This is a genomic window from Legionella fallonii LLAP-10, from assembly GCF_000953135.1.
Classification (GTDB): Bacteria; Pseudomonadota; Gammaproteobacteria; order Legionellales; family Legionellaceae; genus Legionella; species Legionella fallonii.
The window spans coordinates 2,197,476-2,658,848 of record NZ_LN614827.1 but is presented as its reverse complement, the minus strand read 5'-3'; the positions used below and the strand labels follow the sequence as shown (position 1 = coordinate 2,658,848).

Below are 461,373 nucleotides of genomic sequence, written 5' to 3'. Positions count from 1 at the left end.
ACATATAGTAGACCTTAATCGAGAAAAAGTTCCACACTCTCATGAAGAGATTAAATAATGGGGAAAGTAAAACAGTTAGGCTTTTTTGATCGATATCTCTATCTATGGGGCATTATTTGCATTGTGTCGGGGATTATAATTGGGAAAATTGTACCCGTATCAGTTGTTTTGATGCTCAGTAGTCTGGAAATCGCGCACGTCAATCTACCCGTCGGTATTTTAATTTGGATCATGATTATTCCCATGCTGCTCCAAATTGATCTCAAAGAAATTCAACAAGTACGAAAATTTTGGCGGGGCAGTCTAATTACCCTTGGTGTCAATTGGCTGGTAAAGCCATTTTCAATGGCATTTTTGGGATGGTTTTTTCTCAAACACTTGTTTTCATTTTGGTTACCGGCTTCAGAAATAGAGCATTATTTTGCTGGATTGGTGTTACTTGCTGCAGCCCCAGGAACAGCGATGGTTTTCATCTGGAGTTATTTATGCGAAGGAGAGCCCCATTTTACCTTAACACAAGTTGCTCTTAATGATTTTATTATGATCTTTGCTTATGCTCCGATCGTGGGGTTATTATTGGGAATAACAGGATTAACTGTTCCCTGGAGTACGCTATTCATTTCCTTAATCGTTTATATATTAATTCCTTTTCTACTAGCACAAATTTTTAGATATTGGATTATTAACCAGAGTACTCTTGATATTGAGCATGTTATTAAGAAAATCCATCCCATTTCACTAATTGCTTTACTCGTCATGCTACTTTTACTTTTTGGTTTTCAAGGGTATCAAATTTATCAGAAACCTTTTATCGTATTGTTAATCGCAATTCCTCTACTGATTCAAATATATTTTAATTCAATATTGGCTTATGGCTTAAATAAAGTATCGGGTGAGCAACATTGCATAGCAGGCCCATCTGCTTTAATTAGTGGCAGTAATTTTTTTGAATTGGCAGTTGCTACAGCCATTACTTTGTTTGGTTTTAAATCAGGTGCGGCCTTGGCGACTGTTGTTGGTGTATTGATAGAGGTTCCTGTGATGTTGTCGATTGTAAAATTAGTCAATCACTCCAGGAAATGGTATGGATCTTAAAGGAATGATTCGATGCAGATTACTTTTTTAGGCGCAACGGAAACGGTTACAGGCTCAAAATATTTATTATCTTTTGATAACAATAAAAATATTTTGCTTGATTGTGGTCTTTTTCAAGGAGAGAAAGAATTGCGTTTACGCAATTGGAGTTCTCTTCCTTTCGCTCCCAAAATACTAAATGCGGTTATCCTCACGCATGCTCATATTGACCACACCGGTTATTTACCCTTATTAGTAAAAAATGGGTTTAAAGGACCTATCTTTTGCACTCAAGGAACTAAGGACTTGTGTGACATATTGTTACCTGATAGCGCGCACTTACAAGAAGAAGATGCAAAACATGCGAATAGGCATCATTATTCCAAGCATAATCCAGCTCTTCCTCTTTATACGACAAAAGATGCGATAAAGGCATTAAAATTATTTCGTCCGCAGCCTTATAATTCTGTAGTAGAACTGATTAAAGGGATTAGTTTTCAATTTATCCCTGCAGGCCATATTATTGGCGCTTCATTGGTCAGGATTCAATCTGGAGGCAAATCCATTCTATTCACTGGTGATTTAGGGCGAATGAATGATCCGGTAATGCGGGCGCCAACGCCGATGAAGCAAACAGATTACCTTGTCACTGAATCAACTTATGGCGATCGTCTCCATGAGAAAGATCATCCCAAAAATATACTAAAAAATATTATTGAGCAAACCTACCAACGAGGTGGATCTGTCATTATTCCTGCCTTTGCCGTTGGACGTACACAGGCCATTTTGTATTACCTATCGGAGTTAAAAAAGGAAAACTCACTACCTGATATCCCTATATTTTTAGATAGCCCAATGGCGATTAATGCCACCGATATTTTGTCGAAACATATTGAAGATCTGCGCTTGACTCGAATGGAATGCGATGAATTATGTAAGATTGCTACCTATGTCCGCTCTGCTGAAGAGTCGATACTGATTGATAGTAAAAAAGATCCCAAGATCATTATTTCCGCCAGCGGTATGGCAAGTGGTGGCCGTATTTTATTTCACTTAAGAGCTTATGCTCCTGATGCAAGAAACACGATTTTATTTACCGGGTTTCAAGCTAAAGGTACCCGAGGGGCTGATATGCTCAATGGAATAAAGCAAATCAAAATTCACGGTGATTTAATCCCTGTTCGTGCTCAAATTGAAGCGATTCGCAGTACTTCAGCACATGCAGACTATGCAGAAATCCTTCAGTGGCTTAAACACTTTGATACTCCGCCTATAAAAACATTCGTAACCCATGGCGAGCTTGAGGCTGCTTTGTCTTTAAAAACTAAAATCGAAACTGAACTGAGTTGGAATTGTATGGTGCCTTTATATAAGCAAACAGAGCAATTAATATGAGCAAGAAGCATTCAACCTTAAGTCTTAAATATTTAGGTATCAATACTTATAAAGAACCCATTATTTATATGCGGGAAGATTGCCATATTTGTAAATCAGAGGGCTTCAATGTTCAAGCACGTGTGAGAGTCACTCTAAACCAATATTCCATTATTGCAACGCTCAATACGATTGAAACTGATTTATTACGACATAATGAAGCAAGCTTGTCAGATTACGCCTGGGATTTATTATCGGCAAAAAATGGAGATGAAATTTCAGTCACTCATCCACAGCCGCTTGACTCGTTGAGTTACATTCGCTCTAAAGTCTATGGTCATGAACTGAAAACTGAGGAAACGAAACAGATTATTAATGATCTTATCTCCGGCCAGCTCTCAGATATTAATATTGCTATGTTTATTGCCGCAAGTAGTGGGGATAGATTATCAAAAAAAGAAATTCTCGATCTAACGGCGGCCATGGTTGATTCGGGGCAGCGTTTAACCTGGCCTTCATCTCTTGTTGTTGATAAACATTGTGTTGGTGGTTTGCCTGGAAATCGGACGACGCCAATCGTTGTTTCTATTGTTGCCGCTTTTGGCTTGATGATTCCTAAGACATCCTCCAGAGCAATTACATCTCCCGCGGGTACAGCGGACACTATGGAGGTCTTTACCTCTGTTAATCTGGATCTTTCAGACATGCGTAAGGTAGTTGAGACAGAAAATGGGTGCCTTGTATGGGGTGGCTCTATATCATTAAGCCCCGCAGATGATTTACTTATCAGGATTGAGCGAACGGCAGATTTAGATAGTGAAGGGCAAATGGTCGCTTCAATTTTATCTAAAAAAATTGCTGCAGGCGTCACTCATCTTGTTATTGATATGCCTATTGGCACCACGGCTAAAGTCAGATCAATTGCTCATGCTGAGATACTTAAAAGCTCTTTGCAGACTGTCGCACAGAAGTTTGGTATTGAAACAAAAATTATTTTCACTGACGGTTCACAACCCATTGGTCGAGGTATAGGGCCAGCTTTGGAGGCTCTTGATGTATTGGCGGTATTGACGCGCGATAAGCAAGCACCGCAAAATTTAAGGGAGCGTGCATTAATACTTGCAGGTCAGGTTATAGAGTTTTCTCCTGGAGTGCTCCCTGGGCAAGGAATAAACATCGCGACTCATATTCTGGATAGTGGTAAAGCACTTGCAAAATTCCAAGCCATTTGTATGGCCCAAGGGGGACTGCGTGATATTCCCCACGCCCCTTTTACTCATACTATAGAATCTGCGGTATCAGGCACTATTATTAACATGGATAACCGCCATATTGCTCGTGTTGCTAAATTAGCTGGCGCTCCAAAGGCAAAATCAGCGGGTGTTGAGTTGTTAGTCACTTTAAATACTGTAGTTAGGAAATCCCAACCTTTATTTAAAATAGCTGCTGAAACTAAAGGACAACTTCATTATGCGCTTGATTTTCTGCAACAAGGCCATGATATTTTCCAGATTGAAGTCAGTTCGGGATAAGAAGGAGGGCGTTATCTTAGAGCCATTTCGTCATCCCATTCTTCTGCTAATATAGATGGATAGGTATCGGCTAAAAAAATGATTTAATTGGAACAGAACCTAATAATTTTCGGATCGGGGCAAAACAAATCATGAAACAACCACCCATTATTTTTCCTCTTGCCCATGATGGTTTGGCCAAAATGATTCAAAAAAAATGTCAGTACGAACTGGGAAAAATAACGCAACATCAATTCCCTGATGAAGAAACGGTGATTCAAATTGATTCCAATGTTAAGGGACGCGACCTTATATTTATTACTAGTTTAGATAGGCCGAATATAAAATTAGCTCCCCTTCTGTTTGCTGCAGAAACGGCACGATCATTAGGTGCTGAAAAAATAACATTGATTGCCCCTTATCTAGCTTACATGCGTCAAGATAAAGTATTTGAACCAGGCCAAGGCATAACCTCAAAATATTTCGCGCAACTCATTTCACGCTATTTTGATGGATTAATTACTATAGATCCTCATCTTCATCGATGGCATACATTAAGTGCTATTTATGACATCCCAACCACTGTCTTACATGCGACTGATAATATTGCCCAGTGGATACACCGGCATATTCAAAAGCCAATACTGATTGGGCCTGATGCTGAGAGCATGCAATGGGTTGAGGAGATTGCCAGGAAAGCCAAAGCCACTTTTCTTATTTTAGAAAAAATCCGTAAGGGAGATGAGTCCGTTGAGGTCTCCATCCCGAATATTGAAAAGCACCAACACTGCATACCCGTATTGATTGATGATATTATCTCTACCGGGATGACCATGATAGAAACAGTGGAGCATATAAAGTCACTTAATATACTCCCACCCATTTGTATTGGTGTTCATGCTGTTTTTGCCGGAGATGCTTATCAAAAACTATTGGTTTCTGGCGTTGAAAAAGTCATCACATGCAATACCATTCAACATGGCTCTAATGGCATAGACATCAGTTCTAATATTATAAATTTCTTAGGGATCTGGAAATGAACTATGCGATAGAGCATATAAAAAAATACGTAAGCGCTGCTAATTATCTTTCTGCTGCCCAGATTTATTTAATTAATAATTTTTTACTGAAACAAAAACTCGATTTCAATGATATAAAACCACGGCTTTTAGGACATTGGGGCACTTGTCCCGGGATTAATTTTATTTATGCCCACCTCAATGTTCTTATTAAAAAACACAAATCATCCATCCTTTTTGTGCTTGGTCCAGGTCATGGTTATGCAGCGCTACAAGCCAATCTTTTTATTGAGGGGACTCTAAAAAAATACTATCCAGAAGCAACACATGATTATTCAGGGGTTGAATACTTAATAAAAAATTTTAGTTGGCCTTATGGGTTTCCCAGTCATAGTAATCCCGGAGCACCTGGAGTTATTCTTGAGGGGGGTGAGTTAGGCTATTCATTGGCTACAGCTTATGGCGCAGCGCTTGATAATCCTGGAACTCTTATTGCCTGCGTTGTGGGGGATGGTGAAGCTGAAACAGGCCCTACTGCAACCGCCTGGCATTTAAATAAATTTATAGATCCAACTAAAAATGGGGTTGTTTTACCAATCCTGCATCTTAATGGATATAAAATTTCTGGCCCAACTATTTTTGGCAGAATGACCAATAAAGAATTGAAATCACTTTTCTATGGCTATGGTTATGAACCCTTTATTGTAGAAGGGGGAGCTATTTATGAAAAAATGCTAATAACGCTTGAGACATGTTATCAAAATATCGACGCCTTACGAAAAAATGACAAAAATATACGTTTTCCAATGATTATATTAAAAACACCTAAAGGCTGGACGGGAATAAAAAAATTGCATGGCCAGAAAATCGAAGGGAACTGTCTTGCTCACCAAGTGATAGTCACTAATGCAAAAACCGATAGTAGGGAGTTAAAAGCACTCGAGAAATGGTTGTGCTCTTATCAATTTAATACCTTATTTGATGAAAAAACGGGGTTTATAGAAGAGATTACCCAGCTGATACCCGAGAGTTCTTGGTGTATGGGGGCAAATCAACATACCTATGGTGGCCCTAAGCTGGTAAAAAAACTGATATTACCCGATATAGGCAGTATTACAGAGGATGCTAGCCATCCTGGCACTATGGGTTCAAGTAGTATGCGATTTGTTGGTGATTATCTCGCCGAAGTAATTAAATTAAATCAAAAAAATCGTAATTTTAGACTGTTTTCGCCAGATGAAACCTATTCCAATAAATTGGATAAGGTTTTCGAAGCGACCACTAGAGCCAACATGCAGCCTAAAAAAACTTGGGATAAAGACATCAGTAGTGATGGCCGTGTCATTGAAGTACTTAGTGAGCATTCATTGCAAGGTCTAATGCAAGGTTATGTGCTTACTGGTCGTCATGCTATTTTTGCATCCTATGAGGCGTTCATTCAGATTGTTTCCAGTATGACCGATCAATATATGAAGTTTTTGCATGTATCACATGAGTTTTCCTGGCGGGGAGAACTTCCTTCTCTTAATTATATTTTAACTTCTTCAGGATGGCGGCAAGAACATAATGGATTTTCGCATCAAAATCCTGGTTTTATTTCCAACGTACTACAAAAAAATGGCCATTATGCTCGTGCCTATTTTCCACCTGATGCCAACAGTACTTTATTGGTTCTCGAAAAATGCCTTAAATCACGTAATAAAGTGAATGTTATTGTGGCGGGGAAAACATTTGAGCCACGTTGGTTGACTCCAGAGCTGGCTAAAATTGAATTAGAGCAAGGTCTGATGATTTGGGATTTTGCTAGTGACGCGAATCCAGATATTGTCCTTGCAGGAGTTGGTGATTATGTCTCCACTGAAGCACTTGCGGCCATCCAATTAATTAAACAAGAAACACCTGCAGTAAAAATTCGTTTTGTTAATATTATTGAATTATCTGCCATAGGATTAGGATATTCCCACTCGCTAACAGAGGAAGAGTTTGATGCCTTCTTTACTAGAGACAAACCGGTTATTTTGAATTTTCATGGCTATCCTGCCGTGTTGCAACAGCTTCTTTTTAATTACGGTAATACAAAACGATTTTATATTCATGGTTATGTTGAAAACGGTTCGACAACCACGCCTTATGACATGCATATCCGTAATAGAACAAGTCGTTGGCACCTGGCTCAGCAAGTATTTTCGCTTATGGCGCAACAGGGTGTTATTGAGTCTAAAATAGCGATGAGATTAAATGCAAAATACAAGGAAAAGTTTCTGGAGCATACCCGCTATATCAAACAATATGGCGTTGATCCCGATGAGATAGCTAAATGGCAATGGTCGGGAGAATAATAGTATGACTACCATTATTAAGACCTCTGGTGAGCAAGTCCCTTTTGATCCGAATCGATTGTCCCAGTCATTAAAACGAGTTGGAGCGGATGAGTCTCTTATTAGAGAAATTGTCGATGAAGTGTCACATCGTTTGGTAGAGGGCATGTCAACCCATACGATTTATCATATAGCGTTCCGTCTTTTACGTAAAAAGTCACGCAGTTTAGCAGCAAAATATCATTTGAAACATGCCATCATGCAGCTGGGGTTATCCGGTTATCCTTTTGAGAAGTATGTTGCTGAAATTTTGCGACATCAAGGTTTTCAAACACAAAACAACCAAATAGTAACTGGATTTTGTGTGGATCATGAAGTTGATGTTGTTGCTGAACGCAAGAATCAAAAAATTTTCATAGAATGTAAATATCACAATCGATTAGGAATTAAATGTGATGTGAAAATTTCTTTATATTTTAAAGCACGTTTTCAGGATATCGAACTATCTTATAAGAAAAAAGCGGATGAACAATTAAAAGGATGGCTTGTAACCAATACTCGATTTACTCATGATGCCATTCAATATGGACTTTGTGCTGGTTTGCACCTAATCGGTTGGGATTTCCCTACAGTAGGTAGCTTAAAAGAACTAATTGAATTTTCAGGTCTATATCCAATCACCTGCATTACAAGCTTTACAAAAGCTGAAATATCACAGTTGCTTGAGAAAAATATTATTATCTGTAAAACAATAAGTAATAATATTAATCTTCTTGATGAGTTAAAAATCCCTAAGCAACGAAGGGATTCTATTATTGAGCAGTGTCGTACGTTGTGGAACAGTGCTGTTATTTGAAGGATTACCTTAGCTTACGGATGATAATGAATAAAAACACCGCTTCTCTCAACATCGATAAAAAAGCCATAGGGCATATCATTGAAGTTAATGGACCTGTTGTTAAACTATTCTGTGATATTTTACCTCCTTTATATCAGGCGCTTAGTACTGATACAGAGACTGATCACTATGTTTTAGAGGTGTGTCAGCATATCGATGATCATCATGTCAGAGCCATCGTACTGCATAGAGCGACAGGATTACAACGAGGATTGCTTGTTTATGATCAAGGGACGTCAATACAAATACCCGTGTCTCCCAATTGTTTGGGACGTGTCTTAAATACTTTTGGAGCTCCTTTAGATGGTGCAGAGCCATTTCCAGTGAATGAATACAGAGATATTCTTGTAAAACCAGCCCCTATTGCCATGACTACGGCAAAACAAAACATTCTTGAGACAGGAATTAAAGTGATTGATTTACTCTGTCCCTTTGTTAGAGGAGGTAAAACTGGATTATTTGGTGGTGCTGGAGTTGGTAAGACTGTTTTACTTATGGAGTTTATGCACTCTATTATTCAATTACATCAAGGTATTTCCGTCTTTGCAGGAGTTGGAGAGCGAATACGTGAAGGACATGAATTATGGCATGAGATGCAAGCCGCAGGAGTAATGGGTAAAACGCTAATGATATTTGGTCAAATGGATGAGTCACCTGGGGTGCGTTTTAGAGCGGGGTTGTCTGCTTTAACCTATGCAGAGTATTTACGCGATAACGTGGCACATGAAGTGCTTTTTCTCATTGATAATGTTTATCGTTTTGTGCAAGCAGGCAGTGAAATTTCAGGACTTTTAGGCAGAATGTCGGCGAGTGTCGGCTATCAACCGACCTTAATGACGGAGATTGCCGAACTGCAAGAGCGTATTACATCTACTGCCAAAGGAGCTGTTACATCAGTGCAAGCTGTTTATGTTCCTGCCGATGATATGAGCGACCCAGCGGTAACTGGAATTATTACTCATTTGGATTCAATAGTGGTACTTTCCCGCGTGCAAGCAGGCAAAGGAATATACCCAGCAGTAGATATCCTGGCTTCAAAGAGTAAATATATGGATAAAATGGTTTTGGGAGAAAGGCATTATTCTATTGCTCAAGCAGTTAGAGAACATATAGCCCGTTATCAAGAATTAGAAGACATCATTTCTATGATGGGGATTGAGGAACTTTCTGCTAAAGACCGGGACGTTGTTTTAAGGGCGCGAAAACTACAACGCTATTTGACGCAACCTTTTCATGTGACAAAACAGCAAACAGGTATTGCAGGACAGTCTGTGTCATTAGAGCAAACTTTGGCAGATTGTGAATCATTTATTCATGGTGATTACGATCATTTTTCTGAAGCTCAGTGTTATATGATAGGTACTATGGATAAGGAGCTAAATGGATAGTTTTGATCTGTACCTGCAAAGTGCAACACAATATGAAAAAATTCATAATGTAGTGAGCTTTATTGGTGAAGATGCCTCAGGACAATTTGGTATTCTGGCATATCATGCCCGAATGATGACGTGCTTAAAATTTGGCTTGGCATGGTTTCGTTATGATAATAATGAGACAGAATATTTAGCATTGCCTGGTGCAGTGGTCTATTTTAATGAAAATCAACTGTATCTTTCTACGCGTCATTATTTTCGTAATAAAGAGTATCAGGTAATACAAAATTCAATAGCAAAAGAATTACAAATAGAAGAAGAACATCTTGCAAGTATGAAGGAACATTTGCATCGCTTAGATGAAGAAATTATGAAACGTCTATGGGATTTAAAACGGCAGGAGCATTATGGAATCTAATTCTCAAAAAGACCTTGAAAAGCAGGTGAAATTGAATGTACGCAAAATGGATAAAGCAAAAAAGGAGAAATCCACCTTACTTGCTCAAACAATTTATTTAGGTACTCTGGGTTTTGTTTTCATTTTGCCTATAATTTTAGGAGCTTATCTGGGAGTTTGGTTGGATGGAAAATTAAAAGGGTATTCCATCGCCTGGACACTCAATTTAATTATTCTTGGCGTGATAGTTGGAGCGGTTAACGTTTATCTCATGATTAAGGAATAGTCGTGGAAACAGGAAGTTTTTTAACATATTTCGTATTTTCCATAGGTTATTTAAAGATCACCTTAAGCCTATTAACGACATGGTTCATTATGCTGGTGTTGTTGATTTTTGCCTGGGTCGCAACTCGAAAGTTATCGTTTCAAGCAAGCAGCTTACAGGTGGTTCTTGAGGGAGTTATCAGCACAATGTATGATGCAATTGCAGAAGTGCTGCCGCAACATGTTGAGCTAGTCTTTCCTTTTATCGCAACTCTATGGATTTTTATTCTTGTTTCAAATTTAATTGGTATTGTTCCTGGATTTTATTCACCCACAGCCGATTTGTCCGTGACCAGTGCCTTAGCAATTATGACCTTTATTTCAGTACATTGGTTTGGGATTCGAGCTGAAGGTTTACAGGGTTATTTGAAACACTATATTCGCCCAACCCCCCTTATGTTACCCTTTAATTTGATTAGTGAATTATCCAGAACTTTAGCTTTGGCAATTCGATTGTTTGGCAATGTAATGAGTTTGGAGCTCACTGCTCTTATCGTATTAATGGTTGCTGGCTTTTTAGCGCCCGTTCCCATATTGTTATTACATCTTATTGAAGCCATTATTCAAGCCTATATCTTCGGTATGCTCGCTTTAATTTATATTGCTGGGGGTATTCAATCACAGGAACTGAAGAAAAAGGAGTCTCATAATGAATAGTTTAAGTTGGTTTAGTTTAGCTTCAACAGTAATCGCAGCCCTAGCAATAGCCATAGGCACTATAGGCCCTGCACTTGCTATGGGGCGGGCGATAAGCCATGCCTTGGATGCTTTGGCACGACAACCGGAGGCTGAAAAATCCATCACCAGAACCTTATTTATTGGTTTGGCTATGATTGAATCGTTAGCCATTTATTGTTTGGTGATTGTATTGATTATTCTCTTTAGAAATCCATTATTGTCTTATTTTTTAGGCCAACAAGGATAAAATAAATGGAACTGTCCTGGTCAACTCTGATATTAGAAATAATTAATTTTCTAGTCCTCATTTGGATTTTAAACTATTTTCTTTATGCGCCTATTCAAAAGACCATAATTGCTCGTAAAAAAATGGTTGCGGATAAGCTAGAGCATGCTGAAACACTTCGTAGTGAGTCTCAGGACTTACAATTAAAATATGAAAATCGTCTTGCAGATTGGCAAGTGGAAAAAGAGCGTTTGCAAAAAGAGTTTCAACTCAAATTGGAGCAATGGAAATCAGCAGAAGTTGTCGATTTCGAAAAAAAACTCGCTACAGAAAAAGAAGCACTCTTAGTGCGCGAAATGAAAAAATCAAAAGAACTTATTGAAAAAAATGCCAGGGAAGCAATGTTATTGGCTGGAAAATTTTCAGTAAAATTTTTAAAAAACTTTGCTGATGAGCATCTCGAAGAAAAAATAATTGAAAAAACCATCCTTGATCTGGAAGATCTTCCCGTCGAAAAAATACAGTTTCTGACCAGTCAGTCATCGCAAGATACGATTCTGATTCAAAGTGCTTATCCAATTAATGAGCAACAACGACACATTCTAGTGGAAACAATTGAAAAATTAAGCCATAAACAATTTAAAGTCGATTTTTCAGTCACTCCAGAACTACTTGCCGGATTAATGATTCAAATTGGATCCGTTGTATTGCAAGCAAATCTTCGCGATGAATTAAAGTTCTTTACGGAGATAAAAAATGCAATTGCCTGATTTTAGTTCTTTTCTCGAAGTACAAAGGCAACAAATTGAGCATTATGAATTTGCAGTCAGATTATCAGAACAGGGCGAAGTTGTCTCGGTAGGAGACGGTATTATCTGGATCAGAGGTTTACCTTCGGCGGCGATAGATGAAATCCTTATTTCGCAAGACGGCCATTGTATGGCAATGGTTTTCTATCTAACGGAGTCCCTTGTTGGCGCTATTTTATTAATTCAAAGTAATGAATTAAGAGCAGGGACGTTAATATATCATTTTAAACGCTCCTTAAGCATTCCTGTAGGTGATAAACTGTTGGGAAGAGTTATTGATCCCTTGGGACACCCCATAGATGGATATGAATCACCGCAATGCGATGAACAAGGGTTACTTGATATTTTATCGCCATCCATAACCCAGCGGGATTTTGTTAATCGTCCATTTTATACTGGGAATAAGGTAATTGATAATTTAATTCCTATTGGTAAAGGACAAAGAGAGTTAATTATAGGGGATAATGGGCTGGGGAAAAGCGCTTTGGTTTTAGATATTATTATTAATCAAAGGGATAAAAACGTTCGTTGTATCTATGTATTGATTGGTCAAAAGCGATCGACAATTAGCAATACGATTCAAATATTAAAAGACGCTAAGGCTTTGGAATACACGACAGTTGTTGTGGCACAAGCCACCGCTTTACCTGGCCTACTGTATCTGGCTCCCTTTGCCGGTTGTGCAATAGCAGAAAACTGGATGAGCAAAGGATTTGATACTCTTGTTGTCTATGATGATTTGAGTGCCCATGCGAACAGTTATCGAGAGCTTTCCCTTTTACTGCGCAGACCTCCTGGACGCGAAGCCTTTCCTGCAGATATTTTTTATCTTCATTCACGTTTGTTAGAGCGCTCCACTTGCTTGTCTGCTGAAATGGGAGGGGGGAGCATGACCGCTCTTCCTATTATTGAAACTAAAGAAGGGGAGATTGCTACTTATATTCCTACCAATCTGATCTCCATAACCGATGGGCAAATATTTTTTGATGAAAAGCTATTTTCTTCCGGATTTTTCCCGGCGATTGATATAACAAAATCTGTTTCTCGAGTAGGTGGTAAAGCCCAAAATCCACAAATTAAAAAAGAAGCTGGCCGAATGAAGCTCGATTACATGCAATTTCTTGAATTGGAGATTTTCACACGCTTTGGTGCCAAACTGGAACCTAAAATGCAGGAACAAATTCAAAAGGGCCGTATTTTAAGAGAAATACTGAAGCAGGATCGTTTTGTCCCTTTATCTATTGAATTTCAATTGGCCTGGCTGATTGCCTATAATGACGGATTATTCGATCAACTTGCTTTAGAAGATATCCCAACCATTCTGCAAAAACTCGAGTATGAAGTAAACAAAGGCGATCTTTCTTTAGTGAATCAACGAGAAGAATGGAGCCATGCATTGCATTCTTGGTTGGGGCTTACATGACGAAACGAGCTCAACTGAAAGATAATCTTCATACTTTAGAAGACATTGGTAATATCATGACGGCCATGAAAAATCTTTGTTCCATTGAAATCAGTAAAATGACTAAGTTTCTTTCTATGCAAGACCGAGTAATGGAAAGCATCTTAGAGGTGAAAAATGATTTTTTTAGTGCTTACCCGGTAATGTCCATACCTAATCAAGAGGTGAAACCTTTAATTTATATTCTTATCGGTTCAGAAAGAGGATTTTGTGGTGGTTTTAATAATAATATTTTAAGCGAATTGGAGCGCATTAAAGAACAAAACCCTAATGCGGTATTAATTATTGTCGGTCGAAAATTAGCATTAAAACTGAATGATGACTCTCGTGTAGTGCACGTTTTAGAAGGTCCTAATGTTCTTGAAGAGATTCCCTCAGTTATTTTAAAAGTATTAAAGGCTTTAGAAGAAGTTGCAATACAACGACATTTAGAATTGCGTTCAGGACAGTGGAATATTATCTTTAATGAGGAACAACAAGATCGAATATACGTGACTACCTTGCAACCCTTTAAAGAGTTTTTTATATCCAGCGTACCCGATTTTTCTGTTCCTCCGGTGCTGAACTTATCCAGAGATCTTTTTTTGGCTGAATTTATTGATAATTATCTTTTTGCAATGTTTCATTCCGTTTTTTATAAATCCTTTTTTGTTGAAAATCATCAAAGATTTTTTCACTTGAATCATGCATTAGATCGCTTAGATCGTAAAAAAAGTGATTTAAAAGGCCATTTAAAATTAGTGCGTCAAGAAGAAATTACGGAAGAAATTCAGATTATTATGTTGAGTGCGGAAGCGCTTATTAATCAAAAATAGGTTGCATCGTCGGGGAGATAGGGACTGTAAACTTCAGTGAGCGATCTAAATAAATTGTTCCAGATCGAGGAAGTTCAGTACTTAGCATTGTTGATATAAGTGACATGCTGAATCATCTATTTTAACGTGAGTTCATCAAATATTTTATTTTTGATAAAAGACCTATGAATGTTTCTAAATCATATATAATTCAATTACTTTTCAGAATTGTATACCCATATTAAGGAAAATTATAATGAAAGCATTTATTTATAACGGAGCAGGAAAAAAAGCGGTAGAAGAACGACCTATTCCTGAGATAATAAATCCAACCGATGCCATCATTAAAATTACTAAAACTACAATTTGTGGCACGGATCTCCATATATTGAAAGGTGATGTGGCAACCTGTTTGCCTGGGCGTATTTTAGGGCACGAAGGGGTTGGCGTGGTGGATAAAGTGGGAAAGGATGTCACAGAGTTCCAACCTGGAGATCGTGTCTTAATTTCTTGCATCACTTCATGTAGTAAGTGTGAGTATTGTCGAAAGGGGATGTATTCACATTGCTCCAACGGCGGTTGGATTCTTGGTAATACTATTGATGGAACTCAAGCAGAATATGTTCGCATCCCTTATGCTGATACAAGTCTTTATAAAATTCCTCAAGGAATAGACGAAGATGCACTAGTAATGCTAAGTGACATATTGCCGACAGGGTTTGAGTGTGGGGTACAAAATGGCAAAATACAGCCAGGCAGTACAGTGGCCATAGTTGGTGCTGGCCCAATCGGCTTGTCCACACTACTGACTGCTCAGTTTTATACCCCGTCAGAAATTATTATGATCGATTTAGATAATAATCGTCTAGACATAGCCAAAAACTTAGGTGCAACTGCGATTATAAATGCTAGCAATGAGGAAGCAGTAGCTAAAGTGATGCAGATAACTAATGGACGAGGTGTAGATACCGCTATAGAAGCGGTTGGTGTTCCTGCTTCATTCATTATGTGTGAAGATATTGTGGCTCCGGGTGGTACTATCGCAAATATTGGAGTGCATGGGGTTAAAGTTGATTTACATTTAGAAAGCCTATGGTCTCAAAATATTTCTATAACTACACGACTTGTTGACACCGTGACAACACCTATGCTGTTAAAAACGGTCTGTTCAAAAAAAATTGATCCCACCTTGTTAATTAGCCATCAATTTAAATTTGATAATATACTGGACGCTTATGAAACATTTGGACATGCCGCAGATACTCATGCGCTCAAAGTGATCATTAATGTATCGTGACACATGAATGGGCATGAACGTAATTAAATTGGTACTAATTGAGGGGATAGGTCACGTTTATTCCTATAAAGGAAGAGCGAAGATGAACTTGAATGTGAAGCCATTGGATTCACATTCTAATCCATTGAGGTTATAACGCCACGAAATGAAGTTTGAAAACTACATCAATGAGAGCTATATGAGCTAATGTAAGTCAGGTAAAGCATAGTCATGCAAGCCTTCGGATTGCTCGCTCATCGACATGCGCTTGAATAATCTATGATGAGATGAGGCTTGTGTTGCCTGACCTACTCAAGCCGATAGTGATTCCGTGTTAACCATTAGGGATAAAAAGGTTTAAAATTAGGACTCCTTTCGTAAACATCTTCTAGTTCAGTAATACATTGGAACAAACAATTAACATAATGGGCATCAAACAATATTCCCTTGTTTGCCTCCAAATATTTTAATATGGCTTCTTGTGACATCACCTTTCGATAAGGCCTATTAGTTGACATTGCTTCATATACATCTGCAATAGCGACGATGCGTGCTGGTATCGTGATTTCATCACCTTTGAGACCATTGGGATAGCCAGAACCATCCATACGCTCATGATGTTGATATACTACAGATTTAATATCCCAAGGAAAATCCACATGTTCAATTATTTTATTACCAACTTCGACATGGGTTTTTATTATTTCATACTCATTTGCGGTTAAGAGCCTTGGTGTAACTAGATATTCCATAGGTATAGCGATTTTTCCAATATCATGTATGAGAGCCCCGTAATATACTGCGCTTAAACATTTCAGGTCAGTAATATTTGCCTTAATTGCAATGTTCAGTGCCAGTGCGGCAACTCGCTTTTGATGCCCAGAGGTATAAGAGTCTCTGGACTCTACAAAGTCAGAAAAAGCTAAGATTGTATCAAAAAAGGATTTTTGTAATGATTCTTTATCGATTTTTAATTGTTTATTAAGATTGACTTGCGATGTGATATCTTCAAAATAAACCATATAAATTAATTCATGAGTCAGGATATTACTTACTGGAATGACGCGAACAATGAACGCCCTCTCGTTAATTGTTATTTCTGAACGAGTTTCACTTCTTTGCTCCACCGCTTTTTTAAAATAATCCGGTATAGTTTTTTGTATTGGATAAACGTTCCAAAAGGGTTTGTTTTCTGGTTTTTTTGCGACTAATTGGCTATATATTTTATTTGCAAATAATATTATTCCATTCTTATTGCAGACCAAATTGGGGCTCAATAACTCATCAAGGATTCGAAACATAACGGTAGCAAGTTTTTCCTCTTCTTGGCTATTAAATTTCATATTTCTTGCTCACTTATGTTATCCATTAACAATAATATTTTCATTATAGCAAATGCAAATGCCAAACTTTTGGGATTATAGAGATGAGGCATGTGATGGTGATTTTTTGATGAGAGTTTGGCGAGAATAGTAAAAGTAGCAACTATTGGATGTAGTTCAAGACAGTTGCTATGCTGACTTCTATGCTATGATTGCTTCATAATAAGCAATTGTGGATGATCTATGCAATATAGAGTGACTGAACACTATGCTCGAGGTGAGGAAAAATTAATTGCAGAGTTTAGTGAGTTACCGGACACAAAAATTTTTACAGCAGAAAAACTAGCCCTTGCTGCAATAGACAGGAAAAAACTGATTTACAGAATTTATGATGATGCAGAATTGCTGCATGAGTTCAATGAGCAGCAGATTTCCATTGCTTATGCAAATTATGCGGATGGCCATGCTGATATTAGTCAGGTCGTTTCATTTCCTTTTTCAGTCATGCTAAAAACTAAAGAGGCCACAGAAAAAAGAAATATAGCCAATTTTAATGACAAGGAAGATGTTTATCTATTTGTTTTTAGCAAATGTAAATCAGATAACATTGTTCAAGATAGCGATTTATTCTTTATAACTAAAGATGGGCAGTATTTACTTGACACCCTAAATAAAGTCATTTGTGCGTCTCGGCAAAAACAATCCAGTAGCGATAGCACCGATGATAAAGGTGAGCGGTTTAGCCCTACTGCGCTACCGTCTAGACCTAAACCTCCAGGAGAGCCAGGGGATTATTGGATTGAAGATAATAGCGATGATGAGAGTCCTTGAGCTAGCGTTGGCAACAGATTGCCCGACGTTACCGATTGTTTAGCAGTATAGAAACCGTGTTATTCGCTGCATTAGTAATAGCGAGATCTAATTTTTCGTCTCCATTGAAATCACCGGCTACAATACCATAGGGGCTAGATCCAGTAGCATAAATAATTTGTTTCTGAAAAGTGCCGTCGCCATTGCCTATTAAAATAGAAACCGTATTGCTGCCACTATTGGTTACTGCTAAATCTAATATTCCTTTTTTATTAAAATCACCAGTAATAATTTCACTAGGTTTGTTTCCACAGGCATAGGTTACTTGAGGTTGGAACGTCCCGTCGCTATTACCCAATAAAATGGAAATCGTATTACTGTCACTATTGACTATGGCCAGATCCAATATTCCATCCCTATTAAAATCACCAACGACTATTCCCATGGGATCTACCCCGGTAGCATAAGTTGCTTGTATTTTAAAAACATTTTTACCGTTATTTTTTAAGATAGAGACCGTATTACTTCCGCTGTTAGTCACCGCCAGATCTAATGAGCCACTCTTATAAAAATCACCGGCGGCTATTCCATGAGGATGCTTTCCTGTCGCAAAAGTAGTTTGTGAGGCGAAGGTTCCGTCACCATTGCCTGATAATATAGAAACCGTATCACTGCCTTTGTTAGTAATCGCTAAATCTAATATCTTATCCCTATTGAAGTCGGCTATTTTAATTGATTCTGGTTGTGAGCCAGTGGCATAAAGAGCAGAGGGGAGAAAGGCACCAATACCATTATTTAGCATTATGGAAACCGTATTGCTGCCTTTGTTTACTATAGCCAAATCTAATATTCCATCTCCATTAAAATCCCCAATTGCTATGGCATTAGGGTGAATGCCTGTAGCATAAGTTGATTTAGCGATAAAAGAGCCGTTTCCATCCCCTTGTAATATAGAAACTGTATTGCTAATAGAGTTGGTGATGGCCAGATCCGTTTTTCCATCGCCATTAAAATCGCCCAGTGTGATTGCAAGAGGCTTTTTCCCTGTTGGATATATAGACTGTGCTTGAAAAAGGGCTGCGTTTTTAGAAGAGGTATTACTGATTGTCAGTAAGCTGTATTCCTCATCAGTAAGCGCATAAGAAGTTCCTATGAGAAGTAGAACAATGCTTATTGAGGGTACTATGCGTTGCATCATGTCACCAGTCCTTATTTGTGTACACCAAGATGCTCAATACTAGACTTCTTCGCAAGCACTACTACAGATAGAAGATGTCTACTAAAAGTATAGGGAAGAAAATCACGAAGAACCAAATGTTATTTTCTTGTGTGGGATAAATGACTTGCTGCTTCCAGGAACTCCATCGTCATTTTTCGCATGACGTACTAAACTTTCTTTTTCTAATGCTGTTAAACGTTTCATGGATGCCGACTTTCGTCGGCAATTCGAGCAATGGTATCAACCGCTCAATGACGTGTCATGTAGCGAACCGATTTTGTGTCTACCAATGCATGTATCGCCATTGTCCGGAAAAAAAATAGTTTATATGATGGTCTTACGTTAATGTGGTAAATTAATGTGAATTCTTAGGGATGAGGAATTACAAATGGGCCATAACGATAAAGCAAAAGCGAATATAGCTAACGAACACAATAAATTAGGTATTTCTTCTGGATTGGTTTCTCAACGAAGGAACGAATTGAGTGTGGCAAAGATTTTAGTTGGTTTGGGAGCAAGAACACCTAATGTGAGTCCTGTTGTCCATCACACGGATGAAGGGCAAAAGAAGTCAGCAACAGAACTGACCCATCTTACTAAATCAAGGCCAATGTTTACCCAACATAGGCCTCCTTCACGTCAACCGCGTCATGGGCGTCATTATCAGACAGATTTAATCATACTACTGAATAGGGCTATATCCGATGCAACGGCCAATTATCGAGATTATTACCTGAACGGAGTCAATACGCTTCAGCCTAATGGATGGTTTAGTTGGTGGCGTCATGGTGTTTATGGACAGAACAAGGCAGCGGAAGTTAATGAGCACATACAGAAATATGATTCCATTAGTTCCATTATGACCCATATGAATCTTTTTTTCCAAGATCCGTACACGCAATACGATAACCATTCCTATGCGACTTATTTATTGCATGAGTTCAATAAATTGTTAGAACACTTCTCATTGCCTGGATGTAAACCACCAGCAGGAGAATATTATGATAAAAGCTCATGGCCTTTTGTTGCGAAACAGTTGCAACAGTTAATGCCTGCGGTAAATGAACAAGATAATAGTCATGAAGATGAAAAAGCTAACTGTCATGGGATAAAAACTCATTAAAAAACAATATTCTTGAATAAAGTGCGCATCAGGTTATTTATTTTTAGAATTTGAAGTTAAAATGATTTAGGACGACATGGTATCGATGTTCAATTTGTTGAGGGGTGCAATGTTTGCAAAATATGATGATTTAGTTTGTTATAAACAAACTGCAATAGAAAGCCATGGCAAGCTTCAGTTCTTTCTTGAAAAACATAGTACTAAAGAAGGAACCTGGGGTTGTTTACGATTGCATGAGGGGATAATAGATTTTATTTTTCTTAATGGTTCTGGACAGGAGCTTTCACGTGCTCGCCTTGATAAAAATAATCCTGAATTACTGATTCCGCCAGCTTCGTGGCATAAAATTACTCCCGTTAATGAGCCATTTAGTGCGCAACTAGAGTTTTATTGTAAGCCTCATCGTTATTTCAGTAAAAAATATAGTCTAGGTGCTGTTCACAGTGATCTTCTCTATATTTATCAGACTTATTTATGTGATCAAGGCCAATTAACTGTATTGGATGTTGGCTGTGGTTCTGGAAGAAATCTTTTGTTTTTGGCTGCGGCAGGTCATTCCATAACAGGGATTGATATCAATGAGTCAGCGATTGAAAATATTAACGAGATCATTCAAAAGGAGGATTTATCTTATGCGAATACAGTAGTTCATGATTTAAATCAACCTTTAATCCTTAAAAAGGAACAGTATAATTTTGTATTTTCAACAGTCAGCTTACAATTTCTAAAAGCTCAACGGATCCCTTCTTTATTGCATGAGTTGCAGGGGGCAACAACGAAGAACGGAGTACATCTTATGGTCTTTCCCATACGTTCTGAATTATATTCTTTACCTACATCGTTTACTTATTTACCGAACAAAGAAGAGCTGTATCATTATTATCAGGACAGTGGTTGGTCCATTCTTGAATATAAAGAGTCTGCAGGACTACTTCATAAACTGGATGAATGGGGAAAGCCTGTACAGGGGCTATTTGCTCATCTATTAGCACAAAAAATATTTTAATGAATGTTCTTTAATTTCTAGATGAGGAGGGCGTGTTATGGCACACACTGATATTCGTATTTGTAGGGTTTATAGCCCTCCTGTACATAAAGAGGGGGTGTGGCTCCTCGTTGACAGACTATGGCCACGAGGTATTAAAAAAGAAAGTATTGATTTTGATTTGTGGTTAAAAGACATTACTCCTAGCCCTGAATTACGTAAATGGTTTAATCATGAACCAGAGAAATGGGCTGATTTTGCGTGCTCTTACATCAAGGAATTACAGCATAAACCGGAGTTAATCAAACAGGTTCAGGAAATGGCTAAAAACTCTCCTGTCACTTTATTTTATGCCGCGAAAGATACGCAACATACTCATGCTTTGGTTCTTCAGGCTATGTTACGTTCTTGGCCTGATCTTCCTGACATAGCATTATTCTCTGCATCATAGAGGTTTTACACATGGAGCAAGTTGTTTATTATTATTTATTGTTTCATAAGAAGTGTTAGATTTTTAGGTGCCATGAGGGCGGGGTTATCGGCGAGTTAGCCTTAAGAACATTGACAGAAATGGAGTAAATTATGCTTGTTAAACGCTTAGGATTTAGCCTGGTTATGGCTTTTTCTTCTCTCACATATGCTGCTGTTCCTGCATGTAGCATTATTGAAAAACAAAATGTTAAAACTTTACCTCTTGAAGAGATTACCGATTATGTGAATTCATTTGTTTTTCAACAAAGCGGGGTTCCTGGATTAATGATAGGTATTATTTCGGGTGATGAACGAGCAGTTATTAGTTGCGGTGAAACGGTTAGAGGAAATAATAAAAGACCTCAAATGGACACTATTTGGTCCATAGGTTCGGTATCGAAAGTATTTACTACTCAGATGTTAGCGGAGTTGGTCAATAGAGGGGGAGTTCGCTTAAATACTACAATCGATGAGTTGATAGGGGAACCGGCCAAACAGGGTACGCCTATTACTTTGTTGGATTTAGCAACACATACTTCCGGTTTTCCAAGAATGTTACCGACTATACCAGATAATGATGATTATCAAGTGAATACTCCCTACGCTATGGAGGATTTTTTAAGATGGTATCAGAATTTTAACCTCCAATTTAAACCCGGTAGCCATTATCAGTACTCCAATGTAGGTTTCGGGATATTAGGTCAATTATTGGCAAAAAAAATGGATACCGATTATGGCAGTTTATTAGCAACGCTGATTAGTAAGCCTTTAGGGTTGAAAGATACCACGATCACCTTATCCAAAGAACAGAAAGAGCGTGAGGTTGCAAGTTATTGGGTGAATGATGATTTAATCAAAAAAGACTGGGATATGGGATTTGAAGTGCCTAGCGGCGGTATTTATTCATCTATGGAAGACATGTTGAAATTTACGGAGTACCAATTAGGGAAAATCGCCAATTCACAACAGAACAATCAGATAGCTCATGCTAGTTATATATACCAGTACCAACTTGATAATCCACTCGGTTTGGGTAGTGATGCGATGGCTTTAGGATGGAATGTTTATTATCCATCACGAGGCATTCCCTTGCAATTAGAGAAGAATGGTTGGGTCAACGGAGTGAATACCTATGTGCAATTAACACCAACACAGCATATTGGTTTGGTCTCTTTAACCAATAAACCTTTTTTAACGATTAATTCTGATCTTAAAAGCATTGTGGGGATGATTATTTCCGCGCAGAAGAAGTAATGATGCGACTTGGGATCTTGCTTCATAACCTTAGGGTTAAGAGTAAGACCCTCTCTCTAGCCCTTGTTGATTTCCAAACAAACTCTTTGCGCGGGTGAGGGGATTATTCGCTACACTATTAAGACTCAAACATTGGATCAGATCAATAATATTCTGATGCACCCAGGTGATGATTGATGAGTTGTGCTTTGGATGACAACTCTGTTTATTAAGGCAAAGTTCTCAAATAAGTTAGAATGTTAACTGTAGTTACCGCGATGAAAAAGCCAGCAACACAATCACCTACGAAGTGATAATCCATGCCCACTAAACCAATAACAATACTCGATATCCCAAGAACAGATAAAATTCTTAACTTGGGATAAAGTACCCAAATTGCTGCGCATAATGCGACAACTACTGTGGTATGCCCTGAGGGAAAAGACTCGAAGGCATCTCCCGAATGAAAAAAATGAAAGCCATAATCCCCTGTTCCAAGCAGGGATGGGTTATGATGAACCCATGTATTAGGCCAATCACGACCAAAAATATTATGTAATTTATTTTGCAGGAGATAGGAAAAAACAACACTGTTACCGATAAAAAGAGCATCCCTGTCTCCCTTAGTCAGCCGAGCAAAGAGATAGGCTCTTAATATGCAGATGATGTATATTAAAAGAACCCCTGAAAAAATGGGCGTTTTGATATAAGTTAGAAAGCGTAACCAGCTGTCTTTAGAAGAAAAATGTTCTGCGTTAGCCCAGAGCGCTAAAGGTTTATCTATCCAGTAATAACATATGGCGGATAGAATTACTCCCAGAGCAATCAACGATAAGGTGATACAAAAAGATTTTTTGTTATCCGTCACTTGTCTTTCCTTGTCAAAAACTAGCTCGATAATAATAAAGTAGAGTAAAGCAAAACGCTATATTTTTCATGAGACGATGACAGAAATTTAAATAGAGTTATTTTATTAATCACATCAATTGAGGCAGACAATCAGGCTATATGATGCTCGTAGAAATGTATACTAAAATGATTATATAGAATAAAAAGTGTGAATAATGCTTGATCAATACAGGGACGGGCCATTGTGGATAAAAGAATATCTAAATCACAGTCATTAGTCAGGGAACTTCTTCTATTAGCGGGTATAAAAATTAATGGTTCGGAAGAGTACGACATTCAAATTCATAATGACAATTTTTACACGCGAGTTTTACGCAATGGTGATTTGGGTTTGGGGGAGAGCTATGTAGAGCGTTGGTGGGATTCCAAACGTATTGATTTGATGATTGAACGGTTAGTGAATGCGAGAGTTGAAGAAAAATTAAAAAAAAGTCCTTATCTATTATTTAAATTGTTACTTTCCAAGATTTTTAATTTTCAAAACCCAAGACGTGCCTTCCAGGTAGGGGAAAAACACTATGACATTGGCAATGATCTTTTTAAAATCATGTTAGATTCTAGGATGAATTACTCCTGCGGGTACTGGAAGTCAGCAGCAACACTGGATGAGGCGCAGCTAAATAAACTGGATTTAGTATGTAGGAAATTATTACTAAAACCGGGTATGCGCTTGCTTGATATTGGCTGTGGCTGGGGCGGGTTAGCTCGGTTTGCTGCTGAGAATTATGGTGTTCAGGTCCTAGGTATTACCGTTTCAAAACAGCAGTATGAGCTTGCAAAAACGTACTGTGCTAATTTACCCGTCGAAATTAGGCTGCAAGATTATAGAAAATTAGAAGGTACTTTCGATCGTATTGCTTCTTTGGGAATGTTTGAGCATGTGGGCCATTTAAACTATAGAAAGTATATGCAAATAGCCAGTAATTGCTTAATTGACGAAGGGATTTTTTTATTACATTGCATAGGTGGCAATGCCAGTACTACTCAAGCCAGTCCTTGGATTTCAAAATATATTTTTCCTAATGGCATGCTGCCATCAATAGCCCAAATAGGGACGGCCGTTGAGCATTTATTGGTGATGGAGGACTGGCATAATTTTGGCCCCGATTATTATAAAACACTAATGGCTTGGTACGATAATTTTCTAGCGGGTTGGGATAAAATTAAAAATAACTATGATGAGAGTTTTTTCAGGATGTGGAACTATTATTTGCTTTCTTGCGCGGGTACATTTAAAGCACGAGATTTGCAATTATGGCAAATTGTTTTTTCAAAAAATGGATTAAAAGAGCGGTATGAGGCGCCCAGATAACAGTTAACGGTGTCAACTGACTCTGGAAGCGTTAACGTGCTTCTTCTGCCTGAACGGACTGGTGAGAGGGGTTTTGGACGAATATTTCGTTCTTAAGTGACATCATTGAGAGAATATTAGAATCAGGTATTGATGATGGACAACAGTATTCGCGTATTTTTTGCTATTAAACCACCTCAATCGATGCAGCACTCTTTGGCAGGCCTGTTAAAAACATTAGCCTTTGCAGATCCCCAGCATTTTATAAAATGGATTGATGTTGATAAACTACATATCACACTACAATTTATAAAAAGTATTCAATTAGAGGATGTCGAACGGTTAATTAAGCAAGTAAAAACCACACTAAAAAGCAATGCTGCATTTCAATTGGAGTTTGGTCAATTAGAATGGTTTCCTGAACCTAGGCACCCTAGAGTTATTTCGTTAAGAGTGAGTCCACAAGAGAGTCTAAAAACTTTGGCTCTAACACTGGCCCAGGTTATCAGTGCTTTAAATTATCCAGTAGAAACTAGACCCTTCCGTGGTCATCTGTCTTTAGGGCGATTAACTCATTCTCGCTCTCAGATAGCCTCTTTATCACGAATCAAGCTTTCTGATATTCAACCGGTTGTTATCAATGAATTTTATCTGATGGAAAGTAAATTAGAAAAAGGAAAAACAGTCTATACATCCTTAGCTCAGTTTCATTTGACTTGAGTTACCTATAAAAAACCACTTTAGCTGTCAATATCATTTTTTAGATCCTCCAAAAAATAATGTTTCTAGCTGCTCAAGAGTATATGATTTTTCTACATTAGTAGATGGGGGAGTAAAAAAATTATGTTGTGTAGGATGCTGAGTTAGAGGTGTAGAAGAATGCATCACTGCATTATCGCTATGGGCGATTCTTCTGTCAGTGGGATATTGATTGGCTCTGCTTAATCTACTTTGTTCGCTAAAATAAGAATAAAGTGACAATACTTGTGTTTCAATTCTAGATAATTGCTCTTCTTGTTGTTCTATTCGTGTTTCAACACAGTCTATATTATTTTTTAATTGCTCTAACTCTAAAAGTTCATCATCTTCAATATCCATATCTGTATCAACATCCGAATCATCACTAATAATAATCATTTCATCTGGTTGCGGAGGATTATTTTGTGAGATAGCAACAGGGGCGCTAGGAATCATAATTGGCGCACTACTTTTTTCAGCTGCAAAATGAAGGTTACTAATATGACCTAAATGGCTTGAATACGGTATTTGTGGTTTTTTTTTGGCCAGCAAGTCTTCAACTATTTGTCTAATCGTTTTGTCTTCAGGTAAATGCTGATTGTTGTTGAGACTAATAGTTATGGTATTTGAATCGGCATCACATTCAATTTTTAATAAATTATTGCCTCTGTTTTTTTTTACAGAATGTAACTTCTGATAAAATGATTGTATTGATATACGAGGGGTTTTGGATATAAGAGTAAGTGAAGGTTTGTTACCATTATTTTCTATTAATTCGAAATCAGCAAGTGTCGTCCTAACGCGAGCTACGCATGTATCAAGCTTATGAATTAGTGTTGTGATAGTCTCACCTGCAGGGAGAGTCTGACCTGGCTTGAGCGAAATGATCAAATTAGACTTTGGTTTCCCTATTATTTCGAAGGCATCAGGGTAGTGGTTATTAAGCCTGTTTTTTAATGAAATATATATCTTCTGCCGATCTGCATGAACAATTTCTATTAATACAGGACTATCATTGTCATCACCTAAAGGTTCAATAGATAAATCACGACTAAAAATATAAGTTTTTTTGCCCATAGATAAGTTGTTATAAGCTAGGTTGTGTGAATATTTTATAATATGATTATTAAAATAATATTAAGGTGTCTAATTACTCATTGATTTGGATCACTGCTGCTCCTGTAAAGCGACCGTGGCGCAGATCATCAAGTGCCTCATTGACAGCTTTTAGAGGGTAGGTATGAACCTCTGTTTTAATAGGAATTTTCGGGGCTAATGATAAAAACTCCTCTCCATCTTTTCTTGTTAAATTGGCAACAGAGGTAATTGTTCTTTCTCCCCATAATATTTCATAAGGAAAACTAGGGATATCACTCATATGAATGCCGGCGCAGACCACTATTCCTCCCTTGACTGTATTTTTAAGAGCTAAAGGTACCAACTCACCAACGGGTGCAAAAATGATAGACGCATCAAGGAGATGAGGTGGTGCTTTATCGGAATCTCCCGCCCAAGTTGCTCCTAAATGATAAGCAAAATCTTGAGCCGCTTTGTCGCCTGGAGTGGTAAAGGCATATACTATTCGTCCTTGTTTGCAGGCTGTTTGAATAAGAATATGAGCTGCGGCACCAAAACCATAAAGTCCTAAATGTTTTGCATCTGCTGTTTTTAAAAAAGAACGATAACCTATTAATCCTGCACAAAATAGTGGAGCAGCTTGCTCATCCGAGTATCCTTCAGGTATGGGGAAACAAAATTGATGATTAGCAACACAATATTCTGCAAACCCACCATCAATTTGGTAACCGGTAAAACGTGCATCATCACATAAATTTTCACGGCCTGATAAACAAAATGAACAGGTTCCACAACTACTGCCTAGCCAGGGGATGCCAATTCTTTGGCCTATTTGCAAAGAGGTTACTGCGGTGCCTAATTGTTCAATGGTTCCTACGATCTGGTGTCCAGGAATGAGAGGGAGTTTGGGGTGAGTTAATTCTCCATCAACAACATGTAGATCCGTTCTACAAATGCCACAAGAACTTACTTTTACTAACACCTCATTCTTCTGTGGCTGTGGTTTTGCCACTTGAATGTATCTTAATTTTTGACCTGGTTGGTCCATTACCATGGCGTACATCATTCGATTACCTCCTGTAATTAACAGGTTCATATCATTTATGAGACCTCGTTCTACTGTGGTGAGAAATTGTCAGGTGTACACACAGGTTTTCTCCACACTGTAGCGAGTTTGGAACGAAGTTTATTATTAAACTGTAGCATCTTTTGGTGTTTTTGGGTTTATTAAAGCGGATTAAGCTACGGAGTTATCGTCATTAAGTTAACGTGAGTTTGGATAAGGCAGAGTTTGTAGCCTGGTACAGCGTTTGCGTAACCCAGGAGCAGGATTGACTTTAACTTAATGGAAGTATGCTGCGGAGCAAGGGATACTAATTCGATATATACTTAATTAAGGAGGGTGATGAGAATGGATTTTATGAGCAAGTATATCGATAGAGAGCATGCAGGTAAGCTTCTGGCAGAACAGCTTAGAGAATACGCCAATATATCCGATACTATTATTCTGGCCTTGCCTCGTGGCGGGGTTCCTGTGGCCTATGAGATCGCGCAGAAGCTTTCTGTTCCATTAGATGTATTTATCGTGCGAAAATTGGGGGTTCCAGGGCATGAAGAACTGGCTATGGGAGCCCTGGCTTCAGGTGGAAATATTGTTCTTAATGAAGAACTTATTGCGACTATTGGCATTTCGCAGTCATCCATAGACAATGTGATTAAAGCTGAGGAAGAGGAGTTACTTCGCCGTGAACGTTTATATCATGTTAATGGGCCTCTTCCCGAACTGAAAAATAAAACAATAGTGCTTGTAGATGATGGCATAGCCACTGGCGCTACCATGAAAGCTGCAATTTTAGCCCTACGTCAACAACAACCAGCTAAAATCATAGTCGCAGTGCCTGTGGCAGCAAGGGACACGTGCAAAGAGATAGCAAAACTGGTTGATCAAATTGTATGTCCCTTAAAGCCAAACGATTTTTATGCCGTGGGGCTGTGGTATGAGAATTTTTCCCAAACTAGTGATGATGAAGTACGTGAGTTATTGAAAAAAGCTTATGAGGGTAGAAGAAGCGTGAAGCAAGCTTCTTAATTTACTGCTTGGGAAAAGGATTAAGATATGAAAAATTATGCCGTGGATATAGAGCACGCTGTGACTATTTCTAGTGGAACATATTTTCTTGAGGGAATTTTATATATACCTGAGAAAGCAAGAGGTATCGTGCTTTTTGTTCATGGAAGTGGGAGCAGTCGGTTTAGCAAGCGCAATCAATATGTCGCTCAGGTATTGAATGCGGCTAATCATGCCACGTTACTCTTTGATTTATTAACTCCAGAAGAAGACGTTATTGACGATATCACCCGAGAATTTCGTTTTGATATCAATCTATTAGCCTTACGTTTGCTTGATGTAGCTCATTGGTGTGCGCGTGAGTTAGCCTCTTATCACCTACCTTTGGGCTATTTTGGCGCCAGTACTGGAGGTGGGGCGGCGTTAGTTGCTGCGGCTAGAGAGGCAAATTTAGTCAAGGCTGTAGTATCTCGAGGTGGGCGCCCTGATTTAGCAGATGATTTTTTGCCTCATGTGAAGGCACCTACATTACTTATTGTTGGAGGAAATGATGAGGTGGTGATAGGGCTTAATCGGTCTGCAGCCTCTCAAATGACCTGTATCTATCAATTAAAAATAGTTCCTAGAGCGACGCATTTATTTGAAGAGCAGGGTACCTTGGATGAAGTAGCTCGTTTGGCAAAAGAGTGGTTTGACCGTTATTTAATATGACTCTATATAAAAAATAATGCTATTTTTATATAGAGTATTTGATTTTATTGTATTCTAGAGACTGGGCATGGAAAAAAATTATCTGGAAAAGCTATTTAATCCTAGTTCTATCGCAGTAATAGGCGCTAGCGATAAACCTTTATCGCTGGGAGCCGCTGTCTTTAATAATCTAAGGCATAGTGGTTTTTCCGGAAAACTATTTCCTGTTAATTTGCATCATTCAGTGATTCAGAATAAGCCTTGTTTTTCTTCTGTAAAAGACATAGCAGAGGACATTGATCTCGCCATTATTGCTATTCCTGCCGCAACTATTCCGCAAGTGTTGACTGAATGCGGCGAGCACCATATTCAAAAGGTCATCATTCTGTCTGGAGGATTTAGCGAACAGAGTGAACGTGGGGTTAAATTAGAGCAAAAGCTTTGTGCTATAGCACGTCAATTTAATATTCGTTTTATTGGGCCTAATAGTTTAGGAATCATGCGGCCCAGTATCCGGCTCAATGCAACTTTTGAATCTCATCCGGTTTTAAGAGGAAATCTTGCTTTTATTTCACAATCTAAGACTTTGGTGGCTGCCGTTTTAGATTGGGCTGCTGCGAAACGCATAGGCTTTTCCACCATAGTTTCACTGGGTAATACCGCCGATCTTAGTTTTGGTGAGTTGCTTGACTATTTAGCGCTTGATACCCAGACACAGTGTATTTTATTGTATGTTGAGCGAATTCATGATGCGCGACGTCTAATCAGTGGTATCCGTGCCGCCTCTCACTTCAAACCCGTCATTGTCATTAAATCAGGACGTAATGCTCAGAGCACGAATACGATTTTATCTCATACTGGTACGCTTATTTCAGAAGACGATGTGTTTGATACGGCACTAAGTCGAACTGGTGCTATTCGGGTTATGGGGATGAAGGAGTTTTTTTCTGCTGCGGAGGTCTTTGCCTGCAATTGTCGTAGCAAAGGGGAAGGGTTAACAATTATAACGAATAGTCGTAGTGCAGGAATTATCGCCGCTGATTTTGCAACCGATTTAAATATTCGATTGCCTAAATTGAGTGCCAATACTTTAGAAAAAATAAAGGCATTGTGGCCTGCTCAGGAACCAGGTCATAATCCTATTGATGTATTGGAAAATGCTGGTCCTGAAGAATATTTCACCGTCATGGAGTCTTGTTTACAAGACGAGCAATGCCATGCCTTACTCGTGCTATTAATTCCTGCATCTCGGTCGCAAGCGATTAAAGTGGCAAAAAAATTGATTGAACTCAGCAAGCAGACTAATAAACCTATTCTTGCCTGTTGGATGGGGCAACAGCAGGTCAAATCATCATGGTCTTTGTTTGCAAGAAATAAAATTCCTCATTTTAGTCTTCCAGAGATCGCCATAGAGGCTTTTTCCTATTTGGCAGATTATTATCATAACCAGCAATTATTAATGCAAATTCCAGATACGTTAATACCGTCTAATCAATCAGATATAATAGGAGCGCAATGCATCATTAACAAGGTTATAGCAGAACAACGCAATTTATTAACCGCGATTGAATCGCGTGCTTTATTAACGACATTTGGCATTGCTACAGCACAAACCTCAAATCTTTCAGGGAATGATAGAGAACTAATGGTTGGTATTTTAAATGATCCTACCTTTGGTCGCGTTATTACCTTTGGGGCAGGGGGAGAGATGGTCGAGTTATTGCCAGAACGTGCTTTGGCTTTGCCTCCATTAAATCAATACTGGGTTAAGAATTTGCTGTCTCGCTCTTCTATCGCTCCAATTCTGGGTGATTTTCATAATAAACCCGCAGCCAATATAACAGGATTGGAAGACACGCTCTTACGAATTTCAGAAATGTTATGTGAATTACCACAAATTCAAGAAATGATCATAGATCCCTTAATTGTAAATGATAAAGAAACTATCGCGTTTAATCCCCGTATAGCAATTAATAATGAAGCAGTCACTGCTCCATCTAGCCATATAACGATTCATTCCTATCCCAATTATTTAGTTTCAGAATATCAATTACCTCAAGGAGAAAAACTACTTATTCGCCCTATTCGTCCGGAAGATGCCAATGTAGAGCAAAAATTTATTCGCCACCTATCGGACAGTACAAAGCGCTTTCGATTTATGGGGATATTGCACACCCTAAGTCCAGAAATGTTACTGAGAACGACGCAGATTGATTATGATAGAGAAATGGCTATGGTTGCTGTAATTCAGCGTGATGCAAAAGATTTTATTATTGGCATTGCCGAATATGTAGCGAATATTGACATGCATTCTTGTGAGTTTGCAGTCGTTGTTACCGATGAATGGCAAAACAAGGGTATTGGTAGTTATTTAATGAGGTGTTTAATTAATGCGGCAGAGACGCAAAACTTGAAAATTATGGAGGGATCTGTACTGTCAGTAAATGCAGATATGTTGAAATTGGCCACTAACTTTGGTTTTTCAATCAAGCAGGATAAGGAAGATATCACCTTAAAAGTGGTGACCAAGTCGCTGCAACCTAATAAAGAAACAGGGGTTTATATTTAGGGGATTAGGCAGCAAATCTGGTCTTAAGAGCTCCTATCAAAAGCATTCCCCAAGCGAATAAGAATGACAGCCCGCCCAAAGGAGTAATAATCCCTAGCCATTTGATGCCTGTAATACTGAGAATGTATAAGCTGCCTGAAAATAAAATAATGCCACTGACGAATGCAATTCCTGCCGCAATTATCCATTGATTTTTAATATGAAATAACAGAAGCGCAGTAAATAATAAAGCAAGGCTATGGTAGAACTGATACTGAATTCCTGTCTGAAATATGACTAGTGAAGATTCTGCTAGCTTCCCTTTTAATGCATGGGTACCAAATGCGCCCAGTGCATTTGCTATTAAGGCGCTGAGTGTGGCAATGACGATGTATAGTTTTTGCATGATGTTCCTGATGGTTTTGCTTCTTAGAGCGCAGCAGATAAGTGGCCTACGACCGTATCTTCATTAATAAACCGCTCTTTATCCTGTTTTTCAAAACCATAAATGGCCGTAACAATAGGTCTGGTAATTAAACTGATAGTCGATTTTAAGAAGCAGGCTATAGAAAGCAAAAACGATGCGGCGGAGAGGAGTAAAGCGGATTGTGCCTTAACATGATGTTCTTGACCATCATTATTGACTAAGCCTATTTTTATAACTAAAGCCCTAATTCCTTCCCATAGAGCTAGGCCAAGAGTTGCTATAGATGAAACCAGCCCAATCGCAGGAAGTGCGGTAGCACCTACTACTTCATCAAAATAATCATAACCATCACGCAATTTTTCAAATATGCTCAGGCGTTTTAATGCCTGTTTATTAAGAAAATTGAACTGCTCTTCTAAATTTTGTTTCTCAACAAGCTTATGCCATACCTTTTCATATTTTTCCTGTAGGTAATCGAAGTGATCAGAATAGTTTTGGAAAAAATTCTTTTTAGGATCGGGAGTTCTGCGAACGCGAAAAAATTTAGGCATGATCGTCTCTCTTATCGAATGTTAGATCAAAAATTACGTAAAGTGCTTTATGCTTCGTTGGTACACGCTCAGCCCCTACCAGGGAATAGCCGCATTGGGTGCATCTTGCGAAGAAGCCTAATAGTAAGTGATGAAATTTATATCAAAATAATGCCAATGTTTCGAGTTATTTTTAAAATTAATTTCGCAGCAGCAACGGGATATTGTTATTAGCTGGGGAATGGGTACTATATCCCTATTCTTCAACATTGGGTTGAAACTAAAGCAAGATTACAAGGAGAAGGGGATGGCATTATCGTCTCAAATCAAAGCATTATTGGCTGGGATTTCTGGTACGGCGTTACAATGGTATGATTTTGCCATTTTTGGTTATTTTGCCCCAATTATAGCGACTACTTATTTTCCTAATGAAAATTATTTAGCTTCGATTTTACATACCTTTAGTATTTTTGCCGTGAGTTATTTATTAGCTCCTCTTGGTGCAATCGCCTTTGGTTATATAGGCGATAGATATGGTCGGAAAAAAGCGTTGACGCTTAGTATCTTAATGATGGCTATTCCCACCGCGTTAATCAGCGTGATACCTGGCTATCAATTAATCGGAGTTGCTGCGCCAATATTAATCACTTTGTTGCGTATAATGCAGGGGTTTGTCGCGAGCGCTGAATTTACGGGATCATCCATTTTTTTAATAGAGCATGCCAAACCAACTGCTAAAGCATTTTATGGGTGTTTGACCAGTTCAGCCTATAGTTTTGGTTCCATTTTGGCGGGGCTGGCCGCATCGTTTTTTACTTCTTCGTTTATGCCTGCATGGGGGTGGCGATTAGGGTTTGCTTTAGCCTTACTGGCCGGATTAGTGATTTTCTTTTTACGCATTCACGTCCATGAAACACCAGAATATACCCATATAAAAACAGATGAAAAACCTCGGGTACCTCTTATGACAGCAATAAGAGAAAAACCTTGGCAAATGCTTGGAGTGATAGGCTTGGCATGGCTGACTGGAATTATGACTTTTGGCACCTATGTATTTACTGCTACCTATCTTCATGCTTATTTTAATTTGTCTTTAAGTGTGGTTGCTTTAATTATTACCGCAGCACTCTTAGTCGACGCCTTATTAGAGCCCGTGGTTGCTGTATTTGCGGATACGGTTGGGCATAGAACCATCATTCGTCTCGGTATGATGTGCATGATAGTGGTTAGCATTCCTGTCTTTTATTTATTGTCCTCAGGTAATGTAGTGAATATCACAAAAGGGTTGATTGTGATGTCTATCGTGATTGCTATAACTTATGCACCAATGAATGCTTATATGGTTTCTTTATTTCCTAAAGCTTATCGTTATAGCGGTTTTGGGTTTGCTTTTAACGTAGGAATCTCCATTTTCGGTAGTACCACTCCTTTATTTTTGATGTGGTTGGTAGACAAAACCGGAAATTTTATTGCTCCAGCTGGATATTATATTTTTGGCGCTGTGATTGGCTTGTTGTCGTTGGCAATTTGCCAACGAGGGCATTCTTGGGTGGATAATTTTCAGGTATCGGGCGCTCATTAATACAAAATAGAACTGAGTCAGGAAGATCTTATTAAGCTTTTGTAACGTATCCCGTAGCATAGCGTACGGGAACGTGCCTCAATCGCGGATTACGACTTTGTCTAATCCGGCAGACACATCTTTAAGTTGATATCATCAGGTGTTCATAAATGATTTATAATTAAATCAATGGGCAAGGTAAATTAACTGAAGGTCATTCTTATGAATGCTGATCTGGCCACTATTCTGTTAGGATTTTTAGAGGGATTTGCTCTAATCTTATCCCCTTGTATTTTGGCCATCTTGCCTATTATTCTGGCGGGGTCTTTGGTCGGTTCTAAAAGACGCTCATTAGGTATTATTATTGGATTTGTTTTTACTTTCGCTTTATTTGCATTGTTTGCACGTCAATTAGTGCATTATTCGGGTATCGATTCCAATGTAATTCGTTACATCGCCTATGGTTTCTTATTCTTGTTTTCCCTTATTTTGTTATCTAATTATTTAACAGAACTGTTTAATCACTTAACGCAAAAAATAGCGGTTATCGGGGGCACTTTTATGTCTCCAGGCCATCAGGGCAGTGGTTTTTTGGGGGGATTATTACTCGGCGGACTCGTTTCTATTATCTGGACTCCTTGCGCTGGACCAATTCTTGCGGCAATCCTTGTCCAAGTGGCCATTCAAAAAACAAATAGTCTTAGCTTTTTTACCTTATTGGCTTTTGCCTTGGGTGCTGCTATTCCAATGTTCATTATCACTTTGTATGGTTTTAAAATTAAAAATACCTTTCAGTTTTTTAAAACACATACTGTTCTGATTCGCAAACTTTTAGGCGCTGTTATTTTGTTGAACATTGCTTATATGATATCTCAGGAAACAGGTTTTATTTCCTCTACTACGATTAATCAAACACCTATTCGTACAGCAAATTATTTGGAGAGTGGAGTATGGATCCCATATGAGGCGCCACCAATTAGCGGTATACAAGAATGGATAAACTCACCTCCTTTGCAATTATCAGAGCTAAAGGGCAAGGTAGTACTTATCGATTTTTGGACTTATTCCTGTATTAATTGCATTCGTACTCTACCTTATCTGAATGGCTGGTATAAAAAATATCATGATAAAGGATTAGTGATTATCGGTATCCATACTCCCGAATTTGATTTTGAAAAAAATGCGGCTAATGTGCGTAATGCGGTAAAGCGTGATGGCATCAAATATCCTGTGGCCTTGGATAATTCTTTCGTTACCTGGGAAAATTACTCCAATCATTTTTGGCCAGCTCATTATTTAATTAATAAACAGGGAAAAGTCGTTTATGAGCGTTTTGGTGAAGGTGATTATGACGTTACAGAAAATAATATACGCTTTTTACTCGGTTTAGATATGACTGCATCACCAATAAAGGCTGAGTCTCCATCGTCTTCTTATCAATTAACCCCTGAAACCTATTTGGGGTACGCGCGTGCGGAAGCCAATTTCAGTCCCGAGTTGGTTCATAATGTGGTCGCTTCCTATTCTTTTCCAAAGCAGTTAGTTGTTAATGCCTGGGGCTTACAAGGTTCTTGGCTTATCAATGCAGATAAAATTGTTTCTGCACAAAATAATACGTCTTTAAGAATTAATTTTCAGGCGCGCAAGGTGTTTATCGTGATGGGCAATGGCAACAAAAAACCGATTAAAGTAACACTGCTTTTAAATGGAAAACCTCTAGGTAACAATAAGGGTAAGGATGTGGTCGATAATAGTATTTTGGTGGATAAATATTCACTATATGAGGCTGTTGTGTTGCCCCAATCCAGTAGCGGTATATTGCAATTAACTTCCGATAATCCAGATCTTGAGCTTTATACGTTTACTTTTGGTGGGTAGTTTGGGTTGTCATGTAGTCTGAGTGCGCGAAGGTGAAACCTGGGGTACATCATACAAAATGGCAATAATTTTCAGTAAGTTAAACCTCAATACTATTAGGAAGAACTATACTTATAGTAAGGGAGGTAGTTTGCTGGAGTATTATTATGAATACTATCTTTTTAGCCACCGTGATTGGTTGGGTGATGGTGATCGGCGGTTTGTTTTTAATATTTAGACATGAACATATGAAACTGGTTATGGCAGATGTCATGGCACATCAAGGTGTCTTTTTTGTTTTTGCGTTTATGACTTTTATTTTAGGTTTACTGATGGTTACTAGTCACAATCTTTGGCTGATGGGTTGGCCTGTTATTATTACAGTAATTAGTTGGTTGGTATTGTTATCCGGCATGATTCGACTAGCATGTCCTGATACGGCAATGAAAATAGGGCAATCTTTTTTTAATCATCCAGTGAGAATGCAAGTTACGGGTGTTATATTTTTGATTATTGGGCTATTTTTATTAGTTCATGTATATTATCTTCACTCTTAAGCACTAAGAGTATTAAGGGTGTCTAATAGTCACTATTCTTAGGTGACAGCAATTTATTTTGCGTTAGGTGTTTTGTTTGGGCTATGCGAGTAATGGCCCACAATAAGTTAGTCATTTTGTTTTACTATAGGAGATTCTTATGCAAATTGATGGCACCTTGTTCCTGATTAGAATATTACTTATTTCTTTTTTATTGTTTTTATTTGCTCTGCCCATGCTTTCTTATGGCGAAGATATATCTAATATGCGCGGTAAGCGGTATTGTGAAATTGTTATAGCCAAGTCTAAAAATGATGCTGCTGTATATAATTCGTTTGGTTTAAATGATTGCCCAGATGACATTTGGAAAAAAATGAATATTAATGACATCAGGAAAGAAACTGCCGCTGTTTTAGTCCGATTAAACGGTCCTAGATATTGGGTTATTGACGGATTAACAAGCTTTTCATTTATAGATCCTACAATTAAAACCATTGGTGGGCTACAGATGCGTCAGGCCGACGAAATGATAACTACGCCATCAGACTTCTTTCTAGTGAATATTCCTTATCATCCAAGAGAGGTAAGGCGCCATACCATATGGGTCTATGAGGAGGGGAAGCCTGTTTATGAGCTCATAGACAGTAAAGGTCATGTTTTCGTTATGCATTCCTATAGCATCGAATCGGTACCACAAACAGAACAATCACTGGCCGAGTTAGGCAGTAAGCTTAAGTTACCTCCAGGTTGGAAATTTAAGACGGGTATTCTGAAAAAAACAATGACTTTGGAGGCTGTTAATAGTACGGCTCTAGTCGTTAGAGATAATTTAATGAATGCGTACCAGCATTCGGAGAAAGATTTGTTGCAGTAAGATCTTCTACTACGAATTCGGACCCATAGGCATCGGGTTAGATAATTTGGGTTATCCAGACGAGCTTGCGACGAAAGTCGGCATCCATAAAACGTTTAACATCAAATGGATACCGGCTTTCGCCGGTAATTCGTTTAAAAATAGACCTCGTTCCAAACTCTCGTTACATTAAAAAACGAAGCGGTTTGCATCTTCTACTTCTTGCTCGTTCACCACTTTGGATGCAGCACTTTGTGGCGCTGGTTTTGAGGGAATTCGTGCTTCCTCATGCGATAAGCTTGCTTCATAACGCAACAGCTCGCTTGATTTAAAGAAGCGACGAGTTTGGTAACGAGATTTCTTCAGTTCTGCTTCTTGGATCTTACTGATAGTATCTTCTGTCTTTTGCAGATCTTTTTGTACCTCATCAACTTGTTGTTGGCCACGATTTTCTAGATAGAGAGCCAGATCCTGTTTGGCTTCAGCTTTCAAATCAGCTACAAATTGTATTCTACAGCTATCAATCTGTTGATTATGAGTATCTAGTTTTTGTTGGCATTGAGTTTCTTCATCTTTAATACCCGCTAATGTTCTTGTAGGTGTTTTGAGTTGATTTTGCAGATAAAGAAGTCTGCCTTTATGGTAAAGGATTTGCGATGCTATGGAAGCATGTTCTAATGCAGAGTACCAATTAAGTTCTTGCTGACGCGCTTGTAATGCTTTGATGGCATTCTCTTCAACTTGTATTGTTGCTTGTTGGGTAGCAAGCTGTTGTTCGGCATCATCCATTTTCTGACGAGTTTCTTCAAGTTGTTTGGTTATCTTTACTTGCTCTTCAAGTAGTGCAGTAAAGTCTGCTCCTGGTTCTTTACCTAAACTATTATTTAGGCCCTCCAAATTGACTGGCTGTTTAGTCCAATCGCATTGCTTTAAGACATCTGCTTTTTGTAGCTTGCTTTGGATTACTTCAGGAAGCTCCGTGAGAACCAGAATATCAAGATCATTATTCCAATTTTGTTGTAACAGAGCCTTTAATCGCAGTAATTTCTCAAATTCTGGGCGTTTTTCTGCTGAAAGACTTTCACCTGCTTTCGCATTTGAAAGTTCGCGAAGCGCCTTAGAATTTTCTTCGAACATCGATTTTCTTTCTTGGAGATGAGCTCTCTCTCCCTCTATTTTAGTAAAGAAAGGAGATTGATATCCTGTGAACCCTTCTTTTGATGGTGCATTCTCTATTTGTAATTCTATATAGGACTGAATTCCATCAGTACCACTTTGAATGCGGATTTGATTAGGATCTACCTGAAGTAATCGAGCAAATTCACTGGCTTTTTGTGCTAAGAGACATTCTTGTGCATCTTGCTGCAAACCATCCGATTTCTTTAGCTCTTCTATGGAATACATAATTTGGCTATTTAGCGAGTTAAGCTGACTTAAATAGGGTTTGTAGGCCTCATAAGTGCTATAACGTGTTATCGTTTCATGTAATTCTAGAAGGACATGAGCTTGACTTTCTTTATTTTGCTGGCTCATTGCAAGAAGCGTTGTTTTTAGATGATCCCAAGTCGGATCATTGGTTGTAAAATAATACGGGGATGTGTTTTCTAAATAGTGACGGAACTCATTGAGATGATGCTCGGAAACTATATTGTCGTGGCAGTTATTACGGAATTCGCGATCGCAGTGAGGTGCATTTTCCAAGCACGCTATAGCTGCTATCGCGTCGTTAATGACACTACGAGGATTTGAATGTCCTATAGAGAAGAGATATTTATCTCTTAAAATAAGTCTTTGTTGCTCAAGACCCGCGTAGAGTGCTTGGATTTTATTTTTATCTTGTGGTGTATTCATGACTTCTTGTGCTAAATCATAAATAGTATAAGCAGCCTCTTTAGCTACACCACGTTCAAAAAATGCGTGGATGGGTTCTGGTGTACTCTTCACCCAAGCAAATTCTTGCGCCAGATGCTTGGCCAGTCTTCGCATAATTTCTTCGCTATAACTGGCTCTTAGTGCATTTAATTGTGCGTCTTCTGGCAAGCTTGAGTTTTGATAAAGCGTGCAAAACGTGAGAATAAATCCTTGCATTTTGAATTGTTCAATCAGCGGTAATTGAGATAAATCCTCGCTATGCGCTAACAGTAACGGTTTGATTTTTAATAATACCTGATCAATTTTATCGCTATCAGCGCCGATTAATTCTTCTTCATAGAATGTGATGACGCTTTTAATAAACTCTTCTTGTATCTCAGGATGCAATAGCCTGTTTTTGTGCTCTATAATTCTATTAATCAGATCATTGATTATTTCTGGTAAAAAAGGCGAGCCTTGCGAAGCCTGTTTGGGAACAAGCGCTGTAATGGCTCCTGGGTAAACAGAGCAGAACTCTCCTATTAAATTAGGTAACAGTTGTTTACATTGCGCTAATTGCAAATCTTTTTTCATTTGCTCGTCTGGTTGGGTATAGTCTAGGACTACTCCGGCCTTATCTCTAATGATGGTTTCAAGATTTTGGTTCATTAACGCTTGGGTTCCGGCAATGAACGGCTTACTCTTCTTCTGCAGTGTAGATTGCACATCAAATTCATGGGCGAGATCTAATTGTTTTAAATAATTGAATCTTAGCGCCTGTTCTTGAGTCATCTGCGTGATTTTTTGTGCTCTATCTGCCCATTTCTCTTCTCTAAATAATTCCCAAAGCTTACATGCCGAATTTTTAAAGTGGTTAATGTTTGTGGCAAGCGTCTCTTGTGAAATACTCGTCTCTTGTGAACGGTTCAGCTCATTTAACAGTGTTTCCCGCCATTGATATAATTCAAATTGTATTTTGGGATCATTGGGATACAGCTCAAGTAATAAACTTTCCCACGCTTCAATTTGTTGCATTAAGGTTTGTTGTGCTTCATCAATCGCTTGAGTATAGAGTCTATCCACTGTAGCTTGTAATTTAATTTTGCTTTTCAACTCTGCAACTGAACTTTCATTATAACTTTGCCTGTACCAAGGAAAAATATAATATAAAATTTTTTCAAACCAGTTTTGTGGTGGTTTAACCTGATAAATAGGTAGCCATTCTCCAGGTTTTCCATTGCGAGCGGCGCGTCCCGCGATTTGAGTGGTCATCCTATCAGTGTCTGCATAGGGTTGTATTACAAATAGGCCTTTAGGATGATCTCCTGTATTGATATCGATACCTTTGGCCAGCATCGCCGTTCCAACCGTGATGGTGTTGCATTTACCTGCTTGTTTAATGATGTATTCGAGCTCTTCCTGACTTTCCTTACCGGTAACGATTTGGATTTTAAATCCTTGTTGTCTATAGGTTTCTAGACTCTTACCTAGGGTTTCAGATGCATCAAAATCTTCATTAATAATCAAGACTGGCTGAGTTTGTGTATGACTCCATTGCTCAATCGCTTTTTCGGTTTGTGCGATTAACTCTTCTCGGTCTTCATGGGTTTGAATTGCTCTATGAGCATCAATTTCCATGCTAGGTTTAGTCACTGGAAGTTTTATATTTTCTATCGCTTTGTGTACCGCACTAATGGATTCTTCACTATTAAAAGTGAAAATCGGGGCATGTACTTTACGATGATCCCCTGCATATGGAGCAACACCTATTGCCTGAGTACCTAGTGCTGTCGCTAAACTTTCTAGTTCTAATTTATCTCCTGGTGTTCCTGAGATGCCAATTAAACGTCCTTTAGTATTTTGGAATAATTTTATTAAACCAAGAGCCGATAGGCTGGCCAATTCCGGAGGATTTTTATCTATAGAAATATAATGAGCCTGCTCTGGGCGTTCAATCATTAATCGTGCCAATAACGCTTGTTGTACTGCGGCATTAAAAATTGAACCTACTTTGGGAGTACTGCGAAGCAAGGGTACGCAAACAATCTTTTTGGTTATTTCATTGCCTGAATCATCTTTTTCTTTGATTGGTTGTACAAGGAAATGTTTGTTTTCAACTCGAGTTGCTGCGGCACAACTGGCGTCGATCAATAGCTTCAGTTTTGTATTGCTCATAGCCAACAGATAATTTTGTTTTTCTGCATCGCCATTGAATTTTTCATTAACTTCTTTATTCAAGAATTGTCTGAGTTGTTCTAGATCTTCCTCTTCATCCCAAACTTTTCCTTGGGCTGAATCTTTATTACGAAAAGCTGGCAGATTAATAAATTGATAAGCCAGTGGGAAAACCCATTGTTCTGGAATTTCCTCATTTTCTTCTTCTTCTTCCGAAACGATTTCTGCGACTAGCTTATAAAGTAGAGTTTGATCCAGAAGACCATCATCACACTCGTCGAGAACCACATGAATTGGCTCTCCATTTTGAATCACTGCTTCTTTTTTTAGTTCTTTCATTTTCAAGTAAAAAAAGGACATATCTTCTACGGTGGAGCAGTTAATTCCATTGAGTTGATAGTGTTCTGGAGCAGTATTATCTTGAATAAGGGCCGATGGTATTCCTAAGAAGTTAAAAAATGGTTCACAGCTGTTTTCATAATCTCTTATTAAGAGTGTTGGATTCGCTGTAAATTGAACAACAGTACCTCCTTGTAACCATTGTAGAACGGAAAGCATAGGAGCATTAATACTTTTCCCTTCCCCTGTCTTAATGCGCATTAAGAGGTTAGATGAGGGATCATGCAAAGCCAGTAACAACACAAGCATTTGTGTTGTATTGGGGAACAACCCAGTGGTACGGAAATAAATTTCTCTGAGATAAGCCAAGAGTTCTAACTGTGTTGTTTCTAACTGCTCCGCTGGAACTGATTTGGATTTCAGTTGTTGGAGTAAATGAGTCGTTCTCTCTTGCAAATCATGACGTGAGGATGCAGTCAGCTTCTTCAGTGTTGTATAATCATTAGGGTTTAAAGGGTCTGTATATCCTAATGTTTCAATAAAGGTTAATTGCTTTGCTAGCCTCATTTGCAGCGCATGAGGTAGTGATTCCTCGTGAAGCAAATCTTCCAGTTTAAGCAGCGCTTCTTTAATTCTATCAGTTGCGAATTGTTTCGTTAGATCTCTTTTTTCCCCTGCTTTTGCAAAAGGATTAGTATCAAAGCTTAAGCAATAAGCTCGTAGTTTTTCCGAATCATGTGCTAGTAAAGCAGAGTTTAAGCTCTGTGTATTAGGGTAAGGAGGAGTCTCAAATAATTGTAATACGAGATCAATATCTTCTGCAGAACGACGTCCCAAGCCCTTAGAGATTTCTAATAGGGCTGATAAATTTAACGTGTCATCTTTTTTATTATTAGCAAGACCGGTCAGAATGGTTGCAATTTTTTCTCTGTTCTCAGGACTGATTGCAGCCAATTGTTGTAGGATAAGCGGATAGGCTCCTAGATCTTGATTGGGATCGTCTAATGAAACCCTCTTTAATAAGGCAACACATAATGGGGCTTGTTTGTGGTTATGAATTAAAAATAACTGAGTTTGTTGTACCAGACCTTGTACGAGCTCAGGGGAGTCTGCACCGGATAGTCGGCTCAAAATTTGGATTATTTGTTTGATAATTAATGATTTCGTTTGCTCTGGAAGGCCTGATTTCTTCAATTCACTTAAGGCTCCTAGAGGGAATGGAGTCGCGCTCTTTAAGTTGTGCGCCATACTCATTTTGAAAAACATAATTTGAGTTTCTGGTTCAAGATCAGCCAGATTAAACAATATTACTAATCCGTTAATTGCTCTTTCAATTGCAGCACTACCTGCTTCTGGATTTTGTTCCAAAGCTTGAGTAGTTAGTTTTAAATAGAGATCTAATTGGTCGGATTTGTCTTGGATTAAACTATTGACCAGAATTAGTTTTTGGATATAGTTCAGACGAGCTAAAGCACCAGTATTGAGTTCCTTATATATTTTGTTGAACTGAGTGGGGTGCTTGTCTTTGATATCAATAAGTAAATTGAGATAATCAGCAATACCTTCTATTTTATTTTTATAATCCTGTAGTGACTGATCCGATGGAGCATTTTCAATGATTATTTCTGCCTCACTTAGGATGCTTTTTTCAAACTCAGGATCTTGAGTATTGAGTTGTTGTAATGTTTTTCTTAGTGCAGGCAGTACCTTTTTCTGAATTAGCTCTTCTTTAAAGAAGAAGATCAATGAATGCGTGTCATTAAATGCTTTCATCCAGCTGAGACTAGTTTTTAGATCTAAGTCTTTTACGATCTGTTTATTTTGAGGATCGTCAAAGAAGGACTTCATTTCTGACTGAAACAAACCGAACAGTTGTTTTAAAACAAAAGCAAACCCACCACCTGTAGTATTATCTGCCGCTGCTTTTTCTCCAGTAAGCAAGAAATTTAAAATGTACTCTCCCTTACTTTTACCAAGAATACCTACTCCATAGTTTCCATTCAGTAATATAGGTTTGACTTGTTCAAAATAATGTAGTTTTGCAATCACCTCAGGAAATTTAGGATTGGGACTCTGTAATAGTTCCACCAGATTATGTACTGCATCAAATAAAGGAATGAGCTCGGCATTCAGTTGATCTCTCAATGCTTGAGGTACAATGGAACTTTGCAGGTTTTCCAATAATGATTTTTTGAGCTTATCTATCCTAAATGCACTACTTCTTTTTTTGATGGCATCAACTAAAGCATCAACAATTAGATCGTCGAGCTTAGATATATCACCATTGCCTAGGACACAACCAGGCAAGAGATTTTTATCAATAATTAGATCTTTTAACCAACTCTCTTGCTTTTCAACCGTTTTATGTTCTTCTGGTATGACCTCAGATAAATTAGACAATGCTTCAAGCAAGCCTTGAATGTGTTCTATAGTGGGTAAAGGGTTAGATTTAGCAATATTGAGCTGACTCAAAGCGTTTAATGCAACGTTATGGAAGGCATTACCTTTTTTATTTTCTAAGTTTTTAAAGGCCGATACCAAATTATCAATTTTTAATTGCGTTATATTGGGTTCATTTAATTTGGCCAATAATTTGACTAAATATTCGGGTAATGTACGGCGATTTTTTTGTAATAGATCAGTAAATGCAGCAATTATTGGCAGAACGGCACGATTGTCTTCTGATGATTCAGTCGTTTTTTGGACTCGTTCTTGTAGGGTATTGAGGAGTTCAAAACCTTCAATTTCTATACATGAAACCAAGGGAGTAATTAGTTCGGTTTTAAAATTTTTGGTCGGAAATGTACTCTTGAGCTCAGTGCATAACTTGATTAATGTACTGATTTGGGCCAGTGATGGAGGCGGATTGAACTTAAAACAACGAGAAAGCGCTTGTAGTACGTCGCTACGCTCTTCTTGATTAAGAGGTTCCAATAAACTAATGCAATGACTCAGCGTATTTTTCCATCGTTCTGGCGTTAATGTCGCTGTATCTGAAAAAGTGCAGGTTAAAATAAAAGTTAATTGATTTCTTTGTACTTGGGTCCAAGTTTCCTGTTGTTCTATTTGAAAAAGTTGTGCCTGAATATCAGATAATCGTATCTCTGCTTTCCAATGTTGTCCCATATAGCGAAATAGCCAAGGTTTTAATTGGAGTTGTTCTTGCTCAATTTGTTGATAAATGAGCTCTGGGTTGGTAATTGTGTCTTCAGGACTTTCAATGTGCATGCAAGAAGAGACTTGCTTAAGCTGTTCTGGCTCAGTTTTTTGCGTCATTGCATAATGAACGCCCATTGCTCCCCAATTGAGGTGAGACAACGACAAACATTGCTCCTGAGGATTTGTAGCGTGTTCAATAACATCCAATACTCGGTTTAATGTGATGAGTAGGTGTCCATTATGTTCAATAGGGCATGGATTGGGCAGAGTAAGATTTTTTTCTGCAATTCTAGGAAGAAAAATTTGCGTATAGGCTTCAAAAAAAGCATTAAAATCAAAATGATTGTTGTCATAGTTCAGATGAGCAGTCACTAAGCTGTTCCACCACTCCTTCTGCTCTGCCGGAAGTTGAACTAATTTTTGTAGGTTCTTAATTCCGCGCGTACTCAAAAATGTATTTTGTACGCTAGGGTTTTTAAGAAACTCAAGGCTTATTTTTTTATTCACACACGTATTTAGCAGCCTTGTCAGCAAGGTCGTATGAGCTTCACCGCCCAGAACAAACTGTTTGCATAGAAATGGAACTATAAATTCAATATCTTCAGGTTTTAGTGCTTGCGGAAGAGGGGGGTGGGCATTAGATGCTTTAAATAATTGTAGAAATGCTTTAAGTTCATCCACATGCGTTGTGAATACACCGGAAAGGGCCGTTACCTGTTCGGGTGAATACTTCGTATCCATGAGCAGAGTAACAACCTCTTGAGGTATTGTTGACGGCAACAGTTCCTGTATTTGTTCCATTGAGGGTAAAGTCAACGGCTCTGGTGTATTCAGTGCAGGAGCTAGGGCAGAGGGCAGCCTGCTTGGGGTGTCCGTATAGCAAAGAGCGTGTTTCTCTTGATTAATATAAAATCCTTTAGGGAGATTTTTGGGAATAATGCCGCCTTTAAAGGCATAAGCGTGTTTTTTAATTTTTTGCGCAGCGGCATCATGTAGATGCTCAATTCCTAGTACTTTGAGTTGTTTCGCGAGTTCTGGAAGTTCAGGCAAATCAATAGCAATTAAGTTAATATTGCGAGCTGCTATGTGCTCTACGTGTTCTTTCTTCGTGTTTTTTTGCTCAACTTGTGGCTTTTGTATGACAAGGCTTTTTTGAATTTGAATGCCCGTACGGACGGAGGAAGGATTTGAATCCAAGGCCTTTTTCAATGGATTAATCTTAGGTTCTCTCGAAGTATTTTTCAGCGTTGTTTCTGCTGTTTTATCAAGTACTGTTTTACGAGCGAGAAGAGCTAGCTGTACCGAGCTGGATTCATTTCCAGGGATTTTAAAAATAAAGAGGCGCTTACGTGCATCAGTAATAAAGTGGGTTAAACCCTCAATAACATTGGGAGAGATTTGCTGAGGATCCAGTTCAATTTCTATAGGAGCATAGTTGATTTCTGTTTCATACGATGAAATCAGGTTTTCTAGCAAAGATTGTAGGTATTTATTATCTGACAATTGAGGCATAGGATAACTCCCAGAATAAAAAAGTAAGAACTAAAGAGTTCAACAAATCACAACAAATTTCATACAGGCTACTTTTTACCATAAAAAGATTAATGTTTTATTAACATGATGCTTAAAAATAATGCAAAATTAACTGTTGCTTCTTTATTAACTACTGTAAACTTCACGCTTCACGGCACTGGCCCTCAATATTTAAATAAAAGACGGGCAGTGAAGTAAGGGGCTGATGTTAAAAAGAAAATTATTTATTCATATCTCATTAGGAATTTGGTCGTATTGTATTAGGAACGACAGAATACTGAAAGCACTTTATGTTGATAAATTATGCATATAATAAATAGTTAGAGAAAAGAGATAGTTAGTGTTTTTGGATTATTTTTAAGCATCATGTTAATAAAACATTAATCTTTTTATGGTAAAACATAGAGCATATTAAATTTAGTGTGGTGAATTTATGCCTGATGCGACGTTTATTGCCAACCAACTCATCGTAGGCTATGACCTGATACCAAAAGAAGTTCAACGAAAGTTTGAGTGTTCTGAATCAGGGTTGCAATTTTGTCAAATTACTGAGAGTTATTCGTTATTTTTAGCAAAATTGCATTCCACATCTTGGTTTTCCAATTTATTCAGTTCAGATCCTAGGGATAAAGAGGTTTTGATTCAAGATGAACTGACAAGACAAAGAAGAGAGTTAACTTTACGTATTGGTGAAGCAGAAGAATATCAAAAAATTGTCTTGCATATTATGAATGCTCTTCTTACAAAGGAGATAGACGATTTTCACTTATTGACACCTGTACAACAAGAATTAGTGGGTGAAACTAAATTTTCAAAAAGATTACTTAATACTCTTGTTGTATTAGATTCGCAATTAGAAAAAATCAAAAATGAACAGGAACAAGCTAGTTTTGTGTCTCTATTATGGAACGGTTCTAGTCAGTCAGACGAGCAGATTACTAGGCTAAAAACAGAAAGAGCCGATGCAATTAGTCTTTGGAAAACTGAATTTCTAAAAGAGGCCAATATGGCGTCGCTTAGAAAGACGATCGACGAAAAGAAAGAACGTGCACGTCAGCAACAATTGGAACAAAAGCGAGTCGCTTTATACGAGCATATTAAGCAATTAGGCTCCTTTTTTCCCTTATTAAATTATAGAAAATCGCCTTCTGAAGAGTCGATCATGCAGCAGATATTGAAAAAATATTCTGTTGCAAATGACGATTTAGTATCAGATCCTCATAAAGTAGACGAAGAAGAGTTAACCGATCTGCTCTATTACTGCATACAGCAAATCAGCCAGGCCGAAATCACTTTTATGGATCTTGACGGATTCAATAAAAAGCATGCTAACGAAATGGCTGTAGAAATCCTGAACGCTTTCAATGGTCAAAATAATTTGGATTTGGATAAATGGCTCTTAGAGTATGAAAGTAAATTACATGAATATATTCTCAAACAATTGCAGTTAATTAACGGCAAAAATTGGGAAATGACACCCCACACGACACAAGAGCTGGTTCAATCATTGTCTTTCTTATGGAAAAATCCACTAACGGAAAGAGCTAATCAGTTTTTAGGCAAGATGGCTGATGCCCATGCTTTTATCCAGGCAACTAGTTTTTCTACACAAAATGAAAGCTCTTTTCTTGCTATTCTCGATTTATACAATTATGGCCGCCACCATGAGCAAATTTCTGAGCTTCGTTCTATCCTGACTAGTTTATTAGCGCCTTTGCAGCCCTTATATGATGAATATAAAGATATCGCTCTATATGAAAAAAATGTTTATATGAAGGCATTTAGATCGATTATACCTATACTTCTTACTGTTGGCGTTATTATTGCTATTTTTGCATTAACAGCATTGTTGCTGACCCCTTTGGCTCTTCCTGAGTTAGCTTTTACTGTTGTTTTTATACCCGCCTTGTTGATTGGTCTAGCTGTCACTACTAAATATGTTAGCGTAAAAAATGACATATATAAAAGTTTGCGGGAGTGGTATTACGGTGATTCTTTTGAAATCCCCGAGTTTCAAGTGAATCAAAGAATGCTTAGTGCTTTTGGTGAAGAGAAGGCTCAGCAGGTAAGAAATTTTTATGTTGATGAATTAAAGAAATGTGATGTCCTTGAAGTGGCGTATAGTGAAAAACATGCGCAAGGAATTCTATCGCAAGAAGATATAGATCTTAGAAAAGAAAATATCAAGAGGAGATACCAGCTCAATCTAGAGTGGTATGATATTCATAGTAATAATGATCTCAATTATAGACAAGCCCCTGTAATAGTTGCTGAGCGTTTACAACATTGTAGCGATGAAGAATATAAAGAACTACAAAAAATAATAAAGAGCGAAAGTGAATCAATACGCCAATCTGTTGCCGAAGTAACTCATGATATTAAAGAAACTATTACGGAACATACTAAGGGAGCTAGGGAGTTAGTCGAGGAAAAAGGAGAAGCCCCAACAATTAAAGCTCATTATCGATACGGTTTATTCACTCCACCTCAAGCTTTAAAGGTAAAAGCACGAGTAGAGGAGTTAGTTAATTTCAACTCTGAACTAAATTTTGCTACAGGATAACCGTTTGTATGTCTGTTTTCCTTCACTAGCTACAGGTGTTTTTTATTTTCTCACGTATAAATTCTTAAGTTGATATCAGTAGGTGAACACTTCTTGGTGTCAACTTAAGAGAAAACTCTAGCCTGGATGGCGCGAAGCATAATCCGAGATCAAGGCTTGAATCAAGTTTTGATCCCGGGTTACGGCTGTGTCTTCACCCAGGCTACACTCTGAAAATGCTCACATAGCCGTCTATATTGCACTTCTTAAGAGTGGTTTTTGCTCAACATAGGGCTCAACTAACTTTTCACCTTGTTCCGACTCGCTATAATAGCGCGTTACGCAAGGAAAACAATTTGTTATAGCAGGTAAGTTAACATATAATTTACCATATGATTTTATTTTAATCAAATTGTTTTATTGTATTTCATAAGAAAAGGGGGGCAATCGGTTAATGAACATCAACGAGGATATGTATTTTACTTATTATAATGACATTAACGAGATTGCAAAGACCTTACGAGCGTTTGGCATCACGTATTTTGCGCACAAAATTATTGATAATGAGGGACCAAAACTCTATTTAGGTAATGCCCCAGCTCTTCATGAGTTGTATCATAATGAAATTATGCGGAAATCAAGCCCTATAGAGGGGAATGTTAATCAATTTAAAACGGGATATTACTTTTTTGAACACTTTCCACAACCGCATCCTGATTCATTAGAACAATTAAAAGCAAATGATATAGGTAATATTTTCGTTATTATTAAGCAAGACGAAAACCAATGTGAGTTCTTTTTCTTTGGCTCAGCGCACCATAACAAAAATATTAATCATTTTTATATCAATAATATTAATTTATTAGAAAGCTTTATTTTGGCCTATAAAAGTCAAGCAACAGAGATACATGCTCAATGCTTTAACCAGCGTTTATTAGTAAATAAAGTAGAGGCTAGTAATGCACATTATTTATCATCGCAGAAGTTAGATAAAGAAACAGTTTATTCTTTTTTACAACAGAACGTAGCAAAGAAATTAATATTCACCGTGGACAATAGAAAGATAAAAATATCCAAGCAAGAAATGAACTGCCTGTACCATTTATTAAATTTTAGAACCAATAAAGAGATGGCTCAAATTCTTAGTTTATCCCCTCGAACGATAGAAACACATTTTACTAATCTTAAAGATAAATTTTCAGTCACTTCAAAAGAAGAGTTAGCCCGGAAAATAATTGAATTAGAGTTACCCTTTTAAATCAATTTATTTTTTTAATTGTCCAACAGCTTCATTCTCTGCCTCTTTTGCTTCTTCCACAGCCTCTTTTGCCTCTTCTGTGGCCATTTCTGGTTTAAAAAAGTGTAGGTCTTTCGCTAAAGTTTTTGCTGCTAATGAGCGAAGGGAGGGAACGTCTTTAGGTTTACACTCATTATTCATTTTTAAAAAAAGATCGACGATCTCTTTAGTTTTATTCACTCCACCTTTATGAACGATGTGTTCATCGAATTTTTCTAAAGGCATGTAGAGTTCAACTTTAAGCAACTCATTCTCAAAGACATGATCTCTCTTCATCCAATGAGGCAAATCTGCTTTTATCCAATCTTCATTAATGGGGCCCAAAACCCTATATTCACCAGATTCGATAATATCATCATATCTTATGGGATATATAATGACGTATTGTTTTTCTTTCTCATTACTTTTAGTCATTGCTCTTTCTCCGTAAGACCTAACAGATAAATTAATTATAGAACACGGGCAACAAAGTGTCCGACACTAGAGCGGTGTATGAGGTTGAGCCTATGCGGTTAATTTTTCGTATGGAGGTTACAGCGAGGATCTTATGTCGGACACTTTGTTGCCCGACCTTTTCATGTTGAATGGTTACAATTTTTTACTTGGGGCCGATTTTTTCTTTGGTAGGGGTAATTCAGGTAAAGAAATTTTAATGAGTTCACTTAACCAGTCAGGGTCCTCCCACAGATCTCCGGTGATCAACAAATAAGGTTTTGCTCCAGGATAGGGAGGGGCTTCAATAAAATTGCCAATAAATTCTTTTCCGGATTGGGTTGGTTTAACAAACAATTGATCATCACAAATCAAGGCGATTACTTTTTCATTGCAATAAAGTGCATATTCTCCAAACATCTTCTTGGCAGTCACTGTCCCTATACCTTGAATTTGCTCTAGAATAAAATCAACAGTACTTTGTTGCGAGGCCATAATAAACTCCTATTAGACTCTTGCATAACGTGCATTAGATCTCTTTCCAAACTCTACTGAGGCGGCGAATTGCTTCGTCGATGTGTGTACACCTTGGTTTTCCGCCCGTGTCTCCTCGCATTAAAACAAAATATACCGATTATACAAGAGGTCTATTCTACGTAGGGATCTTGGTGTATTCTGTATTCTGCTCTTTTGGCCACATTATCACGAACACTATCCCCAAATAACCGTGCTATGACGTATAAGCTCATATCGATGCCTGCCGAAATACCGGCCGAAGTAATGGTAGTTCCAGCATCCACCCAGCGTGCTTGTTTTATCCAGTCTACTTTAGGTCCTTGTTCTACGACCCAATCAAAAGCTAATTTATTTGTTGTGGCTTTATGCCCATCCAGCACACCTGCTTTGGCAAGTAATGCGGCGCCGGTGCATACTGATAATGTGAGATCAGCGAGCATCGAGCGAGTTTTGATCCAACTAATAAGATGATGATTGTAAACCTCTTTACGAGTTCCTTTACCGCCTGGCACTAATAAATAATCTAAATGAGGCGCACTTTGTAAGTTGTATTCTACAAAGACTGCTTGTCCATGGGTAGAGAGTATGAGCCCTCGCTTTTCGGCAACGAGTACTATATTCAGTTGCTCGGGTAACATACCAAACATTTGCAATGGACCAAATACGTCTAAAGTTTCAAACTCTGGAAATAACAATACTCCTAATGTCTTGCGCGAAGAAGGGGATTGAGTCATAAGAAAATTCTGTATTATTTTGTGGTGGAAATTTAGTATTAATGATTGAGATTAAATCCGCAAGCTGTAGTAACAAATAGTAATAAGACCCTGTTCCAAACCCTGCTGTGACGAGGCCTACTCTTAGACGAATTACCGGCGAAAGCCGGAATCCATAAAATTTTGAGCGATTGATGGATGCCGACTTTCGTCGGCAATTCGAATGAGGGGAAATTGCATCGTCGCAAAAGGTTCTAATGCTCATATGACTTTTGTGCCTCGGTTATGCGCCGCATGCTCCTCACCACCGCTAATTTAAAACGAGGTCTATTAAATTAAAATTTAAAAAAAGTATTGTTTATCTACCAATAGATAGATACAATGACCACCATGAACTATACAGAGACACAAGAAAACATCCTTAATGCTGCAGAGAGTTTAATTCAAAAGCGCGGCTATAATGCTTTTAGTTATAAAGACATTTCCGCCATTGTTGGAATTAAAACATCCAGTATTCATTATCATTATCCCAGCAAGGAAGATTTAGCTGTTGCGGTGATTGATTGGCAATTGCATAAGATAGTGACGCCTTTAGATGAGATTAAAGGGCAAAAAGAGTTATCAGCTAAAGAGAAGCTAATAGCCCTGATCGATGCCATTACTGCATTGACCTATAATGACGAAAAAAAGATGTGTCTCGGTGGAATGCTGGCCTCAGATGCCTTGTCATTGCCAGAAAGTGTTCAGAGTAAAGCCAGGTACTTTTTTAATATTCTATACTATTGGATTGAAGAAGTGTTGGCTGCAGGGAGGCTTTTAGGAGAGGTTAATTTATTGTACCCAATTGATGATTTTGCTCATTATTTAATACTTCAGATAGAAGGCTCTTTATTAATGTCGCGGTTGTATGGTGATGCAGCAGATATTAATTTGGTAAAACAATTTATTAATCATGTAATGATGTAATTTTTTTAACCCATTTATCTACCTTCCAGTAGATAGGAGAAATATCATGAAAATAAAAACTATTTTAAATGCGAGTTTGCCTGGTTTTGGTTTAACTAGTACTGCGATTGCAGGAAGTGCAGAGACAAAAGCCAATACAATTCATCAAGCGACCTATATACAATTTACTGCCAATACAGGACAAGAATCGAAACTGGCTGGTTTCCTAAAAGCAGGTGCTCAGCTAGTACATCAAACAGAACCACAAACTAAATTATGGTTTGCTCTTCAAGGCGATAAAGAGACTTTTGCTATCTTTGATGTATTTCATGATGAGGCAGGAAGAGTAGCTCATTTTTCTGGAAAGGTCGCAGCTGCATTACAAGATAACTCTGTCGCTTTAGTTAAAGGAGGATGGCTGAATGGAGTGCTTAATGCGGTGCAAAACTCTGAAATTCTTGCTACCAACAATTACCAGTCGGATGACGTTTTACAATCCACTAAGGCCAGCTACATTATACTAAAAGCTAAGTCAGGCAAAGAACAAGAATTAGCTGCTTTATTGCAAGATGGAGCCGCGATTATTAGTAAAACAGAGCCGAAGACCTTATTTTGGTTGGCATTAAAGTTGGATGAGAGCACTTATGCTATTTTTGATACATTTACCGATGATACAGGGGTTCAGGCTCATTTTAGTGGCGCAGTTGCCGGGGCTTTGAAGAGTCAGGCTGAGAATTTAATTGTCGGTGGATGGCAGCATGGTGTTTTAGATAATGTACATCAATTTAATGTAATTGCTGCAGTGAAATAAGGCAGATCGGGCAACCAATTGCCCGACGTTTCTCTACGTATGTACGCAGTTAATGGTGCCTACTTAAGGCGGAATAACTACATCTTTTATCTGATTGCTGTGTTCTAAGTGTTTTTCCTCTGCTCATTTATTCTTCTGTAAACTCCGCTCTTCGATACATCTATGTCTTACACTCAAGAAAAACCTGCTAGTGATGCAAGAAGTCTAATTACGGTTGAATACCAAACCAACCACCAGTATCCCCTCCACCCCAGCAATTTCCATCTGCACAGGAAGGAATTCCCTTAGAGCATAACATTTTAAACATAGGAGCCGTGCTAATATCTTTTCCTTGATAGCCCTCTGGTTGGCAAATACGAGCAACATATTGACCTTTCACCCGCACTTGTCCCATAACTGATATATCTGGAGCAACACTATAGACTCCATTTTTGTGCGAGTAGCAGGCAACGTAACAACCAGGGGAGCCGGTATAACTGTTATCAGTAGGTAACAACACTTCTACAGCTCCTGGAACAGGATGATTAACTACCCCTGAGTTTTGGATGACATATACAGAAAAGGGAGAGGGTAATAGATTATTATTAGTATCTGGCGCTGGTATTGGATTACCTAGTGCAAAAGCCTGCGTTATAATAGATGTACTGAAAACACTCCATAATATTTTATTCATAATGCTATCCAGAGATGAACTCTTATCTCAGTATAGATTATTTAATGAGTCATGCTCAAAAATAAGTCATCTCAATTTAAGAGGTAGGTTGCAAACAAGCGGATCCTCATCTTAATTTTTTAATTCTTAGTTAAAACAATATCTTGCCTTTATTAAAAAAATTTAGCCAAGTTTACTTGATATTCCATGTAGTATTTTGTAAATAATTTGGGCATAATTGGTTTTGATTAGAGCATTGTTTTGTGCCAGTAATTTTTACCAAGGAAAAGTCATGAATACAAAGATCAATAACAAGATAAGAGGTATTTTTGTATTTGCTCTTAGTTTGTTTTTAGCTGCATTTGCTTTGAGTTCTTATGCCGGAGTGAGTGTTGTGGGATGGGGTGGGGGAGGTTACTATCATCCTCATGGTGGTTATGGACCTGGACCTGGGCCTTATTATGGCGGAGGCGGAGGAGGCTTCTATTTTGGCGGGGGTTGGGGCGGCCCTAACGTGATCATTAATGTACCTGCTGCACCATATTATGCTCCACCACCACCCGTATGTCGTGATGTGGAAGTATGTGATCCTTATGATGAATGCTGGATAGAACGACATTGCGTGTAGAATGTGAGTGCTGAGTCTGAAGTCTCCTCACCTTTTAAAGTTGTACGATATTTATATGTCACCTCCCGCTGCTTGTTCGCGGGAGCCAGGAAACAACCATATTTCCATGCATTTTTTATTAGCAAGATGGCCCAATGCAGATGTTCTCGATAGGCGACTGAGTACATAATGAATAGATGATTCCCGCTTACGCGGGAACAATGGGCATTTAGATTGGCGAAGCTTGATGCAAAATCAAGAACCTTGATTTTGACGCTCTTTGATTTCAGACAAGGTTTTGCAATCAATGCATAAAGTTGCAGTAGGTCTTGCTTCCAAGCGCTTTAGACCAATTTCTATACCGCAGGCTTCACAATATCCAAAATCGTCATTACGCAAACGTTCTAGAGCATCTTCAATCTTTTTAATGAGTTTGCGCTCTCTATCACGAGTGCGTAGCTCGATACTAAATTCTTCTTCTTGACTCGCTCTATCCGAGGGGTCAGGAAAATTAGCGGCTTCATCTTTCATGTGAGTCACGGTTCGATCGACTTCTTCCATCAATGACTGACGCCAAGCCAGCAATATTTTTTCAATATGTGCTAGCTGTTTTTCATTCATATATTCTTCCCCTTCAGCTTCTACGTAAGGGGCAATTCCCATGCTGCCTATTGCGTCGTTTTTCACGTTGTATAGTCTCTCGTTGGTTTTATCAATTAATTGTTCTGTCATATTAAGCCTCCATTTCCAACTCTGTGCTTACATCCGAGTTTTATAGAAAGTGGCTAGGTATACCAAAAAACTGCATTATCATCAACATAATAATCTGTCTATATAATATTGTCTGGATACCAACCTCCACTTACCCTATCATGACCCTGAAGATCTTTCCAACAGTGTACTTTGTTATAACCTATTTTGTTAAGTATAGCGCGTACACTCATTTTTTGATCATATCCATGTTCCAATAAGAGTAGACCATTAGGTAAAAGGTGGTTGTAACTATGTTCAATAATATATTGTAGATCGCTCAGTCCATCTTGACCACTAGCAAGAGCACTAAGTGGTTCAAAGCGCAGATCTCCTTTTTTTAAATGTGGATCTTGTTCTGCAATATAGGGTGGATTCGACACAATGGCATGGTATCGCGTAGAAGGAAGATTCTTAAACCAATCGGAATGATGAAAAGCAACATTGGTTATTCCCAGTGTCTGCGCATTTTCTTTGGCTACTTGTAGTGCTTCTAGGCTGGAATCACTGGCGGTGATATTCCATTGAGGTCTTTCTTTAGCGAGTGCTAAAGCAATGGCTCCGCTTCCAGTACCTAAATCAAGGACATGTGTTTGTGGCGCATCAGGGATTAGTTCTAAAGCTAACTCTACTAATCGTTCTGTTTCATGTCTTGGGATTAATGTATGTTGATTTACTTTTAATGTGAGTGACCAAAATTCACGAGTTCCGGTAAGGTAAGCAATGGGTGTGCCTCGAGCTCTTTGGGCTATAAACTGTTGATAAAGATCCAGTTGAGTTTGATCGAGTAACTCATCAGAATGAGCAAAAAGATAGGCTCTGTTTTTGTGGAGCAGGTGGCATAGTAATAATTCTGCTTCAAAACGCGCATCGCTGTAGAGAGGATTTAATTTCTGCGATGCGTGTTCTAAGGCCTTGCCAATGCTAATCATGACGACCTAATTCAGCAAGTAATTCTGCGTGATACTCACGTTTTAAAGAGTCGATGACTAAGGATAAATTACCTTCCATGACATCGCCCAATTGATAGATGGTCAAGTTAATACGATGATCGGTTAGACGCCCCTGAGGGAAGTTATAAGTACGGATACGTTCTGATCTATCACCTGTACCTACTAACGATTTACGCGTTTGCGCTTGCTCTTTTTTCTGCTTACTTTGCTCGGCATCTAATAATCTGGTTTTCAGCAAGGACATTGCTTTTGCACGGTTTTTATGTTGTGACCGTTCATCCTGGCATTCAACAACAACCCCTGTTGGGAGATGGGTGATGCGAATTGCTGAGTCAGTCTTGTTAACGTGCTGACCTCCAGCACCTGATGATCTGTAAGTGTCGATACGTAAATCATCGGGACTAATTTGAATGTCATCAATTTCTTCCACTTCAGGCATAATTGCTACAGTACATGCTGACGTATGGACGCGGCCTTGGGATTCGGTTTCTGGCACTCGTTGTACACGATGTGCCCCTGATTCAAATTTCAATTGAGAATAAACAGCTTGTCCACTGATGCGCGCAATAACCTCTTTATAACCACCATGTTCGCCATGGTTGGCACTGATCAATTCAAGTTGCCACCCTTGGGTTTCCGCATAACGACTGTACATACGGAAGAGATCCCCGGCAAAAATCGCTGCTTCGTCGCCGCCAGTACCTGCTCTTACTTCAAGGTATATGTTGCGCTCATCATCAGGATCTTTAGGGATAAGATGCCATTGTAATTGCTCATCTAATTCCTCAATATGCTTTTGCGCCGCATCGAGTTCCTCTTCGGCCATGCTGGCTAATTCTTTATCGTCTCCTGCTAATAATTCCTGCAAAGAAGATAAATTATCCTTAGCTTCGATATAGGACTCATAACAATGAGCTACAGGCTCTAATTGAGCATATTCTTTAGACAATGCTTTAAATTGATTTTGATCAGCAATGACTGAGGCTTCTGATAATAAACGTCCCACTTCTTGGAAGCGTTCTAGCATTTGTTGTAATTTTAACTCAAGAGATTTCTTCATATAATGGTTGGCAATTGGTTGTGTTAAAGAGGTATTGTGCCAAAGAGAGTAAGTCTTCTCGACCATCCCAGGCGAGTTGTCTTAAGCCAGAGGTTGGATTATGAATTAACTTACTAACTAGGCGTTCGCTAAATTCATTTAATACAGTATGTTGATTGTGTCCTGAAGATAATTTTTTAAAGGCTCGTTGCAGTTCCTGTTGGGCTAAGAGCTGCATTTGATTGCGATAGTCACAGATAACGTCTTTAGCTCTAAGTGATCTATGCCAACGAATATAATTATCCAGTTCGCTCTCGATCAGTTGCTCCGCTTGTAGTGCCGCATGACGTCGTTCATCCATTCCCTTTTCAATCATCAGTTGTAAATCATCAACGTTATAAAGATGAACTTGTTCTAACTCACTGACATTAACTTCAATATCGCGAGGAACTGCTAAATCCAGGAAAAACATAGGGGCATTATCCCTTTGTTTTAGAGCATGTGCTACTAGGCTTTTATTAATGAAAGGAAGCGGGCATGCTGTTGCTGAAATGACTACATCAGCATAAGGTAAATACTGAGGAATATCACCAATTGAGAGGGTGCTACCGCCAAAAGTATTCGCCAGTTTTTGGGCATTTTCAAGGGTTCTACTAGCTACCATGAAACGATGCACTCCCTGCTGGTGCAAGTATTTGGCGACTAGTGAAGCAGTTTCCCCAGAACCAATTAAAAACACATTTAGTGATTTATAATCTGCTAATGATTGGGAGATTAATTGCACAGCCGCATAAGCAATTGAAACAGGATTAGTTCCTATGCCACTTAACGTTCTAATCCGTTTAGAAGCGCTAAAAATATATTCAAAAACTGGGCGTAGTTGCGATTTCACGGTTCCAAGACTACAGGCCTGCTGGTAAGCTTGTTTCATTTGCCCAAGAATTTGAGGCTCACCAATCATCATGGAATCTAAACCGCTTGCAACACGCAAAGTATGTTTAATTCCTTGATGACCTTCATGAAAATATAAAAATGGGGAGAGTACTTCCGGTGGCATCTGATGTTCTTGTGCCAGCCATGGTGTAAGAACCGTAGGATCATTAGTATCACAATAAATTTCAGTACGATTGCAAGTAGATAAAATAGCGGCTTCATTTATCTCAGGAAGATTCAACAGGCTATTGAGTAAAGAATTTTGCATAGCCGGAGGCAATGCGACTTTTTCACGCACGTTGATTGGAGCCGTTTTATGATTTAGTCCGCAGGCAACAAACACCATAGAATGTACTGATCACTTATTAGGTCAATTGACTATTGTAAACGATTAACCAGCAAATTTGTAGAGTGAGACTGATGCAAAATGCGGATGTCGCGTTTGGCGATTTATGATTTTTGACTTCCATTGGGTCACATTAGTTGTTGGTTATCTCGGCTTAGGAGTGGATTTGTGTTTAATTTGTCTTGATATTGGCCATGTAGAGTGGATTCGCTTCTAATAACTCGATTTTAATCCGATCATGTAATCGGCTGTACTTACTGATTAAAATCAAATTGTGCCTTGTGCCTAGACTTTGAGGTAAGCCCTGTTTTTGTATTTGTTATACAAAAAATCTTATAGAGAGATTAATTAAAGTACTTTTGTATTTGGCCGCCAACTATAGTAAGTAGCTATTTTTTGCACACAATGTGTAAATTGCTAAGGAGCACTAAATGGACATCATTCTTCAAGGCCAACATAATAGTGATGAAACAGTTGAAAGCTTAGGGCGAGTTCTGCAATTATTCAAAGAGCGTTATAAGATCAGTAGTTATCGCGAGATTCATTTAACTGTAACTTTAGTTGATGAGCATGGAGACGAAGTCGAGTTAATTGATAGTGAAACGAACCAGCCTTATCGCATTTTTGAGGTATATCGTAAAGGATATGAATTGGCAGGAAGACGAGGAGTTCCCCTGTTGGAATTAGTGGTGGATAATACCAAGTAATCATTTGCTTTCAAATGCTATCAAATTATATTGTGGCGAGGTATAACGGAAGTTATCTGATTTCTCGAACATAGTGGGTTTGGCAAGAAGTTCAATATCTATATCAACGGAGGTTTTAAATGCTTTTGGCGCTTTTGGCTATAATTCTCACGCTCATTTTAGTGGTGGGGATTCATGAAGGGGGCCATGCGCTAGCGGCACGTTTCTTTGGAGTAAAAATAAAGAAAATATCTATAGGATTTGGCAAACCTTTGCTTCAGTGGAAGACTAAAAATGGATGTGAATGGGTTTGGGCTATATGGCCTTTAGGGGGCTATGTTCAATTGCTTAATTCTAGAATTGCCCCAGTAGATCCCAGTGAAGATTCCCTTTGTTTTGATAAAAAACCTATTTGGGTGCGCATTCTTATTTTATTAGCCGGAGCTATTGCTAATCTAATTACTGCATGGTTGGCTTTTATCTTGGTGTTTTATCTTGGCCTCAGTTATAAATTACCGCAAATACAATCTGTTCAAGAGCATAGCATTGCTGCTCAAGCAGGACTCACGTCAGGCGATCAATTTATTGCTATATCAGGCCGACCAACCCCGTCTTGGCAGGAGGTTGGTATGGAGTTGGTTATTTTATGGGGCAACAAAGACGTCAAGGTGACCATCAGCCAAGCCAATAAAAAAGAGTTAAAAGAAATAGTTCTGGATCTCAGTCAGATTAAATTTACTGGGCGAGAAAAATCTTTATTAGCCAGTATAGGTATTACTCCTAACCCATCAGCAACAAGTGACATCATGCGCTCTACATCTATGCTAGCCGCGATACGGCAAGCCAATGATGCGATTACTCAGATGATTTATTTTTTTATGATGATTTTAAAACAATTATTTAGTGGTGTGATTCCATTCTCCATCTTATTAGGACCTATAGGAATTTTTGCCGCGTCTATAATTTCCTTGAAGCAAGGAATAGTTGTTTTTATGTTTTTTATCGCCAGTTTTAGTTTGGCGGTTGCTTTAGTTAATTTATTTCCTATTCCAGGACTAGATGGTGGTTCTATTCTTTACGCTATTATCGAGAAGATACGGGGCAAGGCTATGTCTGTTGCCATGGAAGTTTTATTATATCAATTGATGTTTATTGCATTTTGTTTGTTGTTAGTTCATCTAGTAACTAATGATTTGAGTAGGATGGTGCAGTAAATCCTTCGCCGTGACAACGGTATTCTTAATTGAATAACAGCTAAAAGGTAGCAACTACTGGACGTAGTTGCTACCTTTTACTGATAGTTCTGGCACAACACCAAACATCCACTTGTTTCACTCCTGTCTTTTTTATGGCACGTGCTAATTCATTAGCGGTACTTCCGGTTGTTAACAGATCATCAATTAAAACGACATGCTGGTAAGGCAATGGATGTACACGAAAAGCTTTTCGTAAATTTTTTTTCCTTTGCTCGCTATCCAGGCTGGCTTGAGGTTGAGTATTAATTATCTTTTGACAACTCACGGGATCATAAGGGAGATTTAGCTTTCGTGATAAGAATTTGGCCAAGACCACTGCTTGGTTAAATCCTCGTTGTTTCAGTCTTTGTGGGTGCATAGGGACAGGGATTAAACATTGAGCAGCAATAGGCTGTTTTTGTATGGAGTGAAGCATTAACTGACCAAGAAAAGAAGTAAGATAGAGTCCGTTATGGTATTTAAATTGATGCAGCAAAGAGCGTAATGGCTCTTCAAAAATATAGTGTATCAAAGCATTATTAAACGCCGGTGGTTTTTTAATGCATTGACCACAGAGCATATAACCTTCATCAGGAAGAGGATAGGCGCAAGAACGGCAAGCAAGGCCTAAGGGTTTAATGTATTTAGCACAGTAGGAGCATACTGCTAAAGAGCTTTTATGGAATTGGTTACAAAGTGTGCATATTGAAGGCAGACGCAAAGTCTGTGCTATACTAAGTAGTTTCTGGCGCACGAGTGTTGGATTCCCTGTATTAACTTTTCCCTGGTTCTTATGATGGCTGTCAAAAATGAAATTAGCAAGGCATTTAATCGAAGTGCTCCACAATATGAGCTGGTCGCTAAAGTACAGCAAGAAATAGGAATGCGTTTATTCGAACGCTTACACTATTTAAAGATTTCTCCCAAACGTATTCTTGATTTGGGATGTGGTCCGGGTGCATTTTCCCATGAGTTATCATTAATGTTTCCTAAGGCCCAAGTTTTTGGTTTAGATTTGGCTCCTGCAATGTTAGCAGAGGCAAGAAAAAAACAAAGTTGGTGGCGTAAATGGTCTTTAATTGCTGCTGACATGAGGAGTATGCCTTTTGCCACAGGAAGTTTTGATTTGGTCTTCGCCAATCAAGTGATTCATTGGGGAGGGGCTTTGCCGCAGGTTTTCCGAGAACTTAATAGGGTGATGAATGTTAATGGCTGCCTCATGTTTACTACCTTAGGGCCCGATACTTTTAAAGAGTTAAAGTCTGCCTGGTCAGGAGTGAATCATCATGCTCATGTCAATGAATTTGTCGATATGCATGATATCGGTGATTGTCTTATGGCGGAACGCTTTTTAGATCCTGTCATGGATATGGAGTTATTAGCGGTTCACTATGAAACTTTGCCTAAGCTATTAAAATCTTTAAAAAACCAAGGAGTGAGGAATATTAATCCGGAACGAAACCCAGGATTAACCGGTAAGCATTCTTGGCAACAATTTGAAAAGAATTATGTCTCAATGCACACAGAACAAGGAAAATACCCGCTAACCTACGAAGTAGTTTACGGACATGCTTGGAAAGGAGAGCAACGTCAAACTGCTTCAGGCACAGAAACGTTGATTCCAATTGCTCAAATACGCAGAAAAACGGATTAAGAAATTCCTCGAAAGAGTTTACGCTGTATCATCGATAGTTATATCTTGATTATGTTGGGCGAAAAATATTCTAAACGTATTGTCAGGTTAGACAACCGTCATCCAGAGGAGCTGACGACTAAAGATTTTCCTTCGCTGCGCTTTGGATGACAGATGAGTACGATCTGGGTTATTTAGACTCTAAAGATAAGCTACTTTGTTCTTTTATCAATGACGGATGTTCATCTTGCGATAAATTACTGCGATTTTGTAATTGCTTGGTTAACTCAATTAATGTGTTTGCTTTTTCAGCAAATGGCTTTAAAGAGTCTATGGCAGTTTGATAATGAAGAGTGATTTCTTTTTCTAATTGCTGTTTAGTAAATAAAGTTGCAAAAGTAGTTTTTTCATTCGCTAAATCAGATGAGCGCCCTTTACCTAGTAGATTGGCTGGGGCATAGTGATCTAAATAGTCATCTTGCATTTGAAATACTAACCCTATATGGCCGGCATAAGTTTTTAGTGCATTGATTGTCGTTTGATCTATAGATGGCCTTGCTGCCAAAACCATTTCAAAACATGCAGAGATCAATCGTCCGGTTTTCAGTTGATGAATTTCTCTTAGCTGTTCTTCAGTAATTGAGGATTTACTTAACTCCGATAAGTCAAGACTTTGACCGCTCACCATGCCGCTGACTCCGCTGGCATTGACCAATGCTTGCGTCACAGCGACTACCTGAGCTGGCTCAAGGAGAGAAGGGAGTCGGGTTAATAATACTTCAATGGCTAAGGCTTGCATTCCATCACCTACTAAGATAGCGGTTGCTTCGTCATAAGCCTTGTGACAACTGGGTTTGCCACGGCGTAGATCATCGTTGTCCATAGCAGGAAGGTCATCATGAATGAGGGAGTAGCAATGGGTTAGCTCTAATGCTGCGGCAATAACATCCAGTACTTTAATATCGACATCAATTAATTCACCAGCCAGATAGACAAGAATGGGTCTCATCCTTTTTCCTCCTGGAAATAATGTATAATGCATCGCGGAGCGAATTAGATCTGCCGAAATTGTAGTTTGGTTCAGTATTTGTTCAAGAAACGTCTCATGACGTTGGCTATAATGATTAATCACTTTCTTGTTCATCCGATTTAAGTTCAAGTGTAGTATTGGCAGCAGTTAGCGTTTCTATTCTTTGCTCTGCTTGATGCAAAACATCCTGACAACGCCTGGCTAAACTGATTCCTTTCTCAAATTGTTTCAGCGAGTCCTCAAGCGATAACTCTCCCTTTTCCAATTGTTTCACAATTTCTTCCAGTTCAGTAACTGATTGTTCGAAATGAATGCCTTTGCTCATTAGGTTGCTCTGCTCCCATGAAATGCAAAGATTATACTGAGTTAATATGAGGATTCAACTTGGATTTTAATGTTCGTTATTTGAAGGGGCAGAAAATATTAATTAATTAACACGTTCGAAGTTGTTTTGGTGATGAAATTATGGATTACAAGCTTAGTAAACAAGATGGTAATAAGTGCTAGATAGAAAAAGAAATGTGGCTTGATAGCCACATTTCTTTGAATAAGTACGCAGATTAATTGAAGCTTGGCTTGCTTACATCTAAATCTTGTAATTCTTCATTAATTACGGCAACTTTATCAGCCGATCCTTTACTATAAGCAAAGAAACCACTCACATTACCTATAGTAGCTACATAGAACACAGCATTAACAATTGCTTTCAATATGTTTTTGAGGAATTCGCCCCAGCCTAAATCTTTTTCTAATGCAGGCGTTGCTGATTCAACCGCTGCTTGGCAAGTCTCTTTAAATAAATCACCTGCGTCTTCGAAGCTTATAGGGTTACCGTCATAATCCACACCATTTGCTAGTTGATAGCCATATTCATCACGAGCTTCGGTCAAAGTATTATGTAAGTCTTCGGCTATAGTATGGGCTTCAGGGTAAGTACCGCCAATTTCATTAGTCTTCTCGTGTAGACTCCATAAGATTGCATCAATTTTCTTTAATATAACTGAAGCTTTCTTTTGTTCCACATTTTTCTTAGCTTGTTGTTCTTTAGCTTCTGCAGCTAAAACTGCTTGTAACGCTTCTTCAGCAGCCTTTTCTTCCTGTTGCTTTTTAGCTTGCTCTTCTTCTTGCTGCTTTTTAGCTTGTTCTGCTTGCTGTTGTTTTTCAGCATGTGCTTCGTTAACAGCAACTCCGGCTTCGCGTTGTAATCGGTGAGCTTTCTCTCCTAACTCCAGCACAGAATAAAGTTTGTCTTGAAGTTTATCTTCTGAAAAAACTTTTAGACCATCAACTTCTTTATATTTTGTGTGATGAATTAATACAGATGTTTTAAGATTATCCATAGCTGTTTTATAGGTATAAATAGCATTGTTAAGAGTTTTAGCTTGCTCTTCTGGAGATTTCCCTGCGTTGGTCGCCTCTTTTATCATAGACGTTAATTTTGTATGAACTTCTTTCAAAATTTGCGCTGGGTTTTTAACTTTTGGCATAATGGCTTCCTTTAGTGACAATAAAAAGTTATCGTTGCGTAATAATAAACCATAAGCCTTAAGAAAATATTAAGTGATTAAAAAAAAATCATTCATTTACTCCTATTTTTGTAAATTTCATTCTAATATTCTTTTGCGCTGAAAGAAATTCAATCCATTTGGGTTAATTTAAAACAGCCATAACATTATAAACCCGGTAAATGCTGATTTAAAAATCATTATTTATCGGGTTTATAATTAACTTATTTTGAGGATAAGGCGACTTGCTTATATTTGAGGAGAAAAGCTTATCTGATCTGCGTGTTGCAATTCTTCATCTGCGGTAGCTACCACTTCACTAGCTTCTGATTTAGAGTAAGCAAAGAAGCCATTAACATGACCCAGAGTCACTACATAAATTGCAGCATTGACAATAGCTTTTAGCATGTTTTTCAGGTAGTCACCCCAGCTTAAGTCTTTTTCTAAGGTGGGCATGGCAACACTTATTGCTAATTTGCATCGCGCTTTGAATAATGTTCCTGCTTCGTCAGCGTCTATAGTCTCGCCATTTTCTTCGCCATTAACCAGCTGAACAAAATAATTATCTCTAGCTTCGAGCAATGTTGCATGTAAATTTTTAGCCACATTCTTAGCTTCTGGGTGGCTGTGACCAATCCCATCAATTTTGTTTGTAAGCTCTTCTAGAACCTTATCAATTTTTCCTATAACTGTTCTTGCTCTTTGGGCCCTGACTACACCTACAGCTTCTTCTGCTGCTGTTTTTAGAGGTTGTTGTAATCTTTGAACCAAATTGGCGCGAGCTGCGTGATATGTTGCTATTGCGAATTCCCATTGCTTGTCAATTAATTTCCAGGCCTCCTGGAGGCTGATAGTTTGACCGTTACGTTTACCCGTTTTAATATGAGTTTCATATTCATCGCGTATTTTTGTTAGTGTTTGGTGCAATTCATCGGCAATTTGTTGGAGTTCTGGCAAATTGGGAATATCTTTATATTCTATTTCCCGAATTAGCTGTATTTGTGCATCTAATGAGTTCATGGATAGTTTTATATAGCGATCTTTTTTTGCTTGTTTTTCGGCAGCTTTTTCTTGAGCTATTTTAAACTGTTCGCTATATCTATCGGCCATTCGTGTGGCTACATCTAACTGGCTACGTAATTCTTTTCTTAGTAATACAATAGCTGGTTCTTCCTTGCTTTCTTGGTATTTATCCATAATAGATAGATTCGGTATGGATTCATCATATTCCTTTACTACTTCATCGGCTAATCGAATTTTTGTTTCCAAATCAGAAGAGTTGCCCGCATCCATTATCTTTTTGGCAAAAGACTGTCTTAATAGGGTTAATGCAATTACAGGATCTTGATCGCTGGTAAATTGTGGCATAATGTGTTCCTCTTCTGTTTCAACAAAAAATTTGCCGTATGCTACCCGATATTTCTTAAGGAATCATTAAGTGATTAATAGATGAACATTAAAATCATTCTCATGGTTCTTTTCAAGTTCATTGATTCTGTTATTCTTTGCATTCAAAAGATCGAATAAGGTTAGATAAATGAAAACAAAAACCCATTTCGTCTGCAGCCAGTGTGCGGCGACCTTTAAGCAATGGGCAGGGCAGTGTACGCAATGCGGCGCTTGGAACGCGGTTTTTGAAGAAGGAATAGCATCTGTCAGTTCTTCGCCACGTGGTGGTCAGTGGGCTAATCAACGTTCGACCATTACCGCAGTTGAAGATGTAGTTATGGATAAAGAAGTGCGCATGGATTGTGGCCTATCTGAGTTAAATAGAGTTTTGGGGGGCGGTTTGGTTTATGGATCAGTGGTTTTGATCGGAGGAGACCCCGGTATTGGCAAATCGACTTTATTGCTACAGACTTTAGCCAATCTATCCATGCAAGAAACCGTTTTGTATGTTACTGGTGAAGAATCCTTGCAGCAGGTTGCTATGCGTGCGCAGCGGCTAAGTTTACCTTTAGCGGGCTTACGACTTTTGGCGGAAACGCAGGTAGAGATGATCCTTGCCCAGGCGCAAAAGGAAAAACCAAGGATTATCGTAATTGATTCGATACAAACTATTTTTACAGAAACAATCAGTTCAGCACCTGGTAGTGTGAGTCAGGTGAGGGAGTCGGCTGCACAATTGGTTCGTTTTGCTAAAATGACTCAAACAGCGATTTTCCTGGTGGGGCATGTGACTAAGGAGGGGACTTTAGCAGGGCCACGCGTTTTGGAGCATATGGTTGATAGCGTGCTGTATTTTGAAGGACAAAGTGATAGTCGTTTTCGAGTTATCAGAGCGATAAAAAATCGTTTTGGTGCAGTCAATGAGTTAGGCGTCTTTGCTATGACCGATAAGGGATTAAAAGAAGTTGCCAATCCTTCGGCGATTTTTCTATCTCGACAACCTGAACCAACACCTGGTAGTGCCGTTATGGTAACCTGGGAGGGATCTCGTCCTATGTTAGTTGAAGTTCAGGCTTTAGTCGACGAAGCACATGGACAGCAAGCTAAACGTGTGACTGTTGGTCTTGAACATAATCGATTGGCGATTTTGCTGGCAGTATTGCACCGGCATGGCGGTATCGCAACCTACGATCAAGATGTATTTATTAATGTAGTAGGTGGTGTAAAGGTAACTGAGACAGGAAGTGATTTGGCCTTACTTGCCGCAGTAGTTTCTAGTTTACGCAATCGTGTTTTTGATAGCGAAACCATTATTTTTGGTGAGGTGGGGTTAGCTGGAGAAATAAGGCCAGTACAAAGTGGGCAAGAACGTATTAAAGAAGCAATAAAGCATGGATTTAAGCGCGCTATAGTCCCTTTTGCTAATGCCCCTAAGCAACAGAGCAGTTCTATGATCATAGAGCCAGTCAAATATCTGCGTGACGTTTTGGATAAAATGTGATTACAGATGACCGGAGTAAAATGAGCTTAAGTAAAGCACAGATTAATGATTTTCAATGCTCCGGGGCTGTGTGTCTGCGAGGATTATTAAGCCATGAAGAAATAGCCATTTTGCGTGAAGGTATCGAGCTGAATTTGGCTTCATTAAGTTGGCGAGCCAAGGTTGCTAGTAGACCTGAAGATCCCGGATACTTTGTCGAGGATTTTTGTACCTGGCAAAGTAATCCCCATTATAAAAAAATTATCTTTGAATCGAATTTGGCTTATGCTGCTATGCAATTGACTCAGAGTCAAAAAGTAAGGTTATACCATGATCATCTTTTAGTTAAAGAACCTGGAACTCGGCAAATCACGCCGTGGCATCAGGATCAACCTTATTATAATGTTAATGGAAGACAAAATTGCAGTTTTTGGATCCCAGTTGATCCGGTAGTTAGAGCATCAACTTTGGAGTTTATTGCTGGATCACATTTAGGTCCCTGGCTTATGCCTAGAACGTTTATGGATCATCAAGCCAAATGGTTTCCTGAGGGTAGTTTGAGTGAGTTGCCCGATATTGAAAAAGCCAGAGAAGAATACCCCATTATAGGATGGGAACTAGAACCGGGTGATGTCGTTTGCTTTCATATGTTGACTTTACATATGGCTAGAGGTGTAGCGGGTACCCAGCGTAGAAGAGTATTTTCAGTACGCTTCTTGGGTGATGACATGTTACATGCACCAAGAGCATGGAAGACGTCACCTGATTTTCCTGGATTAGTCGATGAGTTGCCAGCGGGAGTTAGTATGGATCATCCGTTATTTCCTATCGTAGAATTGTAGCCTGGGCTGAGATGCTCAGTGGTTGGCCAATGTTTTTGAGGTCGGGTTAGGTGTTGTAAATTAGATCAATTCGTGCTCTATAAGAACGAAAATTATAGCAAAATGATAAGCCTTAGCTAAACTTACATTATGAAAATAAAATTTTAGGTTTATTTATGGACATCACTCCATTTTTTAAATTGATGGTTGAGAAAGGGGCTTCTGATTTATTTTTTAGTGTAGGTGCTCCTCCTAATATTAAAATTGAAGGAATTACCTCACCCATAGGGCAAGCCCCTATTAAATCTCAGCAAATGTCTGAGATTGCTCTGTCCATCATGAGTGATGAGCAGCAAAAAGAATTTGATGCCAATATGGAACTGAATATGGCATTTACGGTGAATGCAGTAGGACGTTTTAGAGTTAACCTGTTTAAACAACGTGGCGAAATAGCTATGGTGGTTCGCTACATTAAAGGTGAAATTCCATCTATAGAAGAACTTGGCTTACCTCTAGTTTTGAAAACTATTATGATGGAATTAAGAGGTCTGATTTTGGTTGTTGGTGCTACTGGCTCAGGTAAGTCAACAACATTAGCGTCTATGATTAATTATCGTAATGAGAATCACAGAGGCCATATTTTAACCATTGAAGATCCTATAGAATATTTACATCAGCATAAAAAATCTATTGTTGATCAACGCGAAGTCGGTATAGATACCTTAAATTATGAAAATGCACTAAAAAATGCTATGCGCGAGGCGCCTGATGTCATTTTAATTGGAGAAATTCGCGATCGTAATGCGATGAAACATGCCATAGCTTATGCAGAGACAGGGCACTTGTGTATTTCTACCCTACATGCGAATAATGCCAATCAGGCTTTAGATCGAGTTATTAATTTTTTCCCCGAAGATGCAAAACAGCAATTATTAATGGACCTGTCTTTAAATTTACGCGCTATTATTTCATTACGATTAATACCTGGAATAGCAAACCATCGCGTCTCTGCTGTTGAGATATTATTAAATTCACCTTATATCTCCGATTTGATTGATAAAGGTAAGGTCGATGAAATTAAAGAGGTGATGGCGCGAAGTAATGAACAAGGGATGCAAACTTTTGATCAAGCTCTTTTAGCTTTGTATAAAGAAGGCAAAATAACGAAAGAAAATGCAATTAAGTATGCTGATTCAAAAAATAATGTGGGATTACAGATTCGTCTTAATGAAGAACATGATTTTGATGGTGAACAGGAGCACTTAACTATTCAACCTGATGATATAGATAAGATTTGATTAGCCAATAAAGGACATTTTATTTTTTTGTCCATTATGGTAAAATAATATACTTGGTTTTTTTGTGTGGCTTTTATGGTTTGGCAATATAATATCGGTGATATTAAATTAGGAAAACCGACTTATTTAGGGCATGAAGCTTATATTGATGCAGTATATTCGCCTGCCGATCAAAATGCTCGGCCGTCGAAAGTCATTTTTAAAAAAAATAAATACGGGAAGGCAAGAAACTCTCGGTTTGAAGTAGCATTTAGCCAATTAGCGCGATTATTTTTAGCTGATGGCACAACCTCTCATCAAAAATTGGTGGTTAATAATTCTGGGCGGGTCGTTGGTGTCGCCACGGAACATCTTTGCTATGTTATAGGGCGAAAAGAAGGGCTAAACGGAACATTCTTGACTTTAGATGATCCGACAAAAAATTGTGATTGTAGTGTCAAACAAGTTTTGCAAGCGGAGGACATACCTTACTACTTTTTTGATCAGTTGCCCCATGGTTTTTTTGCCAATCTATTACAAGCTGAAAAAGACAATCAACTGGATATTGATTATGCTTCTTTGGCCAGTATTTTAGCCAGTTCTTATACCTTAGAAGAGGATGATTTACATAAGGGAAATTTTGGTTTTTACATTGTAAAGAAAAACGGTAAGCCACGAGTTGTTTTTTTTAAAATAGATCATGATTTGATGCTTGCTGATAGCATCATGTCGTTTAAAACACTTCGTCCTTTTCATATTTTCCACGGTGCTGATGCATTTGATATTACTGCTGAAGACTTGCTGACTTTTCCTAATTTAGCTAGTTCTTTTAATGTTTATTGGCCTACCAGGCTAAGCTTTATTTATAAGCCTTGGGATAATAAGGCCTACCTTGATTCTCAAGAAACAGAAGCTTTTTCTCTTTTAGCAGAGCGACCTGAATTTAAAAAAGCAAAATGGTTGGCTTTTTATAAACACATTTTATTGTCTAAAGAGATTATGGATGAGGCACTCGGGGAGTGTCTTGATAACCTTGTTCCTCATGATCGAGCCAGAATAGCTTTATTAACTGATGCAACAGTGGCTAGACAGGCACGCTTAAAGGCGGTGTTATTTTCAATAAAAGAATTTCGTGACTGTATTGCGAGTTTAACACCCGAAGAGCATACCTCTCTTCAATATGAGTTATTAGTGTCTACTTCTGAATTAGAAATTCCAACTCAAATCATAGAGTCCATGTTTTCGTATCAAGAATTATGTCAGTCACCACATGCATTTGATGATGGGGATACTCCTTTGCATGCAGCCATTAAGCTTGGTGATTATCGATACGAAGAAACCATGCAAATGTTTGGCCATTTTATAAATGTAAAAAATAACGCGGGCAAAACGCCCTTGGATGTCGCTATGGATATGGCGGCAACGGCGAAAAAGCATCCCGTAGATATTAGAGCAGATGTTCGTTTTACTATGCAGCATTTATTGGCAAATGGAGCAGAAAAAAATGAGCGTTTTGAGTGGTTCAATCAAGAAGAACATATAGAGTCCTATAAATTTCATACCCTTTATATCAGTTCATCTGTCCGTGCCAGGACTTATCAAGAACTAAAAAGTGTTCTCCAAGATATAGGTGAAGATCATCGTTTTTGTCTTAAATTTAAAAAAAATCTAGCTATAGAATGTATAAACCACTTTATCAAGGCGAATAGAAATCATCCGGATATGCAGCCTATATTGCAGCAACTAAAAAAAGATATGAATGGAGAGTCCTCAAAAGACGAGTGCGCTCCTCTTCTCTATATTAGGCAATTACGCAGTAGATTATGGATTATTCGTCTGATAAGAGGGCTTTATGGCAGTACGTCTACTCAAAGTGAGATCAATGAGCTAGTTGATAACGAGTTGGAACGAATCAACTCTAAAGAGTCGAATAGTTTTTCATCTTTTCATACTGCTAATGATGCCGACGAGAATGAACGAAAGATTAAAGAGGCAAAAGTTGCCAAAGAGCTGGCTGCTGAAGAACAGGCAATTAGAGAGCAAATTACCAAAGAAGCTATGAACGAAGTGGATGAGCTGTTATGCCAAATAGGGCAGAGCAAGCATGTACAAGAGCCTAATTTCTCTGACTTTCGCGATATTGCTAAGGGATTGCATAAGACATTAACTAAAATACGAAATGAATATGAAATTTATCTTAAAACAGACGAAAGTAGTGGTCGCACTACTGGCCCCGAGGAGGCTTGGATATTGTTTTGTACTCAATGGCAATCTGCAATAGAAGCCTACAAAGTAACCCACGCCAATTTAGTTCAAAGATTACAACAACCACTAAAAAAAGCTGCAGAAGAGGCAGTAAGTATAGCCCGAGCCAAAAGAACAGGGGCTATTATAGAAAAAATAGATATGATATTGGAAGAACTTAAAAACAAAGTTGATGGGATTGGTAGCAATCACTCAGAAGCAAAGGATGTGGCAAAAAATTTGCATGCAATGCTGCTCGAAGCTAGAGATGATTATTTTGTTCAGCTGGTTAATGGCCGAGAAAATGGCGAGACTATAGATGCTGACAAGGCAGGACAACGATTCAAAAAGCGATGTAGATTAGCAATAGATGCGGCTATGCCTGTCTTAGAAAAAGACTTGGGTTGGGGCGGCTATCTGAAAAACATACTAAAAGCTATTGTCAATGCTGTAATTTATGTAGTGACCGTGGGCCATGTTAATAGTTTCTTCACTTACTCTAAGTCTGATGCGAGTAAAGCTGCTACGGTTGCAGATGAAGAACTACAATATGCGGAGCAAGCGAGTTTTTTTACTCCTAAGCCATAATACGTAACTTATTCAGAATACATTCATTACAAACCTATAGAAAACCTTGATTACTCTATCGCGCAGGACTACATGTGCTTTGACTCTAAATAATGTTCATATTTCATGGCATGAAATATGAACAGATGGATATTAAATTAGACTGTATATGATTGCCGAAATAGAAATGATACCCATTACAGTAATAAATACATTACTGAGTTGATTGTTGTATTTTTTCATCGCAGGGACTTTGGCAATTGCATACATAGGCATGATGAATAACAACACTGCGATTACAGGACCGCCTAAAGTTTCTATCATTTTTAAGATATTGGGATTGATGGTTGCAACGGCCCAGCACGTTAAAATCATAAATACTTCAATAATTCTCTGTAGAGTATTTTGATTAATCGTTTTTCCTGAGGAGTGTTTTAACGATTTGATGATGATGCCACTGAGACCTTCTTTAGCGCCCAAATAGTGGCCTAAGAACGATTTGGCTATGGCAATAAAAGCAATTACGGGTGCAATATAGGCAATAACTGGGGTGTTAAAATGATTAGCAAGATAAGACAAAATAGAAATATTTTGTTTTTTAGCTTGTAATAGATCTTGCGGTGAAAGGCTGAAAACACAGCTAAATACGAAGAACATCACTGAAAATACCATCAGTGCATGGCTATACTTCATAATGGTTGCACTTTTTTCGTCAGCTAGATTACCGTATTGCTTCTTTTGACTCACGGCAAAAGAGGAGATGATCGGGGAGTGGTTAAAAGAGAATACCATCACCGGAATCAGTAACCACAGAGTCATGAGCAATCCATGCCCTCCATTAGCTTGCAGTGAGTTGCTTTGTTGTAAAATTGCATTATTCCAGTTAGGAATTAAATAAAGAGACAGAATCAATAAGATACTGGCAAAAGGATAGACCAGAACTGACATGAATTTTACAATCATTTCCTGGCCAAAACGCACAATGGCCATCAGCGCTAAAATTAAGAGAATGGCTAGAAGAGCTCTTGGTGGGGCATGTAATCCCATTTGGTTAACAAGAAAACTCTCTGTAGTGTTGGTTATAGCCACACTGTACATTAGTAAGATAGGGTAAATAGCGAAAAAATATAAAGCAGTGAGCATCTTACCCGCGACAGAACCAAAGTGTTCTTCGACAACGTCGGTAATGTCATTATGTTCTTTTGAGCCGGATAAGACAAATCGACATAAAGCACGATGAGAATAATAGGTCATTGGAAAAGCAAGTAATGCCATGATTAGCAATGGCCAAATACCATTAAGACCTGCATCTATAGGAAGAAACAGAGTTCCTGCACCTATTGCTGTACCATAAAGACCTAACATCCAAACGGTATCTTGCTTTCTCCAAGTCGAACTATTTTGCCCTGTCCTAGCAGTTAATATCGTCGCAGATTCATTTACAGACATAAAAGAACATCCTCGTTTCATTAGACCTCTTGCATCGCTGCAGTTGTACTCAATTACAAATTTACTTGCATGTAAACTTGCTTGTTACATTAGAGGTTTGTTACAAATCAAAAAATAGAGGCATTACTTTCTATTGCTCAATATAAGCCCTGTTGAGTTAATATTTTAACAGAGTAGCTATAAATAATATACAAGTGAATATAACAAAGCAAGTCATAAAAAGGCAATAGTGTACAAAAAATGTAATTTTATAGACATTATCTGCTATTTTTGTATGTATTTAAGCCAAATACAAGACAGAGATAGCATTTCCGAAGAGATCTAATTTAATCAATCTAAATAAAAAAGATGCGTATAAGAAATAAAGCGGATAGTATGTAGGCAGAATTAACTACAGGAGCTGTAATGAAAAAATTTGTTCTAGCTTTAATCGCTGTTATTTTTGTTGGTTCGTCCTATGCTTCTCCGTCTCTTCCTCCTCGCGCCAGTATTAATTTTACTCTTTCAACCATTGAAAGCGGTAGTACTTGCCCTGCAATATTGCGTAATGCAAAAGTAGTAGTTGATTATGATTACAATTTTGAACGCAATATGGGGTTAGCTTTCTTAAGGCAATTAGATACTGCACGTTGGGGAGAGGTGCTTCATCCTATGGGATTAAGTAATTATTATGGCTTTATATCTGACATGCCGCCTACAGCGATACAATTGACGAGTGGTGAGGTAACTATTTATAGGATTATTTTCCATCTCTATAACAATGGCGACAGTCAAGTATCGATGATGATAGGACAAGATGGGGATTGCATTATGAGTTCCGATATGGTCAATGTTCTTTCTTAATTTGTACTGATGTGTCAACATTGGCCATCTAAGAATTGCCGACGAAAATCGGGATTCATAAGAGTTTTAAAATCAACTGGATACCGGTTTTTTCTGGTAATTCGTAAATAGCCAGCATCGATTGGGCAACAAATTACCCAATGGTGCTACCTTAATAAAAGGAAGAAAAAATCGTAGCCCGTATTAGTGCAGCATAATACGGGAATACCCTAGCTCAGTGCACTGAAATCCCGGATTACGCTGCGCTCATCCAGGCTACAAAAACTTAAGGTAGCGCCATTGGGCAACAAATTACCCGACCATTATTATGTAAAGCCCTGTCATCCAGGGCGCAGCGAAGGATTTCCTGCAAAACGCATTGCGCCACATTCAGGTGAGCCTTCGTCGCAAGCTCTTCTGGATGACAGCATAACATTCAAGACAGTTGCTACAATGATTTTGTATGGAATTTACTTATTAGTAATAATCTTATCTTCAGCCCCTTTTTTCATCACAATGATGCTGATACGGCGATTTTCCGGATTATAGGGGTTATTTTTATCTAATAAAACGGTTGAAGAAAATCCAGAAACTGTCATTACCTTATTTTCATTCATACCCGATTTGACTAATGCGCGGCGTGCGGCGTTTGCTCTTTGAGCAGATAATTCCCAGTTGGTATATTCTAATTCATCGGGATTGTGGTAAGGGTTAGCGTCCGTATGTCCTTGAATGGTTATTTTATTTGGCACGGAATTAAGTAACTTAGCAATATTAGCCAATATGGGGAGGATTTCTGGATTGATTTTGTCTGAGCCGACATCAAACATGGGTTTTTTCTGGTTGTCTATTAATTGAATGCGCAATCCTTCGGAGGTTACATCCATAATGAGCTGATTTTTTAATCCAGCAAGAGAAGGATCACTCTCCATACTGATATTAATTTGTGACCTCAATTCTTCAAGTTTTTTAGTTTCTTGTTTATTGGCTTCTCCAGCTTCTGTATGTTCCGATACTTTTTGATCGTTGAAGGGCTTATTACTGGCATTAACTTGTCCATCAGTATCTTGTATATTAGGGCCTCCGCCTTTTATATTAATCTGTCTATCTCCCATGCTTTCTCCGCCAAAGACAGCAACTTTCAACGGCTGTTTGAAATAATTGGCAATCCCCGCTTTTTGCGCTTTATTTAAGGAGGCTATTAACCACATTAGTAAGAAAAATGCCATCATTGCGGTAACAAAGTCGGCATAAGCAATTTTCCAAGAGCCGCCATGATGTGCATGGCCTCCTTTTTTTATTTTCTTGATGATGGGGGTGGTGGATTCTTTTTTATCTTTCTTTTTTTTCTCGTCTAGGTCATCACCCATTGGATCACTAATGTCATTTATTTCACTCATGAATACACTCTAGCTTGCTGAAGGTTGAGATGCTGCTGCCGCAGATTTGGGATTTTTAATTTCGTCATTAAGTTGGGTAAACGAGGGTCTTTGCGAAGAAAATAATACTTTACGACCAAACTCAATGGCAATAATCGGGGGATTGTTGTGCAAGCTTGCTAATATAGTGACTTTAATACATTGAAGTAATAACTTGGTTTGTTCGGCTTTTTGTTCCATTGCCGTAGCGATTGGACCAACGAATCCATAACCAATTAAAATACCTAAAAATGTGCCAACTAAAGCATGGGCGATTAATACACCTAATTGGGATGGAGGAAGGTCAATTGATTCCATCGTGTGAACTACTCCAAGCACCGCGGCCACAATACCAAAAGCAGGCATCGCGTCAGCAATTTTAGTAATTGCATTGGCTGGTATCATTTCTTCTTCATGATGGGTGTCAATTTCCATATCCATGAGTGCTTCAAGCTGAAAGGGCTGCATGTTGGAGGTAATGATTAATCTTAAATAATCGCAAATAAACTCAATAAGATGATGTTTGGCCAATAAAGAGGGATAATTAGCGAAAATGGGACTTTTTTCTGGTTCATCTATATCGCTTTCAAGAGACATCAAACCCTGTTGTCTTGCTTTATTCAGTAAATTATAGAGCAGGCTGAGTAAATCAACAGAAGCCGCTTTACTTGCTTTTTGCCCACGAAAGACGGAGGGCAATGCCTTGAATACTGCTTTTATAGTTGAGGTGCTGTTGCCAACAAAAAAAGCGCCAAGAGCAGCGCCACCAATAATTAATAATTCTATAGGTTGAAATATTGCAGCAAGATGACCGCCGCCGAGGGCAAAACCACCGAACACACAAAGTAAAATTACAACATAGCCTATTATAATCAGCATAGTTATTTCGTCCTAAATCATAATCAAAAGTTATTTGCCTAAACAATCATCCTTTTAAGCCTTATTAGACTTCCTTTCTATTCAGGTGATTTTTTTCTGACATATCATATATAACAATTCCTTCAGTATATGGCACTGGTTGCAGCCAGGGAGACTGCTTAATTGCTTTGCGGCCAGAGCTATACCCATGTGCTATGCGCTCATTGACTGATTTTTGTGAAAACTCATAATCTTTTGAAGAGAGTTCTGTTTTGTCTTCCTCATATAAGAAGCGCACTAAAGATACGGTTGATTCACGACCTTTGGATAGACATAAATGTAACTCTGGATTTATCTCTTGATCTTCCGGAATGTATTTAGAGAGTATATGAATACTGTTTTTTAGCGCATGAATTTCTCGATATAACTCAATCAGCTTCGCCATGCGACTAGAAAATTCTATATCTTTTTTGCGTTGTAACACTTCATCGAGGGTTGTGGGATTTAAACCATAAGAATCAAATAAATGCACGGCAAAACACAGCAAATCCTTGGGACATCGATTTGATAAAACATAACTTGCCGGAGAGTTACTAGAAATTCCTCCATCCCAATACAATTGCCCTTCTACCTCAACCGCTGGAAATCCGGGAGGAAGAGCTCCACTTGCCATAATATGCTCTGGGCCAATTTTTTGATCGAACGAATCGAAATAACGCATTTGCCCAGAGGTGACTTCAACTGCGCCCACGCTAAGTCGCGTAGTGGAGTTAGAGTTGATTCTATCAAAATCAATAAAACGCTCTAAAGTACTACGTAGAGGGGAGGTATCATAATAACTTATTGAGTCGGCACTGTCATAACAACCAAACTCTGGGGGTGGAAAGCGTGGTTGAAAAAAACCAGGTTGGCCACGGATTAGAGTCACTTGTGAGGATACAAAATGCTCTAATTTACGTGATTGCCCATCGTTAAATGAAATGATGGGATCTAAATAGCTAGGGGTAGCTATGAGTTCCCAAAAAGCATGCATTTTTTCAACACGTGTTTTTTCAGGATTTCCGGCAGCGATGGCGGCATTAATTGCGCCAATGGAGGTCCCCACGAACCAATCTGGATAATAACCTGCCTCATCCAATGCACCGAGTACTCCAACTTGGTAAGCACCTAATGCTCCTCCTCCTTGGAAGGAGCAGGCGACTTTTTTATTCGTAAGCTCATTCTTCCTTTTGGGATTTTTCATGACTTACTCCATGAACCATCCATGGCTAACAATGAGAGATTGTCCCGTTAAGGCATTAGAGGCAAATGATGCGAAAAATAAAGCAGTTTGGGCTACATCATCGGTGGTAGTAAATTGACCATTAACGGTATCTTTAAGCATTACTTTTTTAATAACATCTTCTTCGCTAATACCAAGTTCTTGGGCTTGCTCTGGAATTTGTTTGTCTACTAATGGAGTGCGCACAAAGCCTGGACAGATCACATTCGCTCTAACGTTATGCGCTGCTCCTTCTTTGGCAACGACTTTGCATAATCCTATCAAACCATGTTTTGCTGTTACATAAGGGGCTTTGAGCAAAGACGCTTCTTTGGAGTGAACAGAGCCCATGTAAATGATACTCCCTCCATTACCTGAATACATGTGCTTCAAGGCTGCTTTAGTTGTTAAGAAGGCACCATCTAAATGAATGGCTAGCATTTTTTTCCAATCGGAGAAGGCTAATTTATCGATTGATTCTATGATTTGAATTCCCGCGTTACTGACTAGGACATCAACACTGCCGAATTGTTTGGCAACCGCATCGATTCCTTCATTAACCTGCTGTTCATCAGTGACGTTCATAGCAACTGCCATGGCTTGGCCACCTTGTGATTTAATTTCATCAACCACATGATTCGCTGAGTCCAGATTAAGATCGGCAATCGCTACTTTGGCTCCTTCTTTGGCATAGACCAATGCGATTTCTTTTCCTATTCCACTTGCTGCACCAGTTACTATGGCTACTTTATTTTTTAGTCGCATGATAACAATCCTTGTATTTTTCTATTTTCAACAGTATAGCAATGGATTAATTATATTGCTTTGAATTATTAATATTTTTTGGTGTTTGAGGTCATAATTTATTTCTTCCCAATCGTAGGTTGGATAACAAATTGCCTGACGTTTCGTGAAAATTGAAAGAGAATATAGCTATAGCAAGATTGAGCACATGAGAGTGATTTCTCCAATGGGTGTTCAGGGAGAATATTTTGTCAGGGAATTTGTTAGATAACTGAGGCGATGAACATCTCCGCAAAAGGTGGATCAAAACGAACAACCCCCAGTCGACTATACTGGGGGTTGTAATTATTTATAAAACATTTGGCTTTTAACGATTTTTTATCAATAACGATAATAGTTTCCATTATGATAATAACCATGACGGTAATAACGGCTATTATAATAAGCTCTTCTATCTTGGTCTTGTCCAATAGAATTACCTATCAAGCCACCAGCTCCAGCACCTATTACCGTACCTAATGCTGAGCCTCCTGAAACAGCATAGCCTAATCCGGCTCCTGCCGCAGCACCAGTCGTGGTTCCTACTTCAGTATTTGTACAACCAATAAGTCCGCTGGTTGATACCCCCAAACAAAATACCGTAGCTATTATTTTTTTCATGTTCGACTTCCTTCTTTAATTGTCATCGTACACTTGAATAATAGTACAAAAAAAATAATATGTGACATTTAAATGATCATGTTTTTGGAAATAGAGTAACGTTTAAGGAGAAAATATTATGCAGAACGCGATTTTAAAAATTTACTCTGACCCCCTTTTTCCAGTAGTATTAAAGATAAGAATAAAACAGGACTTATGAACAATGGCGCTAGGTAGCTTTTAACGAAAGACAGCGTATTTGGGGTAAGCCTTATAAAAATAGAGGGTAACATGTTTAAGGGAAGTATGGTCGCGTTAGTGACACCTATGAAGGATGATAAAGTCGATGTTCATCGCTTGCGTGAATTGGTTGAATTTCACATAGAAATGGGCACTCATGGGCTAGTTGCTGCAGGCACCACTGGTGAAGCGGGTACTTTATCATACGATGAGAAACTTTTGGTAATAAAAACAGTTGTAGAACAATCAAAAGAGCGAGTTCCTGTAATAGCAGGTACTGCAATGAATGCAACTAAGGATTGCATTGCTTTGACGCAACACGCTATGGAGCATGGCGCTCATGCCGTTTTAATTATGACTCCCGCATACATTAAGCCGACGCAAGAAGGTTTATATTTACATTACAGTCAGATTGCACGCTCAGTGCCTATCCCTATAATTTTATATAATGTTCCTTCACGAACAGCATGTGATATGCAACCTGAAACTGTGGCACGATTAGCAAAAATATCTAATATCGTAGGGATCAAAGAAGCAACTGGGCAAATGACTCGTTTGCAGCAGATTTTGCGTCTTGCTGAAGGAGCTATCGACGTATTCAGTGGTGATGATTTAACTAGCGCACAATGGATGCTTGCTGGGGCAAAAGGTGTTATTTCGGTAACGGCCAACGTTGCTCCCAAGTTAATGGCAAAAATGTGTGATTTGGCCTTAGATGAAGAGCATGGTGCTTGCGTACGTTTACAGGATCAGTTAATACCTTTACATGAGCTGTTGTTTGTCGAGGCCAATCCTATTCCTGTGAAGTGGGCTATGTACAAAATGGGTTTAATAGGCGAAGAAATTAGACTGCCTTTAACTACTTTATCTGAAACACATCATCAGTCTTTAGAAAATGTACTTAAGAGTTTAGAGTTGATTTAATTGGGGAATGTTGTGAAAAAATTGGGTTTTGTTGTTCTTGCTACACTGGCTTTATCGGCTTGTTCTTCTCGTTACTCCAGTAATGGTGAGAATCTTTATTTACAAAGTCGTAATGGAGTACAAATTGAAGTGCCACCTCCATTGACGAGTGCCAATATAAGTCATTTTTATGACCTACCTCCTCAAAACCAAAATCCGCAGGTGAGTATTGCCCCGCCTGTGGACGTAATTACTACATAAGAGGTTATCATGACACCATCAGAATCAGGTGAGTTGCTAATTATTCAGGAGTTGTCCAAGCGCATCGTGGAGGCGCAACGCAAAATCAGGATTCTTGATAGTATTAAATGGGATCACTCAATAAGAGAAGATTTTTTTAAAAATAAAGGAAAAAAACTTCCGAATGTTGATAAGGCTTACTATGACAAAAAACCTTTGCCTTTTGACGTTCATGAAAAACATGAAGAGTTTCGTATTATTTTGCGTGATGCTCAAAATCAGTTAGGGCAGTACTCCTCTGTGACACGCTTAATTAGACGCCAATGTGAAGAATACAGTCGTGCTGCGCAGATGTTGGCGGCACGTGGTACGCCTGCGTTTGGTGAGTTGGCTATGGAGTTGTATGGCAGCCCTAATGACGTGTTTTACGCAGGTGGCCCACGCATGAGTCAAATGGGGACGCTTTTATTTGATGTATTAACCGATTTGAGTGTGCAATTAAAATCAGGCGCTGATGAAAAACGCCATACCCCACAACAAGCACAAGAGATTTTGCAGACACGATTAGGCAGCTTTTTCGATAAGCATCCCGGTAAAGTAACAGTGATGATTAGTGATGGTATGGTCGCCGATGCTTCAGCCGGAGCGGACAGCATTAAGCTCAGTCAGAATGCGATGTTTAGCGACAGAGATTTACGTTACCTAGAAGTTCATGAAGGTTGGGTGCATGTTGGAACCACTCTGAATGGAGCGATGCAGCCTAATTGCTTTTTTCTTTCCAAAGGATCACCTTCGAGCAGCGTCATCCAGGAAGGTTTAGCAGTTATTACTGAAGTGGTTACTTTTTCCTCCTATCCAGGACGAATGTTAAAAATTACCAATAGAGTCATTGCCTTGGATAAAGTGACGCAAGGCGCTGATTTTCTTGATATTTATAAATATTTTATGGAATGTGGTTTGAGTGAAGAGGACAGCTATAATCAAACGGTAAGAGTATTTAGAGGCAGTACCCCAACGGGTAGTCCTTTTACTAAGGATTTATCTTACGCCAAAGGTTTTGTCATGATATACAATTACATTCGCTTTGCCATTGGTCAAAAGCGAGTGAGTTCTATTCCTCTCTTATTCAGTGGGAAATTAGTATTGGATGATTTACCTCTATTAGGCGAGCTACTTGAGCGCGGCATATTAACTAACCCGGTTTATTTACCCCCACCATTCCAGGATTTATCGGCTTTAAGTGCTTGGATGAGTTTTTCGCTTTATCTAAACCAATTTGATTTAAATGAAATTCAGAAGAATTTTCGCTTTTTGTTGATTTAGCGGAGTATAGATCCCCGTACATGCGGGGATCGTCCCCATAATTGTGTTGGAACTCTTATCAGATTAATGTGTTTGCATCTCGCCTAAATGGAACGGGTAGTCGTGGCGGCAGCGAGCATAGGATGCGCCGATCTTACCGGGATTGGCGTAATAGGCATAATGAGTCGCATTATAAGCGCAGCAGGGTACCGAACTGACAAAACATCCTCTTTTAGCATTCCACACATACCCCACCTCGGAGAGGGCTAATGTTCTACCGTCAAAGCATACATAATGTGGTACTGAGGGGTGAGGACCTAAGATACATCCCTGAGCATAGATATAATTTGCTATAATTAATCCAATTAGAGTTATTATTATTCTCATTTTTTGACCCTAAACTTGCTATACTTTTATTATTAAAAATAGCCTTTTTTTTTGCCTATTCAAGGTACCGCTATATAAATAGTAGCAAAATTTAAGGATAAATTAAGAAATAAGGCTTAAAATAAAAGTATAAAATATTGGCGGAGTGTTGCTATGCCTAGGAATAAACAATTTTTAGATGCAGTTCAAAATATCATTACACAGATTTCGGAGATGAGGGATGATGACCCCCTACGTGCTGTAGCTGTAAAAGAACGTGATAGAGCGTTAGATGCTGTATTGCGAGTTGGTGCTCAGGATGTAGGCGCGTTTAGAGCAGCCATTCGTGGTCATGAAGGCTTTTGGAGAAAGGATCCTGCTCTAGATGAGATTGAGGATATGAGCGAAGATGACTTTATAGTAGATCGTTCTGAAGAGGAAGACTCTGAGGAAGAAACTACTTTTGAGATGATACATCAAGAAGTCGCGAAACAACGCGTTATGCTGGGATTACAAGGCGCGGAGGAAGATGTTTTAATTGCTATATTAAAAAATAACTCTGATGAATGCCGGGCCTACCTTGCGCAAAAAGGTACCTTTGGTCCTTTAGCAAGGGCTTCTGGTTGGCAAAGTGACACTGTTGCTCCAGTTAATGGGATCCCTAAAAAAATAAATAAATCGACAAATATTTTACCTGATGAGAATGTTGCTGAGATTCAAGCCGCAGCAGCACGATTATTGTTAATAAAAAGAATAGAGAAATCTAATGATGCTGCTTTATTAGAGGCGTTGAAAAATTCTTCGACTACGACTAGTACCGAGTTTGCTGATGCTGCACGTGATCTTGGTTTTCCAGATGATCCACAGTCACTTACTGCATTATCTACATATTTTAACACATATGCAGAGGATGATCTTGATGCTCCAATCGATGAGCGCATTAATAAAGTACAGCATGATGATGCTAGAACAAAATATAAGGAAATGGTTAATGGGTGGAGTGACGAAAAGGTATTAGCTCAAAAAAGTTCTCTAGAGCAATCTGATGAGGATTTTAAGGAGGAGCTTAACGGGAATTCAGATCTTGACGGCTATTTTGATGACGTAGAGGATGTTCAGTGGGCTAAAGGCATTGCAGGCCAACGTTTTTTACAGGCTTATTTACCGGCTAATTGCGATTCAACTGAATTATTGACGATAATTAATGCCGATGGCGTTGAGGATACGGTTGATGCAGTAAAAACATTGCTACCTGATGGCGATCAAAACTATATTGAGCAAGCAATAAAAGAAGAATCTTTGGCTGCCATTAAAGCTTCCATGGTGCAAGGAGTTATCCAGCAAAATGCAGATGCTGCTAAAATTAAGGCGTTAATTGATGCAAAAAATCTAGATACATTCAAAAAAGCGCTTAGAGGTGTAGGAGTGACTCAGGTTGACTGGCTTACCGATGAAGCGCAGATGCTTGAAATGCAAAAAACAGCCCGTACTCATAAGTTTGAATTAGCGATTGGTGCAATATCAACATTAGACTCGGGTGTTCATTCCAAACTGGTAGAGGCATTTAATACCCTCGAACCAGAAAAGCAAGATGAAATACTGGCAAATAACAATAATGAGATACGACATCTTGTCAATGCTCAGGATACAGTTTCACTCAAACATTATTTTGGAGATGTGAAGGGAGATGACAATAATAGGAAGTTGAATGGTTTACTGATAGACGCTGTCAATGAAAATAAAAGAAACGCGTTCTTTAAAGGCATTCATAATGCGGAAGTAGCCAAAATATTGCAGGATATTAATCCACCAATTCAATTAGATGCAACTAAAGTAGCTGCTATTAATACTGCTTTGAAAACTCATGGAGTTCCCCTCACTAATTTTGATACTCCGGCTACCTATAAAGCTTTAGTCGATAAAATTCATAACGACTGTGTTGGTGGGGCACCTAATGATGAGTTTTATAATCAATTTGGGTTAGATGATACGGGCGCAGCTTTTCAACCAGCCCCTCCTCCTCCCAATTCAGCTGTTACAGCAATTAAGACACAAGAGAGTCATAATAAGCATTTAATCGCTCGCTATAATGATCCCACTACAGGCGCAGGTCAGAAAGCACTCTTAGACGTATTGCTTAGCGCACCGAAAAGCAAAGAGTTTGCAGCGGCGCAAATAGATGAACTTAAAGAAGCCTTTGGCCGATCTTCTAACTTAGCAGGTTTTTTAGAAGCAGTTGCTCAAAAAAAATCTGATGATAAGGTCTTTGTCAACGGATTAACAAATCAATTAACTAGTACAAAATATAATGTAATCAGAGTTGCAGTTAGAAAAGCCAATCTTACGACTGGCTCCTTAGTTGATGCTAATTCATCTATAGACAAATTAAATGAAGAGTTAGAGACTATTCAAGAGCATCAAAAAAATTTAGATAACAAAGAAAAGGACCATCGAGCGCTACTCGATGTTCAGCCCATCCATTTATTTAATCCTTCATTCAGGGAAAAGGCCAGGCAAGAAGCCGGAGAGATGAAACCTAAATACCAGGAAATGGCTAAAGACTGCGCACTTATCCTGGATGAACTTCGACGCGATAAATTATTACTAAAAAGTCATTTGGAGAGTTTGCCAACAGGATCTCCCCCCCATGCTAACCCAGATGTCGCAGCGAAAATTACAAAATTACGTAATAATGTTAATACAGAACTAGAGAAGGTGGATGAAAGACTTACCTTTTATACCCAAGTGCAAGAAAAGTTGATTGGTAAAAATGGTATCTTAAAAGCGATTGATAGGGCTGTTGATGCAAAAGAAAGTTATTATTATGACTCCTCAGAAATCACAAGACATCGACGTCCAATTAATCAGCCACGTCCCTTACCTACTGGCCCAGTACCCCATAATAACAACCCTACTACTTCGAGAACATCGACGGGGAAAGCACTTAATTTTTTATTAGATGATAAATTAGAACCTGATGAAGCTATGGATCATGATGTGACCCATGAAACCATAATCGCTGATCCCAGAGCTCCTGGTGGAAGTCGTAAGATTGTGAGTTTTGGACGTTACTCAGAATCACATCCTGATACAGAACCCGGTATTGTTAACAGCAATAAAGATGGCAGTATTACACGAAGGCACCCATCAAAGTTTGTGGTAGAAGCATTTCCACAGAAACAACCCGGCCTATCAGATAAGGACCTTGAGCAAGCTAGGGTAAAATTTTCTATGAATATGGCCAACTCCATTTTAGCAAACATGGATGGTCCTCCCTCTAAGGAAAACAAGATTTATTTATCAGGGGATAATGCGGAAGAGTTGCGTTATTTATGGACTGCATTAGTTACTATTGGAGAAAAAGATCCCAATATGAAATTTGATCGCGACTGCATTGAAGTAGATTCTCCTGTATTTAATCCTGAATCAGAGAGAGATAGTACTTTTGGAATCAGTTATTATGCCAAAGACTCTCTTTATAAAACAGTTTTTAAAGAAAACGAGACTCTTGTTAATAACAAGATAGGACACATAGAGGTCCTGAGTCAGGAAAAATTGGGACATAAAAAAGAAGCCTCAGAGATAGCTGAAAAATCAATGAAATCAATGAAATCTACAGTTCAAGATTGGAAACATCAGCCAGAGACTCTTAAAACAGAAGGAGCGGCTGCTGAGGTAGAGGTTACTCCTCCCTCACCAAGTGTCCGTTTATCATCAACATAATAAGGAGAATTGAATTGAATTCCAGGCAATTGGCTATTGGTGTATTTGATTCAGGAATGGGGGGATTAACTGTACTAAGAGCCTTAAGGGCCCATTTGCCACAAGAATCTTTTGTTTACTTGGGGGACACCGCTCGTCTTCCCTATGGTACTAAGAGTCCTGATACGGTAAAGCAATATGCTATGCAAATGGCGAGGCTCTTAGTGGAGCGTCGTATTAAGGCTTTGGTGATTGCTTGTAATACAGCGACTACCGCTGCCCTGCCACATTTACAAAGTATGTTACCTGAAATTCCTGTCCTTGGGGTAGTTGCTCCGGGTGCTTCGGCAGCAGTTGCGGCAACTAAAAATCAGCGCATCGCTGTTTTAGCTACAGAAACTACTATTGCTTCCCAAGCATATCAGGAGTTAATCGCGCAAAAACTCCCTCAAGCGGTCATTTCTAGCCGTGCTTGTAGCGTTTTAGTCGCTTTAGCGGAAGAGGGGATGGTGGATAATGCTGTGGCGCGTGAGGCATTAAAGCATTACTTAACTGACTTTAGTGGTGAAGATGCAGTTTTGCTGGGCTGTACCCATTTCCCTGTATTTAAACCATTGCTTGCTAGTATATTGCCAGAAGGTGTAGCCATTGTTGATTCAGCTCAAGCTACTGCACTATCACTACATTCTTTATTAGAAGAACAAAATTTACTTAATGATGACTTAGGTATTGCCATTAAAGTAAATTATTTGGTCACTGATTCGGTGAAAAGATTTCAGGCTGTAGGCAAGATCTTTTTGGGGGAAGAGTTAACGATTGATGATATAGAATTGGTTGATGCAATAAATTAATGGTTTATAACAAGCCTTTAGAGGTGGCATTAGCTCAGCAATAGCTTTGCTATCACAAATCCGTCATTATATACAGACCATATAGCCTTGATACAGCGATAGCGTAATCAAGGTTTTCATTCTAATAATGAGTAGAAAACACCAATTGAAATCGTAAAATAATAAACTTTGATTATGCTATCGCTGTATCAAGGCTACGCTTTTTATTCGATAAATAGCGAATAATTCAAAAAATTACACGGATAGATTCTCTTTCATTACTTTTTGACTAAAAAAAAAACTAAAAGATATTGAGTAATTAATTTTGATCTTTTATTATGCTGCGCCTGTCCTTGTTAAAAGATAGCGTATATTAGATAGTTCATAATAAAAAGGGGGGCATGTGATACCTAAAAATGACAGTCAATCGGCCGAAAAAATACTTCCCATAAGAGTTTCAAAAGAAGCAATCTGTAAAATTAATGACTTATTACAAGAGCCTCTCAAAATTGGTGGCGTAAGTCATTCTCTTAATGAATGGATAGGTAACAGCATTGTTGAACATTCCAATAATACAGTAGCTATTGCACAATACGCGGGTTTTCAGGGGGCGGTTATTTCCTCAGGAATAGAAGAGGTATTATTTTTTTTAGAAAATCTTTGTGGTTATTTAAAGTTCTTAAATACTCATTTTCAATACATAGAACAAATAGAGGAATTAGAGAGTCTAGAATTAAGCGCTTATAATGACATGGGTTTTTTTGTGAGGAGTTATTCACAAGATGAACTTCATGCGGAACAAGCTCTATATCAAGCCTGCCATATTCTTGATGTGATTTGGAAAGAATGCATTCAGCCGCAAGGCAGTTTTTATGTCAATATCCCAGTATCCAGCATTTCTGGAGGACCTACAGGCTTTCCACAAACGGCTACTGAGAGTAAGAAACTCATAGAAAAAATCGCCAAGTCCTTAGAAATGATTGCAATGCAAAAGGCGATGAAATTTTTGGACAAAAAAGAACCAATCAAGGAATCTGCATGCACAGGCAAAATGGAGTCCATGAATATTCGCAGACATTTCAAAGGATTAATGATTACTACTATCAATGATGTGAATCTGGTCCTCGTCAGAGTGCTACCCTATGTCACCAGTATTGAAGGGATTCAACAAGCAGGACGAGCAGCCGCTGTTTTTGAAAGTACTATGAAAAAATGGGCCAACCAGTCCTCTCCACCTCCGGCCTGGAATCAAAGTCAGAAAAAACTAGTCAAAAATATCAAAGCGGTAGGGAGAATTTTAGATGCGTGGTTTGAAGTGAATACTCAACAAGATTCTTCTTCCATCGAGCGGATTGCTCCTTTATTATCACCGCGTAATCCTAAGAGATCAACTGAATCAATGGAGTCGCAACAAACGGCAACAGCATCATTGATAGCAGAGGCCTCTCGTCCTCATTCTAAATCAATTTTTTCTTGGCTGCCTTGGAACAAATCAACTAAGACTAGTTCCTTTAGTCTTCCAAATGATTTTATCGAATGGGATGACGTAAAAAAATTAAAATCGGTAAAACCTCCATTGGCTGAAGACGAGTTAAATATCTATTTTCATATTGTTGACTACATCCGGTCTTTGAAAGGGAAACGGTGGAAGACGTTACAATCTAAGATCAATAACTGTTTGTCTGAAGTGGAGGAACAACAACCTCTATTGGAAATACGATTAGTTCAGCAATAATGAATAATAACAATTATTACTACAAGGCGATCCTTCTTCGCAAGTTTCTGCGTGGCAGCGATGTTATTAATTTAACGTCAGTTTCTGATAAGAGTTATAGCCTGGGTGCAGCGTTAGCGTAACCCAGGAACGGTGTGGCACCAAAAATCAGGATAAACGCCGCATTAGAACTTCTTTATATACCTGATAAGATGCAATAAAGTCAATCCTGATCCTGGGTTACGCTAACGCTGCGCCCAGGCTACATTGTCCCGTGATTTTATCTGAAACTGAGGTTAATTTAATGGCAGCTTTTTGCTAAAACAATACACAATAATTATTGACTATCACTTGTTGTGTCTCTTCTTTTTCTTCTTGACAGGATAGCCTAACTTCATAAGACAAATCAGTCTCTTCCGAGAGAGTCTCTTGATAAATTAAGAGGGAGTCTTGTAGTAGACCATTTGCTAGCCCACTTAGTTTATTTTTTTCATTATACTGTGTTGCCACCGTATTTAAGAGTGCAAGGCACTGCTGATGATTGGTGTTAATGGGGTTCTGAGCTAGGAACGACCCTGAGGGTAAACTTTCTTTAGGTAGTTGGGGTGTTTCTTTTAAACTAGCAATAAAATCTAACACTTCAAGAAATTCTTCTTCAGCACTCAGATGGGCGATTAAGCTGAATATTCTGCAATGCAGTTGAAATTTTGAGGTATTTATTATTTTATTGAGAAGAACTATTAAAGGTAGTAAAGGAAGGGGAAATTGTTGCTTTTCTAATAATTCAGTTAAAGTTTTTTTAGCTGCAGGATATTTATTTACCGCCTCTTGTAATTGTTTTTGCCATTTCGATAGCTGGTCATGTAGATTAATAGGGCCATAAACAACAGGGGAACTTGATGAGGGCTCATCAGACTTTAATGGTGGATGACGTTGGATTGCTTGCAGTAGCTCTTCAAGAGATGTTGCTGTAGAAAGCCCAGTGATTAGTGGCCTTACTATTCCTTTCACTGAGTATTCGCTACTCCTTTCCATGAATCTGGTTAACCATGAAATATATTGGGTATTTAAAGAATTTTTACTCATACATCTTTCCTTACAACTTTGACCATTAGAGTTCTTGCGAAACTCAACTGCTTTTTCCTTCTCACAATGCGCCTCAGCAGGAGTCTATTCTTCCTTAGCGGGGCGACTCATTAAAATGCTAACAGCCTGTTTGGCATTTATTTTATTTTCTAAAAGGGCATTGATCTGTTCACATATAGGCATTTCTATTTGATGACCTCGGGCTATAGTACAAATTTGTGCTGCATTATGTTTCCCTTCGACAACTTGCCCGATTTGTTTTTCAGCTTTATCAATAGAGATATTATGTCCCAAAAGCAACCCAAATCGACGATTACGAGATTGATCATCCGTGCAAGTAAGTACTAAATCCCCTACACCAGCTAGTCCTAAAAAGGTATCTTGCTTAGCACCTAAGCTAAGCCCTAAACGACTCATTTCGGCCAAGCCCCGAGTAATTAAGGCTGCTTTCGCATTAGAGCCATAACCTAAACCATCACTAATGCCACAGGCTATTGCTAAAACATTTTTCACTGCGCCACATAATTGTACACCAATTAAGTCTTCGCTTGAATAGACACGAACATTATCGTGGTGCACTAAATGGTGAATGCTTTTTTGATAGGCCAAATTATTGCTTGCTAAAGTTAGAGCTGTAGGTAAAAAGCGTGCCACTTCTTTAGCAAAAGAAGGACCTGATAATACCCCTATTGGATAATCTTCACCGAAGTGCTGAAACACGAGCTCGCTTAATAATTGATGGCTCACCGGATCCACACCTTTAGTAAGCCAGGTTAATCCTTGAGGTGGTTTTTTAATTTTGCTGATGAGTTCCATAAATGCATGGGAAGGAACAGCAATGAACACATAATCAGCCTCTCTAAGGCATTGCTCTAAATCTGCCACAGGAAAGAGGCTTGTAGGAAAAGAAATATCAGGAAGATAATTTAAATTACTGCCTTCCTTCGCCATAAGGGCAACGTGCTGTGGGTTATGTGCCCACAGCAAAACACGATGCCCTACTTTTGATAAATGTATTGCAACGGCGGTGCCCCATGAACCGGCACCCAACATAGCAATAGTATATTTATTCATTTCTAATGAGAGGCTTCTTCTGTAACTCCAGCACCAGATTTTTGTCTTTCTTCCAATTGTTGCATGTATAATGCATCAAAATTGATAGGAGCGAGAACGAGTTGGGGGAAGCTACCACGGATTACTTGAGAGGTAATTGCTTCACGAGCATAAGGGAAGAGAATGCTGGGGCAGAAGCTATTGAGCAAGTGATCGAGTTGGTTATCTGGAGCACCTTGGATGGTGAAAATACCTGCTTGTTTTACTTCAACCAAGAATGCAGTTGTTTTTTGATTGGCGACTGTAGCAGTTACTGTTAATACTACTTCAAAAACACCATTTTCAAGTTGGGTACTAGTGGTATTTAAATCCAAATTCAGTTCTGGTTCCCATTGTTGTTGAAATACTGCCGGTGTATTGGGTGTTTCATAAGATAAATCTTTGACATAGATACGTTGAATCATGAATTGAGCTTCGTTATTGCCTTGGTCTGTATTAGATTGTGCAGTCATGATATTCCTATCCTTTTAACAGTTGGTTTAATTTTCCCTGGGCTTCCAGGGCATATAAGTCATCGCAGCCACCAATAGCTTGGCCATTAATGAAAATTTGGGGTACGGTACGCCTACCACTTTTTGCAATCATTTCGTCACGTAATTCAGGTTGTAAATCAACGCGAATCTCAGTAAAAGGTACATTTTTTTTATTTAATAACTCTTTTGCTCTGGAGCAATAAGGACAATAACCTGTACTGTACATAATCACTTGGGGCATGGTATTAACCTTTACCTTTAACTAAAGGAAGCTCAGCATTTTGCCATGCAGCAATACCACCACCTAATACTAATGGTTGGTAGCCTTGGGTACGGATTTTGGCAGCCGCAGCCGGAGATTGCAAGCCGCGCGCGCAAACTAAAATTATATTTTTATTTTTGTATTTATTCATTTTCGGCTGCGCGAAATCTTCAACAGTTGCATTAACTGAGTCGATAATATGTCCTGCTTTATAGGATTCTTTATCGCGTAAATCAACAATGATCGCCTCATCATTATTGAGCATAGCCACAGCTGCTTGAGGGGATAATTCTTTTGCTTTCTTTTTTTGTGAAATTAATTCATTAATAAAAGTTAACGTTAAAATAATGATAAAGGCTAGCCAAAGTAGCCAGTGATTCATAATAAATTGACCTAAATGTTCCATAATGCACTCTAGAAATGGGAATAATGGGACGAATTATCCTTAGAATAAGGAGTTAACGCAAGTAATGCCGTTATTCTTCTCTATTTCTTTTTAATAAAACATAGACCGCTCCATGTCCTCCATCTCTAGCTTGAGCACTGTGAAAAGCTAAAACTTCGTCGAATTGCGGTAACCAGCGATTCACTAGATTTTTGATTACTGGCGGAGCTCCTTCATGTCCGCCTTTGCCATGAATAATAAGTAAGCAGCGTTTGCCATTATTTACTTGTGCTTGAATGAAATGCCGTAGGGAGTCACGGGCTGTTTCCGTTCTTAGTCCATGTAAATCAAGGCGGGCTTCCCATGGAATTTGGCCATTCTTTAATGCTTTAAATCTTTTGGTTGTAAGGCTGGGACGGCAATAGGATAGAAGGGTATTAGACAGTACTGTTTCGCTAATGAAATCAGACAAATAATATTCTTTCTCATGCTCCGTTTTTTTATGGGGTAATGACGGAGTCCTTATTTTTTTCGGCACTTCTGGTGGCGTTGTTTGAGTATCAACCCGAGGCGTTTGTTTACTTAATGGCTTTACTGAACGCATATGAGCACGAAACAGAGCTTTGTCCTCGTCAGACAGGAAATCATCAGCCATTTTTTACTGCAATTAAATCATTATACTTAAAGTATAACTTAGGTTGCGCATCGTTGCTATTTATCAGGGCTTATGCAAAGGAGGAAATCTTTTCTAACATAGAGTACAATTTGTGCTTGCTTGGATGAATGATGAATACGCCCCAAAAAAAAGGCAACTGGAGTATTAATGACTTATTATCTAATTAAAGAAACGGAAGAACTGGTTACTATTCTTGATTTTTTACGTTTTAGCCTGACTTGTGCTATCAAAGCACAATTGTATTACGGTCATGGAACGGACAATGCATGGGATGATATGCGTTCGTTGATTTTAAGAAGTCTGGCCTTACCTTATGATGTTGATCCCGACTTATTAAATGGAAGATTGACAACCAGCGAAAAAAAGCACTTATGCCAGCAATTGGAAAAACGAATTAATCAACGTGTTCCCGTTCCTTATTTAATTAAAGAAGCTTATTTTTGTGATTTACCTTTTTATGTTGATGAGCGTGTACTTATTCCTCGTTCGCCTATCGCTGAACTGATTCATAATCAATTCGCTCCTTGGATAGACGCAGATAACATTCATCATGTTCTGGATCTATGTACTGGAAGCGGGTGCATTGCTATTGCATGTTGTTATGCCTTTCCTGATGCTCAAGTTGATGCGGTTGATATTTCCTCCGAGGCTCTTGCTGTAGCCGCAATTAATAGAGAACAATTAGGCGTAGAAGAGCAGTTAACTTTAATTGAATCGGATTGTTTTAATAATGTTCCTCCTACGAAGTACGATCTTATAGTGAGCAATCCTCCCTATGTGGGTAAGGTTGAGATGCAGACTTTGCCTGATGAGTTTCGTCATGAGCCTGTTTTAGCATTGGAAGCAACCAATAATGGTTTAGCTATTGTTGATAAAATTCTCAAAAATGCACATGCTTATTTAAGTGATCATGGAATTTTAGTAGTTGAGGTAGGTAACAGTGAAGAGGCCTTATGCGAGGCTTATCCCTCAGTACCTTTTACTTGGCTTGAGATGAGCCATGGTGGTCAGGGAGTATTTTTACTAACTAAACAACAATTGGAAGAGTATTTTTAATAATGTCAGGAAACACAATTGGAACATTATTTTCTGTAACCACTTTTGGTGAGAGTCACGGACCTGCACTAGGTTGTATTGTTGATGGTTGTCCGCCTGGCTTGGCCTTGCATGAAGAGGACATTCAACCTTTTTTGGACAAGCGTAAACCAGGGCAATCAAAATATACCACTCAACGACGAGAAGAGGATAAAGTGCAAATTCTCTCCGGTATTTTTGAGGGAAAGACAACAGGAGCCCCTATTGCTTTATTGATTCACAATACGGATCAACGTTCGCGTGATTATGAGGAAATTAAAGATTTATTTCGTCCCGGACATGCGGATTATACCTATCATCATAAATACAAACATAGGGATTATCGTGGTGGAGGGCGTTCATCAGCTCGAGAAACAGCGGCTCGAGTTGCTGCTGGAGCCATTGCGCGTTTGTATTTGCAGCGGGTTGTAAATATTGAAATAGTAGGCTATTTGCAGCAGATGGGCGATTTTCAGGTGCATTTTGAAGAGGAAAAGGAAATTGATAATAACCCTTTCTTTTGTCCAAATAGCAAACAAATTGAAGAGCTAGCTAATTATATAGATCAACTAAGACGACAGGGCGATTCAGTTGGTGCCCGAGTGAAAGTTGTCGCTAAAGGAGTTCCTGTCGGACTAGGGGATCCAGTTTTTGATAAATTGGATGCGACTTTAGCCTTTGCCATGATGTCTATTAATGCAGTTAAAGGGGTGGAAATAGGCGCTGGCTTTGCGGCAGTATCCCAATTGGGAAGTGAGCATAGGGATCAAATGTCGCGACAAGGATTTCTGAGTAATAATGCTGGGGGTATTTTAGGAGGGATTTCTACAGGGCAAAATATAGAAGTCAGTATCGCCTTAAAGCCCACGTCGAGTATTATTACGCCGGGTAAAACTATTAATACCGCAGGAGAAGAAGTGACTGTGGTGACTAAAGGACGACATGATCCTTGTGTAGGAATCAGAGCAGTGCCTATAGCAGAAGCGATGATGGCTTTGGTGTTGATGGATCATTATTTGAGGGACAAGGCTCAATGCCGCTAGGTGTTATTGATAATTCTACTATTCTGAGCTGAAATAGCGAATTCTCAACAACCCCTAGCCCACATTAGACCTCTTTATTGTGAAAGAGGTTTATTACGAAACGACGACGAAATGAAGAGGTTATAATAATGAGCAGACGATTAAATGTAGCCATAGTAGGTGCAACAGGAGCTGTTGGGGAAACGTTTTTAACAGTATTGGAAGAAAGAGATTTTCCAGTAGATACATTATATCCATTGGCTAGTTCTCGCTCAGTAGGGAAAACGGTGACCTTTAGAAACCAAGTGCTGGATGTTTTGGATTTGGCCGAATTCGATTTCAGCAAAGCAGATATCGCATTATTTTCAGCAGGAGGCTCTGTTTCTAAAGAGTATGCCCCTAAGGCAGTTGCTGAGGGATGTATCGTTATTGATAATACCTCCTGTTTTCGCTATGAGGACGATATTCCTTTAGTAGTTCCAGAGGTAAATCCTCATCGAATTGCTGAATATACTAAAAGAGGGATCATTGCTAATCCTAATTGTTCCACTATTCAGATGGTCGTTGCGCTAAAGCCTTTATATGACGCGGCAGGTATTGCTCGAATTAACGTTGCTACTTATCAATCGGTCTCGGGCACAGGGAAAAAGGCGATTAGTGAACTGATTACTCAGGTGAGTGATTTATTAAATGGTCGGCCTGCAACAGTGGATGTGTATCCGAAGCAAATTGCGTTTAATGCTATTCCTCATATCGATCAGTTTGAAGAAAATGGCTATACTCGTGAAGAAATGAAAATGGTTTGGGAAACACACAAAATCATGGAAGATGACAATATTTCTGTTAATCCTACCGCAGTCCGGGTTCCTGTTATTTATGGTCATTCTGAAGCCATTCATGTTGAACTGAAAAGGCCAATGACTGCATCCGAAGCACGTACCATTTTGTCCAAAGCTCCTGGTGTTAAGGTGGTGGATAATACGGTGAAATTAGATTACCCGACGGCTATAGGGAATGCTATAGGGCGCGATGAGGTCTTTGTTGGTCGCATTAGACAAGATATTTCTCATCCTTGCGGATTAAATTTATGGGTTGTTGCAGACAATATTCGTAAAGGTGCGGCAACGAACGCCGTACAAATCGCTGAAATTTTGCAAAGAGATTTTTTGTGATTAGGTAACAGAGTCATCATATGTAGGTTAAGCTCATGACCCAACATTAGGACCAGCCCATAGCCGTTAAGCCAAGGAAGAAATGAAGTACATTCCCCCTCTCCCTCGGTGGAGAGGGAGTAAGAGTCAGAATAATATTCAGATGGCACGAAAAGTTCCCTCGTCCGCGCGAGGAATTTTGATTAGAACTAAATACTCAATTGATGGAGAGGGAGTAAGAGTCAGAATAATATTCAGATGGCACGAAAAGTTCCCTCGTCCGCGCGAGAAATTTTGATTAGAACTAAATACTCAATTGATGGAGAGGGAATAAGAGTCAGTATAATATTCAGATGGCACGAAAAGTCCCCTCGCCCGCGTGAGAAATTTTGATTGGAACTAAATACTCAATCGCGGGAGAGGGTTAGGGAGAGGGCCTTAGAATGATGTTTCGGCTATGGCCAAAGCCCGATGAGTATTTCTTTTGCTGTATCTGGGCTATGTCCGCAGCCGTCGCATAGAGCGAATATCAATTGGCCCAAGTGTTTTTTGCATCCATGACTAATGATAGAAACATGTTCAAATTGTTCATCTCATCTTTTAGGTATATACTCAATAATGAAAATAACAAAAATACAATCAGCTCAATTGTTGAGTATTACGGTGATCTGTATTTAGAAAAAATATTCTAGTTTTTTTAACCTAAGTTATACTTTAAAGATAACTGTTACATTGTGGAAAAAATGGCTACAAATTATTCTTTGTCGGATTTTATTAGCGATCCGGTTACTTCAGATGCTGTTTTGTCGTACTCCAAATCACGAGTACCGACCAAAAGCGTGCACGCGCTTAAAAATGGACAAATTGCATGGGATGCAATGCTTGATTTAAAGGGGTTGAAAACAGAAGCAGCTCGTGAAGCTCTAATACAATTTATCTCAAGTCAGGCACAAATTTATGAGCGATGTGTATTGATTATTCATGGGAAAGATAGTCGTCACGGCGTGCCCCCTTTAATAAAAAACCTGGTAAATCAATGGCTACCTCAATTGGATGAGGTATTAGCTTTTTATAGTGCTCAAGTCAAAGATGGTGGTTTAGAAGCTGTTTATGTACTACTGAAAAAAGCATCTCGCACGGATTTACCTACTCGTTTACCTACGAAAGGGCGCGAAAGTTCTTTCTTGGTTGCAGAAACCCGATCTATGGAAAGAAAAAGACGGCTTGCAGAACAACAAGGGGAGCGACAATTAGCTCCAGTTAAAGCACGTGAGCATTCAGATGAGGAGCCCAAAGCAGGTCCTGAGGGAGAATTGCAAAATAGTATTTTGCAACATCCTGCATTAGATAGTCAGCGCTTTGATGGAATTGATCCGAATTTAAATCCTGAACCCCCATTAAATACCAAAGCACGGCGTGAGTTTGATAACGAGAAAAGAGAGCAAGAAAAGGAAAAACAATTACGTCTAGGAAATATGCCTCGATTTACTTCCACACCAACCCCTCGGGGGCCCTAAATGACTATCGCTAATGACATTATCAGCCATAGAATGCCTGAGTTTGAGGCCTATCTGCGCGAAGGAAATTCTTTAGATGATATTGATGAATATGGTTTTACTCCTTTAATTGAATGCGCCATTACTCGCCAAGTCAAAATTGCTGAACAATTAATTCATCGTCAAGTTGATGTCAATAAGCCTGATGTTACAGGGCGAACTCCCTTGCATTGGGCCGTAGATAACAATGATTTGGAAATGACTCGTTTGTTATTAACCAATGGAGCTGATGCGAATGCGTATACACGAAATGGACTGTCTGTATTAGTTTATCCCGTGTTACGTGGCCAAGATCCTCTAAAGCATTTGCTCTATCAGTTTGGAGCTAAACTGGATTTTGCTCAAGATTTTATAAACGCCAAGCTTTTGGGACATCGTTTTGAATTGCAAGGTGATGTCGATATTGTAAATGCTAAAGGCGAATTTATTGAGTTAGATTATGAAGGGTTTATTTTAGAGTTTACTGTTGCTGTGGTGAAGGATTCTTTACGCCGGTTTATTAGTAGCTATTCTACCCGCCATTTACGAGATCTTTTTCCCTTGATCCATACTATTATGGATGCGTTTGCAGATGCAGATGAGCTGTTACAATACCAACATCAGCCTAGGCTGAATGACAGTCAACTTCATCGCATAAAAGAATTACTAAATGCGCCTATGCTTATTTTGCCTGTAGCCAGTCGCGGGCATGCTTTTTGTTTTATTCGTTTTCATCAGTGGTGGGCGAAAATTGATCGAGGTGAGAATAGTCTTAAAGAAGGGAGCGCCAATATTTATAGGATTACCAGACCTGAAGCACTGACAGTAAGATTTATTCAAGAATCTTTGTATAAAAAACAAAGTAGACGTTATTTTCATCAAGCAATTAACCAGCAATTAGGTTTAGTGCCTGTAGCTCAATTACCTATTAAGTCACAAATTAGTGGCAACTGTTCTTGGGCTAACGTGCAAGCAGTGGTTCCAGTGGCTTATGCCATGCAGGAGCTGATCAATGCTGATAATTTTAATTCAGATATGGCGATGTATCTTTATGATGAGTGGATTGAATGGGATAAAGATAGGGCTCTTGATGAATGTATTCAACGCTTTTATCAGTCTAATCCTCAACGACAGGCAAGTATTGTCGCCATGCTAGGGGCGGTCTTATTTCAGGCTTGTGATCATGGAATCGCCCATCACTTGGATAGGGCTGAGAAAATACTGAAGATTATGACTCTACCTGATTATTATTATGTCTTAAAAAGTTATCTAGATGAATACTGTATTAAGCGATTAACTCGTAAGGGAAATAATTTACTCAAATTGCTTGATGATTGTGGTGTTAATCCTAATATAGGGGTTAATCCCATAGCTACAGGATTATCTGACTTATCTGATTCTTAAGCCAACCTATGATTACCTCAAAATCCTTAAGCTGACATTAGACTTCTTTCGAAAGAACTCTATTCAGTCCTTATCAGGGGGCGAGGCTATTTGGCGCATCATACTCATAATGTTGACCGATGCACTCACTACTAGCATCTATGTTGAATTCTCATTAGCTTACTCTAGAAAGCTCATTTTTTATTTTATTAAATTGATCCCACTCAAAATCTATATAATCTTTAATGATTTTTTTTATTCCTTCTTGAGCTCCCTCTATTGTGGGAAATTCAGTTGTAAAATTAATCTTGGGATTGTTATTTTTTTTATTTTTTACACATTGTGCATAGCCATAAGCTCTATATAAATTGATATCCCTTTTTTCATGTTTTATATCGTACTGAATTTTAAATTCCCTATACGTATATTCTATCATCTGGCTCCTGCTCCTTAAATTTAGATAGTTATCTGTAAATTATAGACCATTTTATTTTTATTGCCGTTTTCCTACCACTGGATGTGTTGCTTTGAATAGAATAAACATCCTTATATTTATATTCCTGTTTAATTGGATGCACAAGGACATTTGCTTTGACAGTCATTAAACGTATTATTAATTTCTTGGCATGCTTTAGGAAATTTATCTAAGGTGTTTCCTATATAAGGCATGCAAAGGCCAGCCTGATGTTCATACGCTCTAGTACATTGATGAGAGCAGCTAGTGCACGCATTTTCCACTGTTGGTGAAGGGGATTGGACCGCAAAAAGTGCGCTGGAAAATAAAAATAATAAAATAACTCGTTTCATCTAATCTCCTTCATGATTTAAGCATACCCAGGGAACGAACTCGTATAATACAAGAATCTAGCCTCAATCTCGGATTGCGACGGCTACACATCCTTAAGTTGACGCCATTATACGAACGATTACATTGGTTATGTACATTATAGACGCAAGCATTCATATGACATTGATTAATGTCAGTATAAAGTAAACAGCTTTCTAAATGCTACTAGGGAGGAAAATTGCTTCATCTATTAGGAACTGTTCTATAATCAAGATAAATAGTTCACGATGCAGGTTAAAAACATGAAAAATATCTGCCTCATCATTTTATTATGCTGTTTTTGTATTTCCGCTCAAGCCAAAATCAAAATTGGAACACCAAAGTATGCTCCTCCTTATTCTATTAATGATCCTAAACAAGGAGTTTCGGGTTTTGATATAGATTATATGAAAAAGGCTTGTCAACGCTTGAGTTGGGATTGTGAATTTATCCCTATGAAATATATCGAATTAACTGATGCATTAAAGGAAAATAAAATTGATTTAGCCATTGGTGCTATGGTGATTACCCAAAATCAGCAAAATAGTATTATTTTTAGTCTTCCTTATCTAACAAGTGATGCGGGTTTTCTCGTGAGCAAGAACTCTTCTATTGATAATGTGAGCGCATTACAAGGTAAAAAAGTAGGGGCTCTTCATGGCAAAGCATACATCGATTATCTAAGCGAACGCTTTAATCAGCAAATAAGCATTGTGCCTTATGAGGTATTTACTTCTATAGCCATGGACCTAAACGAGGGCAAAATAGATGCCATTTTTATGAATTATTTAAGTGCTCTCTATTTAAAGCAACAGTTCTCGGATAGGGTGAGAGTATTAAGTGAGCATTTTCAGGTGGGTGATGGTATAGGGATTGCCGCTATGCCAGCGAATAAAGACAAAATTGATCAGATTAACAAGGCAATACTCCAGTTTCAGACGGATGGAACTTTTACTAATTTATATAACTATTATTTTCAATTTATTATAAATTAACGTTCAGGCTCTTTGGTCTATAGCCGTCGGGACATTGCCATTAGGTTAAGGAAAAATGTCATCCCGAGCATAGCGAGGGATCTCCTGAATAGCGGGGGGCTCCTTCGTCGCAAGCTCCTCAGGATGACGACTAACGCGCATAGTCAGGTTAAGGAGCCAGTTTACTTTATTTCCCTCTTAACCAGGACAGCCGGCTCATTTTGTTCCAAACTATGGTTTAAAAATTTTTATAGCGAAAGTATTCCGAGGATAAGCCGTTTGTTGTAGCATATCATCCAAATTTTTGAAGAAGTTAAACGTCCAATTGCTGTCTTGGTAAGACGATGCGTTGAGTCCTGATGTAGTACCGGCATCGCGCTCAAGAAACCCTTTTTCACCATCAGAATCTGCAATATTGACTAGGGCATGAATGGGATTGGAGGTATCTTCCTTAACCAAACAAACCCCTTGGTTTAAACTTATGTCCGCAAAATCACAACTAGTGATGTTATATTTTTTAACGCTAGTTAGAGAGCGAATCAATAACTGAATATCGGCCACTTGGGTACTGACTTGAATATCAAAAATACGTTTTTCTTTATTATAGGTAATACTGACATTATTCTTATTTAACGATTCATCATATTGGGTGATTTTTTTTAAAATGGCAGCGGTTTCTCTTTTGACATTCAGTCTTTTTGTACTGCAGGATAGTAAAACTTGATACATGACCTGTTGTTTTGTAGCAGGTTCCAATTCTGATTTAAAATCACTAACTTCATCTTGCATCGCGACAACATGTTCTGCTGATGCAAGGCAGGAAACAGGTAACTTAGGAGCTGCAGAGGATCTTGAAAGAAAATAGGTACCCTCATCTGTCTTTTGCTTTTGCAGCATAGCCTTATTTATTCTAACTTTATTTATCTCAAATAAATAAGATGAAAAGCCTGATTCACGAGCAGTACTAGCCGGAGTAGTCGAATGCCTTTTCATAAATGCATCAATTTTCTCTTGCTCTTTCTTGTCTTCTATATGAAAAACTTTTTTACCTGATTCTTTATAATAGTGCTGTTCACGTAGGTTTGTATACTTTTTATCTTTTTGACTTTTTGGCATTGTATTTCCATTAAAACAATTTGGATAAATATTACTCAGTATTATAATAAAAAAAAATTAAGAAATTATTAAAAGAGTATTGTTCCTATCTATCCTTGACTTACCAATTGGAGTTGTTAAGGTAGATAGTCAAAATAGGAAAGGGAGTACCACTAATATGAGCGAATTTTTCCAAAGACCGCCTGCCCTTGGCAATCAGTATGATGAAGATCGAGTACTTAAGTCTTACCTTGAATGGAGGCTTCCTGATTCAATTTTTATGGAACTGCAGCCCGAACTGCGCCAACTTGGAGAGCGTGTTATTACAGATATTTATCAGTTAGGCTTAATGGCGGAAGCAGAACCTCCTCGACATATCCCTTACGATCCCTGGGGAAAAAGAATAGATCACATTGAAGTATCGCAGGCGTGGAAAGAATTAGACAAAATTTCAGCAGAGGAACAATTAATAGCAATAGGCTATAAACGCCAGCACGGCGCCTTTTCCCGTATTCATCAATTTGCTAAGCTTTATCTTTTTCATCCCTCTTCAGCAATCTATACTTGTCCTCTGGCCATGACTGATGGCGCCGCACGAGCTATAGAACTTTATGGCGACGATTATTTGAAACAAAGGGCCTTTAGTCATTTGACCTCTGCAGATCCTAATCAATTTTGGACCTCAGGACAATGGATGACAGAACGTACAGGAGGATCTGATGTGAGTCATACCTCCACCATCGCTAAGCAAGACGGCTCCCATTTTAGGCTACATGGTGTGAAGTGGTTTACCTCGGCAACTACTTCACAAATGGCTATGACTCTTGCTCGTATTGAAGGAGCGCCCAGTGGTAGTAAAGGGCTTAGTTTGTTTTATTTAGAATTACGCGATCAGGGAGGGCATCTTAATGGCATTCGTATTAATCGCCTCAAAGATAAACTAGGTACTCGTGCGCTTCCTACCGCTGAATTGACCCTCGATGGTGCTTCTGCCATTTTGGTTGGTGAGCCTGGAGATGGGGTAAAAAAGATCTCTTCACTATTTAATATTACCCGTATTTATAATGCCTGTTGCGCTGTTGGCTACATGCGCCGTGCTCTTGCTCTTGCTCGTGACTATGCTACGAAACGTGTTGCATTTGGGCGTCCTCTTTCAGAGCATGGGCTGCACTTTGAGACATTAGCGGATTTGCAAGTGGAGTTTGAAGCTGCTTTTCATTTGGTATTTCATGCCATTGAACTTTTGGGTAAAGAAGAGGTTAAAGAGGCTAGTCAATCAGAATCAGCGGTACTTAGGTTATTGACACCCTTAATCAAACTCTATACGGCAAAACAAGCCATCAAGGTTGTTAGTGAAGCATTAGAAGCCTTTGGGGGCGCAGGTTATGTCGAGGATACTGGCCTCCCTCGTTTGTTGCGGGATGCTCAAGTTTTAGCGATTTGGGAAGGGACGACGAATATTCTAAGTCTCGATGTATTACGCGCCATTCGCAAAGAACAAGCTGCAGAACCCTTCTTACAGGATATTGTTGGACGATTGAACAATATTAATACGCAAGAACTGGCTTCATCTAAAGAGAGCGCTCTTGCTGCAGTGACTGTGTTGCAGGCTTATATGCAGTCCATGTCTGTTATGGGTGAAGAGGAGCAACAAATCGCTGCGCGACGTTTTGCGTTTAGCATGGCGCAAGCTTATGCTGCCAGTTTGCTATTGGAACATGCCAATTGGTCCTTACAAAAGAACAAAGGGGCTTTAGTTGCCATTACCGCAAAGCGATGGTGTTCTAAAAACTTAACTCCCTTGCTTAATCCTACAGAAGTTTATTGCAAAGAGTCATACATGTTAGGGTTAGATAGTTCTAATTAATTCTATTTCTTTTGGTAAAGCCCTATTAATTCACTGCTGGCAATGAGATGTTCTCTCATTGCTACCATCACCTCATTTTCAGAGGCAGCGCTATTTAAATTTAATAAGGTATTCAATGCATAGAGTTTAAAGAAATATCTATGGGTTCCGCTGGGTGGACAGGGGCCGTTATAGCCATTCCCATTCCAGCTATTTTTACCACTTATTGCTCCAGGAGGAATTAGGGCTCCTTCATTTAGTTGTTTTATACTTGCGGGAATGTTAAATAACACCCAATGATTCCAGGTGCCTCCTGATGCGTCTGGATCATCGACAAGTAACACATAAGATTGGGTTTCTGTTGATGAGTCTTTCCAGGATAAAGGTGGCGATTGATTTGCCCCATCACAGGTATATTTGCCAGGAATCATACTATTTGCAGAAAAAGCAGGGCTCTCAAGAGTTAAATCCGTTGCAAAATTCTTACAGCTAAGACTAATGAGTAATGCAAACAGGAGTACTGACACTTTATTCATGTTATACCTCTTCAGAAAAATCGCGAGCCAAATAATTTAATAATGCAATGATGGTCGTGGTTATTGGTGCAATAATATGCATTCCAAACCCTGAGGCCATTCCAATAGCCACTGTAGCCCACATAGTGGCCGCACTAATAGTTCCGTAAATACGTTGTTTGTCTCTAAATATTAAACTAGCGCCTATAAAGCCTACGCCGGTAATTAACCCTGTAACCCCAGACATCACATATGGGTTGTTTAAAATAACAAAACCATGCAACATCACTACTGTAAATAGACAGGATCCGGAACATATAGCGCAATAAATCAATGGTCCTATATGGTATTTTTGTCTATTGGAAATCCCTATAATAATTCCCAGTATTGCTGCAATGATGACTCTCAGAGAAAAAATAAGTTCAGCGACATAATCGGAATGTGCTTCCAAAATTTGCACACCCGGAAGACTTGCAGAGAAGAGTAGGGATGGCGTTATGAATAGCAACAAGAGTAGTAACATTTTATTTTTATTCATTTAGTTATCAGCACGTTAGTTAAGTCATCATCGGAGTTTTCTTTATAACTTCGGTATTGTCAGGGAAATCCACAACTTAATGGTTCGGACATCCATCAGTATTACTGTTTGTTTGAAATAGTCTGGCGCAAATTTGAGGTGAAAGCAATGCCTCATTATTTATATAAATAGAGACCTCATGCACTTTAAAAATATTATATAATCAACTGGTTAATATAATTCTGAGTAGGGGCTTGGATGAGAAAATGCTCAATGAAAAAATAAAGACTTTAAAACAAGTTAGATCTCTTCGTCAAAAAAGTACTGATGCAGAGAGTTATTTATGGTTTTACCTTAGAGCACATAGACTAAAAGGACATAAATTTAAAAGACAAGTTCCTATAGGAAAATACATTGTGGATTTTATTTGTCAGCAAAACAAACTTATTATTGAATTGGATGGCGGGCAACATATTTTGAATAAAGAGTACGATGAAGCTAGAACAGCTTATCTTAATTCAATAGGGTATAAAGTGTTACGTTTTTGGAATGATGAAGTATTATTAAAAATTGAAGAAGTACTTGAGCATATTATTTTTAATTTGGAATAGAAATGCAGTTTCATTGCTTTACCCTCTCCCCAACCCTCTCCCGCGCTCAGCATTTTAGTTTTAAATTAATTCCTTTCGCGGGCGAGGGAGTATAATGGTACCAATATTGATTAAAGTGTGAGGCAATGTTCATCGTTCTATTTTCTCTTTTGGCAGAATGTAATAAATAAAAAGGTAAACTACGGAACTCTAATAGAACAAAGCGCACCATGAAAAAATAGGGTTGAGTTGTCTTTCCCCTTTATTAATCACTATCTACTCTCTCGCCCGCGAAAGGAATTAATTTAAAACTAAAATGCTGAGCGCGGGAGAGGGTAAACCAGGGAACTCTAATAGAACAAAGCGCACCATGAAAAAATAGGGTTGAGTTGTCTTTCCCCTTTATTAATCACTATCTACTCCCTCGCCCGCGAAAGGAATTAATTTAAAACTAAAATGTTGAGCGCGGGAGAGGGCTGGGGAGAGGGTAAACCACGGAACTCTAATAGAACAAAGCGCACCATGAAAAAATAGGGTCGAGTTGTCCTTCCCCTTTATTAATATTCTCACTATCCCGCGAAAGGAATTAATTTAAAACTAAAATGCTGAACGCGGGAGAGGGCTGGGGAGGGGATAAACCAGGGAACTCTAATAGAACAAAGCGCACCATGAAAAAATAGGGTCGAGTTGCCCTTCCCCTTTATTAATCACTATCTACTCCCTCGCCCGCGAAAGGAATTAATTTAAAACTAAAATGCTGAACGCGGGAGAGGGTTGGGGAGAGGGTAAACCAGGGAACTCTAATAGAACAAGAGGCACCTATTATAAAATTAAAATATTAAAAAAGACTAGAATGTCGCGACAAAATATTCAGAAATAGAGGACTTAGCTGTCTTTTTATAATACAATTAGCGTTCTTAGTAAGACAAGTTTGATGAAGTAAGAGAAAACTAGTGAACAATTATAAATGGATTCTATTTGATGCCGACGATACTCTCTTTCATTTTGATGCGTTTAATGGCTTAAAATTAATGTTCTCTCACTATGATGTTCATTTCACTGAACAGGATTATGCTGAATATGAGCTCATCAATAGAGCCTTATGGACAGAGTATCAAAATGGCACTATCACTGCTGAAGAATTACAGTGTAGGAGATTTACTGTTTGGGCCACCAGATTAGAATGTAGCCCTTACGATTTAAATAGTGCTTTTATGGCCGCAATGGCTGAGATATGTTCCCCTATAGAAGGAGCTATCAACCTATTAAATGCATTAAAAGATCGTTCTCGCCTGGGAATTATTACTAATGGTTTTACCGAACTACAACAAACTCGTCTCGAACGAACAGGCCTCAAAGATCATTTCGAGCTAATCGTCATATCCGAGCAAGTAGGGGTTGCTAAGCCGCACCAAGCTATTTTTGAACACACGCTTGCCATTATGGGACATCCAGTGCGCGACCAGGTGCTCATGGTAGGTGACAATCCTGACTCTGATATCTTAGGTGGACTCAATGCCGGACTGCATACTTGCTGGTTAAACAGGCACAAGAAACAACCACCTGAAGGAATTAAGCCTCATTATGAGGTTGCTTCCTTAGAAGAGTTACAATACTTATTAGTAAGTGAAAACTAGTATTGGTTTTTATTAAACTTCTTCTCAAACTCTACTGCTGCGGGAAATTGCTTCGTTTTTGAACCCATCAATCGATAGGTTCAATATCACTAAAACGAATGGCAACAGGGTCTTTTACTTGCTGATTTTCAATATATTCAGCACGCAAATAGAGATCGCCTTGAGGCGGTGAGGCAAATCCACCCCATAATGTATCTCTTGCCGGCGGGATGTTATTGACTGTTTTCGTTTGTATGTTGAGTGGGCCACCATGATGCACACCGCAAGGGGCTAGCAAACAGTCATGTATCCCCATATCAAACCAATGACCATCTAAAAAGCCGCGAGCAGTACCTGCCCAGACAATAACGCACTCATCAGAAATAGGATGGGTATGCCCGGAAAACATATCTCCAGTTCCGCAGCGAGTCAGATGAAAACCACATTGCCGTGCACCATGCCCAGGCCAGAGAACAAAACGCATAGGACTACCATTGGCAGTAAATTCAGCTCCTTTAAATACATTAAATAGAGCACCATGTTTCCTGATATCGTCTCGTTGCAAATTCCAACCACGAAGCTCAGGATAAGTATCTCTATAGCGCAAATAATTTATTGCAGATATGTTGCCAGGAGTTATTGATTTTTTTGCTGCCTCTACTGCATCAAAATCCATTTTTCCTAAAGACTCAATATAAAAACCAGAATCAATATATAAGCTCACCAAGGGAGGAGTAATGGCGCTGACTAAAATAAAATCCTCTTTATTGCTTACCGCATTTCTGATGCCATGAGAGGTTTGTTCAGGAAAATAAGCAATGTCTCCAGGCTCTATTTCTACCCATTGCTCTCTTAAGTAAACCTCTCCTTTACCTTGGACACATAACAATGCTTCCTCAGAAATTTGATAGGAATAAAGAGGACTCTCTAATCCAGGTTTAACAGTGATGACATGGATACTTTCTGTTTGAAAACCATTTCCTGGCCAGGCTATCAGCCGTGTTGGCAGATTATGCAGCACTATTTCTATCCCTTCATTAAGATGTCCAATAGCGCCGCTACTGCGTATTTGCTCATGACTGCGATTTCTAGCTAAATAATATTCCTTATTCTCCATGTCATCGCTCCTTCATAAAAAGAGAAGTTCTCCACAACAGAACCTAATTTCTTTTTAGTATAGAGCATAATATAAATATCTATCAGTTCAATAAGTTACTTATTAATCACCACTCTCAATGCTTGTAGTTTTAAAGTAGCACTATTGATATGGTGCTCACTCTCAACTATTTGTCGTTTGAAAAACGCAATTTCTTCATCACGTATGCTGGGATTAATTTTTTGTAATGCCTCTAATCGGTTGATTTCATTTCCTATACTGTCTTTCATCGCTGAGTGAGCCCCATCGATTATTTCCCTCATTTGTACTTCAGCCACTTGGTTACTTCGGTCTAATATCTTTTCTAAATCCTCATGGACTTGTTTCACTATAGGATAGCCCAAATGGCGTTTCACGGATTCGCACATTTCATTGAGTTGTGTGTAACTTAGGATTTTGGAAAGGTTTTTTCCTGAAACATCCATTAAAATTCTGATGGGAGTAAAAGGCAAGAATCTATCGAGTTGTAGCTCTTTGGGAGCAGGGCAATTAATCGTATAGAAGGTTTCTAGAAATAAAGTTCCAGGCGGAATATTTTTTATTGATATAGTCGTTAACGTTGCATTGCCCACCTCAGAGCTTAGAATCATCTCTATAGATTCATTCACCATAGGATGTTCCCAGCTTAAGAACTCCATATCCTCACGAATTAAGGCTTTAGCGCGAGAATAAGTTACTGTGACCCCATCTTCTTTTAAACCAGGGAAATGGCTTGTTTTCATATGCTCTGTAGGACGCAATATTTCTGAATATTCAGAGTGATATTCATGATCAATGGCATACTCATGAAATACTTTAGCCATGTAATTTTCCAACTCCAGATAATTTTCTTCTGCCTCAATGTCCGTAATAAGCTCTTTGGCTTTAACAGGATTACAGGAGTTCATTTCTAATAATTTATCGCGACCCTCTTGTAGAGCCTCGTTTATTTTTTCAGCGTGGATTTTAGTATCAGTGATTAAAGCTTCCAATTTAGTTTGATTCTCTTCTGCCTGCGGGTGTTCTAGAATAGGCAACAGTCTCTCCGCGAAAGTTTCGTAGATAGAAAAACCGACAGAGCAACTTTTTTCAAATAAATTAATACCTTCATGATACCAGCGGAACAGCAGCTCTTGGGCAGTATTTAATAAATAAGGAACATGAATTTCAATAGTGTGCTGCTGGCCTATGCGGTCTAGTCGACCTATACGCTGCTCTAATAAATCTGGGTTTAATGGCAAATCAAATAAAACCAGATGATGAGAAAACTGAAAGTTTCGTCCTTCACTACCTATTTCAGAACATACTAATGTTTGTGCTCCATTTTCCTCTTCAGAGAAGTAAGCCGCTGCTCTATCTCTATCGATGATCGATAATCTTTCATGAAAAGCCGTGCTACGAATGCCTTTTTTCAATTTTAAATATTGCTCTAAGGCTATGGCGGTTTGTGCTTTAGCACAAATTACTAATACTTTTTGGGGATAGAGGGCTTTTAAATGAGTGGCAAGCCATTCCACACGAGGATCTTGTTCGAGCCAAGAATTTTTTTCTGTTGTCGTTTCTGGATATAGATGGATTGTTCCAGACTGCTCTGTCAATTGAGTATAAGGCGCAGGGCAGGGGAGGGGATAAACGTTGAGATGCCTTTCGGGAAAACCGTGAATAGCGGCGCGAGTATTGCGGAAAAGCACTCGTCCAGTACCATGCCGGTCAAGTAAGTTCTTAATGGTATCATTAATATTGGTTGAGCTTTGTTCTGGCAGATAGTGGTTTAACTCTGCTCTTAATTCATCATTGAGTTCATTAGTTTGGTTCTCATCACGGTACTGAACTAATTTTTGAACTATTTTATTAATTTCTTGGTATTGTTGTTCTTGCTTTTTAAATTCTGCAAAATCATAGAATCGTGACGGGTCAAGAAGACGTAAACGAGCAAAGTGACTTTCAATGCCGACCTGTTCAGGAGTTGCTGTAAGGAGCAGCAAACCTTTACTTTGTGTCGCTAATTGCTCAACACAGCTGTATTCAGGGCTTTTTTCCTCTTCAGACCAGTGTAAATGGTGTGCTTCATCAACAATAACAATATCCCATTGACAGGTAGTGGCTTGTTCGCGTGCTTTTTCATTAGCCATCAGAAAATCAAGACTGCACAAAACCAATTGTTCTGTTTCAAAAAGGTTATTCTCAGTGGGTGTTTCTAGAAGTTTAATGAAGTCCTCTTCTTGTTCTTCATCATCACAATAGTCCATGGCATCTTGCATTAAATCATAGCGCTTTTGATCAAAAATAGAAAAATACAAGTTAAAACGTCGGATCATTTCAACAAGCCATTGATGAATCAATGTATCTGGTACCACGATAAGTATTCGTTTTGCTCGTCCTGTATGCAGTTGGTAATGCAAAATCATGCCTGCTTCTATAGTTTTTCCCAAGCCAACTTCATCAGCCAGCAATACACGTGGTGCATAACGTTGGGCGACCTCACTTGCTATATAAACTTGATGGGGAAGATGACTGGTTCGTGAACCTAATAATCCCCTGACATTGGATTGTTGTAGCCTGCTGACGTGATGAAGTGTCTCTATTCTTAATTTGAAAGCATTGAGCTTATCTAGTAGGCCGCTAAAAAGTCTTTGTTCGGGAGTACTTAATTTGATAAAGCAATTAAGAGCAAGCTCGGTTATTTGAACTTCATTTTCCTCTTCATCCATACAGGAATAAATGATGATCCCTTGGTGTTCATGGACATGAGCAATCCGTAATTTTTTTTGCTCATTAGTGATAACTTCCTCACCTTCTTTATAAATGATACGGCTAAGAGGTGCATTATCTATAGCATAAATTCGTTCTTCTCCTGCTGCGGGAAAGCTGATACCTATTTGCCTACCTTGCAGTTCGGTAATAATACCTAAGCCGAGTTGAGATTCTGTATTGCTTATCCAGCGTTGGCCAATGGTAAATGTCATCACTTCAAGTTCCTGTTTTTTCAATATTGGGATTTATGCAAAGCGTACTACTCTTTGTTTTTTTAAGTCCCGAACGTTTTAAATAATTTCAATAGAGTAGTGATATCAACATTGACCCACTACTGACTGCTTATCAGACGTTTATATATCGCACTTTATGTGCGATATCAGCGATATCTTCGTGACAAAATTAATCAATAACTACCTAATTATTTAAATTTTGTGCTGCCTTTCACGAGAGTTGCTACACGTAGATTTTTCTCGTCGATTGTATCAATTTTTAATAGGATAGACATTATTTTTTCATTTTTTCATTTTTTATGCTTTTGTAGCGTCTGTGGTTAGCTACTATTCATCATGAATAAATCATTGACAAATTCTATTTTATCCTTGTATGATAATTTTGAGTGTTAAATTTTTAAACTAAAAAGGAGCCTATTATGCTAAGTCGTAAAGCTATAAAAAAACTTATTTCTCGAGACGCTTCTCCTGCTGTCGCTGTATCTAAAGTAGCAATTTCAACCGCGAGTCGGGGGTATCTTTTTAAGATCTAAATCATTACCTATTTTACCTTCACAAACGAAACATCATTTTTTTCATTCAAAACCTATTCACCCATTACTGACTACTATCGCCAATAAAGTAAGGCACGATTTTCTTTCCAATCATCATAAACATGCTCAGAAGCATCCATTAACTGGGATTGATCATGTCCTTATCTATCTCAATGGAAGGTTAACTCTTTTAGGGAAAAAAACTGAGAGTATGCTTTATGAGATAGAAACAGTGCAAACTCCTGCTTTGGAAGAGGATTACATTACATTAAAAACGATCTCACATCTTAGTGTTTGGTTGAATCTTGTTTTGCGCTCTATGATAGAAGAGAGAGAACAACATGATAGTGAGCCGACTGAATTATTACAGATTGAAGAACATTTACTGGCATTAAAAAGCATAGATGATGAACGCTTACAGCATGAGCATCCTGTTCTAAATCGTTTAATGAAAGTGACCTATAAAGCACTTTCTGCAACGACGATGAGGCAACTCGAAGATATTCAAGCGCAGTTTTTATTAGAGGTTAGGAAAATAAATGAACGCTATTCCGCTCAAGCTACCGAGTTACAATTAAAAGGGCTGTATAGAATCACAGGGAATTGGGTAAAACAGCATAATCTCCTTGCACAAAAGAGTCGTATCCTTATCGTTACTCCCCATGATCCAAGAGAAGGGTTAATCGAGAAACAATACTTTCTCGATTGGTACTTAAAAGAGGGTATTGCTGATGCTGAAAAAAAGACGGGCCATCTTATTTGTGTGGAAATGTTACCTGAACAAATAGGCTCAGTAACTCAGTCGAACTTGATTGATTTTTTGAAGAGGCATCAACTTAATATGCCGATAGGGAAAGATATGTTGGGGAATGAGAATGCGATGAGTCAGGATATTTTAAGTTCATATGCTCCTCCAGTCTTAGAGAAGTTATGTCCATTTCATTCTCAAAAATACCTAACTAAGAACTCGGTGTTTTCTGTAACTCCGCCAGAGGTTAAAAAAGATACTGAAACTGCTTCCATTAATGGATTACACAAGTAATCCATTGGATAGTGTGGGTTGAGTAATTTTGTCTCATGGTGGGCTGTAAGTCATTGCAAGTTAGTTATGAACCGATCGGACTGAGTCCTTTGATATGGATCTCAGCCTGAACGGATCGAAGTAAATCAAGGAACAATCATCTTAGCCGATACCGGTTGAGAAAATGCACCAAAGTCTATTGTATTTTTTCAAGCAATTAGAAAATCACTGATGTAATACTTAATTTTCCCCGCATCAATTTGTTGGTTAAAAATAGTTTATTTTTTCAATAAGTTAAACTATTTAGCCAAATTTTTCTTATTTATTTGTTTTAAAATAAATCAAAAAGAATTAATTTTAATTTAATTAAAAAGTAATTGGCTCTTGTTTTATTCAACTTTTACGATTAAAAATAATAGAGAAAGGATGATATTTAATTGCAAGGAGCAAAAAATGTCTACGGTAGAAAAAAAGCGAGATGACTTATTTGACGATACGACAAAAACAGAAAAAAACGAAACCATCGCAGAAATCGAACGGCTGCAACAAGCTAGTTCATCCCCAACAAAGCCTGGCGAGGATGTCGTTACTGCTGTAAAAGCTGAAACTACTCCGGATCTTCTGCCAGGAAAAAACAGCTTAGAAAGCATTATCGAAGCAAAACAACAGGTGTCACAAGTTAAAGCAAGTCTGGGCACTATTATTGATACCATGGCTCAGAATCCTAGTATTTTCAATCGAGCAGCCACTTATTATGGTGAATTACCTATGTGGAAAAAAATTTTAATAGGCATGGGTATTTCTATTCCCACCTTGGCCTTAGGTGTATTTGCTGAGATCGGCGTTCTTCTGGTGGTTGGTGGAGTGACTGCCGTTGCTTATACTGCAACAGGTATCGTTCTGGAGGATCATCATCACTGCAATATCAATATTGCCGATCGTTTAAAAAAGGGAATCATTAGTTTAGCCGATGTGTTAGAGCTGACTATTAAAGCATTAGATAAAATAGGGCAAAGGTTGGCAGAAGAAGTAGAAAAATTTAAGGCGGAGAATTTAAAGTTGGTTAATAAGGTGAGTGAGTTGGCAGATCAAGTTGAATCACTTAGTTCTCAAGTTGAACTGTTTATTGAAATTGAAAAAATGTTACGTCAGAGCAAAACAAACCTTGAAGAAACCGCCGCGTCACTTAAAAAATCAACAACAGACCAATCAGCTCTATTAAAGAGAAATCAAGAAGAGTTGGAGCGGGTTACAAAAGATTATGAGCGAAGTCAAAAACAATTATCTGAAAAAGTAGACGAGTTAAAGGAAGTTAAAGTTCAGATGAGTAAAGAGGTTGAGAAAGTAAATCAATTATCAACTACTTTAGCAGGTACAGTATCTACTTTATCTAGAGTCGTTACTGCGGATAAAAAACAAAAAGAAGCTCTTGAATCTAGATTAAAGAATTGCCTAGAGGAAAATCAACAAGATTTAGGCTCGGTGGTTGTAAGTTTGAATGAGACAGAGGATAGATTGGAAAAAGGGCGAGAAGAATTTGAGCTTGCTACTAGTCGTTTTAATCATTTATTAGAGAGACATGATCAACTCTTTGAGCGTATGGAAGGTCTTTATGCGAGATTCAGTGAAGAGCGGATGGTCTCTAAACAATCTACAGATATAGAGTCGACATCCAACTTATCCACTCATGTTACGCACGAACCATTTTAAGCAGCTATATTTCTAAGCTCCTGCCAAGCCATCTGGTTTGCTCTAACAATAAGTTTGTACTTAATGGCGAAGTGATTTAAATGAGTTTTTATCTTTAACAGTTCCAGCTTGCAGTAAGCAATTATTGAAGCATAAATATGATTACACTGAGTTTTGACGGTTCGAGTTGGAGATTTGGTTAAGCTTGCATTTTGCTTAATTGATTTGTGATACTCTTCAATCCGCCACCGTTTCTGGTACACTTCATAAAGACGTTCGGCACTACTTAGCATGTCATTAGAAACAAGATAGAGATTTCCTGTTGAACCATTTTCGTTTTTGAACACTTTTTTCAGGAGCCTCACCGGGAAGTCTAGGCCTCTAAGCCAGACTGTGTGGGCTATATCCTCTTCAAGTTCTAATGCTCTTACTTGTTGGTACCGTTCGTTTTTGGCATCGTTTTCAGTTAAGGCTAATGTTCGGTTAGACTTGATCCCAATGATAAACAATTTTTGAAGGTCTTTATGGATGCGAACCATATTGGCCTTCGAGCCAAACCAGTTGTCAGCTAGCACATAATCAAACATCACCTTATTGCTAATCGCCTGGGCAATCAGGTTTTGAAATAATTGATTTTTAGTCACTGATGACTTTCTTCTCATTTGTCTGGTTTTAATATCACAATAGGCGACATCTTTTTTAATCACCTCATATCCTACCGGTACACTGAAGTCCTCATAACGGACCATGCACGACAGGATGTTTATCCCTTTGAGAACCGTCCCTTTGGCATGAGAGTAATGCCAGCAATTAATTGCATTCTCATCAGTGTATGGTTTCTCTTCGATGGAATCATCCAGTATCAATACACCACCAACCGTTTCTTGCGACCTAACTGCCTTTTTTATATAACCCCAAAGTGATTTTGAACCAAAATCCTCAAAACGAAGAAACCTCGTCACCTTGTCATGAGTAAATGCGCCATCAACCAAATCAGACAACCCGGTAGCTGTTGCGTATTTGTTTTGAAAAATCAGATAATCACTATATAGATCAAGCATATTCATTTAATTCCCTCCCTAAAATTAAGGGCGGAATTCTAATGCCTTTTATTCAAACTGCAAGTTCATGTGCGTAACATGAGATAATAAGAGAATTATATGTGAAATTAGCTTATTTTAGTTCTTTTTGATGGAATTTTACAATATTTTTACGAAAGAACTGTTGTTGGTAGTATGGTTATTTGTAAGGGTCTTGAGAAGTAGAAAATGGTGTGGGGTTGAATTCTCCAAATTTTTGTTTTTCATCACCTTCTTCCCTGATTTCTTGTGGATCTGGTGCTTTTACGCTGGCCGATTGCTCTTGCGATTCAACTGAATTTAATCCTGGTTTAGAAGTAGAGGGCATGAGCAGGATCATTTTTTGCATACTGTCCGTAGGTTTTTGGGGTTCAACGTCTGCTAATAAGTGAATCGAAAGAACTTTTGCGGCAATAGCATCTGGTTTTTCGGGTCGGTTTACATCATTAAAATTACAATACTTAGATAACCATTGAAACAAGGGCTTCATATCACCAACAATAGGTTCTGCTACCTGTTGAAACACAGACGGTCCGTTTAGTGAATTTGCAAAACTAACCACACAATCACCAGTTGCCATGTCCATAGCACAAAATGAAATAGAGCCTTTATTATTCCCCCAATGAAAGGCAATTGTCTTTTCCGGTTTTTCGGGGTCACCTTCACTATAAACCCCCATCCCCAAACCCCATTTGACTCGTGACGTCTCGGGGGACAACGTTGGGGGGAGTTTTGATAGAAAACCTTCCAACAGTGTTGATTTAAGATACTTATTTTTAAAGCAATACTGTAGAAAGGTGATATAGTCCTCTGCGTTTGTAAGCATCGATCCAGCAGGGATCCCTTTTGCATCGTCTGGCAATGGCGGTAAAGGGGCAAGGGGGCCATTAGGGGGATCTGCTACGTGCGCTTTGGCAACGTCTCGGGGGGTATCATGGAGACGGCCGCCTGGCAACAACCTCTTAAAGGTAGAATTCTCCATGCCTGCTTTTTTAAAAAAATCTTGCGCAATTGCTTCCCATTCTTTACCCGTTTTTTTCTCAATGACCTTCTTTAAAAAATCAAGTGCAACACCTGAATAGGTAAATCGACTTTCAGGGTCTGCGATAAATTTTTTTCCATCATCACCATCTTGGCCAAAGTTTGCTAGACCAGAACATTGTCCAATAATCATACCAATTGTAAGTGTTTTATAATTCGGGTCTTTCCGAAGTTCTTCTGGCCCAAATTCGGGATCGTATTTAAAGAGAGGGGTATTTAAAGTCCATTTATCCTTATGCTGATCGGGCTTATCTTTATCCTGGTCAATTAAATCTAAAATAATAGCTGCTGATACGGGCTTACTTAGGGATGCTGCTTGAAATAGCGTATTTGTATCAACAGGGCTGGGTGCTAATGTGTCAGCCTGTCCGTAAGCCACGGCATGGCGGGTGCCTTTTTCTTTTTGATACCAACCTAACGATAATGCAGGAATATTCGCATCATCAAGCAGTTGTCTCATTAATAATTCCTGTTGTTCTCTTCGCTCTTGCATAAAGCACCACAGCACTCAATAGAATGATTTTCAACCTAAATTATAGCATCAGTTCACTTATTTTATTTATGAGGCAACTTGGGGGGTACTTTAATCAAAATCAGCTATAGAGCTTAAATGCGCTCCAGATCTTTTTTTGTAAGTCCACTTAGAGCATCACCTGTATTTAACGTTGTTTTTGGCTCGATAAACATGACATGAACCTCCTCTTCAGCTATTGGTAAATGTTCAACCCCTTTGGGGACTATAATAAATTCACCTTCTTGCAAGTGAACATCTCTATCTTTAAACCTTAATAAGAGATTGCCTTTAAGGATAAAAAAAAGTTCATCCTCATCATCGTGCTTATGCCATACAAATTCACCCTTCAATTTTGCAAGCTTAACATGTGAATCATTCAGGTCGCCTACTATTCTTGGCGACCAATAGTCATTAAACAAACTTAATTTGTTTTTAAGATTTATTTTTTGCATAGTTAACCCCATTTAGTTTAACCAATGTACCATTAAGTTGATTCACTAATTGCCTTACACCCCTGAAGAGGACAAAAGGCTTCATCTACTTAATTCCAATGTTTTTAATCAGTTAATCCCACAATTCAAGTGATTTACTCTTAATGACCTTACACATTTCTTGAATAAATGTATCTACTGACAAGTTGCTCTTCTGAGCTCCCTTTCGATCTCTGATGGATACTGTTTGGGATGTTGCCTCGTGATCACCGATTATCACGATGTAAGGAATTTTTTGTATCACAGCACTTCGAATCTTATAGCTCATTGTCTCACTCGCTAAATTAAGCTCAACTCTAATCCCATGTTGCAAAAGAAGTTTATAAATGTTTGTGCAGTACTCAACCTGCTTATCTGAAACAGATACGATCATTGCTTGCGTCGGAGATAACCATACAGGAAATGCCCCTGCAAAATGCTCAATAAGATAGGCTATCATCCGCTCATGAGAACCTAGTGGCGCACGATGTATTACATAGACTGGATGTAATTCTCCGTCTTCGCCAACGTAGTTAAGATCAAAGCGCTCTGAAGTCAAAAAATCCAATTGATTTGTGCTAATAGTGTATTCCGTGCCAATCGCACTTTTGATCTGCACATCTACTTTAGGCCCATAAAATGCTGCCTCCCCGTCTACTTCAACAAAAGGAAAGTCTACTTGTTGCATTGCTTTGCGCACTATAATTAGAGCTTTTTCCCATTGCTCAGGATTATTAATGTATTTATCGCCTTGGCTCAAATCGGGCTTTGAAAGACGTAGATAGTAATCTTGAATGCCTAATATTTTAAAATAATAGAGATACAGTCTTAAAACATTCGCAAATTCTTCTTCGGCCTGATCGACTCTGCAATAAATATGAGCATCATTTTGACAAAAACCCCTTGTGCGCATCAATCCTGATAGAGCACCACTAGCCTCATATCGAAATGCATTGCCGTATTCGGCAATGCGAAATGGAAGATCCCGATAGGAGCGTTTATCGCTCTTATAGATTTGATGGTGATGAGGGCAATTCATAGGACGCAGATAATAGCGTTCATCATCAATCGTAATCGGAGCATACATATCTTCTTTGAAATAAGCTAAATGACCTGAGCATTTATAGAGTGCTTCCTTTCCTATAATAGGAGTTACCACACGTTGGTACCCATGCTCTGCTTCTACTCGTCGTGCCCATCCCTCGAGTTCATCTCTTAAAATAGTTCCTTTAGGCAGCCATAAGGGGAGGCCTTGTCCAACCAAATCGGGTGAAAATGTGAATAAACCCAACTCTTTGCCAAGTTTTCTATGATCACGTTTTTTAGCCTCTTCACGATTAAAGAGATAGTGCTTAAGCTCTTTTTGAGTTTTAAATGCAGTACCATAGAGTCGTACTAACATTTTGTTATTACTATTGCCGCGCCAATAAGCACCTGCGATAGAAAGGAGTTTAAATGCTTTTATTTCTCTTGTATGCTCAACATGCGGCCCTGCACATAAATCATAGTATGCATTGTCATGTGTACCTGTCCAATATACAGATGGAATACTATTCTTTTTTTCAATTTCATCAAGCCATTCTTGTTTATATACGTTGTTTTCAAAAAGATGTCTGGCCTCTGCTAAGCTCATTTCTTTCCGCTGAAAAGAGTGATTTTTATCGATAATGTGCTGCATTTCCTGTTCAATAACTGGAAAATCGGCCTCGGATACTCTAAGACGTTCAGGTAATTCAAAATCAAAATAAAATCCATCTTCTGTGGCTGGACCCGAAGCTTTTATAATGCCAGGATATAACTTCTCCATTGCTTCCATTAAAATATGTTCACATGAATGACGTATTTTTAATAATTCGTTGTTATCTGATTTGTGTTGTTCCATTATATAATCTCCACCAAGGACCTAAATACAATCTGTTTTAATTGTTCTAAACAGATTTGGATTTGAAAAATAGATATGTGTGATCAGGCGAATAGACCCCTAAGGGGTATTGGTGAAGGTGGTGATTTTAGCAAAAGAATAGCTTACCGCTTTAAGAGCGGCTATTAAGTCTCGACTTAATAAGCTATTGTTAATTCTGTTCATTTAAAACATAACCTATACTGATTATAAAATCACCTGTTAATTTTATGAGGTTTTTGGTGTTTTTGTCAAATTTAAGAGATTTTTTAAATTAATTAGTGCTCTATGGAATTAATCCCGTCATTTACAAGCCTAATCTCAATTCGCTCTTTCCCGCCACCAATGTTAACTCTCTTCAGAGTGATATAACCCACTTCCGCAGTCGATTTAACATGCGTCCCGCCGCAAGGAACTTTGGAAAAGCCGTCAATCTCCCAATAACGTCTTTGGTTCTCAACGTCTGAAAATCCGGTTTTAATTGTCTCATTTTTTGCAATAATTACATTATATTCAGTCAATAAGCTGTCTAAAATAGAAGTAATGCTCTTGTCATAAATGAAATCTATCCTGGCCTTGGTTTCGGCAATATGTGCGCCGATTTTTTCTATACTTAACTTTCGTGTCACTAACTCAAGAACTAACTCAGCAGCAAAATGTAGGCGCATTAGCCTATATCTTCTAGGCCAATCGATTTCCATCAATACTTTATCACCAACAGAAAGCCCGTGTTTTTCTGGAAGGGTATAATAAATAAGGTTGCCTTCTATTTCAGAATTAGTGATTTCCAGGCCATTAATATAAGCTTTATCACTTTCTTGTCCCCCTGAAAAAGAAAATGCTATGGTCTCTTCTAATAAAATACGATTAGCACTGACTAATGAAACACTGGTAGTTAAGCTACGTTGATATGGATTATCCCAAAATACTTTTCTCATGTTCACGCCTATTTAATTGAAACTATTTTTCCACCCGTTAACCCATCAAGATCACTAGAATGTAGAGAAAATACGGCATTAGGCGTTCCAGCTGCGGCCCATAATGTATCAAATTTCAGCAAATCTTCATCTATAAAAATGTTATTTATTGTTTGTTTGTGCCCAACTGGCGGTACACCACCGATCGCAAATCCTGTTATTTCTCGTGTAAAATTTGCATCGGCTTTAATTATTTTTTCGCTGATTAATCTTTCAATTGTTTTCTCATTTACACGATTTATACCACTAGCGAGAATTAAAATAGGTCGATTAGTTTTTTCTGTACGAAATAGCAGTGACTTGATAATTTGAGCTATTTCACATCCTATTGTAGTAGCTGCATCTTTAGCAGTGCGGGTGCTAGATGATAGCTCTACAACTTCAAATGCTAAACCTTTGTTCAACAAGACATCTTGTACTATCTTTGCGCTATTACTCAATTTCATATGTTCATTAATCATATTAGCCTCAGAAAAATTATTTCCATAAAGAAAATTTTCTTGTCAATTCAGTTACCCTATCCCAGTCACCAAATAAAACAATGCCATAATAAATAAGCTCCTCATTGCTTACTTGTAAGGTTCTTTCAATCTGTTCTTTGTAAGTACCAATGGTCATCGTGTCAGTAAAATCATTACAAATGATATGATTCTCAATAGCTTCATTTCGTAGCTTTCTAATTTTGTTTGAATTCTCTGAGAGAATAATAAAAGGTATTTCCGAAATGAATGGATGAGAACCATCATCAGCATCTTTGTATTCAGTTAAACGTAATTCTGATTTACCAATAGCAGAACCTAAAGCAATACACATATGGGCTAAGGCATTCATTACCTTACCGTTGTCTATACTTTTATTAAGAACAGCCACTAATTTATTTTTAAATTTCTCTTCTGACATGATACATCTCCAATCATTGTAACTTCACATTTTGTGCGTTATAACGCATAATTAGCTATAATAGCATTGTGCGCCATAACGCACAAGATGTTTCTAAAATAGGTGAATAGTGAAAGATATAAACAAACACATTTCTCTAACTTTAAAAGGCTTACGTCGCGATCGAGGATGGAGTTTAGATAAAGCCGCGTTAGAGACAGGGGTAAGTAAAGCCATGTTAGGGCAAATTGAACGTGAAGAGTCTAGCCCCTCAATTGCAACCCTATGGAAAATTGCCAGTGGTTTCCATACATCTTTTTCTTCATTTATTGAGGATATTAGTACTGATTTTAACAGCCCTATTTATCGTGCAGGCCAACCCCAACAGCTTCATGCCATGGATGAAAAAATTCGTATAATGCCGCTGTTCCCTTTTGATAATGAATTAAATTTTGAACTATTCGTCATTGAATTATTACCAGGCTGCGAGCATTTGTCACCGCCACATGAGCATGGTGTTATTGAACATGTTATTGTGGTGGATGGGACAATGGAGCTCTTAGTAAATGGCATCTGGAAATCCTTATGCAAGGGTGAGGGGATTCGGTTCAATGCGCATCAACCACATGGCTACCGAAACACCACATCTGAAAATGCTTCTTTTCACGATGTGATCCATTATCCAAAGCAAGAATCTTATTAATGAATCACAGGAGTTCAGACATATCTAATTTGTAGATTTCATGATTATAAAGATTCCTGTTGAATGCCTTTAACCTTATTAAATTTGCTCAGGGTGTCATTGGTAATTTGAGCGATTTTATCATTATCAAAATTAAATTTATCAACGGCGATTTCTTTAACAATTCCATTAATCTGAATAATTAATTTTTGGCAATACTCTTCGATGTCACTGGCTTTTTTCTCGTCTTTATTTTCAGCCTTGCTGCTCATGACCATGAGTCCAATTTCAACAAGCCTTGTTGTCGTATAAGAGAGCGAGTCATTCTCTTTACCAGCTATTTTAAGCACTTGCTCATGGAGATTGTCAGGTAAGGTAACAGTAATTCGAGCCATAATATAACCTCTTTTTGCGATGATGTTGGATGTCTGGCTGATGCATCCGTGCACGCCAACCCTAATTTCAATTAGATCATATTAGGCTATATATTTCAACTGGTTACTACTGGTAGTATGCAGATCTGCATCAGACAATATGCACATTAAATTCAAATTTGATGCACATTTGCATACTGCTTTTTGATTACTAATTAGCCAACATTTAAAATTTTGCAGTCACCCTTTGCAAATATGGCTTTATTCTCAATAAATACAATGAGTTACACATACTGCAACCAGTTGCGAAAGGTGTGCTGTTTTCTTTTTTAGAGTTGTCTTGTTCATTAATTCTCAGATCAAGTTTTATGTGAATCTGACTATTTTTTATTAAGCGCGGATCAATTGCGTGTTTGTGATTTAATGCCGAATCTAAATTTTAGCTATCAATTTACACCATGATCTCCCGGTTTAACCCACTCTATTCTTTGCTTGTTTCCAGATAGACATCAACTCATCAAAAGTGTGTCCTTCCAAATTAATGAGTTTCTTTTCATGAGCAATCATTTTGACAGCGCGAAGCCGCCGCTCAAATTTTTCTAAGGTTTGTTGTAGTGTATCTTTGGGATCTAATTTACAAAATACACACAGTGAAAACACGGCATGCAATAGGTCACCTATTTCTTCCTGCAAAGCAGATGAGTTATCATTAATTCCTGCTTTTAAATGCTCATCGACTTCAATACACTCACTTTGGATTTGAGTCATAATCTGATCGGTCGTTTCCCACTGAAAACCAAATTCAGTAGCTTCATTTTCTAATGCTGCAATTTTTTCTAATAGATTCATTAATTATTTCCACGTTATTCTTGTCTACCACGTAAATATAAAACTTTTGTGTTCGATCCAGGATTGACTCGTTCTTCCGTTTCAAAAATCTCCGGTTTTCCCTTAACCAAATCACTCAGCTTTTTGAAACCATAAAGCCTGGAATCAAAGTCTGGTTTTAACTTAGTTAAATAGCCACCAAATGTTCCTATGTATGCCCAACCAGTATCATCGTATGAGTTATTTAATGCTTCTAGAATAAATTCTTTTGGAAATTCTTGTGCTGAGGGTTCATTAGCTTTTGCTTGTTTAACAGGCTGCTTTCTCTTTTTTGACTGGCTAATTAATTGATCAGGTGGTGCTACAGGGCGTAGTACTTCAGTGAAAATAAATTTATTGCAGGCATTACGAAATGCCTCTGGTGTTTTTTTTTCTCCAAATCCAAAAACTTGCAACCCTTCTTCACGAATACGGTTAGCAAGACTTGTAAAATCACTATCACTTGACACGATACAAAAACCACCAAAACGATGCGTATAAAGTAGATCCATAGCATCAATAATAAGTGCACTATCTGTTGCATTTTTTCCAGAAGTAAAAGCAAACTGCTGTACTGGTTTTATAGCGTATTTATGCAATACCTTTTTCCATTGTGCGCTAGATGGTAAGGTGAAATCGCCATAAATTCTCCTTACGATAGCATCTCCATAACCAGCAATCTCAGTTAAAAGACCATCAATAATAACTGCTCGAGCATTATCAGCATCAATAAGTACAGCTAATTTTAACGCGGCTTCATCTGTTGTAATTTTTGTCATGCTAATTGACCTGTTTTATAAATTATTTATTTTTGGAACGATAAAATTTACACTCAACACCATGACCAAGTTCATCTTTATAATATTCCATACCACACTTCTCCATTACTCGATGTGATGCACTATGTTTGAGTGGCGCAAAAGCAATAATATAATCAGAATTGATATTTATTTTACTCCATTCAAGAAGTGCCTCTAGTGCTTCAGATGCATAACCCATACCCCAAAATTTTCTTACAATAAGGTATCCAACTTCAATTTCCCCTGTTTCAATTGGCCCAAATCCACATCGTCCAATGAATTCATGAGTCACCTTATTGAATATAACAAAACCAGGCAATCCTTTATCTCCATAAAGGTTCATAATCTGTTTTATTCTTCGCTTAGTCTGCTCGCGATCTTGTGTTCCATCAGGAAAGAATTTTCTAACTTCTCGGTCTGCATGAAGCTGAGCAACTTGATCTAAGTCCTCATCCTTAATTAAACGCAAAAGCATCCTTGGTGTTTCAATTTTAATGGTCATATTGGTTCACTTATAATCCTATATTTTCTATATATTGAATTTCTTCTTGTGTAAGCTCAAAGTCATATATGTTTAAATCATTATCCATGTGTTGTTGATTTGTAGTGCCGGTTAAAGGCAATATCCCCACTTGGTTTGCAAAGCGAAATATAATTTGCGGGATGGTTTTATCATATTTTACAGCAAGTGATTGCATGTGAGGGTTTAATAAATACCGCTGATTCGCAGTGAGCAAAGAAAATCCTTGATAGATAATCTTGTTTTTTTGACTAAATGTCCTAACGTCTTGATCCCATTGTGTTATGGCGAAACATCTATTTTGTATAAACGACGGCTTTATAGAGACTTTTCTATATAGTTCTTCAACTTGTGCCATATTAACGTTAGAAATGCCGAGAAACTTTACCTTTCTACTACACACCAGCTCTTCCATGGCCTGCCAAATTTCTAAATCTGCATCGATTATTCCATGAGATAGTGAAGGGCCATGAAGTATATAGGCGTCAATGTAGTCTGTCTGTAAATGTTCTAGTGAGCTTGCAAAGGATTGCTTGACCTGGTTGGTCAATGAATCAAATTCATCATAAGGTTTTCTATGATCTTGGCCATGTACAGAGGTAAATTTTGTTTGTAGAAATAAATCACTGCGTGTTTTTTGACTAGTTGTTAAAAATTGATCAATTGCATCACCCACGGCTTCTTCAAAATAATGCCTACGTTGATTGGCAGTATCAATCCCTCGAAATCCTGAGTTGAGTGCCTGGAGCACCAAACGTTTTGTGTCATCTTCTTTCCATGCTGTACCATATAAAATAGGGGGAGTGGTTGATGTGTCGTTTTGTTTTATATTCATAATGCCGCCTCCATTGGTGTCACAGCATAACCAAGCATTATCCTCCTCAAAATATAGAGGTATTTTTCGGAGGATAATGAGCTAAGGAACAAAGCCATTAATAGACCCTGTGTCAATTTTATTTTGACTTTGAGCTTTCCACAATTGAGCATAGGCACCATTTTGATTTAGTAGTTCATTGTGGGTACCTTGCTCAATAATCACACCTTTAGCGAGTACCAGAATATTATCTGCATGCGTTACTGTAGAAAGTCTATGTGCAATAATAAGTGTTGTTGTGTTGATCGATATCTGTTTGAGACAGGTCTGAATGTCTTTCTCTGTTTTCATATCCAGTGAAGATGTTGCTTCATCAAAAATAAAAATTTTAGGTTTTTTAAGCAGCATTCTAGCGATGGCCACTCGCTGTTTTTCGCCACCAGACAATTTTAATCCGCGCTCACCAACTCTGGTTTCTAACCCATCAGGCAGTTTTGCCACGAACCTGTCAAGATGTACTGCTTGTATTGCATCCGCCAATTCATCATGAGTGACATGCGGATTTCCATATATCAGGTTATTTCTTAAGGTATCATTGAATAAAGCAGTTTCCTGAGGAACAATACCGAGTATTGCTCTGAGTGATGCATGTTGGATATTGCTAATATTTTGCCCATCAATCTGAATACTCCCCGAATTCAAATCGTAAAGCCGAAAGATTAATCTTGCGAGAGTGGATTTGCCGGATCCTGAGGATCCAACGATTGCAGTAGTGGTACCGGGTTCAACTATAAAGCTAACGTCATCAAGAATTTTTCGATGTTCATTATAAGTAAAATGGACGTGATCAAATTGGATTTTTCCTTCTTTGTACTTAAGTGTTCTGGCATTGGGTTGGTCTTGAATATCGATAGGAATTTTCAGCAACTGAATCGCGGTTTGAAAACGAGCTAAATCATCTCGGGTAACACGAATTCGATAGCCTAGCATGGATAATGGCAGCATGAACATGAATAAATAGCCATGGACCAGTACAAAATCTCCGACATTCATGCTCCCTGCAATGACTCGGCTGCCAGCAAGTAAGAGCATAATAATAACACACATACCGACAATGACATTTTGCATAAGATGAATTTTTGCATCGGCATTTAATGCTCGAGTATCTGCACAGGCCTTTTCTTGTGATTTTTGAGCAGCTGTATTGATTTCATCCTGTTGGGTATTAAAATATTTCACGGTATCCGCATGCAACAGGCTTTCCACCAGATAGGCGTTTGCAGATGCATCTTCATTGTTTTGCTTCATTCTGCATTTTACAATCCATTGAGCGGTGTAATAGCTTAGCAAGATATAAGAAACCAGCATCAACAATAGAACCAATCCAAAAAAAAGATCATAAAAATAGCTCAAAAAAATCATAGCAAAAATTATTTCTATAAGAACCGGCAATATCATCACAATAGGTCGACCAATAAGATCAACAGCAGACGAGTGTGAACGTTCTATGATTGTAAGAATTTCGCCTGATTTACGTTCTCTATGAAATTTTGTGGAAAGCGCTTGTACGTGATCAAAAAGTTCTAAACAAAATTTTCTCGCCCCTTCTAATTCTACAGGAAAAGCTATTACTTGACTGAGGGTGATACAAGCTTTGGATGCACCCCAAACCGATGCATAAGTCAGAATGATGACTAAAGGGGTGCTGTTTAAAAATAGGGCATGTCCAGAGAGTGCATTAATGGCTTCTTTTAAAAAAATGGGGACACACAAATTTAGTGCAATGGAAATCAATATAAATAAGAGAGCCAAGACAACGTGAATTTTTCCTCTTAGGCTGTTCTTTGTCCAAACGCAAGGCCAAAGATAGTAGATAGTTTCTTTAATGCTGGGTAAACTTTCATTCATCATGATGCACTCTTTTGCTGCTGGCTATTCCACATGGAGTAATATAATCCCTTTTTCTCGATTAATTCTTGATGCGTTCCAGCTTCTACGATTTCTCCGTCTTGTAAAACAAGAATGTTGTCAGCATGAATAATCGTACTCAAACGATGTGCAATGACTATACTGGTGGTATGTTTTGTAACTTCCTCAATATTTTCCTGGATATTTTTTTCAGTCTGCGTGTCGAGCGATGCGGTTGCTTCATCAAATAACAAAATACTCGGGTTGCGTAATAAACATCTTGCTATTCCAATCCTCTGGCGTTCTCCTCCTGATAATTTAAAACCCCCTTCACCGATGTTGGTTTCAATTCCTTTGGGGAGGTTTTTTACCATCTCTTCCAAGTGCGCCAGTTGGATTACGTTATTGATTTCACGCTCGGAGATATTTAGAGCACCGTAGCAGAGATTAAACCTCAACGTATTGTTGAAGAGTAGAACTTCTTGTGGAACAATTCCGATTTGTTGGCGTAATGAATGCTTGCTCACAGCAGTAATATCCTGGTCATCTATGAGTATTTGTCCCTGAGTGACTTCAAATAATCCCAGCAATAATCGTGCAATCGTTGATTTACCCGATCCGCTGGGTCCCACAATAGCTGTCATCTTTGCGGGTGGAACTTCGAAGCTTACATTTTTTAAAATGGGGTGTTCTGGTTGGTAACCGAAAGTGACGTTTTTAAAGTGAACATGCGGGCCGGTAATGAATAAAGGTTTTGCATCAGGATGGTCTTGTTCAACTTCATCGGTTTGATCTAATAAATAGGCTGAATATTCTATTTTGGATAAATCATTTTTGGTATCTCGCCAACGCACACTAGCTTCGCTTAAAGGTTCAAATAACTGTAATAAATAGCCATTAATCAGGACAAAGTCACCAATTTTTAACTGTCCAATTAAAATTTGGTACCCTACTTTATAGGACAAAAAGGCAAGACCCCCCGCAATAATGAGTGTTTGTATCACCAAAAATGTACCGTTTCCACTAAATAATGCTGTATTTGCATGAACGCTTTCTTGTAAAAATTGGTCTATTTTTTTATGTTCTACGGTTTGACTGTTGTAGTATTTTACAGTTTCTGTGTTGAGTAGGCTGTCGGTAATTGCGGAACTTACATTTAATTCAGCAATGCTACAATTTTTTTGCAGGACTGTGGATTTTTTTTGAGTGAGTCCATTAAAAACAAGATAGATTCCCAAAATAATAATTAGATAGAGGCCATAGCTTAAGCCATAGAAGTGCCAAATGATTAAAAAAGCGAAGAGAATTTCTAAAAAAACAGGCACAATCCGAAACAATATGTTCGAGATAAGCATCGCGATTGCAAGCTGTGCGCGACTGATAGCGCTGGTTATTTTTCCGGTTTCCTTATCCAGATGAAATTTGTAATTTAAAGCATGAAGGTGTGCAAAGACATGAGTACTATAATCCGCAATTGTTGTACTTATGTTTACAAAAGAAAGCATCTCGCGAATTTTTTCACTGCATCTTGCCAGCATCCAGAGTAATCCATAACAGCAGATCAGCGAGATAATCATCATGCTCGATGTCCTTATCGTACCGGATAATGCAGTTACTATATCTTTAAAAAAAATGGGTACAATTAAATTTAAGGCGAGTGTTGTGAAAACCAAAAATAATGAAAATATGACCCGAAACTTTTTTTTAAAATTATTTTTCGGCCAAAAAAATGGAAAAAAATGGGATATTATCTGTAAACTCGTCAAATAGAGTCCTTATTGATTATTATCATATGATTGAGGAGGATAACATTAAATAATTTAGGAAGTAAAAAAACCGTAGACATTGAGGCAAGCGCAAAATAATTTGTGTTCAAAAAAACATACATTTGTGGAATAATATGAGTCAATCCGTAATGATATTCTATGCACTGACATGTTATTTGAAATAAAAGATTTCTTGATAATGATTGATTTTTGATAGGATAATGATTTAAATTTTTATAAAATAAATAGTGCAAAATTTTGATTGCCAAATTTTGGAGGGACTATGGAATTATTAGATGCAGTTGAGGCATTGGTGAAAAATCCACTCCTTGATACAGTGGCTTTAGAGGATTGGGTTTTAAGTAAAAGCTTGGTTGAATCATATAAAAACTCAGATACACATAAGATCAGGGAGTTAATCACTGATAAAAAGAATTTTTCGGATATGAGCCATGTGATCCCGTATCCGGATATGAGCCATGTTTTTCCAGTGACCAAATAAGGATTTAAGTGAAAGTTGTAGCGTTAGTTGGTACTGGAATTAAAACAATAGCTCATATTACAGAAGAAGCAAAAGGATATATTTCTACTTGTGATAAGGTAATCTACTTAGTTAATGAACCCTTGCTAGAGCGCTATATTCGTAAATTAGCGAAATCATCAGAGTCACTGGATGAAATATACTTTAACTCTAAATCAAGAGAAAGTGCTTATAATAATATTGCACAATATATTCATAGCGCGATAGAAGATGTACGATCATTATGTGTTGTTATATATGGTCATCCATGTGTGTTTGCTACTCCTGGCTTGCTCGCTTTGTCTATGCTTGGTGATAGCATTAAAACAGTGGTGTGCCCTGGTATTTCAACTCAAGATTGTTTATATGCCGATCTTAGGTTTGATCCCGCATCTGGAGGTATCCAATCCTTTGATGCTACGGAATATCTTCTATATGATAAAGTAGTAGATCCTTCTTCTCATGTAGTAATTTACCAGATTGGTATGGTTGGAAATCTGGGTTTACCAACAAATAAAATCAATTTTGAGGCTCTTAATTTTATTAAAAAAAAATTAATCGAACTCTATAAAAAAGAAAAAAAAGCGGTTATTTACGAAGCTGCTCTTTATCCTGGTACTCATCCAAAGATATCTGAATTTGATTTAGAGCAACTTGATAGGCAAGAGTTAACAACACTGTCTACTTTGTATATTCCTCCCGATAAAATACAACGAATGCCGAGTTCTGATGCATTAAGGTTATTAAATCAAGTGGCATAGTTTAGTGGATGTATCTAATTTTTATTTAATGTGAGGGATTACAATGAGCTCAACAGTCAGCTCTTCTAAAGTAGGGTTCTCTTTTAGTGATTTACCAGTCACTTGTAAATTATTATTGGCTCTTTCTTTTATAGAGGCTATTGGAGGCGGCCTATCTTACCATATTGCGTATTTTTTTAGTGTAAGCACAAATTTTAATAAATTAAATATAGGCTTCTTAGGCTTTTCAATGGGGATTGGAGCTATTTTGGGCAGTATATGTGGTGGATACGTTACGGGAAAAGCACAAGCAAAGGGTATAATTGGGGCAAGTTTCTTACTCATGGGCGTCGCATTTGTTATTCTAGCAAAAGTGAGTTCTTTTCATTTATCTGTTGTCTTTGTATTGTTAATGGGATTTGGGATCAACTTGTTCATCACTTGCAGTAACTCATCTTTCTTGCAGATTTCAAAAAATACCAATCACAGTTTAACGATTGCCCAATCCTATAAAAATGCACTGGAAAATACTGGTGGTATTGTGGCAATGGTTTTGATAATGCTTTTAGCGCAAAATCATTTTAAATTAGCAATGACTTTGGTCGGCGTTACTTTGATATTGTTTTCAATAGTTATTTTTCTAAAATTAGAAATCAGTAATCAGGATGTGGCTGCAAAACCCAGTAATAAAGAAGAAATTGAGACAGTCTATAGCTCGCTTATTCCAATGTTATTTTCAGTATTTTGCATCGGTTTAACTTATGGGATACAAAAAACAGTACTAGGGATTCACTTAAACGAAACAATAGGAAATTCTTTAATCATTGGATTTTTTTTCGCAACCGATCCCATTTTAATCGCATTATTTCAAGTAAAATTATCAAAAAGGATTGAGCGATTCAATAAACATATAGTTGCTTGTATCGGCTGTATTTTATTAGGGGCGTCAACGTTTGCTATGGGCCTGTCTTCTACAATACTAGGAATGTTTTGTTCGCTTTTAGTATTCACTCTTGGTGAAATGTTGTTTATGGCGTACTCCGTTGCATTATGTCATCAATATGGAAGCTCTAACCACAGTGGCCTAGGTATAGGGGCGTGGCGCAGCGCATATGCATTAGGCATGATGATTGGCCCTCTCATATCAGGAGTAGCAATGTATTATTTCAATGCCCAAAGTGCTTGGACAATATCTTCTTTGCTTTGTTTCATGAGTGCCTTCTTAGTATTTAATTCTAAAAGAGCACAGCGGTTAGAAGCTGTTTATTGAGATGCATCCTTTAAAAAAAGGCGCATCTTGACAAAAAGTGTCATTACTTAAATGATGCACTCCAGAGTCATTTTGGAATAAATTATCAATGTCCGAAAGCCAATTTTTTTTATTCTCAAATCCATGGTAATAAAGAAATTGAGCTTTTTTGGCCTTTTCTTCAAGAATTGTATCAGCCCATTCTTCATGACTAGAAGAAAATAATTCTTTATATTTATTTGTAACGATTTTTATATTTTCAAGCTCAGAAATTAGAGTTGCTCTTTTTCTAGACAACCCTTGGTATGGTCTAAAAATAGGATGTTGAAGGGAAAAATATACCGGATTTTTTTCAACATGTTTTTTAGGTATTAATATAGAGGGGTCTGTTTTTAGCTTATAAATGTCTTTTAAAACGTAGGCTATCCATGATGCAGGCAAGAACTCATCGGTATTGGTAAACGAAAATCCATATTTTTCACCTATGAGAATTTCAAAGATATATTTAGCGGTATCTTGAATAAAAAAATCTCGTTCTAAATTTGATTTATCAAAAACAACCCTAAAAATATGTTGATAATAGTCTCCATAGTAGGTGTAAGCATAATAATGTAGATAATATTTAAAGAAATATTTATTAATATTGATCCACTCAGGATTATTAACAATGTTTTCTATCCATTTTTCAGAAAAGTAAACGATGGAGGCCCGCCACTTACTTTCAGAAGGGCAAGATTGGTAAATTCGTTTAAAGAATTCACTGTGATCATGGTATGAATTGGGGATGGTGCAATCAATTCCAGATCGAATAAGACGATTATGGCTTCTTTTGCATCCAATGTTTTGTGTTACAAGAGTGGTTTGTGCCCCAGCTTTTACAGACAGTATGCCATTAGGCAAGTATCGTTTAAGTGGTTTTATCTGGGTTACATGTCCAATGTTAAAAAAATCCCCTTTCTTATCTATGTAAACAGGATGCGTTTCATTTTCTGAATCACCTCTTAAGTACCATTCAAAGCACTTATCTAATACAAGACCTAATGGACAACTGTGAAATCCATAAAAGAGGTCTTTAGTAATTGGTTCTTGAGATGAAAAATTATTAAGAGTTTGAAGCTTTCCTTGGTGCGGAATATAAAAGGTTTCAGAATCACCAATTAAATCACCATATCCAAAGTTAAAAACATATAGTGGGAAATCTTTTCCTGGCGCAATTTCATCAACTAAGAAAAAAAACTCAGGATTAGAGCGTTTTACTTCCTCTCTAATTTCATCCCAACAAACTCTAGTAAAATTCCTACAAAATTCCATATTAGTCTTTTTGTTAATTAAGTTGCTTTTTATTTTGAATTAAAATGCGTATTTGCCAAAGATTTTAGTGATATAAATGACAAACATATTATGCTCTAATCAAATCAAGCTTGTCAAATAAGTAAAGTACGTTGTTGTTGTCGTAATAAGGATTTTAATCATGAAGATTGTAAGTGAACAGGTTATTAATGGAGAGCGTATTGCGACTCAGGTTATTGATACAATCTTAAGCAGTACAGAACACAATCTTGTTACATTATCCGATATATTTGGGATATCTTTAAATAAGCTTGTTCTGAAAAAGGGGTTTTCAAATGATGAGATCTTAATGATTGTAAAGATAGGAAATTCTTTATTCATTAATTAATAAAATACTTTAGCCCCATTCTTTACCCAACCTATTATTTGAAACATTGATGCTGATTCAAATCGAATTTGTGGCCAGTCCGGATTGATAGGTGAGCATATAAACGTATTGTCTTCTGAGCTTATTTTTCTAAATAAGTTCTCTTCTGTAGCGTTAATATGAATCAGTACTAAATCGCAGTGGTTCTGTTTTTCTTTACAGAAAGTAACTAGGTCACCTGCATTATAAATAGGAGACATACTTTTATCGTGCACAATAAAAGCAAAATCATCATGCGTTATGTTGTCTTGAATTGATGAAGGTATTGGGAGATAACCTTCAATTTTAGATGAGGCATTGATTATAGGGATCGTTTGGAAGGGATGATCCTTCATAGGTTTGTGGTCAATATCTAAAAATAATAACCATGTTGGAGAAACACCCAATGCACTACCGAGTATTTCTGCATCTTTAAACCTGGGCGTTCTTGTTCCTCGTTCCCAATTACTAATTCGTTGCGCTGAAAAACCAGTGACTTCAGCCAACTGCACTGCAGTGAATTTTTTGTTTTTTCGCGACTCTTTAATTCTTAACCCTATTTTTAATTTTATATCCATATAAAAACCTTGCAAAATAAACATAATTGTTTATTATAAACGTTATCGTTTATATTTGTGTGTATTGTTTACCTAGCGTTTATTATACACATAAGTTGAATGAACAGTAACAAATAAACAAACCGATTTAGATAAAAAATATGCTTAGGCGTTTTCTGTAGCTATTTACAGAATAAGTTGAAAAGGAGTATTCGTTGTGGAAAATAACTTTAGGCTACAAATCTGTAAGAACATCATTAATTATCTATTAGAGTCAACTAACTATACTCTAAAAGACATTGCTGCTTTACTAAATTGCTCAATAAGACAATTACGTTCTATTTATTTCGATGAGTTAATGCCAACTAATCTATATTGCGAACGGGATCTTGTGAGGCTTTATCATTTAATTCTTGAACTCAATACTAATAAACAATATGTGCACCAGGGTTATAAATGGGGTTGCTTATGAATACTTTTAATATTGAAGAGGCTTCAAAGTTTCTAGGCGCCCACAGGGAAACTATCCGACGAATGGCTGCATCAGGTGAACTACCTGGAGTAAAGATAGGGCGAGGTTGGCGTTTTATAGAACAAGATCTTGCGATGTATATGCGAAACAAGTACTCTACTTGCGATGCATCGTGGGGTGTCGATATAGGAGATAATAAATGGCACTCACGAAAAAAAATGGGTTCTGGTGGATCGACGTCACCTTCGGTGACAAGCGTATACGCAGAAGCACTAGGACTAAAGTAAAACAACAAGCGCAACAATTCCATGATAATTTTCTACAAGATCTATGGAGTAACAAGCATACCAAATTACCCCAACAGAAATCGTGGGTAGATGCTGTTGTGCGATGGTTAGAGGAATCAGCGCATAAACGAAGTTTAGTTACGGATAAATTTCATTTGGCCTTTCTGGACCCTTATCTTGGCCAGAAAACGTTAGATGAAATTAACGCCGAATTAATTGAATTTATTGCGCAAGAAAAAGAGCGGACTAATGTTACTCCAACGACGGTCAACCGAATGTTGGAAATTATACGTGCTATTTTAAACAAAGCTCATAAGGAATGGCAGTGGATAAACACCATGCCATTATTCAGAATGAGAAAAGTTGAAAATAAGCGTATACGTTGGTTGAGCAGCGGACAGGCTGGTAAATTGCTTCAGGAGCTACCAAATCATTTGAAAGATATGGCCGCTTTTACTTTAGCAACTGGTTTACGCCAATCTAATGTTACTAAGTTGCAGTGGAGTGAAGTCGATTTAATTAGAAAACATGCACTCATTCACCCTGATCAATCTAAAACAAAGAAGGCGATCCCTGTTCCTTTAAACTCTCAGGCAATTGCAATTATAGAAAAACAAAAGGGCCTACACCCCTCATTTGTATTTACCTATTTTGGTAAGCCTGTTACGCGATGTAATAATCATGCTTGGCAAAAAGCGTTGGTTCGGGCAGGAATCAAAGATTTTCGTTGGCATGACTTGCGTCACACTTGGGCAAGTTGGCATGTGCAAAATGGTACCTCATTGCAAGAATTACAGCAATTAGGTGGATGGTCAGAATATGAAATGGTGTTACGTTACGCGCATCTTTCAAGTGACCATTTAAAGGTGGCAGCGGAAAGAATTACAAAAAATTCTGGCACGTTTTCGTCACTGTAACTTGGTTTTTACGGCACGTTTCGATCCAGGTAACCGTTAACTACCTGATTTTAAAGGGTTTAAATGGTGCGCTCGGAGGGACTCGAACCCCCGACACCTTGGTTCGAAGCCAAGTACTCTATCCAGCTGAGCTACGAGCGCAATGGGGTGTGGATTTGGTAAATTTTTTTGCTTCAATTTTTGGCCTTACAGAAGAAAGACCAAAATGGTGGGCCGTATAAGATTCGAACTTATGACACAGAGGTTAAAAGCCTCCTGCTCTACCACCTGAGCTAACGGCCCCTTAAAGGGTAATTTTTTTAAAACTACATCATACAGACTATGTGGTATCCAGACTTTAAAATTCTGGTGGGCCGTATAAGATTCGAACTTATGACACAGAGGTTAAAAGCCTCCTGCTCTACCACCTGAGCTAACGGCCCTAAAGAGGTTGAAATGATACCGGATTAGCACAAAAATTCAAGTGTTTTTATCGATTATTTTTTAAATAATCAGACTGAATCAATTATAAGCTATTCTCAATTATAAATTATTAGCAATGAGCGCTTTTTTATTGTAGTCAAAAATATTTTTTTCTGTAGCTAGTAAAGTCCATTTTTGTGCATGCAATTTCTCTTGTAGAGCAAAAATATCATTACGCGCAGTGATTACCAGAAGCACATCAGCCCCCATGGCGCCGCAGCCTTTGACGGCTAACACTTCAGGATAAGCTTTTAATTGATTAATGAATTCAAGACTGTGCTGAGCAACTAGATTTAGGTCATTGAGTTGTTGATGATAATTATTAACGGCATTGATGAGTTGTTGGCCATCTATTCGGTCAAATGCTTGTTGGGCTTCATCGGCGATAGCAGATAGTTGCTCTATCTGGCTTGGAAGTGTTGCGGCTTGAAGGTGATGGTGGGTTGCAAGTTTCATTTGCGTATGGAGCAGTAGAAAAGAAAGATCTGCAAATGGCCAATTATAAGACTGTACTATTTTTTTCTGCTTATTTATATAAACACAGCCAGCTTGCGACTGGGCAATGACGTCATAGCCACTTGGCCTTAATCCTGTACCAGACCATGACGATTGATAATAAGCCTTAAGCATAGAGTTAAGATCAGGCGTTTGCCTTTGCAGCATGCAGCTAGCTAAATAGCTTCCCAGAAATTGAGCACTAGAGGCACCTAAACCGCCTTGTCCTTTATAGGGATCATGCCAAGATAAGCCTTTGTCCGAATGTTTTTTTTGTCGCCACCAAAGACCGGCTGGCGATTCGGGATGAATATCAATTAATTGATCAGAATCTATTAGTGTTAATTCGAAACAAGGGGCTGTCGTTAAAATAATAGCCGAGGATTCAGCAACAGCAGCATATTCACCTAATAAAAAAGTCTTTGCTGGTATTTCCCACTTCATATCGCAATCGATGTTTGTCTGATTTCAGCTAATAAATCATGAGCATTATTTACACTGACTCTTTTATTTAAATCAAGCCATTTTTGTAGACGTTCTTTTAGCACAGGGATCTCATTTTCATCTGCTCCAGTAACTAAAAGAAGATTATCAATGTGTAATTTCATGTGTCCTTGAATAATACCATCAGTGCATAAGGCTCTAATTGCACCTAAATTCTGAACCAGTCCGACCGCGGCAATGATTCGAGATAGTTGGTTTGCTGAGCTAATGTTCATCATACGTAAACACATTTTCGCGGTAGGGTGTAGGGAAGTAACACCACCTACGGTGCCTACAATAATTGGCGCAGTTAACTCCCCTGTGAGCGTCTCATTTTGATAACGCCAACGCGTAATGGCTCTATATTGGCCGCTACGTGCGGCGTATGCATGTATTCCCGCTTCTACAGCACGCCAGTCATTACCCGTGGCAATGAGTACTGGATCAATGCCATTCATTACTCCTTTATTGTGAGTAGCAGCTCTGTAAGGATCCATTTCCGCGAATAATGAGGCTTCCTGTAATTTATGGCCTAATTCTGGAGCAATATTACGGATAGTCACTTGTGCTGTTGTCAGTTTCTGATCATTTAAATTAGATAAAATGCACATGGTGACTTCTTCACCGGCTATTTGCTCAATGGGGGTCTTCAAATATTCAAGAACTTGATTAATAATATTGGCACCCATGGCATCACAACTATCCATAGTCAGATGAATCACTGCCATATCATGGCCATCTTCTCTTTTTATATGGCGTAGTTGCAAATCTTTAACGCCACCGCCACGTTTGACCATAGTAGCGGCTACATCTTCATTGGCTTTTTCTATAAGATATAAGCGATTTTCATTGAAAATACGGGAAAATTGTTCAAAATCATTGATTTTGGCCAATTGAATTTGCCCAAGAATACAATCGCCTTCAACCCAAGTTTTTATTTCGCCGTGTTGTCTTATCCACTTTGCTGATTTGGATAAAGCAGCAATAATCGATGTTTCTTCAACGGCTAAGGGAACAACGTAGTCATGACCATCGATATTAAAGTTGGTGGCTACTCCTAAAGGAAGTTGAAAATAGCCTATAACATTTTCTATTAACTTTTCAGCCAGATTTGAGTTTTTGATACCACCTTGCTTGAGAAAATTAATATCCTCGGGCGTGATAGCGCCTAAAGCTAATAATCTTTGGAATCGCTCTTCGCGTGAAAGCTTTGAAAAGCCACTAAATAACTGTTCCGCATTAGAAGCTATGGACATGCCTTCTCCTTTAAATCGCTAAGTACACGACTGCCTGTACAGAACATGGCGGTTTTTAATTCATATTCTATTACCTGCATTTTATTAAGAACATGCAGGGATGATTCTAAAGCAGCTTCAAGCATGGGTTTAGCAAACCCTACTGTTGAAGCGCCTAAAGCAAATAGTTTTGCTGCATCCAAGCCATGTCTTACTCCTCCTGAGCCCCAAATTTCAAAGTTAGGATTGATTGATGCTGCATTTTGTACGCTTCGTAAGGTATCAATTCCCCAATTACGAAAAGTATTGGCCGCATTATGTCTTAATGAATCATTAATTGCTCTATGGCCCTCTATTCGTCCCCAGTGAGTTCCTCCCACGCCACTAACATCGACAGCAGCAACTCCCAAATCATTTAAACGAATCAACGTATTTTTTGAAAAGCCACAACCTGTTTCTTTAACAATAACCGGGGTAGGGATGGTTTTAACTAATAGGTCTAAGGCCGTCCAACACCCTTTAAAATCGGTTGTTCCTTCGGGTTGAATACATTCTTGTAGAGGATTACAGTGAATAATTAATGCTTCAGCTTGTAATGCGTCAACCAAACGTTGAATTGCTGAAATAGGAGTATCAATTATCTGTGCTATTCCAAGGTTGCTGAATAGGCTCACATTAGGAAATTGATGGCGCAAAGGCTCCCATTCAAAAGCAGCTTGCTTATCGGTTAGTTCTCGTCGTTGTGAGCCAACACCCATAGCCCAACCGGATTGAGCGCAGGCCTCTATCAAACGACTATTGATATTAACTGAGTTGGAATGTCCGGCAGTCATAGAGCTGACAATAAATGGTGTTTCTACCGTTTTATTAAAGCGTTGGCTTTGAATCGATATCTCACTAAAATTAACATCGGGTAATGCTTCATGAAGCAAAGAAAACTGATCAAAAGGGTTTAGTTCACTGCTTTGATTGGCCGGCATTAAAGCGAGTTCAATATGATCTCGTTTTCGTTGCTCAAATTGACTGTAGTCGTTTTCCATAGCTGAATTTTAGATTTGGGAAAAATAGAGCTCATTTTATCATAAACTATCATGGCAAACTATATGAAAGTGATTGTATAGAGAACCATTAATCCGATAGTTTTTTTGTGTTCGGCAGAATATATCTGTTTGTCTGTCGATTTGTTATTAAATAAGGGCACCATGATTCAAACTAGAGCATTTATCGAATTTTACTGTTCTTTAAATGCTCTATATCAGTGATAACATTCTTCAATAATATCTTTGTAAACTGCTACCGCTGTGAATATAAAGTAGATCCCATATTATCAGCGATGAAATCTTCTCTGAACAGGATGTCTATGGACAGGATGGTGGTGTCTTTTCACAGCAGCAGCTTTGGCGGCAGCAGCAGCTCGAGGTTGGTAATAAGCTAACTGCAGTGATGTAGTCGGGGTGAGGGAGGGTGTTATTTCTTTAGAAGAAGCATTTGCTGGAGTTGCGAACATAAAAGCCCAAGCAAATAAGGAACCGAATGCTGTTAATTTAACTACGGACTTAATTTTATAAAGATTAGAATTTACGTTCATCGTTAGCTCCTTGGTGGTGTTGCTCTATTAATTCTTTAAATGCTCATAAAGCATTTAAAGAATGTTCTCCTAACATGGATACTGATAAGAATCAGTAGTAACGCCAATAATGTCTATAATGTCTGTGATAACATGCATGGTAACGGCACCAATGGTGGCGTCGCCAGTGATGATGCCGCCAATAATGGCGGTGATGGTGTCCATAATATGCAAGTTGCATATTAGGGAGGGTATAATTTGTTGTATTTACTTCTCTTGATTCGGCACGACTAGGGGACACAAAGAATAATGTTAAAAATAGTAAAAAAAAAGCAGCTGTTAGTTTATATGTCGGCTTATGTTTAGAAATACAATGGTCCATTTTGAGCTCCTCTCTTTGTTCCATTACTATTGATTATAGAACAAGAATTGGCCTTTAATTTTTCATGCAGATTGTTTTTTACTCACACCAGGTAAGTTCCATTAATATCAATAAGATGCAAAAAATCATTATCATGAGAAACCACTATAAAAGGCCCTGGATAATTTTTAAGTAGGGTAATCACATGATTTCTGGTTTTAAAATCAAGGTTGTTAGTTAATTCATCGAGGATGAGTAACTTAGGTGGTTTTGCTGCAATTTTTGCTAGAGTTAAGCGAGCTTTTTCTCCACCTGACAGTTGAGAAATAAGAGTATGGACTTGTTCATTTTTACGGAAAAGAAAATGATTGAGGTGGTGGCGAATTTCAGCATGAGTCCACTCAGGTCGGCATCCTTCTATAGTGTCCAAAACGCTATCTGTTTCCGTTAATAATTGATAATGTTGATCCAAATAGCCAATATCTTGAGGCGCTGGCGTTATCCACAACCCTTCCTTTTTAACGGATGTATCTCCCATAATTGCTTTTAGAAGGGTCGACTTGCCCGAACCATTAGCGCCACAAATTGCTAATCGACTGTTACCTGTAATGTTGAGATTAATAGACTTCAATATGACCTGCTGTTCATAGGAAACTACTCCTTCAGTAATAGTGACTAACGCTTTAGTCGTTTTTGCTGATGGAGAGAGTTCAAATTGTGGTGTAATTTCTTCTACTATATTGATCTCTTGCAGTTGATGTACTAAAAATTCTTTATCTTCGGCTAATTTCCTTTTCTTTTTCCCCTCTGTTTCTTGAGATCGAAGCATTTTAGATTTAGAAACAATAGTAGGCCATTTGGCTTGTTTAATTGATTTTTCTCCCTTTAATCGTGAATTTTTTGCTCGTTGCTGTTCTTTCATCAGAGAGAGGTGACTTTGTTTTTTTTGTTGTTTTAAATGTTCTATTCTCGTTTCAATAGCATCACGTTGTAATCGCATTTGTTGCTGGTAATGATCGAAATATCCTTGATAGAGTTCGATTTTTTGTTGATTAAAATTCCAAAAACAAAATTCATTATTGCGCAGTAAGTTAACATCATGAGAAGCAATAATTAAAGTACCACAAAATTGTTCTAATAAGCGCATCAGGTTGCGACGATTTTTCTGATCTAAGTGATTTGTTGGTTCATCAAGCAAAAGTACTTGAGGATTTTGTGCTAAAGCTTGAGTTAAGGCTTGATTAAAGCGTTCTGCACCACTGGATGAGTCGGTGCGATCAATTAATTGAGGAACATAGCCGACAGTCAGGTCATCAGCATAGTGAATCAGGCCATCACTTGGAGGGGCAAGTTTTTTAATGATTTTGAGCATACTGCTTTTACCAGAACCATTATCACCGATTAAAGCAATACGCTCACCAGTGTGAATCTGATAATTAAATTCTTCAAAACAAAGTTTTTCGTTAAAATATAGACTGACGTCAATTAGTTGAATTAAACGACTCATATACACACTCTCTCAATGGGTTAGGCAGGGATTTATTCGCCCATGTTTTGGGCTTATTGAGAGATAATGCGCATGTCAGTAAGAACCTCAGTGAATAATTACTAGTTTTGATTGTATACAAATACAATAGCGTTTGCAATTCTGGTTATTAACGAAGGTGGTGCGCGAATTAGCTTTTTTTTAATAATAAAAAATGACCTTTATTAACTTAATGTCTTAAAACATGGGAGTTAATAAAGGCCATATATTTCACTTAGAACGTTCTTGCCTGTCGAGGTGTAGACTCGTCTTCTGTTTCGTCGCCATGTTCGCCATCGTCAGAAGCGATTTTTTCTATAAGAACGAACTCTTCAGCTTCCTGAGCATCATTGGCAATTGACTCTTTGGTGGAAGACTGTCCCTCGGCAGATTGAGTTGGCTTTGTACTAGTAAATAAGCTGTATAAATAACGGCCTCCATCACCAAATCTATATCCGGTTCTTTTAGGTTCTTTCTGTACATTTTCGTCTTGAATAGGTTCTTCATTGTGTTCAGGCTCAGACGCAGATGAAGAGGCAAATAAGTAATTATAAACACCCGAAGCGGCGGTGATAGTCAGTTTACCAGGATAATAACCATCATCTTGTGGAGCCTTAGTTTTGGAGGTATCTGTTAGATATTTGTTAACCTTAGAAAGACTTTCACTAATGAACGCTTCTAATTTCAGAAACTCTTCTACATTGTTTTGAGTTAAATGTTGGCTCATTCTTTTTGTTTCTTTAACCAATAATGAATAGCGTGGACCCCGTTGAATAGGTTGTATAAGATAAGAGGCGAGATCGAGTTTACTAGTGGAGTGAGTGGCTAAAAAGTCTTCTAAGGACATAAATGCCGCTGGATCCTTGCGACTTTCATCTATATAGCGCTCAAACAGAGATGAATAATTTTGGTAAGCAAGAAAAAATGCTTGCATTAATTGCAGACGCTGTGCTCTGTAGGCTTTATGCTCTCTTTCAGTAACAAGAGGATCAACTGCTTTTGCAGCATGTTTTAGTAAATCATCGGAGATATTTTTGAGGATATTTATTGTTATCTTAAGTTCATGAAGAAATGGATTATCCTTTACAATTTCTTTTATGTTGAGTGCTGCCGCTAATAAGGTTAGTGCTTGATTGTATGATTGTTCGGTGGCAATCATTTCCTCTACTACTTTATTATCTACGATTAATTTATCTGTTTTTGTTTCCATAATATACCCTTGGTATTACTTTTAGCTATTGATTAAATTAATCCCTACCAATCCACATTAAATTCAATTTGTGTAAAATAATATCACATGATGTTGTGAAATGCACTTAATTTGTCAACAGAGTATTTTTAATAAATAATTTATGAAAGGTGTTGCCTGAGGGTAAGCGTTCAATCAATGGAGTCAGCTTAAGCATTATAATGGGTTTATGCAGTAGGAGCAGAAACTGGGAGGTCTTCTATGGTCTTACCAAGCTCGCTCAGCTTGTCACTAGAATCAGTAGCTTAGCTAAAGCAGCAATACCATAAATCATTCCCCCGCTTAAAATAAAAGCCAATAAGTTAATTAATATTTGCTTCATACTACGATGTGACAGTAGCGTTTGGACATGTGTACTTTCTCCTCTCTGCTGTCTTTCACTTTGAGCATTTTTAAAATGCCTTTATTCTTGTCGTTGAGAGCTATTTATAATTCGCTTGTCTTTTTATTTGCTAATATAATTAATATTGAATCAATTCAATAACATAAGTGTTACAAATATAGTTTATTTTTTACATTTACTTTCTTCTTGTTTTTATGGATTTGTGCCCCAAAAACGAGTACTATCCGCTCAGAAATTGTTCATTGGTTTAAGGATTTATCATGCCGGCAAATAAAAAAATAGGGTACAAAAAAGCGTTACTAGTTAGAAGCGATTTAATCTCTGCTTTGGAGAAGTGTAATTCTGCTAACAAATTGATAGATATTGAAAAAGATTATCACCATAAAAAGCACGTTCTACAATTGTTTGTAATCAATCCTCAATTTAAAAATAGAGACATGCAGTTACTTAAAACAAGAGATGAACAAATTAAAATATTGTTTCAAGAGAAGAATGAGCAATTCAAAAAAGAACTCGCTAAAATAAGTGAAAAACGACGTTTAGAAGAGCAGTCAGAACAAGAAGAACAAGCATTTAGCTCAAGCGAAGACCTTATTGATAAATTTGATGATATTGTTTCCACTGAGAATACAACCTCTGTGACAAACGGTGTTTCGATACTTAGAGTTTCTGTGGAAGATATCGAGGATAACTCTGTAACCCATGCCATTGAGCCTCAATTAAAAATAGATCTAGTAAGGGTAAACGATTTAAAAGAAGTCCAAAAACAATTAGATAACCTTCGTGATAAGAGTGCTGAATTTGCAGGAAAGATCCACGCGTTATTGCAAAACAATCCTCCTGTGGATCCACAAAAACTAGCTGATTATGAGAAGGCAAAAAACGCGGTAGATAGCATTATTAAAGGTGTAAGTGGTTTGTATGATAGTTATACCTATGGTCAAATGAGTTTGGGTGACTTTAAAACGCAAGCAAAACCTTATTTGCATGAGGGAAGTGAGCACGTCCAAACATTGCAATCACATCGTGGCGTGAAGGAAATATTAATTAACTTATTGGCTGCTATTTTAAGCGGAGGAATCATTTATGGTATTGCTGCTTTAGCTAAAGGTAGCCCTTTAGTCTTTAAACTAGCGACTGATTCTGCTAACAGACTAACCACCCTTGACGAGTCTATAGAGAGAGCTACTACTGCTCCTTGTGCTTAATTTATCCTTATTTTATCGCTGCTCTGATTGCAATTTGAGATTAGAGCAGTATCTTTTGTCCCCCGCTTCTTGAGACATTTATGTCTTGTTCTTAGGCAAAATCGGTCAGTTATACAATAGCTCTAATATTATGGTAACATGCTTCATCAGACCCCTGTCGAAACTCTATCACAGAGCAATTTATTAAAAAAATAGCTATGAATCAAAGCGAAGCTCAAATTACATTCGAAAAAGAACATAATAGTTTCCAATGCGCTGGTTCCTGGACTGTTCAGGCGCTTGGAGCTTTATCTAAGAAATTTAGCAAAAGTGAGCTTCCGCAACAGCAAAAATTATCAATAAGTGGTGAGTCAATCAGTGCCTTTGATAGCGCAGGTGCGTTAGCTCTCATCAATTGTATGGCAGAACTAAAACAAAAAAACAATGAAGTTGAATTAATTCATTTTTCCGAAAATCAAAAAAAATTAATTGATTTAATTGAGTCAAAAAAAGATGTATTGGCTTATCAAGTTCCTGAGCCGCCTCGAGAAGGCGTTCTTTATCAAATCGGTAAAGAGTCAGAAAACAAACTAATACAGGTCGATGGCATAGTGATTCTTGTTGGGGATCTCAGTGTCAAACTATTTGAGGCAATGGGAAATTGGCGTCGCTTTCAGTTTGCCAGTATTATTTCAAATATTCATTCTGCAGGGATTCAAGCTTTACCTATAGTTGCTTTATTGTCTTTTTTAATAGGGGTAGTGCTAGCCTATCAAATGGGGTTACAACTAGCAACTTACGGAGCGAATATTTTTATTGCCTATCTTTCTGGTATGGCTATCTTTCGCGAATTTGCTCCTTTGATCACCGCAATTATAGTTGCAGGACGAACGAGTTCAGCCTTTACAGCACAAATTGGAAGCATGAAAATTAATGAGGAAATTGATGCCTTGCTTACCATGGGATTATCACCTACTGAATTATTGGTGTTACCCAAGGTATTGGGATTATTAATTGTTTTTCCTTTATTAATCTTTTGGGCTGATCTTTTTAGTGTCCTGGGTGCCATGATCATGTCAAAGTCCATGCTTGGTATTAGTTTTGAAGATTTTTTAATACGTTTGAAGGATTCGGTTGGTCTTTCTCAAATGTTATTAGGTTTATATAAAGCCCCAGCTTTTGCTATTTTAATTGCTCTAGTAGGATGTTTTCAGGGATTTAGAGTTGAGGCAAGTGCTGATAGTATAGGAAGCCAAACAACTAAAAGCGTGGTACAGGCCTTGTTTTTAATTATTATTGCCGATGCCGCATTTTCTGTAGTTTATAGTTGGATGAAACTGTAAATGAGTGAGCCCGTTATAGAAATTAAAGGGATGAAGAACTTCTTAGGAGGTCAATGGGTTCATTCTGATGTTAATCTAACTGTAGAAAAAGGTGAGATACTTGCTATCATTGGCGGCTCAGGTAGTGGGAAGACTACTATATTACGTAGCCTATTAATGTTATTGAAACCTACCGCTGGTAGTATTAAAGTATTTGGCGAAGAAGTGCATGATCTTGGCCCGCATCAAGCATTAATGCTTAGGCGACGCTGGGGAATGCTTTTTCAGCATAGCGCCTTATTTTCAGCCCTGACCGTTTTAGAAAATGTAATGTTTCCTATGCAGGAATTTACTAGTTTAGAACCAGAGTTTATGCGGGAGCTGGCGTTGTTAAAAATAGCGTTAGTTGGATTACCTAAAGAAGCCGCTGGTAAATTACCTTCAGAACTTAGTGGAGGGATGCAGCGAAGAGCTGCTGCTGCACGTGCTATCGCTATGGATCCTGAATTGTTATTTCTTGATGAACCAACTACAGGATTAGATCCACGTGGAGCAAGACTTTTTGATGATTTGGTTGTTTTTTTAAGAGATTCGTTAAACTTAACTATCGTTATGATCAGTCATGACATTCAATCTTTGAAAAATACCACCGATAGAGTAGCTTTTGTTGGCGATGGGAAAATTCTTAGTGTTGAACCCATTAACGACTTAATGAAAAATAAAAATCCATTAATTGCTGAATATTTCAGTAAATTGACATAAAGAATGCTGTCATCCTGAGCGTAGCGAAGGATCTCCTAATTGTGGCCCCAAGCCTTCGTAAGAGATCCTTCACGACATTCAGGTGACTTAGACAGCAAATTATTTACATAAGGGGATTATTTACTTGGAATCGAAAACCAACTATACCATTGTGGGACTGGTCGTTCTTTTTTTAGCGGCAGGGTTATTATCCACCGCTTTATGGCTGTCCGTTGGTTTCAATCAGAAGCAATATAACTCCTATACTGTTTACCTGCATGAGTCAGCTGCAGGTTTATCTCAGGATGCTCCAGTTAAATACAATGGCGTTCAAGTTGGTTTTGTTAAGAAAATTAAATTGAATAATAATGATCCACGTCAAGTGGAGATTACATTAAGTATTGAAGAGGGCACACCAATTACTACCAGCACTGCTGCTACTTTGATCTCTCAAGGTATTACTGGGGTCACTTATGTAGGGCTGTCTGCAAGTACTGCAGATTTAACGCCAATACAAAAAATGCCTGGCGAGCCTTATCCTGTAATACCTGCGAAACCTTCTTTATTTAACCAATTAGATTCTATTTTAAAAGAAGTCGCAGAGAGCGTGAACAAAGTAAGTGGCCAGGCTCAGCAAGTATTTAATGATGAAAACGCACGTCATATTAGAAATACTTTAGCTAACATTGATCGCGTTACTGGGGTCATTGCTAAAGATAGTGAAAATATAAACCAAACCTTACACAGTGCGGATGTATTTTTGGCCAATGCAGCTAAAGCGAGTAAGGATTTCCCGGAAATAATAAAAGAGTTAAAAGTTGGTGTGACTAAGTTTAATAAGCTGGCTGCTGATATGAGTCAGGCTGGAAAAAATGTTTCCAAGACAATGATTTCAGGAAAAAATACTTTAGATAAAGTGTCACAACAAGCACTGCCTCCAGCGGTAATTTTGCTCCGACGATTGAATGCTATTTCGGCTAACCTTGAAAAAGTTACTAATGAAATGCGTCAAAATCCTTCAGTAGTTATTCGGGGGACAACACCACCTAAACCAGGACCAGGAGAATAATGATGCGCCTTCTCAATAGTGTTTTCTTGAGTATAGGTATTCTATCACTGGTAGGTTGTTCACCAGTTAAAACTTTAGCAACCAATGAATATCAATTGAGTGCCTTTAGCACAAAGCAGTTTACCTCAAAACCAAGAGCAGCGACTCTCGTAGTCACTGCGCCTGAGGCTGTTGCAGGGTATCAAACGGAACAAATGCTTTATGTTAAAAAGCCTTATCAAATTGAAGCATTTGCTAAGAATGAGTGGGCCAGTCCACCTGCCGAAATGTTATATCCTTTATTAGTACAAAGCTTACAGCGTACTGGCTATTTTTACGCAGTAGCTTCCAGTCTTTATAACGTAGAGGCAGACTATAGATTAGACACGCAATTGCTTAATCTAGAGCAAAATTTCTTAAAGAAGCCTAGTGTTATGGATGTTACTGTTAAAATAGTGTTAACTCGCGTTGCTGACAATAAAGTGATGGGGTCTCGTATTATTACTCAGCACGTTACATGCCCTACGGACACCCCTTATGGTGGTGTTGTCGCCGCCAATAAAGCGACTCATCAGCTGACGGCTATAGTGGCTGATTTCGTCATATCACATAGCCATTGAGAAAAAACAGCTTAGCCTCAAGGTAAGTGCTCACCTAATGGCGCCAACTTAAGATAAAATTGTAGCGTGGATGGGGCGCAGCATAATGTGGTATCAAGGCTCGAATTAGGTTTCGATTCTGGGTTACGGCCGGCAGATCCGACATAAAAGGCTATTACACCCAGAATCCTGCTATGAATGATACTCTTCTTTCTAGGATAAAACGCTCACTAAGCGTGGTAAAGCAATAGCCAATAAATAAAATAAATTGTACAATGGCTCCCCATGATAATCATATATATATTTTAATAATAAAAAGAACTAAAGGAGATTGAGGATGAAAGCCGGATCGTTATCTAAATTGGGGCTGCTTGTAGCAAGCGCTGTATTGGTTGCTGCTTGTTCCAAAACACCGGGTAGTGCTGATGGCGCTGCTGCGAGTGATGCAGAAGCTTCTGCTCAAGGTTTGGGTCATATGACTCATTTTGCAGGTCAACAACCTGGAGAGTCTTATACTACTCAGGCTCCTCACAATCAACTGTATCTGTTCTCTTATGATGACAGTAACTTGGCTCCTAAATACTTACCTTCAGTTAACGCACAAGCTGATTATTTGAAATCACATCCAGGCGCGCGCGTTTTACTTGCTGGACATACTGATGAACGCGGTAGTCGTGAATATAACGTTGCCCTTGGTGAGCATCGTGCTAACACTGTAGCTGACATTCTTCGTATGGCTGGTGTAAGCAGACAGCAAATACGTGTTGTTAGCTATGGAAAAGAGCGTCCTGCTAATTTAGGACATGATGATGCATCTCACGCGCAAAATCGCCGTGTTGAGTTTACTTATGAGGCAACAAGATGATTAATTGCAAAAAACACATTATCGCTGCAGGTTTTACTTTAATGCTCCCTGTAATAGGTTGGTCAGAAGCACCTGTAATAGACGATAGTGAGAATTTTGCGATTATAGACGAGCAGCAAGCATCACCTGCTGCTCGTCCTAAATATGATGGACCTCAAATAGAAAATGGCCAATTGGATGGTCCTCAGAATGAATATTACTCGATGGATAATGCTCCGTCTGATGATGGCCCCGCTCTTGTTCGAGATGATCAAAGCAGCGACACCGGTAATGATATGGGTGATAATGCAAAGCTGATTGATAAAATATTAGCCTTGCAAAAAGATATTCAGGAATTACGTGGTCAGTTAGAAGTGCAAGCGCATGATTTAAAATTATTGCAACAACAACAAATTGCATTTTATAAAGATTTGGATGCACGTATAGGAAGCAATGGCGCTAAAACAGCGCAAGCTAAATCTCCAGTGGAGATGACTTCAGGAGCCAAAATGCCTGCTGCTAAGCCAGTTTCTACTGCTGCTGCTCCAACAGCAACAAAAACGGCGGTACCACAAGCAGCAATTGCAGTGTCTAGAGCTAATCCAGCGGATGAACAAATTAGCTATATGGCTGCTTACGAGTTGGTAAAAAATAAGCGTTATGATAACGCAATTAGTGCAATGCAAACCTTTGTGCAAAAATACCCTAAAGGTGGCTATACTGCCAATGCGCAATATTGGTTGGGTGAATTATATCTAGTTAAAAAGAATTATTCTAAAGCGATAGAACATTTTGATTTAGTACTAAATCAATTTCCTTCGTCAAGTAAATCAGCGGCTAGCCTGTTGAAAATGGGCTATGCTTATGCTGCAAATGGCAATAAACAAGAAGCAGTCAAGCGTTTGCAACAGGTCGTTTCAACTTATCCAGGTACCTCCACTGCTAAATTAGCCAATTCAAAATTGGAATCTATTAAAGCTTTATGAAACAATTCAATAATCAATTAAGAATTACAGAAATATTCCATTCTCTGCAGGGCGAGTCTGTTACAGTAGGGCTGCCAACAGTGTTTGTACGTTTGACAGGATGTCCTCTGCGGTGTCAGTACTGCGATACTGCTTATGCATTTAGCGGCGGCGCAATACAAGAGATGGATGATGTATTGAATACTGTTGCCTCTTACCAATGCAAATACGTTTGTGTTACGGGGGGAGAACCCTTAGCTCAACCTGGTTGTATTGAATTACTAAAAAGATTATGTGATGCAGGATATTTCGTTTCGATAGAAACAAGTGGAGCGCGTGATATTAGTGCGATAGACAAACGCGTTATGGTTGTAATGGATTTAAAAACTCCTGACTCAATGGAGTCTGATAAAAACTTATTGGCTAATTTGGATTATCTAAAACCCGATGACCAAATTAAATTTGTTTTATGTAGCCGCAGTGATTATGAGTGGGCTTGTAATATAATAAATGACTATCGCTTGTCCGAACGCGTTCAGTTGCTTTTTTCACCAAGCTGGAATCAGCTTGCTCCTGCTGAGCTTGCAAATTGGATAGTCCAAGATAAGTTATCTGTTCGTTTTCAGTTACAGTTACATAAAATTTTATGGAATGATGCGCCAGGTCACTAGATTTCTTGCATTACTGACGGACTGCGCTTGAAGCTAAGGTTCGAGTGTTTGCGAATAGCGACTTATGAGAGGAATACTTGTAACAACAAGCAAAAGATGAAGTGATACAAGAAATTTATTGATGGCAAGGAGAAACTTTATGCATTGGTTAGCCCAAGCACCCGCTAATATTGCTTTGATCAAATATATGGGAAAATCGGATGAAAATTCAAATCTTCCTGCAAATTCCTCGTTGTCCTATACGTTAAATAATTTACTGAGTACGGTAAAATTAGAGGTTTTGCCTGGAAAAAAAGACATTTGGGAATCCCTTATTATTCCTGGTGGCACCGAGTTTAAGCTCTCTGCGACAGGACAAAAAAGATTCATTGAGCATTTAGCTCGAATGAAATCTTATTTCAATTATCAGGGTGGTTTTTTAATTCAGTCTACTAATAATTTCCCTCATAGCAGTGGATTGGCTAGTTCGGCCTCTAGTTTTGCTGCTTTAACTAAATGCGCGGCCCTTGCTCTGAGTGAGTTGACAGAAAAACCGCTACCTTCAATTGATGAGCAAGCCCAATTAAGTCGTTTAGGATCAGGATCTTCCTGCCGTTCCTTCTATTCTCCTTGGGCACTGTGGAAACAGGACTCAGTCTCCGCTATAGATTTACCTTATAAAAAGTTACTGCATCAGGTCATAGTAGTTAGTAACAAAGAAAAGCTGGTTTCTTCAAGTGAAGCGCATCAGCGAGTTAAGAGTAGTAGCTCCTACTCTGCAAGAATCCATCGAGCGGAAGAAAATTTAAAAACCTTACTTAATGCATTCATGGCTAATGATTGGAGAAATGCTTACGAAATATGTTGGAAAGAATTTCAAGATATGCATAATCTATTTAGTAGCTGTGAACAGCCCTTCACTTATATGACTGATGAGACTGTAAATGTATTAAATATCTTGCAGGATCAATGGCGGGAAAAAGGTGATGGCCCTATAGTCACTATGGACGCAGGACCAAACATCCATTTATTATATAGACCAGACCAAGAAGAGCTGCAGCGTCAATTTAAATCGGATTATTTAGTTGGTAATTATGATGTTTTGTGATTTTGAAACGACCACTTATGGCAAATGGATTTTAGCAGGGGAACATGCGGTGATTAGAGGGCATGAAGCCTTAGTATTCCCCATTAAAGAGCGACAACTTACTTTAAGTTATCAAGCCTGCCCCAGTTCTTTAAGTGCAGACTATACCGGATCTAGTGGTGCAGACATGCATTTGTTATTTTGGGGGGTGCTCGAACAAGGCATGCAATTACTTGATCGCTCACTCAATCAACTCGGCGGCCATTTTCATTTGAAAAGTAATATTCCTGTTGGTGTTGGAATGGGGGCTTCTGCTGCACTTTGTGTGGCTATGAGTCGCTGGTTCTGTGCACAAAATATGATAAATGATTCTAGAGTCTGCGAGTTTGCCCGAGAATTAGAACATTTATTTCATGGCAAAAGTAGCGGCTTGGATATCGCTGGGGTAGCATCGCAACAAGGTGTTTTCTTTAAGGGAGGCGATTGTATTCCTTTAAAACAAACGCTTAATCCTCATTGGTATTTATCTTCATGTAATCAAATAGGTATTACTTCTCATTGCATCCAACAGGTACAAAATTTATGGGATAAAGATCCTGTATTGGCGCAACAAATTGATAATCAAATGGTTGAAGCAACTCAAGAAGCCCAGAGCTCTTTAGAGCAAGGTGGTATTGATGCGATTGAACGTTTAGCAAAAGCCATGAATAAGGCTGCAGATTGTTTTCACCAATGGGGTTTAGTCAGTGAGAGTTTACAACAACATATGAATCAGTTATTTGATCAAGGAGCTATTGCTGTAAAGCCGACGGGTTCCGGTGGCGGCGGATTTGTGTTGAGTCTTTGGAATAGTGAGCCACCTGAGAATATAGATTTTATCGCAGTGTAATGTAAGGCATCTTGGCTGTTTTAATGGCTCTCATCATCATTTGCAACTTTTTCTCCTTCATTCAACTCTTGCCGGGCTACAAATAGCCCGACAAAATCTCATCCATTATTCTTTTTATAAAGTCCCACAATTTGTTGTCCGACCTTGAGTTGATTTTCACATCGAACATGTTCTTAATAGAGGTTAATATGTTTATAATTAAGTTAAGTGGTGAGATCATCGGCACTCTTTTTGAAAATATTCGCTCATATAGGGCTCTCGATAACTATATAAGTCTATTGCCCTTCTACCTATGCAAGGAAGTAAATTCAACTCGTATTTCACAGGAGGCCATTTAATCCTTCAAAAAGTTGATTTATCCGTATTTAGAACGGATGTTATTTTGAGTTTCTGATTATAAAATAATCAATATTGGAAATATAAGTGCTATTACTTAAGAAATTGATCAAAGAAAAATGAGCTATAAAGAAATTTCTAGCCTTCACTGACTTATCTTTATTTAAGAAAAAGCCGTTTACAGATCCATTTTCCAGCTATTGAGCTTTTAAATCTTTAATTTAAGAGGAGTATTTTTATGCCAGAAATAAATAGAACGAAAGAAGAACGTGACAGCGATCATTATGGTAATAAGACACATGACTATTTTGATGTATTTCTAAAAAATCAAAACGATAAATTAGATAAATTATTGAAGCGCTTGGACAAACTTAATGCATCCACATCGGTAACTTCAGACACACAAGAACGATCTGATAGCTTAGAAGATATTGCTATGGATCTCTGTGGTATATGGAAAGGGACAATGGTAACAGAGGAGGTTTTGCGCAAGCAATTTAAATTATTTAATAGGATTAGGGAACAAGCAAAGACTGGCGGTGAGTTTTATGCACTTTATTTAGTAACTATGTGTGATCCCCATATAAGGGGACATGAATTTGCACAAAATGCCGCTGCTAAAGGTCATATACTTGCGTTACGCGATGTGATGAGTCAAGCATTTTCAGGTCATTTTAGACCTCTAAAAGATTCAATAAAGTGGGGATTAAATTGCTTGCGTTATTTAGAAGAAACCGTTGTGCCTAAACTTGAAAAAGAAGCCCCTGACTCAGAAACATTGGACGAACTTAAAAACGGGTTAGCAAGACTTAGGGAGAGACGTCAGGAAGTTCTACCTGCAACTATTCCTAGAGAGCATAATGCCTTTAATGAACTGGTCAATAAAGTAGTTAAGTATAGGAACAATCGAGGAGGAGAGTTTATTGATGACTTTAGAATTGCTGAAGATATGATTGAGAAATTAGAAAAAAATCAACTATTGTCGGAAATTTTAGTTATACCAAAAGGAAAAGCATTAAATGAACATAATTTATTAAAGAGAATATTTGATACATTCTCTAAAAAAATTAATGAGTTACGAAGTAATCCTGAACAAAATAAGAATGTTATTGCAATAGCTGAACAGTTAAACGAGCAGTTAAGGAACGCAATGGACAGTTACATCAGCAAAAGAGGAGCCAATCCTGCCTTAAGCAAAGAGCAAATAGATTTAGCCAAAACAGTATTTATAGATTATTGTACTACTGCAATAAATTGTGCTAAGCCTTTGTTGGAAAAAGAATTGGGTTGGGGCGACTTTTTAACTAATCTTTTAAAATCTTTGGTTAACGTGATGATTAGTGCTACTAATGCAGTTGGCCGCTTTTTTGGGGATCAAGCCCAATTTACGCTATTTACTCCGGTTAAAGCACCACTTATACCAGAGGTAGAGCAAATCCAAAAAGACCTCGATGTGCAGGGCCTTTTGCTATTCAGGGATAGGATAATTTAATGCTACTATGAAATAAAGTAAGTGTTTGCGCCGTTTCATCGGAAAGTCATATTTGGTTCATCTTGAACGAACAATGCGCTGATAAATGCCTTCATACTGATTAGGCATTTATCGGTGCAGGCGCAAATCTGACTTTCCACCAAGATTCAAGCATACTCCCTGAACGGATACGGAAAACCTATTCCTTAAGAGGGCACGGCGTCTCAGCAAGGAAACCCTTGGTCACAATCTCATAAGAAAATAGGGTGTTTTTTAGATGGCAGTTTAATCCACAAATTGATAATAAATTTCATCTTCTTTTATCATGCCCAATTCGTATCGTGCTTGTTCTTCTAGGGCTTGCTCTCCACTTTTTAGCTCTTTGATGTCAGCTTCTAAAGCTCTATTGCGGGAGGCCAATTTGTTATTTTCATTGCGGTGTTCGTCAAGTTTTCTTTCGAGACTAATCAATTGCAGTAAATTGCCATCACCAAGCCACAGCTTATGCTGTAAAACAACTAAAGCAATAATCAAGATAATGAATACAGGGCGCATAGGATAGTCTATTTCTAATAGTATCTAGGATTATTGTATTACCTTATTGCAGCTAGGAGCAATATCTGTTGCAGTTAATTCATTATTAAATTGTGAATTAATGTAACGTCGGTTTCGGATAAGATAGAGCCGTGCATCACAGACACTCTTAACTAGTGGTCCGGATGCCCGAGCACTTTAACTTGACGGCTAACTTTCGCGTGTTGTCATATAACTTGTTTATTTAATGCAGCTTTACCGGCATAAGCTAAGCTAGCTATCTCATTGATTCGCAACAATTGGTTGTATTTTGCGGTGCGATCCGTGCGACATAAAGATCCTGTTTTGATTTGTCCGCAACCAGTTGCAACCGCAAGATCAGCGATAAATGAATCTTCTGTTTCCCCAGAGCGATGTGATATAACACAACGGTATTTATTTTGATGGGCAAGCTTTATGGCTTGTCTTGTCTCACTTAAAGTACCTATTTGATTGACTTTGATTAAGATAGCATTGGCTACGCCTTGATCTATTCCTTCTTGCAGGATTTTGGGATTGGTAACAAATAAATCATCGCCAACAAGCTGAATATTGTTCCCCAAACGAGAGGTTAACTCTTTCCATCCACTCCAATCTTTCTCATCTAAACCATCTTCGATACTGACTATAGGATAATTAGCGACGAGATCAGCATAATATTCTATCAGTTGACTAGAAGTGAATTTTTTATTTTCTGAAGTCATATGGTAAATATCATGTTCATGAAGTTCAGAAGCCGCGACATCTAAGGCAAATACCATGTCACTACCTAAACGAAATCCTGCTTTTTCAATAGCATCACTTAATATATCTAGAGCTTGGCGGTTGGATTGTATATTAGGAGCAAAACCCCCTTCATCTCCTACAGCAGTGTTTAGTCCTTGTTTTTTTAATACCGATTTTAGAACATGGAATGTTTCTGCTCCCATTTGCAAAGCAGTTGAAAAATCAGTTGCGCCTATGGGCATGATCATAAACTCTTGAATATCCACATTGTTATCTGCATGAGCGCCACCATTTAAAATATTCATCATGGGGACAGGCATAGACATAGACTCACCCTGATTTAGTGAGAGATATAACGGCATTTGTAACGTATTCGCTTTGGCTCTGGCACAGGCAAGAGACACAGCCAAAATCGCATTAGCTCCTAGACGGGATTTATTTTCTGTTCCATCTAACTCACATAAATGTTGATCTAGTCCTTCTTGATCTTCAATAGAAAAACCGTGTAATGCCTTATTGATTTCATTATTTACATGGGAAACTGCCTTTAAAACTCCTTTACCTGCATATCTTTTAGGATCATTATCTCGTAGCTCACAGGCTTCGCGACTTCCTGTTGATGCCCCTGAAGGCACACTTGCTCTTCCTATAATTCCATTTTTTAAGGTGACGTCTGCTTCGACAGTGGGATTTCCACGTGAGTCTAAAACTTCGCGCGCTTGTATTTTGGTAATTTGCATTTTAAATCCTAAGTGTGAGTTAGAGTATTTTTTGTTTAACTTTTAAATCGGACTACACCAAGCTCCATAAGCGCATTAGTCAGTAGCAAAAGAGGTAATCCGAGTATGGTGTCTTCTTTTCCTTCGACTTCTTTGAATAACCATTTACCTTGGCTTTCGAACTGATAAGCGCCGCAGCTGTGGTAAGGTATTTCACTGTGTACATAAGCTTCAATTTCTTTTTTGCTTAAATCACGAATTAGTAAATGAGCTATATCGTGGCCTTGCCATAGTATTTTATGGCCTTTGGCGATACAGATGCAGGCAATTTGCTGGTGCTTTTTCCCACTGAGTAATTGCAAATGCTCTATTGCGGTTTGATGATTTAATGGTTTATCAAGTAATTTGTTACCGATAACACAGAGTTGATCGGCGGCAATAATAAAGTGTTCTGGATAACGTTGGCTTACATCCAATGCTTTGCTAGTTGCCAAGGTAAAGCCTAAATCAACAAAGTCTTCCGATTGATGGCTTAATTTTATTGCGCCTTCATCACAATGCGAGGGAATTACTAAAAATTGCAGACCTAAAGAGGTGAGTAGTTTGAACCTAATAGTTGATCCTGAAGCCAAAATGATCGGTTGCTGTTGTAATAAATCAGACATAGATAGCTACCGATGCCATAAGTAAAAATCCTATGATGACAAAACTGAAATCCCTCAGATTACAACAACGCTCGACCATAACACAGCGTTCTAATCCATGTAATGTCCCCAAATAAAGAAAAGTCCCTGCAGAAGCAGCGAGTAAGATGGGATCAAAAATAGAGTGAGTTTCTACCCCGTGGCCAAAATACCAGCCAAAATAAATCCCGACCGGAGTCATGAAACTAAATAAGAGAAAAAATATCATGCTTTGATTAGTACTCATCGAGCTTTTGTTTAATTGCACGGCAATAGCAAAACTCTCAGCCCATTTATGCGTTATAATTGCTAAAAACAGCATAATGATCATTGAGTTGTGGTGCGCGAGTCCTAATGCGGCTCCGAGCATGACTGAATGAACAGAGAGCATGGCCCAGGCCAAAATAGCAAAGGCAGGATGATCTGCATTATCATGGTGATAGAGTTCTTTACCAAGATGTTCGAACCATAAAAAAATCAGAAAAACTGCTCCTGCAATAATAAAAGCAAAAGGATATTGATATCCCATGATTTTAAATAGGGAACTGGATTCAGGAAGCATATGCAGTAAAGCTGCTCCTAAAAAAACTCCGGTAGCTAAAGTTTCGCCTATAGGAAAATCAATGTGCTTGTCATCACGAATACGTTTTTTGAATGGGTACCAGCCAGCCATTATAATGACTATAAAGATGATAAAACCAAATAATATTTTTAAACTGCTAGCCGAGAGCATTAGTTATTCCTGCTTTAAAAGATGTATGTTATTTTCACATACGTCATTTAGCAAGTATTTTATGTTTATTGACAAATAATTGCCTGATTTGGGAGGGTCTTCGCTGTGCTCTGGATGACAAAGAGAGGGGAAGACGACAAAAGTTATCGTTTTATTTTTTAGTGATGCATGACCTCATGCAAACTAAATAAGCGTACTTCTTCAATATCCACTTGCAGTTTCAACGCTAAGATCACCCGATTATGTAATTCTTTCCATTGAGTGAACCCTTCGGCGCATGCTATGTCTATACTTATTTTCCCATCCAAGTAATGTAGATTCCAGAATAATATTTGTGGGAAATCTATATGTACTTCATTCAGTAATTGCTCCTGCAAGACTTTCCTGCTGGGTAAATGCAAAGATGGACTACTGATCTCATCATCTTCAGGATCTACGTGGACAATGACGTCTTTGACACTGGCAATCTGATCAACCAATGCCTTATGCACGTGCTGCGCTATGTAATGTCCTTCAGATACAGATATTTTGGGGGATACTAATATATGCACATCGATTAATACGTCGTTACCCATAAATCGACTACGTAATTGATGGATTTTTTGCACCCCAGCTATATTTTGGATGACGTGCTCTATTTGCGCTAATAATTCTGGTTCCACCGCGGTATCAACCAGTTCTTTTACACTATTCCAGCCGTAGTCATATCCCATTTTGATAATCATCACACCGACTATGATCGCTGCTATGGCATCTAGATAAACATAGCCATATAGGCTACCAATTAATCCGATGAATACTACTATGGATGATGCGGCATCAGAGCGATGATGCCAGGCATTGGCAATAATTAATTGTGAGTTAATGCGATTACCGATATGACGTGTGTAATGAAATAATGTTTCATTGGCGAGAATGGAAATACAAATCACCGGTAGGGATAGCCAACCAGGCATAGTGACATTAGATTGGATTAGCTCATCAATTGAGTCCCAGGCAATGCCAATACCTGCCAAGATAAGCAGTAGGGATAATAACAGGGTCGCTGCTGTTTCTATACGTTGATGGCCATAAGGATGAGTGTCATCTGCATCAAGACTGCCGTATTTAGATGCAAATAAAACCATCACATCAGTAAACAGGTCGGAAAAGGAATGTACTCCATCAGCAACTAAAGCATGGGAATGAAATATATAACCACCAATTAATTTAATTAGGCCCAGAAGAGCATTTACAATGGCTCCAATCAAGGTCACTTTTTTGGCCTGCCAATACCTATCGTGTTGCGTCATTGTTAATCCTTTGCCAGTTTAAATACTACAAATTGATTGCACTAAAATAATATCATTTTCAATTGAAAATCTCAGTTAAAAGTTTTGTGATGTAGATAGAAGATGGTGGTTTTTCTGGATTTTATCTTGTGTTTCCATATTTGTGGCAAGCTGCGGGGCGAGAAAATGTAGCCGTTAGCGTAACCCAGGCTACAACTCTTATCCTACACTCACGTTAAGTTAATAGGATAACAATACAACAGAGTTAAGATTTCAAAATGTGCGGAACAGCTTGGTAAGTTCTAGACCAGGTGAAAATACGCTGATTTTACAAAGAGCTTTTTCTTTTGCACACAGAGTTATCCACAGTTTTTGTGGATAAAGTATTTTTGAGTATTTTTATAAAAATTGAAGATAACCCTTTACTGTCAATGAGTTGAAAAAAAATAGAGGGATAAATGAGCATAATAACTTTTATGTACTATAAAGTTATCCACAAGAAGTGAATAGATGATGGAGCGTTTGATCTTGGGTATAGTAACAAAGAAATAAATAAAAAACAGTCTTGACTTTCGATATTCCGCAAATATTTTTTATCCTTGTAAAAATTGTTCAAAATCACCCAACCAGCGTTGCGTTATGGCTCGTGCAATCTCTGGTGCTGCCTGAGCTAATTGTTTCGCAATGGGTGGAAGTAGCGGTAAAAGAGCCTTGTCACGCTGTAAATTAGCTAATTTAAATTGTTTGTATCCAGCCTGTTTGGTTCCTAGTAGCTCCCCGGCACCTCGAAGTTCTAAATCTTTTTCAGAAATAATGAATCCATCGTTAGTTGAACGCATAATTTTCAATCGTTCCGTTCCTTGCAATGACAGGGGTGATTGATATAGTAGGAGACAATGGGATTGGGTAGAGCCTCTTCCCACTCGGCCTCGTAATTGATGTAGTTGAGATAAACCTAATCGTTCGGCATTTTCTATAATCATTAAACTGGCATTAGGAACGTCGACTCCAACTTCAATGACCGTGGTTGCTACTAATAAATCTATTTCTCCCGCTTTAAAGGCAGCCATAGTTGCTTCTTTTTCAAGAGCCTTCATTCGTCCATGTATCAGTCCAACACGAGCAGAGGTCAATTGTTCTTGTAAGGTTTGTGCGGTATGAGTGGCTGCCATGCATTGTAATTTTTCTGATTCTTCAATTAAAGTGCAAACCCAATACGCTTGTTTACCACTGGCTATAGCGGCTTTTAATCGTTCGATAATGGACTCGCGTTTATCTTGATTTAATACAGCAGTAATAATAGGGGATCGTCCCGGAGGAAGTTCATCAATGATTGATATATCCAAATGAGCAAAATGAGTCATTGATAAGGTTCGAGGAATGGGGGTAGCGGTCATTAACAGTTGATGAGGGGTTAATTGCTCCCTTTGTCCTTTTTGTTGTAATAGCAATCGCTGTTCTACTCCAAACCGATGTTGCTCATCAATAATAACCAGGCCTAAGCGGGCAAATTGAACTTCTTCTTGAAATATGGCGTGGGTACCGACGATTAATTGGCAGCTATTATCCAATAAACCAGAAAGAGCCAAGCGGCGTTCTGCGATTTTCATTTTACCACTAAGTCGTAGCACCTTGATTCCTAGTGGCTCAAGCCAGTTGACTAGGTTAAAGAAATGTTGCTCGCTTAATAAATCGGTCGGCGCCATAAAGGCGACTTGATAGCCATGAGCTATAACTTGTAGGGCAGCAAGAGCTGCAATAATCGTTTTTCCTGACCCAACATCGCCTTGTACTAAACGTAGCATTGGTTTTTCTTGATGTAGATCATCATTGATTTCCCCTGTGACTCGTTGTTGTGCTTGAGTCAGGGTAAAAGGAAGTGATGCAAGAAAGCGTTGATTGAGCTCATATTCGATGGGGATGGCTGGAGCTTGCAGTTCGCGACGCGATTGTCTTGCAAATTGTAGACTTAAGCGCTGCGCTAATAGCTCATCAAATACTAAACGTTTGAGCGCCGGGTGTTCACCCGTTTCCAAACTATATAAAGACGTATCTGGTGGAGGGTTATGAAGTAATTGGATCGCCTCTTGCAAATTATAGAACTGATGGTCTTTCAATTGCTTATCGTTCATCCACTCGAGTTGATGTAATTCGGTTTCGCTGTATTTAAGAGCAATTTTAACCAACTGTCTCAAACGTGTTTGAGTTAACCCTTGGGTTGTCGGGTAAATAGGCGTTAATGTTTCATCAACGATACAATCTGCATCGTGATCAAGCAATTGATATTCAGGATGAATGATTTCTAAATGATTGTTGAACTCGCGTACTTCACCAAAGGCATGAATACGTTCACTTTTATTTAAAGCAGCGACTTGTTGTTTGTTAAAATGAAAAAAACGAAGCTTTATAATTCCTGTTTTATCCTCCACAAAACAGTTCAACATCATTTTTTTACCGTATTTAATTTCTGTTTTACATACTCGACCACTGATAACACACCAATCATTGGAGCGTAGATCTTGAATTGGTGTTATTCTAGTTCTATCTTGATAGCGATAGGGCAGGTGGAAGAGCAAGTCTTGTACTGTAAGAATGCCACATTTAGCCAATTTAGCTGCAAGTGTTGGGCCTACACCAGCTAATGATTCACAAGAGTTGGACAGCACTATATTATTTTTAAAATAAAAATTTAATAATAGCAGGAAAATATCTTCGTTGCGAACTGAGGGAGTGATATTGCATGAATCGCATTATTTCATTTGCGGCAGGTTTGATCTTAGTTTGGATAACCGGCTCTTTATTGATAGCAGGGCGTGGGTTATTAATTCCATTGGTCATGTCCATTTTCCTTTGGCATTTGTTAAATACCATTAACAGTGGCATGAGAACCATTCCGTTAGTGGATATCCATTTACCCAAGTGGCTTAGCATGATTTTATCTTTATTTGTTGTGGCCATTTTTATCAGAATTTTAATTTACATTATCACGAATAATGTGAATGAAGTGATAGACGCTTCTCCTCGTTACCAGGAAAATTTACTCGCAATTTTTAATAATGTGGATCAACGTTATCATATAAAAGGATTTTTTGATTTTAACTATATCATTAAAAATTTGAGTATCCAGAATATGCTGGTCAACATTTATGGCGTATTTACTACTATAACCAGCTCAGCGGTGTTAATTTCTTTGTATGTAGTTTTTCTTTTTGTTGAGCAGCATTATTTTACGCAAAAAATGGATGTGCTCTTTCGCAAGGAGGAACATAGAAAACTAGTTAATAATATTATCTCTCATATTACCAAAGATACTCAAACTTACTTGGGTATTAAAACTGCATTAAGTTTACTTACTTCGATATCCAGTTGGCTTATTATGAATTGGGTAGGATTGGATTTTTCTGAATTTTGGGCTTTACTGATTTTCTTTTTAAATTATATTCCTAACATCGGGGCAATAGTGGCAACTGCTTTCCCTGCTGCTTTAGCCTTAGTTCAGTTCCAAAATTGGGTACCCTTTTTGGAGGTGACTTCAGGAATTATAGCGGTGCAATTTGTGGTAGGTAATTTTCTAGAACCACGACTGCTCAGTAAGTCATTAAACTTAAGCCCCCTAGTGATTTTAATTGCCTTGAGTGTCTGGGGTGCTATTTGGGGAATTTTAGGAATGTTTTTATCAGTTCCCATCACCGTAATGATGATGATAATATTTGCTCATTTTGATGCAACTCGACCTATAGCGGTATTATTGTCTCAGGACGGTTATATTTATAAATCTTATGAGACTATTGATGTACAACAAATAAGTACTTAAAAATAATATACAAATAATGGTGCAACAAACAATTCATTAGTTAGTGTATTCTCTTATAATTGCCAGAAATAAATAGGGAAGTTATTTCATGAGGAAAAAAATATTTTGTGGTGTATTATTAAATGTGCTCTGTATTCATTCAGCCACCGCACAAGCCGCGGATATTGCCTCTTCGGCATTGAATATATTACGAGACTCTCAAAAAACTAATGTTATTAATTGTGATTATAGAATTTCTGCTGAAATTGATAAAATGGAGCATGATGTTGTCATAAACTGGGCAAAATATGCAGTAATTGAATCTTTTAATTTCAATCCTTCTTCTATAGACATGCAAATGTCGAGATTGCGTTCATGTTACACTAACAAAGGGTGGAATGCGTTTATTAATGCACAGCAGGAATCAGGTAATCTCAAAGAGCTCAAAACTCATAGTCTTTACATGAGTAGCCAGTTAGATGGTCGACCAGAGCTGATAGAAGCAAGCGAAACGCAATGGAAACTAGTAGTGCCGATAAAAGTTATTTATAAAAATGATCAAGAAACAGCCGTTCATTTTCTTAGTATTTATCTCACTATAGGTTGGAGGAGTGCGTTTAATTTAGGCATTACGCAAATGATTGCAATACCGCGCCTTGCTCCTGTCTCCTACCAAGTTAGCCTAGTCAAAGAAGGCATACAAAGTGTTTATTCAGGTATTCTTAATAAAAAGACAGGCGGGGTTGAGGGCGTTAAGAGGAGTGTAGTGCCATTTGTTGTTTCTTTATTTACTAAATCAATAAGAATTCCTTCATCTGAGAGTTATTCTATTCCGAATTCGGCTAGTTCACTTGCGAAAATGTACCAGATCAATACTAAAAGACAGGTGCCGCCTCTTGAGGGGCGACAACCTTATCCAGAGTATCAAAATAAGCAGACCGGACCAAATCAAATAGCATACAGGGTTCTTAATCATCAGCAACAACTTGCTGAAACCGCGACTTTGGATAGCCTTTTTAGCACTAATAAAATCAAAAAAAACAGCCCTGATCTTTTTGATTTCAAATCAGATATTCTGGCAGAACAACTGCAGAAAGTAGTACCGTATTCTATGGATCAATGCCTGAATACCTTGGCCGTTGCTTTGGATAAAATCAAGAATGCTAAAGTGATTCAAACGAAAGAACTTACTTTGAAAAGCCAAAAAAATAGTGAGCCTCGGCTTGTTGAAACTCAAAACAATCAATGGGATATGACGTTACCTGTACAGATTGTCTATCAAAGTGAGGGGGATAACATTACTAAGCCCCTTAATGTTCATTTAGTCATAGAACGAAAGGCAGGCGGTGGGCTTGAAATTACCCAGATGAAGACTACACCTAGTGATGTTTTTTTATCAGAACATAGGACTAAGCTTTCTTCCGCTAATAACGCGACGATGATAAGCGAGCAAAAACAGCGAGCGGATTATGCTCAAAATAGTCAATCTATATTTGTAGAACAACAAAAAAATACAGCACCCATAGATTGTAATTATAAAATTCCTGCCGAAACAACAAAACTTGAACAAGCGTTTATTATTAGTTGGGCGGAGCATGCTGTAATGCAATCGTTTAATTTTAGCTCTAACTCTTTAGAGGAGCAATTACAGAAGCTACAGGCTTGTTATACTGAGAATGGTTGGATGGAATTTAAGAATGCATTAGATAAATCAGGCAATATACAAACTTTTAAAACTCAAAAATTAACTTCCCTTAGCCAAATGGATGGATCAGTTCAAATCAATGAAGCAAAAGAAAATCAATGGGTACTTACTCTACCTGTGAAGGTTGTTTATCAGTTTGATACAACGAATATTACTCAATTAATGCAAGTTCGCTTAGTTATAGGACGTAAAATAACAGGTGATCTTGGTATTATGCAATTAAATTCCACTTTGCGTCAGGAGGTTCCAGCTGCAAATTTATCTCATAAATAAAATAGGTACGATTAAAAACAGGTAATCTTGCTTTTAATCGTACACAAATAAAACAGAACCTTTTCATCAGGCTGGAAAAAGAGCATAATAACTTCATTTTGACAGGTATATGAGTAGTATGAAACATTCAATAGAACATCTTCTAAGACAGGCGTTAAATTCTTTACAAAAATCAGATGCAATACCAAGTGATTTGAATGTTGATATTAAGGTAGAAAATGCAAAAGATCCTGCTCATGGTGATTATGCAAGTAATTTAGCTTTGGTTTTGGCAAAACCATGCCGCCAATCTCCTCGCAAATTAGCAGAGATGTTGATCCAGGCTCTACCTGAAGATGACACAATAGAAAAAATAGAAATTGCAGGCGCCGGATTCATCAATTTTTTCGTCAGTAGTAACGCGCGTTCGTTGATTATTGCTGAAGCACTAGAGAAAGGAAAACAATTTGGCCGCAATAATTTAGGTCAGAACCAAAAAGTTTTAATCGAGTTTGTTTCTGCTAATCCAACCGGTCCTCTTCATGTAGGCCATGGCAGAAGTGCTGCTTTTGGGGCTACTTTGGGGAATGTGTTAAAAGCCGCGGGATATGATGTCACTCTTGAATATTATGTCAATGATGCCGGGCGTCAAATGAATATTCTTGCTGCTAGTGTTTGGCTTCGTTATTTAGAGTTAGCCGGTATTCCTGTTGTTTTTCCCGCTAATGCTTATAAGGGGCAATATGTTTATGAGATAGCCGAAAAACTATGGTCTCAACATGAGGGCGAATATGTCCATTCTTGGGATGTCATCACTGCGGAATTACCAAAAGATGAGCCAGAAGGTGGTGACAAAGAAGAATACATTGATGCGATGATCGCTCGTGCCATGGCTTTATTAGGCAAGTCAGGGTTTGCTTTATTTCATCAACACGCATTAAAAACCGTATTGGATGATATTAAGGATGATCTGACTGAGTTTGGCGTTAATTACAACAGTTGGTTTTCTGAACAGTCCTTATTTGAAGATGGCTCGATACAAAAGGGAATCCAAGCTCTTAAAGAGGGTGGACATACTTTTGAAAATGAAGGGGCTCTTTGGTTTAAAGCCACTGATTTTGGTGATGAAAAAGATAGGGTTTTGATTCGTGCTAACGGTCAAACAACGTATTTTGCTTCAGATGTTGCTTATCATTGGAATAAATATGATCGTGGTTATGATAAGGTAGTTGATATATTTGGTGCAGATCATCACGGATATTTGACTCGTATACGTTCCGCGGTAACTGCTTTAGGGCATGACGAAAAAGCTTTAGATGTCCTACTGGTACAGTTTGCCATTCTTTATAGAGGAACGGAGCGAGTACAGATGTCAACTCGCAGTGGCTCCTTCGTCACTTTAAGGGAGTTACGACAAGAAGTTGGAAATGATGCGGCACGCTTTTTTTATGTAGCTCGTAAGCCTGAGCAGCATATGGATTTTGATTTGGATTTGGCTAAATCTGAATCAAGTGATAACCCCGTTTATTATATTCAGTATGCTCATGCTCGGATATGCAGTGTTTTACGACAATTAAAAGAAAGAGAGTTATTCTGGGATAAAGAAATAGGACTTAAGCATCTTAATTTGTTAGAGCAACCGCACGAAACGGCGTTAATTGCTTTAATTTGCCGTTATCCTGAAATTGTTGAAGCATCAGCTTTGACCTGTGAACCTCATCAAATAGCTTATTATTTGAGAGATCTGGCTAATGGATTGCACAGTTATTATAATGCGGTTCAGCTTTTATGCGAACAAGAGCAATTGCGATGTGCTCGTTTATGTTTATTAGAAGCGGTTCGTCAAGTGTTAACTAATGGTTTGGATTTATTGGGTGTATCGGCTCCTGAGAGTATGTAATGGGAAGACAATATAGTAGCAACAAGCGCTCCTCTCGACAAAGAGGAGGAGCACCACAGCAGTTTTTGATAATAATTGTTACCTTTATGCTAGGGTATTTAACTGCATCGGTTTTTAATGTTGAAAAGCTTAGTCATTGGGTCAGTACGCAAGTTTTAGAGCATTCTCAGGAAAAAAAACAACCCATTAAAGCTGAAACACAGCAAGCACAAGTCCCTCCTAAACCTAAACCTAAATTTGAATTTTATACTCTTTTAGCCAATGAAAAAGCTGCTGGTAGTACAACCCAACCTAGCGTGAATACCACTGCGAATCGTTCTGCTAATCGTCCTACTCCTCCTACTTCAGCGACTCATGCGGCCTCAGCTGCTGCTGTTGTTGCTGCTACAGCGCGTCCGGCACCTAAATCAACTGTTGTTAATCCAAAAGCGGCTACGGAAGTTAGAGTTCCAACAACACGCCCCGTACAAGCCACTAGAGGAAATTTTATGGTTCAAGTGGCTGCTTTTAAAGCACGTCAGGATGCTGAGCATATGAAAGGAATGTTAATACTCAAAGGATTTAATGTTAATGTAGTCCCTATCACTCACCAGACTCGAGGAGTTTGGTACCGCGTTGTAGTGGGACCTTATGCTAATCGGGCTTTGGCGCAAAGAGCGCAAGAAACTTTAGCTAGAAACGAGCGACTCAGAGGGATGGTGACTGCAGGGTAGGTCATCTTTTTTCTAATGTATTATGGTTAGTCCAAAAGGATATTCATCGAAGAATTGACATAGATAAACTACGTTAGTTTAGTCTAATGGCTATCGATTCACAACGACTTGGATGGTTCCCGCATTCTTAACTGCATGGGGTTTACTAACTGCTACTGTAATTTGAGAGACATTAAACTCTTGTTTGATCAGATGCGCCACTTGATCAGCGACAGACTCAATCAGTTGGAAGGATTGGGATTCTACGAATTGCGTTACTTTTTGGCAGAGAGCATCGTAATCTATGGTATTCGCTATATTATCCTGACAGGTAGAGAAGTCAGACGGAATAATAATATCGATGAGCAATTGCTGATTAATTTGTTGCTCCCAAGCATGTACGCCAATTCTTGTAGCAACGCTTAGAGCTTTAATGTTTAAAGCATCCATAAAGATCCTCAGATAAATAGCAAACGGTTATGGGGCAAGTCTAGTCGTCCAGTTAAAATTTGTAAATGTTCGTGTAGGCTGTTTCCTGAGTGATTGTTACAGTCGGTTGGCTCATTAGCTGAAAAGTTATGCTATGAAACGAATTTGACTCTGTAAATCGTTTATAATTTGCGCACAATCCAAATTTAAATAACAGATTAAAAGACTTTATGCCATATTCAAAGACTCTTAGCACTGTAATAGCTCTGTGATCATGTTACCATAAGTTCTATTTTTTTATTGTAATTGAGATTCAACGATGTACGACTTAAATCAATCTTTATTTCTTCGTGCTTTAAGGCGTCAACCGGTAGAAAGAACGCCAGTTTGGATTATGCGACAGGCTGGGCGTTATTTGCCTGAATATAGAAAGACCAGAGAAAAGGCAGGTGATTTTTTAAGTCTTTGTAAGAATCCAGAACTAGCTTGTGAAGTGACCTTGCAACCTTTGCGTCGTTTTTCATTAGATGCGGCTATATTATTTTCTGACATATTAACTATTCCCGATGCTATGGGACTCGGTTTGTATTTCTCTGAGGGTGAAGGCCCTTGTTTTAGTCGGCCGATTAGAGATGTGGATGCTATTAATGATCTCGTGGTTCCAGACAGTGCTGATTCGTTAAGCTATGTGATGAGTGCCGCACGTTTGATTCGACGGGAAATGCCTGAAGAATTGCCTTTAATTGGTTTTTCAGGAAGTCCTTGGACCCTTGGGTGCTATATGGTCGAAGGAGGAAGTAGCAGAGATTTTAAGCGTATTTTGAAATTAGTTTATACCGAACAGGAAGCTGCTCATCTCTTATTGCATAAACTGGCATTATCTGTGAGTGATTATTTAATCGAACAGATTAAGGCTGGGGTTAATGCAGTCATGCTTTTTGATACCTGGGGAGGAGTTCTAACTCCAGCTAATTATCGAGACTTTTCATTGCGTTATATGCAGTTGATTATTAACAAGATAAAAGCTTATAACTCAGACGTCCCAATTATTTTATATACTAAAGGTGGGGGCTTATGGTTAGAGCCTATGGCCGCTACTGGTTGTGATGCCTTAGGAGTCGATTGGACTTGTGATTTACACTCGGCACGCCAACGAGTAGGAGATAAGGTAGCACTACAAGGAAATCTTGATCCTTGCGTACTTTTGAGTTCAGAGCAAAATATTCGACAACAGGTAGAACAGGTTTTACAATCCTTTGGCCATGGAAATGGGCATGTATTTAATTTGGGACATGGAATTACTCCTGATGTACCTCCGGAACATGTTGCTGTGATGATAGATGCTGTGCGTGAATTTAGTCCCCAATACCATTTGAGGTGATTATGATTATTGAGAGTCAATTCAAACCTGCTTGGTGGTTGACTAATCCCCATGCCCAAACAATTTATTCATCGATGATACGTCCTGTAAAAGCCTGTATTGATAAGATGGAAAAATTAGATTTGCCTGACGGCGATTTTTTAAATTTAGCATGGAGTACTGCTAATTTACCAGAAGACACGCCATTAGTAGTTATTTTGCATGGGCTAGGTGGTTGCGTGAATTCAAGCTATGTCGCCCGATTTATGAGTGCATTTAATAATCAAGGATGGCGGGCTGTATTAATGCATTTTAGAGGAGCAGGGCAGGAGCCTAATCGACTACCTAGAGCTTATCATTCTGGTGAGACCTCAGACTTAGATTATTTGATTCAAGTGCTACAGCAACGGGAGCCTAACACAAAAAAAATAGTTGTTGGGGTTTCTCTAGGCGGAAATGTTTTACTAAAATGGTTAGGAGAAAAAGGAACTCAATCGTCAATAATTGCAGGGGTAGCCGTTTCAGTTCCTTTTGTTCTCAATATCATTGCTGATCGTATGAATGTAGGTTTTTCTCGTATTTATCAAATGCATTTACTTAATAATTTGAAAGAGGTATTTGCTCGTAAAGCCAATTATTTACAAGATCCTCCTGAAGCAATAAAAAAAGCAGCGGAATGTAATTGTTTCTGGACTTTTGATAATCAGGTAACGGCTCCTTTACATGGTTTTAGTAGTGTTCATGCTTATTATAGGGAATCGAGTTCAAGGCAATATTTAAAAAGGATTGCGACTCCTACACTTATTATTCATTCTCTAGATGATCCTTTTATGACAAAGGATGTTGTGCCAAGAGAGGACGAATTATCAGAGTCTGTCACTTTAGAGTTAAGCAAAAAGGGAGGGCACGCAGGATTTATTAGTGGTAATAAGCCTGGTTTTCCTATTTATTGGTTAGATCAGCGAATACCAGAGTATATTGCAGAACAGTTAAATACATCGGTTTAAGAAGTCCATCTCGTATCATAGCTCGATCCTCTTGACCTGGGATATTTCTACCTTTTTTGTACATCAGCATTTTTAGTGCTTAAGTAAGAGTCATAAATGACATAATTAACAAACACGATGCCCATAGTCGACTTTATCCCTGTTCGCATTGCCGACGAAAGTCGGCATCCATCAATCATTTAACATCAAATGGATACTGGCTTTCGCCTCGGCCTAAAAATAGTGGCGACAATTCAGTTCCTTGGGTCTAATCTACGAGATTAAGCACTTCTAAATTGTCTACTTAATTGAATGGCCATCTCCAGAGACTGTTCGTAGTTCAATCTAGGATCAACTAAGCTGTGGTAGGCTGTTTTTAAATCATCAGCAGCCAGGCCACGAGCGCCACCAATACATTCAGTGACGTTATCTCCAGTCAATTCAAAATGCACACCGCCAAGGTAACTTCCCATGGCTCGGTGGATTTCCAATGCCTGCTTTAACTCTGAAAGTATATTGTCAAAATGACGTGTTTTAGTTCCATCTGCTGTTGTCTCCGTGTTCCCATGCATGGGGTCACAAGACCAAGTTACTGGTATTTTGGTTTTCCTTACTGCTTCAATCAAAGGAGGCAGCAAATGTTCTATATGTTTTGCCCCTAAACGTGTGAACAATACAATACGCCCTTCTTCATGTTGGGGATTTGCTACAGTTAACATTTCCTCTAGCCATTCGGGGGTTACTCCTGGGCCAATTTTTATGCCTATAGGATTTTGCACTCCCCTTAAAAATTCTAGATGCGCACTATCAATCTGTGCTGTACGCATACCAATCCAGGGCAGGTGAGTTGATAAATCATACCATTTGCCGTCTTTTACTTGGCGTGTTAAGGCCTGCTCATAATGCAGGTGTAATGCTTCATGAGAGGTATAAAAATCGACTTTGCTTAAATTACTTGAGCGTATCCCGTCTATAGCGCTTAAAAAATCTAAAGTATCCCCAATAGAATTAACAATAGTTTGATATTCTTTTTTTTGTTTGGAGTGTTCTACAAAGCGTAAATCCCAGCGTTGTGGATGATGTAAATCGGCAAATCCACCGTTTAATAAAGCACGAATAAAATTTAAGGTCATCGCGGAGCAGCTATAAGCCTGTAATAATAACTTGGGGTTAGGTTCTCGTGCCGATTGAGTAAACTCAGGAGAGTTCACTATATCCCCTCTATAACTTGGTAAAGTCACTCCGTCAACGGTTTCAAAATCAGACGAGCGAGGTTTAGCATATTGTCCGGCTATTCTTCCTATACGGATAATAGGCTTACGCAATCCATAGAGCAGCACGAGACTCATTTGTAAAATAATCTTTAATTTATTACTGATTACTTCAGGACGACAGTCATTAAATGATTCAGCACAATCTCCACCTTGTAGAATAAATGCTTCACCACGTCCAGCCCGGGCAATTTCATTTTTTAAATATTTTATTTCGCCACTGGTAACCAATGGAGGTAACAGGCTTAATTGTTCTACTACTTTGCTTAATTGTTCTTGATCAGTGTAAGTTGCTGCTTGCAAATACGAATACTGTTGCCAAGAATCCGGCGACCATTCTTGCATAATCTATCCAAATGTGTTTTTTGATACCTAAGTATGGAATAAATGAACATTTACTGCAAGCAGTGGTGAAATGGGCTGATGAAGACGGATTAAAAACCATCACAGCTATAATACATATGGAGCAGGGGGAATTAGAAGTGATGACTATCAGATATAATTTAATTTGTTTCGGCTTCAATTATTTTTGATTTTAATTCTAAAAAGGCTTGAAATTTTATGAGGGCATCCCCATTTATTACAGTCAAATTAGCTGGGAGTCATTTTGATGAGTAAACACAATAAAAAAGATTGGCATAAATTTAAAGAAGAAATGGAACAAAGCGAGGGAATGATTGAGAATGAAGAGGAGACTGGAGAGGGTTCTTCTGGAGAGTCAACACAAGAGGGTGTTGCTTTAGATCACCCCAGTTACATACACTTAGAAGAGCAACTTACTCTTGCTGAGCAAAAAGCACATGAAAACTGGGAAAAATCAGTTCGTGCTGTTGCTGAATTAGATAACGTGCGTCGCCGTATGGAGCGTGAAGTTGCTAATGCCCATAAATACGGCATGGAAAAATTGATCACTGCTTTATTGCCTGTAATAGACAGTTTGGAGCAGGCGTTGCAAATCGCAGAAAAAAGTGATGATGTGGCGATGCATGAAGGTTTAGATCTGACTATGAAGCTCTTTACCGACGTTTTGCAAAAATTTGATGTAGCTCGTATAGATCCTGTTGGTGAAGTATTTGATCCACAGCAACATGAAGCCATGTCTATCCAAGAGGTTCCAGGAACACCACCTAATACCGTCGTCACTGTATTCCAGAAAGGATATAAATTAAGTGATCGAGTAATTCGACCTGCCCGAGTTATTGTGTCGAAAAACAAACCAGCAGAGGGTTAACTAGTTACAAATATGGGTTGAATTATAAATTAAAGACCCCATATGACCATTATTGTAAGAGAAATTACTAATTTGGAGCAAAAAAACAATGGCTAAGATTATAGGAATAGATTTGGGTACTACCAACTCATGTGTTGCTGTAATGGAAGGTGATAAACCTAAAGTAATTGAAAATAGTGAGGGTATTCGAACTACTCCTTCTATTGTCGCCTTTACAGATGACAATGAGGTATTGGTTGGTGCTTCTGCAAAGCGTCAAGCAGTAACAAATCCTGAAAAAACGCTATTTGCTATTAAGCGATTAATAGGACGTCGTTTCGATGATGCTATAGTGCAAAAAGATATTAAGATGGTGCCTTACAAAATTGTTAAGGCCGATAATGGCGATGCTTGGGTTCGAGTGAAAGATCAAGATAAAGCGCCGCCACAAATCTCTGCTGAAGTATTGCGTAAAATGAAAAAAACAGCAGAAGATTACTTGGGTGAAGAAGTTAAAGAAGCAGTAATTACTGTGCCTGCTTATTTCAATGACTCCCAACGTCAAGCAACAAAAGATGCAGGGCGAATTGCAGGACTAGAAGTAAAGAGAATCATTAACGAACCTACTGCTGCTGCATTAGCTTATGGTATGGACAAGAAGCGTGGTGATTCTGTTATTGCTGTTTATGACCTTGGTGGTGGTACTTTCGATATTTCCATTATCGAAATCGCCGAAGTTGATGGGGAACACCAATTTGAAGTATTGGCTACTAACGGAGATACCTTTTTAGGAGGGGAAGACTTCGACTTAGCACTTATTGAGTATTTAGCTGCTGAGTTTAAAAAAGATACTGGTATTGACTTACACAATGATCCCTTAGCGTTACAACGTTTGAAAGAAGCAGCGGAAAAGGCCAAAATTGAATTGTCTTCATCACAACAAACGGATGTGAATCTGCCTTATATTACTGCTGATGCCTCAGGACCTAAACATTTAAATATCAAACTAACTCGTGCCAAATTAGAGTCTTTAGTTGAGAAATTGGTAGAGAGAACCGTTGAGCCATGTAAGATTGCATTGAAAGATGCTGGTTTGACCGTATCACAAATTAATGAGGTCATTTTGGTTGGTGGTCAGACACGTATGCCACTAGTTCAAAAAACAGTTGAAGAGTTTTTTGGTAAAGAACCACGCAAAGACGTTAACCCTGATGAAGCAGTTGCTGTTGGTGCGGCTATTCAAGCAGCAGTCTTGTCTGGTGAAGTAAAAGACATATTATTGCTTGACGTGACTCCACTTTCTCTTGGTATAGAAACCATGGGTGGTATCATGACTAAGCTGATAGAGAAGAATACTACTATTCCTACTAAGGCAAACCAAGTATTCTCTACTGCTGATGATAACCAAACTGCGGTTACTGTCCATGTATTACAAGGGGAAAGAGAACAAGCCTCTGCTAATAAGTCTTTAGGCCGATTCGACTTAGGTGATATTCCTCCTGCGCCTCGTGGTGTGCCTCAAATTGAAGTAACCTTCGACATTGATGCCAACGGTATCCTTAATGTATCTGCTAAAGATAAGGCAACAGGCAAAGCGCAATCTATAGTCATTAAAGCATCTAGTGGATTAAGTGATGAAGAAGTTGATGCTATGGTAAAAGATGCGAAGTCTCACGCGGAAGAAGATAAGAAATTTAAGGAAATGGCAGGACTGCGTAATCAGGCTGATGGGCTAATTCATAGCTGTGAAAAATCAATGAAAGATCTTGCTGCAGAATTGTCTGATGATGAGAAAAAAGGAATTGAAACTGCAATTTCTGAATTAAAAGAAGCAGTGCAAGGTAGTGATAAAGCGCATATCGAAGAAAAGCTAAAAGTCTTAACTGATGCTTCTGCAAAAATGGCTGAACGTATTTACGCTAAAAAATCAGCTGAAGGCCAAACCGCTCAAGCTGGTGAGCAAGCACATGCTCATGAGTCTGCCAAAACTGCTGACGATGGTGTTGTTGATGCCGAATTTGAAGAAGTTAAAGAAGAAGATAAAAAATAAGGGATGATTGATATTTTGGGACGGGACGATGTTTCATCGTCCCGTATGTATTTTGACAAGTGCTGATTAAGGGTTATAACTTAATTAAGTATTGATATTTTTAAAAATTGTGAGCAGTTATGGAACAGCGGGATTATTATGAACTCTTAGAAGTAAGTCGAAATGCTAGCGATGCTGAAATTAAAAAAGCATATCGCAAGTTGGCAATGAAATATCATCCAGATCGCAATCCCGGCGATTCTTCGGCCGAAGAAAAATTTAAAGAAATTCAAAAAGCTTACGCTATTTTATCCGACAAACAAAAACGAGCGGCTTATGACCAGTTTGGACACGCTGGTGTTGATCCTTCAACGGGAGGCGGTCACGGAGGTTTTGGTGGCTTTGGTGGTTTTGGCGATGTCTTTGAAGATATTTTCGAAAATATATTCTCTGGAGGACGTGGCGCAGGACGACAATCACGAGGTCAACGTGGGGCTGATTTACAATTTAATGTTTCACTTACTCTTGAAGAAGCTGCTGTAGGCAAAGAGGTTGAAATTACTGTTCCTCGTCATGGTAGTTGTGGTACCTGTAGCGGTACTGGCGCTAAAAAAGGAACGCAGCCTAAAACTTGTGAAACCTGTAACGGTATGGGACAGGTAAGAATTCAACAAGGTTTCTTCTCTATTCAACAGACATGTCCAAGTTGTCATGGAGAAGGAAAGGTTATTACTGATCCATGTCCAAGCTGTCATGGCCAGGGGCGCATTCGTGAAAGCAAAAAACTGACAGTTAAAATCCCTCCTGGCGTTGATAATGGAGATAGAGTCCGATTAAGTGGTGAAGGTGAAGCCGGAGCCTACGGTGGAGGCTCCGGAGATCTATATGTTCAAATTAATGTTAAAAAGCATGCTATATTTGAGCGGCAAGAGAATGACTTACACTGCGAAGTTCCTATCAGTTTTATAACCGCAGCATTAGGTGGATCGATAGAAGTTCCCACCCTTGAAGGTAGAGTCACTTTGAAAATTCCAGCCGAAACACAAACAGGCAAGGTCTTTCGTTTAAGAAGTAAAGGAATGAAATCAGTACGCGGATATGCACAAGGTGATTTATTGTGTAAAGTGGTTGTGGAAACTCCAGTGAACTTATCACGGGAACAAAAAGAACTGTTAACTAAATTACAAGAGTCCTTGGAAGATGCCAAAACAAATCATTCTCCTCGCTCCACTTCTTGGTTTGCCGGAGTGAAAAAGTTCTTTGAGGACATGAAATTTTGAGCTAAGTGAGTTACAATTGGAACATTTTATAATGATGTACACGGAATGTACATTATCATTTTGTACTCTGCATAGTATGGATAGCTATACATTGAACAATATTGAGACTTTTCATGATTAATAAACCAGCTATTTTGGTGTTGGCTGATGGCACTATCTATGAAGGAATATCGGTAGGTGCTGCTGGGGATTGCGTCGGTGAATTGGTTTTTAATACCTCAATGACTGGCTATCAGGAAATGTTAACTGATCCCTCTTATGCCAAACAAATTATTACCTTAACTGCGGCTCATGTTGGGAATACTGGGTGCAATGGTGAGGATATGGAGTCTAATAAGGTTTGGGCTGCAGGTCTAGTAATGCGTGATTGTGCTATTTTGCATAGTAATTACCGGGCTGAACAATCGCTTCCCGACTGGCTTAAAAAAAATGGTATCGTTGCTATTTCTGGGATAGATACCCGGGCTTTGACATTAAGGCTACGTGAGCATGGGGCTATTGGCGCTTGTATTAGTACTAATACAACAGAGCCTGAAATAGCTCTTGATAAGGCGAGATCTTTTGCTGGTTTGCAGGGCATGGATTTAGCTTCAGAAGTATCACGACAAACTATAGAGCGCTGGCATGAGGGCCAAGGAGTCTGGGGAAGTCATTCCAAACCGCATCAATTTCACGTTGTCGCTTATGATTTTGGCGTGAAACATAATATTTTACGTATACTACACGATAAAGGATGCCATTTAACATTGGTACCAGCTAATACTCCAGCAGCTGATGTTTTAGCAATGAATCCTAATGGAGTATTTTTATCTAATGGTCCCGGTGATCCAGAAGCTTGTGACTACGCAATAAAGGCAACTCAAGAGTTTTTAGCCCATAATGTTCCTGTCTTTGGTATTTGTTTGGGATTTCAAATTTTGGCTTTAGCTTGTGGTGGAGCAACTAAAAAAATGAAATTTGGTCACCATGGAGCTAACCATCCGGTAGTAGAGGTTCATGGAGATAAACGAGTTTTTATAACGAGTCAAAATCATGGCTTTACTGTAGATGAGGAAAGTCTGCCAGAGAGTTTAGAAGTGACCCATCGTTCTTTATTTGATAATAGCCTGCAGGGTATAAGGCATAAGAGCAAGCCTGCATTTGGTTTTCAAGGACACCCCGAAGCGAGCCCAGGCCCGCACGATATAGAAATTATATTTAACGAATTTATAGCATCAATGAAATAAAACCTAGTTAGGATACTTCGTACTTCAAAAATAGAGGATATGTTAATGAAAGAGTGCCACGTCTTTACCTCAGAATCTGTTTCCGAGGGGCATCCAGATAAGATAGCCGATCAAATTTCTGACGCTATTTTAGATGCAATCATCGCTCAGGATAAGAATGCTCGGGTTGCATGTGAGGTTTTTGTCAAAACAGGAATGGTATTAGTCGGAGGTGAAATTACGACTAAAGCCTGGGTAGATGTTGAAGAAATTACGCGTCATGTTATTAGAGACATAGGTTATAACAGTTCGCAAATGGGTTTTGATTGGGAGTCATGCGCTGTGCTTTCAGCAATTGGTAAACAATCTCCCGATATCGCGCAAGGTGTTGATAATCAGCAAACAAGAATTTTGGGAGCAGGGGATCAAGGGCTAATGTTTGGTTATGCTAGCCGTGAAACAGATGTGTTTATGCCAGCACCAATAGCGTATGCTCATCGTTTAATGGAAAAACAAGCCAGCATGCGCAAATCAGGACAACTACCTTGGTTACGACCTGATGCCAAATGTCAGCTCACTTTAAAGTATGAGAATGGTCGGCCAGTAGAGGTTGATACCGTAGTGTTTTCTACGCAGCATGCGCCTGAGGTGGCTTATAATGATCTAACTGAGGCAGTGCGTGAAGAAATTATTAAGACAATATTGCCTGCTGATTGGTTGACTGCAAGAACACGTTATTTTATTAACCCAACAGGGCGTTTTGTTATTGGTGGCCCATTGGGAGATTGTGGTCTAACCGGTCGTAAGATCATAGTGGATACCTATGGCGGTATGGCCAGACATGGTGGCGGTTGCTTTTCTGGCAAAGATCCGTCAAAAGTTGACCGATCTGCTGCTTATGCTGCACGTTATGTTGCTAAAAATATAGTGGCTGCAGGATTGGCCGATAAGTGTGAAATACAAATATCCTATGCTATCGGTGTTGCAGAGCCTACATCAATTTTTGTTGAAACTTTCGGTACTGGACGTTTAAAAGACAGTGAAATAATCGATTTGATTCACACTCATTTTGATTTAACTCCGCAGGGAATTATTGATTCACACGATTTACTGCGTCCAATTTATAAAGAAACAGCAACCTATGGACATTATGGAAGAGATCAATTCCCATGGGAGCGTTTAGATAAAGTAGCTGCACTCAGTAAAGCACTCTAAGTAATGCGGATTCAAACTAAAAATTCTCATTAATATTTTTAGACTGAGAATCTGCGTCAAAAGACTCAAGTGTCCTATAAATAATGAAACCATTTTTATAGGACACTCATATTAAATAAGGACATTCAAATGAGCTTAGTTGATGATTCAACAGCACACGTTAGAGTTTCTCACGACTATAAAGTAGCCGATATGTCTCTAGCATCATGGGGACGTAAAGAAATTGCTATAGCAGAAACGGAAATGCCAGGCTTAATGGCTTTACGTGCCGAGTACGGCGCTAAGAAGCCATTAAAAGGAGCCCGTATCGCTGGCTGCCTTCATATGACGATTCAAACGGCAGTATTAATAGAAACTTTAATTGTTCTCGGTGCTGAAGTTCGTTGGTCTTCTTGTAATATATTTTCCACCCAAGATCATGCTGCCGCGGCAATTGCCGCAGAAACTATTCCTGTTTTTGCTTGGAAAGGGGAAACTGAAGACGAGTATTGGTGGTGTGTTGAGCAAACCCTCAGTGGTCCTAATGGCTGGTATCCTAATTTATTGTTAGACGATGGTGGCGATTTAACACAAATCGTTCATCAAAAATATCCTCAGTTGTTAGCAGAGATTAAGGGCGTGTCTGAAGAAACAACAACGGGTGTTGCACGACTTTATGAAATGGCTAAGCAAGACCAATTAAAGATCCCTGCAATTAATGTGAATGATGCAGTCACAAAGTCAAAGTTCGATAATCTTTATGGCTGTCGTGAGTCCTTATTGGATGGCTTGAAGAGAGCAACCGATGTCATGATTGCTGGTAAAGTTGCTCTTATTATGGGCTATGGCGATGTAGGTAAGGGATGTGCCCAAGCATTACGTGGTCAAGGTGCCACCGTTTTAATTGCAGAAATCGATCCTATTTGCGCATTGCAAGCTGCGATGGAGGGTTATAGGGTTGTGACTTTAGATGATGTGGCAGAGCAAGTCGATATCGTGGTGACTGCTACTGGTAACTATCATGTAGTTACTCTGAACCACATGAAGCGTATGCGCCACCAGGCCATATTATGCAATATTGGGCATTTTGATTCTGAGATCGATATTCACAGTTTACGACAATATCAATGGGAAAATATCAAGCCACAAGTGGATCATGTCGTATTTCCTGATGGTAAGCGTCTTATTGTTTTAGCTGAAGGCCGTTTAGTCAATCTAGGTTGTGCTACAGGACATCCTAGTTTTGTAATGTCTGCATCTTTTACCAACCAAATATTAGCGCAAATTGAATTATTTCAAAATTCGAGTCACTATGAACGTCAAGTATACGTGCTTCCTAAATTATTAGATGAGAAAGTAGCAAGATTACACCTGAATCGTATTGGTGCCAAATTAACGACGTTAACTGATGAGCAGGCCAAATATCTTGGGGTTGATAAGCACGGCCCTTATAAGCCTGATCATTATCGTTATTGAGGTAAAAAGTTAAGTTCTTACGTTGGCTATAATTGTATTTCCTCTCTATATGGTAGGGTGGGCTATAGGGAGAAATATCTTTCTAAGGCCCTCTCCCTAACCCTCTCCCGCGATTAAATATTTGCTTCTAATCAAAATCCCTTTCGCGGGCGAGGGGACTTCTCGTGCGATTGAAGCCAGTATCTACACCGACCATTTATATTTTCCTTATAATGCCGGGCAAATGGTTGTTCGATTACTATTTGTTTGACAATAAAATCTAAATTAGACTAAAATCGCCAGATATTGTTAACTGTCAGGCATCCATGAAAAAAGCAATTAAATTATTCCTTCCTACGGCTGAGGCAATCCAACGGTTATTGCATCCTTATGCGGAAGTAGTAGTTCACGATATTCAATTAAATCAAATTGTTGCTATTTTTCATCCTTTTTCCAAAAGAAGGGTTGGTGATTCCTCGTTACTTACAAAGGAAGAACAGCTGTCTTCGTTAGAAGATTGTGTGGGGCCGTATGAAAAAATTAATTGGGACGGTAGAAAATTAAAATCAGTGAGTAGCGTCATTAGAGATGAAAATAATAAAGCCGTAGGTATGCTGTGTGTTAATCTTGATATATCGCAGTTGGAAAAATTTAATAATTTAATCACCACATTCGTTAGTAGCGTACAGTTTTCACCACAGCCAGAACCTTTATTTCAGGATGATTGGCAGGAACGGATCAATAAATACGTGCATACCTATCTAATAGAACATCATCTCACTCTGGAGTCGTTAAACCGCTCAGAAAAGAAAGAGTTAATTGAGCATCTGAATAAAGTAGGTGCATTCTCTGCAAAAAACGCGGCCTTATACATTGCCCAAATTATCGGGGTATCAAGAGCAACTATTTATAATTATTTAGCATTGAAAGAAGATAGGTGATTCATGTTTGATATTAAAAATGAAGTGTTAACAGCTGATAGCCGAATTAGACAACATATTAAAGAGACTCCTCTTGATTACTCAATTGCCTTGAGTCGCGAAACCCAAGTTAATGTATTTTTAAAATGTGAAAACTTACAACATACAGGTGCTTTTAAAGCGCGTGGCGCCATCAATAAATTATTAAGTTTAACTGCATCTCAACGTGAACAAGGTATAGTTACGGCCTCCTCTGGTAACCATGGTGCCGCGGTTGCTTTCGGATTGAATAAATTAAATCTGAAAGGGATCATTTTTGTTCCTGAAAATGCCTCATCAACTAAGATCGACAATATACGTAATTACACTGATAACCTAAAATTTTACGGTACTGATTGCATGCAAACAGAGCTGCATGCATTGGAATATGCAAAACAGCACCATATGATTTATATATCTCCGTATAATGATCGGCAAGTTATAGCAGGACAAGGAACCATTGGTTTAGAGCTTGCAAATCAACTGGATACTATTGATGCCGTTTTCGTTACGATCGGCGGTGGTGGATTAATTGCCGGTATTGCAGGATACTTAAAATCGGTGAATCCCAACATCAAAGTAATCGGGTGTTTGCCGGAAAATTCACCTGTCATGTCAGAATCAATTAAAGCGGGTAGAATTATTGATATGGAAACATTACCTACTTTATCAGATGCAACAGCAGGAGGAATAGAACCAGGGGCTATCACCTTCGATCTGTGTCGTCAATATGTTGATGAATTCGTCTTGGTTTCTGAAGAAGAAATTAAAAACGCCATTATTAGTATGATAAAAGCACAACATCTTTTAGTTGAAGGAGCTTCTGGTGTTGCTCTAGCAGCGCTTATAAAAAATGCTAAAAAATTTCAAGGCAAAAATGTAGTGAGCGTTTTAAGTGGCGCCAATATTAGCCTTGAAGTGCTTCAATCAATTTTGGCATCCTAATATGAAAATAATTTACCTAAAAATATCACTCTTTAACCGTTATTAGATAAGCCTTTGATGGCAATGGGATGCAGAAAACTAAAAAATAAAGCTATTGAACGCTATGATCTAACCGTATTATCATTTCTAAGAGCTTGCTAATTAATTCGCTAAAAATGAATACTCACCATCATTTCCTATGCTCCGCTGCTTATGTGCCTCTATGTACACGGCGTTGTAACGGCCCTTGTTCTATTTCTAGCGAATTAATTAGCAAGTTCTTAGACTTCTTTAACAATTTTATTGCAACTAAGGTATTTCTTAATGTGATACTTCTTTGCTGTGAGATGTAAAAGAGCCCTATTTAAGACTTTAATAAGGAGATTGAAGTATGAATTTTAGGAAAGGAGTAATGGCTATAAGCCTTTTGTCGTTATCGCATGGAGTCTTTGCCTTAGATAATGAAACAATAAGAGTGATTATAAAATACAAACAACAGATTATGACTGAGTCTTTGTTGAAGTCACAAATAGCCAAAGCAACCCAATTACCAGTGAACGAATTGAAGCCCATGGCTAATGGAGCTTATTCTTTAATTCTAGATGCTTCACACGCTTCTTGGGATCTTAACAAAGAACAAGATGCGACTGTTTCAGTATTAAACCAACTGCGTAAAAATCCCAATGTATTGTATGCGGTAAAAGATAGAGTAGGTCATTTTAGACCTGTGCCCGATCCTGTAGTAAGTCAAAGTTTAAGTCAATTATTATCTCATAATAGTCAATGGGATGAGTTTTCTGCGCCTGCAGGAATCATGTTGGAATCAAAAGCCGGATTACGAGATGGAGCTTGGGCTTATACAACAGGGGCTGCAAAAAAGCCAATAGTGGTTGCTGTCTTGGATACGGGTATTGTACAAAATGATAGCTTGGATAATAACTTGCTAAAAGATAAGGATGGTAAGACTTGGGGATGGAATTTTGCAGGAAATGACAACAACTTAACTGATGAAACTAACTCCTACCATGGCACTCATGTGGCAGGAACTATTGCCGCTTATGGAACGGTAATGAGTGGAGTTGGTGAGGATTTAAAAATACTTCCAGTAAAAATTCCTGATAGAAGTGGAATGTTCTATGAGAGTGCTGTGATCAATGGTATTTATTGGTCAGTGGGGGCAATTATACCTGGGGTTCCGCAAAACAGATATCCAGCTAAAGTATTGAATATGAGCTTTGGAGTCGATTTAGAGCCAGGTAAAGAAATAGATTACTGTGATGCGGCGTTGCAAGAGGCGGTGTTTTATGTACGCCAAAAAGGTGCTGTTCTTGCTGTTGCTGCTGGTAATGATAATGTGTGGGAACATTATAACGCTCCCGCAGTGTGTAATGGCACCATCAAAGTAGCCGCTACTGGTCCAGAGGGATTGAGATCCTATTTTTCTAACTATGGTCCCGGTGTTACCTTAGCTGCTCCAGGTGGAGACAAGCGTTATGGAACTGTCGGTGGTATTTTATCTACAGTGAATGCTGGTGGTGGATATCATGGTTCGGGCTTTGATTTTTATCAAGGAACTAGTATGGCTTCACCTCATGTTGCCGGTGTTGCTGGATTAGTATTTGCGATGAATAATTCATTAACTGCAGAACAAGTCGAACAACTTCTTTATATGACCACTCATGATTTTGGCCAAAGTAAGGATGCTAATAAGTCTTGTGTAGGAAAAAAACCTTGTGGGCATGGGATTTTAGATGCTGAAAATGCGGTAAAAGCAGCTCTAAATAGCTATGACGTTTTATTTTCTGCTCCTGCAGTGGATGCTTTGAGCACGAAAGACTGTGGGAAGGCTATGTTACAACCAGGAATAGATAAAATAAGTTCGGGAAAGTCAGTCTGGATACAAAAGCAGTTCGGTTGCCAATCTGCAGAAAACTATCAACATCCTCATATCAAACAATCTAAAGATGGGCACATTTATGCTGATTATGGTTCAGTGAGTTATCAGCTCGATCAAACAGCATATAGAGAATGCCATGTGGTCGGTTATGATGGGGTAGGGTGTTATAAGTGATGTACGATCTCAGCCCCACTCGGGAAACGGCCATATTTGGCCCAATGGTGCTACCTTAATAAAAGGAAGAAAAAATCGTAGCCCGTATTAGTGCAGCATAATACGGGAATACCCTAGCTCAGTGCACTGAAATCCCGGATTACGCTGCGCTCATCCAGGCTACAAAAACTTAAGGTAGCGCCATTGGCCATATTTGGCCCATCTGGCGAGAATCTGACCGTTTGTGCCACATTCAACTTGGGGAACCTGTGAGTTATTACTAGCCTGGGGGGCAGTGAAGAAGCCCCCCAAGCTACAAAAAATAATAGATTTGTCTAATTGGTCTATTTCAACCAATCATTCAAAATACCAACTATTTTCTTTGCTTGATCTTCACTAGAAATATTGAATTTAGACTTTTGCCAATATTGGTTGTTTCTTTTTTGATAGCGTCTGATGGAGTATTTAACAGGGCCATAGTCATTTTTAGCATTATCCCAGTCTTGATATTTAAACATTATGGTAGTCCAGGCTCCTTTGGATAATATTTGTTTATCAAGTTCTTTAGTTGTCTCAACACCATTTTCGCTAAATGCAATGGTAATATCGTCTATGGTTTCACTCATCTGGTTCACTTCCTTAAATTTACAGAACTCTTGTAAAAACGCTATTGCTTTCATTGGAGTTCATGGTTCTAATCTGGAGTTTTGTATCAATGCAGTGCATTGCACGGAATAACGCTTACAAGGCGATCCAAAAACATCATAGATCGCCGTACAAATGTTAATTATTGATTGATGGATTTTAGTTTGCCATCAACAAAAGTCAAGGAAACTGTTGGCTGATATTGGCCAGGTTGATAAATCCATATTTGTGGTTTTTGTGCAGTCGGGACTATCTGATTAATGAACGTATTATTCACTACAGAAGGACTTCCACACGCGCCGTAGACTTTACCTACTGGATCTCCTATTTGAATATTCGTACCGCGGCATAGAGAAAATGCATTAGAATCAGAGCCATTTATCTTAACTGATTTAACTCGTTGATTTATAATATCAACCTGTAATTGAGCACCACCACTACCCGTAGGAACGTTCCATACGCCATAAAAAGCGGTACCAGTGCCTTGATTATTAAAAATTAATTGTTGCATTGGGATTTTTTGTAACACCGGTTGATTGGAATCTTGTTGGCTTAGTGGTTGACCGCAAGCAGCAATAACCTGATCAGGACTCATGCCTACATTGATGTACGCATGATTCTGGGGGCAATAATAGGATTCATCAGCCATCACGCTGAATGGCAAACTAAACAATACTAAACTAAAGATAGCTTTGCTTTTCATATGTCCATCCAGTCTATTCCGCATATTACAATTATAGTCAAATAAATTCGCTATATCTATTTATCACCACTTTACTGCCTTGGTGAAAAGCTAATCTTGGCTTGTGAGCGAATTCTGTTTCATGGCTATAATTGGTCTTTATAAGATTTTCCAAGGCAAGGAAGCGCTAATAAATAAGGTGATAACTTTTAATATAATCATGATGATAATCGGTGAAAAATCAAAACCAGAAATGTCAGGGATGATTCTTCTGCCAAGGATTAATAATGGTTCAGTTAAAACGCGTAAATAGTCTGAGATAGGGTGCTGCCAATGGGGGTTAACATAGCTCATAATGACGCGGATTAAGATGGCAAAGAATAATATGTTACAGGGTTGAATGATTAAATCAGCAAGCAGGTAAATAAGAAGAAAAGGAATGGGCATTATAGCGTGGAATGCTAATAGGCTAAGACAGATTATTTTGATTATTTCAATAAAAACCAAGGTTGCAAATGCTATCCAATCATATTTTTGTCCTGCTTTATATTTTTGCTTGGAGACTAAAAGCACTGGCTTAACCAACGGGTCAGTGACTGTATGTATGAGCTGGCCAAAAGGGGTAAGGGGACTGATGCGCAAATAACGTAAAGAAATTCTAATCCATAAACTAAAAATGAGAAGACTAAATAATACAGATACTAAAAAAAAACCTACTGCAGTAAAACCAGACATGATTTCCCCTAATGATATAACAGGTCTCTAATGATGATAGAAAGCTAATTTTATTGTATTGTTCCTAACTCGTGGGCACGTTGTTTCGCAGCATTCATTGATGCCAAAAGCAGAGCATGCAAATGAGCATCTAGGATACTTAATGCCGCTGCTGTGGTCCCTCCTGGTGATGTTACCTTTGTTTTTAGCTCGATTAAACCTAAATCGTCATTTTGCGCTAATTTTAATGCACCATGAACTGTTTGCAGCGCGAAGGTTTTGGCGATAGATTCATTTAAACCTAAGGCAACTGCAGATTGAATCATTGCGTCTATGAACGAAAAAACATAGGCTGGCCCACTTCCTGAAAGGGCTGTAAATGTATCCATTTCTTCCTCATTATTGGCCCAGGTGGTGATGCCAATTTTGGAAAAAATAATCTCAGCCTGCCTTTTTTGTTCAGCACTTGTATATTCATTGGCTATCATTGGTACTGCCGCCAAACCTACTGATGCTGGGGTGTTAGGCATAGTACGGATTACCGGTTGCTTGGCCTTACAGTGCTTGGCAAACCAAGACAAACTTAGACCTGCTGCAACAGAGATAAGAAGACAATGATCAGGAATAAACGGCGTAATCTCTTGCAGAACCTCATTCATTTTAGCTGGCTTGACGGCTAGAACGATAATTTCTGCATTGCTTGCCACCTCTCTATTATCATGATGGGTACGAACATTATCTTTATTAATACCTACAGTCAAAGAGGGGGCGGCGGCTGATAATGAATAAGCGCTTTCTTGATTTAATCCTCGGGCAATGGCCTTGGCCATGTTGCCATATCCTATAAAACTAATATTCATTCTTAATTACCTCGCGCTCACCAAAAATTGCCCGACCGACACGTACAATGGTGGAGCCTGCCTTGATTGCGGGCGTCAAATCATCACTCATTCCCATAGATAAGGTATCCATCTTTAATCCTGTTTCCTGGTTAATGGATTCCATTAATTGTTTGAGTTGTATTAACAAATTATATTGTTTGGCTTGGCCTTTTTGTGGTGGGGGAATAGTCATAAGACCTCTTAGCTTAAGGTTAGGTAATTGACTCACTGCTAAAGCCAATTCCTTTGCTTGTTCCGGTAAAATTCCTGACTTTGTTTCCTCTGCCACTAAATTAACTTGCAAACAGACGTTCAATGGAGGTAAACGAGGAGGTCTGTATTCATTGAGTAATCTGGCAATGATTAAACGATTAACACTATGTACCCAATGGAAATGAGTAGCTATTCCTTTAGTTTTATTGCTTTGAATAGGGCCTATAAAATGCCAACTCATAGGTAAATCTTTTAATGCATTTATTTTTAATAATGCTTCTTGGTAATAATTTTCCCCAAAATCTGTTACTCCTAGGTTAAAAGCTTGGGTAATACTTTCAACACTTTGTTTTTTACTGACTGCTAATAATAAAATACTATCAGTTGAACGGTTACTGACCATTGCTGCTTGCGCAATCAACTGTTTTACATGACTTAAATTTTGGTCAATATTCATGTTGCTTCCACAATTAATACTTAAAAAACGATATGATAATACAGGGGGCGATGAAACGTGAGATTTTTTTCTGGGCATTTCACCTTAGAGCTCTACGGAAACTCTACTGCGGAGGTGAGTTGCTTCGTCTCTCCCCCTCAACGAGTTCTCGAAGAGGTCTATTAAACCTGCAATTATATGCGATGATACAGCAAAGTTTGCTGTGTATCATTTCCTAAGCTAATCTACTAGAATAATTTAAAGATTTTATCTTTGCATTGTATGAATGAATTGATGGGATTTTTGTGAAATGAGTCATGGCATCTTAGTTTGCACGTTAGCAATATGCTCTGATTGACTTCGAGTATTTTAGGGACAAAGGGATATGGACATAGCCGAGTTATTAGCATTTTCCGTCAAGAACAAATCCTCAGATTTACATATATCAGCTGGTTTACCTCCCATGATCCGTGTGGACGGGGATTTGCGAAAAATCAATTTGCCTGATTTAGATCATAAAACCGTGATAAAAATCATTTATGACATTATGAATGATAGACAAAGAAAGGAGTTCGAAGAGTTTTTGGAAACGGATTTTTCCTTTGAAATTACTAACTTAGCTCGTTTTAGGGTGAATGCCTTTAATCAATCTAGGGGGGCGGCTGCTGTCTTTCGAACCATTCCTTCTGCTATTTTAAGTATGGATGATTTACATTTACCGCCTATCTTCAAGGAAATGGCCAGTTTTTCTAGAGGCTTGGTATTAGTGACAGGGCCGACTGGTTCGGGGAAAAGTACCACTCTTGCCGCAATGATTGATTTTATTAACTCTTCTCGTTATGAGCACATTTTGACTGTTGAGGATCCGATAGAGTTTGTTCATCAGAGCAAAAAATGCCTGGTTAACCAACGTGAAGTCCATAAAGATACTCTTAGTTTCAATGCCGCGCTACGTTCGGCTTTACGTGAAGATCCGGATATCATTTTAGTGGGGGAATTACGCGATCTGGAAACAATTCGTCTAGCTATGACTGCTGCAGAAACTGGACACTTGGTTTTTGGCACCTTACATACTAACTCCGCGACCAAAACCATAAACAGAATTATTGATGTTTTTCCTGCAGAAGAAAAAGCAATGGTTCGCTCTATGTTATCTGAGTCATTACAAGCAGTCATTGCTCAAAGCTTATTAAAGAAAAATGGTGGGGGTAGGGTTGCTGCTTTGGAAATTATGATTTGTACAGGGGCTATTCGTAATTTGATAAGAGAAGACAAGGTAGCGCAAATGTATTCCTCTATTCAAACGGGGCAATCTAAGGGAATGCAGACCTTAGATCAACACCTAACGGAATTAGTCGGCAAAGAAATTATCTCCACTCATGTTGCCCGTGAGGCCGCAATTAATAAGACCTTATTTTAGTGATAAAGATAGATGGTCGGTTGGGCTAAACGACATGTCCTTCTTAGGCCCTCTCCCTAACCCCCTCCCTCGATTAAAGATTTGCCTCTAATCAAAATCCCTTTCGCGGGCGAGGGAACTTTTTGTATTATTTCACCCCTATCCCTCTTCTTTGAGGGATAGGGGATAACAAGCGGAATAACCCCATTCCCCCTGAGGTATCCCCCAAATATTAATTAAAGATCGAATTACCGTGGCTTGGCCACGATATCTACAAGAGGGGTAATTGTTAGTTTAAGCCCAAGAAATACACTCGATTAAATTTCTTTTTTAACCACTCCATTGAAGAAATAGAGGTGATTTAATAATGCAGCGTGTGGATACCGTGGTCAAGCCACGGTAGTTCGAGAGAACTTATAATTTTGTGTGAATACCTCAACCCTCACCCGCAGGGGAGGGAGAGGGACTTAGAAGGAATGATTATTAGTTCTTAATCAGGCCACCTCTTAAAATAATGAGATTAAAAATTTAGACAGTTGTTAATGTATTTTGTATCCCGTAACGAGCCGGCAGGCTTTTTAAAACGACGAGGAATGAGACAAAAGCACAAAACACTACATAATAAGCTACCATCATATTGTTATTATAATATTGAATAAAAAAAGTATTAATTGCTGGAGAAAATCCACCTACCAACGCCATGCACACGTTATATCCCATAGAAATTCCTGTATAACGTCCTTTTCCCGGGAACATCTCAACAATAACTGCTGGGGTTACAGCCTGTTCAGCACTATAAAAAATAATTAATGGTAAGAATATCCACCAAGCTTGAATGGTTTGTAATAGCCAAAAACTGGGTATTGCAAAAACCAGATAACCTATTGTGGAAAAAAGCAAAATAGGTTTTCTGCCAACTTTATCAGAAAGATAAGCAAAGATGGGGAGGAAAAATAAGGATAAAATAATGAATAAGGTTTGCATTTGAAAGGCCTGATTAAGAGGCAATCGTAAGAACTCATGCAAATAGGTAGAGATATAACCCATTAGCGTATAGCTGCCGCAGGCACTAATAAATAAAAGCAAAATGACGCGTAGTATATACCCACGTTGATGCCGCAAGACGTATTGGAGTGGAAAATAAACCTCTTTAATGTTTTTTTGTAACTTTAGGAACGTCTCGGACTCTGTCAGGTCACGCCGTAACCACAAGCCAATAAGACCGAGTACACCACCAGAGATAAATAATAGACGCCAGCCAAATAAGCTAATACTCTGATTGTCCAGTAATCCGCTCATCATAGTACAGGCAACAACCGCAATAAGTACCCCTATATTACTGCCGTTATTCGTCATACTACTAATTAGCGCTCTATGTTTCCCGTGCGCTGATTCTGAGAGGTAAATCATAGAACCTGCAAATTCACCACCGATACAAAACCCCTGTAACAAGCGACAAACAATAAGTAAGATAGGGGCTGCTATGCCAATTTGATTATACGTGGGTAGCATTCCAGTCAGTAGTGACGAAACAGACATTAAAAAAATAGTTATTTTAAGCGTTTTAGCTCGTCCCCAACTATCTCCTAAATGGCCTAAAACAATAGAACCTAAAGGACGAATGATAAATCCTGCGGCAAAAACTAAAAGAGTAGATAGCAAACTGATAATTCCATTTTTATTAGGAAAAAACAGCGAACTAATAATAGGGGAGAGATAAGCAAATAGACTAAATTCATACCATTCAAGAATATTGCCTATAATACAGGCAACAATATTACGATGTGGTCGCATTATTTAAATTCCATTGCTTGTCAGTTTGGCGCAATTATAGCAAAACTAAAGAAGATTACTGTAAATTAGTGTTAAATCTTAGGGTATTAGAACAGAATGCTAGAAAATTATTGTCATCCAGAGCTGGATGACATGTTTCACTTAATCATAGCCTGGTTGGTTGCAACGGTCTCTTGATCAGATCTCAGCCAAGTTTTTAGCCAGTATCTACAACGACTAAAAAATAGAACTGTAATTTAGCTTTAAATCGCTTGGACACAGACGTAGTCTTAACCCAGGATAAACAGCTCAGCTCCCCCTGTTATACTACCGGTTCAAAGACTACGATGCGGGAATAGTTAAGAGAATTTTATATCAAGATCAGATGTTGGGAGCTGGTGCTCATGTTTTTGTGTAAAAGAAAGCAAACCATAACGGTGGTAGTTATCTTGATATAGTTTAGATTCAGCTTTAGTGACGTTATCTCTTTGGATTTGATTGTAGTGTGGACTGATTAACGTTACTTCTTTAGCAGTCACTATACCCTCTGCTAACAACGGTTTGATGATATTATCTAGATCGGTTTTGCTAACACAGACTCCTATTCTTTCTACATTCATTATGCTTGGATACATAAGAACTCGATCAATGAGGGAGGGCTCATTTGCTACCGTTTTAAGAAACTTAAGCCCTTTATGTATCTCATTTGCATAACTATAATCATAATTTACGGGGATTTCAAATTGAAATACTTTTAAACCATCCAGCCACTTCCATTGGCTAATATTACTGTCACAAATTAACTGCAATACCATTTGTTCATTTTCTGTAAATTGGTATTCGGCCATTTTTACCTCAATCAATAAAATATAAAAGAGGCATTATAACAGAGAAGTATTAAGAGATTATTAAATTGGGTTTTTTGCTCTAACTGGATTGTTTTTGTCGAATTGTCCAAGTTCTTTAACATATAAATACACATTGGATAATAAGAGTAGGCTGGGTCGTTTCGACCGAGCCTACAATTAATTGTCCAGCGAGCAACGGGTTACATTAATAAACTAAGTGTTTTTTTGTAATTCAATTAATTGGGGAATGCCTATTTCTGCAAGACCGAGCATGCTGTTGAGTTGTTCACGATTAAAGCTCTTATCTTCAGCAGTGCCTTGGACTTCAATGAAGTGTCCTTCTTCGTTCATCACGACGTTCATATCTGTTTCAGCAAGTACATCTTCGGCGTAATCCAAATCAAGAACAGCTTGCCCTCTATAGATTCCTACAGAAACAGCAGCTATATAGTGAAATGTGGGCATTCTGCGGATTTTTTCTCGTTCGACCATCCAGTTAATAGCATCTTTCATTGCGACACACGCACCGGTTATTGCTGCTGTTCTTGTACCCCCGTCTGCTTGAATAACGTCACAATCTAAAGTGATGGTATTTTCTCCCAGGGTTTTCAAATCAACGCAAGCTCTTAAGGAGCGACCGATAAGGCGTTGAATTTCCAGGGTTCTGCCGCCTTGTTTGCCTTTACTTGCTTCTCTCTCACTACGGCTATGAGTAGCTCTTGGTAGCATCCCGTATTCTGCTGTAACCCACCCTTGATTTTTTCCTTTAATGAAACGAGGAACGCCGTCTACAATGGAGGCATTGCACAGTACTTTAGTTTGGCCAAACTCAACTAAAACAGAGCCTTCTGCGTAATTGGTATAATTTCGAGTTATTTTAATAGGGCGGAGTTGGTTGGGTTCACGATTACTTGGGCGCATTGCATAATCCTCGGTAAAATAGGGAAGTATAACGCGTTAACGTTGGAGTTGCACCTTATTCGGTGATTGGACTTATGACTGTTAAGTGAAGCAGGCGGCATTTTTATTCGAAACTGACATCGAATTAAGAAACTGGTGTCCTCTAGAGCAGCTTGCGACGAAGGATTTCCTGATTGTGACACAATGCGCTTTGTGGAGGAGCCTTTTCTGCGCTTGGGATTGATTTAAAAATGATTATTTAAAGAACAAATCTCTGTCCAACCGTTTGCAATTGGGGTATATTCGCACTAAGTTACTATCGGTTGGTGTTTTTATGATTCATAGCATGACAGCTTTTGCACGCTCTCAGAAACAGATTGAAGCAGGTCATCTTTGCTGGGAAATTAGATCCGTTAATCATCGTTATTTGGATGTATCATTTCGTTTACCAGAAGCGTTTCGTTTCATGGAAACCTCTCTTAGAGCAACATTACGAGATAAAATAAATCGTGGTAAGCTGGAGTGTCAACTTAAATACCAAGATACAAGTTCCAATAATCAGTCTATGCTTATAAATATGGGTATGGTAAATGCGTTGATAGATCTAAGTGATCAATTAGCTACATCTCATCATTTAGCTAATGATTTGACTGTAAGTCAAGTGCTTGCGTGGCCAGGCATAGTGCAGACAAGTCAACTGGATATAGATGAATTAAGTAAACAAACTTTGCAGTTGTTTTTAGATGCTGTAGAGCAATTAAGCGAGGCCAGAGCAAAGGAAGGTAATGCTTTAAAAGCGCATGTGATCGATCGAGTGCAGGCTTTGAATCGTGAAGTGGAGCGTTCAAGGGCCATAGTGGCTGCATCGGCAAATCAAATCAAAGAAAAATTACTTAATCGCCTTCATACGGTACAAATTGAAGTGGCCGAGTCTCGTGTTGAACAAGAGATTGCCCTTATTTTATCTCGGTATGATGTGAGTGAAGAACTGGATAGGTTACAAACACATATTGCAGAAGTCAATCGTACTTTAGAGTATGATAAAATAGCCGGTAGAAGGTTGGATTTTTTAATGCAAGAATTGAATAGAGAGGCTAATACGCTAAGTTCAAAGTCTGACTCAGTGGAATTAACACAAAGTGCTGTTGAAATGAAAGTGCTCATTGAACAAATGCGTGAACAAATACAAAATATTGAGTGATCTATATGGTTGGTGATTATACTGGAAATCTATATATTGTTGCTGCACCCTCTGGGGGGGGCAAGACGAGTTTAGTGAGATATCTTATAGAAACGCTTGACTCTATTGAAGTTTCTGTGTCTCACACTACCCGGGCAATGAGGCCAGGGGAGAGAAATGGAGTCGATTATTTTTTTGTCAGTGAAGAAGAGTTCATCCGCATGGTCGATGACAATGCTTTTATTGAACATGCTCGAGTATTTAACCATCTATATGGTACGTCTACAGCTCAAATCGCTGGAAGACTGGCGCAGGGTATTGATGTAGTATTAGATATAGATTGGCAAGGGGCTGAGCAAATTAGGCGTATCTTCTCTGATGCTATAAGTATCTTTATTATTCCTCCATCATTAGAGGAGTTGAAATCAAGGCTGATGAACAGACGTCAGGATAAAGATGAAGTCATTAGTGAACGGATGAAAAAAGCTCAAGATGAACTGAGTCATTATCCCGAGTTTGATTATTTAATTGTAAATGATAATTTTGAGCATGCGGCAGCGGAGTTAGAGGCCATAGTGATTGCAAATCGTCTGCGTATGGATAGACAGGTAAAGAAACAAGTAAAATTGCTTTCTTTCCTGCTGTCATAGCGGTAAAATATAGGGTTTGAGTGAGAAACAGATAAAATAAAGTCTGTTGATAATGACTGGAGAAATTTATGGCACGAGTTACTGTTGAAGATTGTTTAGAGCATGTCGCAAATCGATTTGAATTGGTCATGGTCGCAACTAAAAGAGCAAGACAAATAGCTGTGCGAGGCGATCAGCCTATGGTTGAGTGGGAAAATGATAAGCCCACTGTAGTTGCTTTACGAGAAATTGCAGAAGGTTTTATTACCCCGGACATTTTAGATAAAGAAGATTAATATCAGTTATTCACTTTGCATTTGGAGGCTGAACCCTCTATAAATATACCACTTGTGAACCAAGTTATGGTATTTAAGCAAAGCATAGCGTCTAAGGGCGAAGCGTAAAACCATAATTTGACAACGAGAGGTATTAAAAGCCATGTTGGATATTAGGGAGTACTGCGTGAGCTACTTTAAAGAGCTCGATGAAGAGCTGAAATGCTATCTAGAGCAGGCGCAAATAGAAAAATGTTATCAAGCATATCTGGTTGCTGAAAAAGCACACCATGGCCAAATGCGCCGATCAGGCGAGCCTTATATTACCCATCCCGTAGCCGCAGCCTTAATTCTTGCAAGAATGAGGCTGGACTACCAAACGATTATGGCTACTTTACTCCATGATGTGGTTGAAGATACTTCTATTAGTAAAGAAGATTTAACACGTCAATTTGGCGAAGAAGTGACCGCGTTAGTTGATGGCGTAACTAAATTAACAAAAATAAAATTTGAATCCAAAGCTGAAGCACAAGCGGAAAATTTCCGCAAAATGGTTTTAGCTATGGTCAAAGACATCCGTGTTATCATTGTGAAGCTGGCTGATCGCCTACATAATATGCGTACTTTAGGAGCTATGCCTTATGCCAAGCGCCGACGCATTGCCATTGAAACACTTGAAATTTATGCTCCTATTGCCAATCGCTTGGGGATGCACTCCATCTATGTTGGACTAGAAGATTTAGGTTTTCAGGCCTTATATCCTATGAGATATAGAGCCATTAAATCGGCAGTGGAAAAATCTAGAGGCAACAGACGGGAATTAACGCAAACTATTGAAAAAGATCTCCAGCACGCTTTAGCCCAGCTTAATATTCCCTATGAGCAAGTATTTGGTAGACAAAAGCATTTATACAGTATTTATCGCAAGATGCGTTTGAAAAAGGCATCGTTTACTGAAATTACCGATGTATTTGCTTTTCGTGTGATCACAGAAGACATCGATTCCTGTTATAGGATTTTAGGGGCATTACATTGTACTTATAAGCCAGTTCCTCAACGCTTTAAAGATTATATTGGCATCCCTAAAGCGAATGGTTATCAATCGTTACACACGACTTTATTTGGTCCTTTTGGGGTGCCACTCGAGGTGCAAATACGTACTCGAGAAATGGATAAGGTAGCGGATAATGGCGTTGCGGCACACTGGATTTATAAATCTTCTGGTTTGGAAGTTAATGAAGCCCAATTGCGAGCAAGGGAGTGGGTGCAAAGTTTATTGGAAATGCAACGTAGTACAGGAAGTTCACTGGAATTTATTGAAAACGTAAAAATTGATTTGTTCCCAGATGAAGTATATGTTTTTACCCCTAAAGGGCATATTATGGAGTTACCTAAGGGGGCTACGCCTGTAGATTTTGCCTACACAGTCCATTCTGGCGTGGGGAATAGTTGTGTTGCTGCCAAAGTAAATAGACGATTGGTGCCATTGAGTATTCCATTATCTAATGGTCAAACAGTTGAAGTGATTACTGCTCCTGGAGCCCATCCCAACCCTTCATGGCTAAATTTTGTTGTGACAGGTAAAGCTCGCTCTAATATTCGTCATTTTCTGAAAAGCCAGCAACATGCTGAGTCAATCGTTTTAGGCAAACGGTTATTGGAGCAAGCTCTTGCTGAATTATCGAGCGATTACGCAAAAATACCACCGGAGTCCCTGCATGCCTTACTTAGCGATTTACACTACAAAACACAAGATGATTTGTTGTATGCCATAGGGATAGGGAACCAGATGGCAATGGTGATTGCCAAACGTTTGGTTGTCGAACACGACTCTAATGAACTGGATAGAAATAACAAAACTTGTCCTTTAGCTATTAAAGGAACAGAGGGGATGGTGGTGCATTTTGGTGAGTGTTGCCAACCTATACCCGGTGACAATATTGTTGGAAAATTTCAACAAGGAAGAGGTATTATTGTCCATTCCAGCGAATGCTCCACCTTTAAAAATTCACGTAGCCATCCTGAGCAATTTATTGCTCTACGCTGGGATGAGAAAGTCCAAGGAGAATACTGGGTTGATATCACAGTAGATGTTCCTAATGAACGAGGAGTACTAGCTGCTCTAGCAACAGCTATTTCGGAATCAGAATCGAATATAGGTAACATTAATGTTGATCCACGTGATGGGCGTCATAATGCAGTTACTTTTTCAATCAGTGTTAATGATAGAACTCATCTTGCTCGAGTGATGCGTCGATTAAGATCGAATAAAGTAGTAATGCGGCTCTATAGAAAAAAACAAGGGGATAATTAATGCGACCAATCAATACTAAATTGGCACCAGAAGCTATAGGTACTTACAGTCAAGCAATATGTTGCGGTGACACGGTTTACTTGTCAGGTCAAATTCCACTTGATCCCCAAACGATGCAACTATGTAGTGATGATATTAAGTCGCAAATTAATCAGGTCATAGAAAATCTAGCTGCTGTCTGTGAGGCAGCCGGCGGTTCTTTAGCTCATATTGTAAAATTGTCTGTTTATTTGACTGATCTAAGCCATTTTCCCTTGATCAATGAAGCAATGAGTCGTCATTTTGTTGAGCCGTATCCTGCTCGAGCTGCAATCGGTGTTGCCGCGTTACCTCGGGGTGCGCAGGTTGAAATGGATGGCATTATGGTTTTACCTTCAGCTAATAGTTAGTTATGAGTAATGAACAATACGACCGTACCGCTCGTGTCATGTTTTTGCTGGTCTGGGCTATTTTATTTATTGGATTATTTTTATTTTTTTACTACCAGGGGCAGCCTGAAAAGCAGGCATACATCTCTGGCCGCAGTGAAATGGTTTTAAGTGCGACTCAAGACGGTCATTATCACGTTAAAGGAACAATTAATGATTATCCTGTGAAGTTTCTTGTCGACACAGGAGCAACACTAGTTGCTATTCCCCAAAGTGTTGCTGATCGCCTACATATTAATGGCAGTTATCCCATAACGATGACGACGGCCAATGGCGAAGTCACAGGATATTTGACTCGAGTGCAAAAACTGTCTTTCGGGGAGTTTTCTTTGCAGGATGTTAAAGCAGTTATTATGCCCAACAGTAGTGATGATGAAGTATTGTTGGGGATGAATGTATTATCTAAATTTAATTTAGAGCAGCAAAATAAGAAGTTAATATTAAAGCGAATTAATTAAAATTATCGCTAAAATCGTAGTCCGGTTGCTTACAACCGGGAAATATTGAGTGAAAGATATGATTCTGGGTAAGAACAACCAGGTTCCGTTCTTTGTTGATTGAGTAAGAGTTTTTATATGAGTATAGTTTCCCTAAATGACGTCACGCTTATCCTTGCCGGTAATTATTTGCTAGATCAGGCCAATTGGCAAATTCAACCTCAAGATAGAATTGCTTTGGTTGGACGAAATGGTGCTGGAAAATCCACTCTTCTTAAGTTGTTACAAGGCAATTTCATTCCTGACAGCGGTCAGATTCAACAACTTTCTGGATTGCGTGTAGCAGGGCTTACTCAAGAAGTACCTATGACTGATGAAGAATCGGTTTATCATTTTTTGGTAAAAGGATTAGGCGAAGTCGGAGAAGCATTAGCGCAATTTAATGAGTTATCTCAGCAAGAAGACATGGATAAATTGGCTCTATGCCAACAAAAAATGGATAATTTGCATGCATGGGATTTATTACCCAAGATTGAAACTATGGCTACTCGCTTAGGTATTAATATTGCTGCACAGATGAATAGTCTCTCTGGTGGAATGAAAAGACGTGTTCTACTTGGTGCGGCACTTCTTACATCCCCTGATTTGTTATTATTGGATGAGCCCACCAACCATTTAGATATAGAAGCAATTGAATGGCTGGAGTCTTATCTAAAAAGCTTTAATGGCAGCGTAGTAGTGGTCACCCATGATAGAGAGTTTTTAGGGCAGGTGGCTAATAAAATTGTAGAAATTGATAGGGGTAAGCTCTACCAGCATGAATGTGATTATGAAACTTATTTGGATAGGCGTGAAACCATAAGGCTTAGCGAACAAAAACAGAATGAATTATTTGATAAAAAACTAGCAGAAGAGGAAGTTTGGATTCGTACCGGTGTCAAAGCGAGACGCACTCGTAATGAAGGAAGAGTGCGTGCCTTAAAAGCATTAAGAGATCAGTACAAAGCACGCCGTAATCAGTTAGGAACAGTAAAATCTTTGGCGGTGGATGTAACCCGTTCTGGCTCTATGGTGATTGAAGCGGAGCAAGTCAATTATGCAATTGCTGATAGAACCTTAGTACGCAATTTTTCATTATTACTGACTAGAGGGGATAAATTAGGCATTATTGGCCCTAATGGCTGCGGTAAGACGACTATGGTTCGTTTATTATTAGGGGAGCTACAGCCTGATTCCGGTACTATTAAACAAGGCACCTCCTTAAATGTCGCCTATTTTGATCAGCTACGTAGTCAACTACAAGAAGATAAAACAGTGATGTTTAATGTAGGCGATGGTGCTGATTATGTCACTATTAATGGCAAGCAAAAGCACGTGGCCAGTTATTTGCGTGAATTTTTATTTTCTGCGGAGCGATTCAACCAGCCTGTGTCTTGCTTATCGGGCGGAGAAAAAAATCGGTTACTTTTAGCTAAGCTGTTTGCCAAACCAGTCAATTTGTTAGTAATGGATGAGCCTACTAATGATTTAGATATTGAAACATTAGAGCTTTTAGAAAGTATGCTTGTAGAATACCCAGGAACGCTCATTTTAATTAGTCATGATAGGGCTTTCATTAATCAGGTTGTGACTAGTGTGCTTGTTTATGAGGAAGATGGGCAATTTAATGAGTTTGTTGGTGGTTATGACGAATATAAAATGCACAAAAAACAGCAACGTGAAGTTGCTGCCAAAACAGCTTCTGCACCAAAACGAAGTAATCCAACGAATAAATTGAACTTTAATGAGCAAAGAGAATTATCCAGATTACCTCAGCAAATTGAGCAGTTAGAAAAGAAGATTGCGGCGTTACAATTACAAATGGCTGATCCCCAATTTTATCAACAAGATGCGCAAACCATTGCCAAAGTTGGTCAAGAATTGGCGAAAGAAGAGGCTTTATTGACTGAATATTTTGAGCGATGGGAAGCTCTGGAAGAAAGACAATAAGCTTTCAAGGCAAAATATTCGAAATATAGTGATGCTGTTTGTATAGAACGTACATCAACATCGCTAGTTTTATATATGATTTTATATATTGAGAAAAGGAATAAATATGTTATTTACTTTAGCAGCAGTGGTTTTTTTTGCTGCCATCATCACGTTTTTTTCGCAAGAATTTATAAGAATGTTTAAGAAGATAATGGACATTAAGGGAGCTAAATTAGTTCTTCCTTTGTTGGCAGCATCTTGGCTTATGCTCAGTTATGATTATTGGGCCTTATGGGTAGTATATTATTTTCGTGAGGTACTGAATTGGCTTGTAAGGATGTTAACTTATATAATTCCATTTGGCCAAGTATCTTCTTATATAGCATGCATTATAGTATTAACTATCCTTCCTCTCGCTCCGGTATTTGGTTTTGATTTGCTGATTTATCGCAAAAAAAACTTTAAACCTTATCCCCATACCTATCTTGTTAGTTCGTGCATCTGGTTGGTCTGTGCTTTGGCTTTAATTGTGTTATAGAGTTAAAGGACTATACATTCTATGGAATGTCAAATCCAAAGTAGCCTTGATTACGCTGCACTGCATCAAGGCTACATAGGTTATATTTAGGTCAGGTTGTTGGCCGACCTATGTTACACAGGATTGCTCGCACTTTCTTGTATTAATATCCAGAAGACAGTGATGAAGAATATTCTTCTCTGTCAGTTTGTAACATAGTCATCATCCCGCCAAAAACTAAATTAATCCCGTTGATTATAGGACTAATCAAGGCAACAAATAGGGTAATAGCCGCAGCTATCAAAAATACGGCTGAATTTCCCATATTCTCCTTGGCATTTTCTGGATCTAATATGATTAAATCAATAATGGATTTACAACCTAATAAAAGGGACAACAAAGCAGACTCCGCCGCTAGAATTGAAGAACAAACAGGAGCAGTCACTATAGAAGCTGCTCTATGCCAAGGATCTGATTTAGAACGATAAGGTTGAAAAAATAATGATGTTATTTTTACTAGCTCACCATCTAGCGCTTTATCGACAACGTCCTTTGTAACACCACAATTATTTCCTAGAAATTGATTAAATTTATCTATGGGCATAATACTATTCCTATTCAAAATCTAACTGCATTACTACGGCCATTATTGCTTATCCCTAAATATTGTCTTTCTTAGGCCTCTTACATCACCACATTATTGTTGGCTAGCACGTAATAAATCGTTTATCAGTACGTTGCATCTTGCACTTTAAACAATCTGTTAGTTATGCAAGAGGTCTATTATTTAAAGACATTTCCTCAATTTGTAAAGGGCACCTTTTACTTTTTAACGTTACCGTAGGCCATTGCCAAAACCGACACCGCTATCTATATCGTCTATTGACTCATCATAGATAGGGGCAGAAGGCTGCGCCTGGGGATCAATATTGCCTGCTTTGAGGAAGAAGACATTATTTTTGCCTTGAGCTCCAGTGACATTTTGTGCTTTGTGCAACAATTGACTCATCGCTTGATGATGCTGCTGGAGTTCTTGTTCTATCAGTGCAATGGTATTCGCCGTTTGTTCTATTTGCGCATTGATATTAGGAATGGTTACTTCACTAATGTCATTGGCTTTTTTACATTCATCAAAGATAGTTGATTCATTCTCACTAATGATTTTCTTATTATTCTCAACTTGCTCGTCATTAGATGATTTTTTGCAGTGAGCTACTATGGCAATAATCACTGAAACAACGGCCACTATAGCAAATGCTCCGGGAATAGTAAGGAGTATTGGATTTAGTAATATTGCACCATTGATTATGCCTGCACTAATAAGACCACAACTGATACCAAAAAGCGAACTGTAAAACGAATTAGCTCTATGAAAAGCAGCCGATTCGCTACTAAGAGCAAGTTGCTTATTTTCCTCTTTAAGTCGTTCATTTTCTTTAATGAGTAGTGGCTTAGAAGTGATGAATTGTCTCAGTTGTTCATTACTGTCCGCTAAATTTTGTTGCAACATACGTAGTTGTTCTTTTTCTTTACGCAATGATTGATTAATTTCTTGTTCTTTTTCTTCCATTTGATTGCAGTTCTTCATTATTTCAATAATTGTTTTTAATGCTTCACGCTCGCTGAATTTGATTTTAGAAGCACCGCCTTGTTGTAGAGTCAACTCGAGCTGGCTAGTAAAAACAGAGTAGCTTGTTTTGAAGACTTGACTCATCAGAGCGCTACGTTGGTTTTCTTGCGCATAATCTTGTGTTGCTATGAGTTGTCTTAACCTTTCTTGATTTTTAGGGGATAGTTGTTGGAGGGTGAAATCATCCTGTTTTCTAGCGACGTCACGATGAAATCGTTCTTGACTTCTGATTTGGCGTTGCTGTTCTTTATTGGGAAGGACGAATTCTATTTGTCGTTTTACCTCACTATATCGTTCTTCAGCATATTTTTTTTCACTAAGTAAGCCATTTAGTTTTTGTTCTCCTCGCTTATATTCTCCTTCTTTCGAATCAGCAAGGGAATCTAACCTTTGTTGTTCTGCATTGAGCCTATTTTCTTCATTTAAAAGTCTATCCCAGATAATTTGATCTTGTAATGAAAGAACAAGACCAGAGTTTGCGTAGGGTTGGGGGTAGATAACAGTCGATGGATGGGTATGGACGGTGCCCTGCGGAAATTGTATGCCATAAAGATAGCGATTACTCAATATTTGGCGCTCATTACGATTTCTTTCAAGTGCCTGCCCCACTTGCTCAAGGTTTACTTTCAATTCCTGTCGTTCACTGTGTAAGCGCTCAAAGTGCCCTTGTTGAACAAAACACTTTACATCCAATTGCGACATAGTTCGTTCTAATACTGGCAACTCTTTAGCATAACTTTCATGTAAGAGATTGTCGTTAATTTGCTCTTGCTCATCGGCAGCTACTTCCTGAATATCATTGTTTCTTTGTGCCTCACAGGCCAATTGAGTGTGTTTTTGAATAAATTCTTGCCTTTCTATACTGATTTGTTCGGAGAGCAGTGAATTAATTGCGTTGGTTACGGTTAATAAAGGTTTCCTTTCCAGGAGATATTGGCGAAGGCCATGGTAATTGGACTCGCTAATGGCAGCATTAGTTTGCTTTAGAACTAGATCACTGATAATGATATCTGATAACGCCATGATTCGTGACTCCTCGGTAATTAAATTATTAACTTAACGTGTATGTATTAAACTATTCGGTGAATCAAAATATTCAGGAGGGTCGTGCAATGCTTTTGAGCGAGCTAATTGCAATTTAAGTCCCGTTTTTTATTTAACTGGTAATCTATTCCTCCTCATTGCTTGATGTTGCCCGTTTAAAATTGGGGCTATTATGTCAGACGAATGTTAAGGAATTGTTAAGTGAATGTTACTTAATTGTAAATTTCATTGTGTTTTTTTGATTTATCATGGTGAAAATTATTTTGTTATTGTCAACAATCCATAATGTTTTTTTGAGCTACATTGATAGAGTTCCGCATTACCAAGAACTGGTTTTGAAAACAGTTTTTCAGTACTATAAACAGAGATATGGATGAAGTAATTAATAAAAATTCTATTTATTTATAAGGACTTAATCATGGATTTAAAAGTACATAACAAAACGGCGCTAGTTACCGGATCAACTGCGGGCATAGGGTTTGCTATTGCCCAATTACTTGCAGAAGAGGGGGCAACGGTAGTTATTAATGGGCGCACTCCAGAAAGAGTGGCCGATGCAATAAAAAAAATAAAATCGTCTTACCCTGCAGCGAAACTGATCTCCGCTCCGGCTGATTTAAGTGACAAAAAAGGAATTGATGCCGTGATTGAGCAGATTCCTGTGGTTGATATTCTGGTTAATAACTTCGGTATTTACGAAGTAAAACAATTTAATGATATCTCCGATGATGATTGGCTGAGATTATTTAATGCTAATGTGATGAGCGGGATACGCTTGTGTCGTCATTACTTAAATAATATGTTTACAAAAAACTGGGGAAGGGTAATTTTTATCTCCAGCGAATCAGGATTACAAGTTCCCGTTGAAATGATTCACTATGGAATGACTAAGACGGCGCAACTTGCTGTATCACGAGGACTAGCAGAAATGACTATTGGCACTAATGTTACGGTAAATTCTATACTGCCCGGTCCAACTAGTACTGAAGGGGTAAAGGAATTTATTATTAGTGCAAGCAAAGAGCAAAAGAAAACGCCCAAACAAGTAGAAAGTGAATTGTTTACTACAATGCGTCCCTCCTCTTTGTTGCAACGTTTCGCTGCACCAGAAGAAGTAGCAACCATGGTCGCTTTTTTATGCAGTCCTTTATCGTCGGCTACCAATGGCGCTGCGGTGCGAGTAGAGGGTGGGATTATCCGCGCTATTGCTTAATTACGTTTTGCTACTGCTTAGTACCAACGTACATTCGGAAGAACAGGTATACTCTCTTGAGGGAGAGGGGATAAGCAGTAGAATAAACTCAGCAGCACTAAAAAGCTCTCTCCTTAACCTTCTCCCGCGATTTATCATCGATTTTCAAACAGAACTCTAGAGTATCCTCTAGGTCTTTGTTCCTTAACCTGACGGTTATAGGCCTCGGGGTCCAATCTACTTAAGTTGACGCCATTACCTGAGCACTTGCTATCTAATGGCTCATCATTCTCTCATGATCTCGCTACCAATTAACGAACTACGGATAAACTATAATTAACAATAAAATATATTGGAGACTCGGTTATGAAAGCAAAGTTGCCTATATATGCAGTTCATTCCGTGGACGAATATAAAAATTTTCTCTCCGGCAGCAAAGAAAAGCGTTCCATTCCATCTGGTGTTATGTCTCTCAGAACATCACTTGATGAGATGCTTACAGATGGTGAAGGGGATTTGACAAAGCATTTACAGCGATTAGTTGAGGAAGATAAAGTCTTACTCATCTCTAGCCTCATCAAAAAGGATCAACCATCATTTTGCAGGATACTTTTTCCTGCTCTATTGGATACATTGGATGATACATTAATACTAGAAGATATTGTGTTCCATGATGAGAAGGAGGAAGAAAATCAATGGTTAAATAATACGTGCTCGGCATTAATTAAGCGAGTACTCCAAGACGATGATGGAGAACAATTGCCATTGGCTCATTGTCAACGAATCATGACTTTGGCTATGGAAAAGATACCGGATACCTTAATTGATCTTCCTTCCAAATTGGCCATACACAGAGAAATTATTCCTATACCTGAGTATCTGCATTTAACTTATAAAGAACTAGTTAACCCTTTGAGAAAAAATAAATTTTCAGGGAATCTTAAACTGGAGGAGTTTATAGTAGCGACTTGTAAGTCTGATTTAGATAAATCTGAATATCTATTTTTAACGATGGGATTATTACAAAAGTATTCTTTGAATAATGAGCACTTCAAGAGTCAATTAGCTCGATGTCGTCAGCTGTATATGGAAACTGATTATGAGGAAGCTATTAAAATCATTACTAATTTATGTAATGAGTATGAGAATGATATTGGTAAAGAAGCGTGCACCGCTATCGTAGATATACAGTCTGAATTATTAGAGGTTTCGATATATGAAAATTACAGTCGACGCTTTTTTGAAAACAGGATTGCTGCTCTTTATCAAGGGCAATGTATCAATAAGGAGGCTATAGCTGCTATTAATCGGATAGCTAAATATTTTTTGAAGGGGGAGACAAGACATGCCCTTAATGCTGAAGAGGCTATAGCCGCTGTTTTGATTTTAGATGAACTAGACGATGAACACATTATAGAACTGGAAATAGAATTAAAAGAAAATTCTACGGATTGGGAACTCCGTGGTCGCCGTAGGAAAAAAGGGCTAATTTCTGAATATCAACGGGCTATGGGAGAGAAAAGTGATGTGGTTTTGACTAGAAATAAGGGAGTGATGCGTTCGTCACAGCCAAATTTCCACGATGAATTAAGTGAACATGAATTAGAAAATAGAGGACCAGATATTTACTACAGTGATTCAGAAGATTCTTATGAATTTGTACGCAAGCGATCTCCCTTTGTTGCCTCTATATCAGGCCATGCCTTTTATGGAGTCGCTCTTCTTCTGACTTATGTTGAACGCAATAAGTTGAGTCCTACAAAGAATGAAGATATTAATCATTTTTTGAAAATCTATAACTTAGTATATGTCCGTGAGGGATTTCATAGTTTATTGGAGGTAATGGATGTTTTTACTCAACCTTACGTAAGCGAAAGGTGTGCTAAGTATGGTCTAGTCATTGATACTCAATGGCCAGATTTTATTTTAGAACAGGCATTTAAAGACACTCAAGAGTATACAAAGCAGCTGTGCAAACAGCAGGCTGTTGGGGAGCAATTAAGTTCTCGTTTACATGATGCTGTGGCGCGAGGTGAGCGTAAAACGGTACGTACCTTACTTATTGAAGGTCATGATCCCAATCAAGTATCTGCTCAAGGATTAACTCCATTAATTATTGCTCTTAAAACAGGACATGGAGGAATTACCAAAATACTACTAGATGCAGGTGCGGATCCAACACAATCCTTATTCATTGCTATTAAAGAGCGAGATAACGTGCTGGTAAAATCTTTATTGCAACACGACATCGATATTTCATTAACAGTCGAAGACTATGATCTCTTGGATTTTGCGAAATGGCATGGAGGCGAAGAAATGCATGCACTTCTTCTCCGATATTTAAATCAACGGGGTAAAGCATGTAGGGAAAAAATCAACTCTATTAATATGGATAACTCTCATCTCAGTCGACTGCTCGCCATTGAACAACTTAAAGATTTTGACATTAACGAAGGTACAGAAATAGATGATCTGATGATGTTAGAAACAGCATTAAGGTGCTTTTTTATTTTGGATTCAGTAGAGCTACCTATGACAAAAAAAGAAGCAGAACAACAAGTAGAAGGGCAGCCTTTTCTCTTTATGGCGATAAAAGGCGAACGAGAGGATCTCGTTGTCGCAGCTCTTGAAGCAGGCGCTGATCCCAATGCAAGACTGAGCGATGGATGTACCCCTTTATTTCTTGCTGTTGAAAATAATAAAGAAAGAGAGGTTTTATTATTAATAAAAAAAGATGCTGATGTTAATTTAGCTTTGTATGAGGATGGTTACTCTCCTTTGCATATGGCAGTAGAGAATGGTAATCGCGCTTTAATTGAAATACTTATCAGGGCAGGCGCGGAAGTAACGCAAGACAGTGAATCTTGTGACTCTCCGCTTGCTATAGCAGTGAGGAATAGGGATAGAAATGCTGCAGAACTATTAATTAAGGCTGGGGCCGATCCTAATGGGCTATCTGTTGATGGGAGAGGTCTTCTTAATATAGCCATTCAACATCACGATTCTTTTATGATTAGTTTATTGTTGGACGCCGGGGCTATCTGCAGCCAAAATGATAAAAATAATCTATTAATTAATGCGCTATATGATAACGATCTAACTATGGTCGAGCTTTATTTGAGCGTGGGTGCCTCGGCTAATGCTAGTGACCACGAGGGAGAGCCCGCCATTTGCATTGCATCGAGAAAAGGTTTGACTCCGATAGTTGAAACATTACTCAAAGCAAAAGCAGATCCAGATGCTTATCATTTATATGAAGAGGAATTCCAAAACTTTAATGCATTGCAGATGGCAATTAAAAATGGACACAGTGCCATAGTGGCTCTTTTACTGGAACATGAAGCAAGCCTCAGTTATACAGATAGAGAGGGTTTAACAATGGTACAATTGGCAAAGGCACACAATCATCCCTTGATTGTGCAATTGCTCGAGGAATTTTTAGGGGAAAAGGTGTCTTCGTTGAGAAGACAAATCGATGCTCTTGATGACAACTCTGAGCATGAAAATAGAAAAGAAGCACTTATTGCCCTTCAGGAATTTGCAGACACAGTTGAGAAAGATCCGGGGAAATTTGAGTCTTTGGTACTTAGAGTTCAATTTTTTATAAATTTAGACGAACAATATAAATGTTTTTTAAAGCTGCTTACTGAAAATAAAATACAGAGAAGTAAAATTGAAGACGTAAAACATTGTTTTGAACACGAGTTTAAAAATTTAAAGGAAAATAATGATTCTTGGGGGGCGCCAGAAAGGGCGAAAAAGGCTATTGGCGACTCTATTTTTAAATCAAAATTGAAGTTATTTGAGCGCGAAGAAAAAAAATCAGATTTGGAACAACCCTCTCAGAAAAATAAAAATAGTCCGTCGAATATTTAATGACGTGAAAATCAAATGTAGATACTGTCCTTAAAGACAGTATCTACTTATATTGCAGGTTGAGCCTAAACCCATAAGGAGTAGATGAGGTCGTCTCCCCTTTTTTCTCGATGGAGAGAGGATAAGAAACGGAATAATACCTTGTTAGCACGAAAAGCCCTCCACCTGTGCAATGAGTTCTGTTTGTAAATCGATGATAAATCGCGGGAGAGAGCTAGCGAGGTTATTAGATAGTTCTTTGTTTCTTAACCTGGCGCTTATGGCCCCTTAATCCGAGATACTTCTTAAGAAATTAGCTTTATGCGAATAGTTTTATGTATAATGCCATCAATTTATTTTCAGGCTGTATTATGAATAAGCAAGATTTTTATTTTGATCTTCCTCCAGAATTGATTGCCCAATACCCCTTGGACAGTCGGAGTGATTCGCGATTGTTATGTTATAACCGTCAGAAAAAAGAACATGGCCATTATCAATTTAAGGATATTGTTAATTTTTTAGAACCCGGTGATCTATTAGTAATGAATGATACTAGAGTCATTCCTGCTCGACTTTATGGCCAAAAATTAACTGGAGGAAAAGTTGAATTATTAGTAGAGCGAATTACCGGGGAATTTACTTTTCTTGCTCATATTAAGGCCAGTAAAGCTTTAAGACCTGGCGGCATTATTCAATTAGAACAAGGTAATCAACTTGAAGTTATAGACAGGCGAGATGATTTATTTGTTTGTAAAACGAGTATTAGCGTATTAGAACTATTAAATCGTTTAGGACATATTCCACTGCCTCCTTATATTGCGAGACAGGATGAATCATTAGATGCCGATCGCTATCAAACAGTTTATGCCAAATATGCTGGCTCTGTAGCAGCGCCAACAGCGGGACTTCACTTTGACGAGGCTGTTTTATCCAGTTTAAATGCTAAAGGGATTAATATTGCTTATGTTACTTTGCACGTCGGTGCTGGAACCTTTAGACCCGTGCGTTGCGATAATATTAAAGAACATAAAATGCATAGTGAACATTTTATCATTAGCCCAGAATTAGTTAATGCCGTGAAGGCAACAAAAGCCGCTGGAAAAAGAGTGATTGCTGTGGGGACAACCGCATTGCGCAGCTTGGAGAGTGCGGTTAACGCTGGTGAGCTTACTGCTTGCAGTCGCGATACGGACATTTTTATTTATCCTGGTTATCAATTTAAAATTTGTGATGGACTAATGACTAACTTTCATTTACCTGAGTCTACTTTATTAATGCTGGTTTCAGCGTTTATTGGTCATCAGGAAGCGATGGACTTATACCAGGAAGCAATTGATAAAAAGTATCGTTTTTTCAGTTATGGCGATACAAGCTTATTACTTTAATAATTAGTTAATATGCTCTAAAAACAAAGTATGTAGGGGGGATAATGAATGTTGGATAGGGAACAAAGCTATATACCTATAATGACTTCGGAAGCAGGTTTATGTCTTACTTCAGCGAATTGGCAAGAAGCGAAGATCAACACGATGAGCTTCCATCTGGACTCTTTACTGTTGAAGCCAGGCTATGATTTCTTGAAAAAAATCCATGACTTAGCCCAGTATTTAGGGTGGTCCGGAGGCCTTATCCTCAATGCAACAAAATGCGTTGCCAATAAGGGGGGAGTCTTTACTCTCGTTTCGCCTTATGATGGGAGCAAAATTAAGTTAAGTTATGAGCAATTAGTCGAGTTAATTCAGCATATAAAACCTGATGCTGTACTTTTACCTCTCAAAATCATACGTGAGTTTCCCCAACTTTGGGATAACTGGAATGATGCTATTATTCCTTTTATTGCAGCAGAAGATTTATCACAGCAAGAGTTACAAAGACAGCATGGTGTTTATTTCAACATCAATCATTCTAGCTCTAACGCTTTAGCCGACGAGTTAAGAAAATGGTCTGCTTTACCGCGATATATTATTGGGCATGGCGATTTGGCAAATCTAGATGAGCTGAAAAAAGACGAATCTCTATGGATAGAATCGGATGCGCCTGCGGCTATGGCGATGCGTGGAATAGTGTTTAGTCAGCAGGGCAATCTTCATTTAATTGAAGACGTTTATGCGATGCAATTTACAACTATAGATGCTGCTTGTGCTTGTCCTAGTTGCTCTCAGCGGTTTACCAAAGCCTATTTACATCATTTATATTTACATACTCCTTTGTTATGTCAGCGATTTCTAATTCAACATAATGTTTACTATGCGCAAAATTATGTAAGAAATTAAATTGAAATTGATTCCTTTCATTTACCTTATGAGTAATTATCTATATGATGTCACGCTGTTGACCAATAGACTTTTTTCAAAACTCTATTGTAGTGGTACGTGTACAGTATTGTTTTGCGTTCCGTGTTTCTTACTACAGCAAGTTTCGAAAGAAGTCTAGTAAACTTCCAATGCAATCAATTAATAGCAGATTTGAGGAGAGATTATATGAGTTTTTTTATTAGTGATGCTTTTGCAGCAGCAGGGGCGCCCGCAGCCGCTCAAACTGACGGAACCTTTTCACTCATAATGATCGTGGCCATCTTTGTGTTGTTTTATTTTATGTTAATTAGACCGCAGAATAAAAGAGCAAAAGAGCATAAAGCATTGATTAACCAGTTAAAGAAAGGTGATGAAATCGTTACCAACGCAGGAATTTTAGGTAAAGTAGTTAGCTTAGATGATCAATACATCAAAGTAAGTCTTGCTGAGGGCGTAGAGATTAGTATGCAACGAGGTGCGGTAACTACCGTATTGCCTAAAGGCACTTTAAAATCTCTTTAAGTCAGTCATAGGGACACGGAAATGCAAAATAAATATCCTCTATGGAAAAACCTGATGTTGATTGTTATTGCCATCATTGGGTTTATTTACGCCATACCAAATTTATATACCGAAAACCCTGTAGTGCAGATTTCTTCAGATGCTCCAGTGGATAAAGAGGAATTGGCTACTCAAGTAGAAAATACCTTGAAAAAAGCAAAAACTGATTACAAGGCCCTAAATACCGAAGGGGAGGGGCTTGAGGTAATTTTTTCCTCTACTGATTCTCAATTATTAGCTAGGGATATCATTAAAAATAGCTTGGGCAGTCAATATACGGTCGCCTTAAACTTAGCGCCGTCAACTCCTCATTGGTTAGAAGTTATTCATGCTAGACCGATGAAACAAGGATTGGATCTAAGAGGGGGGGTGCATTTTCTTCTTGAGGTTGATGTTGAAAGCGTTATTAGTCGTCGTTATGAAGGGATAATGAAAAATATCGGTCAAGAATTGCGTGACATTGGTGTCCGCTATTCCAGTATTCGTTATATTTCTGACAAAGGAATTGACTTGCGTTTTCGTGATGCGGAGTCTATGGATAAGGCGCTTATTGAGTTAAAGCAAAAAATATCGGATGTCGTCTTTGTAAAAACTAAGGTGAACAATGCCATTTTGGGTTCTATTTCTCCTGCTGAACTGAATTCGATTAGACAAAATACTATCGAGCAAACAATGAGTATTTTGCGCAATCGCGTCAATGAGTTGGGGGTGGGGGAAGCCGTGGTGCAACAACAAGGGGCTACTCGCGTCGCCGTTGATTTGCCTGGTATCCAAGATGCTGCTCGCGCGAAACAAATTTTAGGTGGTACAGCGACATTGCAGTTTTATTTAGTGGATCAAGAAAACGATCCGCAAATAGCAAAACAAACTGGTGCAGTACCTGTTAGTGATAAATTATATATGATGGATGGCCATCCTATATTATTAAAAAGAATGGTCGTTCTAAGTGGCGATTCCATCACTTCTGCCGTATCTAGTTTTGATCAGCAAACTGCAACTCCAGCAGTACAGATTCAACTAGGTGGTGGCGGTGAGAGCTTATTCACTAAAATTACACGTGAGAATATTGGTAAACGCATGGCTATTGTCTATGTTGAAACCAAAAATACGATGCAGACAGTCAATGGAGTGGAAAAAAGAGTTACTCACAGAGAAGAGCGGGTCATTAGCGCTCCCGTGATTCAAAATGCTTTGGGTAGCAATTTTCAGATCACTGGACTTACTGATACCAAAGAAGCAAGTAATTTGGCTTTACTATTAAGAGCTGGGGCTTTACCCGCAGCAATTTACCCTATTGAAGAGCGAACTGTTGGTCCCACTTTAGGTAAAGAAAATATACGCCGTGGAATGGTGTCACTAGAAGTGGGCATGGGGTTAATATTAGTCCTGATGCTTGTCTATTACAGACTATTTGGTTTAATAGCAAATATTGCTCTATTACTTAACCTTGTTCTACTGTGTGCGCTATTATCCATTATAGATGCTACCTTAACCCTTCCAGGAATTGCCGGGATTGTATTGACGGTAGGTATGGCTGTGGATGCCAACGTGCTGATCTATGAACGTATCAGGGAAGAGTTGCGCCTTGGATTATCTCCTCAGGCTGCAATATTCGCGGGCTATGAGCGAGCGTTTGCAACTATTTTAGATGCCAACGTGACTACTTTTATAGTGGCTGTAATTCTATTTGCAGTGGGTACTGGACCAGTTCGTGGGTTTGCAGTAACTCTGTCTTTAGGGCTATTAACTTCCATGCTGACAGGTATTACTTACACCCGAGCGATTGTTAACTGGTGGTACGGTGGCCGCAATGTGAAAAAATTATCTATAGGTATTTAAGGCGAGGCTTAGATGGAATTTTTTAATCCAAATTCAAAAGTGGACTTTATGGGAGCTCGTCGCTGGACAGCGACGTTTTCTATATTGATTTTTGTTCTTTCTATTGGGGCTTTGGCTATCAATGGATTAAAGTGGGGGCTTGATTTTACGGGGGGGACGCAAATTGAAATCACCTATCCTAATGCTGCGGATTTAGCATCCATTCGAGAAAATCTGAGTAAAGTGGGTTTCACAGAAGCTCAGGTGGTGAGTTATGGTACTTCTAAAGATGTTCTTATTAGTATTGCTCCTCGAGCAGATAAAGATCAGACCCTTTTAGTCGATCAGGTGATGAACGCTTTACCTGGAGCAACAAAGCAGCGAGTTGACTTTGTTGGACCTCAAGTAGGCCAGGAGCTTGCAACCAAAGGGGCGTTGGCAATTCTTGTTTCTTTATTGGCAACTATGATTTATATTGCCATGCGTTTTGAATATAGACTTGCTGTGAGTTCTGCGGTTGCTTTGGTTCATGATCCTGTATTGATATTAGGAATTTTTGCTTTATTTGGGATTGAATTTGATCTTAAAGCATTGGCAGGTTTGCTTGCTGTTATTGGCTATTCTTTGAATGATACTATAGTTGTTTTTGATAGAGTGCGTGAAAACTTTATCAAAGTCCGTCGATCTACTCCTATTGAAATTATGAATATTTCAATTAACCAGACTCTTTCAAGAACGATTATGACCTCCATGCTGACCTTATTTGTTGTCGTTGCCTTATTTGTTTATGGCGGCGAAACAATTCATGGTTTTGCTCTGGCTTTAATTATAGGTATTGTCATTGGTACTTATTCTTCTATTTATGTTGCTGGTGCTTTGGCAGTAGCCATGGGGCTAGATAGAAAGGATTTTATGCCTAATCAGCGTAAAGCTTTGGATGATAAGCCTTAATTAGTGCTGACTTTGACCATTTTCGAATTGCCGACGAAAGTCGGCATCTATAAAGCGTTTAAAAGCCAATGAATATTGGCTTTCTCCGGTAGTTTTTCTAAAAATAGTAGCTTCTTGTTTATATACACCAAACACAGTGTACCTGGAGTCGCATTCAGGGTAGCTCTACATCGCGGAGATCCCCATAGTAGGCTCAGATATAACCGCTTGTCTCAAGTCACTGATAAAGCGGTTAATCATTTTAAGTTCTTGTATTAATAGAGCTTTATCATTAGCAATGGCCTCTATTCTTTTTTCAATATTTTCAATGCGTCTTTCCAAAAGGCTAATTTCGTTTGTACATGTCATGACAGAAATACTATGACTTTGCGAGGGGGAGCAACCAATGAGCGTACTTCTTTGTAAATATCGTTCAGTTCTACCGCCTTCAATTGATTGATACTGTGCACGCCAGCGTTGCTCATCCTTATCTATTTGGCTACTTGCTTCATTAAGTGTTGCTAATTTTTCTTTTTGAAAAGAGAGTCGAGAAGTTAGTTGTTGTAATTCGTTCTGGGTATTTTCTTCGCGAGTGGAAATCTGGATAAAAGGATCCGCATATTCTTTATTTAATTTTACTAATTGTCCAATAGGGAGAGCTTTTATGTGATTATAAAACTCATTAACTGTCATTCGTTTTAAAAAATAAGGCATGCTTTTATCCTTTATGATAGATATGAAAACATGTTAAAGTATGAGTTTAAATCCGTCAACAATAAAAAAAATCAATAAGTTCGATAAAAAAACAATTTGATGTGTTTGTATAGAGTATCTGGAGAAAAGGCACATCAATGTGCCTTTTCTATTGGATTTATATTCATTTTATTTTTGCAATGCACTATTTTGTGTGGAATAGTCTTCACTTTCTTCAACTTGCACATTCATTCTTGCTCCAAGATCGGTATTGTGGCGTTCCTCGGATTTTTGTTGAGTCTCAGTTGCCTCGGGGCTATTGCCTATGATACTTGGAAAATGCTTTACAGGAGCATTACAGCATCTAGGTACGGTGTCTACTGGGCCACCTAGACCTTGTAAAGGTTGAGAGCAGTTATTTGATGGTGTTGGCTCATCACATTGATGTGGTTTTTTAGATTCTGTACTTTTAGCTACTCCAAAACCAATAACTCCCGACACAAGTCCTAGACCAGAAGCTATCATTGATGTTAGAGCAAGAATACCTAATGCGCCAATACCTAAAGGAGCTAACACACCTGTAGCAATCAAAACAACACTAACCAACAAGCCAACAAAAAAGCCTGCGGCAAATGAAGTACCTGTTATCTTTAACGTACGTTGAGCCGCTAATGGTTCTACTGGCACGGGTTCGCTTTTATCTTCAGTGATAGCTATAGGGGGAGTCGAGCGACTATCAGTACCAGTTTCAATAGGAGTTGGCGTTATAGGTTGCTCTTCAACAGGTAGGGGAAATAATGCCTGAATATCTTGTTGATATTGAGCCCACTGAAATTGCCCTGCATCTTGATTATATTTCTTGATTTGTGTGGCTTCATAACCATATTCAGGGGATTCAGCAGCGCTAACCATTGCATCGAAATCCGCTGGGTTATCATCAAGGATATAAATATGAGTTGGTTTAGACGTATTATTTTCTGGAGCTCTTAAGCTAGTGTGGATTGCATTATTTTTCCATCCTGTATCATCAATAGTTAATTTACCTATTTCTTCCGCAGAAAACCCGTGATATTTCAGTAATGCGTGAATGTAGTCTTGGCGATTTTTGGTAATAATTTTTACTGTAATGCTGGAATTATTTAAGGCTTGTTTGAAAAATGCAACAGCATCAGCACTCATGAGTACATCAGTATCCTTTTGAGTGTAATTAAAATTGCTGTCGTATTTACCAAATTTGGCTTCAAATATTTTTTGTACTTCTTCAGGGGATTTTAGAGGGGTATGTTTATAATTTCTTTGGATTTTTCCAACTTCATAACCATCCATCAGAGATTGATAAAACTCACCAAAAACAGTCTTGCTACCTTCTTTGCTAGTGATAGTTCCATCAAAATCAGTAAAAATCAAAACTTTTGTCATTATGCTACCTGTCTATTTATATGGGATTAAGGATTATAAATGCTTGCCACTTAAGGAAATATTAAGCTTCCACTCATTTTTTGATGCTATTTAAATTATATACAATAAAGATAATTGACGTTTGTAGGGGGAAGCTGTTGCTAGGCATGATCAGTTTTGGCTATGATCGTAATCGTTCACGGAGCATATGATTTTCCGAGAGCCCGATAAAAAACAGTCGTTGCGTTCAACAAAGCATCGTTTTAGATTGCTTCGCTAAGCTTGCAAAGACGAGCCAGGCATGCCCCATGAGCGACAACCTCTTATTTAAGTGTTAATCAATCAATAATTTATCCATTTTGGCGGCACAGATAAAATCATTATGACTAAGGCCATTCAATGCATGGGTCATAAAACTAACATGGCAATAGTTGTATCCAACTTCTAAATCCGGGTGATGATTTTCGTTATTCGCTATCCAGGCAAGAGCATTAACAAAGGCCATCGTTTCATAAAAATTATCAAAAGAAAGTGAACGTTTAATCACGCGGTTGTCATCACTAACTTGCCATTGTTGATTGAGCTGAGGCATTAAATTACTTATTTGTTCTGCATTGAGCGCAACACCTATACCTTCGCACGAGACACAATGTTTTTGGCTTAAATCACTAGTCATTATAGTTCCTTTTTATTATTAAATACTTAAGATCAATTGTTCATGTAATTTCTTTTTTAATACCCATATCATAGAGGATATTGATAATTTATGCTTTTGTTTTCATTTCTCAATGGTGTGCTATCGCTGCAGATAATAATTGTTCAATGCATTAAGAAAACGTGAGTTTTGTTCTGTCGTGCCAATAGTTACTCTAATGTAATTGTTCATTTTGTATGCATGTAATGGTCTGACTATAATACCTTGCTCCAGAAGATAATTATAAAGAACTAATCCGTCTTTTTCGCAATCAAAAGTTAGAAAGTTACAGGATGAGGGTAAGTAATTGATGTGTAGCTTATTAAAGCCATCTTGGATTTGTTGCATCCCTTCGCTATTGGTCTGTAGGCTTAATCGGATAAAATCGTCGTCATCTAAGGCAGCAAAGGCTGCAGCAAGTCCTGCTTGATTGACCGTAAAAGGTAATTGCACTTTATGCAGTAGCTCGATAATCGAGGGATGAGCTATAGCATAACCTAAACGTAATCCTGCCATGCCGTATATTTTTGAAAAAGTGCGAGTGATAACGAGATTGGGGTGTTCCACCAACCAGTCCAAACTATTACACTGCAACTGCGAGGCAGCAAATTCATAATAAGCTTCATCAAGTACTAAAAGAGTGCTTTCCGGAATGCGTTCTAACAAATATTTAATTTCTTGGGGGTTCATTAAAACGCCAGTTGGGTTATTGGGATTTGCTATAAAAATTAAACCCGTATTTTTATCACAGTGTTGAATAAGGTGCTCTATATTCACTTGCCAAGTAGGATTTATAGGCGCGATACGAACAGGAATATGTAGTGTTTTTGCCTGGATTGCATAGGTACTAAAGGCATATTCATGGGTCAGTATATGCTTATCGTTATGCAGTGCAAAACAATAGAGTAACATGCTAAAGAGATGATCTGAGCCATTGCTTAAGAAGAGTTGCTCCACAGGTATTTGTAACTTACCAGCCAATTTAGACATTAGAGGATGATTGGTTGGGGAGGGGTAGATCGCCACTGAATGAGCAGACATCGAATGCAAAGCAGCTAATGCTAAAGGACTGCAGCCAAGAGGATTTTCATTACTAGCCATTTTTATAATATCGGAAATTCCTTTTTCTCTTTTCAATTCTTCTATTGATTTACCTGGCTTGTATGGGGTTAAAGCGCGTATACCATCATGCGGTAGTAGGTGAAAATCAATAGACATAAGCTGATCCTTAAGCAAAATTAATCAATATCTTACCTAAGGCAGTAGCTACTGTCACCACTGTATTTAGGTTAATAAGAAAATTGGTGCATTGAGATATGATTTTGAACAGTTATTGCAATTTATAGTAGAGCAAGGTAACCTGCGCATCGCAACCAACCTCAGGAAATATAAATGATTTATCAAAAGGGATTTTCTCTCTTTGAAGTATTACTTTCATTAATTTTGCTAACTACAGTGAGTCTAGGGCTATTGACGCAACAAGGGCTAACTAGACAATGGCTCACTCAGTTGGAGTTACAGGTTCAAGCGTCACAATTTCTTGATCAAATTGATGAGTCTTTATTTTTAGGCGTTAAGAGATTTCCTGTTGCGCCACATCCTTACCATTTTGAAGCACAAGTAAACCAGCAGACATCTAATCTTAAGATTCATTGGTTTGAGCATTCAGGAACTATAATTCGACAGCGTAACTATCTTTCCGCAGTAACGTTTAGCAAGAGAGGGATGTCATGAGTCGTCAATCAGGTGTTGGTTTACCTGAAGTATTAATCAGTCTTTTTTTAACCGCATTCATTTTGACTACGTTAACGCAGTTTTATTTAAATAATAAACGCCAATACCTAGAGGTTCAGAAACAATTAGAGGAACATTTGGATGTGCAATGGGTTAGAGAGCTGCTCAGTGACAGCATTAGACGAGCAGGATTTACTCCTTGCCTGGGCATTACTCAATTAAAAGCTATGGATAGACGAAATTTTAAAAGTACTATTGCAGCAATTAAAATTGCTACCTCTCCTCAATCGTTAATTCAAATTAATCGCATGAGTGAGCAGTTTACCAAAATTATTACTGTCCAAAGTCCTACCCAATTGAGAGTTGCCAATGGAGATTTATTTAAGGAGTCGCACCCAGTGTTAATTGCGGATTGTGAGCATGCTGAAATTCATCAGATTTTACGAGTAGATAAAAGGGGTAACGATCATTGCATTACTTTAACCAAACCATTGATTTTTTCTTATGCCGCATCTACCTATATTGGTGAATGGTTTGAAGAGCAATGGTTTATCAAGCCCAATGCTAAAAAAGTTAATGCGCTTTATTATAAATTGTTTCAAGTTGAAGAATTGACTTCGTTAACTCATTCCTTACAAATCAATCAACAGCAAATCCAAGAAAAACAGTTAGTCGAGATAGTAATGGGATTAGCTAACCATAAAACAGAGAAATTAGTGGTGGCTGTTCGCGGATCATGAAAAACAGGAATAAAGGTTTTATATTGTTGATGACTTTATGTGCTGTTTTAGTGATAAGTGCATTATTAATTACCTGTTTGCATCATATTTTGATTTATCGCAAAGCATTAAATAAACAAGAATCGCAACATCAGAATTTTTATCAGCTAGAAGACATAGCCAAACGACTGGCCCAGATACCCAGCGTAACTACTAATAGAAGTTGTGTTGCAACACAAGACGTAGCTAATGAAACCGTACAATGGCTGATTAAGGGACGGGGATGTTTATTGACCGTAAGCCAAACACAATATCGATATATTATTGAAGATCTCGGTGACTTTCCTTGTCTGATCCTTCATAACAAACAGCAAAAACGCGCCACTCATCATATAAGGGTTTCTGTGTTGTTATTGGCTAATGAAGAGCATCAATCTTCATTATTACAGTTACGCTTTATTAAGCCGGCACTTACTGAAAATTGTATGGGCGAAGAGCACGTGGTTAATGAGGGAATAAGCAGTTGGCGTTACCTTGCTACACTAAACCTCTAGCATCATCACCGCGACTTTTGCTTGATTACAGCGCTTTGGTGTTCATTTACTCGTATGTAATATCTGCTGGTTATGCAAGAGGTCTACTGCATTAAAAAAGAAAATGCTGTCCTTTAGTGACAAAACCTAAAAAGCCATCTTTTTGTGCATCAGGAAGCTCTCCAGGATTGTAGTGGTAGAGCCACATTTTTTTCTTTATGGTTTCAGGTAAAAGAACCAGTTCGGAGTAATGAGCATGGACAGTACTTTTAGTAGGGGATGTTTCACAATCTTGGAAAATGAGATCTGCTTTTTCGTAAAAGGGCAATAGACGATCTAGGGTACTTTGAGTATCGGAAGTAAATAGGATGCAGATTTTATTATAAGTAAATAGGAGACCGTAACTGGGCATTAATTCATAGTTACTGTAAAAATGAATGGTTTTTACGAGTTTAAATTCTATGGAGTGCCAGATAAAACTTGCTTCTTCCCCTATGGGGTTGGGGTTAAAAAAAGACTCAATAGAAGGAGGCTTTTTAGTTAGAGTACTTAGTCCTCCGCATAAGGTTTTATTCCATAAGTCAGTAAGCACTTCGGCAGAAGCAAATAAATTGGGTTTCCCTTTGTAATTCGGATCAAAGTGAGAAGTTAATGCTAACCACTCTAATCCTCCTGTGTGATCACCGTGTAAATGAGAAATGTATACATTATTAATATCTAAGTAAGATAGTTTTTGTTCGCGTAAAGAGTGCCTTAGATCAGAGCCAGCATCAAGTAGAAGAATGTCCTTCTTGATTTGTAACAAAATGTTGGAATGATAGTTTTCTGGTCCTACAGTAAAGGCTGAGCCCGAACCCAGAAAAGTCATTTTTAATGTCATATTCATCTCGTTTGAGTGTTATCCTTTACTGAACAAGACTAACATACAAGACCTTGTCATTCGTTTTTGTAAAGGTAAGTATCCATCTAACGTACCCCAAAATCTATCCTAATTAAATTATAACATCATTCTTATTTAGAAAATCAGTATACTCTTTATATCGAAAACAAAAAATGCCATGCCTCCCACAATTAGATGGGATAGGGAAACGCCTACAAGCGTTTTATAACGAGAATACATCCATCCCCATAATAATCCTGGTAGAAGCACTGACAGAGCCAAACCTATTGATATGTGGAGATGAGTCACGCTAAATAAGATATTGGACATGATAATTGCCCACCAATTTTTACTGGGGCCAGATAAAAATTCTTGCAATGAACTTTGTAACGCCCCACGACAAATTAATTCTTGAATTGGTGTAAAAATTAAATAAGCAAAAATCAGGGTAATTAATATAGGAATATTAGTTTGTCCTTGCTCATTGACAGTTTGTAGACTGCCAGCATTAAAGCTTAAGTGAATTACACTTAAATCGTGGAATTGAGGAACAATACTAATCACTAACCATTTAATTAACGCGGTCAGTAAAACAAGAATAATAGTGACGGGAATACTGTCTTTAATGGATTGTTTCCAATGTTGGAAGGTTAGACCATAAAATTCCATAGAATAGCCACTACTTTTCATCATCATTAATACAGCCCCAGCAAAGAAAAAAATGATAGGAATGCTAATGACACTAGTAGAGAGATTATTTTTTGCCAACTTTTCTATGATTTTAAAAGCATACATGTAGACTGCAAGGGCAAAGAGTAGATTGACCATAAATTTGCCCATAGCCACACGAGCTTTTGATAATTCCAGTTCACTCTTTAATGATTCAACTGTGAGCTGATTTGTTTGTCGCATTCTAGCGCTTAGAGTATTAGCCAGGTTAGAAATAAGAGAAAAATAAATAGGTTTTTCATTCAGGTTGGATTGCAGCTCCTGGGTTAGTTCAGTGAGTTTATAAATGAGTTCTTTGTAAATACTGCCTTCATCAGCCAATGTTTTGAGATCGGCAATAGAAACAGTCAATAATTGGGTAGTCGTTAATGTCCTAATACTTGCAGAACGGGGAGAGTTATCAATCAGTCCCATTTCACCAATGACTTCTCCTGCTTGGAGAGTGGAAATGCGTAATAAAGATTCATCGGCGGATTTTTTTAAAACTTCAACTGTTCCATCAAGAAGAATATATAAATCCAGCGGAATATCATTTTCATGAATAATAATTTCATCTGCTTCATATTGATAGACTTTAAAAAGAGGGATTAATTGATTTAATTGTTTATTCGAAAGGGCGCTAAACAGAGGGCTTCGTTGTAGCGCCTCAATAATAATGTCTTCGGAGTGATCAATTTCCTTCATTAGTTTGTCCATAAGCAATGGATTCCTACGAAAAGTATAGGAGTGGTTCTGAAAAATAGCCAGAATTACAGTAACAAAGAATGTGAAGATTCAGAGGCTTATGGGTTTTTAGTTATAGTTTGCTTGAGAAAGATACATCTAGGCTGTATTGTTATGCAATAATCAATAGATAGGGTTTGTGGATGAGTTCATTCAGATTATCTGAATTTAAATATTGGCCGCAATTAAGCGTTATTGCTTTATTGTTAATTGGTTACGGCGCTTATCGCTATTTTGCTTATTACGATACTCGTTCCAACGATGCCTACGTGTCAGCTAATATAGTTAATGTAGCGCCTTTAGTTTCAGGCCCAATTACCAAACTCTATATCAATGAAAACCAGAAAGTTAAAAAGGGAGAGAAGTTAATTGAAATCGATCCTTTACCTTATCTTTATGCGGTACAGCAAGCTAAAGCAAAATTAAATATCGCGAAGTTAAATTATGAAAATGAAAAGTTGACCGTTATTAAAGTAGAACAGCAGCTCAAACAAGATCAAATTAAGTTAAGCCTTAGCCAAGATCATTATAAGCGATATAGTCAATTAGTAGTAAAAGGAGATACCGCTAAGATTACTCTTATCAATCTAGCAGATAAAATAAAGGAGGAAGAAGCTGCGATCATCGAGTCAGAACAACGATTAAAAATAGCGCAAGTCAATTTAGATGATAATGAAATTTTGGCCGCTCAAGCAGAATTGGATCATGCTAATTATCTATTAAACCATACGACTATAGTTGCTCCAGAAGATGGATATGTGACTAATTTTAACTTGCGTAAAGGTCAGTACATTAAGACAGGGCAAGGATTATTTGCCTTGGTAGAGACGAAGCTGTGGTGGGTAATAACACGCTATAGAGAGACGGCTATCCGCCTTATAAAGCCTGGAGATAAGGCTGAAATAATGATTGATATGTATCCTGGAAAAGTATTTCACGGGCACGTGGGTAGCATAGGATGGGGTATCAATAGGGTACAAAGTGGCAGCGTGGCACCCTCGACATTACTTTATATGGAGGCTACAGAGGACTGGATCAGAATAGCCCAACGTTTTCCCGTTCGTATTTATATTGATGATTTGACCGATGAGTATCCTATGCGCATAGGTGCTAGCGCTACGACCATTACCTACAGGTGATTTAGTGTCTTCCTTCTGGCCTAAAAGTGTAGAGAATAGAGCGGCATTACGAACTGCTGTGGCTGCATTTATTGCGGTATTTATTTCCTTTTATCTTCACTTGCAAACCCCGTATTGGTCTGGCATGACCGTAGTTATTGTCACTAATTTATATACCGGAAGTATTATTGATAAGGCAACGATGCGTATTATAGGGACTATCGCTGGAGCCTTTCTAGGTTTTTTTGTTGCAGGCATGGTGGTTAATAGTTTTTTATTGTATTTACTTAGTTGCTTTTTAATTCTTGCTGTATCTGTTTATTACTATCATTTTAGCACTTATGGCTATGCTTATTTATTGGGGGCTCTATGTGCGTTTGTCATTATTGCGCAATTAGCTCTAGATCCTCGTAATGCTTTTTTTGTTGCAATTTGGCGACCCGTCGAAATCGGGATAGGGGTATTGGTTTCGGCACTCAGTGCTTATGCTATTTTCCCCAATCATTTAAAAGATAATATTGTGGTGCAAGTTCGCGGTATTTTTGATGATTTTTCCACTGAATTTAAGCAGTTATCACAAAGTTTAAAACAAGGAACAATAGACTTTGAAGTAGTCGCGCAAAGTAATTTAAAAATAAAAAAGAAATTACGTAAAGCAGTGGAGCTTATAGGGGCGTTGAATCATGAAATAGGGGTTACTAAAGAACGAATCGATCAATTACGCGCGTTTTTAGATTCCTTCTATGATCTATCTCGGCAGCTGCAGTATTTAATTCTTACCTCTCCTTTACGTGACGATTTAACTACAATACAAACATTGCAGGTTGAACCTGTATTTGCAGCAATACAAGATGATTTAGCCCTATTGCAGTTCGCTTTTATCAATCAACTAGCTCCCTCAGCTGTTTTGAAAACTCCTGAGGCAATTGCTGTTTTAGAAAAGCAGTGGAGTCAGGAACAACAAAAATTGATGGTAAAAAGTGATTTTATTTCTTCCTTCATTCATTTTTTAGAACAGGTGAGTTTCTGTTTTTCACAAATGTACTCTTTATTAGCGGGTTCGCCGGTTACGAGTACAGCGCGATTTAAATTAATTAATAGAAAAGAACGACTGCGTTCTGATTTAGATCTGGTGAAACATTCTATTAAAGCAGGATTAGCAGTGATTCTCGCATTGCTCTTTTGGATGGTGAGTAATTGGCCTGGGGGGCTGAACGGAATCATCAGTAGTTTAGTTATTTCCATACGTAAAAATCTTTTTGAAATGACTTATATCAGTTTTCATCGCATCATAGGTTGCTGCCTGGGGGGGGGAGTCGCTTTATTCTCTTTATTAGTTTGTGCAATGGATTTGTATGATTTCAGTCTTGTTTTATTGTTTTCGGTCTGGGCTTTTTCTTATTTGATGTTTAAATTTCCCAAGTATGCTTATATTGGGTTACAGGCCAATATTGCTTTGATTATTTCTCTTGCACAAGAAGGAGGGCCTCCGATTTTATTAGATCCTCCATTGCAACGTTTGGGGGGGATTTTTATTGGAATAACATCCAGCTTTTTAGTCGCTAATATATTATGGCGGTCAGATGTTTTAACTCTTTTAAATCGTTCTCTTGATAAATTATATCGTTTTATGACCTATAACTTAAAGCAAATACTGACCGTTACGGAAAAAGAAATCACTTTGCACGATCTAGCCAATTTGTTTTGGCTTTCGCGTGGTCTCATTGAGTCTTTGACAGCGGAACGTTTAAATGCAAAAAAACAAAATAAATTAGTTAAGTTAACTCGACGATTTGAATCTTTGGTCTTTATCCAAGCGACTCTTAGTCATATATTAGCTGCTATAGATAGAGTGGAGGCTGAGGCGACAGCAAAACTTTTTGATTTGGATTTGTTGGCTATTGAGAATAAATTAGTCATCCTTTATGAAGATCACGATATTCCTGGGGGACATGCTTTAAGTCATCAATTGCAAGAAATGCTTGCCACCTTTGAGGCCAAGCCCGTTTACGTCCAAATTGATAGCAATGAGTTACGCAATTTTCTCGCGTACATCAATGCATTAAATCATTTGGCATTGGGGGTGCAATAGAGCGACACCTCTCAATAAATCTGAGCCATAGAAGCGGTCTACTTCTGTGGCTTGTCCGCAGAATCCAGCAACCTAATTCTGCGCTTTAATGCGGACAAGCCGCAGAGTAGTCGATTCACTGCTATTAGTTAAGGGAGCTCAACTTAAAAAAGCCGAATGACCACGGCATCCATAACTGGATGCCACATCATGGATCCCGCGGTCGATGCCGCGGGGATTTGAAATATCTTAACTTGAGGGCAACGGCTCAGGGAGAGGGTAAATTTAAGATTTACTCGGACTTATTGAAAAGTTACAATTGATTATTATAACTCATTGAAATAATAAATAAATTAATTATTGACATGAGACTGTTTTTTATTTGGTACGTTTTAAAAAGTAAGTTTAAGTTGCAATTTAACCCATGATGTGTAAAAATTGACCTCTATGAAAACGAAAATTATCTCTGTTACAACAGCCCTAGCATTAATTGCTTTGGGCATAATTGCCTGGTGGTATTGGTCTCCCAAACCTACTTTTCGCCAGGTTGACTTTAATCAATTACCGGGTTGGAATGCGGCCGAGTTAAAAAAATCGTTGCTTACCTTCCAAACTTCTTGCCGAGCATTTGTAAAACAAGATCCTGAGCAAATTGTTGGTACGGATAAGATCGATCTACAAGCCAAAGATTGGCAACCAGCATGTCGTGCTGCATTAAAGATTAATCCTGTTAGTGATGCAACAGCAAAACAATTTTTCCAAGAATGGTTTGCTCCGGTCGAGTTTTATGGTGATAAACCAGTGAAAGGTCTATTTACTGGTTACTATATGCCGTCAATTAAAGGTAGCTATACAAAGACTGATGAATATAAAGTGCCAATTTATGAGACACCTAGCAATTTAGTGGTTGTTGATTTAGGTCTATTTATTCCCAATTTAAAGAATCGTAGGATTGTTGGGCGGATTGATGGGAATAAAATCGTTCCTTATTATACTCGTGAACAAATTAATAATGGGGCAATAAAGGATACCGCACGCGTATTAGTTTGGATTAAAAGCCCTATTGATCGATTGTTTTTAGAAATTCAAGGCACTGGAATAATAGAGCTTGAGGATGGAAAATCGATTTATGTTGGTTATGACGCGCAAAATGGAGCCCCTTATACTCCTATAGCAGGGGTATTAATTAAAAAAGGGATCATGACCAAGCACAACGCGTCTATGCAAGCGATAAAAAAGTATTTAGAAGCTAATCCCAAACAAATGGATAAGATTATTAATCAAAATAAATCCTTTGTATTTTTCCGTAAATTATCCTTGGATGCCGCTTTAGGATCTCAGGGAGTGGCTTTAACTCCTGGTTATTCTCTTGCTATAGATAGGGATTGGATACCGATGGGGGCTCCTTTATGGCTAAATACTACTCGTCCTGACAGTCAGAATCCTGATGTGAGTAAGCCCATGCAACGCTTGATGATTGCTCAGGATACTGGTGGTGCAATTCGAGGCAAAGTTCGAGGAGACGTATTTTGGGGCGGCGGGAAAAATGCCACTCTAATTGCCGGACATATGAAAAATGAAGGGCATTATTGGATACTGCTTCCGCGTCATGCGATATTGCGATTGGAAAAAATATCTTAGAGCGTGTTAATTGACAACTTTAAGCCTAATGTAGCCATACCTTGAATACTTTCTTTTCCCGGTTGTAAACAACCGGGCTACATGTCCCGCGATCGTAACCAAACTCACGTTAAGCTTAATGGCAGTGAGGAGGAGAGATTGGGTCTTTAAACGATCGTTCGCTCTTAACCTGATGGCCATAGAGCAAAATGCTCAACCTACTAAACTAATTAAACAGTCACCCAGTGCGGCGTAAGAGGTACTAACTCATTTTCCGCATGTATATCATTAGACGTATTTTCTTTTTTCTCTGTCTTAGCCGATGCAGCTGCGGCAGAGGAGTCGTTGATAGGTACAGCGGTATTTCCTTTTAACGCAGCGTCCAAACTTATAAATTTATATCCATTACTTTTGTATAGCTGAATAATATCAGTCAGACATAAACTATTTAACAAATTAGCATGGAGTAATAAAATTTGTTTTACTGGCTGGCCATTGCCTTTTTTGGCTCGTTGTTCTGCTTTTAACGTTTGTTTCCAAATATAAGCAAGGTAGCGTTTTTTAAATTGATGAATGCTTTGCGCTCTTTTACGGTAGGGAATTCTATAAAATTGTGCGTTGAACTCATAATCCTTACTATCGATGGTTACAGGAGCAATTTGATAGCCATGGGCTATCAAGTAATCAACTACTTTTTGTTTTTTCTCTCCTTTACCTTCAGCAAGATAAGGATAACGAAAATATTTAGGTTGGGTCATTACTCGAGCCAACTTAGCGTCAGCACGCTCAATATCAGCAATGTATTTTTCTGCACTTAATGACTGTAAACTGCGATGAGTATAGGTATGATTTCCTATAGATAATCCTTGATTACGGAACGCTTCTAGTAAATACCATTCATTTTTGGCAACGGCCTCACCAATGGCAAATCCAGTTGCGGGGACTTGATTTTCAACAAACGCATTGACTATAGCCATAAAGCGATCGTGGGTTCTTTTTAAACTCGCGGGAGTGCTGCTTCCAGAACCAACGAAAGGTAAATCATCTATAGTAATAGCAATTTCTTTTTCTTCAGCAAAACACGGTGTATTAAATATACAAAGAGACAATGAAGCTGCGGCTAGCCATCGTATGAGCATGTTTTCCTCTCGTCCGGACCTTAAAATATCCGTTATTTTTATTGGTATTTTTAACTATAGTTGATATTTTATATTTGTGTTTTGAAAGAATAAAAAAATATTTTTTTATTTATCAAGTAGGTATACACTGTCTCAGTGATTTTTTCCAGATTAAAGTAGTATGAGAAAAGAACTATGAGAGGAGTCGCATAGTTCTTATCATTATTAGGAATGATACGTAAAGGATTAACTATGACTTTCACCTTACCGAAGTCCTCGCTGTTTGCTTTCTTGTTCACCGCGTTTATTTACATGGCAAGTGTCTCTTTTATTACGTATCCTCTAACAACATTCTTAAAACCTATTCCAATCATTTGTTTAATTATTGGCGTACTACAAAAGAATCTATTGCCGCAGGCTAAAATGTTAATGGTTTCAGCACTTATCTTTTCATTGTTAGGCGATGTAGTTTTAACTTTACCCGTTTCATTGAGTATGAAATTAGGTATAGGATGTTTTTTATTGGTTCATTGTTGTTACATCGCTTTATTTCTGAAAGTATTTAAATATCGCTCTTCTCATTTAGCTTATTATTTGTTGGTGACAGTATTCATAAGCTTTTTTGTATCCCTTTTATTGCCAAGATTAGATTCTTTACTGATCCCGGTAATCATCTATCTCAGTGTGTTGATGCTGATGTTATTTTGCGCATTCCAAGTGAAATTCCAAGAACTAGCCATCGGAATTGGTGCATTGTTCTTTGCTCTTTCTGATCTGGCTCTTGCTTTGAGTATGTTTGTTTATCCGCAGATAGATACACGAGTTTTTGTGATGCTGAGTTATTATGCTGCGCAATTATTATTGATTAGCGGATTAATCGCTATTTATAAACAGGGCGATCATAGTCTAACGGATGATGAAGAAATGAATTTGCGATTTGTATAGAAATTAGGCTGAGCCAATAATTAATACGGGTAATTAGCCAAAGTTAACAATAAAAGGCTGCATCGTGTTATTAATCGGATCATATTGATAACGTCCGGTATAATTTAAATTTTTCCCGTAGACATGCAAGGAAATTGCTACTTTTTCTGATTCATTGATAACACTGTGTATCTCATCGGGTAAAAAACTAATAATGCCTCCTGCAGGGCAAATGATTGCTGCATTTTGCCTTTTTATCTCTGCATATTCTGGTTTTGAACCATCATCTATACGTATCCAGAGATAATTTTTTTCTACTCCAACTACACTTCCTACGACACCCCACGTTTTATGCTCGTGTGGTGTTATTTCGCGTCCAGGCTCCCACGCGACTAGATTGACAGCTAATGAATGATCCTCTTCTTCATGGATTAGCCAAGAGCTGAAACCCGCTTTAGGATCTACATAAAAGTATTTTTCTTCTAACCAGTCTTGTCGTTTTACCCATTGAGCCACAAGAGCTGATACGCGAGCAATATTGGTATTATCGTCATATTGTTTAATGTCCAATGCTTGCAGTTCAGCAACAAAAGGTTTCAAACCTTGGGGTATGGAAAACGTCATAAAGACTCCAATGTTTTTTATGCTAGTTATATAAATCCTAGCAAACTATTAATAATAAGGTAATTTATTATACCTTTCTGCAAATTAGCTACAGATAAAGAGGTGCAGGAGACAGGGGACAAAGAATCGGAGCGTATATGAACGTCATATGAAGATTCGAACACCGTAGCGACGAAGCAATTCTCTCTCTGGAGTAGCGCTTCTGAAGAAATCTATTCTTATTTCATTGGGAACTTCAGTTGGAATAACGACGACTCTTATTGTTTTGTTTTAATTGGCCCAATTTGATTGTATGGTGATGGTTATGTATTATAAATGTTCTTTTTGTTCGAGATATTCTAATGCAATCAAAAGAAGAATACGAAGAAGATTTGTCATTTATAAAATCATTACCTGAAGAATTATTGAAGCAAGTGATTCAGAATCTAAGTAAGGAAAAAACTACTCAGAATAGTTTCGTCCTAACCTGTAGTCTCTTTTATAATCAATTACAACGTGAACGTCTATGGGCTAGCTTGGTGCAATGTGTTATTAACGGAAATCAAAAGAAAGCCCAGATGTTACTAAAAAAATATCCTGACTTACTTTGGGATAGGGGTACAATAAAAGACAACTCTGGCCGTGTTTTTAAAAATACTACCGTTTGGGAATATGTATTATGGGCTTTGGATGTTCGATACATGGCACCAATGATGCTTGAATGTTTACCTATATCCAAGGAAGGCAAGGAGATTTGGGACAACTTATTAGTTCAACTGGATGAACTTGAGAAAAATGGGATTTTTTATGAGTTAAATGGAGAGATTTATCACGAGAGTCACTATGATTTTTTTATTATCGCTGCACTGGAGTATTTTGTTAAAAATTATCTTTTTTGGCGTTCAGCACAACGCCAAGCGGAGTGGTGTACTGGCGTTGGCATGGCACAATTTTGTGCTCCAGCCCATGTAGCTCAGCACTATTGTGATCTGCGAGTACCTTTTTATCCAATACCTCAATTTGATAGCAAAACATTTAATAGAACCTTAGTGTTCTTAAATCGCAATACAAGTGAATTACAGAGTTGGTGGGAGCAGAAGATTCCAACGAAGCTAGAGAAACAGAATCAGTTGGAAGAGCCTGAGAAGCAAGGGGAGCAGGTGGAGCGTCTGGGAGTTACCGTTGCAATCTATCGAAAGCGGTCGCCATTACGTGCTTTGGGTCTTTCTATAGACACAGGAATCCTGCATAAAATAGCAAAAAATAACATGGATGCTCTTATAGCCTTGAGAGACAAAAGGTTGGCCGACCGACGTTTATTGAGGGAGCAAATATGTGAGCTTGATTTAAAGTTTAAGTTTCAGATTGAGGCGATGCCTTTTTTAAGTTCTAGTGGATAGATTTGCGATAGACTCTTGATTTACTATGGTAGTATTATAAATTTTTACTACTAAAAGATGAATTTTATGCCGAATTTACACCGCATTATCGCGTGCGTCCTAATGATGAATGGATTACCCGTTGACGCGTGCACTACTCTAATCATAGGTAAAAAAGCTTCTCTAGAGGGTAAAACAATTATTGCGCGCACCTCTGACACTATTGATGCGAGGAGGGCGAAAAATTTAAAAATATATTATGACCATGAAGGGAAGAAATCTTATTTGGGTCTCCCTTATTGGGATTTAGAAGCCGATGAAAAAAATGATATGGCACAAGTGGCGACAAATGCCAATGGACTCTCGATTAGTGCCACAGAAACCATTCAAAGTAACTCAGAGGTTTTAGAGTTAGATCCACCAGTCTATTCGAAGAATGGCATTGAGGAGCGAAATATTCCAGGCATTATTATGCCTATAGCTACGACCGCTCGAGGTGCTGTAGATATCCTTGGCAAAGCCATTGAAGAGCGAGGTTTAGCATCGAATGTAGGCTTTGGAGTGCTTTTTGCTGATAAGGACGAGGCATGGTATTTAGAGACCTTAAGCGGGCATCAATGGGTTGCTATAAAAGTCCCAGAAGATGTTTATTTTGTTGCAGCAAATGGTCCTGGACAAATTCAGGCGTACTCACCTGTAGATTATGAGTATAAATTCTCTCATTTCAATGGAAAAACACCAATCCAATTTGCTATTGACAGGGGTATTGCTAAGATAACAGAGACGAAGCAATTTAATTTTAGAGAGACGTTTGCTGATGTTGCCAATCCTATAAATCCTAGAAAAAATTTTGCTAGACTAGCATATGTACAGCACCATTTTAATCCCAGCACACAATCTTTTGATCTAGACACTATTAATAAAGGCAAGTTTCTTACATTTCTTAAACCGGAGAAGAAAATCTCTGTTGTTGATGTTCAAAGAATCTTTGCCAGCCATTTTGAAGAATACAGCGATTTTGATCCTTATCAACGATACAATAAAAATGAAAATGAAAGACCTTACTATCGTCCAATTGCCAGTTTAAATACAAGTAATGCTCATGTGACAATTGTAGATAATCCTTTGAGCAATGGGGATAATAGCCTAGCCAATTTAGAGTATATTGCTCTTGGCATGCCGACTGTTAGCTTCTATATACCTATTTATTATGGTATTACACAAATACCAAAGCCATTGACTGAGGGAACAAATCAAGCTGATATACAAAATGAAAAATTATTTTGGCAATTTAGAAGGTTACAATCTTTAGTGTTTTTAAATGATCCTGAGAAAAACATCCCATTTAATCCACAAGAAAGAATGAAATTGATACAAGGAAGTTATCAAGCATTAGCAACAGAAATAGAGCAAGAAAGACTAGAAATGGAAGCTAATTATAAAGAAACTAATGATCCGACGCTAATAGATAACTTCACTGAAGCTACAGTTGCTAAAGTTTCGGTATTGAATAATCAGTTAATTCAAAAACTGATGGAGCAATTACACATTAGTACAAAATATAGCCTTCAAGATGAACAAGCAATGGCTGATTGGTTTACCACGAAAGTTCGTGAGCAAGATTGTAACTATAAGCCAGAACATTGCTAAAGCACAATTAAGCCCGTTCCTGGTAGCCTACCACCAGGGGCGGGTAACGAAATGCTCTTGCCAAAACTTCGAGCTGAAAAGTCACCGGAATATGTTCAATCACCTGATATTTTATCTATGTGATTGTCGCGCAAATAATGTTCTTTGCGTCACAGAACAAATATCGATAGACGGTAACCGATGGCTCCAAGTCAATAGTTCAAACAATTTAGAACATTACATACTGCCAGTTCCTACAATGATATGATCTCTTTGTCTTAATGAAGACTGCTGAGGTTTCATCGATATGCCATCGGTCAAATTAATAATTTTAATATTAGGCATCAAATAGGTTAATCAGATTAGATTAGTGTAACCTTTTGAATTTATTAGATTAAATAAAGTTAACTTATCTTGATACAGAGCTTATTAATATTGCAAACATAATTGAAGTAATCTAAAAATGTTAAGTTGAGTGCTAATTGATCTAAATAATGTTAAAATTGCACAAATAAAAGTGCAAATAGATTTAAATGTGATCATTGTGTTTAATTTATAAATTAGGGGTTTTTGATGCAAACTGGTACCGTGATACGTTTTAACAAAATAAAGGGTTATGGTTTTATTTCTGAAAATTCAACAGGTAAAGAAATTTTTGTTCACTTTTCTAACGTTCAATCTGAAGGTTACAAAGAACTAAAAGAAGGACAACGCGTTAATTATGTCCTTAAACAGGGTGAACGAGGTGAGTTTGCAACACAAGTAAGCATTATTCTCTAAAATAGGTAAAGTGAGGCCAGATCAATGTTAGATGTAAAAAATATAAGTATGCATTTTGGACCAAAATCTTTATTCCAAAATGTGGATTTGATCTTATTGCCCACGCAACGTTATGGAGTAGTCGGCGCTAATGGCACAGGGAAGTCTACTTTTTTAAAAGTTTTAGCAGGTGAAGAACAAGCGTCGCATGGCACAGTTGAAAAAGCAAAAAATCATAAAATAGGTATTTTGAAGCAAGATCATTATCGTTATGAAGAGGAACGTCTCGTTGATGTTGTTATTCGTGGAAATCCTGTTTTATGGGACGCACTTACTGAAAAAGAGAGCATATATTCTAAAGAAATTTTTACCGAGGAAGATGGTTATCGTCTGAGTGAATTAGAAGAAATAGTGATGAATCAAGGCGGTTATGAAGCTGAGTCTACAGTAAAAAAATTATTGCTTGGTTTAGGTATTGCCGAAAAATTTCATTATGGCCCACTGAGTGCCTTATCAGGAGGTTACAAATTACGTGTTTTATTGGCACAGGTTCTTTATCAACAACCAGATATTATGTTGCTTGATGAACCGACCAACCACTTGGACATTATATCAATTGCATGGTTGGAAGAGTTCCTGAAAACATCATTTAAAGGGCTCTTGATTTTTATTTCCCATGATAGAAGTTTTCTCAATAATACATCCACGAACATACTCGATATAGACTATGATACGATACTGGATTATCCCGGAAATTATGATAAGTTTTGTTTCGCTAAAGAGGAACGATTACGGCTGAAACAAAGTGAGTTGAAAAACCAAGAAAAACGAATTGATGAATTGCAGGGTTTTGTTGATCGCTTTGGCGCAAAAGCAAGTAAAGCGAGTCAAGCAGCTTCACGACAAAAAATGATAGATCGCATTGAGTTAGTTGAGATCAAAGAATCTAATATTTTCAAACCCTATTTTAATTTCCAGCAAAAGAAATCCTCGGGTAAATTAGTAGTTAAAGTTGAACAGCTGCACAAAAATTTTGATGAACGAGTATTATTAAAAAATGTATCGTTTACCATACAACGAGGCGATAAATGTGCCATTGTAGGACCTAATGGTATTGGAAAATCCACTTTACTGAAAATTTTATTAAGAGAATTACAGTCAGATCATGGTCATTTTGAATGGAGTGACACTGTAAAGGTCGGTTATTTTGCCCAAGATTATCGAACTCAACTAGCTCCAGAACAATCTGTATTGCAATGGATGGAAGATAATATAGCTGCACCGGGACAGGAAATCAGGAAAGTGCTTGGCCAAGTGCTATTTCGTGGCTCAGATGTAGATAAAAAGATAGGGGTATTAAGTGGAGGGGAGTCTGCTCGGTTAATTATGGCCAAATTAATTTTGGAAAAACATAATGTTCTGATATTTGATGAGCCAACCAACCATTTGGATCTTGAGTCTATAGATGCCTTAATCGAAGCAATTCAGCTGTTTCCTGGAGCAGTATTATTTGTCAGTCATAATCGTTATTTTATTGATGACATTGCCACTCGTGTTATTGTTTTAACCGAACAATATGGCGTGCAAAATTTTCTTGGTAATTACAATGATTATTTAGAACAGTATGGAAAAGATTATCTTGCAACAGCGTAGAGTGCTGGCGTCTACATGAATTTCATACACGGGTGAATCATGGATAATAAAATTGCGGTAAAACTTACCAAAATGGATAACCCACTATTTCGGTTAATTGATCTTGCCTCGAAATACCGGACACCAACTTTATGCCGCTAACTCTAACTCATTTGGCGTCTGATACCCCTGAGTTGAGTGAAGGCGCTAACGATTATTAAACACTTCTGTGTAATCGAATACAAGTAATTGAGCTTTATTTAAACACTGAGGCATGAATTGCCGGCCTAAAATATTTTCGGCTCCAGGCTTATTATGTTTACTGTTGGCGGTTACTTTAAAGCGCTTTGCTGCCTTTGGCTTAAGTCTTCATTTCTTTGTTTACTAATCCCTTTCTATAAATTACCTAAATGCCATCAAGAGAATAACTTTTTCATAGTGCCCCCGGATTTAGCTTAAAGCATCTGCTAGAACTCGCTTCTCTAAAGTTTTATGATCAAGAGCTAGGCCGCATGATTACATATAATAACGATGCTTCTAAGCTCTAGCTCAGATGATGTTTTTAGGGGGATTAAAGGGATATAAAGCGTAAATAAAATAAATGGGTTATTGGCAATTAATCGCATCTGCTCAAGTGTAACTTGTTCTATGTGCTATAGTTATAAAAGGATCTTAATTTTCCAAGGAAGAGATTATGCTTGGCACTATTATACTAGTATTATTAATCCTTTTTCTCATCGGTGGATTACCTACCTGGGGCTATAGCCGAGAATGGGGATATCGTCCGGTCAGTATTATTGGGCTTATATTGGTGATATATCTCATTTTAGTATTATTAGGTAGGGTTCCACTAGGATAAAATGGAGTTCTATGTTAACAATCAATTGATTTGATACATTATAAATTATCCCTAGTATTTTCGATGCATCCCTTAACCGAGCAGGAAGGTAAGGGAAAAAATTCTTTTAAAAAATAAATAGAAAAAGATGCTTGGGTTATGTTGATCTCATTGGTTTCACAAAAAGTATAGCTGTAGCAGAATCAGGTGGATCGATAATAAGTCTTTTTCAACTATATGAACTAGCCGAAATTTTCGTATAGTTGAACCAAAAGTTTTTTTTGAAAAAATTTTTGATATGCTGAGGACAGTCTGCCACCAGCACAAAGGAGGATACAGGAAGCGATAACTGAGGCAACGAATCAAAATTTTCCTATTTTGGGTAACATTTATTTTGAGCGAGCTCGCCAATCGATGGCGAAACTTAGATACAGAATTAGGTTGCTATATTATAGTTAAGACAAAAATGAAATCCACTCCCCAAGACAACTAAAACATGAAAGACTTCATGATATCCAAAGATGCTAGGAAAGGGATCCGGCCACTTAAAAGCATAGATCATAGCACCTAGTGTATAGGCAACTCCTCCTATTACTAATAACTGTATATTTGTTGTGTTTAGCGAAGATTTAATTTCGGGAAAATAGAGAACTCCAATCCAACCCATGGCAACATAAAGAAGCGCTCTAGTCCATTTTGGTACGTGAGTCCATATGGTCGTCATGAACATTCCAATTATTGCTATTAGCCAAAGGATGGATAAAAGCTGCAATCCAGACGCGTTCTTTAACTTAAGTAGACAAATGGGAGTTGCTGTTCCTGCGATTAAAACAAAAATAGCCGCATGATCAATGCGTCTCAGTAATAAATATTTTTGCCGACTCCACATGCGGGTATGATAAAGCGCGCTGACACCATATTGTCCAATAAGGCTTATACTATATATTACACTGGCAAAAATGGCACAAGCCTCTTTGCTGTAGATGATTAGTATAGTGCATGCACAAAGAGCAATAAAAAATGCAGCTAGATGTATATATCCACGTGCAAGAGGTTTCATACTTAATAGCCTACAAATTATTTAAATTCTTAATAAAGGGTTTACGGTATAGAAATTACATGAGATTTTACTGTAGATTAGGGGGCAAGTCTTTTGATAATAGTATTTAATTTTAAGTTAATCTCAGAATATTCTGCTAATTTGTTAGAAAGTGTAAAAATGGCATTTGCAATCGCCGCATAGTGTGTCAATCCAAAAGCCTTAGCAATTTCCTTTAAACCGATAATCGTAAACCTTTTTTGCAATATACATGGCTATTTTTCTAGGTATATTTTTACTTTTTCTACCTTTTCGAGGCATGGCAATGAATTGAATGTTTTGAGAAAATTCCTTAGCAGTTTCCTCGAAGAGGGGATGTGCGTTCTTTAGCAAAGAAGCTTTTTATTCCATCCGGCTCCAAGTAAAACTGGCCTTATAATGTAACCCAGAGAGGCCATGCTAAAAGTAGCTGAATTATCTGGAGTGCTTTTTACTGATGATATTTTATCTAACTTTTCTCCTTGGGTGCATCCTCTTTCTTTTTATTCGGCTTGATAAACAAACTTATCGGTAAGGCGAATAATTTAATTTCATTTTGCGAGAAAGGTAATATCTCTTTTCCAGAATAAAAAATGACACCATATTGAAATTTTGAAGGATTAAATTCTGCTAACTTTATTAATCCTTTAAAGTCGTGCATATTTATAGTTGTTGATGCTTTGATTTCAACCCCTATGATCTGATGATTATCCCGCTCTAATACAATATCTACTTCATTTTGATATTTGTCTCGAAAATATAATAACTCTACCTTCTCTTCTGACCAACTGTTTTGCTTAAGTAATTCCATATAGATTAAATTTTCTAAAAGTTCTCCAAAGCGCGGGCTATTTATTAACTGGTCTGCATTTTTCATACCTAAATGTGATATTCCGGGAAATCCATATAAAATGTGAGATTAATCATAGACCAACCTCTTGTTGTAGAGCTTAAATTTCAGGTTAAATTATATTTAAGACATTCCATACAAAATTGATGGAACATATGGGACAAGTGGGACATTCAATAATAATTTTATGAGCGCGTAAGGACGCTTGAGCGTAGTTAGTTAAAAGCTTATCTCGAAATCAAAGTCATTAAAGCATCTTGAGTTATTATCTTAATACGATAGATGTCTATAGTTGTTCATCTGGTCTTAAGGTAAGTGCCTCATATCCATCATCTGTTACTAAAATAGTATGTTCCCATTGTGCAGATAATTTATGATCTTTTGTGACAATAGTCCAACCATCTCCTAAAGTCCTGACCTCTTTCCTACCCAAATTGAGCATTGGTTCAATAGTAAAAGTCATTCAGGTTTGTAATTGTAATCCGGTATTGGGTTTGCCAAAGGCATAACGTCAGGTTTTTCCCACTGTTATTGATAGATTATAATTTATTGATCATTGATGCTGAGGTGTGCTTTCTTCCATCAGAATTACCTCATCGAACGTTGGTTGAAGTTTTTCTCGTCCTCTGTTGGCCTGGGATGTGGTTTTAACCTGGGATAGGCAGTTTCATGTATTGCAGTCATATTGAAGTTTGGTTATCTTTAATGCGGCTGAAAACACTGGTTTATGGCCATGATAAAATCAAGATTTTAGAACCTTATATTTAAAGGGCTTCCGACAGACCAATCTCAGGTATTTTTGGCCTAGTATGAAGGCAGGAGTTTATGCCGGTTTTTCAACGCATGACCAACACACATTGGACATGCAAATTTGAGGCTATGAAAAAATATGCCAAAGCTCGGGATTGGCCTATTGAAAGTGAAATTACTGAAATTGGGTCAGGAGCTAAAGACCGTCCGAAACGGACAAAATTAATCAATCAAGCAAAGCGACGACAAATTGATGTTATTATTGTTTGGAAGTTGGCTCGATTTCATAAGGCTTATGATGATAACCAGGCTGCAATTCATATTATTTTCAATAGCTGGAATGCTATTTTTTTCAACAACCCAAGCAGCTTCACTATCTGCTGTAGAAAAACAAATTAGTAAATATATAACTCAACAAAAAGATGAACAGCTTTCTTTATTAGAAAAATTAGTCAATATTAATAGTGGTACTGCTAATATTGACGGGGTTCACCTGGTTGGAGAAATTTTACGATCGCAATTTGAACAACTAGGATTTAAAACGCGATGGGTAGAAGAACCTGCTAATATGCATCGAGCAGGATCCTTGATTATAGAGCGCAAAGGTACAACTGGGAAGAGACTACTGCTCATAGGTCACTTAGATACAGTTTTCCCAAAGGATAGTCTGTTTCAAAAATTTGAGCGACATGGAAATATTGCCACAGGGCCTGGTGTAATTGATGATAAAGGAGGAGATCTTGTTATTCTCTATGCATTAAAAGCGTTGCAAGCTGCTCATGCTCTCGATAATGCTACCATTACTGTTGTGTTAACTGGCGATGAAGAAGACTCTGGAAAACCAACATCCATTTCAAGAAAACCATTATTTGAGGCTGCGCGGAAGAGTGATATTGCTTTAGATTTTGAGTGGGCTATTACTTCTGACACAGCAACCATTGCTCGTAGAGGTATTACTAATTGGATGCTTGAAACGCAAGGAAATGAGGCTCATTCTTCCGAAATTTTTCAGAAATCAGCTGGCTACGGAGCTATTTTTGAGTTAACACGCATCCTTAACACCATGCTCACACAACTTTCAGAAGAAAAATATTTATCTTTTAGTCCGGGACTTATTTTTGGGGGAACGACTATTAGTTATGACAAAAGTAAGTCGCAAGGTTCGGCTTTCGGGAAAGGTAATGTCATTGCCAGAACCGCGATGACAAAAGGAGACTTACGGTTTTTAACTGTTCATCAAAAATTAGATGCAGAGAAGCGAATTATAGCAATCGTGAAAAAACATTTACCTGGCACTACTGCCTCAATTAATTTTCAAGATGGAATTCCTGCCATGCCGCCCAGTTCTAGTAATTTAGAGCTATTGAAAAAGTATAGTCGTGTAAGTAACGATTTAGAATATGGGGCAATTAAGCCTCTTGATCCAGGAGTTCGCGGTGCTGGTGATATTTCTCATATAGCATCTATAGTATCTGCCGATTTGGCAGGATTGGGTGCGTTAGGGACAGGGGCTCATTCAACAAAAGAAACACTGAATATTGATTCGTTACCCATTCAGACGCAGCGCGCGGCAATACTAATTTATCGACTGATACACGTTAAAGAGACATCGGTAAATTGACATTATGTATAATTAAGCATCTTTAGCGATTGATCAGATGCAGACTAACAGGTTACCAAGTGATGTGAATTTCAAACATCAACTGGTTCTTTGCGTCAGGCTCCCGACCGAACCTCCTAATGTTGATCGAAAACAGGGTCTACCTATACCCATCAGGCCTATTACACTTCGCTAATACAGGCTCGTTATTGCAGTTTTTTTGAAGAAGTAACATCACTTTCTAATGTTTCTATTTCTTTCGTTTTCATCCCATGTTTATATGCTTTCTGAAGATCATCATATAAAGGTTGCACTATTTTTTTCCTAAACTCTTCATTATTGGATTCAAGGCTGTAGGTAATACGGTGGCAGGGTTGATTCTGTTTATCCATAGATACTTGTAGGTGAATAGAGACATATCCTATAGGTGAGTCAAGATTAGCTATAACCGGTGTTTCAATGTTGTGAAAATTTTTAATAGACCGAATCGGTATTTTAATAAAATAGTTAATTCCGTTTTCATCAGCACTGATTGTTGCTGATTTATCTTTAGTTGAAAATTGGGGAATCCAGTTGACATTCGCGGATTTACAAAGTAATTCAACCATATTTCCCCCGCTGTTAGTGACATTTTGCCCTGCAAGGTATGAAAAATATTCGCCCTGTATTGGTTTTTCTCCTGCCAATGACTCCATGGTTTCTTGCAACCACCTTAATTGACCTTCCGTTTGTTCCGCTATAATGCCTCCCAATAAAGCGATTTGCTTTTTATTTTTATAAATCTTGATTTCAGGCTTATTTCTATAGAGATCAATACAAATGTTTGTGAGGCTATAGTTTTCTTTTGCTGTATCTATATTCAGGTTCTTTAATTGATTATAAGTATTAATGTGTTCTCGCAGCATATTTTCCGGATCATGGATAGTCTCTTGCTGTTGTTGACCATGACTAGCAGAACACCGTTGATTCAGTGCCCCAATTAATTCACCAATTGAGAAATTAACATTTTTTACATGAGGCTTTGTTTTGAAAAGTTTATTGAACATGGTGCACCTCTTGGTCAGAAAAATGAGTTATTCATGGTAAAATTAAATAATCATAGCCATATTATCTAAAATCACTTAGTATATTTATTATGCTATATGATCAATATTAAGATAATATTAACAGTCGAAAAATTGACTAAAGGAATTCCAACCATGGCGATCGAAAGCAAAGCGCTTGCAGCTCATATTTCTAAAGCAAATATTCTTAACTTGTACAATCAGGAAATTACTAATCAAGATTTAAAATCAATTACAGAACAGTTAATGCATTATCCCTTTTTAAAAGGTCTCAATTTATCAAAAAATCCGATTACTAAAGAGGGACTTATTATTTTAATGGAAGCCCTAAGCAGTAAATTCCCCAATATCAAACAGTTGAATTTAAGTTTCAATCATCTGAATGAAGACTGTCTTGATTTATTAAGAGCAAATAAAACCATTCATCAAGCGGTATTGATGAATACTGGAATAGAAAATGAAGAACAAATAAAATTGTGTGGAATTTACAATCAAAATGAAAAGAGCTATTTGCGAAAAATAGCTCTTTTCAAACAAGCTGGAGCTACTTTATTACAGGGACATAGGCAAAACACGAGCAACTTATACAAACTTGATCATAACCTTATTTTAACTATTCTAATTTACACGGCCGATGTTAATGAATGCCCATTTAATTGCATCTTGCTTTGTCTGTTTTTAATGAAAACATATTGCAATAATAATAAGTCCCCAATACGCTCATTTGGGCTTGAAGAAGCTTATACAAATTTATCCACTGAAGAGCAAGAAACAGCTGTCCGAATTACTCATACTTTTTTCCCTCATTCCCCATTGAGGCTCTCATTAAGAAATAACACAGAGGAGGTATCCAAAAAATGTTGCATCCAATGAAAGATACCATCCATCTTTGCATAGTAGCGCGTTTCTTTTTCAATGCGTACGTAATGAAACGGTTCTCTTTTTAGCTCAATCAAATGAAACCAAAGTGGAGTCAATAGAAATAACATTAGACGATGCCGACACACTAATTGTCACCGAACTAAGTCGATTGGGTCGAAGCACAGGGGAGGTCATAGGCTTAGTTAATGAGTTAATCAAAAAACAAGTGCGTGTGATTGTCATTAAGCAGAACTTAGACAGGAGGTAACATGATATGACATCAAAAGTGATGATTATCCTGTTTTCACTCTTTGCCGAAGTTGAGCGAGATCTCATTAGTCTAAGAACCAAAGAGGTGTTAGCGAATAAAAGGGATTGGAAGTGTAATCACCTGGTTTATTACACCTCCTCTCTAAAGTTTTAACTCTTGTTCTACTGCTTCAACTATTTTAATTGATTCAGACCGCTCTTGCTTGAAGAAGCTGTTAGCCTGTCCAAAGGAGGCTACCCAAATAATTGCATTAGCAATTACTTTTAATAGATTGGTTAGATAAGTCCCCCAGTCCAAATCCCTTTCCAACATCGGTCTTGCTTTATCGATCAAGGCTTTACATGTATTTTCAAACCCTTTATTTACATTTGTAATATTCATGTCCAAATTATTAAGCTCAATTAAGTAGTTGATCTTGGCTTCTTGCAATGCATTTAATAATCGCTCGGAGGTAACGAGAGCTTCTTTAAAATGATGCTGATCAATATCGCCAATTTTTCGTGATAGTTCGTCCAGTATGTTGTTGATCTTCAGTTCCGTTGAACTTATAAATATTTTACGATGCTGTTTGTGCAATTGTTCACTCAGTTGTTGTTCACGTAGTTGTTGTTCACGTAGTTGTTGTTCACGTAGTTGTTGTTCACGTAGTTGTTGTTCACGTAGTTGTTGTTCACTCAGTTGTTGTTCGCGCAGTTGTTGTTCGCGCAGTTGTTGTTCGTGCAGTTGTTGTTCGCGCAGTTGTTGTTCGCGCAGTTGTTGTTCACGTAGCTGTTGTTCGCGCAGTTGTTGTTCGCGCAGTTGTTGTTCACGCAGCTGTTGTTCACGCAGTTGTTGTTCACGCAGTTGTTGTTCACGCAGTTGTTGTTCACGCAGTTGTTGTTCACGCAGTTGTTGTTCACGCAGTTGTTGTTCACGTAGTTGTTGTTCACGCAGTTGTTGTTCACGCAGTTGTTGTTCACGCAGTTGTTGTTCACGCTCGATGTGTTGCTCTCTACCTTTTTCTTTCAACTGATTTGAGTTTACATATTGCTCCAAAAGGGGAACGCATTTTTCTTTATAAAATCTGTAAACAGTAGGCATAACTTTTTTGATAGCATTTTCTGATATACCAAATGCAATTTGCTCCATCGGGCGAACAATGATTTCTACACGCATGGTGTGACCCGTCTTATAAATGCAATTATCAATATTAGTGGAATCAAGCTTATAAGAAGGTTCTTTTTCTAAGTGGTGTACTACAGTAGTCCATACAGAACGTTCACTACTTGTTAATGTATTCTCATCTAAAGTTTTTCGATATTTTTGATCCTCTATTATTGCTCTATCTAATTCTCTTTCTTCCTCACTTCCTGCTATTACAGGCGATGATTCTCTTTTGAGAATATGGTCAAATAGGAAGTGTAATCCTTCATGAATAAGTGTTCCTATATGAGTTGAATCTATATTATTGTTGTAGGAATTAATAATTGAATTAGAAATAATAACTTTATTTAAGCTGTCATAGAATCCAGCAGTTCCAGCTCCTTTCCCACGTTCTCTGCCTAATGAACCACAATGGAGATTGCTCCCTGAAAATAGTATATTTGCCTTTGCTTCATGTAGAGCGATACCTAATGCCGCTATTACAAGATTAGTTTTGGGATCGTTATATAAGCGAGTTAGTTCTTTATTGATTAATTGTCTATGTTCTTCTCTATTTTGCCACAACTCTTTTGTGATCTTTTGCTTTGTTATTGGATCATGGGATGTCATTGTCCCCCATACTCCCGTTTGAAAATAAGTATGGGCCAAGAGGAGATCGAGAGGGGATGATGACATCTTATTAAGATCATGTTTTTGAATGGGGTCATTATCTAGAAGTAATTTATGTCTGACTTTGATGAGGTAATCGCCTTTTTCATTTACCTCACAAAGAAAATCACGGTATCTTTGTGTTGATACTTTGTAAGGGTTAGTAGAACGATTAAATGTACTATCCATATAGTTATCATTTTTTACTTCGATACCTGAAGTCAAGACAGCACTAATTAATAATTTTGTGGCATAAATTTGTGTGTGATCATTAATGTCAATTCCAAACTCATTAGCTTTTATTTCAGGATTATAAAAAGCAGCAAAGAACTCTTCAAAAGATATTTTTTCACCTAAGTTAATTGGAGAGGACGGTAAATTATCACACTCTCGGATTAATTCATTTTTTTGTGCTTCCGAAAAATTATTAAAGTGATCAAAGCCGAATTGTCCATATAGCACGTGCAGTGCAATCACTCCGACGGATTTTCTCCCGTTAAAATTAATTAGCGGCTCCTTGTTTTTTAACATGGCGTACCTAAATTTGTAAAAATAGTCGATTATTTTAGTTTTTTGCTCCGTAGAAAGTGGATCATTTTTGAATGTTGCAAATTGCTCTGGAGATTTTTGAAATAGCTCTTGTGTATATACTAAATAATCTATTTGACAATTCTCAGCTAAGTTGGGGTCTTCTAAATCAATCATCTTATATGTTTCATTAATATTCTTTATAAAGTCACTAAATAAAGTTTCAACGCTTAATTCCTTAGGTTGGCTGAGAAAACCATCAGGAGCACTTGTTCTAACACTTCTCGTCGTAGCAACAGTTTTAATCCGTTGAATAAGATCCGATATTTCCTGAAGTATTTGAGACGTTTTATTTGTTGCTTCATTAAGTCTCTCCTTGCAGCGAGGTTCGATAATATTTTCTCCATTGAGAATTTTTCGAGTAGCCATTACTTGCAAGCTATAAAGGTTTTTTATTTGGTTATCTAAGCTTTGAGAGATGTTTTTAAGTTCTAGATTTGATTCAGACTCTACGTTTATATTCTCAATATAACTTTTAATTTGACTACAGATGTCGATTAATTGTAATAGGTGGATACGAGTCATGGATTAATAATCCTTATAATTAAATTATTCTGTACAACCTAAAAATAATATGTGTAATTTGCGAGCTTCATTATAAAAAAGTAACCTTAAGGAACCATTAACAAGCGGATTTTGTTGTTTTTTCAACACAAGACAAAAATTATTGGAAGATTAGATGGATATTTGTTAGCGGTTTGTTGTTGGAAGGTACGAAATTGCCCGCGGCATGCCTATAACTTTTTAGTAGTGTAGGCTGCAGCCGGTAAATTTCCTACCTTAATATAAAGAGCCCCATACAGTTTACATAAGGTGTTTCTGTTGATTTATTAGGGTAGGGGAGCAATCCCTAATGATCATTATATTGAATAAATAAATCCTTCTATATAAACTCATAATTGAAATAGAAATGCCTGAATTAAAAACTGAATGCAAAGGATGATGCTTGAGATAAAAAAACTGCATAGTCTACAAACTATGAATAATGACATCCCTAAGGCACAACATGATTAAAATTGATCACACGTTACTAAGCGAAGAAGCCTTAGAAAATTTAATTATTGATATCATTACCCGCCAAGGTACCGATTATGGGGAGTATGAAATCGATATTCAGATGAAGAAAAAGCAGCTGTTGCGTAACTTACGGTGTGGAGATGCGGTCATAGTATACTTCTCCAAAGAAGATACTTGCGACATTATTAGACGAGAAGATTTTCTCAACCTTAGCCAATTTGGCTGTTAACGTATATTTTGATGCATATCTGTCCTTATTTTTTGCATTTGTAACAAATACCTTATGGCCGCTTTTTTGTCAGAGTATCCCTCAGTGGAAAGTAGATTAAGCTCCAAGTGCTTCCTACCTCTCTCATCAATGAGAAGATATTCTGTTAATCTTGAGGATGGCTCAGTGAGAAAAACGGTTTTAGCTCTTTGTGGAGTAAGGTGGCTAAACTCTTTTTTTAGCGCCTATACCCACACAAAAGAGTGATTAGAATATTTTATTAGATGACCGTGAAACGTGATGCTTTGCTTAAAGTTTATTACTTTTACTCAGAAAAGCCATGTTAAAAGTAGCTGAATTATCAGGAGTGACCTTTACTGTTCATGACTTAAGAAGAACCTTTGCTACTACAGCAGAGAGCCTTGATTTGTAAAGCGATTACTCAATCATAAAATGACTCATGATGTTATATTATGCGGGATGTTGAGCGATTACGAAAACAGATGATTATTTGATTCGACAGATGGCAGGAAATTTAGAAACCGTAGATGAAGTAGTTTAAAGGAATATGGGATTTAATGGGTGTTCGTTATTCGCAAACAATGAACACCTAAAAACGGTGCTTACTCAGGTTCTTGAAAAAGCCTATCAGCACCGATCAAGGGAATAATTCTATATAACACCTCTTCCATTACTAAAGGTTCGGCTTCAACAATAAATTTTGCTTTGCGATCGTTCCAGGATAGCGTTTGAATCAAACTGGCAGCAACAACAGAAGGTTCGTCAAGATTATCGATTGGAACTTCGGTAGTACCTCCGCGAATACTAGTGCTTATAGGGCAGCAAATAATCAATCCAGTTGCACGATTGTATTCTTTAGAAGACAAGACCAAAGCAGGGCGATATTTACCAATTTCTTTCCCCTTTGTTGGTTCAAAGTCTAGCCAAATAATATCATTTCTTTCAGGTATGTATGATTTAGCCATTATTGCTCAATCTCATTTGGCGCAAGCGTGGCAAGTAAATCTGCATGGGCAGTCTGAGCTGATAAACCTTTTAGAAGATCTGATTCTTTGAATGGAAAATGGTTCCTCTTTTTGGATTTAGTAACAGTAAAACCTGCTTCAGTGACTTCAATATCCACTTCAGTTCCTTCTTTAAGATGTGGTATTTCACGCATAGCACCGCTTATGCGCAAGGCCAAGCCGTTACCCCATTTTTGAATTTTTGCATGTAATGTCATGTGTGCACCTAACGTATCTACATTGTATATATTAAAAGTATACACCATGTATCAACAGTTATCCAAGCAATAGTATTCATTTGGCAAGGCAAAACAAGGTGGGATAAGTGGAACATGCCCATAAATACTGAGTAAAACTTGTCCCACGGTCTAATTATATTGGTGGGACAGGTGGGACAACCGGTTGTATACAGAGCTTTTTTTTCTTCTCAATGGACCTATTTACAGCGTTTATTACTATTTAATTTGTAACTCTTGACATTATTTTTAATCTGGATCAATACTCACTCGTTAGTTTTAAAAAGCTTTCCTGGTTCATAAAGAACTATCAACGTTTAGGAGTTGAAGTATCTTCGATTTTCTAATCCCTCAAAGAGACCTATAGAAAGTCAATTGATGTTCAAGGTGCATGGATTCAACCGGACTGCAGTATGCCGAATTGAGTAATCAATTGACGGGGTTTCTTATGTCTATGAATAAACTATGGATTTAGGAATTTTGAAAATTATAGAGTGTGTGTTAAGGTGCTCTGCGGTTGATTAAAGCTTCCCCATTAAATGAGAAATAGCCCTACATTGTGTCTACATGAAATTTTAGTGAATTCGGGAACCACCACGTAACCTATTGATTTACATGGTGGCCAGAGGCGGAATCGAACCACCGACACGAGGATTTTCAATCCTCTGCTCTACCGACTGAGCTATCTGGCCCCGAGGGTTGCTATTAGACTCCGAGATGAGCTTTGAGTCAAGTGTTTGTTTATATTTTTTTTGAAAATAGCTGTTTTTGGTAGGCAATTGCGATTTGTGCGCCCAATAAAGCATTATTTTTAATCAATTCGATATTAGCTTCTAGGCTTCTTCCGGCAGTTAACTCCGCTATTCTTCTTAATAAAAATGGAGTGAGTGCTTGACCATTAATATTTTTTGCTTCTTTATGGGCTTGCTGAATAAAGGGCATGATTTCATCGTCTGAAATTTCTGCTTCCACGGGAATCGGGTTTGCTATGACTATTCCATTATTCATTTGTAACATACGTTGGTATGTCATCAACTTTGCTACCTCTTTGACACTATCTAAGCGATGAATTACAGGAATACCGCTAGAACGGCTATAGAATGCAGGAAATTCATTGGTAGCATAGCCTATAACAGGTACTCCTTGTGTTTCTAGAACCTCCAATGTTTTGGGTAAATCCAAGATGGATTTAGCTCCAGAGCAAATTACGGTCACTGGTGTATTGGCAAGTTCCATAAGATCCGCAGAAATATCAAAGCTTGATCCCACCTCGGGATGAACTCCACCGATGCCGCCAGTTACAAATAAGGGTAAATTAGCCAGATGTGCGCAGAACATGGTTGCGGCGACAGTAGTGCTTGCAGTCATTCGACGACTTAAAACATAGGCAATATCGCGGCGCGATGCTTTCATTATTTCTTTGTCTTCAGCAAGATGCTCCATAGTTTTTTGACTAAGGCCAATATGAATTTGGCCTTGGTAAAGAGCAATAGTAGCGGGTACGGCTCCTTGTTCACGAACAATAGCTTCTACCTGAATAGCTGTAGATAAATTATCAGGGTAAGGCATTCCATGTGAAATAATTGTAGATTCTAGTACAACTACAGGTTTTCGGTTATGGATTGCTTCTTCTACTTCAGGATTAATGAGCAGTAGTTCGTGAAACATATATTCTTCCTTTATTCTTGCGTCCTATAGCCAGATGGTTTCTCAGAACCTTCGCCAAAAAAGTATTTCTGCATTTCCTCTTTTAAAAATTCGCGCGAGTTGGCTTCCAGTAGATTAAGCCTGTATTCATTAATGAGCATGGTTTGATGAGTTAACCACATATTCCAGGCTTTTTGAGAAACTTCATTAAATATTTTATCACCTAGAGATCCCGGAAAAGGAGGTTTTTTCATGCCTTCTGCTTCTTCTTTTAATTTACAACAAAATATAATTCTGCTCATGTTTTATCCATATTTTAGGCCTCTTTCATCACTTTCTTGCAGAGAGCAATTGCGTTTTTAGCACCGCGATCGAATTTTTATGCACTTGTGTGCACCTTGGGGTTATTCTTCCACTCCTCTTAACACCGGCTCTCCACAGCGAGCTTCTAAAGAGTTTTTTATCAGGGAAATACATTATCCTGAAAAAAGAGATTCAAAGCTACTGTACCCGTTAATCTGCACGACTCTTTACTTGCGCCTGTAAAATATGTTGAGAAAGTAATTGCTCTTGTTCACTCGTCAATCCACCAAATGCAACGGAAGTGCGATAATGGGTTTCTGCTTGATATTGGCTATAGACTACTGTCGCATCGACGATGATAGGGATCATCTTGGGTTTAGTATAAATAACAATTTTTAAGGTGGTTTTTTCTTTTATAAGTTCACTTGTTCTAAAGGCCATACCACCTAAGCTGATATTGACTTTACGCAGCTGTACTTTACGTGTCATCAGCATTTGACGACATAAATAATCAATCTTGGCATTTAACAGATTAAGATAATGAGCTAATGCAGGCTCTTTGAGTCCTAATGCTTGTGTTAATTCCGCCAGTTCGTAATCTATGTTTTGGAAGTATTGCGCTGCTTCCATATATCGTTGCCCACTTTCGCCTAACAACTGATTAGTTAGTGCGATGTCGGAACAGAACTCTCCTGGGTTTACAATTCGATAATCGAAGTATAAATGATCATCAATCCGAAAATGTTGACGTCTTTCATGTACTGGCATAATCGCTCCATTAAGTCCGTTTGATGAAAAAGTAATTTTTCATAGTCCCATACATCTATTACCTAAGGTAATAGCCTCGTCTAATTGAATTTTTTGGGAATTATTGGATTCAGACATTGGTATTCTAGTCAACTTTTGATTTAAATTCATAGGGATAAACAAAAGATTAATTTGAGTTACTCTATGGCTAGGCTCAGTAAAAGTGAGTTTTTTTATTCTACCGTCCACTGGTCATTCTCTATGATTTAATTAGACTTATCTATAACTATAGACAGAGTTTGCTCTCTTGGTGAAAAAATAATACATTTTTTGTCATTAAGAGTAATTCAATTGATGTTATGGCGTTGTAGGTCAAGAAAAAAGCCATTCACTTTTTCTTTAACAGAAAAAAGTGAATGGCTTGGGTGGATAATTATGCTTGTAGCATAGGTGTTGATGTTAATTCCTCTTCCAATTCATCTGGCATTGGTGGTTCAAAATTAATATCCTTAATACGAACTCTGTGGTCAAGCTTGTTTGGTGATTTCCCTTTTCCACTGCCATCACCTCTTTCAAGAGTAGATTTAAAGCTTTGCACTCGTTCATGTGTCGTTGAGCTAGGAGTATCTCCAAAGAAGTTAAGCTTACTAAAACGACTTGCAAGTCCTTCTCTCTTTTTGGGATTCTCTTTTTTATTTTCTGCATTGTGGTGAATTACTGTAGTACTTGTCGGTAAGGGGCCGTCTTCCTTATCCGCTTCTTTGTGGTGAATTACAGTAGTACCAGAAGGCAAAGGCCCCTCTATTTTTTCTTTTTCGTTTTCTGATAATTCTTGTTTATCAGTGGCATTATAATTGATCTTTATAGTAGCTGATATTTCGTCGTCGTCCTCTTCCTCTTCTGAGTCAGAAGATAATGACAAGGTAAGAGTTGTTCTCGGAAGAGAAGTAGTGGATGTTCTTTGTTCCGCGCACTCTTCGTCATCAGAAACGACAACATCTTGTAAATCAGGATTTTTTACCACAATTTTATCCAGATTATCATTGATAAGATCTTTAAAGTATATGGATTCTAACCTACCTAAGCTCTCTAGCTCAGATGGGGGAAGAAACATCAGATGTGAGAAATAGGTTTGAAATTCTTCACCTTCTAAATTTATTCCCATGCTGTCTTTAATGTCTTCAATACGAGTAACTTTCTCAACTCTGAAGAAACCAAAAGAGAATATATGGAAGAATTTTCTATACCAAGGAGCCTCTTGCCAATCCCTATTTAACAGTTCTGCTTCAATCGATTTTGTAAAGAACGATTCAGCACACCCTCTGTAGCATTTTATCGCCAACTTTTCAGCAAGTCGTGTCAAGCGATGATCTATAGAGTCACGAGTAAATAATTTGATAAACAACTGGTTCGCTTGGGTCAATAGTTCTGTGTCAGCCAGATCACCATTTAATAAGTTGTTTATGGCATCTACGTCTTCTTGAATTCCTATATTTTTTGAAGGCAACAGTTCCTCTAGTTTTTGATAGAAGCTCTCACTAGGTTGCATACGGAAATGAAGCAACTCATGGAATTGTCTAATCGATAACCTTTTTTCTGGTTCAGAGCGAGTCAGTTCTTGAACAAGTAATGACAAATTCATTATCGTTCTTGTCTCCCTTGTTTCTTTTGTAGCTGAAGTAAAATAGGAGATTGCTGTGCGCTCTGGTTTTCTAAAGTCGTCAGGATGCTCTCCTAATTGAGTTAAAATTAAAAACTCCTTTAAGGCCATACCAAGTTGGTAGGCCATTACGGCGGGCATATTAACCTTAGTACGACCTTGAGTCGCGTTGTAGCCTGTCCAATCTTCGTTTAGACAGTTTATTATTTCATCGGGCGCATATTCAGGAGAAACTCGTAGTGTATTGACTAAAGGCTCTTCTTCGCGCACAAAGGTTTTTCTATCGCTGACACGGATAAGGTTATTATGGGCTAAAAAATTAGTTAATTTGATATCAGGATGGTAGGTTTTTGTTTCGATCAATTTGAGACAAAAATGACTAAGCAACGTAAAATAGTCCGCTGTTATTGGACCTATGTTCGACATACTTTCTTTTTGTTTATGTAAGGCACTAGCCAGATCAGCTAAGCTGCCTTGGTTAGCAAATTGACTTAACACCACTGGCTTGAGTTCAATAGGACTTTCTTGAGTTTTAAATGGCATCACGAATACGGCGAAATCCTCTATGAAATATTTTGATACTTCAAAAGAATGCAAGTCTTGTTCTAACCCTAATTCAGCCCTATCTTCTACTCTAAAAACAAAAAGATCTTTCCATCCACCCATCTTGAATTCAAAATTGGCATTATTATTGGTATGCGCCCCTAACACTTTAGTATGATAGGAAGGCGTAGGACCAGTATGGGCCGAAGTATCTTTTCCTTGGACTTCGTGAATTTTTTTCTTAGCCATTTCAACTATTTCAGAATGAAGTTTTATTCTGGTTTGAATTCTTTGATCACGAGCACTATAGGTGGCCAGCTGGTAGCAGTTAGCAATATAAAGCTCTTCCCACTGCTCATTTTGTTCATTTTTTAATAACTGGTCACGCTCTTGCATGAGAGGGTATTCATAACCTTTATTATTATCTACATCTAATTTCTCTTTAAATTTAGAATCTAGCCGCACCATTTCTACTGGTTCAATTTTTGCACATACAGCTTGAGCAAATTGTAATCCCTTCATAAAAAAAGAAGCGTGAGGATTGATTCCATACATTTCTAAATGTCTAAACCAACCCTTCTCACCAGGGTTATTGATCCAATCATATAGCTCAATATTCTGAGGCATGGTGTTTAAGACATAATTTATTTTTTGTAAATGAAAAAGACGTTTGATGTGATCATCTTCAGGTAATTTATTGAATTGATTTACTAATCCAATAAGTTTTCTATTTTTGCTGCTGAATGCGATGATTTGGGGTAATGCTAGTGCCATTGTTTGCTCCAGGGCAATAAAGTGTAAAAAAATAAAGTAATTTGTTTAAATAAAAAAACTTGCATAAAAATAGCACACTGAACCAGTCGTGACAAGTCTATTTTATGGTCAACAAGAAATTATTTGTTACTAAGCGGTTGAATATCTTTCCTGAGTCTATTGATTAGATTTTAGTGTGCGTGGTAAATAGGGATAAATAATCTATTTTGACATCAAAAAGTGTATTATTTTTGATGTTGAATTCATGTTAAATACTATCTTCATTAGGGTATTTTATGCTTTAATAGCCTATATTTTTTTAGTTAATTAAAAGGTTTAGTATGACTTTTGTAGTTACAGAAAGTTGCATTAAGTGTAAGTACACCGATTGTGTCGAAGTGTGTCCCGTTGATTGTTTTTATGAGGGACCTAATTTTTTGGTGATTCATCCTGATGAATGCATTGACTGTGCTCTTTGCGAGCCTGAATGTCCTGTTAATGCTATTGTTTCCGAAGATGATTTGACAGCAGAGCAGCAACAGTTTAAATCACTTAATGCTGAGCTTGCTAAAACTTGGCCCAACATTACGGCTAAAAAAGATGCTCCTGCTGACGCCAAAGACTGGGAAGACGTTAAAGACAAATTGCAACATTTACAAAAAGAGTGGCCGAAATAACATCGCTCGCCGAGTCGTGTCGGCGAATTCTGAGTGAAAAAGGACGGTTCTCTACAGCCATACCGGGATTTGTAGCACGAACCCCTCAATCTGATTTAGCAGTAGCCATCGCCCAGACTATCACTGATAAGACTATTCTAGTTGCTGAAGCAGGTACTGGCACCGGTAAAACGTTTGCCTATCTTCTTCCTTGTCTTTTAAGCGGCAAAAAAACGCTGATTTCTACTGCAACTAAAACATTACAAGATCAACTTTTTCAAAAAGATTTACCCGCTCTGGTTAGAGCTTTGGGTTTATCCGTACGCATTCAAAATTTAAAAGGGCGCGCCAATTATATTTGTCACTATAGGGTAAATTTATACGCAGAAGAGGGGACCTTTCAAACACCTCAGTGTGCTCATGAAATACTGCATGTGCGGGATAAATTATCGCAAATGCAGAATGGAGAGCGTTCGGAGTTACCTGAAATTAGCGAGGATTCGCAGGTTTGGCATTATGTAACTTCTACGACGGATAATTGTTTGGGGGGGGAGTGTCCTAATCATGAGGAGTGCTTTTTAATTAAAGCACGTAAGCGAGCGATGGAATCTGATGTAGTCGTGATAAACCACCACCTTTTTTTTGCTGACTCACGCCTAAAACAAGAGGGGTTTGGAGAGCTATTGCCTGGAGTTGATGTGGTTATCTTTGACGAAGCACATCAGCTTGCCGAAATCGCTACCAATTTTAATGGTGAGCGAATTGGTACCCGCCAATTTCATGATTTATTGGAAGACATTTTTGAAGAGTGGCCCATATTAGATTTAGCCAATCAACCTTTAAAAGTATTAAACCATCAATTTGAACAATTGATGGGGGAACTTTTAAATGCTTTGCCGTCGCGAGAAGATCGCATCAGTTGGGATGAAATAAAACGTAATAAAACGTTTATGGCGGTTTGGGATAAATGGCTGGCTTTGAAAGATGAGTTACTGCACTGTTTTGACGATGAGGGCATTGCTGAAATTCCTGGTCTTATGCGTTGTAAAGAGCGATTAGATGAGTTGCAAAAAACTTTGCTGTCTTTTAGTCAGCCTAGTAAAGATACCATTTTATGGTTAGAGCGTTTTAAACATACTTTAGTATTTCATGCTACCCCCTATGATGTTGCTGAGTTATTTAAGGGACTGCTTAATCGGCAGAGTTGCGCCTATGTTTTTACCTCGGCTACCTTAACCATGGCTGACTCTTTTGACTGTTTCTGCAATCCTTTGGGGCTGGAGAAAGTGAATACTTTATTGTTACCTAGCCCATTTAATTTCCAAGAACAAGCATTACTTTATTTGCCGCGTGGCCTGCCTGATCCTAAGAGTTCCAGCTATTATGAATGCTTATTGGAAAAAGCCATCCCTGTGATAGAGACCTTTGGCGGTCGTTGCTTTTTCTTATTTACTAGTCATAAAGCTCTAAAACAGGTTGCTCAAATGCTGAGCAATACTTTAAACTATCCGTTGTTAATTCAAGGGGAAGAAGCAAAGCCTATACTCTTAGCACGATTTAGGCAGCTAGGAAACGCTGTATTATTAGGAACCTCTACTTTTTGGGAAGGTGTTGATGTTAAAGGAGAGGCTCTTTCTTGTGTTATTATTGATAAGTTACCTTTTGCTAGCCCTGTCGATCCCGTGGTTCGTGGGCGAATGGCGTATTTAAAGGAAAAAGGGGTATCTGCCTTTGATGAATTGTCTTTACCTAATGCAGTGATTGCTCTAAAGCAAGGAGTCGGGCGGTTAATTCGAGATGCTTCTGATAAAGGGGTTTTGATGATAGCGGACCCTCGTTTGACTGGTAGAGACTATGGAAAAGCGATTATGGCCAGCTTGCCGCAATTACCCAAAACCCGCGACGAACAAAAAGTATTAAAATTTATTAGAGAATTGGCTTTAGATTATGAAACTGTTAGCGATTGATACCTCAACTGAAATGGCCAGTGTGGCCTTAATGGTTGATGATAAGCTGTCTTGTGAAGAGCAAGGGAGTCAAAAAACTCATGCACAATTAGTATTACCGCTGATTGATAAGTTAATGAGGCAGGTAGGCCTATCAACAATGAAGCAATTGGATGGAATAATTTTTGGTTGTGGTCCAGGAAGTTTTACTGGATTGCGTATTGCATGCAGTATTGCTAAAGGATTAGCCTACGCCCATGATTTGCAGTTGATTCCTGTGAGTAGCCTTGCGGCTGTTGCATGGTCTGCGCGGGAATTAAAAAATGACATGAACTTACCGGTTTTGGCAGTTTTAGATGCACGAATGCATGAGCTATACTGGAGCTATTTCGCCAAAGGCAAATTAGCTTCAGAAGATAAAGTTAATGGGGCAAGGGAGATTCTGTTACCCGAACAACAGCCTATGGTTTTGGCAGGAACTGGTATTGATGATTACTGGGACGATTTTCCAGAAACGCTCAAATCTTTAATAAGTGAAAAAATAAATTTATATCCTAATGCTGCGGCTATGATACGATTGGCATTACATGCTGCCATAAAACCCGTATCAGTGGCAGAAGCTCAACCGATATATGTACGCAATCAAGTAACTCAAGGAGGTTCGCGTGGATAAGCGACTGTTGGAAATATTAGTTTGCCCTTTATGCAAAGGGAAATTGCTGTTGAAAAAAAAGGAACTTATCTGCCGATTTGATCGCTTGGCATTTCCTATTCATGATGATATTCCTGTGATGTTGGAGCATGAAGCTCGAGTAATTTCTTTAGAAGAGAAAGATAAATTATGATGAATAATGTCCATGTCATTATACCTGCGCGCTATCAATCAACACGTTTTCCAGGTAAGTTGCTGCACGATTTAAATGGCCAGACGGTAATTGAACGTGTGTACAGACAAGCGCAATTGGCCCAACCGCAGACCATTACCATTGCAACTGATCATGAGTTAATAGCAAATCATGCTAGAGATTTTGGCGCGCAAGTGGTTATGACCTTACCATCCCATCAAACTGGGACGGATAGAATTGCTGAAGTTGTAGCCAAAGGGTCATTTGCTGCAGACGATATTATTGTCAATGTACAAGGGGATGAACCTTTTATTGCACCACAATTGATTGCTCAGGTCGCCCAATGTTTGATGCAAAGTACTGCACCCATGTCTACTTTATGCTGGCCTATTACCAGTTTAGAACTGTTAAACAATCCTAATGTAGTTAAAGTGGTTCGCTCTCACGATAACCATGCTTTGTATTTTTCTAGAAGCCCTATTCCTGCCCATAGAGATGATATTCAGTCCTATGCTCAAACTTACAGACATATAGGACTATATGCTTATAGGGCGGCATTCTTATTAGATTATGTTAGCTGGCCTGTATGCGACATAGAGAAGCATGAGGCTTTGGAACAATTACGTGTATTATGGTCTGGATACTCTATTATAGCTGCTGATGCATGTGTTGAACCTCTGCAGGATATTAATACCAAAGAAGATTTAGCTTTAGCGCGAGATTTGCTGACTTCAGTATAACTTTGAGCGAAACCTAAATAATAGTCCTTCAAATTTCTATTTTATTTGTCACAATGTGGCATTAAATGTCATGTATTTTCAATTTTAATAGCGGTGTGGCCTTGATTACCTGAGCGGTATCAATGTTGCGCTGGTTTGGGCGTATAAATTATTGAGAATATAGTATTTAAGGTTATCAAATGTGGTATTGTCTTTGCTTGCTCTAATAATAATAAATTCGAGGAGAAAGTCATGAGACAAAAGGGTTTTACGTTAATTGAATTAATGATAGTTGTGGCAATTATTGGTATTTTAGCCGCTATTGCTATTCCAGCTTATCAAGACTACACGATTAGAGCGCGCGTGACAGAAGGGCTGCAAATGGCTTCATCAGCCCAATTAGCCGTTTCAGAAACGACTATGACGAATAATGCCTTACCTGCTACGCAAACAGCAACAGGCTATACTACTCCCGCAGCGACCCCCAACGTTGCCTCAATTGCAGTATCAAATGATGGTCTTGCTGTAATCACTATCACTTATACAGCCACGGCTGGTGGTGGGACAATTACCCTAACCCCCACCCTTACTACTAACGGAGATGTGACTTGGGTCTGTAAGGTTGGAACAGAGTTACCTAAATATGCTCCGGCTAGCTGCAGATAATATACTTGGAGTAAATAAAAAACCGCCTACAGGCGGTTTTTTATTGTGTGCTCCAGGTTACAATGATTTATTTAACGAGGTATTTTCTGCGTAATAAATAGATTAAGAGAGCGGGCAACAACATAGCGGCTATACCTAAGGAGAAAATCAGGCGGAAATGTCTGGCACCACCTACATCCATAGTTTGCTCAGGAGGAATAAATCCAACCACTAAAGTAATAGCACAGCCTAATAATCCTAGGATGCAAATTAGGTAATATCCTGCTTTACCGCCTGGTATTGCAAAAGGGCGTTCTAAATGAGCAAATTTACTTTTCAAATGCCAGGCAGCAATAAACATCAATACATACATCATCATGTATAGTTCGGTACTTAAATCAGTAAATAACCAATAAATGGCATTAACACTGGGAAATAAAAGGAAACCGCTGCATAAGAAGGTAACTAACACCGCTTGTAGAATTAGAATACGAGATGCTACACCGTGTTTGTTTATTTTGCACAAGGATTGTGGTAAGAAATTATGATTGGCCGCCATTAAAAGGCCTTTGGCAGGTGAAATAATCCAGTTAATCATAGAACCTAGGCTACCTAAAAGCAGTAAGAGTACTAAAATAGGCATTAGCCAATTAAGATGGTAGGCTTGGAAAAAATTATTGAAGGCTCTCATGACGCCATCGACTAAGCTAATTTTTTCTTTGGGCAGAACAAAAGCTATAGCTAAAGAGCCGAAAATCATAGTAAATAAAATGAGTAAGACTGAAAAAAACATTGCTTTAGGAAAGTTTTTTTGAGGATCTTTCACATTACGAACATGAACCGCAGCTAATTCCATTCCTAGAAATGAGGTCATAATAGCGGTTAATGAAACCCAAGATTGGCCGTCTTTCCACTGAGGCAATAGATGAGGTAGACTGAGATCAATGGCAATGGGATTGCCTTTAATTAACCAAATAAATGCCAGGAAAATAATGAATCCCATAGGAATTATCATTCCTACTATGGCACAGAATCCTGCGAAAGCAGCGGAAGTGCGTAAGCCAGAGGCACCGACAAGGGTTAAGCTCCAGAAAATAGTGAGGATCACCGCAATCAGGTAATATTTATTTTGCGCCAATTCCGGATTAATTAGAAAAGCGATGGTTCCAGCGATAAAGGATAAAATAGTTGGATACCAGACTAAGGTATTTATCCACTGTAACCAAATGGTGAAGAACGCGACATTTTCACCAAAAGCATGTTTTACCCAGCTGTAAATACCCCCTTCTTCTTCTGACCAAGTTGAGGATAGTTCTGCAGAAACAAGCGCTACCGGAATTAAGAAAATAATTGCCGAAAAAATGAAAAAGAAAATAAGTGTCGAACCAAATAAAGCAGTACCCGGCAAATTTCTGATGCTATCTATTGCCCCTGTGATAAGCAATACTAATGCAAATACCGATATTTTTTCAGCAGAAATTGTTTTCATTGACTTTTCGACTTGTTAAAAAGATATACATTATACAGAAACTTGAGTATTGAGAAAGATTTATTTTATTACAGAAGGTATTTTGTTTTTTACTGTCTTAAATATCTGTAACTCTATCTTTTGATTACGTTATTTTTGTCGCGTTATTAGGCCTATTTTGGTTATTTTTAGATGGTCTTGATACTCATGATGTTTTTAATTGAGTCTATTTTTATAACCGTCTTTACAGCTTGGAGATTGTAATACCGATTTATTTTTATTGAGCCACTCTTCAGAAGTATATAAATGCAAGCTTAGAGCATGTAAACCTAACGCAAATTCATTGTTGAGCAAATGATTTACTAATCTATGTCGGGCTACACGGCTTAAATCTTTAAATTTGGCAGAAACTGCAATCACTTTAAAGTGAGTTTGAGCTCCTTCAGGTACATGGTGATTGTTTGATTCATCTTCAACATTTAAAAAAGTGGGAGTAAGTTCTTCTAATAACTGTTGTTCTATGCGTTCTTTACGTGACATATGTACCTCTATTACTGAGTTTATAGACAAATTATACTTAATTTCACAGAAATTTGTCATAATTAGAATTCTTATTGTCAAAATGTGACAATAAATGTCATGTTTTGGTCGTTTTAATGCATGGAGACTTTTAATAAACGAACCAAAATGCACACTTAAAACTTTAGGAATTAATTTATTTCCTGCCTATTATCCTTGTTTTTTGCAGAAAATGTTTCATTTCGCGGAATTAATTTAGATAAATTGGTAGATTATACCAATGTCTTTTATGATGGCATTGTCCTTGCTTGCTTAATATCATAATAAATTTTAGGAGAAAGTCATGAGACAAAAGGGTTTTACGTTAATTGAATTAATGATAGTTGTGGCAATTATTGGTATTTTAGCCGCTATTGCTATTCCAGCTTACCAAGACTACACGATTAGAGCGCGTGTGACAGAAGGGTTGCAAATGGCCTCGTCAGCCCAATTAGCCGTTTCAGAAACGACTATGACGAATAATGCTTTACCTGCTACGCAAACAGCAACAGGCTATACTACTCCCGCAGCGACTCCCAACGTTGCCTCAATTGCAATTTCTAACGATGGTCTTGCTGTAATCACCATCACTTATAGTGCAGCCGCTGGTGGTGGAACAATTACTTTAACACCGACCCTTACCACTAACGGAGATGTGACTTGGGTCTGTAAAGTTGGAACGGAGTTACCTAAATATGCTCCGGCTAGCTGTAGATAATATTTCTTAAAAATAAATAAAAACCGCTCTAAGAGCGGTTTTTATTTATTCAGCAATTGGCAATTTATATAAAAATTGGCACCTTATATGCAGGTTTTAGACTATATACCCGCCGGGAATGTTTATGTATGACAGAGGTTTTACCTTAATCGAAATTTTGATCACTATTACTATCATAGGAATTCTGATTGCAATCGCAATACCCGCATACCAGAATTATACCATCAGGGTTCGTGTCAGTGACGGTCTGGATTTAGCATCAGGGGCGCAGTTGGCGGTTAATGAATATACTATGATCAATAATCAACTCCCAGCAACTGCTGCTGATACTCAATATACCTCTCCTGCCGCAACGCCTAATGTTTCTTCTATTGTAATGGGGAATTTGGGTGTTATTACTGTCAATTATACTGCTAGTGCGGGTAACGGCTCTATTATTCTAGTTCCTACTTTGCAAGTAGGGGGCTTAACTTGGGATTGTACTAGAGGAACTTTACCTGCACAGTATCGTCCACCATCTTGCCGATAAGGCTCTTCTTAAAAAAGCAAATATAGTTTTATTTTTAAATCGTCACTCATTGGAAAATTGAGTATTCATGACAAGAAAATAAACCCCTCATTTGACACTCATCATTAATTGAACTATTAGTTTAAAAATAAACCATAGACGAGGCATGCAATGTCATATGATCAACGATTCTTTGTCCTAACAGCAGACTTAAAAGCAAGAATAAATTTGCAAGAAAAAGTTAGTCCAGTTGACTTTACTGTATTAACCTCTTCATTCTCAGGCCAGGATCAATTCGGTATCGATTTATTGAAACAGTGTGTTATCGCTTATCCCAAGGAGTTCGTTAGGAATTTAGTATGTTTGCTCCCAGAAAGGATGGTGGAACATGAAATCCTTGCTCAATTGCAAGCAGGAATAAAATTGGATAAAAATGTGGACGATGACGCAGATACTTTTGGACACGCTTTTACTATGGTACAGGCACAATTGGCTCGTAGTAATATTGTTCAGGATTGTCGCACTATATATCAACACGCTTTAACACAAGTTGATATCTTCATTGATGATTTGATAAATGGCAAATTAGATGGAGTTTATGATCTCTCTTCTAAGGAGCAGGAAGCTCTAAAGTCGTTTTATAATGAAATTGCAACAAAAGAACCTTGGAGTACAAATCAAGAAGTGCTTAAAAGCATCTGTGTTCAGCGAGGCATGGCCTTGATTTATGCTAATAGAGCACGTGATATGATTGAACCCGTAGTTAGTGAAGCTATCGATCAATTATGCCATGCAGGTAAATTACAGCCTTTGGATTATGTTGCAAAAGAAGAGAGTATGGCGATTTTCACTACTGGAGGAGTTGCCTCAGGGAAAGGTACTTGTCTTAAAAATACTGCAGCTACTATAAAAAAACGAGAACCTATTGGCATTGAGTGGAATCAATTAGTTCATCATAATGCCGATAGATTGAAACCCTTTTTGCAAAAACCAGAATTAGATCCGCAAAAATATTCGCAATATACCTACGAAGAAGCTTTGTTGGTTAAAGAGAGAGTAATGCAACATATCGCAAAGAAAGGCAACGAAGCCGGTAATAAGTATCCTCATTTTCTACATGATCAGACCAAATTAAAGCCTGATGAACTTAGAGAGGCCAATCAACGCTATGGAACAGTGGTCATTACTGCGATCTCTACAGAAGTTTCTTCTTCTGTTCAATGGGCATTTGGTCGGGGCGAGTCGACGAAGAGATTCGAACATACTGAAGGTCTCTTGGGATCACATCAAGCGGTTCCAGGGGAAATGATGAAATCATTGAATCAAAATGAGTTAATAGGTTCTAGCAATATTAGTGTGGCTATGTACGATAATAATAGTCCCACAAGAGAGTTAACCATGTTTGCCTCAATTGATATGAAAAAGAAAGAAATTATTGTTTATGATGAGGAAATGATGCAAAAATGGATTAAAAAGGAAAATATTAATCCTAAGGCAAAGCCGAATGAGCCTTTATATTTTGATAAGCCAACTCCTACAACCAGTGAATATTTTGCTCCATTGATTAATAAAGAATTTTCTTTTCGAATAATTAAAGAGCTGAATAAAGGCAAAGATGTACAATATACTAACATGTAGTTTTGATCTTATTTTGATCAACTTTCTGTGTTATGATAAAATGAGAGTTTATTAAAGGAGTAGCTAATAAATGAAAGCAAAGCAACCTAAGCGCACAAAAGTATGGTCTTTTCTCGAAACATCTAGAGAGATATTAAAAAAACAACCTACTAAGCCAGGCGAGGAAGAGGATATAACGCATAAGCAAGGTGATGATTTGGGCGAAGCAGAGCCTAATATACAAGACGTTCTTTCTTCAAAAAATATTCTTAAATAATTACGTATCTATTTATCTACTATTGATAGAAGCGATGTAGTCCGTTTGGTTCATGGTGTTAACTTAAGTTTTTATAACATAGCCTGCATTTGTGCAGCGTCCTCTGGGAGTGTAGCCTCAATCTTGGAGATTTCGTCAATCCGGGCTTCCTTCCCCTTAAGCTAACACCATTAAGAGCTCACCTGTGCTCTACACGCAACCAGGCTAAACCAGCCAACATAGGATTAACCGTTGAGTAGCAACTGTCTAGAACAAAAGTTCAAGATGATTGCTTGTAAATGATGGTATTTCTCCTTTAATGGTGGGCTGCTAATCGGCTATCTTGATGTGGTGTTGTTACCTCATGATGCTGTGTATTCACCGCATAAAATCCAACATTTTTCAATGCTACAGCCTGACTGACTTGTTCTTGCTGGGGATTGGTTGGTCCAGTCCGTTCTAGACGACCTACCTGGGTTTCATTACGCTCTATAAGTTGCCTGTATTGCTCATTAAGTCGATTGTATTCATCTTTTTCTGCTGACAGCTTTAGTTCAATCGTGCTGAGTCGTTCGGCTATTATCAGAAGGCTTTTTGTTTCATCACTTAATATCTCTTTTATCTTTTTTCTAAACGCTTCTTGTTGTGTTTTATCCAACTTGAGTTGGTCGGTAAATGTTTGTAGCAAACCCTGCAATGAATCGGCCACACCACTTAAGGTTTCAATTTTTTCTCCCATGTCCTGTCTGGTTTGGTTCAGTTCCTTTATTTTGTCTGTCAAATCAGATTGGGCCAACTTATAGTCTTTTTGTACCTGGTGTAACAGCGCTTCACTTTGTTCTAACAGTTCGGTGTGTTCTTTGAGAGATTTTTTTAATGAGTCCGCCACTTTTTCCAGTTCTTTATTGGTTTGACGTAATGCTTGTTCTGTTTCTTGCAGTAGTTTTCTTTGTTCAATCAGTTCTTGTATTTCCTCACCTAAATCTTTGACATTAATCGCTAATTTTTCATTTTCTAGCTGAAACTGTTCTATTTCAACCGCTAATTGTTCGCGCAATTTATCTAAAGAGATGATAATTACGCCCAAGGTATCTGCTAAGCTTGTGAGACCCGCTTTTAAATGTTCTGTACGATTTAAATTAAGATTATGGTGGTTATCTAGTAGAAGACTGCTTGCTGTATAAGTGATGAGGGTAAATATACTGAGGGCAAGAAATATGGCGGATTGAAGTACCATGGCGATGGCAAAAATAGGAATAATCAGAACAGCACCGGCTACAATTTTTTGCCATAAGGGAAGTTCGCCCCAAAAAGCTGCTGCACGTGAGATATAACTTGGATTATGGGCCATGGCATCGACCATTCTATTCAAGTTTTCTTTAATTTGGTCAAGTCCTTTCTGGGTCAGAAAAACTTGATCTAGATTGTCTTTGATTTTTTTTGACTTTTTATTACCTGAATTTAAGTCCGTGAGCTCCATTATTTCTGCTGTACTTGTCATTCCATCGACCCCTTGTAATTGATGATAACAATGAATTCTTTCTATTTTGATACAAACTCAAAATCCATCATTTTATCGTATCAATATAGTCCAGTCATTATTTTTTACAGACATTATGCAGGTTGTTTATTCTGCAAAATATAACTAGTATTAAATCGTCAACCCCTTATTTAACATAGCGGTGATTTAAAGATAATACAATCTTTGTAAAAAATAGTTATGTGCTTGAATTTTAAGCAATTAACTTAACAATAGGTGGAGCTATAAAGTTGTTTGTGATTTATATTGGTGGTGCTCATAGTCAATCATTAATTGAATATAACAGGATCGCTATTCAATGAGGCAAAAATCATTTGTCATTTACCTCGCTATACTGTTCGTGCTTTCGGTATTTATTCAAATCCATATATATCAGGATTGGGATATGCTGTTTTTATTGGAAGGGGGAAAGCGGTTATTGGCTGGCGGTAACTATGTCCACGATTTATTTGAGAGTAATCCTCCATTAATTTATTATTTTAGTATGGGTATTAATTGGTTAGCTAATACCTTTTCCCTAAGCAACGTTTTGCTATTTAAACTCATTATTTATATTTTTATCATCTATTCTTTAACTATTTGTCATTATCTGCTTCATATTAACTCTGTAAACTTCAATCCTGGTGATTCATTACAATTCTCTGGTACAGTCAATGGTGAAAAGAGCTTCTTATGGCTCTTACTTACCTTAGCTTTTTGCTTGCTCATTTTATCGGCCTATTGTTTTGGTGAGCGTGAGCATTTGATGTTGATCTTGGCCATGCCTTATTATTTTTTGCTCTATCAGTCCGCCTCTGACCGCCAATTTACGCCGACTTTAAGGATTACTATCAGTGTTTTGGCCGCACTTGGTTTTGCCATTAAGCCGTATTTTTTATTTAGTCTAGTATTTTGCGAATTATTATTGATGTATTGGCGGCGTAGTTGGAAAACACTATTCCGACTAGAGGCTCAAGTGATTTTGGCGATATTCGTTGCTTATTTAATTTCCATCGCTGTTTTACTGCCTGATTTTTATTCTATTATTTTACCTTGGGTTTTAAAATTTTATGTGCCTGAGCATAACAATATCATTGATCTATTGACCAATCATGCTCTCGTTAATGCTGTATTGTTGATATTGGGCTCATTGCTGTTATCACAATGTATAGGACGTATGGAGCTATTATTAATAGTCATTATATTAGGGTTTATGTCTTCCTTTATTGTTCAAGGCAAGGGATGGTTTTATCATGCCTATCCTTTGATAACTATGAACTCCTTATTAGCAACTCTTTTGGCTTATAATTTAGTTCTCAATAAAGATAAAAATAAATGGTATCCCGCATTTCTTACAGCAATTATTGTTTCTCAATTCTATCTTACTTTGCTGCCTTACTTCGTCGATTTTTATAATAGGCTTTTTTACTATAAAAATACCTCCAGTAGTTTTCAACAATTAACAAACATTGCTAGGAAGTATGCTCAGAATCAATATATATTCTTTTTTTCCACTGACTTATCTCGTACTTTACCTGTTGTTTATTATTCTGATTCTAAACTCGGCTCGAGATTTCCTACTTTATGGATGCTCCCCGGCCTATTAAATAAGCAATACGCACTTCAACAGTGTGATAATGAGTGCTTAATAGCAGAACAGCAACTGAGACATTATATAATAGAAGACTTTAAGCGCTATCGGCCACAATTGGTTTATGTGGACATTAATACACATAAAAACTCGCTTAAGAGCTCGTTTGATTATTTAAACTTTATGCAAAAATCATCGGAATTTAAGCCCCTATGGCAACACTATTGTTATTTGCTGACAAGTAGCAATTATGCAATTTATCAACGATGCCAGTAACAAGGTCACTTGATTTTATTCTCTTTTTTTATATGTGCTATAGTGGTTATTGAAAGACAATACATTTAGAGGAGTGTCTCAATATGGATAAAGAGTATGTCGGAGTGAATACTCGTTTTCTTCGTAGAGAAGAGAGATTAATGGCTTCCGAAGAACATGAAATGCCACGCGTTATTGAGGCTAAAGAATCCAAAGACCTTAATTTTTTATACCAATTTCTTGCTGCCAATTCCCAAAAAGTAATTGAAGATATAGCAAACTATGGTGCCGTTTTGCTAAGAGGTTTTGATGTTACTTCAGATAGTGATTTTGAAAATACGGTGCTGAAAATCCAAGGATTGAACGGAATTAGTGAAGCCTTTATGTCAGAGGAGGGACGAATTCATGCCGGTGATTTAAAGTATGTATTACATACCAATGCAGTGTACAAGACAGGGGGAACTTTATATCTTGGTGGTTTTCATAGTGAAAACTATTATAGTGCTGATGTGCCTAGTTTTATTTGTTTTTGTTGTCTACAACCTTCACTTCTTGGTGGTGAGACTGGTTTGATTAACATGGAAAAAATCTATGCTCAGTTGAGCGAAGGATTGAGGAATAAGTTAGAATCCAATACATTTTTTGTATCTAAATGGTTAGTTTCTGAGGTTGAGAAACGTTATCAAATACCGAGGGAAACCATAATAGAAATTTGTAATCGCTTCGATCTTCCTGTTGTAGGCGAAGGGGAGGAGCAATTGGTTCTCATGTATAAACCCAATATTTTTGAACATCCATTAACTAAAAAGAAATCATTGCAAATCAATTTATTTGAAATCACTGGTCTTAATGAAGAAATGCGACGTTGCTTTATGAATGATTATCCAGGAAAAACATGGTTTTGGCATCGACTTGTATGGAGATTGCCAACATTTGTGTTGAAGATCTTGGAGTATGCGTATATGATTTTTGCCTCTCTATTTTATTCTCCTAAAAATGCATTTAAAAATTTAAGTGCAAAAATTAATATGTTGAAAGCTACTATAAAGAAGAACAAAGACTCTTCTTATAATAATGTACGTGTGGGAAGTTGTTTTACCAAGCAAGATATTAAAGAGCTAGCGCAATTGATAAGAGCTTATTATTCATCTTGCTTATGGGAAAAAGGGGACATTCTGCTAGTCGATAATAAAAAAGTAATGCACGCCGGTATGCCAGGAGCGGGATCGCGATTGGTAAGAGCCATGATCTGCAACCCTTTGGAGATGAATTATTCTTTGACCCAATCAGGTTCCATTGACTGCAAGGAAAGGGCTGGGGAAAGCATTGGTTTTTACATGGCGTCTAGTCAAATTGGTCAAAATATTAAGGTTTAAATGATATTTGAGATCACGACATTGTTGTAGCCTGGGTGCAACGAAGTGAAACCCGGGTTTCAGTCTATTGGATTTCCACCCAGGCGAGTTGAGCACAAGCCGTGAAACGTTGGTAAGAATAGAGCAGAATCGCTATCGTCTCGGAGCCAAGATAGAGAGATCTGCTTCATATTCATCTGTATCAATTAGATGATCCACGTCTTCTACTAGTTTTTCTGATTGGGTTTGAGTGAAAAAGAAACCTCGATTGATCGCGACTGCGGCAACGTATAAAACAAGAAAACCTAGAATTGCAAGACCAATATTAGCTAAAATATGATTCCATCCTCTATGATTTTGAAGTTCTGATTTTGAGTTATTTATAGCTTCTTGCGCTTCTTTTTTGAAATACTCATAGTTATCACGAGATGGATTTTCGAAATAACCGTCAGATAATTCAGTCAAACGTAGGTGAAGTTCATTAGCTTTTTTAGCGGCTGCGTCATGTCCTCTTTGATCTAAATTTTCAGCTTTGGCTTTGATTAATGATAGTTGTTTTTCAAATTGAAGCTTTTTCTTGTTTAACTCTTCCACAAAAGTCAATTCTCGCTTTATGGAATTAAACGTATCACGAGCAATATGTTCAATGCGTTGTTGATCAGTTTGACATTCTGAAAGTTCGGCATCAACGTAAGAATGATATAAAGGGGGGGGACAATTTGGCACATTATTATTTATAGATATGACACTGAGATCGATATCTTTTTTTTGGCTTTTTCTTATTGCTTGAGTAGCAAGTTCAAAATGTTTGTCCTTCTCAGGATCATTTTCATCGTAAATTACAAAGAACTGATAATTTTTTTGCTCTTCCGCCATTAATTTAAGAACCCCGGCGACGTTCTTAAAACCCTCACAAGTTCCCTCTGACTCTGTTGATGAGCTTGAATTTGCTCTATTGGAGCTCTTATGCTCTTTATAGTGGAGTAGTGGTCCGTTTTTATTAAGCATCAAAAAAGCTATGTTAATATTAGCCATTAAGTTCTCTCAAATAAGGCTTAGTTAAAACAACTTATTGTACATCCTTTTTGTTTTATGTTCAATTTTCTATTTATAATGCTCTTACTTCACTGATATCTAAATAGACCTCTTGCACTCAAGCAAAATCTGCTAGTTATACAAATGGTCTATTAATCATTAAAGTCTCTTTAATTTAGTTAAGCCTTTAAGGCAATAGATGGGTATTATCGATTTCTTCGAGCAAATCTGTTGTTTTTCTTATAAGCGCATTATGTTTATTTTGGGCAAATAATCCGATGCCAACCCCTAATAATGCTGTGCCGCAAGCAGCTACTCCTGTCCCAGGGAGAAGAGCGAGTCCAGTAGCGCATAAAACAACACCTACAGTGGTGATGAGACTCCCTAAGGCAATCATGGCTACTGCTAATGCATTCCATAAACTATCTGAACTTTTTTGCAGGCTCAAGGCATTTTGCTCGTATTCAGTAACTATTCGATTGCGTTTTTCTCCCGGTTGAGACATTAATAGTTCAATCGTTAATCTAAGCTGTTTCGTTAGATGTTCTGCAGACTCACCATGCTCGTAGAGGGCAACTATTTTTTCTCTTACCGCAATTACTTTTTGCCGAAGGAGAGGTTCAACTAGTTGATTAATCAATTCATTGAGTTGTCCTAATTCGGATCCATAGAGGTCATTACTCTGTACTAATAGGTTATACAGTTTGGGATTAAATTCTGCTACATGGCAGCTAATGTTATGTTCTGCGAGTTGAGGATAAAAATATTTGATAGTGCTGATAAAATGAGCTGCGGTGCTTCGCTCCGGATTATTAAAGGCACCACATCCAGGCATGACAAATATCACCGCTATTGGTTGGTTGATTCCTTGTGCTTTATAGTGTTGTGCTAGTTGAATTGCTTGTTGGCATTGTAATGCAATCCCTGCTGCTAACATGCATCCTAAATTACCTTCTTCTGCAGGACGTTGTAATCTTTTGTTTGATGTAGCGCGGGCATCTAAAGGCGATGTTTCTAATTTACGCAAATCAGGTGCCGCATAACTTACTACATTGATTGGCTTGCTCACATCGGGAATTTTTAGTAACTGAAAAATCCCTTCTACTGTATTTAGTTGTTTGGTATTGACAAACCAATGTGCGGAGGTAAAGCCGCCATCTACTGGAACTTCATAGACATTATTTTGCATATCAAAATAAATAGGTAATTTAAATGATTCATCTTTTTGATTAGGAAAAGAGGTAAATAAATCATTTAAAAAATCTTCAGATTCAAGATAATCTTCTGTTCTATGAATGAGATTGCTACAAATTGTCAATACCATTTTCAGGTAGCGTTTTTGATAGTCTAATACATCAATAGCCTCTGGTTTTTCTGTAAAAGCGTAATATCCGATTTGGTAATTACGTTGATGCACGTCATCAAAATGAAGTGCCATTTTTAAGGCTGAATCAGTATAACGAGAAAATAGTTCCTCAACAGAACCAGCAGAGTATTTTGCCGCGCCATCACGATGAGAGTTAGGAGCATTGTCTACCACAACTAGTGTGCCTTGAACGGATAAATTTTGAATTAATTCAATTACATCACCATTATAATACTGTATGCCTGAAGCAGACTCCGGAATAGGGGGAGCGACTTGCTTTATCTGAGTCGTTTCAATTTTGTGACAATCTTCTGTTAAAACTTCAATAAATCTTTGTACATTGCGTTCATTATCTAAGGTGATGATGAGTTTATTAATTGTTTCAAGCAGTCCAGCTTCATCTTCTACATTAACTGATGCACCAATGATTCCAGCTATTTTTTGCTCATTGGCTTTTATTAATTGAGCCAAAAAAAAGGTTTGTGCGCACCAATATTGCTTTCTGGCTTCAAGTTGCTGGGAATGGTAGCTCAGCGAACTCATTAGTCCTTGAAAGGTTTGAAAACGAGTTTCTTGGGACTCATACATTTCTTTAGGAGTCTTTGATGGGCCTTTTATTAATGCGTGAATAGTCGAGGCACCTGCGTGCGCAAGGCTTGTAAAAAAATTAGGCATAAAGCATAATCCTTAAAAAAATGAGTATATTGAAAAAAGAAATTGTGTTGATTTTATGATCAATAAGGATTTATTTGATCTTTTTGTGTAAAATAAGTTAAATCAATTGGTGCTTACCATCCTCCTTGATAAGGACGATGTTTTTTCATTTGACTCGAGTTTGCTCCTCTATGATAGTGGAGTTTCGTTACATTTTGCTTCCCATCCCAAAACGAATGATAATCAAGAGCAAAAATACGTTTAAGGTCTCCATTTTCTTGTTGTTTGTAAAAATTCACCCCTCCACCACCATGACGGTATAAGAGCAGGGCCGCTTTGTAGTTTCCTTTACGTATCAACCCATAAGTGGCTACAGAAACTCCTAGACAAGCAAAGACCTTACTGAGATTATCCTGGGGGGGAGAAGGGCATGGATCTACGTTGTCGTTATCCATAGCTTAATTAATAGAATAGGACATTAAACCGGGCTCCATTGATATAGTTTGTTCAGGTCTCTTTTGTTTTAATGGGGAAGGGTAATGAGCAATGTCTTGTTCTTGTTGAGGCGACGGAGTTTCACTTTTACTTGGATTAGATGTGAGTTTGCTTAAAGGAAGCAGGGAATCTTCTTCTTTATCCTCATTTTCCCAAGGGAATGCGGGTAAGGGCTGTATAGGATTACTCTTATCTTTGATGATATCTATAATTAAAGTGGTTAATTTAAATAAAAGAATACAGGTACCTACAATTGCAGTGGCTCCCGCTAAAGCTAATAAAGTTGAAGGCCACAGGGGCATAGCTAATGATGCTAGGGCAACTGTAAATAGGAGCGCTGCCATTAGCAAAAATAATCCAAAGATCATTACTGTACGTGGATTACGTCTAAAAATATGAGGGCGTGTAACACGAGCATTTAACATGGCCTCTTCATATTTTGGATTTAGTAATGCTCCAGTTGTTATTTTTGATGCACTCGCAAGGAAAAAGTTGAGCCCTCGACCAAAATTAACCTTTTTATTTTGGTCATGAGCTTTTTTTATTTCAACTTGGGTTAATTCTGCTAGTTGCTTATTCAGTGATTCTAAATCAGGAGAGTTTGCCCCCGCAGCAGCAATTTTTTGTGCTGTTACAGTTGCGGCGATAAGACCCGCATTTAAGGCGCGGAAGTAGGGAACTGCTGCTGCGGCATCTCCAACTAAATAAACTCGCTTTCCATTCAATTCTTTAGCAAAACATTCACTTTGATAGACGCTAAGAGCAACACCATTTATTTTTTCGCTGTCTGTCACCATCTCTTCATTTAAAGCAGCCCTTCTTAATGACAACCAAGGCCTAATGGTATTCATGAGTTGTTCCATGCATTTTGTTTTGGGGTACAAATCAGTCAGTTTTGCATTTGGGGTTTCTCTGATTTCTTTGTAAGTTTCTTCGTCTACAAATATAAATAAGGATACTGGAGTAGAACCTTCTTTTTCTTTACCCACATTTTCTGAGACGAGATGAGGAACTTGTCCTAAGGCAGGACCATAAACTAGATTAGGTAGGCGTGAAGTCGCTCCTTTAGCCTGATATTTAATTTCAACAATATATTGCAGATTAGTATCCACGATTTTTTTATCATCGAATATTTGTCTTCTTACGATACTATGCGCACCATCGGCACCTATGATGGTATGGGCGGTAGGATATTGGTTTAATAGCTCTTTACTATCCTCAACTTTTACGCCTGTTTCTATTTCTACATTCAGTTCTCGAGCAATTTTTAAAAAAGTCGATTCAATTTCTGAGGTTGGGACAAACCCATGGAGTTTTCTTACTTCCTCATATGTTTTGTAACTATTTGAATTAATTAATGATTCTTCTTCTAATTTGAGAATGTGATGACGAGTATATTCTTTATTACGATCTATAATTTTTATCTTTAATGTTGGATTGAGTAACATCATTTCAATAGCAGTAAATAATCCTACAGGACCGGCCCCAACAATGACTACATCTGGATTCATAAAAAGCATACTCGGTTTTAAATGACCAATCATTGTACCCTGGGTTTATTTATTGTTCAATATTGGATTATTGAATTTTTTTCCTAATGAGAAAAGGAGAGTTATATATCAAGGCATAAATATGAGATATCACTTATCGCGGTAGTGATACTCGCATGGGCTATACCATTATTGGGCCGCAGCTAATCTTGCCGCGCGCTTGCAATCGAATGCTGAGTCTGGATTCATCGTTATGAGCTATGAAACGTATATGCAAGTCCATGATATAGCCGTGGCGCACCGTCGTCCCCCCATTACAATGAAAGGGATAAGCCGTCAAATAGTTCCCTATGTGTTTGATAGGTTTGTAGAGAATCAAGGTCCATAGTGAGTTTTAATCGTCATTCTCATCAATTAGAGCATCTAGTAACGGTCTTTTAAAGGGTATGGTGCAAACAAAAGTTGTTCCTTTAGCAAGGGTGCTGGATAATTCAATCTCTCCACCTAATTCGTTCATCAATTGTTTGACTATATGTAATCCTAGACCTGCCCCTAGGTATTTATTTTGATTCGCGGGGTGAATACGATAAAACTTTTCATAAATAAGAGACTGTTTTTCAGCAGGGATCCCTATGCCCGTATCAATCACAACCAACTGTAAAATGAGATTTTTTTCATCAATTATTTTTCCTAATTTGACTTGGATTGAGACTGAGCCCTTGGAAGTAAAACGAATGGCATTACTTACAAGGTTGAGCAAAATGCGTCGTAGTTTGTAAGGATCTCCAATAAATATTGATGGTAGATCGTCGGGATATTCCGAGCTTAATTTAAGTTTTTTGGAGACCGCAGCGGCCTGCTGCATCATTACTATTTTTTCAATCAATTTTTTTAAATCGAATTTTTTTTCAAGAACTGCGGCATATATTGCTTGATAGCGCGAAAAATCGATAATGTCATTTAACAAATCCAGGAACTCTTTAGCAGAACCATAGGTAAGTTCTAACAGTTCTCTTTTTTCAGTCTCAATTTCAGTTTCAGCTAACATCTGCACTATGCTGTATATGCCACTAAAAGGGGTACGAAGTTGATGTTCCATATTGCGTAGAAATTCGGATTTAGCCCGATTCGCTGTTTCTGCGGCAATTTGTGCTAAGTAAAGATCTTGTTCTATTTTTTTACGATCGGTGATATCAAAAGAAACTCCTAATATGCCTATAACCTCCCCTTGTTTATTGTATAAGGGAGCTTTCTTAGACAAGAAAATAGATAGTTGATCTGAATTGGCTAACTGTGAGGCTTCTTCTGTCGTTATGGTTTCTTTATTGTTGATTACCGCTAAGTCAGATTCACGAAGAAGGTCGGCTTCATGACGCCAAGGCATTTCATAATCCGTTTTACCGATCATCTCTTTAGCGGATGCGAAACCAGCTGATTTTGCTTGAGCTAAATTGCAACCTTGATAGACGGAGTTTTTATTTTTCCAATAAACATGTCCTGGCAAGTTTTCAATAATGTTTGCCAAAGTCTGTTCTACTTTTTCTTTTTCTTGACGAATATTTTCTTCTGCATTTTTTCTGGCGGTTATGTTGATTGAAATACCACCTATACCACTAATTTCTCCTTTTTTGTTTATTATTGGGATTTTTTGAGTTAAGTAGACTTGATAGGAACCACTAATATCTTCGCCGGACTCTTCAAAAATACAGGGGGCTTTCTTAAAAACTACTTCCAAGTCATTTTTTCTAATTTGGTCTGCTATTTTTTTTGAAAACAGCTCATAATCTGTTTTGCCTACAATTTGTTCCGGTGAAGAAAAACCCATATTTTTAGCTTGTAATAAATTGCAATGCAGGTATTCAAATTTTAGGTTTTTCCAGTAAATGTGTACTGGAATGGTTTCAAACAGTTGCTTATATAAATCGATTTGGTTTAAATTCGAACAGTCCTTGCTTGCCATAAACGCGCCTTTTACAATTTTATGAGTTAATTACCTGATAGGCTTCTAAAACAGGGCCGGTGTAATTTTTTTCCAATTGGCTAATCTCCTCTTGGATCGAGCTGCTATAGATATGCCTTAAAAAAAACAAAGAAGGATTCTGCTTTGTGCATCCCGAAGTTAAGGCAAATTGCTGCATATTAATTAAATTATGTTCATGCATTTTTATGTTTTCTACATCATGGCCTAATTCCATGCATTGGAATGGGTTGTCTCTCAGCGCCTCCAGTTTTTTTCCAGAATACTGAGGGTGACTGGCGGTATTAGCTAAAATTAATTTTAATGGAGTTTGCCATAATACACGATTAATATATTCTTGAGGCGATTCAATGGAGCTATTTTCTTTATAATGAACTTCACCTGATACCACCATACAATAATCCAAAAGAAAATTTTTTGTTGGAACAAGAGAGAATTCATTGTTATTTTGGGTTTTTGCTAATAAAAAGTAGATTACCTTATGGGGCTGTAAATGTTTTTTTTGCTCCGTTAACTGATGAGTAACAAACAATATAGGCAATTGCTCTTTGATACTGTGATATAAAATAATCTCACTTACGGTGTAGCAGGGGAGTACGGCTCTGTCCTCATCCGCGGTTTTATATAAAGTTGGTAACATATTGACGAACCCATATCGTTCAGGCAATTCATGAGCGATCTTTATTATAAAATTGCATCCTAAAGTGCAAATAAGTTGTTGATATTTATGAGTTAATCGTTTTGAACGGTATTTAGAAATATGAAATTCTCTACTAATGTATTCTAGGTTAATGGCAACTGGTATTTGATTTTCTCTAATATTAAAATGAGATAAAAAATAACAGACAATTATAAAAATAAAATCATCTTGCAAAGGAATTAATAGTTTCTGTCTTGCGAAAAAATCACCAATATTTTCTTTACTATCAAGGCTTTTATTATAAGTTTTCGAATGCTTTATTGTATTTTCCCACTCAAAAATAATGTGTTCCAGGTGTTCCTTATGCTTGCGAAATAGCTCTATTTCTTGAGAAAACTGGTTTTTAGGTATAGGAGAGCATAACCATTTTTGGGCAAGATTAAGGATTTTGTAAGCTCTGATTTGACATAGGTTTTCTCCTACTTGAGCATCAAATAGCATTAATTTACCTGCTAAAAAAAGCTCCAGAGCATTAATAGAGAAATCAATAATTGATTTCATAAAATATAAATCAGCTAGTTTTTGATTTTTGCTAATTAATTGAGCACATACAGAGTAAGGGAGTAAGGAAAGAATATTATGTTCTTCATCATGAATATCAATAAGTTTGTTCATAATATCCCTTATCATTGACGATTTTGGATGTATTTATAATAAACAATCAAGCACGAAACGCAGCCACAAGTGATGAGACTTAATAAATATCCTCCAGCAAGGAGGTAATCTTTTTCTAACAATCCATGTAGCATGGTAAAAATTTGAATGATATTAAACCCAAAAAAAGTAATTAAAGAGACGCCTAAAGCTGATTTTTTTTTGATTAAAGTAATTATTTGCGGAATAAATAACGCCGCGTTTGCCAATAAACTAATTGAAAAACCATATTGAACAACATATTCTGTTATTGACATACGAACCCCATATTGTGTGTTGATGCAATTATATTACCCTAACTGTTCAAAATATACATTTCAAAATGATATATATTAATATAGCAGCATTATGATTATTCTGACTTTCATTCATTAAAATCCCAAGGTAAAGCAGTGGCTATTCTTTTATCCTAGTGCATTAAGCTCGATATTTTATCTTATAATTATTATTTATAGGTAGGGGGCCTTTACTGTCTTGAGTTTAGTAAAGGGGGCGACTATTAGTTAGGATGTCATTTCAGTGGCTTTCAACCATCATCAATCTCGGCTTATCTGATAACAAACCATAACACCTTAGGCAATCAAACAAGGGGCAAATCTAATTTTGACACGATACTTGCCTATAAACTTTTCTTTTTGTCTAAATTATGATACTTTTTTGGCTCTATTATAATCTATATAGATAATTAGATGACATTATGGCCAATTTATTTAACACTTATTTAAGTCTTGTTCAATCGCAAAATAATAATAATTTTAGTGAAGCTCAAAGAGATTTTATTCAGAACATTCTTAAAGGGAACAGTCAATGGAGTGCCTTAGAAACTCTAGCTGTTACCGTTAATATAGAACAGCTTAATAGTCTAAAGGCCGCACTTGAAGAGGAAATAGGTAAAACACATTATTTCTCTTTCCAAAGTCCTCATTGGAATTATCACTACATTACTACTTTAAAAGGAGTTCTTAGCGACGTTCAAGGAGTTTTGGATCAGAGAGAGAAACTGGACACGTACAGCAAAAAATACGCGGAAAAATATAATAAATTCGCGAAACGAATGGACAACCTTTACAACAAAACCACTGAAAATTACCATGGCACTATAATGATGCCAGTGAATCAAGGATTGGAACCTCGTATTGGTGATTCTAATGGAGAGTGTTTTGGTTATGTGGCTAAATGGGCTGCTCAAATTCTCAAAAAAGAGAGACCTTTCGGTTTGGATGTCAATCAACAACGAACGTTACAACCTATTCTGTTTAACTCTTTACTAGCGCGTAAATACCCTGAAATAAACCACTTAGCTGCTCTTACTAAGGAAATTAGTATTTATCAAGAATTACAGGCATCAGTAGATAAGTTGATTTCTAGGCTCTCTGGCCCAAAGACAAGCTCCGAGCAACTGGCTATTAATAAAACTATTGATTACGTGCAAAATTCAGACTACGTCTTTTATACATCCACTGAAGAGATGGCACAATCTTTGGTTGATGAAGCCCAAAAAGATCCCAATAAGGTTTATAACTTAAATGTCATGACCTATATTGGTGGACATGCTCTAGGTTTTTGCTTTATCGATAATAAGTACCACTTCTTTGACTCCAATTCAGGATGGTATCGGTTTGATAATGATAAAGATTTTATCAGCTGGTTCACTTATTACTATAAGCAAAGAGGTTATGAATCATACTATTTCAATGAATATGCAATAAGCTCTTATTCATTGTTACAAGATCCCAATAAAGCTCTAGAGACAGAGGAGCCTTTCTCATGGACCTGGGATACTATAGCTATAGTAACTCTTTTATCTCCAATCCTTGCAATTTATTTCCTCGTTTGCTTAACGGATCTATTCATTGTTCGTGGCTTTCGCTATCTGGGTATGATGGTCAGTGATTATTTTAATTCAAATGATCATGAACCAGAATTGGAGGAACTTGATTTGGTCGACAATCCTACTTTAGCGGAATCCTTACCTAAGTCTCTTGAGGCTTTGGACTTGGCGGTGAATTTAAATAAGCCCAAAGAGAAAGTATTGCAATCAGAGAGTCCTCCTGACTATCTTGATCTTTCTGTAGGAGATAATTTTAAGAGATCAGATTCTCCTTCATTCTTTAAAGTGCCAAATATGGTGAAATCGAAGGTTGAGATTGATGTAGAACAACCCCAATATAGGCCGTAATAGTGGGCTACCTGCCTTGAACTGCATCCAGTAGTTGCTGCTTTTACTATTATGGTCATCCAAAGCGCAGCGAAGGATTTCCTTCGTCGCAAGCACCTATAAGTCGGGCAATTCCTTGCCCGAAGGGCAATTTATTATTAGACTTTATATCTTAAAAAGTAGATAAAAAAGCACTAGAGTTATAAATGAGTAATAACGAAAAAGACTACACACCCATTAATATAGAAACTTTGATATTAGTAGCCGTTTGGGCTCCTCCTTTTATTTTTCAAGGCTCTTTTAAAATTATTGATAAAAAAAGTCATACAGAACATCTTCTATTTTATCGGTGTCAGAGTGAAAAAACTGCAAAAACGGATATTCTTGAGCATGAGTTTTCTCCCTATGATTATCAGTTAACACATTTATATTGTGTCGCAGAACAGGGGCAATGCACGTTTTTGCAGTATCTGTCTGAGGATGCATTATACTTGTTGAAGTACGCTTTTTATGTCTCCCTAACTCAAATGATAAGAAATGATAACCACTATCCGACCTACATGGACGAGGTGGCTCTTATGACGATTAGCAAAAGAGTAGGAGAGGTATTAAAAGAAGGCAGAGATATACAAGATGATGCTCATTTGGGGTTTGCGGTAGCTATGGATTTTAATCCTACAGAACCATTAGGGCAGGCAGCGGTTATTTCTTTGCTTTCATCAGTAGCGCAGTAAGGTAAGTCCGGGACAAAATGTCATCCCATGGATATTGAGAGGTCACCCATTATTCAAATAACCAATTGATAAATATAAATTTTTATAGAAAACTTTAATTAGGCAATTTTTTGTAATCTTTTTTTACTTTTTAGTCAAAGTTTAATATTATCTTAAGGTTATTTGTATACCATTAGCCGCCGAATGAATAATGATGAGGAATAAATATGTCTAAGTTTTTTGATGTCAACACGCGAATTTTGCATAAAATTGCAAGCTATGCCGGTGCTGTAAAGTTTGCTAATTCTGGAGTAAACGGGGTAAAAGTTAAAGAGTCTAATCCAGATGTGCTTCCAGAAGGACCAATGAAGCTAAGACGTCAAAATGCTGGGTTTTTCGATAAGCGGTTCTTTTCTACAGAAGATAGACAAATCCATGCTGGAAATTTTGATGTCAACTCTCCCTCTAACGCTGATTTAGTTGAAATCACTGCAACAATAACTCACCGGTAGGAAGTTGCCTAAAATCCCGGATTACGACTTTGTCTAATCCGGGCTACACATCCTTTAAGTTGACGTCACTGCATGAACGGTTACATTTCCCTTAATTACAATGCTTCAATACGCATTCGATGCTCCAACAGTTTTTCCTTAGCTTGTTGTGCTTGAGCCAGTTTTTCCTGTTCCTTTGCTATAATTTCCGCCGGTGCTTTATCTGTAAATTTAGGATTACTTAATTTCCCTTGAGCAAGGCTAATGTCTTTATCTAATTTAGCGACTTCTTTAGCTAATCGAGTAAGTTCAGCTTCTTTGTCGATTAAATCGGCCATAGGAATTAATAATTCTATTTCTCCTAGCACGGCTGTTGCTGACACTGGTGCTTTTTCATCGGCATTTAAGTACTTTATTTCCTTGATTTTACTCATGGCTGTTAAAATCTGTTGATATTTCTCAATACGGTTTCTGAGCACGGGAGTACAATTGCGAATACATAGAGGAATAAGCTTTGATGGAGTGATGGACATTTCACTTCGTATCGTTCTTATTGCTTGAATGGCTGCCTTTAACCAATCCAACTCCTCTTCAATAGTGTCATTAATAAACTCTTCGTTGACTCGAGGATAAGCACTTAGCATGATGCTGACCCCATTTTCACTAGTGAACTTTGTTGTTCTTTGCCAAATCTCTTCGGTAATAAATGGCATTAAAGGATGTAGGAGCTTTAATATCTGATCCAGCACATGAATTAAGGTTCCCCGTGTTCCCCTTTTCAGGGCGCCGAGAGAGTGTTCGTCTTGTAATACTGGCTTAGATAACTCAAGGTACCAATCACAGTATTCATGCCAAACAAATTCATACAGGGTGTTAGCCAATAAATCAAATCTGTAGGTTTCAAAGTAATGATGTACTTTCCCTATAGTATGTTGTAGACGGGACAATATCCATTGATCTGCGGGGCTGTACTGGAAGGCTCCATCGCCGAAATCAACTCGCTCTTCATCGGTATTTAATAAGACATAACGTGCCGCATTCCATAATTTATTACAGAAATTTCTATAGCCCTCTACGCGACCTACATCAAAACGAACATTACGGCCAGTAGATGCCAAAGAACAATAAGTGAAACGTAAGGCATCGGTGCCGTAAGCATTAATTCCATTGGGGAATTCTTTTTCGGTCGCTTTAATAATTCGATTACGTACTGATTCCAACATTAAATTAGAAGTACGTTTCGCCAGTAAGGATTCAAGATCTATTCCATCGATAATATCCAAAGGATCGAGCACATTCCCTTTAGACTTAGACATTTTATGTCCTTCACTGTCACGAATTAACCCAGTAATAAATACATCTTTAAATGGAACTTTTCCGGTAAATTTCAATCCCATCATAATCATGCGGGCAACCCAGAAAAAGATAATATCGAAACCAGTAACAAGAACTGATGTAGGATAAAATTGATCGAGTTCTGGAGTACGTTCAGGCCAGCCTAACGTAGAAAAAGGCCATAGGGCAGAGGAGAACCAAGTATCCAAGACATCTTCATCTTGTTTTAGCGGCGTTGCTTCATCAATTTTGTATTTAAAGCGAACGTCATTTTCACTATACCCTACATAAATATTACCTTGACTGTCATACCAAGCTGGTATTCTATGCCCCCACCATAATTGGCGACTAATACACCAATCTTCTATATTATCCATCCATTGAAAATAGGTTTTAGTCCAATTCTCAGGAATAAAGCGGATTTCACCTTTCTTAACTGCGGCAATAGCAGGTTCTGCTAGAGGTTTTATTTTGACATACCATTGATCAGTTAATAGCGGTTCAATGATAACGTTAGATTTCTCACCACGAGGTACCTTTAATTTATGTGGTTCTGTCTTAGTGAGAAATCCTTCTTTTTCTAAATCTTGAATTATTTGTTCTCTGGCAACAAATCTATCCATGCCTTGATATTTTAATGGGGCATTTTTATTGATTGTTGCTTTTTTATTTAAGATATTGATTAGGGGTAGATTATGTCGTTTACCCACTTCATGATCGTTAAAATCATGGGCGGGGGTAATTTTAACACAACCACTACCAAATTCTTTGTCTACATATTCATCGGCAATAATCGGAATAGTTCTATCGCAAAGAGGAAGATGCACGTGCTTGCCAATTAAATGTTGAAAGCGCGGATCCTCTGGATGAACAGCCACTGCCGAGTCACCAAGTAGTGTTTCGGGACGAGTTGTCGCTACAACGACAAACTCTGTAGAATCGACTACAGGATAACGAATATGCCAGAGAAAACCGTCTTCTTCCTCGGAAAGTACTTCAAGGTCGGATACTGCCGTACCTAACTTGGGATCCCAGTTAACCAGACGAGTGCCACGGTAAATCAACCCCTCATCATAAAGCTGGACAAACACTTTCTGCACGGCTGCAGACAAGCCTTCATCCATAGTGAAACGCTCTTTGTCCCAATCTACCGAAGCGCCTAAACGCCTCATCTGTTGAGTGATGGTATTTCCTGATTCATTTTTCCATTTCCAAACATAATCAAGGAACTCTTCTCGGCTTAAATCTTTTCGTGCAATTCCCTTCGCTTCTAATTGTTTTTCAACGACGAGTTGAGTGGAAATTCCAGCGTGATCCGTCCCTGGTTGCCATAAGGTTTTATCCCCTAACATACGGTGATATCGGGTTAAGGCATCCATAATAGTATGCTGAAAACCATGCCCCATATGAAGGCTTCCTGTTACATTGGGAGGGGGAAGCATAATGCAAAAGCGTTTACCGTCACCACGTGGTTGAAAATAATGCTGACTTTCCCATTTCTTATAATAAGCTTGTTCTATTGCTTCTGGGGAATAGGTTTTATCCATGTTTTAGCCCGTACTAATAAAACGTAGAATAGTATCACATTTTGCAAGGGGAGTAACTGTTCGCAATACGGTTGTATTTAGGAGTTGGCAACGAGAAGTGATGAACTGGATCGTTGGTCTATAACCGTACTATTAAGAATGAAATATCTTTCTAAGCCCCTCGATTTACTCTTTATTTTCAAACCAAACGCCTTGTAGGGACGCAGAGATTTTTTATGGTGTTATGCAAGAGGAGCGGGTAACAAATTACCCGATTCAGACGAATTACCGGCGAAAGCTTGTATCCATCAGCTTTTAAACCTTTTATGGATGCCGACTTTCGTCGGCAATTCGGAAATAGCCAAACATAGCTTTACGACGATACAGCGCGAACACTTAAAGGTGTTCAATAATAGGTTGATCACCTTTAGTGCGATGATCTTCAGCGATATAAGTATACATGGTTGGTACCACAAATAGAGTAAAGCAGGTGCCAATCAGTAATCCGGCCGAGATAACCAGGCCTATATCAAAACGACTAACAGCTCCAGCTCCGCTGGCAATAAGCAAAGGAAGTACGCCAAAAACCATAGCTGCAGTAGTCATTAATATTGGTCTTAAGCGAATCGCTGCTGCTTCTTCTACCGCTGCCCGCCTATCAAGATTTTTCTCTCGTTGCAAATGATTAGCGAAATCGACAATTAAAATACCGTGTTTACTAATAAGACCAATTAGAGTAATTAAGCCTACCTGAGTATAGATATTAATACTGGCTAGTCCTAAATTCAGTGGAATTAGAGCGCCGCAAATAGACATCGGCACACTGATCAGGACGATTAACGGATCGCGGAAGCTTTCGTATTGGGCTGATAAAACCAAGTAGATGATAATAATAGCAAACAAGAATGCGAAGAGTAAGGCGCTTCCTTCTTGCATAAATTGTCTTGATTCACCACCATAATCGTAGCTGAAGCCTTTGGGCAAGGTTTCATCTGCGGCATTTTGTAAAAATTGCAAACCCTCACCTAAGGTTTTTCCTGGCATCATCACCGCTTGAATCGTAGCAGAGTTAAGCTGTTGGAAATGAGTTGCTGCATTAGGTTGGGTTTTTTCTTTCGGGGATACAACAGTTGATAAGGGCACCATGGTGCCTGACATGGTTTTCACATAAATTTGCCCTAATTGTTCTGCGGTTAGGCGGAATTTACGATCGAGTTGGGGGATTACCTGATAACTTCTTCCTTCAAGATTAAAGTAATTTACATAGTTACCTGATAGAGCGCTAGTTAGACTGCTTCCTATGGCACGCATGTCTAACCCCATTTCAGCGGCTTTTGAGCGATTAATAGAGAGCTCTATTTGTGGTTGGTTAAATTTTAATGAGTTGTCAACGTAAATAAATAAACCACTTTTTCTAGCCTTATCCGTTAATTTATTGGAAATATCAAATAAGCTTTGGAAATCATTGGTCGTTTTGACTACGAACTGGACTGGTGTGCCGCCACCACCACCCGGGAGGGGGGGCGGTACTATAGCAAAGGCATTAAGCCCTGTAATTTCTGACAACTTGTCCTGCAATGGCTGCTTCAGCGCAAATTGACTTTTAGCTCTCTTCCCCCATGGTTTGAGCACTAAACCTGATACAGGCTGGCTTGCATTAACAGTAAAATAATTTTCTGCTTCGGGAAAACTTTGATAAATTTTATCAAAAGGTTTGGTGAATGTTTCGACATAATTCAGAGTTGCGAATTGAGGGGCAACTGCCATAACAAAAAAGAATCCCTGATCCTCATCTGGGGCTGTTTCTGCCGCTGTATGCAGATACAGGTAAGGCAACATTAAGATAACAACAGCAGCAAAAGGCAGCATGATAAGTCTAGTTTCTAATAAGCCATGCAAAATCCTTTGGTAAACCACTTTCAGTTTATTAAATTGATTATCGAGAAAATGAACAAATTTCCCGCTAGTGCTGTCCTTAGTTAATACTTTAGAACACATCATTGGCGATAGGGTTAAAGCAATGACTCCTGAAATAATAACCGCACTTGCTAGAGTAAAAGCAAACTCTTTAAACAATGCGCCAGTTAGTCCCCCCATAAAACCTATTGGTGCGTAAACGGCTGCCAAGGTAATCGTCATAGCAATAACAGGGGTGGCAATTTCTCTTGCACCTATAAGAGCGGCCTCAAAAGGACTTTTACCTTCTTCTATATGACGGTGCACGTTTTCTACAACGACAATGGCATCGTCGACCACTAAACCAATTGCTAGCACGAATGCCAGCAGCGTGAGCAAATTAATACTGTATCCCAATGCCAGCATTAAAGTACAAACACCAACAAGAGATAATGGAATAGTAACAATGGGGATTAAAACCGAGCGTAGTGAGCCGAGGAACAAAAAGATAACCACAATTACTATAAGTGCAGCTTCTATAATAGTGTGTTCAACTTCTTCAATAGATGCTCTAATAAAGTCTGTTGCATCATAAACTATAGTGCCGGTTAGTGATGGAGGAAACTCTTTAACTATCGATGGCATTATGTTGCGCGTATCACTAATGACGGTGAGAGGGTTTGCTGTTGGTGTTGGCGTGATGGAAATAAAGACCGCTTTTTTACCGTTAAAAGTCACTGAACTATCGTAACTTTGAGAGCCCAACTCCACTTTAGCTATATCTCGTAAATGGACTATAGACCCCTTATCTGATTTGACTATGAGCTTGCTGAATGCGTCCGTATCATTTAGATCTGTCTTTGCTGTCATGTTAATCGCAACATATTCGCTTTTGGTGCTTCCTGCTGCAGTTAAAAAGTTATTGCTGGCAAGCACTACAGAAACATCGGCCGGAGTTACGTTGAGAGCCGCCATTTTTATAGGATCAAGAAATATTCTCATGGAGTAAGTGGCGCCTCCCAAAATTTCTGCTTTTGCTACCCCATCAACCGTTTGCAGTTGAGGTTGAACCACTCGGGTCGCATAGTCGGTAATTTGTTGCGGGGTCATGTCTTTACTGTCAAGACTGATGTACATCAATGCCGTGGACGAATCTGATTTTTTAAGAATCACGGGTTGTTGTGCTTCTTTAGGTAATTGATTAATTGTTTGTTGTACCTTACTCATTACATCAGTAAAAGCGATTTGTGGATCGAAGTTTAACTTGATGTTTAAGGTAATAGTACTTAGACCTTGAACGCTCGATGAGGTCATATAATCGATACCCTCAGCACTAGCCACTGCGTTTTCTAAAGGGGAGGTAATAAAGCCTGCAATAAGATCCGCATCTGCACCGGGATAGCTGGTCGTAATAGTGATTACTGTATTATCCATGCGTGGATATTGACGAATTTGCATTTTATTAATTGAGTTAATACCAAACAGAAGAATCAGCATACTGATTACAACGGAAAGAACGGGACGTTTGATAAATAAATCAGTAAATTTCATAAGTTATCCTGCGAAAAGCCTGCAAATATTAGTAAATGTAGGTTGAGCCATTGGCTCAACAACAAATCATGCATTATTGTCCCAAATTATTCGGATTACTCTCACTATTGAGTGGGACACTGTTGTTAATAGTAACGGGGGTACCATTCTGCAGTTTTAAATCCCCAGTACTGACTACTACATCACCTGCTTTAATTCCTTTTTTGATGACGGTGTAATTACCTTGTTGTTCCCCTGTCGTAACGAAAACACGTTTTACAGTTAATAGGTCTTGACCCTTAGGATCTTTCTTTCCTTCTTTATCTTTTTCTATGACATAGACAGCATTACCATAAAGGCTATAAGAGACTGCTGTTGACGGTACAACGATAGTTCCTGGCTCGGCAGGTTGACTAATCTCTATGGAAGAAAACATTCCGGGTATAAAGGCATAATCTTTAATTTTATTTTGTTCATTTAAACTGCTATTACAACTGACTATTAATTTATTGCCTCTAACTTCTTTACGTGTTTTGAGAAGCGGCGAGTGTTCCGCATCTTTTATTGCCCCTACAGAACAGTTGGGTAAGGTTGCCTGAACGAGTACGTTATGAGTATTTAAATCAATCTTGGAGTTGACTGCAGTGATAGTCCCTTCAAAAATTGCTTTAGGAAATCCTTGTACTGTGAACAAAATAGTTCCATTCAAATGAATGCGCTTATAAAGTTGCTCTGGCAGGTAAAACTCAAGAAACAAAGGATCTAAAGATTGCAGAGAGACAATGGAGGTTTGTCCTGGAGTAACATACTGTCCAATGTTAACTTGACGTATACCTAAACGACCTGAAAAGGGGGCGGTAATATGTTTTTGGTTGATTTGGGCTTGAATCTGAGCCACTTTAGCTTGAGCTTGTTGTAGATTTGCTTTGGCTTCATCAACGCTGGAACTGGGTGTGGCGCCACGTTTAAATAGGTCAGTTTGACGTTTGTAATTTAATTCTTTAAGGGTAAGCTCGGCGTGGTTAAACGTTAACAAAGCTTGATCAACACTATCATCAATAGTAATCAGCGGAGCCCCCTTGCTTACATATTGACCTGAATCAAAATCTATTTTTATTACTTTTCCTGAGGCTTCTGCATTGACATCAACCCCACTAGTTGCTACGAAATTACCTACGGCACTAATAGTGGGATGCCAATCTACAGTTTGGGCGACTGCAGAGGAAACACTAACTGCTGGAGGAACATAGCTGGCGAAGAACCGTTTAATCATAATTGATTTAATTAGATTAAACGCAATGATTCCACCGAAAACAACCAACAAGGCTATTCCCATGATAGTCATGCGCTTTTTCATTATTCTTCCCCTACACATTTTGTAATTATTCTTATTGGGGGTGCAATATATCATAAAGATGCAATTTAACGGGAGCGCAATATTAAAAAATAATGCCACTTTTAATGGCTAGTTGATTTATTTTGAGCAACAAAGAGATTAATTAATCGACACATCTCATATTGCGTTGCTTGAATAAAATACAAAAAGATAGATCCTTTTAAAAATTAAATATGTGTTAATTCATTAACTTATTGAGCGTAAATCTTCCTATTTTATTTATTTCATGGGTAGAAAGAAAACCTATTGACTAAATTGGATACTTTGCTACTATGCTGCTTCCATCTTACTAAGGGGTAAACCATGAAGTTAAAATCATTGTTGTTTTTAGTTTGTTTTAGTTTGTTTACAAACGTTTTTGCAGCTAATTTACACATGAGTCCAAAAGCAACCGCTGAAGATAAACAGTCTATTTCAAAAAATTTGACATATCCTGGTTATTGCCAAATTGAAATTATAAATAACAGCTTTACTGACGTAACCGTTTTTGGTACTTACGATGATGGTTCAACAATTGCTTTTGATATTTACAGTTTTGATGCCCCCCATTACGTAAGCTTATTCTATAACTTCTATTGCCATAGCCAAATGTATATTACTGTTCAGTCACCTTTCTACACTCTTTACTCAGGTTGGACTAACATAAACAGTACTATTCGAATTCTTCCTTACTTGAAGAATCAAGCTAAAGCCGAAGTATCAGCTCGATAAATTTAGTTAGTTAAGTTAATACAAGGAAAGTTCATTTATCAGTGAACTTTCCTTTTTTTTGAGGAGTCTTTTATGAAATACCTCGTATCTTGTCTTTTAGCGCTACCGTTACTTACTTCTTGTGTAGAACAAGATCCCTATTACGAACACAATTATTACGCTCCACCGCCGCCACGAGTAGAAGTCGAGCGCCATGATTTAGAGCATCATCATAATAATGGACACTATAGACCAGCACCCCAGGGAAGAGTTTATCAGGGACATAACAATGTACATGGACACGGCAATGTAAATGGTGGCAGTAGAGTTATTGTTAATTCTCATAATCCACAAGGACAAGTTCAAGTACAACAAAATACCCATGGACATGGTGGCGCAAATAATAATGCGGCACGTCCCCGACCAACTGGAAAACCAGTGGTAGTGCCTGGAGCCGCACGTGGGCAAACTAATAATGTCCAAGGTCAAGCGCAGCAACCAGCCCAATCTCAAGATGAGACGCAACAAGCAACACATGGACATAACTAATAAGAAGTAGGCTGGACTATTGTATAGCCCAGCCTACCTTAGCAACGAGTTGTTACTAAAATAACAAAATTGACCTAAAGTGTTCTTAGTATCTAAGCTAATTTTGTGATACCCTATTAACGATTTTTCTTTAAGGAGCCTTCATGCGTGACTCACTTAAAATATTGTTAATTGCGTTTCTTTCTTTGGTTATTACTGCTTGCAGCACTTCGCCATATACTGAAAGTGCCGGTGAGTTTATTGATAGTTCTACGACAACTACCAAGGTAAAAGCTAGCTTAGTCGATCAGTTGGGCTCGAATGGTATTTTTATCAAAGTTAAGACCTATAAAGACGAAGTGCAACTTAGTGGTTTTGTAGATACTCAAAGAATCAAACAAAGAGCTGGTAGTATTGCAGCTGGTGTGGATGGTGTTAGAAACGTACGTAACGACATTATTATAAAAGCAAGGTAAATATCGTGCTTCCAAGCTAAGGAATACTCATGTTTGACGGAAGTTATACTATAAAAAATTTTGATGAAGAACTGTTTCAGGCTATTTCTAACGAGAAACGCCGACAGGAAGAGCATATTGAACTTATAGCCTCTGAGAACTATGTAAGTCCAAGGGTTTTGGAAGCACAAGGTTCTGTATTAACTAATAAGTATGCAGAAGGTTATCCTGCTAAGCGATATTACGGTGGTTGTGAGTTTGTCGATATAGCTGAAGAATTAGCAATAACACGTGCTAAAAAACTATTTAATGCAGATTATGCTAATGTACAGCCTCATTCTGGTTCTCAGGCTAATGCTGCGGTGATGATGGCCTTATTAGCTCCGGGCGATACCATTTTGGGTATGGCTTTACCACACGGCGGTCATTTAACACATGGTTCCAAAGTAAATTTTTCAGGAAAACTTTATAAAGCTGTCGAATACGGCGTGGATATTCAGACTGGTTTAATTGATTATGATGCTTTAGAGCGTTTAGCTTTAGAGTGTAAGCCTAAATTAATTGTCGCTGGTTTTTCTGCTTACTCTAGAGTTCTGGATTGGGTTAGATTTAGGGCAATTGCCGATAAAGTAGGGGCTTATTTATTAGCTGATATAGCACATGTTGCTGGATTAATCGCAGTCGGTCTTTATCCATCACCTCTCCCATATGCTGACGTAGTCACTTCAACAACGCATAAAACATTAAGAGGCCCAAGAGGTGGATTAATCCTTTGCAAGGCTAATGAAGAAATTGAGAAAAAATTAAATTCTTCTGTATTCCCTGGAATGCAAGGCGGACCTTTAATGCATGTCATTGCTGCAAAAGCAGTGGCGTTCGCGGAAGCATTATTGCCCGAGTTTAAGCTGTATCAGCAACAAATTATACGTAATGCTAAAACGATGTGTGATGTTTTAAAAACCAGGGGATATGACATTGTATCTGGGGGAACGGATAACCATCTATTATTAATTGATTTAATTAATAAAAACATTACAGGTAAGGATGCTGATGCTGCCTTAGGTAAAGCCAATATTACGGTCAATAAAAATTCGGTACCTAATGATCCGCGTTCACCTTTTGTGACTAGTGGATTACGTTTAGGAACCCCGGCAGTGACAACCAGAGGATTTAAAGAGAAAGAAATAACTCTTTTATCTAATTGGGTAGCAGATATTCTTGATAACATTAGCGATGAATCAACCATTGCTAGAGTGAAAACGCAAGTTCTGCTTTTGTGTCGTGAATTTCCTGTTTATGGTTAATCATGCATTGTCCATTTTGTCATGCAGAAGAAACAAAAGTTGTCGATTCTCGTCTCGTTGCGGATGGTGCTCAAGTCCGACGTAGACGAGAGTGCCTAGAATGTCATGAGCGTTTTACTACTTTTGAAACAGCTGAATTGGTTATGCCATTAGTTATTAAAAGAGATGGAAGAAGAGAATCTTTTAATATGGATAACTTGCGGTCTGGGATGTTGCGGGCTTTAGAAAAAAGACCCGTGAGTGTCGATGCTTTAGAAGAGGCGATTATATCGATTACGCAAGAAATTCGCCGAAGAGGAGAGCGTGAAATGGATTCACAACTCATTGGTGAATTGGTAATGAAAGAACTATTTCGTTTAGATCATGTTGCCTATGTACGATTTGCATCAGTCTATAAACGATTTAAAGATGTTAGCGACTTTAGACAAACTATAGATCAAATGAAAGAAGACAAGTGACCGCTCGTTCCATCACCCTGAGCACAGCAGAAGATCACTCAAATAGAACTTTGCATCACTATGAAGAACGTTCTCGCTGTGTTTTAGCCAATAAAGCTGATGAGTGGTTATAAAGACAAAACTATTAAAATTAAAGTACCTATTCAGTATGCATCATCTCTTGTTTATGAAGAGGAGAGGTAATCAGAATAGATACGAGTTAAATTCATGAGGTAACAGTGGAAAAGCAATCTATAAGAGGTAAAAGGCGAGCACGGAAACTAGCACTCCAGGCTCTTTATCAATGGCTAATGGCTGGTACCGATCTTCATGAGATAGAAACTCAGTTTCGAGTTGTTAATAATATGGAAAAAGTAGATGGGGAATATTTCTGTCGTCTATTACATGGAGTCCCTGCTCATGTTGCGGAGTTAGAAACCAGTATTGCTCCTTTTTTGGATAGAGAAATAAATAGCTTGAATCCTATAGAGTTAACTACCTTGCGCATAGGCGCATTTGAATTGTTCCATTGCCCAGAAATCCCCTATAAGGTGATACTCGATGAATCTATATCATTGACTAAAGAATTTGGATCTCAAGATGGGCATCGATACGTCAATGGGGTTTTAAATAATCTAGCAAAACAGGTACGCGCCGTTGAGGTCAGCCTCAATAATGAATGAATTTGATCTTATAGATCAGTTTTTTAAGCCTATTTCTGCCAAGCGTAATGATGTTTTATTGGGTATAGGCGATGATGCTGCATGCCTGAAAATTCCTTCAGGGAAAAATATTTTAGTTAGTACGGATACTTTAGTTTCTGGTGTGCATTTTCTTCCGGAATGGACACCTTTTGATATAGCGTACAGATCCGCCGTGGTGAATATTAGTGACATGGCTGCAATGGCTGCGGAACCGTGTTGGGCAACGCTTGCTATAACACTACCCGAGTTAAATCAGCCTTGGCTTGAATCTTTTTCCCAAGGCTTCAACGCTGCTTTGAGTGAATACAACGTAGCATTGATTGGCGGTGATACCACTCGAGGCCCTTTAAGTATTACGATTACTATTATGGGAACTGCTTCAGAAGGGCGAGCTGTTCGACGAAGCGGTGCTAAACCAGGTGATATCATTCTGGTTTCAGGAGTATTAGGTGCAGCAGCCCTTGCCGTTCAATTTCTTGCTATGGATGATCTTCCACCACAAGATAAAGATGAATTAATGGCGAAATTATTACGTCCAAAGCCGAGAATCGATTTAACCCCTATTTTACGTTCATATGCTTCATCTGCTATAGATATTTCAGATGGATTAAGTGCTGACTTAAATCATATCTGTGTGTCTAGTGGCGTCGGTGCTTGTTTAACAAAGAATTTAATTCCAACTCATGCTTTATTAAATAAATATTTGGCTGAGCAGGGTGTTGACTTGGCATTAACAGGGGGAGATGATTATGAGTTATGTTTTACTGTTTCATCTGGCTCTTTAGATTCTTTAATGAAGACATTGCATAAAGAGAATTTAGTATGCTACCCCATTGGTGTGATAGAGGAACAAAATGGGCTACGATTGAAATTAGGGGATAATACTTACGAACAGTTAATGCCTCGTGGTTATGCGCATTTTTAGAGGGGTAAAGCTTAGCCCATAGCGGTGAAGCTAAGAATGATATTTCGCTATGGATTTACCGCCTAAGCGGTGAGCACTAAAATAACTAGTAAATAGCTTTTGCGGTAGGCCTATGGAGAGCGCTTAAGATAAGATATGTGGATAAAGAATAGACGAATTTCTCTGCGACACGCTACAGCGCACCACTATTTTAGAGCGAATTTAATATATAGTGTCAATACGTCCTGGTCGGACTAATAATTTAGGATGAAAGGAGTAAAAATGAATCAGGTCAATATAGCGAATCGAGTGTGGCAAGATCCAATTTACTTTATTGCTTTTGGCTTCGGTAGTGGTTTAATGCCTATAGCTCCTGGTACTTGGGGGACTTTAGCCGCAATGCCTATCTACTTGTTGCTTGTAGGTAGTCATTGGAGTGTTTATCTCACGTTTACGCTGCTTGCTTTCATTATCGGTGTTTGGGTTAGTGATAAGGTTTCTCAAGATTTAGGTATTCATGATTATAAAGGAATTGTTTGGGATGAGGTGGTTGGCTATTTACTAACTATGTTTTTAGCTCCTTCAGGACTTTCTTGGATGATTTTGGGATTTATTTTATTTCGTCTCTTCGATATTTGGAAACCTCAACCTATAGGTTATATTGATCAGAAGGTACACGGTGGCTTAGGAATAATGTTAGATGACGTATTAGCAGCGGTTCCCGCTTGGCTCATTATGCAAATTCTAGCTTGGAGTTTTGCTCAATGAACGAAAATCATAAAGAATTGATTAGTACGGCATTAACTATAGCGATTATTGGCCTGACTCTTTTTATTATTCATAAATTTATCCCCTCGATGGTTTGGGCCGCTATTATTGTAATTGCTACTTATCCTTTATATAAGAAATGGCGCACTTTTTTTGGCGAAAGAGATAATTTATCTGCTTTGTTATTCACTATCTTAATGGGGTTAGTATTTTTTATACCCTTGAGCTGGTTGGTGGGAATTTTGATTAAGGAGTTACAGTTATTTATTAATTTTTTGCAGGAAGTTAATGAAAAAGGCGGGGCTGCCCCAGAGTTTTTTAAGAGTCTTCCTGCGTTTGGAACGGATTTAGTTAAATATTGGGATGATAATATAGGCAAACCAGGGAATATTAAAAGCTTTTTATCGAATCTCCATTTGACAATAACCCCAACAAGCTATTACCTAAAATTGATAGGCGCTAATTTAGTACATCGCAGTGTTCAAGTAGGATTTACTTTATTAACATTATTCTTTTTTTATAGAGATGCCGATAAATTACTCTTACAAATACACGATATAGGAGAGTACTGTTTAGGTAAACGTTGGTTTCGTTATTCTGACCGTCTTCCTAGTGCTTTACGTGCTACAGTGAATGGAACCATAGTGGTTGGCATAGGAGTTGGGGTATTGATGGGCATATGTTATGCCTTGGTAGATTTCCCGGCTCCAACTTTAACCGGGTTTATAACGGCATTAGCGGCAATGATTCCTTTTGTTGTTCCTGTGGTTTTTGTTACTGTAGCCTTGATTTTATTCTCTACGGGAAGCGTGATTAGTGCTATTGTTGTGCTTGTTTGGGGAACTCTAGTCATGTTTGTAGCAGACCATTTTATAAAGCCAGTTTTAATTGGCGGTGCTATTGAACTACCCTTTTTAGCGGTACTTTTTGGTATTTTAGGTGGAGTTGAAACATTAGGACTACTCGGATTATTTTTAGGTCCTATAGTGATGGTATTATTTGTTACTTTATGGCAAGAGCCGCAGTGCAAGCCTTATAGGAAAACTTTATCTAAGTAATATGGGTAAATGATTCATGATGGCTGGTTGGTAAGAAAATAAAATAGGTTGAGTCAAAATGACCTATGGCCATCAGGCTATCAGCGAAATACCTTTCTCCGGCCCTCCACTCGGCCTCACTGCTATTAAGCTAAGGTAATTATACTCCGGAATCATTCGGGCTGAGGATAGGCAAGGCTTTACCCCCTTAGCTTGACGGCTATGGGGTAGAAGCCAAACATTAAGATCTGGTTTTAACCGAGATCTATACCTCCCTTATCTAGTGCAAAGCTAATGTTAAACATTAACGCAATCAAGCCATACCTTCTGTTTTGCAATTGAGGGTAGGTTTTTGTAGTTGATAAATAACGTAAGTCCATGCTAGCCCAAGTGAAGTCGTCCATAAAGAATCCTGCTCCTAATATTCCTTGAATGGCCGGGGCGCTAAAACTCACATTATTACCATGGGAAAAAGTGGTATTAGTATTAACAAAGTTACTAAAATCTCTGATGTATGCCTCCCCTATACCTACTCCTATATAAGGAAAAAAATCTGTATGGCTTTCTTGAGTAAAAATATCGTAATACATATTAAGTAACCCATAGGTCACAGCACTACTACCCTGGTACCCTAAAGCCTTAGCTTGAAATCTGTCATACGTGCCCGAAGTACATAAGCCACTAGGCGTCACAATATCTACGTTCTCAAGAGTACAGTCACCTGGATTAACGCGTAAGGGGCCAGTAGAAATTCTATTGTAGAGCAGCTCTAGTTCAGTGCGAAAATTAGCTATTTTATAGCCCAATACACCGCCTCCGCCAGCCCCTATAGGACTATAGGATACTGTACCTGTAAATCTTTGGGCGTCTTCTACGAATGTTACTGTATTGTTGCTCGGACCATGGGCTATTCCTGCTAATAATCCGATATAAAGTCCTTGTACAGGGTGGCTATTGATAGCGAAAGTCGTGGAACTTATAAGTAGGCTAGAGAATATACCGAGCTGAATTAATTGTTTCATTTTGCATCCTTACTTATAACTGCCATTATCAAAATGATAAACAACTCCAGCATTTGCGATATGAGCCTGATATCTAAGACCTAAATCACTGCTTGTAGAGGTAGTTGATACATAGCGATAAGCCAGATTCATTGCATAATTTTCAGCAAAATTATAAGTAAATCCTGCTGTTCCTTGGCAGGCAAAAGCATTTTCATTCACACTTAAAAAAGTATTGCCAAAAGGACCAGTACTATTAAGTCTGTCTTGGAGATAAGCATAGCCTATTCCAAATCCTAAGAAAGGCACTACAGAAGGTAATACTTCTGGGGTATCATAGTACACATTGGCCATGGCTAAATTTCCAGAAGAGTAGCCGCTGACTCCTGTTTGTCCAATAAAATTGACGTTATAATATCGTGCATTAGCATGGATGTAAGTATATTCAACTTCATAGCGTAGGGGATTACTTTGATAACCAACACGTCCCCCGGCGTTATAGCCACTGTTAAATGAAGAATTATTTATAAAATTTCCAAAGAAAGTATAAAATCTGACGTTGTCAGGTACGTAAGTATAACCCCCAAATACACTGGTATACCAGCCATCAACTGGGACGGCGGCGGAAGTAATACCAGTTGCTAATAAAGCAGCAGAAAATAGTGTAAGTCTCATGACATCCCTTTGTTATTATTTTTTTTTCTAGCTCATGTTATCGTTTTACTTTAAATTTGCAAGTCTTCTGTTACTCTTTATAAGGCAGTATTAATTTTATACTTAAAGTAGCACAATGATTTTGTCACTTGTATAAAATTTTTATTACTATATTATGGAGTACGCATCACGAAAAAGGAGTTTCACCATGCCCCAGAAAGGAAGAGAATTACCCGAAGTAACCGATCATTTAGATGACTTTGTTGAGAAATTATTAACTCGAGTAGCTGATGAGTCTGAGGAAGGGCGTGCCGCTTTAATCGTTTCAATGGAAGCAGCACAAAAAATATATAACGAGCCAGCGGAGTCTTGGTTTTACGGGTGGTTTTATCAATATACTCGTACTCGAGGCCCTGAGATAGATACGGCAATTTCAAGTATTAAAGCATTTCCCGAGGCTTATATTCGTTTACAAGAAATCAAAATTTTAGTGAGTAAAGGGGAGTGGCTCCCTGATAGCTCTTATAATTATTATTTATTTGTTGAGTTAATTCGCTCTGTTCCAGGATATAAACCTTTGGAAGCTGAATTAATGCATCCAATTACTATCAAGGTAAAAAATAAGATTCTCGACAAAATTGATAACTTTATGTATCAATATCAAGCGACTCAAAAAGCAGTGGCAGAAAGAAATAATGAGCTCGCGTCAACTCATCGCAGTGCGCCGAAAAAATCAATAAATGTAGATAATGTGCTTCTTTTTAATAATGTGAGAGATGCTCAAGTTTCTGCAAAACATAATATTGAAAAAAGACATTTTTCTTTAGTGTTAACCGAAGGTAACTGGGTTATTTCCTGGGTAGATTTGGGCGGTAGGGCACATGACCTTGATGTCTATGGAAAAGAATTAATTGCTTTGTTGGTAGAGCATAAAGTTAATGACGTGGATCAAGCCAATGAAATTCTTGCCAAGCTAATAAAAAATGAGTGTGTTAAAGCAAGAGACCATTTTCTTAAAGAAGGCAGTTTTCTTAAAAAGGCGGAATTAATGGTTAATCCTAAAAAGAATGCTACTCATGAAGCCATCAGCAACTCTGCTCTTATAGATAAAGGCACGACTGCTACCTTTGTTTTACGAGGTAAACCACACGGCTATTCACTTACCTGGATTAACCATGTTGGGAATGTGAAAACTATTTCGTTGGATGCTTATCCGCAATTAAAGAAATGGCTTGATTTGCAAAATCCTTTGAGTGAAGAGAAGTATCCTGAATTAAAAGCTTATTTGCTACAGATAAGTACTACCTCAGCTATGGCAGGCATGGACTTTTTTAAAAAAGAACTAATGAGTTGTCTGGCTAAAGGCCCCAAAAAATCCGGCCATCCCCCCAAACCAACAACCACAGTTAATAAGTTAGATTTAACTCGGTTTGCTGAACTGGAGAGATGTTTAGAGACCAGACAAGCGCCATCACAGAGTACTGTGCCTGTAGAAGCGAACATGTTAGATGTACCAGAGGTACCTGAAGATGCGTCTGTGGCGACGGTATCAGAGGAACCTGCTAGTTCTCTAGATATACCTTCTGCACCCAAAGCGCGCTTAAATTTGAGTAACTACGCTGCTGTCACTCAATTATTTGGCCATCAACCTAAACTTGAGGAGGGGACTTCGAGCGTAGATGGGTCAGAGCAAGGATTTCAATTACATCGTAGGTAAGCGCTCAACGGTATTGTCTTAAGCAGATGAATGGTAACCTTGATACAGTTGCTTGTGTCATCCAGAGGAGCCTACGATGAAAGGGCTCCTTCGTTACCCTCTGGATGACATAAGGTCGGGCAATAAATTGCCAATAGTGCTACCTTAATAAAAGGAAGAAAAAATCGTAGCCCGTGTTAGTGCAGCATAATACGGGAATACCCTAGCTCAGTGCACTGAAATCCCGGATTACGCTGCGCTCATCCAGGCTACAAAAACTTAAGGTAGCGCCATTGGGCAATAAATTGCCGACTTAACTTAGAGCCGTCATGAGACTACTTAAAACCATTAGTTATAGGATAACGCCAGTCTTTGCCAAAGGCTATAGGGCTAATTTTGATACCTGGAGCTGCTTGGCGGCGTTTGTATTCATTACGTTTAATCAACGTAACAACGCGCTGTACTATTTCAGGATTAAAGCCTTGCTCTATAATTTCATCAGGGCTTAAATCCTCTTCCATATAAGCAGTTATTATTGCGTCTAGTACAGCATATTCCGGCAAGCTGTCTTGATCTGTTTGGTTGTCTTTAAGTTCTGCTGAGGGAGCTCTATCTATCACGCGTTGAGGGATTACTTCGGTAATAGAGTTGCGATAGTTTGCCAAGTTATATACTTGAGTTTTTAACACATCCTTTAATACTGCAAAACCACCGGCCATATCACCATATAAAGTAGCATAACCAACAGCGGTCTCACTTTTATTGCTGGTAGTTAATACTATTTTTCCTGTCTTATTAGACAACGCCATTAATAAAATCCCACGAATTCTGGCTTGAACATTCTCTTCCGTGGTATCTAAAGGCAATCCTTTAAAAACAGGCTCCAGAGTAGACATTAGCGTGTTATAGGTTGGTTCTATAGGTAATATAGAATGAGAGACGTTCAGTTTTTCAATTTGTTGTAACGCATCCTCATTACTCATTGAGACAGTATATTGTGAGGGCATCATAACTGCATGAACTTGATCAGCTCCTAGTGCATCGACCGCTACAGTTAAGGTTAAGGCTGAATCAATGCCTCCTGAAAGCCCGACTAAGGCGCCTGGAAAGTTGTTTTTGCGGACATAGTCTCTAGTGCCGCAAACTAAGGCTTTATAAATTAATGCCTCGTTACTCAATAAAGGAGTAATAGAACCTGTGACTTCATTATGATTTATTTGCACGCTACGTAAATCTTCTTCAAAGGCAGGAGCACGGGAACAGACGTTTCCTTTTTTGTCTATGGCAATGGATTGACCATCAAACAATAATTCATCTTGTCCACCAATTTGATTGACATAAATAATAGAGATACCTTGTTCCGCATAGGAGCGTAATAATGTTCTTCTTCTGTCGTATTTACTAAAATCAAAAGGCGATGCATTGATGACAATGAGGACTGAAATGCCTTGATGAAGCAGATCTTCAGCAGGTCCTGGATGCCATAAATCTTCACAGATAATGACGCCTATTTTATAGCCCAGAATTTCCAAAATGCAGGGGTCTTTTTTTCCAGGTGTAAAATATCGTGATTCATCGAATACTTCATAATTAGGTAAATTCTGTTTATGGTATTCGTGAGTTTTTTGTCCCTTATAGAAAATACTTGCCGCGTTATAGCAATATTCATCAATTTGCATAGGATGGCCAATAATCACATGGCATTCTTTCGTAGCTTCTTGAATGATTTTCAAGTTTTTAGTAACAGCCTGATGAAATTCTTTACGAAACAACAAATCCTCTGGAGGGTAGCCTGTAAGGGCTAGTTCAGGGAAGATAATAACATCGTGTTGCACTTGATGATCATTAATAATAGCAATAATTTTTTTACAGTTCGATTCAATAGCCCCTACTGTAGGATTAATCTGAGCCATAAGGATGTTGAGCGTTGAGTGCATAGATTTGTTTATTAAATAAGTGTATTGCGTACATTGTAGCTGAATCACCAACAAAGATACATTAGACCTTTTCCAAACGTTCCGTGGTGAGGAAAAGGTCTAATGTATGCAATAGCATTACAACACTAAAGAAGTATCTTGAGCATTTTGATCATTTTGCTCAATAGTCTTTCTAGACTTGTTTTTGTTGCCAACACTAAATGTTAGTGAAAAATGCCCAGGATTTGCCGAAAGCGGTTTTTCTGTTGAAATAGCTTTAACTTCACCTATTTGTGTTAATAATTTTTTATAAGACTCTTCGGTTTGCATAATAGTGTTCGTTGGGTGGGCTACAGTGGCATCTTTGATTATTTGTGTTGGATATAAAAATTCACCTATGTTTCTAAAAAAGGTATGGCTTGCCGCAAATACTTTGTGAAAGCCATGTCCTGGTTTTATATCAAAAAAAGCAGCGATACGGCCGAATAACATATTGAATGTATAAACAAGTGGTTTTACCAATGTACTCAACGCGGTATAGACCAGATAGAGCATATGGGTTGCAAACACGAGTAATCTACTTAAATCCTTGCTTATTTTGTCATATAAATCTAATGATGCTCTCTTGATAGGCTCGAAAGGCAGGGCTTTACCACTCCCTAAAGCAAAAGCGCTAAGTACAAATGAGATAATAAAACGCGAAACTGTTGGAATGTAAGCTAGGGGAATAGCAAATAGTTGATAAGCAATGGAATGACTTGCTTCTGGATAAAGTATTTTATTAAGTGATTTACTTTGTTGTTTATCAAAAAGGATATCAATCTGGCGCGACAGATTAAACAATAAATGCTGGTTTAGTTTAGGAATAGCCCCTGCATTAGCCGCTATCCAAGAAGCTAAAAGAAATCGATTGATTATTTTTTGATGCTCGGGATTAGTGGATTGTAATGAGCGAGCCATAGCTATTAATTCAGGTGTTATCTCTGGTGGAGGAAACTGTCGGTCTTTGTGATGTAACAAGCTTTCATAAAGTAATAGAGCAACCTTGGCTCCGATAAATGGATAACTAGTTTCAGGGGAAGGGCCTAAATCTTCTTTTAGAAAGTCACTTATTATAGGAATAGGGTAACCTGCAATACCATTAGCCAGAACATAACCTATTCCTGTAGCGGTTGCGATATAGGCTCCGACAGTGAGCGGATCTTCACCTACCTTATATAATGCATTAGTTGCTAAACCACTTGGGCCATGCATTAAACTATCCCATCCCGTCGCAAGAAGTTGGGCTTGAGTTGAACCTCCGGAAACAAGCGCGGTTAATTTAGAAGAGCCTAGGGAGTAAGCGAAATTGCTAAAGCAATTAACATAAGCGGTGCCAAAAACTGATGCTGTTGCTGTTGGCAAGTAAATGGCTCCAGCACCAACGGCAAAAGCTGCAGTAAAAACCAGACCGCCTATAGGATCTTTAGCGTAAAGATTATGGCTAAAAACTGCAGCAAAATCATTAAGTCCACGGGCCATTGCGGTTAAAATATCATTTTGTTCCCCTGCAGTCAGAGCATATTCCACTGCGGCAAATTTACTTTGAGGCTTATGGTGTTCAGAAGGGGTAATCATGCAACGCTCTAATATTTTTCTTAGGCGCTCTTCTTCTATACCTTTAATTTCTTCAAGTTCTGTTGTTGATTTCTCTAATACTTTTGATAGGGGAGGCGGTTCGTTGCATGAATTCCAATCATTCACTAAAGTGTCCGGTAGTTTAATAACTAAGTCAGTGCCAAAATCACGTACTCCGTTGTAAATATCAGCAAATACATAACCTATTTGTTTGAATAGTTTAATCGGTTTTTGCCACATGGGTTCATTAGACGAGCTATGTTCGCGAAGCGCTTTAGCGATTAAATGAAAATTATCATTAGACCAAGATTCTTCTTCCCATGGTTTGGTTGGGAGAACAATACTTTTAAAAAAATTCACAATGTAAAAACCAATGCTTTTGGCAAAAGCAGTAAAATTGCGATGATTTTTCCATTTCGTAGCATTGTAGATATCTAGTGACTCGGTTCCGTAGTGATTACTTACCGTAAGCGATTGGCTATCGAATTTGTCCCATCCTTCAATGAAACTTATGGCGAGTAATATTTCTCGTTCTCTTTGAGGCGTTAACTCATCCTCAGAAAAATCATAGGAAATAAGAGTAGGGCTGTCCGGAAACTCTACTGAGCGGGCGAATTGCTTCGTTGATCTGGCGCTCAAATCCTTAGTGTATACTCCGGTTTTGAGCGCAGCCTCTTTATCCTCCCCTGCGAGTTTACAAACAGGTCTAGAGTCATTATCTTCAGAAAAGAACCCATGATGTTTTGCTGTGATCGCATTACGAATATCCGGTTGGTGATCATCAATTTCTTTGCGGGCATCCTCGATAAAATCGTTTAATTCTCCGCGTGTTAAAGCAAATTCGCGTCGATTACTGTAGGTTAGATCTTGATTAACTCCTTGTAATTCATAAAGTCCATGGATCATTTGCTCTTTGACAAACGTCATCATAGAATTTTGTCCTCGAGCCGCGGTATAAGAGGTTATATTGGCCGTATTTCTTAGGGCGTTGATATAGAGGCTAGTTCTATTTATATCGGCATCCAGATCACTTTTAATTTGTTCTATGGTTGTCTGGTCTAATCCGGATTGATTCATCACGCCAACAAAATACACGGATAAATTGCTTTTAATTTGTTCTAATTTTTTTATATAGGCTAGGAGTTTTGTTTCACATTCAGTAGCAGTATTGTTTTTGTTGACTAATGATTCGATGCCTTGTAATGCTTCAAAGCGATCTTGGTATAAATCAAGTAGTTTTAATTTTACGACTTGAGAGTTACTGATCATCCCCTTTGCAACTCGCTCATGAGCAAGTACTCGATATTGCCCCAAGGCTGCAATAACTTTACTGGTGATAGAGTGTGTTTTAATAATGCCCCATCGAACAGCATTCTTTAATTGCTGTGGCTTGGTTTGCCATACAAAAGAATGAGCTTCATCATTTTTAGTGATGAATTTAACATGCTGGCTACTATCAGGATGGGAAATCGTTTTTTTGTAATTATCTTTTCGTTGTGATGCGCCTATGCCAGGAACAGAGGAGGTTACCGTTAAACACAGTTGTTCCTCATCATTAAGAAGAAATGCCCTATATTGTTCCTCATTATATTGCGATAAGAGCTTTTTCGCGCTAAGTGCACCACTCATAAACTAGTTCCAATATTGATGAATAGACCTCTTGCATAACTGCGTCTTTTTCCTGATTGCAGCGTTATAAGTGTTTCTCCGGAGTTCATTTACTCGTATTGTAAACTCCGCTCCTCGAAACACTTGCGACTTGCCCTCAAGCAAAATCCGCAGGTTATGCAAGTGGTCTAATACTTTTGCTCGTTGTTTATCGATAGTATACTATATTATTTTTAAACATACGGTTCTAATTTTGATCTTTATTTGGTTTGTCTAGTTATTTGAGTGATGTCTATTTGCTGGCAGGTACTGAATCGATTAAAACCTGTCGTGAAAATAAAAATAAAATCCTTATCTCGTTCTTAATAATACCTTAATTAACTTGAGGTATAGTTGACGCAGTTTTTGAAAAAATATAGTTCATACTGTGTTAATTTTAATTGTAGAGGAACTTAGAAATGCCCAAAAGACGAAGGAATAAAAATCAAGTTAATACTCCGTCTACTGTTGGAGAACAGCTTGTAGACGTTAGCCCTATAAGTAAAGATACTCCTACTGTGGATAAGCCAAGTAGCTCTATAAAAAGTCGTGCTTATGCTCTAGGTAGCACCGCAGCAAAAGGCGCTTATACTGCGGGTAACTTTGTTGCAAAAGGTGTTTATACGGTAGGTGGGGCTGCTGTAAACGTAGGTAAGAAAATTGCTGGTGGCGCTTTTTCTGTAGCGAGAACAGTAGTGGGCGGTGTAACAAGTAGTGCTTTTGGTTTGGCCAAGAATCTTTTAGGTCGTGTTTGGTCCATTGGTACGACAGCTGCTATAGAAGAATCCGTGGAGAATGAGGATAAGTTACTTGAGAATGTGGAAGAGCAAATTCAAGGATTTGTCACAAAGAATGAACAGTCAGTTGATGACCTAATTGCTAGCGGCCGTTCGCTTGTTGATGTATTTTTATCAACAGTACCTTCAGCGACGCAAAATGCTGTTAGAAATTTGGCGCAAAATAAAGAGTTCGTCGCTCTGATGCAAAGTAATACCCAATTATTACAGTTGTTAGGTACGCCAACAATTGAGGACGGGGTAAAATTACTGATTTCTGGTGCGAATGAAGGTGCCTTGCTACCTCAGAATGAAATTGCTGCACTACAAATAATGCTACAAGGACTGAATGTTGATCAAAATATTAAGTCTCAGGACGTCGTTTTAGCTCGTGAATTCCTGGGAACATTAGTTCAGACTCTTAACGATTTACAAACAGGCAAAAAGCAGTATATCTCTTTTGTAACAGAGGTTAATGGTTATGCCAAAATTATGCATGTCAACTTTGATGATCTGCTCAATAACCCTAAAATTATAAGTCGTATTTACTCTATCCTGTTACAACAAGGCGCGACTAAGAATGTCTCTATATCGTTTACTTCTTATGCTGAAGCGGCCGCTCTATCTGCTGTGATGGGTAAAGATACTGCTGTGAGCGCGTTAATGCAGGGTGTTAATGCTGTTCTATCACAAGAAAGTCAACTTGCTTTAAGCGCAGGAAATATGGATGGGGCATTAGCTCAAGGCTCTAATACTGTAAGACCAATAAAAGAACTATCTGAGCTTGTGAACTTAGTTATTAAATCAGCCACAGATAATTTAGAGCGTCTTTCTGCTGTTTTTGGTATTCCAGCTTCAGATTTGGTGCAAGGACGAAATCAAGCTCTTGTGGACTTAAGAGCAAGACCAACACAAGGTCTTACAATATCTCAAATTCATCAATTAATGCAAAAAACAGCGACTATCATTTTAACTAAGGAAGATGTAGTTGGTGCGATAAAACAAAATAAAGGCGCAATTGGTACATTTGCTCGCCTAAAGGATGCATCGAATAGTGTTGAGTTAGCAAATGGTACTGAGGCAAGAGGTAGTGTGACGATCATCGATAGTTCATTACAAGAAAATGAGCAATCGTTATTATTGGGTAATATACCATCACTTACTCCATTAACTGATGTGCGTGAGCTACAACAAACAAGTACCCCCTTAATTACTATGGAAGAGACACCTTCGGAAGAGGTTAAGGCCGAGCTGATTGAGCATCATTCGCATACTGAAAATCCTGAGTCTATTGTCATAGAAGATGAGCCAATAGATACGTCAGAGGCAAGTAAACCGAAGCAAAAAGATAGGTCTGAGGTAAGTAAAGGTAAGCTGGATTTAAGCAAACAGAAGGAAAAATATGACGCGTTGCTAAAAAATCTAGGAACGGTTGTACAAGAGTTATTCTATAAGCTGGATAAAAATAGCAAATACGAACAAGTTGCCTTTGTTGCTTTAGATTTGCATGACAAATTAGCATGTGCAGCCGAACACTTTTTTAATAACCCTAGTGCAGACAGTTTTAAAGCATTTAAAAAACACTGCCATGACAGTATCCAAGCTGCAGAACCGGTGTTTGCTGAACATCGTGGTGTATGGCAACTGACTCATCCGGTTATTAAAGGCATATTAGCTGTTATTTCTGCATTGACTATAATACCTGGTTTAATGGTTGCTGGCTTCTCGACTCATGGTTTCTATGATACCTTCTTTGGTACACCTATAACTAACTCCGCTATAGCGTTGGCTGAAACGGCATCAGAGATTGATGACATCGACAATGAAACTGAGCAGAGTATGAGAACAGCAATCACTTTATAGTAATTACTACTGTTTAATAAAAGGCTTCTTAATGAAGCCTTTTTTATATCAAGCTTATAAATACGACAAAACTGTCAATAAGATTAAAAATTGACTACAATAGATCCTTTTGTCTGGATCAATCTACCTTATGTTAAAAGAAGCCATTTCAAAAATGCCGGAGGTTTTTGAACCTCAAATATTATTACGTGGCCAAGATTATTTTCAAAAAGGGCAAGTACTGAATATTCGCTTGAGTGATGGCTTATTAAAAGGACGGGTTAAAGGAGGTTCCAGTCAGATTTATGATATTCACATGGATTTAAAGATGTGGCCGGGAAAACCCGCTCGCTGTACCTGTCCCTATCAATATAATTGCAAACATGCTGCTGCCTGCCTATTCGCATTAAGGGATAGGGAATCAGGGATGACCTCTCAACATCCAGATAGATTAGATAGGAAACTAGATACGTGGCTTAAAAATTTGCGTGCGCAAGAAGAGACTTCTGTTAAAAAACATGAAACGACGCATCATTTAAATTATATCGTTACCTTAAGATTGGATGGCCATGAGCATAGAGTTACTATTGAATTAGCTTTAGCGAAGTTATTAAAGCGTGGGGGGTATGGTAAAAGAGTAATTTTAAATAGTCTGCCAGAATCCAAAAGGCAGCATTTTACTGGCGATGATAATGACATTGTCGCCCAATTGCTATTTAAATGTGGTGTTTCCGGTTGGTTTGATCGCCTAACCATTCGCAATAGTGAGCTTTTAACACGAATTATTTCTTCGGGAAGAGCTTTTTTTAGCATAGATGCTGAAGATCCAATTCAAATGGGAGAAGAGGTAACAGGGATTTGTCGTTGGGTTCTCGCTGCAAATGGGAATCAAAGTTTATTATTAATGCATGAAAATACGGTACTCACTCCTTTATTATTAGATGAGTGCTGGTATTTTAATGATGCGGAGGTTGTTCTGGGGCGTTTGAACACTCCATATCCCGTAAAACAATTACGTCATTTACTTGAGGCGCCACCTATTCCTCTAGAACAAGCTAAGTTATTGGCGAGCAAAATGGCTAATACATGCCCTGAGTTTCCCACGCCTCAAATCTTTGAGCAACGCCACAGACTAGAGATAACTCCTACACCGGTATTAATTCTTGATACCCTTAGTGAATCTGATATGGAAGTGTCCTGGTTTTATGATCAAGCTGAAGAGATAGATGCTTTGTTTATCGCGCAAGTTGCTTTTGATTATTCTGGATTAGTTATTGCGCAAGGAGATGAAAGTACTCATGTGGTGCGCCAGCAAGGAGATACTTTATTAGAGTATAAACGCGATATACATTTTGAAGAGTCACAATTACAAGAGCTACATCAATTAATTAATTTAAGACCTATTTCTCAGTGGGAGCAGTATGCGCGAGATTTAAAAGAAAAGTCATTATTGGTTTTAAATGATATTGAAAAATTAGCCGACTTAGAAGTTTTGTATAACAAGGTAATCCCCCATTTAAAAAATAAAGGCTGGCGAGTTGAATTTGCTAGTACATTATATCAAGAAGTCATTAACGCGGATGACGTAGAGTGGTATTCCGATCTGCACGAAAGCACTACCGATTTCTTTTCTTATCAATTAGGAATTCTGGTTGATGGGCAACCAGTTAGTGTTGTACCTCTTGTCGCCACTCTTATCCAACGTTACAGTGGTAATGATTTAGATGCATTACCAGATACCCAGTTAGTCAAACTTCCTTTGCAAGACGGTAGAGCATTACAATTGCAAATGGGGCGTATTAAACCGCTTGTCCGTTTATTATTGCAATTTGGTACGCGCCACATTAATGAAGAGCAACATCTAGAGATTAATAAATATCAATTACTTCTCATGCAGGAAGCCGAATTAGCGATTGCCGCTACTAAAGCACGATGGCAGGGAGCGGAACAATTTCGCCATGAATTAAAACAATTGGTGCAATTAACGGAATTACCAGAAATTACTCCTCCCTCTGGCTTAAAAGTCAATTTGCGCGATTATCAGCATTATGGATTAAAATGGTTGCAATTTTTAAGATCCAGTCGTTTTAGTGGGGTTTTAGCGGATGATATGGGCTTAGGTAAAACGGTACAAACTCTTGCTCATTTGCAATATGAAAAAGAGCAAGGGCGACTTAACAATGCTACCTTGATCATTGCCCCTACTAGCTTAGTGGGTAATTGGTTGGCTGAGGCAAAACGTTTTACTCCAGAGCTCAATGTGTTGGTTTACCATGGTAGTGAAAGGCATCAGGATAATTTTGATGATTTTGATTTGGTCATTTCAACATATGGATTAATTCATAGAGATAAAGAAAAATTTGTCAATTATCCATTCTATTACCTTATCTTAGATGAAGCACAGTTTATAAAAAATGCACGCACCAAAACCACTCAAGTAATTCAACAATTACAAGCATCTCATCGTTTGTGCCTGACGGGTACACCTTTGGAAAACCATCTTGGAGAGCTATGGTCCTTATTTCATTTTCTAATGCCTGGTCTTTTAGGCGATACGAAACAATTTAGACTTTGGTTTAGGACCCCTATAGAAAAATATAGCGATTTAGATAGAAGAGAGTTGTTAGCCAAAAGAGTTAAGCCTTTTATGCTGCGACGAACCAAAAATCAAGTGGCTAGTGAATTACCGCCTAAAACTGAAATGCTGCGTACAATAGAAATTGTTGGTCCCCAGCGTGATTTATATGAAGCAATTCGTATGAGCATGGAGAAAAAAGTTCGCGATGCCATTGCAAAGCAAGGCTTAGGTAAAAGCCATATTTTATTACTGGATGCATTACTTAAATTGCGCCAAATCTGTTGTGATCCGCGATTATTATCTCTACCGGAAGCAACTATTGCCCATGGAACTTCAAGTAAATTAGATGCGTTGATGGAGCTTCTTGATAATTTGGTCGAAGAGGGGCGGCGTGTATTAGTATTCTCTCAGTTTACTTCCATGCTGCAATTAATCGAAGATCAATTAGTTGCTAAACAATATGAATATTTAAAATTAACAGGACAAACCCAAAATAGACAAGCTTTAGTGGAGCGCTTTCAAGAAGGCAAGACCCCTATATTTTTAATTAGTTTAAAAGCTGGTGGAACCGGATTGAATTTAACTCGAGCCGATACAGTAATCCATTACGATCCTTGGTGGAATCCTGCAGTTGAAGATCAAGCCACAGATAGAACTCACAGGATAGGACAAGAAAATCCCGTGTTTGTTTATAAATTAATTACTGCAGGTACTGTGGAAGAGGCTATTTTAGGAATGCAGGAGAGAAAGCGACAGTTAGTGGATGGAATATTATCTGCTGATTCCTCTAAGACGGTGTCTTTGAGTGAGGAGGATCTGGATCAATTTTTCATGCCCCTCGGTTGAACGTTCATATTTGGCGCATCTTAAACGCTCGACCCCTGCTGAAATGCTCACATACTGATGTATGCTGTGCTTTTCAGCAGGGGTCGAGCGTTTAACCTGCACTCAAATCTGAATGTTCACTGTTCTGGTGATGTTTGTATTGCGCTGCGCTAATACGGTATGTGCTTGATTCCTCTTCCTTGCTCTCTCCCTGTGAGACGCTGTTTTTAATATTCTCTTAACAAATAAGCTCTATACTTGGAATATATTTTATTGTTGTCAGTTTAAGGATGGGCTATGCCAGTACCTTCAACAGGACAAGAGGCTCAATATTATCATACAGGTGGCAATAAACGACTAGTGATTCAAAGTAATCAAATTGTGGGTTATGAGTATCGTGATAATCCCTCCGATGCCTGGAAAAAAAGTGGAGATCCTTCGCGTTATAACAACTTAATACAACTATTTAAACAAAATCAAATTTCCTCTGAAGGACGATACCAGCATGAGCAACAACGACGCAAAGGATTTATAAGCTCAAAAGAGAATAAAATTAACAGTATATTAGATGACCTAGCACAAAAAGTTGGTGGTATTGATCAGCATTATTTTAAAGAAGCTAAAGATACTGCTAAGCAATTATTAAATGCATTGCACGGCGCTAAGTCCAACTACTTAACTAATCTTAATAATCTGGACATGAATATTGAAAATGTGAATGAGGATTTTGAAAACACATGTAAATCCTTGATCGATGAGGCAAGACCCATACTGGAAAGGGATTTGGGTTGGGGTACTTATCTAACTAATCTATTAAAAACAATTACTAATGCAATTATTTACGTAGTCACCTTTGGTCAAGTTAATAACTTCTTCAAGCAAGAACAAGCTGAATCAATGAAAACAGTTGAAGAAGTAGAACAAAAGTTAAAACTCTAGTTAGCTTCATTCTATTTTCATGGATGAAAATACTCTTGCAATATTAAATAAAATGCTTCAGCTTGGCATTGCTTCTTAGCCCCATGCATATAAGAGAGTTTCCTCGTCAACTGAACTAAATTAGCTGTTCAAAGCTGAAATGATTAAATTTCAGGCGCAAAGAATCTGAGTGGTCCACGCTATATTCGCTTATCACAAAGCCATGTATAATTAACGAGCATTTTCTTATAAATGGAGTTTCCTCGTGTTAGATATTGATTTCCTTCGTTATCTCATGAAACAGATGAAAGACGATGATCAAGAATTGGGTCAATGTGTTAAAAAGCTCGAGAAAAGCCTATGGCTTGCTGATCATAGATTAAAAGTGTGGACTATTCTCAAACAAAGAGAGATGTCTATAGATTTGCGCCTGCAATGGGCTTGTTTATTAGGGTTGGCTGAGCAGATACCCGTTCTTATCGTTCAAGGCGCTGCAGTCGATAAGGCGGATTACTTTTATTATGGCATTACTCCATTGATGATTGCTTCGCAAAATAACCATCCGCAGGTGGTTGGTTTGTTGATTAACAAAGGCGCTAAGGTCGATAAGGTAAGAATTGGAGGAGCTACCGCTGTATATATGGCCGCAAGTCGAGGTTATGAGCGGCTGGTTGCATTATTGTATCAGCATGGGGCTGTCCTTAATAAGAATTTCTATGGAGAGAGTATTTTATCTAACACAGCGTCTTATGGTCATTATAATGTTACTAGGTTTTTACTCCACCATGGAGTAGATGTTAATCAGGAAAGCAGTACTGGTACTATTGCCCTACATGGTGCGGCTTACGCTGGTCATAATAAAGTCGTGAAATTACTGATTCATTCTGGAGCCACAGTTAACAAACCTGCTGTTAATGGCCTTACTCCATTGCATTCTGCTGCCTTAGGTGGCCATGCTAGAACCATAGAATTGTTAGCTGTTAACGGAGCTAAAGTTAATGCAGCAACAACTTTTGAGAAAGATACTCCTATGCATGCCGCAGCATCCAGAGGGAATCTTGAGGCGGTTAGATTATTAAATCGCTATGGTGCAGATCTTAATAGATTAAATGCCAAGGCACTTTCCCCATTACATGTTGCTGTAGTGAATGGCTATGTGTCTGTTGTGCGTTATCTTCTTGAAAATGGGGCTATTGCTAGCTTATATCAGCTGAGAAACACTGGTTTATATAAGAATAATGGAACAACGATATGGGCCAATATTCCATGGCAACTTAGGTCTGTTTTAATTACGGCTATAGAGCAAAGCACCACCTTAAGCACGTTAGATCCTCTGCCTGAATATTTTACTGCTGATGAACAGGATAAGATTAATGGCATTTTAAAAAGAAACAGGAAAATTGAGAGGTACTATCGCGTGGCGTGTCAGTTAATTGACAAGTCATTCAACATGTTCAGTGAGAACATGATAACAAAAGATGAAAGGGAAGCACTACTCAAAAGATTAAATCAATTGAAACAAAACATTAGACGTTTATTTCCTACCGCATCTCAGTTAGGTAGACTTGATGAATACTTCGAGTTTAAACAAGTAGTCATTAGTTATTGTCGTGATGCTCTACCGGAAGATGCGATTGAATATCTTAAAGAAGTATCAGATCTTTCTTCTCCGGAGAATCAAGAAACGCTCAAGTTCTTGTTATTAAATTGTTTTGGGAAATTCAACTCTTGGCGAGGTAACGATGAAAAAGACTATTTCTTGGCTAAGATTATTGATGAAATTTTTGTTCATATTCAAGATCCTGATGAAGATCTAAATAAGATATTAGCTGATGGATTTTGGTATTTTTTACACCCTAATGATTTAGACAATCCATGTTTAACTTTGAGCCAGCTGTGGGAGGATTGTGAACCAGAAGAATTAAACGGTCTGTCGACACTGCACCTGTTATTATGGATTAGGGCATTGTTTCAACGGCCGCAAAGTATTAAATCAGAGTATAAGGCAATTGATTTGTTGATTGGGATTACTGAATCAAAGAGCAATCCTCTTTTGGCAGAGAAATTACTTCTTACCTGCCTCACTCAGTTTTTCACAAGGCACCAAAAGTTACTCACCCAATCTTCAGTAATGACCTTTGATGAACTCTATATGAATTTACCTTCAGCTCCTTTTCTCCGACAAAATGGTGCTATTGATGATAAAAAAACAGTGCTCGTTGGGTATTATAAGACTCTTAGGGCGGCAACTCCCTCTGTAACAAATGTTTCTATTTTTGCTAATCATGAAGCAGTCAATCCAGAGCACTACCAAGAACAACAACTTTGTCTGTAAAAAAAATTGGTAAAGTGTTCGCTCATAGCTTATGCTTTAAGTGATTGGAATAATGGAGATAATTTATGAAAATATGGAAAATTCTTTGTGGTTTTGTTTTGGCCGTGTCCTATTTACCTTTAGCATTGGCAGCAGGAAGCCCTGCAGGAACATGGACAACGATTGATGATAAAACAGGGCAAAAAAGAGCTGTGGTTAACATTTCTATTTCAGGCGGTACTTTAAGTGGAACCATAGTGAAAGTATATCCTCAACCAGGCGACACTGGAATTTGTGTTAATTGTCCTGGTGCCTTTAAGGGTAAAAAGATTCAAGGACTACGCTTTGTTTGGGGACTAAAAGACCAAGGTAATGGCGTATGGAGTGGTGGTTCTATTCTGGATCCAAAATCAGGCAAGATTTACAAAGCTAAAATGACACTTGAAGGCAATAAGCTTTATGTCAGAGGTTATGTTGGCGTATCAATGCTTGGCCGCACTCAAACCTGGGTTAAATAAACAGCCACCCAATAGACCTAATAAATTGTAATGATAAAAGACACACATCAGTGTGTCTTTTTTTAATTATTAGGAGTCACAGACTTGGTTCAAACTAGCGATTTGTTTCCAGACCCTATACAATAGCCCATATTGATTTTTTCTAAACTTAACTATCGTGTTACTCTTATGTTAGATCTGCAAAGTGCAAAAAAGACAGTCGATCCATTAAAGCGCCCACCTCATTCCGCAGAGGCAGAGCAATCCATTATTGGTGGTTTGATGCTTGATAACCAAGTCTGGGATAAAATAAGCACTAAATTATGTGAAGCTGATTTTTATCGTACAGAGCATAAAGTTTTATTTAAAACTATTGCCGCCTTGGTAAAAAAGGAACAACCCTTTGATGTGGTTACTCTTTTGGATGCATTGAAATCCCATAATGAGCTAGATGATGCTGGAGGGGAAGCTTATTTATTTGAATTGGCTAATAACACCCCTAGTGTGGCCAATGTTACCGCTTACGCCGACATAGTAAGAGAAAAATCGGTTCAAAGACAGCTTATTGCAGTGGCAACAGAAATTGCTGATTCCGCTTATAATCCTAGTGGAAGAGAAGTTCCTGAGTTATTAGATTTTGCTGAAACAAAAGTATTTGCCATTGGGGAACAAACTGGTGGTGATGGTGGCCCTGAAGCGATTAAGTCCATTCTCGTACGCACGGTAGAAAAGATAGATCAACTATATCACAGTACCGATGCGATCACTGGTCTTGCTACAGGATTGTCTGATCTTGATGAGATGACCTCTGGTTTGCAGCCTTCCGATTTAGTCATTGTGGCCGGTCGACCATCTATGGGTAAAACAACCTTAGTAATGAATATGGCCGAGCACGCAGCCATTAAAGTGAATAAGCCCGTCCTGGTTTTTTCGATGGAAATGCCTTCTGATTCTTTGGCAATGAGGATGATGTCTTCTCTTGGACGTATTGATCAGCATAGGATTAGAACGGGTAAATTAGACGACGATGATTGGCCGAGAGTCACTTCGGCGGTTCATATGCTTTCGGAAGCGTCTTTATTTATAGATGATACTCCTGCTTTAAGTCCCGCGGAAATGAGAGCAAGGGCTCGACGTTTAGCAAAAGAGCATGGTGCATTGGGACTTATCGTTGTGGATTATTTACAATTGATGAAAATACCCGGATTTAATGCAGAAAACAGAACCGCAGAGATCTCTGAAATTTCACGCAGTCTTAAATCTCTGGCAAAGGAATTACAAGTTCCTGTTATTGCGTTATCCCAGTTAAACCGGAGTCTTGAGCAAAGAGCAGATAAACGCCCGGTTATGTCTGATTTAAGGGAGTCTGGTGCGATTGAGCAGGATGCTGATTTGATCTGTTTCATTTATAGGGATGAAGTTTATAACGAAGACAGTCCAGATAAAGGGACTGCAGAAATTATTATTGCTAAGCAAAGGAATGGCCCCATAGGAAAAGTACGTGTGGCCTTCATAGGTAAATATACTCGATTTGAGGATTTAGCTTTTAGTGGGTATCAAGGAGCAGACTAACGTGTCAAGACCTACGAAAATACTAATAGACCATAGTGCCTTGGTTCATAATCTGGAACAAATAAAACGTTTTGCCCCTAATAAGCAAATATATGCTATGGTCAAGGCAAATGCTTATGGCTGCGGAATCAGCGAGGTAGTTCCTGTCTTAGATGGGCGAGTAGATGCCTTTGGTGTTGCCTGTTTGGAGGAGGCGTTAGCGATTCGTGCTATGGGCAGTCGAACTCAATGCATGTTGAATCAAGGAGTATTTTCCCAAGAGGAATATAACGTTGTCGCACAATTTCAATTTGCCTGTATCATCCATCATGCCCAGCAATTGCGTTGGTTATTAAATAATCCTACAGTTAAACCCATTAATATCTGGGTTAAAGTAAATACAGGTATGCATCGCTTAGGGTTTAAAACTCACGAGTTACCCGAGGTAATGCATGCTCTGACCTCTTGTTCTTGGGTTGATAAGCAGATTGGTTTAATGAGTCATTTTGCTTGCTCCGATCAACCTGAACGAGCAGAAAATGAACAGCAAATGGCTTTATTTCAAGAAGTAAATATTCCTGGTTTTGCGTTGCGTAGCATGGCAAATTCAGCAGCAATTATTTCTTTTCCTCAAGTGCATGTTGATGTGATACGACCAGGCATTATGTTGTATGGCGTATCACCTTTTGCTAGCAGAAATGCTAGCGAGTTAGGATTAAGACCTGTAATGCATTTTGTGTCAGCGATTAGTGCTATTCATCATAATCCTCCATTAGCTCAAGTCGGTTATGGCGGAACTTGGAGTAGTCATAGGCCCTCGATTATTGGCGTCGTACCAGTAGGTTATGGCGATGGTTATCCCAGACATATTGCAGCGAATACTCCTGTGTGGATAAAGGGGCGTGAAGTGCCTGTAGTGGGCAGGGTATCCATGGATATGTTAACTGTTGATTTAACCGACCATCCTGAAGTTCAAATCGGTGATGCCGTTGAACTTTGGGGGGCGCACATTGCTGTGGAACGTGTTGCACAATCTGCGGGCACTATTGGTTATGAGTTACTTTGCCAAATTACTGATAGGGTGCGTTAAAATCGACGCACTAAGCTAAGGGGTTGTACTATGAATACAACAATCACGCTAAATACATCCATGTAGCTCTTGAAGGGCGGCCATGTTCGTCAAAATTAATTATGGATAATAACTGAACGTGATGGTAGAATGACAACCGGTTTTATAACCCTTAAATCACAGGTGATTCTATGATAAAAAAATTAACTGTTGCCTCATTATCTTTATCATTTTTATTAGTTGGTTGTACATCAATGAATAATGAAGGCGTTGGTACCATCAGTGGTGGGGTAATTGGTGGATTACTAGGGAGTCAATTCGGCAGTGGTTCTGGTAAAGTGATGGCTGCAGCTGGTGGCGCACTTTTGGGAGCTTACTTAGGTGGCCAAATTGGTAAAACCATGGATAGATTAGATAGACTAGAAATGCAACGTGCTTTAGAAACTGCACCAACTGGCAAGGCAGTTGTTTGGTCTAATCCTGACACAGGATATCGATATACGGTATTACCCACTAGAACTTATTATCATGCGCAGCAACCCTGCCGCGAGTACATAACCAAAGCTTTAATCGGCGGAAAAACTCAGCAGATTTATGGGAAAGCATGCCGTCAAGCTGATGGCTCTTGGCGTGTAGTGAGTTAATAACTCCATTGCCTTGTCGATTTAATCCTCTCTCCTGAATCTCTAGTCGGAGAGGGGATTTTTCATTTAGATGAAGCGGTACAATATCCATTCCCTATTTATTGGGATGGCACTGTATGTGGCGGTATCTATCACTTCCTATTGATTATCAATTATCCACGGGATTTGGAAATTCAATAGTACTTTGCATATAATTTATATATAACAATCAAATAAATCCTGAGTGGCCAATGGTCGTTTGACAGGCGGCATTGATGGGGCACCTCTTTGGGGGGGCAGTAAAGCAGATGCTGTACGCGATTTTGCCAAGACGCACAAGATTGTTCTTTCACACAGTTATGCTTATACCAACGGAAACGAAGATATTGCCTTTCTAAAGACAGTGAGACAAGCGGCTGTCGTTAATCCGAAGCGCGCGTTGAGCGAGGTTGCACACAGCGAAAGTTGGCGCGAGTTACACTTCTCGAGACGCCGTAAGGCCTCAGTTGCAACACGAGCGCGCAGCCTTGGTGCTTATTGCGCCTTAGTACTAACGTCGCTTGGTGGCGCAGTTTATGGCGTGACGACAGGAAAGAAACGCATGGCGGCTGAATGGATTAGTGCAACAAGTAGCGATGCCATGCTGGCTATTACTGGTGTTCACATCGATGTTCAGGGAGAAAACCATTTGTGGGAACATCGCCCCTCGGTGTTCTTGTTTAACCACCAAAGTTACATTGATGGCTATGTCTTACTGAGTCTTCTGAGGCACGGGGTGACCGGTATCACGAAAAAGGAAGTAGCCAAAACTCCGATCCTAGGATCGCTCTTGCGTGCTTTGGACTTTGCATTTATTGATCGTAACGATACTCACAGCGCCATAGAGGCGATGGAGCCGGTTATTGATAAACTTCGGGAGGGATTGAGCATCGTGATAGCGCCAGAAGGGACGCGCAGCCTCACACCAAAGTTAGGTCGATTTAAGAAAGGGGCTTTTCATATAGCGATGCAAGCTGGTGTCCCTATTGTGCCGGTGGTCATTCGCAATGACTACGAGATGATGATGAGAAATTCGTTACTATTTCGGCCGGGTACGGTGCAGGTGTGCGTGCTACCTCCATTCGATGTGACAAAGTGGAACGTTAAAGACATTAATTGCCATATTGCTGAGGTACAGGAAATTTTTCAACGTACTCTCGATGATTGGCCAGAGGTGTAATTTTTTCCGTATTTCTAGGAAATGCATAGTATTAAACTTTGACAGTGATGAGAATTTTTAAAGATCCTTAATCAATGGGAGGAATAGAGTTAAAAAGTATTGTCCGATGAGCAGCTTAAAAACGCTAATATGATTGTATTTAAAATTAAAGGAAGCCCGTTTTGCATGGTTATTTGTGCTATATTTATACAGCGACGTACATAATATTCATTATTTTCATGGAGAAAGAAATGGCTAATCTAATTCATAATGTTCTCCCGAGGCCTGCTCGAAAGATTTTTTTTATTAAACCCGAAGATACTGTAAAACAGTGTATTGAGCTGATGGCAGAGTATAATATTGGTGCCTTAGTTGTTCGTGATGAGAACGATAAATTAATTGGGATAGTGAGTGAACGAGATATAGTATTTTCATGTTTGCATCAAGGGATGGATATCAATACAACCAAAGTTTCGGAAGTAGTTTCTTCTAAAGTAACAGTGCTCAGTCCGCACGACACAGTAGAAATGGCAATGCAGGCCATGACGGATACCCGAAGAAGGCATATATTAATTTATGAAGGGGATGAGCTGGTCTCTATTTTATCTATAGGTGACGTACTTTTTCATATTTTAGAAACTAAAGCGAGAGAGATAGAGCATTTAGAAAATTATATTGCCCGATAGTCAGCAGTTTTGGTTGATAAAGATATCCAAGAGAGTGTTTATTTTCAATAAGAGAATGTAGCACCTCTTATATTATTTGCATAGTGATTGAGAAAATATCAACTCGTTGAAAAATATAAAATTTCATAAAATGCAAGCACAATGTTATAGTAATGTTTTTCATACAAGTGAATGTATTTATGCGTGTTGCATTTAGATATTTAGTGATTATATTCCTATTCACTACCAGTTTATGGGCAAATAACTCATCTTCTCTATGGTATACAAAGGATGCAGGCAATAAGATTATTCTTAACGTAGAGTTGTTTTTATCTTCTACATGTCCTCATTGTCATAAAGCAGATGCATTTTTTAAAGAAACAGAAACTACAACTCCTTGGTTACATGTAAACCGTTATATTATTGATAAAGACAAGAATGCATTAGTTCGCTTTAATCAATTATTAAATGATCAACAAATGAGTGACTTTGCGGTTCCATCCATATTTTTTTGTAATTCAAGGTGGGTTGGCTTCGCTACGGCTGAGACGACGGGAAAAGATCTTCTTCACGCATTGAATTATTGCAAACAACAGATTGAGGAAAAAGGTGAACTTACGTCCACCAATATCGGTGTTTTACGACGTTGGGCTAATGCTAATTTATTCGATTCAGGAATGATAGAACACCCAACTGCAGGTAAATATTTAACTGTTGTTGCCCTTATGGATGCGTTTAATCCTTGCGCTTTGTTTTCTATTGGTGGTTTTTTTGCTCTTCTCTTTATGCAAGATAGTCGTAAGAGACAGATAATTTCTGGTTCTTTATATATTTTAGCCATAGGTTTAGTCCATTTTACGCAACAGACTTTTACTAATGCTTTTTATGAGTGGCTTCCATGGTTCAGATGGCCTGCAGCAATCATAGGCTTATTTGCCTTTTATCTGGCAGGTCAATATTATAGAAAGAAAACCGCACCTAAGTTATTTTATTTATTGGCACTTCTATTAGGTTTTGTGACCCAAGCTTATCAGCAAACTTGTTTGATGAATTGGTCCTATATATTCCAACAATGGTTATATAACCAGCATATCTCTAGTATTAGGACAGGATTGTACCAATTTGCCTATCAAATGATGTACTTAGCGCCTTTAATATTGATGCTTATTTTGTACGTGAGTTTGATCAAAATGAAACGTCTGGCTAATTGGGAACAACGTCTACAACCCGTGGGACTATTGTACATTATGGCCGCGGCATTATTTTTAATAATATATCCCCCGGTTTTGTCTAATTTATTAATGTCATTATTTGTACTATTATGCGTGATTATCGCTGGTTTATTTTTGAGTAAATTTAGGGCTTCTTAATATTTTTATTTTTTGACCATTTTTAGATTTATAGCGTACACTTGATCATGAGGTAGAAAGTAATTTATTGTTTATGGAGAAGTCTCTAAAATGGATTCAGAGTCAGAATATAAACATTTATTTCCTATTGCCATCGAAGTAGAAAGTGGTAAAAAATATCTATGGTGTGGCTGCGGGAAAAGTAAGACTCAACCACTTTGTGATAGGAATGATTGTGGTAATCAATGTGTGTCTTATGTAGCGGAACTTAATGAAGAAATATATTTTTGCAATTGCAAACAGACAAAAAATCCTCCATTTTGTGACGGAACACATTCAAAATTATTACTTGAAATCGTAAAGCACAGAAAAGAGCAAGCAAATCATCAAAAGGACTGCTTAAATGATAGATCAGGAATTAAAGAAAAAGATTGTTAATACTATCAGTCAATATGAGCTTAAGTGCGATAAGATGCAGTTACAGATTAATGCATTTAAGGATGTTATCAATCAATTGATCATTAATTCGTCTGGGGTCAATTATGAAATGGATGATCATTTAACACAGTTACGTAATCAATTGGATGCTGAGTTTGACTCCGATGCATTAGAGCAAAAGGTTCAGTATTTAGCTCAAATGCCTGCAAAAATACAAAAGAAAAGAATAGAAAATACGAAAACCATTACCAAGCTTATTAAACAAGGAACAGAGTCTATTAGTCGTTTGGCTAAAAAATCTCATGATAAAAGAGCAATAAGCAAATTACAGAAGATGTTGAATACTGAAATAGAAAGTCAGGCTATTTTAGTTCACTTTAATGAAGTATTAACCCAATGTGTTTCTTCTGTAATAAAGGATTTGGAGGAGTCAGCCCAAGTTCTGAAACAAAATGGCGCTAAAGAAACTGATTGGATTGAAGTTGGTATTAAGGTTAATGAGAGTTTACAACAGCTACTGAATCATTTATCTATTCCACATGATTTAGATGCAAAAAGAGAAAAGATTAAAAGCAGTTTGGAGCAGCAGCTAACGAGCGAGGGATTGAGTAAAATTATCGATGGATTAACAGAGCTTGTTGTTGACGCATTTAATGTAGAACAGAATCGTTTTAAAGGTTTTTTACAGCAGTTAACCAATCAATTGCATGATTTTAATATTTTTTTAAAAGTGACTGAGGATGCCCATCAACAAGCATTTAAAGATAGTCGCCAATTAGAGCATGGGATACAAGATAATATTAATCAAATCAAGAATCACTTTGATAACTCAAAAGGCATAGAAGAACTATCTATTAAAGTAAAACAAAATCTTGATATGATAGGCGATCGAATCAAAGAATACCGTAAGAATGAGCACAAGCGGGAAATGGAATATCAGAAGCAAGTTATGGAGTTGCAGACAAAGCTATCTGAATCTGAGCAAAATGCTGAGGAAATTAAGAATATTCTTTCTTTTCAAAAATATAGAATTAATCATGATAGTTTAACAGGGCTGCCCAATCGCGATTCTTATGATGAACATATCGTAGATTCATTTCAGCGTTGGAAGAGAAGCTCTAATGAGCTATCACTTGCGATAGGGGATCTCGATCGTTTTAAACATATTAATGATAATTTTGGACATTTGGCTGGTGATAAAGTATTAAAAAAAGTGGCTACGATTTTTAAATCATCTATTCGCAACTCCGATTTTATTGCACGAGTTGGTGGCGAAGAGTTTGTTTTTATATTTGAGAAAACCTCCAGTAAAGCGGCACAGGCTATTCTTGAGAAGTTACGTAAACTCATTGATGAGTGTCAGTTTGTGTACCGCGACCATAAAGTTGATGTGACCATATCTTTTGGTTTAACGACCATTAAAAAAGGTGATGATATTGAGTCTTTATTTATGCGTGCAGATGATGCACTTTATAAAGCTAAAAATACAGGACGCAATCGTATCGAAGTTTTATAGCTTATATAACAATCCTTGGTGCGCTACAAATTCGACTTGATCTTATTACTCTGATTTGGGATCATCATTATTCTTTGTTTTTCAGGTGTTACCATGAGTAAACTCATTGATATTCCCGTTGTTGTAGAGAGTGGACAGAAATATAAAACATCACAGGGAATAACCGCAATTAAGGATGGGGTAAAATCAACAGATCAGGCTCATGAGCGCTTGCCAAAACCGAAATGGTTGCGCATTGTCAATCATACCTCTCCAGCATACGCTCAGGTCAAAGAACAAGTTCGAAAGCATCGATTAGCTACAGTATGTGAAGAAGCTAAATGCCCTAACATTGCTGAGTGCTGGTCACATGGCACAGCAACTATTATGTTAATGGGGGCGGTATGTACACGAGCCTGTCGTTTTTGTGCAGTAGATACAGGGAATCCACATGGATGGCTTGATACAGCAGAACCAGAAAATACGGCTAATACAGTGGCTCTAATGAACTTGGATTATGTCGTGTTAACTTCGGTGAATAGGGATGACCTTCCTGATGGCGGAGCCAATCATTATGCACAAACAATACGAGCCATAAAAAAGCGTTCTCCTCATACTAAAATAGAAGCACTAACTCCTGATTTTCAAGGAGTAGAGCGCGATGTAGCTGCATTATTGGATAGTGGGGTAGATGTCTTTGCTCAGAATGTCGAAACGGTCGAACGTCTCACTCATCCTGTTAGGGATAATAGAGCTGGCTATCACCAAACGTTGAAGGTTCTTGCGTTTGCGAAACAATATAGGCCTGATGTTTTAACAAAAACCAGTTTAATGTTAGGCTTAGGGGAAACAGATGAAGAGATCATTCAAACCATGGATGATTTACGAGCTCATCAAGTAGATATCTTAACGTTAGGTCAATATCTACAACCGACAAAAAATCATTTGCCTATTGCTCGTTATGTGAGCCCAGAGACTTTTGCTGAGTTAAGGCAAATAGGTTTGCAAAAAGGTTTTTTTGAAGTGGCCTCAGGTCCTTTAGTGCGTTCAAGTTATAGGGCGGATAGAGTGTTTAAACGTGATAATCTAGGCTTGGATACGCCTGAATAACAGGGAAGAGCATCGACTTAATCCGTTGTGTAACGTATTGGGAATGGGGCCATTTCATTACATTGTGGCGTGATCTTATCCGAAACTCACGTTGCTTCACTATAGTATGACTCATACCAGCTCGATGCCTTTTCTTCTCATCGCTCGCTGCAAATAAAAAGCCATAACACACATCAGCGCCCCTATTACAAGCGCGCTTATCCCCATAATCAGGTAATAGTTTTTATAGTAAGACAGACTTTCCACTGGCGATTTGATCGTTTCCGGTATGGCCACCCATCCTGCGATTCTTCCGGAAATGGCATTAGCCATAGAGCTAGCTATGTACCAAACCCCCATAGCAAAAGCAATTGCCTGATTATCACAATATAGGCCTATCATGCTTAACCCTATAGCGCTGACCCATAATTCGGCAATGGTAACTAAGATGTAAGTTAAGGCGATATAATTACCATTCACTACTCCACCGGTAGCGATGCATGCAGCAAATGCTAAGACTAGAAGAGAAACTCCAGCAAGCATAGTTCCTGATGCAAATTGATAAGGGATGGTGAAACGATAAAAGAAACGATAAAAACGAGGGAGTTGGCTACCTATTAATAAGATCAATAAAGGGTTTAGCATTTGGTATTGGGCAGGAGATACGGTCAAACCAAATAAATTATGGTTTGAATTATTTTTTGCAAACAAAATGACAGTGCTGCTCATTTGGTTGTAAATAATAAAAAATATTACAGCTTCCAAAATCAATAAAATGGCTATGATTTGTTTACTGCGCGCTTCTCCTTCGAGTTTCAGCGTTTTTACTAAAAACCAAAATATACTTAAAGCACATCCTAAACTAATAAGGGTGCTTGCAATATAGACATGGGAATAAGCAAATAGGGTGAGCGCATAAATAATGGCAATATATGCGACCAATTTCATTATATCTTGTTGAACAAATCGCTCTTTATCTTTACCCCAAATAACAGAGTCATAAATTGAATAACGTTTAGCAAAATTTAATGCAGCAATTGATTTACCAACAAAAGTCAAGGTGAGTATAGACAGCGGGCCATAACTACTCTCTAACAATGCTGGAGCGATGAGCGTGGCTAGAAGAGCTCCAACGTTAATCGCCATATAATAATAAGTCATCGCTGATTTAGCTTTAATCGCATCATCGGCATAAATATGGGAAACCATGCTGGAGGCAGTACCCATTAATAACGAATTAGTCGCAGGAACAAAGGCATAGGCAGCTATAAATAATTGGTCTCCTACAGAAGTAATCGTATATCCACTAAGCATTATTAACAAATAGGCGCAGGCTAACATGATACTTCCGAGTAATATGGCTCTGCGAACACCGATGACATTATCTGCCATGTAACCGCCTAAAATAGGCATTAAATACCCTGTCGCCTGAGTAACCCCGATGAACGCATAGGCTTTGGTTTGATTATAACCCAGGCCATGAGCGAGCAAGGGACGGGTTAAAAATAAAATTAATATGGTGTTAAGCGCATAAACGGAAAACTGGCTCCAAAAAGTAATAAAAATAATATTATTAGTCTGTTTTTGCCTAAGTCCCAACTGTGGAAATATATTTTTGATTGCATTGGAAATCAATTTCGCTCCTTGTTCTTACAAAGCCCACCATCCTAGGGGCTTTAGGCCTATTAGACTTCTTTGTAAACTCTACTGCAGCGGGAAATTGCTTCGTCGATACGGTGCTCGAATCCTCTTGTGACTTTCGTGTATGCTGTGGTTCTACGCTCAGTGTCTCTTCGCACGTCCCTCGCCGCAGGGAGTTTGCAAAGCAGTCTATTCTGAGCATAACGCACTGTGCTCAGAATAACAAAGATAACCTTGAATGATTGTTACTCCGAACGGAGCCATCTCATTTTGTGATTACAGTATGCTCTGGAATATTGACTCTAAGGCCAATTAATATGGTATTTACATAGGGCTTATAACGGCCCTGCAAGGTCTCATCAGATAATGGTTCAATTTGAGTTTGTGTGGTGCTCGTATATTGGGTGAATTGATAGGTTAAAAGTAGATCGAGGTTATCGCTTATTTTTGTGATTGCTCCGGCCTTTAATCCTCCTCCAGTTAGCCATTGACTGACATTTTCGCTGACGCCAACATTACCTGCTGTATTTATTGCTTTAATCGCAAAATAACTAGTGGAAATGCCTGGACCCACAAAAAAACGGACCGACTCATTATATCGGTATGTGGGCAATAAAAAGAGGGAAAATCCATACTTTAGTCGCTCTTCTGCAGTAACACTTTCATTAAAGAACCACTGATTAATTACATACCGTGATTTTCCTGTAAACAGATCGGCATCTGCTTCTAGTGAAGTAGAAAATTTTGCGCTAAAAGGATACTCATACCCTGCTAAAATTTGTCCGTGAAAATTAGTATAAGCGTTACTAAAGCTAGACGATGTTGGTGCCACTTCCTCAAGAGGATAGAGCAAATCCTTGTCTATTGTAACGCTATTAATACCTAAATTAAGGCCAGAATAAATTCCAGAATAGGCATCTAATGACAACAGGCAGGCGATAATGATTGATAAGGAATGTTTATTCACGTTAAGCCCTTTTTATAAAATACTGGGAATAGTAATTGGATTTGATGTTCTGCTGATATGATTTGCATCAGTTGCAGTAATGGTGACATTAGGTATCCTTCTAGGTGTCGTAATGTTTCCAATAATGAAGCGATGGCGGTTCATATCAAATCTAACGGTTGCTCCCGGCAAACCATTGATTGTGTAGACATCAGTGAATTCTGGAATACAGTCTGCATAGAGAACAAATGCTTCTCTAGTATTCATGCCGTTGCGAGTCGCTGCGGTTAATACTGGGGCTCTAGGCGGAACCGCGGTGATAGCAAAATTATTTTTTGAAATATTAAAGAAGGTTCCATTACTTGCTTGCACCATAATGCGGGCTGTAGCGGTATTCAGGTTAGGAACGCAGATTTGTCCACTTCCGTTATTTATTGTGTTTGATAGGAGAGTGTAAGGGTATGATTGTCCTCCATCAGTAGATAAGAAAATAGTGACGTAAAAGGCACTAATGGGAAAAGAATTAGTATTGGCTACATTCCACGTGACTGTTTGCGGAGATAGTCCTAACCAATTAATACCTTCATTGGAGGGGTATGTTACTATAAAGGGGCCGGCATTATTAGTCGTGGTTACAGTGGTGTCAGTGTAGGCATTACAAGAGCCACCAGGGGTATTGTTGCGCACGGACACTCTAAATTTCATAGTACGAGAAACTGAAGGTAACACTTCCCAGGTAAAAGGCCCTCCATTGCTCAATGCATTGAGATTGGGGAAGAAACGTGTACCCGTTGTTTGTGGTAAAAAGCTTCTAAAATTGGGGCCGTCTGTAGCCGTACTGACTGGGGGCTGAGGAGAGACTTCATTATTCATCTGCTCCCAAGTATAAGTTAATACTTCATTTCCGCCGTTTTTAGTTGTTAATGCAGTTAAAGCAAAGGGAGTTTGAGCAGGAACTGTAAATCCGCCATTTGTACTCCGAATTATCGGTGCACTAGGAATAGCTGTTGTTACAGGACAAGTATGCTCAGGACTAGAGACAAAATCTCCCATTTCCTGCAGACTAATCCCATTGAAATAAGCATCGGAATTGTTCTGAACATTAGGCGGACAAATTCCGGCATAGCCCATAATGGTGCTACCACTTCCCGGTTCTACAGCCGTAGGATCATTGCGCCGACAATTATTATTTTGTACGTGATTAGCCCCAAATTGATGGCCTATTTCGTGAGCTACATAGTCAATATCAAAAGGATCTCCTATCGGATTTGTTCGTCCTGTCACACCCATCGCTTTGATGTCATCCCCACAAACACTGGATAACTGCGCAAGACCACTTCCAGCTGAGTCAACGACTTGACCTATATCATAATTAGCTGCACCAATGACTTGATTTACATTCTCTTGATTCTCAGTGATCATCAGTCTAGGAACACCGTGCGTATAGGGCTGATTATTCGGATCGGTATAGATGATGAGATTATTGTTGGCAATAATTTGCAAGGTGATCGCCATATCAATTTCATAAACCCCGTTCACTCTATTGATGGTCGTTGCTTCAGCACTTAATGCATTGTCTACCGTCCCTCCTTGAAATTGTGTGTATTGTGCTGTTGCAGCCATAGCCAAGCGGTATTTCTTGAGTTGGCAAGGATTAAAATCAACGAAATGTTTAGCACCAACCGGTGGTGTTATTAATTGGTTTTGGCTGTGTACGCCACATTTTAAACGTTTAGAGTTAATAAAATCTTTTTTACTATAGACCATGTAATATTGAGAGTTCCCTTTTTTCCAGGGATCAATAAAAACAGGGCTTTGTCCTGGTTTGAGAATCATTGCATGGAAGCCCTGAGTGGTGAGATCCAATTTAACGAATTCACTTGGGTCGGTCACCCCATAAGCATCATAAGTTTTAATCAAGGGGAATTTTGCACTGAGTTCAGGATGCAGCGTGCTATTCTCTACAATTTGATACAGTTTGGTTGTTTGATCGGGCAAAGGAAGGACAATTTGTATTGTTGTTCCTGATTTTAATCCATCTCTATGAGGAACCTTTTCCAATTCAGCAGAAAGTTGATTGAGATCAATTTCAACAAGACGAAAGTGACTTGCCTGTATATTATTTTTCGCCGTGGAAGAAATTGTTGATGGATTTACATCCTTAAAAAACGGTTGAATCACTTGATCTTGGGCTAAAGCAACAGAGCAAAACAGGATGAGTGATGAAGTAAAAAGCGTCCTTGTCATTATATCTTATCTCTAATAATTAAGACGTCGAATTTAGCATTACAATAAGTTGAGTTCAATAATAAGTCCCCTATGTCAACGGCAGTGATGCGGGGGTCTAATACACAGAACACATACTCTAATATAAGTTTATGTTTTATTGATCTATTTTTCTCATTCTCTCTCATTCTCTCTCATTACTCATACCATTGATGCAAAAAAATGACTTTATTTAACCCTGGATGTTAATCATTTGTTAATTATAAAAGAGTATATTGGTAAATAAGAACTATTTTTATACAAATAGGATAGAGGTAATAATGATTGTTATGATCTATAATTTATCATAAAGAAAATATGGTGGTCATTTTGTGCATTAGATGAAGAAATAATTTTAACTCGTTTTGCTTTTTAGTGTTCGAATAGTGAAGCGCGGGTTTAGCAATTGAGCGAGCTTTATCTAATAAAAAATTGGGCGCGGCACCCATTGGTTTTTAATAAATTAATGACGCAGTAGATGTTAAACAGATAGAAAAGATTAGGGGTTGGGGATGACTAAATATACTAAAGAGATTGCGGATATTTTTTCCACTCTAGAATTAGATCAAATTAATTCGTTCATAAAAAAACTGGACATTGATCAAATCAAAATAATACAAACAGAAATTTTTCCTGCAATAAAGGATATAGCTCGTAGACGAGAATTAAAGGACGTCTTAACTGAGCATAGAGACCAGCTCTATACCGCTTCTGGTCCAGAAACAGTTATTAAACAGGCGTTGCAGAAAAATGACACCATACGTGCTCAGCTTAAGACACTATATGAAGGCCTGACCAAAGAATTTATTTTGGGACTAACCAATGATGATGCAAGAAAACTGTTGCTGAAAAGAGCAACAGGTGATGAGTTAGTTGTCCTTGAAAATAGATTAGCTATGATGGGTGCTGATAAGGACTTAGAGAAATTATGGCTTGATTTAACGGCTGAAAAGAGAGCGAGGAGCAATAATCCAGAACAACCAAAAGATCTGAGCGATGCATATCAACGTTGGCGGCAAATCAATAAGGTACGTTTGGGAAAAAATCCTATGCTCCTTCAATGGGAAGCAGGTATATGGCAAAACTTTATTAAGAAGAATAATCAAGTTAATTTAGAGCAGCAGCAACTCCCAGCAAAAACTGCTATAGAGGCACCTAAACGTGAGCCAGGTTTTTTTTCTACGATTGGATCAACTATTTCTAAAGGTCTTCAGACCGCGGCAACGTTTGTTGCAAAAATAATTTTTTTTGCTGCGGCCATAATACCTTATGTTTTTTATAGAATAGGTAAGGCTCTATTTGGTAGCGCTCCTCAAAAGCCAGAACCTAAAGAACATCCTCCTGTTCCTGAAGTCATCACAGAAGAAGAAAGAACAACCCTAGAGCAATTGCGTCTGAAGGGAGCGCAAAATGTTGCAAAAGTCACCGGATTAACTCAAGTTGGTGGTGAGAAAAAACGTGATCAAGCGAGTATTGAATCGTCACTTCACACTCGCTTTGGGATGGTCTTAGCATCACAGATGGTTGCTGGAACAAAAAATAAACATCATCGTGATTTATATACAGTTATAGAATCCTTAACAAGAGAAGAGGATAGTGATGACACCATTGAAGTAGTAAAAAATGCCATTGATAGTGTAGTCAATCCTTATCGCGCTTTATATGCAGTTATAGAATCCTTAACAGGAGAAGAGGATAGTGATGACATCATTGAAGCAGTAAAAAATACCATTGATAGTGTAGTCGGTACGTCAGACGCGAATCTTTATCGCGATTTATATGGTTTACGTACCATTATAGAATCCCTACCAAGAGAAGAGGATAGTAAGGACACCATTGAAGCAGTAAAAAATGCCATTGATAATGTAGCCGGTAAGTCAAACACGAACCCTTTAAATGGCGAACATGCTTGCTCTACAGGAGGTTATGCTGAACTGGTAACCTCCATGGAGTTCGAGGTTATAGATAAGTTGGTGCATAACCCAGAAGATTTTGAGCAGTATGGGTTGACTTTATCAAAAAAAGACAAAGAGCGGTTAGGTGTTTATCATGGCAATATGGAGCGCACTAGGGATTTAAGTCATATCCTGAAAGAAGTTGGGTCCGATTGGGGTGGGTATGTTGCCACTGCTTCTAAAGAAGGGGGGCCCAAAGACAGTTACAAAAAGATAGAGCATGAATTTGATAAAAAACAAGAAGCCTTTGAAAAAAAGCTTGCCTTAGCGAGTAGAGCATTACAAGAATCGGTTAAAAACCTAAAAGACGGAGAGTCATTATATCTTGAGACTGGCTTAGAAGGCCACGCCATGCAGCTGATCATCAAAAAGGAAGGGGGCAATATAAAACTATCGACCTATGATTCATCTGGCGCTTTAGAAAATACGGCGCTTCTGAACGGGGGAGTTAGTAATATAAAAAATGGTCGTAAAGGATTCTGGGATACCGTGGCCAATGTTGGTTTATGGGCTGCTATTACCGATCTGTTTAGTGCTGGTTCAGGTGTCTATCAATTATGGCGTATGGGCACTGAATCAATGAGAAAGAACGCATTAACTTTTTCTGTTCCTGAAGATCGTTTACATTCTCCCGAGGGGTTAGATTATTTAAGTACATTAATCCGTTCCAATTCCATGGCTGGTTGGGCACAAACTCATATTGATTTAAAACTTAAACATACGACCATGGAAGAACGTAGTCACATGGGATATTTCGAAAGGTTGAGGGCTTTAAATTCTCAGTCCGATGTTTATTCCAATTACATTAAAAATTTTAGTTCAATCGCTTCAGATAATGCGCCACCAGAATTTCAAGAGTTGTTGCAACGACCACAAAATACTCAAAACTGTTTTGCCAAAAAAGCGCAGTCTTGTGAATTATATGAGCTAGGAAAAGGAACGTATAAAAAAGTTCGATTAGCTATGTTGTTGGAGCAAAAGGAAGGGATATTGAATGATGTTTGTGGGAAAAAAGGTGTGGAGCAAGGTGAAAATAAAGTAAAATTTATTGATCCGGAATATACCAAGATGCTCAGAACTATTGAGCCTGAATATCTTTCCCCAGCCGAGCTACATAAAGTATCTATGCGCTTATGCGAATTAAAAAAACCGCCAACTACTGAATATTATCAACGATATTTTACTGCATTGCTTGATGCTAAAGAGAAGCTTGTCAATAAAAACAAGGGTGAAAACAAGGCAGCTATAGATCGTATCAATGACAAAATTTCTAGTCATGCCCAAGACTTATATTTGTATTTAAAAAATAACAAACGAGACCGAGAAATCAAAGAATTTTTTGATCCGGCCGTTTATAGTGAAGATCCTGCTTTTGATTGGCAATCTGGCGTTATGCCGTTAAAGACTGATGAGAAGGGGAATATTGATGCAGCGGCATTGGAACGATTAAGTTCACACTCTAACGCTCTCGCCTGGAAAGCTTCAATACAATTAATTAACCATCAGATTAAAAAGCTAACTGTCAATGAAAGACATATACACTCTGATAAGGAGCGTTTAGCACATGCTACTGCATGGAGCGCATCAAGGAACGTTACAGCAAAAGATTTAGAAGAAGCAAATATTGTTAGTTTTAATACTGGCGACGCGAGAAAAGAGGATACTAAAGTTGAAATAAATGTAGGTGGCACGCGAAAAGAAATTGATAAATCCACCTTTTTTAAACTGGTAGTAGCACATAAGGAGTCACTTACCAATCCTAAGGTTGTTGGGATTTTAGATTTCTTACGCAATGCGTCGCCTGCTAACGAAGAGCAATACAGGAAAACAGTCTTTGCTGCTCAACGCCAAGCTTTTGTAAATAAACTTGAAGTTGGTATTAAGGAAACCTCAACCAATCTAAAATCGATTGTAGCGAAACTTTCTGAAAGTGAAGCCAAATTGGCACGGATGATTGAGCAGTCACAAAAGCTTATTAATTCCCTTACCCAAGAAATTGAAACTGAAAAACAATCCATTGGTAAAGGAAAAAATTCGGTAAAATTAAAAAACCTGGAATCACGTTTAGACCTACTGAGAAAAGAGGTAGGAGAACTAGATAGATTGAAGGTTTCAGTTGTTATAAAACTTCAAAATCTTAAAGGGGATCGTACAGTTGATGGATCAGTTGAAAATAGAATTGCTAAAGCCGAGGATCTTCTTGGAAAATTAAAAGCTAAGAATACTGATTTACAAACAATCAATGCTGTAAGTCACGTGTTTAAGCTGGCTGCACAAGAGCTGGAAACTGTTAGCCAACACCTAGAAGAAACCATAAAAACCTTTGAAGTGGATGATATTGAGAGAGAGGCTAATGATCGGGTTATTCAAATTAATCATTACAGAGGAAGAGTCATTACCCATCATATGGAGACTAATGCGGAGTATAGAATATTAGATGAGTTGTCAGCAGGAAGAATCGGAACAGAAAAAGACAGAAATAGAGACCTGTACAAACAATCCGCAGAAGAGAGAGCTCGATTTTTCAAAGAAGGAAGAAATACGTTTCTTCCTGGATCAGTATTCCAAGAAATTCAGAGCTTAAATCAAAGACTAAAAGCAAAATCTCTTGGCATCGTAGAACGAAAAGTTATATTAAGTGTAAATAGCCCAGATATTAATCAGATTGACTCAATGGGAAGTGGAAATGATGAGTATATAAAGCTTGATAAGGTTTCCGAGCGGGTCAGTAAAGAACCTATTCCTGCAGAAATTAAAAAAGAATGGGTTCGTGAAATGTTTGCTATATGGTTAAAACATGAAAGCCCAGAAAAATTATACAGTATTCAGAACAATGTCAATCCAACTGTAGCCATCAATAATGCGTTTCATCACTTTTTAGAACAAAAAGCTAACATGAAATACGCAGCCCTGCAGGAATCAGGGTACCCCATAACCCTTGCTGAGGGGCAGGCTCAAGAAATGGGAATGAAGCCAATTGATATAGAGGCCTTCCGTGAACAGCGTAAAGCAGTAGCACTTCTAATTGCATCAAGAATTAAAGAAAAACTGTCTAAGGTTGAGCCGAAACCCAAAGTAGAAGCCGTAGTTGTTCCCAAAGTTCAGCTAAGGGGCACGGATTTAGTAGGGCAACATGAAGCTGTAGATTCAAAAGGCTTTGTACCACCGAAGGCGACATTTTTAAGGCTATATGAAACAACGGTAATCGATGGAAGCACTTTAAAGTTTTTACGAGAAAATCCAACTCCTACCCCGAAAGGAGTAAGTCAAGATCAATGTGGTCAATATTTTAGAGACGTTGCAAGTTATTTACATAAATTAAAGACGCATAATGGTTTAGAAAATAAAGGTGAACGAATTACAGAGTTTTGTCATGCTGCAACTTCTGCAATCTTTAATTTGCCCTATCCTCCACCAGCCGAGATAGTTAAGGATATAGCCAATAGCATGCTAGAGCGCTATAGAGCTGACGACGAAGAGAAATCACTTGGCGATTCTTTCACCACCTTGGAGAATACGCAAAGAAATCAACTGTTAATGAATTTAATAAAGTTGAATTTATCGCAAGTTAGAGGGACACAAGTCAATCCAAAATTCTTCTCAACGATTAAACAATGGGAAAAACTAATAACTCCTCCTGATGAGGCTATGTCAGCAAAAATTAAGTTGCTAACTCCAGATGGTACTCAGCCTGTTGATATGACTTTATTAAAAGAAGTAGACCGCGCTCTTCATGAGTCTCCTATTGGATTAGAAGGAATATATGAGGGGCAAAAAGGGTTACAAGTGGCTTTAACTGCTTATGGTAAAGAAAAGGCAGTTGATGACAAATTACGCCGACTGGCTGATAGGTTAGGTATGAGGAATGGTGATGCCTTGTTGGCTCATCAATTTATCGCCTTTTACGCAGATAAAAAGTTTGTACTTTCAATTGATGGAATAAATAGTACACAAGGTCGTGAACTTTTTGATAGAGCCTTCCTGGATGCGTTTCGAAATGCTAAAACAGATGAAGAAAAACGTCAACTTTTGGACTTTGTAAAGAATCTTCCTTTAGATCAAAAAAAGAATCCATGTGCCCTTAAAGCACCTCATGAAGCATTTATTGATGAGCTCTTACTCAAGGCTGCCATTATTGATCCTAGAGCATTTAAGGCAATTACTTCTACGGATGCTCCTACAACAAAACAATCAGACTCTTTTGTTGATTCTTTAACCAAAGATAACCCTTTAAGTGCAAAGAATCCTGATGCTACGGATAGATTATTTGGATTTGCTAGAGACGTTAATATACTGGCTCTCAAAATTGAGATCGAGCGAAACAAAACTCCAGTCGATCAGGCTAGATTAGATGAGCTTCATGCCAAATTAATATGTTCTAATTTAGCTTATCAATCAATTTTTGATCAGGCCAATGAAGATACACTGGCTAATCTTAGTAAGAATTTTGAATTTAGCAGAGAGATGGGCTTATTACAGTCAAATATAAATAAACTGCAAGATAGTTTAGTTAACTTCTCTAGTAATTTGCATGAGAATGGTCGTGCTGAACAATTCAAGAAAGTTTTTAGTCAGTATGTGGAGGATCGTAAATTTGACGGTCCAAAAGTAACTATTACTGCTGAGAAGCCGACCACCTCTAAAGGTCTTCCTGGATTTATCTCATTAGGGTCCAATAGAAGTTTAGATATTTTACATGGTGTTATTTATCTCGGTAATAATAAGTTAGGAGTGATGCCAGCTTATATTCAATCTAATATCGCATTACAAGTATTGGGTATAGATAATCTCCCATTTAAACCACAAGACGGGGGCTATATTTATACGGAAGATGAGGGTAATGAGACTAAAATTAAAGCGTCTATAACACCCCAGGAAGATGGAAGTCTTGTCATTCAAAGAGAATTAAAAACCTTAGATGGCAGCTCTAAAGTTCTTCAATACATCCAACCCGATATGATGGATTCAGTACCCATTGCATTAAAAAGAAGAGTTAAAGCAGAACATTATTTTATAGATTCAACAGGCGCAATACATGGCTACACTGCAGACTTTACCCCTATATTAAAAGTGTCAAAAGGGCAAGGTAATGAAATCTGGAGTGGGAATTTATTAGATCATCGTGGCAAGCCAGTTGCTATTAATTTAGCAGTTGACGAGGACTCTATTGCCCACGATTTATCTAAGATCTTCCCTGCTGATGAAATGATTAGTGTTGATAAAAACACTGTTTATGTGCCATCCATTGCTAAGTTCGTGATTTACAATGATAAAACAACAGATTATTTCCTTTCAGATAGTCCTACCCTTGCTAATACTTCATCAGTGAGACATCTTAAAGTAACGGCAGAGGGTAGCGCATACACTGAAAGAAAATTATCCCTTTCTGAAATAAAAGAAGTGCAGGCTCTAGAAGGGCAAATACAACAATTAAAAGATGAAGTACCTAGGTTAAAAGGGCAGGTGATAAAGCTAAAAGAAGAGTTAGGCTCTGATTCACTCAGTGTGCAAGCTAGAGGAAAAATTGAGAAGGATATACGTGAAGCGGAATCTAGAATTAAATTACTCGAAGGTTCTGGTTTACTCAGTAAACAGGCTAAAGAACAAATTGCTCTAAAGATTAAGGAGTGTGAGGCTAAAATTAGAGAAATTACTAGCCCTGAATATTTTATTTTTATTGCTAAATCACCAAAAATTATAACCCTAGAAACAGAGCTGGTAGAGTTAGAAAAGGCAATGCACAAAGCCTATAAGGAATTTAAAGAGGGTGAAAAAGATAGAGATACATTAGCGACTAATTATGATACAGCGAAACAATCTTATTTACAGGGCAAGGAAGCGCTTAATCAAGCTTATGCTACAGCAGATTACCTTCGATCTTATAATGATAAAGGAAGCGTATTAAAAGCCAAAAACTTCCAAAGTATACTTCATATTGGATCAATAGAGGGTAAAACTTCAATTTTAACCCAATTGTTGGGAGCCAATGTTCCTAGAACTCCCTTAAAGTCTAGTGAATTAGAGCAATTAAAAAACCTTAAGCAGAAATTTACAGACTTGAAGGAAGAAGGAAAATTAACAAAAGAGGATCGATTAGCCCTAATTATGCTGATTGGTACAGAACTCCAACATCATATATTAGAAAGAGGAGTATGTGCCACAGGTAAACTTGACACATGGGATAGAGAAGCCTATAGCGAGCTATTAACAGAATTTCATGATGAAGTGAAAGATCTAAAAGGGCTATCTGAAGAACTTCCTTTAGCTCAGTTTTCCGAACTGTGGAGAGCGATACAATCTGAGTTTGCAACAGAGGAATTGCAACAATTATCTGCAAACAAGGGAGATACATTACAAAACTTCTTTACAAAACCCGTGACCCCTGTTTTAACCGGTGAGAAAAAAGCGATAAGCATCAATACAAAAACAACAGATATGCCTATTGAGTCAATGGGGGCTCGTTCTTTAGTTCAATTTAACTTGCATAGCGATCCTCAGTCACTCGTTGATGCCGCTCAATTGGATCTTGAACAAAGGCTAAAAGGAGAGGGATTAGCTCAATTTCAAGATTCTGTCCAAGCTCAAGAAGATGGCTATTATTACGAGAACTATGGATTATTTAATACTAAAACTCTGGAAAAATTGTTTAGTGTCACTCCAGGACATGCTGGAATTGGAGGGTTAAGTAAACAAAATGTTGCGGAATTATTTGAGTTAATGAAGAAAGATGGATGGCTGCGGGCTGTAGGGGCAGATAAATATCAACTAGCACGCCATCCCAGTGAGTTTTATTCTTCTGCGAAAATTCAAAGTTATCTCACTGAAAAAGGTTTTGCACGAAGTGAGATGCGTGCTATTTCTGATAGACTCGAAACATTTTTATACCAAACTGCCGTTAGTGGTGGAACCTATTCCATAAAAGATAGAGCCAGGGATGAATTAATTGAAAAAGTCACTGAAGCACAGGCTAAATGCAATATGGAGTATTTGGAGGCTAAAGATAAGATAGAATCCATTTTAGGCAACTCATCTCCACGAATTACTTTTGCAGAGCTCAATGCCGCTTATCTCTTAAATGATTACGGTAGAATTCTTTCTAAATTCCCCGAAGGAACCGATCGTAAGCAAGTTGAGATTGTATTGAATAATGGTATGACTCGATTGTTATATTATAAAACTGAGTTGGATCACCTAAATGATGTACAAAGTACATTCAAACTAAAACAAGATGCCAAAGCAGTTTCAATGCTGCATATTAAAAGAAACTACCAATTAGACCGATTACTTGACTCTGAAATTGCGTTAGATACAACTGTAACTGATCCCCAAATAGTGGAACAAGAACGAAAAATGCAAAGAGCCTTTCTACTTTTTGAATCTGAGTTTGGTCATCGTTGTAATACTCGTCAAGTGAATATATTCCGTGGGCTACTCCTGGATGATGAAACTAATCCCGATAAAATCGATTCAGCTCAAGCACGGATGGGATTTGGTAAGACCACTTTATTACCGTTGGTTGCTTTATATAAGACGGGAGAAAAACTGGTTCGCTTTATAGTGCCAAAATCAGCACTTGAAACCAATACAGCAGACATGTCTTCAACATTAAGTAATTTACTCGCTGGACGTGCTGTAAAAGATGACTTCCAACGTTATCGAATTGAGGCCGACCCTGAACCTGAAATGGGTTTGGACAGCCCCCGATTAAAATCGTTTCAAAATGCTAAGGAAGACTTGAAGAAAAGACTCTCCTTATATAAGGATATTAGAGAGAATCGAGAAGTACTTGTGCAAGCACCTAGCGTTCGCAACTCTATGGAATGTCAATCAAAGATTTTCTTAGATATGTTGCTTAGACTCAACCCTAAAGAAACTTTACAACGTAAAGAACTCATAGAATGTATTTCAATACTCAATGAGATTCGTTCCTTAACAACCGTTTCAATATTTGATGAATTAGATGCCACCCAAGATAGTGCGACAACGGACGTAAACTACACCTCTGGTGAAAAAGTCGCTATTAATCCGGATGAAATTTACCCATTAGAAGTGATTACTCAAATAATACGAGGAGCAGAAGACAGGACTCCTGCTAAGTTGGCAGAGGTATTACTTGCTAAATTTAATATTGCTGACGATGCCGAGCATAGCCTTTTGAATTATGTGACGTCTTTAGAGGTGGAAGAGCCCAAAACAGTTACCCCTTCTAACAGTACAAAAATATATTTAATGCGAGCTATTCTTACTGATCCAGTGATGCTCAGTGTATTTACTGAAAAAGAACCTGGTACTGACTTTGGAGTATGGTTTCAAAATGCTAGCGATGGTTCAAAGTTGTACGATTATGATGCGCTTAAGACAGGAAAGGAAACCAAATCTACCAAGCCATTATTAATTACCATTCCTTATTCTGCAGCAAACACACCGAAGCCACAGGGGTCAAGGTTTGATAATCCAGAGGTTACAGCAATCACAACCTTTTTGTATTATCTTGATCCTAGAACAGAAATAAATGAAATCCCTCATTTAGAATTTTTAATTGACTCCATCCGAAGTGGGGTTGGTGAAAAGCCCTTCTTGGATCCTACAGGCAAACATATTGAACCTGAGTTTCTTGCTATTTTTAATGAAATTAAAAAGTTAGCAGAAATAGAAGATCCTATTTTCAGAAATGCAGAAAGAGAAAAGTACTTTGCTACTCTCGATAAGGGCCCTGCATTTAGACGGATGTTAGCGCGTACCATTATTCAAGAGCAGATCAAGTTTGACTCTGGAAAAGCAAACAGTAATCGCTATGAGCAAGGAACGACTGAAGATGCTGTAATTGGATTTTCAGGAACTGCTGGTGACACCTCATCTCACTTTAAAGAAAACATGCTTGACCCTGCTGCCGATGGAAACATGACCTTAGGTATTATGGGACGACAAAATTGTCAAGGAACCACCTCACTGGATACGGCAAGTTTTACAGAAGCAGACGAAGGCTATACAGCTGCTTTGATAACACAATTAGCCAAATCGTTTTCAGACAATACAAGAACAATGATTGATGTGGGTGGATTATGTAAGATCGGTAATCGTGGTGTGGCAAAAGAAATTGCAATTCAACTAAGGCAGAAAGAGGAGCCACTAAAAGGACTAAAAGGTGTTATTTTCTACGATGATGTGACCAATATGAAAAAGGTTCTTACCGTAGATGAGCATAATAAAGAAACCATCGTTGATTTAACCCCAGAAATGGTGGCTGAGTCCGATCGACATGGAAGTTATTTTACTTACTATGATCAAAGCCACTCAAGAGGTGCGGACATTAAACAAATGGATGGAGCCCATGCTGTTTTGACCTTAAACTTTACCGTCACTAACAATGACTACAAACAAGCCATTATGAGAATGAGAAAAATTGTTGATAAGACAGCTGGTCAATCATTCTCTGTAGCTGTGCCTGATGTTTTGGAAAAGCAAATCCTTATCGATCTGAACCTTAAGAATAGCGATAGACCCAAAGGGCTCACAGGAAACGATATTGCATTTTGGTTAAGACAAAAAGAACTCAAAAGTGATTCAAATAATGTTTCTGTATTAACGATGGAGCTGGATGGCGTAGTCAAAAACGCCATTTTACAGCAACAGGCAGAGATAACCAAGTTGATGGAGTCTGGGGACTGGAGTGAATCGCAAATCAAAACATTTAGTGATTGTATCAGCGAGCTCAATAAGATTTCACCTTTTATTTCTGGCAGCTTATCTGATTTGAAGGCTAAATATGGTGGCACCTATGGTGAGGTGACAAAAGAAAAATTTGTCGAGGGCTTAAGAAAATCATTCGACGAGAGAATGGCATCTATTTATACTGCTGTTAATCAAGCAAGAAAAGATTTGGGACACCCTGTGTTGCAACGTGACGATCTAAATGCTTACGATGCAATGAAAGAGAGGATTATCCAAAGACGTGAAGCTCAGTTGAGCGATAAATTTGTTATTCCTTCTGCCAGCGGTAATGCCTTATCTGAAGGCCACTCTGAAACTGAAAATCAATCTCAGAGTCAATCACAAAGCCAAAGCCAAAGTCAAAGTCAAACCCAAACTCATTCATTTTCTGAGGTCAATAATGAAGAGGTTGTTGTTGACAGTGTCCTCACAAAACATGACGTACCTTTTGAAGCTATTTCTATAGATTATTTATCTGCGCCAGAAAAAATAAGTAAGTTAGTTTTGGCGAGCGAAACAGCCCATATGCAGAATTTGTTTAATGAGGCAGATCCTATTCGCTGTAGCTCAACCTATAAAGATCCTATACCTCCTGTTCGTTATTTCGTGGCACGAGAAGTAGGAGATCCAAAAGTTATTTTAATGAACCAAGATGAGGCCAATCAATTTAAGAAATCACCCGTGGATGGCTGGAGCTTATATGATATAAGATCTACAGAAATAAATAATGTTTCTAAAGTGAAAGTTCTTGTTCCTTTAGCTGGACCAGAAATTGCTTCTTTAAAAGATCCTTTGGTGAAAAAATTGAATTTTGCAGCTTATCGGCATGCGGTGACAGGGGATACTGTTGCAAAATTAGCTGATTCTTTTGCAGGAATTGTGACCCCAGAACAACTTAAACCGTCATTGGATATTACCTTTAAAGAGACGCAAAATCTTTCCGAGAAGGATTCAGTTTTCCATTTAGCAAAATGGGGTTTTACTGGAAAAGCTCAAGAAAATCTTCACATGCAAATTGCGCAAACTAAAGAATTAAAATTTACTGATAAGAAAGGCAAAAAACATGAACGAAATGGAGTAACTATTTCACTAGGGGAAGGTGAGTCTCAGGCTGAGGTATTCATTTCTTCCAAATTAAATAAACGTTTTGCTGCAGAGGAACGCCCAAAAATTAAGGTAATTGCAGAGCAAATTAAGAGAGAGCATGATAGTGCTATGGAAGAAAGAAAAGCTCTCTTAGAAGAAGTAAAAGAGATTAGAGGGGATCTATCGAAGAAACCTAGAGGTGAGCAATTAAAACAACTTAAAGCAGATGATTCGCAAAAAGAATCGCTAAAAAAGACGTTAGGTTTGAAGGGATATACGCTTGAAGATTATGCAGAAAAAATTCAAGCGTTAGAAAACAAAAGAAAACAAATTATTACTGATGGCTCGACAAAAGTAACCGATCGTTTCCCAAAAGCGATGCATTTTTTTCTAGATTATAAAGATTGGAATAATTATGGAGCCAATGCGTTGAACTATGTACAGTACTTTTCCCGAACTAAACTTGAAGGTGCTAAAGAATTTGGTTTCCAACTCGATGGGCAATGGTTTGGTGGAGTAGACGAGGCTGCTGCTCATTGTGTCAACAAACTTTATAAAGCAAACAAAACTAAGGCAATGTCTGCCGAAGAGTTGGAGCAAAAACTAGAGGCTGAGATTAATAGAGTTTATACCATTGCGGAAAAAAGACTTGCCGACTCTATGAATTATGAATCTTACAATACTGTACTGATGGATGCTTTATTTGCTGCGAGCCAAGAGCCATCTCGTATTGCGGTGAGCGGTGGTGGAAAGAAGAAGAAAGGACCACAGCAAACAAAACTAAATGATAACGTTGAAGTATGGGGAGAAAAATTTGAGTCGGTCTTCACGAACCTGTTTTATGACATTTATTGTGAAACCATAGATGATGAGGCGAAAAATGAGGCGGATAGGAATAAAGCATCCAATGCCTTTATTGCGGATTTGAAAAAAGAGATTGTTAAAGCCAGGAGTGCTCAGCCAAAACTTTCCGCTGAGCAGCTTCAGGAGAAAATATTGGGGATTGCTAAGGTCTTTGCCGAGAAAAATGGTTACAATGATGCTGATTATTTTGTAAGTCGAATAAAGAATAGATTGTGTTATTCACCAATTGCTGGAGTCAATAAAGAAAAGAATATTGCGGCAATGAAAGAAGACATCCGCCACTTTGTCTTAAGAGATTTTCTTGATGTAGCGGAAAATGCAAGCGAGGAACAAGCAGAGTTTTATAAGCGTGTTCTCGACCTTACTACGGCCAAACTTCCTAAAAATGATTATGCATTACCAATCAGATTATTAGACTTTAAAACTCATCCTATCTCTAGGGAAGAAATAGCTATTGCTGTTAAACAAGCATTAGCGAATCAAAATATGTCAACAACCCAATCAGAAATGGATGTTATGATTAATGACGTCGCTGAGCGGTTATCAGGACAAAAAGCCCTGGTTGAACTTTTGGGACATTATAAACCGATGGCCAATCGTCCTATAGAGTTTGAACCATTAGACGGTCAAAAACGCAGGATGTTTATGACCAGCCATGAAATAGTAGTCGAGATGGATACGCAAGTTTTAGAGATTGACGATCAAATCGCTAAACTGAAAGCACAAAGAAAAGCGGCAATGGAGGCTATTGATGAACGATATGCTGTTCTTAAAGAAAAGCTGGCTGCAAATGCTGAAAAGGTTAAAGAATTAAAAGGAGAGTTGTCTGCAATTAATAAATTGATAGATGGCATTAAAAAATTCTTTGGCATTTTCACCAAGGAGCACCATGTTACTGTTCAAGAGCTGGAGGGTGAAGAGACTGCTTTCTTTGATGAGCATTTCGATCTACCTACAATAATTGAAAATGAGGTTTCAGCTTCTACAACATTGGCCTTTATGCCGCCAGAGTTCTACGATGTGAAGCGTGATATGGATGTACAACGCGAACAATTGCATGGGCTTGAACAACCAATTGAACTTCATGCCGAGGCTTCTATTATTGAGGCGGAAAGGATCGTTAAGAAAGAAGCTGCGGAAGTACAGCCAAGAGAGTCTAGAGTAAAAGGATTAATAAGTGAACAAGCTCTGGAAGAACAACAACGTCAAGCGGTAGTGCTAGAAGTAGGACCTAAAAAAGAAGTCGTCTCAGAGTTCACAGTAGCCGTTTCAGAACAAGAGGTTGATGGTATTGACGCTACTGTCGATAATAAGGATGAAATAGTGATAGATGAGCTCGTAGCAGCACGAGAAAGCACAAAGGTTCAGCAGATAGATACTAAAGATTCTACGCTAAAATTTAAAGCTCGAATCAAGGACATGCACGAAGACGATGAGTCCGCTGAACTTGAGAGATCACAAACCATTAGGCATTAATCTCTGATGTCCAAGGTGTCTAAAGGTCAGAAACCCTACCGACCAACTTGTAGTTTGGTCGGTAGTTTCAAACTATCAGCGTATGTGATAAAATGTAGGCCATAATGGATTGTTTTTGCGAGAAAATATGCCGAAATTCAAGACACATGCGGAGCGCATGAAACATAAGCAAGCCAAACTCATACCTTGTTCGATGTGGTATGACAATCAATTATTCTACGAATCCCTAGATGATACTGTGCTTTCACTAATGAAAGCAAAACCTGATAATTTAATGCCTCATTTAAATAAATCACTACCTAAGCTTAATAACCAATGGTTAAAAAACAAGCATGGATAGCTATTGCATTATCTCAATCTGTTAATTTACCAAAGCTTCAAGATGTGGCGACAGCCCTTAAGTTAAATAGAAATACAGTATTTTTATTATTAGCCATTTTTCTCAATATACCTGAAGTGAGAGTGAGTGCTCACGGAGCAAAATAATTTTTATCGTTCGGAAATTAGTGGGCAAGTGGATTTAGGTCAGCTAGCCCTAGACCAAGAATCCTCTATGGTTGCGCTGTCTACAGGGGAAAAAAAACGGTTGGATAGTGCTATTCGACATTATCAATCTATGCTGAAATCCAAAGGCGTCAATAATCTTATCAATGAGTTGCGCGCCCAATTAATAGGGCGCTATGAAAAAAATCCAGCATCCATAATGGGTGATAATGAAGAAAAAATTGTTCTTCCTATGGAGTTTGCTGAATTTAAGAAACTGAAACTGAGTGAAAATGAACACCAACAAGCATTAAAAGCTTATTACCAACATAAGGGGCACACGGCTTGGCGATATCTGCAAAAGCCTAATCCATGGATGAATCCCGAAGCCTCTTACGTGTATCGTAATGTTAAAACAGGTGCGAGATGGGCGACGTTTGAAGAATATCAGCCTTTAATTGCCTTATTTTGGGTTGCTGCAGGTGATGAATCAATACCACCGACAGATGGTCATACCCTCGAAAGTCGATTAGACCATTTTATTGATGAACTGGCGCTGATTGGGCGTGCACATAATTGGGATGGTACGCGAATTAATGAGAAAGGAAAAGCGGAAGAGTATGATGACTTGACTGGAGATAGACCCTCCTGTTTTTCTGATGTAAAGCGTAGACTTTTCCAATCTGTTTTGGGACATCCTCTAATTGTCATTTTCACCGAAGATATGGTTTTGGAGGAAATAAGACATTTAGCTCGCAATTATTTTCAATCAAAAATCAATAAAGAGAATAAAATAGCGCTGAAAGAAGCCTTTGATGATTATATTCTTAATATCGACGGATTGAGTGACGAAAATCAACATCATCTTATGTCATTGAATATCCCTGAGGAAAAAATAAATCAGTTTGAACACTATTTATCAGATAAATATGGAGCCCAATATACAGAAGATTATCATTTTCGAAAATTGGTTCGCAATAAATTGAGTTTAGAGCCTAACGCAGGCAATATTTTTAATCAGTTGCATGCCCTAATGCTCGATGGTATTGCTGGTCTTTATCAAATACTTAATGAAAATCTTGATGAGCAGAATCAAAAAATAGCTGAAGCTAGGCATTTGAGATTTTTTAAATCTGAAACAATACCTGATGATAAAGCCAACAAGGAGCAATGTTTAGACGAGATAATCGATCCGCCTTCTCTCTCAGTCCATAATGCGTAGTTATTACCTTGTTGAGATCTAGATGGGAAATTTAATGTTTATTAGCCAAAGCTTTGATAGAGACGAAGTCGTAATCAAGGCTAAAAACTTGACATCATTACGTCAATGATTTAGGTGGTCAGAATAATGTTCTGTCTTTGATTAAAAATCATTTTTGCGTTTTTAAATACTTTCTCAGAAAAATAAACCTTGTTTTTAGAAAATAAAAGCAGTGTCGAGTTCCTGGTTCCATAATCATGCTGAGGTATGTTTACAAAAATGGAGCTTAAGGCTTTTTCTAAATCTTGTGTTACACCGGTTTTTGGTAATAAATTGTCTGGGGCAGGGGTTTGATCTTCTAAAATCGGAAATAAGTGCGCCTCAATTTGGTCGGGTGTATTTGCTGCGACTTGTCTAGAGAGCGCTTGTTTAAATAATTTTTTTATCCTTGATACCTTATACCAGGGAGTATCTAACAAATGGTTACTTAAACCATAAAGACCAGGCTTTAATTTTATAGTTTTTTCTTCTACATTGGAGTAGTAAAAGATTTCATTCAAATTCCCAACAATTAAACTATATAAATTATATTGATGGGCGGATGGGCTAATTGTTTTGATGTAAGCGTATGGATCAATATTTTTTTGCAAGTACTCTTTGACTAGAACTCCTCTCGATAACAGCGAGGTATCATAAGCTTTGGGATTTCTATAATTAGTGACCAACGCAAATTGTCCATTTTTATTGATGCCAAGCCAACTACCACCGCCAACTAAATCTTGTCCTGCAAATAAGCGAGGAGAATCCTGCCAATAGTGGGCCGGCTCTGTGGGTCTTATGTAAAACTCATCACGATTAGATAAAATAATAATAGGATATTCAGGATGTTGTTTCACTGCGATTAATGCAAGACACATTTTGAGTTTAAGAAAGTTATTGCCTCTATCAAGTTTATACCATATTTAGCACTTCCCGCGATTTATTAGACTTCTTTCCAAACAAAATTCTTCGTACGAGGGAGGGGAACTTTTCGTAGCCATGACTTGCAAAAATGCTTAAGTCATTGATGCGTAAAATAATCGCATTAAATCTATTTAATGATTAATGTGCTTAATAATTTCTTAACTTTAATTTGTTATATTATTACTTTCTCGTTTAGTTGAACATTATTATGCCAATTCGTTCTTTAGCTCTAAAAGATAAAGACCAAGTTCTTACTTTAGATAAAATCATTTTCAGTGTCGTTGATCCCTTAGGTGGATGGAGGGAAACCGATTTCAATCAATTTTTTAACGAAGACAGTTGCCATGTTTTTTATGATGAAGGACAGCCCGACACAATACTTGGATATATTTTTGCAACACAAGAAGAAGGCCATACCTATATTAGCAATCTAGGTTCAGATCCTAGAGCTGGGAAGCGCGGTATTGGTACCGTACTTATGGAAAAAGTGATGTTACAAGAGGATGAAAATTCTAAAAAAAGCAAGCGTCCGTTCGCAATAAAACTACATGTTGATCATGATAACGAGAAGGCTATCCAGTTTTACAAAAATCTTGGATTTAAAGAAGATGGCCGGGATCATCATGGGATTAAAATGACAGCTACGGAGTTACCTGAAAAATTCAAGCGTAAGGAAATACAACCACCTGTTCCAATGACTAGAAAAGCTTTGATTATAAGAAATATCGAAGGGATTGCATATAGTGACTTAAAAGTTGCTTTAGATGGTTTAGAGCCTAATCAACAAGCCCCGCGAGAATTTAATGAATTAATTAATCTTATGCGATCCGATGCCGTATCTATTGGCGACCAGTTAGACCAAGCTCTAGCCTTATTTAAGTTACAAACGGTGCGTGATTATATTTACGAAACTGTTAAAGAAAAAACAGGAAATCATGTTATCTATCATCTTAATGGGCTAGATAATATTGGAATAGTCAACGATATAAATGCTGCTTATATCATAGAAAAATTGGAAAAAATACCCACAAATACCGATTTTGATATGTTGTACCTTGGAGGAGGACATGGAGCTCCAATCCAAGGTTCAAGTAATCTCAGTAGGCAACAATTGGTGAGTATTACGGATGCCTTAAATAACAAAAGTAGCCAATTTTCTGCGGTGGTATTAGGGAGTTGTTTTAGTACAGCCTACTTAAGTTTATATCAACCTCTTTTAAAAGATAATGGGGTTACAATAAGTAACTCGTTGGAGTGTGGCGGAGATAATAATTTTAAGCCCGCCATGAAATGGCTTAATGGACAGCGAAAAGAATTCTATTCTACCAAGCACCTCTCAACTTCTATTATAGTTTCTCGCGAAGCTCGCCACGCTATTAGACGAGTAATGGAGGGAGTGGTTGTTCATCAAGGTGAAGAGTTATTTGAGGATTACGGCAAGTTGCTCGATACTTATAGGCAAACCGTTCGAACCGTAGCACCAGAATTATTGGACGACGAAATTTATGCTCAGGCAGGAGAGTTGTTCAACACAGATCTAGATGGACTTGTTATTGAAATGCAAAATACAGAGGGAGTACTTGATAAAGGAAAAGTTCAAGAAATATTAAGACACTACCCCAAATTAGATGAGCACATTAAAGTTGTTGCTAATAAAAAAGGCGAGAAAGTAACTTTTGATGCATTAATTAATTGCCTTCAACCACCTCCAACTTCTTTAGTAGTGGGAACCGCAAAAACGTTAACTATGTTCAACTTTAGTCGATCTCATGCCATGCCTTCGAATGCTGAGGATGACTTTCAATACAACTATAGTGTAGTTAGGAATAGAGTTAAACAATCAGGTCGATTTTCAGCAGTTAACGAGGTACTCACCGAGTTTAATGAGGTTTCAGCAAAAAGACAATTTAATGACTTATTTGCTCAAGCAACAGAATTAACAGGGCAGATGAGAAAAACTCAAGGGCATCGTGTAGAGCCAGCGGTGAAAGAGGGCGGTCGAGCAGAACAAGAGCGTCGTGCAGAAGAACAACGCCTTGCACAAGAGCGTCGAGCAGAACAAGAACGTCGTGCCGAAGAACAACGCCTTGCACAAGAGCGTCGAGCAGAACAAGAACGTCGTGCCGAAGAACAACGCCTTGCACAAGAGCGTCGAGCAGAACAAGAACGTCGTGCCGAAGAACAACGCCTTGCACAAGAGCGTCGAGCAGAACAAGAACGTCGTGCCGAAGAACAACGTCTTGCACAAGAGCGTCGAGCAGAACAAGAACGTCGTGCCGAAGAACAACGTCTTGCACAAGAGCGTCGAGCAGAACAAGAACGTCGTGCCGAAGAACAACGTCTTGCACAAGAGCGTCAAGCAGAACAAGAACGTCGTGCCGAAGAACAACGTCTTGCACAAGAGCGTCAAGCAGAACAAGAACGTCGTGCCGAAGAACAACGTCTTGCACAAGAGCGTCAAGCAGAACAAGAGCGTCGTGCCGAAGAACAACGTCTTGCACAAGAGCGTCAAGCAGAGCAAGAGCGTCGCGCAGAGAAAGCACGACAAGCGCGTGAAGCTCAAGAGCTTATTGTAAAACAAGAGCACGAACAGAATCATCAGGCTTTTGCAGCGCAACTTAAGTTGCTAGATAATAAAATAGTTGAGCTAGACCAGCGAGGAATGGAAAAAGCCCACAAGGCTGCATTAGATCTGTATGACAAGTTAAATGATGCCGGGGCGATTTATTTCTCTAATAAGCCTACTTCACAATCCTATGAAGTATTTAAAAAGAATTGTAATACTTCTATTAAAGAAGCACGAAAGGAGCTTGATCAACACCGAGGCTGGTCCGATTTTCTAACCAATCTGGCTTTAGCAATTGGAACTTTAGGTATTGGATTACTCATCAAAGGAGCAATTAATCTGGCAAACAACAGATCCTTTTTCTTTGTCCATGAAACTGACTCTTGTAAAATGACAAAAGGGATCAACGGAACAATTGATAACGTGGTACCACCAGCTATTTTGTCGTTCTAGATCTCCAGTCCTTGCTCCGGCTCTTGAGCCGGAGCAAGAGGCTGATTCTAAGTTTTTGATCCAACAACAGAACATGTAAGAGGATTGTCGTGGTAATACGCTCCAAGTAAACGATATAGATTGATATAAGCTGACTTGCCGAAAGGCGAGAATGAATTATACTTCAAAGAACACGTAGGGATGTGTTTCTGTGATACAAAGATAAAGTCAATTTATCCTCATCTGCAAACACCAATCTTCAAGGAGTGATGTCAATGAAAACATACCGAGCAATAGAAATTACTACACCAGGTAAGCTTAATCTGGTTGAAAGGCCTCTACGTGAGCCTGGGCCAGGCCAAGTTCGTCTTCGTGTTGAAGCCGCGGGAGTTTGCCATACGGATGTGATGGCTGTTGAGGGACTATGGCCTGGACTCAAATATCCTTTAGTACCGGGCCATGAAATTGCAGGCCGAATAGATGCGGTTGGCGCAGAAGTTAATCATTGGAAAATCGGACAGCGAGTTGGTGTAGGTTGGTTTGGTGGCGAATGCCGTGAATGTGAGTCATGCCGTCGCGGAGATTTTATCAATTGCGCAAAGCTAATCATTCCGGGCTTTTCTATGGATGGCGGTTATGCCGAATCAGTCATTGTTGAAGCGCGATCTCTTGCGTCTCTGCCCGACGAATTAAATGCTGAAGATGCCGCTCCATTGCTTTGTGCTGGAGTCACTACCTATAATGCCTTACGTAATGCTAATCTTCGTCCAGGAGACGTTGTAGCAATACAAGGCATAGGTGGACTTGGGCATTTGGGTGTCCAATTTGCTCGACATATGGGTTTTTACACCATAGCTATTGCTCGCGGTAAAGAAAAAGAAAAATTAGCTCTCGAGCTGGGGGCTGAGCAATATATCGATAGTGAGGCGCAAGATCCTGCGGAAGCTCTTTTAAAACTTGGTGGTGCTGATGCTATTCTGGCTACTGCGGCCAACGGCAAATCCATGGGACCACTTTTAGGCGGACTAAAAGCTCGAGGTAAATTAATCGTTGTTGGCGTTTCTCATGAACCTATAGAAATCTCAATTCCTCAACTTATTTCTGGAACAAAAACCATTCAAGGTTCAGCATCCGGAACCGCAAGGGACATTGAAGACACCTTGAATTTTAGCTGCCAGGAACATGTTCACTCGATGAATGAAGTTGTGCCTTTTGAAAAAGCGCCCGAAGCCTACGAAAAGATGAAGAAAAACGCGGCGCGTTTTCGTATGGTTCTGAAAATAAATCAATAGAGTCGATCTTATTGAGGCATAAAATATGGATCAAACGGAAGAAAAAATCCCTGGATGTACATGAACAGTTAATGGCATTCACTGAAGCAAGTTTAGTCCTGTTGATCTCGCGTTGAGTATGCCCTCTCTGGGGACTGGTCAGCACGAACGAAATATAGGGTACAGTCTTCCTGACTTTCACCCATTGATCAGTATCTAGAATATTTACTGACATCTTCAATGCGAGAGAAAAATTTGTTAACCTGATATTCCTTCCACATTATGCGGGTGTAGTTCAATGGTAGAACTTCAGCTTCCCAAGCTGATAGCGTGGGTTCGATTCCCATCACCCGCTCAATTGAATGAGATAAACAATGACAATTGATATTACTAAAAGAGAATACCGGTTATTGCTTGATATGGTCTGTGTCGCAGGTTGGATGTTGGAAGCTTTTTCTGAGGTTGAGACCCAACATCCGGAACATCATGGCTTAAGGACTAAGTTATTTTCCTTGTATAAACAAATGGATGCGGAGCAGTATATAGAATTCGACAATACACTGAATGACTATTTTGAAACACAAAGCTATGAAAAAGAACTTCAAACTCGATTTATTGAGCCCTTTGAAGATACTATATTTTGGCATGAACTTACCCACCGTCTAGCAATGAGAGATGCTATTCAAGAAGTGGGTAAAGAGGCATTTAGCAACATGGATATTAAGGAACGGGGCAAACGGATTGATGCCTTTGAGGAACGGTATCAACAGGAATTCCAAAAAAATGGTTTAGATAAGCTGATAATTAAGTCATTCACATCCTGAGATAATAATCGCTTATCATTAAATGTCGGGCAACAAATTGCCTAATGGCATTTACTTAAGGAATTCGCTACGCTCATGGTCTCTCGGATTGGCATCCAGGAACGCTATGATCAAGGCGAGTTCTTCTGTTTTTTTCTTAAGTAAGCGCCATTAGGTAACAAATTGTCTGACAAACTGAGCTAAAAACCAATCGGGACACCTTTCTATTAACTCTACGTATACTTGGCATCATCATACCCATGGTCATTAAACTTCCAGAAACAATCACGTCGACTAATAAAAGAGATAGAGCGTTCATAAAACCAATTTAAAAGCGGTTTATAATTCGCATAATGAAAATACAGGGGCAATGGATGTAGTTTAATGGACTTTTATTGATTTTTCATCGTCAAGAGCGTCTGTTTAATATTTACTTAATAATATTATGGTACAACTGTATTTACGTTAATTATATGAAGTTAAACATGAGACGATCCTTATCCGATTTAATTTGTGATGATTTAGCTGAACTAGCACATTATGGCTCTGATGTAATAGCAAGTGAAGAGGCTCTTCGTTGCATGGTAGCATTATACCAGAATCAAGGACGACTACACAATGTTCATATTGTGCACAAAAATGAATTGCAATCATTTCTTAAAAGTACCCTGGACGTTGATACATTGAAAAATTCTCAGGGGCATTATCAGTTTTTGATTGAAGTGGGCTCACGCAGCAAAGCACATCAACGATCACCTGAAACCATTCATTACTGCACCGTAGATCTATATTTTGAGCCAGGGAAAAAACCATTAGCATTTATTGCCGATCAGTATAGAGGGTACTCGGGTTATTATAGTGAGTTCATTAAAATTGCTGATGAATTGGGTATCCATTTTGTGATTCCAGGAGGAGATGTTTTTCAAGCCGATTCCGTTCATTGTCCTGTATTCAGTATCCATCATTTATTACTTACTGCTAGTGATACCGCAATTTCTGGTTTATTGGATAATATTGCAGGAGATACAACGGATAAAACGCATACGTTGTTTTCTTGGAATGAGTTGCCCCCCCAATACATATATCCATCTCAAAGTGTCAGTATGTTATTAAAATATGTTGATTATGTAAAAAATAAAGAAGCTCTTCCGGAAAAGCAAGCAAGTCTTATCTTAGAAAACTCGCGCTTCGCTACATTTTTGCCTGCTAATTTATATCCTGACTTTAAAGTTGAGAATAAAATTAGAAATAAATCAGTTAAAACACTTGCTGCCCAGATGTCAGGAGAGGTAGTATTTGCTCTGGAAAATACTAGTGACTTTGATGAAAACACCCTTATTGATATATGCTATCAGGATAAATATCCAGTAGTTCATAGTCTTTTAACGAAGGCATTAACAATCAGCAAAAAGTTTCCCTTATATAAAAATGGTCTATTTCAAGCTCATCCATTATTTGAACTTGCGTTTTCATTTGCTTCTCCTATGGAAATCTGCTTTGAAAATATGAACTTTAAGGATGTTTTCTCAAATAAGGCAGTTTTGGAATTAATGCAGAAAGGATTAGTCGATCCTCGCAATTTATTTAATGCGATGGTTTCAGTGCCAAAAGAAATAACTGTTAATAAGGCCGTCTGCAATATTGTAAAATCTAATCTGCCAGGAATCGAAATTATTGCGTCTTGTCTTGATGCACATCCTGAGGCAAATTTGCAAAATATTAATGCATTATTCATGTCGAGACACTGCGGTATATTTTTTAATAATCCAATACTGTCCAAGCTTTTTGTAAATGGGTTGTTACGCATTGAGCATGTAGATAAAATTCTTGCATACCAAATTGACCAAAAGAAATTTGCTGCATTTACATCAGACGCTGAACGGCTAGAATACCTTGATACAAAATTTTCATTAGGACTCAATTTAAATGTTGAACTGGGCGGATCTGAATCTGTTTTCTCTGTCCCAACAATAGACATAGATAACACCGAAGAAGTAATTCCGGTCCGAAAGCCAACGGTTAACATTGGTTTATTAGTGGAGTCAATGAGCAAATCAATATTTACTGCTGAAAATAAAACTAGCGAGGATATTGTTCCTACCCCGCAGCAGGAGATACCTATTAATTAAGAGTGTAAGCGGGGGAGGCTTCCTTATAGATATTAAGGAGGTCTTCTTGCTCTACACCCTGTTCTAAATTCTGCACTAATATTGATATATCTTCGATATCACTTAGTCCTAGAGAATTACTCTCTGCTATTGTTCCACCAAAGCTTGCATTATAAATTGACACACTATTAAGCTGAAATGTTTTTTGTGCTTGTTGGCTAGCTTGTAATGCAGATGAAAACGCCTTATTTGTATCAGCCGTATGGCCACAACTTTTCAAAAATAGTCCATAACGAACATAGGCCTCGGTCAACATAATATAAGCATAACAGCCATATATAGGCAATAGCGGTTGAATTTGTCTAATTACTTTACAAAACAATTCATTGCTATATTCATATTTACTATCAATAAATTGACTATAAACATATTTAATATATCGCTGACACGCATGAATGGACTTATATTTAATAGCTCTTTCAAGATAATTGATTTCACTAGCAGAATAATCTTTTTTGAATTTACTCGCGGTATCTAAAGCTTGGTAGTAATAATAAATACCGAGCAGTAATTCAAATTTATTATTCGCTCTAGGCTGATCATAAAGCCTTTTATCTACATCATTAGTAATGAGCACACCATACGTGCTCCAGGCAGATATCCATTGTTCATTAAAATCAGGTAACCTACATATTTCATTAAACGCTGTATCTAATTCAGCCAATTGTATAATAACTTCAATCTTGCCCGAGCCAATCAAATTATGTATTTTTTGAATTTTCTGAGGTAATGTACAAGCATGAAAATTATTTAAAAATATTGCATAAGGTACGTTATTCTTCATATCATCCTTAGATATTTGATTACGTCTTGAGATACGTGAACACAGGTATTATTACTCAAGATATTGTAAAAATACGAGCACAGTATACATTATATTGCTACAAGTATCCATTACTTAACCATTTTGAACAGGGTTTTGTTAATTATCCTTATGAAAATAAAATAAAAAATAATTATGTTATTTTACAGTTTCCACAACAAATCTAACTTCTCAATCAATACAGGAAACGTCATTTCGAACGAAGTGAGAGCTCCTCAAGACAGTATAATTTGCACATCCATCACTTCGTTTGGGATGGCATTTTTCCCCGGGCTTATTGAGAAGTTACCAACAAATTTCGATAGAGAACTAGTGAAAACTTCCCACCAAAGCTTGAACCACTAAATCCCAACCATCAATTAATACAAACAATAATATTTTAATGGGCAGGGAGATAGTTACTGGCGGCATCATCATCATACCCATGGTCATTAAAATGCCAGAAACAATCAAGTCGACTAATAAAAAGGGTAAAAATATCATAAAGCCAATTTGAAAAGCGGTCTGTAATTCGCTTAATAAAAATGCGGGGATCAATTGATATAATTTAATGTCTTCGGCAGAGGAGGGCATAGGTTCCTTCGCTAATTGTAAAATCACCTGCATGTCTTTTTCTCGTGTCTGTTTTACCATAAATAATTTCAATGGCTTAGTTGCTTTTTCCAATGCTGTTTCAGTATCAATTTGATGTGCTTCATAAGGTTTATAGGATTCCTTATAAATGGACTGTGCTACAGGCATCATAGTAAATAAAGTAAGAAATAAAGACAGACTAATGATGACGGTATTCGGCGGTGTTTGCTGTAATCCCAGAGCATTACGCAGCATGGAAAGTACAACAACTATCCTGGTAAACGAAGACAGCATAATTAATATGCTGGGCGCCAGGCTTAAAACCGTAAGTACAGCAAAAGCCTGTAACGCCGGTGATATATGATCTTGATCAAAATGAATAGGACCTATGCTAGTACCGTTTGCTGCTATGCTTATGGCCGGGCAACATAATAGCAAGAGGAGGGCGTGCATTCTATGGCACTTCATACGGTCTATCGTTCTTTGCAACCATGTCTGTTTCTGATGGAATATATGTTGGATGCTCATTAATTGGTATTTATTGCTCATGATTCTGTGGATGTATTTTTTAAGGCATGTATTGCCAGTGAGTTTTGATTATCTGCCACTAAGAATTTTTGGTCTTGATAGGCAATAACATAAACTTTAGTTTTATGATGGACTGATATTTTTTCAACGACTCTGCACTGGTTATTGGTAGGGATTATTCTTTTTGAGTTTTTAGCGAGAACAAGTAAAGCCATCACTAAAATAAGCAAAATAATGCCGTAAGGAGTCCATGAGTTCGAAGCAACAAGTTCTTTTTTAAACGTTATTGCTTCTTCTGCATAGAGCGAATGAAGAAAAAAGAATAAAAGAAAGGCTGAAATGCGGCACATCAACTGGTAACCTCGGTGATTTGTATTGCAAAATGGTCTTCATGGCTCATTAATTCTCCTTTGGCTATGACCTTATTATTCAGAATCAGTTCAATGGGTTCATGAGTTTTTTGATCTAAGTGGAGCACCTGATCCGATTGAAGTTGTTTTAACTGAGCAATAGTCATACTTAAAGTACCAATACGGACACTGCATTGTACTTCTATATTACCCACTAAACCTAGATAGTTTTTGTTGATTATCTGACCTTCATTTTGTGACTGTTGTTCAGTTAATGTTATTTTTTTTACTGTAATACTCATAAAGACCTCTTTAATAATATTGATTTTTGTTGTGAAGACTGGCCTAGATCGGCCTGTGTTAATAACTCGCCTTGATGAATGACTTGCAAAGGAGTACTCGTTGGATGATCGGTAACAAGCACATCGCCAACTTGTATTGTCAACAGATGTTCTATGGGTAAATTAAAAGGAAGTAGTGTTACCTCTACCTTCAATGCTTCTTCTGCCAAGGCATCATCTAGGAAACACAAATCATGTGTTGCTTTTTGATAAGGAGATAAATGCTGATAAACCCAAGCAGGATTTAAAATAAACGTTACATTATTGTGGTGTGCATGCAAGGTTAAAAAAAGACAGGTAGAGCCCTTATAAAACCAACTTGGTGATGATTGTATTGTTTCTGTAATACTGCATTCTTCTATTTTGAGTAAGCGACTTACTAACATCAGCATGAGCTTCTGGCTAATCGCATTAAAACAAGAGTGATTTTCACTGAATAGGGTTTGATTGAATACAGACAAATAATGTTCTTCAACTATGGCTAAATGGTTATTTTCATTAAAAATAGTTAAGCCATCATGCGCTATATAATCGTGAGGTGGCGCTGTGATACTGAGTGCCAGAGGAGTCATGGCATACTCTGCATTCCAATCGTCAAGCACTTGGGCGAAATGAGCTTTGAATTGTGCCATTTCACTAGAGCTAATTAATCTAAACGGCTTAATCATTTCGATTCAAGTCCTTCGAGTAGTTGTTTGTCTATATCCATTATTTGCGAGCAAGCCTGAAACATCCTTTGTAAAATAACGATATTGGCGAACTCGGTAGTTGAGTCTACATTGGATGTTTCAATTTGTTTTGCTTTAATACTGCCAAATCCATCGCGATTAGCGCGTCCCAGGTGTATACCTTGATCACTTTTTGCTCTAAATAAATTGTCTTTGGTTTGTACTAAAGTGTGCTCTAAGTCATCAAAACGTGCTAAACCAACATGAGTTCCCTCTATTGATTGCCCATTATCATAGTTATAAGAGATCAGGCCGTTTTCATCGAAAGAAAAACTGATTTGTTTCCCTTCCCCATAACCATCATTTTGCAGGCTTTCTATTTTTGTACCTTCCGGATTTAACTTGGATTCTTTCAGCTGGACAGAATTATCTGATCCATCCTTAAAATTACCAAATTGCAAGGCAATATCCTGTGTTCCGTTTAAAGTAAAGCGAATGGTGCTATGCTCCAGTTGGGCTCCTTGAGATATGCCATTGAAAATAACCTTTTGATCGTAAGAAAAATTAATGTTTGCATCACCACAAGTAATATCTACCAGATCCCAGCTGTTGCCATCATCAGGAATATTGGTATTATCGCCATTCACTAACACAGGTGTCGATTGAAATTGCAGCTTTAGCTCATGGGATTTACCTTCAGCATCAAAGACATTGATAACGGAAAAACTAATGTCTTGATATTTGTTTTTAAACGATCCCGGCTGATTTTTTTCTGTGTCTGATTTTTCCTTAAGGATAAATTGACCTTTGAGAAAAATTTCACGAGTTGCCTTACCAGGAGCATTTTTGGGGCCTTTCTCATGAATGGGAACCAGATTTCCTGCTTTGTTATAGCCTTGAACCTGACCACCACTGTGTCTATCAATTAAAACTCCATCATTATTAAAGCCAAACTCCCCATCTCGGGTATAAAGTAGTTCACCTGATTTCAATCTTACGATGAAGAAACCTTGTCCTATTACTGCTAAGTCAGATGGATTACTGGTTTCCAAATATTTACCATCACTAAAATTGGTTGCGGTTCCTTCGACGCAGACTCCCGAGCCTAATCCTTCTTCACCACTACCATTGCCTAAAGAAGAATAAAATACATCGCTTCGTTTAAAGCCCGGACTTTGCATGTTGGCCACATTGTTTGATGTATTTTGCAAACCATAACTAGCAGCAAGCATTCCAGATAAACTGGTATAATAGGTATTGGTCATGTTAATCCTTTACTTCAATAATTTGTCCGAGCTCTACCTTTGGGATTTCGCCATTGTTCATAATTACTGTAATTTGCGGTGGTTCCTTGTCATGAAATTCTACTGTTGATACACGACCTTCACCCTCAACATTTTTAAGCCTTACTTTTTTTCCCAATAAACTCAGGCTTTGATTGCCGCTCGTCATGCCGAGCAATTGTATTAAATGCTCATTGGTCGTTCTTGCTTCTTGTAATGAGGAAAATTGCGCCATTTGCGCCATAAACTCACGGTTATCTACCGGTTTTAGCGGGTCTTGATAAGTAAGCTCTTGCATGAACAGCTTTAAATAATCAGCTTGGTCTATTCCGGTGGCGCTAACGGGTTCAGTCATATTTTACTCCATTAATAATTAACTTATTCAGGGCAATTCCTTTATCTTTTAGGAACGTCTTTATCGTTTGAATGAGTTCTTTTTCTTCTTTTGCATCCATCCCTTGATTGTTAAGAGTTAATTCTGCTTCTTGATCTTGAATAAAGAGATGATGATTTTTAAATGTGTAACGAGCATTCGAATCATTAATTACTTTAATTTCTTTACGTTCCATGGAGTTCCTAATGCTTAATGAGGAACTATTTACTTCACAAGGCATTATTGTTGGTGATGACTTTTGTTCCGTTTGTATTAACAGGTTGAGTGCCTCAGCAGCAGACGAACCAGGCTTGTTTATTTCCTCATGCAGGACATTAAGACTATCGCGATTTATTGGCCTATCCATGATTTGTAAATCAGTTAATTGGGAGGCTAACTGAATAGAACTAACTTTTATATTTTGTTGTTGCTGGTGTGCTAACGTTAGCGAATCAAATTGTAACGCTGATTGTTGTAATTGCTCTTGATGCTGCCAATAGTATTCATCGCCACTGTTTTGTTTCGTTGGTGTTTTAAGCCATAGTTCAAAATCTAGATTATCTTGCGATGATGATAATTTAGTGGATGTTTGCTGTGGCGTTGCTACTAACGGCTCACTGATCTTCATAAGTATTCCTTCTTTGTATCACCCATTCCTCTAAGTGTTGTTCCTGGACTTTCTCTTGCTGTTTTCTTTGGCTATGTTGTTCTCTATCCAAGTATTTTTCTAACATGCGTATTTCAGTCATAACGCGTTGTAACTTATCCTTTAATTTGCTTTCTAAGGCTTGATGGTTTTTCAATGCTCCCATTAACTCTTCTTTTTGCTGTTGCAATAGAGTAATAAAATTAAGTCTACTAATTTCCAATTCTGGGTTAATTTCGGTGGAAGAGCGGGTTGATGATTGATTGACTTGCTGCTCTATCTCTTCTAATTGCTGTTTTACTTTAATCGATTCGTTATCCACCGCGTGCAAATGAGTATGGAGTTCATTACGTTGCCAGGCTAATTTAGTCATGAGCGCATTTAATGATTGATTCATTGGATGATCTCCTTAAAGCGATTGACGAGATCAACACCGGATAAGGTAGGGCCTTCACTTTGGATTAAGACCTCATTGATGGCTTGAATGCGTTGCACCGCATTATCTAAATGGATATTAGAACCTGGTTTATAAGCGCCTAATTGAATTAAGTCTTTATTTTGTTGATAAATGCTGAGCAGGGAGACAATTTGTTGCACTATCTTTTGTTCTTCTACAGAAAGAAGTTGTTTACTTAAACGTGAAACACTTTGCAGTATAGAAATCGCCGGATAATGACCTTGTTGCGCTAACTCTCGGCTTAATACAATATGGCCATCCAAGAGTGCACGCATATGATCGGCCAGTGGTTCATTAAAATCATCTCCTTCGACCAAAACGGTGTATAAAGCAGTAATACTTCCTTGATGCTTAAAATTACCTGTGCGTTCTATAATTCCTGGCAAAAGTGAAAAAACACTAGGCGTGTAGCCGCGGGCAGTCGGGGGTTCCCCTAAACTTAAGCTGATTTCTCTTTGTGCCATGGCAAAGCGAGTAATAGAGTCCATAAATAACAGAACATTTTTTCCTTGTTGGCAAAAATATTCGGCAATTGCTGTGGCTGTATATACAGCCTGACGTCTCATTAGCGCTGATTCATCACTACAGGCAACGACTAAAACCGATTTTTTTCTGGTCGTTTCATTTAAATAATGCGTAATAAATTCATTGACCTCCCGGCCTCGTTCTCCGATTAGGGCAATCACGTTAACATCGCTGTTAATCTGCTGCGCTATTGTGCCTAATAGCATACTTTTTCCAACGCCACTACCCGCAAAAATTCCTATTCTTTGTCCTTTACCTAATGGAAGAAGGCCATCTATTGCATGAATTCCTGTAGAGAGCCGTTCTGAAATAGACTCACGTTTAAAAGGATTTGTTTTTTTATTTTTCGTTTGAATATTATGATCGCAATACAGTTTAACCTGCTGGTCTATTGGCAGAGCAAAGGCATCGACTATATGCCCGAGCAAGTTAGCTCCAACGGCGATAGAAAATGGAGCGCCAGTCGCTCTGACTTGATAGCCCATGCGAATAGCCGCATTATCATAAGGCATTAAATACACTTTTCCTTGTTCAAACCCCACGACTTCAGCTTGCATTATCGGTTGCGAATGGTGATCTAAAATGTCACAGACCTCACCTATAAATGCTTGAGGAGGTCCGTGAGCAACCATTTTTAATCCTATAAACTGCTCAATTTCCCCGAGGCGTTCGATGGCCGATAGTTGTTTAATCCACGGGTGCATGATGGCCCCTGTGTCTTAACCGTAATAGCAATGTTTTCAACCGATCTATCTGTTTTTCTATGTTGCCATCGAAAATACCATGTTCGGTTTTAATAACGTAACCACCCAAAGCTAAATTATCGTTTGCTTTTATTTTGAAGCCAGTTAAATGGTTGGCATGGAGTTGAATTTCTCCATTTTGTAATAGTTCAATTTCTTTGGGATGCAAATAAAGCTCTATTGATTGTTTATTATTTAATTGTTTTAGTAATTGGTTTATTTGCTGTTCTACCACCTGAGGATTAGATTCGTTTTCAATAAAAAATTGTTGGACTATATGCAGTACTATGTCTGCTATTTCGTGATTTAACGCCAAACGATTCTGTTCTATGGCTTGAGGTATTGCCTGCAAAGCGGCTTCAATTTGTTGCCTTAAATGAAACATTCTCTGTTCGACCATGGCCTGACCTTCTTCCTTGCCTAAGTCATAACCCTGTTGGTATGCTTCATTTTTTATGGCCTCTATCTCTTCAATATTCAGAAACGAGCACTGTTCTGGTTCAGGCACAAGATCTGCATTTAAATTGAATGGGGGAACGGCATTGACATTGGCTATATACATAACTTCTGAGCTGATTACTGCATTTTTCAATATCTTAGTCATGGAGATGCTCCAACTGTTCTTTAAAACTTAATTCTCTTTGCCATTGCTGAAATGCATGTGCTTTGGTTGCCGGTTTAAGCATGCAGACTACTTCTTCAATGAGTCGTTTTATTTGTTCACCTTGCTCATTACTTCGTAGGAAATGTTGAGTCCAGGAGAAATTCCCTTGCTCTAAAATGATGGCTATATAAAACGGTTCTAGTCGCATCAGCCCGCTACATACATCAGGTAATTGTGGCGCGTGGGTAGCCAATGGTAATTGAGAAAGGGGTAATTTACGAAATTTTCGCGCTTTGTCCAGTAATACAATCCCTTGCTGCTGGACAAATTGCTTTTGCTGACGAGGCGATAATTGATTCAAAATCCAATTTTGGTCTTTTAACGACAATTGAGCAATTTTTAATAACAGCTTTTTGAATTCTTTATTCATTGTGAGTTAGCCATTGAGTTAATTCAATTAGAAGTAACTGACGTCTTTTATGTCTTATTCTTTTTACTACCAGAACTCCCATCGTGCTGATAAAAAGAAAGAGGATTAAAAAATAAGACCATACCGTTTTGTCAAACTGATGAGTGATCTTCTCTGCGGTTAAGGGGACAACAGGGGGAGGGGCTTGTGGTTTTGCCGTAATTAAGGCTTCTATACTAATGACATCGCCTCGTTGTGCATTAAATCCAACGGTATTTTTTACCAATCGTTCTACCTGAGCTATGGTTTCTTTATCGGTATCTCGAGGTAAAACAACGCTAATGGACAAGTGTTCAATGGTGCCATTGGCGCGTTTAAATGACTCCTTTTCACTACCTAGCTCATACGATTTTTCCAGAGTAACATCTTGGTTTGTTTTATCTTTTTCTGTTTTACCTGTAACTGAGTGATTTATTTCTTTTTCATGAGAAATTTGCCCTTGGCTTTGAGGTTTAATCAATTCACGTTGTAACTCATCATAGTTGATTGTTGCATCTATTTTTACGACTACTTGGTTTTTAGGAAAGATTTTGTGGAGCATTTGCGCCACTTTACTATTTAAATACAGTTCTATGTTTTTCTTAGTAGTGAACTGAGCTAAAGAGTCCTCTTCTTCACTGGGAGAAAGAGTATTACCATTTTGATCGACCACTACCACACTGTTAACGCTTAAATGGGCAACGCTGGCACTAACCAATTGTTGTATACTTCTGACCTGTTTAGGGGTTAACGAATTTTTTAAATGCAAAGTAATTGCTGCTTTCGGCTGGTTTTCTTCCTTATCAAAAAGATGACTTTCAGGAATGATTAAATGTACTCGGGCATAACGTATTTCATCAAGACTGGAAATGGTACGTTCCAACTCTCCTTGTAAGGCACGCTGGTAATTGATTTTTTGAGAGAAATCGGTCATGCCAAAATCACTTTTATCAAATAATTCAAATCCCACACTGCCAGTGAATTGCATGCCGCTGCTCATAATTTTAAGACGGGTTTTAGCTATGAGGTTTTTATCTATTAAAATATCACTGCCCCCGCTACGCAGTTGATAGCTAATATTATCTTGTTCCAGTTGGCCTAAAATCTTATGGGCATCTTGTTCATCTAAATGGTTGAACAACACCGCATAAGTTGGAGATAAAGTCCACCAGCTAAGTAAAGTTGTAATTAAAACAATACACACTACAGCAACTGATAGAGTCAGTTTGCGCTGCATAGAAAGGGCATTAAACCAGGTTAGGGCTTGTTGTAGGTAATTCACTTTAAATTTGCTCTCTTAATAATTCTTGATAGGCACTCATTAATTGATTGCGGATTTGTTCCATGTATTGAAAAGATAGCTTTGCTTCTTCCAAGAGAATCATCGTGTGATGTAAGTTTTCTCCATGCCCACTGGCTAATTGGTTTAGTGCTTGATCGGCGGCATTAAGTTGATCGTTAGCGCTGCTGATTTTTTCTGCCACCCAACCACCAAAAGACTCTTCTGGTGCTTTAGTTAGCTCTATGGATTGTTTATTTTCAGTTAAATAATGTGGTTGATTTAGACCCTCTATTTTCATCGCTCTTCACCTATGCTTAAAGCCTGTAAATAAAGACTGTGAGCCGTATTGATAATTTTGATATTGGCTTCATAGGCTCGTGATGCTCTTAAAAGAGTAGTCATTTCATCAATCGTGTTAATGCCAGGATAACTGACATAACCTTGCTTATCTGCCGATGGATGATCGGGTTGATATACTTTATTGGGAGGAAGGTTTTGCGTAGCGAGTTCTACTGAATCTATGCCACCAAGGTCTGCTTTTCCGTCCAAAAAATCTGAAAAAGGTTTAGCTGTTGTGACCACTTGAGTCGCTTGGAATAGGCTGCCATCAGTACTTTGAATGGAATGCTGATTGGCAATATTATTGGCAACTACATCGACGCGCAGTTTTTCTGCATTCATAGCCTGCATCGCTATAGCATATATTTGATCGTACTTCATTATTGATTCGTTCCTTGTAATGCTAATTTCATAATGGCCAGTTTTTGATTCAGACCTTTAATTAAGGCGCGGTAATGCGTCATGTTTTGCACATTTAAAACCATTTGTTCGTCTATAGTGGATTGATGCTCACTCACTTGATAATGAGGATGAACCGAGTCTAATTCCTGTTGATTGAGGTTAAGGGGGAGGTCTTGTATTTGTTGCTCAAAGTTTACTTCCAGCGTTTGGTAATTAGTGGTATTGGCATTAGCAATATTGTTAGCAATCGCAGTTTGGCGCATTAATGCGGCATCTAAAGCTAAACTAACTAGTTCTATAGTTGAATCCGAGTTCATAATATTCCTCTTATTGTATGACCAATTCAGCATGCAATGCTCCTGCTCGCTTTAAACTTTCTAAAATCGCAATGATGTCACGTGTGGATGTCTGCACTTTGGTTAAAGCGGCTATCAAATCAGCTACAGTGGCATCTTTGTGTAATTTAACTGTTTTTGCCACAGCTTCTTTGACATTAATATTGGTCGATGGCGTCACAACAGTACGTACTTGCCTACCCATTTGCTGTATTAGCGTAGGTTGCGATACGTTGTATTCTGTAGCTATGGCAATTTGCAAATTACCATGTGAAATGGTGACTGCATCGATTTTTACATCAGCTCCAGCGACAACCACTCCAGTTCGTTCATTAACTACTACAGTGGGTAAATTATCTGGCGTGACCACTACATTTTCGAGTTGACTAACGAAGCGGATGAAGTGCTTTCTTGCCGGAATAGGGGGATGAATTTCAATGTCTTGAGCTGATCGAGCAAGGGCCGTATTGTCGCCAAATTGTTTATTGATAGCGGCTTCAATATGATCTGCTGTAGTAAAATCAGGATGATTTAAAATCAGATGAAGATCACCTGTTTTATCAATTACATCATTGTAAATGGTTTTTTCTACAACTGCCCCTCCGGGGATGATGCCTGTAGTAGGGTGATTTTTTTGAATAACATTTCCATAAAGATCATATTTAAATCCACCTATGGAAATAGGGCCTTGTGCTAGGGCGTATACTCTATTATCTGGGCCTTTAAGGGGAGTTACTAATAAGGTTCCGCCCAATAAACTTTTAGCATCGCCTAATGAGGCGACGTTAATATCAATTTTATCTCCCTGATGAGCATAAGAGGGAAGGGTAGTCGTAATAATTACCGTTGCCGTATTTCTGCTGTTAATATCGTTAGGATTAATATTGACGCCAAAACTCAACAATAAATTGGAAATGGCCTGAGTCGTATCTTTGTTGCGTCTTGAATCTCCGGAACCTGCTAAGCCAATAACAAGACCGTATCCTGTGAGAGGGTTTTCTTGTAGACCGGAAAGTCTGGCTATAGATTTTATGCGAACTTCAGCATAGCCGTTGTGTAGGCAACCCATTTGCCCTAGAAAGAAAAGAATGCTTATTAGTTTTTTCATTATACTAACCCCACAAAGGACAGGATTTTATAGATGTAGTTATGATCCTGAGAGTTAGATACGGAGCCTCTGCCCGTATAGGTGATATGGGCATCTGCTAGGCGAGTAGAGAGAATGGTGTTTTGTGTGGTAATGTCTTCTGGTCTGACGATACCACTTAAAAGTATTCTTTGTTGCTCCCCATTGATAGTAATGAGTTGTAGCCCTTCAACGAGATAAGTATTATCAGGAAATACTTCTTTAATTCGTACCGTAAGTGCCGCTTTAATTTTTCCATTACGCCCTGTTTTAGCTGCTGCACGGCCTTTGCCTTTTAGTCCAAATTGCACCTCATGGTTGTCTTTATTGTACCCCACTTCCAGAGCCGTTTTTATATCTTTACTGGATGCGAGATCCGCGCTGGTTTGAGCATTGGATGTTTCAAGAACAATAACGGTTAGAATATCACCCGGTAGAGCGGCTTTATGATCAGCAATGAGCGGCCTATAAGCTTCTTCATCAAATAGATTAGTTGCCCATACCGTGTGAATACAGCTGGCCAAAAACAATAAAAAAACAATACTAGACCTCTTGTTCATGAGGATATCTCCGCTTGATTGGAGGAAGTCACTACGGCTCTGAAAAATTTGTTGGTTTGGACATTTTTCATCCTAACAGTTTGTCCTATATAGCCGTCATGTTGCGCAATGGCTTCAGTGGTTAAAGAAATTCCACGATTGACTACTTTAATTTGTATTTTTTGTCCTTTGGTGACCGCAGGAGTTGCTATCAACTGTTTCGCGGTGAGAATTTGATCCGCGTTAATTGTTTTTTGCAACCACATCGCTGAAGGTAATTGGCTGTAGGGGAGTGCTTTTAAGCCGGCTATATTGCGTTCTTTTATAATGAAATCATCAGCATGGAGTGCGGTATGATGTTTTATTTTATGCTTAGCAACTAACACTTTTTTATAAGCTTTTACCGTAAACCAAATAGGAATAGAGCGCTTATTATAATTGAGACGAACGCAGACTCTTTTAGCGCTAGGGTATTGCCCAGAGATTTTTGCCTTAAAAGCAGATAATGGGACAGCACTACCTTTTAATTTTGTTTTGCTAATTAACTCAATACGACTGTAATCCTGTGCTTGCAATTGATTTTTTAATTCTGTTTGGGCTTTGCTCAGTAAGTCTATTCCAGAGGTTTTTATTCGCTGTTTGACTACAGCATTTTTTTTCCCTCTCCATTGATAACTAAAATGACCTTTTTTATTTTTTATCCAGCTCATTATTTGTTTTTTGGTGATTTGCTGACCCGTGATGGGAGTACTGTCTAAAGGGAGCTTTGCTAAATTATTTTTATCATGAGTAATCAACAGCACATCCCCCAAATAGTGCACATTGGGGGTGATATTAGGTTGAAACCTTATGGTGGTTTGTGCGTTGCTTTGCTGAGTTAACAGCAATGTAAGAATGATAATATATTTCTTCCAATGAGTTGCTACGGCACTTAATGTCTGCTGATGTTGCTCGCACAATCTGTTTCGGCTCAGCATTGTTTTTTGTTCTTCCCTGGCCATAGAGAATTTGAACAAAGGGTTAATCACGAATTTCATTAGTCAACTTTTCCAATTCATCTGCAATTTGCACTGCTTTAGCATTTAATTGATAAACACGTTGAGCCATGGTCAGTTGCATTAACGAGTTCACCATATCGACGTTAGAGCCTTCTATTTGGTTTTGCGCAAGAGAGCCTAGGCCGCTGCTACCAGGAATATCGGTAATGGGCTCACCTGACTCATCAGTTGACGTGTAAAGTCCTGAACCTATGGGATTTAATGTTTCAGGATTTATGAATTTTGCTAATTGAATAGTACCCAGTAATTGCGGCTCAGGATCATCACTGACAGTCACTTCTACATCACCGTTAGCCTGAATGGTTAACTTGGTGAAATCATCAGGAATCTGGATATTATCAGCTAATCGCAAACCATCTTGGGTTGTCAGATAGTGATCGGCATCAATGCTCAGTGTTGAGTTTCTTGTATAAACAATATTACCATCGGTATGAATGACTTGAAAAAAACCAGTTCCATTAATAGCCACATCATTCCAGTTATTGGTAGATTTTAATGGGCCAATTGAAAAGTCTTTACTGGATTGGTGTACCGCGGCTCCCAGGCCTAATTTAGCACTCGGTTGATTATTGAACAGTGGATTTTCTCCATTGATATTTTGGTAGATCATATCTTCAAAAGATAATTTACTGGCCTTGTAATTAGGGGTATTTAAATTAGCCAAGTCATTAGCAATTTTATCAATGTAATACTCTTCCACTTTAAGACCGCTTGCTGCTATAGATAGTGCATCAGACATTTCCCTCTCCTAGTTGGTTAATGGCTGTTGCCAATAAATTATCAGCAGTGCGCATTACTCGTTGACTTGCTTCAAAATGGCGTGAAGTTTTTATCATATCCATCATTTCATCTATAGATTTAACATTGGATTGCTCAACAAATCCTTGCAAAATCCGTGTATTATGGTCTGTAGGGATAGGTGACTCATCGCTTTGATAAAGTCCATTACCCACATAGTGCAATTGATTGGGATTGTTGAATTTCACTATATTGAGTTGATCAATTTGACGATGATCGATGAACAGGCGACCTTGGGTATCCACAGTAAACGTGGCATCATCGATTTTTATAGTACCGCCTTTGCCGAGAAGAGTTTCTCCTGTGGCGGTGGTTAATTCTCCATAGCTATTGATTTGAAAATCGCCGCGTCGTGTATAAAAAATGCCTTGTTCACTTTGTACTTGAAAATAACCCTCTCCAGATAAAGCAATATCGCTCATATTGTGGGTTTGATTAAAAGTACCTTGAGTTCTAATTTGCGATCTTTGTAGTTGTTGGTCTACATTACTTGTTTGTGGTTGCAGGTACTCATCGAATCCGTTGAGTTCTACGAGTTGTTTTTTAAAGCCAAGAGTATTCATATTGGCTACATTTTGGCTTATTGTTTGTAACTTTAGTTGGTCTACTTCCATGGCTAATTGCGTTGCTGTTACTGCATCAAACATCATTGTTCCTTATTTTACTACACCAAAAGATTCCACTTGAATATTTACGGGTATTTCATTCATCGCTAATACGGTGAGATGAGGAATTACCCTCTGGGTCAATTGTTTTATATGCCTTCTTAGTAAGGAAGAGCACAGAAGAATAGGGCGTTTTCGCTCACCAAGCATTAACTCGACCTGATGCGCTAAAGAGGTAATTAGGCGCTCTGTTATATTGGGTTCCAAAGCAAAATATTCTTTATTGGCTATATTTTGATTGAGTTTTTGCTCTAATGAGGTCTCAAGAGTGAGCACGTGTAAACTATTTTGATTAGCCAGCAACTTTTGACAGATTGACATGGCTAAACCGGCCCTAACTATTTCAGTTAGTTGTATGGGATCTGGAATTTTTTTTGCATGCTCTAATAAAATTTCCACTATCTGTGTTAAATGACGGATAGAAACCTTTTCCCTCAGTAGGCTTTGTAAGATACGCTGGACATTACTTAACGGTAAAAGTGCTGGTATCAGCTCCTCACTCAGAGTTTTAACCCCTGGCTGTAATAATAAACGCTCTGTTTCTTCTCTAGTGAGTAATTCCGCTATATGCGATTGTATTACTTCACCAAGATGAGTGGTTAAAACCATAAGCGAATCGCAAACTGTTAAACCTTCATTTACGGCTTGAGGTTTATCCTCTGGTTCTATCCAGGCGGCAGGAAGACCATAGCTAGGATCTCGTACTGTTATAGCTCTTTTCTGCCATGCTACAGTTGAGGACAATTGTGTTGTCAATAGAGTGTTTTCCGTCCCACCTACTGATGTATGTTGCTCTATTTCTCCCGAACCTTGCTTCTCTGATACTAGTTTCGGCTGGGTACTATGGTTATTTTTCGGTTGGTTGTGTATAGGATAAATCACTAGATTTTTATCAAGGTGTAATTGATGGTTTCCTTCATTAGTGCCTTGGATGGCAATGTGATATAAGGGATAACCTAATTTTTTATCGGCTTTTATTTTCACCTCGGGTAAAACAAAACCTAAATCAAAGGCAAGCTTTTCTCTGAGCTGCTGGATGGAGTGCAGTAGAGAATCTTCGTACTGTTGTAATGCGTGATACAGTTCCTTATTAATGTTAATTTCTATGGGATAAATACGTATTTTTTCATATAAATCCTCTTCTATTTCTGTAATTTCTTCTTTGGGTTTAGCCCTTAGAGCAAACCAGGTAATAAGAAGAAATAGACTTAAAATAAGTAATACTGGAACAGCAGGGATGCCTTTAAAAAACAGGAGGCTCACAAGCCCACCGCAAACCATAATTAAACTTTTAGGATAGGAGCTAATTTGCTTGGCCACTTCACTACCTAAGTGTGCGTCCGTAGCTGCTCTGGTGACTATGATTCCCGTTGCTGTGGAAATAATCAATGCAGGAATTTGAGTGACCAATCCATCCCCAACAGTGAGCAAGGTATATGTATGGATGGATTCAGATAAGCTCAATCCTTTTTGTACTAGTCCTATCGCAAAGCCACCAATGATATCTACCAGAATGATTAAAATACCAGCAATTGCGTCACCTTTGACGAATTTGTTGGCTCCATCCATGGCCCCATAAAAATTCGCTTCTTTCTCAATTTGTGCACGTCTGCTTTTGGCTTCCACTTGAGAAATACTGCCCATATTCAAATCAGCATCAATGCTCATTTGCTTTCCAGGCATACTATCAAGAGTAAAACGTGCCGCTACTTCTGCAACACGTTGAGAGCCGTTGGTTACTACTATGAACTGCACAATAATAAGAATTAAAAAAACCACCAATCCCATTACATAATTGCCGTGAATAACATAGTTTCCCATGGCTTGAATTACTTTGCCCGCATTGCCATCAGACAAAATAAGGCGAGTTGCGGAAATATTAAGCGCTAAACGAAAGAGAGTCGATATGAGCAATAATGCAGGGAAGGTTGAGAAGCTTAATGGTTTATCAGTATAAAATGTTAACAGTAGAATAGTTAATGCCCAACTAAAATTAATGATGAGTAATAAATCGAGAAGTGAAGATGGAATAGGAATAAATAGGATAAAAAGTATTCCCGTAGCAAAAGCTATCATCACCAGCTCACTACAGTCACTAAAAAAATTAACTCTATTACTCATCTGTTGTTCCTATTCGCATAAAGCGCTCTAAAAATACTGGCTGCCATAGGAAACAAGTCTTTGGTTATCCATTGATTCAGCTCTATTGAGCTGTGAAGAAGGCGGGCAAAAACTTTATGTTCAATTATTGGAATGCCATGCTTTTTAGCAATTTCCTTTACTTGTAAAACCATTTCACCCTGAGCTTTACAAATAACTTTAGGGGCAGGCATCACATGGCGATCATATTTTAAAGCAATAGCCAAATGAGTCGGGTTGGTAATGATAACATCTGCTGTTTTAACTTGTTTTAATGAGGCTGTTTTTTGACGCAGTTGATTTTGTAATTGCTTGATTTTACTTTTTATCTTGGGATCGCCTTCTTTCTGTTTGTACTCATCTTTAATCTCTTGTTTGCTCATGCGATTATCTTTCTTAAATTTATTTAGGGTGTAAAATTTATCTATAAACGCTAAGATGGTCAGTATGATAAGAAGCTGAAAGATTAGTTTTAATAGGAAATGCATCATAAACAATAAGGTTTGTTGCGGATGCATTAAAGCCAGTTGCAGGATATTGGTTAATTGATGTTTAAAAACTAAAAACAATAGCAATAAAGCCAGTGTTAATTTACTAACGCTTTTCAATGCTTCAAATATTGATTTGAGAGAGAAGAGTTTTTTAAATCCTTGTATCATATGTAAACGTTTAAAATCGGGAATCAGCGGTGCTGTAGACCAAACCATACCTGTTTGTATTATGGTGCCTAGAATAATCGCTAATCCCCCAGCTAAGGCAAAAGGAAGCCATAAAGTGATTAATTTAGTGAAAATCAATTGGAATAATTGGCAAATATGGTCAGAGCTAAATTGAACATGAGCTATATTTTCTAGCAACTGGTGCAATAAATTGCGGATCTCTTTTAGTTGCTGAGGCCATAGGGCGGTAATCATAGAAAGCATAACCAACAAGGAAATACAGGTAGTTAATTCAATGCTTTTACTGACCTGTCCTTTTTCTTTCGCCTTTTGCAGTTTGTAGGGCGTTGCTTTTTCTGTTTTTTCACTCATGACATGAATTCCTGCCAACTATGAAAACAGCGTTCGAATACTGTATTAGCAAGCGGACTCATGTAGTTGAGCATCAAGACTAGCAAGAGCAATCCCAGCAAAATTTTTATTGGTATGATGAGAAAGTAAGTATTAATTTGCGGCATATTGCGGGTAATGACTGCCCCACACAGATCAACTGCTAATAAAGCAACAATGATTGGGCTTGCAATTGTGAATGCGAAGGCGAATGTGAAGCCAAATTGTTTGATAACAGGGGTAAATCCGGCAAATAAAACAAGGGAGCCTGGGGGGATAATAGTGAAGGAGTATGCTAACCCCTTAAATAACCACAAGTGTCCATCCATACTAAAAAAGAACAATACCGCCAGCATGGATAAAAATTGGCTGCTGAAAGACTCTTGGTGATGCTCACCCGGATTGAATACAGCTAATGAATTAAGTCCTATTTCATTATCGATGAGTTGACCGGCAATTTGAAAAACAGCAAAAGCAGCGTATAAACTGGTTGCGAGAATGAGGCCATTAGATAACTCAGCAAGGCTACTAATGAGAATCGCACTGTTATTAGAGATGCTTTGTTGTGGTGCATAATTAACCATCAGTAGACTGAATGTAAAAGTTACTATTAGTCGGGTAGGAATAGGTAATTGGCGTATGGCCTGAATCGGTGTGAATAATAAAACGGTGCCTAGACGAATTGCGATGAAGAATAAACTAGTAATCCATGGTAGAGAAAGGGTCATGGTCTTACTGTCCTTGGGATATTTAGGAGTATACCTTGAGCAAACTCCATGAGCGAATGTAACATCCATTCGCCACAAAGCATCAGCATTAGAACTACGGCTAGTATTTTAGGAACAAAATTTAAAGTAGAGTCTTGAATCTGCGTGACGGTTTGTAGTATCGAAATGATTAAACCGGTGATAAGCGATACCAATATGATAGGCGAGGCAATAAATAGGGCATGCCAAAGTAATTGTTTACTCAAATAAATTGCTAAATCGTTAGACATCCTACATCTTCCATTAATAGCTAACTTGCATTCATCCGTCTTGTCTTTCATTAGCTGAGACAAGGCTTATCTTTTTCCATAGTAAGTACTTTCAATACAGCAAACTAATTAAAAAACAGCGGTCGAATTAAACCAAATTTAAAAGTCTTAAACAACCCCGCGGGTTAAAAATTTTTAATTATAGACGTTAATTTAGTCATTGATATTAATAAATATTAATTAGAGTAAGCGCTTTGCAAATAAGAAAATATTAGTTAAAGTTAAGAACTACATTTCAATTTAAAGGGAATTCGAATGAAATTGATAGCTAAAGTTATTTTTGGTTCTTTATTACTAAGCAATGCGCTCTATGCTGATAATGCACCAACATCACCTAGTCAGCAAATTGAGCAGTTGAATACAACGATTCAAGGTCAGCTAAAAGCATTGCAGGCTCAACAACAGCAACAAATTGCGACTTTAAACACTCAGATGCAAGCCCAGTTAAAACAAATGCAAACTGATTTGCAAAACCAGATGCAAACTCTTAATTCTCAAACCCAAAATCAGATGAAAGAGATACAAGCTAACCTTCAACAACAGATTGCTCAAGTACAACAACAAATAAAACACTAAGGGTTGGTGACAAGGAAACTCTACCGCGGTGGCGAATTGCTTCGTCGCTCATCGCACTTGATCTCTTCAGCGAGTTTCTCAAGAGGTCTATTATTAGTTGATGAGTATTAATTTTTTTAGAAAAATTAAAAATTACTTGACAGTATTGAGGCAGCTCATTAAACTGCGAAGCTTATTGTTAAGGGGTTATAGCTCAGCTGGGAGAGCGCTTGCATGGCATGCAAGAGGTCGGCGGTTCGATCCCGCCTAGCTCCACCACCATCAACATCTTGGTATGTTGATGGGAAAAAAGTTCCAGGTCCCCATCGTCTAGAGGCCTAGGACATCGCCCTTTCACGGCGGTAACGGGGGTTCGAATCCCCCTGGGGACGCCATTATTTTGATGCTTTTAGTAAAAAGCATAAGACAATAAGATAGTTAGACCAAGTTCCAGGTCCCCATCGTCTAGAGGCCTAGGACATCGCCCTTTCACGGCGGTAACGGGGGTTCGAATCCCCCTGGGGACGCCATCAATTCATCTAGTTTATTTATTCTTACTTTTCCACATCCTCACATCCAGTGTTATTTTCAAGCATTCATAAAAATAGTAATAGTTCAGGCCTAACGTGGGTTTCGGATAAGAAAGTCACCTACTTCAGAACCGTTCGTATTGAGGAACGATATTCATTTGGATAAAATACTGCGAGATTGGGTATGTACCAGTGATTTTTATACGGGAGTTTATGCAAGAGCGTTTTGTCGGGCAATTTGTTGCCCGACCTTGCATTGATGTTTCTATTTAATACGCGCTGATAGCAGTCATTGCTGGACCATTAGGGTCTAAATCGTCTCTCTTATTGTTATTATGAGGTGTTTCCGGTTTGCATGAGTTACTGCGATTATTAAATAGAGTATTAACCTTTGTATGTTGAGTAATACGAATTTCTTCGGGTATTGAAGGAATCCTCTTCGATGTAGCAGGTCTAAGACTTAATAATGTTGCTTTATCATAAACTATTCGGGACATATTAGTTTTTATCCAGTTGATTAAAAAAAGGAGCGATGATAACAAAAAATGATGACAATATTAATAAGATGAGAAAAATAAGTTGTTAATTAAATTATTTTCTTAACATTAATTTTTTATATGCTAAATTTAAATTGATGAACTACATGGAGTGGCGCACATGAAGCTAGTAGCTTTGGGATCTCAAGGACTTAAAGTATCGCGTATAGGGCTAGGTTGCATGGGGATGTCTGAGTTCTATAAGGGGGGAACAGAAAAGGAATCGATCGCAACACTACATAGAGCTCTTGAGCGTGGAATCAATTTTTTAGATACATCAGATATTTACGGTCCTTTTACCAATGAAGTGTTGGTTGGAAAATGTATTCGTAATCAACGAAAACAGATTGTTTTAGCCACTAAATTTGGAATTGTGCGAGACACTAGTGGTACTTATCTTGGAATTAATGGCCGTCCTGAGTATGTTATTAAATCATGTAATGACTCATTAAAACGCCTTGGGGTAGAGTATATCGATTTGTATTATCAACATCGTGTTGATCCTGATACACCGATTGAAGAAACAGTAGGGGCCTTGTCCGAACTGGTTCAGCAAGGAAAAGTACGTTATTTAGGGTTATCTGAAGCAAAGCCTGAAACAATTCGCCGTGCCCACCATATCCATCCTATCACCGCCTTACAAACTGAATACTCTTTATGGAGTCGTGAGCCTGAAGAGGAACTTTTACAAACAACCCGAGAACTAGGTATTGGCTTTGTTGCTTATAGTCCTTTAGGGCGTGGCTTTTTAACTGGCGCATTTAAACGACCTGAAGATATTCCTGCAGATGATTACCGTAGCGCTTCGCCTCGTTTTCAAGGGGAAAATTTTTATAAAAATATAGAAGTTGTTAAATTGATTGAGAAGTTAGCTAAAAATAAACGGGTTACCACTGCGCAACTAGCTTTAGCTTGGGTATTAGCTCAAGGTGAAGATATAGTGCCTATTCCAGGAACAAAAAGATTGGATAAGCTCGAAGAAAATATAGAAGCTACTAAAATCAAACTTTCAACTGAAGAATTGAAAATGATAGAGCATATTGCCCCTAAAGGGATAGCCATGGGGTTTAGATATGCCGATATGAGTCGAGTAAATCAATAGCCCTGTAATCCGGAGCTTACTGTCTCCCACGCGTAGCGAAGGATTACCAATGTGTTCTTAATTTAATGCAGGCGGGACAACAAATTGCCCAGCCTACATTACTGACGCGGTTATCGAATAAATTTTTAGAGTCTTTCAAAAATAGTGCGGGTATTAAATCCAAACAACCGTTCATGCATTCTATAAGCATATTCATCAGTCATATTAGCTAAGTAATCGCAAACAATCCTATAAGCTGCAGTTTCATCCTCTGCTTGTTTAAATAAATCCCTATTTTTATTATCCAACAAACTTGCAGGGTTGGAGCTAATTGCTTCAAATAATCTTAAGACTACAGTTTGCCCACCGAATTCGAAGGTACGTGCTTCTTGAGAATCAATAACATTGTCATAAATACATTGCATTAAGTAATTTAGAAGGGCATCTGCTTCTGGAATTAAAGCAATATTATATTTGAGTAAATTGTTTTCAAAATTCTCATTAGTTACTACGATTTGAGTGGAGGTAATAAAATAATTAACCATTTCACCAATGGCTTGTTTTCTTAAGTACAATTCATGTGAAAATAAAGAATTCATAATACGTTCTTTATGTTTGGATAGTGAGGTATTATCGAACAATTGTCTCAATTCTGTTGTATCCAATTGAGAGAGGCTAATAAGCTTTAAATGAATTGCATCTTCTAAATCATGGACACCATAGGCTATATCATCCGCTGTATTCATAATAGAACAGTCAAAATTGTGATAGGCTGATTTGCCTGATTGAGTATCTTGTGGTTGCTTGGCTAAAGACTGAAAAAGTTCTCTATCTTTATCTGAGAAAGGTGCTAACAACCAGTCTATTTCAGGTTGCTCACAATCAAAATAGGCTTTCGGGGGAAGCCAGTCATTAACTTTAATGGTTTTATGAATGGACTCATGAATTGGTGGTTGTTTTTTTGCTGCTACAGCGGAACGTTTTACTGGATATTTTAAAATGCCGAGTAAAGATCTTCGAGTTAAATCCAGGCCATAAGTGCCATAACTATTTTCTACTTTAGTCAATAATCTTAAAGTTTGTGCATTACCTTCAAAGCCCCCGTGATTCCTCATCATGTAATTTAGCGCTACCTCTCCTCCATGACCAAAAGGAGGGTGTCCAATATCGTGTAATAAACAAATGACACTGATCAGATCGTCGTTAGGTAATAGACCAGCTAATAATGTAGAGTGATTTTGATTGATAATCAGATTATGTACTATGCTTCGGCCAATGGAATCTACTTCTAAAGAATGAGTCAGGCGAGTGCGATGAAAATCACCCTCATCAGTACCAAGAATTTGGGTTTTTCTTTGTAACCGTCTAAATGCGGGGCAGTGAATAACGCGTGTTCTATCACGCTCATAAGGATTTCGATGATCTTGAGCGCCCCTTTGATTCGTTTGACCTGATCGTCTGTGTGTCCACATAATTTTCGCCAAAAATTACAAAATAAATAGACCCTAATGTAAGCGATAGTTTATTGCGACACAACACAAGTCTCTAAAGTTTCCTATAATTAACATGAGTTCAATAATTTCGAGGAATTTTTAACACCCATCCCTCGTCATTTTCATTATGTTTAAGATGATAGGGAAAAAGAGCAACGGGTAAAAATACCAATAAAAATAATAAATTGGGGGCGTTGTGATGAATAATAAAATTAAACTAATTGCTATTGCGCTATGTACTACTAATTTATCATCATGTGTGATGGATGATGATGGCTTTAATTCCAGCTATGCGCGTTATTATACTTATGAGAGTAGCAGTTCTTATCCATCAATGAATTATCAGATGAATCACTATAACTATAAAGAAAGGCCTGGTCAGGGTGTTTCTGTACCTGATTCTTACCATGTTGGAGAGTTTCATTCACCTGTATCTTTTAAAGACAGGGATAGGGATTGGGTGAGTAGTCAAAATCCACAAGGGTACACTATTGAAGTGGCTGATGATGACAAAGCGGCAAAAGTTGCTCAGAAACTCTATAAAGCTCCTAAGAGCGATAGAATGGCAGAGGTAAGGTATCAGCGAAATGGTAAATCCTATTATAAAGGGGTATATGGTACCTATGACAATGCCGAAGCCGCACAAAAAGCATTAGATGCTCTTCCTCCTGAAGTAAAACAAGGAGCAGGAATTAAAAATTGGGGTAGTATTCAGAATAATTTGAATAATTATTAGATTTACCCTGGGTTAATTTATTATTGGGCTAAAAGCTTATTCAGACTTTAGAAAACAACAGCCTGAAATGAGTGAGGAGCTTTTAGCCGGCAAACAATAACTTAGTAAGCTGAGTGAGCTAATAAAATAACAGCAGCTGACGGAGGAGCTGTATAGGTCTTTAGTGTAAAGGTGAAAGTATAAATTTACCTTCTGATAGCGATATACCTGCGCGCCTATGAGCGCGCAGTAAAAACATGTCTTTTACATACGAGCGGGTACTGGGCTATAAGAGTAAGGGTCTATCTCATTCTCTTCTCGAGAATAATAAGAGCTTAAGCCACCTTCAAGTTCCTCTCTACCCTCCGGTGTGCTCGCACAGCAATTACGTACACTATTTACTGAACCACCAACCAGGTCAATTGTATTAATGATTGGGCTGAATATAGCCAGAGCAGCCAAACCTATCGTGGCTAATAATCCGTCTTTAAATTCTTGAAGGTTGCCTAATGATTCTTTGAAATGGCCAATCAATAGATTGCCTACTGCTTTGAATAATTCATAAACCGTCATTACAGCCAAAACTGCGGAGAACGTTCCTAATACTGGTGCATCAGTAATAATTGAAGTTGTTCTAAAAAGCGCATTTGAAGGCGATTTATATGGTTTAAAAAAAAAGGAACTAATTGTTCTCACTTCACGCTCATCTATTGCCGCGTACAACGCTTTTGTTGTAGTTCCCAGTAGCTTTCTTGTACTAAATGTCATTGCTTGTCCTCACTGCATGTTAAAGTTGAGATATTATACCAGATTCTTTTTAATGAAGTCTCAAAGTGTTGGTTTTATTTTGATCTATGAGTGTTTTTTTTGAAAAGAAATAGTTTGCTCAATGAACAATTAGCTAGTTGCACTGATCATAATCATTAATTTTGTTACTCCAGGAGTGTCGCTGTGTTGGACATCGAACTGTTTCACAGTCATTGTATATCGTTCACTAATTTTTGCCAGCCAAGTCATAAATAATTGAAACGGGACGGCGTCAAAGGTTAGTTGAATTTCTCCTGAACTGGTTTGTTGAAGTTGATAAGGAAATTTTAGCGTGGAATTATCTTTAAGTTGGGTAGCTAATAGGGTAAGCAGTTGACTGTTATCTACATTTTGTTTTGCTTTTTTCAATGCATGGCCTTCTTGCTTGACCTTTTGCATCCATGCTAGGGTTTCCGTTTTTTCAATGAATTGAGCTTTTTTTTGAGCTACACTATTAGCCAATGGGGCATAGAGAAATAGATAATAGCAATAAATAAAAAGGCATAATGTAGCAAGGATAAGCATCCATTTTTCTCGTTCATTTAGAGTACTTAAATAATTTTTCACGTTAACTCCAAAGTAGCGAATACATGTTGATCTCGTGTTGAAGCTTGGGTCTGCTTGACCTTAAGTTGTAACTTTTTTAATTTGTTTTCTATTTGCTCCAAGTGGGCAAAATCAGAGCTTGTAAGCGTAACAGATAAAGTTCTACTTTGATAACGTAGTTCTTCTACAGTAATTTGACTGCTACCATCCATCCCTTGAGCAAATTGGTTTAATAGATGCCAAAAATTAGATTGGGAGTTCGCAGCGCTACTACCTAATAGCTGGCTAATACGAAATTTAGGGCTAATTACTTGTTTGGCATCTGGAAAAAATTCACGATAAATCATTGCAATTTGTTGATCTACATCTGTTGTTTTTCTATTTAAAGAATGTAGCGATATAGCATTAACTATCAATATAGAGAGTAGCCAAATAACGCATAAACCGCCTACCAGTTGGTATCCTTTAGTTATCCACCCAAAAGTATTTCCATGCAGCATTTCACCTTGACATAAATTCATTGGTTTCGTTTTTAATAATTTTTGAGCGATCCAGTGATATGAGGTTCCTTCATTTTTAGTCAGTGAACTCTCGAGAAGAATATGGCTGTCTTCAAAGACTAATGGGGGGGTAAGGAGTGAGTTTTTCTTTATATAAGATGTTGCTAGATCACCGGAAAGTGCCCCTTTGAAATCATCATTATTAATCAATAGCACTGATTCATTAACACATAGCTCGTGCAGTGAGAGTGCAAACCAATCTAAAGTAAGTTCAGCAAATTCTATTCCTTGTTCGACAAATAGTTGCATCAGGTATTGGATTCTATGTTTATCTATCGCGACAATCATATAGTGATTCTGCTGATACCTAAGCTTATCAAAAGCAAAATGAAGTTCCTCTACTGGTTGAGCCACCTTGTCCTCAAGTGCATAGGGAATAGCTATTCTAGCTTTTCTTTCAGGTAACCAAGGCAGTTCCAGATCGAGGAGAGTTGCGTTAGCGGTTGTTTCTACAATTGTAGTACTACATTCATTCTGTAAGGATTTAATTTCAGCAAAACTACGCTGTTCAGGAGGAGCAATAAGCGTTCCATCGGAGGAAATTTTTAAACATAAACAACCATTGTCGTTAAGATGTTTGGCAAAGAGGAAACAATGATCCATGAGTTAAACTCAATTAAGTTAATTTAGAACAATAATGTACTGCTTAACAGTGTGATAAAAGCCTGGCCGGTTGCGAGCAACCGGCCAGGCTTTTATCACACCTTGCTAATATAATCTCATCTTACGCTTCACTGCCTATAGGATGCAACTAAAGTTATACGTAGGCTCTGTGTTTTTTTGCATTTGCTTCAACCCACTGTTTTTTAAGTTGCTGCGATAATAAATAGACTACAAGAGCATACTGAGGGCTGGAATTATAACGAGTAATGACGAAGAAATTGGGATAGGCTAGCCAATATTCTTTTCCTTGATCGGTTACTAGTTCAATTAATCCAGCGCGATAGGGATGATTATGAGCGGCTGTTACTGGTTTAACACCTGCTTTTTCCAGTTGTGCATAAGTGTAATTCGCTGCTTTGGGATTCGTTTTAATAGAACGGAATCTCCATCCAACTAATTTAGCATGTTGTGCTATTCCTTCATTTAATTTCCATCCATGCTTGTGGAAATAATTAGCAATACTTGCAATGGAATCACTATTATTGTTAATTAAATCGCGTTTGCCTTTATTATTAAAATCCACGGCATAGTATCTGTAGCTGCTAGGCATAAATTGTGGTTTACCCATAGCCCCAGCATATGAGCCTTTATAGGTCGTTGGTGACACTTTATGCTCGCGACAAAGCAATAAATACTCTGTTAATTCTTTAGTAAAGTACGCGGAGCGTTTAGGATAATTGAATGCTAATGTAGCTAGGGCATCTAGAACTCTATTATCACCTTGACGTTCGCCATAGAGAGTTTCAACGCCTAAAATAGCAACAATAATTTCTGGCGGCACACCAAATCTCTTTTGTGCTTTTTCTAGGGCTTTTTGATTGGCATTCCAGTAGTCCACCCCTCCTTTTAATCTTTGAGGAGTAAGAAATATATCTCGGTAAACATCCCAGTTCTTCTTTTCATAAGGTTTTTCCATCGATTCAATGATTTGCGGCTGCAGCTGGACCTGCTCCATCGTTTTAGTTAATTGTTTCTCATCAAAGTGGTACTGTTTGACCATGTTTTTAATAAAATGCTGTACGTCTTTGCGCTGGATAAACGCAGTATCTGAAAAGGTAGAAAAAGAAATAAGAAAAAGTGCGGTAAAGCTTAGCCAGCTTATTTGTCTCATGGTGCATCCTATGTTGAGGCCAAAACCGCAAATTTTAGTAAAATTATGAGTTATTAGCAAACTTTCTTAACATAATGGACTTGGATATTCGCCAAAACTTATTATTTTCATTGCCACAACCGAGTTGTAGGGCAGGAGTTTATGAGAATTCTCCTTGCCTACTTTCTGCATGAGAACATTTGCGATAGAATCATGCTATTTACCTAAAGGTTATTTCAGTTGACTGACTTAAAGCGAATCCGTAATTTTTCAATTATTGCCCATATTGATCATGGTAAATCTACTTTGGCAGATAGATTTATCCAAATTTGTGGTGGTTTAACCGAGCGCGAGATGAGTGCTCAAGTGCTGGACTCTATGGATATAGAGCGTGAGCGCGGCATTACTATTAAGGCGCAGTGCGTTTCCTTAAATTATACGGCTAAGGATGGTAAAACTTATTTACTGAATTTTATTGACACTCCTGGACATGTTGATTTTAGCTATGAAGTGTCTCGTTCTTTAGCCGCTTGCGAAGGGGCAATTCTAGTTGTTGATGCAGCTCAGGGAGTTGAAGCGCAAACTGTTGCTGTATGTTATACCGCTATAGATCAATCATTATCCGTATTACCTGTTTTAAATAAGATAGATCTTCCCCAGGCTGAGCCTGATCGTGTTATTGCTGAAATTGAAGATATTATAGGACTTGATGCACATGACGCGATAAGGGTAAGCGCCAAAAGTGGCATGGGTGTAGCTGATGTTCTAGAAGCTTTAGTAACTAATATTCCACCACCAGAAGGAAATGTTGATGCTCCTTTGCAAGCGCTTATTATTGACTCTTGGTTTGATAGTTATTTAGGTGTTGTATCCTTGGTACGAATAGTAAATGGTTCTATACGTAAAGGGGATAAGATGCGGATCATGTCTACTGGTCGATCTTATGAAGTGGATCAAGTGGGTGTTTTTACCCCCAAACGGACTAAGCTTGATGCATTACATGCTGGTGAGGTAGGCTATGTTGTTGCTGGGATTAAAGAAATTCAAGGGGCTCCTGTGGGGGATACCTTAACCTTGGACAGAAATCCCGCTGCAGAGGTTCTCCCAGGTTTCCAACGTGTAAAACCACAGGTTTATGCTGGTCTATTCCCTATTAGCTCGGATGATTTTGAGGCGTTCCGAGAAGCATTGGCTAAATTAAGTCTGAATGATGCCTCTTTGTTCTTTGAGCCCGAGTCATCTGAAGCCCTAGGCTTTGGCTTTCGTTGTGGATTCCTTGGCATGTTGCACATGGAAATTGTTCAAGAGCGATTAGAGCGAGAATATAATCTTGATTTGATTTCTACTGCTCCAACAGTGGTATATCAAATTATTACGCAAAAAGGGGAAACCTTACTAATAGACAATCCCTCTCATCTTCCGCCAATCCCTCAAATTAAAGAAATGTATGAGCCTATAGTACGCGCTAATATTTTAGTTCCACAGGATTATTTAGGGCAAATTATTACTTTATGTATTGAGAGGCGAGGTGTTCAAGTCAATATGACTTATAGTGGTCGTCAGGTATCTGTTAGCTATGATATTCCTATGAGTGAAGTGGTATCAGACTTTTTTGATCGTTTAAAGTCAGTGAGCCGTGGTTATGCCTCCTTAGATTATAACTTTATACGGTTCCAAATAGCTGATTTAGTTAAAATGGATATTTTAATTAATAGTGAAAAAGTCGATGCTTTGGCAGTGATCGTTCATCGTGATGCAGCTCATAATCGCGGTAAACTCATTGTTGATAAAATGCGAGACATTATTCCCCGACAAATGTTTGATGTCGCTATCCAAGCCGCGTTGGGCAGCCATATTATAGCCCGTCAAACGGTTAAGGCGTTACGCAAAAACGTAACTGCAAAATGTTACGGAGGGGATGTGAGCCGGAAGCGGAAATTATTAGAGAAACAAAAAGCTGGAAAAAAACGAATGAAGCAACTTGGGCATGTAGAAATACCCCAAGAAGCGTTCATGGCTGTTTTTCAAACAGAAAAGAAATAATAGGATGGTTGTCTTTAGGGCCTGTTTGTCTTTTGCTAGTTTAGTCAAGGTGGCTGAAGTGTGAACAGACCTTAATTAATGATTGCTTCTTAAGTGCTGTACGTCCTAACTTGGAAGAAAACTAATTTTTGGGATATAACGTTATGAATTTTGCTTTAATATTAGTTTTATTGTCTTTTATCAGTGGATTTATTTATTTATTAGATATAATTTTTTGGGCAAAAAAACGGGCACCAGGACAAAAGCCAGGTCATATTATTGAGTATTCACGTTCGTTTTTTCCTGTCTTTTTTATTGTTCTATTACTGCGCTCTTTCCTTGTTGAACCCTTCCGTATCCCTTCAGGTTCTTTAGAGCCAACTTTATTAGTCGGCGATTTTGTTGCGGTCAATAAATTTGCTTATGGTTTAAAACTCCCTGTGTTGGAAACAGAAGTAGTGCCTATATCTAATCCTAAAACGGGTGAGATTGCTGTATTTCGTTGGCCGCCAGATCCAACTTATGACTATATTAAACGAGTAATAGGCATTCCTGGGGACAAGGTGAGTTATCATAATAAAACGCTAACTATTAATGGTAAAGAAGCAACTAGAACCTTTGTTGAATACACGATAGATGAAAGTTCTGGAAAGGCGGTAGCCAAATACAAGGAAAATTTAAATGGAGTAGTGCACGATATTTTCATCCGAGCAGATGTTCCCTCAGTTGATTTTGATATAGTTGTCCCAGAAGGGAATTACTTCATGATGGGTGATAACCGTGATGATAGTGCCGATAGTCGTTATTGGGGCTATGTTCCTAATGCTTACCTTAGAGGGAAAGCATTCTTGGTTTGGATGAGTTGGAATAGCAAAACTGACAATCTTCGTTGGTCAAAAATCGGAAGACTAATTCATTAAAAGGATAATTTATGCGAAAGCAACAGGGAATGACCTTAATCGGGATGTTATTGACGGTAGCCGCCATAGTGATGGCAGCGATAGTTGTAATGCGCCTGGTACCGGTGTATCTACAGCATTATGAAATCGTGCAGTCAATAAAATCATTAAATACGGTTCCTGTTGCTTCACTATCAGGGGATCCTCTTGCTGATATGACCGTGTTGCGTAGTGATTTAACAAAACGTCTTGATATTAATGGCGTCGATGAGTTAAAAGAGGGCGATGTCACATTCACTCCTAATGGGGAACATAAATTTAACGTTAGATTAAAATATCAGGTAGTACGGTTTTTAGCATATAATGTAAATTTAATGATTAATTTCGATGATACTTACGAGGTAACAGCTGGTAGTGAAAATTGATTTAGAACGATTATGTAGGCGCTTGGATTATCAATTCAACAATCTTGCTTACTTAAAACAGGCCTTAACTCATTGTAGTGTGGGAAGTGATAACTACGAACGCCTTGAGTTTTTAGGTGATTCGATATTGAGTTTTGTAATTGCCAATGAATTATATCATCGATTTCCTTTGCATACAGAGGGGCAGTTGAGTCGGCTAAGGTCATTCTTAGTTAGAGGAGACATGCTAGCAGAACTTGCTAAAGAATTAGGATTAGGGGACTTTCTATTCTTAGGACAGGGGGAATTAAAAAGCGGTGGTTTTCGTCGGGCTTCCATCTTAGCTGATTCCTTAGAAGCTATTTTTGCTGCTATTTTCTTCGATGGGGGCATCGCTGTTGCGAAAGAGGTTATTTTAAAAATATTCCATTCAAGACTTGAAGATCCTAATTTAAACGATTGTTTAAAAGATGCAAAAACTCAGCTACAAGAATACCTACAAGCTGAAAAATACGCTCTCCCTGAATATAAGTTAATTAACGTTGAGGGGGATGAGCACGATCAAGTATTTTATGTCACTTGTGCTGTTGTGGGGATCGCCTTAACAACCCATGGCAAAGGCCCTAATAGAAGAAAAGCAGAGCAGTTAGCAGCTAAATCGATGTTGGAACAGCTTCAAAGAAAATATGATGTGAATAAATAATCGTAGCTTCTTTTGTTGGCTATAACACAAACAGACCTATTTGCGTGCATCTAGGCTAAACAAGAGGGATAACAGCGCCTCGGTTGGGGCAAGACCCATAGCCGTCAAGTTAAGGAGGAAATGAGGTAAATTTCCCCCTCTCCCTCGATGGGGAGGGAATACAGCGGCAGAATAATATTCAGATGGTACGGAAAGTCCCCTCGCCCGCGAAAGGGATTTTGATTAGAACCTAATACTCAATCGCAGGAGAGGGCCTTAGAAGGATATTTCGCTCTTAGCTTGACGACCTATGGAGCAAGACCAAATAACTCCCTGGAAAGCTCCTGTCGTGACAAGAATCTTTATTCAGCTTGCTCTAATATACTGCATATCTCCATCCACTCTTCCTCCATTTGATGTAAAGACGTATGTGCAATATCACGTTCTTGCAGTAATTTATCCAATTTATTTTTTTGGCTACTGTCCTCATAGAGCTTAGATTCACTTAATTGGTCATCTAATTTATGAATTTCTTTTTGATGTTGTTCCATCAGTTGTTCTAATTTTTTTAATCGATTTTGTAACGTTTTTCTTTCCTTATAAACAGTAACTGATGCTGCATTGTTATTAGCCGTTGTTTCTTTTACTGTATCTTTTGATTGCAACCACGAATGGTAGTCATCCAGATCACCATCAAAAGGTTGTACTTTTTGTTGGTATACCAAAAAGAAATTATCCACAGTAGTTTTTAACATATGCCTATCGTGAGAAATTAAAATTAAAGCACCCTCATAACTTTGGAGAGCTAACTCAATCGCTGATCTCATGCCGAGATCAAGATGGTTAGTTGGTTCATCAAGCAACAACAAATTAGGTTTGTGCCAGACGAGTTTTGCTAATGCTAGTCGAGCTTTTTCGCCTCCGGAAAAATGGTGGATAGGTTGTACGGCCATATCACCTATAAAATTAAAGCCACCTAAAAAATCACGAATAGATTGTTCTCTTGTTTCTGGCGATAAACGCTGAATGGTCTCGACAGGGCTTAATTTACAGTCCAATTGTTCCAACTGATGCTGGGCATAATAACCTATTTTTAAATGAGCGGAACGGTGAATATCTCCACATAATATAGGTAAAGTTCCCGTTAGTGTTTTAATCAAAGTAGATTTCCCTTCACCATTAGGTCCGAGTAAAGCAATTCTATCCCCTGGATTAAGAGAAAGATTAATCTTTTTCAGGATAGGGGCATCATTTTGGTACCCAGCACTCACTAGATTACATTGAATTAAAGGGTTTCCCGCTCGAGGACAAGGAAAAAAATCAAAAGAAAAGGGGGAGTCTGCTTGTGCCGCAGCGATAAGCTCTATCTTTTCAATCGCTTTGAGACGGCTTTGAGCTTGTTTCGCTTTAGTCGCTTTCGCTTTAAATCTTGTGACAAAAGCCATCATATGGTTAATTTTGACTTGTTGTCTTTCATGCATGATTTGCTGCAAGGCCAATTGCTGTGCATGAGTTTTTTCAAAACTGCTGTAATTTCCGGTGTACAAATTTAAATTTTGATGTTCAACATGCAAGATATGGGTAACAAATGCATCAAGAAACTCTCTATCGTGAGAAATTAAAATAATAGTGCTGGGACTTTGTTTTAGAAAACGCTCCAGCCAAAAAATAGCTTCCATATCCAGATGGTTGGTTGGCTCGTCTAATAAGAGCAATTGAGCCGGCTTCATTAAACAACGAGCAAGGCTTAAACGCATGCGCCAGCCACCTGAAAAACTATTTACGGAGGCTTGTTGCTGATCTCCTTTAAAACCAAGACCAGACATAATGGTGGCCGCTTGTGCTGGCTTGCCATAGCCTCCAGTATGAGTTAATTCTTCATGACATGCTAATACCTCAGCATCGAGACCTGCTTGTTCTGCCTTTTCTAAACGTTGTAGCAATTTAATATATTCTTCATCACCACCCAGAACAAAGTCTAAGGCCTTTTCATTACTATCAGGTAATTGTTGTGATAAATGACTGATACTTAATTGCGGATTAATCTGATATTCACCAGTGTCGGCGATTAGTTTGCCAAGAAGAAAATCAAAAAGAGTTGATTTTCCGCATCCATTATGACCAATTAATCCTATTTTTTGTTTTTCATAAAGACTAACACTGACTTTATCTAATAGAATTTTATTTCCACGAGATAAAGTAATTTGACGCAGGGTAAGCATAATAAATCACTATCAAAATTTAATGGTTAATTTTACCATAATTTACTCGGTTCTTCCCATCAGAATTAATCTGAGGAGCTAATAGCAACCGTAGCCTGGTTGCAAGTGACCGAGCTACACATCTTTAGTCTGGACGCTATTAGGTGAGCATTTACCTTAATGCTTCACAATAATGCTCGCTCCATTTATAGTATAACTTTCCACGGATGGGGAATTATTTCTTGTCAAAATATCATTATAATAAATACGATACGGATGAACGGGTAGGGACTGATCTGCGCTTGGTCGTTCTGGGTATCTGTCTACTCATTTCAGGCCTATTTGCCATCACTATTTTCATTGATATCCAAGCTCATAAGGGAGCTATTTTCCTGCCAATATGGCTTTCCATAGGTAATATTGATGATGCTCGAGTAATGCTTAGTTCTATTTTGAGTACAGTAAGTACTGTTTTAGGCCTAGTGTTTTCTGTGGTGCTTTTAGTTCTCTCTATGGCAGCAAGTCAGTTTGGGCCACGACTCTTACGTCGGTTCATTTTGGATCATAATGGTCAAGGTACAATAGGGTTGTTTTCTGCCACCTTTTTATTCAGCCTTTCTACATTAGTTGTTGTACGCGTTGAAAACGGACATGAATTTATTCCGCAGATTACTACCTTAACGGCTATAGTTTTAATGATTTTTTCGTTCGCTGCTTTAATCGCCTTTAGTCAAAGTATTCGTAAAGGAATACAAGCGGGTAATCTTATTGCACGGGTTGCTACCGATCTCAGTGGCTCCATTAGTTCTTATATAGAGCTTAGAAAAGCACGTATAGCCGATAATACTCGCTTTTCGGCAGACAAAGGGCTTTCCATTGTGCGACAACAATGTATTGATGACGGGCATCCTATTCTTGCTCTCAATGCGGGGTATTTACAAAACATTAATTATGATAAATTAGTAGATATCATGTCGTCACACGATACCTGTATTGCGTTTAAGGTTCATCCAGGGAATTTTATTATTAAAGGGACTGTACTGGCATTTCTACTTTCAGCAAATAAAGATGGATCTTTGGCTAAAAAAATTAATAGTACTTTAAGCATTGGGCCAAACCGAACGCTCACTCAAGATCCTGAGTTTGCTTTCGCTCAAATTGTTGAAATTGGTATACGTGCTTTAAGTGCTGCAATAAATGACACGTTTACCGGCATTGCTTGTGTGGATTGGCTATCTAATGACATATTGTCCTTAGCTGAGCTTGAAGAAACAGAAGAAGCTTGGCGAGATAAGATGGGTAATATTCGTATTATTGATGTTTCCGTTAAATTTCCCCGGATGGTAGCGGCGGCATTTGATATGATGCGTGAATCAGGTGCCGATAATCCCGCAATTTTAATACGCATGCTGCAAAACTTTACCCGCATAGGGCCACAATTGAAAAATAATGAACAACGCGCTGCCATAATGCGCCAGGTCAAGGCCATACATGAATTGGCTCTACTCCAATCGTTCACTCAAACTGACTTAAAGGATATTCTCGAATGCTACAACAACGCGTGCGAGAGCTTGTTATTTGATTCTGCTTAAAAAAAGCGTTAACAGCCTATTTATAGCAAGTAATTGTAGGTAGTGTCATTAAGTCTTGGTCCAACAAAAAGTGTTACATTAGGTAGGAAACAAAATGTCTACCCGACCGACTTAATTGAATAGAAGTTAAACACTAGCGGCTTTCTTCACTCGGTTCTATTTTCTTTTTTCGCGCTGACTGATAACGTGCTTGCTTTTCTATATCTATATAGCGATCTGTTGTTGCACTAGAACTATGACCGGCATCATCACGAACATGTTCTCTAGGGCGGACTTTTACATCCTCAGAAATCCCTGTATGCCTGAGCCAATGCACCGTGGCTGCAGCTAAGTTGTCTGCTTCTTCCGCATGACCCTGATGTCTAAGTTGTTCTGCTGCGAAATCAAAACAACGTTGAATAATTCGTCTTATGGGGGCTGTGTCGCTGAGTGGCCCATTACCGCGGATTCTAGGGAGGAGAGGGGAGTTATCAGCTGGGGAAGGCAGGGGAGTTAAGCCTAAAAATAAGCGCCAACGCGTTAAACTCTCTAACATAGCGTCACTGACTGCGATTTGTCGTTCTTTATTCCCTTTACCTACAGTTGTAAACCACCAATGCCCATTACTGTCTTTAGCGAAGTCATTCATGCTTGGAATCCACCTATCACTGGCTGCAAGTTCAGAAATTCGTAAATACATGCCAAATAAAAGACTGAGCATAAATCGGGTTCTTTCATGTTTTTCCGGAGATTCTTCAGCCAAAGATTCTGCTGCTTGTAAAACAGCATCCCATTGCACTAAGCTGAGCCGTCGGATAGGAGAGTTTTGTTGTCGTTTGCGAATAAATTTACTTTTTTGTCTTATAAGAGCAACAGGGTTGGATACTAAGTATTCTTCGGCAATTAAAAAATTAAATAAAGTACTTAAAATAGCAAATATTTCTTGAGTTGCCCCTTGAGATAAACTGAATTGTTCAATGCTCGCACTTTGCCCACTCTTTTTCGCTGATTTGCTAATAGAGACAACAAATGGCCTCCATTCTTCATTGGGAATGCGTCTTCCATCTTTTTCAATAAAGCGAGGAACTTTTTTTAGGCTAATCCAAGATTTTGGTGGATTTAGACAAAAATGAATGTATTGCTCTATATCATCACGCTTTAATTCATCTACTGTTTTATTTTTAATGAACCAAGACCATTGCAGTAAACGTTCAGCCTCTCTTCGATAACTGTTAAACGTTCCCTGGCTACCAGTATAACTTTTCAGAAAACTTAATGTGTAATTAAAGTCATTCTGAAAACGCGGTTCTGGTATGCATACATTTTCATGGTTCTTGTGTAAATGAGTCAAATTATCAAATAAGGGCAGTAATTTAAGTTTCATGACTAAGTAATTTAAAACGATAATCACCAATGCTAGCTGAAAATTGGCGATTAAGATAGAAACAGTTTATGGGAGCAGGACATTTAAGTTTTTGGTTTTAATTTGTATAGTACATTCTCTAGTAATGTGCTGTTTTGTAGAGGATTTAAACAGATGTAGGTCTAAATTTGCACTAAAATAAAATTAATTAAAAATTAATGAATTAAGATATTGACCTTAGCGATATCCCCTAGTATCATTTGCGCTCTGTCCTTGGGACGGGTTAACGGGGTGTAGCGCAGTCTGGTAGCGCGCCTGCTTTGGGAGCAGGATGTCGGGGGTTCGAATCCCTCCTCCCCGACCAAATTAAGCGCCCGTAGCTCATCTGGATAGAGCATCGGCCTTCTAAGCCGAGGGTAGCAGGTTCGAATCCTGCCGGGCGCGCCAGTCGCCAAGCGGCTGTATAATGTACTGGTAAAGATTAATGGTGAGCGTAGCTCAGTTGGTAGAGCCCCGGGTTGTGATCCCGGTTGTCGTGGGTTCGAGTCCCATCGTTCACCCCAAATGATCAATTGATCTACCGCTAAAGATTCTAGCTGAGTCTTTACAAGATTGAATTACTGATTGATAATCCAACCTAATTGCGAAAGTGGCGGAATTGGTAGACGCACTGGATTTAGGTTCCAGCGGGGCAACCCGTGAGAGTTCGAGTCTCTCCTTTCGCACCACATTTCATGATAATTTCCGAGAGGTGAATTGATGCAAGTTTCTGTAGAGACCCTAAAAGGTTTGGAACGTAAGATTACAGTTTCTGTACCCACAGAGAAAGTTGAGGAAGAAGTAAGCTTGCGCCTCAAAAATCTTGCCCGTAAGGTGAAGGTTGATGGCTTCCGTCCAGGCAAAGTACCTATGGATGTTGTTAAAAATCGTTATTCTGATAGTGTTCGTGAAGAAGTGGCTCGAGAAATGGTTCAATCTACTTTATACGAAGCATTACAGAAGAATGAGTTAGTTCCTGCAGGTTACCCTAACGTTGAGCCAGAGCAACTCGAGAAGGGTAAAGATTTTGTATACACTGCAACTTTCGAAGTAATGCCTGTATTTGAAGTTAATGAATTGAATCAAGCTGCTGTTGAGTTAACCCGCTCTGAAGTAACAGACAAAGATGTCAGCGACATGCTAGATAAACTAAGAGAACAGAATAAAGTCTGGACTGAAGTATCTCACGCTGTTAAGAAAGACGATAAAGTCGTTATTGATTTCCAAGGCTTCCTTGATGACAAACCTTTTGATGGTGGTACCGCTGAAGGTTATGAGTTAGTTATAGGTTCTGGTTCAATGATTCCTGGATTTGAAGATGGAATTATTGGCGGTAAAAAAGATAAGCCTTTTGATATTAAAGTTAAATTCCCAGAAGATTATGGACACAAAGATTTAGCGGGTAAGGAAACTACGTTTAAAATTACTATCCAAAAAGTTATGGAAGGTCAATTACCCGAGCTTGATGACGCATTTGCTGAAAAGTTTAATATCAAAGAGGGTGGAATTGACGCTTTAACTAAAGATATTAAAAACAATATGACTCGTGAGTTAGAACGACGTGTTGGTATGATGAACAGAGAAAAGCTGTTCGATAAGTTAATGGAATTAAATCCAATTGACTTGCCATTGGCACTAATTGATAAAGAGATTGAGCACCTGAAACATGATATGTATCATCGTCTTTTCGGACATGAACATAGAGATGATGAGCAGATTCCTGATTTCCCAAGAGAGCTGTTCGAAGAACAAGCAAAACGTCGCGTTCATCTTGGCTTACTATTTTCAGAATATGTTAAAAAGCATCAAATAACTGCCGAAAAAGATAAAGTAGAAGCAATGATCGATAAGTTTGCTACTGCTTATGAAAATCCTGATGAACTACGTGCTTGGTACCAAAGCAGCAAAGAGCATCTGGCTGAAATTGAAGCATTAGTTATGGAAGAGATTGTTGCAGATAAAATAGCTGCAGATGCGAAGATCAAGCATAAGAATATGGATTATGATTCAGTGATGAACCCTAAAAAGGACACTGAAAAGAAAGGAGAATAATAAGCATGGCAGGTTATTCAGAAAATATGATGCGTAATGTTAGTGGACTAGTTCCAATGGTAATTGAGCAAACCTCTCGAGGTGAGCGCTCGTATGATATTTACTCACGATTATTAAAGGAACGCATTATATTCCTTTTAGGTGAGGTTGAGGATCATATGGCTAATTTAGTCGTTGCTCAATTATTGTTTCTTGAGTCTGAAAATCCCGAGAAGGATATATCACTGTATATCAATTCTCCAGGTGGAGTAGTTACTGCTGGGCTTGCTATTTACGATACAATGCAATTTATCAAGCCAGATGTTAGCACTTTATGTATTGGGCAAGCAGCTAGTGCTGCTGCCTTACTATTATGTGCAGGCGCTGAGGGTAAACGTTTCTGTTTACCTAATTCACGTGTCATGATTCACCAACCTTTGGGCGGCTATAGAGGACAAGCTACAGATATTGAAATTCATGCGCGCGAAACCTTAGCAGTAAGAGAGCGTTTGAATAATATCATGGCTCATCATACTAAAAAGACGCCAGATCAGATCATGCATGATACTGAGCGTGATAATTTCATGAGTGCTACCCAAGCCGTTGAATATGGGTTAATTGATAAAGTGCTTTATGATAGAGAATTATTATCTGGTAAAGCTGAGTAATTGATTTATAGATGTATTTTAGCCAACTTAGTGGTCTAGGCTCTAAGTTGGCACAAATTAAAGTGGCATATCTTTTTCTGATTGACTAAAATTTTACATGTGTATTACTGTTTTACGTAATAGCTGTAAGAAGGGGTTTGGTTATGAGTAAATCCGGTAACGGAAGTGGAGATAAAGTTCTGTATTGTTCTTTTTGTGGTAAGAGTCAACATGAAGTAAAAAAACTGATTGCTGGGCCTTCAGTGTTTGTGTGTGATGAGTGTGTTGAATTATGTAATGATATCATTCGAGAAGAAACACATGAAACTCATGAAGAAACAGAAACACGGCTACCAACACCAAAAGAAATTTCTAATTTCCTTGATGAATATGTAATTGGACAAACTCACGCCAAAAAAGTATTGTCGGTTGCTGTATATAACCATTACAAACGTTTACAACATAAAAATGAAGACGGTATTGAGCTTGGAAAAAGTAATATTTTACTTATAGGCCCAACTGGTAGTGGTAAAACTCTTTTAGCTCAAACTCTAGCGCGTATATTGAATGTTCCATTTGCTATGGCTGATGCAACGACACTTACTGAGGCAGGTTATGTGGGTGAAGACGTCGAGAACATTATCCAGAAGCTTTTACAAAAGTGCGATTATGATGTAGATAAGGCACAACAAGGTATCGTTTACATTGATGAAATTGATAAGATTTCACGTAAATCTGATAATCCTTCAATAACCAGAGATGTATCTGGGGAAGGGGTTCAACAAGCGTTGCTTAAATTAATTGAGGGTACTATTGCTTCTGTACCTCCCCAAGGTGGTCGTAAGCATCCCCAACAAGAGTTTTTACAAGTAGATACTTCTAATATCTTATTTATTTGCGGCGGTGCTTTTGCTGGCTTGGAAAAAGTAATAAGAGAACGAAGTGATAAATCTGGAATAGGATTCTCTGCGCAATTAAAAAACAAAAAAGATACTAGTAATGAAGTATCTAAAGTTTTAAGTCAACTAGAATCAGATGACTTGATCAAATATGGATTAATTCCTGAATTTGTAGGTCGTTTACCGGTTGTTACTACCTTGCAGGAGTTAGATGAGCCTGCTTTGATTAATATCTTAACTGGTCCTAAGAATGCCTTAACAAAGCAATTTCAATCTTTATTTAAAATGGAAGGTGTTGAGCTTGAGTTTAGGGACGAAGCTTTGGTCGCTATTGCTAAAAAAGCCATGAACAGAAAAATGGGTGCTCGCGGTTTAAGAGCTATACTTGAAAATATTCTTTTAGACACCATGTATGAATTACCTTCCTTGGAAGGTGTGAATAAGGTGGTTATTGATGAGAGTATAGTAAATAATTCATCCAAACCTATTCTCATTTATGAACAAGATGAGATGAAAAGTGTATCAGGCAGTAAAGAATAACAGTCATCGAAAGATTTCCGTGGTTCTTTACTGCGGAAATCAAATGCTCACTCCTCTTAAAAATAGTTGAGAATAAAGTTTAGAACCATTCACGACCTCAAACTGTTCTGCACGTGGTAGGGGTTCCTGGATTTGGCATAAACTGCTTCTCTAAATGTTGCGCCAAAATTAAGAATCCCTTCTTCGTAAATTTCTTGAATAATCAAGTCGCGAATAGTTAATGACGTTAGTTTAAGTAGTCGGTCGGATACTGGATCATTGCTGTTAGGTTTAGGAGGAAATGATATAAATTTCCCCTCATCCCCATCCTCTCCCTCGGTGGATAGGGACTTAGATTTTAGCTTGACGGCAATTGGCCAAGAGTATGCTCTACATTACAAAAGCTTAGATAGACGTTATTACGTGAATAGTCACAAATGTGTTGCTATGAAATCGGTTTATTATTGGTAATTGGTCTTTTAGTTTTGTTCTGATTACCAAAAAATCAATAAGTTAGCAAGCGTTTAATGAATTGTTCCCTAACACTAATATCTGTATACTCATATAAAACACGGCAACATTTATACTATGGCTTTTCGTTTGAATAAGGGTTCATTATGTCTGATGAAAATGAAGTAATACCAAATAAGACTGAAAAACTGTCTAACCTACCTGTACTACCATTAAGAGACGTAGTGGTTTACCCTCATATGGTTATTCCTCTTTTTGTCGGGCGGGGTAAATCAATTAAAGCTCTTGAAGCGGCGATGATTGATAATAAGCAGATTTTTCTAGTCGCTCAACGCAAATCTTCTAATGATGATCCAACTCCAGAGGATATTTTTCAGGTTGGTACATTATCAAGTGTATTGCAGTTATTGAAATTACCTGATGGTACAGTAAAGGTATTAGTTGAAGGTGAGCAACGTGCTAGAGCAAAAGAATATACTCAGGATAAAGGTTATTTAGAGGCTTCTCTAGAGCCAATAGAAGAGCAGAGCACTGCATTACAAGAGCAAGAGATTGGTATCTTAATGCGCTCTTTAATGTCTCAATTTGAACAATACATTAAACTCAATAAAAAAATTCCACCAGAGGTACTTTCACCTTTAGCTGGCATTGAAGAGCCAGGCCGACTTGCTGATACTATTGCTGCCCATTTGACTCTCAAGGTAGATGATAAACAAGAACTATTAGAGACCAATGATGTAGGAACCCGTCTTGAACGTTTAATGGCTGCTATAGAAAATGAGATTGATCTGCTTCATGTTGAAAAACGAGTACGCGGCCGCGTAAAGCGTCAGATGGAAAAGAGCCAACGAGAATATTATCTCAATGAACAAATGAAGGCCATTCAAAAAGAATTAGGTGAGTTGGGCGAAGAAGGCAATGAAATTGATCAATTAGAAAGTGCGATTAATAAAGCGGGTATGCCCAAAGAAGCAAAAGAAAAATCTCTTGCTGAATTACATAAATTAAAAATGATGTCTCCCATGTCTGCTGAAGCAACAGTTATTCGTAACTATCTAGACTGGATGCTCCTGGTTCCATGGAAAAAGAAAAATAAAATCCAGTTTGATTTGCGTAAAGCTGAAAAATTATTAGATAAAGAGCATTATGGTCTGGAGCGTGTTAAAGAACGTATTATTGAATACCTGGCAGTACAGCAAAGAGTTAAACGTCTTAAAGGACCAATTTTGTGCTTGGTTGGACCTCCAGGGGTTGGTAAGACTTCTTTGGGGCAATCAATTGCTAATGCTACAGGACGTACTTTTATTCGTATCGCTTTGGGCGGTGTTCGTGATGAGGCTGAAATTAGAGGGCATAGAAGAACTTATATAGGTTCTATGCCAGGTAAGATTATCCAGAAATTATGCAAAGCAGGGGTTAAAAATCCGCTGATCATGTTGGATGAAGTGGACAAAATGGCTATGGATTTTCGTGGTGATCCGGCTTCTGCTTTGCTTGAGGTGCTAGATCCCGAGCAAAACCATACATTTAGCGATCATTATTTAGAAGTGGATTATGATCTCAGTGATGTTATGTTTATAGCTACAGCGAATTCTTTAGAGATACCGGCACCGTTACTCGATAGAATGGAAGTGATTCGTTTGGCTGGATATACTGAAGATGAAAAAATAAATATCGCGGAACAGTATCTGGTACCCAAACAAGTTGTTCTTAATGGATTGAATAATAGCGAAATCACGATCAGTGAGGGCGCTATAAGAGATATCATTAGGTTCTATACTCGAGAAGCAGGCGTACGTAATCTGGAGCGGGATATAGCTAGCGTTTGCCGCAAGGTAGTTAAAGATATTTTATCCAGCAAGAAAAATAAGAAAGTTAATATTTCGGTAAGCAATATTGAGAAATATTTGGGTGTTAAGAAATATAGATATGGATTAGCCGAAGAGTTTGACCAAGTGGGACAAGTGACTGGGTTAGCATGGACTAGTGTAGGTGGTGAATTACTTACTCTTGAAGCGTCCATGATGCCAGGTAAAGGGAAAGTAACTCATACTGGTCAGCTAGGTGAGGTCATGCAGGAATCTATTCTTGCAGCAATGACTGTTGTACGAAGTCGAGCTAGTAAATTTGGTTTGGCTGAAGATTTCTATGAGAAAAACGATTTTCATGTGCATGTTCCTGAAGGGGCTACTCCTAAAGATGGACCAAGTGCTGGTATTGGTATGTGTACGGTACTTGTTTCTGTTGTGACACAAATTCCAGTAAAAGCGGATGTGGCGATGACAGGGGAAATTACACTGCGCGGCCAAGTTTTACCCATAGGCGGTTTAAAAGAAAAATTATTAGCTGCTCACCGTGGGGGCATTAAGCATGTAATTATTCCTGAAGAGAACGTAAAAGATTTGGAGGAGATTCCTGATAATGTTCTACGTAAGCTTAAAATTCATCCAGTTAAAACAATAGATCAGGTTCTAGAACTGGCTTTACAACGTAGTCCTTGGGTTGAAAAGCCACAAAATGTACAAGCTGATGCTAATGTAAGTAAAAAAACGAAAAAAATTAAAAATAATGATTTACATACCCATTAATACCGGGTATATTTCACTTCGTCGCCCGCCACTGGTGGGCACCGCAAGGAAGTATAGACTTGACTGGGGCAGTTAAATCTGTTTAAATCAGCTCCGGAATATGGATGATTAACTGTACAAGGGGAAAAGATGAATAAGAGTGAATTAGTTGAAGCTATAGCAAGCGGTTCAGGTTTAACTAAAGCTGACGCGAGCAGAGTTCTTGAAACTTTTATGACTACTGTAACTGATGCCTTAAGAAGTGGCGATCAAGTTGTAATACCTGGATTTGGTTCTTTCTCAACAGGTAATCGTTCAGCACGTACCGGTAGAAACCCGCAAACTGGCAAAACTATTCAGATTAAAGCATCTAGAGTAGCCAAGTTTAAAGCAGGCAAGAATTTAAAAGAAGCAGTACAAGAAGCTTAAGATTTCTGGGTGCTTAGCTCAGCTGGGAGAGCATCGCCCTTACAAGGCGAGGGTCGTAGGTTCGATCCCTACAGCACCCACCAAGAAATGGAGTGGTAGTTCAGTTGGTCAGAATACCGGCCTGTCACGCCGGGGGTCGCGGGTTCGAGCCCCGTCCACTCCGCCAGAATAACGCGCCGAAAGGCGCGTTTTTTTTATCAAGTTATGATACACTCTCACTTTATCAATCTTATTTATTAGAAAAATGGATCTCCGGACATGTTGCAGAAGTTAAATGAACGTATTCAAGGTATTGTCGCCTGGTTAGTCATTATATTAATTGCTATTACGTTTACACTTTTTGGTGTTGATTATTATTTTCAATCCCACCAGACGTCTAATGCCAAAGTGGTTGTTAATGAGCTGCCAATAACGAATCAAGCATTTGAAGCTAATTACAGACGCGCGCGTGCGCAGCAAGATATCGAACATATGACTGCTGCCGACGAGAAGAATCTTCAAACTCAAGTCTTAAACCAAATGATAACCAATGAAGTAACGGTTCAAGCAGCACATCGTTACGGCTTTGAGGTCAGTGCAGACCAGGCTAATGCGGCTATAGTGCAGATTCCTCAATTCCAAGAAGATGGTCATTTTTCTACGCAGAGATATCAACAAGCCCTAAACGGTGCATTATTTACACCTGAAACTTTTCAAAGTGAAGTAAAACAAGGCATGTTACTTAACCAGCAGCGTTTTGCTTTTATGGGGAGCTCTTTTGCATTGCCTGGCGAAATTAAGCAATTCGTAAGATTATACATGCAGACCCGAGATTATGATTATCTTATAGTCCCTGCTACTCGTTTTGAAAAAGAGGTGAAAGTTTCAGATGAGCAAGTCAATCAATATTATAAGGAACACCAAAAAGAATTTATGACTCCTGAGCAGGTGAGTATTGATTATGTCAAACTTGCTATGAGCGATATTCGTTCTAAAATTCATATTTCAGATGAAGATGTAAAAAAATATTATGATGACAACCAAAGTAATTTCCTAACTCCTGCTCAATGGAATGTTGCGCATATTCTCTTTGCTGTGCCAGGGGATGCGTCACAAGCAGAGGTGGAGCAAATTAAGAAGAACGCTGATGAGGCGTATAATGAGTTGAAAAAATCTCCTCAGCAATTTGATCAATTTGTTATCTCTAAGTCAGATGATAAACTGTCTATAGCTGATAAAGGGGTTCTGCCTTGGATTACAGCTGGTCAGAATGAATATGGGAAAGTGTTGTCAGCATTAACAACTCCCGGTGAAATCTCTTCTCCAATAAAAACTAAGCATGGTTTTGAAATTTTTAAATTACTAGATTATAAACCAGTAACAACTCGATCATTAGCCGAAGTTGATTCTATGATCAGAGAGCAACTTTCAACGGATATGGCTCAAGCCCGATATGCACAAGCGTTGGAGCAGTTATCTGATTTGAGCTATCAATCTCCCGATTCGCTTCAACCAGTTTCAGAAGCTTTAGGCTTAAAAATTCAGCATACTCAACCATTTTCACGTTTTTCAGGTACCGATTCTGTGACACAAAATAAGCAAGTCATTAATACTGCTTTTAGTCATGATGTTCTTGATCTCGGTAATAATAGTGATCCAATTCAATTGGATAATGATGCTGTTATAGTATTACGTGTCAATCAACATATACTTACCAAAGAACAGTCTGTAGCTACGGTTCATAATCAAATTAAAACTCTTCTTACTAAAAAACTTGCTGAAGCGAAGGCAAAAGAGGTGGGGACAAGTTTATTAAATCCCGTAGAAGATAAACAACAACAAGAGTTAATGCACTCTAACCAATTACAATGGCATGGAGTTGCAAATGCAGCGAGAGATAATGATAAATCTAACGCCATGATTAATGATTTAGCGTTTAATTTGTTGAGACCAGAAAGTAGAGAAGGTGTTACTTTGGATAATGGTGATTACGTTGTAGTAAAACTTAAACATATCAATGATGGAAAACTAAGCGCTTTGGATAACGAGCAAAAGAATAGCTTAATACAGCAAATAGAAGCTAGCTATGGCATGATGGATTATGATTTGTATGTAAATAATCTAATGAAACATGCGGTGATTACTAAGCACTAATAGGGCTTCTAGTTTTCATTCGATTCCTACTTATACACTACTTAGTAGTGTATCCTAAATAAAACATAGTCGATCGGGCAACATTGCCCGATGCGATAAGCAAAGATCAAAGATAATCATTTGTCGCGTTATCTGTAGTCCTCTCTACGTTTAATGGTCATCTCAAATATACTCAATGCCAGGTCATATTTAAAATAAGATATTAGATTTTAATATCGTTATTGGCTAATATGATTTACAGAAAATATCGTAGCTGATTAAGATCAATTCGCATCTCATATACAAAGCAAATGTTTTCTCATGTCGCTAAGCAAGTATTATCCTGTGATAATGAACCGCATTTATCACGAATGGTAAGCGCTTTAAGAGCGGTAAAAAATTTATATGAATATTTCATAATATGTTAAGACTAGCCCTAGAATTGTAAACGAGTTTATTAATATTTTTTAAGGATAATGAGTAAAAATTAACTAAATAAGGACGTATATGAAAAAAATATGGTTTTCAGCTGGCCTGTCATTTATCTTAGGCGATTGCATTGCCTTTACTCCTATTATTGTTCCTCAACCTACGACATGTGTTGCTGCTAATTTTAGTGCAACAGGAAACAGTAATTGGCAAACAATTTCATTAAAACTTACTAACAACTGCAATCAATCAGTGGATTTTCAAAATTCTACGATAACTTTCTCCAATGCTAGCAACCTTAATAATGTAACTTTTTGGGGAAATTTTTCTCCTTTATCTTATCCTTCTAATACATTAGCAATTAGTGCACAGCCACAAGGGACAGGAGGTTATTTATCATCACTTTCTTTACGATTTCCAACTTATCCAGGAGCAAATAGCAATCTACCTCAAGGAAGCTCTTTTACCCTTATTTATGGGGCGTCGAAGGCAGATTATGTCGCTAATAGTGTAAATGTTTATTTAAGCTCTCCTATTGCGACAGGTAACATCAATTTAACTAATTCAACAGCACAACCTGCTCATGTAACACAGCCTTATGCTTTAGTGAATGTTACGTTAAATGGTAATACTGTGAGCACTGTTCAAGTCCCCTGGTCCGGACAGCAAACACTTTCTGGTTTGGCAGCTGGAACTTATGCTATTTCTCCAACTAATGTTACAGATAGTAACGGTCTTGTCTATCAAGGAACCGCTAATCCAGCGGCTGTTACCGTCAATGCGAACTCAACTGTTGCATCGTCTATTAATTATGCTGCATTACCAGTAACAGGCCAAATTAGTATTCACTCATCAGTATTACCCACGCCATTATCAGGGTATACAGCCATTCCTATAGTGACTCTTACTCGTTCTGATACGAATAGTGCAACTACCAGTCCAGTAAATTGGAATGCTACTACGCTTATTAATCAATTAGCTAATGGCGTCAGTTATAATTTTTCCACACCGGTGATCAATTACAATGGTTATAATTGTGCACCCATTTTTACTCCTTCTTCAGCAGTTGCTGCTGCCTCAGCCCCCGTTATACAATTAACTTATACGTGTACTCAGGTAGCACAAGATAATATTCCTATTAGCATCAGTGGGGCTCCTTCGTCTCTATCTTCAATTGATGTAAGGTTTATTCCTACTGGCGAAGCTACACCAGTTAGTGAAACAATATCGTTAACTAATGGCGTAGGTTCTGGAGCAGTGCAATTGACTGACGGAGCAATTTATACAGTTAGTGCAACCCCTGTAAATGGCTATACCGTAAGCTATTCTCCACAGCCATTAACTGCTTCATCTACCGGCTCTGAAACAATCACCTACACTCAAAACAGCTCAAGTAGTGGCGGACGAATCATAGGATACTTGCCAGGATGGATAAATCCGCCATCGGCAACAGTTTTAGCTAATGCTGGATATACACACGTTATAATTGCTTTTGGTGTATTTAGTACGACTAACGCAGGCCAAATTACTTCCGCCTTTGATACAATAACACCAGCCTACATTCAATCGTTGCAAGATGCCGGAATTAAAGTGTTACTTTCATTAGGAGGGGCCTCTACCAGCATAGCCAATACTACAGTTAATTTTCATCAAGTAGTGTCAGCCGCTACATCACCAGCCATCTTTGAGCAAACCTTCCTTAATTCATTAGAGAGTTTACTTACTCAATATAATTTTGATGGTTTTGATTTTGATATTGAAAGTGGTTTAAATGCAGGGGGAACATTCACCAATCCTGCTGGTGATATTACTGTTTTAGCAAATATCATTAATACCATGCATACTAATCATCCTAGTCTTTTACTTACGTTGGCACCACAAATTGCCAATATCTCTGCTACTTCAGGTTTTGATGCTACGTGGGGTAATTATGCATCTTTAGTAATGCAAACTCATCAATCTTTAGCATGGGTTGGTATTCAAATGTACAATTCAGGCTGTGCTTATGGAATAGATTTAATTTGTTATGATCCTAATAACAGCAGCAGTCCCGACGCTTCGGTAGCCATGGCAACAGACTTATTGGCTGATTGGCCGGCAAAAACCAGCACAGGACAAACAACAGGTTTTCAACCTTACATTAGCTATTTGACGCCATCGCAAGTGGTATTGGGATATCCTGCGCCCAATGCATCTGGCTCTAGTGATGGTTCTCCTGCAGCGGTCATTGCCACCATAAAACGTTCTATTCAATGCTTGCGCACAGGTCTTACTGGTTCAACAAGCTGTGATACATATGTTCCACCACAAACATATTCTGGATTTGGTGGGGTTTTTGCCTGGGAAATTATTCATGACGAAAATGACAACTATAATTTTGCTACTAGTTTAGTAAATTGCGTCAAAAATAATAATTGCAATTAAAGCAGAGCCAAACTTTTATACAAAAATAAAGGCTACTTTCGAATTACCGCTAAATGTTGGCATCCATAAAACGTTTAAAATCCAATGGATACCGGCTTTTGTCGGTAATTCGCGCCTGACACCACTGTGTGAACACTTCTAAATAAAAAAGCCTTGGAACTATTACAATACCAAGGCACTTTTTAATAATGATAATGAATAAAAACTTAAGCAAGCTCGCTCATAGATGATACAGCATGGTAGCCTGCATCTACGTGCACCACTTCACCTGTAATACCTGATGCTAGGTTAGAACAAAGAAATGCTGCGGTGTTTCCTACTTCTTCTATAGTTACATTTCTTTGTAATGGGGTAACACTTGCATACGCAGTTTGAATTTTTCGAAAATCTTTGATGCCTGCTGCAGCTAAGGTTTTAATTGGTCCAGCAGATATAGCATTTACTCTTAAGCCTTTGGGTCCTAAACTGGCTGCTAAATAGCGTACAGACGCTTCTAAGCTTGCTTTAGCGATACCCATAACATTGTAGTTAGGCACTGCCTTTTCCGCGCCATAATAGGACAACGTTAAGATGGAACCTTGGTCTTCCATCATAGGTAACGCAGCTTGAGCAAGACCAACTAAGCTATAAGCACTAATATCATGGGCAATTCTAAAACCTTCTCTAGTGGTATTTTCAACAAAATCACCGCTAATTTGGTCTGCGGGAGCAAAAGCCACGGAGTGAATGAGTATGTCAAATTTATCCCAATGTTGTCCTAATTGGCTAAAAAGAGATTTGATTTCTTCGTCTGAGGCAACATCGCAAGGAAAAGTGAGTTTAGAGTTAAACTCAGCTGCCATCGTTTCAACACGGGATTGCAGTCTATCATTTTGGTAGGTGAAAGCGAGCTCAGCTCCTTGCTCATGGAACGCTTTAGCAATACCGTAAGCAATGGAACGATTGCTTGCCAATCCAATAATTAATGCTTTTTTTCCAGCTAAAAATCCCACGGCGATCTCCTTCTTATTATTCTTTTTTAGTCGTATGACTTGCTAATAATTCACGCATTTTTGCTTGGATCATTTCAATAGCAATTCTATTTTCTCCACCACGTGGCACGATTATATCTGCATATCGACTCGATGGTTCAATAAATTGAAGATACATTGGTCTTACGGTGGTTTCATATTGATGAACTACTGATTCAAAAGTTCTATGCCTTTCTACTACGTCTCTTTTTAAACGTCTTGTCAAACATACATCAAGAGGAGTAGACATAAAAATACGAATATCCATAATTTCACGCAGTGCTTTATCGCTAAAAAGTAATATACCTTCTAATACAATAATTGCATGTTGCCCTATGGTTCTTGTCTCAGGCAAACGTAAATGCTTGGAGTGTGAATAAATTGGAATATTGACTGATTGCCCTTGTCTTAATTGACGCAGATGATCACAAAGTAGTGCATGATCGAAAGATTCAGGATGATCGTAATTGATTTTTTCCCTTTCAGTGAAGGGTAAGTGTCCATTGTCTTTATAATAGGCATCTTCCGAGATTACTACAACTTGGTCTGAACCTAATTCATTAACGATTGTATTAGCTAAAAGGCTTTTACCGGAAGCAGAAGGGCCGGAAATCCCGATAATTATTGCTTGTTTACTCATTGGCGATGTCATTAGAAATTTTGTGCAAATGGTAAGGGTTTTTTGCGCCAAATTCAATCGAATAAACGTTTTAAATGTTGACATAGACTCTAGGAGCCACAAAAATTTAGCAATAATGGTCAAATAATATTTTTCTGAACAGAGTAATCTTATGGATGTAGATAAAACGATAATTTGAAATTGAGAATATGATGAATTATGAGCATCAAATAAGAAAGGTAATTAAATATATTGGTCAACATCTTGATGACAAGCTTACTCTAAGCCAATTGAGTGGGGTCGCATGTTTTTCAAAATATCATTTTCATCGTTTGTTTACAGCTTATACGGGATTATCTCTACAACAGTATATACGTTGGTTACGCCTGAAGCGGGCTGCCCATCAGCTAGTTGTTGAGAATGATAAATCAATTATTGACATTGCAATCAATGCGGGTTTTGAGTCCCATGAGTCTTTTACTCGAGCATTCAAACAAAGTTGTGGTATTACCCCAAGTGAGTTTAGAGTCCAGTCAAATTGGCGTTTATGGGAAAAGCAACCTTATTGTTTGCCTAAAAAAGGTGAAGCGGTTATGAATGTAGTGATTAAAAACATGAAAGAAAGGCGTTTAGCGGTAATTGAACATCGTGGAGATCCTCAAAAAATAGGGGGCAGTGTTAATAAGTTAATGCATTGGGCGCAAGCCCAGAATTTGAATGTGATGCCTAAAGCAGGGGAGTCTTTTGGATTCGCCTACGATGATCCTCAAACAACGGCGGCATCAGAGTTTCGTTTTGATCTTGGAGTTACGGTACCTGAGCAATTAAAACTTCAAGGGGAAGTGATAGAAAAACGTTTACCTGGAGGCCGTTATGCAATAGCAGTACATAAAGGATCGCGAGATAATATTGGTAACACAGTCTATGCTTTATATCGTGATTGGTTACCTCGTTCCAATGAGGAACTCGGCGATTTACCTTGTATTTTTTGCTACTACAATTTTGACCATGAAGTGGCTGAAACGGAATTACTAACGGAGTGCTGGTTATTGTTAAGATAAAATATGATAGATTCTGCCATCTTTTATGATGGCATCAATTTAAGAGCGCGTCGCCCGGTTGCTAGCAACCGGGCGACAATTATCCTATACAGGATTGGTTCCTTACAGTTACATTTGATATTATTTGTTGGAAATTTAACTGAAGATAGATAATGCTCACACACTCGTCACCAGGCTAACATAAGTTAGCTTCGTTGATACTGTTAAGGTAGGGGTATGGAACAATGCTCATAGAGATAATTTATTTGTGGAGGTGAGTATTTTGGTGATTTGCCCCACCTCATCAAGCAAACCCAGTGCAACAACGAATTGTTCGTTTAATGGTGGTAATACTTGAGGCGATTTGTTGAATAGTTCACATGCTTTTTCATTACAACTGTTAAATAATGTTAAATGCGGATCATAATCTTTAAATGCCGCATTTAATGGTTTTTTTATAATTGCGGCGATTTCTAAATGAATGCGGGTGAGTTCATCTAAGTGATCTGGCATTAATGAGATCCAACATACTCCTCCCCATCGCGGATGATTCGCATAGGACTTGCTTCTTCTTGTTGCAAACGAAAGAGTTAATGGTGGCAGAGATAAATTGGATATTTGGCGCCATATACCTTCGATACTCTCACTATCCATGACGAAATGGCATAATGAGATATGCGGAAAAGAAGAGGGGCCTAAGCAGTAAGTTTCCGGATGAGCTGTCGCTGCAAGCTCTTGTGCCACTTGAATAAAGTGCTCTTGATTACGACTTGGGATGTAAGCGATATTATATCCTTGAACCACAGCTAACTCCTTTCTGGGGTGGTAAGCATTTATTGTAAACTCAAGTCTGACTTTGCGCCAAAATTTAAGTATGCACCATCAATGGCTTAAGCAATCAATTTTGTGCTGCATAATTGTAACTTGGTTGCAAGCAACCAGGAAGAGAGGATTCAACATTTGATCCCGGCTTTGAGCAGCGGAGCTATGCCGGTTGAAACTAACCCATTTTATTACATGGACTTCTTAGCAAGCCGATCAAAAATATGCTTTGGGAGTAATAGCCAATAATGGCCTTCATTTTTCATATGTTCGCCAAGGAACGTTGCTATTTTACCTGTACCCCAATAGATATCACCACGCATAAAACCACGAATTGCGCCGCCAGTATCTTGAGCGATCATGAGACGTTGTAGCTGTTTGTCGTCATTCTTTTGTACATCAGGCTTTTTAGTGTCTAACCAAAGCGGTGCTCCAAGAGGGATCCATTTTTTGTCAACTGCTAAAGAATATCCTGGTGTTAAAGCGATATCTTGAGACCCCAACGCCATGGGTTTCTTTAAATTTTCAAAGAAAACAAATGATTTATTTTTGTGTATGAGTGCATCTGCTTTATCAGAGTGATTTTCTAGATAGCGTATAATAGCTGATTTAGATGCGGTATGTCTTGTCATTATCCCTTTATCTATCAGCACCTTCCCGATTGATGTATAGGGTGCGCCGTTTTCACCCGCATAACCCAGATACATATTTTTACCATTAGGAAGCTTAATAACTCCAGCCCCTTCTATTTCTAAAAAAAGTCTTTCAATCGGGCTATGAATCCAAGCTATTACCGGCGCTTTTTTCTTAATAGCTCCATGATCGATTTGTTCACGAGTATAGTTTGCTGCGCCTTTAGGCAATCCATAAATGGGCGTATTGTATTTAGTGGTTTGCTTTAAGCTACCGTCTAACTGCGGCATGTAATAACCAGTGAATAAACCATGGACTGGCTTTTTTTGTTCAAATTCTATGGGATGAAACCATTTTTCAAAGAAATTTCTCGCTGTATCTTCTGAAACTTCGTCAAAATCCAATGCTGCTTTGCATGCTGGATGCCAGTCTCCAGCCTTTAATTTTATATGTGTTGAACCTGTTTGATGTGACGGCTCCTGTTTTAAAAACCGCTTACAGGATACCTGAAATGCAAGTAGAGATTTCTTAACGTCTGCTGTGTCCCATCCAGGCAATTCATCAAAAGAAACTTTGGTGAGAGCAAGATTATTTACAGCACTATTTTTTATAATAATTTTTTTTGCATGCTGTTTCTTAGATATTTTTTTAGTGTTTTTTGATTTCTTGCTAACTATTTTCTTGTGGGCAACCTTTACCGCAGAACCGTGCTTCGTTGTTTCGCTTTTTGGAGCAATATGAGCAGAAAGGGCATCGTTGCTTGCTATTTTTGTGAAAGCGACTTGGCTTGCAACATCAATTTGAGTTGTTGCTTTTTGAGTCGAGATGGTTTTTATAGCTTCTTTTTTAACAGGTGCTAAGTTACCTGGTGCCTTTTTATGGAGCAAGGAACCAGTGAAGCCGAGCGTAAGAATAATAGTACCTGTTATTGTATAAATTATTTTTTTATTCATAGGCGAGACAAATTTTACACAAAATGAAATTTATGGCAACATTTTTTTATCTTTTTTAAATATTTAATGGTTAAATAAAAGTTAAGATCCTGTTTTTTCTAGTCAATTCTAAGCTAATTAATTGATGAGAATTGGCTGTATAAAAGTAACTTCTCAATAAGTATGGGAAGTTACGTATAAAAAGAATATCTATTTGATTTTCACTTAACATTTTAAAGAGTGAGTTGCCGTGTAAGTATCTCCAAGTTTTATACCATCAAGATATTCATTAAATATGTTATAGTTATTATGGCGTGAGCCAATATTGATTATTGGGAATAAGATGTGTTGAAAAAAAGAGGCTCGCTTTTCAATTTCTTCACTATATATTTGGGCTACAAGTTTCGGGTTATTGTGAAAAGCGCCACAACCCCAAGCACCGAGAATTACATGCGATTGCCCAGCAAGAGTTAAGGTATCTAATTGGGCTGCAATACGTTGCCTCAAATCCATTTTATATTGTTCCTCTGATTCATAGACAGATCTTTGTGTTTTAGAGATTAGCTCTGGAGCAGCTGATCTTAATTCATAAAATGGAAAAATATAGGATGTAGGAAGGAGCATATAACTTAATTCAGGATCTGGAATAGAAGCATTGGTTTCTATATCATTGGATAGGATTATTTCTGGTCCTCTAAAGCATATTCTAGGCTCCATACTAAGAAAAACCCTATATCCTTGAGAATCAACTCCAGGATAGCGTGTTTTTACGAAGGCCAGTTCTTCATTTGTCATTTTGCCTTTTGCTTCTAATAGACTTCTTGCATTGTCATTATATAGAAATGTATTGGTTTCTCGGTCTAAATAAACGTATCTATCCAGTAATGAACGTGCACAGGTACTTCTATGCCACATATTTTCCTCTTGAGCACTTCCCCCTTCTAATGAGGCTCCTCCTGGAAAAAGAGAATTTGCCATATTCAGTACCGTATAAATAGTTCCATATGTCTTTGTTGCCTCATGGGTAGCTACTCCCCAATCTTGATGAATAACTTCAACAACTAAAGGACTCGGGGATTTTTTTTCTACCCAGGTTTTTATATTAATTTCAGAGTTTTTTTGTAACACATTATATTGCGTAGAGTCTGTAATGAGCTCCAATGTCTTGCCCATGCTGTCATGGCGCCATGCATTGCCAGATAAGAGCCCATTTAAAAAACTGGGCTTATGGGCTGCATGGACATCTTTGATTATGGAAAATGAATTCAGTGTGGGTTTAAATAAGTTGAGCTTGGAACGCATAATGTTATAAATCCTATATTTTTTATTGAGTCATACTACTTTTTAGAGCATTTTTTTAGAAGTATTAGTGGTCAAATGTAGTTTCCATCCTGTAAATGTTTTTAGAACATAGAGGAGGCAGTCATTATACCTCCACTAGTTTTACTTATTTTATTCATGTAATAATTGGCGTTCGAAGTTCTAGTCTTTCTGCTAATAATGGATTTTCTTTTAGAATAGCTGTGACGTATTCCACTAGAGCAGTTTGATCACCAATAGCAATATTTCTAGGTACAGAACTTATTCGTTGTGTTTCAGGGAGCTCATAAAGAGCGTTTAATTCATTTAACTCCTCTGAGTCAACTAGAGCTCGGGCATCATTTATGGTAATTAAGCGTTCGTTAGCACCGATCAATTTCATTTGTCGTGCATTTCTATTCATTATTTCAAAATCTGCTTGGTTTTCATAAATCACTACCTCAATGGCATAAACTCTTTTCGTAAAATTGGGATTTTTCCATTCTTTTACGTAGGCAATTTCATTGGAAGACATAAACTTAGATAATATACGCCCTGGTCCGCATACTTCAAAAATACTCATTAGATCGTCAGTAACAACAGGCCTCCAATCATCAGCATGGGAAGCTCCTATGATAGCCGTAATTTCGTTATTATTTTGGGTCATAGTTACAATACTTTGGTAATGATGGGCATCGCCAGTCATACTTTCATGCTGTCTTTGATCGTAGCGTATGAACATTTCTTCATTAAGGCGTAACAGTTTATGAGGAATTGTATATACTTTGGGAAGTCCTGTAACTATTATATGGCCTTTGCATGGAACAATGGATAAGCCTGCAGCATAAGGTTTAACCGTTTCTTTGCAGGGAGAAAAAGAAAGAAAATATTTACTGTCGTTATCCCGAATATACCCGACAATATCGAAGGACGGTAATTTTGAGTTATGCTCAAAATTTTTTCCTAAGCGATCGGTTTCCAATAAATGAACTATTTCATCGTTTCCTTCTGACCCCCTATAGATTAGATCGGGGCCTGATGGAAGTCTGTCTCTTAGGACTTGTACGCGATCAGTAACTTCTCGGGGGGGAAACAGGGGATAACTTAGATCGAATTTATTAAACGAAAATTTTTGTGTAGTTTTAGAGAATCCTTTTACTACCATAGAGTGAAACTGTTTCTTAGACATTAATTGGTCAATTTTGCTTAGCATGTTAAGTCTCCATATACAGGCAAACTATAAATCTTTGTAAATGTTCACATCGTGGTGTCAATTTAAGCTTTTATACATAGCCCGTATTAGCGCAGAGGAATACGGGAGCCCGGGTTACGACATCGCCTAAGCCAGGCTGCAGATCATTAAATTGACGCCTGTGTTCATCAATGTCCATGTATTTCTCGTGAACGATTACAAATCTTTTTTATTAGGTGAATGAGGTTTGTTTCTGCGACATACCCGTTTATTAATTAAAACTGGGTGGGGACCACTACTCTAATTTTCCGTTGAGAGAAGATAAGGCGCTGGGAGGCATTATACATTTTGATCAAATATAAGTCCAATTGTGTTTGGTTATTATTTATAAGGTTAAAGAGCGCGCTTTTTGGTATAATACCATTTCACTAGATCGGGTGAGCTACTTTCTTCTAGATTCTCTGAGCCAAGTGCTTTTTTTCCTTGGGCTTTAAGCATCACATCTTTTAGTTTCCATTGTTCATCCAAGAGGCCGAATGTCCAGTACTCTTCAAAAGGTGTTACCTCTTTATCTTGTGTTAGTACCCTACCATTTTGTCGTTGTATTCTTTGTGCGTGTGCAGCAACTCTGGCAGTAAATTCATTTTTTGTTTTATCGTTGAAGCTTTTGACTAGAACAATATCTATTTTCCGCACACAAAAATTGCGGTATTCAATGCTATTATCTTGTGCTTTCCATGTGCCTATTGTTTGATTAAATTGCTCTGCTATTGAGGGGTATAATTGTGCTTCAATTGCTGGAGTTAGTTCACCAGCCTCTAGCGCCAAGTGAATATTAGTAAATACTAAGCGAACACGGTTTAGCATGGTTTGCTTATCCCAAATTTTATCGCTTTGCACTAAAAAGTTGAGCATACGCTCAACCTTATTTACTTTGACCTCTACATTTTTAGGTAACCAGGGACCTGATGTGCCAAGATTGTCTACTTTATTTTGATAAATTTTTTCTATTTGACCATCGGTAAATAGCTCACAAAAATTCTCTTCCTTCAGATAATCGGATTCACGTGATTGCTCAATTTCTCGTAACTTCCAAGCGGAATCTTGCAGTTGAAATGTCCAAAACTCTTGGAAGGTTTCTGGTCCAAGATCGCCTCGTATGTATTTTCGAGTGCGATCATCTACATAATAATCGCGAGCAGAGGCGCTGATTAAAGCAGTAAATTCCCGCTGGTATTTTTTCTCCGTATAACGCACGTTAACAAAATCAATATTTAAAATTTGTAAGCGGTCAATTCTATTGATTTCGTGGTTACGAATCATGCCTTCTATTTGTTGACTATGCTGATGGAATAGATCAGGCATTAGTAATTGTTCCATTGGAGCATAATTTCTTCTCATCCAAGATTCTTGAAGTAAAAAGAATGTAGAGTGAACGAGCCTTTTGAGCTCATCCGGTTTCATTGTTTCATCTTGACGCGCGATAAAATCCAATAGCTTGACCGTTTGCAATGATTTTTTCTCAATAGTTTTTCGAGAGTAGTTATAATCCAGATTTGTAGTTTGTTCCCATTTGCCCTTGAGCGCGGCCCATAAAAAAATACCTATTATGATATAGAGAATGAAAGAGTCCGAATCATTACCACTAGAGCCGCCTCTGAATCCTATCCCTCCTTTATTATGTACAAGAAAATTATCAGCAATAAAGGTATGAGGTGATGATACAGAGAGATTAAATACAACTTGTTCTGATTCACTATGTAATGACTGAACAATTGCTGGTTGCATTCCTTTTGCTTTGTTGACCAATAGGACATCATGGACTTTTAGTTGGCCCGCGGGTACAAAAGAGCCGTTTTGACGAGCAATAGGGTGCTCTTCTGTCGTATGCAGATTACCTGAATTGGTTTTAACAGATAAAACTTTAGAGCGTGTTACAAAAGTGGATTGGACGCGCGTGGGAAATTTTTGTCCGTTACGATTAATAGATACAACCCAATCACCGGGAGCAAGAAGCTCTATAGCTTTATTACCTGCTGGCGTTTTGATCTTAGTACCCGCAGGGAAGCAGCCACCTCCACCGCCTCCTTTGTTGTGCACAGCCACACCAGCGGCGAAATAAGTATGAGGCTCATCAGTTTGGAGATTAAAAACTGTAGTTACCCCATTAATTTGAGCTATATGGGTAATAACTTCTCGTTTTAGTTTTTTACCATCGAAAGTATAGATTAAATCGCCAGGGTGTAATGACTCAACGGTCTTAAATTCACCATGGCCAATATAAAAGGGATGTTCTCCAGTAACATTAGTAACAGTAGTTTTAGTGCTGACGACATAATAGGAGTTTACTTGATGCTTTAAAACCGCACGTACTTTGGTGGTTACGATAGTACCGTCAACATCATACGCTTGAACCTGGTCACCCGGATGAATTTGATCAATTGCTCGGCTAGAGCCATTAGTCAGTAAAATAGGGGTATTCGGTAAAAAGCATCCTTTATTATGGACAAGCACTTCATTGGCAAGATAAGTAGCCCCTGAATCGACTAATAAATTGAAGGCTGGTTTACGGGATTTAATTGATGTAATAGCAATAATGGGTTCTGTTTTCCATTGATTGCTTTGCCAAATAATGACTTTATCACCAGGGCGAAGATTAGCTGCTCGATGAAATTCACCTTGCTTGGTTGCAAAAAGATGTTCTTTAGTAACATGAATAAGGCCTGTTGCTAATTTTAGTTCCAGATAGTGTCCTGGATTAACCTTACTTGTGGAAACAACCTTGGCTTTTGTGTGCTTCCCCTGGACGTTACCCCACACCCAATCACCAGGATGTAATTGTTCAATTGCGCGCGAACCTTGGGGTGTTGCTATTAAAGTACCTTGCTCAAAGCAACCTCCTCCTCCTCGGCTCCAACCGTTAAAGCTAGCAATAAAAAGAGTCCCAAAAAGGCAGGTAGAAATAAATAACCACTTACAGTAGCTGGAACTCATCCGTGAAGGCCTGCAAGTATCCCTCCTAAAACTGATGCCGCGATAATAATACTGATGCCAATAATAGTAGCGGATACCACTCGACCAAAATATTCTGCTACAGCCTCATTACCACGCAAAATTTCTTTTGCCTCATCAATATCTGGAGTACTTCTATCAATAATTCGAGGTAAAATAGTGGCGACGCTTATCATCAAAATAGTACCAATTAATGCTCCAATAAGAGTAAATGATATAGCCCAGCCGATATTAGTCAAAATTTGTGTAACCATAGAAAAAGCACTCCTTGCATATCATCCTGTAATAGACTTTTTACAAAGCAAAGCCTCACATAAAATGCAAGGTTTCGTCAAGTTAATTAGGTTTATAATTTGTATCGATAATGCGTTCTGTTTTATTGGGATTCGAACTGGTTTATATAATGGGTTGATAGATGAAGAGTACAATTTAAAAGAGTAGGGTAAAATAGAAATACAAATTAAAAATATTATTAATTTTCTTTTTAAGTACATCTTAATGTCTCTCCATAAATGGCCTTGATGTATGCCTCAAAACATACAGTAAAAAAAAATATTGCAGCAAAGTAACTTAGCATTTTAGTTTCTGTGCTTTATATGAATGTATTCATGGAGGTGCTTTTAGCTATACTTTAATTAATAAGAATAATTAAATTAAAAAAGTCGCGCAACAAATTGCCTGACTTTATAGAAAGGTAAAATGAGAAAATAAATTATGTCAGATTATTTACAAATTTCAGATAAAGTAAAGGCATGGACCCAATATGTCGCTTTTGCTGAGAATGCTAAGCAGCAGGTCAGCCATATTGCCTCTTTGCCCATTATATATAAACATGTCGCTATTATGCCTGATGTGCATTTAGGTAAAGGAGCCACTGTTGGCTCTGTGATCCCAACAAAAAATGCGGTGATACCCTCCGCGGTTGGTGTGGATATAGGGTGTGGCATGATGGCGGTTCGTACTCACTTGTTTGCCCATCATTTGCCTGACAATTTAGCCAGTATGAGGGTAGCAATTGAGCGGGCAATTCCTGTTGGGTTTGGCAAGTGGAATGAGGATGCCATTCCCGAATTAGCAGTTGCAAAATGGCAAAAATTATTAATGAAGGACTATCAGATCATTCTTAATCGCCATCCCTCTCTTGGTATGCATAAAAAATCAAAAAAACGCATGATTAATGATGTTAATCATCTTGGGACTTTGGGTGGGGGTAACCACTTTATTGAAATTTGCCTTGATGAATCGCAACAAGTTTGGTTGATGTTGCATAGTGGTTCACGTGGTGTTGGAAATTGCATAGGAACTTATTTTATTGAGTTAGCAAAAAATGATATGGGGACTCTTCTTGGAACTCTTCCTGATCACGACTTAGCCTACTTATCTAAGGGTACAAAGCATTTTGATGATTATTTTTTTGCGGTGAACTGGGCGCAAAAATATGCTCAAAGCAATAGAGACATTATGATGCAAACCTTGATACACACGTTAGCAAAATATCTTAATCGATCTATTGATTCTGATGTATATGCGGTTAATTGTCATCATAACTACGCGGCTCTAGAAACACATTTTGGTGAGCAAGTGTATGTGACACGTAAGGGCGCAGTTTCTGCACGTAAAGACGAATTAGGTATCATTCCAGGTAGCATGGGCGCTAAATCATTTATCGTGCGGGGCCTCGGCAATGAAGAGAGCTTTTGCAGTTGCAGCCATGGTGCTGGGCGGATGATGTCTCGTAATCAAGCAAGAAAATTAATCAGCTTATCCGATCATCAAAATGCAACTAAGGATGTAGAATGTAGAAAAGACAGGAATGTACTGGATGAGAGTCCCAGCGCATATAAAAACATAGATGATGTGATGAAATCCCAGGAAGACTTGGTCGAGGTGTTATTTACATTGAAACAAATTTTGTGTGTAAAAGGCTAATGTTAATTAAGATTCAAACATACCCCGTGAATTAATGTACCTCTTGCATAACCAACATCTTTTGCTTTATTGCTGCGTTGTAAGCGTCTACTTTTCTTTAGGTACGTCCTTTGTAGTTAATGCAGTTAGTACTTCAGATAAAGGTTGTCCAACTGCTGCAGAAGGGGGTTTGAGCATTAATAGAGCGGCCAATGTTGGAGCAATATCTGTCGTCTCTACTGGTCTGGAAATTAATTGCGCTTTAAAACCAGGATTGACAAATAAAAGCGGTACATAGCTGTCGTATTGCCATGGGCTACCATGAGTCACTCTATTATCATTGTCAGTACCATTGGATTGGTAGGGTGGTTGGACTAGATAAACATCTCCCGCTCTATCAGAGTAAGCCATTCTGTCGACCTTAATACTAATCCAGTCTTTCTCAATATTGCTAATAGGAAGTGTATACGCTTTGAATACTCCTGGCTGTTGATTTAGTATTTGCGATACGTATTGACTAACCTCGGTCAAATTAAGTTGGTGAGCATTAATAATCTGATGATCCAAATAGACATACGGCGGCGTAATAGACATCAAGACTTCTTCTGGCAGTTGATAGCGCGTTTTTAATTGGGTACGAATTTGCTGTTCCGCAGTTTTAACATTCATCGGTTGAACTTCAGGGATATGATGAGCATCTAGAAATGAAGGGCTATCGCCAACGCCATGATCTGCAGTAAGAATTATAAGCGTGTTATCAAGACCAACATGTTTCTCTATGGCGGTAAGAAGATGAGCTATGGTTTTATCTAGTTGTAATAGATTATCTTCGGCTTCTAAACTATTAGGCCCAAATTGGTGTCCAATGGCATCAACAGCAGAAAAACTAATTGCTAAATAATCTGTTTTATCAGGCGATAGTCCCAATTGCTCTTGTTTTAACAGCTGCTCGGCAAAATCAGCTGTTAATTGATCGGCCTTGGGTGTTCTTGATAGGTAGATAAAATACTCTTCAGACTTAGGGTTAGTAATATGATGCGGGAAGGTTTTACCAAAATTTTTAAAATCATGTTTAAACGTCGGATTATTTGCATTTTGATATTCTGTAAGAGGCAAACTTAAGTTCCAATGATATTCTTTAGCTTCATAGGATTTATTCCACTGTTGCACCCAGTCAGGATAGGCCGCATAGTAATAATCAGAAGTGATAAAACCACCATTAGCTTTATCAAACCAAAATGCTTTGCCTACATGACCTGCAAGAGTAATGGCTGAGCGATCTTTTAAAGACACGCCAAATGCCTTTCCTTTGTTAGCTAACATGAGTTCATCACTTAATGTAGATGCTTTTAAATTGCGTGGTGAACGGCCTGGAGTGGGCTTCTGTGTGTGCATGGTGGGCAAGACATTAGCTGTTATATCCTCCATGCAATAAACAAATTTTTTGGATTTTCTATCATACCAGTCATTATCAACCACTCCGTGTAATGAGGGGTAACTACCCGTTGCTATGGTGGCATGTCCAGCGCAGGTGGTTGTATTAGCATGGGGATGGTGAGCATTATGGTAATCGAGTCCGTGATTTAATAGATAGTTAAATCCGTTACTGCCAAATTGTTTTTGATGTCGATGAATCAAATCGCCGCGTAATTGATCTACTACAAGTTGTACAATGAGTTTGGGTTGACTGTTGTTTGCAAAACTGAAATAAGGAGTAAGTAATAGCATTAAACTGCAGGTGATTTTTTTCATAATGACTAGCGTTTTTAAGACAAATTGGACATTAAGATAGCGTAAATAGTAAATCAAATGCAATATAAAATACGAGCTAATTCTTTTTCTCTTAAAACTCTTTTCAACCATTTTGCGGTACGCTCTAGATTACAGGGTTTGGAGTGAAAGGACAGGTAAAATGTTATTTTTTTTATTAAATTTTTTTTTAATCAAGAGGTTAAAAATTAATTGCTTAGTCCAAATAAAATATATGGCGAAAATAATTAATTAGTTTAAACTGGTATCTGGTGGATGTCTTTCACCAGTCCTTTTAATGGAGTTTAAGGAGAATAAAAGATGTCATTTACTTTAGTTGCATATGAGACACTTAAAGCAAGAATAAAAGAAAGCATTGTTACATTACTGAGACACCACAAGTTAGATCCTACAACATTGGATGAGTCGCTAAAAAAATTGCCGGAAGAGCGAAGAATACAAGCAACTTTTCTGTTAAAAACTATTGCATATTTAGATCCGATGCATCCACAAACTGACGCAGAGACTACAATAAAGATGCGTACTTTAAACGCGGCTGCTTACTATGTATGGGAAAAAATTGGTGCATCGTACGGTTGGACATCCCCAGAAAACAGTAACCTTTTTGTCTCTCTAACTTCTTCTCTGGAATTGGGAAAGGAGAATAAGCCAAATGATGCTAATTTAGCCGATATGTATAGTGATTTGGAGAAACATCTTCGCAAAGGTACTTATAATAATTCTCGGCCGAGAAGAGGTTACTTAGACGCACAAGCATTCAAGATTGATGGTTACTCAGTAGAAGCTGATATTTTGGATTTACGGGATAAACTGAAGGTATTGGGTGATGGCGAAATTAGAGTAGCGCAAGAGCAAGAAGCAAAGAAACATGCTAAGCCTTCTTCTGGAATTTTAGCAGGCATTTTTGGTGGTGGTAGTAAAACACCAACGAAAGAGGAGCCATCTAAGGCTAGCACTCTTACTAGCACTATTTAAGGGAGCTAATATAGCATCCCTTATTTAAGGGATGCAGTCTATCCATTTACAGGATAACCATACATAGCCCACTCCATGATACCTCCATCCACTGAATAGACTTCTTCGTAACCTATATCAATCAAACATTGAGCAGCATATAAGGATCTGACACCTCCTCGGCAATGAAGATAGATCGGTTGGGACTTATCGGTCACTTTAGATTCAATGTGGGAGGTAATCGTATCTTTAGGAAGATGGTGAGCACCTGGTATACGGATTTCTTGCCATTCGTCCAACTCGCGAACGTCAATTAAACATAAGTCAGCGCTAGTATCCATTTTATTTTTTAATTGATGCACGTCTATAGTTTTTACATTAGGCTTTGTCATAGCGAACTTCTCTCATAGTCGGTCTGGTTAATGTTGAATGATGAAGAATCCAATAGATGGTGGCGGTAAAAACACCTCCAATTAAAGTAGCAAATGCCCAGGTCGGTGCAGAAACCAAAACCGGCTTTTGTCCTAGCCTATATAAATTGCCTGCATCACGGGCTACGGCTCCAGCAAAAATGACGTGTAAAATGCCATTAATTAGCATGACTAAATAAAAAAACGTTTGGATTTGAGTAGCAAATTGTTGGGCTAATTCGTTTAACATGAATCAGACTCCTTGATATTGTCGCGATTGTCGCCATGATAACAGAAAAAGAGAACAAATGACTAAGGCTACAGCCATACTTTGCATTGAGGTCGGGGCTTCGCCGAAAATTAGATAGCCCCAGAATAATCCGGTTAATGCGACTACTCCTCCGGTAAGGCTATAAAAAACTGGGCCAGCCATACGAATTAGAATAAAAAAGAGTAGATACCCTAAACTGGATAAAATAATTTCTAAAATAACGACTTGTTTTACAAGGGTTAATGGTCCTGATAAAGAATAAAAAGCATGTTGACTTAATACTAGTGGAATTAGTAGCAGAGATGCTGCAAGTAACATCCCACTAGCTGCTTGCAGTGAATCAATTTCTTCAGGTTGTTTAGCACCTATGTAAATGGAGCAAAGAGCAAAGGCTAAAGGAGTCAGCATGGCGAGTAAGGTCCAGCCGGAATACAATCCCGAAGTATTGATACCTATAATTAATAATATGCCTGTCATACCTAGTAATAAAGCAAAAAAACGCCAACTATCCAGTTTTTCTTGTTTGGATAATAAAGCTAAAGGATAAACTAATAACGGAACCGTATTGACTAAGACTGCCAATAAACCTGCTGGGATATGACTAGCGATGAAATACATATTGGTGTTGGGAATAGCTATGCCTATGAGCCCACAAATTAGGAAATAGGGCCAGTAAGTAGGATGCAACATAGGCGTTTTCTTAGTGATAAGACAAAAGAATGTTAATAATAAAGCAGGGCCTAAAGACTGCCAAAAAGCATAACCTAAAGGGGATACTCCATTAGTCATGGCAAATTTAGCTAAGGTATAGCCTGATCCCCAGATAAAACCAAGAAAGATAAGGAGTAAGATTGGCTTTATTGTGTTTAATTGACGCATAACGGAGAGCAACTTTGTTGAAATAAAACTATTGATTTTATTATGCCACTATTAAATGAAATGCAAAACAGGCACGGTTCCACTTTCGTCCAGATCTTTTATTTTATCAGGAACATGGGTACCATTAATCCATTCTAAAATTTAAGGGGTAAGCATGAGTGCTACCGAAGTTCCAGTTCCACATTTGACTACAGCCCATTCAGGGCCTTTATTTCACGTGGAAAAAATTATTTTAAGTCAGGTTCCTAAGATTGAATCCTGGTTCAGACTGAAGTGGAAGGAAACCCCTGCTCCTTTAACTTCCTCTGTGGATTTACGTCATGCTGGATTCAAGTTAGCTCCAGTTGATACTAATTTATTTCCAGCGGGTTTTAATAATTTAAATCCAGAGTTTCTTCCTCTATGTATCCAAGCGGCGCAAACAGCGCTCGTAGAATATATCCCTGATTGCACTAAAATTTTAATTCTACCTGAAAGCCATACACGCAATAAATTTTATTTACAAAGCTTGAATGTCTTACGCAACATTTTAATCAAATCGGGTTTTGTTGTGCGTGTTGGTAGTTTAGATCCCGAACTTAAAGAGCCTATGGAAGTGGAGCTTGATCATGGGGATACTTTACTAATGGAACCTTTGCGACGTGAAGGGAATAGGGTAGGGTTGGATAATTTTAATCCCTGTTTTTTATTATTAAATAATGATTTATCTTCTGGTGTTCCTGACATTTTGCAAGAATTACAACAACGCATCAGACCCACTGCAAAATTAGGCTGGGCCACTCGTTTAAAATCAAGTCATTTTCAATTCTTTAATGAAGTAGCCTGTGAGTTTGCCGAATTAGTCGGTTTGGATCCTTGGCTTATCGATCCTTATTTTAGTTCTATAGATGGAGTTGATTTCATGGCTCAGGAGGGAGTTGAACAATTAGCTCAGGAAGTGGATAGAATTTTAGCGCTTGTTAGTGATAAATATGCAACTTATGGCATAACAGAAAAACCGTTTGTTGTGGTCAAAGCAGATAACGGCACTTACGGTATGGGAGTGATGATGGTGCATCATGGTGAGCAGTTGCGTCAGTTAAATAGAAAGCAACGCACTAAGATGTCTGCCAGTAAAGGAAGCCGTAAAGTAGATAGAGTGATTATTCAAGAAGGGGTTTATACCTTTGAAACAATGCAAGATGGCGCGGTAGCAGAGCCAGTTCTTTACATGATAGGTCAGTTTGTTGTTGGTGGTTTCTATAGGGTTCACCAAGGAAGAGGAAAGGATGAAAATCTTAATGCCCCAGGAATGCATTTTGAACCATTGGCCTTTGCGCAAGCCTGTAATATGCCTTGTGATGATTTAGAAGTCGTCGATTGTCCTAATCGTTTTTATGCTTATGGAGTGATTGCTCGTTTGGCTGCTTTGGCAGCAGCAAGAGAAATTGCTGCAATTGGGGGAGAATAATGAAACTCGCAGTGCTTATCGATCCTTTACATCAATTAAAGCCTTATAAAGATACATCGGTTGCCATGATCAAAAGCGCTAAAGCGTTAGGTTGGTCTTGTGTCTATTTTACTCAGCTGGATTTATTTTGCCGCGAAGGTCATCCGCATGCGCGAGTTTACGATATTGATATTGGGGATGAACATAGTGATAATTGGGCGCAATCTAAAGAGCTGGGGGAATATCCATTAAGCGATTTTGACATTATTTTAATGCGCAAAGATCCTCCTTTTGATATGGAGTATATTTATACTACTTACGCTTTAGAACTAGCTGAGCGAGATGGGGTTTTAGTTGCCAATAGGCCTCAGAGTTTACGTGATGCTAATGAAAAATTTTTTACTTTAAATTTTCCTCAATGTTGTCCTACAACATTAGTTTCCAAAGATATTGGACGATTGAAAGAATTTTGGAAAACACATCAAAATGTTATTTTTAAACCTTTAGAAGGCATGGGCGGAAAATCAGTATTTCACGTGGATCAGCAAGGACGAAATTTATCGGTTATTTTGGAAGTTCTGACTCAAGGACAAAAACTTAATATTATGGCCCAACGTTATATTCCTGAGATAACAACCGCAGGAGATAAGCGTATTTTATTGATCAATGGCGAACCCGTACCCTATGCTTTGGCACGAATTCCTGCCAAAGGGGAGTTGCGAGGAAATTTAGCTGCAGGAGCACGAGGAGAGGTGGTTCCAATTACAGATAGAGATAGATGGATCTGTGAGCAAATAGCGCCTACTTTGAAATCCAAAGGCTTGTATTTTGTTGGCCTTGATGTGATTGGCGATTATTTAACCGAGATTAATGTAACCAGCCCCACTTGTTTACGTGAAATTGCTGCCGAAACAGGCTTGGATATCGCTGGGGATTATTTGCGTTGCCTCGCAAATATTCGCTTGTCTTCTTGATGGATCATATGTAGTGGTGGATGCAGCGTGGCGAAATCCGGGAAGCTATGAGCAACGCGAATTCCGCTGTTTTTTAAGTAAGTGCCATTAGTCGCTTGCAACCTGGAACCGAGTTGGAGTCAAATCCTGCGATTAACTAGTTAAATTTATCGCGCAGGCGCTTGTAGGTCGGACAACAAATTGCCCAATGGCACTACCTTAAGTTTTTGTAGCCTGGATGAGCGCAGCGTAATCCGGGATTTCAGTGCACTGAGCTAGGGTATTCCCGTATTATGCTGCACTAATACGGGCTACGATTTTTTCTTCCTTTTATTAAGGTAGCACCATTGGACAACAAATTGCCCGACCAACTTTTTATAGTTGTTTATTCATCTACGTAATCTGAAGGAGTTTGCGCGTTTGCTGCTTCATTACCAAGAGCTTTTTGATCAGCCGTTTGATCATCGATATAAAGTGAGCCGTTATCTTGTTCTGCACCGGCGATAAGGTAGTTTCTATGTTGTAAATAAGCATCTCGTATAAACGTATATTTATCTAGAGCCTCATTCATCAAGCGCTCTGAATCAAATAATTGCGTGCGTAGATCAACATAGCGTAGACCAGCAAGACCATAGGCGACAGCATCATTATTAATATAAACGTAGGGACTCCAAAGGGCGAATTGGAAAAGCCAGCCAGTACCATCACGAATAGTACTTGGACCTAGAAGAGGAATAACGAGGTAGGGTGATTTTTTATCTCCCCATTTGGCAAAAGTTAATCCGAGGTCGTTATAATGTGGTGGAAGGCTAAATTTACTTGCAACATCAAATAAACCACCAACCCCTAAAGATGAGTTAATGATAAAACGCCAAGTATCTTTGATTGCCCATTTTCCTTCAGCTTGGAGCAGATCATTGGCAACAGAAGGGACCATATCCAAGTTGTTAAAGGCATTATCAACTCCTTTACGGACTACTCCAGGAATTACACGAACGTATACTTTTGCTATTGGCTTTAGCACTATAGCATCAGCAGCCATATTGAATTTGTGTACCTTGCGATTAAAAGGCTCATATGGATCTGCGGGATTAGTCCCTTTGTGCGCACAGCCCGTTAACATTAAGGTTCCAACCATACTTGCAAACATTACATTTAAGCGCATTATTCTTCTAATTATTAGATACTTAATTACAACGATGTTACACCAGTTTATGACTCTTGCAAACCATAAATTTATAGACCAATTTACGGCTCTAAAGAGCTATTCAATACAGGGATCTCCTCTTGTGCTTGTAGTGCCACTTCTGTAACGGCTTGTAGAACAGGTGGTGCTCTAAAAAATGTAAGACTGGTATAAACTAAAGTACATAAACCAATAGCTGAAGCTCCTCCAGTAACGGCAACTGCATTAAAACAGCCAGCTGCTAATGCAGTGAAAAAAGCGCCTGGTCCAGCCCATAGACCCAATGCAAAGCCAATTCCAAATCCTATTAGAGCCGCAACGACTGTAACTAAGGCCGTTATAGCCACTGATAAGATAGCACTTTTAATTTCGTTGTGTTCGCCTCGTATGAGTTGATGACCGTGTTCTACAAATGCATTAATACTTGCCATTTTATCAGTGATAGCAGGGTCTTCTAGATGGTTGAGGAGGACGTGCGCCTCTTGTCCAAGAGACTCAATAAGATTAAAGGGCAAATCTTTAGCCTGTTCATGTAAATTATTCAACGCAGCATATAAACTTGAGTCTTCCACGCATCTATTTCGTGCTTTGATGATGGGGTTGACCACATTAAAAAAATTGCGCAAATCATCCTTATTAGGTAGTGTTTTTTTCCTGCTTTCTGCTTTGAGGACATCATAAAGCTCTTTAGCGCCATCTATTGTTTTTGTATTAGTTGTCACGGTTGCCTGAAATTTTATATCAGCCAATTGCTTACATATGTTATTAAGCGCATTGGGGAACGCTATATCACTTTTAGTGCCAACTAAAATTAATTTAGCGTGGGGATTGGTGTTTTGAAATTGACCTATATCTTTTTTGATTTCTTTTACTTGAAATTCACTCAATATTTCTGATAAATCAATACAATAAATACCATAATCAAACTTAGCAGAAAATATATTGCTTAATGCTGCAGATCGAGCAGATCCTGACATATCATATAACTCGATCTGGGTTGGTTCTTCATTTTCCCCAGAATGAATCATCATATGACTATGGTGGGCCTCTGTTGTTGGAATGTATTCTTGCTCGGATGGAGTAATGTATTCTGTAGTATGGAGCTTTTTTACTAATTCCGATTTGCCAATTTTATTGTGACCAAAAATATAAGCTTTAAGTTTTTTCATGGCAATCCCTATATTCGATTAGCAGCATTATATGGCGTTATGTTTATTTATAAAACATTTATTTTAGGTAGAGTGTTTAGTTGCCGCTTTAGAGGATCAAGATGGTAGTAAATAACTTTGTAACAACTCTATTAGACGTCTTTCCAGACTCTACTGCAGTGGGAAATTGCTTCGTCGTAGCGAGCTCGGAAAGGCGTCTATTGAGTGTTTGGATTGTTTTTTAGAATTTTAATAAAAAAGTTACGGGGCCATCATTGCATAAATGAACTTGCATATTCGCGCCGAAACGTCCGCTTTGAGTATTTGGATATATTTGTTGCGCCAAATTTAATAAATCAGTAAAAAGTTGTCTTCCAAGTTCTGGAGGAGCAGCATTGGAAAAACTGGGACGTAATCCTTTTTGGGTCTCTGCCATTAAAGTAAATTGAGGTACTAGTAATAAACCGCCATTGACGTCTTTCAGGCTTAAATTCATTTTTCCTTGGCCATCATCAAAAATTCGGTAGTTAAGGCATTTAGAGAGCATGCGATTCAAATGATCTAGTTCATCATCTGGTTCAAAACCGCAAAGAATCATTAACCCGTGATCTATTTGGCCAACTATTTGTTGTTCAATTTCTACTTTGGCTTCGGTGACCCGTTGGACAACTGTTAGCATGCATCAGGCCCTTGTTTAGAAATTTCTTTACTTGCATAAATAAACGCATCAATAATTCCGGACTCTCGATCTGAATGTCCAGCATCCCGAACTATTCTAAGATTGGATGCTGGTATTGCCTGATGCAGTTCCCAGGCGCCAGATAATGGCGTTACCATATCAAAACGTCCATGCACTATGTAAGTAGGAATATGTCTTATTTTATGAACATTCGCTATGACTTGGTTTTCTTCAATAAAATAGTGGTTATTAATGTAATGCGATTCAAGAGTTGCCAGTGCTAGCGCAAAATGAGGGTCACTAAATTGATCAACGACGTACAGATGTGGCTGTAAGCTACTGCAGCGGGCCTGCCACAATGCCCAACACTTTGCTGCACTCATACGTGCTAATTCATTAGAACCAAGTAAGCAATCAGCATAATATTGAGGAATGTTGTTACGCATATTGTCTGGCACTATACTGATAAATTCTTGCCAATAATCAGGGTACACTAGGCTTGCGCCTTGTTTATAAAACCAGTCAATATCTTGTTGTCTACCTAAAAGGATTTGATGCAACAGGAGTGTTTTTACTTGTTGAGGAAATTTTTGAGCGTAGAGCAAAGCCAGTAGAGAACCCCAGCCCCCTCCTGATAGCACAAACTCTTTCAGACCCAAGAAATCTCTGATGGCATCGATATCATCCAATAATAAAGAAGTGTTATTTTCTTTTATTTCTAAATGAGGACTAGAACGTCCACAGCCTCGTTGATCAAAAAGAATAATTCTGTATCGCTGTGGGTCAAAAAAACGTCTTTGATAAGGATCAGAGCTGGCGCCTGGGCCTTGGTGCAACACTATAACAGGTATTCCTTGAGGATTTCCTGTCTCTTCTATGTAAAGCACATGAGGTCCACCCACTTTTAATTCATGCTGTGCAAAGGGTTTAATTGCCGGATAGAGGGAGTGCATATTAGTCCTTTAGAGTATACTTGTAATAGTAGTCTAGCAAAGTAGCGATATTTTGCGCTCTGAATAGGTTGAAAGCAATACCAAGAGGACTTATCTTTAAAAAAGTTTATGTATCCTGGAGTCCTATGAAAAAGACTCTTTTTCACCCTTTGTCTTTAGTATCTAAATTGACGATAATAGGCACTTTAATTTTTTTGTTGGAACTCATTTATGACCAAGGCAGCACTTCTTAATGGATTGAACGAAAGACAACGTGACGCAGTGACTTCTCCATTAGGTAATACATTAGTATTAGCTGGAGCGGGGAGTGGTAAAACTCGAGTTTTAGTGAGTCGTATTGCTTGGTTGATTGAGGAGCATCACCTTTCTCCCCATGAAATTTTGGCCGTAACCTTTACTAATAAAGCCGCAGGTGAGATGAGGGCTCGATTAAGTGCTATACTCGCTACTCCGATAATAGGTTTATGGGTGGGAACTTTTCATGGATTATGCCATCGCCTATTACGTCGTCATTATAAAGAAGCTAATCTACCGGAACAGTTCCATATTCTAGATTCTGAAGATCAGGCCAGAGTCATTAAACGGGTTTTAGCCGCATTAAATTTAGATCCTGAACAATGGCCAGTAAAGCAAGCACAATCTTTTATTAATGGCCGTAAAGATGAAGGTTTACGTCCACAACACGTCAATGCGTTATCCTATGGCCCTACGAAAACCTTACTTGCAATTTATAAAGGCTATGAACAAGCTTGCCAGACAGCGGGAGTTATTGATTTTGCTGAATTATTGTTAAGAACCCATGAATTACTTCGCGATAATCCAGAAATTTTGGCTCATTATCGCCAGCGTTTCCAAGCGATATTGGTTGATGAGTTTCAGGATACTAATACCATTCAATATGCCTGGATACGTCTTCTTGCTGGAGACCATGCTGCTGTTATGGCTGTAGGTGATGATGATCAGTCTATCTACGGATGGCGTGGTGCTAAAGTAGAGAACATTCAACAGTTTGCACAGGATTTTAAAGATACTCAAATTATTAGATTGGAACAAAATTATCGCTCCACTAGCACCATACTGGAGGCAGCTAACCAGTTAATTACCAATAATAATTCACGCATGGGTAAGGATTTATGGACTGCAGGCAGTGCCGGGGAACGAATTGTAGTATACAGCGCCTTTAATGAATTGGACGAAGCACGATTTGTTACTGAACGAATTATGATGGAAATTAATCAGGGAGCTAGTGCTAATGAGATTGCAATTTTGTATCGCTCAAATGCCCAGTCTCGAGTCATAGAAGAAGCGTTATTACGTGCAGGAGTTGCTTATAGGATATATGGTGGGGTGCGTTTCTTTGATAGGGCGGAAGTAAAAGATACCTTAGCCTATTTAAGATTATTGGTGAATCCTAATGATGATACTGCTTTTGAACGTGTGGTGAATTTTCCAACACGCGGTATAGGTGAAAAAACACTAGATGATGTGCGTTATTATGCTAGGGCACAACAATGTTCATTGTGGGAGGCTGCTAAAACATTACTGCAATCAGGGGAGATAGCACAAAGGGCTGGTACTTCTTTAGCTAAGTTCATTGAGCTAATTGAAAAAATTCAGATTAGAACGGCAAATATGGAGTTGGATGAGCAAATTACTGAAATCCTTCAGATGAGTGGTTTATATGCTCACTTTAGCAAAATTAAAGGTGATAAGTCAGAGTCTCGATTAGATAACTTACAAGAATTAATTAATGCTGCGAAACAATATCGATATGAACAGGATGAGGAAGAGGAGCTTCCTGTAGTCCAAGCTTTCCTCGCTCATGCCTCTTTAGAGGCAGGAGAAATGCAAGCCGAGGAACATGAGCGCTCTGTTCACTTAATGACGTTACATGCGGCCAAGGGGCTTGAATTTCCTATAGTATTTTTGGTCGGTATGGAAGAGGGAGTGTTTCCTGGAAAGCAATCTATAGAGGAGCCTGGGCGTTTAGAGGAAGAACGACGTTTATGTTATGTTGGTATGACACGAGCCATGCGCAAATTAATTTTGTCTTATGCAGAAGTAAGGCGACAATATGGGCGTGAAGAATATCACAGACCATCTCGTTTCTTACGTGAGTTGCCGCAAAAATTATTGGATGAAGTACGAGTTAAGTCACATTTTCAGCGATCATCTCCATCAGCAACACGCTCAAGATCTTCAGTTCCTTCTGCCGCAGATGAGGCTGGAATACCTATGGGACAAAACGTGATTCATGCTAAATTTGGCCAAGGTATCGTTTTGGCGGTTGAAGGATCGGGGGCTCATACTCGAGTACAGGTTAAATTTAGTGAGCATGGGGTCAAATGGTTGGTCTTAGCCTACGCTAATTTAACTGTAGTTGAAGAGTCCTCTCATTTTTGAGACCGTTTATTGGTATCCTTTGTCCCCCAGAGCACAGCGAAGGATCTCCTTAGTTGTGGCACACTGCACTCTGGAAGACAAAGGATGCAGAGATAAATAGTAGTTACTCACTAGATTTATCCAGTTAAGGATATTGAATTTTTCTCAACTGAATGCTAGGGTGCGTTTGACAAAAGAAATTAACTATTAAAAAGGGGAATTGAGTGAAATATACAAGTTTATTGGCAGCAGGAGCATTGACAGCATCTTTGGTATCATCAGCAGCTATCGCCGCTGATGCCTCTACTCCTCCTATGTCTGCTGCTCAAAAGAAAGAAATTGAGAAAGTAATTCATGATTATTTGGTAAGTAATCCTGAAGTATTGTTAGAAGCGTCTCAAGCGTTGCAGCAAAAACAGCAACAAAATATGCAGCAACAAGCGCAATCTGCTATTCAGGAAAATGCTGCTCAATTGTTTCAAGGCAAACTGACTACAGCGGGCAATCCTAAAGGCGCTGTTACTGTAGTAGAGTTCTTTGATTATCAATGCATTCACTGTAAAAAAATGTCTCCAACCATTGAAAGCCTGCTTAAGAAGGATAAAAACTTACGAGTCATCTATAAAGAGTTCCCAATTTTTGGTAAGAGCTCTGAAGTGGCTTCAAGAGTTGCATTAGCTGCTGGCATGCAAGGTAAATATCAAGCCATGCATGATGCATTATTCAAAATTGAAAAGCGCATGGATAATAAAATAGTCATGGAAGCAGCTAAGTCTATAGGCTTGGATATGGCTAAATTAAAAGCGGATATGGACGGTAAAGAAGTCACTGCTATTTTAGATGCTAATAGAGAACTAGCTGAAAAATTACACTTGATGGGTACACCAGCATTTATCATTGCAGCTACACCTGACGGTCAATTAAAAGCAGGTAGCGAGCCTTCGTTTATTCCAGGTGCTGCGAGTGAAGAATCGTTACAAGAGTTAATTAAGAAAGCAGCTGGAAAGTAATAGTTTCAGCTGATGTAATAGCAAAATCGTAGGTTGGACTCCTGACCCATAGCGGTCAGGCCAAGGCGTTTTATTCTTGCTCTACGTCCCGTGTTTTGTTTGCGGGAGCCATCAATGCTTGAGAGCTCCGAAGCTCGTGGACAAACCGCGGGACGTAGAGGCGAGATTTGATATCACGGCTTTTGCACAAAGCTTAACTTGTTGGGCAAAGACCCAACCTACGCCGTCAGTACATCATAAATGTTAATTTTGAGATTCTCATGATAAAACCAACAACATTTCAGGATATTATTTTAACCTTACAGCAATATTGGTCAGCTCAAGGTTGTGTTATTTTGCAACCTCTTGATATGGAAGTTGGGGCTGGTACGTTCCATCCTGCGACTTTTTTGCGCGCAATAGGCCCAGAGCCTTGGTCTGCCGCTTATGTGCAACCTTCTAGAAGACCCACAGATGGGCGCTATGGTGAGAATCCTAATCGTGTGCAACATTATTACCAATTTCAAGTGGTTTTAAAGCCATCTCCTCTTGATATACAAGATAAATATTTAGATTCTCTACGTGCATTAGGAGTGGATCCTTTAGCCGATGATATTCGCTTTGTTGAAGATAACTGGGAGTCACCTACCTTAGGAGCCTGGGGATTAGGATGGGAAGTCTGGCAAAATGGGATGGAAGTATCTCAATTCACCTATTTCCAACAAGTTGGAGGACTGGTGTGTAAGCCAGTTACAGGGGAGTTAACTTATGGTCTGGAACGAATCGCTATGTTCGTTTTGGGTGTAGACAATTTATTTGATTTACCTTGGTGCAAAACTCCTAATGGAGTAGTTACTTATGGTGATGTTTTTCATCAAAATGAAGTAGAAATGTCTGCTTATAATTTTGAACATGCCAATGTTGAAGAATTATTCAAACAATTTGATTACTACGAAAGTGAAGCGCAAAAGTTAATTTCTTTGCAGTTGCCACTTCCTGCTTATGAGATGGTGATGAAAGCATCCCATTCATTTAATTTACTTGATGCCCGTAAAGCAATATCAGTAACAGAGAGGCAACGTTTTATTTTGCGAGTAAGACAATTATCGAGAGCAGTGGCTCAGGCTTATTATCAGGCGCGCGAAGCTTTGGGCTTCCCTATGCAAAAGGTGTGTGATGGTCAATGATTTTATTTTTGAATTAGGTTGTGAAGAATTACCTTCAGGCGCTGTTTGGCCATTAGCTAATGAGTTTGCTAATCAGCTAATTACTGCTTTAGATAAAGCGCAACTCAGTCATGGCGAAGTAAAACGATTTGCAACTCCTCGTCGTTTGGCTGTTATGATTTGTGATTTACAAACGGAACAAGAAAGCCAAACGGTAACTCGGCGTGGCCCTGCTGTGGCAGCTGCCTATGATGCTGAAGGACAACCAACCCCGGCTTTATTGGGCTTTGCTAAATCATGTGGAGTGGCTGTAGAGCAACTTATCAAGGTGGAAACTGATAAAGGCGATTGGATGGTCTATGAGACGCGTGACTCAGGAAAGGCCACTAAAGAGTTGTTACCCGTACTGATTAGTCAATGTTTGGCCTCTTTGCCAATAGCCAAACCCATGCGTTGGGGAGATGGGGATGATGAATTTGCTAGGCCTGTACATTGGGCTGTGATGCTTTATGGAAATGAGGTGATTCATCATGAGTTACTTGGCGTTAAAACTGGGCGGCAAAGCAGAGGACATAGATTCCATCATCCTCAGGAAATTACAATTAACTCTCCTCAAAGTTACGAAGCTCAATTACATGAGGGCTACGTTATTGCTGATTTTTCTGTAAGACGACAAACCATAAAAGGACAAGTACAGCAATTAGCGGTTCCTTATAACGCTACTGTGGTGATGCCCGAAGAATTGCTAGATGAAGTGACTTCTATTGTAGAATGGCCGCAAGCATTAATAGCTAATTTTGAAGCAGAGTTTCTTGACGTTCCTGCTGAAGCATTAATCGCTTCAATGCAGTCGCATCAAAAAACATTTGCCTTAAAGAATGCCCAAGGTGAGTTATTGCCTCATTTTATTACTGTTTCTAATATTATGAGTACTAATCCACAACAAGTGATTCAAGGTAATGAAAAAGTAATGAGAGCGCGTTTAAGTGATGCCGCATTTTTCTTTAAACAAGATAAAAAGCAACCGTTAAGTCAATATATGCCGGCAACAGCGCAAGTAGTATTCCAAGTGCGTCTTGGTAGCTTGCAGGATAAGGCTATACGCATAAAAGACTTGATGATGCACTTAAGCCAAGCGTTGAATTGCTCACAGCAATTGTCTGAACGAGCAGCATTATTGAGCAAATGTGATTTACTTACAGGTATGGTCGGGGAGTTTCCTGAGCTACAAGGCTTAATGGGGTACTATTACGCTCTGAATGATGGTGAAGACAAGGCTGTGGCTCATGCTCTAAATGAGCAATACATGCCACGTTATGCGGCAGATAATTTACCTGAATCCCCCTTAGGTATCGCTCTTTCTCTCGCAGATCGTATTGATACGTTAGTAGGAATTTTTGCTATAGGACAAAAACCTTCTGGAGTAAAAGATCCATTTAAATTGCGCAGACATGCTTTGGCTGTTGTTCGTTTATTGATTACAACTCCGGCGCCATTAAATTTGACAACGTTAATCGACGAAGCAGTAAAAAATTATGGGGATGCATTAACCACGGACAAATCATTAATTGTAGAATTAAAACCCTTCATTCTTGAGCGATTGCAATCATATTACCAAGGACAGGGGATTAGTGCTGATTTAATTCAAGCAGTACGTGCCCGTCAAGACGAATGGCTCTATGATTTAGATAAACGATTAAATGCCCTGAAAGTATTTGTTACTATGCCTGAAGCCGTTGCTCTGTCTGCGGCGTGTAAACGGGTGAATAATTTATTAAGTCACGCCAATATTACTACCACTATTAATGTGAATGAACAACTAATAGTGGAAGGGGCTGAACAAAGACTTTATGAGCATCTTAACCGAATTAGCAAAGCAGTGGAGCCTTTATATGTTGAGGCTGATTATGGTTCTTTGCTTAAAGAGCTTGCTAGCCTTAGAGAGCCAGTGGATGCTTTTTTTGATCAAGTCATGGTGATGGTTGATGATGAACAAGTGAAAATGAATCGATTAGCAATTCTTGCTCGTTTGCAACAATTATTACAAGGGGTGGCAGATATTTCTATGCTACAGCTGATATGACGCGTTTAATATTATTAGATAGAGATGGCATCATTAATCATGACTCTCTTCATTATATCAAAAGTGTTGATGAGTTTATTTTGATTCCAGGATCTGTGGATGCCATTGCCCGATTAACGCGGGCAGGGTATAAAATTGGCGTTGCAACAAATCAATCAGGAGTTTCTAGAGGACTTTATACAGAAGCAGCTCTTCAGGCCATACATGAGAAAATGCTGTCTTTGGTGCAAAAAGCGGGTGGTCAAATTGATGCTATTGAATATTGCATCCATCATCCCAAAGACAAGTGTTTGTGTAGGAAACCTCAGCCTGCTATGTTACATGCCTTAGCTAAGCGGTTTAATTGCTCTTTACAGCATGTTCCTTTTGTTGGAGATAGAGTGTCTGATGTTCAAACTGCGTTGGTGGCTGGGGCAGAACCTGTGATGGTATTGTCTTCAATGACGGAGCTTATTGGCTTAAAAGCATATCCTCAAGTCCCAATATTCCATTCTTTGGCTGAGTATGTTGATCAGCTCTTATCGCAGCAATCATGAGTCTTATCAATTCAGTTGGCTACGAACATGAAGCATTACACGCTCAAGCAGAGGCATTAGCCGAGCGGTTAGAGTATCAGTTGGATAAAGATGCGAACTCTTGTCTTTTTGTTACTGAAAAAGGGCTTGCTTTAAAAACGGCAAATTTTTCTCTTCTTTATGCAGATTTTACTAGCGCCTCGTGGAGTAAAAGAAAAGCAGAGGGAAAAAAACAAGGTTTGGTTCGTGCCTGTAAACCAGTTCAGGGTATGAAGATCATCGATACTACTGCTGGTTGGGGGAGAGACGCTGCTATTTTAGCAAGCTTGGGGGCGGAGGTCTTAATGCTCGAACGCCATCCAGTGATGGCTGCTTTGCTCGCAGATGCTCTAGCTCGTAGAGAGGTATCAGATCACCAGCAAATGCAATTGTCCTTAAAAGAAAGTGATGCATATTCTTATTTGGAGCATCTAGCTGCAGAGGAATATCCCGATGTTATTTATATCGATCCCATGCATCCCGAACGACATAAATCTGCTTTAGTGAAAAAAGACATGCAGATTTTACAGCAAATGATTGGGGCGGATGAAGATGCCTTTGAATTAATTAAATTAGCCGTGGTTCGAGTAAAACAACGAGTTGTGGTCAAGTGGCCTCAAAAAATCAAATCTTTATTGCCTGCCGCTTTTGCTGTAGAGGGTAAAACCGTTCGCTTTGATATCTATATACCCAAAACATAAGTTCTCAGGTTACCGGAGAAAGTTAGTATCCGTCTGTATCTAAACGTTTTATGGATGCCGACTTTCGTCGGCAATTCGGATGTAGCTAAATATTGGCAGTGAAGTATATTACGTTTGTTTAGAACGTTTTCTCAACCCACGATCAAATCCGACCGCTCGAGTAAACATTAGCTATTCCGGCTATACAGATTAAATTGATGAATAGACGCCCATCTTTGCAGGAATGACCTATACGAATATATGACGAATCAATACTTCAATACAAGGCTTCATAGTTTCCCTCAGCACAAAGAATTTTTAGATTGAATTAACCGAACTCCTCTAGTTCTTCCCTTAAGCGTTTTTCTTCAAATAAATCCTCTATTTTTCTTCTTCTTTCTAATTTTTTAGAAAGACTTGCTTCAGGCACTGTAGGTTCTTTGTCAGTAAACTCTTCAGGTTCATTATCAAATTCATCAAAATGACGAGTACTCATAGCCAGCTCCTTAGCGAAACCTATTAAATTCCATAACAGTACGTGCTGCTGATAATTGTTCTATAAGTTTTATATGGTATTTCTTGCTCGAGGTTTCCAGCAAATCATCACACTCTAACAAACAGAACGTTTTTATAATCTTCAGCACTATTTTTCATGTCGCACATAAAGCACGAAACGTTGACATTTTAGAGAAGTTTTAATGATGAAATGTCAACATAGCTTAGTGGATAAAGATTAAAAATGATTTTTCACGTCTAAAATAACAGAATTTGCAGATAAGGAGTAGTGGAATTTTTTAACCAACTAGATGGTTTTAACCAGTTAAAACAAAAATGGAACCGTAAGATTCGTTTTAAATCAGTTTTAAGTGTATAGAAATACATAACTAACACGATATAAGAAGTCGACTTTGGCCGTTTTCGAATTACCGGAGAAAGCCTGTACCCATATGATTTTGAAAGATTGATTGAGGATGAAGTTTATAAATCTGGCAGTAAAAGTACTGCCAGATTAGATGATAATAGAAGGGGAGAGTTTAAGTATGAGACGTTAATGAAGCCCCTGTGTCTAGTTCCTCATCTTCCTCTGCTTCTTCTGCGAGTCTTCTTTCTCTGTATTCATCTCTAAGCCTTTCCATTTCAGCCCTAGCTGTAGTGGTATCTAGTGTTCGTGGCTTGAATTCGTTAATATCTTTGAGTTCACTTTCAATTTTTTCTGACTTTTTGTGAATTTCTTGTAAGCGGCTTTCATGCCCTTTAAATAATTCATCAGCTCTCATTTCCTTACCATTGACCATAATCACTATATGGTCTGGTTCATCATCTTTATCGGGTTTCTTATTTGCTTGTCTAGGAAAACCGGCATTGATGGCTCCTTCATAGGCCTGTCTAGCCCTTTCCATGGCTACGCTGTCTGGGTCAATGTTAACATCAAAAGTAACGGTATCATATCCAGAGGCTCTAACTGCTTCAGCCATAAGGGTCATATCAGTTAAGTGGTTTTGCCTTGGATCCTGGTTATACAGAAACTCACTAGGAGAAATAGACCAGCTGAACTCTATTTCAAAAGTCCCAGGTTTCGATTGTTTTATTTCTTTTCCAGTTAAGCTTTTTATCATTGGTAACTGGTCAACAGTAACCCCCGACAGTGTCATGTGCTTCGGGTTAATGCCAATTGTTACTGTGGTTGGATCAGGTGGTAAATTAGCTCGGTTTTGTGCAGCGATTCGATTAATTTCATCACGCATCTCTTTATTATTTTTATGAAGATTAGCGATAAATATTAAGTGGTTATTTTGCGCTGCGGCTGCTTTATGAAGTGCGGTTACTGATTCTGTGGTTGATTTTTTAAATTCATCAAGTTGTGTTTTATGAGATTCTTCTAAGTCTTTCATCAGATTATCTTTTACAACCTTTAGATCTGCATCTCCGCTAAGACCTAAAGTTTGTGTTAATGCCTCTTTAAGATTCTCATCATCTTTGAATAATTCTTCCAACTGATCTTTTTCTTTTTTATGCTGGGCTTCTATTGCTGTTATGGCCTCGTCTTTGATCTCAGTCATTAGTCCTATAAGCGCTTCGGCTCTTATTTCCTTGGGTACTTTCTTCTTGAGATCTTGAAACACCGCTATTGAATCTTTATAATCTTGTTGTGCTTGTGTAAATTCAGGTGTTGGCTCTAATATTGCTTTCATAGAGCTTCTAACATAGGCAACATTCTCTTTATGGTCTGAATCTGGACCTAGATTGCTTGCGCCAAGTTTCTCAAGAATAGTCTTGCCGTCTGGACATTTTGTTTTTTCAAATTGATTAAGATCTCTAAAGCTTCCTTTATTAAACGCATCAAAGGCAGCATCACTAAAAGTGGCCTTGTCACCTAAGCCTAAGGCATTCCTATACTCAGCATTTAGTTTTAACTTCTCTTCAGGAGTAAACATCTTTAAACGACTGTTTGATTTTAGAAGCGGACCAATGAGGGGAATTCGTCCTAAGATAGGTTTGATAAAAGGGCTTGCCATAATATTGATCCTCTTAGAGTTTTTCTATGTTTAAAGTATACCATTTTTTCCTTAAGTGAAACTTAACTTTTGATCATAGAATTTTGTAGGAAAAATACTTTAAATAAAGGGTTATATTTATTAGTTTATCACGAATTTTTATCATTTGATGGTTAATGTGTAATTTATTTCATCACTTTGTGGTTTTAGCTAATATTTGTCAGATTTAGTGTGTGTCGCTATCAGGCTAAAAAGGAAGAGGTTATGTTTTCACAGCGATTAAGTGAGGCAAATCACTTAATCGCTGTGAAAACAAGGGCGAAGAGATGTTGTTAAAAATATTCTACCATGCAGGAATTGCGGCATCGCCAAAAAGCTGCTTTGCTTTTTCTTTTACTTCATCAGAGTTTAATGCCTTAACAAATAACTCCAATTGCGGCCTTTTTTGGCTATCACGTTTAATCACAATGATGTTTGCATAAGGCGAATTTTTATCTTCTAAGAACAGGGCATCTCGAGTAGGGCTTAAGCCGGCTGGTAAGGCGAAGGTAGTATTGATTACTGCCGCAGCAACATCAGGTAGTGCTCTTGGCAATTGAGCCGCATCCATTTCTTTAAACTGTAATTGTTTGGGATTAGATGCAATCTCTGGAATACCGCTGTTAGTCGTATTTTTCAGCGTAATTAAATGAGACTCTTCTAGTAGTAAAAAAGCTCGCATTTCATTAGATGGATCATTAGGTACGGCGATAATGCTTTTTTCTGGTATATCTTGAAGCGATTTATATTTTTTGGAATAAATACCCATAGGATAAACAAAAGTCCTTCCTACCGCTTGCAAGTCATAACCATGGGCTAGAATGGCTGCTTTTAAATAAGGTAAATGTTGATAAACATTGACATCTAAACTACCATCCTGCAGGGCTTCGTTGGGTAAATTATAGTCATTAAATTCAACTATTTTTATGTCTAGGCCGTATTTGTCTTTGGCTACTTTTTTTGCCGTTTCTATAAGTTCTGTTTCAGGTCCAGCGATAGTACCTACGACTAGAGTATTAGGTGAGGGCTTATTACAGGCCACTAGACTCAGTATTAACAGTAAATAACTTAAAATTCGCATTGTTCTTAGGCTCCAAAAAATTATTGATGTAGGGTGAGTGCGCATTAGCTGTAGCCGTTATTTCTTATACGCTCCAAAACGTTTTGCTAAATGGTCTCCTAGCATTTGTATTAGCTGTACCATAGCAATCAATACAATAACCGTTAATATCATGATCATTGCATCAAAACGCTGATAGCCATAATTAATGGCCAGGGTGCCTAATCCTCCGGCACCTACAGTACCAGCCATCGCGGAGTAGTTAACCAAGGTAATTGCAGTTACTGTAATCGCATGAATCAGGCCCGGTTTTGCTTCAGGAAGTAAGATATGAAGAATAATTTGCCGTGTACTAGCACCCATGGCATAGCCCGTTTCTATAAGACCATCGGATAAGCTTTGAAATACATTGTCAACTAGTCGAGCAAAGAAAGGAGTGGCTCCTATACTTAAAGGGACAATGGCTGCATTCATTCCTATAGACGTACCTACCAAAAGTCGGGTGAGGGGGATTATCGCTACTAGCAATATAATAAAAGGAATTGAGCGAAATATATTAATTAACGCAGAAATAGCTTTATGCAACTTAGGATTAGGCTTGATATGCTTGGACGAATAAAGCAAAATTCCCAAAGGTAATCCAAATAAAATAGCAAACAAAGTGCTAATCACGACCATATAAAGTGTTTCACCAGTTGCAGTGAGTAAATTATATACCATCTGGTAGGACATAGCCTAAAATCTCCACAGTTAATCCGGCTTGTTTACATCGTTCAAGAAACGCTTCGAGTAGTAATTGATGGGCAGTTAATTCAATAACGACAACACCACAGGTTACTCCATCGTAGCGATCTATGTTAGCCAGTAATATATTGATATCTACGTTTAAATCACGACTGGTTTGACTAATAAAAGGAACGGTCGCTTCTTCACCTTGGAAAAATAATCGCAGTAAAGGCTTCATGGTCACGTAGTCTGCTAGTCTGCTTGTTAGGCAGCTGGGTAGTTCAGGGCTTAGCTGCGCGTACAACATACCTCTAGCGAGGCTGTCAGGTTTGCTAAATACATTGGCTAAAGCAATGGTTTCAACGAGCACTCCATTTTCCATTACTGAAAGTCGCTTACAAATTTTCTTTACTACATCCATCTCGTGAGTAATAAGAACTATGGTGATTCCATACAAAGCGTTAATTTTTTTCAATAGTGCCAATATTGCTTCGGTTGTTTCTGGATCAAGAGCTGATGTTGCCTCATCACAAAGTAAAATTTTAGGGGAGCAACTTAAGGCACGTGCAATAGCAACCCTTTGTTTTTGCCCCCCACTGAGTTGAGATGGGTAAGCCTCTTTCTTGTCCGTTAATTCGACAAGTGGCAATAATTCATCAATTTTTTGTTTAATGGAGTCTTCATCTATGCCTTGAATTCTCATGGGCAGTGCAATATTGTCATAAACGCTTTTAGAGTTTAATAAATTAAAATGCTGAAAAATCATGGCAATTTTATGACGAGCCAAGGATAAATCTTTTCTTGATAGCTGTATTAGATCTTGGCCATCAACGATGACTTCACCTTCATCAGGACGTTCCAATAAATTGATACATCTCAATAAGGTAGATTTTCCCGCTCCACTTTTACCAATGATGCCGAAAATTTCACCTTCTTGTATGAATAAATTAACATTTTTTACTGCTGCCTTACCCGAAAAGGATTTGGTTAATCCATTTAGTTCTATCATTGTTATAACCTGAGGTTATGGCTGCGGAAGGCTAAGAGGGGGAGAAAATGAATGCCCGCTTTAGCCGTATTTTCAAAAAAATAATTTTTTGAGCGTCCGCAAGCTGAGTTTTCAAATCGACGCATTTACGCAGTATACACAAAATGTATTTGTAAACAAAGAGTATCTCTTTTTTTTTTCCGCATATAATATTATTTCCTTATATGACTCAATTTAGAGCAATGAGATTTTCCATATTGCTTCTTAGTCTATAGTTTTAAAATATGACTTTATAGAGACAAATGAGTAAGTTCTTAACAATGTGGCAGCTAGTTGAGTAAAGGCATTATGGTATGATATTATTCATAATGAACTTTTTTGTGAGTTAATATGGCAAGATTCAAGACACACGGAGAGCGAATGAAGCATAAACAAGCAAAGCTAATTTCTGCTTCAATGTGGCACGATAATCAATTATTTTACGAAACCTTAGATGATACTGTGCTTTCTATTATGAAAGTCAAAAATAGTGAAGATATAATTCCTTTTTTAATTAAATCTTATCCTAAGCTCAATGATCAATGGAAGAAAAAGCAAGCCTGGTTAGGTATTGCATTAACTCAACCTAATAATTTTCAAATACTTCTAGAGACAGCGAGAATACTGGAGTTCAGTAAAAACAACCTATTTTCATTATTCGCCATTTTAGGAAACGTGGCTTTTTTAGATGCTTATGCAAAACAACATCAAAGCAGCGAAGTTTTAGAAATGATTAAGGATAATGAGTTTTATGCATACAGAAAGGGGGCTGAGCACGGCAATTCTGGCATATTAACATTTTTAGAGACCAAGGCTTCCAATCTTACTTTGGAAATGATCCTTTCCGATAATTTTGCTGCTTATAAAAATGCTGCTCGCAACGGTCATGTGGATGTTATTAAAGACTTAGAGACAAAGGCATCTGATTTAGTCCTTGAAATGATAGGGGCACAAAACTATTATGCATTCAGGATGGGGGCAAGAAATGGTCATATGGGAGTACTAAGGCACTTGGGATCTAAAGCTCCTCAATTATTTAATAAAATGGTGGAGACTGATAATTTTTTTGCTTACCGTACGTCTGTAGAAAATGCTCATTTAGACGTGAGTAATTGGTTGCTCTCAAATAGCAGTAGTTGTTTCGCCTATGCTGAAGCTCATGTGCATGAATTTGGTCAAACTAGTGTTAACCCATTCATAGAACAACGACTTACTGCTCTTCATAGTGAAGCACTCAATGTACCTCCTACTAGTGTTTTTGACATCCATGATTCTGAACAGGCCAAAATTTGTTTTTACATAGTAAGAAATTTAATTCGTCGTAATGATCGCGCCATGGATGACGAGATTAAGTTTTTACTGAATATACCCTCAGTAAAAGCCTTGGCGCATACTGCCGTTACTCCAGGACAATCCAATGAGCTGGTACGGTTTGCTCTGACAATAGGTAATCAAGGCGCGGCTTCAATCCTATTAAATATTCCTGATGTCAGAGTTTTGACTGAACAAAACGATTTTTATCGTGCAGAAGTCAGAGGACAATTAGACTTGGAACAATTGAGTAAAGATCGTGAGTCGTCCATGACGGCCTTGACAAAAGGAGAGCAAAAACGTCTTGATGACGCCATCAAACGTTATGGACCTACTCTGAAAAGCATGGGGGCGGCCAAGCTTACGAATGCTTTACGTGAACAGTTAAAAAAGCGGTATACAGAGAATCCGGCATCGATAGTTGATCATAATGGAGATAAAATTATCCTGCCTATGGATTTTGCAGAATTCCAAAAAATAAAATTGAGCAAAAAAGACTACGAACTCGCGTTAAAGGCATATTTTCAAAATAAAGACCATACGGCATGGCGCTATTTAGCTAAGCCTAATCCATGGATGCATCCTGAGGCAGAATATATTTATATCGATAAAAATACTTCTGCAAAATGGTCGACTTTTGAAGATTATCAACCGCTCATTGCAATGCTTTGGTTGGCTGCTAGTGATAAAGAAACGGCACCTACTGAGGGACATACTTTAGAATCTCGATTGGATCATTTTGTTGCGGAGTTGGCCCTCATTGGTCGTTCTCACAATTGGGATAAAACACGAATTAATTCAAAAGATAAGCAAGAAGAATATGATGACTTAGAGAGAGATAGACCTTCTTGTTACTCCGGTGTCAAACGGAGGCTTTTTCAATCCGTCTTAGGACATCCTCTTATCACCATTTTGACGGAAGATATGATTTTAGAAGAGGTAAGAACCTTTGCTCGTGAACATTTTCAATTATCTATTAATGAAGACAATAAAGAGGCATTAAAAGCCGCATTCGATGATTATATTATCAATACAAATGACATCAGCAAGTTCAACAAAGACCTTCTAAAAACTCTAAATATCCCTGCTGAAAAACAATTGGAATTTGAACGAAACTTATCAAGAAAATACGGGGCTCAATACTCCGAAGACTTCACTTTTATGAACATAGTTCGTAACAAATTGACCTTATCTACTAATGAAAACGATTTTTTTAATAATTGCCATACTCTAATGCTTGATGGAGTTGCTGGAGTGTATCAGATGTTAGATGGCATTGCTGAATCAAACACTGAAAGCAAGCAAGAGGGTGTGAAAGTGGGAGAAATGGGATTTTTTAAAAGTAAACAAGAGGAAGTAATTCCCAGTGGTTCCAATGACACACCCTCTAGTCATCTTTCGTTGAACTAAATGAATTTCTCTAGGGGGCTGTTTGCAATTCTATTGTATTAATAAGTACGTGGCTGCTTTGCGATAATCATGATGTGTCTCGCAAAGCCCATCCAAAATCCGTTCCTTTAATTCTATTGCCTCGTTGATACCGTATACGCAGATATAAGTTCATAGCCACTTGTACCTTTCTTTTCTGTTTCCTTGCCTTCAACAACAGATATTTTGAAGTCATTCTTTATTTTCTGAATCATAAAACGCTTAATTTTTTGTTAATCTGGCAATTGTATAATTAAACTGTATATATATAGGTTGTATTTTGGTAAGAAAACTATTTAACGGAAATCAAATGGAATACGAAGAGGTACTAAGTCCCTCATTTCTTTAGATAATAAACCAATTTAACGCACATCAATCGGAATTTTTGCCCAACAATTATACTAATGGCATAACCAATCTCACGAGAGTGGGTAAATTAAAGCAAACAGAATGCTGGGAGTCGATATGGCTAAGTACGTTGAGCAAATTGCAGGCCTATTTTCTAAACTAGACATAACTCAGGTAGAGTCTCATGCAAAGAGAATGAGTTTTGATCAAGTTAAAATAATGCAATCAGAAATTTTACCTCAAATAAAAGACTTAGAGCGTAGAAGGCAACTAAAGGCATTCTTATCCGAGCGTGAACAGCAAATTTATGCTACCAGCGGAAAACAAACTGTCCTTGAAAATGCGCTCCAAAGTCATGAAAGGATTAGCGATCAGCTTAAAGTGATATTTGATGATGTTACTCAAGATATAGTTTCAGGATTAAATAAGGAAACGGTAAAAGAAGCACTTCTGCACAAAGCCTCAACTAATGAATTATTTGTACTTAAACGTAAATTAAGCATCATGGCTTCCAATGCGGCACTAGAAGTATTAAAAATTGATATAGATGCTGAAATAGAAAAGCGGAAAAATAAACCAGACATGGATCCCAAAGTATGGATGGATGAGTTCCGTGAAAGGAAAAAGAATGAGGGGAACCTTCAGTGGGAAGCGGAACAATGGCAAAAATTAATTAAGCATAGCCAAGAAATTAATGAAGCGCTGTATCTACCTCCACCCAGAACGTATGAGAATGTTGAAAACTATAAACCAGGGATGTTGGCAATTGCAAAGGATTGGATGTATAACGCAGCTGCAACCGCTTTAGGATTTTTGCTTAAAGTCCTCGTCATGGTGGTGGCGTATGTACCCCTGAAAATTTATACTTTTTTTACATCGACTCCAACGCCTCCAACAGTAAAAGAGTATAAACCTGTTCCAGAGGGATTTTCAGAACAAGAAACACACACTCTAGAATTATGGCGTGATGGGGGCGCTCGAGTTGTAGCAGACTCCACAGGTCTAACCTCAGTAGGCGGTACAAAAAAACGTGATAAAGAAAGTATTCAAAGTTCTCTCCAATCTCGTTTTGGGATGGTTCTTGCTTCACAAATGGTGTCGGCAACAGAAAATGAACATCACAAAGATGTGAGAACTGTAATCGGCTCTTTAGTAAAACCTGATGATAGTGATAAAACGATCAGATCAATACACGAGGCCATCAAAGGTGTCGTTAATCCCATTGCTTATAATCCTTTAAATTGCGAACATGCCTGTTCTAAGGGCGGAGATGCTGACATAGTAACTGCCATGGAGTACGAGCTATTCAAAGTATTATCGGAAAATTCAGAAAAATTTGACAAGTACGGATTGAAACTTTCAAAAAGAGAAAAAGAACAGATAGATCGTTATTATTACACTATGGATAGAAGTAAAGATTTAAACCATATGCTGAAATTCGTCTGTTCAGATGGGGGTGGATACAGAAAGTCGGATCCCAAAAAAGGGGAGCCCAAAGACCGTTTCATCAAGGTTGAGGAAGATTTTGAACTGAAGAAAAATATATTTGAAGAGAGGTTATTTCTAGGGAGCAGAAAGTTACAAGACGCGATTAAGAACCTGCCGGATGGCGAGTCATTGTACCTTGAGACCGGCTTAGAGGGCCATGCAATGCAGCTGGTCATCAAAAAGGAAAATGGGAACATTAAACTGTCTACCTACGATTCTTCTGGTGCTTTAGAGAATACGACACTAGCCAAAGGAGGCATTAGTGTTATTAGAGACGGAGCAAAAGGTTTTTGGGATACTCTTGTTAACAAAGGTTTATGGAAGGCTCTGTCGGATCTTGGAAGTGCTATTTGGGGACTCTACCAATTATGGACAATGGGCACGAAATCAATGCGTAAGAATGCATTATCTTTCACTGTTCCCGAAGGGAAGTTATATACGGCAGAAGGTTTAGATTATTTAAGTACATTAATACGCTCCAACTCACTGGCTGGCTGGGCACAAACACATTTTGATTTAAATACTAGACATACCACCATGGAAGAACGCGCTCAGATGGGGTATTTCAGCAGATTAGCGGCTTTAAACGCGCAGTCTGATGTTTATTCAAATTATATCAAAAATTTTAGTTCCATCGCTTCTCCTGATGCGCTACCAGAATTTGAGGACTTATTACAACGACCACAAAATACCTCAAACTGTTTTGCCAAAAAATCGCAATCTTGCGAATTATATGAGTTAGGGAAAGGAACGTATAAAAAAGTTAGACTGGCGATGTTGTTGGAGCAAAGAGAAGGCATATTGAACGATGTATGTGGTAGGGAAGGGGAGGTTCACGCTGAAAACGCAGTTAGATTTATTAGTCCGCAGTATGTAGATATGTTGAAAAGTATCGAACCTGAATATCTTTCTCCTGACGAGTTGTATGATGTGTCCATGCGCTTGGCCGAATTAGATAGTCCACCGACTACGGATTATTATAAAACTTATTTTAAAGCGATGATGGATGCTAAAGTTGAACTTGTTAAAAGCGATCCAAAACACGTTGTCATCGGACGTATAAACGACAAAATCTCCGATCATGCCAAAGCTTTATATTTGTATTTAAAAGCTAATAATAAGCAATCAGAAATTGAAGCAATCTTCGCGCCTGCTGTGTATAGCGAAGATCCTGCTTTTGATTGGACGTCAGGGGTTATGCCGTTAAAGACTGATGAGGATGGTAAGGTAAATGACGCTGCGTTGACAAGATTAAGCGAACATTCTACCGCTATGACGTGGAAAGCCACTATACAATTAGTGAATCATCAGATTAAGAAGCTAAGTGTCAATGAACGATATATAGAATCTGAGAGTGAGTGTTTGCAATCCGTTAGTAGTTGGGGCGTGTCAAGTGTCACAGTCCAGGATCTGATGGATGCAAATATAGTTAATTACACTACTAATACTGACAGAAAAGAATATACTAAAATCGAATTAAATGTAGGTGGGAAACGAAGAGAAATTGATCACGAGACGTTTTTTAACCTCTTAACAAAAAGTGCAAACAAGGCTGCACTTACAAATCCTAACGTAATTGGGGTTATAAATTATTTACGTAATTCATCAACCGCTATTGATGCCCTATATAAGGACAGAATGCGCGATGTACAACGTCAGGCTTTTGCAGAGAAGCTTGCTGCTAGTATCGATAAAGCCACTAAGCGTCTAGAAGCTGATGTGTTGAAATTTACTGAAATTGAACAGAAATTGACGACAATGATTGATAATGATTTTGCAAAACTCATCAAGTCAGTTGAGGAACAAATTCAGAATGAAAAAGCAACTATCGGTATAGGAAAAAATTCAGTCAAATTAAGAAATCTTGAAGCACGCCTAGATCTCCTTAAAAAAGAAGTTGTAGAACTTGAGAGTTTGAAACTTTCTATAAGCACAAAACTGGCAAAACTGAAAATCGATGGCTCTGTTCCTGGTTCCTTAAGAAATAGTATCGCTAAAGCAACCGAAATTTATGGACGGATCAGTGCTAAAAAATCTGATTTACAAACGAGTAACGCTATATGTCATGCATTTTCGTCTGCGGATGAATGTCTAGAAAAAGTACATGAGGACTTGGCCTTAGCTACAAAGACTTTTGAAGTGGATGATATTGAAAAACAAGTAAATGACCGACATATTCAAATTAATAAATTCCGCGAGCGAGTCATTAATACTCATATGGAAACTAATCCTCAATTTAGAATACTGGATGAACTCTCCGCTGGAAGAATAGGAACTGAGACAGATCGAAATCGAGATATGTATCGTCAAAACGCGCGGGAGCGAGCTGAGTTTTACAAACAAGGAAAAAATACGTTCTTACCAGGCTCTGTATTTTATGAAATACAAAGCTTGAATAAAATGCTTAAAGCAAAAGCCTTTGAGATTGTAGAGCGAAAGGTCGTTTTGATGGCGGATAATTATAATCCAAACGATCTCGATTCTATGTCATCCGGAAATGATGAGTATATAAAGCTTGACGGGATGTCTGCGGAATTGAGTAAGGAGCCTATACCTGATGAGATTAAAAAGGAATGGGTTCGTGAGATGTTTGCCATATGGTTAAAGCACGAACATCCCGAGAAATTAAACAAGATTCAGACTAGCTCAAATCCGACCGAAGCTATTAATAATGCTTTTCATCATTTTTTAGAACAAAAAGCAAACATTAAATATGCGGCACTTAAACAATCTGGATACGCCATAGATCTTAATGAGAGTCAAATTCAGGAAATGGGATGGAAGCCGATTGACATCAATGCTGTTCGTCAAGAGCGTCATAATGCTGCACTAATCATTGCATCAAAATTTAGAAAAATGTTGGGAGATAGTCAACCAAAACCAAAAGTTACGACTTCTGTTGATGCAGTTAAGTTATCTGGTGAGGATTTGGTAAGACAACATGAAGTCTCAGATGTAGAAGATTTTGAACCACCCAAGGAGAATTTTAAACAGCTGTATCAAAATGTGGTGATCGATGGAAGTACCCTGAAATTTTTGCGTGAAAATCCCACACCTGCTCCAAAAGGAGAAACACAGCAGCATTGCGCTCAATATTTTAAAGATTTTGCAACACATTTGACCAAATTGCATACATTTAATGGCTTGGAAAATAAAAGTGAACGGATTATCGAATTTTGTGATTCTGCGGCATCCAAGATCTTTAATTTGCCTTATCCTCCTCCTCCTGAATTGGTAACGGAAATAGCTAACAGCATGCTGGCACGTTTTCGAGCTGACGACGAAGATGAGACATTAGATCAATCGTTCATGGATCTAGAGAATAATGAACGCTCTCAACTCTTAACGGGTTTAATAAAGTTGAGTCTGTCACCAATTGATCCACGCGTCGATGCAAAAGTTAATCCTAAATTCTATTCCACTATCAAACAATGGGAGAAGTTAATCATTCCTCGTGATGAGGCTATGTCAACAAAAATTGGGTTGTTAACTCCAGATGGAACTAAACCAGTTGATATTACGTTATTAACAGAAGTTGATCTTGCACTCCACGGCTCTCCTGTTGGTTTAGAGGGTTTGTATGAGGGGCAAAGGGGATTACAGGTTGCATTAATCGACTATGGTAAAGAAAAGTCGGTAGATGCTGCATTGCGCAAACTTGCTGATAAACTTGGTATGCGCAATGGCGATGCCTTATTAGCTCGACAAGTTATCGAATATTATTCAGATAAAGCGTTTCTACTTTCAAAAGATGGAATTAATAGCACACAAGGTCGAGAATTTTTTGAGCGAGCATTTTTAGATGCATTTAGAAATGCCACCACAATCAAAGAAAAAAAGCAGTTGCTGGATTTCCTACAGAATTTGCCTTTAGATCAAGCCAAGATACCTTGCATACTTAAAGCACCTCATGAATCATTTATTAATGAGCTATTACTCAAAGCCGCAAATACTGATCCAAAAGCATTCAAGGAAATTACTGGCATAAATGTTCCATTAACAACTGCAACAGATGCGTTTATAAATTCATTAACTTTAGACAATCCATTGAGCGCAAAAAAAACAGATGCTACAGATCGACTCTTTGGATTTGCCAGAGAGATTAATGTACTTACACTAAAAATTGAGCATTTTACTAATAAGCCACAACCACTTGATAAAGCTGATGAGGCCCAATTGGATGAGCTCTACTCTAAATTGATATGCTCCAACTTGGCCTATAAATTAACGTATGATCAGGCAACTGAAGAGACTATATCTAACCTTAAAAAGAACTTTGAATTTACTAGAGAAATGGGATTAGTTCAGGCTAATATAAGCAAACATCAGGATAACATTACTGAGTTCGCAACAACGCTCAATCGAAACGAGCGTGCTGCAATTTTCACGAGAGTTTTTACTGCTTATGCGAAAGACGCTAAATTTGATGGTCATAAGATTCAGATTGAAACGTCCGCTTCCTCTACTAAAGATCTCCCTGGTTTCATAACGTTGGTCGGTCGGACAACGCTGGACGTTTTACATGGTGCTCTTTATGTGGGTAATAATAGATTAGGAGTAATGCCAGCGCATATTCAATCCAATATAGCCTTACAAGAATTGGGGATTGGTGGTCTTCCATTTAGACCTAAAGACGGGGGGTATATATATACCGAGGACAATGTAAAAGAAGGTGGTAACAAAGTAAAAGCGTCAATAACACCACAAGAAGATGGCAGTCTTATTATCCAAAGAGAGTTAAAAACCTTAGATGGTAGTACTAAAATTCTTCAATATATCCAGCCCGATATGATGCGTTCAGTGCCCATTGCATTAAAACGAAGGTTGAATGCGGAACATTATTTCGTAGATTCTACTGGGACAATTCATGGATTCACGGCTGGCTTTAAACCCGTATTACAATTATCAGAAGGCTATAATGAAGTATGGAGCGGTAAATTAATAGATCATCGTGGCAAATCAGTTGATATTACTCTGCGTACCGAAGACGAATCTGCCGTTCACGAGTTGACCGGTGTTTTCCCTTCAGATGAATTGATCAATGTTAATAAGAATACTGTCTATGTGCCATCCATTGCTAAATATGTAATTTACGATGAGATTTCAAATAATTATTTTCTTTCAGATAATGACAGCCTTGCTGAGATGTCCTCAAGAATGCACCTTAGAATAATGAAAGAAGGTGCTGCTTATGTAACAAAAGTATTATCAGACTTTGAGGAAGATGAAGTAAATGAACTGAAAGAGGAAATAAGAAAACAAAGTAAAGAATATCTAAAAGAGCAAATTCAAGGGGGTCTAGTTAGGCTGCAGAGGATAGAAGGAAAAGCAGATTCGGTTAGCGTTCAACAAAAAGAAACACTTACGAAGCAAATCCAGGAAGCTGAGTCAAGAATCAAATTGCTTGAAGGAAAAGGTTTACTCAGTAGGCAAGCAAGAGAGCTCGTCGCTAAAAAAATAATAGCTTGTGAGAATAAGATTAGAGAAATTACTAATCCAGAGCACTTTATCTTTGTAGCGAAATCATCCCAGATTGAAGTGCTAGAAAAGTCGCTTTCTGAACTCAAAAAGGCAATGGAGCAATCCTATCTGGAGTTTAAAGATGGTGGAAAAGATAGAGATATACTTGCAACACAATATGAGGCAAGGAAAAACGCATATTTACAAGGAAAGCATAAACTTGACCAGGCTTACGCAATAGCAAGTTATCTGCGAACTTATAGCGACAAAGATGGTGCATTAAAGGCTAAAGACATCCAAAGTATTCTTCATATTGCTTCGGTAGAGGGTAAAACTACAGTTTTTACCAAACTATTAGGCGCTAATGCTCCAAAACTTCCTTTAAAATCCAGCGAACTCGATCAATTACAAAATATCAAGAAGGCGCTTTTAGCAAAAGAAGAGCCTCTAGCAATAGAGGATAGAGCTGCTCGAACAATGTTGATTGGTATAGAACTGCAACATCATCTGTTAGAGCGAGCTGCCTGTGCCTATGGTAGATTAGATAACTGGAATAGAGATGCCTATGGCACATTAGTAAATGAGTTCCTGACAGAATTAGACGCTATTTTAAGGGAGGAGAAAAAGCATCCCGGAAAATTTCCACACGACCAGTTTTCTGAGCTGTGGCGTTCTATACAATCTGAATTTACAGATAATACTAAGATCTCTGAGCTGTGGGCATCTATACAATCTGAATATTCAGAGGAAGAGAGGATAGAGTTTGATGCTAAAATGCTCGAAAGCTTCTTTGTCAAACCCATAACTCCTGTTGACACAGGTGAGAATAAACCTATAAGTCTTAATGCACGAACGACAGATATGCCAATCGAATCAATGGGTGCTCGTTCGCTAGTCAAAATTAAATTATATGGTAATCCTCTAGAACTTATTGACGAGGCGCAGCTTGAGCTTGAAGAACGTTTAAGATCAGATTTAAGTGAAAGTAGAGACTCAATCCAAGCGCAAGAAGATGGTTATTATTACGAAAATTATGGCGTATTTAATACGAAAACTCTCGAAAAATTATTTAGTGTTACCCCCAGCCATAAGGGACTCGGCGGCTTAAGCCAAGAAAACGTTGACAAGTTATTTGACTTAATGAAACAAAATGGATGGATTCGTTCTGTAGGCCCGGCAGAGAAAGGGCAATATCAGCTTGCACTGCACCCTAGTGACTTTTACTCCTCTCCAAAAATAGCTGGTTACCTCGCTGAGAAAGGGTTTGCACAAAGCGAAATACGCGCTATTTCTGATAGACTGGAGACATTTTTATACCAAACTGCAGTTAATGGCGGAACCTACTCCATAAAAGAAAGGGCTAGGGATGAGTTAATTGAAAAAGTTACTGAAGCTCAAGAAAAATGTAATCTTGAGTATTTAATGGCCAAAGATAAACTTGAATCCATTTTAGCAGATTCATCTCCACAAGTTACTTTTGCTGAACTCAATGCGGCTTATCTTTTAAATGACTACAGTAAGCTTCTTTCTAAGTTCCCTGAAGGGAGTGATCTTCATCAAGTTGAGATAGCATTGAATAATGGCATGACTCGGTTGTTGTATTACAAAACAGAGCTGGATCATTTAAATGATATACAAGAAACATTTAAGAAAGGAGAAGATGCAAAAGCAGTTTCAATGTTGCATATTAAACGAAACTACCAACTTGATCGACTACTTGATTCTGAAATTGCGTTAGATACAACTATAACGGATCCAAAACAGGTTGAACAAGAAAGAAAAATGCAAAGAGCATATCTCTTATTTGAATCTGGATTTGGTCATCGTTGTAATACTCGCCAAGTAAATATCTTCCGTGGTCTACTGCTTGATGATGATACTAATCCTGACAAAATTGACTCTGCTCAAGCTCGAATGGGATTTGGTAAGACAACTCTATTACCATTGGTTGCTTTATACAAAACTGAACCGAATAAATTAGTTCGCTTTATAGTCCCTAAATCAGCACTAGAAACAAATACAGCCGATATGTCCTCAAGCTTAGGTGATTTGCTGGGTGGCCGTGCAGTAAAAGATGATTTCCAACGTTATAGAATCGAGACAGACCTTAAGCCGGATATGGGCTTGGACAGTCCACGATTAAAATCATTGCAAAATGCCAAAGAAGATCTGCGGAAACGATTCGCCTTGTATGAAAGGATCAGAGAAAATCGTGAAGTGCTTGTGCAAGCACCTAACGTTCGTAACTCTATGGAGTGTCAAGTTAAGATTTTCTTAGATATGCTGAATAGAATTAACCCTAAGGAGACGTTACAACGAAAAGAGCTTGTAGAATGTATTTCAGTGCTTAATAAAATTCGTTCTCTAACAACTATTTCAGTATTTGATGAGTTGGATGCTACACAAGATAGCGCAACAACAGACGTAAACTATACTTCAGGTGAAAAAGAATCACTTGACTCAGATGAAATTTATCCATTGGAAGTTATTACCCAAACGATAAAAGCGGCCGAAAATAGATCGCCTGATGCGCTGACTGATGCAATGCTCGCAAAATTTAACATTATAGATGATTCTGAGCATAGTATTAAGAAATACATTATGTCTTTGGAGGTAGATCAACCTAAAGGGGTTAACGATACTAACTGTAAGCAAATTTATTTAATGCGCGCAGTTCTCACCGATCCGGTTATGCTCAGTGTTTTTATCGAAAAGGAACCAGGAACAGACTTTGGGGTTTGGTTTCAAACAGCTATAGATGGATCAAAACAATATGATTATGATGCGCTTAGAACAGGTAATGAATCGAAGTCTACTAAACCATTGTTAATTACAATCCCCTATCAAGCCGCAAATACACCGAAGCCACAGGGATCGAGATTTGATAATCCAGAAGTCACAGCAATTACAACCTTTTTGTATTATCTCGATTCTAAGACCAAAGTATATGAAGACCCTCATTTAGAGTTTTTAATTGATTCGATCCGAACTGGGGTTGGTGAGAAACCGTTCTTGGATTCAACAGGTCAACAAATGGAACCTGAATTTCTGGAAATATTTGAGGAACTTAAAAAATTAGCCGAAATTGAAGACCCCATTATCAGAAATTCGCAAAGACACGAGTACTTCAAGATTCTAGATAAAGACGGCGTAGCTTTTAGAAAAATGCTGGCTCGCACTATTATCCAAGAGCAAATAAAGTTCGATACTGGTAAAGCCAACAGTAATCGTTATGAGCAAGGAACGATGCAGGATGTTGTAATTGGATTCTCAGGCACTGCGGGTGATACTTCCTCTCATTTTAAACAGAATATGCTTGACCCGGCTGCCGATGGGAACATGACATTAGGGATTATGGGAAGACAAAACTGTCAAACCACCACAACACTTGATACGGATGGTTTTACTAAGAAGGGCGATTATACAGCTAATTTGATTAAAGAGTTAGCAACATCTTCATTTAAAGATAATACAAGAACATTTATTGATGTAGGTGGATTATGTAAGATCTCTAATCGGGGCGTTGCGTTTGAAATTGCAAAACAATTAAAACAAAAAGAGGATCCGCTAAAAGGGTTAAAAGGCGTTATTTTCTACGATGACGTAACCAATATGAAAAAGGTTCTTACTTTGGATGAAGCCGGTAAGGAAACCATTGTTGATTTAACCCCGGAAATGGTGACTGACTCTGATAAGAATGGAAGTTATTTTACGTACTATGATCAAAGCCACTCACGCGGTGCTGACATTAAACAGATGAATGGAGCCAATGCTGTTCTAACGTTGAATTTTACAGTTACAAATAATGATTACAAACAAGCTATCATGAGAATGAGAAAAATTGTTGACAAGACCGCGGGTCAATCATTCTCAATCGCTGTGCCTGAGAATGTAAAAGAACAAATCTTCATTGATCTGAAGCTTAGAAAAGAAGACAGACTCAAGGGACTGACAGGAAACGATATCGCTTTTTGGTTAAGACAAAAAGAACTCAAAAGTAATTTAAACAATATTTCTGTATTGAGGGCGGAGTTAGATTCAGTTGTTAAAAATGCAGTTTTGCAACAACAAGCAGAGATAACCAAGTTAATGGGTTCTGAGAATCTATCCGATGAACAAGTCAAACATTTCAGTTCTTTTGTACGCAAACTAAATGAAATTACGTCTTTGCCTTTTATTCCTAACACCGTAGGTGATTTAAAGGCCAAATATGGCGGTAAATATGGGGAAACTACCAAAGAACAATTTATTAAAGAGTTAGAGACTTTATTCAAAAAGCGTATGGATGAGCTTTATGAAGCAGTTGATAAGGCAAGAACAGATATGGAACTCCCCCAAAGAGAGGGCAAGGGTGTACCTGAAAAAGACTTAGATGAAAAAGATCCCTACTTTGCGATGAAAAAGAGAATTATAGCAAGACGTGAAACTCAATTAAGCGAAAAATTTGTGATTCCGTCTGATCGCGGCAATGCTTTAGCTGAAGGCGAAGCCGTCACAGAAAATCAATCTCAAAGTCAATCACAAAGCCAGAGCCAAAGCCAAAGCCAAACTCAAACACACTCATTTTCTGAGGTTAATAATGAAGAGGTGGTTGTTGAAGCTCGATTATTAAAACATGACATAACGGTTGAACCTGCTTCTGTCGCTTATTTATCTAAGCCTTTAGAAATTAGTGCGTTACCTTTGGCGAGCAAAACAGCCCATATGACGAAGTTGTTTAAAGAGGGTGATCCTGTTCGCTGTAGCCCAACTTATAAAAACACGGATCCTTTACCTCCAGTCCGTTATTTTGTGGCTCGTGAAGTCGGTGATCCAAAAGTTATTTTAATCAATCAAGATGAAGCAAATAAATTTAAAGCCTCACCTCCAGTAGGTTGGAGTCTATATGACATCCGGGTTACCAATACGCATGAGGTGTCTAAAGCAAAAACTCTAATACCTATAGTTGGACCTGAAATAGCGTCTATACAAGACCCACTGGTGAAGAAAATAAATTTTGCCGCTTATAGAAATCCAGTAGTCGGGGAGACTGTTGCAGAATTGGCTAATTCGTTTACGGGAATATTAACTCCGAAACAACTTCAACCTACATTGGACATAACGTATTCTGCTACAAAAAATGTCACCGCTCAGGATGAAGTGTTAAAATTACCAGAATGGGGTTTTACTGGAAAAAATACAGCAAAATGTAAAATCCAAATTCAGGAAACTGAAACATTAAAAAACAGAGATGAGAGTGGAAAGGAGTATAAAGAAAATGGTATCACTATCTCAATAGGTGAAAAAGATGCCAAAGCAGACGTGTTTATTTCTTCAAAACTAAATGACCGTTTCACCAAAGGGGAAAACCCCAAAAAGATTAAGAACATTGCAGCTGAAATTGAGAAGGAACGAGAAACAGCAATGGAGGATCGCACCTCGCTTAAAAAAGAGCACCATGAGCTTCGAGTGCGTAAGAATGACAGGATGGACTACTATGCGAATGAAATTCAGAAGTTAAAAGATCAAAGAGCAAATGTTATTAAATTGGGAACGAAAGCAATAGTTGATGGTTACCCTAAAGCGATGCAATCTTTGCTAGACACTAAAGAGTGGTCCAATGGCCCAGTTGGTGAGGTGGCCTTGAAGCACCTGAAAATGTTTGCTAGAAATAGAGTTTATGGTGCAAGTCAATTTGGGTTTCAGCTAGATGGCGTATGGTGTGCAGATCTTGAGATGGGGATTTCGCATTGTTTAAACAAACTCTATAAAAAGAATCAAACCAGCGAATTGGCCGGGGAGGAATTAAGGAAGCAATTAAATCGCGAATTGGGCAAGCTTCTGACGATTGTGGAAAAGAGATATTCTGATGAAGTTCCCTATCAAAATGTCAATGTTTTACCAATGGATTCTTTATTTGCTGCTAGTCAAGAGCCGGCTATACTTCTTAATAAAAAGACAAATCAAAATGTTCAATTCATGGGGCAAGACTTTGAGCTCGCCTTTAAAAATTTATTCTATGATGTTTATGCTGAAAATATCAATGATAAATTCCCAATTGGCGTTAAAGAAAGAACTAAACCCTTCGATGATTTTTCTAAACATGTTAAAAGCGTAATTTTCCTGGCTAGAAGAGAAGAGCCACCACTTACTCAAGAGCAGCTTCAGGAACGAGTATTGGCGGCTGTTAGGAACTTTGCATCCAGAACAGGTAACAATCAGGCGGCTATGGAAAAAAGATTCAAGGATAGATTGTGTTACTCAATCACTGCCGGACTCAATAAAGAAGAGAGTAAGAAAGCCATAGTTAAAGCGATTGGCAGCATGGTTATGAATGGCATTATTGACGTCGCTGGGGCAGCCAGTGACGAGCGAAAAGCTTTTTATGGACGTATTGGTGCTCTTGCAGCGAGCAAGATTGATAAAAATGATTTTGCACTACCAGAGAGACTAAAAGATTATCAAACCCATCCTATCTCTAAGGATGAAATCAGGCTGGCTATTAAAGAGGCATTAGCTAATCAAAAAGTAAAGGTAACCGCATCAGAAATCGATGTTATGGTTAATGATACAGTTGCGAGGATGGGGGGCCAAAAAGCCCTTGAAGAGCTTTTGAAAAATAATTATAGACCAGTTCAAGGTCGTGAAGCGAAGTTCGCCCCCGACCCTTTAACTGGTGACCCTCGAATAATGTTTGACTCTAGCCATAAAGAAATATTAAAGATGGATAAGAAGGTTCTAGAGCTTGAGATGAAAATAAGTGACCTGAAAAAACAGCGAAAAGACGAAATAGCTATGATCGATGAGAAATGTAGAGTTGTTAGAATGAAATTAGATCAAAATGAGGTGGTGTTGACAAGATTAGATGGGGAGTGGAATGCGATTCGCACATTGATTGACGGCATTAAAAAATTCTTTGGGGTCTTCACCACAGATAATCACGTTGTTGTGGATGCTCTCGAAGATGATTTCTTTGATGTTCATTTCGATATACCTACAATTATCGATAAAAAGGTATCCGCTACTGCCGATCTAACATTTACTCCACCAGAGTACTATGATGTGCAGACTGAAATGTTAGAGCAGCGTGAACAATTACATGGGCTTGATGATCGCATGATTGACGACCGTGCAATTGAGGTTCGAGCTGAGGGTTCGGTTCTTCACGCCGGAAAAGTCGTTGCCAAAGAAGCGGGTGAGGTACATCCGAGAGATAATGTAGTGAACGGGTTAGTGAGTGAACAAGGATCGGATCAACGACAAGAAGTAGGCGTTGTTAATATAGGGTTCTTCAAATTGGAAACAGTTAAAGTAGACCCAGTACTGGTAGTTGTAGATGCACCTGTTGGAGAAAATCCTTATGTCGATGGTCGAGAAGATAAAGATCATACCAGTGATTTAAGTCATCCTCCAAAGCACGACACCAAAGGAAAAACAGTTAAATATGGAACTCTAATTCAGGATGAGGGAAGCAAAGAAAAGATCCAAGACGACAATGCGTTTAAACTGTAATAAGAGGCTACCCGAAAAATCATTGGCTACGCGCAATCAGTACAAAGTTGCTTAATAATTGGAGCTCAATATTCTCTGCTCTCGCAATAGCGTGTTTCTATTGATTGAGCGATTGGTCAATGTGACGTCATCACGCCAGGCTTTGAAATAATCATGCAGCGTGGAATGCGGTGGGAGCTCCTTATATGATTCAATTTAGAGCAATGAGATTTTCCGGATAGCCTCTTAGGAGTTACAATTTTTAGAGCTGAAGCTTGCATAGAACAATAATTATGAGAGTATAGTTCCGTTAATCCAAATTTACTCAAATAGGCATTCTAAGATATTATTCAGTAATTTATCAAATGGAGTGGTTTATTATGAAAAAAATTACTTTATCTATCTGGGCCTTACTTTCATTTACTGCCCAGGCAGATGAATTATCAACTTTTAATGACGTGGCTACTGCTGTATCACAAGGTCATCCGGTTAACTTCGTGATTCATTTTAAACAATGTACATCACAAAAGACTTTACCAGCAATTACCGCTTCAATTGCACCTAATGCGGTAATGATTATCGGAAACAGTCGAATTACTGCATCAGATAGGCATTTTACTTTAGATGAACCTAGTGCTCGCGACATTCCCGTATTTGACTACAGTAAATTTAGTATTGATTCACAGGGTAAGGCATCCATTAAAATAACGATGATGAATGCCAGTAATTATGAGGTTTTGGGATCTCACTCAATTAGCTGTCAATTAGGTGAGGGATTTAAAGTGTTTGGGTGATATAGAGAGCCTGTTGTCAACAGTAATATGCACTTTTAATTCTTTTTATTACTATTTTTTTTCAATAGGTTAAAGCAATATTTTCTGAGAAACTCTCAGGGCTTGTTCGGGGGAACTCAGAGGGCTAGTCAAATGACCCTCTGTATTTTAATAGACATCTTTCTGGATGCCTCGAACAGGCTGAGGCAGGTAGAAGCGAGACGGCCAATGGTCATCACACGCTGATATAGTGCGTCCTTATGCATGGTATTTAGGTTTCCATTAAATTAAAAGGAGTTGTTTTTAAACTTAGGTGGTTCAAGCTCACAACCTAACTCTTTTTGTAGTTTGTTATCAATAATCTCTTTTATGTCTTTTTTAACGCTTTTTTTAACTGATAAAAACAGTATTCAGAGTAAGCTTAATTTTCTCAAGCAGTAGATAAGTCTTGGCCAATTCATCAATAAACATAGAATACCTATTATAAATAGTTAGCGTATAAATTGATTCTTTTGTTTTTATTTTTCTGAGAACCTTTTATGGAGTATAGGATTATATGATAAAAATTGATCAATATGGATAAAATATTGATTTTCGAGGGCTGTAATGGTTGTTCTATGGGGTAAATAAGTTATGTATCCTTTTGATCTTGATGGTTAATTTTTGATTCTATTGTGATTTAATTTGTCTTTTTGGGGCAATGTAAATCTGATCGAGAAGATTAATATATCATCTAATTGTGTTATAATTATCTCTTTTATTCATTTAATAATTGATTATCATACTGAGGTAAAATCTAATATGCTCTCGCAACAAAACCTATCCTCCATTGTTGTTCTTACTGCTGGAACTCAGGGGAAAATTCAAAGCATGGACGTGCATGGAAATGCTTTATCCCTGGAAAAACATAACAAGGAAATAGAGATTATCTTTGCCCCCATTCTGTGGGTTGAGAAACACCTGGTTTATAGAGACTATGAGCTTTATCTTTTTGTGCATGAAGAGGATTTCAACGTTAATAAAACATCGATTGCCGCAATGAATGAGAATGCCCTTGTATTGTTAATAACTAGGGGTTTGAACGAAGAAAGCCAGATCACAGTTTGTTTTATTGAAGATCATGTTTGCCTTGAACCCGTGAGCATACGTTGCATAAATCATGCTAAAGTTATTAATGAATTTAAAACGGATATTGAGGGTAAAGTTCAAGTAACAAAAGCTAATGAGTTCGATATTAGCATGCTTATTAAATACATTCGATGTATTGGTGGACGAGGGAATGAAGTGGGAATTAAGTTTTCCAGGACTGGAACTCCTCTTTTTTCCCAAGATTTTGCTGCTTGCAATGCAGTGGTAGCAAAACCCAAAATTGATAATTTATTTGCTCTTTACCATGCAGTTAATTCGCATGTTGGACTTGATAGCGATGGGGTACGCGATTTATTAACCAGTATACACAAGGGGAAAGGGTCTTCTTTTACTGCAGTAATGCAAAATCCACATCATAGTACTAACAGTGTAAAGTCTTTTTTCATTGCCGGACGTTTAGCAGCGCAAATGCAAGATAAGAATGTTTGTGTTATCCACGTTAAAGAGGGGTATAGGGCCATTGCTTGCATTAATAGTAATACTATTATTTTGACGAAAGAAATGGAGTTTTTTCAGAATAAAGAAGAAATTAATAAAATGCTAGAAAGAATATCTAATAACAAAGATCCTCATACTATTAAAAATTTACAATTGCAGGTCCACCCGCTTAATTCTTCTAATGATTTTATGTTTTTACCCAAGATAGCGGAAGAGTTAATTGCTCTATGCGAGCGAGCGGAAGATGACTCGACGAAATTAACCTATATAGAGCTTTTAACGAAATTAATTAACGCTCCTGATTTGCTTAGTGAAGAAATGAAGCAAAAAATAGAAACGTATATAGAAGAACAAAACTCAACGCGTTGTTGTTTCATAATGTAATGATTTTTTTATCAATCAGTTGAATTTTTATATATCAAGGCGCATTTCCTCGTTCTATTGAAGAGTAATGCGTCACCAAATTTAATGTCTTACGAAAAAGAAAACCTGGAAACCAATGCATTTGCACTATAGGAAAACGATTAACTTAAGTGAAATGTGGATAACGTAGAGTACGTTTATTGTTTGAATCAGCCACTGACCGATTCGTTTAGTTAAGTCTGGTTAATATACTTAAAAGGAATAACCACAACGCAGTACACTCGGTCTTTGTTTAGGCCCAAATGACGCGGTTCAAGCTCTTTCGCATGATCAGGATAATTGTTCCTGCATAAACGTTTTATCAATAAACAAGTGGTTAATGCCTCATAAAGTACTAGTTAGTTTCTGTTTTTTTTATGATTATAGGGTTTTAGATCTTCGTCTAAAGTTGCCCAGTTAATATGTTTAGCAATTAATTTAAATATCCAATTTATAAAGATGTTTCTGTGCTTAATGTAATTAAAAAGTGGGACTAACTCGTTACCTGTTCGCATCTTAATGGAATAGCCTGTTTGACCACTCTGTAGCTCGTTAACCCCGGATTTTATGGCCCAAGTCACTGCTTCCTCCCACAATCGATAATAGAGGCTTGTCTCTTTGGGTTGGGTATAATCGATGCCTATAAATTTATTAATTATTTTTGAGTTCAGGCGAAAACACAGCATAAATGCTACCAGTTTATTGGTTTTTTGATCACGCAAAATTATATAGATAGAAGTTGGCAGTCGGGAAATATTTATAAAGAATGTTTTGTTTAACTGTTCAAACTTTGTTTTGCCTTTAAGATAGGTTCCCCAGAATAGATCAAATATTTCATCGATTAATACATCATCAGGCATTGTTACTATAGTGGTATCCAGTTCAATCAGGTTTTTACTTTTAGAAACATGTTTTTTAAAATTATGACGATGCATTCCGCTGAGACTATTTAAATAGGATTCATATGAGTTGAACTTATCAAGGTGTAAGGTTGTTCCTGGGAAGCTAATCGCTTTTATCATCCCGTAATCTGATGTTAATTGGCTCAGTGCGGAGGAGTAATCATTTGAAAAGTCTTTCCAGACAAGAAGAGGAGTATGTGACTCTTTCGCTCGTTGCTCACAAGCCTCGTTAATGATAGGAACTAATGTGTTGAGATTTAAACCTGGCTTTATGCCTATATGTCCTTCATCGATACAAGGTGATCCTATGAATAGTGTGCGTTGATGCAAAAAAGATGGAATATATTGGCCAATTTTTCGCACTATAGATGAAATAAAATCTGGAAGAACGAGCTCTATTGGTACCGCCATAATGAAACAGGGTACGATCCCAATGGGTATTTTGTTTTGAAGTAAAACACCATAGAGAAATTGAAACTGATCATCAAGCTTGCTTTGTTCTAACGTTTTATACCACCAATATCCTTCTATATCTTTAGAGAAACATTCATTCCATAGCGTGCTATCAATGTCATCGGCAGAATTTACCCAGATGATTTTAAAAGGGGATTTAGTCATATTAGCTTAGTCCTAGAATAATCGTACCGAAGACAATATAAATTAAGCCTAATACACGTTGTTTTTGTAACGATTCGCTTAAGAAAATAAAAGACAGTAAACAAACAAAGACATAACTTAAGCTACTCATGGGATAGGCAATATTAACATCAATATAGTGAAGAACTGCCGTCCATGAAATAAACTCAAGAATTAGAAATACTACACCAATAATAAAACAAATATATTTTTTTCTACTTGTTAGTATTGCGGAATATTTAAATAATAATTGTCCAAATCCCTCCAGAATAGTTGACAAAAGAATGAGTAAAATACCTATAAATTTCATGCTCATAATTTATCTTAAGGTTCTTTTGATTTATGTTCTGAAAAAGAAATGAAATTTACGCCGATCATAATTATCAAAATCCCTAAAATTTTCAACCACGAAAGTGACTCACCCAAAAAATAGTGTGATGATATAGCTATAGTTACATAACTTAATGCAGTTAATGGATACACAAAACTTAAATCAGTTTTAGTGAGTAGTAACAACCAATTGATTAACTGTGTTGCAAATAAAATAAGCATTAAAAGTAAAAGAGGATTTTTAATATAAGACTGGAATTGATTTATAAAGTTCGTGTCGATAGTAATTTCTATTGCAAATTTTTTCCAAATTAGTTGTATAAAAGTGTCTAATATGATTGCAATTAGTAACCCCCATATAATACTTTTGGGAATACGTTTCAGATGATTCATAAGATTGTATAACCACTCCTTGTCCATAAACCCCTGATTGGATTTAATCCCTTGGTTAATTCTTTACCAAAAACATATAATATAAGATATTACATCAAAATGTTCAAATAACCTAAATTTACCAGCTTTTATTGAATTACCTTGTGTCAGTAAAATCTGAGTTCCTTATCCGAAACTGACGTTAACTTATTGACTCGATGCCTCTGAGAGGAACTATCTCCATTAGGCACGTTTATTCGACTCAGGCATAGGTAAAATCCTGTTGAGTCACACTAGAGCTCAATGTTGGGCAATTTGTTGCTCGACCGGTCCCATAAGAAGTTTGCGGCGACGGATCTCCTGAATGTGGCATAATACGTTTTGCAGGAGATCCTTTGCTGCACTCAGGATGACGATAATAGTAAGCGTAGCAGTTATTGGATGTATTTCAAGACAGTTGCCACTTGAGTGTTTAAGATGCGTGTCTCTTTAGCTTTGTAATTCCTCACGATTTTTGAAATATTCCAAAGATTGAGGATTTGCTAAGGATTGCAAATTATTAACCTGTTGATTATGTACCACCTGTCTGACGGCAATTTCCACTACCTTACCACTAATTGTTCGCGGAATTTCGGGGACTTGTAAAATCTTTGCAGGAACATGTCTTGGCGAGGCATTTTGTCTAATAGTCTGTTTAATCGTATTAATGAGTTCCTCATCAATACTCGTACCGTCGCGTAATTTAACAAATAAAATAACACGTACATCATCTTGCCAATCTTGACCTATTACCACACTGTCCACTACTGCCGCTATTTTTTCTACCTGTCTATAGATTTCAGCTGTACCAATGCGTACACCACCTGGATTGAGAACAGCATCAGATCGACCGTAAATAATAACTCCGTGGTGCGACGTTATTTCTGCATAATCACCATGAGCCCATACTCCTGGAAATCTTTCAAAGTAAGCCCGATGATAGGCTGCTTTGTCTTTGTCATTCCAAAACCCTACAGGCATGCAAGGAAATGGCTTGGTGCATACTAACTCTCCTCGAGTTTGTTGTACTGATTGTCCTTCTTCATTAAAAATGGTGACCGCCATTCCCAAACCAATACATTGCAATTCACCTCTATACACAGGAAGAATAGGATTACCTAAGGCAAAACAAGAAATAATATCGGTTCCTCCTGAAATAGAGCTGAGTTGAATATCCTCTTTAATGTGCTGATAAACAAAATCATAATTTTTGTGTAGAAGAGGGGAGCCAGTTGAAAGAATGCAACGTAAATGAGCCATATCAAACTCAGAGCGTGGTTCAATCCCCGCTTTTTCAGTAGCAGAAATAAATTTCGCACTGGTACCAAAAACAGTAACCTGCTCTTCATCGATTAAGCGAAACATGCGACTGGCATCTGGATAGGCTGGTGAACCTTCATATAACGTGATGGTAACCCCCAAAGCTAACGCGGAAGCAGTCCAATTCCACATCATCCAACCACAAGTTGTATAAAAACATAGATTATCTTCAGCTTTTAAATCGGAGTGTAATCCTAATTCTTTCAGATGCTGTAATAAAGTACCTCCGGCACCATGAATGATACACTTAGGTTTTCCTGTAGTACCTGAAGAAAACATAATATATAAGGGATGATCAAAGGGCAGAGATACGAATTCGCATTGGGTTGATGGTTTAATAAAATCATTCCAGTATAGGGCTTTGGGTATGGGGGAAATATCTATAGTTTCATGAATATTGGAACAAATAACGATTTGTACTAACGTAGAAA

General features: G+C 38.2%; 381 protein-coding genes, 14 tRNA genes and 3 pseudogenes (1 of these 398 cut by a window edge). 215 read left to right on the top strand and 183 right to left on the bottom strand.

The window, feature by feature from the left end:
* Nucleotides 1-57 precede the first annotated feature (57 nt).
* The 15 genes from arsB (at nt 58) to LFA_RS10775 (ending at nt 15,554) form a co-directional block, all read left to right on the top strand.
* Nucleotides 58-1,095, top strand: coding sequence for an ACR3 family arsenite efflux transporter (gene arsB / locus LFA_RS10845; protein ID WP_045096205.1), 1,038 nt, complete (start codon nt 58-60; stop codon nt 1,093-1,095).
* A gap of 12 nt (nt 1,096-1,107) precedes the next feature.
* Nucleotides 1,108-2,469 carry an MBL fold metallo-hydrolase RNA specificity domain-containing protein gene (locus LFA_RS10840; RefSeq protein WP_045096204.1) on the top strand — a complete coding sequence of 454 codons (1,362 nt, stop codon included), beginning with the start codon at nt 1,108-1,110 and terminating at the stop codon, nt 2,467-2,469.
* Nucleotides 2,466-3,980, top strand: a complete 1,515-nt coding sequence (locus tag LFA_RS10835) for a thymidine phosphorylase family protein (protein ID WP_045096203.1) — start codon at nt 2,466-2,468, stop codon at nt 3,978-3,980. The genes LFA_RS10840 and LFA_RS10835 overlap by 4 nt, the downstream gene beginning before the upstream one ends.
* 131 nt (nt 3,981-4,111) lie before the next feature.
* Nucleotides 4,112-4,999 (top strand): ribose-phosphate pyrophosphokinase, encoded by an 888-nt coding sequence (locus tag LFA_RS10830; RefSeq protein ID WP_045096202.1) that lies wholly within the window; start codon nt 4,112-4,114, stop codon nt 4,997-4,999.
* Nucleotides 4,996-7,317: a phosphoketolase family protein gene (locus LFA_RS10825; RefSeq protein WP_045096201.1), complete on the top strand. Its 2,322-nt coding sequence runs from the start codon at nt 4,996-4,998 to the stop codon at nt 7,315-7,317. The genes LFA_RS10830 and LFA_RS10825 overlap by 4 nt, the downstream gene beginning before the upstream one ends.
* Nucleotides 7,318-7,321: 4 nt before the next feature.
* Nucleotides 7,322-8,152 (top strand): restriction endonuclease, encoded by an 831-nt coding sequence (locus tag LFA_RS10820; RefSeq protein WP_045096200.1) that lies wholly within the window; start codon nt 7,322-7,324, stop codon nt 8,150-8,152.
* A gap of 26 nt (nt 8,153-8,178) precedes the next feature.
* A complete protein-coding gene (gene atpD / locus LFA_RS10815; RefSeq protein ID WP_045096199.1) occupies nt 8,179-9,582 on the top strand; it encodes a F0F1 ATP synthase subunit beta in 1,404 nt (467 codons plus the stop codon).
* A complete protein-coding gene (locus tag LFA_RS10810) occupies nt 9,575-9,985 on the top strand; it encodes a F0F1 ATP synthase subunit epsilon (protein ID WP_045096198.1) in 411 nt (136 codons plus the stop codon). Before atpD ends, LFA_RS10810 begins: the two co-directional genes overlap by 8 nt.
* Nucleotides 9,975-10,250, top strand: coding sequence for an AtpZ/AtpI family protein (locus LFA_RS10805; RefSeq protein ID WP_045096197.1), 276 nt, complete (start codon nt 9,975-9,977; stop codon nt 10,248-10,250). The genes LFA_RS10810 and LFA_RS10805 overlap by 11 nt, the downstream gene beginning before the upstream one ends.
* A gap of 2 nt (nt 10,251-10,252) precedes the next feature.
* Nucleotides 10,253-10,945 (top strand): F0F1 ATP synthase subunit A, encoded by a 693-nt coding sequence (locus tag LFA_RS10800; RefSeq protein ID WP_084602165.1) that lies wholly within the window; start codon nt 10,253-10,255, stop codon nt 10,943-10,945.
* On the top strand, nt 10,938-11,213 hold the full coding sequence (locus tag LFA_RS10795; protein ID WP_045096196.1) for a F0F1 ATP synthase subunit C: 276 nt from the start codon (nt 10,938-10,940) through the stop codon (nt 11,211-11,213). Before LFA_RS10800 ends, LFA_RS10795 begins: the two co-directional genes overlap by 8 nt.
* Before the next feature lie 5 nt (nt 11,214-11,218).
* A complete protein-coding gene (locus LFA_RS10790; protein WP_045096195.1) occupies nt 11,219-11,962 on the top strand; it encodes a F0F1 ATP synthase subunit delta in 744 nt (247 codons plus the stop codon).
* Nucleotides 11,949-13,424, top strand: coding sequence for a F0F1 ATP synthase subunit alpha (locus LFA_RS10785; RefSeq protein ID WP_045096194.1), 1,476 nt, complete (start codon nt 11,949-11,951; stop codon nt 13,422-13,424). The genes LFA_RS10790 and LFA_RS10785 overlap by 14 nt, the downstream gene beginning before the upstream one ends.
* Entirely contained in the window at nt 13,421-14,278 is an 858-nt protein-coding gene (locus tag LFA_RS10780; protein ID WP_045096193.1) for a F0F1 ATP synthase subunit gamma, read from the top strand. Before LFA_RS10785 ends, LFA_RS10780 begins: the two co-directional genes overlap by 4 nt.
* A 235-nt stretch (nt 14,279-14,513) precedes the next feature.
* Nucleotides 14,514-15,554 (top strand): zinc-dependent alcohol dehydrogenase family protein, encoded by a 1,041-nt coding sequence (locus tag LFA_RS10775; RefSeq protein WP_045096192.1) that lies wholly within the window; start codon nt 14,514-14,516, stop codon nt 15,552-15,554.
* Between the two features lie 320 nt (nt 15,555-15,874).
* Here LFA_RS10775 and LFA_RS10770 read toward each other — a convergent pair whose 3' ends face one another.
* Nucleotides 15,875-16,876, bottom strand: a complete 1,002-nt coding sequence (locus tag LFA_RS10770) for an HD domain-containing phosphohydrolase (protein WP_052673941.1) — start codon at nt 16,874-16,876, stop codon at nt 15,875-15,877.
* A gap of 222 nt (nt 16,877-17,098) precedes the next feature.
* On the opposite strand from LFA_RS10770, the gene LFA_RS10765 reads away from it, so the two are divergent.
* On the top strand, nt 17,099-17,686 hold the full coding sequence (locus LFA_RS10765) for a hypothetical protein (RefSeq protein ID WP_045096191.1): 588 nt from the start codon (nt 17,099-17,101) through the stop codon (nt 17,684-17,686).
* A gap of 28 nt (nt 17,687-17,714) precedes the next feature.
* Here the strand turns inward: LFA_RS10765 and LFA_RS10760 are convergent, their stop codons facing one another.
* The gene (locus LFA_RS10760) at nt 17,715-18,863 is read right to left on the bottom strand and encodes an FG-GAP repeat domain-containing protein (protein ID WP_052673940.1); all 1,149 of its coding nucleotides are present in this window, start codon (nt 18,861-18,863) and stop codon (nt 17,715-17,717) included.
* Nucleotides 18,864-19,272: 409 nt separating this feature from the next.
* Between LFA_RS10760 and LFA_RS10755 the strand changes: the two genes are divergently transcribed.
* The 4 genes from LFA_RS10755 to LFA_RS10740 all read left to right on the top strand — a co-directional run bounded on the left by LFA_RS10755 (nt 19,273) and on the right by LFA_RS10740 (nt 22,717).
* Nucleotides 19,273-20,007, top strand: a complete 735-nt coding sequence (locus tag LFA_RS10755; protein WP_045096190.1) for a hypothetical protein — start codon at nt 19,273-19,275, stop codon at nt 20,005-20,007.
* A 109-nt stretch (nt 20,008-20,116) separates the two neighbouring features.
* On the top strand, nt 20,117-21,013 hold the full coding sequence (tehB, locus tag LFA_RS10750) for an SAM-dependent methyltransferase TehB (RefSeq protein WP_045096189.1): 897 nt from the start codon (nt 20,117-20,119) through the stop codon (nt 21,011-21,013).
* 37 nt (nt 21,014-21,050) lie between these two features.
* Entirely contained in the window at nt 21,051-21,443 is a 393-nt protein-coding gene (locus LFA_RS10745; RefSeq protein ID WP_045096188.1) for a DUF488 domain-containing protein, read from the top strand.
* Nucleotides 21,444-21,574: 131 nt separating this feature from the next.
* Nucleotides 21,575-22,717 (top strand): serine hydrolase, encoded by a 1,143-nt coding sequence (locus tag LFA_RS10740; RefSeq protein WP_045096187.1) that lies wholly within the window; start codon nt 21,575-21,577, stop codon nt 22,715-22,717.
* 208 nt (nt 22,718-22,925) lie between these two features.
* Here LFA_RS10740 and LFA_RS10735 read toward each other — a convergent pair whose 3' ends face one another.
* Nucleotides 22,926-23,564 carry a phosphatase PAP2 family protein gene (locus LFA_RS10735; protein ID WP_045096186.1) on the bottom strand — a complete coding sequence of 213 codons (639 nt, stop codon included), beginning with the start codon at nt 23,562-23,564 and terminating at the stop codon, nt 22,926-22,928.
* Between the two features lie 225 nt (nt 23,565-23,789).
* Between LFA_RS10735 and cfa the strand changes: the two genes are divergently transcribed.
* Nucleotides 23,790-24,917: a cyclopropane fatty acyl phospholipid synthase gene (cfa, locus tag LFA_RS10730; RefSeq protein WP_045096185.1), complete on the top strand. Its 1,128-nt coding sequence runs from the start codon at nt 23,790-23,792 to the stop codon at nt 24,915-24,917.
* Between the two features lie 132 nt (nt 24,918-25,049).
* Nucleotides 25,050-25,616 (top strand): RNA 2',3'-cyclic phosphodiesterase, encoded by a 567-nt coding sequence (gene thpR, locus LFA_RS10725; RefSeq protein ID WP_084602163.1) that lies wholly within the window; start codon nt 25,050-25,052, stop codon nt 25,614-25,616.
* A gap of 33 nt (nt 25,617-25,649) precedes the next feature.
* Here the strand turns inward: thpR and LFA_RS10720 are convergent, their stop codons facing one another.
* The gene (locus tag LFA_RS10720; RefSeq protein ID WP_045096183.1) at nt 25,650-26,711 is read right to left on the bottom strand and encodes a hypothetical protein; all 1,062 of its coding nucleotides are present in this window, start codon (nt 26,709-26,711) and stop codon (nt 25,650-25,652) included.
* A 73-nt stretch (nt 26,712-26,784) separates the two neighbouring features.
* Entirely contained in the window at nt 26,785-27,774 is a 990-nt protein-coding gene (locus LFA_RS10715; RefSeq protein ID WP_045097554.1) for a zinc-dependent alcohol dehydrogenase family protein, read from the bottom strand.
* Between the two features lie 357 nt (nt 27,775-28,131).
* On the opposite strand from LFA_RS10715, the gene LFA_RS20340 reads away from it, so the two are divergent.
* The 3 genes from LFA_RS20340 to LFA_RS10700 all read left to right on the top strand — a co-directional run bounded on the left by LFA_RS20340 (nt 28,132) and on the right by LFA_RS10700 (nt 32,038).
* Complete coding sequence (locus LFA_RS20340; protein WP_045097553.1) at nt 28,132-28,800, top strand: phosphoribosyltransferase; 669 nt, start codon at nt 28,132-28,134, stop codon at nt 28,798-28,800.
* 27 nt (nt 28,801-28,827) lie between these two features.
* Nucleotides 28,828-29,490 (top strand): dienelactone hydrolase family protein, encoded by a 663-nt coding sequence (locus tag LFA_RS20335; RefSeq protein WP_045096182.1) that lies wholly within the window; start codon nt 28,828-28,830, stop codon nt 29,488-29,490.
* Between the two features lie 67 nt (nt 29,491-29,557).
* Nucleotides 29,558-32,038 carry a bifunctional acetate--CoA ligase family protein/GNAT family N-acetyltransferase gene (locus LFA_RS10700; protein ID WP_045096181.1) on the top strand — a complete coding sequence of 827 codons (2,481 nt, stop codon included), beginning with the start codon at nt 29,558-29,560 and terminating at the stop codon, nt 32,036-32,038.
* A gap of 4 nt (nt 32,039-32,042) precedes the next feature.
* Here the strand turns inward: LFA_RS10700 and LFA_RS10695 are convergent, their stop codons facing one another.
* Complete coding sequence (locus tag LFA_RS10695; protein ID WP_045096180.1) at nt 32,043-32,423, bottom strand: DUF423 domain-containing protein; 381 nt, start codon at nt 32,421-32,423, stop codon at nt 32,043-32,045.
* A 23-nt stretch (nt 32,424-32,446) separates the two neighbouring features.
* The gene (locus LFA_RS10690; protein WP_045096179.1) at nt 32,447-32,995 is read right to left on the bottom strand and encodes a hypothetical protein; all 549 of its coding nucleotides are present in this window, start codon (nt 32,993-32,995) and stop codon (nt 32,447-32,449) included.
* A 286-nt stretch (nt 32,996-33,281) separates the two neighbouring features.
* Here LFA_RS10690 and LFA_RS10685 point away from each other — a divergent pair, with 286 nt between their 5' ends.
* From LFA_RS10685 to LFA_RS10670, 4 genes are all read left to right on the top strand, one after another.
* Nucleotides 33,282-34,556 carry an MFS transporter gene (locus LFA_RS10685; RefSeq protein WP_045096178.1) on the top strand — a complete coding sequence of 425 codons (1,275 nt, stop codon included), beginning with the start codon at nt 33,282-33,284 and terminating at the stop codon, nt 34,554-34,556.
* A gap of 201 nt (nt 34,557-34,757) precedes the next feature.
* Nucleotides 34,758-36,413 (top strand): cytochrome c biogenesis protein DipZ, encoded by a 1,656-nt coding sequence (locus LFA_RS10680; protein WP_045096177.1) that lies wholly within the window; start codon nt 34,758-34,760, stop codon nt 36,411-36,413.
* Between the two features lie 146 nt (nt 36,414-36,559).
* Nucleotides 36,560-36,949, top strand: coding sequence for a hypothetical protein (locus tag LFA_RS10675; protein ID WP_045096176.1), 390 nt, complete (start codon nt 36,560-36,562; stop codon nt 36,947-36,949).
* A gap of 139 nt (nt 36,950-37,088) precedes the next feature.
* The gene (locus LFA_RS10670) at nt 37,089-37,802 is read left to right on the top strand and encodes a hypothetical protein (protein ID WP_045096175.1); all 714 of its coding nucleotides are present in this window, start codon (nt 37,089-37,091) and stop codon (nt 37,800-37,802) included.
* 168 nt (nt 37,803-37,970) lie between these two features.
* On the opposite strand, the gene LFA_RS10665 is transcribed toward LFA_RS10670, so the two are convergent.
* Entirely contained in the window at nt 37,971-46,817 is an 8,847-nt protein-coding gene (locus LFA_RS10665) for a preprotein translocase subunit SecA (protein ID WP_065814370.1), read from the bottom strand.
* A gap of 454 nt (nt 46,818-47,271) precedes the next feature.
* Between LFA_RS10665 and LFA_RS10660 the strand changes: the two genes are divergently transcribed.
* Nucleotides 47,272-49,401, top strand: a complete 2,130-nt coding sequence (locus LFA_RS10660; RefSeq protein ID WP_045096174.1) for a hypothetical protein — start codon at nt 47,272-47,274, stop codon at nt 49,399-49,401.
* A gap of 433 nt (nt 49,402-49,834) precedes the next feature.
* On the top strand, nt 49,835-50,638 hold the full coding sequence (locus tag LFA_RS10655; RefSeq protein ID WP_045096173.1) for a helix-turn-helix transcriptional regulator: 804 nt from the start codon (nt 49,835-49,837) through the stop codon (nt 50,636-50,638).
* Between the two features lie 6 nt (nt 50,639-50,644).
* Here the strand turns inward: LFA_RS10655 and LFA_RS10650 are convergent, their stop codons facing one another.
* The 3 genes from LFA_RS10650 to LFA_RS10640 all read right to left on the bottom strand — a co-directional run bounded on the left by LFA_RS10650 (nt 50,645) and on the right by LFA_RS10640 (nt 52,359).
* Complete coding sequence (locus tag LFA_RS10650; protein ID WP_045096172.1) at nt 50,645-51,091, bottom strand: hypothetical protein; 447 nt, start codon at nt 51,089-51,091, stop codon at nt 50,645-50,647.
* A gap of 174 nt (nt 51,092-51,265) precedes the next feature.
* Nucleotides 51,266-51,604 (bottom strand): TfoX/Sxy family protein, encoded by a 339-nt coding sequence (locus tag LFA_RS10645; protein ID WP_045096171.1) that lies wholly within the window; start codon nt 51,602-51,604, stop codon nt 51,266-51,268.
* Between the two features lie 152 nt (nt 51,605-51,756).
* Complete coding sequence (locus LFA_RS10640) at nt 51,757-52,359, bottom strand: DJ-1/PfpI family protein (protein WP_045096170.1); 603 nt, start codon at nt 52,357-52,359, stop codon at nt 51,757-51,759.
* A 369-nt stretch (nt 52,360-52,728) separates the two neighbouring features.
* On the opposite strand from LFA_RS10640, the gene LFA_RS10635 reads away from it, so the two are divergent.
* Complete coding sequence (locus LFA_RS10635) at nt 52,729-53,304, top strand: TetR/AcrR family transcriptional regulator (protein WP_045097551.1); 576 nt, start codon at nt 52,729-52,731, stop codon at nt 53,302-53,304.
* Between the two features lie 46 nt (nt 53,305-53,350).
* Nucleotides 53,351-54,094: a putative quinol monooxygenase gene (locus tag LFA_RS10630; protein WP_197541184.1), complete on the top strand. Its 744-nt coding sequence runs from the start codon at nt 53,351-53,353 to the stop codon at nt 54,092-54,094.
* Between the two features lie 208 nt (nt 54,095-54,302).
* On the opposite strand, the gene LFA_RS10625 is transcribed toward LFA_RS10630, so the two are convergent.
* On the bottom strand, nt 54,303-54,767 hold the full coding sequence (locus tag LFA_RS10625; protein WP_045096169.1) for a hypothetical protein: 465 nt from the start codon (nt 54,765-54,767) through the stop codon (nt 54,303-54,305).
* 271 nt (nt 54,768-55,038) lie between these two features.
* Between LFA_RS10625 and LFA_RS20170 the strand changes: the two genes are divergently transcribed.
* A complete protein-coding gene (locus LFA_RS20170; protein WP_045096168.1) occupies nt 55,039-55,374 on the top strand; it encodes a hypothetical protein in 336 nt (111 codons plus the stop codon).
* 234 nt (nt 55,375-55,608) lie between these two features.
* Here the strand turns inward: LFA_RS20170 and dksA are convergent, their stop codons facing one another.
* The 4 genes from dksA to hemA all read right to left on the bottom strand — a co-directional run bounded on the left by dksA (nt 55,609) and on the right by hemA (nt 59,374).
* Nucleotides 55,609-56,085: an RNA polymerase-binding protein DksA gene (gene dksA / locus LFA_RS10615; RefSeq protein ID WP_045096167.1), complete on the bottom strand. Its 477-nt coding sequence runs from the start codon at nt 56,083-56,085 to the stop codon at nt 55,609-55,611.
* A gap of 98 nt (nt 56,086-56,183) precedes the next feature.
* Nucleotides 56,184-57,035, bottom strand: a complete 852-nt coding sequence (prmC, locus tag LFA_RS10610) for a peptide chain release factor N(5)-glutamine methyltransferase (RefSeq protein WP_045096166.1) — start codon at nt 57,033-57,035, stop codon at nt 56,184-56,186.
* Complete coding sequence (gene prfA, locus LFA_RS10605; RefSeq protein ID WP_045096165.1) at nt 57,028-58,116, bottom strand: peptide chain release factor 1; 1,089 nt, start codon at nt 58,114-58,116, stop codon at nt 57,028-57,030. The genes prmC and prfA overlap by 8 nt, the downstream gene beginning before the upstream one ends.
* Nucleotides 58,100-59,374 carry a glutamyl-tRNA reductase gene (hemA, locus tag LFA_RS10600; protein WP_045096164.1) on the bottom strand — a complete coding sequence of 425 codons (1,275 nt, stop codon included), beginning with the start codon at nt 59,372-59,374 and terminating at the stop codon, nt 58,100-58,102. The genes prfA and hemA overlap by 17 nt, the downstream gene beginning before the upstream one ends.
* A 431-nt stretch (nt 59,375-59,805) precedes the next feature.
* On the opposite strand from hemA, the gene LFA_RS10595 reads away from it, so the two are divergent.
* A complete protein-coding gene (locus tag LFA_RS10595; RefSeq protein WP_045096163.1) occupies nt 59,806-60,081 on the top strand; it encodes a hypothetical protein in 276 nt (91 codons plus the stop codon).
* Between the two features lie 119 nt (nt 60,082-60,200).
* Nucleotides 60,201-61,274, top strand: a complete 1,074-nt coding sequence (locus LFA_RS10590) for a M50 family metallopeptidase (RefSeq protein ID WP_045096162.1) — start codon at nt 60,201-60,203, stop codon at nt 61,272-61,274.
* A 70-nt stretch (nt 61,275-61,344) separates the two neighbouring features.
* On the opposite strand, the gene LFA_RS10585 is transcribed toward LFA_RS10590, so the two are convergent.
* Nucleotides 61,345-62,049 (bottom strand): ComF family protein, encoded by a 705-nt coding sequence (locus LFA_RS10585; RefSeq protein ID WP_084602162.1) that lies wholly within the window; start codon nt 62,047-62,049, stop codon nt 61,345-61,347.
* 42 nt (nt 62,050-62,091) lie between these two features.
* On the opposite strand from LFA_RS10585, the gene bioC reads away from it, so the two are divergent.
* Entirely contained in the window at nt 62,092-62,949 is an 858-nt protein-coding gene (bioC, locus tag LFA_RS10580; RefSeq protein WP_045097548.1) for a malonyl-ACP O-methyltransferase BioC, read from the top strand.
* Between the two features lie 169 nt (nt 62,950-63,118).
* Here the strand turns inward: bioC and LFA_RS10575 are convergent, their stop codons facing one another.
* The 4 genes from LFA_RS10575 to LFA_RS10560 form a co-directional block, all read right to left on the bottom strand.
* Nucleotides 63,119-64,072 (bottom strand): polyprenyl synthetase family protein, encoded by a 954-nt coding sequence (locus LFA_RS10575; RefSeq protein ID WP_172653473.1) that lies wholly within the window; start codon nt 64,070-64,072, stop codon nt 63,119-63,121.
* Nucleotides 64,053-64,283, bottom strand: a complete 231-nt coding sequence (locus LFA_RS10570) for an exodeoxyribonuclease VII small subunit (protein WP_045096160.1) — start codon at nt 64,281-64,283, stop codon at nt 64,053-64,055. Before LFA_RS10570 ends, LFA_RS10575 begins: the two co-directional genes overlap by 20 nt.
* A 235-nt stretch (nt 64,284-64,518) precedes the next feature.
* Nucleotides 64,519-65,445, bottom strand: a complete 927-nt coding sequence (locus tag LFA_RS10565; RefSeq protein ID WP_045096159.1) for a hypothetical protein — start codon at nt 65,443-65,445, stop codon at nt 64,519-64,521.
* A gap of 267 nt (nt 65,446-65,712) precedes the next feature.
* Nucleotides 65,713-66,831: a hypothetical protein gene (locus LFA_RS10560; RefSeq protein WP_045096158.1), complete on the bottom strand. Its 1,119-nt coding sequence runs from the start codon at nt 66,829-66,831 to the stop codon at nt 65,713-65,715.
* 169 nt (nt 66,832-67,000) lie between these two features.
* Here LFA_RS10560 and radA point away from each other — a divergent pair, with 169 nt between their 5' ends.
* The 4 genes from radA (at nt 67,001) to ankK (ending at nt 73,262) form a co-directional block, all read left to right on the top strand.
* Nucleotides 67,001-68,353 carry a DNA repair protein RadA gene (radA, locus tag LFA_RS10555; protein WP_045096157.1) on the top strand — a complete coding sequence of 451 codons (1,353 nt, stop codon included), beginning with the start codon at nt 67,001-67,003 and terminating at the stop codon, nt 68,351-68,353.
* A gap of 20 nt (nt 68,354-68,373) precedes the next feature.
* Entirely contained in the window at nt 68,374-69,174 is an 801-nt protein-coding gene (locus LFA_RS10550) for a phytanoyl-CoA dioxygenase family protein (protein WP_045096156.1), read from the top strand.
* 155 nt (nt 69,175-69,329) lie between these two features.
* Nucleotides 69,330-70,451 (top strand): PilT/PilU family type 4a pilus ATPase, encoded by a 1,122-nt coding sequence (locus tag LFA_RS10545; protein WP_045096155.1) that lies wholly within the window; start codon nt 69,330-69,332, stop codon nt 70,449-70,451.
* 75 nt (nt 70,452-70,526) lie between these two features.
* On the top strand, nt 70,527-73,262 hold the full coding sequence (ankK, locus tag LFA_RS10540) for a Dot/Icm T4SS effector AnkK/LegA5 (protein ID WP_331709343.1): 2,736 nt from the start codon (nt 70,527-70,529) through the stop codon (nt 73,260-73,262).
* Between the two features lie 132 nt (nt 73,263-73,394).
* On the opposite strand, the gene LFA_RS10530 is transcribed toward ankK, so the two are convergent.
* A complete protein-coding gene (locus tag LFA_RS10530) occupies nt 73,395-74,690 on the bottom strand; it encodes a serine/threonine transporter (protein WP_045096154.1) in 1,296 nt (431 codons plus the stop codon).
* A 405-nt stretch (nt 74,691-75,095) separates the two neighbouring features.
* Here LFA_RS10530 and LFA_RS10525 point away from each other — a divergent pair, with 405 nt between their 5' ends.
* Nucleotides 75,096-75,533 carry a hypothetical protein gene (locus LFA_RS10525; protein ID WP_045096153.1) on the top strand — a complete coding sequence of 146 codons (438 nt, stop codon included), beginning with the start codon at nt 75,096-75,098 and terminating at the stop codon, nt 75,531-75,533.
* Between the two features lie 449 nt (nt 75,534-75,982).
* Here LFA_RS10525 and motB read toward each other — a convergent pair whose 3' ends face one another.
* The 5 genes from motB to LFA_RS10500 all read right to left on the bottom strand — a co-directional run bounded on the left by motB (nt 75,983) and on the right by LFA_RS10500 (nt 80,453).
* The gene (gene motB / locus LFA_RS10520; RefSeq protein ID WP_084602161.1) at nt 75,983-76,912 is read right to left on the bottom strand and encodes a flagellar motor protein MotB; all 930 of its coding nucleotides are present in this window, start codon (nt 76,910-76,912) and stop codon (nt 75,983-75,985) included.
* Nucleotides 76,913-76,921: 9 nt separating this feature from the next.
* Entirely contained in the window at nt 76,922-77,809 is an 888-nt protein-coding gene (motA, locus tag LFA_RS10515; RefSeq protein ID WP_045096152.1) for a flagellar motor stator protein MotA, read from the bottom strand.
* Between the two features lie 64 nt (nt 77,810-77,873).
* Complete coding sequence (locus LFA_RS10510) at nt 77,874-79,031, bottom strand: patatin-like phospholipase family protein (RefSeq protein ID WP_045096151.1); 1,158 nt, start codon at nt 79,029-79,031, stop codon at nt 77,874-77,876.
* A 3-nt stretch (nt 79,032-79,034) separates the two neighbouring features.
* Complete coding sequence (locus LFA_RS10505; RefSeq protein WP_045096150.1) at nt 79,035-79,814, bottom strand: 3-hydroxybutyrate dehydrogenase; 780 nt, start codon at nt 79,812-79,814, stop codon at nt 79,035-79,037.
* Nucleotides 79,815-80,174: 360 nt separating this feature from the next.
* Nucleotides 80,175-80,453, bottom strand: coding sequence for a glycine zipper domain-containing protein (locus LFA_RS10500; protein WP_045096149.1), 279 nt, complete (start codon nt 80,451-80,453; stop codon nt 80,175-80,177).
* Nucleotides 80,454-80,723: 270 nt separating this feature from the next.
* Here LFA_RS10500 and dapA point away from each other — a divergent pair, with 270 nt between their 5' ends.
* Genes dapA through LFA_RS10485 form a run of 3 tightly spaced genes read left to right on the top strand, consistent with a single transcriptional unit; the run spans nt 80,724 to nt 83,138 of the window.
* Nucleotides 80,724-81,596, top strand: a complete 873-nt coding sequence (gene dapA / locus LFA_RS10495) for a 4-hydroxy-tetrahydrodipicolinate synthase (RefSeq protein ID WP_045096148.1) — start codon at nt 80,724-80,726, stop codon at nt 81,594-81,596.
* A 12-nt stretch (nt 81,597-81,608) separates the two neighbouring features.
* Nucleotides 81,609-81,836 (top strand): hypothetical protein, encoded by a 228-nt coding sequence (locus LFA_RS10490; protein WP_045096147.1) that lies wholly within the window; start codon nt 81,609-81,611, stop codon nt 81,834-81,836.
* Nucleotides 81,837-81,845: 9 nt separating this feature from the next.
* On the top strand, nt 81,846-83,138 hold the full coding sequence (locus tag LFA_RS10485; RefSeq protein ID WP_045096146.1) for a flavohemoglobin expression-modulating QEGLA motif protein: 1,293 nt from the start codon (nt 81,846-81,848) through the stop codon (nt 83,136-83,138).
* A 63-nt stretch (nt 83,139-83,201) separates the two neighbouring features.
* Here LFA_RS10485 and LFA_RS19485 read toward each other — a convergent pair whose 3' ends face one another.
* Nucleotides 83,202-83,504, bottom strand: coding sequence for a hypothetical protein (locus LFA_RS19485; protein ID WP_084602160.1), 303 nt, complete (start codon nt 83,502-83,504; stop codon nt 83,202-83,204).
* A 153-nt stretch (nt 83,505-83,657) separates the two neighbouring features.
* Here LFA_RS19485 and LFA_RS10480 point away from each other — a divergent pair, with 153 nt between their 5' ends.
* From LFA_RS10480 to LFA_RS10470, 3 genes are all read left to right on the top strand, one after another.
* Nucleotides 83,658-87,206, top strand: a complete 3,549-nt coding sequence (locus LFA_RS10480) for a hypothetical protein (protein WP_045096145.1) — start codon at nt 83,658-83,660, stop codon at nt 87,204-87,206.
* A gap of 14 nt (nt 87,207-87,220) precedes the next feature.
* Nucleotides 87,221-88,036 carry a glutamate racemase gene (gene murI / locus LFA_RS10475; RefSeq protein ID WP_045096144.1) on the top strand — a complete coding sequence of 272 codons (816 nt, stop codon included), beginning with the start codon at nt 87,221-87,223 and terminating at the stop codon, nt 88,034-88,036.
* A 382-nt stretch (nt 88,037-88,418) separates the two neighbouring features.
* Nucleotides 88,419-89,750: a hypothetical protein gene (locus tag LFA_RS10470; protein WP_045096143.1), complete on the top strand. Its 1,332-nt coding sequence runs from the start codon at nt 88,419-88,421 to the stop codon at nt 89,748-89,750.
* A 297-nt stretch (nt 89,751-90,047) separates the two neighbouring features.
* On the opposite strand, the gene LFA_RS10465 is transcribed toward LFA_RS10470, so the two are convergent.
* The 6 genes from LFA_RS10465 to LFA_RS10440 all read right to left on the bottom strand — a co-directional run bounded on the left by LFA_RS10465 (nt 90,048) and on the right by LFA_RS10440 (nt 93,703).
* Complete coding sequence (locus LFA_RS10465) at nt 90,048-90,815, bottom strand: hypothetical protein (RefSeq protein ID WP_045096142.1); 768 nt, start codon at nt 90,813-90,815, stop codon at nt 90,048-90,050.
* A gap of 84 nt (nt 90,816-90,899) precedes the next feature.
* A complete protein-coding gene (locus tag LFA_RS10460) occupies nt 90,900-91,889 on the bottom strand; it encodes an NAD(P)H-dependent glycerol-3-phosphate dehydrogenase (protein ID WP_045096141.1) in 990 nt (329 codons plus the stop codon).
* A gap of 2 nt (nt 91,890-91,891) precedes the next feature.
* Nucleotides 91,892-92,380, bottom strand: a complete 489-nt coding sequence (gene secB, locus LFA_RS10455; protein ID WP_045096140.1) for a protein-export chaperone SecB — start codon at nt 92,378-92,380, stop codon at nt 91,892-91,894.
* 7 nt (nt 92,381-92,387) lie between these two features.
* Entirely contained in the window at nt 92,388-92,642 is a 255-nt protein-coding gene (gene grxC / locus LFA_RS10450; RefSeq protein ID WP_045096139.1) for a glutaredoxin 3, read from the bottom strand.
* A gap of 4 nt (nt 92,643-92,646) precedes the next feature.
* A complete protein-coding gene (locus tag LFA_RS10445; protein ID WP_045096138.1) occupies nt 92,647-93,069 on the bottom strand; it encodes a rhodanese-like domain-containing protein in 423 nt (140 codons plus the stop codon).
* 70 nt (nt 93,070-93,139) lie between these two features.
* A complete protein-coding gene (locus LFA_RS10440; RefSeq protein WP_045096137.1) occupies nt 93,140-93,703 on the bottom strand; it encodes a Smr/MutS family protein in 564 nt (187 codons plus the stop codon).
* 168 nt (nt 93,704-93,871) lie between these two features.
* Between LFA_RS10440 and prmB the strand changes: the two genes are divergently transcribed.
* The 5 genes from prmB (at nt 93,872) to ankH (ending at nt 99,910) form a co-directional block, all read left to right on the top strand.
* Entirely contained in the window at nt 93,872-94,780 is a 909-nt protein-coding gene (prmB, locus tag LFA_RS10435) for a 50S ribosomal protein L3 N(5)-glutamine methyltransferase (RefSeq protein ID WP_045096136.1), read from the top strand.
* A 2-nt stretch (nt 94,781-94,782) separates the two neighbouring features.
* On the top strand, nt 94,783-95,841 hold the full coding sequence (gene aroC / locus LFA_RS10430) for a chorismate synthase (protein WP_045096135.1): 1,059 nt from the start codon (nt 94,783-94,785) through the stop codon (nt 95,839-95,841).
* A 128-nt stretch (nt 95,842-95,969) separates the two neighbouring features.
* The gene (locus tag LFA_RS10425) at nt 95,970-96,992 is read left to right on the top strand and encodes an aspartate-semialdehyde dehydrogenase (protein ID WP_045096134.1); all 1,023 of its coding nucleotides are present in this window, start codon (nt 95,970-95,972) and stop codon (nt 96,990-96,992) included.
* Nucleotides 96,993-97,714: 722 nt separating this feature from the next.
* The gene (locus tag LFA_RS10415; protein ID WP_045096132.1) at nt 97,715-98,488 is read left to right on the top strand and encodes a Smr/MutS family protein; all 774 of its coding nucleotides are present in this window, start codon (nt 97,715-97,717) and stop codon (nt 98,486-98,488) included.
* Nucleotides 98,489-99,910 carry a Dot/Icm T4SS effector AnkH/LegA3 gene (ankH, locus tag LFA_RS10410; protein WP_045096131.1) on the top strand — a complete coding sequence of 474 codons (1,422 nt, stop codon included), beginning with the start codon at nt 98,489-98,491 and terminating at the stop codon, nt 99,908-99,910. It begins immediately after the preceding gene.
* A gap of 154 nt (nt 99,911-100,064) precedes the next feature.
* On the opposite strand, the gene LFA_RS10405 is transcribed toward ankH, so the two are convergent.
* Entirely contained in the window at nt 100,065-100,325 is a 261-nt protein-coding gene (locus LFA_RS10405) for a hypothetical protein (protein ID WP_045096130.1), read from the bottom strand.
* Nucleotides 100,326-100,453: 128 nt separating this feature from the next.
* Nucleotides 100,454-100,696 (bottom strand): hypothetical protein, encoded by a 243-nt coding sequence (locus LFA_RS10400; protein ID WP_045096129.1) that lies wholly within the window; start codon nt 100,694-100,696, stop codon nt 100,454-100,456.
* A 282-nt stretch (nt 100,697-100,978) separates the two neighbouring features.
* Here LFA_RS10400 and LFA_RS10395 point away from each other — a divergent pair, with 282 nt between their 5' ends.
* Nucleotides 100,979-101,710 carry a transporter substrate-binding domain-containing protein gene (locus LFA_RS10395; RefSeq protein ID WP_045097544.1) on the top strand — a complete coding sequence of 244 codons (732 nt, stop codon included), beginning with the start codon at nt 100,979-100,981 and terminating at the stop codon, nt 101,708-101,710.
* A 210-nt stretch (nt 101,711-101,920) separates the two neighbouring features.
* Here the strand turns inward: LFA_RS10395 and LFA_RS10390 are convergent, their stop codons facing one another.
* Nucleotides 101,921-102,805 carry a hypothetical protein gene (locus LFA_RS10390; protein ID WP_045096128.1) on the bottom strand — a complete coding sequence of 295 codons (885 nt, stop codon included), beginning with the start codon at nt 102,803-102,805 and terminating at the stop codon, nt 101,921-101,923.
* A gap of 157 nt (nt 102,806-102,962) precedes the next feature.
* On the opposite strand from LFA_RS10390, the gene LFA_RS10385 reads away from it, so the two are divergent.
* Nucleotides 102,963-104,651: an acyl-CoA dehydrogenase family protein gene (locus tag LFA_RS10385; RefSeq protein WP_045096127.1), complete on the top strand. Its 1,689-nt coding sequence runs from the start codon at nt 102,963-102,965 to the stop codon at nt 104,649-104,651.
* A 2-nt stretch (nt 104,652-104,653) separates the two neighbouring features.
* Here the strand turns inward: LFA_RS10385 and LFA_RS10380 are convergent, their stop codons facing one another.
* A complete protein-coding gene (locus tag LFA_RS10380) occupies nt 104,654-105,166 on the bottom strand; it encodes a YbhB/YbcL family Raf kinase inhibitor-like protein (RefSeq protein WP_045096126.1) in 513 nt (170 codons plus the stop codon).
* A gap of 1 nt (nt 105,167) precedes the next feature.
* Entirely contained in the window at nt 105,168-105,683 is a 516-nt protein-coding gene (locus tag LFA_RS10375; RefSeq protein ID WP_084602159.1) for an MgtC/SapB family protein, read from the bottom strand.
* A 245-nt stretch (nt 105,684-105,928) separates the two neighbouring features.
* Between LFA_RS10375 and LFA_RS10370 the strand changes: the two genes are divergently transcribed.
* Both LFA_RS10370 and yjjG read left to right on the top strand, forming a co-directional pair.
* Nucleotides 105,929-106,273, top strand: a complete 345-nt coding sequence (locus tag LFA_RS10370; RefSeq protein ID WP_045096125.1) for an endonuclease domain-containing protein — start codon at nt 105,929-105,931, stop codon at nt 106,271-106,273.
* Between the two features lie 932 nt (nt 106,274-107,205).
* Nucleotides 107,206-107,889 (top strand): pyrimidine 5'-nucleotidase, encoded by a 684-nt coding sequence (yjjG, locus tag LFA_RS10365; RefSeq protein ID WP_045096124.1) that lies wholly within the window; start codon nt 107,206-107,208, stop codon nt 107,887-107,889.
* 67 nt (nt 107,890-107,956) lie between these two features.
* On the opposite strand, the gene LFA_RS10360 is transcribed toward yjjG, so the two are convergent.
* Together LFA_RS10360 and rapA are read right to left on the bottom strand one after the other, a co-directional pair.
* On the bottom strand, nt 107,957-108,985 hold the full coding sequence (locus tag LFA_RS10360) for a cupin domain-containing protein (RefSeq protein ID WP_045096123.1): 1,029 nt from the start codon (nt 108,983-108,985) through the stop codon (nt 107,957-107,959).
* 95 nt (nt 108,986-109,080) lie between these two features.
* Entirely contained in the window at nt 109,081-111,969 is a 2,889-nt protein-coding gene (gene rapA / locus LFA_RS10355; RefSeq protein WP_045096122.1) for an RNA polymerase-associated protein RapA, read from the bottom strand.
* A gap of 765 nt (nt 111,970-112,734) precedes the next feature.
* On the opposite strand from rapA, the gene LFA_RS10350 reads away from it, so the two are divergent.
* Entirely contained in the window at nt 112,735-113,565 is an 831-nt protein-coding gene (locus LFA_RS10350) for a hypothetical protein (RefSeq protein ID WP_045096121.1), read from the top strand.
* A 432-nt stretch (nt 113,566-113,997) separates the two neighbouring features.
* Nucleotides 113,998-115,254 (top strand): LegC2/C7 family Dot/Icm T4SS effector, encoded by a 1,257-nt coding sequence (locus LFA_RS10345; protein WP_052673937.1) that lies wholly within the window; start codon nt 113,998-114,000, stop codon nt 115,252-115,254.
* Here LFA_RS10345 and LFA_RS19225 read toward each other — a convergent pair.
* The 7 genes from LFA_RS19225 to LFA_RS10310 all read right to left on the bottom strand — a co-directional run bounded on the left by LFA_RS19225 (nt 115,251) and on the right by LFA_RS10310 (nt 122,114).
* Nucleotides 115,251-116,300, bottom strand: coding sequence for an IS701 family transposase (locus tag LFA_RS19225; RefSeq protein ID WP_045096120.1), 1,050 nt, complete (start codon nt 116,298-116,300; stop codon nt 115,251-115,253). The genes LFA_RS10345 and LFA_RS19225 overlap by 4 nt on opposite strands.
* A 172-nt stretch (nt 116,301-116,472) precedes the next feature.
* Nucleotides 116,473-117,846 (bottom strand): serine hydrolase domain-containing protein, encoded by a 1,374-nt coding sequence (locus LFA_RS10335; RefSeq protein ID WP_045096119.1) that lies wholly within the window; start codon nt 117,844-117,846, stop codon nt 116,473-116,475.
* Nucleotides 117,847-117,959: 113 nt separating this feature from the next.
* Nucleotides 117,960-118,319: a cupin domain-containing protein gene (locus LFA_RS10330; protein WP_045096118.1), complete on the bottom strand. Its 360-nt coding sequence runs from the start codon at nt 118,317-118,319 to the stop codon at nt 117,960-117,962.
* Between the two features lie 112 nt (nt 118,320-118,431).
* Nucleotides 118,432-120,219 carry a threonine--tRNA ligase gene (gene thrS / locus LFA_RS10325; RefSeq protein ID WP_045096117.1) on the bottom strand — a complete coding sequence of 596 codons (1,788 nt, stop codon included), beginning with the start codon at nt 120,217-120,219 and terminating at the stop codon, nt 118,432-118,434.
* 296 nt (nt 120,220-120,515) lie between these two features.
* The gene (locus LFA_RS10320) at nt 120,516-121,175 is read right to left on the bottom strand and encodes an alanyl-tRNA editing protein (RefSeq protein WP_045096116.1); all 660 of its coding nucleotides are present in this window, start codon (nt 121,173-121,175) and stop codon (nt 120,516-120,518) included.
* 8 nt (nt 121,176-121,183) lie between these two features.
* Nucleotides 121,184-121,675, bottom strand: a complete 492-nt coding sequence (locus tag LFA_RS10315; RefSeq protein ID WP_084602158.1) for a YbaK/EbsC family protein — start codon at nt 121,673-121,675, stop codon at nt 121,184-121,186.
* A 16-nt stretch (nt 121,676-121,691) separates the two neighbouring features.
* Nucleotides 121,692-122,114 carry a DUF2000 domain-containing protein gene (locus LFA_RS10310; RefSeq protein ID WP_045096115.1) on the bottom strand — a complete coding sequence of 141 codons (423 nt, stop codon included), beginning with the start codon at nt 122,112-122,114 and terminating at the stop codon, nt 121,692-121,694.
* Between the two features lie 109 nt (nt 122,115-122,223).
* Between LFA_RS10310 and LFA_RS10305 the strand changes: the two genes are divergently transcribed.
* The gene (locus tag LFA_RS10305; RefSeq protein ID WP_045096114.1) at nt 122,224-122,796 is read left to right on the top strand and encodes a helix-turn-helix domain-containing protein; all 573 of its coding nucleotides are present in this window, start codon (nt 122,224-122,226) and stop codon (nt 122,794-122,796) included.
* Between the two features lie 44 nt (nt 122,797-122,840).
* Here LFA_RS10305 and LFA_RS10300 read toward each other — a convergent pair whose 3' ends face one another.
* The 7 genes from LFA_RS10300 to LFA_RS10270 all read right to left on the bottom strand — a co-directional run bounded on the left by LFA_RS10300 (nt 122,841) and on the right by LFA_RS10270 (nt 129,824).
* A complete protein-coding gene (locus tag LFA_RS10300; protein WP_231865835.1) occupies nt 122,841-123,170 on the bottom strand; it encodes a hypothetical protein in 330 nt (109 codons plus the stop codon).
* A 450-nt stretch (nt 123,171-123,620) separates the two neighbouring features.
* Nucleotides 123,621-123,998 carry a MazG nucleotide pyrophosphohydrolase domain-containing protein gene (locus LFA_RS10295; protein WP_045096113.1) on the bottom strand — a complete coding sequence of 126 codons (378 nt, stop codon included), beginning with the start codon at nt 123,996-123,998 and terminating at the stop codon, nt 123,621-123,623.
* Nucleotides 123,999-124,012: 14 nt separating this feature from the next.
* Nucleotides 124,013-124,795, bottom strand: a complete 783-nt coding sequence (locus LFA_RS10290; protein ID WP_010947780.1) for an NYN domain-containing protein — start codon at nt 124,793-124,795, stop codon at nt 124,013-124,015.
* A gap of 22 nt (nt 124,796-124,817) precedes the next feature.
* Nucleotides 124,818-125,318, bottom strand: a complete 501-nt coding sequence (locus tag LFA_RS10285; RefSeq protein ID WP_010947779.1) for a GNAT family N-acetyltransferase — start codon at nt 125,316-125,318, stop codon at nt 124,818-124,820.
* A gap of 10 nt (nt 125,319-125,328) precedes the next feature.
* Nucleotides 125,329-126,171: an aldo/keto reductase family protein gene (locus LFA_RS10280; protein ID WP_045096112.1), complete on the bottom strand. Its 843-nt coding sequence runs from the start codon at nt 126,169-126,171 to the stop codon at nt 125,329-125,331.
* A gap of 81 nt (nt 126,172-126,252) precedes the next feature.
* A complete protein-coding gene (locus LFA_RS10275; RefSeq protein ID WP_045096111.1) occupies nt 126,253-128,061 on the bottom strand; it encodes an ABCB family ABC transporter ATP-binding protein/permease in 1,809 nt (602 codons plus the stop codon).
* Complete coding sequence (locus LFA_RS10270; RefSeq protein WP_010947776.1) at nt 128,058-129,824, bottom strand: ABCB family ABC transporter ATP-binding protein/permease; 1,767 nt, start codon at nt 129,822-129,824, stop codon at nt 128,058-128,060. The genes LFA_RS10275 and LFA_RS10270 overlap by 4 nt, the downstream gene beginning before the upstream one ends.
* A 283-nt stretch (nt 129,825-130,107) precedes the next feature.
* Between LFA_RS10270 and LFA_RS10265 the strand changes: the two genes are divergently transcribed.
* From LFA_RS10265 to LFA_RS10255, 3 genes are read left to right on the top strand one after another with little or no spacing between them, the layout of a single operon-like run.
* Nucleotides 130,108-130,326, top strand: coding sequence for a hypothetical protein (locus LFA_RS10265; RefSeq protein ID WP_015444251.1), 219 nt, complete (start codon nt 130,108-130,110; stop codon nt 130,324-130,326).
* Nucleotides 130,327-130,334: 8 nt separating this feature from the next.
* Nucleotides 130,335-131,105, top strand: a complete 771-nt coding sequence (locus tag LFA_RS10260; RefSeq protein WP_052673936.1) for an SAM-dependent methyltransferase — start codon at nt 130,335-130,337, stop codon at nt 131,103-131,105.
* Between the two features lie 43 nt (nt 131,106-131,148).
* Nucleotides 131,149-132,354 carry an MFS transporter gene (locus LFA_RS10255; protein ID WP_045096110.1) on the top strand — a complete coding sequence of 402 codons (1,206 nt, stop codon included), beginning with the start codon at nt 131,149-131,151 and terminating at the stop codon, nt 132,352-132,354.
* Here LFA_RS10255 and LFA_RS10250 read toward each other — a convergent pair.
* Nucleotides 132,337-133,644: a hypothetical protein gene (locus tag LFA_RS10250; RefSeq protein ID WP_045096109.1), complete on the bottom strand. Its 1,308-nt coding sequence runs from the start codon at nt 133,642-133,644 to the stop codon at nt 132,337-132,339. The genes LFA_RS10255 and LFA_RS10250 overlap by 18 nt on opposite strands.
* 160 nt (nt 133,645-133,804) lie before the next feature.
* Here LFA_RS10250 and LFA_RS10245 point away from each other — a divergent pair, with 160 nt between their 5' ends.
* Nucleotides 133,805-134,011 (top strand): hypothetical protein, encoded by a 207-nt coding sequence (locus tag LFA_RS10245; RefSeq protein WP_021436844.1) that lies wholly within the window; start codon nt 133,805-133,807, stop codon nt 134,009-134,011.
* On the opposite strand, the gene LFA_RS10240 is transcribed toward LFA_RS10245, so the two are convergent.
* Nucleotides 134,008-134,607 (bottom strand): helix-turn-helix domain-containing protein, encoded by a 600-nt coding sequence (locus LFA_RS10240; protein WP_015444252.1) that lies wholly within the window; start codon nt 134,605-134,607, stop codon nt 134,008-134,010. The genes LFA_RS10245 and LFA_RS10240 overlap by 4 nt on opposite strands.
* 196 nt (nt 134,608-134,803) lie before the next feature.
* Here LFA_RS10240 and LFA_RS10235 point away from each other — a divergent pair, with 196 nt between their 5' ends.
* The 3 genes from LFA_RS10235 to LFA_RS10230 are packed head-to-tail and all read left to right on the top strand — an operon-like array spanning nt 134,804 to nt 136,262.
* A complete protein-coding gene (locus LFA_RS10235) occupies nt 134,804-135,058 on the top strand; it encodes a hypothetical protein (protein WP_045096108.1) in 255 nt (84 codons plus the stop codon).
* Nucleotides 135,055-135,345, top strand: coding sequence for a helix-turn-helix domain-containing protein (locus tag LFA_RS19480; RefSeq protein WP_231865834.1), 291 nt, complete (start codon nt 135,055-135,057; stop codon nt 135,343-135,345). The genes LFA_RS10235 and LFA_RS19480 overlap by 4 nt, the downstream gene beginning before the upstream one ends.
* Nucleotides 135,258-136,262 carry a tyrosine-type recombinase/integrase gene (locus LFA_RS10230; RefSeq protein ID WP_045096107.1) on the top strand — a complete coding sequence of 335 codons (1,005 nt, stop codon included), beginning with the start codon at nt 135,258-135,260 and terminating at the stop codon, nt 136,260-136,262. Before LFA_RS19480 ends, LFA_RS10230 begins: the two co-directional genes overlap by 88 nt.
* 64 nt (nt 136,263-136,326) lie before the next feature.
* Here LFA_RS10230 and LFA_RS10225 read toward each other — a convergent pair.
* The 10 genes from LFA_RS10225 to LFA_RS10180 all read right to left on the bottom strand — a co-directional run bounded on the left by LFA_RS10225 (nt 136,327) and on the right by LFA_RS10180 (nt 143,600).
* A tRNA-Arg gene (locus LFA_RS10225) sits at nt 136,327-136,403 on the bottom strand.
* A gap of 65 nt (nt 136,404-136,468) precedes the next feature.
* A tRNA-Lys gene (locus tag LFA_RS10220) sits at nt 136,469-136,544 on the bottom strand.
* A gap of 64 nt (nt 136,545-136,608) precedes the next feature.
* Nucleotides 136,609-136,684: transfer RNA gene (locus tag LFA_RS10215), tRNA-Lys, on the bottom strand.
* A gap of 100 nt (nt 136,685-136,784) precedes the next feature.
* Nucleotides 136,785-137,663, bottom strand: a complete 879-nt coding sequence (locus LFA_RS10210; RefSeq protein ID WP_045096106.1) for a hypothetical protein — start codon at nt 137,661-137,663, stop codon at nt 136,785-136,787.
* Complete coding sequence (locus LFA_RS10205) at nt 137,660-138,958, bottom strand: hydroxymethylglutaryl-CoA reductase, degradative (RefSeq protein WP_045096105.1); 1,299 nt, start codon at nt 138,956-138,958, stop codon at nt 137,660-137,662. Before LFA_RS10205 ends, LFA_RS10210 begins: the two co-directional genes overlap by 4 nt.
* Nucleotides 138,949-139,977 (bottom strand): type 2 isopentenyl-diphosphate Delta-isomerase, encoded by a 1,029-nt coding sequence (gene fni, locus LFA_RS10200; protein WP_045096104.1) that lies wholly within the window; start codon nt 139,975-139,977, stop codon nt 138,949-138,951. The genes LFA_RS10205 and fni overlap by 10 nt, the downstream gene beginning before the upstream one ends.
* A gap of 287 nt (nt 139,978-140,264) precedes the next feature.
* Nucleotides 140,265-140,525 carry a hypothetical protein gene (locus LFA_RS10195; protein WP_045096103.1) on the bottom strand — a complete coding sequence of 87 codons (261 nt, stop codon included), beginning with the start codon at nt 140,523-140,525 and terminating at the stop codon, nt 140,265-140,267.
* A gap of 69 nt (nt 140,526-140,594) precedes the next feature.
* The gene (locus tag LFA_RS20495; protein WP_269447713.1) at nt 140,595-140,729 is read right to left on the bottom strand and encodes a hypothetical protein; all 135 of its coding nucleotides are present in this window, start codon (nt 140,727-140,729) and stop codon (nt 140,595-140,597) included.
* A 239-nt stretch (nt 140,730-140,968) separates the two neighbouring features.
* Nucleotides 140,969-142,372 (bottom strand): ATP-binding cassette domain-containing protein, encoded by a 1,404-nt coding sequence (locus LFA_RS10185; RefSeq protein ID WP_045096101.1) that lies wholly within the window; start codon nt 142,370-142,372, stop codon nt 140,969-140,971.
* A 253-nt stretch (nt 142,373-142,625) separates the two neighbouring features.
* Entirely contained in the window at nt 142,626-143,600 is a 975-nt protein-coding gene (locus LFA_RS10180; RefSeq protein WP_045096100.1) for a RhoGEF domain-containing protein, read from the bottom strand.
* Nucleotides 143,601-144,242: 642 nt separating this feature from the next.
* Between LFA_RS10180 and LFA_RS10175 the strand changes: the two genes are divergently transcribed.
* The 11 genes from LFA_RS10175 (at nt 144,243) to LFA_RS10125 (ending at nt 155,142) form a co-directional block, all read left to right on the top strand.
* Entirely contained in the window at nt 144,243-145,190 is a 948-nt protein-coding gene (locus LFA_RS10175; protein WP_045096099.1) for a hypothetical protein, read from the top strand.
* 197 nt (nt 145,191-145,387) lie between these two features.
* A complete protein-coding gene (locus tag LFA_RS10170; protein WP_045096098.1) occupies nt 145,388-146,512 on the top strand; it encodes an MlaE family ABC transporter permease in 1,125 nt (374 codons plus the stop codon).
* Entirely contained in the window at nt 146,513-147,253 is a 741-nt protein-coding gene (locus LFA_RS10165; protein ID WP_045096097.1) for an ABC transporter ATP-binding protein, read from the top strand. It abuts the gene before it with no gap.
* Nucleotides 147,254-147,377: 124 nt separating this feature from the next.
* On the top strand, nt 147,378-148,301 hold the full coding sequence (locus LFA_RS10160; protein ID WP_045096096.1) for an MlaD family protein: 924 nt from the start codon (nt 147,378-147,380) through the stop codon (nt 148,299-148,301).
* 2 nt (nt 148,302-148,303) lie between these two features.
* Nucleotides 148,304-148,900, top strand: coding sequence for an ABC-type transport auxiliary lipoprotein family protein (locus tag LFA_RS10155; protein ID WP_045096095.1), 597 nt, complete (start codon nt 148,304-148,306; stop codon nt 148,898-148,900).
* Nucleotides 148,901-149,216: 316 nt separating this feature from the next.
* Complete coding sequence (pal, locus tag LFA_RS10150) at nt 149,217-149,744, top strand: peptidoglycan-associated lipoprotein Pal (RefSeq protein WP_045096094.1); 528 nt, start codon at nt 149,217-149,219, stop codon at nt 149,742-149,744.
* Nucleotides 149,741-150,709 (top strand): tol-pal system protein YbgF, encoded by a 969-nt coding sequence (gene ybgF, locus LFA_RS10145; protein WP_045096093.1) that lies wholly within the window; start codon nt 149,741-149,743, stop codon nt 150,707-150,709. Before pal ends, ybgF begins: the two co-directional genes overlap by 4 nt.
* Entirely contained in the window at nt 150,706-151,359 is a 654-nt protein-coding gene (gene queE / locus LFA_RS10140) for a 7-carboxy-7-deazaguanine synthase QueE (RefSeq protein WP_045096092.1), read from the top strand. The genes ybgF and queE overlap by 4 nt, the downstream gene beginning before the upstream one ends.
* 139 nt (nt 151,360-151,498) lie before the next feature.
* Nucleotides 151,499-152,446, top strand: a complete 948-nt coding sequence (locus LFA_RS10135) for a diphosphomevalonate/mevalonate 3,5-bisphosphate decarboxylase family protein (RefSeq protein WP_045096091.1) — start codon at nt 151,499-151,501, stop codon at nt 152,444-152,446.
* Nucleotides 152,436-153,314 carry a mevalonate kinase family protein gene (locus LFA_RS10130; RefSeq protein ID WP_045096090.1) on the top strand — a complete coding sequence of 293 codons (879 nt, stop codon included), beginning with the start codon at nt 152,436-152,438 and terminating at the stop codon, nt 153,312-153,314. The genes LFA_RS10135 and LFA_RS10130 overlap by 11 nt, the downstream gene beginning before the upstream one ends.
* Before the next feature lie 574 nt (nt 153,315-153,888).
* The gene (locus tag LFA_RS10125) at nt 153,889-155,142 is read left to right on the top strand and encodes a hypothetical protein (protein WP_052673934.1); all 1,254 of its coding nucleotides are present in this window, start codon (nt 153,889-153,891) and stop codon (nt 155,140-155,142) included.
* A gap of 264 nt (nt 155,143-155,406) precedes the next feature.
* On the opposite strand, the gene ftsB is transcribed toward LFA_RS10125, so the two are convergent.
* From ftsB to recG, 6 genes are all read right to left on the bottom strand, one after another.
* Entirely contained in the window at nt 155,407-155,676 is a 270-nt protein-coding gene (gene ftsB / locus LFA_RS10120; RefSeq protein WP_045096089.1) for a cell division protein FtsB, read from the bottom strand.
* 206 nt (nt 155,677-155,882) lie between these two features.
* A complete protein-coding gene (eno, locus tag LFA_RS10115) occupies nt 155,883-157,160 on the bottom strand; it encodes a phosphopyruvate hydratase (RefSeq protein WP_045096088.1) in 1,278 nt (425 codons plus the stop codon).
* Between the two features lie 35 nt (nt 157,161-157,195).
* Nucleotides 157,196-157,804, bottom strand: a complete 609-nt coding sequence (locus LFA_RS10110; protein WP_045096087.1) for a Maf family protein — start codon at nt 157,802-157,804, stop codon at nt 157,196-157,198.
* Nucleotides 157,797-158,555 carry a ZIP family metal transporter gene (locus LFA_RS10105; RefSeq protein WP_045096086.1) on the bottom strand — a complete coding sequence of 253 codons (759 nt, stop codon included), beginning with the start codon at nt 158,553-158,555 and terminating at the stop codon, nt 157,797-157,799. The genes LFA_RS10110 and LFA_RS10105 overlap by 8 nt, the downstream gene beginning before the upstream one ends.
* A 158-nt stretch (nt 158,556-158,713) precedes the next feature.
* On the bottom strand, nt 158,714-159,847 hold the full coding sequence (locus tag LFA_RS10100; protein WP_045096085.1) for a cation diffusion facilitator family transporter: 1,134 nt from the start codon (nt 159,845-159,847) through the stop codon (nt 158,714-158,716).
* 572 nt (nt 159,848-160,419) lie between these two features.
* Entirely contained in the window at nt 160,420-162,492 is a 2,073-nt protein-coding gene (gene recG / locus LFA_RS10095) for an ATP-dependent DNA helicase RecG (RefSeq protein ID WP_045096084.1), read from the bottom strand.
* Nucleotides 162,493-162,566: 74 nt separating this feature from the next.
* Between recG and LFA_RS10090 the strand changes: the two genes are divergently transcribed.
* The 4 genes from LFA_RS10090 to LFA_RS10075 all read left to right on the top strand — a co-directional run bounded on the left by LFA_RS10090 (nt 162,567) and on the right by LFA_RS10075 (nt 168,189).
* Complete coding sequence (locus LFA_RS10090; RefSeq protein ID WP_045096083.1) at nt 162,567-163,640, top strand: AI-2E family transporter; 1,074 nt, start codon at nt 162,567-162,569, stop codon at nt 163,638-163,640.
* Nucleotides 163,641-163,728: 88 nt separating this feature from the next.
* A complete protein-coding gene (locus LFA_RS18880; protein ID WP_052673933.1) occupies nt 163,729-165,597 on the top strand; it encodes a DotI/IcmL family type IV secretion protein in 1,869 nt (622 codons plus the stop codon).
* A gap of 118 nt (nt 165,598-165,715) precedes the next feature.
* A complete protein-coding gene (gene argS / locus LFA_RS10080) occupies nt 165,716-167,476 on the top strand; it encodes an arginine--tRNA ligase (RefSeq protein WP_045096082.1) in 1,761 nt (586 codons plus the stop codon).
* Complete coding sequence (locus tag LFA_RS10075; protein ID WP_045096081.1) at nt 167,476-168,189, top strand: SPOR domain-containing protein; 714 nt, start codon at nt 167,476-167,478, stop codon at nt 168,187-168,189. The genes argS and LFA_RS10075 overlap by 1 nt, the downstream gene beginning before the upstream one ends.
* Before the next feature lie 90 nt (nt 168,190-168,279).
* Here LFA_RS10075 and folB read toward each other — a convergent pair whose 3' ends face one another.
* A complete protein-coding gene (gene folB / locus LFA_RS10070) occupies nt 168,280-168,618 on the bottom strand; it encodes a dihydroneopterin aldolase (RefSeq protein ID WP_045096080.1) in 339 nt (112 codons plus the stop codon).
* A gap of 298 nt (nt 168,619-168,916) precedes the next feature.
* On the opposite strand from folB, the gene hemE reads away from it, so the two are divergent.
* Nucleotides 168,917-169,978 carry a uroporphyrinogen decarboxylase gene (gene hemE / locus LFA_RS10065; RefSeq protein ID WP_045096079.1) on the top strand — a complete coding sequence of 354 codons (1,062 nt, stop codon included), beginning with the start codon at nt 168,917-168,919 and terminating at the stop codon, nt 169,976-169,978.
* Between the two features lie 2 nt (nt 169,979-169,980).
* Nucleotides 169,981-170,964 carry a hydrolase gene (locus LFA_RS10060; protein ID WP_045096078.1) on the top strand — a complete coding sequence of 328 codons (984 nt, stop codon included), beginning with the start codon at nt 169,981-169,983 and terminating at the stop codon, nt 170,962-170,964.
* A 260-nt stretch (nt 170,965-171,224) separates the two neighbouring features.
* On the opposite strand, the gene LFA_RS10055 is transcribed toward LFA_RS10060, so the two are convergent.
* Nucleotides 171,225-172,559, bottom strand: coding sequence for a class II 3-deoxy-7-phosphoheptulonate synthase (locus LFA_RS10055; RefSeq protein WP_045096077.1), 1,335 nt, complete (start codon nt 172,557-172,559; stop codon nt 171,225-171,227).
* A gap of 265 nt (nt 172,560-172,824) precedes the next feature.
* Here LFA_RS10055 and grpE point away from each other — a divergent pair, with 265 nt between their 5' ends.
* From grpE to LFA_RS10010, 9 genes are all read left to right on the top strand, one after another.
* A complete protein-coding gene (gene grpE / locus LFA_RS10050) occupies nt 172,825-173,445 on the top strand; it encodes a nucleotide exchange factor GrpE (RefSeq protein WP_045096076.1) in 621 nt (206 codons plus the stop codon).
* Nucleotides 173,446-173,533: 88 nt separating this feature from the next.
* On the top strand, nt 173,534-175,474 hold the full coding sequence (gene dnaK / locus LFA_RS10045; RefSeq protein WP_045096075.1) for a molecular chaperone DnaK: 1,941 nt from the start codon (nt 173,534-173,536) through the stop codon (nt 175,472-175,474).
* A 119-nt stretch (nt 175,475-175,593) separates the two neighbouring features.
* Nucleotides 175,594-176,733, top strand: coding sequence for a molecular chaperone DnaJ (dnaJ, locus tag LFA_RS10040; protein WP_045096074.1), 1,140 nt, complete (start codon nt 175,594-175,596; stop codon nt 176,731-176,733).
* A 113-nt stretch (nt 176,734-176,846) separates the two neighbouring features.
* Nucleotides 176,847-177,959: a glutamine-hydrolyzing carbamoyl-phosphate synthase small subunit gene (gene carA / locus LFA_RS10035; protein WP_045096073.1), complete on the top strand. Its 1,113-nt coding sequence runs from the start codon at nt 176,847-176,849 to the stop codon at nt 177,957-177,959.
* A 45-nt stretch (nt 177,960-178,004) separates the two neighbouring features.
* Complete coding sequence (metK, locus tag LFA_RS10030) at nt 178,005-179,153, top strand: methionine adenosyltransferase (protein WP_045096072.1); 1,149 nt, start codon at nt 178,005-178,007, stop codon at nt 179,151-179,153.
* A gap of 129 nt (nt 179,154-179,282) precedes the next feature.
* Complete coding sequence (ahcY, locus tag LFA_RS10025; protein ID WP_045096071.1) at nt 179,283-180,608, top strand: adenosylhomocysteinase; 1,326 nt, start codon at nt 179,283-179,285, stop codon at nt 180,606-180,608.
* A 305-nt stretch (nt 180,609-180,913) separates the two neighbouring features.
* The gene (locus LFA_RS10020; RefSeq protein ID WP_045096070.1) at nt 180,914-181,528 is read left to right on the top strand and encodes a helix-turn-helix transcriptional regulator; all 615 of its coding nucleotides are present in this window, start codon (nt 180,914-180,916) and stop codon (nt 181,526-181,528) included.
* A 3-nt stretch (nt 181,529-181,531) separates the two neighbouring features.
* The gene (locus LFA_RS10015; protein ID WP_045096069.1) at nt 181,532-182,491 is read left to right on the top strand and encodes a threonine/serine dehydratase; all 960 of its coding nucleotides are present in this window, start codon (nt 181,532-181,534) and stop codon (nt 182,489-182,491) included.
* A gap of 370 nt (nt 182,492-182,861) precedes the next feature.
* Nucleotides 182,862-184,541: a S8 family serine peptidase gene (locus LFA_RS10010; protein ID WP_045096068.1), complete on the top strand. Its 1,680-nt coding sequence runs from the start codon at nt 182,862-182,864 to the stop codon at nt 184,539-184,541.
* A 323-nt stretch (nt 184,542-184,864) separates the two neighbouring features.
* Here LFA_RS10010 and LFA_RS10005 read toward each other — a convergent pair whose 3' ends face one another.
* From LFA_RS10005 to LFA_RS09985, 5 genes are all read right to left on the bottom strand, one after another.
* A complete protein-coding gene (locus LFA_RS10005; RefSeq protein ID WP_045096067.1) occupies nt 184,865-185,146 on the bottom strand; it encodes a hypothetical protein in 282 nt (93 codons plus the stop codon).
* A gap of 161 nt (nt 185,147-185,307) precedes the next feature.
* The gene (locus LFA_RS10000; RefSeq protein WP_045096066.1) at nt 185,308-185,868 is read right to left on the bottom strand and encodes a DUF2845 domain-containing protein; all 561 of its coding nucleotides are present in this window, start codon (nt 185,866-185,868) and stop codon (nt 185,308-185,310) included.
* Between the two features lie 138 nt (nt 185,869-186,006).
* Nucleotides 186,007-186,582, bottom strand: coding sequence for a YggT family protein (locus LFA_RS09995; protein ID WP_045096065.1), 576 nt, complete (start codon nt 186,580-186,582; stop codon nt 186,007-186,009).
* Between the two features lie 50 nt (nt 186,583-186,632).
* Nucleotides 186,633-187,421 (bottom strand): pyrroline-5-carboxylate reductase, encoded by a 789-nt coding sequence (gene proC, locus LFA_RS09990; RefSeq protein ID WP_045096064.1) that lies wholly within the window; start codon nt 187,419-187,421, stop codon nt 186,633-186,635.
* Nucleotides 187,411-188,112, bottom strand: a complete 702-nt coding sequence (locus LFA_RS09985) for a YggS family pyridoxal phosphate-dependent enzyme (RefSeq protein ID WP_045096063.1) — start codon at nt 188,110-188,112, stop codon at nt 187,411-187,413. The genes proC and LFA_RS09985 overlap by 11 nt, the downstream gene beginning before the upstream one ends.
* A gap of 364 nt (nt 188,113-188,476) precedes the next feature.
* Here LFA_RS09985 and LFA_RS09980 point away from each other — a divergent pair, with 364 nt between their 5' ends.
* Nucleotides 188,477-189,511 (top strand): type IV pilus twitching motility protein PilT, encoded by a 1,035-nt coding sequence (locus tag LFA_RS09980; RefSeq protein ID WP_045096062.1) that lies wholly within the window; start codon nt 188,477-188,479, stop codon nt 189,509-189,511.
* 507 nt (nt 189,512-190,018) lie between these two features.
* Here LFA_RS09980 and LFA_RS09975 read toward each other — a convergent pair.
* The 3 genes from LFA_RS09975 to rph all read right to left on the bottom strand — a co-directional run bounded on the left by LFA_RS09975 (nt 190,019) and on the right by rph (nt 193,032).
* Nucleotides 190,019-191,284, bottom strand: coding sequence for an MFS transporter (locus LFA_RS09975; RefSeq protein WP_045096061.1), 1,266 nt, complete (start codon nt 191,282-191,284; stop codon nt 190,019-190,021).
* A gap of 338 nt (nt 191,285-191,622) precedes the next feature.
* On the bottom strand, nt 191,623-192,111 hold the full coding sequence (locus LFA_RS09970) for a hypothetical protein (protein WP_045096060.1): 489 nt from the start codon (nt 192,109-192,111) through the stop codon (nt 191,623-191,625).
* A gap of 213 nt (nt 192,112-192,324) precedes the next feature.
* Complete coding sequence (gene rph, locus LFA_RS09965; protein WP_045096059.1) at nt 192,325-193,032, bottom strand: ribonuclease PH; 708 nt, start codon at nt 193,030-193,032, stop codon at nt 192,325-192,327.
* A 313-nt stretch (nt 193,033-193,345) separates the two neighbouring features.
* On the opposite strand from rph, the gene LFA_RS09960 reads away from it, so the two are divergent.
* The 8 genes from LFA_RS09960 to LFA_RS09925 all read left to right on the top strand — a co-directional run bounded on the left by LFA_RS09960 (nt 193,346) and on the right by LFA_RS09925 (nt 200,783).
* Entirely contained in the window at nt 193,346-194,212 is an 867-nt protein-coding gene (locus tag LFA_RS09960) for a YicC/YloC family endoribonuclease (RefSeq protein ID WP_045096058.1), read from the top strand.
* 5 nt (nt 194,213-194,217) lie between these two features.
* A complete protein-coding gene (gene gmk, locus LFA_RS09955; RefSeq protein WP_045096057.1) occupies nt 194,218-194,841 on the top strand; it encodes a guanylate kinase in 624 nt (207 codons plus the stop codon).
* Nucleotides 194,842-194,909: 68 nt separating this feature from the next.
* The gene (rpoZ, locus tag LFA_RS09950) at nt 194,910-195,116 is read left to right on the top strand and encodes a DNA-directed RNA polymerase subunit omega (RefSeq protein ID WP_045096056.1); all 207 of its coding nucleotides are present in this window, start codon (nt 194,910-194,912) and stop codon (nt 195,114-195,116) included.
* A 166-nt stretch (nt 195,117-195,282) separates the two neighbouring features.
* Nucleotides 195,283-197,409 (top strand): bifunctional GTP diphosphokinase/guanosine-3',5'-bis pyrophosphate 3'-pyrophosphohydrolase, encoded by a 2,127-nt coding sequence (spoT, locus tag LFA_RS09945; RefSeq protein ID WP_045096055.1) that lies wholly within the window; start codon nt 195,283-195,285, stop codon nt 197,407-197,409.
* Nucleotides 197,409-197,798 (top strand): RidA family protein, encoded by a 390-nt coding sequence (locus LFA_RS09940; RefSeq protein ID WP_045096054.1) that lies wholly within the window; start codon nt 197,409-197,411, stop codon nt 197,796-197,798. Before spoT ends, LFA_RS09940 begins: the two co-directional genes overlap by 1 nt.
* Nucleotides 197,799-197,800: 2 nt before the next feature.
* Nucleotides 197,801-198,295 carry a retropepsin-like aspartic protease family protein gene (locus LFA_RS09935; RefSeq protein ID WP_045096053.1) on the top strand — a complete coding sequence of 165 codons (495 nt, stop codon included), beginning with the start codon at nt 197,801-197,803 and terminating at the stop codon, nt 198,293-198,295.
* Nucleotides 198,296-198,412: 117 nt separating this feature from the next.
* Complete coding sequence (locus tag LFA_RS09930) at nt 198,413-200,263, top strand: ATP-binding cassette domain-containing protein (protein WP_045096052.1); 1,851 nt, start codon at nt 198,413-198,415, stop codon at nt 200,261-200,263.
* A gap of 106 nt (nt 200,264-200,369) precedes the next feature.
* The gene (locus tag LFA_RS09925) at nt 200,370-200,783 is read left to right on the top strand and encodes a hypothetical protein (protein WP_045096051.1); all 414 of its coding nucleotides are present in this window, start codon (nt 200,370-200,372) and stop codon (nt 200,781-200,783) included.
* Nucleotides 200,784-200,925: 142 nt separating this feature from the next.
* On the opposite strand, the gene LFA_RS09920 is transcribed toward LFA_RS09925, so the two are convergent.
* A complete protein-coding gene (locus LFA_RS09920; protein WP_045096050.1) occupies nt 200,926-201,366 on the bottom strand; it encodes a hypothetical protein in 441 nt (146 codons plus the stop codon).
* Nucleotides 201,367-201,597: 231 nt separating this feature from the next.
* On the bottom strand, nt 201,598-203,415 hold the full coding sequence (locus LFA_RS09915; RefSeq protein WP_045096049.1) for a hypothetical protein: 1,818 nt from the start codon (nt 203,413-203,415) through the stop codon (nt 201,598-201,600).
* Nucleotides 203,416-203,854: 439 nt separating this feature from the next.
* Between LFA_RS09915 and LFA_RS09910 the strand changes: the two genes are divergently transcribed.
* From LFA_RS09910 to secF, 7 genes are all read left to right on the top strand, one after another.
* Nucleotides 203,855-204,649, top strand: a complete 795-nt coding sequence (locus LFA_RS09910) for an SDR family NAD(P)-dependent oxidoreductase (RefSeq protein ID WP_045096048.1) — start codon at nt 203,855-203,857, stop codon at nt 204,647-204,649.
* Between the two features lie 345 nt (nt 204,650-204,994).
* On the top strand, nt 204,995-208,504 hold the full coding sequence (locus LFA_RS09905) for an ankyrin repeat domain-containing protein (protein WP_045096047.1): 3,510 nt from the start codon (nt 204,995-204,997) through the stop codon (nt 208,502-208,504).
* 350 nt (nt 208,505-208,854) lie between these two features.
* Nucleotides 208,855-209,868 carry a tRNA preQ1(34) S-adenosylmethionine ribosyltransferase-isomerase QueA gene (queA, locus tag LFA_RS09900; protein WP_045097537.1) on the top strand — a complete coding sequence of 338 codons (1,014 nt, stop codon included), beginning with the start codon at nt 208,855-208,857 and terminating at the stop codon, nt 209,866-209,868.
* A 48-nt stretch (nt 209,869-209,916) separates the two neighbouring features.
* Complete coding sequence (locus LFA_RS09895; protein ID WP_045096046.1) at nt 209,917-210,756, top strand: tRNA guanosine transglycosylase family protein; 840 nt, start codon at nt 209,917-209,919, stop codon at nt 210,754-210,756.
* Nucleotides 210,757-210,963: 207 nt separating this feature from the next.
* Nucleotides 210,964-211,299: a preprotein translocase subunit YajC gene (gene yajC, locus LFA_RS09890; protein ID WP_045096045.1), complete on the top strand. Its 336-nt coding sequence runs from the start codon at nt 210,964-210,966 to the stop codon at nt 211,297-211,299.
* A 21-nt stretch (nt 211,300-211,320) separates the two neighbouring features.
* The gene (gene secD, locus LFA_RS09885) at nt 211,321-213,177 is read left to right on the top strand and encodes a protein translocase subunit SecD (RefSeq protein WP_045096044.1); all 1,857 of its coding nucleotides are present in this window, start codon (nt 211,321-211,323) and stop codon (nt 213,175-213,177) included.
* A 12-nt stretch (nt 213,178-213,189) separates the two neighbouring features.
* Complete coding sequence (gene secF / locus LFA_RS09880) at nt 213,190-214,107, top strand: protein translocase subunit SecF (protein ID WP_045096043.1); 918 nt, start codon at nt 213,190-213,192, stop codon at nt 214,105-214,107.
* A 165-nt stretch (nt 214,108-214,272) separates the two neighbouring features.
* Here the strand turns inward: secF and LFA_RS09875 are convergent, their stop codons facing one another.
* The 4 genes from LFA_RS09875 to hisC all read right to left on the bottom strand — a co-directional run bounded on the left by LFA_RS09875 (nt 214,273) and on the right by hisC (nt 218,089).
* Nucleotides 214,273-214,800, bottom strand: coding sequence for a hypothetical protein (locus tag LFA_RS09875; protein ID WP_045096042.1), 528 nt, complete (start codon nt 214,798-214,800; stop codon nt 214,273-214,275).
* A gap of 168 nt (nt 214,801-214,968) precedes the next feature.
* Nucleotides 214,969-216,198, bottom strand: coding sequence for a hypothetical protein (locus tag LFA_RS09870; RefSeq protein ID WP_052673932.1), 1,230 nt, complete (start codon nt 216,196-216,198; stop codon nt 214,969-214,971).
* A gap of 313 nt (nt 216,199-216,511) precedes the next feature.
* Nucleotides 216,512-216,853 (bottom strand): 4a-hydroxytetrahydrobiopterin dehydratase, encoded by a 342-nt coding sequence (locus LFA_RS09865; RefSeq protein ID WP_045096041.1) that lies wholly within the window; start codon nt 216,851-216,853, stop codon nt 216,512-216,514.
* 120 nt (nt 216,854-216,973) lie between these two features.
* Entirely contained in the window at nt 216,974-218,089 is a 1,116-nt protein-coding gene (gene hisC / locus LFA_RS09860; RefSeq protein ID WP_045096040.1) for a histidinol-phosphate transaminase, read from the bottom strand.
* Between the two features lie 174 nt (nt 218,090-218,263).
* Between hisC and LFA_RS09855 the strand changes: the two genes are divergently transcribed.
* Genes LFA_RS09855 through LFA_RS09845 form a run of 3 tightly spaced genes read left to right on the top strand, consistent with a single transcriptional unit; the run spans nt 218,264 to nt 219,878 of the window.
* On the top strand, nt 218,264-218,605 hold the full coding sequence (locus LFA_RS09855; protein ID WP_045096039.1) for a type IV pilus modification PilV family protein: 342 nt from the start codon (nt 218,264-218,266) through the stop codon (nt 218,603-218,605).
* Nucleotides 218,602-219,345 carry a PilW family protein gene (locus LFA_RS09850; RefSeq protein WP_045096038.1) on the top strand — a complete coding sequence of 248 codons (744 nt, stop codon included), beginning with the start codon at nt 218,602-218,604 and terminating at the stop codon, nt 219,343-219,345. Before LFA_RS09855 ends, LFA_RS09850 begins: the two co-directional genes overlap by 4 nt.
* Nucleotides 219,342-219,878: a hypothetical protein gene (locus LFA_RS09845; RefSeq protein ID WP_045096037.1), complete on the top strand. Its 537-nt coding sequence runs from the start codon at nt 219,342-219,344 to the stop codon at nt 219,876-219,878. The genes LFA_RS09850 and LFA_RS09845 overlap by 4 nt, the downstream gene beginning before the upstream one ends.
* A gap of 91 nt (nt 219,879-219,969) precedes the next feature.
* Here the strand turns inward: LFA_RS09845 and LFA_RS09840 are convergent, their stop codons facing one another.
* Together LFA_RS09840 and LFA_RS09835 are read right to left on the bottom strand one after the other, a co-directional pair.
* Entirely contained in the window at nt 219,970-220,737 is a 768-nt protein-coding gene (locus LFA_RS09840) for an MBL fold metallo-hydrolase (RefSeq protein WP_045096036.1), read from the bottom strand.
* Nucleotides 220,738-220,872: 135 nt separating this feature from the next.
* Nucleotides 220,873-222,162: a cyclic nucleotide-binding domain-containing protein gene (locus tag LFA_RS09835; RefSeq protein ID WP_231865833.1), complete on the bottom strand. Its 1,290-nt coding sequence runs from the start codon at nt 222,160-222,162 to the stop codon at nt 220,873-220,875.
* Nucleotides 222,163-222,332: 170 nt separating this feature from the next.
* On the opposite strand from LFA_RS09835, the gene LFA_RS09830 reads away from it, so the two are divergent.
* From LFA_RS09830 to mltA, 3 genes are all read left to right on the top strand, one after another.
* On the top strand, nt 222,333-223,328 hold the full coding sequence (locus LFA_RS09830; protein WP_045096035.1) for an efflux RND transporter periplasmic adaptor subunit: 996 nt from the start codon (nt 222,333-222,335) through the stop codon (nt 223,326-223,328).
* A gap of 4 nt (nt 223,329-223,332) precedes the next feature.
* Nucleotides 223,333-225,399 carry an FUSC family protein gene (locus tag LFA_RS09825; protein ID WP_045096034.1) on the top strand — a complete coding sequence of 689 codons (2,067 nt, stop codon included), beginning with the start codon at nt 223,333-223,335 and terminating at the stop codon, nt 225,397-225,399.
* A 426-nt stretch (nt 225,400-225,825) separates the two neighbouring features.
* Nucleotides 225,826-227,019 carry a murein transglycosylase A gene (gene mltA / locus LFA_RS09820; protein ID WP_045096033.1) on the top strand — a complete coding sequence of 398 codons (1,194 nt, stop codon included), beginning with the start codon at nt 225,826-225,828 and terminating at the stop codon, nt 227,017-227,019.
* 209 nt (nt 227,020-227,228) lie between these two features.
* On the opposite strand, the gene LFA_RS09815 is transcribed toward mltA, so the two are convergent.
* Nucleotides 227,229-228,137 (bottom strand): polysaccharide deacetylase family protein, encoded by a 909-nt coding sequence (locus LFA_RS09815; protein WP_045096032.1) that lies wholly within the window; start codon nt 228,135-228,137, stop codon nt 227,229-227,231.
* 231 nt (nt 228,138-228,368) lie between these two features.
* Between LFA_RS09815 and LFA_RS09810 the strand changes: the two genes are divergently transcribed.
* Nucleotides 228,369-229,061, top strand: coding sequence for a lysoplasmalogenase (locus LFA_RS09810; RefSeq protein WP_045096031.1), 693 nt, complete (start codon nt 228,369-228,371; stop codon nt 229,059-229,061).
* 33 nt (nt 229,062-229,094) lie between these two features.
* Here the strand turns inward: LFA_RS09810 and LFA_RS09805 are convergent, their stop codons facing one another.
* Entirely contained in the window at nt 229,095-229,664 is a 570-nt protein-coding gene (locus tag LFA_RS09805) for a cysteine dioxygenase family protein (protein WP_045096030.1), read from the bottom strand.
* A 341-nt stretch (nt 229,665-230,005) separates the two neighbouring features.
* On the opposite strand from LFA_RS09805, the gene LFA_RS09800 reads away from it, so the two are divergent.
* From LFA_RS09800 to LFA_RS19220, 5 genes are all read left to right on the top strand, one after another.
* On the top strand, nt 230,006-231,043 hold the full coding sequence (locus tag LFA_RS09800; protein ID WP_045096029.1) for a hypothetical protein: 1,038 nt from the start codon (nt 230,006-230,008) through the stop codon (nt 231,041-231,043).
* A 66-nt stretch (nt 231,044-231,109) separates the two neighbouring features.
* Entirely contained in the window at nt 231,110-232,672 is a 1,563-nt protein-coding gene (locus LFA_RS09795; protein WP_045096028.1) for a C69 family dipeptidase, read from the top strand.
* 552 nt (nt 232,673-233,224) lie between these two features.
* The gene (locus tag LFA_RS09790) at nt 233,225-233,431 is read left to right on the top strand and encodes a cold-shock protein (RefSeq protein ID WP_045096027.1); all 207 of its coding nucleotides are present in this window, start codon (nt 233,225-233,227) and stop codon (nt 233,429-233,431) included.
* A 24-nt stretch (nt 233,432-233,455) separates the two neighbouring features.
* A complete protein-coding gene (locus LFA_RS09785) occupies nt 233,456-235,063 on the top strand; it encodes an ABC-F family ATP-binding cassette domain-containing protein (RefSeq protein ID WP_045096026.1) in 1,608 nt (535 codons plus the stop codon).
* 673 nt (nt 235,064-235,736) lie between these two features.
* Nucleotides 235,737-235,901 (top strand): DUF3309 family protein, encoded by a 165-nt coding sequence (locus LFA_RS19220; protein WP_065814368.1) that lies wholly within the window; start codon nt 235,737-235,739, stop codon nt 235,899-235,901.
* A gap of 415 nt (nt 235,902-236,316) precedes the next feature.
* On the opposite strand, the gene trhA is transcribed toward LFA_RS19220, so the two are convergent.
* The 3 genes and pseudogenes from trhA to LFA_RS19470 form a co-directional block, all read right to left on the bottom strand.
* Nucleotides 236,317-236,940 (bottom strand): PAQR family membrane homeostasis protein TrhA, encoded by a 624-nt coding sequence (trhA, locus tag LFA_RS09780; protein WP_045096025.1) that lies wholly within the window; start codon nt 236,938-236,940, stop codon nt 236,317-236,319.
* 487 nt (nt 236,941-237,427) lie between these two features.
* Nucleotides 237,428-237,835 carry a DUF4143 domain-containing protein gene (locus LFA_RS09775; RefSeq protein WP_045096024.1) on the bottom strand — a complete coding sequence of 136 codons (408 nt, stop codon included), beginning with the start codon at nt 237,833-237,835 and terminating at the stop codon, nt 237,428-237,430.
* A gap of 259 nt (nt 237,836-238,094) precedes the next feature.
* Nucleotides 238,095-238,333 (bottom strand): annotated as a pseudogene (locus LFA_RS19470) (type I methionyl aminopeptidase); the annotation flags it as partial.
* A gap of 300 nt (nt 238,334-238,633) precedes the next feature.
* On the opposite strand from LFA_RS19470, the gene LFA_RS09770 reads away from it, so the two are divergent.
* Together LFA_RS09770 and LFA_RS09765 are read left to right on the top strand one after the other, a co-directional pair.
* A complete protein-coding gene (locus LFA_RS09770) occupies nt 238,634-238,957 on the top strand; it encodes a recombinase family protein (RefSeq protein ID WP_045096023.1) in 324 nt (107 codons plus the stop codon).
* Nucleotides 238,899-240,179, top strand: coding sequence for a M20/M25/M40 family metallo-hydrolase (locus LFA_RS09765; RefSeq protein WP_045096022.1), 1,281 nt, complete (start codon nt 238,899-238,901; stop codon nt 240,177-240,179). The genes LFA_RS09770 and LFA_RS09765 overlap by 59 nt, the downstream gene beginning before the upstream one ends.
* A 185-nt stretch (nt 240,180-240,364) precedes the next feature.
* Here the strand turns inward: LFA_RS09765 and LFA_RS09760 are convergent, their stop codons facing one another.
* Nucleotides 240,365-241,204: a hypothetical protein gene (locus LFA_RS09760; RefSeq protein WP_045096021.1), complete on the bottom strand. Its 840-nt coding sequence runs from the start codon at nt 241,202-241,204 to the stop codon at nt 240,365-240,367.
* Between the two features lie 153 nt (nt 241,205-241,357).
* On the opposite strand from LFA_RS09760, the gene LFA_RS09755 reads away from it, so the two are divergent.
* Together LFA_RS09755 and LFA_RS20330 are read left to right on the top strand one after the other, a co-directional pair.
* On the top strand, nt 241,358-242,095 hold the full coding sequence (locus LFA_RS09755) for a hypothetical protein (protein WP_045096020.1): 738 nt from the start codon (nt 241,358-241,360) through the stop codon (nt 242,093-242,095).
* A gap of 94 nt (nt 242,096-242,189) precedes the next feature.
* Nucleotides 242,190-242,351, top strand: a complete 162-nt coding sequence (locus LFA_RS20330) for a recombinase family protein (protein WP_231865932.1) — start codon at nt 242,190-242,192, stop codon at nt 242,349-242,351.
* 144 nt (nt 242,352-242,495) lie between these two features.
* On the opposite strand, the gene LFA_RS09745 is transcribed toward LFA_RS20330, so the two are convergent.
* Nucleotides 242,496-245,258 (bottom strand): coiled-coil domain-containing protein, encoded by a 2,763-nt coding sequence (locus LFA_RS09745; protein WP_045096019.1) that lies wholly within the window; start codon nt 245,256-245,258, stop codon nt 242,496-242,498.
* Between the two features lie 481 nt (nt 245,259-245,739).
* Here LFA_RS09745 and LFA_RS09740 point away from each other — a divergent pair, with 481 nt between their 5' ends.
* Together LFA_RS09740 and LFA_RS20620 are read left to right on the top strand one after the other, a co-directional pair.
* Nucleotides 245,740-245,979, top strand: coding sequence for a YheU family protein (locus tag LFA_RS09740; protein WP_045096018.1), 240 nt, complete (start codon nt 245,740-245,742; stop codon nt 245,977-245,979).
* A 310-nt stretch (nt 245,980-246,289) separates the two neighbouring features.
* Nucleotides 246,290-246,473 (top strand): annotated as a pseudogene (locus LFA_RS20620) (integrase); the annotation flags it as partial.
* A gap of 108 nt (nt 246,474-246,581) precedes the next feature.
* Here the strand turns inward: LFA_RS20620 and LFA_RS09735 are convergent.
* The 7 genes from LFA_RS09735 to LFA_RS09700 form a co-directional block, all read right to left on the bottom strand.
* A complete protein-coding gene (locus LFA_RS09735) occupies nt 246,582-246,944 on the bottom strand; it encodes a type II toxin-antitoxin system PemK/MazF family toxin (protein ID WP_045096017.1) in 363 nt (120 codons plus the stop codon).
* Entirely contained in the window at nt 246,944-247,201 is a 258-nt protein-coding gene (locus tag LFA_RS09730; protein WP_045096016.1) for an AbrB/MazE/SpoVT family DNA-binding domain-containing protein, read from the bottom strand. The genes LFA_RS09735 and LFA_RS09730 overlap by 1 nt, the downstream gene beginning before the upstream one ends.
* Before the next feature lie 634 nt (nt 247,202-247,835).
* Nucleotides 247,836-247,911 (bottom strand) — tRNA-Phe (locus tag LFA_RS09725).
* Nucleotides 247,912-247,960: 49 nt separating this feature from the next.
* A complete protein-coding gene (locus LFA_RS09720) occupies nt 247,961-248,887 on the bottom strand; it encodes a pseudouridine-5'-phosphate glycosidase (protein WP_045096015.1) in 927 nt (308 codons plus the stop codon).
* Between the two features lie 11 nt (nt 248,888-248,898).
* Nucleotides 248,899-249,168, bottom strand: coding sequence for an oxidative damage protection protein (locus LFA_RS09715; protein WP_045096014.1), 270 nt, complete (start codon nt 249,166-249,168; stop codon nt 248,899-248,901).
* Between the two features lie 211 nt (nt 249,169-249,379).
* Nucleotides 249,380-249,937, bottom strand: coding sequence for a PilZ domain-containing protein (locus LFA_RS09710; protein ID WP_045096013.1), 558 nt, complete (start codon nt 249,935-249,937; stop codon nt 249,380-249,382).
* 412 nt (nt 249,938-250,349) lie between these two features.
* Nucleotides 250,350-252,893 (bottom strand): hypothetical protein, encoded by a 2,544-nt coding sequence (locus LFA_RS09700; protein WP_052673931.1) that lies wholly within the window; start codon nt 252,891-252,893, stop codon nt 250,350-250,352.
* A gap of 320 nt (nt 252,894-253,213) precedes the next feature.
* Here LFA_RS09700 and fdxA point away from each other — a divergent pair, with 320 nt between their 5' ends.
* The 6 genes from fdxA to LFA_RS09670 all read left to right on the top strand — a co-directional run bounded on the left by fdxA (nt 253,214) and on the right by LFA_RS09670 (nt 257,704).
* The gene (gene fdxA, locus LFA_RS09695; protein ID WP_045096011.1) at nt 253,214-253,549 is read left to right on the top strand and encodes a ferredoxin FdxA; all 336 of its coding nucleotides are present in this window, start codon (nt 253,214-253,216) and stop codon (nt 253,547-253,549) included.
* Entirely contained in the window at nt 253,537-255,495 is a 1,959-nt protein-coding gene (locus LFA_RS09690) for an ATP-dependent DNA helicase (RefSeq protein ID WP_045096010.1), read from the top strand. Before fdxA ends, LFA_RS09690 begins: the two co-directional genes overlap by 13 nt.
* Nucleotides 255,473-256,147, top strand: a complete 675-nt coding sequence (gene tsaB, locus LFA_RS09685; protein ID WP_231865931.1) for a tRNA (adenosine(37)-N6)-threonylcarbamoyltransferase complex dimerization subunit type 1 TsaB — start codon at nt 255,473-255,475, stop codon at nt 256,145-256,147. Before LFA_RS09690 ends, tsaB begins: the two co-directional genes overlap by 23 nt.
* Nucleotides 256,140-256,319: a Trm112 family protein gene (locus LFA_RS09680; RefSeq protein ID WP_045096008.1), complete on the top strand. Its 180-nt coding sequence runs from the start codon at nt 256,140-256,142 to the stop codon at nt 256,317-256,319. The genes tsaB and LFA_RS09680 overlap by 8 nt, the downstream gene beginning before the upstream one ends.
* A complete protein-coding gene (kdsB, locus tag LFA_RS09675; RefSeq protein WP_045096007.1) occupies nt 256,316-257,059 on the top strand; it encodes a 3-deoxy-manno-octulosonate cytidylyltransferase in 744 nt (247 codons plus the stop codon). Before LFA_RS09680 ends, kdsB begins: the two co-directional genes overlap by 4 nt.
* Before the next feature lie 231 nt (nt 257,060-257,290).
* A complete protein-coding gene (locus tag LFA_RS09670; protein WP_045096006.1) occupies nt 257,291-257,704 on the top strand; it encodes a pilin in 414 nt (137 codons plus the stop codon).
* 67 nt (nt 257,705-257,771) lie between these two features.
* On the opposite strand, the gene LFA_RS09665 is transcribed toward LFA_RS09670, so the two are convergent.
* Both LFA_RS09665 and LFA_RS09660 read right to left on the bottom strand, forming a co-directional pair.
* A complete protein-coding gene (locus tag LFA_RS09665) occupies nt 257,772-259,172 on the bottom strand; it encodes an APC family permease (RefSeq protein WP_045096005.1) in 1,401 nt (466 codons plus the stop codon).
* 195 nt (nt 259,173-259,367) lie between these two features.
* Nucleotides 259,368-259,691, bottom strand: a complete 324-nt coding sequence (locus tag LFA_RS09660) for a BolA family protein (protein WP_045096004.1) — start codon at nt 259,689-259,691, stop codon at nt 259,368-259,370.
* Nucleotides 259,692-260,013: 322 nt separating this feature from the next.
* Between LFA_RS09660 and LFA_RS09655 the strand changes: the two genes are divergently transcribed.
* The 4 genes from LFA_RS09655 (at nt 260,014) to LFA_RS09640 (ending at nt 262,829) form a co-directional block, all read left to right on the top strand.
* Nucleotides 260,014-260,427 (top strand): pilin, encoded by a 414-nt coding sequence (locus LFA_RS09655; RefSeq protein WP_045096003.1) that lies wholly within the window; start codon nt 260,014-260,016, stop codon nt 260,425-260,427.
* 124 nt (nt 260,428-260,551) lie between these two features.
* A complete protein-coding gene (locus LFA_RS09650; RefSeq protein WP_045096002.1) occupies nt 260,552-260,956 on the top strand; it encodes a pilin in 405 nt (134 codons plus the stop codon).
* Nucleotides 260,957-261,106: 150 nt separating this feature from the next.
* The gene (locus tag LFA_RS09645; RefSeq protein WP_045096001.1) at nt 261,107-262,573 is read left to right on the top strand and encodes a hypothetical protein; all 1,467 of its coding nucleotides are present in this window, start codon (nt 261,107-261,109) and stop codon (nt 262,571-262,573) included.
* A gap of 70 nt (nt 262,574-262,643) precedes the next feature.
* A complete protein-coding gene (locus LFA_RS09640; protein WP_045096000.1) occupies nt 262,644-262,829 on the top strand; it encodes a hypothetical protein in 186 nt (61 codons plus the stop codon).
* Between the two features lie 295 nt (nt 262,830-263,124).
* On the opposite strand, the gene LFA_RS09635 is transcribed toward LFA_RS09640, so the two are convergent.
* Nucleotides 263,125-264,309: a LegC2/C7 family Dot/Icm T4SS effector gene (locus tag LFA_RS09635; RefSeq protein ID WP_052673930.1), complete on the bottom strand. Its 1,185-nt coding sequence runs from the start codon at nt 264,307-264,309 to the stop codon at nt 263,125-263,127.
* Between the two features lie 424 nt (nt 264,310-264,733).
* Between LFA_RS09635 and LFA_RS09630 the strand changes: the two genes are divergently transcribed.
* Together LFA_RS09630 and LFA_RS09625 are read left to right on the top strand one after the other, a co-directional pair.
* A complete protein-coding gene (locus LFA_RS09630) occupies nt 264,734-266,194 on the top strand; it encodes a hypothetical protein (protein WP_045095999.1) in 1,461 nt (486 codons plus the stop codon).
* 83 nt (nt 266,195-266,277) lie between these two features.
* On the top strand, nt 266,278-267,549 hold the full coding sequence (locus LFA_RS09625; RefSeq protein WP_045095998.1) for a TauD/TfdA family dioxygenase: 1,272 nt from the start codon (nt 266,278-266,280) through the stop codon (nt 267,547-267,549).
* A 132-nt stretch (nt 267,550-267,681) separates the two neighbouring features.
* Here LFA_RS09625 and LFA_RS18875 read toward each other — a convergent pair whose 3' ends face one another.
* The 4 genes from LFA_RS18875 to LFA_RS09605 all read right to left on the bottom strand — a co-directional run bounded on the left by LFA_RS18875 (nt 267,682) and on the right by LFA_RS09605 (nt 272,589).
* Nucleotides 267,682-268,563, bottom strand: a complete 882-nt coding sequence (locus LFA_RS18875) for a hypothetical protein (protein WP_052673929.1) — start codon at nt 268,561-268,563, stop codon at nt 267,682-267,684.
* 187 nt (nt 268,564-268,750) lie between these two features.
* Nucleotides 268,751-270,604 (bottom strand): hypothetical protein, encoded by a 1,854-nt coding sequence (locus LFA_RS09615; protein WP_052673928.1) that lies wholly within the window; start codon nt 270,602-270,604, stop codon nt 268,751-268,753.
* A gap of 113 nt (nt 270,605-270,717) precedes the next feature.
* Complete coding sequence (locus LFA_RS09610) at nt 270,718-271,038, bottom strand: hypothetical protein (RefSeq protein WP_045095997.1); 321 nt, start codon at nt 271,036-271,038, stop codon at nt 270,718-270,720.
* A 3-nt stretch (nt 271,039-271,041) separates the two neighbouring features.
* Nucleotides 271,042-272,589, bottom strand: a complete 1,548-nt coding sequence (locus LFA_RS09605) for an FAD-dependent monooxygenase family protein (RefSeq protein ID WP_157010333.1) — start codon at nt 272,587-272,589, stop codon at nt 271,042-271,044.
* 232 nt (nt 272,590-272,821) lie between these two features.
* On the opposite strand from LFA_RS09605, the gene LFA_RS20490 reads away from it, so the two are divergent.
* Nucleotides 272,822-272,956 (top strand): hypothetical protein, encoded by a 135-nt coding sequence (locus tag LFA_RS20490; RefSeq protein WP_269447712.1) that lies wholly within the window; start codon nt 272,822-272,824, stop codon nt 272,954-272,956.
* A gap of 6 nt (nt 272,957-272,962) precedes the next feature.
* Here LFA_RS20490 and LFA_RS09600 read toward each other — a convergent pair whose 3' ends face one another.
* The 3 genes from LFA_RS09600 to LFA_RS09590 are packed head-to-tail and all read right to left on the bottom strand — an operon-like array spanning nt 272,963 to nt 276,157.
* Entirely contained in the window at nt 272,963-274,528 is a 1,566-nt protein-coding gene (locus LFA_RS09600; RefSeq protein WP_052673927.1) for a PAS domain-containing sensor histidine kinase, read from the bottom strand.
* Between the two features lie 19 nt (nt 274,529-274,547).
* Nucleotides 274,548-275,861 (bottom strand): hypothetical protein, encoded by a 1,314-nt coding sequence (locus LFA_RS09595; protein WP_045095995.1) that lies wholly within the window; start codon nt 275,859-275,861, stop codon nt 274,548-274,550.
* An 11-nt stretch (nt 275,862-275,872) separates the two neighbouring features.
* Nucleotides 275,873-276,157, bottom strand: coding sequence for a PQ-loop domain-containing transporter (locus LFA_RS09590; RefSeq protein WP_045095994.1), 285 nt, complete (start codon nt 276,155-276,157; stop codon nt 275,873-275,875).
* Between the two features lie 440 nt (nt 276,158-276,597).
* On the opposite strand from LFA_RS09590, the gene LFA_RS09585 reads away from it, so the two are divergent.
* The 3 genes from LFA_RS09585 to LFA_RS09575 all read left to right on the top strand — a co-directional run bounded on the left by LFA_RS09585 (nt 276,598) and on the right by LFA_RS09575 (nt 279,283).
* Nucleotides 276,598-278,079, top strand: a complete 1,482-nt coding sequence (locus LFA_RS09585) for a hypothetical protein (RefSeq protein ID WP_045095993.1) — start codon at nt 276,598-276,600, stop codon at nt 278,077-278,079.
* Between the two features lie 185 nt (nt 278,080-278,264).
* Nucleotides 278,265-278,792, top strand: coding sequence for a hypothetical protein (locus tag LFA_RS09580; RefSeq protein WP_045095992.1), 528 nt, complete (start codon nt 278,265-278,267; stop codon nt 278,790-278,792).
* Nucleotides 278,793-278,998: 206 nt separating this feature from the next.
* A complete protein-coding gene (locus tag LFA_RS09575; protein ID WP_045095991.1) occupies nt 278,999-279,283 on the top strand; it encodes a hypothetical protein in 285 nt (94 codons plus the stop codon).
* Nucleotides 279,284-279,378: 95 nt separating this feature from the next.
* Here the strand turns inward: LFA_RS09575 and LFA_RS09570 are convergent, their stop codons facing one another.
* The 3 genes from LFA_RS09570 to LFA_RS09560 form a co-directional block, all read right to left on the bottom strand.
* Nucleotides 279,379-282,144, bottom strand: a complete 2,766-nt coding sequence (locus LFA_RS09570) for a valine--tRNA ligase (RefSeq protein WP_045095990.1) — start codon at nt 282,142-282,144, stop codon at nt 279,379-279,381.
* A gap of 375 nt (nt 282,145-282,519) precedes the next feature.
* Entirely contained in the window at nt 282,520-285,570 is a 3,051-nt protein-coding gene (locus tag LFA_RS09565; RefSeq protein WP_045095989.1) for an efflux RND transporter permease subunit, read from the bottom strand.
* 73 nt (nt 285,571-285,643) lie between these two features.
* Nucleotides 285,644-286,906, bottom strand: a complete 1,263-nt coding sequence (locus LFA_RS09560) for an efflux RND transporter periplasmic adaptor subunit (protein ID WP_045095988.1) — start codon at nt 286,904-286,906, stop codon at nt 285,644-285,646.
* 342 nt (nt 286,907-287,248) lie between these two features.
* On the opposite strand from LFA_RS09560, the gene LFA_RS09555 reads away from it, so the two are divergent.
* The 9 genes from LFA_RS09555 to LFA_RS09515 all read left to right on the top strand — a co-directional run bounded on the left by LFA_RS09555 (nt 287,249) and on the right by LFA_RS09515 (nt 293,793).
* Nucleotides 287,249-287,656 (top strand): hypothetical protein, encoded by a 408-nt coding sequence (locus tag LFA_RS09555; protein ID WP_045095987.1) that lies wholly within the window; start codon nt 287,249-287,251, stop codon nt 287,654-287,656.
* A 72-nt stretch (nt 287,657-287,728) separates the two neighbouring features.
* On the top strand, nt 287,729-288,184 hold the full coding sequence (locus LFA_RS09550) for a hypothetical protein (RefSeq protein WP_045095986.1): 456 nt from the start codon (nt 287,729-287,731) through the stop codon (nt 288,182-288,184).
* Between the two features lie 143 nt (nt 288,185-288,327).
* A complete protein-coding gene (locus LFA_RS09545) occupies nt 288,328-288,639 on the top strand; it encodes a BON domain-containing protein (protein WP_045095985.1) in 312 nt (103 codons plus the stop codon).
* A gap of 29 nt (nt 288,640-288,668) precedes the next feature.
* Nucleotides 288,669-289,922 carry a serine hydroxymethyltransferase gene (gene glyA, locus LFA_RS09540; protein WP_045095984.1) on the top strand — a complete coding sequence of 418 codons (1,254 nt, stop codon included), beginning with the start codon at nt 288,669-288,671 and terminating at the stop codon, nt 289,920-289,922.
* Between the two features lie 2 nt (nt 289,923-289,924).
* Nucleotides 289,925-290,380, top strand: a complete 456-nt coding sequence (gene nrdR / locus LFA_RS09535) for a transcriptional regulator NrdR (protein WP_045095983.1) — start codon at nt 289,925-289,927, stop codon at nt 290,378-290,380.
* 218 nt (nt 290,381-290,598) lie between these two features.
* Nucleotides 290,599-291,042 carry a transcription antitermination factor NusB gene (gene nusB / locus LFA_RS09530; protein WP_045095982.1) on the top strand — a complete coding sequence of 148 codons (444 nt, stop codon included), beginning with the start codon at nt 290,599-290,601 and terminating at the stop codon, nt 291,040-291,042.
* Entirely contained in the window at nt 291,035-291,988 is a 954-nt protein-coding gene (gene thiL, locus LFA_RS09525) for a thiamine-phosphate kinase (protein WP_045095981.1), read from the top strand. Before nusB ends, thiL begins: the two co-directional genes overlap by 8 nt.
* A 261-nt stretch (nt 291,989-292,249) precedes the next feature.
* Nucleotides 292,250-292,735, top strand: coding sequence for a phosphatidylglycerophosphatase A family protein (locus LFA_RS09520; RefSeq protein ID WP_045095980.1), 486 nt, complete (start codon nt 292,250-292,252; stop codon nt 292,733-292,735).
* The gene (locus LFA_RS09515; protein ID WP_045095979.1) at nt 292,732-293,793 is read left to right on the top strand and encodes an AI-2E family transporter; all 1,062 of its coding nucleotides are present in this window, start codon (nt 292,732-292,734) and stop codon (nt 293,791-293,793) included. The genes LFA_RS09520 and LFA_RS09515 overlap by 4 nt, the downstream gene beginning before the upstream one ends.
* 233 nt (nt 293,794-294,026) lie before the next feature.
* Here the strand turns inward: LFA_RS09515 and LFA_RS09510 are convergent, their stop codons facing one another.
* Together LFA_RS09510 and LFA_RS09505 are read right to left on the bottom strand one after the other, a co-directional pair.
* Nucleotides 294,027-294,794, bottom strand: a complete 768-nt coding sequence (locus LFA_RS09510; RefSeq protein ID WP_052673926.1) for a P44/Msp2 family outer membrane protein — start codon at nt 294,792-294,794, stop codon at nt 294,027-294,029.
* Between the two features lie 9 nt (nt 294,795-294,803).
* Nucleotides 294,804-295,448 carry an outer membrane protein gene (locus LFA_RS09505; protein ID WP_045095978.1) on the bottom strand — a complete coding sequence of 215 codons (645 nt, stop codon included), beginning with the start codon at nt 295,446-295,448 and terminating at the stop codon, nt 294,804-294,806.
* Nucleotides 295,449-295,635: 187 nt separating this feature from the next.
* Here LFA_RS09505 and LFA_RS09500 point away from each other — a divergent pair, with 187 nt between their 5' ends.
* A complete protein-coding gene (locus LFA_RS09500; RefSeq protein ID WP_052673925.1) occupies nt 295,636-297,144 on the top strand; it encodes a hypothetical protein in 1,509 nt (502 codons plus the stop codon).
* Nucleotides 297,145-297,458: 314 nt separating this feature from the next.
* Here LFA_RS09500 and LFA_RS09495 read toward each other — a convergent pair whose 3' ends face one another.
* Together LFA_RS09495 and LFA_RS09490 are read right to left on the bottom strand one after the other, a co-directional pair.
* On the bottom strand, nt 297,459-299,060 hold the full coding sequence (locus tag LFA_RS09495; protein ID WP_045095977.1) for an NAD+ synthase: 1,602 nt from the start codon (nt 299,058-299,060) through the stop codon (nt 297,459-297,461).
* A gap of 117 nt (nt 299,061-299,177) precedes the next feature.
* Nucleotides 299,178-302,285, bottom strand: a complete 3,108-nt coding sequence (locus LFA_RS09490; protein ID WP_045095976.1) for a hypothetical protein — start codon at nt 302,283-302,285, stop codon at nt 299,178-299,180.
* A gap of 437 nt (nt 302,286-302,722) precedes the next feature.
* Here LFA_RS09490 and LFA_RS09485 point away from each other — a divergent pair, with 437 nt between their 5' ends.
* The 14 genes from LFA_RS09485 (at nt 302,723) to lipA (ending at nt 321,551) form a co-directional block, all read left to right on the top strand.
* The gene (locus tag LFA_RS09485) at nt 302,723-304,942 is read left to right on the top strand and encodes a hypothetical protein (protein ID WP_045095975.1); all 2,220 of its coding nucleotides are present in this window, start codon (nt 302,723-302,725) and stop codon (nt 304,940-304,942) included.
* Between the two features lie 130 nt (nt 304,943-305,072).
* Nucleotides 305,073-308,345 carry a DEAD/DEAH box helicase gene (locus LFA_RS09480; protein ID WP_045095974.1) on the top strand — a complete coding sequence of 1,091 codons (3,273 nt, stop codon included), beginning with the start codon at nt 305,073-305,075 and terminating at the stop codon, nt 308,343-308,345.
* Between the two features lie 276 nt (nt 308,346-308,621).
* Nucleotides 308,622-309,263, top strand: a complete 642-nt coding sequence (locus LFA_RS09475; protein ID WP_045095973.1) for a hypothetical protein — start codon at nt 308,622-308,624, stop codon at nt 309,261-309,263.
* A gap of 244 nt (nt 309,264-309,507) precedes the next feature.
* Nucleotides 309,508-311,577, top strand: a complete 2,070-nt coding sequence (locus LFA_RS09470; RefSeq protein WP_045095972.1) for an ankyrin repeat domain-containing protein — start codon at nt 309,508-309,510, stop codon at nt 311,575-311,577.
* 65 nt (nt 311,578-311,642) lie between these two features.
* Nucleotides 311,643-312,074 carry a DUF2147 domain-containing protein gene (locus LFA_RS09465; protein ID WP_045095971.1) on the top strand — a complete coding sequence of 144 codons (432 nt, stop codon included), beginning with the start codon at nt 311,643-311,645 and terminating at the stop codon, nt 312,072-312,074.
* A gap of 168 nt (nt 312,075-312,242) precedes the next feature.
* Nucleotides 312,243-313,625, top strand: a complete 1,383-nt coding sequence (gene dnaB / locus LFA_RS09460) for a replicative DNA helicase (protein WP_045095970.1) — start codon at nt 312,243-312,245, stop codon at nt 313,623-313,625.
* Nucleotide 313,626: 1 nt separating this feature from the next.
* On the top strand, nt 313,627-314,694 hold the full coding sequence (alr, locus tag LFA_RS09455; protein WP_045095969.1) for an alanine racemase: 1,068 nt from the start codon (nt 313,627-313,629) through the stop codon (nt 314,692-314,694).
* A 173-nt stretch (nt 314,695-314,867) separates the two neighbouring features.
* Nucleotides 314,868-315,317, top strand: a complete 450-nt coding sequence (locus LFA_RS09450; RefSeq protein ID WP_045097527.1) for an RT0821/Lpp0805 family surface protein — start codon at nt 314,868-314,870, stop codon at nt 315,315-315,317.
* Between the two features lie 223 nt (nt 315,318-315,540).
* Nucleotides 315,541-316,515, top strand: a complete 975-nt coding sequence (locus LFA_RS09445) for a 1-acyl-sn-glycerol-3-phosphate acyltransferase (RefSeq protein ID WP_052673924.1) — start codon at nt 315,541-315,543, stop codon at nt 316,513-316,515.
* Between the two features lie 230 nt (nt 316,516-316,745).
* Complete coding sequence (locus LFA_RS09440) at nt 316,746-317,180, top strand: CBS domain-containing protein (RefSeq protein WP_045095967.1); 435 nt, start codon at nt 316,746-316,748, stop codon at nt 317,178-317,180.
* A gap of 179 nt (nt 317,181-317,359) precedes the next feature.
* The gene (locus LFA_RS09435) at nt 317,360-318,529 is read left to right on the top strand and encodes a thioredoxin domain-containing protein (RefSeq protein WP_045097526.1); all 1,170 of its coding nucleotides are present in this window, start codon (nt 317,360-317,362) and stop codon (nt 318,527-318,529) included.
* Between the two features lie 90 nt (nt 318,530-318,619).
* Nucleotides 318,620-318,946, top strand: coding sequence for a CDGSH iron-sulfur domain-containing protein (locus LFA_RS09430; RefSeq protein ID WP_045095966.1), 327 nt, complete (start codon nt 318,620-318,622; stop codon nt 318,944-318,946).
* On the top strand, nt 318,912-320,462 hold the full coding sequence (locus LFA_RS09425; RefSeq protein WP_045095965.1) for a GGDEF domain-containing protein: 1,551 nt from the start codon (nt 318,912-318,914) through the stop codon (nt 320,460-320,462). Before LFA_RS09430 ends, LFA_RS09425 begins: the two co-directional genes overlap by 35 nt.
* 93 nt (nt 320,463-320,555) lie before the next feature.
* Entirely contained in the window at nt 320,556-321,551 is a 996-nt protein-coding gene (lipA, locus tag LFA_RS09420; protein ID WP_045095964.1) for a lipoyl synthase, read from the top strand.
* 111 nt (nt 321,552-321,662) lie between these two features.
* Here the strand turns inward: lipA and LFA_RS09415 are convergent, their stop codons facing one another.
* The 3 genes from LFA_RS09415 to LFA_RS09405 all read right to left on the bottom strand — a co-directional run bounded on the left by LFA_RS09415 (nt 321,663) and on the right by LFA_RS09405 (nt 326,364).
* Nucleotides 321,663-323,165 carry a peptide MFS transporter gene (locus tag LFA_RS09415; protein WP_045095963.1) on the bottom strand — a complete coding sequence of 501 codons (1,503 nt, stop codon included), beginning with the start codon at nt 323,163-323,165 and terminating at the stop codon, nt 321,663-321,665.
* 271 nt (nt 323,166-323,436) lie between these two features.
* Nucleotides 323,437-324,138 (bottom strand): outer membrane protein, encoded by a 702-nt coding sequence (locus LFA_RS09410; protein WP_045095962.1) that lies wholly within the window; start codon nt 324,136-324,138, stop codon nt 323,437-323,439.
* 12 nt (nt 324,139-324,150) lie between these two features.
* Nucleotides 324,151-326,364: a reprolysin-like metallopeptidase gene (locus tag LFA_RS09405; protein WP_045095961.1), complete on the bottom strand. Its 2,214-nt coding sequence runs from the start codon at nt 326,362-326,364 to the stop codon at nt 324,151-324,153.
* Nucleotides 326,365-326,894: 530 nt separating this feature from the next.
* Here LFA_RS09405 and LFA_RS18870 point away from each other — a divergent pair.
* The 4 genes from LFA_RS18870 (at nt 326,895) to LFA_RS09385 (ending at nt 343,179) form a co-directional block, all read left to right on the top strand.
* A complete protein-coding gene (locus tag LFA_RS18870; protein ID WP_052673923.1) occupies nt 326,895-341,474 on the top strand; it encodes a hypothetical protein in 14,580 nt (4,859 codons plus the stop codon).
* A 157-nt stretch (nt 341,475-341,631) separates the two neighbouring features.
* Nucleotides 341,632-341,814 carry a hypothetical protein gene (locus tag LFA_RS20165; protein ID WP_197541183.1) on the top strand — a complete coding sequence of 61 codons (183 nt, stop codon included), beginning with the start codon at nt 341,632-341,634 and terminating at the stop codon, nt 341,812-341,814.
* Nucleotides 341,790-341,960 (top strand): hypothetical protein, encoded by a 171-nt coding sequence (locus LFA_RS20160; RefSeq protein ID WP_197541182.1) that lies wholly within the window; start codon nt 341,790-341,792, stop codon nt 341,958-341,960. Before LFA_RS20165 ends, LFA_RS20160 begins: the two co-directional genes overlap by 25 nt.
* Entirely contained in the window at nt 341,941-343,179 is a 1,239-nt protein-coding gene (locus LFA_RS09385) for a hypothetical protein (RefSeq protein ID WP_052673922.1), read from the top strand. The genes LFA_RS20160 and LFA_RS09385 overlap by 20 nt, the downstream gene beginning before the upstream one ends.
* 110 nt (nt 343,180-343,289) lie before the next feature.
* On the opposite strand, the gene LFA_RS09380 is transcribed toward LFA_RS09385, so the two are convergent.
* A complete protein-coding gene (locus LFA_RS09380; RefSeq protein ID WP_045095959.1) occupies nt 343,290-344,075 on the bottom strand; it encodes an NRDE family protein in 786 nt (261 codons plus the stop codon).
* A gap of 254 nt (nt 344,076-344,329) precedes the next feature.
* Between LFA_RS09380 and LFA_RS18865 the strand changes: the two genes are divergently transcribed.
* From LFA_RS18865 to LFA_RS09355, 5 genes are all read left to right on the top strand, one after another.
* Entirely contained in the window at nt 344,330-347,140 is a 2,811-nt protein-coding gene (locus tag LFA_RS18865; protein WP_052673921.1) for a GNAT family N-acetyltransferase, read from the top strand.
* A gap of 254 nt (nt 347,141-347,394) precedes the next feature.
* Entirely contained in the window at nt 347,395-348,411 is a 1,017-nt protein-coding gene (locus LFA_RS09370; protein WP_045095958.1) for an alcohol dehydrogenase, read from the top strand.
* Nucleotides 348,412-348,674: 263 nt separating this feature from the next.
* Nucleotides 348,675-348,745, top strand: a tRNA-Gly gene (locus tag LFA_RS09365).
* 19 nt (nt 348,746-348,764) lie between these two features.
* On the top strand, nt 348,765-349,214 hold the full coding sequence (locus LFA_RS09360; protein ID WP_045095957.1) for a hypothetical protein: 450 nt from the start codon (nt 348,765-348,767) through the stop codon (nt 349,212-349,214).
* Between the two features lie 464 nt (nt 349,215-349,678).
* The gene (locus tag LFA_RS09355; protein WP_045095956.1) at nt 349,679-351,322 is read left to right on the top strand and encodes a hypothetical protein; all 1,644 of its coding nucleotides are present in this window, start codon (nt 349,679-349,681) and stop codon (nt 351,320-351,322) included.
* Here the strand turns inward: LFA_RS09355 and LFA_RS09350 are convergent.
* The 25 genes from LFA_RS09350 to fliQ form a co-directional block, all read right to left on the bottom strand.
* Nucleotides 351,315-352,145, bottom strand: coding sequence for a DUF5630 domain-containing protein (locus tag LFA_RS09350; protein WP_045095955.1), 831 nt, complete (start codon nt 352,143-352,145; stop codon nt 351,315-351,317). The genes LFA_RS09355 and LFA_RS09350 overlap by 8 nt on opposite strands.
* A gap of 348 nt (nt 352,146-352,493) precedes the next feature.
* The gene (gene fliP, locus LFA_RS09345; RefSeq protein ID WP_231865831.1) at nt 352,494-353,306 is read right to left on the bottom strand and encodes a flagellar type III secretion system pore protein FliP; all 813 of its coding nucleotides are present in this window, start codon (nt 353,304-353,306) and stop codon (nt 352,494-352,496) included.
* On the bottom strand, nt 353,303-353,635 hold the full coding sequence (locus LFA_RS09340; protein ID WP_045095953.1) for a hypothetical protein: 333 nt from the start codon (nt 353,633-353,635) through the stop codon (nt 353,303-353,305). The genes fliP and LFA_RS09340 overlap by 4 nt, the downstream gene beginning before the upstream one ends.
* The gene (locus LFA_RS09335; RefSeq protein ID WP_052673920.1) at nt 353,635-353,937 is read right to left on the bottom strand and encodes a FliM/FliN family flagellar motor switch protein; all 303 of its coding nucleotides are present in this window, start codon (nt 353,935-353,937) and stop codon (nt 353,635-353,637) included. The genes LFA_RS09340 and LFA_RS09335 overlap by 1 nt, the downstream gene beginning before the upstream one ends.
* Nucleotides 353,934-354,644, bottom strand: coding sequence for a FliM/FliN family flagellar motor C-terminal domain-containing protein (locus LFA_RS09330; protein WP_045095952.1), 711 nt, complete (start codon nt 354,642-354,644; stop codon nt 353,934-353,936). Before LFA_RS09330 ends, LFA_RS09335 begins: the two co-directional genes overlap by 4 nt.
* Nucleotides 354,641-355,909 carry a flagellar hook-basal body complex protein gene (locus LFA_RS09325; protein ID WP_045095951.1) on the bottom strand — a complete coding sequence of 423 codons (1,269 nt, stop codon included), beginning with the start codon at nt 355,907-355,909 and terminating at the stop codon, nt 354,641-354,643. Before LFA_RS09325 ends, LFA_RS09330 begins: the two co-directional genes overlap by 4 nt.
* A 1-nt stretch (nt 355,910) precedes the next feature.
* On the bottom strand, nt 355,911-356,282 hold the full coding sequence (locus tag LFA_RS09320) for a flagellar hook assembly protein FlgD (protein WP_045095950.1): 372 nt from the start codon (nt 356,280-356,282) through the stop codon (nt 355,911-355,913).
* Nucleotides 356,275-356,928 (bottom strand): hypothetical protein, encoded by a 654-nt coding sequence (locus LFA_RS09315; protein WP_045095949.1) that lies wholly within the window; start codon nt 356,926-356,928, stop codon nt 356,275-356,277. The genes LFA_RS09320 and LFA_RS09315 overlap by 8 nt, the downstream gene beginning before the upstream one ends.
* Entirely contained in the window at nt 356,915-357,343 is a 429-nt protein-coding gene (locus tag LFA_RS09310) for a hypothetical protein (protein WP_045095948.1), read from the bottom strand. Before LFA_RS09310 ends, LFA_RS09315 begins: the two co-directional genes overlap by 14 nt.
* A complete protein-coding gene (locus LFA_RS09305) occupies nt 357,340-358,632 on the bottom strand; it encodes a FliI/YscN family ATPase (RefSeq protein ID WP_045095947.1) in 1,293 nt (430 codons plus the stop codon). The genes LFA_RS09310 and LFA_RS09305 overlap by 4 nt, the downstream gene beginning before the upstream one ends.
* The gene (locus LFA_RS09300) at nt 358,616-359,275 is read right to left on the bottom strand and encodes a FliH/SctL family protein (protein WP_045095946.1); all 660 of its coding nucleotides are present in this window, start codon (nt 359,273-359,275) and stop codon (nt 358,616-358,618) included. The genes LFA_RS09305 and LFA_RS09300 overlap by 17 nt, the downstream gene beginning before the upstream one ends.
* The gene (locus LFA_RS09295) at nt 359,268-359,705 is read right to left on the bottom strand and encodes a hypothetical protein (protein WP_045095945.1); all 438 of its coding nucleotides are present in this window, start codon (nt 359,703-359,705) and stop codon (nt 359,268-359,270) included. The genes LFA_RS09300 and LFA_RS09295 overlap by 8 nt, the downstream gene beginning before the upstream one ends.
* Nucleotides 359,698-361,005 carry a flagellar basal-body MS-ring/collar protein FliF gene (fliF, locus tag LFA_RS09290; protein WP_045095944.1) on the bottom strand — a complete coding sequence of 436 codons (1,308 nt, stop codon included), beginning with the start codon at nt 361,003-361,005 and terminating at the stop codon, nt 359,698-359,700. The genes LFA_RS09295 and fliF overlap by 8 nt, the downstream gene beginning before the upstream one ends.
* A gap of 1 nt (nt 361,006) precedes the next feature.
* Entirely contained in the window at nt 361,007-361,303 is a 297-nt protein-coding gene (fliE, locus tag LFA_RS09285; protein WP_052673919.1) for a flagellar hook-basal body complex protein FliE, read from the bottom strand.
* Nucleotides 361,300-361,725 (bottom strand): flagellar basal body rod protein FlgC, encoded by a 426-nt coding sequence (gene flgC / locus LFA_RS09280; protein ID WP_045095943.1) that lies wholly within the window; start codon nt 361,723-361,725, stop codon nt 361,300-361,302. Before flgC ends, fliE begins: the two co-directional genes overlap by 4 nt.
* Nucleotides 361,725-362,063: a flagellar basal body protein gene (locus tag LFA_RS09275; RefSeq protein WP_045095942.1), complete on the bottom strand. Its 339-nt coding sequence runs from the start codon at nt 362,061-362,063 to the stop codon at nt 361,725-361,727. Before LFA_RS09275 ends, flgC begins: the two co-directional genes overlap by 1 nt.
* A 10-nt stretch (nt 362,064-362,073) precedes the next feature.
* The gene (locus LFA_RS09270; protein ID WP_052673918.1) at nt 362,074-363,189 is read right to left on the bottom strand and encodes a flagellar basal body P-ring protein FlgI; all 1,116 of its coding nucleotides are present in this window, start codon (nt 363,187-363,189) and stop codon (nt 362,074-362,076) included.
* Nucleotides 363,189-363,767, bottom strand: coding sequence for a flagellar basal body L-ring protein FlgH (locus LFA_RS09265; RefSeq protein WP_045095941.1), 579 nt, complete (start codon nt 363,765-363,767; stop codon nt 363,189-363,191). The genes LFA_RS09270 and LFA_RS09265 overlap by 1 nt, the downstream gene beginning before the upstream one ends.
* The gene (gene flgA / locus LFA_RS09260; RefSeq protein WP_045095940.1) at nt 363,764-364,783 is read right to left on the bottom strand and encodes a flagellar basal body P-ring formation chaperone FlgA; all 1,020 of its coding nucleotides are present in this window, start codon (nt 364,781-364,783) and stop codon (nt 363,764-363,766) included. Before flgA ends, LFA_RS09265 begins: the two co-directional genes overlap by 4 nt.
* On the bottom strand, nt 364,767-365,543 hold the full coding sequence (locus LFA_RS09255; RefSeq protein ID WP_045095939.1) for a flagellar hook-basal body protein: 777 nt from the start codon (nt 365,541-365,543) through the stop codon (nt 364,767-364,769). Before LFA_RS09255 ends, flgA begins: the two co-directional genes overlap by 17 nt.
* Nucleotides 365,536-366,252, bottom strand: a complete 717-nt coding sequence (locus tag LFA_RS09250) for a flagellar hook-basal body protein (RefSeq protein ID WP_084602152.1) — start codon at nt 366,250-366,252, stop codon at nt 365,536-365,538. The genes LFA_RS09255 and LFA_RS09250 overlap by 8 nt, the downstream gene beginning before the upstream one ends.
* A 6-nt stretch (nt 366,253-366,258) precedes the next feature.
* Nucleotides 366,259-368,388 carry a flagellar biosynthesis protein FlhA gene (locus tag LFA_RS09245; protein WP_045095938.1) on the bottom strand — a complete coding sequence of 710 codons (2,130 nt, stop codon included), beginning with the start codon at nt 368,386-368,388 and terminating at the stop codon, nt 366,259-366,261.
* A complete protein-coding gene (locus LFA_RS09240) occupies nt 368,385-369,437 on the bottom strand; it encodes an EscU/YscU/HrcU family type III secretion system export apparatus switch protein (protein ID WP_045095937.1) in 1,053 nt (350 codons plus the stop codon). Before LFA_RS09240 ends, LFA_RS09245 begins: the two co-directional genes overlap by 4 nt.
* The gene (locus LFA_RS09235; RefSeq protein WP_052673916.1) at nt 369,434-370,183 is read right to left on the bottom strand and encodes a flagellar biosynthetic protein FliR; all 750 of its coding nucleotides are present in this window, start codon (nt 370,181-370,183) and stop codon (nt 369,434-369,436) included. Before LFA_RS09235 ends, LFA_RS09240 begins: the two co-directional genes overlap by 4 nt.
* Nucleotides 370,180-370,452, bottom strand: coding sequence for a flagellar biosynthesis protein FliQ (gene fliQ, locus LFA_RS09230; RefSeq protein ID WP_045095936.1), 273 nt, complete (start codon nt 370,450-370,452; stop codon nt 370,180-370,182). The genes LFA_RS09235 and fliQ overlap by 4 nt, the downstream gene beginning before the upstream one ends.
* A 294-nt stretch (nt 370,453-370,746) precedes the next feature.
* On the opposite strand from fliQ, the gene LFA_RS09225 reads away from it, so the two are divergent.
* The 4 genes from LFA_RS09225 to LFA_RS09210 all read left to right on the top strand — a co-directional run bounded on the left by LFA_RS09225 (nt 370,747) and on the right by LFA_RS09210 (nt 371,576).
* On the top strand, nt 370,747-371,067 hold the full coding sequence (locus LFA_RS09225; RefSeq protein WP_045095935.1) for a hypothetical protein: 321 nt from the start codon (nt 370,747-370,749) through the stop codon (nt 371,065-371,067).
* A 182-nt stretch (nt 371,068-371,249) separates the two neighbouring features.
* A tRNA-Ala gene (locus tag LFA_RS09220) sits at nt 371,250-371,325 on the top strand.
* 40 nt (nt 371,326-371,365) lie between these two features.
* A tRNA-Glu gene (locus LFA_RS09215) sits at nt 371,366-371,441 on the top strand.
* A 59-nt stretch (nt 371,442-371,500) separates the two neighbouring features.
* Nucleotides 371,501-371,576: transfer RNA gene (locus tag LFA_RS09210), tRNA-Glu, on the top strand.
* 269 nt (nt 371,577-371,845) lie between these two features.
* Here the strand turns inward: LFA_RS09210 and LFA_RS19845 are convergent.
* Entirely contained in the window at nt 371,846-372,073 is a 228-nt protein-coding gene (locus LFA_RS19845; RefSeq protein WP_157010332.1) for a hypothetical protein, read from the bottom strand.
* Between the two features lie 160 nt (nt 372,074-372,233).
* Here LFA_RS19845 and LFA_RS09205 point away from each other — a divergent pair, with 160 nt between their 5' ends.
* Complete coding sequence (locus tag LFA_RS09205) at nt 372,234-373,214, top strand: aldo/keto reductase (RefSeq protein WP_045095934.1); 981 nt, start codon at nt 372,234-372,236, stop codon at nt 373,212-373,214.
* 125 nt (nt 373,215-373,339) lie between these two features.
* On the opposite strand, the gene LFA_RS09200 is transcribed toward LFA_RS09205, so the two are convergent.
* A complete protein-coding gene (locus tag LFA_RS09200) occupies nt 373,340-374,665 on the bottom strand; it encodes an anti-phage deoxyguanosine triphosphatase (RefSeq protein WP_045095933.1) in 1,326 nt (441 codons plus the stop codon).
* 220 nt (nt 374,666-374,885) lie between these two features.
* Between LFA_RS09200 and LFA_RS09195 the strand changes: the two genes are divergently transcribed.
* Nucleotides 374,886-375,422, top strand: a complete 537-nt coding sequence (locus tag LFA_RS09195) for an SPOR domain-containing protein (RefSeq protein WP_045095932.1) — start codon at nt 374,886-374,888, stop codon at nt 375,420-375,422.
* A gap of 243 nt (nt 375,423-375,665) precedes the next feature.
* On the opposite strand, the gene LFA_RS09190 is transcribed toward LFA_RS09195, so the two are convergent.
* The 4 genes from LFA_RS09190 to mltB all read right to left on the bottom strand — a co-directional run bounded on the left by LFA_RS09190 (nt 375,666) and on the right by mltB (nt 379,088).
* The gene (locus LFA_RS09190) at nt 375,666-376,169 is read right to left on the bottom strand and encodes a hypothetical protein (RefSeq protein ID WP_045095931.1); all 504 of its coding nucleotides are present in this window, start codon (nt 376,167-376,169) and stop codon (nt 375,666-375,668) included.
* 129 nt (nt 376,170-376,298) lie between these two features.
* Complete coding sequence (gene lspM / locus LFA_RS09185; protein WP_045095930.1) at nt 376,299-376,775, bottom strand: GspM family type II secretion system protein LspM; 477 nt, start codon at nt 376,773-376,775, stop codon at nt 376,299-376,301.
* Entirely contained in the window at nt 376,772-377,917 is a 1,146-nt protein-coding gene (gene gspL, locus LFA_RS09180) for a type II secretion system protein GspL (RefSeq protein ID WP_045095929.1), read from the bottom strand. Before gspL ends, lspM begins: the two co-directional genes overlap by 4 nt.
* Nucleotides 377,918-378,071: 154 nt before the next feature.
* Nucleotides 378,072-379,088 (bottom strand): lytic murein transglycosylase B, encoded by a 1,017-nt coding sequence (mltB, locus tag LFA_RS09175; protein ID WP_045095928.1) that lies wholly within the window; start codon nt 379,086-379,088, stop codon nt 378,072-378,074.
* 219 nt (nt 379,089-379,307) lie between these two features.
* On the opposite strand from mltB, the gene lepA reads away from it, so the two are divergent.
* From lepA to rnc, 4 genes are all read left to right on the top strand, one after another.
* Nucleotides 379,308-381,110, top strand: coding sequence for a translation elongation factor 4 (gene lepA, locus LFA_RS09170; protein ID WP_045095927.1), 1,803 nt, complete (start codon nt 379,308-379,310; stop codon nt 381,108-381,110).
* 143 nt (nt 381,111-381,253) lie between these two features.
* The gene (gene lepB, locus LFA_RS09165) at nt 381,254-382,009 is read left to right on the top strand and encodes a signal peptidase I (RefSeq protein ID WP_045095926.1); all 756 of its coding nucleotides are present in this window, start codon (nt 381,254-381,256) and stop codon (nt 382,007-382,009) included.
* Nucleotides 382,010-382,020: 11 nt separating this feature from the next.
* The gene (locus tag LFA_RS09160) at nt 382,021-382,413 is read left to right on the top strand and encodes a DUF4845 domain-containing protein (protein ID WP_045095925.1); all 393 of its coding nucleotides are present in this window, start codon (nt 382,021-382,023) and stop codon (nt 382,411-382,413) included.
* Nucleotides 382,403-383,095, top strand: a complete 693-nt coding sequence (gene rnc, locus LFA_RS09155) for a ribonuclease III (protein ID WP_045095924.1) — start codon at nt 382,403-382,405, stop codon at nt 383,093-383,095. Before LFA_RS09160 ends, rnc begins: the two co-directional genes overlap by 11 nt.
* Nucleotides 383,096-383,436: 341 nt before the next feature.
* Here rnc and LFA_RS09150 read toward each other — a convergent pair whose 3' ends face one another.
* Nucleotides 383,437-385,296 (bottom strand): ABC-F family ATP-binding cassette domain-containing protein, encoded by a 1,860-nt coding sequence (locus LFA_RS09150; RefSeq protein WP_045095923.1) that lies wholly within the window; start codon nt 385,294-385,296, stop codon nt 383,437-383,439.
* Nucleotides 385,297-385,517: 221 nt separating this feature from the next.
* On the opposite strand from LFA_RS09150, the gene LFA_RS09145 reads away from it, so the two are divergent.
* Complete coding sequence (locus LFA_RS09145; RefSeq protein WP_045095922.1) at nt 385,518-386,867, top strand: DUF2254 domain-containing protein; 1,350 nt, start codon at nt 385,518-385,520, stop codon at nt 386,865-386,867.
* Nucleotides 386,868-387,000: 133 nt separating this feature from the next.
* Here the strand turns inward: LFA_RS09145 and LFA_RS09140 are convergent, their stop codons facing one another.
* Nucleotides 387,001-388,230 carry a tyrosine-type recombinase/integrase gene (locus LFA_RS09140; protein ID WP_045095921.1) on the bottom strand — a complete coding sequence of 410 codons (1,230 nt, stop codon included), beginning with the start codon at nt 388,228-388,230 and terminating at the stop codon, nt 387,001-387,003.
* A 266-nt stretch (nt 388,231-388,496) separates the two neighbouring features.
* Between LFA_RS09140 and LFA_RS09135 the strand changes: the two genes are divergently transcribed.
* The 13 genes and pseudogenes from LFA_RS09135 to LFA_RS09075 all read left to right on the top strand — a co-directional run bounded on the left by LFA_RS09135 (nt 388,497) and on the right by LFA_RS09075 (nt 400,776).
* Nucleotides 388,497-388,573 (top strand) — tRNA-Pro (locus LFA_RS09135).
* Between the two features lie 6 nt (nt 388,574-388,579).
* Nucleotides 388,580-388,656, top strand: a tRNA-Arg gene (locus LFA_RS09130).
* A gap of 40 nt (nt 388,657-388,696) precedes the next feature.
* Nucleotides 388,697-388,772 (top strand) — tRNA-His (locus tag LFA_RS09125).
* Between the two features lie 80 nt (nt 388,773-388,852).
* Nucleotides 388,853-388,937 (top strand) — tRNA-Leu (locus LFA_RS09120).
* Nucleotides 388,938-388,968: 31 nt separating this feature from the next.
* Entirely contained in the window at nt 388,969-390,300 is a 1,332-nt protein-coding gene (gene tig, locus LFA_RS09115; protein ID WP_045095920.1) for a trigger factor, read from the top strand.
* A gap of 5 nt (nt 390,301-390,305) precedes the next feature.
* Complete coding sequence (gene clpP, locus LFA_RS09110) at nt 390,306-390,947, top strand: ATP-dependent Clp endopeptidase proteolytic subunit ClpP (protein WP_045095919.1); 642 nt, start codon at nt 390,306-390,308, stop codon at nt 390,945-390,947.
* A 143-nt stretch (nt 390,948-391,090) separates the two neighbouring features.
* Nucleotides 391,091-392,365, top strand: a complete 1,275-nt coding sequence (gene clpX / locus LFA_RS09105) for an ATP-dependent Clp protease ATP-binding subunit ClpX (protein WP_045095918.1) — start codon at nt 391,091-391,093, stop codon at nt 392,363-392,365.
* A 596-nt stretch (nt 392,366-392,961) separates the two neighbouring features.
* Entirely contained in the window at nt 392,962-395,403 is a 2,442-nt protein-coding gene (gene lon, locus LFA_RS09100) for an endopeptidase La (RefSeq protein WP_045095917.1), read from the top strand.
* Between the two features lie 126 nt (nt 395,404-395,529).
* A pseudogene (locus tag LFA_RS09095) lies at nt 395,530-395,811 on the top strand (HU family DNA-binding protein); the annotation flags it as partial.
* Between the two features lie 7 nt (nt 395,812-395,818).
* Nucleotides 395,819-395,894: transfer RNA gene (locus LFA_RS09090), tRNA-Val, on the top strand.
* 6 nt (nt 395,895-395,900) lie between these two features.
* A tRNA-Asp gene (locus LFA_RS09085) sits at nt 395,901-395,977 on the top strand.
* 92 nt (nt 395,978-396,069) lie between these two features.
* Nucleotides 396,070-397,944 carry a SurA N-terminal domain-containing protein gene (locus tag LFA_RS09080; RefSeq protein ID WP_045095915.1) on the top strand — a complete coding sequence of 625 codons (1,875 nt, stop codon included), beginning with the start codon at nt 396,070-396,072 and terminating at the stop codon, nt 397,942-397,944.
* Between the two features lie 486 nt (nt 397,945-398,430).
* Nucleotides 398,431-400,776, top strand: a complete 2,346-nt coding sequence (locus LFA_RS09075) for a glycosyl hydrolase family 18 protein (protein WP_045095914.1) — start codon at nt 398,431-398,433, stop codon at nt 400,774-400,776.
* A 206-nt stretch (nt 400,777-400,982) separates the two neighbouring features.
* On the opposite strand, the gene LFA_RS09070 is transcribed toward LFA_RS09075, so the two are convergent.
* Together LFA_RS09070 and udk are read right to left on the bottom strand one after the other, a co-directional pair.
* A complete protein-coding gene (locus LFA_RS09070; RefSeq protein ID WP_045095913.1) occupies nt 400,983-401,768 on the bottom strand; it encodes an enoyl-ACP reductase FabI in 786 nt (261 codons plus the stop codon).
* Between the two features lie 16 nt (nt 401,769-401,784).
* On the bottom strand, nt 401,785-402,426 hold the full coding sequence (gene udk, locus LFA_RS09065) for a uridine kinase (protein ID WP_045097517.1): 642 nt from the start codon (nt 402,424-402,426) through the stop codon (nt 401,785-401,787).
* 188 nt (nt 402,427-402,614) lie between these two features.
* Here udk and LFA_RS09060 point away from each other — a divergent pair, with 188 nt between their 5' ends.
* A complete protein-coding gene (locus LFA_RS09060) occupies nt 402,615-403,466 on the top strand; it encodes an AraC family transcriptional regulator (protein WP_045095912.1) in 852 nt (283 codons plus the stop codon).
* A gap of 228 nt (nt 403,467-403,694) precedes the next feature.
* On the opposite strand, the gene LFA_RS09055 is transcribed toward LFA_RS09060, so the two are convergent.
* The 6 genes from LFA_RS09055 to LFA_RS09030 form a co-directional block, all read right to left on the bottom strand.
* Nucleotides 403,695-404,249: a 2'-5' RNA ligase family protein gene (locus tag LFA_RS09055; protein ID WP_045095911.1), complete on the bottom strand. Its 555-nt coding sequence runs from the start codon at nt 404,247-404,249 to the stop codon at nt 403,695-403,697.
* Nucleotides 404,250-404,458: 209 nt separating this feature from the next.
* Nucleotides 404,459-405,853 carry an MltA domain-containing protein gene (locus tag LFA_RS09050; RefSeq protein ID WP_231865830.1) on the bottom strand — a complete coding sequence of 465 codons (1,395 nt, stop codon included), beginning with the start codon at nt 405,851-405,853 and terminating at the stop codon, nt 404,459-404,461.
* A gap of 204 nt (nt 405,854-406,057) precedes the next feature.
* Nucleotides 406,058-407,134: a TIGR02452 family protein gene (locus LFA_RS09045; RefSeq protein WP_045095910.1), complete on the bottom strand. Its 1,077-nt coding sequence runs from the start codon at nt 407,132-407,134 to the stop codon at nt 406,058-406,060.
* A gap of 154 nt (nt 407,135-407,288) precedes the next feature.
* On the bottom strand, nt 407,289-408,344 hold the full coding sequence (locus tag LFA_RS09040) for a hypothetical protein (RefSeq protein WP_045095909.1): 1,056 nt from the start codon (nt 408,342-408,344) through the stop codon (nt 407,289-407,291).
* 372 nt (nt 408,345-408,716) lie between these two features.
* Nucleotides 408,717-411,317 (bottom strand): polymorphic toxin-type HINT domain-containing protein, encoded by a 2,601-nt coding sequence (locus LFA_RS09035; protein ID WP_045095908.1) that lies wholly within the window; start codon nt 411,315-411,317, stop codon nt 408,717-408,719.
* Nucleotides 411,314-411,589, bottom strand: a complete 276-nt coding sequence (locus tag LFA_RS09030) for a DUF350 domain-containing protein (protein ID WP_045095907.1) — start codon at nt 411,587-411,589, stop codon at nt 411,314-411,316. Before LFA_RS09030 ends, LFA_RS09035 begins: the two co-directional genes overlap by 4 nt.
* A 460-nt stretch (nt 411,590-412,049) precedes the next feature.
* Between LFA_RS09030 and LFA_RS09025 the strand changes: the two genes are divergently transcribed.
* Nucleotides 412,050-413,264: an RtcB family protein gene (locus LFA_RS09025; RefSeq protein ID WP_045095906.1), complete on the top strand. Its 1,215-nt coding sequence runs from the start codon at nt 412,050-412,052 to the stop codon at nt 413,262-413,264.
* Nucleotides 413,265-413,351: 87 nt separating this feature from the next.
* On the opposite strand, the gene LFA_RS09020 is transcribed toward LFA_RS09025, so the two are convergent.
* Nucleotides 413,352-414,995, bottom strand: a complete 1,644-nt coding sequence (locus LFA_RS09020; RefSeq protein ID WP_045097515.1) for an alkaline phosphatase family protein — start codon at nt 414,993-414,995, stop codon at nt 413,352-413,354.
* A 318-nt stretch (nt 414,996-415,313) separates the two neighbouring features.
* Between LFA_RS09020 and LFA_RS09015 the strand changes: the two genes are divergently transcribed.
* Entirely contained in the window at nt 415,314-415,988 is a 675-nt protein-coding gene (locus LFA_RS09015; RefSeq protein ID WP_052673914.1) for a hypothetical protein, read from the top strand.
* A 38-nt stretch (nt 415,989-416,026) separates the two neighbouring features.
* Here the strand turns inward: LFA_RS09015 and LFA_RS09010 are convergent, their stop codons facing one another.
* From LFA_RS09010 to LFA_RS09000, 3 genes are read right to left on the bottom strand one after another with little or no spacing between them, the layout of a single operon-like run.
* Complete coding sequence (locus LFA_RS09010) at nt 416,027-416,359, bottom strand: rhodanese-like domain-containing protein (protein ID WP_045095905.1); 333 nt, start codon at nt 416,357-416,359, stop codon at nt 416,027-416,029.
* Nucleotides 416,346-416,627, bottom strand: coding sequence for a hypothetical protein (locus tag LFA_RS09005; RefSeq protein WP_045095904.1), 282 nt, complete (start codon nt 416,625-416,627; stop codon nt 416,346-416,348). Before LFA_RS09005 ends, LFA_RS09010 begins: the two co-directional genes overlap by 14 nt.
* Nucleotides 416,628-416,630: 3 nt before the next feature.
* Nucleotides 416,631-417,527, bottom strand: coding sequence for a DMT family transporter (locus tag LFA_RS09000; protein ID WP_045095903.1), 897 nt, complete (start codon nt 417,525-417,527; stop codon nt 416,631-416,633).
* A gap of 154 nt (nt 417,528-417,681) precedes the next feature.
* On the opposite strand from LFA_RS09000, the gene gshA reads away from it, so the two are divergent.
* Nucleotides 417,682-418,977 carry a glutamate--cysteine ligase gene (gene gshA, locus LFA_RS08995; protein ID WP_045095902.1) on the top strand — a complete coding sequence of 432 codons (1,296 nt, stop codon included), beginning with the start codon at nt 417,682-417,684 and terminating at the stop codon, nt 418,975-418,977.
* Nucleotides 418,977-419,930: a glutathione synthase gene (gene gshB, locus LFA_RS08990; protein WP_045095901.1), complete on the top strand. Its 954-nt coding sequence runs from the start codon at nt 418,977-418,979 to the stop codon at nt 419,928-419,930. The genes gshA and gshB overlap by 1 nt, the downstream gene beginning before the upstream one ends.
* Nucleotides 419,931-420,294: 364 nt before the next feature.
* Here the strand turns inward: gshB and LFA_RS08985 are convergent, their stop codons facing one another.
* The 4 genes from LFA_RS08985 to pip form a co-directional block, all read right to left on the bottom strand.
* The gene (locus LFA_RS08985; protein ID WP_045095900.1) at nt 420,295-421,074 is read right to left on the bottom strand and encodes an MlaA family lipoprotein; all 780 of its coding nucleotides are present in this window, start codon (nt 421,072-421,074) and stop codon (nt 420,295-420,297) included.
* 83 nt (nt 421,075-421,157) lie between these two features.
* Nucleotides 421,158-422,264 carry a GTPase domain-containing protein gene (locus LFA_RS08980; RefSeq protein WP_045095899.1) on the bottom strand — a complete coding sequence of 369 codons (1,107 nt, stop codon included), beginning with the start codon at nt 422,262-422,264 and terminating at the stop codon, nt 421,158-421,160.
* A gap of 220 nt (nt 422,265-422,484) precedes the next feature.
* A complete protein-coding gene (dtd, locus tag LFA_RS08975) occupies nt 422,485-422,922 on the bottom strand; it encodes a D-aminoacyl-tRNA deacylase (RefSeq protein WP_045095898.1) in 438 nt (145 codons plus the stop codon).
* On the bottom strand, nt 422,916-423,875 hold the full coding sequence (gene pip, locus LFA_RS08970; RefSeq protein ID WP_045095897.1) for a prolyl aminopeptidase: 960 nt from the start codon (nt 423,873-423,875) through the stop codon (nt 422,916-422,918). Before pip ends, dtd begins: the two co-directional genes overlap by 7 nt.
* Nucleotides 423,876-424,085: 210 nt before the next feature.
* Between pip and uvrD the strand changes: the two genes are divergently transcribed.
* The 6 genes from uvrD (at nt 424,086) to LFA_RS08940 (ending at nt 431,750) form a co-directional block, all read left to right on the top strand.
* Nucleotides 424,086-426,278, top strand: a complete 2,193-nt coding sequence (uvrD, locus tag LFA_RS08965) for a DNA helicase II (protein ID WP_045095896.1) — start codon at nt 424,086-424,088, stop codon at nt 426,276-426,278.
* Nucleotides 426,279-426,481: 203 nt separating this feature from the next.
* Nucleotides 426,482-427,267 carry a DsbA family protein gene (locus tag LFA_RS08960; RefSeq protein WP_045095895.1) on the top strand — a complete coding sequence of 262 codons (786 nt, stop codon included), beginning with the start codon at nt 426,482-426,484 and terminating at the stop codon, nt 427,265-427,267.
* A gap of 260 nt (nt 427,268-427,527) precedes the next feature.
* Nucleotides 427,528-428,433, top strand: coding sequence for a glycine--tRNA ligase subunit alpha (gene glyQ / locus LFA_RS08955; protein WP_045095894.1), 906 nt, complete (start codon nt 427,528-427,530; stop codon nt 428,431-428,433).
* Nucleotides 428,423-430,495 (top strand): glycine--tRNA ligase subunit beta, encoded by a 2,073-nt coding sequence (gene glyS, locus LFA_RS08950; RefSeq protein WP_045095893.1) that lies wholly within the window; start codon nt 428,423-428,425, stop codon nt 430,493-430,495. The genes glyQ and glyS overlap by 11 nt, the downstream gene beginning before the upstream one ends.
* Entirely contained in the window at nt 430,492-431,031 is a 540-nt protein-coding gene (gene gmhB, locus LFA_RS08945; protein ID WP_045095892.1) for a D-glycero-beta-D-manno-heptose 1,7-bisphosphate 7-phosphatase, read from the top strand. The genes glyS and gmhB overlap by 4 nt, the downstream gene beginning before the upstream one ends.
* Nucleotides 431,028-431,750 (top strand): class I SAM-dependent methyltransferase, encoded by a 723-nt coding sequence (locus LFA_RS08940; protein WP_045095891.1) that lies wholly within the window; start codon nt 431,028-431,030, stop codon nt 431,748-431,750. Before gmhB ends, LFA_RS08940 begins: the two co-directional genes overlap by 4 nt.
* 307 nt (nt 431,751-432,057) lie before the next feature.
* On the opposite strand, the gene LFA_RS20055 is transcribed toward LFA_RS08940, so the two are convergent.
* The 5 genes from LFA_RS20055 to LFA_RS08920 form a co-directional block, all read right to left on the bottom strand.
* A complete protein-coding gene (locus LFA_RS20055; RefSeq protein ID WP_172653472.1) occupies nt 432,058-432,225 on the bottom strand; it encodes a PA3496 family putative envelope integrity protein in 168 nt (55 codons plus the stop codon).
* 538 nt (nt 432,226-432,763) lie between these two features.
* Nucleotides 432,764-434,245 carry a hypothetical protein gene (locus tag LFA_RS08935; protein ID WP_045095890.1) on the bottom strand — a complete coding sequence of 494 codons (1,482 nt, stop codon included), beginning with the start codon at nt 434,243-434,245 and terminating at the stop codon, nt 432,764-432,766.
* A gap of 322 nt (nt 434,246-434,567) precedes the next feature.
* The gene (locus tag LFA_RS08930; protein ID WP_052673913.1) at nt 434,568-435,344 is read right to left on the bottom strand and encodes a MetQ/NlpA family ABC transporter substrate-binding protein; all 777 of its coding nucleotides are present in this window, start codon (nt 435,342-435,344) and stop codon (nt 434,568-434,570) included.
* 57 nt (nt 435,345-435,401) lie between these two features.
* Nucleotides 435,402-436,055, bottom strand: coding sequence for a methionine ABC transporter permease (locus LFA_RS08925; protein ID WP_045095888.1), 654 nt, complete (start codon nt 436,053-436,055; stop codon nt 435,402-435,404).
* Nucleotides 436,033-437,058, bottom strand: a complete 1,026-nt coding sequence (locus tag LFA_RS08920; RefSeq protein WP_045095887.1) for a methionine ABC transporter ATP-binding protein — start codon at nt 437,056-437,058, stop codon at nt 436,033-436,035. Before LFA_RS08920 ends, LFA_RS08925 begins: the two co-directional genes overlap by 23 nt.
* A gap of 399 nt (nt 437,059-437,457) precedes the next feature.
* Here LFA_RS08920 and LFA_RS08915 point away from each other — a divergent pair, with 399 nt between their 5' ends.
* The 4 genes from LFA_RS08915 to LFA_RS08895 all read left to right on the top strand — a co-directional run bounded on the left by LFA_RS08915 (nt 437,458) and on the right by LFA_RS08895 (nt 457,325).
* Nucleotides 437,458-439,797: a hypothetical protein gene (locus LFA_RS08915; RefSeq protein ID WP_045095886.1), complete on the top strand. Its 2,340-nt coding sequence runs from the start codon at nt 437,458-437,460 to the stop codon at nt 439,795-439,797.
* A 747-nt stretch (nt 439,798-440,544) separates the two neighbouring features.
* The gene (locus LFA_RS18860; RefSeq protein WP_231865829.1) at nt 440,545-454,602 is read left to right on the top strand and encodes a DUF3638 domain-containing protein; all 14,058 of its coding nucleotides are present in this window, start codon (nt 440,545-440,547) and stop codon (nt 454,600-454,602) included.
* Between the two features lie 359 nt (nt 454,603-454,961).
* Nucleotides 454,962-455,375 carry a VirK family protein gene (locus tag LFA_RS08900; RefSeq protein WP_045095885.1) on the top strand — a complete coding sequence of 138 codons (414 nt, stop codon included), beginning with the start codon at nt 454,962-454,964 and terminating at the stop codon, nt 455,373-455,375.
* A 780-nt stretch (nt 455,376-456,155) separates the two neighbouring features.
* Complete coding sequence (locus LFA_RS08895; protein WP_045095884.1) at nt 456,156-457,325, top strand: hypothetical protein; 1,170 nt, start codon at nt 456,156-456,158, stop codon at nt 457,323-457,325.
* Nucleotides 457,326-457,702: 377 nt separating this feature from the next.
* On the opposite strand, the gene LFA_RS08890 is transcribed toward LFA_RS08895, so the two are convergent.
* From LFA_RS08890 to LFA_RS08875, 3 genes are all read right to left on the bottom strand, one after another.
* Nucleotides 457,703-458,863 carry a peptidogalycan biosysnthesis protein gene (locus tag LFA_RS08890; RefSeq protein ID WP_045095883.1) on the bottom strand — a complete coding sequence of 387 codons (1,161 nt, stop codon included), beginning with the start codon at nt 458,861-458,863 and terminating at the stop codon, nt 457,703-457,705.
* A gap of 1 nt (nt 458,864) precedes the next feature.
* The gene (locus LFA_RS08885; RefSeq protein ID WP_045095882.1) at nt 458,865-459,197 is read right to left on the bottom strand and encodes an SMR family transporter; all 333 of its coding nucleotides are present in this window, start codon (nt 459,195-459,197) and stop codon (nt 458,865-458,867) included.
* Nucleotides 459,198-460,072: 875 nt separating this feature from the next.
* On the bottom strand, nt 460,073-461,373 hold the 3' portion of the coding sequence (locus tag LFA_RS08875) for an acetoacetate--CoA ligase (protein ID WP_045095881.1). The gene runs 640 nt beyond the window's last position; the window shows 1,301 of its 1,941 coding nt (coding positions 641-1,941); the start codon falls outside the window, past its right edge — the gene reads right to left on this strand; its stop codon occupies nt 460,073-460,075.

What these genes read in the sequence shown, in the direction of transcription:
- fliQ (WP_045095936.1), bottom strand. Translation starts at nt 370,452, where the DNA reads ATGTCTAACGATTTAGCAATTTATTTGAGTAAACAATTACTTTGGCAT.
- LFA_RS10775 (WP_045096192.1), top strand. Translation starts at nt 14,514, where the DNA reads ATGAAAGCATTTATTTATAACGGAGCAGGAAAAAAAGCGGTAGAAGAA.
- LFA_RS09785 (WP_045096026.1), top strand. Translation starts at nt 233,456, where the DNA reads ATGTTAGATGTAAAAAATATAAGTATGCATTTTGGACCAAAATCTTTA.
- LFA_RS09615 (WP_052673928.1), bottom strand. Translation starts at nt 270,604, where the DNA reads ATGCCTAATTTTTTTACAAGCCTTGCGCACGCAGGTGCCTCGACTATT.
- argS (WP_045096082.1), top strand. Translation starts at nt 165,716, where the DNA reads ATGAAACATTCAATAGAACATCTTCTAAGACAGGCGTTAAATTCTTTA.
- LFA_RS10405 (WP_045096130.1), bottom strand. Translation starts at nt 100,325, where the DNA reads ATGATAGAATATACGTATAGGGAATTTAAAATTCAGTACGATATAAAA.
- LFA_RS09010 (WP_045095905.1), bottom strand. Translation starts at nt 416,359, where the DNA reads ATGACAAAGCCTAATGTAAAAACTATAGACGTGCATCAATTAAAAAAT.
- LFA_RS18870 (WP_052673923.1), top strand. Translation starts at nt 326,895, where the DNA reads ATGACTAAATATACTAAAGAGATTGCGGATATTTTTTCCACTCTAGAA.
- LFA_RS10780 (WP_045096193.1), top strand. Translation starts at nt 13,421, where the DNA reads ATGACGAAACGAGCTCAACTGAAAGATAATCTTCATACTTTAGAAGAC.
- LFA_RS10165 (WP_045096097.1), top strand. Translation starts at nt 146,513, where the DNA reads ATGAGTGAGCCCGTTATAGAAATTAAAGGGATGAAGAACTTCTTAGGA.
- LFA_RS08885 (WP_045095882.1), bottom strand. Translation starts at nt 459,197, where the DNA reads ATGAGCATGAAATTTATAGGTATTTTACTCATTCTTTTGTCAACTATT.
- LFA_RS09425 (WP_045095965.1), top strand. Translation starts at nt 318,912, where the DNA reads ATGATAGATCAGGAATTAAAGAAAAAGATTGTTAATACTATCAGTCAA.
- gshB (WP_045095901.1), top strand. Translation starts at nt 418,977, where the DNA reads ATGAAACTCGCAGTGCTTATCGATCCTTTACATCAATTAAAGCCTTAT.
- LFA_RS09040 (WP_045095909.1), bottom strand. Translation starts at nt 408,344, where the DNA reads ATGCTAAGCAAAATTGACCAATTAATGTCTAAGAAACAGTTTCACTCT.
- gmk (WP_045096057.1), top strand. Translation starts at nt 194,218, where the DNA reads ATGGTTGGTGATTATACTGGAAATCTATATATTGTTGCTGCACCCTCT.
- eno (WP_045096088.1), bottom strand. Translation starts at nt 157,160, where the DNA reads ATGCAAATTACCAAAATACAAGCGCGCGAAGTTTTAGACTCACGTGGA.
- LFA_RS09240 (WP_045095937.1), bottom strand. Translation starts at nt 369,437, where the DNA reads ATGAGTGAAAAAACAGAAAAAGCAACGCCCTACAAACTGCAAAAGGCG.
- LFA_RS09325 (WP_045095951.1), bottom strand. Translation starts at nt 355,909, where the DNA reads ATGACCAATACCTATTATACCAGTTTATCTGGAATGCTTGCTGCTAGT.
- lon (WP_045095917.1), top strand. Translation starts at nt 392,962, where the DNA reads ATGTCTGATGAAAATGAAGTAATACCAAATAAGACTGAAAAACTGTCT.
- ankK (WP_331709343.1), top strand. Translation starts at nt 70,527, where the DNA reads ATGGTTTGGCAATATAATATCGGTGATATTAAATTAGGAAAACCGACT.
- LFA_RS10135 (WP_045096091.1), top strand. Translation starts at nt 151,499, where the DNA reads ATGCATTGGTTAGCCCAAGCACCCGCTAATATTGCTTTGATCAAATAT.
- LFA_RS09080 (WP_045095915.1), top strand. Translation starts at nt 396,070, where the DNA reads ATGTTGCAGAAGTTAAATGAACGTATTCAAGGTATTGTCGCCTGGTTA.
- LFA_RS09380 (WP_045095959.1), bottom strand. Translation starts at nt 344,075, where the DNA reads ATGTGTCTTGCATTAATCGCAGTGAAACAACATCCTGAATATCCTATT.
- LFA_RS09700 (WP_052673931.1), bottom strand. Translation starts at nt 252,893, where the DNA reads ATGGCACTAGCATTACCCCAAATCATCGCATTCAGCAGCAAAAATAGA.
- mltA (WP_045096033.1), top strand. Translation starts at nt 225,826, where the DNA reads ATGAAAACGAAAATTATCTCTGTTACAACAGCCCTAGCATTAATTGCT.
- LFA_RS08980 (WP_045095899.1), bottom strand. Translation starts at nt 422,264, where the DNA reads ATGAAAAAACTTAAAGCTTATATTTTTGGTCACAATAAAATTGGCAAA.
- LFA_RS09730 (WP_045096016.1), bottom strand. Translation starts at nt 247,201, where the DNA reads ATGACATTACATGCAAAAATTCAAAAATGGGGTAACGGCTTGGCCTTG.
- pal (WP_045096094.1), top strand. Translation starts at nt 149,217, where the DNA reads ATGAAAGCCGGATCGTTATCTAAATTGGGGCTGCTTGTAGCAAGCGCT.
- LFA_RS09305 (WP_045095947.1), bottom strand. Translation starts at nt 358,632, where the DNA reads ATGCACCCGTGGATTAAACAACTATCGGCCATCGAACGCCTCGGGGAA.
- LFA_RS10570 (WP_045096160.1), bottom strand. Translation starts at nt 64,283, where the DNA reads ATGAGCAAAGGCATTCATTTCGAACAATCAGTTACTGAACTGGAAGAA.
- LFA_RS10625 (WP_045096169.1), bottom strand. Translation starts at nt 54,767, where the DNA reads ATGAATAAAATATTATGGAGTGTTTTCAGTACATCTATTATAACGCAG.
- dnaJ (WP_045096074.1), top strand. Translation starts at nt 175,594, where the DNA reads ATGGAACAGCGGGATTATTATGAACTCTTAGAAGTAAGTCGAAATGCT.
- LFA_RS10055 (WP_045096077.1), bottom strand. Translation starts at nt 172,559, where the DNA reads ATGCAAGAATGGTCGCCGGATTCTTGGCAACAGTATTCGTATTTGCAA.
- LFA_RS10575 (WP_172653473.1), bottom strand. Translation starts at nt 64,072, where the DNA reads ATGAACAAGAAAGTGATTAATCATTATAGCCAACGTCATGAGACGTTT.
- LFA_RS09630 (WP_045095999.1), top strand. Translation starts at nt 264,734, where the DNA reads ATGCTGTTTTTATTGGAAGGGGGAAAGCGGTTATTGGCTGGCGGTAAC.
- hemE (WP_045096079.1), top strand. Translation starts at nt 168,917, where the DNA reads ATGTACGACTTAAATCAATCTTTATTTCTTCGTGCTTTAAGGCGTCAA.
- LFA_RS09715 (WP_045096014.1), bottom strand. Translation starts at nt 249,168, where the DNA reads ATGAGCAGAATTATATTTTGTTGTAAATTAAAAGAAGAAGCAGAAGGC.
- LFA_RS09050 (WP_231865830.1), bottom strand. Translation starts at nt 405,853, where the DNA reads ATGAATAAAAAAATAATTTATACAATAACAGGTACTATTATTCTTACG.
- LFA_RS09550 (WP_045095986.1), top strand. Translation starts at nt 287,729, where the DNA reads ATGAAATACCTCGTATCTTGTCTTTTAGCGCTACCGTTACTTACTTCT.
- LFA_RS10075 (WP_045096081.1), top strand. Translation starts at nt 167,476, where the DNA reads ATGGGAAGACAATATAGTAGCAACAAGCGCTCCTCTCGACAAAGAGGA.
- LFA_RS10300 (WP_231865835.1), bottom strand. Translation starts at nt 123,170, where the DNA reads ATGGCTCGAATTACTGTTACCTTACCTGACAATCTCCATGAGCAAGTG.
- LFA_RS09920 (WP_045096050.1), bottom strand. Translation starts at nt 201,366, where the DNA reads ATGCCCATAGATAAATTTAATCAATTTCTAGGAAATAATTGTGGTGTT.
- gmhB (WP_045095892.1), top strand. Translation starts at nt 430,492, where the DNA reads ATGACGCGTTTAATATTATTAGATAGAGATGGCATCATTAATCATGAC.
- LFA_RS09205 (WP_045095934.1), top strand. Translation starts at nt 372,234, where the DNA reads ATGAAGCTAGTAGCTTTGGGATCTCAAGGACTTAAAGTATCGCGTATA.
- thrS (WP_045096117.1), bottom strand. Translation starts at nt 120,219, where the DNA reads ATGGAACAACACAAATCAGATAACAACGAATTATTAAAAATACGTCAT.
- thpR (WP_084602163.1), top strand. Translation starts at nt 25,050, where the DNA reads ATGATGGACAACAGTATTCGCGTATTTTTTGCTATTAAACCACCTCAA.
- LFA_RS10010 (WP_045096068.1), top strand. Translation starts at nt 182,862, where the DNA reads ATGAATTTTAGGAAAGGAGTAATGGCTATAAGCCTTTTGTCGTTATCG.
- LFA_RS09340 (WP_045095953.1), bottom strand. Translation starts at nt 353,635, where the DNA reads ATGTGCCGCATTTCAGCCTTTCTTTTATTCTTTTTTCTTCATTCGCTC.
- LFA_RS10310 (WP_045096115.1), bottom strand. Translation starts at nt 122,114, where the DNA reads ATGTCAGAAGAGAAATTTAAAAATAAATTAGTGGCTGTTCTTAATAAA.
- dnaK (WP_045096075.1), top strand. Translation starts at nt 173,534, where the DNA reads ATGGCTAAGATTATAGGAATAGATTTGGGTACTACCAACTCATGTGTT.
- LFA_RS09600 (WP_052673927.1), bottom strand. Translation starts at nt 274,528, where the DNA reads ATGGCAAGCAAGGACTGTTCGAATTTAAACCAAATCGATTTATATAAG.
- LFA_RS09640 (WP_045096000.1), top strand. Translation starts at nt 262,644, where the DNA reads ATGAAAGCAAAGCAACCTAAGCGCACAAAAGTATGGTCTTTTCTCGAA.
- LFA_RS09845 (WP_045096037.1), top strand. Translation starts at nt 219,342, where the DNA reads ATGAAAAACAGGAATAAAGGTTTTATATTGTTGATGACTTTATGTGCT.
- fdxA (WP_045096011.1), top strand. Translation starts at nt 253,214, where the DNA reads ATGACTTTTGTAGTTACAGAAAGTTGCATTAAGTGTAAGTACACCGAT.
- rapA (WP_045096122.1), bottom strand. Translation starts at nt 111,969, where the DNA reads ATGACATTTACCATTGGCCAACGCTGGATAAGCAATACAGAATCTCAA.
- LFA_RS10650 (WP_045096172.1), bottom strand. Translation starts at nt 51,091, where the DNA reads ATGACTAAAAGTAATGAGAAAGAAAAACAATACGTCATTATATATCCC.
- LFA_RS09935 (WP_045096053.1), top strand. Translation starts at nt 197,801, where the DNA reads ATGAGTAATGAACAATACGACCGTACCGCTCGTGTCATGTTTTTGCTG.
- LFA_RS09315 (WP_045095949.1), bottom strand. Translation starts at nt 356,928, where the DNA reads ATGAAGATCAGTGAGCCGTTAGTAGCAACGCCACAGCAAACATCCACT.
- LFA_RS09775 (WP_045096024.1), bottom strand. Translation starts at nt 237,835, where the DNA reads ATGAAAAATGCAGACCAGTTAATAAATAGCCCGCGCTTTGGAGAACTT.
- LFA_RS09245 (WP_045095938.1), bottom strand. Translation starts at nt 368,388, where the DNA reads ATGAGTAATAGAGTTAATTTTTTTAGTGACTGTAGTGAGCTGGTGATG.
- LFA_RS10395 (WP_045097544.1), top strand. Translation starts at nt 100,979, where the DNA reads ATGAAAAATATCTGCCTCATCATTTTATTATGCTGTTTTTGTATTTCC.
- LFA_RS09250 (WP_084602152.1), bottom strand. Translation starts at nt 366,252, where the DNA reads ATGATGTTTGATGCAGTAACAGCAACGCAATTAGCCATGGAAGTAGAC.
- radA (WP_045096157.1), top strand. Translation starts at nt 67,001, where the DNA reads ATGAAAACAAAAACCCATTTCGTCTGCAGCCAGTGTGCGGCGACCTTT.
- LFA_RS10820 (WP_045096200.1), top strand. Translation starts at nt 7,322, where the DNA reads ATGACTACCATTATTAAGACCTCTGGTGAGCAAGTCCCTTTTGATCCG.
- nrdR (WP_045095983.1), top strand. Translation starts at nt 289,925, where the DNA reads ATGCATTGTCCATTTTGTCATGCAGAAGAAACAAAAGTTGTCGATTCT.
- dtd (WP_045095898.1), bottom strand. Translation starts at nt 422,922, where the DNA reads ATGCTAACAGTTGTCCAACGGGTCACCGAAGCCAAAGTAGAAATTGAA.
- LFA_RS10560 (WP_045096158.1), bottom strand. Translation starts at nt 66,831, where the DNA reads ATGCCACAATTTACCAGCGATCAAGATCCTGTAATTGCATTAACCCTA.
- LFA_RS10505 (WP_045096150.1), bottom strand. Translation starts at nt 79,814, where the DNA reads ATGCGACTAAAAAATAAAGTAGCCATAGTAACTGGTGCAGCAAGTGGA.
- LFA_RS09310 (WP_045095948.1), bottom strand. Translation starts at nt 357,343, where the DNA reads ATGAATCAATCATTAAATGCGCTCATGACTAAATTAGCCTGGCAACGT.
- secD (WP_045096044.1), top strand. Translation starts at nt 211,321, where the DNA reads ATGCAAAATAAATATCCTCTATGGAAAAACCTGATGTTGATTGTTATT.
- ahcY (WP_045096071.1), top strand. Translation starts at nt 179,283, where the DNA reads ATGAGCTTAGTTGATGATTCAACAGCACACGTTAGAGTTTCTCACGAC.
- LFA_RS09570 (WP_045095990.1), bottom strand. Translation starts at nt 282,144, where the DNA reads ATGGATAAAACCTATTCCCCAGAAGCAATAGAACAAGCTTATTATAAG.
- LFA_RS09940 (WP_045096054.1), top strand. Translation starts at nt 197,409, where the DNA reads ATGCGACCAATCAATACTAAATTGGCACCAGAAGCTATAGGTACTTAC.
- LFA_RS09360 (WP_045095957.1), top strand. Translation starts at nt 348,765, where the DNA reads ATGACAATTGATATTACTAAAAGAGAATACCGGTTATTGCTTGATATG.
- LFA_RS10640 (WP_045096170.1), bottom strand. Translation starts at nt 52,359, where the DNA reads ATGACTCAATCCCCTTCTTCGCGCAAGACATTAGGAGTATTGTTATTT.
- LFA_RS10375 (WP_084602159.1), bottom strand. Translation starts at nt 105,683, where the DNA reads ATGAATAAAAATAAAATGTTACTACTCTTGTTGCTATTCATAACGCCA.
- LFA_RS10015 (WP_045096069.1), top strand. Translation starts at nt 181,532, where the DNA reads ATGTTTGATATTAAAAATGAAGTGTTAACAGCTGATAGCCGAATTAGA.
- ybgF (WP_045096093.1), top strand. Translation starts at nt 149,741, where the DNA reads ATGATTAATTGCAAAAAACACATTATCGCTGCAGGTTTTACTTTAATG.
- LFA_RS09300 (WP_045095946.1), bottom strand. Translation starts at nt 359,275, where the DNA reads ATGACTAAGATATTGAAAAATGCAGTAATCAGCTCAGAAGTTATGTAT.
- LFA_RS09610 (WP_045095997.1), bottom strand. Translation starts at nt 271,038, where the DNA reads ATGGATAACGACAACGTAGATCCATGCCCTTCTCCCCCCCAGGATAAT.
- grxC (WP_045096139.1), bottom strand. Translation starts at nt 92,642, where the DNA reads ATGCCCCAAGTGATTATGTACAGTACAGGTTATTGTCCTTATTGCTCC.
- LFA_RS10195 (WP_045096103.1), bottom strand. Translation starts at nt 140,525, where the DNA reads ATGAACGTAAATTCTAATCTTTATAAAATTAAGTCCGTAGTTAAATTA.
- lipA (WP_045095964.1), top strand. Translation starts at nt 320,556, where the DNA reads ATGAGTAAACTCATTGATATTCCCGTTGTTGTAGAGAGTGGACAGAAA.
- LFA_RS09930 (WP_045096052.1), top strand. Translation starts at nt 198,413, where the DNA reads ATGAGTATAGTTTCCCTAAATGACGTCACGCTTATCCTTGCCGGTAAT.
- LFA_RS09655 (WP_045096003.1), top strand. Translation starts at nt 260,014, where the DNA reads ATGAGACAAAAGGGTTTTACGTTAATTGAATTAATGATAGTTGTGGCA.
- LFA_RS09970 (WP_045096060.1), bottom strand. Translation starts at nt 192,111, where the DNA reads ATGGCCGAATACCAATTTACAGAAAATGAACAAATGGTATTGCAGTTA.
- LFA_RS19480 (WP_231865834.1), top strand. Translation starts at nt 135,055, where the DNA reads ATGAATACTTTTAATATTGAAGAGGCTTCAAAGTTTCTAGGCGCCCAC.
- LFA_RS10330 (WP_045096118.1), bottom strand. Translation starts at nt 118,319, where the DNA reads ATGCAAAAAATAAATCTTAAAAACAAATTAAGTTTGTTTAATGACTAT.
- LFA_RS09960 (WP_045096058.1), top strand. Translation starts at nt 193,346, where the DNA reads ATGATTCATAGCATGACAGCTTTTGCACGCTCTCAGAAACAGATTGAA.
- LFA_RS10445 (WP_045096138.1), bottom strand. Translation starts at nt 93,069, where the DNA reads ATGGAACATTTAGGTCAATTTATTATGAATCACTGGCTACTTTGGCTA.
- LFA_RS10835 (WP_045096203.1), top strand. Translation starts at nt 2,466, where the DNA reads ATGAGCAAGAAGCATTCAACCTTAAGTCTTAAATATTTAGGTATCAAT.
- clpX (WP_045095918.1), top strand. Translation starts at nt 391,091, where the DNA reads ATGAGTAAATCCGGTAACGGAAGTGGAGATAAAGTTCTGTATTGTTCT.
- LFA_RS10320 (WP_045096116.1), bottom strand. Translation starts at nt 121,175, where the DNA reads ATGAGAAAAGTATTTTGGGATAATCCATATCAACGTAGCTTAACTACC.
- folB (WP_045096080.1), bottom strand. Translation starts at nt 168,618, where the DNA reads ATGGATGCTTTAAACATTAAAGCTCTAAGCGTTGCTACAAGAATTGGC.
- LFA_RS10275 (WP_045096111.1), bottom strand. Translation starts at nt 128,061, where the DNA reads ATGATGAATGAAAGTTTACCCAGCATTAAAGAAACTATCTACTATCTT.
- LFA_RS10210 (WP_045096106.1), bottom strand. Translation starts at nt 137,663, where the DNA reads ATGAAGTGGGAAATACCAGCAAAGACTTTTTTATTAGGTGAATATGCT.
- dksA (WP_045096167.1), bottom strand. Translation starts at nt 56,085, where the DNA reads ATGACAGAACAATTAATTGATAAAACCAACGAGAGACTATACAACGTG.
- LFA_RS09275 (WP_045095942.1), bottom strand. Translation starts at nt 362,063, where the DNA reads ATGAACTCGGATTCAACTATAGAACTAGTTAGTTTAGCTTTAGATGCC.
- LFA_RS20340 (WP_045097553.1), top strand. Translation starts at nt 28,132, where the DNA reads ATGAGCAAGTATATCGATAGAGAGCATGCAGGTAAGCTTCTGGCAGAA.
- LFA_RS09020 (WP_045097515.1), bottom strand. Translation starts at nt 414,995, where the DNA reads ATGAAAAAAATCACCTGCAGTTTAATGCTATTACTTACTCCTTATTTC.
- LFA_RS10460 (WP_045096141.1), bottom strand. Translation starts at nt 91,889, where the DNA reads ATGAATAAATATACTATTGCTATGTTGGGTGCCGGTTCATGGGGCACC.
- glyQ (WP_045095894.1), top strand. Translation starts at nt 427,528, where the DNA reads ATGATAAAACCAACAACATTTCAGGATATTATTTTAACCTTACAGCAA.
- LFA_RS10590 (WP_045096162.1), top strand. Translation starts at nt 60,201, where the DNA reads ATGCTTTTGGCGCTTTTGGCTATAATTCTCACGCTCATTTTAGTGGTG.
- LFA_RS10100 (WP_045096085.1), bottom strand. Translation starts at nt 159,847, where the DNA reads ATGACGCAACACGATAGGTATTGGCAGGCCAAAAAAGTGACCTTGATT.
- LFA_RS09485 (WP_045095975.1), top strand. Translation starts at nt 302,723, where the DNA reads ATGCCCAAAAGACGAAGGAATAAAAATCAAGTTAATACTCCGTCTACT.
- metK (WP_045096072.1), top strand. Translation starts at nt 178,005, where the DNA reads ATGAAAGAGTGCCACGTCTTTACCTCAGAATCTGTTTCCGAGGGGCAT.
- LFA_RS09190 (WP_045095931.1), bottom strand. Translation starts at nt 376,169, where the DNA reads ATGACATTTAGTACAAGAAAGCTACTGGGAACTACAACAAAAGCGTTG.
- udk (WP_045097517.1), bottom strand. Translation starts at nt 402,426, where the DNA reads ATGAGTAAACAAGCAATAATTATCGGGATTTCCGGCCCTTCTGCTTCC.
- bioC (WP_045097548.1), top strand. Translation starts at nt 62,092, where the DNA reads ATGGCTGTCAAAAATGAAATTAGCAAGGCATTTAATCGAAGTGCTCCA.
- LFA_RS08925 (WP_045095888.1), bottom strand. Translation starts at nt 436,055, where the DNA reads ATGTCCTACCAGATGGTATATAATTTACTCACTGCAACTGGTGAAACA.
- LFA_RS10805 (WP_045096197.1), top strand. Translation starts at nt 9,975, where the DNA reads ATGGAATCTAATTCTCAAAAAGACCTTGAAAAGCAGGTGAAATTGAAT.
- LFA_RS09505 (WP_045095978.1), bottom strand. Translation starts at nt 295,448, where the DNA reads ATGAGACTTACACTATTTTCTGCTGCTTTATTAGCAACTGGTATTACT.
- thiL (WP_045095981.1), top strand. Translation starts at nt 291,035, where the DNA reads ATGAATGAATTTGATCTTATAGATCAGTTTTTTAAGCCTATTTCTGCC.
- motB (WP_084602161.1), bottom strand. Translation starts at nt 76,912, where the DNA reads ATGAGTGAAATAAATGACATTAGTGATCCAATGGGTGATGACCTAGAC.
- LFA_RS08915 (WP_045095886.1), top strand. Translation starts at nt 437,458, where the DNA reads ATGAAGCATAAACAAGCAAAGCTAATTTCTGCTTCAATGTGGCACGAT.
- LFA_RS10695 (WP_045096180.1), bottom strand. Translation starts at nt 32,423, where the DNA reads ATGCAAAAACTATACATCGTCATTGCCACACTCAGCGCCTTAATAGCA.
- LFA_RS10090 (WP_045096083.1), top strand. Translation starts at nt 162,567, where the DNA reads ATGAATCGCATTATTTCATTTGCGGCAGGTTTGATCTTAGTTTGGATA.
- LFA_RS09030 (WP_045095907.1), bottom strand. Translation starts at nt 411,589, where the DNA reads ATGGTTACACAAATTTTGACTAATATCGGCTGGGCTATATCATTTACT.
- LFA_RS10240 (WP_015444252.1), bottom strand. Translation starts at nt 134,607, where the DNA reads ATGGATATAAAATTAAAAATAGGGTTAAGAATTAAAGAGTCGCGAAAA.
- carA (WP_045096073.1), top strand. Translation starts at nt 176,847, where the DNA reads ATGATTAATAAACCAGCTATTTTGGTGTTGGCTGATGGCACTATCTAT.
- LFA_RS10770 (WP_052673941.1), bottom strand. Translation starts at nt 16,876, where the DNA reads ATGAAATTTAATAGCCAAGAAGAGGAAAAACTTGCTACCGTTATGTTT.
- LFA_RS10720 (WP_045096183.1), bottom strand. Translation starts at nt 26,711, where the DNA reads ATGGGCAAAAAAACTTATATTTTTAGTCGTGATTTATCTATTGAACCT.
- LFA_RS10635 (WP_045097551.1), top strand. Translation starts at nt 52,729, where the DNA reads ATGAACTATACAGAGACACAAGAAAACATCCTTAATGCTGCAGAGAGT.
- LFA_RS10360 (WP_045096123.1), bottom strand. Translation starts at nt 108,985, where the DNA reads ATGGAGAATAAGGAATATTATTTAGCTAGAAATCGCAGTCATGAGCAA.
- LFA_RS09075 (WP_045095914.1), top strand. Translation starts at nt 398,431, where the DNA reads ATGAAAAAAATATGGTTTTCAGCTGGCCTGTCATTTATCTTAGGCGAT.
- LFA_RS19225 (WP_045096120.1), bottom strand. Translation starts at nt 116,300, where the DNA reads ATGAATATGCTTGATCTATATAGTGATTATCTGATTTTTCAAAACAAA.
- dnaB (WP_045095970.1), top strand. Translation starts at nt 312,243, where the DNA reads ATGTTAGATCTGCAAAGTGCAAAAAAGACAGTCGATCCATTAAAGCGC.
- LFA_RS09580 (WP_045095992.1), top strand. Translation starts at nt 278,265, where the DNA reads ATGAGTAATAACGAAAAAGACTACACACCCATTAATATAGAAACTTTG.
- LFA_RS10715 (WP_045097554.1), bottom strand. Translation starts at nt 27,774, where the DNA reads ATGTACGCCATGGTAATGGACCAACCAGGTCAAAAATTAAGATACATT.
- LFA_RS09025 (WP_045095906.1), top strand. Translation starts at nt 412,050, where the DNA reads ATGTCAGATTATTTACAAATTTCAGATAAAGTAAAGGCATGGACCCAA.
- LFA_RS09765 (WP_045096022.1), top strand. Translation starts at nt 238,899, where the DNA reads ATGCTATTTTTTTCAACAACCCAAGCAGCTTCACTATCTGCTGTAGAA.
- LFA_RS09980 (WP_045096062.1), top strand. Translation starts at nt 188,477, where the DNA reads ATGGACATAGCCGAGTTATTAGCATTTTCCGTCAAGAACAAATCCTCA.
- LFA_RS09140 (WP_045095921.1), bottom strand. Translation starts at nt 388,230, where the DNA reads ATGAAACTTAAATTACTGCCCTTATTTGATAATTTGACTCATTTACAC.
- LFA_RS10060 (WP_045096078.1), top strand. Translation starts at nt 169,981, where the DNA reads ATGATTATTGAGAGTCAATTCAAACCTGCTTGGTGGTTGACTAATCCC.
- LFA_RS10645 (WP_045096171.1), bottom strand. Translation starts at nt 51,604, where the DNA reads ATGGCCTCGCAACAAAGTACTGTTGATTTTATTCTAGAGCAAATTCAA.
- LFA_RS09510 (WP_052673926.1), bottom strand. Translation starts at nt 294,794, where the DNA reads ATGAAACAATTAATTCAGCTCGGTATATTCTCTAGCCTACTTATAAGT.
- LFA_RS10525 (WP_045096153.1), top strand. Translation starts at nt 75,096, where the DNA reads ATGAAAAAATTTGTTCTAGCTTTAATCGCTGTTATTTTTGTTGGTTCG.
- ankH (WP_045096131.1), top strand. Translation starts at nt 98,489, where the DNA reads ATGACTATCGCTAATGACATTATCAGCCATAGAATGCCTGAGTTTGAG.
- LFA_RS20160 (WP_197541182.1), top strand. Translation starts at nt 341,790, where the DNA reads ATGGTTAAAAAACAAGCATGGATAGCTATTGCATTATCTCAATCTGTT.
- LFA_RS09575 (WP_045095991.1), top strand. Translation starts at nt 278,999, where the DNA reads ATGTCTAAGTTTTTTGATGTCAACACGCGAATTTTGCATAAAATTGCA.
- LFA_RS10550 (WP_045096156.1), top strand. Translation starts at nt 68,374, where the DNA reads ATGAGCTTAAGTAAAGCACAGATTAATGATTTTCAATGCTCCGGGGCT.
- clpP (WP_045095919.1), top strand. Translation starts at nt 390,306, where the DNA reads ATGGCAGGTTATTCAGAAAATATGATGCGTAATGTTAGTGGACTAGTT.
- LFA_RS10840 (WP_045096204.1), top strand. Translation starts at nt 1,108, where the DNA reads ATGCAGATTACTTTTTTAGGCGCAACGGAAACGGTTACAGGCTCAAAA.
- LFA_RS09585 (WP_045095993.1), top strand. Translation starts at nt 276,598, where the DNA reads ATGGCCAATTTATTTAACACTTATTTAAGTCTTGTTCAATCGCAAAAT.
- LFA_RS09975 (WP_045096061.1), bottom strand. Translation starts at nt 191,284, where the DNA reads ATGCGACCACATCGTAATATTGTTGCCTGTATTATAGGCAATATTCTT.
- LFA_RS10245 (WP_021436844.1), top strand. Translation starts at nt 133,805, where the DNA reads ATGAAGATTGTAAGTGAACAGGTTATTAATGGAGAGCGTATTGCGACT.
- LFA_RS09810 (WP_045096031.1), top strand. Translation starts at nt 228,369, where the DNA reads ATGACTTTCACCTTACCGAAGTCCTCGCTGTTTGCTTTCTTGTTCACC.
- LFA_RS09660 (WP_045096004.1), bottom strand. Translation starts at nt 259,691, where the DNA reads ATGTCACGTAAAGAACGCATAGAACAACAGTTATTAGAAGAACTTACT.
- LFA_RS09295 (WP_045095945.1), bottom strand. Translation starts at nt 359,705, where the DNA reads ATGAATAAAGAATTCAAAAAGCTGTTATTAAAAATTGCTCAATTGTCG.
- LFA_RS09995 (WP_045096065.1), bottom strand. Translation starts at nt 186,582, where the DNA reads ATGTCTGGTTTTACTGCAGTAGGTTTTTTTTTAGTATCTGTATTATTT.
- LFA_RS09795 (WP_045096028.1), top strand. Translation starts at nt 231,110, where the DNA reads ATGCCGAATTTACACCGCATTATCGCGTGCGTCCTAATGATGAATGGA.
- LFA_RS10690 (WP_045096179.1), bottom strand. Translation starts at nt 32,995, where the DNA reads ATGCCTAAATTTTTTCGCGTTCGCAGAACTCCCGATCCTAAAAAGAAT.
- LFA_RS09015 (WP_052673914.1), top strand. Translation starts at nt 415,314, where the DNA reads ATGTCATTTACTTTAGTTGCATATGAGACACTTAAAGCAAGAATAAAA.
- gshA (WP_045095902.1), top strand. Translation starts at nt 417,682, where the DNA reads ATGAGTGCTACCGAAGTTCCAGTTCCACATTTGACTACAGCCCATTCA.
- LFA_RS10230 (WP_045096107.1), top strand. Translation starts at nt 135,258, where the DNA reads ATGGCACTCACGAAAAAAAATGGGTTCTGGTGGATCGACGTCACCTTC.
- LFA_RS09790 (WP_045096027.1), top strand. Translation starts at nt 233,225, where the DNA reads ATGCAAACTGGTACCGTGATACGTTTTAACAAAATAAAGGGTTATGGT.
- LFA_RS09440 (WP_045095967.1), top strand. Translation starts at nt 316,746, where the DNA reads ATGGCTAATCTAATTCATAATGTTCTCCCGAGGCCTGCTCGAAAGATT.
- LFA_RS10655 (WP_045096173.1), top strand. Translation starts at nt 49,835, where the DNA reads ATGAACATCAACGAGGATATGTATTTTACTTATTATAATGACATTAAC.
- LFA_RS09405 (WP_045095961.1), bottom strand. Translation starts at nt 326,364, where the DNA reads ATGACAAGGACGCTTTTTACTTCATCACTCATCCTGTTTTGCTCTGTT.
- LFA_RS09755 (WP_045096020.1), top strand. Translation starts at nt 241,358, where the DNA reads ATGGCGATCGAAAGCAAAGCGCTTGCAGCTCATATTTCTAAAGCAAAT.
- LFA_RS10545 (WP_045096155.1), top strand. Translation starts at nt 69,330, where the DNA reads ATGGACATCACTCCATTTTTTAAATTGATGGTTGAGAAAGGGGCTTCT.
- LFA_RS09330 (WP_045095952.1), bottom strand. Translation starts at nt 354,644, where the DNA reads ATGATTAAGCCGTTTAGATTAATTAGCTCTAGTGAAATGGCACAATTC.
- LFA_RS09435 (WP_045097526.1), top strand. Translation starts at nt 317,360, where the DNA reads ATGCGTGTTGCATTTAGATATTTAGTGATTATATTCCTATTCACTACC.
- lepB (WP_045095926.1), top strand. Translation starts at nt 381,254, where the DNA reads ATGAATTTTGCTTTAATATTAGTTTTATTGTCTTTTATCAGTGGATTT.
- LFA_RS19485 (WP_084602160.1), bottom strand. Translation starts at nt 83,504, where the DNA reads ATGAGAATAATAATAACTCTAATTGGATTAATTATAGCAAATTATATC.
- LFA_RS09870 (WP_052673932.1), bottom strand. Translation starts at nt 216,198, where the DNA reads ATGACAAAAGTTTTGATTTTTACTGATTTTGATGGAACTATCACTAGC.
- LFA_RS10830 (WP_045096202.1), top strand. Translation starts at nt 4,112, where the DNA reads ATGAAACAACCACCCATTATTTTTCCTCTTGCCCATGATGGTTTGGCC.
- LFA_RS10155 (WP_045096095.1), top strand. Translation starts at nt 148,304, where the DNA reads ATGCGCCTTCTCAATAGTGTTTTCTTGAGTATAGGTATTCTATCACTG.
- LFA_RS10000 (WP_045096066.1), bottom strand. Translation starts at nt 185,868, where the DNA reads ATGAAAAGCAAAGCTATCTTTAGTTTAGTATTGTTTAGTTTGCCATTC.
- LFA_RS09515 (WP_045095979.1), top strand. Translation starts at nt 292,732, where the DNA reads ATGAACGAAAATCATAAAGAATTGATTAGTACGGCATTAACTATAGCG.
- ftsB (WP_045096089.1), bottom strand. Translation starts at nt 155,676, where the DNA reads ATGCGCCCTGTATTCATTATCTTGATTATTGCTTTAGTTGTTTTACAG.
- proC (WP_045096064.1), bottom strand. Translation starts at nt 187,421, where the DNA reads ATGAATATTAGTTTTATAGGATATGGCAACATGGCCAAGGCCATTGCC.
- LFA_RS18880 (WP_052673933.1), top strand. Translation starts at nt 163,729, where the DNA reads ATGAGGAAAAAAATATTTTGTGGTGTATTATTAAATGTGCTCTGTATT.
- LFA_RS10825 (WP_045096201.1), top strand. Translation starts at nt 4,996, where the DNA reads ATGAACTATGCGATAGAGCATATAAAAAAATACGTAAGCGCTGCTAAT.
- LFA_RS09480 (WP_045095974.1), top strand. Translation starts at nt 305,073, where the DNA reads ATGTTAAAAGAAGCCATTTCAAAAATGCCGGAGGTTTTTGAACCTCAA.
- grpE (WP_045096076.1), top strand. Translation starts at nt 172,825, where the DNA reads ATGAGTAAACACAATAAAAAAGATTGGCATAAATTTAAAGAAGAAATG.
- LFA_RS09520 (WP_045095980.1), top strand. Translation starts at nt 292,250, where the DNA reads ATGAATCAGGTCAATATAGCGAATCGAGTGTGGCAAGATCCAATTTAC.
- flgA (WP_045095940.1), bottom strand. Translation starts at nt 364,783, where the DNA reads ATGAAATTCGTGATTAACCCTTTGTTCAAATTCTCTATGGCCAGGGAA.
- LFA_RS10740 (WP_045096187.1), top strand. Translation starts at nt 21,575, where the DNA reads ATGCTTGTTAAACGCTTAGGATTTAGCCTGGTTATGGCTTTTTCTTCT.
- motA (WP_045096152.1), bottom strand. Translation starts at nt 77,809, where the DNA reads ATGCTGATTATAATAGGCTATGTTGTAATTTTACTTTGTGTGTTCGGT.
- prmC (WP_045096166.1), bottom strand. Translation starts at nt 57,035, where the DNA reads ATGATTAGCATTGGCAAGGCCTTAGAACACGCATCGCAGAAATTAAAT.
- hisC (WP_045096040.1), bottom strand. Translation starts at nt 218,089, where the DNA reads ATGTCTATTGATTTTCACCTACTACCGCATGATGGTATACGCGCTTTA.
- dapA (WP_045096148.1), top strand. Translation starts at nt 80,724, where the DNA reads ATGTTTAAGGGAAGTATGGTCGCGTTAGTGACACCTATGAAGGATGAT.
- LFA_RS10205 (WP_045096105.1), bottom strand. Translation starts at nt 138,958, where the DNA reads ATGTCCATAGCTTCTAATGCGGAACAGTTATTTAGTGGCTTTTCAAAG.
- LFA_RS08985 (WP_045095900.1), bottom strand. Translation starts at nt 421,074, where the DNA reads ATGCGCTTAAATGTAATGTTTGCAAGTATGGTTGGAACCTTAATGTTA.
- LFA_RS09720 (WP_045096015.1), bottom strand. Translation starts at nt 248,887, where the DNA reads ATGTTTCACGAACTACTGCTCATTAATCCTGAAGTAGAAGAAGCAATC.
- LFA_RS09815 (WP_045096032.1), bottom strand. Translation starts at nt 228,137, where the DNA reads ATGCTCATACGATGGCTAGCCGCAGCTTCATTGTCTCTTTGTATATTT.
- LFA_RS10295 (WP_045096113.1), bottom strand. Translation starts at nt 123,998, where the DNA reads ATGAATCTATTAGAAAAAATTGCAGCATTAGAAAATGAAGCTACTGAA.
- LFA_RS08930 (WP_052673913.1), bottom strand. Translation starts at nt 435,344, where the DNA reads ATGCGAATTTTAAGTTATTTACTGTTAATACTGAGTCTAGTGGCCTGT.
- LFA_RS09545 (WP_045095985.1), top strand. Translation starts at nt 288,328, where the DNA reads ATGCGTGACTCACTTAAAATATTGTTAATTGCGTTTCTTTCTTTGGTT.
- LFA_RS09465 (WP_045095971.1), top strand. Translation starts at nt 311,643, where the DNA reads ATGAAAATATGGAAAATTCTTTGTGGTTTTGTTTTGGCCGTGTCCTAT.
- LFA_RS09665 (WP_045096005.1), bottom strand. Translation starts at nt 259,172, where the DNA reads ATGAAAACAATTTCTGCTGAAAAAATATCGGTATTTGCATTAGTATTG.
- LFA_RS09830 (WP_045096035.1), top strand. Translation starts at nt 222,333, where the DNA reads ATGAGTTCATTCAGATTATCTGAATTTAAATATTGGCCGCAATTAAGC.
- LFA_RS09605 (WP_157010333.1), bottom strand. Translation starts at nt 272,589, where the DNA reads ATGAATCCAGATGTAGTCATTGTTGGGGCCGGTCCTGTAGGATTATTT.
- LFA_RS10790 (WP_045096195.1), top strand. Translation starts at nt 11,219, where the DNA reads ATGGAACTGTCCTGGTCAACTCTGATATTAGAAATAATTAATTTTCTA.
- LFA_RS10020 (WP_045096070.1), top strand. Translation starts at nt 180,914, where the DNA reads ATGAAAAAAGCAATTAAATTATTCCTTCCTACGGCTGAGGCAATCCAA.
- LFA_RS09060 (WP_045095912.1), top strand. Translation starts at nt 402,615, where the DNA reads ATGATGAATTATGAGCATCAAATAAGAAAGGTAATTAAATATATTGGT.
- LFA_RS20170 (WP_045096168.1), top strand. Translation starts at nt 55,039, where the DNA reads ATGAATACAAAGATCAATAACAAGATAAGAGGTATTTTTGTATTTGCT.
- LFA_RS10480 (WP_045096145.1), top strand. Translation starts at nt 83,658, where the DNA reads ATGCCTAGGAATAAACAATTTTTAGATGCAGTTCAAAATATCATTACA.
- LFA_RS10670 (WP_045096175.1), top strand. Translation starts at nt 37,089, where the DNA reads ATGCAAATTGATGGCACCTTGTTCCTGATTAGAATATTACTTATTTCT.
- glyA (WP_045095984.1), top strand. Translation starts at nt 288,669, where the DNA reads ATGTTTGACGGAAGTTATACTATAAAAAATTTTGATGAAGAACTGTTT.
- LFA_RS10285 (WP_010947779.1), bottom strand. Translation starts at nt 125,318, where the DNA reads ATGACCATTAAAATTGAAACACCAAGGATGCTTTTGCGTTTAATTAAG.
- LFA_RS20495 (WP_269447713.1), bottom strand. Translation starts at nt 140,729, where the DNA reads ATGGACACCATCACCGCCATTATTGGCGGCATCATCACTGGCGACGCC.
- LFA_RS09005 (WP_045095904.1), bottom strand. Translation starts at nt 416,627, where the DNA reads ATGTTAAACGAATTAGCCCAACAATTTGCTACTCAAATCCAAACGTTT.
- fni (WP_045096104.1), bottom strand. Translation starts at nt 139,977, where the DNA reads ATGGAAAACGACTACAGTCAATTTGAGCAACGAAAACGAGATCATATT.
- LFA_RS10255 (WP_045096110.1), top strand. Translation starts at nt 131,149, where the DNA reads ATGAGCTCAACAGTCAGCTCTTCTAAAGTAGGGTTCTCTTTTAGTGAT.
- LFA_RS10290 (WP_010947780.1), bottom strand. Translation starts at nt 124,795, where the DNA reads ATGACAAAAATTACAACAGATGAAGCCGCGTTAAAATTAGCTGTACTT.
- LFA_RS10440 (WP_045096137.1), bottom strand. Translation starts at nt 93,703, where the DNA reads ATGGCTGATGATTTCCTGTCTGACGAGGACAAAGCTCTGTTTCGTGCT.
- LFA_RS10795 (WP_045096196.1), top strand. Translation starts at nt 10,938, where the DNA reads ATGAATAGTTTAAGTTGGTTTAGTTTAGCTTCAACAGTAATCGCAGCC.
- fliP (WP_231865831.1), bottom strand. Translation starts at nt 353,306, where the DNA reads ATGAGCAATAAATACCAATTAATGAGCATCCAACATATATTCCATCAG.
- flgC (WP_045095943.1), bottom strand. Translation starts at nt 361,725, where the DNA reads ATGAAGTACGATCAAATATATGCTATAGCGATGCAGGCTATGAATGCA.
- LFA_RS10005 (WP_045096067.1), bottom strand. Translation starts at nt 185,146, where the DNA reads ATGAGTGAAACCATAGACGATATTACCATTGCATTTAGCGAAAATGGT.
- yajC (WP_045096045.1), top strand. Translation starts at nt 210,964, where the DNA reads ATGAGTTTTTTTATTAGTGATGCTTTTGCAGCAGCAGGGGCGCCCGCA.
- tehB (WP_045096189.1), top strand. Translation starts at nt 20,117, where the DNA reads ATGTTTGCAAAATATGATGATTTAGTTTGTTATAAACAAACTGCAATA.
- LFA_RS10415 (WP_045096132.1), top strand. Translation starts at nt 97,715, where the DNA reads ATGGCTACAAATTATTCTTTGTCGGATTTTATTAGCGATCCGGTTACT.
- LFA_RS09195 (WP_045095932.1), top strand. Translation starts at nt 374,886, where the DNA reads ATGAATAATAAAATTAAACTAATTGCTATTGCGCTATGTACTACTAAT.
- LFA_RS09255 (WP_045095939.1), bottom strand. Translation starts at nt 365,543, where the DNA reads ATGTCTGATGCACTATCTATAGCAGCAAGCGGTCTTAAAGTGGAAGAG.
- LFA_RS10485 (WP_045096146.1), top strand. Translation starts at nt 81,846, where the DNA reads ATGACACCATCAGAATCAGGTGAGTTGCTAATTATTCAGGAGTTGTCC.
- LFA_RS09925 (WP_045096051.1), top strand. Translation starts at nt 200,370, where the DNA reads ATGTTATTTACTTTAGCAGCAGTGGTTTTTTTTGCTGCCATCATCACG.
- LFA_RS09645 (WP_045096001.1), top strand. Translation starts at nt 261,107, where the DNA reads ATGTCATATGATCAACGATTCTTTGTCCTAACAGCAGACTTAAAAGCA.
- LFA_RS09150 (WP_045095923.1), bottom strand. Translation starts at nt 385,296, where the DNA reads ATGCTTACCCTGCGTCAAATTACTTTATCTCGTGGAAATAAAATTCTA.
- LFA_RS10175 (WP_045096099.1), top strand. Translation starts at nt 144,243, where the DNA reads ATGCCGGCAAATAAAAAAATAGGGTACAAAAAAGCGTTACTAGTTAGA.
- LFA_RS08895 (WP_045095884.1), top strand. Translation starts at nt 456,156, where the DNA reads ATGCTCTCGCAACAAAACCTATCCTCCATTGTTGTTCTTACTGCTGGA.
- mltB (WP_045095928.1), bottom strand. Translation starts at nt 379,088, where the DNA reads ATGAGACAAATAAGCTGGCTAAGCTTTACCGCACTTTTTCTTATTTCT.
- LFA_RS09350 (WP_045095955.1), bottom strand. Translation starts at nt 352,145, where the DNA reads ATGAAGAATAACGTACCTTATGCAATATTTTTAAATAATTTTCATGCT.
- LFA_RS10125 (WP_052673934.1), top strand. Translation starts at nt 153,889, where the DNA reads ATGCCAGAAATAAATAGAACGAAAGAAGAACGTGACAGCGATCATTAT.
- LFA_RS10425 (WP_045096134.1), top strand. Translation starts at nt 95,970, where the DNA reads ATGAGCAGACGATTAAATGTAGCCATAGTAGGTGCAACAGGAGCTGTT.
- LFA_RS09355 (WP_045095956.1), top strand. Translation starts at nt 349,679, where the DNA reads ATGAGACGATCCTTATCCGATTTAATTTGTGATGATTTAGCTGAACTA.
- LFA_RS09855 (WP_045096039.1), top strand. Translation starts at nt 218,264, where the DNA reads ATGATTTATCAAAAGGGATTTTCTCTCTTTGAAGTATTACTTTCATTA.
- LFA_RS09805 (WP_045096030.1), bottom strand. Translation starts at nt 229,664, where the DNA reads ATGACGTTTTCCATACCCCAAGGTTTGAAACCTTTTGTTGCTGAACTG.
- LFA_RS09985 (WP_045096063.1), bottom strand. Translation starts at nt 188,112, where the DNA reads ATGAATATTGACCAAAATTTAAGTCATGTAAAACAGTTGATTGCGCAA.
- LFA_RS09225 (WP_045095935.1), top strand. Translation starts at nt 370,747, where the DNA reads ATGAAATTGATAGCTAAAGTTATTTTTGGTTCTTTATTACTAAGCAAT.
- LFA_RS09035 (WP_045095908.1), bottom strand. Translation starts at nt 411,317, where the DNA reads ATGAGTTCCAGCTACTGTAAGTGGTTATTTATTTCTACCTGCCTTTTT.
- LFA_RS10500 (WP_045096149.1), bottom strand. Translation starts at nt 80,453, where the DNA reads ATGAAAAAAATAATAGCTACGGTATTTTGTTTGGGGGTATCAACCAGC.
- LFA_RS09710 (WP_045096013.1), bottom strand. Translation starts at nt 249,937, where the DNA reads ATGCCAGTACATGAAAGACGTCAACATTTTCGGATTGATGATCATTTA.
- LFA_RS09235 (WP_052673916.1), bottom strand. Translation starts at nt 370,183, where the DNA reads ATGACCCTTTCTCTACCATGGATTACTAGTTTATTCTTCATCGCAATT.
- LFA_RS10250 (WP_045096109.1), bottom strand. Translation starts at nt 133,644, where the DNA reads ATGGAATTTTGTAGGAATTTTACTAGAGTTTGTTGGGATGAAATTAGA.
- LFA_RS10765 (WP_045096191.1), top strand. Translation starts at nt 17,099, where the DNA reads ATGCAATATAGAGTGACTGAACACTATGCTCGAGGTGAGGAAAAATTA.
- trhA (WP_045096025.1), bottom strand. Translation starts at nt 236,940, where the DNA reads ATGAAACCTCTTGCACGTGGATATATACATCTAGCTGCATTTTTTATT.
- LFA_RS10380 (WP_045096126.1), bottom strand. Translation starts at nt 105,166, where the DNA reads ATGAATAAAGTGTCAGTACTCCTGTTTGCATTACTCATTAGTCTTAGC.
- LFA_RS10630 (WP_197541184.1), top strand. Translation starts at nt 53,351, where the DNA reads ATGAAAATAAAAACTATTTTAAATGCGAGTTTGCCTGGTTTTGGTTTA.
- LFA_RS10400 (WP_045096129.1), bottom strand. Translation starts at nt 100,696, where the DNA reads ATGAAACGAGTTATTTTATTATTTTTATTTTCCAGCGCACTTTTTGCG.
- queE (WP_045096092.1), top strand. Translation starts at nt 150,706, where the DNA reads ATGAAACAATTCAATAATCAATTAAGAATTACAGAAATATTCCATTCT.
- LFA_RS08890 (WP_045095883.1), bottom strand. Translation starts at nt 458,863, where the DNA reads ATGACTAAATCCCCTTTTAAAATCATCTGGGTAAATTCTGCCGATGAC.
- LFA_RS10390 (WP_045096128.1), bottom strand. Translation starts at nt 102,805, where the DNA reads ATGCCAAAAAGTCAAAAAGATAAAAAGTATACAAACCTACGTGAACAG.
- LFA_RS10370 (WP_045096125.1), top strand. Translation starts at nt 105,929, where the DNA reads ATGCTCAATGAAAAAATAAAGACTTTAAAACAAGTTAGATCTCTTCGT.
- LFA_RS10265 (WP_015444251.1), top strand. Translation starts at nt 130,108, where the DNA reads ATGGAATTATTAGATGCAGTTGAGGCATTGGTGAAAAATCCACTCCTT.
- LFA_RS09270 (WP_052673918.1), bottom strand. Translation starts at nt 363,189, where the DNA reads ATGAAAAAACTAATAAGCATTCTTTTCTTTCTAGGGCAAATGGGTTGC.
- LFA_RS20490 (WP_269447712.1), top strand. Translation starts at nt 272,822, where the DNA reads ATGAGCTATGAAACGTATATGCAAGTCCATGATATAGCCGTGGCGCAC.
- LFA_RS09565 (WP_045095989.1), bottom strand. Translation starts at nt 285,570, where the DNA reads ATGAAATTTACTGATTTATTTATCAAACGTCCCGTTCTTTCCGTTGTA.
- LFA_RS09905 (WP_045096047.1), top strand. Translation starts at nt 204,995, where the DNA reads ATGAAAGCAAAGTTGCCTATATATGCAGTTCATTCCGTGGACGAATAT.
- LFA_RS10595 (WP_045096163.1), top strand. Translation starts at nt 59,806, where the DNA reads ATGGACATCATTCTTCAAGGCCAACATAATAGTGATGAAACAGTTGAA.
- LFA_RS10565 (WP_045096159.1), bottom strand. Translation starts at nt 65,445, where the DNA reads ATGCCAAAAGTTAAAAACCCAGCGCAAATTTTGAAAGAAGTTCATACA.
- LFA_RS08935 (WP_045095890.1), bottom strand. Translation starts at nt 434,245, where the DNA reads ATGGCAAGCCCTTTTATCAAACCTATCTTAGGACGAATTCCCCTCATT.
- LFA_RS10105 (WP_045096086.1), bottom strand. Translation starts at nt 158,555, where the DNA reads ATGCTCTCGGCTAGCAGTTTAAAAATATTATTTGGTTTTATCATCTTT.
- LFA_RS09895 (WP_045096046.1), top strand. Translation starts at nt 209,917, where the DNA reads ATGTTGGATAGGGAACAAAGCTATATACCTATAATGACTTCGGAAGCA.
- secF (WP_045096043.1), top strand. Translation starts at nt 213,190, where the DNA reads ATGGAATTTTTTAATCCAAATTCAAAAGTGGACTTTATGGGAGCTCGT.
- LFA_RS10700 (WP_045096181.1), top strand. Translation starts at nt 29,558, where the DNA reads ATGGAAAAAAATTATCTGGAAAAGCTATTTAATCCTAGTTCTATCGCA.
- prmB (WP_045096136.1), top strand. Translation starts at nt 93,872, where the DNA reads ATGACTTATTATCTAATTAAAGAAACGGAAGAACTGGTTACTATTCTT.
- LFA_RS09200 (WP_045095933.1), bottom strand. Translation starts at nt 374,665, where the DNA reads ATGTGGACACACAGACGATCAGGTCAAACGAATCAAAGGGGCGCTCAA.
- LFA_RS09735 (WP_045096017.1), bottom strand. Translation starts at nt 246,944, where the DNA reads ATGGCTAAATCATACATACCTGAAAGAAATGATATTATTTGGCTAGAC.
- LFA_RS10680 (WP_045096177.1), top strand. Translation starts at nt 34,758, where the DNA reads ATGAATGCTGATCTGGCCACTATTCTGTTAGGATTTTTAGAGGGATTT.
- LFA_RS09650 (WP_045096002.1), top strand. Translation starts at nt 260,552, where the DNA reads ATGTATGACAGAGGTTTTACCTTAATCGAAATTTTGATCACTATTACT.
- aroC (WP_045096135.1), top strand. Translation starts at nt 94,783, where the DNA reads ATGTCAGGAAACACAATTGGAACATTATTTTCTGTAACCACTTTTGGT.
- LFA_RS09000 (WP_045095903.1), bottom strand. Translation starts at nt 417,527, where the DNA reads ATGCGTCAATTAAACACAATAAAGCCAATCTTACTCCTTATCTTTCTT.
- LFA_RS09495 (WP_045095977.1), bottom strand. Translation starts at nt 299,060, where the DNA reads ATGCACTCAACGCTCAACATCCTTATGGCTCAGATTAATCCTACAGTA.
- LFA_RS10755 (WP_045096190.1), top strand. Translation starts at nt 19,273, where the DNA reads ATGGGCCATAACGATAAAGCAAAAGCGAATATAGCTAACGAACACAAT.
- queA (WP_045097537.1), top strand. Translation starts at nt 208,855, where the DNA reads ATGAATAAGCAAGATTTTTATTTTGATCTTCCTCCAGAATTGATTGCC.
- LFA_RS09875 (WP_045096042.1), bottom strand. Translation starts at nt 214,800, where the DNA reads ATGCCTTATTTTTTAAAACGAATGACAGTTAATGAGTTTTATAATCAC.
- LFA_RS09590 (WP_045095994.1), bottom strand. Translation starts at nt 276,157, where the DNA reads ATGTCAATAACAGAATATGTTGTTCAATATGGTTTTTCAATTAGTTTA.
- LFA_RS09915 (WP_045096049.1), bottom strand. Translation starts at nt 203,415, where the DNA reads ATGGCGTTATCAGATATCATTATCAGTGATCTAGTTCTAAAGCAAACT.
- LFA_RS09475 (WP_045095973.1), top strand. Translation starts at nt 308,622, where the DNA reads ATGCCAGTACCTTCAACAGGACAAGAGGCTCAATATTATCATACAGGT.
- LFA_RS08940 (WP_045095891.1), top strand. Translation starts at nt 431,028, where the DNA reads ATGAGTCTTATCAATTCAGTTGGCTACGAACATGAAGCATTACACGCT.
- LFA_RS08900 (WP_045095885.1), top strand. Translation starts at nt 454,962, where the DNA reads ATGAAAAAAATTACTTTATCTATCTGGGCCTTACTTTCATTTACTGCC.
- rpoZ (WP_045096056.1), top strand. Translation starts at nt 194,910, where the DNA reads ATGGCACGAGTTACTGTTGAAGATTGTTTAGAGCATGTCGCAAATCGA.
- LFA_RS09265 (WP_045095941.1), bottom strand. Translation starts at nt 363,767, where the DNA reads ATGAACAAGAGGTCTAGTATTGTTTTTTTATTGTTTTTGGCCAGCTGT.
- LFA_RS09490 (WP_045095976.1), bottom strand. Translation starts at nt 302,285, where the DNA reads ATGAGTGGTGCACTTAGCGCGAAAAAGCTCTTATCGCAATATAATGAG.
- LFA_RS20165 (WP_197541183.1), top strand. Translation starts at nt 341,632, where the DNA reads ATGAAACATAAGCAAGCCAAACTCATACCTTGTTCGATGTGGTATGAC.
- LFA_RS10510 (WP_045096151.1), bottom strand. Translation starts at nt 79,031, where the DNA reads ATGAAAAATCCCAAAAGGAAGAATGAGCTTACGAATAAAAAAGTCGCC.
- LFA_RS19220 (WP_065814368.1), top strand. Translation starts at nt 235,737, where the DNA reads ATGCTTGGCACTATTATACTAGTATTATTAATCCTTTTTCTCATCGGT.
- hemA (WP_045096164.1), bottom strand. Translation starts at nt 59,374, where the DNA reads ATGGTGTTTGTTGCCTGCGGACTAAATCATAAAACGGCTCCAATCAAC.
- LFA_RS09745 (WP_045096019.1), bottom strand. Translation starts at nt 245,258, where the DNA reads ATGACTCGTATCCACCTATTACAATTAATCGACATCTGTAGTCAAATT.
- LFA_RS10675 (WP_045096176.1), top strand. Translation starts at nt 36,560, where the DNA reads ATGAATACTATCTTTTTAGCCACCGTGATTGGTTGGGTGATGGTGATC.
- tig (WP_045095920.1), top strand. Translation starts at nt 388,969, where the DNA reads ATGCAAGTTTCTGTAGAGACCCTAAAAGGTTTGGAACGTAAGATTACA.
- prfA (WP_045096165.1), bottom strand. Translation starts at nt 58,116, where the DNA reads ATGAAGAAATCTCTTGAGTTAAAATTACAACAAATGCTAGAACGCTTC.
- secB (WP_045096140.1), bottom strand. Translation starts at nt 92,380, where the DNA reads ATGACTGCACAATCTAATACAGACCAAGGCAATAACGAAGCTCAATTC.
- pip (WP_045095897.1), bottom strand. Translation starts at nt 423,875, where the DNA reads ATGCACTCCCTCTATCCGGCAATTAAACCCTTTGCACAGCATGAATTA.
- LFA_RS09740 (WP_045096018.1), top strand. Translation starts at nt 245,740, where the DNA reads ATGATTAAAATTGATCACACGTTACTAAGCGAAGAAGCCTTAGAAAAT.
- LFA_RS09635 (WP_052673930.1), bottom strand. Translation starts at nt 264,309, where the DNA reads ATGACAAGTACAGCAGAAATAATGGAGCTCACGGACTTAAATTCAGGT.
- LFA_RS18875 (WP_052673929.1), bottom strand. Translation starts at nt 268,563, where the DNA reads ATGGCTAATATTAACATAGCTTTTTTGATGCTTAATAAAAACGGACCA.
- LFA_RS09555 (WP_045095987.1), top strand. Translation starts at nt 287,249, where the DNA reads ATGAAGTTAAAATCATTGTTGTTTTTAGTTTGTTTTAGTTTGTTTACA.
- LFA_RS08920 (WP_045095887.1), bottom strand. Translation starts at nt 437,058, where the DNA reads ATGATAGAACTAAATGGATTAACCAAATCCTTTTCGGGTAAGGCAGCA.
- LFA_RS18865 (WP_052673921.1), top strand. Translation starts at nt 344,330, where the DNA reads ATGCCAATTCGTTCTTTAGCTCTAAAAGATAAAGACCAAGTTCTTACT.
- LFA_RS10665 (WP_065814370.1), bottom strand. Translation starts at nt 46,817, where the DNA reads ATGCCTCAATTGTCAGATAATAAATACCTACAATCTTTGCTAGAAAAC.
- LFA_RS09560 (WP_045095988.1), bottom strand. Translation starts at nt 286,906, where the DNA reads ATGAAAAAGCGCATGACTATCATGGGAATAGCCTTGTTGGTTGTTTTC.
- LFA_RS09910 (WP_045096048.1), top strand. Translation starts at nt 203,855, where the DNA reads ATGGATTTAAAAGTACATAACAAAACGGCGCTAGTTACCGGATCAACT.
- LFA_RS09670 (WP_045096006.1), top strand. Translation starts at nt 257,291, where the DNA reads ATGAGACAAAAGGGTTTTACGTTAATTGAATTAATGATAGTTGTGGCA.
- LFA_RS09430 (WP_045095966.1), top strand. Translation starts at nt 318,620, where the DNA reads ATGGATTCAGAGTCAGAATATAAACATTTATTTCCTATTGCCATCGAA.
- LFA_RS10350 (WP_045096121.1), top strand. Translation starts at nt 112,735, where the DNA reads ATGCTTTATGAGATAGAAACAGTGCAAACTCCTGCTTTGGAAGAGGAT.
- LFA_RS09800 (WP_045096029.1), top strand. Translation starts at nt 230,006, where the DNA reads ATGCAATCAAAAGAAGAATACGAAGAAGATTTGTCATTTATAAAATCA.
- LFA_RS09850 (WP_045096038.1), top strand. Translation starts at nt 218,602, where the DNA reads ATGAGTCGTCAATCAGGTGTTGGTTTACCTGAAGTATTAATCAGTCTT.
- LFA_RS10760 (WP_052673940.1), bottom strand. Translation starts at nt 18,863, where the DNA reads ATGATGCAACGCATAGTACCCTCAATAAGCATTGTTCTACTTCTCATA.
- LFA_RS10180 (WP_045096100.1), bottom strand. Translation starts at nt 143,600, where the DNA reads ATGGAAACAAAAACAGATAAATTAATCGTAGATAATAAAGTAGTAGAG.
- LFA_RS10745 (WP_045096188.1), top strand. Translation starts at nt 21,051, where the DNA reads ATGGCACACACTGATATTCGTATTTGTAGGGTTTATAGCCCTCCTGTA.
- LFA_RS09320 (WP_045095950.1), bottom strand. Translation starts at nt 356,282, where the DNA reads ATGACTGAACCCGTTAGCGCCACCGGAATAGACCAAGCTGATTATTTA.
- LFA_RS09370 (WP_045095958.1), top strand. Translation starts at nt 347,395, where the DNA reads ATGAAAACATACCGAGCAATAGAAATTACTACACCAGGTAAGCTTAAT.
- LFA_RS09865 (WP_045096041.1), bottom strand. Translation starts at nt 216,853, where the DNA reads ATGACTAGTGATTTAAGCCAAAAACATTGTGTCTCGTGCGAAGGTATA.
- LFA_RS09625 (WP_045095998.1), top strand. Translation starts at nt 266,278, where the DNA reads ATGGATAAAGAGTATGTCGGAGTGAATACTCGTTTTCTTCGTAGAGAA.
- LFA_RS09595 (WP_045095995.1), bottom strand. Translation starts at nt 275,861, where the DNA reads ATGAACAAACTTATTGATATTCATGATGAAGAACATAATATTCTTTCC.
- LFA_RS09160 (WP_045095925.1), top strand. Translation starts at nt 382,021, where the DNA reads ATGCGAAAGCAACAGGGAATGACCTTAATCGGGATGTTATTGACGGTA.
- LFA_RS09760 (WP_045096021.1), bottom strand. Translation starts at nt 241,204, where the DNA reads ATGTTCAATAAACTTTTCAAAACAAAGCCTCATGTAAAAAATGTTAAT.
- fliE (WP_052673919.1), bottom strand. Translation starts at nt 361,303, where the DNA reads ATGAAAATAGAGGGTCTAAATCAACCACATTATTTAACTGAAAATAAA.
- LFA_RS10385 (WP_045096127.1), top strand. Translation starts at nt 102,963, where the DNA reads ATGAGCGAATTTTTCCAAAGACCGCCTGCCCTTGGCAATCAGTATGAT.
- LFA_RS10315 (WP_084602158.1), bottom strand. Translation starts at nt 121,675, where the DNA reads ATGATTAATGAACATATGAAATTGAGTAATAGCGCAAAGATAGTACAA.
- LFA_RS09335 (WP_052673920.1), bottom strand. Translation starts at nt 353,937, where the DNA reads ATGAGTATTACAGTAAAAAAAATAACATTAACTGAACAACAGTCACAA.
- LFA_RS10685 (WP_045096178.1), top strand. Translation starts at nt 33,282, where the DNA reads ATGGCATTATCGTCTCAAATCAAAGCATTATTGGCTGGGATTTCTGGT.
- LFA_RS10110 (WP_045096087.1), bottom strand. Translation starts at nt 157,804, where the DNA reads ATGTCTGATTTATTACAACAGCAACCGATCATTTTGGCTTCAGGATCA.
- LFA_RS10785 (WP_045096194.1), top strand. Translation starts at nt 11,949, where the DNA reads ATGCAATTGCCTGATTTTAGTTCTTTTCTCGAAGTACAAAGGCAACAA.
- LFA_RS10170 (WP_045096098.1), top strand. Translation starts at nt 145,388, where the DNA reads ATGAATCAAAGCGAAGCTCAAATTACATTCGAAAAAGAACATAATAGT.
- LFA_RS09835 (WP_231865833.1), bottom strand. Translation starts at nt 222,162, where the DNA reads ATGGACAAACTAATGAAGGAAATTGATCACTCCGAAGACATTATTATT.
- LFA_RS10530 (WP_045096154.1), bottom strand. Translation starts at nt 74,690, where the DNA reads ATGTCTGTAAATGAATCTGCGACGATATTAACTGCTAGGACAGGGCAA.
- LFA_RS09500 (WP_052673925.1), top strand. Translation starts at nt 295,636, where the DNA reads ATGCCCCAGAAAGGAAGAGAATTACCCGAAGTAACCGATCATTTAGAT.
- LFA_RS10810 (WP_045096198.1), top strand. Translation starts at nt 9,575, where the DNA reads ATGGATAGTTTTGATCTGTACCTGCAAAGTGCAACACAATATGAAAAA.
- rph (WP_045096059.1), bottom strand. Translation starts at nt 193,032, where the DNA reads ATGCGCCCAAGTAATCGTGAACCCAACCAACTCCGCCCTATTAAAATA.
- LFA_RS10185 (WP_045096101.1), bottom strand. Translation starts at nt 142,372, where the DNA reads ATGAGTCGTTTAATTCAACTAATTGACGTCAGTCTATATTTTAACGAA.
- LFA_RS10465 (WP_045096142.1), bottom strand. Translation starts at nt 90,815, where the DNA reads ATGAGTAAAAATTCTTTAAATACCCAATATATTTCATGGTTAACCAGA.
- LFA_RS10335 (WP_045096119.1), bottom strand. Translation starts at nt 117,846, where the DNA reads ATGCAAGAGCGAAGAGAACAACAGGAATTATTAATGAGACAACTGCTT.
- glyS (WP_045095893.1), top strand. Translation starts at nt 428,423, where the DNA reads ATGGTCAATGATTTTATTTTTGAATTAGGTTGTGAAGAATTACCTTCA.
- LFA_RS09840 (WP_045096036.1), bottom strand. Translation starts at nt 220,737, where the DNA reads ATGACATTAAAAATGACTTTTCTGGGTTCGGGCTCAGCCTTTACTGTA.
- LFA_RS10280 (WP_045096112.1), bottom strand. Translation starts at nt 126,171, where the DNA reads ATGAATATAAAACAAAACGACACATCAACCACTCCCCCTATTTTATAT.
- LFA_RS10130 (WP_045096090.1), top strand. Translation starts at nt 152,436, where the DNA reads ATGTTTTGTGATTTTGAAACGACCACTTATGGCAAATGGATTTTAGCA.
- atpD (WP_045096199.1), top strand. Translation starts at nt 8,179, where the DNA reads ATGAATAAAAACACCGCTTCTCTCAACATCGATAAAAAAGCCATAGGG.
- LFA_RS10660 (WP_045096174.1), top strand. Translation starts at nt 47,272, where the DNA reads ATGCCTGATGCGACGTTTATTGCCAACCAACTCATCGTAGGCTATGAC.
- LFA_RS19845 (WP_157010332.1), bottom strand. Translation starts at nt 372,073, where the DNA reads ATGTCCCGAATAGTTTATGATAAAGCAACATTATTAAGTCTTAGACCT.
- kdsB (WP_045096007.1), top strand. Translation starts at nt 256,316, where the DNA reads ATGATGAATAATGTCCATGTCATTATACCTGCGCGCTATCAATCAACA.
- LFA_RS10345 (WP_052673937.1), top strand. Translation starts at nt 113,998, where the DNA reads ATGTCTACGGTAGAAAAAAAGCGAGATGACTTATTTGACGATACGACA.
- gspL (WP_045095929.1), bottom strand. Translation starts at nt 377,917, where the DNA reads ATGGATCATTGTTTCCTCTTTGCCAAACATCTTAACGACAATGGTTGT.
- LFA_RS20335 (WP_045096182.1), top strand. Translation starts at nt 28,828, where the DNA reads ATGAAAAATTATGCCGTGGATATAGAGCACGCTGTGACTATTTCTAGT.
- uvrD (WP_045095896.1), top strand. Translation starts at nt 424,086, where the DNA reads ATGACCAAGGCAGCACTTCTTAATGGATTGAACGAAAGACAACGTGAC.
- LFA_RS09045 (WP_045095910.1), bottom strand. Translation starts at nt 407,134, where the DNA reads ATGCGTTCCAAGCTCAACTTATTTAAACCCACACTGAATTCATTTTCC.
- arsB (WP_045096205.1), top strand. Translation starts at nt 58, where the DNA reads ATGGGGAAAGTAAAACAGTTAGGCTTTTTTGATCGATATCTCTATCTA.
- LFA_RS09770 (WP_045096023.1), top strand. Translation starts at nt 238,634, where the DNA reads ATGCCGGTTTTTCAACGCATGACCAACACACATTGGACATGCAAATTT.
- LFA_RS20055 (WP_172653472.1), bottom strand. Translation starts at nt 432,225, where the DNA reads ATGAGTACTCGTCATTTTGATGAATTTGATAATGAACCTGAAGAGTTT.